Annotated in this window: 400 protein-coding genes, 3 tRNA genes and 6 pseudogenes (1 of these 409 only partly in view); 185 read left to right on the top strand and 224 right to left on the bottom strand. The window is 65.9% G+C overall.

Features of this window, described 5'->3' with window-relative positions; all coding sequences use genetic code 11:
* On the bottom strand, positions 1-168 hold the start of the coding sequence (locus tag ACZ48X_RS08085; protein WP_336352310.1) for a hypothetical protein. Its footprint begins 540 nt before the window's first position; 168 of the gene's 708 nt are visible here — the first part of the coding sequence; the start codon lies at positions 166-168; its stop codon lies beyond the left edge, outside the window.
* Positions 169-409: 241 nt separating this feature from the next.
* On the opposite strand from ACZ48X_RS08085, the gene ACZ48X_RS08080 reads away from it, so the two are divergent.
* Positions 410-1,759 (top strand): CapA family protein, encoded by a 1,350-nt coding sequence (locus ACZ48X_RS08080; protein ID WP_336352309.1) that lies wholly within the window; start codon positions 410-412, stop codon positions 1,757-1,759.
* 202 nt (positions 1,760-1,961) lie between these two features.
* Here ACZ48X_RS08080 and ACZ48X_RS08075 read toward each other — a convergent pair whose 3' ends face one another.
* From ACZ48X_RS08075 to glmM, 3 genes are all read right to left on the bottom strand, one after another.
* Positions 1,962-3,590 carry a lipopolysaccharide biosynthesis protein gene (locus ACZ48X_RS08075; RefSeq protein WP_336352308.1) on the bottom strand — a complete coding sequence of 543 codons (1,629 nt, stop codon included), beginning with the start codon at positions 3,588-3,590 and terminating at the stop codon, positions 1,962-1,964.
* A gap of 115 nt (positions 3,591-3,705) precedes the next feature.
* The gene (glmU, locus tag ACZ48X_RS08070; RefSeq protein WP_336352307.1) at positions 3,706-4,890 is read right to left on the bottom strand and encodes a bifunctional sugar-1-phosphate nucleotidylyltransferase/acetyltransferase; all 1,185 of its coding nucleotides are present in this window, start codon (positions 4,888-4,890) and stop codon (positions 3,706-3,708) included.
* A gap of 716 nt (positions 4,891-5,606) precedes the next feature.
* Entirely contained in the window at positions 5,607-6,959 is a 1,353-nt protein-coding gene (glmM, locus tag ACZ48X_RS08065; protein ID WP_336352306.1) for a phosphoglucosamine mutase, read from the bottom strand.
* Positions 6,960-7,160: 201 nt separating this feature from the next.
* Between glmM and ACZ48X_RS08060 the strand changes: the two genes are divergently transcribed.
* From ACZ48X_RS08060 to ACZ48X_RS08050, 3 genes are all read left to right on the top strand, one after another.
* Entirely contained in the window at positions 7,161-7,454 is a 294-nt protein-coding gene (locus ACZ48X_RS08060) for a PadR family transcriptional regulator (protein ID WP_336352305.1), read from the top strand.
* A gap of 290 nt (positions 7,455-7,744) precedes the next feature.
* Positions 7,745-8,662 carry a DUF1616 domain-containing protein gene (locus ACZ48X_RS08055; RefSeq protein ID WP_336352304.1) on the top strand — a complete coding sequence of 306 codons (918 nt, stop codon included), beginning with the start codon at positions 7,745-7,747 and terminating at the stop codon, positions 8,660-8,662.
* Between the two features lie 115 nt (positions 8,663-8,777).
* The gene (locus tag ACZ48X_RS08050; protein WP_336352303.1) at positions 8,778-9,356 is read left to right on the top strand and encodes a metal-dependent hydrolase; all 579 of its coding nucleotides are present in this window, start codon (positions 8,778-8,780) and stop codon (positions 9,354-9,356) included.
* A 574-nt stretch (positions 9,357-9,930) separates the two neighbouring features.
* Here ACZ48X_RS08050 and ACZ48X_RS08045 read toward each other — a convergent pair.
* The gene (locus tag ACZ48X_RS08045; RefSeq protein ID WP_336352302.1) at positions 9,931-11,160 is read right to left on the bottom strand and encodes a polysaccharide deacetylase family protein; all 1,230 of its coding nucleotides are present in this window, start codon (positions 11,158-11,160) and stop codon (positions 9,931-9,933) included.
* A gap of 406 nt (positions 11,161-11,566) precedes the next feature.
* Complete coding sequence (locus tag ACZ48X_RS08040) at positions 11,567-13,405, bottom strand: hypothetical protein (RefSeq protein WP_336352301.1); 1,839 nt, start codon at positions 13,403-13,405, stop codon at positions 11,567-11,569.
* Between the two features lie 266 nt (positions 13,406-13,671).
* Between ACZ48X_RS08040 and ACZ48X_RS08035 the strand changes: the two genes are divergently transcribed.
* Entirely contained in the window at positions 13,672-15,930 is a 2,259-nt protein-coding gene (locus ACZ48X_RS08035; RefSeq protein WP_336352300.1) for a hypothetical protein, read from the top strand.
* A gap of 135 nt (positions 15,931-16,065) precedes the next feature.
* On the opposite strand, the gene ACZ48X_RS08030 is transcribed toward ACZ48X_RS08035, so the two are convergent.
* The 5 genes from ACZ48X_RS08030 to ACZ48X_RS08010 all read right to left on the bottom strand — a co-directional run bounded on the left by ACZ48X_RS08030 (position 16,066) and on the right by ACZ48X_RS08010 (position 22,856).
* Positions 16,066-17,604: a M99 family carboxypeptidase catalytic domain-containing protein gene (locus ACZ48X_RS08030; protein ID WP_336352299.1), complete on the bottom strand. Its 1,539-nt coding sequence runs from the start codon at positions 17,602-17,604 to the stop codon at positions 16,066-16,068.
* 445 nt (positions 17,605-18,049) lie between these two features.
* On the bottom strand, positions 18,050-19,852 hold the full coding sequence (locus ACZ48X_RS08025; protein WP_336352298.1) for a right-handed parallel beta-helix repeat-containing protein: 1,803 nt from the start codon (positions 19,850-19,852) through the stop codon (positions 18,050-18,052).
* A gap of 426 nt (positions 19,853-20,278) precedes the next feature.
* Positions 20,279-20,752, bottom strand: coding sequence for a helix-turn-helix transcriptional regulator (locus tag ACZ48X_RS08020; protein ID WP_418934299.1), 474 nt, complete (start codon positions 20,750-20,752; stop codon positions 20,279-20,281).
* 364 nt (positions 20,753-21,116) lie between these two features.
* A complete protein-coding gene (locus ACZ48X_RS08015) occupies positions 21,117-21,722 on the bottom strand; it encodes a DUF7344 domain-containing protein (RefSeq protein WP_336352296.1) in 606 nt (201 codons plus the stop codon).
* Between the two features lie 291 nt (positions 21,723-22,013).
* Positions 22,014-22,856, bottom strand: a complete 843-nt coding sequence (locus ACZ48X_RS08010) for an SDR family NAD(P)-dependent oxidoreductase (protein ID WP_336352295.1) — start codon at positions 22,854-22,856, stop codon at positions 22,014-22,016.
* A gap of 127 nt (positions 22,857-22,983) precedes the next feature.
* On the opposite strand from ACZ48X_RS08010, the gene ACZ48X_RS08005 reads away from it, so the two are divergent.
* Both ACZ48X_RS08005 and ACZ48X_RS08000 read left to right on the top strand, forming a co-directional pair.
* On the top strand, positions 22,984-24,573 hold the full coding sequence (locus ACZ48X_RS08005) for a replication factor C large subunit (protein WP_336352294.1): 1,590 nt from the start codon (positions 22,984-22,986) through the stop codon (positions 24,571-24,573).
* 173 nt (positions 24,574-24,746) lie between these two features.
* Positions 24,747-26,240 (top strand): hypothetical protein, encoded by a 1,494-nt coding sequence (locus ACZ48X_RS08000; RefSeq protein ID WP_336352293.1) that lies wholly within the window; start codon positions 24,747-24,749, stop codon positions 26,238-26,240.
* A 169-nt stretch (positions 26,241-26,409) separates the two neighbouring features.
* Here the strand turns inward: ACZ48X_RS08000 and ACZ48X_RS07995 are convergent, their stop codons facing one another.
* The 3 genes from ACZ48X_RS07995 to ACZ48X_RS07985 form a co-directional block, all read right to left on the bottom strand.
* Entirely contained in the window at positions 26,410-27,642 is a 1,233-nt protein-coding gene (locus tag ACZ48X_RS07995) for an aminotransferase class I/II-fold pyridoxal phosphate-dependent enzyme (RefSeq protein WP_336352292.1), read from the bottom strand.
* 208 nt (positions 27,643-27,850) lie between these two features.
* The gene (locus tag ACZ48X_RS07990; protein ID WP_336352291.1) at positions 27,851-29,527 is read right to left on the bottom strand and encodes a Na+/H+ antiporter NhaC family protein; all 1,677 of its coding nucleotides are present in this window, start codon (positions 29,525-29,527) and stop codon (positions 27,851-27,853) included.
* A gap of 191 nt (positions 29,528-29,718) precedes the next feature.
* Positions 29,719-30,564: a COX15/CtaA family protein gene (locus ACZ48X_RS07985; RefSeq protein ID WP_336352290.1), complete on the bottom strand. Its 846-nt coding sequence runs from the start codon at positions 30,562-30,564 to the stop codon at positions 29,719-29,721.
* A gap of 148 nt (positions 30,565-30,712) precedes the next feature.
* Here ACZ48X_RS07985 and msrB point away from each other — a divergent pair, with 148 nt between their 5' ends.
* On the top strand, positions 30,713-31,123 hold the full coding sequence (gene msrB, locus ACZ48X_RS07980) for a peptide-methionine (R)-S-oxide reductase MsrB (RefSeq protein ID WP_336352289.1): 411 nt from the start codon (positions 30,713-30,715) through the stop codon (positions 31,121-31,123).
* A 453-nt stretch (positions 31,124-31,576) separates the two neighbouring features.
* On the opposite strand, the gene ACZ48X_RS07975 is transcribed toward msrB, so the two are convergent.
* Positions 31,577-32,188, bottom strand: coding sequence for a translation initiation factor IF-2 subunit beta (locus ACZ48X_RS07975; RefSeq protein ID WP_336352288.1), 612 nt, complete (start codon positions 32,186-32,188; stop codon positions 31,577-31,579).
* Between the two features lie 93 nt (positions 32,189-32,281).
* Positions 32,282-32,755, bottom strand: a complete 474-nt coding sequence (locus ACZ48X_RS07970; protein WP_336352287.1) for a dihydrofolate reductase — start codon at positions 32,753-32,755, stop codon at positions 32,282-32,284.
* Positions 32,756-32,940: 185 nt separating this feature from the next.
* Here ACZ48X_RS07970 and ACZ48X_RS07965 point away from each other — a divergent pair, with 185 nt between their 5' ends.
* Entirely contained in the window at positions 32,941-33,225 is a 285-nt protein-coding gene (locus ACZ48X_RS07965; protein WP_227133752.1) for a translation initiation factor eIF-1A, read from the top strand.
* Between the two features lie 173 nt (positions 33,226-33,398).
* On the opposite strand, the gene ACZ48X_RS07960 is transcribed toward ACZ48X_RS07965, so the two are convergent.
* Positions 33,399-33,998, bottom strand: coding sequence for a class I SAM-dependent methyltransferase (locus ACZ48X_RS07960; protein ID WP_336352286.1), 600 nt, complete (start codon positions 33,996-33,998; stop codon positions 33,399-33,401).
* A gap of 384 nt (positions 33,999-34,382) precedes the next feature.
* Here ACZ48X_RS07960 and ACZ48X_RS07955 point away from each other — a divergent pair, with 384 nt between their 5' ends.
* On the top strand, positions 34,383-34,721 hold the full coding sequence (locus tag ACZ48X_RS07955) for a hypothetical protein (protein WP_336352285.1): 339 nt from the start codon (positions 34,383-34,385) through the stop codon (positions 34,719-34,721).
* 77 nt (positions 34,722-34,798) lie between these two features.
* Here the strand turns inward: ACZ48X_RS07955 and ppk2 are convergent, their stop codons facing one another.
* Positions 34,799-35,653 carry a polyphosphate kinase 2 gene (gene ppk2, locus ACZ48X_RS07950; protein WP_336352284.1) on the bottom strand — a complete coding sequence of 285 codons (855 nt, stop codon included), beginning with the start codon at positions 35,651-35,653 and terminating at the stop codon, positions 34,799-34,801.
* A gap of 111 nt (positions 35,654-35,764) precedes the next feature.
* Here ppk2 and ACZ48X_RS07945 point away from each other — a divergent pair, with 111 nt between their 5' ends.
* Positions 35,765-37,027: an ornithine cyclodeaminase, nickel-pincer nucleotide-dependent gene (locus tag ACZ48X_RS07945; protein ID WP_336352283.1), complete on the top strand. Its 1,263-nt coding sequence runs from the start codon at positions 35,765-35,767 to the stop codon at positions 37,025-37,027.
* 15 nt (positions 37,028-37,042) lie between these two features.
* Here ACZ48X_RS07945 and ACZ48X_RS07940 read toward each other — a convergent pair whose 3' ends face one another.
* A complete protein-coding gene (locus ACZ48X_RS07940) occupies positions 37,043-38,959 on the bottom strand; it encodes a S8 family peptidase (RefSeq protein WP_336352282.1) in 1,917 nt (638 codons plus the stop codon).
* A gap of 233 nt (positions 38,960-39,192) precedes the next feature.
* Between ACZ48X_RS07940 and ACZ48X_RS07935 the strand changes: the two genes are divergently transcribed.
* Positions 39,193-41,232, top strand: coding sequence for an ABC transporter ATP-binding protein (locus ACZ48X_RS07935; RefSeq protein WP_336352281.1), 2,040 nt, complete (start codon positions 39,193-39,195; stop codon positions 41,230-41,232).
* A 65-nt stretch (positions 41,233-41,297) separates the two neighbouring features.
* On the opposite strand, the gene ACZ48X_RS07930 is transcribed toward ACZ48X_RS07935, so the two are convergent.
* From ACZ48X_RS07930 to ACZ48X_RS07920, 3 genes are all read right to left on the bottom strand, one after another.
* Positions 41,298-41,495 carry a heavy-metal-associated domain-containing protein gene (locus tag ACZ48X_RS07930; protein ID WP_336352280.1) on the bottom strand — a complete coding sequence of 66 codons (198 nt, stop codon included), beginning with the start codon at positions 41,493-41,495 and terminating at the stop codon, positions 41,298-41,300.
* A gap of 220 nt (positions 41,496-41,715) precedes the next feature.
* On the bottom strand, positions 41,716-41,910 hold the full coding sequence (locus ACZ48X_RS07925) for a cold-shock protein (protein ID WP_227133759.1): 195 nt from the start codon (positions 41,908-41,910) through the stop codon (positions 41,716-41,718).
* A gap of 331 nt (positions 41,911-42,241) precedes the next feature.
* Positions 42,242-43,087 carry an ion transporter gene (locus tag ACZ48X_RS07920; protein WP_336352279.1) on the bottom strand — a complete coding sequence of 282 codons (846 nt, stop codon included), beginning with the start codon at positions 43,085-43,087 and terminating at the stop codon, positions 42,242-42,244.
* 169 nt (positions 43,088-43,256) lie between these two features.
* On the opposite strand from ACZ48X_RS07920, the gene heR reads away from it, so the two are divergent.
* From heR to ACZ48X_RS07880, 8 genes are all read left to right on the top strand, one after another.
* Positions 43,257-44,090, top strand: a complete 834-nt coding sequence (gene heR / locus ACZ48X_RS07915) for a heliorhodopsin HeR (protein WP_336352278.1) — start codon at positions 43,257-43,259, stop codon at positions 44,088-44,090.
* Between the two features lie 235 nt (positions 44,091-44,325).
* Positions 44,326-44,553 (top strand): DUF1328 domain-containing protein, encoded by a 228-nt coding sequence (locus ACZ48X_RS07910; protein ID WP_336352277.1) that lies wholly within the window; start codon positions 44,326-44,328, stop codon positions 44,551-44,553.
* Between the two features lie 203 nt (positions 44,554-44,756).
* A complete protein-coding gene (locus tag ACZ48X_RS07905) occupies positions 44,757-45,281 on the top strand; it encodes a hypothetical protein (protein ID WP_336352276.1) in 525 nt (174 codons plus the stop codon).
* Between the two features lie 110 nt (positions 45,282-45,391).
* Positions 45,392-45,556 carry a hypothetical protein gene (locus tag ACZ48X_RS07900; RefSeq protein ID WP_336352275.1) on the top strand — a complete coding sequence of 55 codons (165 nt, stop codon included), beginning with the start codon at positions 45,392-45,394 and terminating at the stop codon, positions 45,554-45,556.
* 148 nt (positions 45,557-45,704) lie between these two features.
* Complete coding sequence (locus tag ACZ48X_RS07895; RefSeq protein WP_336352274.1) at positions 45,705-45,926, top strand: hypothetical protein; 222 nt, start codon at positions 45,705-45,707, stop codon at positions 45,924-45,926.
* Positions 45,919-46,320, top strand: coding sequence for a hypothetical protein (locus tag ACZ48X_RS07890; protein WP_336352273.1), 402 nt, complete (start codon positions 45,919-45,921; stop codon positions 46,318-46,320). Before ACZ48X_RS07895 ends, ACZ48X_RS07890 begins: the two co-directional genes overlap by 8 nt.
* A 128-nt stretch (positions 46,321-46,448) precedes the next feature.
* The gene (locus ACZ48X_RS07885) at positions 46,449-48,545 is read left to right on the top strand and encodes a hypothetical protein (RefSeq protein ID WP_336352272.1); all 2,097 of its coding nucleotides are present in this window, start codon (positions 46,449-46,451) and stop codon (positions 48,543-48,545) included.
* 103 nt (positions 48,546-48,648) lie between these two features.
* The gene (locus tag ACZ48X_RS07880) at positions 48,649-49,599 is read left to right on the top strand and encodes an ArsA family ATPase (RefSeq protein WP_336352271.1); all 951 of its coding nucleotides are present in this window, start codon (positions 48,649-48,651) and stop codon (positions 49,597-49,599) included.
* Positions 49,600-49,788: 189 nt separating this feature from the next.
* Here the strand turns inward: ACZ48X_RS07880 and ACZ48X_RS07875 are convergent, their stop codons facing one another.
* From ACZ48X_RS07875 to ACZ48X_RS07855, 5 genes are all read right to left on the bottom strand, one after another.
* The gene (locus tag ACZ48X_RS07875) at positions 49,789-50,052 is read right to left on the bottom strand and encodes a hypothetical protein (protein ID WP_336352270.1); all 264 of its coding nucleotides are present in this window, start codon (positions 50,050-50,052) and stop codon (positions 49,789-49,791) included.
* 210 nt (positions 50,053-50,262) lie between these two features.
* Positions 50,263-50,922, bottom strand: coding sequence for a cyclase family protein (locus ACZ48X_RS07870; protein WP_336352269.1), 660 nt, complete (start codon positions 50,920-50,922; stop codon positions 50,263-50,265).
* A gap of 75 nt (positions 50,923-50,997) precedes the next feature.
* Entirely contained in the window at positions 50,998-51,462 is a 465-nt protein-coding gene (locus ACZ48X_RS07865) for a universal stress protein (protein WP_336352268.1), read from the bottom strand.
* Between the two features lie 136 nt (positions 51,463-51,598).
* A complete protein-coding gene (locus tag ACZ48X_RS07860) occupies positions 51,599-52,660 on the bottom strand; it encodes a deoxyhypusine synthase (RefSeq protein ID WP_336352267.1) in 1,062 nt (353 codons plus the stop codon).
* Positions 52,661-52,732: 72 nt separating this feature from the next.
* Positions 52,733-53,587 (bottom strand): mechanosensitive ion channel family protein, encoded by an 855-nt coding sequence (locus tag ACZ48X_RS07855; RefSeq protein WP_336352266.1) that lies wholly within the window; start codon positions 53,585-53,587, stop codon positions 52,733-52,735.
* Between the two features lie 357 nt (positions 53,588-53,944).
* Between ACZ48X_RS07855 and ACZ48X_RS07850 the strand changes: the two genes are divergently transcribed.
* Positions 53,945-54,172, top strand: a complete 228-nt coding sequence (locus ACZ48X_RS07850) for a hypothetical protein (RefSeq protein ID WP_336352265.1) — start codon at positions 53,945-53,947, stop codon at positions 54,170-54,172.
* A gap of 89 nt (positions 54,173-54,261) precedes the next feature.
* On the opposite strand, the gene ACZ48X_RS07845 is transcribed toward ACZ48X_RS07850, so the two are convergent.
* From ACZ48X_RS07845 to ACZ48X_RS07830, 4 genes are all read right to left on the bottom strand, one after another.
* Complete coding sequence (locus ACZ48X_RS07845; protein ID WP_336352264.1) at positions 54,262-55,038, bottom strand: Nif3-like dinuclear metal center hexameric protein; 777 nt, start codon at positions 55,036-55,038, stop codon at positions 54,262-54,264.
* An 81-nt stretch (positions 55,039-55,119) separates the two neighbouring features.
* Positions 55,120-55,392, bottom strand: coding sequence for a ubiquitin-like small modifier protein 1 (locus ACZ48X_RS07840; protein ID WP_336352263.1), 273 nt, complete (start codon positions 55,390-55,392; stop codon positions 55,120-55,122).
* 58 nt (positions 55,393-55,450) lie between these two features.
* Positions 55,451-56,629 (bottom strand): TrkA C-terminal domain-containing protein, encoded by a 1,179-nt coding sequence (locus ACZ48X_RS07835; RefSeq protein ID WP_336352262.1) that lies wholly within the window; start codon positions 56,627-56,629, stop codon positions 55,451-55,453.
* A complete protein-coding gene (locus tag ACZ48X_RS07830) occupies positions 56,626-57,900 on the bottom strand; it encodes a potassium channel family protein (RefSeq protein ID WP_336352261.1) in 1,275 nt (424 codons plus the stop codon). The genes ACZ48X_RS07835 and ACZ48X_RS07830 overlap by 4 nt, the downstream gene beginning before the upstream one ends.
* A gap of 117 nt (positions 57,901-58,017) precedes the next feature.
* Here ACZ48X_RS07830 and ACZ48X_RS07825 point away from each other — a divergent pair, with 117 nt between their 5' ends.
* Positions 58,018-59,196, top strand: a complete 1,179-nt coding sequence (locus ACZ48X_RS07825) for an NAD-binding protein (RefSeq protein WP_336352260.1) — start codon at positions 58,018-58,020, stop codon at positions 59,194-59,196.
* A gap of 66 nt (positions 59,197-59,262) precedes the next feature.
* On the opposite strand, the gene ACZ48X_RS07820 is transcribed toward ACZ48X_RS07825, so the two are convergent.
* Positions 59,263-59,664 (bottom strand): DUF7522 family protein, encoded by a 402-nt coding sequence (locus tag ACZ48X_RS07820; RefSeq protein WP_336352259.1) that lies wholly within the window; start codon positions 59,662-59,664, stop codon positions 59,263-59,265.
* Positions 59,665-59,758: 94 nt separating this feature from the next.
* Positions 59,759-61,237, bottom strand: coding sequence for an HPP family protein (locus tag ACZ48X_RS07815; protein WP_336352258.1), 1,479 nt, complete (start codon positions 61,235-61,237; stop codon positions 59,759-59,761).
* Between the two features lie 143 nt (positions 61,238-61,380).
* Here ACZ48X_RS07815 and ACZ48X_RS07810 point away from each other — a divergent pair, with 143 nt between their 5' ends.
* Positions 61,381-62,175, top strand: a complete 795-nt coding sequence (locus tag ACZ48X_RS07810; protein WP_336352257.1) for a DUF547 domain-containing protein — start codon at positions 61,381-61,383, stop codon at positions 62,173-62,175.
* 154 nt (positions 62,176-62,329) lie between these two features.
* Here the strand turns inward: ACZ48X_RS07810 and ACZ48X_RS07805 are convergent, their stop codons facing one another.
* Positions 62,330-63,055, bottom strand: a complete 726-nt coding sequence (locus ACZ48X_RS07805) for a nucleoside phosphorylase (protein WP_336352256.1) — start codon at positions 63,053-63,055, stop codon at positions 62,330-62,332.
* A gap of 321 nt (positions 63,056-63,376) precedes the next feature.
* On the opposite strand from ACZ48X_RS07805, the gene ACZ48X_RS07800 reads away from it, so the two are divergent.
* From ACZ48X_RS07800 to ACZ48X_RS07790, 3 genes are all read left to right on the top strand, one after another.
* Complete coding sequence (locus ACZ48X_RS07800) at positions 63,377-64,057, top strand: thymidine kinase (protein ID WP_379762925.1); 681 nt, start codon at positions 63,377-63,379, stop codon at positions 64,055-64,057.
* A gap of 33 nt (positions 64,058-64,090) precedes the next feature.
* Complete coding sequence (locus tag ACZ48X_RS07795) at positions 64,091-64,693, top strand: YIP1 family protein (RefSeq protein WP_336352255.1); 603 nt, start codon at positions 64,091-64,093, stop codon at positions 64,691-64,693.
* Between the two features lie 91 nt (positions 64,694-64,784).
* Complete coding sequence (locus tag ACZ48X_RS07790; RefSeq protein WP_336352254.1) at positions 64,785-65,072, top strand: Sec-independent protein translocase subunit TatA/TatB; 288 nt, start codon at positions 64,785-64,787, stop codon at positions 65,070-65,072.
* Positions 65,073-65,428: 356 nt separating this feature from the next.
* Here ACZ48X_RS07790 and ACZ48X_RS07785 read toward each other — a convergent pair whose 3' ends face one another.
* From ACZ48X_RS07785 to ACZ48X_RS07755, 7 genes are all read right to left on the bottom strand, one after another.
* The gene (locus ACZ48X_RS07785) at positions 65,429-66,034 is read right to left on the bottom strand and encodes a DUF8071 domain-containing protein (protein WP_336352253.1); all 606 of its coding nucleotides are present in this window, start codon (positions 66,032-66,034) and stop codon (positions 65,429-65,431) included.
* Positions 66,035-66,164: 130 nt separating this feature from the next.
* Positions 66,165-67,097 carry a phosphate ABC transporter ATP-binding protein PstB gene (pstB, locus tag ACZ48X_RS07780; RefSeq protein ID WP_464379844.1) on the bottom strand — a complete coding sequence of 311 codons (933 nt, stop codon included), beginning with the start codon at positions 67,095-67,097 and terminating at the stop codon, positions 66,165-66,167.
* Entirely contained in the window at positions 67,090-69,750 is a 2,661-nt protein-coding gene (gene pstA / locus ACZ48X_RS07775; RefSeq protein ID WP_336349684.1) for a phosphate ABC transporter permease PstA, read from the bottom strand. The genes pstB and pstA overlap by 8 nt, the downstream gene beginning before the upstream one ends.
* Positions 69,747-70,853, bottom strand: a complete 1,107-nt coding sequence (pstC, locus tag ACZ48X_RS07770; protein ID WP_379762505.1) for a phosphate ABC transporter permease subunit PstC — start codon at positions 70,851-70,853, stop codon at positions 69,747-69,749. The genes pstA and pstC overlap by 4 nt, the downstream gene beginning before the upstream one ends.
* Positions 70,854-70,932: 79 nt before the next feature.
* The gene (locus ACZ48X_RS07765; protein ID WP_336349686.1) at positions 70,933-72,075 is read right to left on the bottom strand and encodes a substrate-binding domain-containing protein; all 1,143 of its coding nucleotides are present in this window, start codon (positions 72,073-72,075) and stop codon (positions 70,933-70,935) included.
* A 599-nt stretch (positions 72,076-72,674) separates the two neighbouring features.
* Positions 72,675-72,749, bottom strand: a tRNA-Val gene (locus tag ACZ48X_RS07760).
* Between the two features lie 45 nt (positions 72,750-72,794).
* On the bottom strand, positions 72,795-73,064 hold the full coding sequence (locus tag ACZ48X_RS07755; RefSeq protein ID WP_336349687.1) for a DUF7553 family protein: 270 nt from the start codon (positions 73,062-73,064) through the stop codon (positions 72,795-72,797).
* Positions 73,065-73,343: 279 nt separating this feature from the next.
* Between ACZ48X_RS07755 and ACZ48X_RS07750 the strand changes: the two genes are divergently transcribed.
* Complete coding sequence (locus ACZ48X_RS07750) at positions 73,344-74,291, top strand: MBL fold metallo-hydrolase (protein ID WP_336349688.1); 948 nt, start codon at positions 73,344-73,346, stop codon at positions 74,289-74,291.
* Between the two features lie 33 nt (positions 74,292-74,324).
* On the opposite strand, the gene ACZ48X_RS07745 is transcribed toward ACZ48X_RS07750, so the two are convergent.
* A complete protein-coding gene (locus ACZ48X_RS07745; RefSeq protein WP_336349689.1) occupies positions 74,325-74,858 on the bottom strand; it encodes a cob(I)yrinic acid a,c-diamide adenosyltransferase in 534 nt (177 codons plus the stop codon).
* 128 nt (positions 74,859-74,986) lie between these two features.
* Here ACZ48X_RS07745 and ACZ48X_RS07740 point away from each other — a divergent pair, with 128 nt between their 5' ends.
* Entirely contained in the window at positions 74,987-76,429 is a 1,443-nt protein-coding gene (locus tag ACZ48X_RS07740) for a pyridoxal phosphate-dependent decarboxylase family protein (protein WP_336349690.1), read from the top strand.
* Positions 76,430-76,474: 45 nt separating this feature from the next.
* Here ACZ48X_RS07740 and ACZ48X_RS07735 read toward each other — a convergent pair whose 3' ends face one another.
* Positions 76,475-76,723: a hypothetical protein gene (locus ACZ48X_RS07735; protein ID WP_464379843.1), complete on the bottom strand. Its 249-nt coding sequence runs from the start codon at positions 76,721-76,723 to the stop codon at positions 76,475-76,477.
* 279 nt (positions 76,724-77,002) lie between these two features.
* Between ACZ48X_RS07735 and ACZ48X_RS07730 the strand changes: the two genes are divergently transcribed.
* A complete protein-coding gene (locus ACZ48X_RS07730) occupies positions 77,003-77,170 on the top strand; it encodes a DUF7838 family putative zinc beta-ribbon protein (RefSeq protein WP_336349692.1) in 168 nt (55 codons plus the stop codon).
* A gap of 95 nt (positions 77,171-77,265) precedes the next feature.
* On the opposite strand, the gene gcvPB is transcribed toward ACZ48X_RS07730, so the two are convergent.
* From gcvPB to ACZ48X_RS07715, 3 genes are all read right to left on the bottom strand, one after another.
* The gene (gene gcvPB / locus ACZ48X_RS07725) at positions 77,266-78,756 is read right to left on the bottom strand and encodes an aminomethyl-transferring glycine dehydrogenase subunit GcvPB (protein ID WP_336349693.1); all 1,491 of its coding nucleotides are present in this window, start codon (positions 78,754-78,756) and stop codon (positions 77,266-77,268) included.
* Complete coding sequence (gene gcvPA / locus ACZ48X_RS07720) at positions 78,753-80,090, bottom strand: aminomethyl-transferring glycine dehydrogenase subunit GcvPA (RefSeq protein ID WP_336349694.1); 1,338 nt, start codon at positions 80,088-80,090, stop codon at positions 78,753-78,755. Before gcvPA ends, gcvPB begins: the two co-directional genes overlap by 4 nt.
* 321 nt (positions 80,091-80,411) lie before the next feature.
* The gene (locus ACZ48X_RS07715; RefSeq protein ID WP_336349695.1) at positions 80,412-81,383 is read right to left on the bottom strand and encodes a PfkB family carbohydrate kinase; all 972 of its coding nucleotides are present in this window, start codon (positions 81,381-81,383) and stop codon (positions 80,412-80,414) included.
* 118 nt (positions 81,384-81,501) lie between these two features.
* Between ACZ48X_RS07715 and ACZ48X_RS07710 the strand changes: the two genes are divergently transcribed.
* Positions 81,502-82,458 carry a nucleoside hydrolase gene (locus ACZ48X_RS07710; RefSeq protein ID WP_336349696.1) on the top strand — a complete coding sequence of 319 codons (957 nt, stop codon included), beginning with the start codon at positions 81,502-81,504 and terminating at the stop codon, positions 82,456-82,458.
* A 45-nt stretch (positions 82,459-82,503) separates the two neighbouring features.
* Here the strand turns inward: ACZ48X_RS07710 and ACZ48X_RS07705 are convergent, their stop codons facing one another.
* The 3 genes from ACZ48X_RS07705 to gcvT all read right to left on the bottom strand — a co-directional run bounded on the left by ACZ48X_RS07705 (position 82,504) and on the right by gcvT (position 85,012).
* Positions 82,504-82,872 (bottom strand): hypothetical protein, encoded by a 369-nt coding sequence (locus tag ACZ48X_RS07705; protein ID WP_336349697.1) that lies wholly within the window; start codon positions 82,870-82,872, stop codon positions 82,504-82,506.
* Positions 82,873-83,486: 614 nt separating this feature from the next.
* Positions 83,487-83,870: a glycine cleavage system protein GcvH gene (gene gcvH, locus ACZ48X_RS07700; protein WP_336349698.1), complete on the bottom strand. Its 384-nt coding sequence runs from the start codon at positions 83,868-83,870 to the stop codon at positions 83,487-83,489.
* Positions 83,867-85,012: a glycine cleavage system aminomethyltransferase GcvT gene (gene gcvT / locus ACZ48X_RS07695; protein WP_336349699.1), complete on the bottom strand. Its 1,146-nt coding sequence runs from the start codon at positions 85,010-85,012 to the stop codon at positions 83,867-83,869. Before gcvT ends, gcvH begins: the two co-directional genes overlap by 4 nt.
* A 140-nt stretch (positions 85,013-85,152) precedes the next feature.
* Between gcvT and ACZ48X_RS07690 the strand changes: the two genes are divergently transcribed.
* From ACZ48X_RS07690 to ACZ48X_RS07680, 3 genes are all read left to right on the top strand, one after another.
* Positions 85,153-86,490 carry a DUF92 domain-containing protein gene (locus ACZ48X_RS07690; protein WP_336349700.1) on the top strand — a complete coding sequence of 446 codons (1,338 nt, stop codon included), beginning with the start codon at positions 85,153-85,155 and terminating at the stop codon, positions 86,488-86,490.
* Between the two features lies 1 nt (position 86,491).
* Positions 86,492-86,935 carry a GNAT family N-acetyltransferase gene (locus ACZ48X_RS07685; protein ID WP_336349701.1) on the top strand — a complete coding sequence of 148 codons (444 nt, stop codon included), beginning with the start codon at positions 86,492-86,494 and terminating at the stop codon, positions 86,933-86,935.
* Between the two features lie 84 nt (positions 86,936-87,019).
* Positions 87,020-87,301 carry a HalOD1 output domain-containing protein gene (locus tag ACZ48X_RS07680; protein ID WP_336349702.1) on the top strand — a complete coding sequence of 94 codons (282 nt, stop codon included), beginning with the start codon at positions 87,020-87,022 and terminating at the stop codon, positions 87,299-87,301.
* A 15-nt stretch (positions 87,302-87,316) separates the two neighbouring features.
* Here ACZ48X_RS07680 and dnaG read toward each other — a convergent pair whose 3' ends face one another.
* Positions 87,317-88,831, bottom strand: a complete 1,515-nt coding sequence (gene dnaG, locus ACZ48X_RS07675; protein WP_336349703.1) for a DNA primase DnaG — start codon at positions 88,829-88,831, stop codon at positions 87,317-87,319.
* A 302-nt stretch (positions 88,832-89,133) separates the two neighbouring features.
* Positions 89,134-90,024, bottom strand: coding sequence for an ArsR/SmtB family transcription factor (locus ACZ48X_RS07670; protein WP_336349704.1), 891 nt, complete (start codon positions 90,022-90,024; stop codon positions 89,134-89,136).
* A gap of 328 nt (positions 90,025-90,352) precedes the next feature.
* Between ACZ48X_RS07670 and ACZ48X_RS07665 the strand changes: the two genes are divergently transcribed.
* Positions 90,353-91,033 carry a DUF6517 family protein gene (locus ACZ48X_RS07665; RefSeq protein WP_336349705.1) on the top strand — a complete coding sequence of 227 codons (681 nt, stop codon included), beginning with the start codon at positions 90,353-90,355 and terminating at the stop codon, positions 91,031-91,033.
* A 15-nt stretch (positions 91,034-91,048) separates the two neighbouring features.
* Here ACZ48X_RS07665 and pdxS read toward each other — a convergent pair whose 3' ends face one another.
* Positions 91,049-91,957, bottom strand: a complete 909-nt coding sequence (gene pdxS, locus ACZ48X_RS07660; RefSeq protein ID WP_336349706.1) for a pyridoxal 5'-phosphate synthase lyase subunit PdxS — start codon at positions 91,955-91,957, stop codon at positions 91,049-91,051.
* A 194-nt stretch (positions 91,958-92,151) separates the two neighbouring features.
* Between pdxS and ACZ48X_RS07655 the strand changes: the two genes are divergently transcribed.
* A complete protein-coding gene (locus ACZ48X_RS07655; RefSeq protein ID WP_336349707.1) occupies positions 92,152-92,919 on the top strand; it encodes a DUF1405 domain-containing protein in 768 nt (255 codons plus the stop codon).
* Between the two features lie 75 nt (positions 92,920-92,994).
* Here the strand turns inward: ACZ48X_RS07655 and ACZ48X_RS07650 are convergent, their stop codons facing one another.
* From ACZ48X_RS07650 to ACZ48X_RS07635, 4 genes are all read right to left on the bottom strand, one after another.
* On the bottom strand, positions 92,995-93,420 hold the full coding sequence (locus tag ACZ48X_RS07650) for a hypothetical protein (RefSeq protein ID WP_336349708.1): 426 nt from the start codon (positions 93,418-93,420) through the stop codon (positions 92,995-92,997).
* 134 nt (positions 93,421-93,554) lie between these two features.
* Positions 93,555-96,215, bottom strand: coding sequence for a valine--tRNA ligase (locus ACZ48X_RS07645; RefSeq protein ID WP_336349709.1), 2,661 nt, complete (start codon positions 96,213-96,215; stop codon positions 93,555-93,557).
* Positions 96,216-96,882: 667 nt separating this feature from the next.
* The gene (locus ACZ48X_RS07640; RefSeq protein WP_336349710.1) at positions 96,883-97,365 is read right to left on the bottom strand and encodes a hypothetical protein; all 483 of its coding nucleotides are present in this window, start codon (positions 97,363-97,365) and stop codon (positions 96,883-96,885) included.
* Between the two features lie 98 nt (positions 97,366-97,463).
* A complete protein-coding gene (locus tag ACZ48X_RS07635; protein WP_336349711.1) occupies positions 97,464-98,369 on the bottom strand; it encodes an HFX_2341 family transcriptional regulator in 906 nt (301 codons plus the stop codon).
* Positions 98,370-98,484: 115 nt separating this feature from the next.
* On the opposite strand from ACZ48X_RS07635, the gene asd reads away from it, so the two are divergent.
* Together asd and ACZ48X_RS07625 are read left to right on the top strand one after the other, a co-directional pair.
* Positions 98,485-99,519, top strand: coding sequence for an aspartate-semialdehyde dehydrogenase (gene asd, locus ACZ48X_RS07630; protein WP_336349712.1), 1,035 nt, complete (start codon positions 98,485-98,487; stop codon positions 99,517-99,519).
* Between the two features lie 59 nt (positions 99,520-99,578).
* Positions 99,579-99,992, top strand: coding sequence for a hypothetical protein (locus ACZ48X_RS07625; RefSeq protein WP_336349713.1), 414 nt, complete (start codon positions 99,579-99,581; stop codon positions 99,990-99,992).
* On the opposite strand, the gene ACZ48X_RS07620 is transcribed toward ACZ48X_RS07625, so the two are convergent.
* From ACZ48X_RS07620 to ACZ48X_RS07610, 3 genes are all read right to left on the bottom strand, one after another.
* Positions 99,993-100,763 carry a DUF502 domain-containing protein gene (locus ACZ48X_RS07620; protein WP_336349714.1) on the bottom strand — a complete coding sequence of 257 codons (771 nt, stop codon included), beginning with the start codon at positions 100,761-100,763 and terminating at the stop codon, positions 99,993-99,995. It lies immediately after the preceding gene.
* 82 nt (positions 100,764-100,845) lie between these two features.
* Complete coding sequence (locus ACZ48X_RS07615) at positions 100,846-101,823, bottom strand: D-2-hydroxyacid dehydrogenase (RefSeq protein WP_336349715.1); 978 nt, start codon at positions 101,821-101,823, stop codon at positions 100,846-100,848.
* A gap of 2 nt (positions 101,824-101,825) precedes the next feature.
* Positions 101,826-102,623, bottom strand: a complete 798-nt coding sequence (locus tag ACZ48X_RS07610; RefSeq protein ID WP_336349716.1) for an enoyl-CoA hydratase/isomerase family protein — start codon at positions 102,621-102,623, stop codon at positions 101,826-101,828.
* A gap of 270 nt (positions 102,624-102,893) precedes the next feature.
* Here ACZ48X_RS07610 and ACZ48X_RS07605 point away from each other — a divergent pair, with 270 nt between their 5' ends.
* The 3 genes from ACZ48X_RS07605 (at position 102,894) to ACZ48X_RS07595 (ending at position 106,729) form a co-directional block, all read left to right on the top strand.
* The gene (locus ACZ48X_RS07605; protein WP_336349717.1) at positions 102,894-104,030 is read left to right on the top strand and encodes a sulfatase-like hydrolase/transferase; all 1,137 of its coding nucleotides are present in this window, start codon (positions 102,894-102,896) and stop codon (positions 104,028-104,030) included.
* The gene (locus tag ACZ48X_RS07600; protein WP_336349718.1) at positions 104,027-105,235 is read left to right on the top strand and encodes a glycosyltransferase; all 1,209 of its coding nucleotides are present in this window, start codon (positions 104,027-104,029) and stop codon (positions 105,233-105,235) included. The genes ACZ48X_RS07605 and ACZ48X_RS07600 overlap by 4 nt, the downstream gene beginning before the upstream one ends.
* A 114-nt stretch (positions 105,236-105,349) precedes the next feature.
* The gene (locus ACZ48X_RS07595; RefSeq protein WP_336349719.1) at positions 105,350-106,729 is read left to right on the top strand and encodes a sulfatase-like hydrolase/transferase; all 1,380 of its coding nucleotides are present in this window, start codon (positions 105,350-105,352) and stop codon (positions 106,727-106,729) included.
* A gap of 48 nt (positions 106,730-106,777) precedes the next feature.
* Here ACZ48X_RS07595 and ACZ48X_RS07590 read toward each other — a convergent pair whose 3' ends face one another.
* The 3 genes from ACZ48X_RS07590 to ACZ48X_RS07580 form a co-directional block, all read right to left on the bottom strand.
* Positions 106,778-108,127 carry a sulfatase-like hydrolase/transferase gene (locus ACZ48X_RS07590; protein ID WP_336349720.1) on the bottom strand — a complete coding sequence of 450 codons (1,350 nt, stop codon included), beginning with the start codon at positions 108,125-108,127 and terminating at the stop codon, positions 106,778-106,780.
* Positions 108,128-108,155: 28 nt separating this feature from the next.
* Positions 108,156-109,718, bottom strand: a complete 1,563-nt coding sequence (locus ACZ48X_RS07585) for an alkaline phosphatase family protein (protein WP_336349721.1) — start codon at positions 109,716-109,718, stop codon at positions 108,156-108,158.
* Between the two features lie 73 nt (positions 109,719-109,791).
* Positions 109,792-110,826, bottom strand: a complete 1,035-nt coding sequence (locus tag ACZ48X_RS07580) for a glycosyltransferase family 4 protein (protein ID WP_336349722.1) — start codon at positions 110,824-110,826, stop codon at positions 109,792-109,794.
* Positions 110,827-110,974: 148 nt separating this feature from the next.
* Between ACZ48X_RS07580 and ACZ48X_RS07575 the strand changes: the two genes are divergently transcribed.
* From ACZ48X_RS07575 to ACZ48X_RS07540, 8 genes are all read left to right on the top strand, one after another.
* Positions 110,975-112,576 carry an alkaline phosphatase family protein gene (locus ACZ48X_RS07575; protein ID WP_336349723.1) on the top strand — a complete coding sequence of 534 codons (1,602 nt, stop codon included), beginning with the start codon at positions 110,975-110,977 and terminating at the stop codon, positions 112,574-112,576.
* Between the two features lie 131 nt (positions 112,577-112,707).
* Positions 112,708-114,249 (top strand): alkaline phosphatase family protein, encoded by a 1,542-nt coding sequence (locus tag ACZ48X_RS07570; protein ID WP_336349724.1) that lies wholly within the window; start codon positions 112,708-112,710, stop codon positions 114,247-114,249.
* A complete protein-coding gene (locus ACZ48X_RS07565) occupies positions 114,246-115,706 on the top strand; it encodes an oligosaccharide flippase family protein (protein ID WP_336349725.1) in 1,461 nt (486 codons plus the stop codon). The genes ACZ48X_RS07570 and ACZ48X_RS07565 overlap by 4 nt, the downstream gene beginning before the upstream one ends.
* Positions 115,707-115,786: 80 nt before the next feature.
* Positions 115,787-117,343, top strand: a complete 1,557-nt coding sequence (locus tag ACZ48X_RS07560) for an alkaline phosphatase family protein (RefSeq protein WP_336349726.1) — start codon at positions 115,787-115,789, stop codon at positions 117,341-117,343.
* The gene (locus ACZ48X_RS07555; RefSeq protein WP_336349727.1) at positions 117,343-118,806 is read left to right on the top strand and encodes an oligosaccharide flippase family protein; all 1,464 of its coding nucleotides are present in this window, start codon (positions 117,343-117,345) and stop codon (positions 118,804-118,806) included. The genes ACZ48X_RS07560 and ACZ48X_RS07555 overlap by 1 nt, the downstream gene beginning before the upstream one ends.
* A 189-nt stretch (positions 118,807-118,995) precedes the next feature.
* Positions 118,996-120,192, top strand: coding sequence for an RNA-guided endonuclease InsQ/TnpB family protein (locus ACZ48X_RS07550; RefSeq protein WP_336349728.1), 1,197 nt, complete (start codon positions 118,996-118,998; stop codon positions 120,190-120,192).
* A 112-nt stretch (positions 120,193-120,304) separates the two neighbouring features.
* A complete protein-coding gene (locus ACZ48X_RS07545) occupies positions 120,305-123,157 on the top strand; it encodes an oligosaccharyl transferase, archaeosortase A system-associated (protein ID WP_336349729.1) in 2,853 nt (950 codons plus the stop codon).
* 417 nt (positions 123,158-123,574) lie between these two features.
* On the top strand, positions 123,575-123,745 hold the full coding sequence (locus ACZ48X_RS07540) for a hypothetical protein (protein ID WP_464379842.1): 171 nt from the start codon (positions 123,575-123,577) through the stop codon (positions 123,743-123,745).
* Positions 123,746-123,825: 80 nt separating this feature from the next.
* Here ACZ48X_RS07540 and ACZ48X_RS07535 read toward each other — a convergent pair whose 3' ends face one another.
* The 5 genes from ACZ48X_RS07535 to glpA form a co-directional block, all read right to left on the bottom strand.
* Positions 123,826-125,925, bottom strand: coding sequence for a hypothetical protein (locus ACZ48X_RS07535; protein ID WP_336349731.1), 2,100 nt, complete (start codon positions 125,923-125,925; stop codon positions 123,826-123,828).
* A 116-nt stretch (positions 125,926-126,041) separates the two neighbouring features.
* Positions 126,042-127,187, bottom strand: coding sequence for a Cdc6/Cdc18 family protein (locus ACZ48X_RS07530; RefSeq protein ID WP_336349732.1), 1,146 nt, complete (start codon positions 127,185-127,187; stop codon positions 126,042-126,044).
* A gap of 16 nt (positions 127,188-127,203) precedes the next feature.
* The gene (locus ACZ48X_RS07525) at positions 127,204-128,727 is read right to left on the bottom strand and encodes an anaerobic glycerol-3-phosphate dehydrogenase subunit C (protein WP_336349733.1); all 1,524 of its coding nucleotides are present in this window, start codon (positions 128,725-128,727) and stop codon (positions 127,204-127,206) included.
* Entirely contained in the window at positions 128,724-130,193 is a 1,470-nt protein-coding gene (glpB, locus tag ACZ48X_RS07520) for a glycerol-3-phosphate dehydrogenase subunit GlpB (RefSeq protein WP_336349734.1), read from the bottom strand. Before glpB ends, ACZ48X_RS07525 begins: the two co-directional genes overlap by 4 nt.
* Before the next feature lie 3 nt (positions 130,194-130,196).
* Positions 130,197-131,999: an anaerobic glycerol-3-phosphate dehydrogenase subunit GlpA gene (gene glpA, locus ACZ48X_RS07515; protein ID WP_336349735.1), complete on the bottom strand. Its 1,803-nt coding sequence runs from the start codon at positions 131,997-131,999 to the stop codon at positions 130,197-130,199.
* Between the two features lie 342 nt (positions 132,000-132,341).
* Between glpA and glpK the strand changes: the two genes are divergently transcribed.
* From glpK to ACZ48X_RS07500, 3 genes are all read left to right on the top strand, one after another.
* Positions 132,342-133,889: a glycerol kinase GlpK gene (gene glpK, locus ACZ48X_RS07510; RefSeq protein ID WP_336349736.1), complete on the top strand. Its 1,548-nt coding sequence runs from the start codon at positions 132,342-132,344 to the stop codon at positions 133,887-133,889.
* 3 nt (positions 133,890-133,892) lie between these two features.
* A complete protein-coding gene (locus tag ACZ48X_RS07505; protein WP_336349737.1) occupies positions 133,893-134,984 on the top strand; it encodes a DUF7973 family transport facilitator in 1,092 nt (363 codons plus the stop codon).
* Between the two features lie 403 nt (positions 134,985-135,387).
* A complete protein-coding gene (locus ACZ48X_RS07500; protein ID WP_336349738.1) occupies positions 135,388-136,146 on the top strand; it encodes an HAD hydrolase family protein in 759 nt (252 codons plus the stop codon).
* Between the two features lie 102 nt (positions 136,147-136,248).
* On the opposite strand, the gene ACZ48X_RS07495 is transcribed toward ACZ48X_RS07500, so the two are convergent.
* Entirely contained in the window at positions 136,249-136,452 is a 204-nt protein-coding gene (locus ACZ48X_RS07495; protein WP_336349739.1) for a VNG_1110C family protein, read from the bottom strand.
* A gap of 367 nt (positions 136,453-136,819) precedes the next feature.
* Here ACZ48X_RS07495 and ACZ48X_RS07490 point away from each other — a divergent pair, with 367 nt between their 5' ends.
* The 10 genes from ACZ48X_RS07490 to ACZ48X_RS07445 all read left to right on the top strand — a co-directional run bounded on the left by ACZ48X_RS07490 (position 136,820) and on the right by ACZ48X_RS07445 (position 150,081).
* A complete protein-coding gene (locus ACZ48X_RS07490) occupies positions 136,820-138,694 on the top strand; it encodes an ABC transporter substrate-binding protein (protein WP_336349740.1) in 1,875 nt (624 codons plus the stop codon).
* 65 nt (positions 138,695-138,759) lie between these two features.
* Positions 138,760-139,728, top strand: coding sequence for an ABC transporter permease (locus tag ACZ48X_RS07485; protein ID WP_336349741.1), 969 nt, complete (start codon positions 138,760-138,762; stop codon positions 139,726-139,728).
* Positions 139,728-140,915: an ABC transporter permease gene (locus ACZ48X_RS07480; protein ID WP_336349742.1), complete on the top strand. Its 1,188-nt coding sequence runs from the start codon at positions 139,728-139,730 to the stop codon at positions 140,913-140,915. The genes ACZ48X_RS07485 and ACZ48X_RS07480 overlap by 1 nt, the downstream gene beginning before the upstream one ends.
* A complete protein-coding gene (locus tag ACZ48X_RS07475) occupies positions 140,915-141,982 on the top strand; it encodes an ABC transporter ATP-binding protein (RefSeq protein ID WP_336349743.1) in 1,068 nt (355 codons plus the stop codon). The genes ACZ48X_RS07480 and ACZ48X_RS07475 overlap by 1 nt, the downstream gene beginning before the upstream one ends.
* Positions 141,975-143,339, top strand: a complete 1,365-nt coding sequence (locus ACZ48X_RS07470; RefSeq protein ID WP_336349744.1) for an ABC transporter ATP-binding protein — start codon at positions 141,975-141,977, stop codon at positions 143,337-143,339. The genes ACZ48X_RS07475 and ACZ48X_RS07470 overlap by 8 nt, the downstream gene beginning before the upstream one ends.
* Positions 143,340-143,496: 157 nt before the next feature.
* Positions 143,497-144,606, top strand: coding sequence for an OBG GTPase family GTP-binding protein (locus ACZ48X_RS07465; protein ID WP_336349745.1), 1,110 nt, complete (start codon positions 143,497-143,499; stop codon positions 144,604-144,606).
* A 594-nt stretch (positions 144,607-145,200) separates the two neighbouring features.
* Positions 145,201-145,476, top strand: coding sequence for a hypothetical protein (locus ACZ48X_RS07460; RefSeq protein WP_336349746.1), 276 nt, complete (start codon positions 145,201-145,203; stop codon positions 145,474-145,476).
* Positions 145,473-145,913, top strand: coding sequence for a type II toxin-antitoxin system VapC family toxin (locus ACZ48X_RS07455; RefSeq protein WP_336349747.1), 441 nt, complete (start codon positions 145,473-145,475; stop codon positions 145,911-145,913). Before ACZ48X_RS07460 ends, ACZ48X_RS07455 begins: the two co-directional genes overlap by 4 nt.
* Before the next feature lie 168 nt (positions 145,914-146,081).
* Positions 146,082-146,855, top strand: a complete 774-nt coding sequence (locus tag ACZ48X_RS07450) for a VOC family protein (RefSeq protein ID WP_336349748.1) — start codon at positions 146,082-146,084, stop codon at positions 146,853-146,855.
* Between the two features lie 448 nt (positions 146,856-147,303).
* On the top strand, positions 147,304-150,081 hold the full coding sequence (locus ACZ48X_RS07445) for a BGTF surface domain-containing protein (protein ID WP_336349749.1): 2,778 nt from the start codon (positions 147,304-147,306) through the stop codon (positions 150,079-150,081).
* Positions 150,082-150,587: 506 nt separating this feature from the next.
* Here ACZ48X_RS07445 and dph5 read toward each other — a convergent pair.
* A complete protein-coding gene (dph5, locus tag ACZ48X_RS07440; RefSeq protein WP_336349750.1) occupies positions 150,588-151,391 on the bottom strand; it encodes a diphthine synthase in 804 nt (267 codons plus the stop codon).
* Between the two features lie 125 nt (positions 151,392-151,516).
* Between dph5 and ACZ48X_RS07435 the strand changes: the two genes are divergently transcribed.
* From ACZ48X_RS07435 to ACZ48X_RS07425, 3 genes are all read left to right on the top strand, one after another.
* Positions 151,517-152,500 carry a class I SAM-dependent methyltransferase gene (locus ACZ48X_RS07435; protein WP_336349751.1) on the top strand — a complete coding sequence of 328 codons (984 nt, stop codon included), beginning with the start codon at positions 151,517-151,519 and terminating at the stop codon, positions 152,498-152,500.
* A 70-nt stretch (positions 152,501-152,570) separates the two neighbouring features.
* A tRNA-Thr gene (locus ACZ48X_RS07430) sits at positions 152,571-152,642 on the top strand.
* A gap of 199 nt (positions 152,643-152,841) precedes the next feature.
* On the top strand, positions 152,842-153,459 hold the full coding sequence (locus ACZ48X_RS07425) for a class I SAM-dependent methyltransferase (protein ID WP_336349752.1): 618 nt from the start codon (positions 152,842-152,844) through the stop codon (positions 153,457-153,459).
* Positions 153,460-153,501: 42 nt separating this feature from the next.
* On the opposite strand, the gene ACZ48X_RS07420 is transcribed toward ACZ48X_RS07425, so the two are convergent.
* Positions 153,502-153,705 carry a hypothetical protein gene (locus tag ACZ48X_RS07420; RefSeq protein ID WP_336349753.1) on the bottom strand — a complete coding sequence of 68 codons (204 nt, stop codon included), beginning with the start codon at positions 153,703-153,705 and terminating at the stop codon, positions 153,502-153,504.
* Positions 153,706-153,729: 24 nt separating this feature from the next.
* On the opposite strand from ACZ48X_RS07420, the gene ACZ48X_RS07415 reads away from it, so the two are divergent.
* Positions 153,730-154,215: a hypothetical protein gene (locus ACZ48X_RS07415; RefSeq protein ID WP_336349754.1), complete on the top strand. Its 486-nt coding sequence runs from the start codon at positions 153,730-153,732 to the stop codon at positions 154,213-154,215.
* A 154-nt stretch (positions 154,216-154,369) separates the two neighbouring features.
* Here the strand turns inward: ACZ48X_RS07415 and ACZ48X_RS07410 are convergent, their stop codons facing one another.
* Complete coding sequence (locus ACZ48X_RS07410; protein WP_336349755.1) at positions 154,370-154,642, bottom strand: hypothetical protein; 273 nt, start codon at positions 154,640-154,642, stop codon at positions 154,370-154,372.
* 98 nt (positions 154,643-154,740) lie between these two features.
* Positions 154,741-155,466, bottom strand: coding sequence for a uridine kinase (gene udk / locus ACZ48X_RS07405; protein ID WP_336349756.1), 726 nt, complete (start codon positions 155,464-155,466; stop codon positions 154,741-154,743).
* Positions 155,467-155,627: 161 nt separating this feature from the next.
* Here udk and ACZ48X_RS07400 point away from each other — a divergent pair, with 161 nt between their 5' ends.
* On the top strand, positions 155,628-156,299 hold the full coding sequence (locus ACZ48X_RS07400; RefSeq protein ID WP_336349757.1) for a DUF6663 family protein: 672 nt from the start codon (positions 155,628-155,630) through the stop codon (positions 156,297-156,299).
* 48 nt (positions 156,300-156,347) lie between these two features.
* On the opposite strand, the gene ACZ48X_RS07395 is transcribed toward ACZ48X_RS07400, so the two are convergent.
* Entirely contained in the window at positions 156,348-156,869 is a 522-nt protein-coding gene (locus ACZ48X_RS07395; protein WP_336349758.1) for a hypothetical protein, read from the bottom strand.
* Positions 156,870-156,974: 105 nt separating this feature from the next.
* Positions 156,975-158,213 carry an outer membrane protein assembly factor BamB family protein gene (locus ACZ48X_RS07390; RefSeq protein WP_336349759.1) on the bottom strand — a complete coding sequence of 413 codons (1,239 nt, stop codon included), beginning with the start codon at positions 158,211-158,213 and terminating at the stop codon, positions 156,975-156,977.
* A 179-nt stretch (positions 158,214-158,392) separates the two neighbouring features.
* Here ACZ48X_RS07390 and ACZ48X_RS07385 point away from each other — a divergent pair, with 179 nt between their 5' ends.
* The 4 genes from ACZ48X_RS07385 (at position 158,393) to ACZ48X_RS07370 (ending at position 162,964) form a co-directional block, all read left to right on the top strand.
* Positions 158,393-159,916, top strand: coding sequence for a hypothetical protein (locus ACZ48X_RS07385; protein ID WP_336349760.1), 1,524 nt, complete (start codon positions 158,393-158,395; stop codon positions 159,914-159,916).
* 99 nt (positions 159,917-160,015) lie between these two features.
* On the top strand, positions 160,016-161,098 hold the full coding sequence (locus ACZ48X_RS07380; protein ID WP_336349761.1) for a DUF7350 domain-containing protein: 1,083 nt from the start codon (positions 160,016-160,018) through the stop codon (positions 161,096-161,098).
* A 96-nt stretch (positions 161,099-161,194) separates the two neighbouring features.
* Entirely contained in the window at positions 161,195-162,166 is a 972-nt protein-coding gene (locus ACZ48X_RS07375) for a DUF7282 domain-containing protein (protein WP_336349762.1), read from the top strand.
* Positions 162,167-162,277: 111 nt separating this feature from the next.
* Positions 162,278-162,964, top strand: a complete 687-nt coding sequence (locus tag ACZ48X_RS07370; RefSeq protein WP_336349763.1) for a hypothetical protein — start codon at positions 162,278-162,280, stop codon at positions 162,962-162,964.
* Positions 162,965-163,090: 126 nt separating this feature from the next.
* Here ACZ48X_RS07370 and ACZ48X_RS07365 read toward each other — a convergent pair whose 3' ends face one another.
* Entirely contained in the window at positions 163,091-163,267 is a 177-nt protein-coding gene (locus ACZ48X_RS07365; RefSeq protein WP_336349764.1) for a hypothetical protein, read from the bottom strand.
* 255 nt (positions 163,268-163,522) lie between these two features.
* On the opposite strand from ACZ48X_RS07365, the gene ACZ48X_RS07360 reads away from it, so the two are divergent.
* Both ACZ48X_RS07360 and ACZ48X_RS07355 read left to right on the top strand, forming a co-directional pair.
* Positions 163,523-164,185, top strand: coding sequence for a hypothetical protein (locus ACZ48X_RS07360; RefSeq protein WP_336349765.1), 663 nt, complete (start codon positions 163,523-163,525; stop codon positions 164,183-164,185).
* Between the two features lie 129 nt (positions 164,186-164,314).
* The gene (locus ACZ48X_RS07355) at positions 164,315-164,908 is read left to right on the top strand and encodes a plastocyanin/azurin family copper-binding protein (protein WP_336349766.1); all 594 of its coding nucleotides are present in this window, start codon (positions 164,315-164,317) and stop codon (positions 164,906-164,908) included.
* A 159-nt stretch (positions 164,909-165,067) separates the two neighbouring features.
* Here the strand turns inward: ACZ48X_RS07355 and ACZ48X_RS07350 are convergent, their stop codons facing one another.
* Both ACZ48X_RS07350 and ACZ48X_RS07345 read right to left on the bottom strand, forming a co-directional pair.
* The gene (locus ACZ48X_RS07350) at positions 165,068-166,216 is read right to left on the bottom strand and encodes a hemolysin family protein (protein WP_336349767.1); all 1,149 of its coding nucleotides are present in this window, start codon (positions 166,214-166,216) and stop codon (positions 165,068-165,070) included.
* Between the two features lie 116 nt (positions 166,217-166,332).
* Positions 166,333-167,376, bottom strand: a complete 1,044-nt coding sequence (locus ACZ48X_RS07345) for a phosphotransferase family protein (RefSeq protein ID WP_336349768.1) — start codon at positions 167,374-167,376, stop codon at positions 166,333-166,335.
* A gap of 162 nt (positions 167,377-167,538) precedes the next feature.
* On the opposite strand from ACZ48X_RS07345, the gene ACZ48X_RS07340 reads away from it, so the two are divergent.
* Together ACZ48X_RS07340 and ACZ48X_RS07335 are read left to right on the top strand one after the other, a co-directional pair.
* Complete coding sequence (locus ACZ48X_RS07340; protein WP_336349769.1) at positions 167,539-168,348, top strand: nuclear transport factor 2 family protein; 810 nt, start codon at positions 167,539-167,541, stop codon at positions 168,346-168,348.
* A 135-nt stretch (positions 168,349-168,483) separates the two neighbouring features.
* Positions 168,484-169,245: a carbonic anhydrase gene (locus ACZ48X_RS07335; RefSeq protein ID WP_336349770.1), complete on the top strand. Its 762-nt coding sequence runs from the start codon at positions 168,484-168,486 to the stop codon at positions 169,243-169,245.
* Between the two features lie 30 nt (positions 169,246-169,275).
* On the opposite strand, the gene ACZ48X_RS07330 is transcribed toward ACZ48X_RS07335, so the two are convergent.
* Positions 169,276-170,307, bottom strand: coding sequence for a helix-turn-helix transcriptional regulator (locus ACZ48X_RS07330; protein WP_336349771.1), 1,032 nt, complete (start codon positions 170,305-170,307; stop codon positions 169,276-169,278).
* A gap of 184 nt (positions 170,308-170,491) precedes the next feature.
* Between ACZ48X_RS07330 and ACZ48X_RS07325 the strand changes: the two genes are divergently transcribed.
* From ACZ48X_RS07325 to ACZ48X_RS07315, 3 genes are all read left to right on the top strand, one after another.
* Positions 170,492-171,934 (top strand): FAD-binding oxidoreductase, encoded by a 1,443-nt coding sequence (locus ACZ48X_RS07325; protein WP_336349772.1) that lies wholly within the window; start codon positions 170,492-170,494, stop codon positions 171,932-171,934.
* An 81-nt stretch (positions 171,935-172,015) separates the two neighbouring features.
* Complete coding sequence (locus tag ACZ48X_RS07320) at positions 172,016-173,572, top strand: pyridoxal phosphate-dependent decarboxylase family protein (protein ID WP_336349773.1); 1,557 nt, start codon at positions 172,016-172,018, stop codon at positions 173,570-173,572.
* 124 nt (positions 173,573-173,696) lie between these two features.
* Entirely contained in the window at positions 173,697-174,095 is a 399-nt protein-coding gene (locus ACZ48X_RS07315; RefSeq protein ID WP_336349774.1) for a CopG family ribbon-helix-helix protein, read from the top strand.
* 42 nt (positions 174,096-174,137) lie between these two features.
* Here ACZ48X_RS07315 and ACZ48X_RS07310 read toward each other — a convergent pair whose 3' ends face one another.
* From ACZ48X_RS07310 to ACZ48X_RS07285, 6 genes are all read right to left on the bottom strand, one after another.
* The gene (locus ACZ48X_RS07310) at positions 174,138-175,409 is read right to left on the bottom strand and encodes an ABC transporter substrate-binding protein (protein WP_336349775.1); all 1,272 of its coding nucleotides are present in this window, start codon (positions 175,407-175,409) and stop codon (positions 174,138-174,140) included.
* On the bottom strand, positions 175,402-177,777 hold the full coding sequence (locus tag ACZ48X_RS07305) for a methyl-accepting chemotaxis protein (protein WP_336349776.1): 2,376 nt from the start codon (positions 177,775-177,777) through the stop codon (positions 175,402-175,404). Before ACZ48X_RS07305 ends, ACZ48X_RS07310 begins: the two co-directional genes overlap by 8 nt.
* 401 nt (positions 177,778-178,178) lie before the next feature.
* Positions 178,179-178,703 carry a PIN domain-containing protein gene (locus ACZ48X_RS07300; protein ID WP_336349777.1) on the bottom strand — a complete coding sequence of 175 codons (525 nt, stop codon included), beginning with the start codon at positions 178,701-178,703 and terminating at the stop codon, positions 178,179-178,181.
* Positions 178,704-179,024, bottom strand: coding sequence for a hypothetical protein (locus ACZ48X_RS07295; RefSeq protein ID WP_175480005.1), 321 nt, complete (start codon positions 179,022-179,024; stop codon positions 178,704-178,706).
* A gap of 175 nt (positions 179,025-179,199) precedes the next feature.
* Positions 179,200-179,466 carry a chorismate mutase gene (locus ACZ48X_RS07290; protein ID WP_336351101.1) on the bottom strand — a complete coding sequence of 89 codons (267 nt, stop codon included), beginning with the start codon at positions 179,464-179,466 and terminating at the stop codon, positions 179,200-179,202.
* 101 nt (positions 179,467-179,567) lie between these two features.
* The gene (locus ACZ48X_RS07285) at positions 179,568-180,455 is read right to left on the bottom strand and encodes a shikimate kinase (protein WP_336349778.1); all 888 of its coding nucleotides are present in this window, start codon (positions 180,453-180,455) and stop codon (positions 179,568-179,570) included.
* 195 nt (positions 180,456-180,650) lie between these two features.
* On the opposite strand from ACZ48X_RS07285, the gene ACZ48X_RS07280 reads away from it, so the two are divergent.
* From ACZ48X_RS07280 to ACZ48X_RS07270, 3 genes are all read left to right on the top strand, one after another.
* Positions 180,651-181,385: an MBL fold metallo-hydrolase gene (locus tag ACZ48X_RS07280; RefSeq protein ID WP_336349779.1), complete on the top strand. Its 735-nt coding sequence runs from the start codon at positions 180,651-180,653 to the stop codon at positions 181,383-181,385.
* Between the two features lie 246 nt (positions 181,386-181,631).
* Positions 181,632-185,171 carry an MMPL family transporter gene (locus ACZ48X_RS07275; RefSeq protein ID WP_336351102.1) on the top strand — a complete coding sequence of 1,180 codons (3,540 nt, stop codon included), beginning with the start codon at positions 181,632-181,634 and terminating at the stop codon, positions 185,169-185,171.
* On the top strand, positions 185,172-185,945 hold the full coding sequence (locus ACZ48X_RS07270; protein WP_336349780.1) for a TrmB family transcriptional regulator: 774 nt from the start codon (positions 185,172-185,174) through the stop codon (positions 185,943-185,945).
* A gap of 418 nt (positions 185,946-186,363) precedes the next feature.
* Here the strand turns inward: ACZ48X_RS07270 and ACZ48X_RS07265 are convergent, their stop codons facing one another.
* On the bottom strand, positions 186,364-187,431 hold the full coding sequence (locus tag ACZ48X_RS07265; RefSeq protein ID WP_336349781.1) for an mRNA surveillance protein pelota: 1,068 nt from the start codon (positions 187,429-187,431) through the stop codon (positions 186,364-186,366).
* 101 nt (positions 187,432-187,532) lie between these two features.
* On the opposite strand from ACZ48X_RS07265, the gene ACZ48X_RS07260 reads away from it, so the two are divergent.
* Complete coding sequence (locus ACZ48X_RS07260) at positions 187,533-188,147, top strand: universal stress protein (RefSeq protein WP_336349782.1); 615 nt, start codon at positions 187,533-187,535, stop codon at positions 188,145-188,147.
* Between the two features lie 48 nt (positions 188,148-188,195).
* On the opposite strand, the gene ACZ48X_RS07255 is transcribed toward ACZ48X_RS07260, so the two are convergent.
* From ACZ48X_RS07255 to ACZ48X_RS07240, 4 genes are all read right to left on the bottom strand, one after another.
* Positions 188,196-188,972, bottom strand: a complete 777-nt coding sequence (locus tag ACZ48X_RS07255; protein ID WP_336349783.1) for a DUF4013 domain-containing protein — start codon at positions 188,970-188,972, stop codon at positions 188,196-188,198.
* 65 nt (positions 188,973-189,037) lie between these two features.
* Positions 189,038-191,194, bottom strand: coding sequence for a ribosome rescue protein RqcH (rqcH, locus tag ACZ48X_RS07250; protein ID WP_336349784.1), 2,157 nt, complete (start codon positions 191,192-191,194; stop codon positions 189,038-189,040).
* A 90-nt stretch (positions 191,195-191,284) separates the two neighbouring features.
* The gene (locus ACZ48X_RS07245; RefSeq protein ID WP_336349785.1) at positions 191,285-191,482 is read right to left on the bottom strand and encodes a hypothetical protein; all 198 of its coding nucleotides are present in this window, start codon (positions 191,480-191,482) and stop codon (positions 191,285-191,287) included.
* Positions 191,483-191,609: 127 nt separating this feature from the next.
* The gene (locus ACZ48X_RS07240) at positions 191,610-193,268 is read right to left on the bottom strand and encodes a tRNA uridine(34) 5-carboxymethylaminomethyl modification radical SAM/GNAT enzyme Elp3 (RefSeq protein WP_379762074.1); all 1,659 of its coding nucleotides are present in this window, start codon (positions 193,266-193,268) and stop codon (positions 191,610-191,612) included.
* Positions 193,269-193,441: 173 nt separating this feature from the next.
* Between ACZ48X_RS07240 and panB the strand changes: the two genes are divergently transcribed.
* Positions 193,442-194,254, top strand: coding sequence for a 3-methyl-2-oxobutanoate hydroxymethyltransferase (gene panB, locus ACZ48X_RS07235; protein ID WP_336349787.1), 813 nt, complete (start codon positions 193,442-193,444; stop codon positions 194,252-194,254).
* Between the two features lie 36 nt (positions 194,255-194,290).
* On the opposite strand, the gene ACZ48X_RS07230 is transcribed toward panB, so the two are convergent.
* Complete coding sequence (locus ACZ48X_RS07230) at positions 194,291-195,079, bottom strand: alpha/beta fold hydrolase (protein WP_336349788.1); 789 nt, start codon at positions 195,077-195,079, stop codon at positions 194,291-194,293.
* A 237-nt stretch (positions 195,080-195,316) separates the two neighbouring features.
* Here ACZ48X_RS07230 and ACZ48X_RS07225 point away from each other — a divergent pair, with 237 nt between their 5' ends.
* Positions 195,317-195,556 (top strand): DUF7127 family protein, encoded by a 240-nt coding sequence (locus tag ACZ48X_RS07225; RefSeq protein WP_336349789.1) that lies wholly within the window; start codon positions 195,317-195,319, stop codon positions 195,554-195,556.
* Positions 195,553-197,823 (top strand): CDC48 family AAA ATPase, encoded by a 2,271-nt coding sequence (locus tag ACZ48X_RS07220; protein WP_336349790.1) that lies wholly within the window; start codon positions 195,553-195,555, stop codon positions 197,821-197,823. Before ACZ48X_RS07225 ends, ACZ48X_RS07220 begins: the two co-directional genes overlap by 4 nt.
* A gap of 124 nt (positions 197,824-197,947) precedes the next feature.
* On the opposite strand, the gene ACZ48X_RS07215 is transcribed toward ACZ48X_RS07220, so the two are convergent.
* The 5 genes from ACZ48X_RS07215 to priS form a co-directional block, all read right to left on the bottom strand.
* On the bottom strand, positions 197,948-198,706 hold the full coding sequence (locus tag ACZ48X_RS07215; RefSeq protein WP_336349791.1) for a class I SAM-dependent methyltransferase: 759 nt from the start codon (positions 198,704-198,706) through the stop codon (positions 197,948-197,950).
* Positions 198,707-198,802: 96 nt separating this feature from the next.
* On the bottom strand, positions 198,803-199,417 hold the full coding sequence (locus ACZ48X_RS07210) for a DJ-1/PfpI family protein (protein ID WP_336349792.1): 615 nt from the start codon (positions 199,415-199,417) through the stop codon (positions 198,803-198,805).
* A 36-nt stretch (positions 199,418-199,453) separates the two neighbouring features.
* On the bottom strand, positions 199,454-199,918 hold the full coding sequence (gene bcp, locus ACZ48X_RS07205) for a thioredoxin-dependent thiol peroxidase (RefSeq protein WP_336349793.1): 465 nt from the start codon (positions 199,916-199,918) through the stop codon (positions 199,454-199,456).
* A 72-nt stretch (positions 199,919-199,990) separates the two neighbouring features.
* Positions 199,991-201,016: a DNA replication complex subunit Gins51 gene (locus tag ACZ48X_RS07200; RefSeq protein WP_336349794.1), complete on the bottom strand. Its 1,026-nt coding sequence runs from the start codon at positions 201,014-201,016 to the stop codon at positions 199,991-199,993.
* Positions 201,013-202,200 carry a DNA primase small subunit PriS gene (priS, locus tag ACZ48X_RS07195; RefSeq protein ID WP_336349795.1) on the bottom strand — a complete coding sequence of 396 codons (1,188 nt, stop codon included), beginning with the start codon at positions 202,198-202,200 and terminating at the stop codon, positions 201,013-201,015. Before priS ends, ACZ48X_RS07200 begins: the two co-directional genes overlap by 4 nt.
* 161 nt (positions 202,201-202,361) lie before the next feature.
* Here priS and ACZ48X_RS07190 point away from each other — a divergent pair, with 161 nt between their 5' ends.
* The 4 genes from ACZ48X_RS07190 to ACZ48X_RS07175 all read left to right on the top strand — a co-directional run bounded on the left by ACZ48X_RS07190 (position 202,362) and on the right by ACZ48X_RS07175 (position 208,200).
* Positions 202,362-204,287 (top strand): endonuclease/exonuclease/phosphatase family protein, encoded by a 1,926-nt coding sequence (locus ACZ48X_RS07190; protein ID WP_336349796.1) that lies wholly within the window; start codon positions 202,362-202,364, stop codon positions 204,285-204,287.
* A gap of 78 nt (positions 204,288-204,365) precedes the next feature.
* Positions 204,366-205,463, top strand: coding sequence for a mandelate racemase/muconate lactonizing enzyme family protein (locus ACZ48X_RS07185; protein WP_336349797.1), 1,098 nt, complete (start codon positions 204,366-204,368; stop codon positions 205,461-205,463).
* Positions 205,460-206,998 carry an aldehyde dehydrogenase family protein gene (locus ACZ48X_RS07180; protein ID WP_336349798.1) on the top strand — a complete coding sequence of 513 codons (1,539 nt, stop codon included), beginning with the start codon at positions 205,460-205,462 and terminating at the stop codon, positions 206,996-206,998. The genes ACZ48X_RS07185 and ACZ48X_RS07180 overlap by 4 nt, the downstream gene beginning before the upstream one ends.
* Before the next feature lie 134 nt (positions 206,999-207,132).
* Positions 207,133-208,200 carry a zinc-dependent alcohol dehydrogenase family protein gene (locus ACZ48X_RS07175; RefSeq protein WP_336349799.1) on the top strand — a complete coding sequence of 356 codons (1,068 nt, stop codon included), beginning with the start codon at positions 207,133-207,135 and terminating at the stop codon, positions 208,198-208,200.
* Here ACZ48X_RS07175 and ACZ48X_RS07170 read toward each other — a convergent pair.
* Positions 208,197-208,424 carry a hypothetical protein gene (locus ACZ48X_RS07170; protein ID WP_336349800.1) on the bottom strand — a complete coding sequence of 76 codons (228 nt, stop codon included), beginning with the start codon at positions 208,422-208,424 and terminating at the stop codon, positions 208,197-208,199. The genes ACZ48X_RS07175 and ACZ48X_RS07170 overlap by 4 nt on opposite strands.
* 174 nt (positions 208,425-208,598) lie before the next feature.
* Between ACZ48X_RS07170 and ACZ48X_RS07165 the strand changes: the two genes are divergently transcribed.
* From ACZ48X_RS07165 to ACZ48X_RS07155, 3 genes are all read left to right on the top strand, one after another.
* A complete protein-coding gene (locus ACZ48X_RS07165) occupies positions 208,599-209,030 on the top strand; it encodes an SCP2 sterol-binding domain-containing protein (RefSeq protein WP_336349801.1) in 432 nt (143 codons plus the stop codon).
* Between the two features lie 90 nt (positions 209,031-209,120).
* Entirely contained in the window at positions 209,121-209,774 is a 654-nt protein-coding gene (locus ACZ48X_RS07160) for a helix-turn-helix domain-containing protein (RefSeq protein WP_336349802.1), read from the top strand.
* A 499-nt stretch (positions 209,775-210,273) separates the two neighbouring features.
* Positions 210,274-214,584 carry an integrin alpha gene (locus ACZ48X_RS07155; RefSeq protein ID WP_336349803.1) on the top strand — a complete coding sequence of 1,437 codons (4,311 nt, stop codon included), beginning with the start codon at positions 210,274-210,276 and terminating at the stop codon, positions 214,582-214,584.
* A gap of 44 nt (positions 214,585-214,628) precedes the next feature.
* Here the strand turns inward: ACZ48X_RS07155 and ACZ48X_RS07150 are convergent, their stop codons facing one another.
* Entirely contained in the window at positions 214,629-215,417 is a 789-nt protein-coding gene (locus ACZ48X_RS07150) for a class I SAM-dependent methyltransferase (RefSeq protein ID WP_336349804.1), read from the bottom strand.
* A gap of 86 nt (positions 215,418-215,503) precedes the next feature.
* Here ACZ48X_RS07150 and ACZ48X_RS07145 point away from each other — a divergent pair, with 86 nt between their 5' ends.
* A complete protein-coding gene (locus ACZ48X_RS07145) occupies positions 215,504-216,151 on the top strand; it encodes a helix-turn-helix domain-containing protein (RefSeq protein ID WP_336349805.1) in 648 nt (215 codons plus the stop codon).
* A gap of 92 nt (positions 216,152-216,243) precedes the next feature.
* A complete protein-coding gene (locus ACZ48X_RS07140; RefSeq protein WP_336349806.1) occupies positions 216,244-216,948 on the top strand; it encodes an SDR family oxidoreductase in 705 nt (234 codons plus the stop codon).
* A gap of 30 nt (positions 216,949-216,978) precedes the next feature.
* Here ACZ48X_RS07140 and ACZ48X_RS07135 read toward each other — a convergent pair whose 3' ends face one another.
* Positions 216,979-218,706, bottom strand: coding sequence for a histidine kinase N-terminal 7TM domain-containing protein (locus ACZ48X_RS07135; RefSeq protein WP_336349807.1), 1,728 nt, complete (start codon positions 218,704-218,706; stop codon positions 216,979-216,981).
* Positions 218,707-218,871: 165 nt separating this feature from the next.
* On the opposite strand from ACZ48X_RS07135, the gene ACZ48X_RS07130 reads away from it, so the two are divergent.
* From ACZ48X_RS07130 to ACZ48X_RS07110, 5 genes are all read left to right on the top strand, one after another.
* Complete coding sequence (locus ACZ48X_RS07130; RefSeq protein WP_336349808.1) at positions 218,872-220,329, top strand: sodium-dependent transporter; 1,458 nt, start codon at positions 218,872-218,874, stop codon at positions 220,327-220,329.
* 275 nt (positions 220,330-220,604) lie between these two features.
* The gene (locus ACZ48X_RS07125; RefSeq protein WP_336349809.1) at positions 220,605-222,017 is read left to right on the top strand and encodes a sodium-dependent transporter; all 1,413 of its coding nucleotides are present in this window, start codon (positions 220,605-220,607) and stop codon (positions 222,015-222,017) included.
* 70 nt (positions 222,018-222,087) lie between these two features.
* Positions 222,088-223,632: an acyl-CoA carboxylase subunit beta gene (locus ACZ48X_RS07120; RefSeq protein WP_336351103.1), complete on the top strand. Its 1,545-nt coding sequence runs from the start codon at positions 222,088-222,090 to the stop codon at positions 223,630-223,632.
* Positions 223,633-223,947 carry an acc operon protein gene (locus ACZ48X_RS07115; protein ID WP_336349810.1) on the top strand — a complete coding sequence of 105 codons (315 nt, stop codon included), beginning with the start codon at positions 223,633-223,635 and terminating at the stop codon, positions 223,945-223,947.
* Positions 223,948-224,034: 87 nt separating this feature from the next.
* Positions 224,035-224,232: a hypothetical protein gene (locus ACZ48X_RS07110; RefSeq protein ID WP_336349811.1), complete on the top strand. Its 198-nt coding sequence runs from the start codon at positions 224,035-224,037 to the stop codon at positions 224,230-224,232.
* Positions 224,233-224,269: 37 nt separating this feature from the next.
* Here ACZ48X_RS07110 and ACZ48X_RS07105 read toward each other — a convergent pair whose 3' ends face one another.
* Together ACZ48X_RS07105 and ACZ48X_RS07100 are read right to left on the bottom strand one after the other, a co-directional pair.
* The gene (locus ACZ48X_RS07105; RefSeq protein WP_336349812.1) at positions 224,270-225,145 is read right to left on the bottom strand and encodes a hypothetical protein; all 876 of its coding nucleotides are present in this window, start codon (positions 225,143-225,145) and stop codon (positions 224,270-224,272) included.
* Between the two features lie 338 nt (positions 225,146-225,483).
* Entirely contained in the window at positions 225,484-226,116 is a 633-nt protein-coding gene (locus tag ACZ48X_RS07100) for a PH domain-containing protein (RefSeq protein WP_336349813.1), read from the bottom strand.
* A 187-nt stretch (positions 226,117-226,303) separates the two neighbouring features.
* Here ACZ48X_RS07100 and ACZ48X_RS07095 point away from each other — a divergent pair, with 187 nt between their 5' ends.
* The 3 genes from ACZ48X_RS07095 (at position 226,304) to ACZ48X_RS07085 (ending at position 229,438) form a co-directional block, all read left to right on the top strand.
* Complete coding sequence (locus tag ACZ48X_RS07095) at positions 226,304-227,260, top strand: winged helix-turn-helix domain-containing protein (protein ID WP_336349814.1); 957 nt, start codon at positions 226,304-226,306, stop codon at positions 227,258-227,260.
* Between the two features lie 172 nt (positions 227,261-227,432).
* Positions 227,433-228,140, top strand: a complete 708-nt coding sequence (locus ACZ48X_RS07090) for a cupin domain-containing protein (RefSeq protein WP_336349815.1) — start codon at positions 227,433-227,435, stop codon at positions 228,138-228,140.
* Between the two features lie 170 nt (positions 228,141-228,310).
* Entirely contained in the window at positions 228,311-229,438 is a 1,128-nt protein-coding gene (locus ACZ48X_RS07085; RefSeq protein WP_336349816.1) for a phosphotransferase family protein, read from the top strand.
* A gap of 15 nt (positions 229,439-229,453) precedes the next feature.
* Here the strand turns inward: ACZ48X_RS07085 and ACZ48X_RS07080 are convergent, their stop codons facing one another.
* On the bottom strand, positions 229,454-231,007 hold the full coding sequence (locus tag ACZ48X_RS07080; RefSeq protein ID WP_336349817.1) for a cytochrome P450: 1,554 nt from the start codon (positions 231,005-231,007) through the stop codon (positions 229,454-229,456).
* Between the two features lie 82 nt (positions 231,008-231,089).
* Between ACZ48X_RS07080 and ACZ48X_RS07075 the strand changes: the two genes are divergently transcribed.
* From ACZ48X_RS07075 to ACZ48X_RS07065, 3 genes are all read left to right on the top strand, one after another.
* A complete protein-coding gene (locus ACZ48X_RS07075) occupies positions 231,090-231,749 on the top strand; it encodes a helix-turn-helix domain-containing protein (RefSeq protein WP_336349818.1) in 660 nt (219 codons plus the stop codon).
* A gap of 177 nt (positions 231,750-231,926) precedes the next feature.
* Positions 231,927-232,586, top strand: a complete 660-nt coding sequence (locus ACZ48X_RS07070; RefSeq protein WP_336349819.1) for a helix-turn-helix domain-containing protein — start codon at positions 231,927-231,929, stop codon at positions 232,584-232,586.
* A 162-nt stretch (positions 232,587-232,748) separates the two neighbouring features.
* Positions 232,749-234,566, top strand: coding sequence for an acetyl-CoA carboxylase biotin carboxylase subunit (locus ACZ48X_RS07065; RefSeq protein ID WP_336349820.1), 1,818 nt, complete (start codon positions 232,749-232,751; stop codon positions 234,564-234,566).
* 292 nt (positions 234,567-234,858) lie between these two features.
* Here the strand turns inward: ACZ48X_RS07065 and ACZ48X_RS07060 are convergent, their stop codons facing one another.
* Positions 234,859-235,776 (bottom strand): NmrA family NAD(P)-binding protein, encoded by a 918-nt coding sequence (locus ACZ48X_RS07060; protein WP_336349821.1) that lies wholly within the window; start codon positions 235,774-235,776, stop codon positions 234,859-234,861.
* A 180-nt stretch (positions 235,777-235,956) separates the two neighbouring features.
* On the opposite strand from ACZ48X_RS07060, the gene ACZ48X_RS07055 reads away from it, so the two are divergent.
* Entirely contained in the window at positions 235,957-236,301 is a 345-nt protein-coding gene (locus ACZ48X_RS07055) for a 2Fe-2S iron-sulfur cluster-binding protein (RefSeq protein ID WP_336349822.1), read from the top strand.
* Positions 236,302-236,319: 18 nt separating this feature from the next.
* Here the strand turns inward: ACZ48X_RS07055 and ACZ48X_RS07050 are convergent, their stop codons facing one another.
* On the bottom strand, positions 236,320-236,511 hold the full coding sequence (locus ACZ48X_RS07050; protein ID WP_464379841.1) for a DUF7836 family putative zinc-binding protein: 192 nt from the start codon (positions 236,509-236,511) through the stop codon (positions 236,320-236,322).
* A gap of 321 nt (positions 236,512-236,832) precedes the next feature.
* Here ACZ48X_RS07050 and ACZ48X_RS07045 point away from each other — a divergent pair, with 321 nt between their 5' ends.
* Positions 236,833-237,114 carry a hypothetical protein gene (locus ACZ48X_RS07045; RefSeq protein WP_464379840.1) on the top strand — a complete coding sequence of 94 codons (282 nt, stop codon included), beginning with the start codon at positions 236,833-236,835 and terminating at the stop codon, positions 237,112-237,114.
* 138 nt (positions 237,115-237,252) lie between these two features.
* Positions 237,253-237,534 (top strand): UDP binding domain-containing protein, encoded by a 282-nt coding sequence (locus ACZ48X_RS07040; RefSeq protein WP_336349824.1) that lies wholly within the window; start codon positions 237,253-237,255, stop codon positions 237,532-237,534.
* A 62-nt stretch (positions 237,535-237,596) separates the two neighbouring features.
* Here the strand turns inward: ACZ48X_RS07040 and ACZ48X_RS07035 are convergent, their stop codons facing one another.
* Complete coding sequence (locus ACZ48X_RS07035) at positions 237,597-238,043, bottom strand: NUDIX domain-containing protein (protein ID WP_336349825.1); 447 nt, start codon at positions 238,041-238,043, stop codon at positions 237,597-237,599.
* 3 nt (positions 238,044-238,046) lie between these two features.
* Entirely contained in the window at positions 238,047-238,973 is a 927-nt protein-coding gene (rfbB, locus tag ACZ48X_RS07030) for a dTDP-glucose 4,6-dehydratase (RefSeq protein ID WP_336349826.1), read from the bottom strand.
* 244 nt (positions 238,974-239,217) lie between these two features.
* Between rfbB and ACZ48X_RS07025 the strand changes: the two genes are divergently transcribed.
* Positions 239,218-239,469, top strand: a complete 252-nt coding sequence (locus ACZ48X_RS07025) for a hypothetical protein (RefSeq protein ID WP_379762509.1) — start codon at positions 239,218-239,220, stop codon at positions 239,467-239,469.
* Between the two features lie 18 nt (positions 239,470-239,487).
* On the opposite strand, the gene ACZ48X_RS07020 is transcribed toward ACZ48X_RS07025, so the two are convergent.
* From ACZ48X_RS07020 to ACZ48X_RS07000, 5 genes are read right to left on the bottom strand one after another with little or no spacing between them, the layout of a single operon-like run.
* Entirely contained in the window at positions 239,488-239,667 is a 180-nt protein-coding gene (locus ACZ48X_RS07020; RefSeq protein WP_336349827.1) for a hypothetical protein, read from the bottom strand.
* Between the two features lie 2 nt (positions 239,668-239,669).
* Positions 239,670-240,743 (bottom strand): glucose-1-phosphate thymidylyltransferase, encoded by a 1,074-nt coding sequence (locus ACZ48X_RS07015; RefSeq protein WP_336349828.1) that lies wholly within the window; start codon positions 240,741-240,743, stop codon positions 239,670-239,672.
* 2 nt (positions 240,744-240,745) lie between these two features.
* The gene (locus ACZ48X_RS07010; protein ID WP_336349829.1) at positions 240,746-241,207 is read right to left on the bottom strand and encodes a dTDP-4-dehydrorhamnose 3,5-epimerase family protein; all 462 of its coding nucleotides are present in this window, start codon (positions 241,205-241,207) and stop codon (positions 240,746-240,748) included.
* A gap of 7 nt (positions 241,208-241,214) precedes the next feature.
* Positions 241,215-242,570 (bottom strand): sulfatase, encoded by a 1,356-nt coding sequence (locus tag ACZ48X_RS07005; protein ID WP_336349830.1) that lies wholly within the window; start codon positions 242,568-242,570, stop codon positions 241,215-241,217.
* A 4-nt stretch (positions 242,571-242,574) separates the two neighbouring features.
* Positions 242,575-243,735 (bottom strand): DegT/DnrJ/EryC1/StrS family aminotransferase, encoded by a 1,161-nt coding sequence (locus ACZ48X_RS07000; protein WP_336349831.1) that lies wholly within the window; start codon positions 243,733-243,735, stop codon positions 242,575-242,577.
* A gap of 146 nt (positions 243,736-243,881) precedes the next feature.
* Between ACZ48X_RS07000 and ACZ48X_RS06995 the strand changes: the two are divergent.
* Both ACZ48X_RS06995 and ACZ48X_RS06990 read left to right on the top strand, forming a co-directional pair.
* Positions 243,882-244,799, top strand: a pseudogene (locus ACZ48X_RS06995) (IS1595 family transposase).
* 99 nt (positions 244,800-244,898) lie between these two features.
* Complete coding sequence (locus ACZ48X_RS06990; protein ID WP_336349832.1) at positions 244,899-246,431, top strand: flippase; 1,533 nt, start codon at positions 244,899-244,901, stop codon at positions 246,429-246,431.
* 118 nt (positions 246,432-246,549) lie between these two features.
* Here ACZ48X_RS06990 and ACZ48X_RS06985 read toward each other — a convergent pair.
* From ACZ48X_RS06985 to ACZ48X_RS06975, 3 genes and pseudogenes are all read right to left on the bottom strand, one after another.
* Positions 246,550-247,207 (bottom strand): annotated as a pseudogene (locus ACZ48X_RS06985) (IS6 family transposase).
* Between the two features lie 112 nt (positions 247,208-247,319).
* Positions 247,320-248,137, bottom strand: a pseudogene (locus ACZ48X_RS06980) (IS5 family transposase).
* Between the two features lie 90 nt (positions 248,138-248,227).
* The gene (locus ACZ48X_RS06975; protein ID WP_336349833.1) at positions 248,228-249,892 is read right to left on the bottom strand and encodes a hypothetical protein; all 1,665 of its coding nucleotides are present in this window, start codon (positions 249,890-249,892) and stop codon (positions 248,228-248,230) included.
* 51 nt (positions 249,893-249,943) lie between these two features.
* On the opposite strand from ACZ48X_RS06975, the gene ACZ48X_RS06970 reads away from it, so the two are divergent.
* On the top strand, positions 249,944-250,999 hold the full coding sequence (locus tag ACZ48X_RS06970; protein WP_336349834.1) for a glycosyltransferase family 4 protein: 1,056 nt from the start codon (positions 249,944-249,946) through the stop codon (positions 250,997-250,999).
* Between the two features lie 287 nt (positions 251,000-251,286).
* Here the strand turns inward: ACZ48X_RS06970 and ACZ48X_RS06965 are convergent, their stop codons facing one another.
* From ACZ48X_RS06965 to ACZ48X_RS06945, 5 genes and pseudogenes are all read right to left on the bottom strand, one after another.
* Positions 251,287-251,616, bottom strand: coding sequence for a hypothetical protein (locus ACZ48X_RS06965; RefSeq protein WP_336349835.1), 330 nt, complete (start codon positions 251,614-251,616; stop codon positions 251,287-251,289).
* Positions 251,617-253,372: 1,756 nt separating this feature from the next.
* Positions 253,373-254,188, bottom strand: coding sequence for an IS5 family transposase (locus ACZ48X_RS06960; RefSeq protein WP_336349836.1), 816 nt, complete (start codon positions 254,186-254,188; stop codon positions 253,373-253,375).
* Positions 254,189-254,721: 533 nt separating this feature from the next.
* Complete coding sequence (locus ACZ48X_RS06955) at positions 254,722-255,876, bottom strand: glycosyltransferase (RefSeq protein WP_336349837.1); 1,155 nt, start codon at positions 255,874-255,876, stop codon at positions 254,722-254,724.
* 25 nt (positions 255,877-255,901) lie between these two features.
* Positions 255,902-256,777, bottom strand: a complete 876-nt coding sequence (locus ACZ48X_RS06950; protein WP_336349838.1) for a glycosyltransferase family 2 protein — start codon at positions 256,775-256,777, stop codon at positions 255,902-255,904.
* 57 nt (positions 256,778-256,834) lie between these two features.
* Positions 256,835-256,918 (bottom strand): annotated as a pseudogene (locus ACZ48X_RS06945) (IS6 family transposase); the annotation flags it as partial.
* 475 nt (positions 256,919-257,393) lie between these two features.
* On the opposite strand from ACZ48X_RS06945, the gene ACZ48X_RS06940 reads away from it, so the two are divergent.
* Together ACZ48X_RS06940 and ACZ48X_RS06935 are read left to right on the top strand one after the other, a co-directional pair.
* Positions 257,394-257,882: a hypothetical protein gene (locus ACZ48X_RS06940; RefSeq protein WP_336349839.1), complete on the top strand. Its 489-nt coding sequence runs from the start codon at positions 257,394-257,396 to the stop codon at positions 257,880-257,882.
* Entirely contained in the window at positions 257,879-258,340 is a 462-nt protein-coding gene (locus ACZ48X_RS06935; RefSeq protein ID WP_336349840.1) for a hypothetical protein, read from the top strand. The genes ACZ48X_RS06940 and ACZ48X_RS06935 overlap by 4 nt, the downstream gene beginning before the upstream one ends.
* An 845-nt stretch (positions 258,341-259,185) precedes the next feature.
* On the opposite strand, the gene ACZ48X_RS06930 is transcribed toward ACZ48X_RS06935, so the two are convergent.
* On the bottom strand, positions 259,186-259,791 hold the full coding sequence (locus ACZ48X_RS06930) for a DUF7964 domain-containing protein (RefSeq protein ID WP_336349841.1): 606 nt from the start codon (positions 259,789-259,791) through the stop codon (positions 259,186-259,188).
* A gap of 147 nt (positions 259,792-259,938) precedes the next feature.
* Between ACZ48X_RS06930 and ACZ48X_RS06925 the strand changes: the two genes are divergently transcribed.
* On the top strand, positions 259,939-260,850 hold the full coding sequence (locus tag ACZ48X_RS06925) for a hypothetical protein (protein ID WP_336349842.1): 912 nt from the start codon (positions 259,939-259,941) through the stop codon (positions 260,848-260,850).
* Between the two features lie 397 nt (positions 260,851-261,247).
* Positions 261,248-262,087 carry an IS5 family transposase gene (locus ACZ48X_RS06920; protein WP_336349843.1) on the top strand — a complete coding sequence of 280 codons (840 nt, stop codon included), beginning with the start codon at positions 261,248-261,250 and terminating at the stop codon, positions 262,085-262,087.
* A gap of 54 nt (positions 262,088-262,141) precedes the next feature.
* Here the strand turns inward: ACZ48X_RS06920 and ACZ48X_RS06915 are convergent, their stop codons facing one another.
* The 5 genes from ACZ48X_RS06915 to ACZ48X_RS06895 all read right to left on the bottom strand — a co-directional run bounded on the left by ACZ48X_RS06915 (position 262,142) and on the right by ACZ48X_RS06895 (position 268,254).
* Positions 262,142-262,504 carry a HalOD1 output domain-containing protein gene (locus ACZ48X_RS06915; protein ID WP_336349844.1) on the bottom strand — a complete coding sequence of 121 codons (363 nt, stop codon included), beginning with the start codon at positions 262,502-262,504 and terminating at the stop codon, positions 262,142-262,144.
* The gene (locus tag ACZ48X_RS06910) at positions 262,488-262,937 is read right to left on the bottom strand and encodes a DUF7344 domain-containing protein (protein ID WP_336349845.1); all 450 of its coding nucleotides are present in this window, start codon (positions 262,935-262,937) and stop codon (positions 262,488-262,490) included. Before ACZ48X_RS06910 ends, ACZ48X_RS06915 begins: the two co-directional genes overlap by 17 nt.
* A gap of 799 nt (positions 262,938-263,736) precedes the next feature.
* Positions 263,737-264,237, bottom strand: a complete 501-nt coding sequence (locus tag ACZ48X_RS06905; RefSeq protein WP_336349846.1) for a hypothetical protein — start codon at positions 264,235-264,237, stop codon at positions 263,737-263,739.
* 815 nt (positions 264,238-265,052) lie between these two features.
* Complete coding sequence (locus tag ACZ48X_RS06900; protein ID WP_336349847.1) at positions 265,053-266,648, bottom strand: hypothetical protein; 1,596 nt, start codon at positions 266,646-266,648, stop codon at positions 265,053-265,055.
* Positions 266,649-266,841: 193 nt separating this feature from the next.
* The gene (locus tag ACZ48X_RS06895; protein WP_336349848.1) at positions 266,842-268,254 is read right to left on the bottom strand and encodes a hypothetical protein; all 1,413 of its coding nucleotides are present in this window, start codon (positions 268,252-268,254) and stop codon (positions 266,842-266,844) included.
* Between the two features lie 293 nt (positions 268,255-268,547).
* Between ACZ48X_RS06895 and ACZ48X_RS06890 the strand changes: the two genes are divergently transcribed.
* Positions 268,548-269,210, top strand: a complete 663-nt coding sequence (locus ACZ48X_RS06890) for a recombinase family protein (protein WP_336349849.1) — start codon at positions 268,548-268,550, stop codon at positions 269,208-269,210.
* Between the two features lie 268 nt (positions 269,211-269,478).
* Here ACZ48X_RS06890 and ACZ48X_RS06885 read toward each other — a convergent pair whose 3' ends face one another.
* Both ACZ48X_RS06885 and ACZ48X_RS06880 read right to left on the bottom strand, forming a co-directional pair.
* The gene (locus tag ACZ48X_RS06885) at positions 269,479-269,586 is read right to left on the bottom strand and encodes a ribbon-helix-helix domain-containing protein (protein WP_464379839.1); all 108 of its coding nucleotides are present in this window, start codon (positions 269,584-269,586) and stop codon (positions 269,479-269,481) included.
* Between the two features lie 137 nt (positions 269,587-269,723).
* A complete protein-coding gene (locus ACZ48X_RS06880) occupies positions 269,724-270,617 on the bottom strand; it encodes an AAA family ATPase (protein WP_336349850.1) in 894 nt (297 codons plus the stop codon).
* A 1,223-nt stretch (positions 270,618-271,840) separates the two neighbouring features.
* Between ACZ48X_RS06880 and ACZ48X_RS06875 the strand changes: the two genes are divergently transcribed.
* Positions 271,841-272,743, top strand: a complete 903-nt coding sequence (locus tag ACZ48X_RS06875; protein ID WP_336349851.1) for a hypothetical protein — start codon at positions 271,841-271,843, stop codon at positions 272,741-272,743.
* Positions 272,744-273,071: 328 nt separating this feature from the next.
* Here the strand turns inward: ACZ48X_RS06875 and ACZ48X_RS06870 are convergent, their stop codons facing one another.
* Positions 273,072-274,223 (bottom strand): hypothetical protein, encoded by a 1,152-nt coding sequence (locus ACZ48X_RS06870; RefSeq protein WP_336349852.1) that lies wholly within the window; start codon positions 274,221-274,223, stop codon positions 273,072-273,074.
* On the bottom strand, positions 274,216-275,970 hold the full coding sequence (locus tag ACZ48X_RS06865; protein ID WP_336349853.1) for a DEAD/DEAH box helicase: 1,755 nt from the start codon (positions 275,968-275,970) through the stop codon (positions 274,216-274,218). The genes ACZ48X_RS06870 and ACZ48X_RS06865 overlap by 8 nt, the downstream gene beginning before the upstream one ends.
* Positions 275,971-277,024: 1,054 nt before the next feature.
* On the opposite strand from ACZ48X_RS06865, the gene ACZ48X_RS06860 reads away from it, so the two are divergent.
* Positions 277,025-280,231, top strand: a complete 3,207-nt coding sequence (locus tag ACZ48X_RS06860) for a DUF499 domain-containing protein (protein ID WP_336349854.1) — start codon at positions 277,025-277,027, stop codon at positions 280,229-280,231.
* An 8-nt stretch (positions 280,232-280,239) separates the two neighbouring features.
* Here the strand turns inward: ACZ48X_RS06860 and ACZ48X_RS06855 are convergent, their stop codons facing one another.
* Positions 280,240-282,075 carry a DUF262 domain-containing protein gene (locus ACZ48X_RS06855; protein WP_336349855.1) on the bottom strand — a complete coding sequence of 612 codons (1,836 nt, stop codon included), beginning with the start codon at positions 282,073-282,075 and terminating at the stop codon, positions 280,240-280,242.
* A gap of 526 nt (positions 282,076-282,601) precedes the next feature.
* On the opposite strand from ACZ48X_RS06855, the gene ACZ48X_RS06850 reads away from it, so the two are divergent.
* Entirely contained in the window at positions 282,602-283,054 is a 453-nt protein-coding gene (locus tag ACZ48X_RS06850) for a coiled-coil domain-containing protein (protein ID WP_336349856.1), read from the top strand.
* 118 nt (positions 283,055-283,172) lie between these two features.
* Here ACZ48X_RS06850 and ACZ48X_RS06845 read toward each other — a convergent pair whose 3' ends face one another.
* The gene (locus ACZ48X_RS06845; RefSeq protein WP_336349857.1) at positions 283,173-286,271 is read right to left on the bottom strand and encodes an ATP-dependent nuclease; all 3,099 of its coding nucleotides are present in this window, start codon (positions 286,269-286,271) and stop codon (positions 283,173-283,175) included.
* 382 nt (positions 286,272-286,653) lie between these two features.
* On the opposite strand from ACZ48X_RS06845, the gene ACZ48X_RS06840 reads away from it, so the two are divergent.
* The gene (locus ACZ48X_RS06840) at positions 286,654-289,314 is read left to right on the top strand and encodes a DUF1156 domain-containing protein (protein WP_336349858.1); all 2,661 of its coding nucleotides are present in this window, start codon (positions 286,654-286,656) and stop codon (positions 289,312-289,314) included.
* 10 nt (positions 289,315-289,324) lie between these two features.
* On the opposite strand, the gene ACZ48X_RS06835 is transcribed toward ACZ48X_RS06840, so the two are convergent.
* Positions 289,325-290,386 carry a hypothetical protein gene (locus tag ACZ48X_RS06835; RefSeq protein ID WP_336349859.1) on the bottom strand — a complete coding sequence of 354 codons (1,062 nt, stop codon included), beginning with the start codon at positions 290,384-290,386 and terminating at the stop codon, positions 289,325-289,327.
* A gap of 167 nt (positions 290,387-290,553) precedes the next feature.
* Between ACZ48X_RS06835 and ACZ48X_RS06830 the strand changes: the two genes are divergently transcribed.
* From ACZ48X_RS06830 to ACZ48X_RS06820, 3 genes are all read left to right on the top strand, one after another.
* Positions 290,554-290,937, top strand: a complete 384-nt coding sequence (locus tag ACZ48X_RS06830) for a hypothetical protein (RefSeq protein ID WP_336349860.1) — start codon at positions 290,554-290,556, stop codon at positions 290,935-290,937.
* A gap of 67 nt (positions 290,938-291,004) precedes the next feature.
* A complete protein-coding gene (locus ACZ48X_RS06825; RefSeq protein WP_336349861.1) occupies positions 291,005-292,072 on the top strand; it encodes a hypothetical protein in 1,068 nt (355 codons plus the stop codon).
* 5 nt (positions 292,073-292,077) lie between these two features.
* Entirely contained in the window at positions 292,078-293,220 is a 1,143-nt protein-coding gene (locus tag ACZ48X_RS06820; protein ID WP_336349862.1) for a hypothetical protein, read from the top strand.
* A gap of 7 nt (positions 293,221-293,227) precedes the next feature.
* Here the strand turns inward: ACZ48X_RS06820 and ACZ48X_RS06815 are convergent, their stop codons facing one another.
* The 4 genes from ACZ48X_RS06815 to ACZ48X_RS06800 form a co-directional block, all read right to left on the bottom strand.
* Positions 293,228-294,988 carry a 5-methylcytosine restriction system specificity protein McrC gene (locus ACZ48X_RS06815; RefSeq protein ID WP_336349863.1) on the bottom strand — a complete coding sequence of 587 codons (1,761 nt, stop codon included), beginning with the start codon at positions 294,986-294,988 and terminating at the stop codon, positions 293,228-293,230.
* Positions 294,985-296,217 (bottom strand): AAA family ATPase, encoded by a 1,233-nt coding sequence (locus ACZ48X_RS06810; protein ID WP_336349864.1) that lies wholly within the window; start codon positions 296,215-296,217, stop codon positions 294,985-294,987. The genes ACZ48X_RS06815 and ACZ48X_RS06810 overlap by 4 nt, the downstream gene beginning before the upstream one ends.
* A 219-nt stretch (positions 296,218-296,436) precedes the next feature.
* Positions 296,437-296,643, bottom strand: a complete 207-nt coding sequence (locus ACZ48X_RS06805; RefSeq protein ID WP_464379838.1) for a hypothetical protein — start codon at positions 296,641-296,643, stop codon at positions 296,437-296,439.
* A gap of 44 nt (positions 296,644-296,687) precedes the next feature.
* On the bottom strand, positions 296,688-297,806 hold the full coding sequence (locus ACZ48X_RS06800; RefSeq protein WP_336349865.1) for a hypothetical protein: 1,119 nt from the start codon (positions 297,804-297,806) through the stop codon (positions 296,688-296,690).
* Positions 297,807-299,013: 1,207 nt separating this feature from the next.
* On the opposite strand from ACZ48X_RS06800, the gene ACZ48X_RS06795 reads away from it, so the two are divergent.
* The 5 genes from ACZ48X_RS06795 (at position 299,014) to ACZ48X_RS06775 (ending at position 306,456) form a co-directional block, all read left to right on the top strand.
* A complete protein-coding gene (locus ACZ48X_RS06795; RefSeq protein WP_336349866.1) occupies positions 299,014-299,376 on the top strand; it encodes a hypothetical protein in 363 nt (120 codons plus the stop codon).
* Entirely contained in the window at positions 299,369-300,544 is a 1,176-nt protein-coding gene (locus tag ACZ48X_RS06790) for an ATP-binding protein (RefSeq protein WP_336349867.1), read from the top strand. The genes ACZ48X_RS06795 and ACZ48X_RS06790 overlap by 8 nt, the downstream gene beginning before the upstream one ends.
* 362 nt (positions 300,545-300,906) lie before the next feature.
* Positions 300,907-301,722: a hypothetical protein gene (locus tag ACZ48X_RS06785; protein ID WP_336349868.1), complete on the top strand. Its 816-nt coding sequence runs from the start codon at positions 300,907-300,909 to the stop codon at positions 301,720-301,722.
* On the top strand, positions 301,719-302,963 hold the full coding sequence (locus tag ACZ48X_RS06780) for a PD-(D/E)XK nuclease family protein (protein ID WP_336349869.1): 1,245 nt from the start codon (positions 301,719-301,721) through the stop codon (positions 302,961-302,963). The genes ACZ48X_RS06785 and ACZ48X_RS06780 overlap by 4 nt, the downstream gene beginning before the upstream one ends.
* Positions 302,956-306,456 carry a UvrD-helicase domain-containing protein gene (locus ACZ48X_RS06775; protein WP_336349870.1) on the top strand — a complete coding sequence of 1,167 codons (3,501 nt, stop codon included), beginning with the start codon at positions 302,956-302,958 and terminating at the stop codon, positions 306,454-306,456. Before ACZ48X_RS06780 ends, ACZ48X_RS06775 begins: the two co-directional genes overlap by 8 nt.
* 97 nt (positions 306,457-306,553) lie before the next feature.
* Here the strand turns inward: ACZ48X_RS06775 and ACZ48X_RS06770 are convergent, their stop codons facing one another.
* Complete coding sequence (locus ACZ48X_RS06770) at positions 306,554-306,943, bottom strand: hypothetical protein (protein WP_336349871.1); 390 nt, start codon at positions 306,941-306,943, stop codon at positions 306,554-306,556.
* Positions 306,944-307,532: 589 nt separating this feature from the next.
* On the opposite strand from ACZ48X_RS06770, the gene ACZ48X_RS06765 reads away from it, so the two are divergent.
* A complete protein-coding gene (locus tag ACZ48X_RS06765) occupies positions 307,533-308,651 on the top strand; it encodes a site-specific integrase (RefSeq protein WP_336349872.1) in 1,119 nt (372 codons plus the stop codon).
* A gap of 8 nt (positions 308,652-308,659) precedes the next feature.
* Here the strand turns inward: ACZ48X_RS06765 and ACZ48X_RS06760 are convergent, their stop codons facing one another.
* The 3 genes from ACZ48X_RS06760 to ACZ48X_RS06750 form a co-directional block, all read right to left on the bottom strand.
* Positions 308,660-309,763, bottom strand: coding sequence for a tyrosine-type recombinase/integrase (locus ACZ48X_RS06760; protein WP_336349873.1), 1,104 nt, complete (start codon positions 309,761-309,763; stop codon positions 308,660-308,662).
* A gap of 244 nt (positions 309,764-310,007) precedes the next feature.
* Positions 310,008-310,082 (bottom strand) — tRNA-Glu (locus ACZ48X_RS06755).
* Between the two features lie 70 nt (positions 310,083-310,152).
* Positions 310,153-311,397, bottom strand: coding sequence for a helix-turn-helix transcriptional regulator (locus ACZ48X_RS06750; RefSeq protein WP_336349874.1), 1,245 nt, complete (start codon positions 311,395-311,397; stop codon positions 310,153-310,155).
* Positions 311,398-311,914: 517 nt separating this feature from the next.
* Between ACZ48X_RS06750 and ACZ48X_RS06745 the strand changes: the two genes are divergently transcribed.
* Positions 311,915-312,286 (top strand): winged helix-turn-helix domain-containing protein, encoded by a 372-nt coding sequence (locus ACZ48X_RS06745; RefSeq protein WP_336349875.1) that lies wholly within the window; start codon positions 311,915-311,917, stop codon positions 312,284-312,286.
* On the opposite strand, the gene ACZ48X_RS06740 is transcribed toward ACZ48X_RS06745, so the two are convergent.
* Together ACZ48X_RS06740 and thyX are read right to left on the bottom strand one after the other, a co-directional pair.
* Complete coding sequence (locus ACZ48X_RS06740; protein WP_336349876.1) at positions 312,287-312,580, bottom strand: hypothetical protein; 294 nt, start codon at positions 312,578-312,580, stop codon at positions 312,287-312,289.
* Between the two features lie 119 nt (positions 312,581-312,699).
* The gene (thyX, locus tag ACZ48X_RS06735; protein WP_336349877.1) at positions 312,700-313,443 is read right to left on the bottom strand and encodes an FAD-dependent thymidylate synthase; all 744 of its coding nucleotides are present in this window, start codon (positions 313,441-313,443) and stop codon (positions 312,700-312,702) included.
* A gap of 86 nt (positions 313,444-313,529) precedes the next feature.
* Here thyX and ACZ48X_RS06730 point away from each other — a divergent pair, with 86 nt between their 5' ends.
* Both ACZ48X_RS06730 and ACZ48X_RS06725 read left to right on the top strand, forming a co-directional pair.
* Positions 313,530-313,895: a cupin domain-containing protein gene (locus ACZ48X_RS06730; protein WP_336349878.1), complete on the top strand. Its 366-nt coding sequence runs from the start codon at positions 313,530-313,532 to the stop codon at positions 313,893-313,895.
* 74 nt (positions 313,896-313,969) lie between these two features.
* On the top strand, positions 313,970-314,557 hold the full coding sequence (locus ACZ48X_RS06725) for an MBL fold metallo-hydrolase (RefSeq protein WP_336349879.1): 588 nt from the start codon (positions 313,970-313,972) through the stop codon (positions 314,555-314,557).
* 6 nt (positions 314,558-314,563) lie between these two features.
* Here ACZ48X_RS06725 and ACZ48X_RS06720 read toward each other — a convergent pair whose 3' ends face one another.
* Together ACZ48X_RS06720 and ACZ48X_RS06715 are read right to left on the bottom strand one after the other, a co-directional pair.
* Complete coding sequence (locus ACZ48X_RS06720) at positions 314,564-315,379, bottom strand: ATPase (protein WP_336349880.1); 816 nt, start codon at positions 315,377-315,379, stop codon at positions 314,564-314,566.
* On the bottom strand, positions 315,376-315,648 hold the full coding sequence (locus ACZ48X_RS06715; RefSeq protein WP_336349881.1) for a DUF5827 family protein: 273 nt from the start codon (positions 315,646-315,648) through the stop codon (positions 315,376-315,378). Before ACZ48X_RS06715 ends, ACZ48X_RS06720 begins: the two co-directional genes overlap by 4 nt.
* Positions 315,649-315,813: 165 nt before the next feature.
* Here ACZ48X_RS06715 and ACZ48X_RS06710 point away from each other — a divergent pair, with 165 nt between their 5' ends.
* A complete protein-coding gene (locus tag ACZ48X_RS06710; protein ID WP_336349882.1) occupies positions 315,814-316,866 on the top strand; it encodes a histidine kinase N-terminal 7TM domain-containing protein in 1,053 nt (350 codons plus the stop codon).
* An 87-nt stretch (positions 316,867-316,953) separates the two neighbouring features.
* Here ACZ48X_RS06710 and sod read toward each other — a convergent pair whose 3' ends face one another.
* The 6 genes from sod to ACZ48X_RS06680 all read right to left on the bottom strand — a co-directional run bounded on the left by sod (position 316,954) and on the right by ACZ48X_RS06680 (position 324,139).
* Positions 316,954-317,565, bottom strand: a complete 612-nt coding sequence (gene sod, locus ACZ48X_RS06705; RefSeq protein WP_336349883.1) for a superoxide dismutase — start codon at positions 317,563-317,565, stop codon at positions 316,954-316,956.
* A gap of 158 nt (positions 317,566-317,723) precedes the next feature.
* Complete coding sequence (locus ACZ48X_RS06700) at positions 317,724-318,611, bottom strand: UbiA family prenyltransferase (RefSeq protein ID WP_336349884.1); 888 nt, start codon at positions 318,609-318,611, stop codon at positions 317,724-317,726.
* Positions 318,612-318,831: 220 nt separating this feature from the next.
* Positions 318,832-320,523: a histidine kinase N-terminal 7TM domain-containing protein gene (locus ACZ48X_RS06695; protein WP_336349885.1), complete on the bottom strand. Its 1,692-nt coding sequence runs from the start codon at positions 320,521-320,523 to the stop codon at positions 318,832-318,834.
* Between the two features lie 184 nt (positions 320,524-320,707).
* Complete coding sequence (locus ACZ48X_RS06690) at positions 320,708-322,132, bottom strand: cryptochrome/photolyase family protein (RefSeq protein ID WP_336349886.1); 1,425 nt, start codon at positions 322,130-322,132, stop codon at positions 320,708-320,710.
* An 84-nt stretch (positions 322,133-322,216) separates the two neighbouring features.
* On the bottom strand, positions 322,217-322,795 hold the full coding sequence (locus ACZ48X_RS06685; RefSeq protein WP_336349887.1) for a hypothetical protein: 579 nt from the start codon (positions 322,793-322,795) through the stop codon (positions 322,217-322,219).
* A 282-nt stretch (positions 322,796-323,077) separates the two neighbouring features.
* On the bottom strand, positions 323,078-324,139 hold the full coding sequence (locus ACZ48X_RS06680; RefSeq protein ID WP_336349888.1) for a phosphotransferase family protein: 1,062 nt from the start codon (positions 324,137-324,139) through the stop codon (positions 323,078-323,080).
* A 169-nt stretch (positions 324,140-324,308) separates the two neighbouring features.
* On the opposite strand from ACZ48X_RS06680, the gene ACZ48X_RS06675 reads away from it, so the two are divergent.
* Positions 324,309-324,974 carry an SdpI family protein gene (locus ACZ48X_RS06675; RefSeq protein WP_336349889.1) on the top strand — a complete coding sequence of 222 codons (666 nt, stop codon included), beginning with the start codon at positions 324,309-324,311 and terminating at the stop codon, positions 324,972-324,974.
* 79 nt (positions 324,975-325,053) lie between these two features.
* Positions 325,054-325,758, top strand: a complete 705-nt coding sequence (locus ACZ48X_RS06670) for a glycerophosphodiester phosphodiesterase (protein ID WP_336349890.1) — start codon at positions 325,054-325,056, stop codon at positions 325,756-325,758.
* 19 nt (positions 325,759-325,777) lie between these two features.
* Here the strand turns inward: ACZ48X_RS06670 and ACZ48X_RS06665 are convergent, their stop codons facing one another.
* On the bottom strand, positions 325,778-327,271 hold the full coding sequence (locus ACZ48X_RS06665; protein WP_336349891.1) for a DASH family cryptochrome: 1,494 nt from the start codon (positions 327,269-327,271) through the stop codon (positions 325,778-325,780).
* Positions 327,272-327,396: 125 nt separating this feature from the next.
* Complete coding sequence (locus ACZ48X_RS06660; protein ID WP_336349892.1) at positions 327,397-327,786, bottom strand: secondary thiamine-phosphate synthase enzyme YjbQ; 390 nt, start codon at positions 327,784-327,786, stop codon at positions 327,397-327,399.
* A gap of 115 nt (positions 327,787-327,901) precedes the next feature.
* Here ACZ48X_RS06660 and ACZ48X_RS06655 point away from each other — a divergent pair, with 115 nt between their 5' ends.
* Positions 327,902-329,881: a hypothetical protein gene (locus ACZ48X_RS06655; protein WP_336349893.1), complete on the top strand. Its 1,980-nt coding sequence runs from the start codon at positions 327,902-327,904 to the stop codon at positions 329,879-329,881.
* A 127-nt stretch (positions 329,882-330,008) separates the two neighbouring features.
* Positions 330,009-331,661: a DUF7827 domain-containing protein gene (locus ACZ48X_RS06650; RefSeq protein WP_336349894.1), complete on the top strand. Its 1,653-nt coding sequence runs from the start codon at positions 330,009-330,011 to the stop codon at positions 331,659-331,661.
* A 23-nt stretch (positions 331,662-331,684) separates the two neighbouring features.
* Here the strand turns inward: ACZ48X_RS06650 and ACZ48X_RS06645 are convergent, their stop codons facing one another.
* From ACZ48X_RS06645 to ACZ48X_RS06625, 5 genes are all read right to left on the bottom strand, one after another.
* Complete coding sequence (locus ACZ48X_RS06645; RefSeq protein ID WP_336349895.1) at positions 331,685-331,978, bottom strand: hypothetical protein; 294 nt, start codon at positions 331,976-331,978, stop codon at positions 331,685-331,687.
* A gap of 150 nt (positions 331,979-332,128) precedes the next feature.
* The gene (locus ACZ48X_RS06640) at positions 332,129-334,123 is read right to left on the bottom strand and encodes a SpoVR family protein (RefSeq protein ID WP_336349896.1); all 1,995 of its coding nucleotides are present in this window, start codon (positions 334,121-334,123) and stop codon (positions 332,129-332,131) included.
* Positions 334,124-334,160: 37 nt separating this feature from the next.
* Positions 334,161-335,477 carry a YeaH/YhbH family protein gene (locus ACZ48X_RS06635; RefSeq protein WP_336349897.1) on the bottom strand — a complete coding sequence of 439 codons (1,317 nt, stop codon included), beginning with the start codon at positions 335,475-335,477 and terminating at the stop codon, positions 334,161-334,163.
* Entirely contained in the window at positions 335,468-337,765 is a 2,298-nt protein-coding gene (locus ACZ48X_RS06630; RefSeq protein ID WP_336351104.1) for a PrkA family serine protein kinase, read from the bottom strand. The genes ACZ48X_RS06635 and ACZ48X_RS06630 overlap by 10 nt, the downstream gene beginning before the upstream one ends.
* Position 337,766: 1 nt before the next feature.
* Positions 337,767-339,836, bottom strand: coding sequence for a PrkA family serine protein kinase (locus ACZ48X_RS06625; protein WP_336349898.1), 2,070 nt, complete (start codon positions 339,834-339,836; stop codon positions 337,767-337,769).
* A 448-nt stretch (positions 339,837-340,284) separates the two neighbouring features.
* Here ACZ48X_RS06625 and ACZ48X_RS06620 point away from each other — a divergent pair, with 448 nt between their 5' ends.
* On the top strand, positions 340,285-340,728 hold the full coding sequence (locus ACZ48X_RS06620) for a DUF5820 family protein (RefSeq protein ID WP_336349899.1): 444 nt from the start codon (positions 340,285-340,287) through the stop codon (positions 340,726-340,728).
* Between the two features lie 38 nt (positions 340,729-340,766).
* Here the strand turns inward: ACZ48X_RS06620 and ACZ48X_RS06615 are convergent, their stop codons facing one another.
* Positions 340,767-341,927, bottom strand: a complete 1,161-nt coding sequence (locus tag ACZ48X_RS06615; RefSeq protein ID WP_336349900.1) for a sensor histidine kinase — start codon at positions 341,925-341,927, stop codon at positions 340,767-340,769.
* Positions 341,928-342,074: 147 nt separating this feature from the next.
* On the opposite strand from ACZ48X_RS06615, the gene ACZ48X_RS06610 reads away from it, so the two are divergent.
* Positions 342,075-342,524, top strand: a complete 450-nt coding sequence (locus tag ACZ48X_RS06610) for a UPF0179 family protein (protein ID WP_336349901.1) — start codon at positions 342,075-342,077, stop codon at positions 342,522-342,524.
* Between the two features lie 114 nt (positions 342,525-342,638).
* Positions 342,639-343,463 (top strand): hypothetical protein, encoded by an 825-nt coding sequence (locus tag ACZ48X_RS06605; RefSeq protein WP_336349902.1) that lies wholly within the window; start codon positions 342,639-342,641, stop codon positions 343,461-343,463.
* A gap of 68 nt (positions 343,464-343,531) precedes the next feature.
* Here the strand turns inward: ACZ48X_RS06605 and ACZ48X_RS06600 are convergent, their stop codons facing one another.
* Positions 343,532-344,314 carry a M14 family metallopeptidase gene (locus tag ACZ48X_RS06600; protein WP_336349903.1) on the bottom strand — a complete coding sequence of 261 codons (783 nt, stop codon included), beginning with the start codon at positions 344,312-344,314 and terminating at the stop codon, positions 343,532-343,534.
* Between the two features lie 136 nt (positions 344,315-344,450).
* Between ACZ48X_RS06600 and ACZ48X_RS06595 the strand changes: the two genes are divergently transcribed.
* Complete coding sequence (locus ACZ48X_RS06595) at positions 344,451-344,834, top strand: DUF5822 domain-containing protein (RefSeq protein WP_336349904.1); 384 nt, start codon at positions 344,451-344,453, stop codon at positions 344,832-344,834.
* Positions 344,835-344,889: 55 nt separating this feature from the next.
* Here the strand turns inward: ACZ48X_RS06595 and ACZ48X_RS06590 are convergent, their stop codons facing one another.
* Complete coding sequence (locus ACZ48X_RS06590) at positions 344,890-345,978, bottom strand: hemolysin family protein (RefSeq protein WP_336351105.1); 1,089 nt, start codon at positions 345,976-345,978, stop codon at positions 344,890-344,892.
* Between the two features lie 223 nt (positions 345,979-346,201).
* On the opposite strand from ACZ48X_RS06590, the gene ACZ48X_RS06585 reads away from it, so the two are divergent.
* The gene (locus tag ACZ48X_RS06585; RefSeq protein ID WP_336349905.1) at positions 346,202-346,675 is read left to right on the top strand and encodes an Lrp/AsnC family transcriptional regulator; all 474 of its coding nucleotides are present in this window, start codon (positions 346,202-346,204) and stop codon (positions 346,673-346,675) included.
* A 9-nt stretch (positions 346,676-346,684) separates the two neighbouring features.
* Here the strand turns inward: ACZ48X_RS06585 and ACZ48X_RS06580 are convergent, their stop codons facing one another.
* Both ACZ48X_RS06580 and ACZ48X_RS06575 read right to left on the bottom strand, forming a co-directional pair.
* A complete protein-coding gene (locus ACZ48X_RS06580) occupies positions 346,685-347,236 on the bottom strand; it encodes an HAD family hydrolase (protein WP_336349906.1) in 552 nt (183 codons plus the stop codon).
* Between the two features lie 38 nt (positions 347,237-347,274).
* Positions 347,275-347,733, bottom strand: a complete 459-nt coding sequence (locus tag ACZ48X_RS06575; RefSeq protein WP_336349907.1) for an RDD family protein — start codon at positions 347,731-347,733, stop codon at positions 347,275-347,277.
* Positions 347,734-347,931: 198 nt separating this feature from the next.
* Between ACZ48X_RS06575 and trmB the strand changes: the two genes are divergently transcribed.
* A complete protein-coding gene (gene trmB / locus ACZ48X_RS06570; RefSeq protein ID WP_336349908.1) occupies positions 347,932-348,996 on the top strand; it encodes an HTH-type sugar sensing transcriptional regulator TrmB in 1,065 nt (354 codons plus the stop codon).
* A 363-nt stretch (positions 348,997-349,359) separates the two neighbouring features.
* Here trmB and ACZ48X_RS06565 read toward each other — a convergent pair whose 3' ends face one another.
* The 3 genes from ACZ48X_RS06565 to ACZ48X_RS06555 form a co-directional block, all read right to left on the bottom strand.
* On the bottom strand, positions 349,360-349,806 hold the full coding sequence (locus tag ACZ48X_RS06565) for a hypothetical protein (RefSeq protein ID WP_336349909.1): 447 nt from the start codon (positions 349,804-349,806) through the stop codon (positions 349,360-349,362).
* Positions 349,806-351,137 carry a right-handed parallel beta-helix repeat-containing protein gene (locus tag ACZ48X_RS06560; protein WP_336349910.1) on the bottom strand — a complete coding sequence of 444 codons (1,332 nt, stop codon included), beginning with the start codon at positions 351,135-351,137 and terminating at the stop codon, positions 349,806-349,808. Before ACZ48X_RS06560 ends, ACZ48X_RS06565 begins: the two co-directional genes overlap by 1 nt.
* Positions 351,138-351,267: 130 nt before the next feature.
* Positions 351,268-351,759: a halocyanin domain-containing protein gene (locus ACZ48X_RS06555; protein WP_336349911.1), complete on the bottom strand. Its 492-nt coding sequence runs from the start codon at positions 351,757-351,759 to the stop codon at positions 351,268-351,270.
* Between the two features lie 35 nt (positions 351,760-351,794).
* Here ACZ48X_RS06555 and ACZ48X_RS06550 point away from each other — a divergent pair, with 35 nt between their 5' ends.
* Entirely contained in the window at positions 351,795-352,892 is a 1,098-nt protein-coding gene (locus tag ACZ48X_RS06550) for a DUF7350 domain-containing protein (protein ID WP_336349912.1), read from the top strand.
* 82 nt (positions 352,893-352,974) lie between these two features.
* Here the strand turns inward: ACZ48X_RS06550 and ACZ48X_RS06545 are convergent, their stop codons facing one another.
* The 4 genes from ACZ48X_RS06545 to ACZ48X_RS06530 form a co-directional block, all read right to left on the bottom strand.
* On the bottom strand, positions 352,975-353,118 hold the full coding sequence (locus tag ACZ48X_RS06545; protein WP_336349913.1) for a hypothetical protein: 144 nt from the start codon (positions 353,116-353,118) through the stop codon (positions 352,975-352,977).
* Between the two features lie 123 nt (positions 353,119-353,241).
* Positions 353,242-353,625 (bottom strand): DUF7522 family protein, encoded by a 384-nt coding sequence (locus ACZ48X_RS06540; protein WP_336349914.1) that lies wholly within the window; start codon positions 353,623-353,625, stop codon positions 353,242-353,244.
* Positions 353,626-353,707: 82 nt separating this feature from the next.
* Complete coding sequence (locus ACZ48X_RS06535; RefSeq protein WP_336349915.1) at positions 353,708-354,559, bottom strand: eIF2B alpha/beta/delta subunit family protein; 852 nt, start codon at positions 354,557-354,559, stop codon at positions 353,708-353,710.
* Positions 354,560-354,672: 113 nt separating this feature from the next.
* On the bottom strand, positions 354,673-356,007 hold the full coding sequence (locus ACZ48X_RS06530) for an MFS transporter (RefSeq protein ID WP_336349916.1): 1,335 nt from the start codon (positions 356,005-356,007) through the stop codon (positions 354,673-354,675).
* A gap of 40 nt (positions 356,008-356,047) precedes the next feature.
* On the opposite strand from ACZ48X_RS06530, the gene ACZ48X_RS06525 reads away from it, so the two are divergent.
* Positions 356,048-356,425, top strand: coding sequence for a hypothetical protein (locus ACZ48X_RS06525; RefSeq protein ID WP_336349917.1), 378 nt, complete (start codon positions 356,048-356,050; stop codon positions 356,423-356,425).
* A 33-nt stretch (positions 356,426-356,458) separates the two neighbouring features.
* On the opposite strand, the gene ACZ48X_RS06520 is transcribed toward ACZ48X_RS06525, so the two are convergent.
* Positions 356,459-356,965, bottom strand: a complete 507-nt coding sequence (locus ACZ48X_RS06520; RefSeq protein WP_336349918.1) for a hypothetical protein — start codon at positions 356,963-356,965, stop codon at positions 356,459-356,461.
* A 151-nt stretch (positions 356,966-357,116) separates the two neighbouring features.
* On the opposite strand from ACZ48X_RS06520, the gene ACZ48X_RS06515 reads away from it, so the two are divergent.
* Complete coding sequence (locus tag ACZ48X_RS06515; protein WP_336349919.1) at positions 357,117-357,335, top strand: hypothetical protein; 219 nt, start codon at positions 357,117-357,119, stop codon at positions 357,333-357,335.
* A gap of 134 nt (positions 357,336-357,469) precedes the next feature.
* Positions 357,470-358,138: a hypothetical protein gene (locus ACZ48X_RS06510; RefSeq protein ID WP_336349920.1), complete on the top strand. Its 669-nt coding sequence runs from the start codon at positions 357,470-357,472 to the stop codon at positions 358,136-358,138.
* Between the two features lie 25 nt (positions 358,139-358,163).
* Here the strand turns inward: ACZ48X_RS06510 and ACZ48X_RS06505 are convergent, their stop codons facing one another.
* The gene (locus tag ACZ48X_RS06505) at positions 358,164-358,991 is read right to left on the bottom strand and encodes an undecaprenyl-diphosphate phosphatase (protein WP_336349921.1); all 828 of its coding nucleotides are present in this window, start codon (positions 358,989-358,991) and stop codon (positions 358,164-358,166) included.
* A 90-nt stretch (positions 358,992-359,081) separates the two neighbouring features.
* Between ACZ48X_RS06505 and ACZ48X_RS06500 the strand changes: the two genes are divergently transcribed.
* Positions 359,082-359,501, top strand: a complete 420-nt coding sequence (locus ACZ48X_RS06500) for a hypothetical protein (RefSeq protein WP_336349922.1) — start codon at positions 359,082-359,084, stop codon at positions 359,499-359,501.
* Here the strand turns inward: ACZ48X_RS06500 and ACZ48X_RS06495 are convergent.
* Together ACZ48X_RS06495 and ACZ48X_RS06490 are read right to left on the bottom strand one after the other, a co-directional pair.
* The gene (locus ACZ48X_RS06495; protein WP_336349923.1) at positions 359,498-361,345 is read right to left on the bottom strand and encodes a carbamoyltransferase family protein; all 1,848 of its coding nucleotides are present in this window, start codon (positions 361,343-361,345) and stop codon (positions 359,498-359,500) included. The two genes, ACZ48X_RS06500 and ACZ48X_RS06495, sit on opposite strands and share 4 nt — an antisense overlap.
* 5 nt (positions 361,346-361,350) lie before the next feature.
* On the bottom strand, positions 361,351-362,457 hold the full coding sequence (locus tag ACZ48X_RS06490) for a hypothetical protein (protein ID WP_336349924.1): 1,107 nt from the start codon (positions 362,455-362,457) through the stop codon (positions 361,351-361,353).
* Between the two features lie 180 nt (positions 362,458-362,637).
* Here ACZ48X_RS06490 and ACZ48X_RS06485 point away from each other — a divergent pair, with 180 nt between their 5' ends.
* Both ACZ48X_RS06485 and ACZ48X_RS06480 read left to right on the top strand, forming a co-directional pair.
* Positions 362,638-362,997 carry an ArsR/SmtB family transcription factor gene (locus ACZ48X_RS06485; protein WP_336349925.1) on the top strand — a complete coding sequence of 120 codons (360 nt, stop codon included), beginning with the start codon at positions 362,638-362,640 and terminating at the stop codon, positions 362,995-362,997.
* Positions 362,997-363,317: a DUF7521 family protein gene (locus tag ACZ48X_RS06480; RefSeq protein WP_336349926.1), complete on the top strand. Its 321-nt coding sequence runs from the start codon at positions 362,997-362,999 to the stop codon at positions 363,315-363,317. Before ACZ48X_RS06485 ends, ACZ48X_RS06480 begins: the two co-directional genes overlap by 1 nt.
* A 56-nt stretch (positions 363,318-363,373) precedes the next feature.
* Here ACZ48X_RS06480 and glmS read toward each other — a convergent pair whose 3' ends face one another.
* The 4 genes from glmS to aglF form a co-directional block, all read right to left on the bottom strand.
* Positions 363,374-365,410, bottom strand: coding sequence for a glutamine--fructose-6-phosphate transaminase (isomerizing) (glmS, locus tag ACZ48X_RS06475; RefSeq protein WP_336349927.1), 2,037 nt, complete (start codon positions 365,408-365,410; stop codon positions 363,374-363,376).
* A gap of 3 nt (positions 365,411-365,413) precedes the next feature.
* Positions 365,414-366,571: a sugar phosphate nucleotidyltransferase gene (locus ACZ48X_RS06470; protein ID WP_336349928.1), complete on the bottom strand. Its 1,158-nt coding sequence runs from the start codon at positions 366,569-366,571 to the stop codon at positions 365,414-365,416.
* Complete coding sequence (gene glmU, locus ACZ48X_RS06465; RefSeq protein WP_336349929.1) at positions 366,568-367,779, bottom strand: bifunctional sugar-1-phosphate nucleotidylyltransferase/acetyltransferase; 1,212 nt, start codon at positions 367,777-367,779, stop codon at positions 366,568-366,570. The genes ACZ48X_RS06470 and glmU (ACZ48X_RS06465) overlap by 4 nt, the downstream gene beginning before the upstream one ends.
* A 232-nt stretch (positions 367,780-368,011) precedes the next feature.
* Positions 368,012-368,764 carry a UTP--glucose-1-phosphate uridylyltransferase AglF gene (aglF, locus tag ACZ48X_RS06460; RefSeq protein ID WP_336349930.1) on the bottom strand — a complete coding sequence of 251 codons (753 nt, stop codon included), beginning with the start codon at positions 368,762-368,764 and terminating at the stop codon, positions 368,012-368,014.
* Between the two features lie 115 nt (positions 368,765-368,879).
* Between aglF and aglM the strand changes: the two genes are divergently transcribed.
* On the top strand, positions 368,880-370,205 hold the full coding sequence (aglM, locus tag ACZ48X_RS06455) for a UDP-glucose 6-dehydrogenase AglM (RefSeq protein ID WP_336349931.1): 1,326 nt from the start codon (positions 368,880-368,882) through the stop codon (positions 370,203-370,205).
* A 43-nt stretch (positions 370,206-370,248) separates the two neighbouring features.
* Here aglM and ACZ48X_RS06450 read toward each other — a convergent pair whose 3' ends face one another.
* Entirely contained in the window at positions 370,249-372,105 is a 1,857-nt protein-coding gene (locus ACZ48X_RS06450; RefSeq protein ID WP_464379837.1) for a glycoside hydrolase family 97 protein, read from the bottom strand.
* Positions 372,106-372,306: 201 nt separating this feature from the next.
* On the opposite strand from ACZ48X_RS06450, the gene ACZ48X_RS06445 reads away from it, so the two are divergent.
* A complete protein-coding gene (locus tag ACZ48X_RS06445) occupies positions 372,307-374,040 on the top strand; it encodes a hypothetical protein (RefSeq protein WP_336349933.1) in 1,734 nt (577 codons plus the stop codon).
* A gap of 12 nt (positions 374,041-374,052) precedes the next feature.
* Here ACZ48X_RS06445 and ACZ48X_RS06440 read toward each other — a convergent pair whose 3' ends face one another.
* Positions 374,053-375,195, bottom strand: a complete 1,143-nt coding sequence (locus ACZ48X_RS06440) for a glycosyltransferase family 4 protein (protein WP_464379836.1) — start codon at positions 375,193-375,195, stop codon at positions 374,053-374,055.
* Between the two features lie 94 nt (positions 375,196-375,289).
* Between ACZ48X_RS06440 and ACZ48X_RS06435 the strand changes: the two genes are divergently transcribed.
* Positions 375,290-376,486 (top strand): sulfatase-like hydrolase/transferase, encoded by a 1,197-nt coding sequence (locus tag ACZ48X_RS06435; RefSeq protein WP_336349935.1) that lies wholly within the window; start codon positions 375,290-375,292, stop codon positions 376,484-376,486.
* 51 nt (positions 376,487-376,537) lie between these two features.
* On the opposite strand, the gene ACZ48X_RS06430 is transcribed toward ACZ48X_RS06435, so the two are convergent.
* The 3 genes from ACZ48X_RS06430 to ACZ48X_RS06420 all read right to left on the bottom strand — a co-directional run bounded on the left by ACZ48X_RS06430 (position 376,538) and on the right by ACZ48X_RS06420 (position 380,112).
* On the bottom strand, positions 376,538-377,959 hold the full coding sequence (locus ACZ48X_RS06430; RefSeq protein ID WP_336349936.1) for a lipopolysaccharide biosynthesis protein: 1,422 nt from the start codon (positions 377,957-377,959) through the stop codon (positions 376,538-376,540).
* 129 nt (positions 377,960-378,088) lie between these two features.
* Entirely contained in the window at positions 378,089-379,105 is a 1,017-nt protein-coding gene (locus ACZ48X_RS06425) for an NAD-dependent epimerase/dehydratase family protein (protein ID WP_336349937.1), read from the bottom strand.
* Positions 379,102-380,112, bottom strand: a complete 1,011-nt coding sequence (locus tag ACZ48X_RS06420) for an NAD-dependent epimerase/dehydratase family protein (RefSeq protein WP_336349938.1) — start codon at positions 380,110-380,112, stop codon at positions 379,102-379,104. Before ACZ48X_RS06420 ends, ACZ48X_RS06425 begins: the two co-directional genes overlap by 4 nt.
* A 186-nt stretch (positions 380,113-380,298) precedes the next feature.
* Here ACZ48X_RS06420 and ACZ48X_RS06415 point away from each other — a divergent pair, with 186 nt between their 5' ends.
* The gene (locus ACZ48X_RS06415) at positions 380,299-381,483 is read left to right on the top strand and encodes a glycosyltransferase family 4 protein (protein WP_336349939.1); all 1,185 of its coding nucleotides are present in this window, start codon (positions 380,299-380,301) and stop codon (positions 381,481-381,483) included.
* A gap of 1 nt (position 381,484) precedes the next feature.
* Here the strand turns inward: ACZ48X_RS06415 and ACZ48X_RS06410 are convergent, their stop codons facing one another.
* The gene (locus ACZ48X_RS06410; protein ID WP_336349940.1) at positions 381,485-382,315 is read right to left on the bottom strand and encodes an XrtA system polysaccharide deacetylase; all 831 of its coding nucleotides are present in this window, start codon (positions 382,313-382,315) and stop codon (positions 381,485-381,487) included.
* Positions 382,312-383,082 carry a formyltransferase family protein gene (locus ACZ48X_RS06405; RefSeq protein WP_336349941.1) on the bottom strand — a complete coding sequence of 257 codons (771 nt, stop codon included), beginning with the start codon at positions 383,080-383,082 and terminating at the stop codon, positions 382,312-382,314. Before ACZ48X_RS06405 ends, ACZ48X_RS06410 begins: the two co-directional genes overlap by 4 nt.
* A 187-nt stretch (positions 383,083-383,269) precedes the next feature.
* Between ACZ48X_RS06405 and ACZ48X_RS06400 the strand changes: the two genes are divergently transcribed.
* Together ACZ48X_RS06400 and ACZ48X_RS06395 are read left to right on the top strand one after the other, a co-directional pair.
* Entirely contained in the window at positions 383,270-384,244 is a 975-nt protein-coding gene (locus ACZ48X_RS06400) for an NAD-dependent epimerase/dehydratase family protein (protein WP_336349942.1), read from the top strand.
* Between the two features lie 20 nt (positions 384,245-384,264).
* A complete protein-coding gene (locus ACZ48X_RS06395) occupies positions 384,265-385,611 on the top strand; it encodes a nucleotide sugar dehydrogenase (RefSeq protein ID WP_336349943.1) in 1,347 nt (448 codons plus the stop codon).
* Here the strand turns inward: ACZ48X_RS06395 and ACZ48X_RS06390 are convergent.
* The 4 genes from ACZ48X_RS06390 to ACZ48X_RS06375 all read right to left on the bottom strand — a co-directional run bounded on the left by ACZ48X_RS06390 (position 385,569) and on the right by ACZ48X_RS06375 (position 391,444).
* Positions 385,569-387,029, bottom strand: a complete 1,461-nt coding sequence (locus ACZ48X_RS06390; RefSeq protein WP_336349944.1) for a sugar transferase — start codon at positions 387,027-387,029, stop codon at positions 385,569-385,571. The two genes, ACZ48X_RS06395 and ACZ48X_RS06390, sit on opposite strands and share 43 nt — an antisense overlap.
* 6 nt (positions 387,030-387,035) lie before the next feature.
* Entirely contained in the window at positions 387,036-390,107 is a 3,072-nt protein-coding gene (locus ACZ48X_RS06385) for an STT3 domain-containing protein (protein ID WP_336349945.1), read from the bottom strand.
* Positions 390,108-390,196: 89 nt separating this feature from the next.
* Positions 390,197-391,120 carry an NAD-dependent epimerase/dehydratase family protein gene (locus ACZ48X_RS06380; protein ID WP_336349946.1) on the bottom strand — a complete coding sequence of 308 codons (924 nt, stop codon included), beginning with the start codon at positions 391,118-391,120 and terminating at the stop codon, positions 390,197-390,199.
* A gap of 114 nt (positions 391,121-391,234) precedes the next feature.
* Complete coding sequence (locus tag ACZ48X_RS06375) at positions 391,235-391,444, bottom strand: ribbon-helix-helix domain-containing protein (RefSeq protein ID WP_336349947.1); 210 nt, start codon at positions 391,442-391,444, stop codon at positions 391,235-391,237.
* A 120-nt stretch (positions 391,445-391,564) separates the two neighbouring features.
* Between ACZ48X_RS06375 and ACZ48X_RS06370 the strand changes: the two genes are divergently transcribed.
* Positions 391,565-391,891: a DUF5789 family protein gene (locus ACZ48X_RS06370; protein WP_336349948.1), complete on the top strand. Its 327-nt coding sequence runs from the start codon at positions 391,565-391,567 to the stop codon at positions 391,889-391,891.
* Between the two features lie 26 nt (positions 391,892-391,917).
* Here the strand turns inward: ACZ48X_RS06370 and aglJ are convergent, their stop codons facing one another.
* On the bottom strand, positions 391,918-393,006 hold the full coding sequence (gene aglJ / locus ACZ48X_RS06365; protein WP_336349949.1) for an S-layer glycoprotein N-glycosyltransferase AglJ: 1,089 nt from the start codon (positions 393,004-393,006) through the stop codon (positions 391,918-391,920).
* Between the two features lie 245 nt (positions 393,007-393,251).
* Here aglJ and ACZ48X_RS06360 point away from each other — a divergent pair, with 245 nt between their 5' ends.
* The 3 genes from ACZ48X_RS06360 to ACZ48X_RS06350 all read left to right on the top strand — a co-directional run bounded on the left by ACZ48X_RS06360 (position 393,252) and on the right by ACZ48X_RS06350 (position 395,651).
* Positions 393,252-394,406: a glycosyltransferase gene (locus ACZ48X_RS06360; protein ID WP_336349950.1), complete on the top strand. Its 1,155-nt coding sequence runs from the start codon at positions 393,252-393,254 to the stop codon at positions 394,404-394,406.
* Between the two features lie 168 nt (positions 394,407-394,574).
* The gene (locus tag ACZ48X_RS06355; RefSeq protein WP_336349951.1) at positions 394,575-394,823 is read left to right on the top strand and encodes a HalOD1 output domain-containing protein; all 249 of its coding nucleotides are present in this window, start codon (positions 394,575-394,577) and stop codon (positions 394,821-394,823) included.
* Positions 394,824-394,910: 87 nt separating this feature from the next.
* The gene (locus ACZ48X_RS06350) at positions 394,911-395,651 is read left to right on the top strand and encodes a VOC family protein (protein ID WP_336349952.1); all 741 of its coding nucleotides are present in this window, start codon (positions 394,911-394,913) and stop codon (positions 395,649-395,651) included.
* Between the two features lie 39 nt (positions 395,652-395,690).
* Here ACZ48X_RS06350 and ACZ48X_RS06345 read toward each other — a convergent pair whose 3' ends face one another.
* The 3 genes from ACZ48X_RS06345 to ACZ48X_RS06335 all read right to left on the bottom strand — a co-directional run bounded on the left by ACZ48X_RS06345 (position 395,691) and on the right by ACZ48X_RS06335 (position 398,232).
* Entirely contained in the window at positions 395,691-396,905 is a 1,215-nt protein-coding gene (locus tag ACZ48X_RS06345; protein ID WP_336349953.1) for an MFS transporter, read from the bottom strand.
* An 87-nt stretch (positions 396,906-396,992) separates the two neighbouring features.
* Positions 396,993-397,769, bottom strand: a complete 777-nt coding sequence (locus tag ACZ48X_RS06340) for a hypothetical protein (RefSeq protein ID WP_336349954.1) — start codon at positions 397,767-397,769, stop codon at positions 396,993-396,995.
* A gap of 163 nt (positions 397,770-397,932) precedes the next feature.
* Complete coding sequence (locus ACZ48X_RS06335; protein WP_336349955.1) at positions 397,933-398,232, bottom strand: DUF5779 family protein; 300 nt, start codon at positions 398,230-398,232, stop codon at positions 397,933-397,935.
* Positions 398,233-398,384: 152 nt separating this feature from the next.
* Here ACZ48X_RS06335 and ACZ48X_RS06330 point away from each other — a divergent pair, with 152 nt between their 5' ends.
* Complete coding sequence (locus tag ACZ48X_RS06330; protein ID WP_336349956.1) at positions 398,385-398,840, top strand: hypothetical protein; 456 nt, start codon at positions 398,385-398,387, stop codon at positions 398,838-398,840.
* 7 nt (positions 398,841-398,847) lie between these two features.
* Here the strand turns inward: ACZ48X_RS06330 and ACZ48X_RS06325 are convergent, their stop codons facing one another.
* From ACZ48X_RS06325 to ACZ48X_RS06300, 6 genes are all read right to left on the bottom strand, one after another.
* The gene (locus ACZ48X_RS06325) at positions 398,848-398,994 is read right to left on the bottom strand and encodes a DUF7129 domain-containing putative zinc-binding protein (protein ID WP_336349957.1); all 147 of its coding nucleotides are present in this window, start codon (positions 398,992-398,994) and stop codon (positions 398,848-398,850) included.
* 207 nt (positions 398,995-399,201) lie between these two features.
* On the bottom strand, positions 399,202-399,345 hold the full coding sequence (locus ACZ48X_RS06320; protein ID WP_336349958.1) for a DUF7129 domain-containing putative zinc-binding protein: 144 nt from the start codon (positions 399,343-399,345) through the stop codon (positions 399,202-399,204).
* Positions 399,346-399,518: 173 nt separating this feature from the next.
* The gene (locus ACZ48X_RS06315; RefSeq protein ID WP_336349959.1) at positions 399,519-400,073 is read right to left on the bottom strand and encodes a class I SAM-dependent methyltransferase; all 555 of its coding nucleotides are present in this window, start codon (positions 400,071-400,073) and stop codon (positions 399,519-399,521) included.
* A gap of 136 nt (positions 400,074-400,209) precedes the next feature.
* Positions 400,210-401,217, bottom strand: coding sequence for an LLM class flavin-dependent oxidoreductase (locus ACZ48X_RS06310; RefSeq protein WP_336349960.1), 1,008 nt, complete (start codon positions 401,215-401,217; stop codon positions 400,210-400,212).
* A 78-nt stretch (positions 401,218-401,295) separates the two neighbouring features.
* Positions 401,296-402,348 (bottom strand): DMT family transporter, encoded by a 1,053-nt coding sequence (locus tag ACZ48X_RS06305; protein ID WP_336349961.1) that lies wholly within the window; start codon positions 402,346-402,348, stop codon positions 401,296-401,298.
* A 141-nt stretch (positions 402,349-402,489) separates the two neighbouring features.
* A complete protein-coding gene (locus ACZ48X_RS06300; RefSeq protein WP_336349962.1) occupies positions 402,490-403,389 on the bottom strand; it encodes a DNA-3-methyladenine glycosylase family protein in 900 nt (299 codons plus the stop codon).
* Positions 403,390-403,559: 170 nt separating this feature from the next.
* On the opposite strand from ACZ48X_RS06300, the gene ACZ48X_RS06295 reads away from it, so the two are divergent.
* Complete coding sequence (locus tag ACZ48X_RS06295; RefSeq protein ID WP_336349963.1) at positions 403,560-404,096, top strand: DUF555 domain-containing protein; 537 nt, start codon at positions 403,560-403,562, stop codon at positions 404,094-404,096.
* A 173-nt stretch (positions 404,097-404,269) separates the two neighbouring features.
* On the opposite strand, the gene ACZ48X_RS06290 is transcribed toward ACZ48X_RS06295, so the two are convergent.
* Positions 404,270-404,509: a UPF0058 family protein gene (locus ACZ48X_RS06290; RefSeq protein WP_227134316.1), complete on the bottom strand. Its 240-nt coding sequence runs from the start codon at positions 404,507-404,509 to the stop codon at positions 404,270-404,272.
* A gap of 370 nt (positions 404,510-404,879) precedes the next feature.
* Between ACZ48X_RS06290 and ACZ48X_RS06285 the strand changes: the two genes are divergently transcribed.
* Positions 404,880-405,284, top strand: a complete 405-nt coding sequence (locus ACZ48X_RS06285) for a translation initiation factor IF-2 subunit beta (RefSeq protein WP_336349964.1) — start codon at positions 404,880-404,882, stop codon at positions 405,282-405,284.
* A 59-nt stretch (positions 405,285-405,343) separates the two neighbouring features.
* Here the strand turns inward: ACZ48X_RS06285 and ACZ48X_RS06280 are convergent, their stop codons facing one another.
* From ACZ48X_RS06280 to ACZ48X_RS06265, 4 genes and pseudogenes are all read right to left on the bottom strand, one after another.
* The gene (locus ACZ48X_RS06280) at positions 405,344-405,523 is read right to left on the bottom strand and encodes a DUF7836 family putative zinc-binding protein (protein ID WP_227134314.1); all 180 of its coding nucleotides are present in this window, start codon (positions 405,521-405,523) and stop codon (positions 405,344-405,346) included.
* Positions 405,524-405,647: 124 nt separating this feature from the next.
* Positions 405,648-406,655, bottom strand: a complete 1,008-nt coding sequence (locus ACZ48X_RS06275; RefSeq protein WP_336349965.1) for a transcription initiation factor IIB — start codon at positions 406,653-406,655, stop codon at positions 405,648-405,650.
* A 200-nt stretch (positions 406,656-406,855) separates the two neighbouring features.
* Entirely contained in the window at positions 406,856-406,972 is a 117-nt protein-coding gene (locus tag ACZ48X_RS06270) for a PGF-CTERM sorting domain-containing protein (protein WP_464379857.1), read from the bottom strand.
* Between the two features lie 123 nt (positions 406,973-407,095).
* Positions 407,096-409,297 (bottom strand): annotated as a pseudogene (locus tag ACZ48X_RS06265) (DUF7282 domain-containing protein); the annotation flags it as partial.
* Between the two features lie 253 nt (positions 409,298-409,550).
* On the opposite strand from ACZ48X_RS06265, the gene ACZ48X_RS06260 reads away from it, so the two are divergent.
* On the top strand, positions 409,551-410,177 hold the full coding sequence (locus ACZ48X_RS06260) for a cupin domain-containing protein (protein WP_336349967.1): 627 nt from the start codon (positions 409,551-409,553) through the stop codon (positions 410,175-410,177).
* Positions 410,178-410,240: 63 nt separating this feature from the next.
* Here the strand turns inward: ACZ48X_RS06260 and ACZ48X_RS06255 are convergent, their stop codons facing one another.
* A complete protein-coding gene (locus tag ACZ48X_RS06255; RefSeq protein ID WP_336349968.1) occupies positions 410,241-410,546 on the bottom strand; it encodes a DUF8036 family membrane protein in 306 nt (101 codons plus the stop codon).
* 127 nt (positions 410,547-410,673) lie between these two features.
* Complete coding sequence (locus ACZ48X_RS06250; protein ID WP_336349969.1) at positions 410,674-410,952, bottom strand: ArsR/SmtB family transcription factor; 279 nt, start codon at positions 410,950-410,952, stop codon at positions 410,674-410,676.
* Between the two features lie 200 nt (positions 410,953-411,152).
* Between ACZ48X_RS06250 and ACZ48X_RS06245 the strand changes: the two genes are divergently transcribed.
* Complete coding sequence (locus ACZ48X_RS06245) at positions 411,153-412,313, top strand: trans-sulfuration enzyme family protein (RefSeq protein WP_336349970.1); 1,161 nt, start codon at positions 411,153-411,155, stop codon at positions 412,311-412,313.
* Positions 412,314-412,315: 2 nt separating this feature from the next.
* Positions 412,316-413,596: a M20 family metallopeptidase gene (locus ACZ48X_RS06240; RefSeq protein WP_336349971.1), complete on the top strand. Its 1,281-nt coding sequence runs from the start codon at positions 412,316-412,318 to the stop codon at positions 413,594-413,596.
* Between the two features lie 54 nt (positions 413,597-413,650).
* Here the strand turns inward: ACZ48X_RS06240 and ACZ48X_RS06235 are convergent, their stop codons facing one another.
* From ACZ48X_RS06235 to ACZ48X_RS06225, 3 genes are all read right to left on the bottom strand, one after another.
* Complete coding sequence (locus ACZ48X_RS06235) at positions 413,651-415,024, bottom strand: RimK family alpha-L-glutamate ligase (RefSeq protein ID WP_336349972.1); 1,374 nt, start codon at positions 415,022-415,024, stop codon at positions 413,651-413,653.
* 308 nt (positions 415,025-415,332) lie between these two features.
* A complete protein-coding gene (locus ACZ48X_RS06230; protein WP_336349973.1) occupies positions 415,333-415,617 on the bottom strand; it encodes a DUF357 domain-containing protein in 285 nt (94 codons plus the stop codon).
* Positions 415,618-415,695: 78 nt separating this feature from the next.
* Positions 415,696-416,538 carry a serine protease gene (locus tag ACZ48X_RS06225; RefSeq protein ID WP_336349974.1) on the bottom strand — a complete coding sequence of 281 codons (843 nt, stop codon included), beginning with the start codon at positions 416,536-416,538 and terminating at the stop codon, positions 415,696-415,698.
* 170 nt (positions 416,539-416,708) lie between these two features.
* Between ACZ48X_RS06225 and ACZ48X_RS06220 the strand changes: the two genes are divergently transcribed.
* From ACZ48X_RS06220 to ACZ48X_RS06205, 4 genes are all read left to right on the top strand, one after another.
* The gene (locus ACZ48X_RS06220; protein WP_336349975.1) at positions 416,709-418,160 is read left to right on the top strand and encodes a TIGR00341 family protein; all 1,452 of its coding nucleotides are present in this window, start codon (positions 416,709-416,711) and stop codon (positions 418,158-418,160) included.
* The gene (locus ACZ48X_RS06215) at positions 418,106-419,098 is read left to right on the top strand and encodes a hypothetical protein (RefSeq protein ID WP_336349976.1); all 993 of its coding nucleotides are present in this window, start codon (positions 418,106-418,108) and stop codon (positions 419,096-419,098) included. The genes ACZ48X_RS06220 and ACZ48X_RS06215 overlap by 55 nt, the downstream gene beginning before the upstream one ends.
* A 108-nt stretch (positions 419,099-419,206) precedes the next feature.
* Complete coding sequence (gene grxC / locus ACZ48X_RS06210) at positions 419,207-420,559, top strand: glutaredoxin 3 (protein ID WP_336349977.1); 1,353 nt, start codon at positions 419,207-419,209, stop codon at positions 420,557-420,559.
* Between the two features lie 61 nt (positions 420,560-420,620).
* Entirely contained in the window at positions 420,621-420,911 is a 291-nt protein-coding gene (locus ACZ48X_RS06205; RefSeq protein WP_336349978.1) for a DUF7545 family protein, read from the top strand.
* 60 nt (positions 420,912-420,971) lie between these two features.
* Here ACZ48X_RS06205 and ACZ48X_RS06200 read toward each other — a convergent pair whose 3' ends face one another.
* Together ACZ48X_RS06200 and ACZ48X_RS06195 are read right to left on the bottom strand one after the other, a co-directional pair.
* Positions 420,972-421,664, bottom strand: a complete 693-nt coding sequence (locus tag ACZ48X_RS06200; RefSeq protein WP_336349979.1) for a 2,5-diamino-6-(ribosylamino)-4(3H)-pyrimidinone 5'-phosphate reductase — start codon at positions 421,662-421,664, stop codon at positions 420,972-420,974.
* 71 nt (positions 421,665-421,735) lie between these two features.
* Positions 421,736-422,173 (bottom strand): DUF3592 domain-containing protein, encoded by a 438-nt coding sequence (locus ACZ48X_RS06195; RefSeq protein ID WP_336349980.1) that lies wholly within the window; start codon positions 422,171-422,173, stop codon positions 421,736-421,738.
* A 145-nt stretch (positions 422,174-422,318) separates the two neighbouring features.
* On the opposite strand from ACZ48X_RS06195, the gene ACZ48X_RS06190 reads away from it, so the two are divergent.
* The 3 genes from ACZ48X_RS06190 to ACZ48X_RS06180 all read left to right on the top strand — a co-directional run bounded on the left by ACZ48X_RS06190 (position 422,319) and on the right by ACZ48X_RS06180 (position 426,121).
* Positions 422,319-423,596, top strand: a complete 1,278-nt coding sequence (locus ACZ48X_RS06190; RefSeq protein ID WP_336349981.1) for a Single-stranded DNA binding protein — start codon at positions 422,319-422,321, stop codon at positions 423,594-423,596.
* Entirely contained in the window at positions 423,593-425,302 is a 1,710-nt protein-coding gene (locus ACZ48X_RS06185; protein ID WP_336349982.1) for an RPA family protein, read from the top strand. The genes ACZ48X_RS06190 and ACZ48X_RS06185 overlap by 4 nt, the downstream gene beginning before the upstream one ends.
* A gap of 66 nt (positions 425,303-425,368) precedes the next feature.
* Entirely contained in the window at positions 425,369-426,121 is a 753-nt protein-coding gene (locus ACZ48X_RS06180; protein ID WP_379762513.1) for a metallophosphoesterase, read from the top strand.
* 29 nt (positions 426,122-426,150) lie between these two features.
* Here the strand turns inward: ACZ48X_RS06180 and ACZ48X_RS06175 are convergent, their stop codons facing one another.
* The gene (locus tag ACZ48X_RS06175; protein WP_464379835.1) at positions 426,151-428,136 is read right to left on the bottom strand and encodes a hypothetical protein; all 1,986 of its coding nucleotides are present in this window, start codon (positions 428,134-428,136) and stop codon (positions 426,151-426,153) included.
* 339 nt (positions 428,137-428,475) lie between these two features.
* On the opposite strand from ACZ48X_RS06175, the gene ACZ48X_RS06170 reads away from it, so the two are divergent.
* A complete protein-coding gene (locus tag ACZ48X_RS06170; protein ID WP_336349985.1) occupies positions 428,476-431,421 on the top strand; it encodes a DEAD/DEAH box helicase in 2,946 nt (981 codons plus the stop codon).
* A gap of 55 nt (positions 431,422-431,476) precedes the next feature.
* Here the strand turns inward: ACZ48X_RS06170 and ACZ48X_RS06165 are convergent, their stop codons facing one another.
* Complete coding sequence (locus ACZ48X_RS06165) at positions 431,477-432,307, bottom strand: TrmB family transcriptional regulator (protein WP_336349986.1); 831 nt, start codon at positions 432,305-432,307, stop codon at positions 431,477-431,479.
* Positions 432,308-432,639: 332 nt separating this feature from the next.
* On the opposite strand from ACZ48X_RS06165, the pseudogene ACZ48X_RS06160 reads away from it, so the two are divergent.
* Positions 432,640-432,805, top strand: a pseudogene (locus tag ACZ48X_RS06160) (helix-turn-helix domain-containing protein); the annotation flags it as partial.
* Between the two features lie 227 nt (positions 432,806-433,032).
* Here ACZ48X_RS06160 and ACZ48X_RS06155 read toward each other — a convergent pair.
* Positions 433,033-433,383, bottom strand: coding sequence for a DUF7344 domain-containing protein (locus tag ACZ48X_RS06155; protein WP_336349988.1), 351 nt, complete (start codon positions 433,381-433,383; stop codon positions 433,033-433,035).
* A 179-nt stretch (positions 433,384-433,562) separates the two neighbouring features.
* On the opposite strand from ACZ48X_RS06155, the gene ACZ48X_RS06150 reads away from it, so the two are divergent.
* Positions 433,563-434,249 carry a protein sorting system archaetidylserine decarboxylase gene (locus ACZ48X_RS06150; protein ID WP_336349989.1) on the top strand — a complete coding sequence of 229 codons (687 nt, stop codon included), beginning with the start codon at positions 433,563-433,565 and terminating at the stop codon, positions 434,247-434,249.
* 228 nt (positions 434,250-434,477) lie between these two features.
* On the opposite strand, the gene ACZ48X_RS06145 is transcribed toward ACZ48X_RS06150, so the two are convergent.
* Positions 434,478-436,700, bottom strand: a complete 2,223-nt coding sequence (locus ACZ48X_RS06145) for an AAA family ATPase (RefSeq protein ID WP_336349990.1) — start codon at positions 436,698-436,700, stop codon at positions 434,478-434,480.
* 119 nt (positions 436,701-436,819) lie between these two features.
* Between ACZ48X_RS06145 and ACZ48X_RS06140 the strand changes: the two genes are divergently transcribed.
* Entirely contained in the window at positions 436,820-436,954 is a 135-nt protein-coding gene (locus tag ACZ48X_RS06140) for a DUF7128 family protein (RefSeq protein WP_264475520.1), read from the top strand.
* 27 nt (positions 436,955-436,981) lie between these two features.
* On the opposite strand, the gene ACZ48X_RS06135 is transcribed toward ACZ48X_RS06140, so the two are convergent.
* The 3 genes from ACZ48X_RS06135 to ACZ48X_RS06125 all read right to left on the bottom strand — a co-directional run bounded on the left by ACZ48X_RS06135 (position 436,982) and on the right by ACZ48X_RS06125 (position 440,035).
* Positions 436,982-437,233: a DUF7508 domain-containing protein gene (locus ACZ48X_RS06135; protein ID WP_336349991.1), complete on the bottom strand. Its 252-nt coding sequence runs from the start codon at positions 437,231-437,233 to the stop codon at positions 436,982-436,984.
* Positions 437,233-437,652 carry a DUF5796 family protein gene (locus ACZ48X_RS06130; protein WP_336349992.1) on the bottom strand — a complete coding sequence of 140 codons (420 nt, stop codon included), beginning with the start codon at positions 437,650-437,652 and terminating at the stop codon, positions 437,233-437,235. Before ACZ48X_RS06130 ends, ACZ48X_RS06135 begins: the two co-directional genes overlap by 1 nt.
* Positions 437,653-437,752: 100 nt before the next feature.
* Entirely contained in the window at positions 437,753-440,035 is a 2,283-nt protein-coding gene (locus tag ACZ48X_RS06125) for a DHH family phosphoesterase (RefSeq protein WP_336349993.1), read from the bottom strand.
* A gap of 202 nt (positions 440,036-440,237) precedes the next feature.
* On the opposite strand from ACZ48X_RS06125, the gene ACZ48X_RS06120 reads away from it, so the two are divergent.
* The 3 genes from ACZ48X_RS06120 to ACZ48X_RS06110 all read left to right on the top strand — a co-directional run bounded on the left by ACZ48X_RS06120 (position 440,238) and on the right by ACZ48X_RS06110 (position 442,880).
* Positions 440,238-440,975, top strand: coding sequence for a metal-dependent hydrolase (locus tag ACZ48X_RS06120; RefSeq protein WP_336349994.1), 738 nt, complete (start codon positions 440,238-440,240; stop codon positions 440,973-440,975).
* 184 nt (positions 440,976-441,159) lie between these two features.
* Positions 441,160-441,747, top strand: a complete 588-nt coding sequence (locus ACZ48X_RS06115; protein ID WP_336349995.1) for a hypothetical protein — start codon at positions 441,160-441,162, stop codon at positions 441,745-441,747.
* Between the two features lie 323 nt (positions 441,748-442,070).
* Positions 442,071-442,880, top strand: coding sequence for a hypothetical protein (locus tag ACZ48X_RS06110; protein WP_336349996.1), 810 nt, complete (start codon positions 442,071-442,073; stop codon positions 442,878-442,880).
* A 279-nt stretch (positions 442,881-443,159) separates the two neighbouring features.
* On the opposite strand, the gene cutA is transcribed toward ACZ48X_RS06110, so the two are convergent.
* Together cutA and ACZ48X_RS06100 are read right to left on the bottom strand one after the other, a co-directional pair.
* Positions 443,160-443,492 carry a divalent-cation tolerance protein CutA gene (gene cutA, locus ACZ48X_RS06105; RefSeq protein ID WP_336349997.1) on the bottom strand — a complete coding sequence of 111 codons (333 nt, stop codon included), beginning with the start codon at positions 443,490-443,492 and terminating at the stop codon, positions 443,160-443,162.
* A gap of 67 nt (positions 443,493-443,559) precedes the next feature.
* Entirely contained in the window at positions 443,560-443,748 is a 189-nt protein-coding gene (locus tag ACZ48X_RS06100; protein ID WP_336349998.1) for an HEWD family protein, read from the bottom strand.
* Positions 443,749-443,933: 185 nt separating this feature from the next.
* Here ACZ48X_RS06100 and ACZ48X_RS06095 point away from each other — a divergent pair, with 185 nt between their 5' ends.
* Positions 443,934-444,128: a hypothetical protein gene (locus ACZ48X_RS06095; RefSeq protein ID WP_336349999.1), complete on the top strand. Its 195-nt coding sequence runs from the start codon at positions 443,934-443,936 to the stop codon at positions 444,126-444,128.
* Between the two features lie 69 nt (positions 444,129-444,197).
* On the opposite strand, the gene ACZ48X_RS06090 is transcribed toward ACZ48X_RS06095, so the two are convergent.
* Positions 444,198-445,745 (bottom strand): phosphoenolpyruvate carboxykinase (ATP), encoded by a 1,548-nt coding sequence (locus ACZ48X_RS06090; RefSeq protein ID WP_336350000.1) that lies wholly within the window; start codon positions 445,743-445,745, stop codon positions 444,198-444,200.
* 196 nt (positions 445,746-445,941) lie between these two features.
* Between ACZ48X_RS06090 and ACZ48X_RS06085 the strand changes: the two genes are divergently transcribed.
* Together ACZ48X_RS06085 and ACZ48X_RS06080 are read left to right on the top strand one after the other, a co-directional pair.
* Complete coding sequence (locus ACZ48X_RS06085) at positions 445,942-446,292, top strand: EthD family reductase (protein WP_379762515.1); 351 nt, start codon at positions 445,942-445,944, stop codon at positions 446,290-446,292.
* The gene (locus ACZ48X_RS06080; protein ID WP_336350002.1) at positions 446,289-447,989 is read left to right on the top strand and encodes a thiamine pyrophosphate-binding protein; all 1,701 of its coding nucleotides are present in this window, start codon (positions 446,289-446,291) and stop codon (positions 447,987-447,989) included. Before ACZ48X_RS06085 ends, ACZ48X_RS06080 begins: the two co-directional genes overlap by 4 nt.
* Positions 447,990-448,023: 34 nt before the next feature.
* Here ACZ48X_RS06080 and ACZ48X_RS06075 read toward each other — a convergent pair whose 3' ends face one another.
* On the bottom strand, positions 448,024-448,314 hold the full coding sequence (locus ACZ48X_RS06075; RefSeq protein ID WP_336350003.1) for a hypothetical protein: 291 nt from the start codon (positions 448,312-448,314) through the stop codon (positions 448,024-448,026).
* 124 nt (positions 448,315-448,438) lie between these two features.
* Here ACZ48X_RS06075 and ACZ48X_RS06070 point away from each other — a divergent pair, with 124 nt between their 5' ends.
* Together ACZ48X_RS06070 and ACZ48X_RS06065 are read left to right on the top strand one after the other, a co-directional pair.
* Positions 448,439-449,410, top strand: coding sequence for an NAD-dependent epimerase/dehydratase family protein (locus tag ACZ48X_RS06070; RefSeq protein WP_336350004.1), 972 nt, complete (start codon positions 448,439-448,441; stop codon positions 449,408-449,410).
* Positions 449,411-449,496: 86 nt separating this feature from the next.
* Positions 449,497-452,370 (top strand): disk-shape morphogenesis protein volactin, encoded by a 2,874-nt coding sequence (locus ACZ48X_RS06065; RefSeq protein WP_336350005.1) that lies wholly within the window; start codon positions 449,497-449,499, stop codon positions 452,368-452,370.
* Between the two features lie 113 nt (positions 452,371-452,483).
* Here the strand turns inward: ACZ48X_RS06065 and ACZ48X_RS06060 are convergent, their stop codons facing one another.
* The 4 genes from ACZ48X_RS06060 to ACZ48X_RS06045 all read right to left on the bottom strand — a co-directional run bounded on the left by ACZ48X_RS06060 (position 452,484) and on the right by ACZ48X_RS06045 (position 454,358).
* Positions 452,484-452,600, bottom strand: coding sequence for a rubrerythrin-like domain-containing protein (locus tag ACZ48X_RS06060; protein WP_336350006.1), 117 nt, complete (start codon positions 452,598-452,600; stop codon positions 452,484-452,486).
* Between the two features lie 134 nt (positions 452,601-452,734).
* Positions 452,735-453,376 (bottom strand): HD domain-containing protein, encoded by a 642-nt coding sequence (locus ACZ48X_RS06055; protein WP_336350007.1) that lies wholly within the window; start codon positions 453,374-453,376, stop codon positions 452,735-452,737.
* The gene (locus ACZ48X_RS06050) at positions 453,376-454,107 is read right to left on the bottom strand and encodes an EthD domain-containing protein (RefSeq protein WP_336350008.1); all 732 of its coding nucleotides are present in this window, start codon (positions 454,105-454,107) and stop codon (positions 453,376-453,378) included. Before ACZ48X_RS06050 ends, ACZ48X_RS06055 begins: the two co-directional genes overlap by 1 nt.
* 77 nt (positions 454,108-454,184) lie before the next feature.
* Positions 454,185-454,358 carry a hypothetical protein gene (locus tag ACZ48X_RS06045; RefSeq protein ID WP_336350009.1) on the bottom strand — a complete coding sequence of 58 codons (174 nt, stop codon included), beginning with the start codon at positions 454,356-454,358 and terminating at the stop codon, positions 454,185-454,187.
* Positions 454,359-454,447 lie beyond the last annotated feature (89 nt).

Raw genomic sequence — 454,447 nt, 5'->3', positions numbered from 1 at the left:
AGTCGCCGTCGTCGTCAGGGTCCCGACCGTCGTAGTCGTCGGCTCGTTCTCCCCCGACCCCGGGTCGTCGGCGCCGCCGACGAGGCCCGCGGGGACGGCCGCCAGCACGACGCCGATCCCCAGGAACAGGATCCCGAGGATCGCGAGGCCTTTCTGGGACCCGCTCATGCCTCACCACTGGAACCCGACGCGCTCGTTCGCGGGCCAGGCCGCCACGACCACGACGGCCGAGAGCATTCCAACGGCCAGCGTGTACTCGATACCTGTTCGTCTTCGTCGTCGAACGTCGATCGCAACTGGTGCATCGATGACTCTATTCGAACCACGATCCGAGCCACCATGTTTATCGGCTCACTAAGAATCTGGAGCGTCTCAGGGGCTTATCTGGCGGGGCGGCGTGGACGTAGGTATGGATTCACGGGACTGGCAAGCCATCGTCGACGACGTTCCGTCGCCGGAACGAACGGTCGACGTTGCCGCTGACGCGTCGGGAGACGCGTGGTCGCTCTTCGCCGCCGGCGACGTGAAGTATCGACACCGGACAGCGACGGACGCACCCGTCGGGACCGCGCTCGCATCGCGAGCGCGTAACGCCGACGTCGCGACCGCGAACCTCGAAGCGCCCGTCGCCGGCTACGGCGAACCCATCGCGAAGTCCGGGCCGACGAACGACACCGACCAAGAGGTCCCCGCGATACTGGACGCCGCCGGGTTCGACTGCGTGACGCTCGCGAACAATCACGCGATGGATTACGGCGCCGACGGCCTGTTCGGGACGATCGCCGAATGCGAGGACTCCGGTCTGACGACCGTCGGCGCTGGCGACACGGAAGACGCCGCGATGATGCCCGTTCGCTTCGACGTGAACGGGACGTCCGTCGCCATCTTCAGCTTCTGCGAGCGCGAGTTCGGGACCGCGGACGCGGATGCGCCCGGGACTGCGTGGCTCCACCATCCCGAAACGCTGGAGCGCGTTCGCTCGACGGAAGCGGACGTCGTGGTCGTGAACGCGCACGGCGGCGTCGAGTTCGTGCCCGTACCGCCGCGCCACCATCGGCGGCGACTGCGGGAGCTCGTGGACGCGGGCGCGGACCTCGTGGTCGGCCACCACCCGCACGTCCCGCAGGGCTGGGAGGTGTACGACGACGCGCCGATCTTCTACAGTCTCGGGAACTTCCTGTTCCCGATGCCCGACCGCCCGAGCACGCAGTCCGGGCTCGCGATCGACGTCACGTTCGCGGACGACGCCGTCAGCGAGGTGACGTTGATACCGACGGAGACCGTCGACGACACGGTCCTCGCGGCCGGCGATCGGTTCGACGCGGACGAACGCCTGTCGTACGTCCATCGGCTCGCCGAGGTCACCGCGGACAGCGAGACGCACCGCGCGTTCTGGCAGAGCGTCGCCGTGGACGTGTTCCAGCAGCGGTACACGCGCTGGCTCCGACGGGCGGTCGCCGGCGACTTCGTCTCCCAGCTCACCACGCCAAGCCAGCACGTCGACCGGGACGTCATCTGGGACGCCGACGCGCGAGGCCCGCAGATGCTCGCGCTCCTGAACCTCCTCCGGAACCGCTCGCATCGCTCGCTCATGGAGACCGCGCTCGAGGTGCAGACCGGAAAGCGCGAAGACCGCCGCACGGAGCCCGTTACCCGCGAGGCGCGCGCGCTCCTCGCGGAGACCGAGGACGAACCCGTCAACGACCGGAAGTCGCCCGTCCGCGAGACGCTCGGTGCGGCACTGAGCAAGCTCTCGTAGCGCGCCCTGGCGCGCACGCACCGCTCCTCGACCGTTCTCGTCGCGGTCCGCTCGCCGTATCCCGATTTAAGACGATTCAAACAAGCGAAACTCGGGAGCGACGGGACCGGTCCGCGCTTCGGGTGCGGGTGGTTGCTGGGATGCCGTCGAGACTCGGTTCCGAGGGCGGGTCGAAGCGACGAATACCGCCTCTCCTGAGCGCTCAGACGTTCGCCATCGCGACGATACCGAGGACGACGAGCGCGAGCCCGACGAGCACGAGCAGGCGTTGCGTGCGCGCGGCGAGCGGGACGCCGCCGTCGCTCCGGAACGCCTTCCGACTCCCGATGGAGCCGTCGATCGAGCGACCGTCGCCACCGAGCGGTCCCGGGAGGGAGTCCAGGAAGTCCGAGAGCTCCTCGACGTCGACCGCGCCCGAGACGAGCGCCGCGGCGGCGAACACGACGAACCCGACGACGGGAATGATGACCAGTTCGAGGACGTCGTTCTCGATGATGCTCGGGAGGAGGTAGATCGGGACGGCAGCGATGACGGTCGTCACCGCGATCCGGACCGGCCGGAGGTCGTTCAGCGGGTCGTACCCGAGTTCGCGGGCCGCGTACGCGTTGAATAGCGGGAGGCTCGCGTACCCGATCGTGGTCGCGAGCGCCGCGCCCGCGGCACCGTACATCGGAATGAGGTTGAGGTTCAGTGCGAAGTTCAGGGTCGCGGACGCCCACGTCGCCGCGATCAGCGTCTTCACGTCGCCTTTCGCGTGACTGATCGCGAGCAGTGGGCGCGCGACCGCGAACCCGACGGTCCCCGGGAGCAAGAGCAGCAGCGGCGTGACCGCGGGCGTCATCTGCTCGCCGAGGTACAGCGGAACGAACGTGGACGCGAGCGCTGCCATTCCCATCGCGAGCAGGAGCGTGAGCAGGAGGACGTACCGCGTCGTCCGCGACGCCAGGTCCGTGATGCGGCCAAGGCGGCCCTGCTCCCAGAGGTCCGACGTCGACTGGATCATGACGCCCTGCACGGACCGCGGGAGGATCCAGAGGAACTGGACGAGCACGAGCGCGGCCTTGTAGTACCCGACGATCTCGCTCGACGCCGCCGACTCCAGCATCAGGACGTCGATGTGGTACAGGGACGTCAGGAGGAAGACGTACGCGATCGTCTCGTGGTTGAAACTGAACAGCTCCGAGTCCGGGAACCGCGACGGTGTCGACCCCGTGACCTTCTCGAGGGACAGGTGCTTCCGGACGACGTAGAGGCCGACCGCGACCGCGACGAGGCTCGCCGCGACCTGCGCGACGATGATGCCCGGGACGCCGAACCCGAGCGCGGCGAGCGCAACGGCGATCACGCCGAACACGACGCGGTAGAGGACCGTCAGTGGCTCCGAGACGTGCTCGAGCTTGAGGCCCATGAGCGTCCGACGGACGTACTCGCGGTACTGGACGGCGAGCGCCATCCCGCCGAGGAGGTAGAAGTACGGCGTGTACTTCTCGCCCCAGAGCATGGCGACGAGCCCGAGGTGTGCGGCGACCGCGAACCCGATCGCGGCGAGAACCGCGAGCAGCGTCGCCAGCCGGAAGTAGTACCCGAACACGTGATCCTTCCAGTTCGGCATCGACCGCTGCTCTGCGATGTACTTCTTCACACCGCTGTTCGTCCCCGAACTCATGAAGACCGTGAGGAGCGCGAACACGCTCATGATCGTCGCGTACTCACCGTACGTGCCCACGCCGAGGTAGTGGATGAGTAGCGGCGTGATCGCAGCCGTCACTACCAGTCCGACGAGCCGGCTTCCGACCGTCGAGAGGAACGCCGTGACGATGCTCCTGCTCATCTCGTGAGGGGCGGACTCGAGAGTTCGGTTCGTTCGGCCCGGCGACGTCGGACGGTGGAGCCCGCACCAGGGTGGTGGTTCGCGCCGGGCGTGGCGCGCACGCTACGTGTCCGGCCTACCATCGGTCGCGCGTGAGTGTCTCGCCGGGCGTGGTGGTCGCGCCGACGCCGAGCGTGACGCCGGCGTTCAGGCTCGTGTCGATTCCAGTGGCGGCGTCGTCGCCCGCGACCACGCCGAACTTCCGGCGTCCCGTGGACACGCGCTCGCCTTTCGTCGTGAGCTTCACGTCCGCGTCGTCGTGCCGGAGGTTCGCGACGACCGTGCCCGCGCCGAAGTTCACGTTCCGGCCGAGGACGCTGTCGCCGAGGTACGAGAGGTGTGCGACGCTCGAATCCTTCCCGACGATGCTGTTCTTCACTTCGACGGCGTTCCCGACGGTCGCACCTTCGTCGATGAGGGTCGCGCCGCGAACGTACGCGTTCGGGCCGACGGTCGCCCCTTCGCGCACCAGCGCGGGTCCCTCGATGAGGGTCCCGGCCTTCACTGTCGCACCGTCTTCGACGACGACGTCGCCTTCGAGGGTCGCGTCGTCGCTCACGTCGCCGTCGACGCGACGGTCGAGGGTCGCGACGTAGCGTTCGTTCGCCTCCAGTAGCTCCCACGGGTGGCCGACGTCCAGCCACTCGTCGACCTCCACTGGCGTCACCGCGAACTCGTCGATGACGCGCTCGAGGACGTCCGTGAGCTCTTTCTCGCCGCGCTCGGTCTCCGGGACGTCCAGCCAACCGGTGGCTTCCTCGGGGAACACGTACGCGCCGGCGTTCACGAGGTTCCCCGGTGGGTCGTCGGGCTTCTCGACGACGTCCGTCACCGCGCCGTCCTCGGTGTCGAGCACGCCGTACGCGGTCGGGTCGTCGGCGCGATAGGAGAGGATTGCGGGCCGGGCGTCGAAGAGTTCCTGGACGCTCGTCGGGTCGAAGTAGCCGTCGCCGTTCAGGACCGCGAACGGGCCGTCCAGGTGGTCGGCTGCAGCCTTGACGGCGTGGGCGGTCCCGCGCTGTTCGGTCTGTTCGGCGTACTTGACCGGCGTCCCCCGGTAGCTGTCGCCGAAGTGCTCGCGGACGTCGTCGCCCTCGTACCCGACGACGAGCACGAGTTCGTCGGCGCCGGCGTCCACCGCCGACGCCATCGTGCGCTCGACGAGCGGGCCGTCTCCGACGGGGAGCATCGGCTTCGCTTGCGTTCGCGAGAGCGGCCTGATTCGTGTGCCTTCGCCAGCTGCGAGAACCACTGCTTGCATCGTCCCTCCGTTCGCTCCCGGGGCCTTTTATTATCGAGCCGATAACGAGCCGCCTCGAGCGGTTCCCGCTCCGGAACCTGACAGGGGAGTGCCTAAATCGACACGACGGGCGCCCGCCGTCGTTCGAATCTCGGCCGTGCACGACGCCCGGGACCACGGGCGGTCGCCGGCGCCCGCGCTCCCCTCTCGGAACGCGAGCTCGGGCGCAGCGTCTGGCAGCCACGGAGACACGCTCCGCGCTATGCGGACACCGGAAGCGTGCGTCCGGGGGTGCGGTCACCGGTCGTCCCGTGCCCGGTCGACCCGCCGTCCCGTACGTCCTCCGGGCGGTCGATGGTGCGTGCTCGGGGCGGTCGACGGTACGTGCTACGGACAGTCGGCCGACGCCTCCCTTCTCGCAACTCGCGATCGGGCGACGAGCAAAAGAACCGGGTGGGATGGGAGTGGGGGTGGGGGGTGGGGGGTTTGATACGATGGGTGACCGACCCGGAGCCAGCGTCGTCGATCACCACGGTGCCAGGCCAACGTCCGTGCTAGGTCGGACGTAGCCAGCCGTCGAGGGCTTTCACCTCACCGGTCTGCACCGGTACTTACACCCAGTGGCGAAGGGACCATTATTATCCGCCGGATAAACCACGTTCGAGACGGTTTCGAGCGGCGAAACCGTCGGAACCGACCGACACGGTTTCGACCCCGGCACGTGGCGACTGGCGCACTCAGTCCATGGACTGCTCCGGGGGCGCGGCGGTCTCCACGGCTGCGACCGCGTCCGTCACAAGGTCGTGCGCGCGCTCGAAGAGCTCGTCCGCGCGCGCCTCGGTCCGGGATTCGGCGGTGACGCGAACGAGCGGTTGCGTGCCGCTCGGCCGCACGAGGAACCAGCCGTCGCCGACGTCGACGCGCACGCCGTCGCTGTCGTCCACGTCGTCGTACGCGTCGTGGAGTCGGTCGGCGACGGCGTCCATCGCGCGCGCCTTCTCGTCGGTCTCCACGCTCGCGCGCCGCAGCGGGTACGCGTCGATGACGTCGAGGAGCGCGTCGAGCGACCCGGCGTCGGCGACGAGTTCGACGAGCTTCACCGCGGCGAGCGGGCCGTCCGGGCAGAGCGTCTCGTCGGGCCAGATCCACGCACCGCTTGGTTCACCGCCGAACGCGACGTCCGGCGCCGTCGCGGCCTCCGCGACGAACACGTCGCCGACGCGCGTACGTTCCACGCTCGCACCGAACTCGGCGAGCGCGTCGTCGACCGCCATGCTCGTGTTCAGCGGGGCGGCAACCCGGTCGCCGTCGCTCGCCACCGCACTCGCGAACACCGCGAGGAGGACGTCGCCGTCGACGAACGTCCCGTCGCTCGTCACCGCCATCATGCGGTCCGCGTCCCCGTCGTGCGCGATCCCGAGGTCCGCGCGCGCCGCGACCAGGTCCTGGAGGGCGCCGCAGTGCTCGGCGGTCGGCTCGCTCTCCCGACCCGGGAACCGCCCGTCGGGCTGCGCGTTCAGCGTCTCCACGGTACAGCCGAGTTCGTCGAGCACGGTACAGGTCACGCCACCCGTCCCGTTCCCGACGTCCACGATCACGTCCAGGTCCGCGTCGATGCTGCGCCCATCGACGAGTTCGGACGCGTGTGCGCGCGCTGCGTGCTCGTCACGCTCGTACTGGCCGACGTCGTCGTAGGCGCCCTCGACGTAGTCGCCCTCGCGGACGATACGCTCGATCTCCGCGCGCTGGGTGGCGTCGAACGCCTGCCCGCTCGGATTCCAGAGCTTGATGCCGTTGTCCGGCGCCGGATTGTGGGACGCCGTCACCACCACGCCCACGTCCGCGTCGTGTCGCGCGACGCTGCGCGCGACCGTCGGCGTCGCCGCCTCGCCGACGTCCACGACGTCCACGCCGCCCTCGCGGAGCCCCGCCATCATCGCGCCCTTCAGCGGTTCACCGCTCTCGCGTGCGTCCCGGCCCACGACCGCGCGCCCCGCACCCGTCGCGGCGACCGCCCGGCCGATCGACAGCGCCGTCTCCGTCGTCACGTCCGATCCGTACTCACCGCGGATCCCGCTCGTTCCGAACATGGCTCGACGAACGGCCCGCTATGGCATTAGTATTGGAGGCATAAACCGCGAGCAATGCCGCGGGCGAGCGGTCTTCCGCGGGTCCGAGCGTCCCGCATCGAACGTGTGGGATATTGCGAAGGTTTCGGGGTTTACTTATCGAGTAGGACGCACAACGACTATCTGGATATTTGTGGTACCGGGACGCATCCTTGCGTAGAGATGAGAACCGACCTGACAAGCTTCCAGTACAACATCCTCGTCATCCTCACGAGCCTCGACGAGGTGAGCGGCAGGCACCTCAAACAGGAACTGGAGGAATCCGTCGAGAGCCCGCTCCCACACGGACGCCTCTATCGGAACCTCGACACGCTCGTCGACAAGCACCTCGTTGACAAGGGCACGATCGACGGTCGCACGAACGCCTACGCCATCACCGAGCAGGGTGAGGACGCGATCCGCGAGCGCCTCCAGTGGGAGCGCGAGCACGTCGAGACCGAACTCGCGTCCTCCTGACGCGCTCCCGTCGTCGTGACGCGCTGCCACGTCGTCCCGCGCTCCCGGCGTCGTGACGCGCTGCCACGTCGTCCCGCGCTCCGCGACCGCAGACGACTCGTGCGGCACCGGCACCGATAGGTGCGGTCGACGGTCGCTGCGGCCGGTTTTCGGCGCTCGTTTCCTCGCGCACCCGGGGGGCAGCGGACCGACAGCGCACGCCCGTCGACGTCCGCCACAGTGCTTAGTCATCAGCAACGCGCCCTTAGCGTCCCGGTAATAAACTACGTCGACGAGCTAGGGTCGTGCAGATGACTCGGACGATTCGCTGGCTCCTCGACGTCCTCGCCGTTCTCGTGCTCACAGTAGGCGCCGCGCTCGCCGTCCACGGCGCGGTCCCCGGTGTTCGCGTCGCCGCGACCGCTCTCCTCGTCCTGTTCCTGCCGGGGTACGCGGTCTCCGTCGCGCTGTTCCCGCGAGCCCACGACCCCGACGCCGACCCGTCCGTCGGCCGGTCGATGGTCGAGCGACTCGGCGCCTCGACCGCGCTCAGTCTCGGCCTCGTCGCGTTCGTCGCGCTCGCCGTGAACTTCACGCCGTACGGGATCACGCGCACGTCGATACTCGGTGGCGTCGTCGCGCTCACGCTCGCGTTCGCTCTCGCCGGGTTCGTTCGGCGAGCGATGCTCGACCCGGACGAGCGGTACGCGCCGACGTTCCCGGTCAGCGCGCTCATGTTCACGAACGACCACAGCTGGGGTGCGGACTCGCACACGACCACGTACAACCTCGCGGTCGGCCTGAGCCTCGTTCTCGTGGTCGGGAGCGCCGGGTTCGCGGCCTGGCACGGGCCGTCGACCGCGCAATACACGGAGTTCTCGGTCGTGAAAGGCGACCAGACCGTGGCGGAAGCGGCGGTGCTCGACGACGGCGAACCCCTGGAAGTCCGCCTCGAGAACCACGAGGGCGAATCCCAGGAGTACACCGCGGTGGTGGTCGCGCAACGCGTCAGCGAGGGCTCGGACGGCGCGGTACAGGTCCGGGGGCAGCGCGTGCTCGCGACCGAGACGCTATCGGCTGGCGACGGCGAGACGGCGAGCGAGACGTTCCAGGTGTCGCCGCCGAGCGGCGACGACATCGAAGTCGCGGTCCTCCTCTACAGGGGAGCGCCGCCGTCGACGCCGTCGCGCGAGACCGCCTACCGCGTCCTGACGCTCGAGGTGGCGTGATGTGTCGCCGATCTCGGTGCGGGCCTACGGCGGCCGAGCGGGCGACGCCAGCGACCACCGCGCTGGGTGCGTCGAGCAGTCGTCGTGAACGCGCCTGTCGGGGTGCTCGCGGCTGATGTGGCCGTGGGAGCACCTCGGTTTCGCGTACGTCCTCTACTCGATCGTGTCGCGGGTCGCGTTCGGCGAGTCACCGCGCGGCGACGGCGTCCTCGTCGTCGCGTTCGCGTCGCTCCTCCCTGACCTCGTCGACAAGCCACTCTCGTGGACGCTGGAGGTCACAGAGACGGGGTACTCGGTCGCGCACTCCGCGTTCGTCGCGCCGCTCCTCGTCGGTATCGTCGTCGCGGTCGCCGGCAACGAGAACCGACCGCGTCTCGCGGCCGCGTTCGTCGTCGGCTACCTCTCGCACCTCGTCGGGGACGTCGTCTATCCCGCCATCCGCGGCGGCGAACTCGCCGTGCACGCGGTCCTGTGGCCGGTCGTCGTCGGCGAACCCGGGAACTACGGCGGCCTCCTTCAGACGTTCAACCAGTACTTCTCGCGGTTCCTCCACGAGGTCGCGTCCGGCGAACTCTCGGCCGTCCTCGTCTTCGAGCTCGCGCTCGTCTCGTTCACCGCGCTCGTCTGGGCGCTCGACGGGTTCCCCGTCCTCCGCGAACTCTACCGGTCGGTCGCCGACCACCTGTGGAACTAGCGTCGGTCGACGCCCATCCGACTCGTGGTGCGTCTCGCGGATAGCGCTGGTGCGCACCCCTGAGTGAGTCGCGCTCCCGGCCCGCTCGAATGCGACCGCCACCCTGCGTGGCGACCGACGGGTGCTCGCAGCCCAATGCCGAGCGACGACGCGCGCCTCCGCGTGCCGAGCGCCGGGATGGAGAGGTCCCTCGGCTCGCTCGGTCTCTCACGACGATTCGGAGCACCAGCGGCCTCGGTCGGAGCGAGCGCGACCCCACCGTCCGTCGAAACGCTAGCAAGCAGTGCGCGTCGACCAGCGGATTGTCGACCAACGGAGCGTCGACCAGCGGGTCGTCGACCAACGGAGCGTCGACCAGCGGGCCGTCGACCGCACGTCCGTGGAGGCGGGCGCGTCGACGGTGACGTCGCTCGAGGACGGGTTGCGCTGCTGGTGGTCGCGGCGACGGGGAATGACAGAAGGAATCAGCGGCGGCCGCACGGACGCTCGCGGAAGCGATCCAGGTAACGCGAGCACGACCAGACCGTCGGCGTGTCGACCGAGCTGTCGGTCACGCAGCTCGTTCGAGGTGCGCTCACCAATGCTGGCTCTTCTTCTGAAACTTCTTCTTGACTTGCGACAGCGTGATCGGCTTCACGTTCGCCTGGTTCAGGTACTCCGCGAACTCCGCGAACTCGTCGCTCGTCACGTCGAACTTCCCGCCACGGTCGATCCCGTGGAACGTGATGATCTCCAGGTCGTTGTACAGGTGCGCGAGGTCGACCATCGACTTCGCCTTCTCGATGTGGCGGCCGTCACCGCGCGAGATCGTCATCGGGTCCGTGATGTAGCCGTTCGCGGCGTTCCGCGTGCTGAAGAACCCGAAGCCCATGTCGTGGTACTTCTCCACGAAACTCAGCAGGTTGTTGTCGTACAGCCCGTAGGGATACACGAAGTTCTGTGCGCCCGTCTCGAACCCGTTCTCCACTAGCCACTCCTTCGCGTTCACGACCTCGCGTTCCGCCTCGAGGCGGGACGCGTTCAGGAGGTTCGCGTGGGTCGCCGAGTGCGACGCCATCTCCCAGCCAGCCTGCTTCATCTCCTTCATCTGATCGAGGGAGAGGAACCCGTCGTCGCCGACGTGGTCCGTGACGATCGCGGACGTCGCCGGGATGTCGTACTGCTTCAGGATCTCGAAGCCCTTCGTGTAGTCGGACTCCTGCGCGTCGTCGAACACGACCGCGACGTAGCCCTTGTCGGGCGTCGGCACGGTCTTCAGGTCGTCGATGCGGACACTCCCGCCGTCACCGCCGCCGCGCATACGGATGCGGATCTTCGTGACGTTCGAGAGGTCCGGGAGGCCGCTGACGCCGGTCGCGCCCATGTCCAGCCGATGCCAGAATCCGCTCGTTGACGCGCGAACGGACTCTGCGAGAACGACCTCGTTCGACTGGTTCTCGTTGATGAGGCGGACGTCGAGGACCGCGTGCTCCTCCGTGTTGAGGTTCACGGCGAGCGAGAGGTTCGCCTTGGCCGCGTTCAGGTCCACGGCCCGCTCGATGACGGGTTCCGGCCCGGTGCGTTTCAGGGCCGCGGACTGACTTCCCTCGTACGCGTCCTCCTTCATGGGTTCGAGCCGGCCCTTCTTGACGTCCCACTTCGAGAGATCCTCGAAGTCGTCGATCAGGCCTTTCGGCTCCTTGGACGTCGTGGTCTCTTCGTTCGTCGTGGAGTCGGAGGGCTCGGTCCCGACCGTCGTCGTGGACTCATCGGACGTGTTCGGATCGGTCTCGTCGTCCGTCGAGCTGCCACCTATCGTGTCCATGCAACCGGCCAGGCCCGTCGCGGCACCCAGACCGAGTGCTTTCAGTGTTCTGCGTCGGGATCTGTCGCTTGGCATCATCCAGTCGTAGTCGACCCACATTCAATATTATCGGCCAGGTAAGGGTCGTGGTGGGCGGACTCGACGACCGTTTCGCTATCGAGCGGTCACATTGTGACGACGCGAACGCCCCAGGGACCGTCCCACGCCCTGCGTGATGGGTCTCGCGGTCGAGAGCCCCGAACGCTATCGATATCGAGAGTATCCCGCTGACACTTCGATCCGGTTAACGGCGAAATCGAGTCCTTATCCTGGCCGTAAGCGACCTGGAACTGCGGTTCGCTGACGAGACGGTGCCGAACGCACGCCCCGCGACCCGGCGCGTCGTCGCGACTCCTCGACGGTCGCTCTAGAGGCGACGGCCGATCCAGTCGAGGAGCTTCTGGGTGTCCCAGGTCGCGCTCGCGAGATCACCGCGGAACTCGATCTGGGGGACGTACTCGAGGCCCGCGTCGGTCGCCGCGATCCGCGTGTCGCGGAGTTCGTCTTCCCACTCGCCGACGCCGGCGAGCGCCGGAATCCACGCGGAGTTCCGGACGTCGTTCCGTTCGAGGACGTTCACCGCCTCCTCGTACGTGTGCCACTCGAAGTCGCCCTGCTGTTCGAAGCAGTACTCGAAGAAGCTCCAGTACTCGTCCCAGTCGTTCTGGTCCCAGACGCCGAGCGCGAGCTGCGCGAGTCGGACCTCGCCCGGGACCGTGTTCAGGCGATGGTCGTCGTCGTACGCGATGCAGCGGAACTCGACGTTCAGGTCGCCGGACGCGACGTAGGCGTCGTGGATCTCGGGGAGATTCCCGAGCGCGAACTCGCGCGTGTTCGGGTACACGAAGTTCCCGTACACGGTGAGCGTCGGGTTCTCGGAGTCCGTCCCCATCACGGGGTACGTGAGTTCGCTCGCGTTCCCAGGGATGGGCGCGTTCGCCAGCGACGCCTCGCCGTCATCGCTCCCGTCGTCGCCGCCGAACGACGGCCGCGGGCACGAGTCACCCGTGGTGACGCCCGAGACGTCCGCCTCACCGACGACCTCGTCGCCAGAGACCGTGATGTTCGTGTTCGAAACGTCGTTGCTGCTGCCGTCGAACCAGATGCCGTCCGGACCCGACCACTGGATGCAGGAGTCCCGGACGGTGACATCGCTGCGGTACGAGAGCACCGCCGGATAGTAGTTCTCGCCGCCCGTGATGGACGTGCTCGCTATCTCCGTCGTCGTCGCCGACCCGGGCGGGGTATCGAGGAAGATGCCGGGCGCGGTCCGCGTCCCGCCGGAGCCGTTCGTCGTGAAGTCCGACCCGATGTGGATCCGGGAGTCCTCGACGACGAGCGTCCCGCCGTTGTCCGCCGCGACGATCGCGCCGCTCCCGCGTCCCTTCGTCATCGAGACGTCGGTGTTCGTGACCGTCACCGGCCCGACCCCGTTCGAGACGCGGATGCCGACGTTCGGTTCCGCGCCGTCCGGGTCGTCCACGACGACCGCCGCGTCGTCGACGTAACTCCCGGCGCCGCCGAGTCGGATCTGCGAGCGGTCGTTGTTCTTGTACAGTCCGCCCTCGATCTGGACTGCACCCGTCGCCCAGGACCCGTAGAGCCCGTTGTTCCCGTATCCCGCGACCCGACAGTTCCGGAACTTTGCCGTCCCTTCGCCGTCGACGTACACGGCGACCGGGCCGTCGGGAATCGACCCGTCCGTGAGTTCGAGGTTCTCGACGAGCGCCGAACTACCCGACTCGTACGTCCGGAACCCGAACGCGGTCTGGTCGCCGTCCTGCGAGCCCTCCTTCACGACGTCCTTCACGACGAGTCCGTCGTAGGTTCCGAACTCCACGGACGGCGAGACACCGTCGACCGTGTGGTCGAGCGTGAAGTTCTCGAAGAGGACGTTACGAGTGCTCGAACCCGCTATCCAGTACTCCTCGCCGTGGTTCTCGTCCGCGACGAGGACGACGTCGTCGTCGAGCCCGCGCATCCCGAAGTTCGTCAGACCGTAGAGACTGATCTGGTTGATCTTGAACCGACCGCTCGGGAACTCGACGAGCGTGTCGTCGCCCTTGACGGACGCGAAGACGTCGTCGATCGGTTCCTCCCCGGTCGGGTCTGCCCCCGCTTCGACGATGTCAACGACCCTGTCGTACCGCCCGTCGCTCCCGGTCACGGTCCCCGCGGCAGCCGTCGTGGCAGCGGCGCCACACATGCCCGCGAGAACTGTCCGCCTTCCGATGCGACCTCCTGACCCTGACTGCTCAGACATCACCATCACTCCACCTGCGGCGCACCCTTCAAACCAGACAGTCGTTGCTGTTTCTTGCGATTTGTTCGCGGTTCCGTGAACGTTCGGGACTGTTTCGACGCCGCGAAACCGACTCAAGTCCGGTCCACGAGGTGTTAGTTCGCCGGTAACCGCCCGACCCGGAGTTAGCTGGCGGGTAATAAGGAGGCCCCGAGCCGGTACGTTCGACAATGAGTTCCTCGTTCCACGGCCGCATCGCGTCGCGGATACGCAACCGCCCGTTCGATCGGGACGTGGCGATCCTCGGCCTGATCGGCGGTTTCTGTCTCCTCCCGCTCCGGTTCGTTCTCTCGCACCTGTTCGCGGAGACCCTCCCCATCGTCATCATCCTCGCGAGCGCCATCTACTTGCTCGCGTACCGGAACGCCACCGGCCGCGGCGAAGGCGGCATCGGGCACGCGCTCCCGACGATACCGCGGCCAGCGACGCGGTTCATGCCCGCGTTCACGTTCGGAACCGTCGCCGTCATGATCCTGCTCGCGACGCTCCAGGGCACGCGCTCCCCGGCGTTCTACGCGTTCGGCGCCGTCGGCGGGACGCTCGTCCTCTCGCAGATATTCTTCGGAGCGGACGACGACGTCGTCCCCGGACTCGTCCTCCTCCAGATCCTCGTGCTCGGCGCGACCATCCGGTTCGCCGCGCTGTTCACGACCGCGGGCTTCGTGGGAATCGACATCTGGACGCACCTCTCGAAGCTCGCGGTCGACCTCAAGGAGACCGGGAGTCTGGAGGCGATGCGCGATCACGCGTCGCGTGGCGCGAAGTACTACGCGTCACCCCTGTACCACCTGCTCGTGGTGTCCGCGTCGTTGTTCGGCGGTCTCGCGCTCGAGTCCGCGCTCCACCTGACCGTCGGCGTCGGCCTCCTCGGCGTCCTCCTGCTCGTGTACGAGACCGCAAACCGCGCGGTCCCGGCACGGTGGGCGCTCGCCGCCACCGCGCTGTTCGCGTTCAGCGACCACGCGATCAAGTGGAGCATCCACCTCATCCCGACGAGTCTCGGCCTCCTGTTCTTCCTCGCGGGCTTCTACTACTTCGTGCGCGTCCTCCAGGGCCGCGGCGTCCGGGACGTCGCGCTCCTCGTGTTCTTCATCGTCGCACTCACGCTCTCCCATCAGGTGTCGGCGTTCATCATGCTCGTCACCATCGGAACGGCCGCGGTCGTCCAGTACGTCGTGACGAGCGACTTCCTCTATCCGGACGTTCGCGCACGCGACCTCTCCGGGCTGTTCGTGTTCCAGGTCGGGCTCCTCACGCTCGTCTGGAGCGTCACGCCGTACAAGGGCGGGACGTTCACGACGGTGATGCTCGAGAAGCTCCGGACGACGCTCGTCGAGTCCGCGGGCCTGTTCAACCTCCAGTCCACGCCGACCTCGGGCGGGGCGGCGATCGGGCGGAACACGACGCTCGTCGATCGACTCATCCCGTACATCGACGTGCTCGGGTTCATGCTCCTGCTCGGCATCACGTTCATCGGGTGCCTGTACGCGCTGCGCTCGGAGCGCACGACGCTCGCACGCCTTCTCTTGATCTTCGTGTCCGCGATCATGATCGCGTTCGCGTTGTTCCTCCCGATCATGGGCGTCGGGTTGTTCCTCCCGGGACGCTGGTTCGCGTTCATGTTCCTCCCGATGGCCGCCCTCGGCGCGCTCGGCCTCGGGTTCATCGCGCGGAATCTCAACCCGACCGCCGTCACCGCGGTCCTCCTCCTGCTCGCGCTCGCGTACCCGGCGGGGATGCTGGTGTCGACGGACGCGACGATCGACTCGCCAGTGTTCGACCACGACCAGCCGCGGTTCTCGTACACGGAACCCGAACTGGAGGCGGTCTCGCACTTCGATCGCGTGATCGACGAGGACCGGCCGGTGTACACCGACCTGCCGTACGCGGAGGTGTACCGGCGGACGGAAGCGAACCCGCGGGCGACGATGATGGCGGTGAACCCGAACACGTCCGCGACCCCCGACGACCTCGTCATCTACCGCGAGTACCAGACCCAGGGTGCGCCGATCGTCGACGTCGGCCAGCACTCGGCGCTCTACCCGGTGGACCAGCACGACGTCTGTGGACCCGAGCGCAGCACGCTCTACGACAACGGACAGGTGACGATGTGTTACGGTGACGACCCCGACGCCGTCCCGGACGACGGCGGCGACGGGTCTGATGGCGGCGACGGGTCCGATGGCGGCGACGGGTCCGATGGCGGCGACGGGTCCGATGGCGGCGACGGGTCCGATGGCGGCGACGGGTCTGACTCCGGTGAGGGGTCGAGTTCGGTCGACGACGCCCAGCGCGTCGAACAGTCCGACGGCGCCAGCGAGTTCGAGTCGTTCACGACCACGGCTGCCGTCACCGCGCACGGTGACTGGACGACGCTCGACCGGCTCCTGCGCGTGAACGGCTCGCTCGCTGCCGACGGCCGCAGCTGACGGGCGTCGGTGACCGCGCCCCCACTCCGTTCTCGTGTGTCGAACGCGCTCGCAGACCGATCTGGTCGGCGTGACCGTCCGGGACCGTGAACCCGCAACAGAGAGACGCGAGTGCGCGCCGGTCGACGCCGAGTACTATCCTTCGAAGACCACGTAACTGACCTTCTCCGCCGTGTGGCTCTGCTCCCAGTCCGCGCTCTGCTCCTCCTGGAGGAACGCATCCACGCCCGTACTCGAGAGGTTCGAGTGCCGGACCGTCACCGTGTTCCAGCCGTTGTACGTCGTCGGGCTCGCGAGGAACACCGGGTCGTCGTACGAGCGCGAGAAGTCGATCGAGCGCATCGCGTCGTCCATCGTGACGCGACCCGCCTCGTAGCGGCGCCCACCGAGACTCCCCGTCCCGGGCTCGATAGCCACCCAGCCCGTCATCTCCTGGTCCTCGAACGCGGTGCTCGCGTCCTCCTCTTGATTCAGGATCTGGAACCCGTCGCGCGTGATGCGGCGGATACGCGATATCACGGGGATCCCCGAGTAGTCGCTCATCGGGGACGCGAGCACGATCGGTGCCGAGTCGAACGAGTCGTCGAACGATACCTCCTCCCAGGCGCTCCCGACGTGCTGGCGACCCGCCTGGATGCGTCCGCCGTCGTCGCCGACCAGGTTCGCGTCGTCCTCGAACGCGAGGACGCCCGCGGACTCCTGATAGTGAACGTCGTTCAGGTAGTTCCACTCCTCGACGCGCACGTCGACGCTCCGGTTCGTCAGGTTACTGAGCCGCGGGTGCGCGGGGTCCGTCCCGACGTACGAGACCGACGGCGCGACCACGACCGGGTTCCCGTAGTACTCGCCGAAGTCGAACGTCTTCCAGTAGTCGTCGAGGGTCGCGGTCCTCGCGACGTACTTCGCGCTCGACGGCGTCTTCGACTGCGTCGGCTCCCCACGGTACTGGCCGTACTGGCCCATCACGTGCTCGACGGTCGCCAGGTGCCACTGGATCTGGTCCTCGAGTGGCGCCTTCTCCGTCGTCTCACAGATGAAGCCGGGACGGTCCAGCATCCCGGCGACGCGGTGCATCAGCATGTCGCGGTCCGCGTCGAGCGTGTTCCCCATGCGGTACGCCATGTCGCCCGTCAGCCCGAACGCGTCGTTCAGGTACGCGACCGCGTTCTCGCCGTTCTCGCGCGACGGAGACGTCCACGTCGGGAACAGCGCCTGCCCGACGCCACCGTCGCCGGACTTGTAGATGCCCCGAGAGCTGTGGAGGTCGAACACCCAGTCCGGGTCGACCTGCTCGACCGTCTGCCAGATGCCGCGGGCGAGCGACGAGTAACAGTCCCCGCCCGTCGGCGGAAAGTCCCGGTTCAGGTCGTTGTCGTACGGGCGGACGTCGCGCGCGATGGCGTCGACGTTCGCGCGCGGTAGGACGACGAGTCGCCCCGACTTCACGGACCAGTCGGAGATGGTTTCGGCCGCCTCGTATCCAGACCGTTCGTCGCCGTGGATGCCACCGACCACGAGCGTCGTCGGGCCGGCCACGCCGGAATCGTACTCGTGGACGGTCGTCTCCATGTACGTCCCCGACATGATCGTGTGGCTCGAGCGAGACGCACCCGAGCTCGCCGCTGCATCCCCGGTCCCCTGACCGAGCGCCACCGCACCCGCGCCGAGCGCCACCGCACCTCTCAGCACGTGCCGCCGCGAAACGCCGCTCACTGTCCCGTCTGTCCGCTTCTCGTCGACTTCTCGCATCATATACTTACAGATACAGTATACTATGCGATGGTATCTCGTCTTCAGATGTGAAGTGAATGTCGTACGATGACCAATCCATCGAGGCCATCCTTTCAAGTAACCGGTGTCGGTGGGCGAGGTTCTCGGTTCGTTCTCGCCTCGCCCCGGTGCCCCGAGGGCAACACGCGTTCCTCTCGAGAGAACAGGAGAATCGATACCGTGACTGGGACTCTTCCATACTGCGTCCGTGGTCTCTTCGATGTCGCGAACCGGGACAGCGGGCGCCACGACCGAGGAAGAAGGGTGCCACGACCGTGGAAACCGATGCCGCCGTCCGTCACCGCGCGCCGCGGCAGTCGGCGAACGAGGCGACAGGCCGCCGGTCGCTCTAGAGGCGCGGGCCGATCCAGTCGAGGAGCTTCTCGGTGTCCCAGTTCGCGCCCGCGAGGTCGCCGCGGAACGCGATCTGTGGGACGTACGCCAGGTCGTCCTCGGCCGCCTGGCGGCGCGACTCCACGACCTCGTCGACCCACTCGTCGTCGCCCGCGAGCGCCGGAATCCAGCCGTACGTCGACACGTCGTTGCGCTGCAGGAGGTCCGCAGCCTCGTCGTACGTGCGCCACTCGAAGTCGCCCTGGTTCTCGAAGCAGTACTCGAAGAACCCCCAGTACTTGTCCCAGTTGTTCTTGTGCCACACGCCGAGCGCGAGCTGCGCGAGACGCTCCTCGCCCTCGACGCTGTTGAGGTAGTGGTCGTCCGGGTACGCTACCGAGCGGAACTCGACGTTCACGTGCCCCGGGAGGACGTACTTCTGCATGATCGCCTTCAGGTTCCCGAGCGCGAAGTCCTGCGTGTTCCCGTACACGAAGTTCCCGTACACGCGCAGCGTCGGGTTCTCGGAGTCCGTCCCCATCACGGGGTACGTGAGTTTGCTCGCGTCGCCCGGAACCGGCGCGTCAGCGATGCTGACGTCCTCGTAGGACCCGGGGGACTCGGTCTGGATCTCGTTCACGCCATCCGGGACCGGACACGAGTCGCCGTACGTGAGGTTCTCGGTCTCGAACGTGTCGTCGGACACCGCACCCGGAACGTTCACGTTGCTGTTCCGGACGACGTTGTTCGAGACGCCACCGAACGACCCGAACCCGGTCTTCTCGGACCCGGCCATCTGCACGCAGCAGTTCTCGAACGTGTTGTCCGAACGCCGGACGAGGACCGCGGGATACTCGCCGTGCCCGCCGCCCGTGATCGAGACGTTCTCGAAGTAGCGTTCGCCGCCACCGCCGCTCTGTTCGACGTCACCGACTTCGTCCACGTAGATCGCGGGCGCGGTCTGGTCGTCCCAGTGACTGTGGTAGTCCTCGTCGACGTAGATCCGCGTGTTCGTGACGGTGAACGACCCGCCGTCGAACGCGCCGACGATCCCACCGAACCCGCTCCCGGCGCGGAGCGTGATGTCGCAGTCGTCGATCGTCACCGGTCCGGGATTGTCCGAGATGCGGATCCCGCGCTGGTTCTGGCCCTCCTGTTCGGGGTCGTCGACGACGATGGTCGCTCCCGTGACCGAACTCCCCGGCGAACCGAGTCGGACCTGCGTTCGGTCGTTGTTCTTGAAGAGGCCGCCTTCGACGTGGATCGGGCCGGTCCCGGTCGACGCGTACAGCCCATTGTTCCCGAACCCCTCGATGTGGCAGTTCCGGAACGTGAGCGTGCCCTTCGACCCCGAGTACACCCCGACGGGGTTCACGGGTTTGCTGCCGTCGGCCATCGTGAGGTTCTCGACGAGTCCGGTGCCGTCGGAATCGAGCACCCACGCGCCGAACGCGGTGTGGTCCGTGTCGTGGTAGCCGACCTTCGTGATGTCCTTGATGTGCAGGCCGTCGTAGCAGCCGAACGAGAGCGTCGGCGCGACGCCGGTCGCGGTGTGGTCGAGCGTGAAGTTCTCGAACGTGAAGTTCCGCATCGACCAGCCCGCGATCCAGTTCTCGTCGTGGTCGGCGCTCGGGACGAGCGTCACGTCGCCGATGCCGCGCATCGTGAAGTTCTCGCGACTGTAGAGGTTCAGTCCCTGTACCTTGTACGTCCCGCTCGGGAACTCGATCACGGCGTCGTCGTGCTCGAGTTCCGCGAAGACGGCATCGATCGGTTCCTCGCCGGTCGGGTCCGCGCCCTCCTCGACGATGTCGTACACGGTCGGTTTCTTGCTGGCTGTCGCTCGAGTGATCGTAACGTCAGAGAGTCCCGTGAGGCACGCGGTGCCGGTGAGCGCAACGTATTCGCGCCGCCCGAGCACATCGTAATCCGCTCCGGTTTCGGAGTTCCTCCCAGTCCCATCTGTTGTCTCTGTTTCGTTGCTCTGCTCCATATGACCGAACAGAGGACACCAATGGCGATGGTCGATTGCCTTCAGATGTCCGCCCTTTAAATCAGAAACCGACTCGTGTAGGGCGTGTCTTTATGTAGGATACGCCTTCGGCACCGGCGTCGTTCCGGTCGTCGCCAGCCGGGACGAACGATAGTTCCCCCGGGACGCGACCGCAGACGGGCGATCCAGGAACGGAAGCGGGTCGGTCGGGGGTGGCCGACGCGATCTGGCGGGGGACGGCGGGTGCGTCCTCTACCGATCGGATTCGTAGGGAGACTGGAAGACCTCGAGATCGCTGTCGGGTAGTCCGACCACCTTCTCCCGGCGGATGCGGACGCGCTGGACCTCGTCGTCCTCCTCGAGCGAGGACAGGTGGCGGCTGACCGTCGACGAGGAGAGGTCGACCTCGTCGACGACTTCGGTCTGCCACATCCAGCCGCCCTCGCGCTCGAGCGCAGTCATGATGCGCGCGTCCGGCTCGAGCCGCGTCAGGTCTATCGACTCGACGTCGCGGCTATCGGCCGGCGTCGCCGACGTGGACGCCTCGCCTACCCGATCCGCTTCGGGCGACGTCTCGGTCGTCGAACGCCGGGGCGGCACTGACGGTCCGCCCGTAGAAGCGATGCCCGCCGTAACGCGCGATTTCACTCGCTTCAGCCGAGTGTATCCCTCCAGGACGATGCGAACGGCGCTGGAGTTCGTGGTCGATGGCGTTCGTGAACTCATTCTTCTGCCCGGTGCAACGGAGGGCCACAACTTATATGACTATCCTAATCGGCTGTTCCGTTCGTTCAGGCGACCGTACTCGAGCGAGGAATGGCCTATATTACGGCTAACGAACGGGATGCGTCCGACGGATCGACGGCGCGAACCGCACCGCTGCCACGTCGACCGGCCGGCAACTGGGACCGCTGCAACTCGGTGGAAGGCACTGTAATCGGTTCGAAACCGAGCGGGAACACCGCGTTGGGTACATGCCAACGCCCGCCGTGCACGTGCGACGGGGGCTGCTATCGTGGAGAAGAGCGTCGGCTCGAATCGAATGCGGGGACGCGAGCAGTACTGACGAACGGAATCGTGGCCCTGCCGGTCACTCGGGCGTCTCGGCCTCCGCTATCGCAGACTGGGCGCGACGATACAGGTCGGACGCGACGACCGTGAGCGTCGAAAGGACCGACGTCGAGTGGAGGACGAGCCCGTATCCCTTCACGAGCGCGAGCGCGTGCACGGCCCAGAGCGCGACGGACAGGCCGCCACCGAGGACGTAGTAGTCCATCCAGTCGCTTCGACCTGCGTCCGCCGACGTGGACGTCTCCAGGTGACGTTCGAACACCTCGATCGCGTCGGTCGGTTCGACGACGCCGCGGTCGCTGTCGTACTCGACGACGCCGGCGTCCTCGAGGACCGGGACGTGCGTCTGGTACAGCGAGATGTACAGGTTCTGGCAGGCGTCGTCGTCCGGGTTCTCCTCGGGGTCCGATTGCTGTGCGGCGAAGACGCGGTCCGCGAGGTCGTTCACGCTGATCGTCTCGTCGACCTCACAGAGAACCTCGATCGCCTTGCGGCGGCGGTCGTTCGAGAGGATGAAGAATACCTCCTCTGACCGCAGGTCACCGTCCGTTACGTCTGCGTGGTCTGTGGACGCGTAGGCCGATTTCGTCGCGTCCGTGGTGGAGGGGCTGTCCGACTGAGTCATGACCGAAACCGACACACTCGAATCCTTAAAATCGTCTCCCTAGATTTCAACCCGGCAACGCTCTCCGGTTGTTGATATTATTAGCCTCGTAACTGCTGCCCGGGCAGCTCCACTGCGGCGGCGTCGGGCGGTACTCCCCGCGTACCGTGGTCGACCGCCGGGTAATGGTCGACTGCGGGGTCAGGGGTCGACTGTCGGGTTGGTGGTCGTCGCCGGGTCGACTGCCGGGTCGGTGGCCGACCCCGCACTCGAGGGTGCCGGACTCGAAGTCCTCCGGGCCGCGCCGTCACTCTACAGTTCGGGCGTGTCGAGGTCGAACGGCTCCGGTTGGGTCCCGTCGACGTCCGCGAAGTCGTACTCGCGAGCGAGTTCGCCGACCCGTCGGACGTCGCCGGAGCGGTCGAAGACGTCCGGGTCGGTCGCGAGCGCGACGACCGCCCGCCCGACGAACGCCGGCGAGTGCGCCGTCTCGGGAACCGCTTCGCCCGTGCTCTCGAACGCGGCGACGACGCGCTCGGTGCGCGTGAATCCCGGGTGGAGGACGACCGAGGCGATTCCCCGCCCTCGCAGTTCGTACGCCATCGCCTTCCCGAGTCGGTCGTCCGCCGTCTTCGCGACGTCGTAGGGCACGTTCCCGCGGTACCGGTCGCCGTCGCCCGAGGAGATGGTGACGACGAGCGCGTCGTCGGCCGCGAACAGGAGCGACGCGAGCGCGCGAGTCGTCGTGAAGTGCGCGCGAACGCCGACGTCGAACATCGCGTCCCAGCGCTCGACGGGTTGCTCCCAGAACGGCGCGTCGAACGTCTCGTCGTACTCCTCGTACCCGCCCCAGACGTTGTTCACGAGGACGTCCACGCGACCGTGCTCGTCGTCGATTCGCTCGGCGAGCGCCGCAACGGCCGCGTCGTCGGTGTGGTCGCACGCGACCGCGATACCGTCGCCGCCCGCGTCCGTCACCGCGTCCGCCGTCCCCGTCACCGTCCCCGACAGTTCGTCCGGCGCGTCCGACGCGTCGACGCTCCGCCCGGTGACGTACACCGTCGCGCCCGCAGCACCGAGTTCCAGTGCGATACCGCGACCGACGCCGCGGCTCGCGCCCGTCACGACCGCCACCGCCGAGGAGAGGTCCTGCATACGCCAGCCAGGTCGGCGCGAACGATAGCGCCACCGGTGCCAACGCCGAGAACTCGCTCAGCGCGACCAGCACCCGTTCCGCCGGCCTCCGCAACCACTAAACGCGCCACGCACCTGCCTTCGAGTAATGACCGACTGGACGGAGAAGTACCGCCCGACGACGCTGTCGGCGGTCCGCGGGAACGACAAGGCCCGGGACGCGTTCGAGAAGTGGGCGCGGTCGTGGGACGAGCACCGCGAGGCCGTCATCCTCCACGGGAGTCCGGGCGTCGGGAAGACGTCGGCGGCGCACGCGCTCGCGAACGACATGGGGTGGGCGGTGATGGAGTTGAACGCGAGCGACTCGCGGACGGCTGACGTCGTGGAGAAGGTCGCGGGCGAGGCGGCGAAGTCCGGGACGCTCACCGAGGGCGGTGCCGGGCGTCGACTCGTGGTGCTGGACGAGGCGGACAACTTCCACGGGAACGCCGACTATGGCGGGTCGCGGGAGGTGACGCGCGTCGTGAAGGACGCGAACCAGCCGATCGTCCTGATCGCGAACGAGTTCTACGACATGAGTAACGGCCTCCGGAACGCGTGCCAGGACGTCGAGTTCCGGGACGTCTCGAAGCGCTCCATCGTCCCCGTCCTCAGGGACATCTGCCGGCAGGAGGGCATCGAGTACGAGGACGCGGCGCTTTCCGCGATCGCGGAGGAGACCAGCGGCGACCTGCGGTCGGCGGTGAACGACCTGCAGGCGCTCGCCGAGGAGACGTCGGTGCTCACGGCCGAGGACGTCGTGACGAGCGAACGCGACCGCACGGAGGGCATCTTCGACTTCCTCGACGACGTCATCAAGCACGCGGACGCGGAGACCGCGCTCAAGCAGTCCTACGACGTGGACGAGACGCCCGACGAGTTACTGAACTGGGTGGAGGACAACGTCCCGAAGGACTACTACGGCGACGAGCTCGCGGACGCGTACGAGTTCCTGTCGAACGCCGACCGCTGGCTGGGGCGGGTGCGTGCGACGCAGAACTACTCGTACTGGCGGTACGCTGGCGACAACGTCGCCGCGGGGATTCCGGCGGCGCGCCAGCACGACCACGGCGGGTGGACGCGATACGGGCCGCCGAGTTACTGGTCGAAGCTCGGGCGAACGAAGGGGAAACGCAAGCAGCGCGACGCCATCGCGCGGAAGATCGCCGAACGCAGCGGGACGAGCATCGGGACGGCGCGTCGCCGCATCCTCCCGTACCTCTCGACGATGATCCATCACTGCAAGCCCCGCGACCTGACGGTCGCGATAGCGGCGACCTACGAGTTCGACGCGAGCGACCTCGCGTACGTCACGGGCAGCGGCGAGAGCACGAACAAGGTCCAGTCCATCGTCGAGGACGCCGAGGTGCGCCGCGAGCAGGCGGCGGTCGAGCACTCCGGCGGTGCGTTCGCGGGCGGTCGCGCGAGCGACCCGGACGCGGACGAGAGCGACGGCTCGGAGGCGAGTGACGGCGACGGCGGGAACGACGGGCAGGCGACGCTCGGCGCGGTCGCGAGCGAGGAGTCGACGGGCGAGGGGGCGGACGCACCCGGTGACGACGCCACCGACGCGACCGCGGACGACGGGACCGACGGCGACGATGGCGATGACGGCGGCGACGAGACGCAGGACGTCGACGACCGGGCGGCCGACGCCGAGGATGACGACGGCCAGTCGGGCCTCGCCGACTTCCTCTGAACGTCCGGTCGCGGTCGACGCCGAACGAGTCCTCTCACGCCGAATCGACCGTCGCACCGTCACCGCTCGATATGGCCACTGGCGGCCACCTCGGACAACTTGCAGCCGGTTTCAGCGTGAATTCAGACCGCAACAGTTAATGCCAGAAACTCCCCTGTTCGAGATAGTTTTTGATGACGAACCGAACGCTTCTCGCCCTGGTCCTCGCGGCGACGATGGTCCTCGCCGGCTGTAGCGGCGGGACCGCCACGGAGACCACGGCACCGACCGACGACACGACCGTCGAGGAGACGACGGTCGCGACGACGACAGAGAGTACGGACGACACGACCAGCGAGCCGACGACGACCGAGGAAGCGGACTACCCGAAGGTCAAGACCGAGAACTGCAAGTACAGCGGCGAGGGCGACGACGACATCGTCCGCGAGTCCGGCGCGTGCCTGCCGTTCGACGCGGACGAGGTCTACCGGAACGTCGCCGACATGGCGGGCGTCGACATCGACAAGGGCCCGACCGTGAACTCCATCCCGGCACGCGGCACCTCCCGGTACGAGTTCAGCTTCTCGAACAACACGTTCGGCGCGACGATGGGTATCGCGCCCGACGGCCAGCCGAGCGTCTTCGTGCCCGGGTACGCCCAGCCGAACCAGAACCCCGACGGCACCGTCACGCCGGCGGTCACGATGCGGTACATCGGCCTCTGGAACGACAGCGCGCTCCAGGAGGAACTCGGCATCAGCTACACCGCCGAGGACGCCGAAGTCACGGCCGCTCACGAGTTCCTGCACGTCATCCAGTTCTATCAGGGGAGCCAGGAGCGCCTGGCGCAGAACCTCACGAGCGAGGGCGTGAACGTCAACGACGTCGAACTCGCGATGATCGAGGGCTCCGCGTCGTTCTTCGAGAGCCAGTACCAGCGCGAGTACATGGACAACCCGAACGCGATGCGGAACTTCTCCGCGTGGTCGAACTCGAACGCGTACGCGATGAAGCAGCTCGGCCCGTACGTGGCCGGGAGCCACTACACGCGCTGGTACCTCAACGGCTCCACGGAGAACTTCGAGAAGATCTACGACAACCCGCCGGTGTCCATGGAGCAGATCCTCCACAAGTACGAGCCCGACGAGGAACTCCCGAAGAACCTCACGGTCGACGGCGAGGTGTCCTCGGACTGGGCGACGCCGTCGTCGTCGAAGACGAAAGGCGAGCTGTTCCTGCGGTCGGCGCTCCGCTCGGCGGTCAGCGGTGACGAGGCCGCGCGCGGTGCGGCCGGCTGGGGGCAGGACGGCGTCATCACGTTCCAGAACACGTCGTACTCCGCCGCGGGGAACTACAAGACCGGCTACGGGTGGGCGATCCGGTTCGACAACGCCACCGAGGCCGCCGAGTTCGAGTCCATCTTCGGCGAGTGGCTCGAAGCGCAGGGCTCGCAGAACAACGGCGTCTACGGCGATTCAGTCGACGAGACGTTCCGGATGGTCGAGGTCTCCGAGGAGACCGTCGTCGTGCTCGCGGGCCACGAGGACTTCACGAGTCAGGCGACCGTGAGCGGGAACACGACCCAGGTCGTCATCGAGCACACCGGCGAGACCCAGAGCGACTCCGTCGAGGACGACGACGAGCAGTCGTTCGTCGCTGGTAGCGGGTTCGTTCGCGCCGCGGCGTAGGCCGAGTCGGTCTCTTTTCGCGTTCAGTCGGGTCGGGTAGCGGACGCTCCGAGGGATTCGAGTCGACGTGGAGAGCGTGTGGGTCGCGAGCGAGGTGAGGCGGGTGGTGGAATCGGCGCTCAGTGCGAGCCGCGAGCGAGGGCAGGCCTCGCGTCGTCGCGGGGTGGATTCACAGGAGGCCGAGGGCCTCGCCCGCGTCCTTGAACGCGAGGATGCAGTCCTCGATGTCGACGCGGTCGTGGGTCGCCATCGGTGCGACGCGGACGCGGCTCGTCCCCTCCGGGACCGTCGGCGGGCGGATGGGCGACGTGAACACGCCGCGGTCGCGGACCGCGTCCGCGAGGTCCACGGCGTCCCGGCGGTCGCCGACCATCACGGGGAGTATCTGGGAGCTTCCGTGAACGTCGAATCCGAAGTCAGTGAGGCCCTCGCGGAGGTGCGCGACGTTCTCCCAGAGTCGCGACCGGATGGCGCCGTGACGCGCGATGTGCAGCGCTTCGCTCGCCACCGCCGCCGCCGTCGGTGTCAACCCCGTCGAGCACCCGAACGACCGCGCGTCGTTCGCGAGGAGTTCGACGAGTTCGTCGCTCCCAGCGACGTACCCGCCCTGGCTCGCGAGCGCCTTCGAGAGCGCGCCGAGCTGGACGTCGACGCGGTCCGCGAGCCCGTCGCGCTGCACGATGCCACCGCCGTCGTCGTAGACGCCCGTGGCGTGAGACTCGTCCACCATCGTCCACGCGCCGTGGCGGTCCGCGGCGTCGCAGAGCGCCGCGAGCGGCGCGACGGAGCCGTCCATCGGGAACACGGTCTCGGTGACGACGAGCCACGACCCCTGCGTGTCGCACGCGGCCAGCTTCGCGCGGAGGTCGTCCGCGTCGCAGTGGTCGTACGTGACGACTTCGGCGTCGCTCAGTCGACAGCCGTCGACGATGCTCGCGTGATTCAGTTCGTCCGAGAACACGACGTCCGGGTCGAGCGCGGTGATGGTGCCGACGTTCGCCGCGTACCCCGAGGAGAACGCGAGCGCGCGCTCGGTGCCCTTCGTCTCCGCGAGCCGCGCCTCGAGGTCGCGGTGCACGAGCGTGTCGCCGGTGACGAGCCGGCTCGCGCCCGCGCCCGTACCGACGGTGTCGGCGGCTTCCCTGGCCGCTTTCTGCACGCGCTCGTCCTGGGTCAGGCCGAGGTAGTTGTTCGACGCGAACACGAGCTCGCGCTCGCCGGCGAGGACCGGCAGGTCCCCGCCGGGGTCGGGCGCGAAGTACGCAGCCGAGTCCACGACGTCGGTCGGCTGGAGGTCGCGGTACATGTCCGCCTCGCGGGTGCGAGCCACGCGACGGGCGACGTCGAACCCGTGGTCGGACGCCCCCCCGTCGACGCCAGCGTCGTCGTCCGTCCCACTCATCTACCCCAGTAACTCGAATCCGATGTGATAGGTTTCCCGGTATCGCACGCGCCAGGTCACCGACCAGTTCCGGTCGGGAACGCACGGTCGTGCGCAGAACACCGCGAACGCGTGCGTCGACGCGCGTCGTCGACCACTGCCCTCGTCGCGTTCTCCGCCGCGAGGGTCGCGTTCGCGGTGCGTCCCGTCAGTACGGGCGGTCGTCGCGTCAGTACGGGATGATGCGGAAGCCCTCCGGGAGCAGGAACCCGAACAGCACGAACAGCACGGCCGCGCCGCCGGCCGTGACGACCGCGTACGGTATCTGCGTGCGGACGTGAGTCATGTGGTCGCTCCCGCTCGTCGACGACGCCAGCACGGTCGTGTCGCTGATCGGCGACGAGTGGTCCCCGAAGATACCACCCGAGAACACCGCACCGAGCACGAGGACGAGGTTCGCGTCCGTCGTGAGCGCCACCGGGATGGCGATGGGGAACATGATGCCGTACGTCGACCACGACGACCCGTCGGAGAAGCTCACGAACGCCGTGACCGCGAACAGCGCGAGCGGCACGAGGAACGCGGGCACGCCAGTGAACCACTGGGAGACGAACCCGCCGATGCCGAGGATGGTGACGGCGTTCTGGATGCTGGACGCGAACGTCAAGATGAGCGCGGCCAGGAAGATGCCCTTCATGCCGGTGGTCAGCGCCGTCGTCGCGTCGTCGTTCGACGGAATGTCGCCTTTCACGCGATAGAGGACGAACGCGGCGACGAGCGCGGTGACGGCGGCGAGCCCGAGGCGGAACGCGCCCGGCGAGAACGACCACGCGCCGCTCCCCGGTAGCATGAGCGCGAACCCGCCGACCGCGAACGCTTCGTTCATCGAGTCAGCGACGAGCCACGGGCTCGCGGTGACGAACATCGACCCGAGCGCCACCGCGATCATGATGCCAAGCGGGATGGCGAAGTTCCGCCAGTCCGGCGTCGCCGCGTCGCTCATCCCGTACTGGTCCATCTCGCGGGAGATCATCGGGTCGTCATCGTCGGCGACTACCTTCCCCTCCTCGCGGCCGCGGCGTTCCTCCTCGCGCATCGGCCCGAAGTTCGGGACGACCTGCCAGGCGACGCCAGCGGCGATGAACAGCGCGATCCACGAGTAGAATCCCGTGAAGAGTGCGTTCAGGAACAGCGGCCAGACCTCGTTGACGGCGGCGGTCGCCTGCCCGTCGGCGTTCGTCGTCACCATCGACGAGAGGCTCCCGGTGAGCTGGCCCTCGCTCGCAGCGGCTTCGAGGCCGCCGCCGATGAACCCGACGAGGGCGACGCCCCACGTCGAGTAGAACGCGAGGCGCGCTGCTGGAGAGCCAGCACTGTCGACGTAGTACGCGAGCTTCGCTCGCGACACGTCGAACTTGTCGGTCAGCGGCCGCATCATCGAGCCGACCACGAGACAGTTGAAGTAGTCGTCGATGTGGATGGCGATGCCCGCGAGGAACGCCGCCTTCTCGGCGCCGGCGTCGTCGTCGACGCGCGACGCGAGCGCCTCCACGACGCCCTGGAGTGCCCCCGAACGTATCATCAGTCCGATGAGGCCGCCGATGGCGAACAGCGCGATGAGGACGTTCTCGACGTACCACGCGCTGGAGAACAGCGGCGCCGTCGCGATTATCTCGGGGACGAGCCGGAGGCCGTATATCGCGCCGACGAGGTTCCCGAGTGCGCTCCCGACGAGGTCGGGAGGGACGCCGACGGCGTCGGGCGACAACGCGCCGTAGACCGGGCCGGCCGTGGCGACCCCGACGAACAGTCCGATCAGTGCGTCCCGCGTGTACCACGCCAGACTGATGGCGAGCAACGCCGGGACGAGTGACCACGCGCCTGCATCGATGCTCTCTATCGCCATGGTTCGTCAACCCGCAACGACCGGGTGGTTTAAAATTGTTTTCCGGGTTCGAGCGATACAAGAGGCGACCATGGTCACCTCCCGAGGTGGTTTATAAGCGTGACCGGGCGGGAGTCGGCGTCGGTCGCGTCGCTCGTTCGAGCGCACCGACAGGAACTGGTCAACTGGCGTGCCGAGGAGCGCTCGGTCACTCAGGCGGTGGTAGCGCGTGCACCGGGCGCGACCCGGTAGGCGACGAGTGCCGCGCCGACGGCGAGCACGAACACGAGCCCGATGGCGACGGCGTGCGCGGCGAGTATCGTCCCGCTGGCGCCGCCGACGGCGACGCGACCGAACGCGATCTGCACGGGGAACGCGGCGAGCGCGCCGGCGGCGAGCCAGCGAGCGCGCGCGTCGAGGACGTGCCAGCCGCCGACGACCGCGAACACGAGGGCGGCGAGGATGGTGAGCGACACCGCGTAGTGCGCGGTCTGCACGGGCGGCGTGTACCGCGACAGGACCTGCGCGCCGAACAGCACGAGCACGGGCTGGGCGACCGCGGCGAGCGCGAGCGCCCGCCGGAACGCACCCTCGCTGACGACGTCGCGGAGGACGAGCGCGGTCGCGACGACGACGCCCGCGAAGATACCCATCGCCGTCCAGTAGTGCAGGAACAGGATGGGCCCCGTGAACTCGAGGACGGTCTGTCGACCGAGGAACACCTGGAGCGGGAGCAGGACGATGGCCGCCGTCGCCGCCAGCTTCACGCCGCGGCCGTGGTCGTCGACCCACGCGAGCACCGCGGTCGCGAGGATGAACGGCCCGGTGAGACCCGCGACCACGCGGTGGATCATCTCGAAGCTACTCGGCACGGACTGCGGGAACAGGTTCAGGAACCCGCCGTCGCACACCGGCCAGCGCGCCTGACACGCCAGCCCCGCGCCGGTCGCCTTCGTCGACACGCCCAGGAGGATGGTGAGGAACGTCGCGCCGACCGTCAGCGCGGCGAGCCGCCGGAACCCACGCTTCGAGAGGTAGCCGTCGCCCTCGTCATTCATGCGAGGCACTTCGGACAGGGTCTACTTACGTCGCTCGCTCTCGGACCGCCGTTCGAGCCGCGAACCACGACCACAGCTCCTCGCCGCTCGGCCCGCGACCCACCGTCGCCGGCGACCGCTTATTGCCCTTCGACACCTACAGGCTGGCATGAGCGAGTCAGACGCGAGCGAGCGCGACGTCCCCCAGACCGACACGGAATGGCGCGAGAAACTCGACGACGAATCCTACCACGTCATGCGCGAAGCCGGCACCGAAGCGCGGTTCTCCGGCGACTACGTCGACCACTTCGAGGACGGCAAGTACCGCTGCAAGGGCTGCGGCGAGGTCCTCTTCGACTCCTCCACGAAGTTCGACCACGGCTGCGGCTGGCCGTCGTTCTACGCCGCCGAGGACGCCAACATCGAGAAACGCGAAGACCTCAGCCACGGCATGAAGCGCATCGAGGTCGTGTGCGCGAACTGCGACAGCCACCTCGGCCACGTCTTCGACGACGGCCCCGAACCCACCGGGAAACGCTTCTGCATCAACTCCGTCAGCATCGACTTCGACGACGAATAGGCCGCAGCGCACCCTCGTTCGTTCCAGCTAGCTTCCTCTGAATCAGCCGAACAGTAGGTGTGCAGAACCATCTTTTTCCGCCTCGGGTTCCCTCGCTCACTCCGTTCGCTGCGGGAACCGCTCGGCGCAAAAACATGGGTGAAAAAGGCCGGACGACTCGCTCCCTGCGGTCGCTCGCGTCCGATGAACCGCCTCGCTCGCAGTCGCTCGCTCGGCGGATGCGCTGGTGGTCGGTCGTTCCCCTGTCTCTACTGATCGGCTTGCCTGACTCCGTGGAAGAAACGCGGTCAGTATTCAGGTGACGCGGAAATCGCTGGGAGTCGATTCAGGCGACGCGGGAAATCGCTGGGAGTCGATTCAGGCGACGCGGGAAATCGCTGGGAGTCGATTCAGGCGACGCGGGAAATCGCTGGGAGTCGATTCAGGCGACGCGGAAACCAGCTAGCAGTCGATTCAGGCGACGCGTGCGAACGCGAGGTCGCCGCTGACGGATTCGATGTACGCGTCGACGACCTGGCCTTCGCGGGCGCCGGAGACGAAGATGGTGTAGCCGTTCTTCTTCGCGACGCCGTCGCCCTTGCGGCCGGTGCCGGTGATCTTGACCTGGTACGTGCGGCCGGACTCGATGTCCTCGGTGACCGTCGAGGAGGACTGCTTCGAGGACTTCGCGACGGGGCGGAACGCACCGCAGGCCTCGCAGCGGAGCATGTCGACGCCGTCCTCGGTGACGAGGCGCGTGTCCGGGAGCCCGCACTCGGAGCACGTGACGAACTCGGTGACGTACGCGTCGATGGCGGCCTGGAAGTCCGCGATGTCGAACGACCCGCTGTAGCGGGCGGTGGAGCCGTCGAACTGGCCGCTCGTCCCGAGGTCGCGCTGGATGGAGCGGTGGAGGTGGTCGGCGTCGCGGCTGAGCGCCTTCGCGATGGCTTCGAGGTTCGTCAATCGCGTGAACGCACCGTCGGTCTGGCCCTCGGGGTCGGGGACTTGGAGGCGGTCACCGCCTTCTCGCGGTGTCTCGGGCAGCACGTCGTAGGCTCTGTCGAGCGCTGTAGCGTATTCCATACGTACGTGACGACGCGGGGACGTAAAGCCCCTCCGAGACGAGCGTGGGCGCGTCGCACGGTCGCTCCGTCTCGTCGAAACGCACCGGAAACCTCAGTCGCGGCGACGCCAGTCCTCGAGCGTGTAGCCGTCGTGGTCGGTCTCTTCGACGAGCTCCCAGTCGTCCGCGTCGAAGTCCGGGTAGTGGGCGTCGCCGTCGTACTCGCCGTGGACGCGACTCAACAGCTGGCGGTCGGCGACGTCGAGGAAGAGGCCGTAGATGGCGCTGCCGCCGAGGACGTAGAGGACGTCGGCGTCGAGCTTCTCGGCCACTCTGATTGCGTCGTCGACGTCGCTCGCGTGGTGGGCGGTGTCCTGCGGCCAGTCGCGGTCGGTCCGCGAGAGCACGATCTGGGCGCGTCCGGGAAGGTCGTCGAACAGTTCGAACGTGTGGCGGCCGAGCGCGACGACGTCGTCGGCGACGCGCTCGCGGTACCGCTTCGATTCGTGGGGGAGGTGCCAGGGGAGCGAGTTCCCCTGGCCGATGACGCCGTTCTCGGCGACGGCCGCGACGGAGACGATCTGCATGTCGGTCGCTACGGGATGGACCGTGGTGAACGTCCCGGCTTCGGAAGGACGCGGTCGTCGGACTGTCGCGACGTTAGCGACGGTGGAGTCGTCGGCGTCGGCGGGTTCGACGACCGACTCACTGTCGTGCGGGGTGTTGGCATGCCAATCAACATACTTAAGTCTATCCCTCACCACTAACGACTGTGAGTGAAAATACTGGGCGCAAGAACCTTCGAATGCCCAACGACGACGAAGTGTTCGCCGTAGTGACAGAGCACAACGGCGGCAACCACGTGCAGCTCCGCTGCGCCGACGGCGAGGACCGGATGGGCCGCATCCCCGGTCGAATGAAGTACCGCGTCTGGATCAACGAGGGCGACGTGGTCATCGCCGAACCGTGGGACTGGCAGGACGAGAAGGCGAACGTCGAGTGGCGGTACACCGACGAGGACGCCGACCAGCTGCGCGCGGAAGGACACATCGACTGACTTCTCCTAACTGACTGCAGGACGGCGGCGCGGCGAGCGATTGCTCGCGACCGAGTTCCGCCGGACCAACTCGCTTACGCACCCGGAGTCGCGACGCCGCTCCCCGACGAGCGCGCAACGCCGGCGCTGGTTGCGACGAGGACCGCGACGTCGACCCCGCTTGCGGCAGGTGGTCAGTCGCCGAGCGTCGCGAACGCGAACAGGCTCTTCGTGCCGAGCGGGTCGTCGGCGGTGACGCGGTGGACGTTCCCGAACCCGGCCGCTTCGAGCTGTTCGACGGTCGCACGTTCACCGGGCGCGGAGAAGAACATCCGGCCGCCCATCCAGCCCTCGCGAACGGTCTCGAACCGCCCCGTGGGTAGCGTCATGAGGAGGTAGCCGCCGGGTTTGCAGACGCGAGCGAACTCGCGGTAGACCGCCGGGTGGTCGTCGCGTGGGACGTGGAAGACGGCGTGGTACGCGGTGATGGCGTCGACGCTATCGTCGGCCAGCGGGAGGTGGGTCATGTCGGCCTGCACGAGTCTCGCCCCGGGGACGGTCTCGGTCGCGAGTTCGAGCGCGCGCCGGGAGACGTCCACGCCGATGGCGTCCGCGGGGAGGTTCGCGAGCGTCCGAGCGCCGTCGCCGCACCCGACGTCGAGGACGACCGGGTCCGCTGGCAGGTACTCGCTGAGGTCGTCGACGAGGTCGGCGTCGTTCCCGGTCGGGTCGCGGGACCGAGCGTACGTCTCGGCGACGTCGTCCCAGGCGCGCTGCACGTCCTTGCGGTCCATACGACCGGTATGGGCCGGAGCGAGAAAGATACTGACCCTGACGCACTTCTGCAGGAGCCGGACCTGACGCACTTCTGTGGGGACCGGGCCTGACGCATCCCTGGGTGTCATTCGTGCGAGCACCCCGCACGCGACTGGCCACGTGAACGGTCCGGTAAGCGACTGGTCAGAACCTGAAGCGTCTGAAACGTCGGCGTCCGTCTCTTGCGCCGCGCCCGACGCGCGTCGCCGACTCTCGGAACCCTTCGTTTCACGCCGTTTCACGCCAACACCGGCCTACGGTCGCTGAACGATACGAACCGTCCCCACCGGTTCGAGATAACCCGAGCGTTGTCGGCGCTACTGGCCAAATAACGAATCCGGTCCGCGGAGAGGACCCGAGTGATGACACGACGCGAACCAACTCGACGCCGACTCGTCACAGGACTCGTAACCGCAGTTGCAGTCGGTCTCGCGGGCTGTGCCAACCCCGAGGACGACGGCACCAACGAGACTGACCCACTCAACGGAACCGACGGCGGCGACGCCACCACCACCGAAGAAGACGGGATGGAGACCGAGGACGAGACGGAGACGGAGACCGAAGAGGAAACTGAGACAGAGACCGAGACGGAGACAGAAGAGGAAACTGAGACAGAGACCGGGACCGAGGCGGGAACCGGGACGGAGACCGGGACCGAGGCGGGAACCGGGACGGCGGCGTCGGTGGGGAACGGCGGCTAGCGCTTGCGCGGATGGAGTGAGTAGCAGGGGTGGACTCGTGGGCTGGGACCCTCGGCGGCTCGCGTCCCGACGCGGCGCTACGACCCGTCGGGGCGGTCGGGAACGTCCCCCGGGTTCGACCCGTATCGCGCCGGCACCCAGCGCTGGCCGTCGATCGGCGGCCGGTACGCCGAATCGTCCGGTCGGTCGGGGAGGTCGACGGGGTCGGGCGTGTAGTCAGGGTAGTCGAACTGGTCGAGGAGGTGACTGATGCAGTTCAGTCGCGCGTGCTTCTTCACGTCGGCGTGAACGACGTGCCAGGGCGCGTGCTCGGTGTCTGTGTGCTCGAACATCTCGTCCTTCGCTCGCGAGTACGCCGCCCAGCGTTCGCGCGCCTCCAAGTCCATCGGACTGAGCTTCCAGCGCCGCTTCGGGTCCTCGTTGCGCTTCTCGAACCGCCGTTCCTGCTCGGCGTCGCTCACCGAGAACCAGTACTTGATGAGGGTCATCCCCGACCGCACCAGCAGTCGCTCGAACTCCGGCGTGGACTCGAGGAACTCCTCGTACTCCTCGTCCGTACAGAACCCCATGACGCGCTCGACGCCGGCGCGATTGTACCAGCTCCGGTCGAACAGCACCATCTCGCCGGCCGTCGGGAGCTGTTCGACGTACCGCTGGAAGTACCACTGGCCTTGCTCGCGCTCCGTCGGTTTCCCGAGCGCAACCACGCGCGCCACCCGCGGATTCAGGCGTCGCGTGATGCGCTTGATCGCGCCGCCCTTCCCGGCCGCATCACGGCCCTCGAACACCACGCACACCTGGAGGTCCTCCTCCTGGATGTGGTACTGGAGTTTCACCAGTTCCTCCTGTAATCGATGCAGTTCGCGCTTGTAGTGCTTCTTCTTCAGGACGCCGCTCTCCTTGTACCGGTCGGGGTATTCCTCTGGACTCACGGAGAACTCACGGACTGCTAGACGATACCGCACACCATATGTCCTCGTGCGGGTGAGGCGAGTTCGGTCGCGGGCCGAACGCTCAAGGCGCCGGTCGCCCTCCCAAAGACCATGACCGTTGCACGCCCCATCGAACTCGAAGGGCACGTCATCGACTCCGGGACGCTCCAGCGATGCATGACGACCATCATGGAGATGGGCGGGGACTTCGACGTGGAGCAGTTCGACGTCGGCCGGCACAAGATGGCCGAGTCGTACTGTCGGATGCTCGTGCAGGCGGACGACGAGGCGACGCTACACGAGATACTGCACGAACTCCACCAGACGGGCGCGACCGTCACGGACCCGCACGACGCTCAGCTCGCGCCCGCGCCCGGCGACCAGATCGTGCCGACGGGGTTCTACTCGACGACGAACCACCCGACTGAGGTCCGCCACGACGGGGACTGGCTGCCAGTGGAGGACATCGAGATGGATTGCGCTATCGTCGTCGAACCGGACGCCGATGGCGGGCCGCGAGCGTACACGAAGGTATTGAACGCTATCCGCGAGGGCGACCTCGTGGTCACCGACGAGTTCGGGGTGCGCGTCGACCCGCCGGACCGGCCGCGCGGCGACAGCGGCCCGTTCGGGTTCATGCAGGGCGGCGTCTCCCCCGAGCGGCCGAGCGAGAGCCTCATCGAGGAGGTCGCGGACGTCATCCGCGAGGCGAAGGCCGACGGCGGGAGCGTGCTCGCGGTCACGGGCCCCGCACTCCTGCATTCGGGGGCCGGCCCGGCGTTCGCGCGACTCGTCCGCGAAGGCTACGTGGACGCGTTGTCGACGGGGAACGGGTTCGCGGTGCACGATATGGAGCGATCGATGTACGGGACGAGCCTCGGGATGAACGTCGAGACCATGGAGAGCCCGCGGAAGGGCCACAAGCACCACATCTACACGATAAGCGAGGTCATCCGAGCCGGCGGCATCGAGGCGGCTATCGAAGAGGGGTTCGTCGACTCGGGCGTGATGTACGAGTGCATCCAGCACGACGTCGACTACGTGCTCGCGGGCAGCATCCGCGACGACGGCCCGCTCCCGGACACGATCACGGACGCCGTCGAGGCCCAGAACGCCATCCGCGAGCAAGCCCACGAGGCCGACGTCGTCCTCATGCTGTCGACGCTCCTCCACTCGGTGGCCGTCGGGAACTGTCTGCCTTCGACGACCCCGGTGGTGTGCGTCGACATCGACCCCGCGACCGTCACGCAACTCCTCGACCGCGGGAGCGCGCAAGCGGTCGGGATGGTCACCGACGTTGGCACGTTCGTCCCGACGCTCGCGAACAAACTCCTCGACGACGAGAACGCGGACTGCAGCGAAACGGAAGAATAGGCTCGGGCGCGCCGCTCAGAGCGCGTCGAGGATGTTCAGGTAGCCGCTCCCGTAGTACGCCTTGTCGTAGCCGCTGGGGACCGAGGCGGCGCGCTTCAGCGCGCTCTCGACCTGATTCGCGTTGTACCCCGGATTCGCGCTCTTGACGAGCGCCGCCGCACCAGCGACGTTCGGCGCCGCCATCGACGTGCCCGCCTTCCAGCCGTAGGTCGGCGTCTGCGGGATGAGGAGGTCTCCGCCCTCGAACGCGACCCCGGTGTACGTGATGTCGACGGCCTCGTCCGCGCCGATGCCACCGCCGCTGAACACGCCGACGCCCGTGACCGTCGCCTTGCCGACGATATCGCTCTCGCTCGCGTCCGGCGACGACGGGTCGATGTCGGGGTTCTCGAATATCTCTGCGACGCTGCTCGCCTCGAACACGCCACCAGGTCCGTCGCCGAACGAGTCGCTCGCGGTCCACGCGACGGAGGTCTCCGAGGACTCCGAGACGCGCCAGTCGACCGCGACGTAGTTCGTCGGATTCCCGTCACCGTCCACGGGCGGGCCAGCGAGGTAGATGGATATCCAGTCCGGCGCGAGGCGCTCGTGGCCCGCGCCCGTCGTGTAGTCGACGGTGACGGTCTCGCCGCCAGTGAACGTCGGTCCACCTGTAACGCCGAACTCGACGCCGCCGAAGCCGACCGACGAGTACCACGGCACGCTATCGGTCGTGTACGGCGGCGTGCCCTGGACGGTCACGTTGCCGTCGTAGGAACCGGTCCACGACGCCGTGACGTCGCCCGGGTAGTCCTCGGCGTTCGGTCCGAAAGTCCCCGAGACGAGGCTGCCGCCGTGTACGAACACCGTGTTGAACACGAGGTCGTTGAACCAGGGGGCGCCGGTGCCGATGGCCGCGAGGTCGGCGTCGCCACCGGGTGCGCCGAGCGTGATGGCGTTCGTGCCGTAGTTCGTGTAGAACGCGGGACTGTGTGCGGGCGCTTCGTCCTCGGCGTCCCAGCCGTAGCCGATGGGGCCGGTCGCGGCGACGGAGACCGCCTGTGCGCCCTCGTTCGGAATGCTGATGAGGTTCCCGTCGTGCTGCAGGTCCGCGCTGTCGTTCCCGGCGGCGATGGCGAGGAGCGTCCCCTCCTTGTTCGCGTACGTCATCACGCTGTTGAGCGTCTTCCCGTAGAACGAGCCCAGTCCCTGCCGGGGGACGGGGTACGCGCCGAGCGAGAGGTTCGCGACGTCAGCGTCGACGTTGACGCTGTAGACGATGGCGGCGAGGATGTCGCCGAAGGACGCGCTCGGCCCGGAGAACACGCGGCAGTCGACGAGGTCGGTCTTCGGCGCGGTGCCGTTCACGCCGCTGCCGCCACCGTTGTCGGCGGCGATGATGCCCGCGACGTGCGTGCCGTGGTCGTCCCCGCCGACGGGGTTGTGGTCGCCGCCGTCGTCGGTGAAGTTCATCGAGAGGCCGATGTTGAGCGGGCCGGCGAGGTCGGGGTGGGTTTCGAGGACGCCGGAGTCGATGACGGCGACGCGCGTCCCCTCGCCCTCGGTCGTCTCGTGCGCTTCCGGGACGTTCAGATCGCTCTTGTCCCACTGCAGGAAGTCGCCGGGCTGTCCCTCGTAGTCGCTGGCGTCGCCCGGGCTGAACGTCGGCGCCTGCGCGTTCGTCGCCGGTTCGCTCAGCGTGATCTCGACGTCGGGTTCGAACGCCTTCACGGCCTTCGACCGTCGGAGCGCGCTCTCGCTCGCCTCGACGACGGCGAACTTCACGCCCGGCATCTCGTGGACGACGTCGAGCCCGCGGAGCTTCCCCTTGCCTTTCGTCTGCACGATGAATCGGTCCGTTCGGGTCGCCGCCGTCACCGTGGTGCCCGTCGCGATACCGCCGAGTACTGCGCCACTGAGTGTCAGGAACGTCCGCCTGTTTACGTCTGGCATGCGGCTTGGAATCCGGGCGGTACCGACATTGGTATAACACACCTACTGGACGCCGACGCGTAGCCACGACACCCGACCGAATGGTGAAAGACGCGTTTGGTAATCGGTATTGGTTCTTTACCGGCCGTGATTCGGTGGCGCTCGAAACGACGTCATCGCGCCGCCGAGCGAGGTATACCCGTCGAACGCGTACGTGACGGGGAAGATGCACGACGACGCGCGACGGGTGATGGATGGCGACAGCTAGGGGCCGCGACGACGATGCGCCGTCGTTCGCGAGCGACGGCGGGTCGATGTGGCGACTGTACGCCGAGTACGGTCGCGGGAACCGCTCGCTCGCCGCCGTCGGTACGGTCATGGCGGTCCTCTCGCGGGTCGTCGGCCTGCTGCCCGCGCTCCTGCTCGGGCTCGCCATCGACGCCGTCCTCCTCGCCGACCGCCCGTACGCGCTCCCGCTCGTCCCCGACGCCTGGATCCCCGCGACTGCGGCCGGCCAGGTGTGGCTCACCGTCGGGCTCCTCGTCGCGGCGACCGCTGTCGGCGCTATCGCGAGCTACCTCCAGAGCTACGGCTGGAACCGGTTCGCGCAGAACATCCAGCACGCGCTGCGCGTCGACGCCTACGAGTCCATGCAGGCGCTCGACCGGTCGTTCTTCGACCGCACCCGCACCGGCGAACTCCTCGCGGTCCTCAACAACGACGTCAACCAGCTGGAGTCGTTCCTCACCGACGGCGTCAGCTCGACGCTCCGCTTGCTCGCGCTCGTCCTCGGCGTCGGCGCCATCATGCTCGCGCTCAACCCCGTGCTCGCGCTCGCCGCGCTCGTCGCCGTCCCCGTCCTCGGCGCGTTCACGGTCGCGTTCGTCCGGCGCGTCCAGCCGAAGTACGCCGCGATGCGCGCGAGCGTCGGCAGCCTGAACGCGAGGTTGGAGAACAACGTCGGCGGTATCGAGGTCATCAAGACCGAGCACGCCGAGGCCTACGAGGCCGACCGCGTCCGCGACGCCTCCCGCGAGTACTACGACGCGAACTGGGACGCCATCCGCACCCGCATCACGTTCTTCCCCGGCCTGTCGGCCATCAGCGGACTGAGCTTCGCGCTCACGTTCGTCGTCGGCGCGTTCTGGGTACTGAACGGCCCCCCGACGGTCCTCGCTGTCGTCCCGGAGACCGCGCTCGGCGTGCGTCTCGGCGTCGCCGACGCCGTCACGCCCGGCGAGTTCGTGACGTTCATGCTCTACACCCAGCAGTTCGTGTGGCCGCTCGCGCAGTTCGGCCAGATCGTGAACAACTACCAGCGCGCGAAAGCGTCCAGCGAGCGCGTCTACGGCGTCCTCACCGCCGACGACGTCACGGCCGACCCCGACGACCCCGTGCCGTTCGACGGCGTCGCGGGGCGCGTGGCGTACGAGGACGTCACGTTCACGTACCCGCGCGGACCGGACCTCGTCGACGACGGCGGGGACGGTGAGGTCGGTGAGGACGGTGGCAGCGAGGCGGACGAGCCAGGAGACCCGACGCCCGTCATCCGGGACGTGTCATTCGACGTCGCCCCCGGCGAGACGGTCGGTATCGTCGGCCCGACCGGCAGCGGGAAGTCGACGCTCGTGAAGCTCCTCGTCCGCCTCTACGACCCCGACGAGGGCGTGGTCGAGGTCGACGGCGTGGACGTCCGCGACCGCTCGCTCGCGGAACTCCGGCGCGCGGTCGGGTACGTCGCCCAGGAACCGTTCCTCTTCTACGGTACCGTCCGGGAGAACATCGCGTACGGGACGTTCGACGCGTCCGACGCCGACGTCGAAGCCGCCGCGAAGCGTGCCGCGGCCCACGAGTTCATCGCGAACCTCCCCGACGGCTACGACAGCGTCGTCGGCGAACGCGGCGTCCGCCTCTCCGGCGGGCAACGCCAGCGCGTCGCGCTCGCGCGAACCATCCTCAAGGACCCCGCGATACTCGTGCTTGACGAGGCGACGAGTCACGTCGACACGGAGACCGAGGCCATCATCCAGCGGAGCCTCGCGGAACTCGCGACCGACCGCACCACCATCGCCATCGCGCATCGGCTGTCGACCGTGAAGACCGCAGACCAGATACTCGTCCTCGAAGGCGGTCGGGTCGTCGAAGCCGGGACGCACGACGCGCTCGTCGCCGAAGACGGATTGTACGCGAACCTCTGGCGCGTCCAGGCCGGGGACATCGACGACCTCCCCGCGTCGTTCTTCGAGGCCGCCATCGAGCGGCGCGCCGCCATCGAAGGCGGCGAGGACGACTGAGGGAACGACCTCGAACGGTGCCGTCGCTGTCAGGTCTCGTCGTTCGAAGGTCTCGTCGTCGTCGTTCAGGCGCTCGTGTCGTAGCCCGCGTCCTTGACGGCGGTGACGAGCGCGTCGACGTCCGCGTCGCCGTCGACCGTGACGGAGTCAGTCTCGTTGTCCGCGCTGGCAGCGGTGACGCCCTCGACGTCGGCGAGCGCGTCCTCGACGGTCTCCTCGCAGTGCCCACAGGACATTCCCGTGACGGTGAGTTCAGTCGTCATACTCGGTCGGTGGGAGTCGAGCGTGAAACGAGTGACGAAAATCGGGAGTGCTGGACGGCGACGGGGCGACGAAGCCCGGGAGTGCTGGACGGCGACAGAGTGCCGTCGCTCTGGACCGCTCGCGTCGTCGTGGGTCGACGACGCGAGCGCTCGTTGGTGGTGGTGTGCTGAGAGAATCGAGGTCTGAAACGTCGCCGTCAGGCGACGGCGTGGACCTTAGTTAGACGCGAAGAACGTTCTTCGCGCGCGGGCCCTTGGGGGCCTGCTCGATGTCGAATTCGATCTCGGTGCCTTCCGTCAGGTCCTCGCCGCCAACGTCCTCCATGTGGAAGAAAACGTCGTCGTCGCTGTCCTCGGTGGAGATGAAACCGTAGCCGCCTGTGTCGTTGAAGAAATCAACCTTACCGTTTGCCATTGCAATTGAATGAATGCCAACAGCACGGATAAGGGTTGCGTATTTGTTTTCCAAATCCGAGTAAGACGCGACGAACGTATTCTATCCGTGTGCTATTCTGGATATTTGTTGCGCATCATGTGGGTATTTCCAAATTCGGTGACTGTGCAGTCACGACGAGAGCGTACTATCGGTGCATCCACAGTTCGCCCGCGACTGCCATACAGTCCCACGCACTGCCGTCGCGTGGTGCGGTTCGTCGCCTCACTGCCACCCATCGCCACGACGCGCGTTCCCATACCTCTCGGGTATCGATGCCCATCGAGAACCGACACCGCTTGACGGCTCGAGGTCACTCCCGCGCGTCGTACTCCTGATAGATGGTCTCGCCGCAGGCCTTACAGTGCGACGCGTCCCGGTCGTGATGCGAGAGCCCACAGTTCGGGCACGTCACGTCCACCGTATCCTTCGACGCCCACTCGCGAACGATCTTGCTCGCCTGCCAGGGGATGAGGATGATGCCCGCGATGATGGTCGCGACCGTGATCCAGCGACCCGCCTGCGTCATCGGCACGATGTCGCCGAACCCGACCGTCGACACCGTCACGACCGTGTAGTAGAACGCGTCCCCGAAGTTCCCGACCGTCGCGTTCACCTCGTGTTCGACGCTGTAGAACAACCCGGCGGACACGAAGAAGATCACGAGCACCGTCAGGAGGAGCTTGAACGCGCGCAGCGTGTTGTCCGACACCGTCCCGAAGAAGAACTCCGCGTCGCGCGTGAACCGATAGAACCGCAGCACGCGCACCACGCGAACCACGCGCAGGAACCCGAACTCGAGCGTGACCGCGGGCACCGGCATCGCGAGCACGAGGAGCGTCGGGAGTATCGCGAGCAGGTCCACGACCGTGTACCCGTTCGTCGCCTCCCCGAACCGGTCCTCGGCGCCGTACAGGCGGAGGACGTACTCGGCGAGGAACAGGAGCGCGATCGCGACCTCCAGGTTCCAGAGGAGCGCGTCCGTCGCCGCCGACAGCGGGTACGTCTCGGCGACGAAGATCGCGACGAACACGAGGTTCAGGACCATCAGCGCGATGTCGATGGCCTTCCCGAGCCACGTCCGGTGGTCCAGCAGGTAGAACCGGACCGTGTCGCGTAATTCCCGGCCTCGGTCGTCGGGGGTCGACGCCGTCTGCATACGTTCACGGAATGCGTCGACGAACGTAGGTGCTCGGGTTCGGCGTGGCTCGGTCGATCTCCCGCGGTCCGGTGCGACTGGAGCGCTCGTCTCGGCCGTCGCATCACGTCAGCAGCGACCAGTAAACCGTACGAATAGTTATCTTTCTTCTTAGCGTACATGAGGGAGTATGTCCGCCCGTCCCACACCCGATAGCGCCGATACGGCGACCGCGGAAGCGACCTCTGAACTGTCGGCACTCCCGCGCTTCAAGCGCCTCCGGCGGTGGAACGCCGTCATGGCAGTCCTCCACTTCGTCCAGGGGGCCGCGATGGTCGCCATCGCCGAACCCGTCCAGTGGCCGCTCACGTACACGCGGTACGAACTGAACCCCGCGACCGAATCCATCGCGCCGACGAGCGCCCTCTGGACGGAGATCACGCTCCCGCTCCTCGTCGCCGGATTCCTCCTCATCTCCGCGCTCGCACACGCCCTCGTCGCGACCGTCCTCTACGACCGGTACGTCAAGGACCTCGACCGCGGCATGAACCCCTACCGGTGGTACGAGTACTCCGTGAGCGCGTCGCTCATGATCGTCGTCATCGGGATGCTCGCCGGTATCTGGGACGTCGGCACGCTCGTCGCGCTCTTCGGGCTCGTCGCCGTGATGAACCTCACCGGCCTCGCGATGGAACGCCACAACCAGACCACGGAGCGGACCGACTGGACGACGTACCTCATCGGGACGCTCGCCGGCATCGTCCCCTGGGTCGTCATCGGTATCGCGCTCGCCGGCTCCATCGTCGCGAGCGACGGCCAGGTCCCCGACTTCGTCATCGCCATCTACGTCTCCATCTTCGTGTTCTTCAACCTCTTCGCGCTCGTCATGATCCTCCAGTACCGCGAGACCTGGCGGTGGGAGGACTACCTGTTCGGCGAACGGTCCTACATCGTGCTCAGTCTCGTCGCGAAGTCGCTGCTCGCGTGGCAGGTGTACTTCGGGACGGTGAACTCGCCGATCTGAGCGCGAGTCGTCGCTCGATGCGGGCGCTCGGCAGCTGCGCTCCACGCTTCGGCCGGTCGAACGAGCACGAGCGACCGTTGCCCGCGACGAGTCTGGGAGACGCATCCCGGTGCGTGGTTGCTCCCAGGGGGACCCGGGAGTCGACGTCGGCACTCTCACTCCGCGAGTCGGTTATCAGCTCCGTGACTGGTTCTTTGGTGGCATCACTACGTACGAGACTCCCGTCTCTCCACGCATGTCGCTCAGTTCCCTCCCAGCGACCGTCGCCACCCAGCTCGCATCACTCGAAGGGACGCCCCTGTTGTTCTCGGGGCAGTTCCTCCAGTACGCGGTCGTGTTCTTCGTGATCGCGATCGTCGCTGCCGTGCTCGGCGCGCGCGGAATCGCCGGCGTCACGATGGAGATCGCGAAGTGGTTAGTCATCATCTTCCTCGTGCTCGCCGTCGTCTCGATCGTCCTCTGACGACGACTCGGGCGGTACCGAGGGCCGCGAGACCGCTCGCCCTCGCAAGCAGTTCTTCCACCTCCCCTGGCAGTCCTCGACTCCCCACACCAACGCATGCCTCCTGCACTCGACACCTCTGACGGCGCGACACCCGAACCATCTCGAACGCGCTCGCCTGCGCGTTCGAATCGCTCGCCCGGGCTCGCGAGACCGAACCACCCATGATCGTTCGCCTGTGGGCGCTCGCCTGGGCCGCTCGCTACCTCAAGTACGTCCCGATCCTCGGGTGGCGGTTCTCCGAGCACATCGTCAAGCGACTCGAAGCGCGGATGGACCGGGACGTCCACGTCGACACGGTCGAACTGGACCTGACGGCGGATGCATCCCCGACCGACCTCGACCTCGACATCGTCGTGTCGAACGAACTCCCAGTCGACCTCGAGGTCACCGCCGTCAACCTCCGGATCGGGTACGCCGCCGACGACCGGACGGTCGCGAACGTGCTCTGGGCCGCGGACGCCAACGGGTCGGCGCCCGCGAACCTCGAGACGCCACTCGTCGCGTCCGACAGCACCGCGAGGACGCACCTCGAACGGTTCCTGCCCGGCGACGTCGATGCCGAGGCAATCCACGTCGACGGGTCGCTCACGGCCACGGCACAACTGGACGTGCCGGGGGCGAAACGACTCCCACTCGGGGAACTCCAATGCGACGTCCCACACACCCGGACCGAACTCCCGACGTAGCCGGAATCGACCGCTGCGACGCTCCAGCGGCCGTAGCCGGAATCGACCGCGGCGACGCTCCGCCACGGTCTGCGGTGCGATTCAAGCCAGTTCGCCTCGTATGGGATTGTATGTGTCCGGCGACGTACACCTGCCAGTGCGGCGCGCGCCTCCGCTACCGGCAGGACATGGAGCGCCGCCTCGAGGGCGCTCGCACGCGGTGGGTGTGCCGAGACTGCGGGACGCCGGTCCCGAGTGCGACCGCCGAGGTGCTCAGGCACCGCGACCCGTCGTGAAAGCGGCCAGGGCCGTGCGCGCGGGCAGCCGTGCCCGCCGACCGTCGACGCCCCCCTCCCGACGAACGGTCGACTGCCGTCCCCTACTGGGAAGGTCTCGTCACCTACTCGAAACTACTGCCTTCCGTGTCGCCGACGACGGTCGACCATGGCGGAATCATCCGTTCACGACGAACGCATCGACGAGACGAACACCTGGCCGGAGCTCGCTATCGGGCTCTACGACCGACTGACCGGTCGGAACGCGGAGATTCACTACGAGTTCGACGACATGCACGTCGACGTCCCGAGCAAGGTCGGCGCGGACGCCGAGTCCGCCCGCTGGCGGCTCGACGGCACCGTCGTCATCACGACCCGCGAACGTGAGTGAGGCTCGCGCGCCGCTCGACCCTGCGGACCGCGCACCCCTCGACGTCGCGGTCGACCTCGACGTCTCGGTCGACGACACCCCGGTCGCGGTCGCGTCGACGGGCGACCGCCTGTCCGTCGACTTCCCGACCGTTCGAGCAGCCGTGCGGGCGGTCCGCCGTCGACCGGCGTTGGACTACCGGGAGGTCGACGCGCTGCTGCGCGCGGCCGACGTCGCGCTCGAAGTGCGCGTCCGACACCGGACCGTCCTGGCTCTGGGCGCGGACACCAGAGCGAGCCTGCTCCTTCGGCGAGTGGGCGTCGAACCGGTGGAACTCCGACTCGGCGGCGTCGCGTCCGCGCTCGTCGCGGGCGCCGCCGCGGCCGTCGACCGAGTCCGTCGGTTCGCCGCCTGAGGTACTCGTCCCGGCGACGGGCGCCGCACGCGCTCGCCGGCCGACCGAACCCTATTGAGCGAGGAGCGATTAGGCCGTGGTATCTTGACCAGTGCACCGCAGGGCACGCACGAGATGCAGGTGACGCGATGACGGACGGGCCGTCGCTCGACCGACGTTCGCTCCTCGCCGTCGCGGCCGGTGCGACCACCACGCTCGCGGGCTGCTCGCTGCTCGACGCGGGCGAGGACGGCGAGAGCACGTCGGTCGACGACGACCGGGCTCGCGACCTCGCCGCGCGGTTCACGCCGACGCTCGTCTTCGACCGGCGCGAACGCTGGTTCCCGACCGACCCGCGACAGTTCGAGTCCGAACGCGACGGCGACACCATCGTCGACGGGTTCGACGCGCTCAACGGGTACGTCGCCGCCGGCGGCCACGAGGACCCGCCCGAGCCGCGCGTGTTCTACAACGTCCGCGAGTACGCGGACTCCCCGCTCGCGGTCGTCCAGTACTGGTTCTACTCGGCGTTCGACCAGTTCACGACGAACTTCCACTGGCACGACTGGGAGCTCCTCCAGGTCTTCGTCGACACCGACACCGAGGAACCCCAGTTGTACGTCGCGAGCTCGCACTCGCGGAAGGTCCCGAACAACGAGTTCCTCGATCCCGACCCCGACCGGCGTCCGCGCGTGCTCTCCGAGCTCGGCTCGCACTCCAGCGGGCTGTCCGTGAACGCCGACGAGGAGCGCTTCCAGCGGTTCCCCATCGAGAACGACGTCGCGGACGTCACGAACAGCGTCGTCGACAGCGTCGAGGACGCCGCCGCCATCCCGCTCGCGTACGGCCTGCCGCGCGACGAAGGGCTCGCGCTCCCCTTCGCCGTCCCGGAGCTCGACGAGACGCCCGTCTACGACCACGAGCGCCTCCCGGACGTGACCGAATCGGACTTCGTGCCCGGCGACGTCACCGTGCGGTCGTTCGACGCGCTCGATTCGCCACCGGTGGACCTGCCGGCGCGCGAGAACGGCCTCGTCTTCGAGCACGAGGCCCGAGACGACGGGAGCGCCGACGAGACGTACGACCTCGTTCCCACGGCCGAGTTGGAGTACATCGACGACCACGTCGGCCCGCAGTTGAGCTTCGAGTTCGCGGTCCCGAAGTTCGCCGAGGACGCCATCGCGAGCCACATCACGACCACGGGCGTCCCCTGGCAGGACCCGCGGTACGGGAATCCCGCGAACGACATCACCGAACCACGCCACCGCGGCGCGCTCGCGGACCGCTACGACGCGATCGGCGAGCCCTCGCCCGCGAACCAGGTCGTCGCGTTCGTCACGAACGCGGTCAGCGCACCCGACGCCCCCGACGGCGACGGCGTGACGACCGAGGAGACCGGGACCGAGGCGGTGGCGCTCCTGGAGAGCGACCCCGAGGCGGTCCCGACGTTCCGCGGCGTCGCCGCCGTCCAGGACGTCCCCGCGGGCGACCACGCGCTCACCGTGAACGGCGCTGGGGTCGCCCCGCACAGCGAACCCGTGTCCGTGGGCGGCGACGATGCGGCGGGCGACGGGGGCGGGACGACGGTCGCGGGCGTCGACGGCGAGATCCCCCTGGTCGCTCGCGAGAACGCGGTGAAGCTCGACGTCGACGGCCGCGACGCGGACCGGGACCTCGCCCGAGTCGCGGTCTCGGACGACTTCGGCGGCCGGCTCTACGACGCCCCGCTCGGCGACGGCGACCGCGACGGGCTCTACGTCCACCGCGGCGGCGCGTTCACGACCGAGGTTCGCGACAGCGACGACGAGGTCGGGGCGTTCCGCGTCAACCCACCCGCCAGTTCCGACGCCGACGACGAGGACCGGGTCCGCGTCGAGAACGCGACGACCGGGAAGACGCCGCTCGCGACGTACGTCGCGGACGTCGCCGCGGAGACCCAGGGGCAGGTCGAGGCCGTCGAGGTCGACGACGACGAAGGGGGCCGCCAGAACTCGGTCGAGGGCCTCGCACAGGCGCTCGGTGCCGTCGTCGACGCTGCCGAGCGCGCCGCGGAACGCGCCGCCGCCGGCGACCGCGAGAACGCCGACCGACAGCTCGAGACCGTCGTCGAGCGACTCCAGCGCGTCGCCGACAAGCTCGCCGACGCCAGCGACGCCATCCCCGACGACCTCGGGCTCGCGACAGACAAACGCCTCCAGCAGGCCAGAGAGCGCACCGAACAAGCGAAGCGAGCCGAGAAGCTGTAGCGAGGTCTCGAACGCGTCGGTCCCGACACCTCGGCGGCCCGCACGGTCGACGTCGAGCAGGGGTGGCGCGGCGCTTAACCCGATAGCACGCCAACGAGAGCACGTGCAGCAGTACGTGTTCTACGGCGGAAAGGGCGGTGTCGGGAAGACGACTGCTGCGGCAGCGACCGCGCTGGCGGCCGCCGACCGCGGGGAGCGAACGCTTGTCGTCTCCACGGACCCCGCGCACTCGCTCGCGGACGCGTACGGCCTCGAACCCGGGACGGGACGCCGCCAGATAACCGATGGCCTCTGGATGATCGAGGTCGGCCCGGAGGCCGGCGAGCGAACGTACCGGACGGTACTGGAGTCGGTCGCCGACGAACTCCGGTCGGCCGGCATCCGACTCGACGACGAGGAGATCGAGCGGTTGTTCGCGGCCGGCATCGCACCGGGGAGCGACGAGCTCGCGGCGCTCGAGTGCATCGCGGGAACGCTCGACGAGGACTTCGACCGCGTCGTCGTCGACACCGCGCCGACGGGACACACGCTCAGACTCCTCGACCTGCCGGACGTCCTCCGGGAGACGCTCGCGGCGACCTCGTCGCTACGCGGGCAGGTCCGCCGGCTCGTCGACGGCGCGCGAAGCGCCGTCTTCGGGCCCGCGTACTACGCGTTCGGCCGCGGCGGCGACGACGCCGACGAGGAATCGCTGTCCGCGCTCGCCGATCGCATGGCGGCTGTCCGCGACCTCGTTCGCGCGCCCGACCGCGCGGAGTTCCGCGTCGTCACGACACCAGAACCGATGGCGGTCGCAGAGACCCGGCGGTTCGTCGAGGAGCTCGCGCGCGACGACGTCCCGGTCGAGACGGTCGTCGTCAACCGCGTGCTCCGGGACGTCGACGCGGACTGCGAACGATGTCGGACGCGGGCCGTCCAGCACGCCGAGCAGTTGCGCGCACTCCGCGAGGCGTTCCCCGGGCGGGCCGTCGTCGAACTCCCGGAGTTCGACGCGGACGCCGACCAGCGAACCGCACTCGGAGACCTCGGCGCGCGCCTCGTCGCCGATTACTGACGAACCCGTTGCTCGCGGCGACGCCCGAGCAGTCCTCGCGAAAACTGGCCTCGGTACTCATAGGGCTCGTCGTCGCGCGGGTGCCACCCCGGCTCGGCCCGGTGGGGTCGTCATCGGCCGGTCGAGGGTACCGGCGCGTGGGCCTTGAGGATTCCCTTCGGTCGCTCGGGTGGTCCTGCGAGGACGTCTTCAAACGCCGTCCTGCATCGCCTGGTTCTGGTCGTCGTTGAGGTTCCGCATGCGGTTGGTGTCGGTGGTGGAGAACTGGCGCTTGCAGCGCTCGGTCCAGGGGACGTCGCCGTCGGGTGTGAGCGTCTCGTCGGACGTCGTCGGCGCGTCGTCGCCCGTCGCTCGCGGGTTCTCGGGGTGCGTGGAGAAGTCGTCGGTCGTCGGGTCGGTGCGCGTGCTGGCGGTCGTGGGGTCGTCGTAGGTGGCGTCGGTTCGGGTGCTCATGTGGGGTTCGGGGTCGGTGGTGTGGTGTTCTGGGTGCGGTCTGACGTGGTGGTGCGGGCGGATGCGAGGTGTACTGCGTTCATCGTGTCCCTACAACGACACCGGTCTATAATAAAAGTTCATGTTGGTGCCGGCGTTGCCACCGCGCACCCCCTCACGGCCTCGCGGCGACCGACCGCCGTCAACCGTTATCGACCGCCGCCGACCTCGTCAGTACTCGGCGACCGCTCGCACCGGACAGCCGTCGCCGCCCTCGACGGGGAGCGGGTACGCGTGCAGGACGAAGTCGTCGGGGAGCGCGCTCGCGTCGTCGAGGTTCTCGACGATGAACTGGTCGGCGGCGAACAGCGCGTCGTGCGCCGGATACCCGTCGGGCTCGTCGTCGCGCTCGCGGGACGGGTCGACGCTCGGCGTCGGGTCGGGACTGAACCCCTCGACGCCGACCGAGCACTCGCGCTCGGCGCACCACGCCGCCGCCGCCCCGGTCAGATAGGGGTGGTCGCGGTAGCGGTCTGTCCCCCAGTGTTCGCTCCACCCGGTCGCGAACGCGAGCAGGTCCGCGTCCGCCGCGACCGACGACGCGGGGAGGTCCTCGACCGTGATGGGGTCGCGAGCGCCGTGACCCGTACAATCCACCAGAGCGGCGTCGAACCGGAAGTCGTCCACGTCGAACGCGTCCAGACACGGTGCGCCCTCGCGCATGTGGCACGGCGCGTCGACGTGCGTCCCGGCGTGCGTCTGGAGCGTCAGGACGTGCGCGCGAGCGCCGTCCTCGGCGACCGACGTCGTCCGCTCGAACTCGACCGGCGTCGTCCCCGGATACACCGGCATCCCCTCCGCCACGCTATGAGTCAGATCCGTGAGCGTCATGCCGGTGACGACGCCCACCGGCGAGAAAGCGATGGTGGTTCCAGAACCGGGCGGGACGCCGCGGCCGTCGCGGGCTCAGTCGCTCGCGAACTCGGGGTCGGGATGCCGGACGATGTGGACGTCGTAGCGCGCGTCGTCCGCGACCGTCCCCCCGATGCTCGCGAGCGGCCGCGTCACCTTCCCCGCGTTCTGGCTGCCGACGAACACCACTCGGGCCGCGACCTCCGCAGCGACCTCCTTGATGGTGCGGACGACGACCGTCGTCGTGTCCGCGGTCGGCTCCGTGTTCTCCACGAACTCCGCGCGGACGTCCGCGTCCGGCGCAACGTCCCGGATCTCCTGCGTGAGCTTCCGCTCTATCACGCCGACGTCGAACGTGTCCTCGGGCTCCAGCCACGCGTGGCGGTGCGCGTACCCGGGTTCGTCGGGGATGACGACGAGCGCGAGCAGGTCGTCGTCGGTGTACTCGGCGAACGTCTGCGCGCGGGAGAGCGCGGTCTTCGAGAGCCCGGAGCCGTCGTAGGGAACGAGTATCGTCACACTCGAACCGAAGCGCGCAGCGACCAAGAAGCTATCTCCGAACGAACAATACTCGCGCGGTCGCTCTCACGCGACCGTTCTCACGCGACCGTTCTCACGCGACCGTTCTCCTGCGGCTGTCCTCGTGCGACCGCGCTCACTCGCTCTCGACGCGCTCGCGTGCCGCGGCGACGAGCAGCGGGAGCGTGATGGTGGCGTCGGCGTACACGCTCGCGTTCTCCGCCGCCTTCTCGAGCTTCCCCCACGAGCGCGCCTCGTCCAGCGTCGCGCCCGACAATCCGCCCGTGTGGGGTGGGTCCATCGTCAGTTGGACGGCGTAGTCGTACGCGTCCGGCGACACGAGCATCGTCTGCAGGACGAAGTTCTTCGGGACGCCACCGCCGACGACGAACGCACCAGCTGACTCGGCGTCGAACGCCAAGTCCGTCAGCGGCCCCATGTCGCCGGTCGCGTCCAGCTGGAAGTCCGTCACCTGCGTGTACATCCACGCCTGCAGACCCAGGACCGAGTCCTGGACCGCGGGACAGTACACGGGGACGTCGTTCTCGTAGCACGCCGCCGCGAGCCCCGCGTCCTCCTCGATGCCCTCGCGCTCGTTCACCTCGGCGTTCGCACGGCCGAGTTCCTCGCAGAGCCGCGCGATCGTCACGGTTTCCTCGATCTCGGGGAACACCTCGTCGCGGAGGTGGCTCTCGAAGAGCGCGAAGTGCTCCTGGGGGAGGTAGACATTATAGATGCGGTCGACCTCCTCGTCCCGGAGCTGTTCGTCGTGCTCGCGCGCCGACTTCCCGGGGCAGTGCTCGGAACCGTGATGATGTTTCCCGCCGATTGCCTCGATGGCGTCGTGCGTCAGGTTCGCGCCCGTCGTCACGAGCACGTCCACGTACCCGTCGCGGACGAGGTCGCTGACGACCTGGCGCATCCCCGTCGGCACCATCGCACCTGCGAGCCCCATGAACACTGTCGTATCCTCGTCGCCGAACATCTCCGCGGTCACGTCCACGGCCTCGCTGACGTCCGCTGCCCCGATGCCAGCGTGCCCGTACTCCTCGACGAGCTCGCCGACGGTCATCCCGCCGCGGACGTCGGCGTGCCCGATGGGGTCGTGGTGGAACGTCTCCCGCTCGGGCTCCGCGTGCCCGTCGTGCTCGTGGTCGTCGCCCGCGTCGTGCTCGCTCCCGCCAGCGTCCTCGGTCATGCTCCCGTGTCCGACGGCCACGCGTTTCAACGACTCGGATTCCCCGTCACCGGCCGGGCGACCGCGCCGCGCTCAGGCGTCGCCGTCGACGCGCGTCGTCGCGAGCGCGCCCGAGAGCTCGCGCTGCGGTGCCGGGAGACTGATGCCCTCGTCGTCGAACCGCGCTTTCACCGCGGACGTGAGCTCCGAGCGGATGCGCACGAAGTCCATCCGGGCGGGGTCCGCGATCCAGAAGCGGGCGTCGAGCACGACCGCGTTGTCGCCGAGCTCCGCGACGCGAACCGTCGGCCCCGGGCGGTCGACGACGTCGTCGTTCGCGAGCGCCTCCTCGACGATGATCGCCTCCGCGCGCTCGACGTCGTCCTCGTACCCGATGCCGAACGTCGTGCTCACGCGCAGGCGGTCCTTCGCCGCCGGGTTCGTGACGGCGTTCGCGGTGAGTTCCGAGTTCGGGACGACGACGAGTTCGTTGTCGAACGTGTGGATGCGCGTGACGCGGAAGCTGATGTCCTCGATGATGCCTTCGTTGTCCTTCCAGCGGATCCAGTCGCCGATGTTGTACGTCGGGTCGAGGACGATGAACGCGCCGCTGACGAGGTTCCCGAGGACGTCCTTGCTCGCGAACCCGACGGCGACGGTGGCGCCGGCGGTGATGGCTTCGGTGGCGGCGAGGAAGCTCGCGAGGCCGGAGACGGTGACGCCCGCGAACAGCGCGAACCCCGAGAACGCCGCCCAGAGGAGTTTCCCGAGCGGGAGCGTGACGGCGTCGTCGACGCCGAGCGCGCGCAGGCCGCGTTTGACGCCGGGGACGAGGAGGTAGCGCGCGGGCAGGTAGATGCTCGCGGTGACGACCGCGAGGACGAGCGCGTCCTGGGAGACGGCGACGAGTTCGCCGATGAGGGTGTCGATGGTCCGCGGTTGCGCCATGTGTCGGCTGTCCGTGCGCGGACGAGGGCCTTGAGTGTGGGGGACTCGGTGGGCGTCGCCATCGCTCGTCGACCCTTTGCTGGGTGCTGGGGGTCGGTCGGTTGTGGCGTGCAGGCCACCCGTGGCACGTCCGGCCGCGTCCGTTCCGCTGGCGGGGGTGTGGGCGACGTGGTGCCGGCTGCTGGCGCGTCGGCGGGTGGCGCTCCCGCCTGGACCGACGCGCCCTTGGTTCTCGTCGACGACGTCGTTCGCCGCCGCATCGCACTTGAACGCACGGTCGGCGAGCGCCGGTGGCGGACCGGCGGTGGCTCGCGGCGGTCGAAACGCACACGGCACTGGCGTGTGTCGGGTCGCGTGATGACGCTTGGTGAGACCGAGGCGGACGAGCTCGCGTACGAGCTGGCGCAGACCGAGTACGACGCCGTCGAGCGCGACGGCCTCCGAGCGGCGTGGTCGACGGACGGGACGGTGGTGACGGTGTCCGAACTCGACAACGGCGACGAGATGGAGTACGACGCGGAGGACCTGGTGCGAGCGACGAGCGACCGCGAGGTCTCGCACGCGCGGAACGAACCGGAGGTGTAGTCGGGCGTCGGAACTGGCTGCTGGAGGTGGAGGCGGCCGCCGGCGCTAGCTGCTGGCCGCCGGTGGAGTGGGCGGCCGCGCTCTCGTTCTCAGATCCCGGTGGGGACGTCGAAGAACGTGGTCTCGATCGGTTCCTCCCAGTCGTCGTCGACGAGCGACTGGAGGTTCTGGACGCCGAAGGTCTCGGTGGCGTAGTGGCCGGCGAGGACGACGGTGAGGTCGACCTCGCGGGCTTCGTGGTACGTCTTCTGTTTCGCTTCGCCGGTGACGAGGACGTCGACGTCCTTGCGTGCGGCTTCGTCGACGTAGTCGGAGCCGTCGCCGGTGACGATGGCGACGTCCCGGAGTTCGTCGGGGCCGTGGTCGAGGACCTGCACGGGCTGGCCGCCCGTGGAGAGCTCGCTGGCGAGTGCGTCCCGGAGGTCGTCGCTCGACGCGGGCGCGGGGAGCCGACCGCGGGTGCCGGCGTGCTCGGGGCCGACCGCGCCGAACGGTTCTCGCGCGTCGAGTTCGAGGACGTCGGCGACGCCCGCGGCGTTCCCGAGCTCCTGGTGGCCGTCGAGTGGGAGGTGCGAGACGTACAGCGCGACGTCGTTCTCGACCAGTGGCGCGACCCGGTCGTACGCGCGCTCGGTGACGCGCTCGATGCCTCCCCAGGAGACGCCGTGATGGCTGACCAGCGCGTCCGCGCCCCAGTCTGCCGCCAGCTCGATGGTCTCGCGGACGCCGTCCGTGCAGAACGCGACGCGCTCGACCTCGCCGTCGCGCGGCCCGACCTGGAGGCCGTTCGCGCTCGCGTCCAGGGCGGCGTAGTCACTCGTCCGGAGCTCGTCGTCGAGACGCTCGCAGAACGTCGACAGTCGCATACCCGAGCGTGCGCTCGCCGGGGCCTTCAGACCGCTGGTTCTCGTTGCGAGCGTCGACGCTGTCGGGCCCCGGCGTGCGATTCAGCCGCCGGAGACGGGTGGGAACAACGCGAGTTCGTCGCCCTCGCCCACGGGTTCGTCGAGGCCGTCGCCAGCGGTGAAGACGTTCGCGCCGTTCTTCAGGACGTTCACGTCCGCGACCACGTCGTCGTCGGCGTCGAGCACGCGCTCCCGGAGCGCGTCGTGCTCGGCGAGCAGCGCGTCGAGTGCCTCCCCGACCGTCTCGGGGTCGCCGACGTCGACGGTCTCCGCGCCGGCGCGCTCCCGGAGGTCCGCAAACAGCTTCCAGTGCACGTCCGGGAGTCGGTCCCGCTCGCCGAAATCGGTTTCGGACGGTCCCACCGAAGTGGAGTCAGTCGTCGCCGCTGTCGACGGGTGCGTCCGCCACGGCGTCGACGGGAGCGGTCACGTTCGCGGCCGCGGTCTCGAACGCGCGGAGGGCGTCCGGGCGGGCGACGACGTACAGCGTCGCCCCGACCTCGATCGGGGTGTCTCGCGCCGGGATCGGGGTGACGCCGCGGTCGGGGCGGCGGATGGCGGCGACGGTGACGTCGAGCGCGCCGACGACCGACCCCTGGAGCGGGCTGTCCGCGTCCACGACCACCGCGCCCATCGTCTCGTCGGCGGCCCGGAGGAGCGCCGCGAACTCGCGCTCGACGGCGGGCGCACTCGGGAGCGTCGCGAGCCGGTACGCGACGTCGTCCGCGAGCGCCGCGGCGTCGTCCGCGTCCAACACGAGCGTCACGACGTCGTCGACCGCAGCGCGAACCTCAGCGTTCGCGACGCGCTCCGGCTCGCCGTCCGCACTCGCCGTCCACACCTGCACCACGTCGCCCGCGCTCGCGGCGTTCGCCGGGTCCGCCTGCACGGCTATCGCCGCCGCGCCAGGGGCGAGCGTCGGCCCGAGCCCGGCCTCGCGTGCGCCGACCGCGAGGTACGTCACGTCGCCGTCGGCGGTCACGGCGACGTCAACGTGCCCGACGCCGTAGTCGTCCTCGAGGCGCGCGCGGATGCGGTCCTCGAGTTCGCCGACGGTGACGCGCCGCGGGAACACGAACCGCTCGCCCGCGAACGCCTCCTTCGTCTCCACTGGAACCGGGTCGTACCCGTCGATGTCGTCGACGTCCTCCGGGAGCGTCACCGCGAGCACGCGCCCGCCGGCACGCACCACCTGCGCGAGCTCGCGGTCGAACCGCGCCGTCGCCCCCTCGCTGAACGCGCTCGCCGCACCCCGGTCGCCGACGCGCCGCCCGAGGTCGGCGACGATCGCGCTCGCCGTGAACGTCGTCACCGTCCGCACCGCCTCGTCGATGCCACCGCCGCCACCGCTGTCGAGCACCTGCCTCAGCGTCTGCTCGGTGTTCAACACGAGCGCCACCGCGGTCAACCCCAGCAGGAGCGCGATGCCCTCCGGGACGCGCTCGCGCCCCCACCAGCGGTAGACGACCGCGACGACGAAGCTCACGCCCCCCGAGAGCGCCGCGAGCGTCCCGACCTCGACGGCGACGGCAAGCAGCGAGTGCGAGCTCACGCGACGACCTCCACGAACGCGTCGAGTGCATCCGTCCGGCCGACCACGAACAACTCGTCGCCCGCCGCGAGCGCCACGTCGCCCCGCGGCGAGAACCGCCAGCGGCTCTCCACGCTCTCGCCACCGCGCTTCTTCGCGGTCGTGCTCGGCGTCGACTCGCGGACCGCGAGGATCGCGACGCCGTACGCGTCCCGGACGCTCGCGCCACCGATCGTCGTCCCGTCGAGCGCGCCGTCCGCGCGCACCGTGACGCGCCGGAAGCGGTTCCCGGCGCGCCGCAGGAGCGAGACGAGCTCGAACTCGCGGTGCGTGCCCCGCGAGCAGACGCGGACGCGAGCGCGGTCCGCGCTCAGGAGCGTCGTCGCCTCCCCGCGATCCACTGCGAGCGTGATGCGACCCTCGCCGCCGTCCGTCGTCGGCGCCGCGACCGGCGCCGCAGGGCCGACCTCGTCAGTCCCGCCATCCGTCACCACGTCCTCGTCCGGTGGCGTCACCGCCGGCCGCGACTCCGGCGGGTCGTCGCCCGTCGTCCGCGCCGATAGCACCATCGCCCGCACCGACGCGTCCTCGGTCGTCGCCACCACCTCGTCGCCGCGAGCGACGCCCGTCGGGAGCAACGCCGTGATGGAGACCGCGCGTTTGCCCTTCGGGACCGACCGCGAGAGCGTCCCCGTCGGCGGTGCCGCCGACACCGACGCCCGCCCGCCCGAGTCGACAGTCACCGACACGTCCGCGAGGTCGAACTCCGTCCGCAGGCGATCCGCGAGCCGCGACTCCAGCTCCGAGATCGGGAGGTCGCCCGGGAACGACCACGTCGACTCCGCGATCTTCCCGCGGAGGTCCGCGGGCAGCGGCGGATACCCCTCCACGTCGCCGACCGCACCCGTGATCGTCACCGTGACGCCACCGAAGACGTCCAGCACGTCCGCGGACAGCGTGCGTTCGCGGAGCCGGCGGAGCGAGAACCGCTTCGGGAGCGCCACCCCGAGTTTGTCACCTTGACTGTGCGCGTACAGCGACAACATCATCACGACGATTATCGCCGTCACGACGCGCGGCGAACTCGCCACCGCCGGGTCGAGTAACCCCATCAGGCCGCCGTTGATGCCCGCGATGGCGACCGCGAGCACGACGACCCCGAGCCCGGGGAGTGTGACGCCCGTGAGGTACTTGAAGAAGAAGCCGAGTGTCCCTGAGACGAACGCCGGAACGATACCTGTGAGGAGACCGAGGTAGATGCCGAAGAGGAACTCGACGGGAAGCGAAGCCATACGCACCGGGGAGACGCCCCTCCGTGAAATGGGTGTCGCCCGACCGAGGGAACTCGCGAGCCGGCGTCGCCGCCGGGAGCCGAGAGCGTTAAGTCGACCCAGCGTGCACGCCGGGGCATGGACTGGCGATTCCGGCCGACCGGCGTCGGGGCGACCGCGGCGCTCGTCAGCGCCGTCGCCGTCCTCTCCGTCGCGACCGGACTCGTGAACATCACGAGCCCGACAGCCGGCCCGCTCGCCGCGTTCGTCCCGAGCGGCGTCCAGCAGGCAGCCGGCTTCACGGGCACCCTCACGGGGTTCGTGCTCTTCGTGTCCGCTGCATCGATGCGACGCGCACTCCACGTCTCCTGGCTGTCGGCTGTCGTCCTCCTCCCCGTCACGGCCGCGCAGGGACTCGTCCAGTCGAGCGTGTTCTCCATCCCGCTCGTCGTGTTGTCGGTCGTCGCGACCGGCGTCTGCTGGTGGAACCGCGAGCGCTTCGACCGCGAGGTAGCACTGACGAACTCCCAGATCGCGGCCGGGCTCGCGCTCGTCGGCGCGCAGATCTACGGTACCGTCGGCACGTGGGCGCTCCGCGAGGAGTTCCCGAGCGTCGAGACGTTCGCGGACGCGTTCTACTTCACCGTCGTCACCGCGAGCACCGTCGGGTACGGCGACATCACCCCGCAGTCGACCATCGGCGAACTGTTCGCGGTGTCGGTGCTCGTCGTCGGCGTGACGAGCTTCACGGCCGCACTCGGCGCGCTGTTCGCACCACTCCTGGAAGCCCGCTTCGCGACCGCACTTGGACGCATGAACGAATCAGAACTGGAACTCCTCGAGGACCACGTCGTCGTCCTCGGGTACGGCGACCTGACCGAACCGATACTGACCGAGCTCGCGGACGCGAAGGTCGACTTCGTCGTCGTCGCGAAACCGGAGAACACGAACCTCCCCGAACTGAAAGAACGCGACGTCCCGCTCGTCGTCGCGGACCCGAGCGACGAGGAACCGCTCGTTCGCGTCCACATCGACCGGGCGCGAGCGGTGGTCGCGGCGACGAACGACGACGCGAACGACGCGCTCGCCATCCTCACCGCGCGCGAACTCCGCCCGGACGTGAATATCGTCGCGGCCGCGACCGACCGAGAGAACGTCGACAAACTCAAGCGAGCGGGCGCGGACACCGTCATCAGTCCCGCGCTCATCGGCGGGCACCTCCTCGTCGAATCCGCGCTCGGCAGCACCGACTCCGAGATCATCGCCGATAGACTCGTCGACGGCCCGCTCGCCACGTCGAACGACTCCGAAGAGTGAATCGGGCGTCGGGAGAGGAGTGAATCGGGCGTCGGGAGAGTCAGCGGTCGCGCGAACGTCGACGAGTCAGGCGAGGACGTTCCTGGCGGCCTGACCGGCGTCTTCGACGTTCCGGAGCGCCATCCGGTCGGTCGTGAACAGGACGCCGCGGTCGCCGACGATGACGCGCCCGACGAGCCCGTCCTCGAAGACGCGAACGGTGAGCTGGTACTCGCCGAACGCCGGTTCGACGTCGTCGCGCTCGGCGTACTCGCCGTACGCGGCGGCGGAGTCGAACCCGAGGCGTTCGTTCTCGACGAACCACGCCTGGAGCGCGTCCCGGCCACCGACCGATTGGTCCACGTCGCTGCGGAGGTAACACACCGCCCAGTCCTCGCGGTCGAAGCGGACGACGCTCCGGAGGCCGTCGCCGAGGGCGGTTCGGATGGCGGAGACCAGTTGCTCGTCGAGAGACGCGTGCGAACTCATGTCACTCTTAGGGCGGGTGCGGGCTTGAACGTAGCGGTGGAATCGCCAACAAGCGTCGGGATACGGCGGCGCTCGGCGCGGTCGCGCGACGCGGTCAGTGACTGCCCCGGTGGACGATGGCGACGTCCGTCTCCACGTCCGTGACGCGTTCGAACGTCGGCGGGGCGAGGAACCGCGACGCCGCCGACCGGTCGGTGCTCGCGCCGACGACGACGAGGTCGTACTGCGTGGCGTTCGCCCCGAGGAACCGCTCGATGCTCGCTCGCGACACGCGCGTCTCGAACCCGACGTCGAACGTCTCCACGAGGTTCGCGAGCATCGCCTCCGCGCGCCGCCGCTGGTTCTCCGCGTCGATGCAGTGACAGACCGCGAGCGTCCCCGCTCGCCCGGCGACGCGCGTCGCGAAGTCGAGCATCGCGTGGGCGGTATCGCCCGGGCGACCGACGGCGACGAGCACGCGCCGCCACGCTCTGTCGAGCTCCTCGTCGCCGCTCCGGAACACGACCACGTCGATGGGCGCGTCGAACAACCCCTTCAGGTACGGCGAGAGCGAGCCGTGGGACTCCTCGTAGGGCGCGACGACGAGGTCGCAGTTCGCCTCCTCGGCCGCACGCAGCGTCACGTTCGTCCGCCCTGACGCCGCGCTCGCGACGACGACCTCGCAGGGAACGCCGACCTGCGTCCGGATGCGGCTCGCGAGGCGCTCCAACCGCATCGCCGCCTGCCCCGCGACCTGCTCGCGCGCGTCAGCCGTCGCATCCCCGATTGCACCGTCGCTGTCGACGGGTGCATTGCCGTCAGCCGCACGCTCGGCCGCGATGGCGTCCTCGGCGGCCGCGACGTCCTCGTCCGCAACCACGTCCAGGAGGACGACCTTCCCCGCCTCGTGCGCCGCCGCGAGGTGCGCCGCGAACAACGCCGCCTCCCGCCCTTGGTCGCCGACGACCGGCACGAGCACGTGGTCGTCGCCCTTCGTCGTCTGGTAGAGGTACTGCGCGCGCCGGTCGTAGAACAGCTCGCGCCACGCGTAGAACACGCCCGCGACGAACGAGGAGGCGACGAGGATGCCGAGGACGTACGGCACGACCTCGCCGTAGTCCGCGACGAGCGTCAGCAATCCGGCGGAGAACGCCGACGGCGCCTCCACGTCCGCCGCCCACGTCACCGTCCCGACCGCGAAGATCGCGACCGCCGCGCTCGCAGCGGTCGCCGCCGGACTCCCTGTGGCCCACGGGAGCAATCCAGTGGTCCGGACCGCGAACAGCCCGCAGAGCGCGCCGGCGGTGAGGCCGCCGACGAACCGCACGGGCGACGCGTACTTGCTCTCCGGGTTCGCGAACAGCGTGTACGTTCCCGAGGCCAGCGGCGGGAACAGGAGGAACGACACCTCCTGGCTCACCTGCGAGACGTACGTGACGAACGCGATGAGGAGCGGGACGAACGCGAGCACGGACAGGTGCAGGAGGTTCCCCGTGTGCTCCACCCAGTTCTTGAACTCCTGGAGTTCGCGGCGTTCTATCCGGCGGACGCGCCGCCACGCGCTCCAGAGCCGCGGCCGCCACCCCTCGAACATGCCCGGTGCTTCCTCACCGAGGGAGTAAAGCGATTCCCTCCGGTCGTGGACGCCGCCCGGGCGTGGCCGACCCACTGGGCGGCGTCGCGCCCCCGTCGCACGCCCGCCCACTGCTTATGCGAACGCACTCCCAACGAGCGTCCATGACTGGAGACGCCGGGTCGGACGCAGGCGCCGGCTCGGACGCGACCGTGGACGCTGCGACGGGCGACGCGAGCCCGCCCGGGGACCCGGTCGCGCTCTCGGTCGGGTACGTGCGAGCGACGAAGGCCGGGGACGGCGACCCCGCGACGTTCCGTCGGGCGCTCGCGGACCTCGACCCCGAAGCGCTCGCGGACGCGCTCGACGACGACGACGCACGTCTGGCGTTCTGGCTGAACGTCTACAACGCCAGCGTCCAGGACCACCTCGCCCAGGAGCCGCGGCTGTTCGAGGAGCGTGGACTGGTGCCGCGACGCCCGATCTTCCGCCGGAAGCTCCTCACTATCGCTGGCGAGTCGCTGAGCGTGGACGACGTCGAGCACGGCATCCTCCGGCGTTCGCGGAGCGGCGTCGGCCTCGGGTACGTGCCGCGACTCCGCCAGAGCAGGTTCGAGCGTCGGCATCGTGTCGACGACGTCGACCCCCGCATCCACTTCGCGCTGAACTGCGGCGCTGCGTCCTGTCCGTCGGTGCTCGCGTACACCGAAGAGGCGGTCGACGACCAGCTCGACGCGTCGACGCGGGGCTATCTCGACGCCGAGGTCAGCTACGAGCCGTCGACGGGGACGGCGACGGTCCCGAAGCTGTTCTCGTGGTATCGCGGCGACTTCGGCGGAAAGCGTGGTATCAAGCGCTTCCTCCGCGAGCACGACGCGGTCCCGGCGACCGCGGACCTGTCGCTCGCGTGGGCGGCGTACGACTGGACGTTGAAGCTCGGGCAGTACGCGGACGCGTGACGGCGCCGCTGCTGTCGGTTGATTCCGCGTTGACGCGACGGGTTGTGTGGCGAGCAGGCAGTCTCGTGGGCGTCCGCGGGGCGACTGCACTCCCGCCTGGGCCGCGCGGACGACGACTCGCTAGCGCATGCCGTCGGTCGCCGCGGCTTCCATCTTAAACCTGCGTGGTGGCGTCGAGCGTGATCTGGATGGCGCGCTCGACGTTGTTCTTCGCTTTCTCGGGGAGTTCGTCGGCGTCCGTTTCGCCTTTCTGGGTGCCTTCGACGAGGTTCCCGTCGACGGTACAGATGGCGCCCGCTTGCAGGCCCTTGCGGCGTGCGAGCGTGAACAGCGTCGCGGCTTCCATCTCGACGGAGAGGATGCCTGCTTGCTCCCAGTCCTCGACGTACTCGTCGGTCTCGGCGTAGAACGCGTCGTCGCTCGCGATGGGGCCGACGTGGACGTCTTCGTCGTTCGCTTCGGCGCCGTCGACGAGCGCGGAGAGGACGTCGTAGTCCGGGACCGCGGGGTATTCGGCGGCTTCGTAGCGCTTGCTGGTGCCCTCGTTCTTCGCGGCGCCCGTGGCGACGATCATGTCGCCGATCTCGATGCCCTCCTGGAGCGCGCCGGTCGTCCCGCAGCGGATGAACGTCTCGACGCCCACCGCCGCGAGTTCCTCGACGGCGATAGCGGCGCTCGGGCACCCGATACCGGTCGAGCAGATGGTGAGGTCGACGTCGTCGTACGTCGCGTTCACGACCTTGTACTCGCGGTTCTCGGCGACGACTTCGCTGTCGTCGCACATGTTCGCGATGCGGTCCACGCGCCCCGGGTCCCCGGGGACGATGGCGATCTCGTGTACGTCTCCCTCTTCGACGAGGAGATGCGGTTGTTTTGCCATGGTCGCGGGTTCGGTGGTGCGTGACTAAAACGCCGCGTTCCACGGTTCGGGATCGGAGGTGCGCTCGCATCGATTGGGTTTATGTGAGACGTAAACCTCGTGGTGGGCGTGGCGGCGGTGCGGTGGCGGTGGCGGTGCGGTGGCGGTGCGGTGGCGGTCGAGCGCACCCATACCGAGCGCGACCGGAGGGAGCGCTCGGGAGTTTTTTCGCCCACGTTTTTCCAAGCGGGGGTGCGCGAGCGCAGCGAGCGCACCCTCCGCAGGAAAAAGGTGGTGGTGCTTCGCAAGCTTTTCGCGGTGGGCGTGCCTCGTGATTGTCGAATGCACGCCATCACGAACAGCGGTTGGGTGGAGGTCATCACGGGGTCGATGTTCTCCGGGAAGACCGAGGAGTTGCTGCGGCGGCTCCGGCGGGCGCGGATCGCGGAGCAGGACGTGGCCGTGTTTACGCCCGCGGTCGACGACCGGTACGGGGACGACGTTATCGGGAGTCACGAGGGCCGGGATTGGGACGCGACTGCGGTCCCGAACGAGGGTGAGGGCGTCTGGGAGATCGTGGAGTACGTCACGGACGAGGATGTCGTCGCGGTGGACGAGGCGAACTTCTTCGACTCGACGCTCGTCGACGTCTGCGACGCGCTCGCGAGCGACGGGTATCGCGTCGTCGTGTCCGGGACCGACCAGACGTTCCGCGGGGAGCCGTTCCATCCGCTCCCGGAGTTGATGGCGACCGCGGAGTACGTCGAGAAGTTCCAGGCGATCTGCTCGGTGTGTGGCGAGCCGGCGACGCGCAACCAGCGGCTCGTCGAGGGCGAGCCCGCGCACGTCGACGACCCGACGATCCTCGTCGGCGCGGAGGAGTCCTACGAGGCGCGCTGCCGGAACTGTCACACGCTCCAGACGGGGTCGCTCGACCGGAGTCTCGACGAGTTCGCCGACGAGGAGTGCGCGGACGAGGACGCTTCCGAGGAGCGAGCGTCCGCGCCGCCGGCGGACGAGTGACACGATGACTGACGCGCTCTCTCGCGAGTCCAGATGACGCAGTGGGTCGAGTCCACGGAAGGCGGCCGCGACCGCGGGCCGCGAGCGGTGCTGCGCGCGTGGTTCGAGGTCGCGACCGCCCCCAGTCGGTTCTACCGGACGGGCGTCGCGCCCGGCGACCAAGCCCCGGGGTTGACGTTCGCGATGCTCGTCGTGCTCGTCGCGGAAGCGACGCGGTTCGCGCTCGTCCCGGACGCCTATCCTGTCATCGCGGGGAGCGAACTCTTGTCGGGCGTGCTCTGGCTCGGCGTCGCCGTGCTCCTCGTCGCCCCCGCGGGCCTCCACCTCCTCGCGGCCGTCGAGACGCTCCTGCTCGCCGCGCTCGCCCCCGACCGGGGCGGCGTCAGCGAGACCGTGCAAGTGCTCGGGTACGCGACCGCGCCGTGCGTGTTCGCCGGCATCCCCGCCCCCGAGGTCCGCGCAGTCTGCGGGCTGTACGCGTTCGCGCTCCTCGTCGTCGGCGTCCGCGTCGTCCACCGCGTCTCCACGACGCGCGCGGTCGTGCTCGCACTCGTCCCCGGCGTCGTCGCGTACGGCTACGGCTTCCGCGCACTCGCCGCAATCGAGACGCTCCTCCGCAACTGGTACATCATCTAGCACGTCGACGACCGAGAACGGACGTTTCAGTCGCTCTCATGGCTGAGAGCTACGCTTAAGCTCTCAGAGCGCGTCCATTACTTCGATACGCATGCTTCCACCCCTGTTCATCGGCGGGCTCGGCGGCCCCGAGCTCGTCATCATCTTCATGCTCGTCGTCCTCCTGTTCGGCGCGAACAAGCTCCCGAAGCTCGCGCGCGCGAGCGGCGAAGCCATGGGCGAGTTCCAGAAGGGCCGCGACGAGATCGAACGAGAGATCAAGGACGCCACCAGCGTCAAATCCGACGGCGTCGACGGCGTCGACGCGACGGAAAGCGACTCGACCGTCGAATCCGACCTCGAAACCGACGTCGACTCGGACCGCACGTCCTCGGCCTGAACGGCCCCCTGTACGCCCGTTCTCAGTCCTCGAATCCTCCGTCAGTCCACCGACCCAGGGACGCGCACGTTTGGATTCTCTATCGCGGTATCCGATTTACGCCACCTCATTCATGGCACGTCGGTCGAACCACCACCGGTCGGTTCGCGAGGCCGATAGGCAATCGTGGTCGACGACCGGTCAGCCCGCGAGGCTGCTAGCCTACCGGTAGGGCCGCGAGAAGACAGTGGGTGAAGCGACGGTCGGTAGGGCCGCGAGAAGACAGTGGGTGAAGCGACGGTCGGTAGGGCCGCGAGAAGACAGTGGGTGAAGCGACGGTCGGTAGGGCCGCGAGAAGACGGTGAGTGAAGCGACGATCACTCCTCGGTCGGCCGTGGGAGTGGGAGGTCGCGGCGGAGCGCGACTCCGACTGCGAACCCGACAACGGCGATGGGGACGGCGGCGAGGAGGGCGACGAACGCGGCGAACGCGGCTGCTTCGGGGAGCGAGACGACGTCTGGGCCGAACCTGGAGAAGGTCTCGCTGGTCCCGTAGCGCGTGAAAGCGACGCCGTACACGGGCGCGGCGACGAGTGCGGTCGTCGGGACCAGCCCGGAGTTCACGGCGGCGCTCGCGGCCGCGAGCGCGAGGAGTGCGGCGACGCCGAGGAACACGAGCGGTTCCGGGTTCGTGCCCGTCCACGTCCCGTACGCCCACGATTCGATCGTGCCGTACCCGACGGTCGCGAACACGTGTTGGGCGCTGCCGACGGCGAGGACGCCGGCGAGGACTACCAGGGTGACCGATATCGATGCGCGACGACCGAACAGGCCGTGGACGACGCGCGTCGTCGGGAACGCGTCTCGGGCGCGGCCGCCGGCACCGAGGAGTCGGTCGACGCCATCGGCGGGCGTGACCGGCGCGTCGAGCGCGGACAGCGGCGAGTCGTCGCTACTGGAGGGCTCGTCTGTCGACTTCACCATACGCACACCTCCACGAGACAGAAACATCAAACCACCGAACAGTCAAATCGGCCTTACAGCTTCCCTCGCCCGCTCCGCGACGCCGTCTTCGGCCGAGACGTCACCCGAACTTACGGGTGATGGAGTCGAATTACCCGAACTTGCCGGTGATGTAGTCCTCGACGCGCTGGCTCTCGGGGTTCTCGAAGATCTTGTCGGTGTCGTCGTACTCGACGAGTTCCCCGCCGGTGAGGAATACCGCGGTCTGGTCCGAGATGCGGGCGGCCTGCTGCATGTTGTGGGTGACGATGACGACCGTGTACTCCTTCGAGAGTTCGTCGACGAGGTCCTCGATCTTCGAGGTGGCGATGGGGTCCAGTGCGCTCGCGGGTTCGTCCATGAGGATGACCTCCGGGTCGACGGCGAGCGCGCGAGCGATGCAGAGCCGCTGCTGTTGCCCGCCCGAGAGGCCGAGGGCGTTGTCGTCGAGCCGGTCCGAGACCTCGTCCCAGAGCGCCGCCTGCTTGAGCGCGCGCTCGACGAGCTCCAACTCCTCCTCGGTGTCGTCGCGCCCGAAGAGCCTGGCGAGCAGGCCGGTGTCGATGTCGCCGTGCTTGCGCGGCCCGTAGGAGATGTTCTCCTTGATGCTCTTCGGGAACGGGTTCGGCGCCTGGAACACCATCCCGATGCGTTTGCGGAGTTCGACGAGGTTCGCGTTCGCGTCGTAGATCTCCGTCCCGCCGAGTTCGACCGACCCTTCGATGCGGGCGGCCTTGATGCGGTCGTTCATCCGGTTCAGGCACCGCAGGTACGTCGACTTCCCACACCCAGACGGCCCGATGAGCGCCGTCACCGAGTTCTCCGGAATGTCCATGGAGACGTCCTTCAGTGCGTGGTCGTCGCCGTACCACACGTTCAGGTCCTCGACGCTCAACTTCGCGTCGCCCTCGAACTCGAACTCCGTCCACTCCTCGCGGGTCTCCTCGGCGGTCTCGCCCGCGACCGTCGTCGACGCCGAGGACTGCGTGCCCGCGCTCTCGATGCCTGTGCTGTCGTCGCCGAAGTCTGATTCTTGCTTACTCATAGTCGAGTTTCCGCCGGAAGATCGTTCGCGCCGTGATGCCGACCGCGTAGAACGAGAGCACGACCATCAGGAGGATGAACGCGCTCGCCCACCCCATGGACGGCGACCCGCTCACGCCAGCCGCGATGACCGCCCACACCTGCGTCGGCAGCGACGCCGACGCCGCCGTGAGCGCCTCGTTCACGACGAACGGCGGCTGCGCGACGAACCGGAACCCGCCGATGACGTCCACGGCCTCCGTCGAGTTGAGGGTGGAGCCGAGGACGAGGATGAGCGGCGCGGTCTCGCCCGCGATCCGGCCGACGCCGAGGATGACGCCCGTGATGACCCCGGGCATCGCCGCCGGAATGACGACGCTCCGGATGGTCGTCCACTGGTCCACGCCAAGCGCCGCGCTCGCGTCCCGGTACTCGTCCGGGACCGCCTTGATGGCCTCGCGACTCGTGATGAGGACGAGCGGGAGGAGCATGAACCCGAGGACGAGCATCCCCGCGAGCAGCGACTCGTCGCCGCCCAGCCGCGGGATGAGGAACGCCGCGCCGAACAGCCCGAAGACGATGCTGGGCGTGCTCCAGAGCGCGTTCGTCGCGATCTCCACGAGGTTCGTGAAGTTCCCCTGCTCGGCGTACTCCGTGAGGAACACGGCGGCGCCGAGCCCGAGCGGGACCGCGAACGCGGTCGCGCCGACGACCAGCCACACCGTTCCCACGATGGCGGGGAGGATGCCGCCGGGTTCGGCACCCAGCGGGATGTACGCCTGCATCGCCATCGGCCACGAGAGCGACCCCTGCGTCGCGACCGCGAACGGCCCGACGCGGAACGGAACGCCCGTCCCGGCGACGTGCGCGCCGAGCACGCCGACGAACCCAGCAGCCGCGGCGAGCGAGAGCGTCACCTCCTCACCGACCAATCGGCTGGTGATGGTCTCCTCGACGTTCCCCCGTCCGAGCGCGAGGAGGGCGGCGGTCGCGAGGAAGCCCGCGGCGGCGACGAACGCCGCGAACGCCACCACCGGGACGCCAGCGACGTTCGGGACCGTCCGCGCGGTCGATTCGAGGAACGCGGTCGCGAGCAGGACCGACAGCCCGCCGAACGCGCCGACGACGAACAGCGGGGCGACGCCGACCGCGCGCTCGCTGACGTTCCGCGGGTCACCGCCGGCGAGCACGCCGGCGAGCGGCGCGAGCGCGAGCGCCATCGCGGCGACCGCGGCGACGACCACGATCCAGTACGCCACTGTTCCGCCGAGCGCGGTCACCCCGAACGGGTTCGCGCCGAAGATACCGAACGCGCCCGCGAGCACCACGAGTGCACCGACGACCAGCGGGAGCGCTTTCCGGACTTGCCCGACGACCGGGAGGTCCTCGCCGACGTTCTCGAGGCTCCCGTACCGCCGGAAGAAGTACGCGAGCAGCGCGACGCTCGCGACGAGCACGAGCGGCGACCCGACGACGAGCGAGCGCGTCACCGAGACGCTCGTATCCAGGACCTCCGGCTGGCGGTTCACCTGCACCGTGTACGTGAAGTCGTACGCGAGCGCTCGTCCGGTCACGACCACGTACGCGAACAGCGCGGAGAGCGCACCGACCGCCGAAACCGGGAGCACCCGCAGGAGTTGCCTGGCGCCGCCGCGCCACTCCTCCGTGCCAGCCGGCTGGCTCGCGCGATGCGCGGCGAGCGCCAGCAACGGGAGCGTCGCGATGAACGCCGACGCCGCGCCGATACTGAACCCGTGGAACGCGTACCCGACGCCCTTCAGCGTCACGAACACGACGATGGCCGCCATCACGGCGAGCATCAGGAGCGCGTTCAGGTTGATGACGAGGAACGTCCCGTACTGGCGGCCTTGCGCGCCGAACCCCTCGCGGGCCTTCGCCGCGGACCACGCCGACAGGAGCGACCCCGTCAGGACGAATATCGGGACGACGACGCCGCCCGTGAACCCGCCGGAGACGACGTCGGGGTTCCACTGCCAGCCGACGCCGATGGCGGCGGACGCGACCGTCCCGCCGAGCACGGCGACGACGAGGCCAGCGGGGACCGTCGACCCGACGTCCTCGCGAGCGACGACCGTCAGCACGAGGAGCGCGACGCCCACGACGACGGCGACGGCGACCCACGCCAGCGAGTCGAACCCGACGAGCGACCCGCCGACGCCCGCGCCGACGCCCAGGCCGACGACGCCGAACGCGCCGCCGGCGAGCAGGCCCGCGCTCGCGTCCGGCGTCGTCTCCACGACCCCGAACCGGCTCGCCGCGCCCGCGGCGACCACCACGACCGACTCGACGACGAGCAGCCAGCCGAGGAGCGCCGCGAGCGTCACCGCGGACGCGTACGCGACCCCGGTCAGCAGGACCGTGGACACGAGCAAGCCACCGGCGACGCCACGCAGGCGCTCGGACGTGATTGGGACGACGTTCGCCCACGAGAACGCGGCGACGGCGCCGACGCCACCGGCCGTGACCGCAGTCAAGGCGAGCAGGAACTCGCCGAGGGCCGGGCCGCTCGCCGCGAGCCCGACGACCTGGACGAGCGACAGGAGCGCGAGCGCGAACCCGACGACCGTCAGCGAGATGACGCCGTCGAGCGCGCGGTCGTACAATCGAGAGTCCGCGCCGACGAGCGTCGTGTCGCGAGCGTACGCGTCACTCATGCTTGCCCCCGCAGCTTCTCCTTCATCCGGCGCTCGATGAACTGCGAGAGGACGCTCATCCCGGCGACGATGACGAACAGGATGACGCCCGCGACGAACAGCACGTCGATCGTGCTCTCGGACGCACTCCCGTAGTTCGTCGCGATGAGGCTCGTTAGCGTCGCGCCCGCGTCGAACACGTCGAACAGCGGGTTCGACAACCCGACGCCCGCCGCCATGATGGCGGCGACCGCCATCGTCTCACCGATCGCGCGCCCGAGCCCGAGGATGAGACCCGCAGAGATTCCCGAGAACGCCGCCGGTATCGAGATGGACTTCATCGTCTGCCACTGCGTCGCGCCCATCGCGACCGAGCCGTCCTTCATCGACCGCGGGACGCTCGACAGCGCGTCCTCCGCGACCGACACGACCGTCGGGAGCGCCATCAGGCCGACGACGAGCCCCGCGATGAGGAACGACGCGCCGTCGTCGAGGAACGACGTCTGGATGAACCCGTTCAGCACCTGGAACCCGATGAACCCGTACACGATGGACGGAATCCCAGCGAGCACCTCGACGGCGGGCTTGACGACCTCGCGCACGCCGTCACTCGCGACCTCGCTGATGAACAGTGCGCCGAACAACCCGAGCGGCCCGGCGACGAACGCCGATATCGTCGTCACGATGACCGTCGCCCAGATGGTCGGGATCAGCGAGTACGCGCCCGAGAGCGGATTCCAGTACGTCTCGCCCGACGGGAGGACCGCGTCCAGCCAGAAGAACCACCGGACGTTCCCGTCGACCACCGGAATCAGGAACAACCCGAGGCCGTGTTCGCCGACCGCCGGGAACGCGCTCGCGAACAAGTACACCGTGATGAACGTCACCGTCAGCACCGTCGACACGGTCGCGACGAGCGTCAACAACCGCGCGGTCTCCGCCTGATGCCTCACCCACGACACCACGGTCGTCAGCCCGAACAGCACGAACGTCGGGAGTGCGAGCGCCGGCGCGACGAGGAACACGCCCACGGTCGCGACGAGCAAGAGCGCCGCCGAACCGACCGTGAGGAGCGCGCCCTCCGACGCGTCCTGGCCGAGGAGTGTTGTGCGAGCGTTCGACATGAAGTTACTGGACATTTCGTATCTTGTGGGGTCTGTCGCGTCGTTCGACTGCCTGTCCTCCGGTCCACCCGCAGTCGCGTCAGTTCGTCGGCTCGGGGAGCTTCCCGAGCTGGGTCTCCTGCCGGCGTTTCCCGAGCGCGAAGTAGTTGTTCGGCTTCACGAACGTGTCCTGCCCGAAGTCACTCAGGAGCATCCGCAGGAACGCCGCCTCCTGCTTGCTCGTGCCGTCCCACGTGTACGCGTGCAGGTCGCGACTCAGGGGGTAGGCCTTCGAGTCGAGGCCGTTCTGGTCGTCCTGATAGCTGTACGTCGTCCCCTCCCAGTTCAGCGCGATGGGCGCGACGCCGTCGGTGTCGATGAACGTCAACGCCAGGTAACTGATGGCGTTGTCGGCCTGCGCGATCGCCTCCGCGAGCCGCTGGTTCTGCCCGAAGCGATTCGCCACCGAGGTGTCCTCCTCGGGGTTCCCGAAGACGTTCGCGACGAAACTCGTCCGCGTCCCGGAGCCCTTGACGCGCCCGAGCACCTGAATGTCCCTGTCTGGGCCACCGAGCTCGGTCCAGTTCGTGATGCGGCCCTTGTAGAGGTCCTTGAGCTCCTGGCCAGTGATCTCGGTGACGCCAGCGTCAGCGATCTCCTCGGAGACGACGAGGGGCTGGCCGTCGACGCCGACGACGTGATCCGTGAACTTCTCGTAGGACTCGCGGTCCGGGAGCTCGTCCTCGACGTTCCCCGAGGAGTTCCCGATGTCTATCTGCTCGCTCATCACCTTCTCGACGCCCGTCCCCGAGTGACTGAGTGCGACCGTGAACCGGAACGGCGGCTTCCCGTCGCCGCTCGGCTCGAACCCGTACAGGCCAGCCCAGTAATCCGCGAGATTCTTCTCCGTCTCGATACCGTACTCGCCGTGGGGCCAGTACTCGGAGTCGCTCGCCGGCCGGTTCGCGTTCCAGTACGACCCGCCCGAGTTCATGATCGGGTACACCGTCGACGACCCACCAGACGTCAACGTGCGCGGGCCGCTCGACCCGCCGCCGGACTCACCGTCGCTGGCCGACTCGGTCGAGGTCGACGTCGAGGTCGACGCACCCTCCGCGCGTCGCGCCCCACGCAGCGAGTCACCCATGCAACCCGCCGTCGCCGCCACCCCGACGACGCCCGCCGTGGCGATGAATTCACGCCGCGATGCCCTGCCGGGATACCGCTCCGGGTCTTCCGCCATTACGACTAGGAAGACGGATTCCTACTAAAGCGGTTGCTAATATCCCTATAGCCACCTACAGAACTTCCATACTGAACATATCGATATATAGGAATACGTATTCTCGAGGCGGTCGACGGCCGATCCGCCGATACACCCGGATACCACGACGAACACGGCGCAGAACGCACGAAACCGGTCACCGGACCGACCGCTAGCCGTGCGACACAACAGGCGACACGCCACCCGAACCACACCCAACCGACCGCCAGCAACCTACCCAACCAGTCAACCCACAGCAACCAACACCCATGCCAGCACACCACACTCGACCATCTATATACCCGACACTCCCCCTCCCAACCCACCCCACCGATACCTCACCAAAACACCAACACGCGCACCCAGAACCCCACCACCACCGAACCACCGACACCCACGCTCACCACAACACCACCACGTTTTCACACAGAAAGCGAGTCGGGGCGGATTCGAACCGGAACGAGACGGTCGCCCTCGCTTCGCTCGGGCGCTGCGACTCGTAGGGTTCGAATCCGCACAGAACCATTCTTACTGCACACGCTCGTCGCTAGCGCTCCTCGCTCTTGTGCAGCAAGAAGTGGGTTGGGGCGGATTCGAACCGCCGGCCTGCTCCGTGTGAAGGAGCCGTCATAACCTGGCTAGACCACCAACCCAGGCACTCGTGGGTACCCGGTTGGTGAACTAAAGGGTTCCGTTCCTCAGGCGGATTGCTCGGTGCGGTCGCGGTACGCGGCGACCTTCTCGCGGGCTTCGACGATGCGCTCGCGCGCCTCGCCCTCCGCGCGCTGCTCGATCTCCTTCAGGTCCGACTGGAGCTTCTCGACCCGCGACGGCTCGGGCTCGGGTTCGACGCCGCGCAGCTCGTTCACGCGCTCGACGACGGGCTCGAGCTCCTCCTTGATGCCGGCGGAGGCGTGCTCACCGGCTCGCTTCAGGTAGTATCGGGCGTCTTCGAAGTGCTTGTTCATACAATACTGTTGGATTGGATAGGACAAGAATCTGTCGCCCGCCATCACTCCCGTTTTAGGCAACCCGAAATCGGCACCTTTACCAATGATTTAGGCATACCTAAAATCGTGGCGGCGGGCGAACCCCGCCACGCGAACCGTCTGTCCCAACCACCGGGTCGTCGCCTCGTGACCGACGACCCACGACAGAGCCGTGGGCATCACGCGGCACCGCCGCGGCACGGCTCACTCCTGCTTCACCCAAAACCGTTTACCAGCACCGTCGCGTACGCCACTCGCGTGTTCGAACGACTCTCTATCCCGACTCCCTTCCAGGTCGGCCCGGTCAACGCCTACGTCGCCGGGCAGACCATCGTCGACCCGGGCCCAGCGAGCGAGGAGGCCTGGTCGAAGCTCCTCACCGAACTCGACGCACACGACCTCGACCCCGAGGACTTCGAACAGGTACTCGTCACGCACCCCCACCCGGACCACTTCGGGCTCGCGAAACGCTTCCGCGAGCGCGGCGCGCGCGTCCTCGCGAGCGCGCCCGCCGCCCACATCATCGGCGGGTTCGAAGCACGACTCGCGTACGAACAGGAGTTCTTCCAGGAGTTCTTCCAGCGACACGGCATGGCCGAGTCCACCGCCAGAACCGTCACCGACCTCCCCGAAGCCTTCGTCGAGTACGCCCCCGACGTCGACACCGACCGCGTCCTCGACGCCGGCGACACCGTCACCGTCGACGGGGCCACCCTCGACGTCGGTACCACGACCGGGCACGCCCCCGGCGAACTCACGTTCGCGTACGACCACGACGACGAACGACGCGTCATCGTCGGCGACAACGTCCTCCCCGACATCACGCCGAACCCACTCCTCCAGCCGCCGATGGACCACCACGACGAGCGCCCGCGCATCCTCCCCGCGTTCAACGACGCACTCGCCCGCCTCCGCGACGCCGACTACGACCGCATGCTCCCCGGACACCGCGAGGTGATCGACGACCCCGCCGGACGTATCGACGAGATACTCGCCGCACACGAGGACCGCACCGAGACCGTCATCGGGCTCCTCGACGGCCCGACGACCGCGGTCGACGTGATGAACGGCCTCTTCGAGGACTTGCCCGCGACCGAGCAATTCAGCGGGATGAGCGAGGCGGTCGGGCACCTGGACGTGCTCGAAGCTCGCGGCGAGGTGACGCGCCGCGAACAAGGTGGCATGGTCGTCTACGAACGCGCCTGAGAACGCCGCTCGCCCACGAATTGTCGACCGCGGTCAGTACGTCGGATTCTCCTCGCGGACGCCGTCGCGTTTGTTCACCACGCGCGCCCACGTGAAGAGGCCGTCCGACAGCCGGTTCAGGTACTGGATCGCCTCCGCGTTCACCGGGTCGCCCGCGGCGAACTCCACGGCACGGCGTTCCGCGCGCCGACACACCGTCCGGGCGTGATGCAACCGCGAGCCCTTCTCGGACCCCGTCGGGAGGATGAACGACTCCAGCGGGTCGAGTTCCTCCTCGAACGCGTCGATCCAGTCCTCTATCTCGTCCACGTGCGCTTCGCGCACGCGCGGGTCGTCCTCGTCGGGGTCGGGGTTCGCGAAGTCCGCCTGCACGACGTGCAGGTGATTCTGGACGCCCTCCAGTATCTCGTCGACGTCGTCGTGACCCGTCGGCCGAACCGTCCCGATGAGCGCGTTCAGTTCGTCGACGGTCCCGTACGCCTCGATGCGCGGACTCGTCTTCGACACCCGACTCATGTCCCGCAGGTCGGTCATCCCGTCGTCGCCACGACCGGTGTATATCTTCATGCATCGTCGTCGGGCCCGCTTGCACTTAACTATCGCCCGGAACACGTGCGATAAACCACTACGCGCGATACAGAATCCGTGGTCGTGGGTGCGGAACCGCTTATCAGCCATCCGAGCGAAGCCGGCGTATGGACCGCTCCTCGCTCCCCGACGCCGCGTTCGTCGACCCGAGCGGCGCGAACGCCGCGGCCGTCCGGTCGATGGCGACGGACGTCCTCGACCAACTCCTCGACCAGCTCGCCGCCGCCGAGGACCGACCGCCGCTACCAGCCGACCCGACACCACCGGCCGTCGACGTTCCGGACGACCCGCGCGACGCGGCAGCCCTCAAGGACGCACTCGAAGGCATCGTCGACGGGTCGATGAACCCCGCACATCCCGGGTACATCGGGCACATGGATACGATGCCGACGACCGCGTCCGTCCTCGGCGACCTCGTCGCCGCCGCAGTCAACAACAACATGCTGAGCGCCGAGATGTCGCCGGTGTTCACCGAACTCGAAGCCGAGTTGACGGCCCTGGTCGCCACAGCGTTCGGACTCGGCGCGGACGCGGGCGGCGTCATGACCAGCGGTGGGAGTCTCGCGAACCTCCAGGCGCTCGCCGTCGCACGGAACCGAGCGTTCGACGTCGCCGACTCGGGGCTCGCCGCCACCAGCGACAGGCCTGTCGCGTTCGCGTCCGCGGCAGCGCACACGTCGCTCCAGAAGAGCGCGATGCTCCTCGGTCTCGGCAGCGACGCCATCGTTCCCGTCGAAACCGACGAGCACGGCCGGATGCGCCCCGCGGCACTCGAAGACGCCATCGCGCGTGCGAGCGAAGTCGGGAAGCGACCGTTCTGCGTCGTCGCAACCGCTGGCACGACCACGACCGGGAACGTCGACCCGCTCGACGAACTCGCGACCGTGGCTGCCCGCCACGACCTGTGGTTCCATGTGGACGCCGCGTACGGTGGCGCGCTCGCGTTCGCCGACGACGACCGGGGGCTCCTCGACGGCATCGAACGAGCGGATTCGGTGACGTTCAACCCACAGAAGTGGTGTTACGTCGCCAAGACGTGCGCGATGGTCCTTTTCGCGGACCGCGAAGTGCTGGACACCGACTTCCGGATCGGCGCACCATACATGCGAGCGGGCGAGCAACGCCGGAACCTCGGCGAGCTCTCCGTCCAGGGAACGCGACATGCGGACGTCCTCAAGCTCTGGTTGACGTTCCAGCATCTCGGGCGGAGCGGGCTCGCTGCGCTCGTCGAGGAGAGCTATCGCCTCACCGCGCTGGTCCGCGACGGCGTCGCGGCCCGCGAGGAACTGGCGTTGGCAACGGACCCGGAGCTGAACGTCGTCTGCTTCCGGGCGGCACCTGACTGGTGCGATTCGAGCGAGTACGACGCCCTGAACGACGCACTCCAGGTTTCGCTCTTGGAGGACGCGGACGTGTTCGTCTCACTGCCGACGTACCGCGAGCGCAAGTGGTTGCGCGCCGTCCTCCTGAATCCGTACACGACCGACGCGGTGGTCGATGGGCTGTTCGAGCACGTCGACGAGTTCCTCTCGGCGCGGCGCCCACGATGAACCACGACCGTCGATGCCGTCGCTTTCGAGTCGACTCGACGCTCGTCAGCACGTGGTCTTCGCGAACGCGTAGGAGCCGGCGGAGAGGAGGGTGACGCCGACGAGGAGCGGTGCGACGACGAACAGTGGATGCCAGGGAGTGCAGCCGTCGCAGACGCCGGCGGCGACCTGGGCGGTGATGGTGTACTGGGTGTAGCCGCCGTAGCTCGCGAGTGCGATGCCGAGGAGGGCGGCGGTTGCGCTCGCGAGGCGTGTCGGCGTGACGTGGTCGGTGGAGGACTGGGCGGTGGGCACATCTGACATCTCGAATCGCTGGTACTTCATTCCCGCGCTTCCTCAAATCGGGTTTTCACCTGCACAGTCAGGGCGACCGCATCGTTCCCACGGATTCGGCTGCCGCTATCCCCGAGAACCGGACCGCGTGCGCCGCTCGCGGCCGTCTGGGAGCGCACGCCTCCAAGCCGAGCGAACCGATTTACTATAGCGAACAGTGGTTTATGGGATGGCGTTCGGACGCGCCGTTGCGTCCTCGAAATCGGTACGTTCAACTGCGCGACCCGGAAACCCCCAGGTATGAGCCTCGAGCTAGAGCACTACTGCCCGGACTGCGACGACGACCGCGTCTTCTACAGAGCAGCGAGCACGACGCTGCACCTCGGGACGAAGGTCAAGTGGCACTGCCCGGACTGCGACTACGGGTTCGTCCAGGTCAACGGCGAGGTCGACACGTCCGAAGCCTGAGTACTGACGGTCTCTCCTCTGCGAGTCGTCGACCGTCGAGCGCTAGCGCCGTCGCTCGCGAGCGACTGAATCGGCGAGAACGGGGGCTGGTCGCCTTAGTCGTCGAGTGCGCGCCAGCTGAGGCGGAGGTCGCGGGCGGCCTCGGTCTGGTCGATGCGCGCCGCGGTCGTGCGCTCGGGCGCGGCAGCGAGCGTCTCGTCGTCCTCGCTCGCGACCTCGTTGAACGCGCGAGCGAGCTGGTCGAGCGTGCGCTTGCCCTCTATCTCCGTGGGTTCGGTCATGAGCGCTTCGCTCACGATCTCCGGCCACTTCGTCGTCGGCGGGTGCACGCCGTAGTCGAGCATGCGTTTCGCGACGTCCGCGGCGTCCTGGTCGCCGGCGCTCGCGACGAACTCGTGGTGGAACGGCCCGTAGGGGACGTCGTACTCGACCTGGCTCGCGAGGTAGTTCGCGTTCAGGACGGCCTTCGCGCTCGCGTCGCTGAGGCCGTCGTCGCCGAGGCGCGCGATGTACGCGTACGCTTTCGCGAGCACGAGCCAGTTCCCGTACTTCCCGTGGACCTTCCCGACCGAGTGCTCGGGGGTCTCGAACTCGTAGTGGAGCGGGCTCTCGTCGGGTGCTTCGACGACCTGCGGGTCCGGGAGGAACTCCGCGAGTTCGTCGACGACGCCGACGGGGCCGGCGCCGGGGCCGCCGCCGCCGTGGGGCGTTGCGAACGTCTTGTGGACGTTGTAGTGCATGACGTCGAAGCCCATGTCGCCGGGGCGTCCGCGACCGAGGAGGGCGTTCAGGTTCGCGCCGTCGTAGTACAGGAGGCCGCCGGCGTCGTGCACCATGTCCGCGACCTGCTCGATGTCGCGCTCGAAGAGCCCGAGCGTGTTCGGGTTCGTGAGCATCAGGAGCGCGGTGTCGTCGCCGAGTGCCTCCTCGAGCGCTTCGAGGTCAACGCGGCCGTCCTCGCCGCCGGGGAGGCTGACGACGTCGAACCCGGCGAGGGCGGCGCTCGCGAAGTTCGTGCCGTGCGCGCTCTCGGGGACGATGATCTCCGAGCGGTCCTCGCCGTTCGCCTCGTGATAGGCGTCCGCGACGAGGACGCCCGTGAACTCGCCCGCGGCGCCCGCGGGCGGATGGAGCGTGACGGCGTCCATCCCGCCGATGCGCGCGAGGTAATCCTGGAGCGAGTGCAGCACGGAGAGCGTGCCCTGCACTGCCTCCACGGGCCGGTCCGGGTGGACGAGGCCGTTCGGGTCCGCGGCGACGTCCTCGGTGAACGCCGGATTGTACTTCATCGTACACGACCCGAGGGGGTAGGGGCCGCTGTCGATGCCGTAGTTCATCTCGGAGAGCCGGGTGTAGTGCCGGACGAGGTCCGGCTCTTCGAGCTTCGGTAGCTCGAGTTCGTCGCGCGTGAGGTCGTCGGGGAGCGGACTGTCGTCGTAGTCCGCTTCCGTCGTTCGCTTCTCCGAACTCAGGGGTTCGTGGCGGTCGCCGTCGGACCACCGCGCCTGGTCGAAGTGGAACCCGTCGGCGCTCGCGTCGTCGGTCCCGTCGCGTCCGCCGTCGTCGGCGTCCTCGGGGCCGTTCATCGTGCCACCTCCGTGAGCGCGTCGACGAAGTCGTCGCGCTCGGATTCGGTGGTGCCGACCGTACACAGCTGGACGTGGTGTTCGTCGAGGACGTGGACGGCGTAGCCCTCGTCGACGAGGTCGTCGCCGATGGCGGGCGCGGGCTGGTCGGTGTGCGCGACGAACTCGCGGAGGTGATGGCGGCCGTGATGGGGTGCCTGCACGCCCTTGACGTCGTCGACGCGGGCGGCGAGGTCTCGGGCGTCCGCGACGTCGCGCTTCGCGAGGTCCGCGAGCCCGTCCGCGCCGAGGCCAGTCGCGTGCATCGCGGCGCGGAGGGCGACCCACGCCTGGTTCGTGCAGATGTTCGACGTCGCGCGCTCCCGGCGGATGTGCTGCTCGCGCGTCTGGAGCGTGAGCGTGTACGTCCTGGTGCCGTCGGCGTCCGTGCTCGCGCCGACGAGGCGGCCGGGGACCTGGCGGACGAAGTCCTCGCGGCACGCGAACAGCCCGAGGTCCATCCCGTAGCTCTGCGGGAGGCCGAGCGCGCTCGCGGAGCCGACGACGACGTCCGCGCCGACGCTCGCGGGCTCTTCGAGGAGCGCGAGCGACACGGGGTCGCTCCCGAGGACGAACAGCGCGTCGTCGTCGTCCGCGAGGTCACCGACGGCGTCCAGGTTCTCCTCGATGCAGCCCCGGACGGTCGGCGTCTCCGCGTACACCATCACGGTCTCGTCGTCGACGCGGTCCTGCAGGTCGGCGAGGTCGGCGTTCCCGTCGTCCATGGCGTACGACTCGACGACGAGATCGGTGCCGGCGACGTAGTTCCCGAGCACCTCCCGACGCCCGGATTCGAGGTGATCGGGGACGAGCACGCGCGTCCCGGAGGTCGCGCGGAGGCGTTCGGCGAGCGTCGCCGCTTCGCCGAGCGCGGTCGCGGCGTCGTACATCGAGCAGTTCGCGATACCCAGGCCGGTGAGTTCGACGAGGAGGCTCTGGTACTCGAACAGCGCCTGCAGGAACCCCTGCGTGACCTCGGGCTGGTATTGCGTGTAGCTCGTGAGGAACTCCGAGCGGTCCGCGAGGTGGTCGATGGCGCTCGGGACGTAGTAGTCGTAGTGCCCGCGCCCGAGGAGTTCGACGAGGTCGCGGTTCTTCGCGAGTTCGTCGGCCATCTCCGCGCGGATCTCGCGTTCTGTGCGCGCGTCGATGCCGAAGTCGCCGTCGAACCGGACGCTGTCGGGGATGTCGAACAGGTCCTCCTCGCTGTCGACGCCGACCGCGTCGAGCATCGTCCGCGTCTCCGCGTCACCGTGGGGCGCGTACGGCGTTCCGCTGGTGTCTCGTCCGTTCATACGTCGACGACCTCCTGGTGTGTGGCTGGTGTCATGCGTGGGGTGGATGATGGTCGCGTGCCGGCCGCGACGCCCGGGGTCGAGCGACGCGACGGGTGACCGACGGTATCGGTTCTCTGCCGGCGATTCGGACCCCTCCCACATGAGCGGTACGGTTCCGGCCCCTGGAGTATGCACGGACGTGGGTAGAATCGGTGGTTCGTTCCCTTCGATAGGTTCGTTCCTGCATACTATCCGCGATTGTTGCCGCGCTCGCCTCGACACCGCTCGCGGCACGCTCGACGCCCGACTCCGGGGCAGCCGCTCCACCGCGACGGCGGTTCAGGCGAGGTGCGCGCGGACGCGCTCGCGGTCCGGGACCGCGGTCTGGACGCCCTCGGTCGTCGTGGAGAGTGCAGCCGCGGTCGTCGCCATCTCGACGGCGTGAGGCATCGCGGTGTCGTGCGCGAGCTCGGCCGCGAGGAACCCGTCGAAGACGTCGCCCGCGCCCGTGGTATCGACGGGGTCGACCCCCGGTGGCCGCCGCTCGAACGCCTCGCTCGTCCAGAGCCCGCGAGTTCCGGGGGTGACGGTGACGCCGTCCGCACCTCGCGTGCGTACCACGACCCCGTCGAAGCTCTCGATACCCTCCCGGAGGCGCGCGTACTCGCCGTCGTTCGGCGTGACGACGTCCACGCACTCGTGGCCGAGCACGCGCGCGGCGTGCTCGTCCGCCGGCGACGGGTCGTACACGACCACTGGTCGCGTCCCCGTCTCCTCGTGGTGTCGCGCGAGGACGTCGAGCGCGCCGAGGAGCGCGTCCGCCGGGAGTTCGTTCTGGACGACGACGCAGTCCGCCGTCCGGAGCGCCTCGGCGTGGCGGCGCGCGGCGGCACGGTCCATCCAGCCGTTCGCGCCCGCGACGATCGCGATGTGGTTCTCGCCCGTCCCCTCGTCCACCGCGACGTACGCCGCGCCCGTCGGCCCCGGCGCCTCCTCGACGCCGGAGACGTCGACGCCGCGCGAGGCGAGCTGTTCGCGGACCGCGTGCTCGCTCGCGTCCACGCCGACCGCACCGAGGAACGCCGCGTCCGCGCCCGCACTCGCCGCGGCAACTGCCTGATTCGCGCCCTTACCGCCGAGGAACGTCTCGTGGAACGCCTCCGCGAAGTCCACTGGCACGGACTCGACCGCCACCGTCTCCCCCGGTTCCGGGAACCACGCGTACTCCGCGGCGGCGTCGTCGAGCCACCCGCTATCGCAGTACCGGACGTGGTCGACGTTCACGCTCCCGAAACTCGCCACCCTGCTCATACCCCCTCGACGCCCCCCGAGACAAAGAGCGTTCCCGACTCGTCGGGCGAACCCGCCCCGACGGCGGACCGAGGCGCGTGACGATGCCGTTATGCTCCCCCTCTCCCACGACCCGAGCATGACACGTCGCGTACTCCTCGACACGGACACCGCGGGGGACGACACGATGGCCATCCTCATGGCCGCGCTCGCCGACAGCGTCACCATCGAAGCGCTCACCATCGTCGCGGGGAACGTCGAGTTCGACCACCAGGTCGCGAACGCCAAGTACACCCTCCAGCTCGCCGGAAAGGGCGACGACGTCCCGGTCTACGAGGGCGCGCGGACGCCGCTCGTGAAGGACCACGAGCACGTCGACCACATCCACGGCGACGGCGGCCTCGGCGGCGAGATCTACCCGGACACCGGTATCCCGAGCGCGGACGGCTACGGCCCGGACGCCATCGTCGACGCTGCGCGCACGCACCCCGGAGAGGTGACGCTCGTCTGCATCGGCCCGCTCACGAACGTCGCGCTCGCGCTCCGCCGCGAGCCCGAACTCGGACGACTACTGGACGACGTCTGGGTGATGGGTGGCGCGGTGAACACGCTCGGGAACGACACGCCGAGCGCCGAGTACAACTTCTGGGTGGACCCCGACGCCGCGAAGGTCGTCCTGAACGAACTCGACGTCACGCTCGTCGACTGGGGGCTCACCGTCCGGCAGGCGATGCTCGAAGGCGACGAACTCGCCGTGTTCGAGGAGTCCGACAGCGAGTACGCCGAATTCTTCACCACGATAACGGAGCACCCGCGGGAGTTCTCGAAGGAGCGCCTCGGCGTCGACGCCACCACCCAACCCGACTCCGTCACCGTCGCCTGCATGCTCGAACCCGACCTCGTCACGGGGTCGAACACGTACCACGTCGACGTCGACGAACGCGAAGGCCTCACGCGCGGCTACAGCATGGTCGACGAACTCGGGATCACCGACGGCGAACCCCGAACTGAAGTGGTCGAAGAGATAGACGCCGCCGCGTTCGAAGAGATGTTCAGCGACATGCTGCTGCACGGCGACCCAGAGCGCTCGCGGTGAAGTCCAGTGCAGGAGACTGGTCCCATTCACGGACGATTTACTGAATCAACTGTACAATAGGGCTGCTACTATTTCATATGCTAAGATGCTTATTAGGTTTCCCAGAAACAGACTCGTTGCACTGCTGAAATCAGGCGATATTACGCTTACAGCCCCTATATATACGATAGCGAAAACCCCCAAGACGGCCATTCGACGAGGAGTTGAGGAGGAAGCGTAGCGTGTCCAAAGTTGCTCCACATCAGCCACAGATGAGATTAGAACCACGAGAAGTGAGATTAACAGCCCTCCTGCTAAGAAGAGAGGTGCAATTGTTTCACCCCGGGATACAAGCGTAGAGATCGCGAAGGCGATGAGTAAGCCTGTCCAGAGGATACCTTTCATACTCATCTCTCGGGGGTTCAGGATATCCATGTCGACTATTTATACGTCACGCCAGTAATCGCCTTCACCGTCCTCCGTCAATGGAAGGTAGTTTCCGGTTCCGGGTGCATAAGTATCACAGGCATTGTCAGGATTATCCCATCCAGCATTTTTCAGATGTGACTTTTTGATTTCTACAACTTTTCTGACCCCACATGTATCAGGACAAATTCAATTGCGCGCTTCCATGTCATAGGGTTCCCGATACAACCATTGATTCTACACCATTCATGTCCCTGAGTGGACGGCGAGTCTGAGTCTGGGTTGCGATCTACTAGGCTACCAGTGCTTGTTGTAATGGAACCATCCTCTGTATTATCAGCAGTTCCCGGCCCGTTGGAATCCCTGGAAATGATAGTCAGTTTGGCATACCCGAGTGGATGCGAAACCACCTCCTCCTGATGCTCGATCGCGGATGCTCGGGTGGCAATATGTGCAACGGTTGTCTCAGGAATATCCCGATTGCTTGTATTGTTTCCAATCCAAATGAAAGCGCCATCTTTGCCACCCGAACGATATCGATTTAGTTCTTAGACAACACAATCGTAAATAAGTGTAACTTTCCGTTCCGTCGTGAATCTCCTTGAAGGTGAGTCGGCCGCGACTCAGGCGATCTGGTCGTCGTACTCCTCGGCCGTGAGGAGTTCGTCGAGTTCGCTCTCGTCGCTCATCTCGATTTCGAGCATCCAGCCGTCGCCGTAGGGGTCGTCGTTCACGAGTTCGGGGGCGTCGAACAGGTCCTCGTTTACTGCCGTCACTTCGCCGCTGACGGGCGCGTAGAGGTCGCTGACTGCTTTGATGGATTCGACGACGCCGAACGCCTCGTCGTGGGTCACCGAATCGCCGACGTCCGGGAGTTCGACGAAGACGACGTCGCCGAGTTCGTCCTGCGCGAAGTCACTGATGCCGACGCGGACCGTGTCGCCGTCGCGGGCCGCGTACTCGTGCGATTCCATGTACTGCCGGTCGTCTGGGATGTTGAAGCTCATCGTTCGTAGAAGGGGAGTGATTCGACGCGTGCTTTCTTCGAGTCCCCGCGCACCACGACGCGTAGCGTGGTGCCCGGGTCCGTGTACTCGGTCGAGACGTACGCGAGGCCGATGGGCTCGTCGAGCGTCGGACTCATCGTCCCGCTCGTCACCTCGCCGACGACGAGGTCGTCGGTGTCCGTGACGTCGTAGCCGTGCCGGGGGACGCCGCGGTCGACGAGCGTGAACCCGACGAGTTTCTCGTCGACGCCCTCCGCCTTCGCGGCCTCGAGGGCGTCGCGGCCGACGAACTCGGTGTCGAGCTTGACGGTGAACCCGATACCGGCCTCGTAGGGGTTCCGCGGGTTCGAGTCGTGGTCGAAGTCCTGCCCCGAGAGGAGGAGGCCCGCTTCGAGCCGGAGCGTGTCGCGCGACCCGAGCCCGCAGCGCTGGACGTCTCGCTCCTCGGCGAACGCCGCCCACACCTCGGGCGCGCGATTCCACGGGACGACGAGTTCCACGCCGTCCTCGCCCGTGTACCCGGTGCGAGCGACGAGGCACTCGACGCCGGCGACCGTCGCCCACGTCGCGCTGAACCGCGAGATGTCCTCGACGTTCACGTCCGCCGCGTCGTCGACGTGCCCGACCGCCTCGGGCCCCTGCACGGCGAACATCCCGTAGTCGTACGTCGCATCGTAGACGGTCGCGTCCAGGTCCCACTCGTCGCGGTGCTCGGTCCACCGGTCGTGCATCTGCTCGGCGTGCCCGGCGTTCGGGACGAACAGGAACGACGCGTCGTCGCTATCGCCAGTCCCGTCGTCGCTGTCGCCGGTCTCGTCGTCGGTCTCGGGCAGCCGGTAGACGACGGTGTCGTCGATGATGTCGCCCTCGCCGTCCGTGATCGTCGAGTACTGCGCGTCACCCGCATCGAGTGCGGTGACGTCGTTCGATGTCAAGCGCTGCATGAGTCGTTCGGCGTCCGGCCCGGACACCTCGATCTCGCTCATGTGCGAGACGTCGAAGATGCCCGCGCTCGACCGGACGGCCTCGTGCTCGACGCGGATACCGTCGAACTCGACGGGCATGTCCCAGCCGCCGAACTCGGTGAACTTCGCGCCGGCCTCGGCGTGACGGTCGCGCAACGGCGGCGTCTCCAGGGCCATACCGGAGTCGTCGCCCGCCGGCAAGTAATGCTTTCGTATCCCGGCGGTCCGCCGACCCCGTCGACCACCCGGACCGGCCGGGGTTCGGGCCCGCCGGCGCGTTCGGAACAGGTAAGTAACGTCCGGGAAAACGACGGCGCGTGAATCGGACCGTTCGGCGAGCGGGCGCGTTCGCGCTCGTCGGGTCGCTCGTGCTCGCCGTCCCCGTCGTCGGCCGGCTCGCGGTCGCCATCCCGGCGGTCGTGCTCGCGTTCACCGCCGCCGTCGACGAGGGGCCGCTGTTCGAGCTGTTCGCCCGCCCCGGTGACCGCGAGGAAGACCGCCTCTACGGCCTCATCGGCTTCACGCTCGCCGCCACCGGCCTGGGCATCCTCTGGGTGATCGCCGCGCTCCCGCTCCCGGTGTTCGTCGGGACTGTCCTCCTGGTCGCGTGGGGGAACCTCACGAGCGAGGCGGTCAAGCAACGGTACCCGGACCCGTTCGCGGCGAGCGCCGGGTTCGCCGCGGGCGGGTCGGTCGCGTTCGTCGCCGGTGCCGCGTTCGCGGTCAGTCGCGAACCGGCGCTGTCCATCGGCGTGCAGCTCCCCGAGCTCGCGTTCCTGGCGGTCGCCGGCGCCGTCATGGGTGCACTCGTTCGCGCCGCGTTGTTCGAGCGCGACGACCCGCTCGTGCTCTGGTCGGTCGCGCTCACGCTCTGGTTCCTCGGCGACCTCGTCCGCGAGCCCGTCCCCGGGGAGGTCGCGCTCGCGGTCGGCGTCACGGTCGCGTTCGGGTACGTCTCGTACTACCTGGAGACCGCGAGCGTCCCCGGGATGCTCACGGGCGTCCTGCTCGGGTTGCTGACCATCGTCCTCGGCGGCCTGGAGTGGTTCGCGGTCCTCATCGCGTTCTACGGGGTCGGCGGGCTGTCGACGAAGTTCAAGTACGAGGAGAAGGCCGAGCGCGGCGTCGCGGAGGACAACGAGGGCGCGCGAGGGAGCGGGAACGTCCTCGGGAACTCCGCGGTCGCGCTCGCGGCGGTCGTCGGGTACGCCGCGGTCGAACCCGGGTACGTGCCGCTCGCCGAGGAGGTGTACCTGTTCGCGTTCGTCGGGAGTCTCGCGACCGCGATGAGCGACACGCTCTCCAGCGAGATCGGTGCCGTGTACGACAACCCGCGGCTCGTGACGACGGGCGCGCGCGTCGAGCCGGGGACGGACGGCGCCATCACGTGGCAGGGCGAGCTCGCTGGGTTCGTCGGTGCGGCGCTCGTCGCCGCGGTCGCGTACGCGCTCTTCCCGGCGGTCGACACCGCTGGTGCCGGTGTCGTGTTCGTCGCGGGCGTCGCCGGGATGACCGCGGACAGCGTCCTCGGTGCGACCATCGAGGACGACTTCGTCGGGAACCAGGGCGTGAACTTCCTCGCGACGCTCGTCGGCGCGCTCGTCGGCGGCGCGCTCGCCGTCCTCGCGCTCGACGTCGCACTCGCGCTCTCCTGACATGCCCGTTCGCGAGGCGACGCCGAGTGACGTCCCGCTCGTGCGCGCCCTCCAGTCGCTGCTCCCCGAGCCCGTCGATGACCTGTTCGCTGACGGCCTCCCCGGTGGCATCACGCTCGTCGCCGTTCCCGCGGGCGCGTGGACGCCGCCGGGGGCCTCGGCGTCCGGCCAGCCCGTCGGGTACGTGCACGCGTACGACACCGGGTACGTCTCCGAGCTCGCGGTCGCGCCCGAACACCGCGGCCGCGGGCACGGCCGCGACCTCCTCTCGCGCTGTCTCGCGGAACTGCGCGCGCGCGGCGTCGACCGCGCGGAACTCGAGGTCGCCGCCGACAACGACCGCGCGCGCTCGCTCTACGAGTCCCTTGGGTTCGCGGTCGCGGAACGCCGGCCGGATCGCTACGAGAGCGGCGACGGCCTCCGGATGACGGTCGACCTCGACTGACTCGCTCGTGGTCGATCGGCCGCCAGCGCTGCATGTGTACGAAGCCAACGAGCTTATCAGATTCCTGCAATAACGTCTCAGGTGATGATGGAGCGCCCGCCGGGCGAACACATCGTGCATCGAGAACTCGACGTCGACGGCGCGGAACCGGCGACCCAGATAGTCGAGCACGTCGCGGCCCTCTCAGGGCGAGACGTCGAGTCGCTCGCGAGCACTTGGGAGACGTTCGGGCACGTCGTCGACGACCTCTTCGAGGAGCCACCCGCGCCGAGCGCGCAGGTGCAGGTGACGTTCACGTACGAAGGCTACCGGATAACCGTCGACCAGGACGGGCACGCGACGTTCGTCGCGGTCGACGACCGCTAACCCGCGGCGACCGCCTCAGACCGCGAGGTCGGCTGCGGTCCGGACGCGGACGCTCGTCGGTCGTTTCACGAAGTCGCCGAGTTCGGCGGCGACGACGTGGTCGACGCCGCGCTGCGCGGCGACGTCCAGGACCTTCTGGTCGAGTTCGCCGTCGAGGACGACCGCGTGCGGGTCCACCGCCGCGTCACGGAGCAGTTCGAACGCGTCGGCGGCGCTCGCGTCCGCCTGCACCGCGTACTCGCCGTCGAGCAACCGAACGGTCCCCGTGTGCTCGCCGACGACCGCGCTCACGTGTCCGCGAAGCGACGTCGGCGATTCGGCGTCCGCGGCCTCCTCGGGGGGGACCGGCGTCTCGTCGCTCGCGTCGGCGTCACCGTCCCTGGCGGTCTGTGAATCGCTCGCGTCGGTGTCCGCTGGCACCTGCTCGTCGTCGGCGCCAGCGTCGTCCGGCACCGTGCCGGCGTCCGCGTCCGCCGACACCGCGTCCGCGTCCGCGTCGCCTCCTGGCGAGGTCGTCGCGCGGCCGCCGGCGGCGTTCGCGCCCGACCCGCCGTCGTCGGCCGCGCCACCGTTCGACTCGACGGTGGACTCGACGCCCGGCGTCGCCGCCGTCTCCGAGGTCGCCTCCGCCCGCCCGTCACTCGGTGTGGCGTCGGCGTTCGCGGACTCGGGTGCCGGCGTCGCACTCCCGTCGGTCGCCGCGACCGCCGCACGCGGGTCGCTCGCGCCCGCGACCGTCGCGTACGGCACCTTCTCGCGGAGCGCCTCGAACACCTCGTGGTGCGCGAGGTCCTCCACGGACTTGTCCTCGGGCGCCAGCGCGACGTAGTCCACGTCGCCGACGTCCGCGAGCTCGCGGAGGATGAGGTCGCCGCCGCGGTCGCCGTCGAGGAACGCCGTCACCGTCCGTTCCGCGGTCAGGTCCGCGATCACCTCGGGGACGTTCGTCCCCTCGACCGCGACCGCGTTCTTGATACCGTACTTCAACAGTTGGAGGACGTCCGAGCGCCCCTCGACGACGATGATCGCGTCGCTGTCCGCGACGCGCGGCCCTGCGGGCAGGCCCTCGTACTCCGTGACGTCCTCGACGCGCACGTGCTCGCGGACCTCCTGGAGTATCTCGTCGCTCGACATCACCGAATCGTCGAACGCCGTGTTCAGGAGTTCCTTCGCGCGCTCGACGACCCGCCGGCGCTTGGCGGCGCGCACGTCCTCGATGTCGCTCACCTCGCAGCGCGCCTGGCACGGCCCGATGCGCGTGAGCGTCTCCAAACTCGCTGCGAGCGTCGCGGTCGCGACCCTATCCAGGCCGCTCGCGATGGTTATCGTCCCCTCGGCCTGGCCGCGCGTGACGTCGACCTCGACGTCGATGCGACCGACCTTCGACGATTGCTGTAACTCCCGGAGGTCGAGCTCCTCGCCGAGCAACCCTTCGGTCTGCCCGAAGATCGCGCCGACGACGTCGCTGCGCTCGACCACGCCGTCCGCCGTGAACGTCGCGTGAATCAGGTACTTTGCCGTGTCTTCCATTGTCTATCGACCCCGACGGGGTCGTCGTGGTGGCCCTCCCGGGCCCTGCTGGTGTCGCGCCCTCGGCGGGCTGGCGACCGACTGTCTCTCCGTGTCGTCCCACTGCGGGACCGCGCTGCGTGATGATGTGAGGCCACCGCGACCGGTGGCGCGCTGTGAATCGTGTCAACGAACCCGTGCGGACCACGAATTCGGTCGTAGTACGTCCCCGAGTGGTGTATACCTGTTGCAGGGACCCGCAGGGAAAGAATCCGCTCGACGCCGCGAACCCGTTCGCGAACACCCCACGAGTTCGTCGTCGGTCAGTACGGGGAGGCGCGGTACTGGTAGACGAGGAGGGCGACGAGGACGACGAACCCGCCGAGGAAGAACATCGCGCCCGGCGGCAGGCCGCCCGCGAGCAGGTCACCGCCACCGCCGCCGCTCGCGGCCGTCGTCGCGACCTCGGTCGTCGTCTCCGCGGCGATCTGGTAGCTCTCCGCGGCGGTCTCGGTCGCCGTCGGCTCCGCCGTCGGCTGCCCGGTCCCGGCAGCGGTCTCGGTCGCCGCGTCCGCCGTCGTGTCGACGTTGCTGATGCCGACGTCGCCACCGTCACCGCTCGTGGTCGTGCCCGACGTGTTCCCGCCACCGTCCGCGCCGCCGGCGTCCGCGCCGCCGCCGCCGCCGGCGTCGCCGCTGACGCCCGTCGCCTCGCTGTCCTCCGGTGCGGGCGCACCGCCTTGGGTGTTGAACGACGACCCGGCCGCCGGCCCGAACAGTTCCGCCCAGCCGTACTGGACGAGGAGGCTCGACGCCGCGAGCACGCCGACACCGCCGACGAGGCGACTCAGCGCCGTCCGGATGCGGCTCGCTCTCGACTCGTCGCTCGACACGATGAGCGGCCCGTCCTTCGGCGCGTACACCTTCATCTCGTTCCCGCGCGAGGAGTACCACGTGTCCACGACCTCGACGAGGCCGGCGTCGCCGAGGTTCTCCAGGTGATAGCGGACGTTCTGGATGGACGAGTCGACGGCGTCCGCGACGTCGCTCGCGGTCATCGGCTCCTCGTGGAGCGCGGTGAAGATCGCGCGCGCCGTCTCCGAGGACAGCGCGCCGAACACCTTCTCTGCGTCCTCGCCCTCGAGGTCGACGACGCGCGGCGCACGGTCCTCTGGCACGTCGGTGTCGGACTGGAACGGGAGGAGCCGCGACATTGCTCGTCTCCACAGACGTCCCGTACCCTAAAGCACGTTTCGCAAGATGAAAACCCGTTTTGAGCTAGCCCGGGTCGCTCCCGTCACGCGATACTCGCCGCATCGACTCCGTGACAGCCCTCGGACACGACCCGTGAGTGAAACGCGTCTCGCACCCACCGCGAGATAGCTTCGACCGCTCTTTCAGCGACGACGGCCCCGTTCACGCCGGCCTACTCGACGCACGGAAAACCGCGACGACGCTCGAACGACCGCGCCAGCGCCCGCGCATCACGCTCGGGGTCCGTGACCGGCACGCCCAACTTCCCCCGTCACCTAGCCGCGAGCGATGAGCGCCCCCCGCTTCCCCGACGCGGTCCTCGCCGAGTACGACTGGCGGCACGTCCGCGACCACACCGAGACCGCGCTCACGCTGCCGTTCTTCACGATAACCGCGTACAACAGCATCTACGAGCACGCGCCCTCCAGCGACGCCTTCGCCGCGGTCGGCGACCCCGACGTCGACGTCTCCGGGCGCTCCGCGTTCACGAGCGCGCTCGAGTTCTCCACGCCACTCATGGAGCTCGGGTTCTCGCCGGCGAGCGTGTTCGGCATCGCGTGCGACCACGCCAAGGAGGAGTTCGCGGACAGCGTCCGCGAGGACGGCCTCGTGAACGTCACGCGGTTCACGGACCGCGACATCGAGCGACGAGGGGCCGGTAGCGACCCCGACACACCGGCGCGCGCGTTCGGGTACGACGTCGAGTACCCGCTCGTCGACGACGTCATCGTCGAGGACGTCACCGCCGGCCAGTTCACCGTCGCGGGCGAGCTCTGGGCGGGTATCTGGCCGACGGACACGTCGTACGCGATGGCCGGTGGGATGTTCCCCACCGAGACGCTCGCGGCGGCCATCGCGCGACAGGCGCCCGCGGCGACGCTCGCCACGGACGCGGACCTCGACGTCGACCCGGACCGCGACCGCGAGCGACTGCTCGACGCCCTGAAACGCGCAGAAACGGTGGACTGAGCGAGCGAACTGGACTTAAACGCCGCGGCCCTGCATCTTCTCCTCCTCGGGGAGGTCGACGTTCGCGTCGCCCTTCATGGACTTCCCGAGGTTCGACGCGATCTCCGCGAGCGTCTCCGGGTCGTCGTGGTTGTTGACCGCCTGCACGATGGCTTCGCCCATCGCCTCGGGGTCCTCCGCGCCGAAGATACCGGAGCCGACGAAGATGCCGTCGCACTCGTGGTACATCATCAGTGCGGCGTCGGCGGGCGTCGCGATGCCGCCGGCGGCGAAGTTCACGACGGGGAGCCGCCCCATGTCGGCGGTCTCGTGCACGAGGTCCTTCGGGGCCTCGTGTTCGCGCGCCCACTTCTCGCGCTCCTCCCAGTTCATACCCTCGAGCTGGCGGATGGCGCCCTTGATGGTGCGCTGGTGGTGGACGGCCTGGTTCACGTCGCCCGTGCCGGCCTCGCCCTTCGTCCGGATCATCGCCGCGCCCTCGTCGATACGGCGCAGCGCCTCGCCGAGGTTCCGCGCACCGCAGACGAACGGCGCGGTGAACTCGCGCTTGTCGATGTGGTACGCGTCGTCCGCGGGCGTGAGGACCTCGCTCTCGTCGATCATGTCCACGCCGACCGCCTGCAGGATCTCCGCTTCCTTCCGGTGGCCGATGCGGGACTTGCCCATCACCGGAATCGACACGGAGTCGACGATGTCCGCGACGTCCGCGGGGTCGGCCATCCGCGCGACGCCGCCGCGCTTGCGGATGTCCGCCGGCACCGCTTCGAGCGCCATGACGGCGACCGCGCCAGCTTCTTCGGCGATCTTCGCCTGCTCCTCGTTGACGACGTCCATGATGACGCCGCCCTTCTGCATGCGAGCGAACCCGCGCTTGACCAGTTCGGTCCCGCGCTTGAGGCTCTCAAGGTCTGTCTCCTCGGTCATACCAACGGTTTGCATCCGGTCGCACTTATACCGACCGCACCACGCGGCACCATCCGGTATGCGGCACGTCAACGTTCCTCCCTGTGGTGGTTCTGCCGCGTCGGCGCTGGACGTCTGGTCCGGTCCGCTCCGGGCGTGGCGTCCACGCCCGGGACCGGGAGTGATTTGTGCGACCCACACGCACGATTCGCGTGATGGAGTTGCTACGTGACGACCTGCCGGCGCGCGAGGACCTCCCGTGGTACGTCGCACCAGTCCCCGAGTTCGTCGAGGACCTCGGCCTCCGGCTCGTCTGGCTCGTGGTCGCCACGAACGTCCTCGGGACGCTGTTCGGGTTCTACTACTACGGCCTCAGCCCCCTGGAACCGGACTTCGTCTGGGAGGGCAGCCAGTTCGCGCTCGAACCACTCGCGATGTGGCCCCTGGTCCCCGATTCGCCGGTGGCGACGTTGTTCATCGCGCTCGCGTTCGGCGCGTGGGCGCTCGGTCGCTCGAACGAGTACCTCACCGCGCTCGCGTTCTTCGGGTGCCTGAAACTCGGCGCCTGGACGCCGTTCGTCCTCCTCGCGTTCCAGAGCGACTTCGCGTACACGGGCGTCCTCATGTACAACTTCCTGTTCTGGAGTCACCTCGCGATGGTCCTCCAGGGGTTCGTCCTCCACCGCATCGGCGACTTCCCCGTGAAGGCGGTCGCGCTCGCGGCCGGCTGGTACCTCCTCAACGACGTCGTCGACTACTTCGTCCCCATCATCGGCGACCCCCACCACACGCTGATACCCGCCGAGGAGATAACCGCCAGCGGCGTCGTACACACGCCCGGTCCGCACCGCATCGCCGCCGCCGGCGCCATCGCACTCACCGTCCTCGCGACGTTCCTCGCACTCGCGACGCGGGTCGAGAAGCTCGAAGCCGGCATCGACTCGCTCGATAGCGCCGTCGACTCGCGCGAGGACGGCCAGTAATCGCTCTCGGGACGTCTACGGTCGCCGTCATCGCGTCCCCTCCAGTCGTCGTCCCTCCGCCTCGAACTCGCACAGTCAGAGCGGTGCGTACGCGACGACGACGGCGAGGACGACCCCGTACGTGAGGTGGAAGACGCCGAACAGCGCCGCCTGTTTCGGTTCGGGGTCCATCGCGAGCACGACTTTCATCCAGAACGCCGCGCCGACGACGGTAAGCGTGACCGCGTACGCGACCGCGAGCCCGAGCACCGTCACGATGCCCGCACTCCCGAACCCGAGGACCGGGAGCGCGAACGCGAACGCACCGCCTGCCCCGATTCCGTACAGCAGGTGTAGCAACATGCCTTGAGGCATGTAGTCGTCAGGAGCGCCGTCGCCGACGTACTTCGACCAGAGCGCCGCCGTCGGCGGCGGCGAGCCGTCACCGAGCAGCATCATCGCCATCGTCATCGCTATCGTCGCCACGAGACCACCGACCAGTCCGCCGAGCAAGGTTACCATTCGTAACTACCTCGCCCCACAGTCGGCGCGCATCCGTATTCAACCGACTCCGGACGTGAGCGACCTGCGCACGACACCGAAAGCACCGCCAGAACAGAGAGACCACCGGGGTCGCGGCGACCGACTCGCCGCCGTCAGTGGACGACGACGACGGCGTTCTCGGTCTCGACCATCTCGCCGTCGCCGGCGTACGTGCGCTCCTCGCGGACCTCGAACTCGTCGGCGGCGAGGGTTTCGCCGGCGACGTGGAGTTCCCCATCAGCGATCTCGTAGTCGCCGTCGGCGATGGCGCTATCGAACTCGTTCACCTGGCCGCCGTACTTCGGGCCGAGCGTCGAGTAGTCGAGGTCGATGTCCGCAACCTCGGTCGTGATCTCCGGCGAGGACTCGTGCACGGTGAGTTCGTCGACGTGCATGACGCCCGTGATGGCGTCCTCGAACCCGGTGATCGCGCCGAAGACCTCGACGTGCGCGAGGTCCGCGTTCAGCGCGAGCTGTTCGTCGGTCTTGTACTTCCGGAGCGCCGAGATGACCTCCATCGCCGTCTCGCCCGCTTCGAGGTCCGCGTCGAACCCACGGGGTTCGGGCCAGTCCGAGACGTGGATGCTCGTCTCCGCCGCGTCGACGTCGTCGACGTCGCCGTCGACGTAGAACTCGTGCCAGAGCTCCTCCGTGACGTGGGGCATCACGGGCGCCCACAGCTTCAGGAACGTCTCGTGAGCGAGCGCGAGCGCGTACCGCGTCGACTCGCTGTCGCGCTCCTTCGCGATCTCGAGGTAGTCGTCACAGAACGTGTTCCAGAAGAACGTCCGCAGGCGGTTCCGGGCCTTCGCGTACTCGTGGACCTCGAAGTGACTCGTGAGGTCAGCGACGAGGTCGTCCAACTCTGCCAGGAGCCACTCGTCGAGCGTGTCGAGCTCGGCGGGCGCGTCGCGCTCGCTCGGCGGCGTCGCTTCCTCGGCAGTCAGATTGTCGACGAGTTTGCTCGCGTTCCAGAGCTTCCGGATGAGCTTCTCGCCCGCGACGATGTCCGTGTCGCGGTACGGGAAGTCGTCGCCGACGCCCGAGGACGCCGCCCAGTACCGGACGGCGTCCATCGGGTACTCGCTGATGACCTCCGAGGGGGCGACGACGTTCCCCTTGGACTTGCTCATCTTCTCGCGGTTCTCGTCGAGCACGAACCCGTTGATGAGCACCGAGTCGAAGGGGACCTCGCCGGTGTGCTCGTAGCACTTCACGACCGTGTGGAACAGCCAGAAGCTGATGATGTCGTGGCCCTGCGGGCGGACGTCGAACGGGTAGAGTTCGGGGTTCGCGAGGTCGCCCGCTGCGAGTTCGCCGTCGCCGAGCGTCTCCGGGTCCCAGTCCGCGTTGATGAGCGGCGTCAGGCTCGACGTCGCCCACGTGTCGAGGACGTCCTCCTCCGGGCGGAACTCGCCGTGCCCGCACTCGGGACAGCTATCGACGGGCGGGTCGTCCGCGAGCGGGTCCGCGGGGAGCTGCTCGCGGTCGGCGACGACCTCGTGGTCGCACTCCTCGCAGTACCACACCGGGAACGGGATGCCGGAGTCGCGCTGCCGGGAGATGAGCCAGTCCCACTCCAGGCCCTCGATCCAGTGCTCGTACCGCGTGAACATCTTCTCGGGATACCACTCCATCTCCCGGCCGGCCTCCAGGTACTCGTCCTTGTGCCCGAGGATGTCGATGTACCACTGACGCGAGACGCGGAACTCGACGTCGACCTCGCAGCGCTCGTGAACCTGCACGGTGTGCTCGTGGGGCTCGCGGTCGACGAGATGCCCGGCGTCCTCGAGGTCCTCGACGATCTCCTCGCGCGCCTCGTGCGTCGACAGGCCCTCGTAGGCCTCCGCGATGTCCGTCATCGTCCCGCTCTCGTCGATGGCGACGCGCAGCGGGAGGTCGTGCGCCTGATACCACTCGATGTCCTTCTGGTCGCCGAACGTACAGCACATCACGACCCCGGTGCCCTTCTCGAGGTCGACGCGGTCGTCCTCGATGATCGGGACCTCGTGCCCGAAGATGGGAACCTCGGCGGTCTCGCCGACGAGGTCCGCGTTCTCCTCGTCGTCCGGGTGGACGAAGACGCTCACGCACGCCGGCAGCAACTCGGGGCGGGTCGTCCCGATGACGAAGCTGTCGCGGCCCTCGTCGGTCGGTTCGGTGAGGTCGAACCGGACGTCGTTGAAGTGCGTGTGCCGGTCCGCGTCCTCCATCTCGACCTGCGAGATCGCGGTCTCGCACTCCGGACACCAGATCGCGGGCGCCTTCTTCCGGTACTCGCGACCCTGCTCGTAGAGATCGAGGAACGACAACTGCGAGATCTTCTGGACGCGCGGCTCGATGGTCTTGTACGTGCGATTCCAGTCGATACTGGTGCCGAGTTCCTGCATCTTCTCCGTGAACTCGGCCTCGTAGCCCTTGCAGACCTCCCGGCACTTCTCCTGGAACTCCCGGCGCGAGAAGTCACCGTGGCGGATGCCGAGTTCCTCCTCGGTGAGGCGCTCGCTCGCGATGCCGTTGTCGTCGTACCCGAACGGGAACAGGACCTCGTCGCCCGCCATCCGATGATACCTGGCGGCGAAGTCCTGGAGCGTGTGCCCGTAGAGGTGCCCCATGTGGAGGCTCCCGCTCACGGTCGGCGGCGGCGTGTCGATACTGTAGACCGTGTTCGAGTCGACGGCGGCGTCCTCGTCGTACGCGTAGACGTCCTCGTCCACCCATCGCTCCTGCCACTGTTCCTCCATCTCCGCTGGCTCGTAGTCACCTGCTGGCATGTGTACTCTTACTCGGTGTGTCGTGCATACGTCGGTTAAGCGTCTCGATGCGCCGCCGCGACGGGCGGCGGCGCGGTCGCGTCGAACGCCCACGACGGAACGCTCGACGGCTGGTTGTCATCGCGCACGGTTCGAGCGACGATGCCGTGGCTCTCGCGTCCGAACTCGGGACGGCCCGGGAGGCCGACGCCGACGCCCGCGACTGGTCGGTCGCAGGTGGCACGGCGAGAACGAAGGCACCGCTGTCAGGCCAGGGGACGTACTACGGCGACAGCGAACGACTCCATGCCAACCCATCGACGACGCGGCGACTAAAGGCTAGCGGTGCCATTACACCCACTGACTCGAACCGTGACCCTCGACCGCTACCTGGCGCGCGGTGTCGCGACGCGGCGAGCGACGGCGAGCCGCGTCGCGTCGATACCGTGCGAGGGATGACGACCGAACGAAGTGAGGGAGGAATCGGTTGGGGAGGGAGAGGCTGCGGTGCGGTCGCGGCGCGGGGTGGGAGTGAACGGGGCCGTGCGCTCGGTCCCGCCCGGGGGACGCAAGCACTGCAGGCGCGAACGCAGTGACCGACGAAGCGCGCAGCGAGCCCCGGCGGGTCGAGCGTGCGGGGGCGTTCGGGGCGTTCGTCCTGCTTGGCGCCTTCGAAGGTGAGACCGATTCACACGTCTTCGCTCGAACCGCCGTCCGATTCCACGCGGAACCGCGCTTCGAGCGTCCGCGAGTCCTCGCCGACGCCGACGTCCAACCGGAACGCGTACTCGCCTGGGTCGACGTCGCCGAGCCGGACCGTTGCGTCGCTATATCCCGTCTGTGTCGGTTCCCCACCGAGCCGAACGGTGTAGTCGTGGGATTCACCGGGGGCCAGCTCGTGCAGAGGCTGCACCCACTTCTCCGGGACGACGAACTCGCCCTCGTGAAGCACCCGCCAGGCAGCGAGATTCGCGCGAACCGGGACGAGCGCGTTATTCCGGACCGTCGCGGTCGCCTCCGGCGCGTCCGGCGAGAGCACGCCCGGGTCGACGTCGAGCGACACCGCGTCCCGCGCGTCGGCACGCGCGAACTCGACGATACCGTCGGAGAAGACGACGCCGCCAGCGAGCGCGCTCGCGGTCGCTCCCGCGAGCAGGGTCCGACGCTTCATGCCTGGACGCTCGAACACGCCCGGTAAGTGCCTTCTGTGCCGTCGGTCACCCCTCGCCCGGTGTGCAGTCAGTCACACCTCGCCCTGTATGCAGTCAGTCACTCCTCGCCCTGGTCCGAGTGCGCGCGCACCCAGAGCTCGCCGATGCGCGACAACCTGGTCCGATACGACTTCCCCGCGGACTCCTGCTCGATGTAGCCCTTCCCACCTGGCCCGAGCCGGTCGACGTTGTAGATGACCTTCGACCGGAACGAGTCCGTGTACTCCTCGTTCAACTCCGCGGCGAGCGACTCCGCGAGCTCGCTCACGGACGCGAACTCGCCGTGCTCGCCGAGCTTGAACAGGATGACTTCCTCGAAGGGCTTCACGTTCGAGAACGACGCCACCGGGAGTTCGACGACGTGCCCGTCGTCGAACTCCTTCGCGCCGATGGTCGTCCCGCGCTCGTCGAACTCCTCTAAGAGCTCGCACGACGACGCGAGCCGGTCCGCGACGCGCTCGCGCAGGGCGTCGTCGACGCCCGCCTCCTGGAGGTCCTCGAGCAAGTCCTGCTGCTGGCGTAACTCCTCCGCGAGCTCCGTCTCCAGGTACTTCTCGGGCGCCGTGTAGTACGTGTGGATCCGCTCGCGCTCGTCCTCGCGCTCCACCATCAGCGAGTGCGCGGCGGTCGCGAACGCGAACGACACCGTCCGCGGCATCGCCGCGATGTTCACCCACACCTCGTTCCCCAAATCCAATTCGGCCGTGATGAGGTCGTACGCCTGCTCGAACGCCGCGTCGTAATCGTAGACGTCCGCCACCATCACGCGCTCCGTATCCGCGCCCAGGAGGTTCTGGAAGTCCTTCTCCAGCTTCTCCGAGAGGTTCTGACTGTACTCCACGTTCGCCTCCGACCCCACCGCGCCCTCCAGGAGTATCACGCGCTCCACGTCGAACTGGTCGCGGACCAGCGGCGCGATGAGCCGGTCGTAATCGAACCCGACCGGCACGATGTGCGTCTGCATACCTGCTACCAGCGGCGGCCAGGTTATATATTCCCGCTCCTCGGGCCGCGACTCCCGTCAAGCGGTGACGGCACCCGAAGGTCTTTGCTTGGGCAACGCAGACGGACCGGTAAGCATGAGCGTACGCGTCGGCGTCCTTGGCGCCACGGGAGCAGTAGGGCAGCGACTCATCCAGCTTCTCGACCCGCATCCGGACTTCGAGATCGCGGCACTCACGGCGAGCGACGAGTCCGCGGGCCACGACTATCGCGAGGTGGCGAAGTGGCGCGTGGACGCGCCGATTCCGGAAGACGTTGCGTCGACGACCGTCGTCGAGACGGACCCGAGCGCGGTCCCGGACGACGTGGACCTCATCTTCTCGTCGCTCCCTTCGAGCGTCGGCGAAGCGGTCGAGCCGGCGTTCGCGGAAGCCGGGTACGTCGTGTCCTCGAACTCGTCGAACGCGCGGATGGACGACGACGTCCCGCTCGTCATCCCCGAGGTGAACGCCGAGCACATGCAGCTCATCGAGGTGCAGCGCGACGAACGCGGGTGGGACGGCGCGCTCGTGAAGAACCCGAACTGTTCGACGATCACGATGGTCCCAACCTTGGCGGCGCTCGACTCCTTCGGGCTCGAGCGCGTGCACGTCTCCACCCTCCAGGCCGTTTCGGGTGCGGGCTACTCGGGCGTGAGTTCGATGGAGATCATCGACAACGTCGTCCCGCACATCGGCGGGGAGGAGGCGAAGATGGAGTCCGAATCCCGCAAACTCCTCGGGGCGTTCGACGGCGCGGAACTCTCCTTGCACGACGCCGAGGTCTCGGCGTCGTGTAATCGCGTGCCGACGATCGACGGCCACCTGGAGAACGTGTGGGCGGAACTCGCCGACGACCCCTCGGTGGGTGACGTCGAGGACGCGCTCGCGGCGGCGCCGAGCGCGGACCTGCCGTCGTCGCCGGAGCCGCTCGTGAAGGTGTTCGACGAGCCGGACCGCCCGCAGCCCCGGATGGACCGGATGCTCGGCGGCGGCATGCAGGTCGCCGCGGGCGGCGTGCAGGAGACGCCCGCGGGCGTCCAGTACAACTGTCTCGCGCACAACACCATCCGCGGCGCCGCGGGCGCGAGCGTCCTCAACGGCGAACTGCTCGCGCGCGACGGCTGGCTGTAAGGAGCCACCGCCGGATACCGACAGAAAACTTACGCGACCGCGACCCGACGTTCTCCGTGATGTCCTCCACTCGACGCACCGAGACGCTCGTCCACGCTGCCGCGGTCCTCCTCGCGTTCGCCGCGCTCGCCGCGGTGTCGTGGCTCGTCCGCGCGTACTCGCTCAGCACCGCCGTCGCGACCGCGGGCGCGGTCGTGTTCAACGTCCTCGTGTTCGGCGGCGCGCACCTCTACCTCGCCGCGCGCGGCGAGGCCGGGAGCGTCCCCGTGGCGTCGCGCTGGCGGTTCCTCGCGTTCCTCGCGGTCGCGGCCGTCGCCGCGCTCGCCGGCATCGCGTTCGGCGGCGCCGTCCACGATGCGCTCGGCGTCGGCGTCCGCGAGGTCGGCGTGGCGTTCGTCGCGGTCGCCGCGCTCGCGTACCTCGTCGTCGAGGCACGCAGCGGGTACCGGGACGCGATGGCGGCCGACCGCTGACTAGCCGTCGCGCGGCCAGCCGTCTATCTCGTCGGCGGTGACCGGTTCCGCATCGAGTCCGCCCAGGGGGCCCTCGCCGTCACTGCTGTCCTCGCCGCCCCCGTCGCCGTCCCCGCCACCGAGCGGGTCGCCGTCGAACCCCTGACCGGTGGCGACACCGGTCGTCATCACGGACTGGACGCCCTCCTCGACGCTCATGTCGACGTCGGTCACCTGGTCGCGGGAGACGTTCGCGAGAAAGCCGGCCATGACTGGGTTCGGGGCGAGCGGCACGAACACGGTGAGGTCGGCGTCGACGGCGTCCTGCACGCTCTCCGGCGGTGCGGCGGTGACGAACCCGAGCGTGTGCAGGCCGTCGTCGGGGAGTTCGACGAGGACGACCTCCTGGAAGCTCCCGGTGTCGTTGTCGAAGAACATCTCGCTCAACCGACCAGCGGTCTCGTAGATAGTGCCGACGACGGGGACGGCGGCGACGACGCTCTCGAGTTCCCCGGCGAGCGTCGACGCCTCGCCACGCGCCTCGGCGACGGCGCCGACGAGCACGGTCAGCGCGAGCAGCGTCACGCCGACCGCTACCTCGAGGACGGTCACCGGGAACGACTCGCCGAAGAAGAAGAACAGGACGACGTCCGCGATGGGGCGCAGGAACCCGGAGAGGACGCTCCACGCGAACAGGAGCGCGGCGACCGTGACGAACACGGGCAGCATGGTGGCGATACCGGTGAGGGCGGCGCGACGCGCGAACGACACCCAGCCGTCCGACTCGCTCATGCGTACACGGGGCGTCGCCGCCGGCAAAAGCGTGGGTGCTAGCCCTCGTCCGCCGGCGACCGACGCCGCGGAATCGACGGCCTCACGCGACCTGGTTCTCGAAGCCGTCGTCGTCGACGCGCCCGTCGGCGAGCCGCTGGACGTTCTCGGCGAGGATGTCCGCGAGACGCTCGTAGTAGTTCGGCGTGTGGCCCGCGTTGTGCGGGGTGACGAGGACGTTGTCGAAGTCCCAGAGCGGGTGGCCGCTCGGGAGGGGTTCGGGGTCGGTGACGTCGAGTGCGGCGCCGCGGATCTCGTGGCGCCGGATGGCGCTCACGAGGTCGTCGGTGTCGACGACCGGACCGCGTGCCATGTTCACGAGCACGGCGTCGCTGGGCATCGTCACGAACGCGTCGTGGTCGACGAGGCCCGCCGTGGTGTCGGTGAGCGGGCACGCGAGCACGACGTACGACGACTCCGCGAACGCTTCCTCGACGCCCGCCGCGTCGTCGTAGCCGACGACGCGGTCCACGGGGCCGCCCTTCTCCGGCGAGTGGCGGACACCGACGGTCTCGACGTCGAACGCGTCGAGGCGTTCGGCGACCGCGGTCCCGATGGCGCCCAACCCGACGACCGTGACCGTCGAGCCCGCGAGTTCGTGCGTCGGGTACGACCGCCAGACGTCCTCGTCCATCTGGCGGCGCGCGACGTGGAACCGGCGCGCGAAGCTCAGGATGCACGCCAGCGCGTGCTCGCCCATGTTCGGCCCGTGGACGCCCGACGCGTTCGTCACGGCGACGTCGCGGTCGCGGAGCGCGTCCATCGGGAGGTGGCCGGTGCCGGCGAACGCGCACGCGAACAACTCGACGTCGTCCCCGAAGTTGTCGAGGACGGCGTCGCTGATGTTCATGCCAGCGACCACGTCCGCGTGCCGGACGACCTCGCGTTCCTCGCTCGGCGTGCGCGCGAGCACGACCTCGTGCTCGGGGAGGCGCTCGCGGAGCGCCGCGACGTAGTCGTCGATGGGGATGCCGTGGACGGTCTCGCGGAGTACCGCGACCGTGAGGGCGTCGTCAGTCATCGTCATTCACCTCGGAACTCCGGCTCGGTCTTCGAGAAGAACGCCTCGTAGCCGGCGGCGTAGTCGTCGGTCCGGGCGAGTCGCGCGATGGCGTCCTTCTCCGCGGTGAGCTGGGTGTTGAGCGTGCGTTCGTACGAGCGGTTCAGGAGCGCCTTCGCGGCGCCGTAGGCCTTCGTCGGGCCGGCGGCGAGGTCGGTCGCGACCTCGTGCACGCGGTCGTCCCAGTCGTCGGCGTCGACGGCCTCGGTCGCGAGCCCCATCTCGACCGCGCGCTCGGCGGCGACGGGTTCGTCGAGGAGGAGGAACTCGCGGGCGCGCCGCATCCCGACGAGTCGCGGGAGGAACCACGTCGCGCCGGCGTCCCCGGAGAGGCCGACGCGCGGGTACGAGTACTCGAAGCGCGCGGTCTGGTGTGCGAGCACGAGGTCGCTCGCGAGGGCGAGTCCGAACCCGCCACCGGCGGCGACCCCGTTCACGGCCGATACCGTCGGGACGTCGCTCGTCGCGAGCGTCCGGACGGCGGCGTGCAGGCGCGTGGCGACGCGGTCGAGACGACGCTGGTCGGTCTCGTCGCCCTCGAACGCGGCGAGGTCCGCGCCCGTACAGAACGACCCGCCGTCGCCCTCGAGGACGACGCACCGGACGTCGCTCGCGGCCGTCGCCGCGGCGAGCGCGTCCTTCAGGTCGATAGCTGTGTCGACGTCCAGGGCGTTGTGCGCGTCCGGTCGAGCGAGCGTGACGTGCGCGACCCCGTCCGCGAGGTCGACGTCCACGTGCTCGAAGCCTTCGTCGAGTTGCATACTCCCGCCTGCGGTCGGCGGCGAGAAAAACCCCGGCGGTCGCGGCCGCCGTCGCCGGAACCAACTACGGCCGTCGAGCCGGCCACGAGGCGGCGAGTCCAGCGCCCGTCGGGTCGGTCACGAGACGGCGAGTCCGCCGAACGCGACGCGTGCTCGGGGTCGACCGTCGAGTTGACCGAAGCGTTTTTTCGCGCGGGTCGCGTTCGCCGCCGTAACGACGACGCCCCCGGGATTCGAACCGCGAGCCCCGCCCGGGCGCTCCCCTCATCCATGACGCGAAAACTCCTCGTCACGGTCGACTCGCTCCGATACGACCACTTCCGGCACTTCCCCGCGACGCGCGAGTACCTCGAGTTCGAGCACGACCGGGCGTTCTCGACGTTCCCGGAGACGTTCGGGTCGTTCCCCGCCATCGTCGGTGGGGAGTACGCGCTCCAGCGCGGTCTCAAAGACGGGACGAGCGTCGCCCGTCGCGTCGACGGCCGCAAGGTCGGGCTGACGACGAACCACCTCCTGTCGCCGAAGTACGGGTACGACGACGCGTTCGACCACTTCGAGAGTCCGTCGGCGAGCGAGGAGGGCATCGCGGGGTTCGTCTCGGACAAGCTCGAGCTCGGGTCGACGCCGTACAAGGTCGCGGCGGCGGCGTGGAACCAGATAGAGCGCGCGCGGTCGAAGGTCGTGAAGCTCGGGAAGTCCTTCCGGCGCGCGGACGACGTCATCGAGACGTTCTTCGAGCAGACCGAGGGCCACGACGACTGGTTCGGGTGGCTGCACTTCATGGAGCCACATCACCCGTACGACCCGCACAGCGCGCCCGTCTCGCGGGATTACGCGAACCGCGTGAGCCGGAAGGCGATCTCGCATCGCGTGAACGACGAGGAAGCAGACCTGGTGCGCGAGCTCTACCGGCGCGAGTGCGAGGAGCTCGACATCGAACTCCGCCGGCTCTGGGAGAATATCCCGGAGGACACGGAGGTCGTCTTCCTCTCCGACCACGGCGAACTGCTGGGCGAGGACGGCGTCTGGGGGCACCCCGGCCTCCTGCATCCCCTGCTCCATCACGTGCCGCTGGCGACGCGGAACGTCGACTGGGAGTTCGGCGACGTCGCGAGCCTCATCGACGTCCCGAGCATGCTCGTCGGCGAGGAGCACGGTCTCGGTCGCGAGAACCGCGACGTCGCGTTCGCGCTCTACGGCGACCGGCGCGCGGCGATGAACCGCGACGGCATCGTGAACTACGACCCGAGCGAGGACGACCCCTACAGTGCCCGGGACCTCCTCGGGAACGACGCCGCGATGGACGACGACCTCAAGGACGCCCTGGAGGCGTTCGACGTCGACGGCGGCATCACGCGGTACGACGCGGACGAGGAGACCCTCGCCGAACTCGGCTACCTGGAATGACCGACCGCGACGCCGAGGCGGCCGGGGACGAGACGAGCGGTCGCGATGCCGCACGAGCGAGCGCGACCGGCGACGACGCCCCTGCGCTCCCGGACGTGAACGTCGACGACGTCCTCGCGGACCGCTCCGTCCGGGTCGTCCACGAGGGCTCGTGGATTCACCCCGGCGGCGCGGCGCGCGTCGCGAAGGCGCTCGCGGACGCGTTCGATGCGCCACTCACCGTCGGCCACACGCCCGACCGCGAGTTCTGGCGCGGGTACGACGTCGAGTTCCCGTTCCAGGCGCGCTTCCACGACGGCCTCTCCGCGAAGCTGTTCCTCAACGATTCGGTGCGCCCGGTCTCGGAACTCCTTCGCGCCGCGGGCTTCCGCGGCCTCGACTTCGACGAGGACGTCGTCATCTCCAGTGGGACCGCCGCGAAGTGGTGGGTGCCAGGCCACGACCAGCAGCACGTCCACTACTGTCACGTCCCGCCGCCGCGGTTCTACGCGCGCCCGACCGACGGCGTCGTCGACTGGGCGACGACGACGCTCGTCACCGTCCTCGACCGGCACTTCGCGGACTACTGCACGGGCATGCTCGCGAACAGCGAGTTCACGCGCCAGCGCGTCCACCGCCACTACCTCCGGGACCGCGACGCGGTTCCGGTCGTGAATCCGCCCATCGACGTCGACCGGTTCGAGCACGCCCCCGCCGACGCCGACGACCCGTACTTCGTGATGATCGGGCGACTGAACGACATGAAGCGCACGGACGTCGTCGCCCGCGCCTTCCGCGACCTCGACGCACGCCTCGTGCTCGTCGGCGACGGCCCCCTCCGGAAGCAGGTTGCGCGCCGCCGGAACGTCGAGGTCCACGCGCGCCTCTCGGACGACGCGCTCGCGGACCTCGTCGCCGGGTCGACCGGCGGTATCGCGTTCGCTCGCGAGGAGCACTGCGGGATGACGCCGAAGGAGTTCCAGAGCGCCGGGAAGCCCGTCGTCGTCCCCGACGAACCGAACCTGAAGAACCACGTCACCGACGGCGAGGACGGCGTCGTCGTCCCCGTCAGCGAGGACGGCGTCCGCGAGGGCGTCCGTCGCGTTCTCGACGGCGATTGGGAGCCCGACCGGGTCCGCGAGACCGCCGCGGACTGGTCGCACGACGCGTTCCGCGAGCACGCCCGCGAAGCCGTCGCGCGCATCGTCGCGGCTGACGAGGCATGACCTCGGTCGACGAGCCGTGACACGCCAGCGAGGGTCGACGTCCGGCGAACCGTGCAGGGACGCCACCCCCGCGGGAAGCGTCATTTTTTAAGCAGTGCCCGGCCTCTCCCCGGTATGAACGTCGCCCTCGTCACCGTCGACTCGCTGCGCGCCGACCGCATCGCGCCGAGGGTGATGCCGGAGACGCGCGCGTTCGCCGACGACGCCGTCGAGTTCACCGAGTGCGTCGCGAACGGGCCGTCGACGCCCGCCTCCTTCCCCGCCATCCACGCGAGCCGGTACTTCGCGAGCGTCGACGGTCTCGGCATCCCGCCCGCGGACGCCGGCGGCCCGATCCGGACGCTCGCCGAAGTCCTCTCGGACGCGGGGTACGCGACCGCGGGGTACACGGACAACCAGTTCGCGAGCGGCGCGTACCACTACGACCGCGGGTTCGACGCGATGCACGACGCCTCCAGCGACGGCGCGAACGTCAACGAGGTCAAGCAACTCGTGCAGTCGAACCTCGACAAGGACGGCGTCGTCTTCCGGACCATCGAGCGCGTCTACAACCGCGTCGACGCCCTGTTCGCGACGACGGGCGGTCGGGACTTCGAGCACGAGCGCGCGGACTCGCTGAACGACCGCGCGCTCGAGTTCGTCGACGAGCGCGACGATGACGACGACTGGTTCGCGTGGCTGCACTACATGGACGCCCACCACCCCTACGAAGCCCCCGCCGACTACCAGCGCGAGTTCCTCGACGACCCGCGGAGCGTCGCGGAGTGTCGCGCGCTCTCCCGGAAGGGTACGCATCACCCCGAGGAGGTCACGGACGACGAGTGGGACGTCATCCGCGGGCTCTACGACGCCGAATGCAAGTACGTGGACGACCAGTTCCGCGCGTTCCTCGACGCGCTCGCGGAGCGTGGCGTCCTCGACGAAACCATCGTGGTGTTCACCGCCGACCACGGCGAACTCGTCGGCGAACACGGCCACGCCGGCCACCCGCCCGAGTTCTGGGAGGGCGTCGTCCGCGTCCCCTTCGTCGTCCACCACCCCGACCTGGACGCCGCGACCGTCGACGGCCAGATCCGACTCGTCGACACCGCGCCGACCGTCGTCGACGCCGCTGCCCCCGACCTGGACGCACCCGACGACTGGGAGGGCGCGAGCGCGCTCGACCTCCTCCGCGGCGACGTGGACGCGCGCGGGTGGGCGTTCGGCGACGTCGGCCGCGACGTCGACTACGGCCGGTGTTGCGCACGCCGCGCCGACGGCTGGAAGCTCCTCAGGCACGCCGACGACGGCGAGTTCTGCTTCGACGTCACCGCGACGCCCGACGAACGCCCCGAAGACGACCGGAAGGACGCCCCCGAGTACGAGGAACTCGCGAGCGCGCTCGACGACCACCAATCGCGGATGCAGCGCATGCGCGCCGGCGAACGCAGCGGCGTGAGCGAGAACGACGAGATGGTGACCGAGCACCTCGAGGACCTCGGGTACCTCGAGTAGCGCGGAGCGCCGTCGATTCTGTGCGCGAACGACCGCCGGCAGTCCCGACTATTCGAGGTAGCCGAGTTCCTCGAGCCGGTCGCGGGTCTCGTCGTCGACGTCGATAGCGCCCTCGCCCTCGACGCCGTCGCCGTATCCCTCGAGTGCGTCGACGAGGTCCTCGGGGACGTCGTCGAGCGGGTCGCCTTCGGCGCCGTCAGCGACGTCGAACGCCAGACGCGTGCCGGTTGCGGGCACCTCGACGAGCTTGCGGTCGTCGACCCACACCGCGCGCTGGTTGTAGCCGTAGTTCGTCTCCTCGCATAACAGCGGTCGGGCGTCCCGGACGACGTCGAGCGGCGCGGGGTCGACGCCGTCGGCGACCTCGGCGTCGAGCGCGTCGAGGACGACGGGGGCGACGGCGGTGAGCGACACGGGGTCGTCGTCGACGCCGGAGTCGACGCCGGGGGCGCGAATCCACAGCGGGACGCGCGCGACGTCCTCGAGGACGCTGTGGCCGTGGTCGGTCCCGTAGTACCCGCGCGGGTCGTCGTTCAGGCGGCGTTCCACGTCGACGTGCTCCCAGAACGCTTCGCCGTGGTCGCCACAGACCACGACGACGGTGTCGTCGTCGACGTCGTCGAGGAGGGCGGCGAGCGCGTCGTCCGCGCCCCTGATGGCGGCGTCGTACGCGCGAGTCCGCGCGTCGCGGTACGTCTCGAATCCCTCGCCGTCGGTGGACTCGCGGTATCGCCAGTCCTCGAGGCCGTCGACGTCGGGCACGTCGAACGTCTCCCGGTGCTCGTCGGGGACGTCGAGCGGGGCGTGCGGGTCGCCGAGCTGGAGGTGACACAGCCAGCGGTCGCGGCCACGAATCCAGTCGCGGGCAGCGGCGACGCGCTCGTTCGCGTCCGTGTACGTCACGGAGACGCGCTGGAAGCGGTCGCCTGCGGCCTTCTCCGCCATCGGGATGGCCGTGAACATCGCGGTGTCGTACCCCGCGGCCTCGAGGACGTCCGGGAGCATCGGCACCGACTCGCGCGGTCGCGTCGGGAACTCCGCGGCGGCGAGGTTCCGCGGGTCACCCTGCATCCGACCGCCGTGCTCGTGGGGGTACCGGCCGGAGAGCAACGACGGAATCGAGGGGAACGTCCACGGCGCGGGCGCCTTCGCGTTCGAGAACGCGCGCGCCTCGTCGACGAACGCGTCGAGCGCGGGCGTCGTCTCGCGCTCGTGGCCGAACGCGGAGACGTGGTCGGCGCGCAGCGAGTCGACGACGACGACGAGGACGTTCCGCGGGTCGCCGACGGTCGCGTCGCGCTCGAGGTCGCGCTCGCGACGCGCCCGCCAGTGCGCGACGCGATGCTTCACCTCCATCCACGCGCTGTTCAGGCGCGGGAAGCGCTTGAGTGGGTTCATCGGTTCTGTGAGTCAGGCGTTCGAGGCGTCATTCCAGGTAGCCGAGTTCGCGCAGGGTCTCCTCGACCTCCTCGCCGGCGCCCCGGTCGCTCGCGCCGATAGCGGAGGGCGGCCCGGTCTCGACGTCGCGGTCGGCGGGGTCGCCCGCGAGGACGTCCCGGCGGACGTCGCCGTCGACGTCCTCGGGCACCGGGACGTCGAGGTAGTGGAGGATGGTGGGTGCGAGGTCGTACAGGTCGAGGTCCGCGCTCCCCTCGCTCACGTCGTCCCCGACGCCGGCGAAGATCCCGCTCCGGCGATGCGTGGCGAGCCATTCGGTCTGCTCGCCGAACACCGCGCCGCCGATGGATTCGGGGGCGTCGACGCCCGTCGTGTACTCGACGACGAGGTCCGGGCCGCGCTCGCGGTCGCCCGAGTAGACGTCCGCGGGGTCGTGCACGGCGCTCGCGACCGGGATGCCGTCGGGCGTCTCCAGCGCCTCCAAGTCCTCGGTCAGCTGCTCGCGGTAGCGGTCGGCGGCGGCCGCGGGGTCGTCGGCGTCCGCGAACGCCGCGTGGTTCACGTAGACGGGGCCGCGACCGAGCGAGATGGCCTTCGTCTCGGTCCAGTCGATGGCGGCGTCCTGGATGGCGACGCGCCCGCTCTCACTCGGGAACAACCCCTGCACGGACTTCGGGACGAGGCGCTGGGCGAGACTCACGAGGCCGAGCCGGTCGACGACGCGCTTCAACCGCTCCTCGGTGAGCCCGACCGTGGACAGGAGCGTGCGCGTCCCGTCCTCGGCGAACACGAGGTCGCCGCGCTCGGCGAGCCACTGGTTCGGGAGGAATATCTCGTCTATCTCCGTGAACCCGTGGTCGCTCATCAGGAAGACGGCGTCGGCGTCGTCCCGCTCGAGGAGTTCGCCGAGGCGCTCGTCGATACGCTGGTACGCCGCTTTCAGGTGCTCGGGGTGGTCCCAGAGGCGATGCTGGAGGGTGTCCGTGAAGAACAGCGTCGTGTGGACGAGGTCGCGGTCGCGTTCGTCGGCGAGGAACTCGGCCGCGTCGAACCGCTGGTCGAACAGGCGCTTTCCTTCGGCGACGAGCTCGTCCGGCGAGGCCTCGTCGAGCACGAGGTCGGGTTTCACGCGGTACTCCGGGACCGCGTCCAGCAGGTCGCGCTTGAGGGATTCGGGATTCGTGAGGGTCTTCCGTTCGTTCGCGGGACTCCCGGCGACGACGTCGACGCCGTCCATCTCGCGAGCGTTCGCCGGATGCGTCGTCGGCATGTTCACCACGCCCGCGTCGATACCGTGGTCCGCGAGCACCTCCCAGTACTCCCTGGAGGTGAAGTCGCTCGCGTCGTTCGCCGACAGCGACTGGTCGTCGCGGTCGTACGCGTACCACTCGTAGACGCCGAGCTTGCCGGGCGTCTTCCCGGTCGAGTAGCACTTCCACGCGGGGAACGTCACGGGCGGGAGCGTGCTCTGGAGGTCGCCATCGACGCCCTCGTCGAGGACCCGTGCGAACGCCGGGAGGTCGCCCGCGTTCGCCCACGGGCGCAGCAACGACCAGTCGGCGCCGTCGAGGCCGACCACGTAGACGGTCATTGAGGCGTCCTTTGCCGGGGACGGGTTAAAACGCTTCGAGAGAAACGACAGGTGAGTGCGCCCTTCGCGGGAGTCACAGCTCGGCGAGCACGCGCTCGAACGCGTCGCGGAACGCCGCCGTCCGCGAGTCCGCGTCGAAGCGCGCGCCGCGGTCGCGAGCGACGCCAGCGAGGCGTTCGCGGTCCGCGAGGTCGCGCTCGAAGTACGCGACGACGCCAGCCGCGAGCGCCTCCGGCGTCGGGTCGACGACGAGCGACGCGTCGATCTCGCGGGCCTCCGAGCGCGTCCCGGCACCGGTCGTGACGAGCGGTGGGACGCCCGCGCGCATCGCTTCGAGCGTGCTCACGGGGAACGTGTCCATCCGCGACGGCTGGACGAACAGCGCGGCCGGGGCGAACGCGTCAGCGAGGTCCTCGACGTACCCGCGGACGGTCACGCCCTCGGTGTCGCCGTACGATTCGGGGTGGCCGCCGCCGACGACGTGCAACTCGGCGTCCGGAACGGCTTCGCGGACGCGCGGCCACGCGTCGACGAGCATGTCGACGCCCTTGTAGTGCCACGGTCGTGCGACCGTCACCGCGACGTTCGAGTCGAGTTCGGGGTCGACGTCGCCGAGCGCGTCGTACGCCTCGGGCTGGACGAACGGATGCGCGATCTCGATGGGCGTCCCCGGCCCGACGACGGGTCGCGTGAACTCCGCGGCGAACTCGCTGACCGCGACGACGCCGTCGATGCCGCGACGGCCGACCGCGCGCACGAGCGGCGTCCCGAACCGGCCGACGAGGGACTTCAGGAGCGAGTCGCCCTCGAAGTCGCCCTCGCCGAGCGCGTACAGGCCGTGGTCCGCGCACAGGTACACTATCTTCCCACCGCGCGTGAATCGGCGGACGAGCGCCGCGTACAGCGGCCGCGACCCCTCCACGATGTACACGTCGTAGTCCGGGTACGTGAGACCGTTCGCGAGGTCGGCGACGACGCTCCCCGAGAGCGGGCCGAGCGAGCGCGCGTGGTAGTCCACGAGGTCGGCGCCGACCGCCTCCGCGAACCCGCGATGCGCCGGATGCGGGTCCTGGTGGAGCATCGCCACGTCGACCGACTCCAGGTCCATACCTCCACCCGCACGCCACTGGCGCATAAAAGGCGCCGTCTCCGCGTCGCGGTCGACGGGAGACATGGCCGTGGCGCCGCAGCCTCCGCGCGGGTCGGGACTCGCGCGGAGAGAAGGGATTTTACCCCGTGGCCGACTGGGGCGAACCATGCAGACGCTGTTGGTGGGGCTGGACGCCGCGTGCGCCTCGGTCCTCGAGCCGCTGTTCGAGGACGGGGACGTCCCGCACCTCGCGTCGCTGTTCGAGGCGGGCGCGAGCGGCGACCTCGAGAGCCAGGTGCCGCCCTGGACGGCGAGCGCGTGGCCGTCGCTGTACACGGGCGCGAACCCGGGGAAGCACGGCGTGTTCGACTTCCTGCGGTTCGACGGCTACGACTGGGACATCGTGAACGCGACGGACGTCCGCCAGCGGACGCTCTGGGAGTACGCCGACGAGGCCGGGTTGACGAGCGTCGTCGTGAACGCCCCCGTGACGAGTCCACCGCCGGAGATAGACGGCGCCGTGATTCCGGGGTACCTCGCCGCGGAGTCGCCGCCATGTCACCCCGAGGGCGTCCTCGAGGACGTCCGCGACGCCATCGGCGACTACCGGGTCTACGCCGAGCGGGAGACCGGGGAGGATACGACTGGCGAACGCTTCCAGGATTACCTCGAACTGTGTCGGATGCGCGGCGAGGCGTTCCGCTACTTGAGCGGGCGCTTCGACCCCGAGTTCGGGTTCGTGCAGTTCCAGAAGACCGACGCCGTCTTCCACGACTATCCCGGCGAGTTCGAGAAGGTCCGCGAGGTGTATCGCGCGGTCGACGAGCAGGTCGGTGCGATTCTCGAAGAGTGCGATCCGGATACCGTCGTCGTGGCGAGCGACCACGGGATCGGCGAGTACGACGGGTACGAGTTCCGCGCGAACCAGTTCCTCCGCGAGCACGACGTCGTCGAGGCGACGCGGGACGGCCAGGGGGTGCCGTCGTGGTTCCAGATCAAGGACGAGGAACTGACGAGCGACGACGACGCGCCCGACGACCACCCGCTCCTGGAGCGACTCGCTGCGGGCGCGGCGCGCGTCGGGCTCACGCACCAGCGCGGGAAGGCCATCCTGGAGCGATTCGGGCTCGCGGCGTTCGTCGGCAAGCACGTCCCGGTCGGTGCGGTGTTCGCGGCCTCCGAGGCGGTGGACTTCGCGGAATCGACGGCGTACCTGCGGTCGCCGTCGGAACTCGGCGTCCGCATCAACGTCGCCGGCCGCGACCCCGACGGCGTCGTTCCCGCGGAGGAGTACGAGCGCGTGCGCGAGGACGTCGTCGAGTTGCTCGCGAGCGCGGAGACGCCCGACGGCGACCCGGTGTTCGACGAGGTGGTGCCGCGCGAAACGTACATCTACGGGCCGTACGCCGACGAGGCCGTGGACGTCCTCTGCGTGCCTGCGGACTTCCAGCACTCGCTGTCGGCGCTCCTCGGCGAGCGCTTCGACGACCCGGAGCCGTGGAACCACAAGCTCCAGGGGACCGTCGCCGTCAGCGGCGCGGGCGTCGACGCGAACGCCGACCTCTCGGGCGCGCACCTGTTCGACGTCGCGCCGACCGTGCTCGCGACGCTCGACCTCGCACCCGCGGACGTGATGGACGGCGACGCACTCGCCGCCGTCGACGCGCCCGAACCGACGAGCTACCCCGAGTACGACGCCAGCGAGCACGCCGCCACGGAGGACGCCGAGGTCGCACAGCGACTCAGCGACCTCGGATATCTAGAGTAGCTGGCTGCACGAGCAAGCGGGGACCGCGAGGCCGGCGTTTCGGGCGGGCTTCCCTGACCGGCTTCGGGCGTCGACTCGGGGACCGTGGATATCGACAGGTTGATACTCGTTTTCGAGGAGGCTTAGGCAAGATGGAGCTGCTCGTCATCGGTCTCGATGGCCTCTCGACGAACATGATAGACCGGTTCGGGATCGAGCCGGCGTACATCGAGCGCGTGCTTCGCGACGGGGCTTCGGGTGATCTGATGAGTGTGGATACGCCGACGACGTTGCCGGCGTGGACGTCGTTCGCGACGGGGAAGGACCCGGGCTCGCACGGGTTGACGAACATGATCCAGCAGCACTCGAACTACGAGACGAGTCCGTTGACGACGAACGAGACGGACGCGGCGGCGTACGACCTCGTCGAGGACGGGATGTTCGTGAACCTCCCGGCGTCGGTGGGGCGGACGCCGACTGCTGAGGGGACGCATCTCGTGTCCGCGATGCTCGCGGAGGACGAGGCGGACGCGGTCCCCGCCGAACTCCAGGAACTGGATGCGTTCCAGGACTACATCCTCGACCACGACAAGGCCCTGAAGAAGGACCCGGACGCGTACTTCGACCACGTCTGCGAGATAACGCGCGCTCGGCGAGCGTTCGCGCGGGAGGCGTTCGAGACGTACGACCCGCGGTTCGGGTTCGTGTTGTTCTCGACGCCGGACTGGGCCGGGCACTTGCTGTCGAACTTCTCTTCCGACGACGTCCGCGGGCGCTACTACGAGCAGTTGCTGACGGTCGTCGACGAGTGTACGGCCGACCTCGCGGAGATGGCTGACAACGTCGTCCTGATGAGCGACCACGGGTTCGAACGCAAGCACACGAACGTCCACATCAACGACTACCTCCACGACGAAGGCTATCTCGCGGACGCCGACGACGGGGACGTCTCCGCGACCGGGACCGCGGTGGAGGTCGCGAAGTTCGTCGGGAAGCACTCCGATTTCCTCTACGAGAAGATACGGCAGGTGTACAACTACATCATCGCGACGGACGTCGGGCAGAGCCTCCAGGACGCCGCGCGCCTCGACATCGACTACGAGAACTCGACGGCGTGGCAGCTCCGGTACGGGTGCGTGTTCGTGAACGACGAGCGCTTCGACCATCCGACCGTCGACGACCCGGACGCGCTCCGTCGGACGCTCCGGGACGAGTTGGCGGCGCTCACGAACGAGGACGGCGACCCGTTGTTCCGGGACGTCCTCTTGCCGGAGGAGGCGTACAACGACCCGGGGCCGGACGCGCCGGACGTCATCGCGCGCCCCGCACCGGGGTGTTACCCGACGCGCCTTGAGTCGCCGACCGGTGGATACGCGAGCAAGACGAACAACTACAATCACCGGTACCGCGGACTCTTCGCGGCGACCGGCCCGCTGTTCGAGGACGGCGCTGACGTCGCGGACGCGAGCATCGTCGACGTCCTGCCGACGCTCCTGGCGGCGCTCGGCGAACCGCTGTCCCCGGAGTTCGACGGGCGCGTCCTCGAGGACGCGTTCGCTGAATCGCCGTCGGTGTCGACGATGGACGCCGACGCCGTGCCGGCGCCGCGAGTCCGCGGGGCGAGCGACGACGACCAGGCGGCCCGGGACGACGCGGTCCAGGACCGCCTCGAGGACCTCGGGTACCTCGAATGAAGGGCGAGAAGGACACCACCTCCCTGAGTCTCGGTCGGGAGACCGCGTTCGCGATGGGCGCGAAGTTCCTGCTCGCGCTCGTCGGGTTCGCGGGCGTCGTCGTGTTCGCGCGCGTGCTCGGCGTCGACGGCGTCGGGAAGTACTACTTCCTGCTCGCCATCGCGAAACTCACCGTCCAGGTTCCCGGTGGGTTCAGTAACGCCATCAAGAAGCGCGTGAGCGAGGTGGACGTCGACCCCGGCGAGTACTTCGGGTTCGGCGTCCTCACGGTCGCGGTCTACACCGTCGTCCTCCTCGGCGCGGCGGTGGTCGGCCATCCGTTCCTCCGCGAGCAGATCGGGCCGTTCGCGTTCGCGCTCGGCGCGGTCGGCATCGTCGGTTCGCTCGGGTTGTTCTCGCTGTCGAACCGGCTGTACGCCGGTATCGGGAACCCCGGGGCGTCGTTCTGGGCGGACTCCGTTCGGAGCGTGTTCACGCTCGCGTTCCAGGTCGCGTTCCTCCTGATGGGGATGCGCGTTCTCGGTCTCATGTACGGACTGGTGCTCGCGACGCTCGTCACCGCCGCCGGCGTGGTCGTCGCCGCGAACGTCCGGCCGCGACTCCCGACGCGCGACACCGCGGCGAGCGTCTGGGAGTTCGCGCGCTGGAGCGTCCCGAACTCGCTCACGCAGAACCTCTACATGCGACTGGACGTCCTCATCCTCGGCGTCGTCGTCGGGAAGTCCGCGGTCGGCCTCTACGAGCCCGCGCTCCGACTCACCGTCCCGGCGGGATTCATCGCCATCAGCATCAGCGACTCGCTGACCGTCAAGGCGAGCGGGTTGACGTCCATCGACGAGGGCGTCGGCGACGACCTCATGAACTCGCTGTCGTACACCGCGCTGTTCGCCATCCCCATCCTCTTCGGCGCGCTCGCGATGCCGGAGGCACTCATGGGTATCGTGTTCGGCGCGGACTACGCCGCGGGCGCGACCGCGCTCGTCCTCCTCGCGGTCTTCCAGCTGTTCAACACGTACCGGATGCCGTTCGACAACGTCGTCGACGGCATGGACCGCCCCGACATCCGGTTCCGCGTCAGCCTGTTCACGCTCGCCATCAACGCGCCGCTGGCGGTCTTCCTCGGTCTCGAGTACGGCCTCATCGGGGTCGTCGTCGCGACCATCGTCGCGGAGGCTGCTCGCACCGTCACGTACCTCGTCGTCGCCTACCGGCTGTTCGACCGCGTGATGCTCCCGCGAACCCTCCTCGAACAGCTCGTCTCGGGACTCCTGATGTTCGGCGTCGTGTACGCCGTGAACGACGCGATAGCGATCGACGGGCCGTTCGTCCTCGCGGCGGTCGTCGGCGTCGGCGGCGTCGTCTACTTCGCGGCGCTCGTCGCGCTCAGCTCGCACTTCCGACTCACCGTCCGGTCGGTCCTCCGCGACCTCGGCCTCGGCGACGTCGTCGGCGTCTGAGCCCACGACCGCCTTCGGGCGGTGACTCGGGTCGCGAGCCGACCAAACCCCTTTTGAGCCGCGTCTGCCTCTACCCGCACATGATCGTCCTCGGACTCGACGGCGCGACGTTCACGCTCGTCGACGCGTGGGTGGACGCCGGCCACCTCCCGAACTTCGCTCGACTCCGCGAGGAATCCGTCTCCGGCGACCTGGAGAGCACGGTCCCCGAGATAACGGTGCCAGCGTGGCCGTCGTTCGCGACCGGTCGCGACCCGACGACGCTCGACATGTACGGGTTCTCGCACTTCAACCGGCGGACGCGGGAGAACGACCTGAGCCACGACGAGTTCGTCCCCGGGAAGATGTGGGACGCGGTCGACGACCAGGGCGGACGCTCGGTCGTGTTCAACATCCCCGGGTCGTACCCGTGGCAGGCCATCGACGGCACCATCATCGCGGCTGCCCCGGAGTACAAGGAGGAGTACTCGCATCCGCCCGAGCGCTGGGACGAACTCGTCGACCTCGTCGACGGCTACAAGCTCCGGAACGACGAGGAGCCGGGGACGCGAGCGTACGTCGACGCGAGCGTCGACCTCGTCGACAAGCGCTTCGAGGCGTTCGAGCACTTCATCCAGGCGGAGGACCCCGACCTCGCCGTCGGCCTCATCCGCGGCACGGACCGCATCGCGCACCACTACTGGGGCGCGGAGAGCGTCCCGCCGGCGTCGACGGACAACGCGGTCTTCGAGGTGTACCAGCGCGTCGACGAGCACCTCGGCGAGTTCCTCGACGAACACGACGACGAGGACGTCGTCGTGATGAGCGACCACGGGTTCGAGAAGGTCCGCGAGCAGTTCGCGCCGAACCGCGTCCTCGAACGCGCGGGCCTCGTGACCCTGAACGAGTCGGGTGACTCGACGCAGGCCGCACTCGGGTCGCTCCGGGACGTCGCGAGCGACGTCCTCGGGAAACTCGGCCTGTTGACGTTCGCGCGGAAGGTCGTCCCGGCGAGCACGGTCGCGGGACTCCCGACCGGCGACAATCTCGGGCTGGACAACGCCATCAGCATGGGTCGGATCGACTGGGACGGGACCGAGGTCGTCGTCGACCAGGCCCAGAAGACGGCGCTCGTGTACGCGCTCGCCGACGACGCCGACGAGGCCGCCGACGCCTGCGACCGCGCCCGAACCGCGCTCGCGGATGCGGCCGCCGACGCCGGTATCGACGTCCGCTTCGAGGACCTCGGCCGCGGCGGCGACCACACGCCGGACCTCGCGATGATCGTGGAGACGCCCGAAGTCCACGTCACCTCGCGGTTCGACGTCGACGCCGACCTCGTCGACGTCGACACGAGCGGGCACGCCCGGAACGGCATCCTCCTCGCTCGCGGGCCGTCGTTCCGCGACGGCGACGTCGAGGACGCGCACATCACTGACATCGCGCCGACGGTCCTGCACGCGCTCGACTACCGGCTCCCGGAGACGATGACGGGCGACGTCCTCGACGTGTTCGCGCCCGACAGCGAACCGGCGACCCGTGACCCAGAGACGTACGCGTTCGTCGGCGAGGACGCGATCACCGAGGGCGGCGTCGACGGCGAGGAACAGGAGGACGAGGTCAAGGACCGGTTGCGAGAACTCGGCTACCTCGAGTGATGGCGGTCGGGGTCGAGACCTCGAAGCGCTTCCTCACGAACGTCCTCGGCACCGTCGCCGGCTTCCTCGGCACGCTCTACTTCACGCGCGAACTCGGGTTCGCGGGCGTCGGCACGTACGCCGTCTTCGTGAGCCTCCAGATGGTCGCGGGGAGCCTCGCGACGTTCGGCGTCTTCGCGGTCCTCACCAAGCGCGTGAGCGAGGGCCGCGACCAGGCGGCGTACTTCACCACCGGCGCGCTCCTCGTCGGCGCCGGCACCGCCGCCGTCGCCGCAGTCACCGTCGCGCTCCGTGGCCCCATCAACGCGGTCGTCGGCGTCGACGTCGCGCTCCTCGTCCCCGCCGGCGTGCTCTCCTGGGGGCTGTTCCGCCTCTCCGGCGCGTTCCTCGAAGGCAAGCAGCGCGTCGCGCTCGCCGGCGCGCTCGACAGCGGCCGGCACGCCGTCGTCGTCCCCATCCAGGTCGCACTCGTCCTCGACGGCTACGGCGTCCACGGCCTCGTGTACGGCCTCGTCGCCGGCCAGACGCTCACGTTCCTCGCCTCCTACCTCGGGTACGCGCGCGTCGTCCCGAACCTCCCCACGCTCGACGTCGTCAGGGACTTCCTCGGGTACTCGAAGTACGCGTACGTCCAGGTGGTCGCCGACCAGCTGTTCAAGCACGCCGACTACGTCATCCTCGGGACGTTCGCGGGCGCCGGCCCGACCGGCGTCTACAAGAACGCCTTCCAGATAACCGAGGCGTCGACGCTGTTCGCGTCCGCGCTCTCGAAGGTGTCGTTCCCGAAGCTCTCCGAACTCACCGAAACCGGCGACGACGCCGAGGTCGCGCGACTGTTCGCCGCACTCTTCACGTACGGCGGCCTCGTCGCCATCCCCGTCGCCGCCGGCGGCGCCGTCGTCGGCAACGACCTCCTCCTGACGCTGTACGGCGAGAACCCCGGCACCACCACGCTCCCGCTCCTCGGCGTCGTCGGCCTCGCGAACGCGCTCGTCCCCCTGCTCGCGGTCGCGAACCTCCTGAACGGCTACCGCACGAGCCTCGAACGCTTCTCGCTCGGAACCGGCAACCCACGCCTGTACGCCGCCAGCGGCGTCGTCCTCGTCACCGTCTACGCCGTCACCGCCGTCCCCCTCACGATAGCGTACGACGCGTGGGGCGTCGCCATCGCCACCGTCCTCGCGTTCGGCGTGAGCGTCGCCGCGAACCTCGTCCTCCTCGACGAACGCGTCCCCCTCGGCGCGCTCCGCGACGTCGGCGCGGAACTCCTCGCCGCCCTCGTCATGACCGGCGTCGTCGCCGTCCTCGTCGACGCGCTCGGCGCCGCCCACGGCGCACTCCGCCTCGGGTTCGTCCTCGCGATCGGCGCAACGACGTACTTCGCCGTCCTCCTCGCCCTCAGCGAACGCATCCGCATCGACGCCCGCCACGTCGCCGACGACATCCTCGCCGACGTCCGCTGACCGAACGCGGCCGAATCGCTTGTCATCCCCTCGTCACCGCCGCTCGCCTCGTCCGTCGTCGACTCACCTCGTCCCTCGTCGTCACGATCACCCAACGCCGTCGACGAAGACGGCGGGACATCGAGCAGGTCCGATATCGAACTCGCAAGAAATGCCTTATTTAAATATCAGGGGGAAGGATGGTTCGATGTGGAAATCGTTCGGAACATCCAGATCAAACTCGACGTGCGAGAGGCCGATCACCCGGTCCTCGACGAGACGTTCGAACAGTTCCGAACCGCTGCCCAGCGCGTCGCTGACCACGGATGGGACGACGAACCATCTCGGATGACGACCACGAAAACCGAACTCCACGCCGAGACCTACGCCGAGATTCGTGACTCGCTTTCCCTCCAATCCAGTCTCGTTCAATCCGCTCGAGACCTCGCTGCTAACGCGCTCTCGAACTGTCAAGACCGTCTGCTCGATGGCGATGCCACCAGCAAGCCCGAGTTCGACGGTACGGTCGTCGTTTACAACGGACGTACCATCACGTACGACGATGAGTCGGTGACGCTCGCTACCACTGGCGAGCGCGTAACCGCCGGACTCGTCACACCCGTCGAGAATGAGGGCACACCGTTCGAGGACTACTGGACTGACGAGTGGGAGAAAGCTGAAGCAACGTTGCACAAACGAGACGGCACGTACTACCTGCACGTGGCGGTGAAGAAAGCGGCTGAGCCTGCATCCTGCAGGGACGACGCTGGGAACGGGGTGGTTCTCGGCGTCGACCTCAACGTAGACGGATACCTCGCCGTCACGAGTACGGGGGCGTTCCTCGGCAACGCGGACTACCTCAACCACCGCCGTGACGCGTACGAGCACCGTCGCAGGGGACTCCAGCAGACTGGCACTCGTTCGGCGCACCTCACGATCCAATCAATTGGCGATCGGTTCGCTCGATGGAGTAACGACTACATCCATCGCGTCTCGAAAGCAGTCGTCCGGGAAGCCGTCGCGCATGAGTGTACGGCTATCGCATTCGAGAATCTAGAGCACATCAGAGACCGGATTTCGGCCGCAAGCAAGTTCCAGCAGTGGTCTTTCAGGAAGCTCAAACGCTACGCGGAATACAAGGCCGAGGAATACGGTATCGGGGTCGAGGACGTCTCGCCTGCGTACACGAGCCAGCGGTGTAGTCACACCGAGTGTGGATTCGTGCACGAAGACAACCGTATCGGTGACGAGTTCGAGTGCGTAAAGTGCGGAAAAAAGCTACATAGCGACTACAACGCCGCTCGGAATATCGGGCAGCGGCTCGTTCAGCGCTGGCTCAAGTCTGGTGCTGGACGGGCTACATGTCAATTAGCCCTTAAGTCAGGGGTGCTGAAGGTGAATGGATGACCCAAACCTGCCGCCTCGTGGTGGTTTGAACCGGAGTCCACTGGCAAGCCTCGGCGTCAAACGCCGAGGCAATTGACAAGGCTTATGCGCGTTTCCCGGCGATGCACGCCCAATGAGTAGCGAGACCGAGACCAGTCAGGACCTCATCGAGGGCCAGTCCGTGGTGGACCTCTTCAGGGAGTACTACCACGTCCCCGTGCTCGCCGCCCTCGTCGGGTTCATGCTGTGGCTGCGTATCCTCCCGGCTGACAACTTCATCAGGCCGGACGGCGTCTACTTCAGCGGGAACGACGCCTGGTATCACCTCCGGGAAACGACGTACGCCGTCAAGAACTGGCCGTCCACGATGCCGTTCGACCCGTGGACGCAGTTCCCGTACGGCGTCTCGAACTCGCAGTTCGGGACGCTCTACGACCAGCTCGTCGCCACGGCCGCGCTCGTCGTCGGCCTCGGCGACCCGAGTCAGCGCCAGATCGCGACGACGCTCCTGTACGCGCCCGCGGTCATCGGCGCGGCCGTCGCCGTCCCGACGTACTTCATCGCGCGCCGACTCACCGGTCGGTTCGGCGCGCTGTTCGGCGTCGCCGTCCTCGCCCTCCTTCCGGGGACGTTCCTCGCACGAACCATCGCCGGGTTCTCCGACCACCACGCCGCGGAGGTGCTCTTCCACGCCATCAGCGTCCTCGCGTTCATGGTCGCGTTGAACGTGGCGGAGACAGAGAAACCGATCTACGAGCTCGTCGTCGACCGCGACTGGGACGCGCTCCGCACGCCGACGCTGTACAGCGTCGCTGCGGGCGTCGCCATCTCGCTGTACGTCTGGGTGTGGCCGCCCGCTATCGTCCTCGTCGGTATCATCGGGACGTTCTTCCTGCTCGCACTCGGCGCGAAGTACGCGACTGGGAGTAGCCCGGACCACATCGCGTACGTCGGCGTCGTCGCGATGACGACCGTCGCCGTCTTCTCGCTCGTTCGACTCGACGAGTTCGGGTTCTCCGCGAGCGCCATCTCGCTCCTGCACGTCATCCTGACGCTCGCGGTCGCCGCCGGTTGCGCGTTCCTCGTCTGGCTCGCACGCCAGTGGGAGGGAAGCGGGTTCTCGCGGGTCCTGTTCCCGTTCTCCGCGCTGTCCATCGCGCTCGTCGGCGCCGTCGCCTTCAGTTTCGTCCTCCCCGAAGCGTGGGGGAGCATCCAGAACAACCTGGAGCGCGTCCTCACGCTCGGCCAGAGCGACACCGTCCTCACCATCGGTGAGGCGCAGGCGCTCGTCGAGATGGGGCCGAACTACCTCCAGCGATTGAACCGCACGCTCGTCCTCCTGTACGGTCTCACGTACATCACGGGCATCGCGGGCCTGCTCGCGCTCACGTACCGCGCGGTCACCGAACGCCTCCGCGCCGAGTACGTGTTCGTCGCGGTCTGGACGGTGTTCGTGTTCATGATGACGCTCACCCAGCAGCGCTTCAACTACTACCTCGTGCTGCCGGTGGCGGTCCTGAACGCGTACTTCGTCGGTGAACTCCTCGGGGTCGTGAACATCGACTCGTCGTTCGACCTCGAGGACATCCAGTTCTATCACGTCTCGGTGGTGCTCGCCGCGATCGTCCTCGTCATCGCGCCGATCGCACCCATCGGCGCGATCGCGATGACCAGTTCGAACGTCCACGCGCAGGTCACGGGTGGGGCGCAGGGCACCGGCCCGGCGCCGCGGACGGTGACGTCGTGGGATTCGACGACGGACTGGATGCAGAACGGCACGCCCGAGATCGAGGGCATGGAGAAGTACGGGACGTACGAGAAGACCGAGGACTTCGAGTACCCAGAGAGTGCGTACGGCATCATGTCCTGGTGGGACTACGGCCACTGGATCACGGTCCGCGGTGACCGCATCCCGCACGCGAACCCGTTCCAGGCTGGGGCGCGTACCGCGTCGCGGTACTTCCTCTACGAGAACGAGACGAAGGCGAACCTGCTGTTGGAGGCGCTCCCGTCGCTGAGTCCGCGCGAGGGGAACATCGACAACTACACGACGTCGGATTACCGCGACATGATCGCGGAGCAGACCGACCAGCAGCGCGCGGAGGACACGCGGTACGTCACGATCGACTACCAGATGGCGACGCGGAAGTTCGGCGCCATCGCGACGTGGAGTGGCCCGCCGGCTGGCGAGTACTTCGCGCGGCAGAACCAGAACGCGTCGCTGGGCGGGCAGAACCTCACGGTACCGTACCAGACGTTCAGTGACCGGTACGAGGAGACGATGCTCGCGAAGCTGTACTGGGACGACGCGGACGGCCTCGAGCACTATCGGCTCGTGCACTCCTCCCAGCAGCGCAAGCTCCTCGTCACGTACAGTCGCTTGAACCCGCAGACGGGGCAGGTGATGCAGCAGCCGTTCCTGTCGTCCATCGGGAACCTGGGCGGGAACCGCTCGATCCAGAACTTCTTCCTGCTCCAGCAGCGCCAGGACTTCGTGGTGCACGACGTCCGGCAGGCGACGTCCGTGAAGACGTTCGAGCGCGTGGAAGGCGCCGAACTCACGGGGTCGGCGTCGCCGGGCGCGAACGTCACGGTGTCGTTGACGTTGAACAACACGCAGACCGGGACGAACTTCACGTACGAGCAGACGGCGCAGGCGAACGAGGACGGCGAGTTCGCGGTGACGGTGCCGTACGCGACGAACGACGCGGTGTCGCCGAGCCAGGGCGGGACTGATTCGGCTATCGAGGCCGATGGCGTGTACACGCTGAACGTCGAGAACGGTGGCATCACGACGGTGGCGGTGCCGGAGTCGGCGGTGCTCGACGGCGAGTCCATCACGGTGGATGCGTCGGGTGGTTCGAACGCGTCGACGGCGGCTGCGGGCGATGAGTCGGACGACGAGGACTCGAGTGCCAGTGGAAGCGAGTCCGCGTCGGCCGTGGTGGGGTCGCAGTTCGTTGGCGCTCCGGCACGAGTCGCCTGAGGTCTCGAGCGGTTTCGTTTTTGGCTGGTCGTTTCGTTTCGAGTGGAGTCGGCTGTTCGTCGACGGTGATGGTGTCGTTTGTGAGCGTTCTCGTGTGGTGCCGGCGTGTTCTCGACGTGGGGTGGTCGGCGCTGGGGGTGCCTGGGCTGGGGGTGGTGTTCCCGTCGGTGTCGTCTGGTCTGGGGTGGCGCGTTGGTCGCTCTGGTCTCGAACTGGAATGTATCAGTGCCTGAACTGGATTTTTCTCGTGAGTATCTGAATGGATGTGGTCAGCAAACTGGTCGTAATCGTAAGCTAATGCCTGTGAAATGGCCTGAGAGTATGGGTGATTAGTAATAGTTACGGCAGTATGAATGCAGTAGATGTAGGAAAACAAAGAATACTTTCATAATAGTCGGCACGATAAGGGTTACCACGATGTCCCTAATGGAGACAGCACGACGGTGGGCACAGAACAACCCGCAGTTCGCGACGACGCTCGCGACGATGGTGGTCGTCGCCGGCCTCGGTGCGATGGGTGGCGGGCTCGCGGACTTCGGCGGTGGATTCGACCCGACGGGCGGCACGACCGTCACCTCCGGACCCTGAACTGAACACGAACGATACGACGGTCAGTGTCCGAACCGACGACGCGACCCCGCACACTGATGGGTGCAGGCGGTGGTGAGTCAGTCGATGTCGGCCTGACCGAACTGATTATTCAAACGCCACTCGCCGTTCACGATGACCGGATAGGTCATCCATGCGAGGAACTCCCGGAGTTCGTCGAACGGAACCGAGTAGGTGTCCGTCTGCGCCGGGACGATGTACGCGTCGGTCACCGACTCCAAGGTCACGTTCGCCTGTGACCCCAGCGGATTGTAGTTCGTCGGGTAGACGTCGAAGCTGACGTCTCGTTCGAACCGTCCCTCGCCCGTGACCTCACAGACGAACGGACTCCCACCCGTGCTCTGCACCATGTCGACCGAGCCGTCGCCGACGACGAGGTACTGCTGCCCGATGGTGGACGTCTTCGAGACGATGTCGATCGCCGACCGGAGCGGGAACCCCAGGTTGAGGAGGTGTGCGAACATCTTCCCGATCTCGATCGCGTAGTCGTTGACCACGTCCCCGAGCGTGCCGACGCCACCGAACGCACCGCGTTCGACGAGCGCCATCGCCTGGGCCTGGGATTGGCACGCGTTCAGGAGGAACGTCTGGACGTTCACCGTCTCGATTTCGCGGACGTCGAGCTTCCCGTCGATACAGCGGAGTCCGTCGCGTTCGGCGTGCCCGATGTAGTGCAGGAAGTCGACGCTCTCCTCCACGAGGAAGGTTGCGAGCGCGTCCGTCGAAAGCCCGAACTTCGTCGTGACGTCGTAGGGAAGTTCGTCGCGGTCGCCGTACGCGTTCTCCAAGCTGGTCTGTTCGTCGATCATGTGCGGGTCGTTGCAGATGACCGCGATGTCGATCGACTCGCCACGTTCCTCCCGGTCGAGCTGGTTCTCGAACGCTGCCATCGTCGGCATCGACGCGCCCTGCGGGATGTGGTTGCCGAACCACGCGTGTTCCAGGCTCTCGCCGGTATGATGCGGTTCGACGAACGTCAACGACAGGTCGCTCTCGACCCCGGCTTCCTCGCTGTCACTGGCGTTCGAGATCCCTGCACCGCTCAGGACGTCCTCGTCGTCAGCTGTAGTCGACGCTGACACCGACCGTACGTCACCGGTGGCCTCGCGGACGACGCCCATGTCGCCGACCACGAACGGGAGGAACGTCGCCGCCTCGCCGTCCCCCGGGAGGTGTGCGGTGAGCGGCCAGCGCGGCAACTGCGGTTCGACGACGTCGAAGGGTACCGCGGCGTACCGTTCGAGGCGATCGCCGACGGATCGTTCGTACGTGTCCGCGAGGTCGAACGGGAGCTCGGGTTCGAGCGCCTTGCGTTCGTGGAGTTCCGCCGGGAACAGGCCTTCGGTTCGAACGACGCAGTCGAGGAGGAACTGTTGTTTGAGCGTGCGCGCAACCGCGTCCTCGAACGCCTGCTCTGTGCCGAGGTCCTGCACGAACCCGTCGTCGGTGACGATTCGTGGAGCGTCCGCGAACTCGATGTCCGCGGCCAGATAGTACGAGAGCGGCGCGACCGTGAGCACGTGCCGGAACGTCTCGGGGACCTCGATGGTGACGTCGCTCTCCGTCGCCTCGATCTGGTCGGGGACGTGGAACTCGTCACCGAGTTCGACGAGCGGCGGGTGACCGCGGAGCGTCGGGAACGACCGCTCGGGCGACGTCGTCTTCAACGCGGACGAGAACAGCGAGATCGCGTCCGCGATCCCGCGTTCGTCGGGCGTCGTGACGATGGTGCCGGCGGGGCGCTCGTGGAGCGTGCGTGCGCCGACGACGATCCGTCGCGTGCCCGGGAAGGAGATCTCGAAGTTATCGATGCCCTGGTCGATGGTGAACGGCGCGTCGACCCGACAGTACACCTTGATCGAGCTGTGGACGCCGATCTCGTACGAGCCGCCGGTGTCGATCTGGACGTTGGAGTCCGCCTGGAGGTCGGCGACGACGTTCCCGTCGGCGTCGTGAACGTGTACGTCTTCGCGTTGCTCGAAGCGAAGCGAACCGATCTCGATCTCGACGGCGGCGTCGACGGGGAACCGGAAGGCGTCCGTCGACACGGCGGCCGGGTCGACGGGTTCGGGGGTGTTGATGCGGAGATGTCGCTGTTCGACGGGGTCGATTATCTCGAGCCCCGGCGGGTCGGTTGTCGGTCGGAACGCTATCTCCATGCTCCACCCACCGCGTATCGGGTCATCCTTTCGGGGCCGCGTGGATAAAACGCTCGGGGGCTGTCAGCGCGCTGTCTACTGTCAACCGGGCGAGTCCGCGGGTTGACGACTGACGGCTACGTCGCGGTGTGGAGGGCGGCGAAGAGTTCAGGCGGGAACCGCGGGCTGACCGTACTGGAGCCGTCGTCGTCGGGGGTGCGGGCGAGCAGGCCGACGTTCGCGAGTTCGTAGAGGAATCGCGTGACGGTGCTCTCGGTGAGGTCGGTGCGTGCGGCGATGGCCTCGGCGGCGGCGGGGAGCGTCGGGCTCTCGGCGTCGAGTGCGACGAGTGCGGCGAGGACGCGCTGGTGGTTCGCCGGTTCGGCGAGCGCACGAGCGACCGAGACCGGGTCGCTGGGGTACGCGGCGACGGCGGCTTCGACGTGGTGCGATTGGACGCGGCCGGCGTCGACCGCGTCTGCGCGCGACGCGGCGTCGTAGAGGAGTGCGAGCGCGTCGTGAGCGTTCCCGTCTGCGTACCTGGCGACCGTGCGTGCGTTCTCGTGGTCGAGGGCGTTCGGGGCGAGCCCGCGGGACGCGCGCTCGGTGACGACCTCGACGAGCGTGTGCGTTCGGTACGGGTCGAAGCGGACGGTCGTCGCGGGCGGCGTTCCGGGCGCGAGCTGGCGGGCGTCGAGCGGGTCGCGCGTGACGTACCACGGGACGAACGCGGCCTCGTCCGCGAGGCTCGCGACGACGCCGGCGTCGAGCGTCCCTGGTTCGTCGACGTGGTCGACGGCGACGACGACCGCGTCGTGCCGGTCGACGGTCTCGACGAGGCGGTCGTGGAGCGCGTCCGTGCTCACGCCGCCCTCGGGCACTGCTTCGTCGGTGAGTGCGGCGAGCAGTTGCCGGTACGCCTGGAACTCGCTGTCGGCGTACCTGCCGTCGACGACGACGAACCGGACGTCGAGCGGTGTGCTCGCGCGCGTCGTCGTTCCGATCGCTTGGCCGCGACGGCCGAGGACGGTGTCGAGCGCGCCGAACAACGACCGAACGATGGCGGTCTTCCCGCTGCCCGACGGGCCACAGACCGCTGCAGCGGCCGGTGGTTCGTCGTCGAACACGGGGTCGAGCGCGTCCAGCAAGCGTTCGATCGTCGGCCCGCGACCGACCGGTTCGTCGGGATGCGTGATCGGTGCGAGCTCGATCGGGTCGACGAGGACGCCACTGCCGGGGGTGTTCTGGCGGCGACGACGCGCGATCCTGTCGCGGACGTTCAACGCGAACGACCCCCAGTTACGCCGCCTCGTCCTCGGTCGTTGCGCCGTCGACGAGCGCGGCCTCGAGGACCTGTAGCGGGTGTTCTATCTCGTAGCCGGTGCCGTGCTCCATCTGCATCGCGCACGTCGGGCACTCGGTCATGCCCGTCGTCGCGTCCGCGTCCTCCATGTGCTCGAACATCTCGTCGCCGATCTTCATGGAGGTTTCGTAGTGCTCGGTCTTCCAGCCGTACGTGCCGGAGATCCCCGAGCAGGAGTCGCCGACGTCCTCGGCGTCGACGTCGTCGAGCTGGGAGAGGAGTTCGACGGTCTGGCCGTCCAGGCCCTGGTTGCGGGCGTGACAGGGCGCGTGGTACGCGAACGAGTCGACGCCGAGGTCGTCGGTCGTCGTCTCGGCGGCGGCGAGTTCGCCGTCGAGGTCCTCGTTGATGCGGAGGTACTCGACGGCGTCGTACGTGTTCGCCGCGACCTTCGCGGTCCCCGGTATCGAGAAGAGCTCGGGGTACTCCTGGCGGAGTGCCATCGAGCAGCTCGTACACGAGCAGACGACGTCGACGCCGTCCTCGACGAGCTCGGAGAAACTTCCGACGTTCACCTTCGCAGCGCGGCGCGCGTCCTCGAGCATCCCGTTCGCGAACATCGGCGTCCCCGAGCAGCGCTGCTCGGGGACGAGGACGGCGTACCCGAAGGACTCGAAGACGTGGACGAGCGCCTTCGCGACCTCGGGCGTGTTGTGGTTCGCGTAGTCGCCGTGGAAGTACGCGACGCGCTTGTCCGCGTCGACGTCCTCGTCGCGGCGCTGGCGTGCGCGCCGGGCGTTCTCGACGCTCGTGGCTTCACCGCCGCGTTTCGCGTACCACGACCGGAACGTCTCGGTCGCGAACTCGGGGAACTCGCGTTCGGCGGTGATGCCGAGCAGTTTCTCGTTGACCTGTTGGACGAGCGAGTTCCCCATGACGGCGTTCGTGAGTCGCGGGAACGTGGAGCCGAGTCGCGCCATCGTCCCGTAGTTCGCGAGCAGCCGGTTCCGCCAGTACTTCAGGCTCGTCTTGTCCATCTGCTCGTCGACGTACTGCGCGCGAGCGGTGTTGTGCATCTGACTGAGCGGCACGTCGCTCGGGCACGCGCTATCACACCGCATGCAGTTCGAGCACTTCGAGATGGAGTCGTCGATGTCCTGGTCGTCGCTGCGCTTGAGCCGCCACTGCTCTGGCCCCTGGAACTTCGGACCGGGGAAGTCCTCGTCGACCTCGGCGACCGGACACGTGGTGTCGCACGTCGAGCACTTGTAGCAGTCGTCCGAGCCCGGCCGGAGGTCGGCGTCCTCGGCCTCCGGGAACACCTGGATGGGTTCGAATCCGTCACCGGAATCGACTGCCGTGCCGCCGTCGGTCGCTGCGCCACCGCCCGCGTCGTCGACCGCGGTGCCGCCGTCGGTCTTCGCGGTGTCACCGGCTGCGTCCGTCGGCCCGCACCCGCTGCACGCGTGGTCGCCGCCCTGTACGTCCTGGTCGTCGTGTGGCTGTGGTTCGTCTGTCATCGGTCTGCGGTCACGTCGGTCGGCGTCGGATGGCTGCTCGATGCGTCCGCGCTGGCGGTGCGGCCGGCGACGTACCCGGTCGCGAGACTGACGCCGCTCGCGGACTTCTCCGCGGCCGCGTCGTAGCCGCCGACGACGCCGCCTGCGGCGGTGAGGTTCGCGTACAGCGGGTCGCCGTCGGCGTCGAGCACGCGGCCGTCGGCGTCGATGCGGACGCCGAAGCGAGCGAACGCGTGCGAGCCGAACGCGTCCGCGTCGCTCCAGTCGTAGCGGTCCTCGGGGTGGGAAACGGGACAGTCGAACACGGGCTCGTACACGGCGTCGCGCTCGCTGTCGATGCCGCCGCCGACGAGCCCGCCGGTCGCGAGCACGACCGCCTCCGGCTCGTACGGCGTCCTCGTCCCGTTCCGGTCCGCGTAGATGGTCGTGATGCGCGGCGCGGCGTTCTTGCCGGCGTCGCCGCCGTCGCCCGCGCCGGGTTCGACGTCGTGGTCGACGACGGGGTTCCCGGTGGTGACGGCGACGCCGGCGTCGCGGAGCGCGTCCCGGAGTCGGTACCGGAGGCGAACTCCGGGAAGGCTCGGTGGCGCGGGCGGGAGTTCGAAGACGGCCGCGTCGAGGTGCTCGGCGAGCGCGTCGCGGACCTGGCGCGGGCGGTCCCGGCCCAGTACGGCGGGGAGGCCGACGCGCTCGACGTCGCCGAAGCCCGCGACCGCACTGCCTGTGGCCGCGCCCTCGTCGGTGTCGCTCGCGTCACCGAAGACGTCGTCGGCGCGCTTCAGCGAGCGCTTCACGCGTTCGGCGAGGCGGCGGCGGACGCCGTCCTCGTCGGTGTCGAGCGCGTGCGCGAGCCTGGTCTGCTGGTCGGTGCCGTCGGGGTCGCCGGGGAACTCGACGGTGACGCCGCCGACGTCGAAGGGCACGCCGACCGCGCGCAGGTGCGCCGCGACGTTGGGGGCGTCCACGTCGGTGTCGCCGTCGAACCCGACGAGGAGGGTGGTTCGGTCGTCGCTCGCCAGCCCGGGCGCGACGCTCGCGGGATACCGTGCGGTCGGCTTCACCGTCCCGCCGACGGTGGGGACGAGCGCGTTCCGCTCGGTGTGCCCGCCCCGGTAGAGGTCGCCGGTCGCGTCGTCGAAGATGGCGAGCCCGCCGCGGAGCGCGTCCACGCCCACGAGCTGATAGGGGTGGTCCTCGGGGAGCGAGTCGATGGCGTCGAACGGGTTCGCGACCGGCGGCGCGGACGAACCGTCGCCCGCGTCGCCGCCGTCCCCGTCCCTGTCCCCGTCGCGTGCGTCGTGTGGGTTCGGGTACCCGAGGACGTCGACGAGGCCGCTCGCCTGCTGGAGCGTGCTCTCCGAGTCCGTGACCACGCGCACGCTCGCGCCCTCGCGAGCGGCCGCCAGTGCCGCGGTCATGCCCGCGAGGCCGCCGCCGACGACGAGGACGTCGTCGCGTATCGCCACGACTCAGGCACCTCCGTCCAACTCGCGGCCACCGTCGGTCGCCGCGCCCGCGTCGAACGCCGCGAAGTCCACGTCGACCGCCCTGGCCCCCGTTTCCGTGGCGTCGTCGCCGGGCGCTTCGCCCTGGTTACCCGTCGGGTGGCGGCCCGCGGGGTCGTGGTCGCGGTTCATCGTCGTCGCGTGCAGGAACGTGTTCAGCGCGGCCTGCGAGAGCTGTTCGCCCCAGAGCGCGTGCCGGTGGCCCTTCCAGCGCTCGTCGACGAGTTCGTCCCACGCGCCCCGCGTCGTCGCTTCCGGGTAGTCCGCGCTGAGGACGTTCGCCATCCGATGACAGCACATCCCGCCCTGGCAGTTCCCCATCGACGCCCGCGTCCGGATGCGGACCGCGTTCAGGTCGCTCCCCGACTGCGCGATAGCGTCACTCACCTCCGCGCGCGTGACGGCCTCGCACTCGCAGACGACCGGGTTCGGGCCGTCGGTGTCGAGGACGTCCTCGGCTCTGGAGCCGAGGCGCTGGCCGCTCCGGCGCGCGACCGGCGACCGCAGCCCGAAGTCGTCCATCGCCGCGTCGAGCCTGGCGGGATGCTCGCTCCCCGGGAGCGCCTCCTCGGCGGTCGTACACCGCCCACGGACGCCGAGCTGGTCGCAGACGTGGTCGCTGATCTCCTCGGCCATCATCCGGTACGTCGTGAACTTCCCGCCGACGATGCTCGACATCCCGCGCAGGCCGTCGCGCTCCTCGTGGTCGAGCAGGAAGTAGTCGCGCGTGATGTCCGTCGGGTCCTGGCTCCCGACGTCCGGCGGCTCGTACAGCGGCCGCACGCCCCAGAACGACCGGATCGTGCGTGCGTCGGCGAGGATGGGGACGAGTTCGGTGAGCTGGTCGATGACGAGGTCGACCTCCCAGCCATCCTCGGGGTAGTCCGCGGGGTCGCTCACCTCCTCGTCGGTCGTCCCGAGGATGGCCGTGGTCTCGTGGGGGACGACGATGTCCGCGTCGCCCTTCGGCCGACACCGGTTCACGACCGTGTCGACCTGGCGGACGTTCATCACCGTCATCACGCCCTTCGACGGCCGAACGGCGACGTCCACGCCCGCCATGTCGCCTATCTGGCCCGCCCACGCCCCGGTGGCGTTCACGACGTACTCCGCCGTTATCTCCTCGCGTTCGCCCGCCACGCCGTGCACGCGAGACCCGGAGCCCGCGTGGTGCTGGACCTCGACGCCGACGACGTCGCGCTCGCCCGACGACCCCGCCGAACCGCCGCCGTCACCGCCCTCGACGAGGACGTCCACGACCTCGGTGTGCGTCTCGATGCGCGCACCGTGGTTCTCCGCGTCGACCGCGTTCGCGACGACCAGCCGGAACGGGTCGACCGCGCCGTCGGGCACCGAGATGGCCTTGTCGACGTCCTCGGAGAGGTACGGTTCGACCTCGCGCGCCTCGCGCCCCGTGAGGACCTCCGCGGGGATACCGCACTCGCGACACCCCTGGAGCTTCTCCTCGAAGTACGACTCGTCGTCCTCGGGGCGCTTGGCGAACAGGCCGCCGGTCTCCTCGACGCAGTGACTCGCGATGTCCCTGAGGACCCGGTTCTCCTCGATGCACTCGCTCGCACTCGCCTGGTCGGAGACGGCGTACCGGCCGCCGGAGTGGAGCAGCCCGTGCATGCGACCGGTCGTTCCGTGTGTGAGGTTGCCCTGTTCGACGAGCGTGACGTCGACGCCGCGACGCGCCAGGTCGCGCGCGACGCCCGCCCCGGTCGACCCGCCGCCGAGCACGAGAACCTCGGTATCACGTGACATCCGTTCGTCTCCAACCTCGGTCCGTCGCCACTTGACTTTATCGACGCCGGCGGGCCTCCAGTAACTCGCGGAAAATACTGCCGCACACGTGGAACTGTCGCTAACGATAGGTCAAAATCCGCCGGGCGGAAATATGGGTTCTGAAGAGATTAGAAACCATTTGGTTCCTTCTGGGAGCGTTTGGCCGGGGTAGGCCGTAGCATTACCCGTTGGGTAACGTTTATCACGATAGTCCCAGTTGTTTACTCCTAACACGGCACCACCAGTAACAGTGCGCTGGTCGCGGAGCGCGACCAGCACGCGAAGGCATGGGGCAGGGCCGTGGCTCACAGGGTCACAACGATGACAGACAAAACCTACGTAGGCGCCATCGACCAGGGAACGACCGGCACGCGATTCATGGTCTTCGACCACGCCGGCCAGGTCGTCGCCAACGCGTACGAGAAGCACGAACAGATCTACCCCGAACCCGGCTGGGTCGAGCACGACCCGATCGAGATCTGGGAGAACACCAAGAACGTCGTCCTCGAGGGCCTCTCGGACGCCGGCCTCGAAGCGAGCCAGCTCGAAGCGCTCGGCATCACGAACCAGCGCGAGACGACGGTCGTCTGGGACAAGGACTCCGGACGCCCCGTCCACAACGCCCTCGTGTGGCAGGACCGGCGGACGACCGACCGCGTCGAGGAACTCCAGGACGCGGGCAAGGTCGAGGAGATCCGCGAGAAAACCGGACTGGAGTGCGACGCGTACTTCTCCGCGACGAAGACCGAGTGGATACTCGACAACGCTGAACCGCTCAAGATGGAGAGCTCCCGTTCCCGCGACCTCCGCGACCGCGCGGTCGACGGCGAACTCCTGATGGGCACGATCGACGCGTGGCTCATCTACAACCTCACGGGCAACCACATCACGGACGTCAGTAACGCCTCCCGGACGATGCTGTACAACATCCGGGACATGGAGTGGGACCACGAACTCCTCGAGGAGTTCGACGTCCCCGCGGAGATGGTGCCCGAGGTCCGTCCGTCCTCCGACGAGGAGTACTACGGACACACGGACCCCGACGGGTTCCTCGGCGAAGCAGTCCCGGTCGCCGGCGCGCTCGGCGACCAGCAGGCCGCGATGTTCGGCCAGACGTGCTTCGACAAGGGCGACGCGAAGAACACGTACGGCACCGGCGCGTTCTACCTGATGAACACCGGCGAGGAGGCCGTCGCGTCCGACAACGGCCTGCTCACGACCGTCGGATTCCAGCTGTCCGGCGAACCCGTCCAGTACGCCCTCGAAGGTTCCATCTTCGTCGCCGGCGCGGCGATCGAATTCCTCGAAGACATCGACCTCATCAACAACGCCGCCCAGACCGCGGAACTCGCGCGGTCGGTCGACTCGACCGACGGCGTCTACATGGTCCCGGCGTTCACCGGCCTCGGCGCCCCGCACTGGGACGGTCGCGCTCGCGGGACCATCGTCGGGATGACCCGCGGGACGCGCAAGGAGCACCTCGTCCGGGCGACGCTCGAGAGCATCGCGTACCAGACTCGCGACCTCGCGGAGGCGATGGAGGCGGACTCCGGGATCGAGACGACGAGCCTGCGCGTCGACGGCGGCGCGGTCAAGAACAACTTCCTCTGTCAGCTCCAGTCCGACATCATCCAGACGGACATCGTCCGGCCGGAGGTCGACGAGACGACCGCGCTCGGGAGCGCGTACGCCGCCGGGCTCGCCGTCGGCTACTGGGACAGCGTCGACGAGCTCCGCGAGAACTGGCAGATAGACCGCGAGTTCGAGGCCGAGATGGACGGTTCGAAGGCCGACAAGATGTACGCGCGCTGGGACGACGCCGTCGAGCGGTCGCTCGACTGGGCGCGCGACGACGAAGGAGGTGACTGACCGATGCAATCGATCCTCCTCCAACTCCCGGTCATCGACGCGACAGTCACCGAACTCGTCGTGCTCCTCATCGCCGCGCTCGCCGGCGGCGCGTTCGGCGCCGCCATCGGCGCACTCCCGGCGTTCATCTTCACGGGGTTCGTCGTGTTCCTCGGCGAAGGCCTCGCCATCCTCCGGAACAACGTCGGCGGGGCGGTCGGCGACGTCGGTGCCGGTGAACTCGCGACCGGTATCACGGGTGTCATCGGGTTCGGGATGGTCACCGGCCCGCACGTCGCGTTCGCGGGCGGTGTCGCCGCCTCCGCGTACGCCGGGAAGAAGTACCCCGAGATGGAGCCCGACGACTGGGACTACCACTTCGGGAAGAACATCCTGTACGCGTTCGGCACGAAGCCCGACATCCTCGCCGTCGGCGCCATCTTCGGCGTGTTCGGGATGCTGTTCAACCGGATCTTCGCCGGCATCTTCGCGTTCGGTGGCTTCGGCCTCACCGACTCCATCGCCGTGACCGTCGTCGCCTCGGCGTTCCTCGCCCGCGTCGTCTTCGGGTACCCGATCGTCGGGAAGGCACAGGGCAAAGGCTTCTTCGACATGACGCCGTTCGAGCGCGAGGAACCGCACATGGCCGCCGACGGCGGCACCCAGGAGCACGCCGGACGGCTCGCGACCGAACCGTGGCTCCCCCACCAGTACAAGTGGAGTGGCGTCGCCGCCATCGGTCTCGTCGGCGGCGTCCTCGGCGGCTACCTCTGGCTCCGCACGGGGAGCATCTTCCTCGGGTACGCCATCTCCGCGATCAGCCTGCTGTTCCTCCAGCTCGGCGTGGAGAAGATCCCCGTCACGCACCACATCACCCTCCTCGGGTCGGTCGGTGCGGTCGTCGCCGCGGAGACCGTCGGGAGCGACCCCGTCGTCCTCATCGCCGCGGGCGTCCTCGGGATGGTCAGCGGGCTCGCGGGCGAGGCGACCCAGCGCGTGTTCTACTCGCACTCCGGGACGCACGTCGACCCGCCCGCGATGGCAATTGCACTTGTGATGCTCATCGTGGGCGTCCTCGCCATCGCCGGCGTCATCCCGACCGCGGGCTACCTATGAAGCTCGCGTAACGATCCCTGGCCCGGCGAACGCACGCGGTCGTTCGCGCGGGCCGACCGACGCCCGAGGGCGGCGTGCCCATAGCACGCCACCACCACCACCACAGCGTCTCACGGCGCGCTCGCACGAGTGCGTCGCATCACGCCGCCCACGCGTCTCGCGCGACGCCGCCACACCCGGCGTCGCACCCTACCGCGCCCCGGCGTCGCACCGCGACGCCTCGTCGTGCTCGCAGCGACACCAACCGGGTGCTCGCAGCCACACCGACGCGCCTCCGCGGATGCTCGCGCGCTCCCGCGGATGCCCACCACGACGATCCGGTTCCTTCTTTCGTGCGTACTCGAACGCCAAGCGGCGGTCCCGTCGTGAAAGAGTTACCTGCGCGGCGGCCCGACGGAGTGACATGACCGACCGCCAGCGCGACGACGCCCGCGGTACCGTGAGCGACCGCCAGCGCGACGACGCCCGCGGTACCGTGAGCGACCTGCCGCCGCTCGTCCTCGACATCGACGGCACGCTCACCCGCCCGAGCGGGCACGGCATCGACCCGCGCGTCTTCGACCCCGTCCACGACTGGCCCGCGCCCGTCGTCCTCGCCACCGGGAAGGCGTTCCCGTACCCGATCGCGCTCTGTGACTTCCTCGACATCGAGCACCTCGTCGTCGCCGAGAACGGCGGCGTCGCCGTCGCGCACGACGACGTCCACGTGCACGACGCCGGCGACCGCATCGACGACGTCGCCGCCGCCATCAGGGACGCCGGGCACGACCTCGGCTGGGGCGTCGCGGACCTCGTGAACCGCTGGCGCGAGACCGAACTCGCCGTCCGCCGGGACGTCCCCGCGGACCCGCTCCGCGACCTCGCCGCGGCGCACGACCTCGCGTTCGTCGACACCGGCTACGCGTACCACCTGAAGCCCCACGACGTCTCCAAGGGCCTCGCACTGGAGCGGGTCGCGGGCGCGCTCGACCGCGACCCGAGCGCGTTCGTCGCGGTCGGCGACAGCGAGAACGACGTCTCGACGTTCGAACGCGTCGACGAGAGCTACGCGGTCGCGAACGCCGACGACGCCGCGCGCGCCGCCGCCACCACCGTCCTCGACGCCGCGCACGCCGACGGCACCCTCGCCGCGCTCGACGCCGTCCGCGACCGTCACGCCTGACGACCGAGTTCTCGACCGCGTCAGCGCGCGCTGGCCGGACCAGTGCGTGTTCCCGGGACAGACGTCGTAGCGCTACGTACGGGTCGCCGTCGGCGTCGCGGCTCAGTCGACGGCGAGCCCGTTACGGGCGAGAAAGCCGGTGACGTCCTTGATGACGGCCGGCGACCCGACGATGCGACAGTACTCCTCGTTCACCGGCGCGATGGTGACCATGAACCGCTCGTCGACGGCCGCGTCGAGCCCGGCGAGCGCGTCGCGTTCCATCACGATCTGCGTGCTATCGCGGAGCTGTGCCGGGTCAGGCATCTGTCGAGTCAACGGTGATGGCCATCAAGTATTAACGTGGCGGAACAGGGCGAGGGGACGCAGGGACCGTGCTCGCGCGCACTCGACCGGCCGCGAACGCGCATGCGCCGCCGACCGAGGGGCCGGGGCGCACTACCGGCGCTGGCCGGGCCGCACTACCCGGACGGCCCGCTCCGAGCACGAACCTCGACTCTCGAACCGAGAAACAGCTTCTAGGGTGCTCTATCGTGGTTTTTCGGGCTTTCAGTTCGGTTCGTGTATGTGGTCGTGATGGAGCCGTCTGTGAGTAAGTAATCGGTTTGCCTAAAGCAAGAATTAAATATGTAAGGTAAAAGTATGAGCTATGCCGTCTGACAACGCGTTCCAAATGACTGGTGAACAAACGACGAGCCGACGCCGCTGGCTCCAGGTGATGGGGATCGCCGGCGCCGCCGGACTCGCCGGGTGTGCGTCCGGACCCGACCCCACGGAGACGAGCGCCTCGACGACCGAAGAGGACCAAGGGTTCAGCACGGGCACGCAGGAACCCACCACGCAGGTCGAGGAACTCCCCGAGGTCGGGGGCACGTACACGGACATCATCTCCTCGACGATCACGACGCTGAACTCGATGTACAACTCCGAGGCGACCGCGGGCGCCCTCATCACGAACACCATCGACCCGTCCTACGGGTTCAAGCCCGGGCAGGTCCAGTTCCCGCAACTGTTCGAGCTCACGAGCGACGACAACCGCGTCTGGTCCGCGAAGCTCCGCGAGAACCTCCAGTGGTCCGAGCCCTACGGGCAGCTGACCGCCGAGGACTACGTGTACATGATCAAGAACCTCCACCAGACCGAATGGTCGGGGACCTCGGCCAGCTCCGACTGGTACCGGAACGGGGAACCCATCACGGTGGAGAAGAACGGCAAGTACCAGTTCGACATCAAACTGGAGGAACCCGACCCGCTGTTCCCGAAGAAACCCGTGACGTGGGAGATGCAGGTCGTCCCCAAGGACCTCATCAAGCCGTTCGTCGACGAGGAGGACGTCCAGGGCCTCAAGGAGAACCAGGAGCTCATCGACCTCTCGTACACCGGGAACCTCGGGCCGTACAAGCTCGAGAACTGGGAGCGCCAGAGCAAGCTGACGTTCACGCGCAACGAGGACTACTACGCTCGCGAAGCCGACGACCTCCCGAAGCTCTTCGAGAAGGCGCCGTACTTCGAGCGCATCGAGACCCAGATCATCAAGGAGCCGGCGGCGCGCGTCGGCTCGCTCAAGACCGGCGACGGCGACGAGGTCGGCCTCGAACCGAGCCAGGCCGTCAACCTCGAAGGGAACGAGAACGTCAACCTGAACGTCGCCCCGCAGCCGTACAACCGCCCGATCTTCTACAACATGCGTGCGAACGGCTGGAAGCCGTTCCGCAAGCAGGGTGTCCGGCAGGCGCTCGGGTGCGCGATTGACAAGCAGAAGTACGTCAAGGGCGTGCAGCGCGACTACGCCAACCCGCAGTTCACGTGGCAGCCGCAGTGGTCGCCGTGGTACAACGACGACACTGTCGACAAGTACGGCGTCGGCGACCTCTACGGGAAAGAGGCGACGCAGAGCCGGATGAAGGACGCGCTCTCCGGGACGAACTACTCGTACGACGGCGACAAGCTCGTCGACGGGAACGGCGACCAGGTCGAACTCAAGCTGATGTACCAGAGCGGGCAGGCCATCGAGAAGTCCACCGCGCAGTTCATCCAGCAGGAGTTCGGCAAGAACGCGGGCATCAAGGTGAACATCGAATCCATCGGCGGTCTGAAGTTCGTCACCGACTACTTCCGCCAGCAGGAGCCCGAGAACCCCGACGAGCTCGAGTGGAGCGCGGGCGCGAACAACTACGGCCCGCGTGACAAGGTCACGAGCAAGAAGTCCTGGGACATGGGCCTCATCTACGGCCTGAACACGTACCCGATGACGCCGACGAGCAGCGACGTGTTCTTCCTGAAGGACGCCGCGTTCAACGCGACCGGCTACTACCCGAGCTACGACCTCGAGACGCTCTACGAGGACGCTCGCACCGCGTCCTCCGACGAGGAACGCAAGGAGGTTCTCGGCGAACTCTTCGGGAAGCTCTCGAAGGACCAACCCATGGGTATGCTCTCGCTTGGCACCTCCATCACGGGCTACAGCCCGTCCGTGAAGGGGCCGGAAGAGGAGTTCTTCAACGGCTGGAACTTCCAGACGTGGCGGAAGGAGTCCGGAGACAACTAGAGGTCACCCATGACCTATCATCGTTCGCATAACTCGCCGAGAGCCGCTGGGATAGCGACGCCACCATGAGGTGGTACGTCGCACGGCGGCTCATGTGGGCAGTCGTCGTCACGTTCATCATCGTCTCCGTCACCTGGCTCATGCTCCGGCTGACGCCCGACCAGGACATCATCCAGGCCGGGCAAGCGGCCGCGCAGGCGGGGAAGAACGCCACCGCAGAACAGGAACGCCTCCGCGAGCTCCGCGGCCTGAACGAGCCGCTGTGGGTGCAGTACGGCAGTTACATGGAGAACGTCTTCACGCTCGACTGGGGGTTCTCCGAGAGTCGCTCCCAGCCCGTCACCGAGGCGGTCTGGACGGCGCTCTACTACACCGTCCAGTACTCCGTGCCGTGGACGATCCTGACCATCGTGTTCGGGACCGCTGCGGGCCTGTACTCGACCGCGCACCAGTACTCGTGGCGGGACAACCTGATGACGTTCTTCGCGTTCTTCGGGTTCTCCATCCCGAACTTCTGGTTCGGCATCATGCTCCTGCTCGTGTTCGGCGTCGTCCTCGGGTGGGTGCCGATCACGTACCAGACGGACGTGGGCGTGTTCACGTGGGCGAACTTCAAGCAACTCATCCTCCCCGTGTTCGTGCTCGTCACGGGCTCGGTCGGGGGCATCCAGCGCGTCTCCCGGAACGAATCCGCGGAGTACCTCAACACGGACTTCGTGAAGACCGCGCGAGCGAAGGGCGCGAACAGCCAGCGCATCCTGACGCGGCACATCCTGCGTCCGGCGTCGGTGCCGATGTCGACGACGTACGTCGGCACGCTCCTGGCGTTGTTCACGGGGTCGTCCGTGCTCGTCGAGACCGTGTTCTCGATTCCCGGGCTCGGGCGACTGCTCTTGCGGGGTACGCTCTCCCAGGACACGCCACTCGTGCTCGGCACGTCGTTCGTGTTCATCTTCATCGCGGTCATCGGGAACCTGCTCCAGGACATCGTCTACACAGTGCTCGACCCGCGCATCAGCTTCGGTGATCGATGATGTCGGCAGACGATTCCACGCCGACCCGATTCGAGGACATCGACTGGAACGACGTCGAACGCACGAGTCGGCTGAACCTCTCCGCGAAAACGAGTGGGATGGTCGTGACGACGTTGGTACTTGCCGCCATCTTCCTCTACGACTACTTCGCCGTCCCGAAGGGCGAGGCGACGTTCGAGGCGATCGGGTGGGCGTACCAGGTCACGCAACTGGACTACATGTTCGCGCTGACGATCCTGCTGCTGTTCTTCTTCGGGGTCGTTCCGATCTTCGAGAACCCGCATCTGTCGCGGTACTACTGGGAACGGTTCAAGGAGAACCGTCCAGCGATCCTGAGTCTCGGGTTCCTCATCGTGACGTTCGTTGTCGGCGTCTTCGGGCCGCTGGTCGTCCCGAAACCAGAGCTGACGCTGTTCGCGAAGTTCCAGCCGCCCGTGTACACGAGCGTCCCGAAGTCCGCGGTCATCGAGTGCACGGGTCGAGTCTCGGATGGGATGTGCCACGGTACCTGGAAGTACCCGCTCGGCACGACTGACGGTGGGAAGGACATCGTGAAGATCATCGTGTACGGGATGCAGATCAGCATGAAGATCGGACTGATGTCGGCGTTCATCGTGACGATAATCGGGAGTCTCGTCGGCACGGTCGCCGCGTACAGCGGCGGGCTCGTCGACGAGTTCCTGATGCGGTACGTCGACATCCAGCAGACGTTCCCGAGCTTCCTGCTGTTCCTCCTCCTGACCTACCAGTTCGGCGCGAGCCTCATCCTGTTCATCGGTATCTTCGGGTTCTTCAGCTGGGGGAACACCGCGCGGTACGTGCGGTCGAACGCGCTCCAGAAGACCGAGGAGGAGTACATCAAGTCCGCGAAAGCCACGGGTGGCAGCACGTGGCTCATCATCCGCCGGCACCTCATCCCGAACACCGCGAGCAGCATCATCACGGACCTGTCGCTGCTCATCCCGAGCTTCATCCTGTTCGAGGCGGCGTTCGCGTTCCTCGGACTCGGGGCGGACGTCCCGTCGCTGGGGTCGGCGATCGCGTCGGGGCGCGCGAGCCTGTCGTTCGCGTGGTGGATCTCGACGATCCCCGGCGTGTTCCTGTTCCTCATCATCCTCGCGTTCAACTACCTCGGTGACGCACTGCTCGACGCACTGAACCCGCAAGCGGAGACGGAGGGCGAATAATGAGTACGAGAGATCCACTACTGTCGGTACGAGACCTCACGACGACGTTCACCACGGACGAAGGCACGCTGACGGCGGTCGACGGCCTCGACTTCGACATCCACGAAGGCGAGACCGTCTGTATCGTCGGCGAGTCCGGGTCCGGGAAGACCGTCGCGAGCGAATCCATCACGCGCATCCTCTCGATGCCGCCCGCGCACATCGACGGCGAGGTGCGGTTCCGCGGCCGGGACGTCGGCGCGTTGAGCGACGCGGAACTCCGCGACCTCCGCGGCGGGGAGATCGGTCACATCTTCCAGAACCCGCAGGACGCGCTGAATCACTGCTATAGCGTCGGCTGGCAGATCGTGGAGGCGATACAGTTCCACGACGACGTCTCGGAGGCCGAGGCGCGCGAGCGCGCCATCGAGCTCTTGGACCGGGTCGGTATCCCGGAGGCGACTGCGCGCTTCGACGATTACCCCCACGAGTTCTCCGGGGGGATGAAGCAGCGCGTGATGATCGCGATGGCGCTCGCGCCCGAACCGGACCTCCTCATCGCGGACGAGCCGACGACCGCGCTCGACGTCACCATCCAATCCCAGATCCTGGACCTCCTCGAGGACATCCAGGAGGAGTTCGGGATGAGCATCCTGTTCATCACGCACGACCTCGGCGTCGTCGCCGAGGTCGCCGACCGCGTGCTCGTGATGTACGCGGGCAAGCTCATGGAGGAAGGCGACGTCTACACGATATTCAAGGAGCCCGCGCATCCGTACACGCAAGCGCTCATGGAGTGCTTGCCCGGCAGGGGCGAGTCGACGAAGGGCATCCAGGGGTCGCTCCCGGACCCGACGAACCCGCCGGACGGCTGTCGGTTCGCCGACCGCTGCCCGCACGCGGTCGAGGACTGCAAGAAGGGCGACCAGCCGACGTTGTACGACACGGGGACCGCGGACCACCGCGTCTCGTGCGTGTACTACGGCCCCGGCTACGACGAGTCCCGCATCCTCGACGCGGAGCTATCGACCGGTAGCGCCGCCGGGAACGGCGGCACTGAACGGACCGGAGGGATGAACGATGACTGACGAACCGCTGCTCGAGGTCCGCGACCTGAAGAAGCACTACCCCATCACGCAGGGTATCCTGAAGAAGCAGGTCGGGTCAGTGAAGGCGGTCGACGGCATCAGTTTCGACATCCCGCGCGGCGAGACGCTCGGACTCGTCGGCGAGTCCGGGTGCGGGAAGTCGACGGCGGCGACGTCGATCATCCAACTGGAGGAGCCGACCGCCGGCGAGGTCATCTTCAACGGCGAGGCACGGGACGCGACCGAGACAGCCGCGGACGCGCGCCATCGGAACGACGTGACGGAGTTCGACCCGGCCGAACTCAAGCAGTTCCGCCGGCAAGCCCAGATGATCTTCCAGGACCCGTCGTCGAGCCTGGACCCGCGGATGCGGGTCGGCGAGAGCATCGCCGAACCGCTCCGCATCCACGGTATCGAGGACAAGGCGGCGCGCCAGGAGATCGCGCGGAACCTCCTCGACCGCGTCGGGCTGTCGCGCGACGACTACCATCGGTTCCCCCACGAGTTCTCCGGTGGCCAGAAGCAACGCATCAGTCTGGCGCGAGCGCTCGTGACGAACCCCGAACTGATCGTCGCGGACGAACCCGTCTCCGCGCTCGACGTCTCCGTGCAAGCGGAGATACTGACGTTGATGAAGGACATCCAGGCGGAGTTCGGGCTGTCGATCCTCCTCATCAGTCACGACATGGCGGTCGTCCGCGAGATCTGCGACCGCGTCGCCGTCATGTACCTCGGTGAGATTGTCGAGATTGGGGAGACCGAGGAGCTGTTCCGGAACCCGCAGCATCCGTACACGCAGGCGTTGCTGTCGTCGATCCCGGTGCCGGACCCGACCGTGGACCGTGCGGGGACGACGCTGTCGGGCGACGTGCCGAGTCCGTCGAACCCGCCGAGTGGCTGTCGGTTCCACACGCGCTGCCCGGACGTCATCCAGCCCGAGGACTACGACTTCGAGCAGGAGCACTGGCGCGCGGTCATGGACCTCCGGACGCGCCTCGCGCAGCGCGACATCGACATCGAGGCGGTCCGCGAGTTCGTCGCGACCGAGCGCGACGGGGACGTCGAGCCCGGGTCGGTGTCGGACGACGCCGCGAAGGCCGCGATCCGCGACGAGTTCGGCATCCCCGAGTCGCTCCAGGACGGGCGTGCGGAGTCCGTCCTCGCCGACGCGCTCGAACGGATCGTGAGCGACGACCTGGCGGGCGCCGACGAACTCCTGTCGACGGAGTTCGAGACGGTCTGCGAGCGCGACGCACCGTCGCTCGCGGAGACCTCGCCCGGTCACCAGTCCGCGTGTCATCTCGACTCGCCGAGCGCGACGACCGACTCCGTCGAGTCCGCGGTCTCGGACGACTGACGCGGCATCGAACGCTGGCGCGCCCGACGCACCCCTCTATCACGCTTCTTCGACGCGGTCCGAACCCGTCCACGCGACCGCGACGGTCGCACCGCGACGGCGGTCGGGTAGCGATTGAACAGGTTTTTCGGTCGGGATAGCGGAGTCTGGAGTAACGATGGGGCTCGAAGAGGAGATCGACGCAATCGAGGAGGAGATCCGGAATACGCCCTATAACAAGTCCACGGAAGCCCACATCGGCCGTCTGAAGTCGAAGCTCGCGGAGAAGAAGGAGAAGCTCGAGAACCAGTCGGGGTCCGGTGGCGGCGGCGGGTACGCCGTCGAGAAGCACGGGGACGCGAGCGTCGCGCTCGTCGGGTTCCCGAGCGTCGGGAAGTCGACGCTCGTCAACTCGCTCACGAACGCCGACAGCGAGGTCGGGTCCTACGAGTTCACGACCCTGAACGTGAACCCCGGGATGCTCGAGTACAACGGCGCGGACATCCAGATCCTCGACGTCCCGGGCCTCATCGAGGGTGCTGCCGGGGGACGCGGCGGCGGGAAGGAGGTGCTGTCGGTCGTCCGGAGCGCGGACCTCATCGCGTTCGTGCTGTCGCCGTTCGAGATCGAGCAGTACGCGCGACTACGGAAGGAGCTGTACGACATCAAGATCCGCGTCGACCAGCAGCCCCCGAACGTCACCATCCGGAAGAAGCACAAGGACGGCATCCGCGTCACGTCGGCGGCCGACCAGGACCTCGACGAGAAGACGATCACGGACATCCTCCGCGAGCACGGGTACGTGAACGCGGACGTGAACCTCGGCGAGAAACTCGACATGGACCGCCTCATCGACGGCATCATGGACAACCGCGTCTACCTGCCCTCTATCACGATCGTGAACAAGGCCGACCTCATCGACCCCGGGTACAAGGAGACGGTGTTCGAGAACCTCCGCGAGCACGACCTCGACCCCGAGGAGGTGACGTTCATCTCCGCGGAGAAGGAGAAGGGTCTCGAGGCGTTCAAGGAACGCATCTGGAAGCAGCTCGGGCTCATCCGCGTCTACATGGACAAACCCGGGCGTGGCGTCGACTGGGAGGAACCGCTCGTGGTCCCCGAGGGGTCGAGTATCGACGATGCGCTCTCGAAGCTCGGGAGCGAGATGGACGAGCGCTTCCGGTTCGCGCGCGTCCGCGGCGAGAGCGCGAAGCACGACGGCCAGCAGGTCGGTCGCGAGCACGAGCTCGCGGACGAGGACGTCCTGAAGCTCGTCCTCCGGAAGTAACCGGTCGAGGCCCTGGCCGACCGAAGACTCTTGAATCTCTCTTCGTATCCGATACGTTTTCCCAAGAGCATTCGGGTCGACGACACGCACGCTGCCCTCGCCCCACAGAAACGGGAAGACGAGACGGTCGACGAACTGTTCGCCCGACCCGTCCGCGAACGCCGCGAGAGCGTCCGCGATGGGGCTGGCCGCTGGGTGGACTCTGACGCACTCGAGAAGGCGAAAGCGAAGCGCGCGGAGATGACGGACGATGTCTGCGTTCGACGACGCTCTACGACAGTAGCGCCCTCATCGACTACCTCGACGAAACGCTCGCCGTCGCGGACACCGATTTCGGCGTGCTCGGGGTCGCCGAGCGAGTCGACGTCGACATCGTCTGACTCGGGGTCGTCGGACCGGCGAGCGGTCACGGAATGAGGTCGGGCGAGCCGGCACCGACGGGCGCTCGTCGACCTCCCAGTTCGGTTTTCTTTCGATCTCACGTTCCACAGCAGGTGACGTTCCATTCTGGAGGTACGCGAGCGCTATCGAGTGCAACCCGACAACGAGCAGCTGGTGGAAACATTTACGCAGTTTCGGACGTAACGACGGCGTATGTCGAAGGCCGTGAAGGTCGACGAAGACGCGAAATCTCGACTCGAAGAGCTGCAAGCAGAGATCCGGTTGCGGACGGGAGAGTCGGTCACCCAGCAGGAGTTACTCTCCCGGCTCATCGACGACGCCTACGGTGACAAAGACGACGTCGTCGACTCGTTCCGTGAGTCGACAGTGCCGCTATCGGCCACGGAGAAGGAGGCGATGGGGCACGGGCGGTTCAGTTCCGGCGTGACGACCGAAGAGGAGGACATCGACGAGATACTGTACGGATGACGGTGCTCGTCGACACCGGTGTCCTGTACGCGGACCACGACACGGACGCGGCGAGACACGATGCCGCGAGCGATGCATTGGACGCCGTCTACGATGGCGAGTTCGGGCAGCCGTACGTCAGCGACTACGTCTACGACGAGGCTGTGACGCTGACGCTCGCACGCGGCGGGTCGTTCGGGCCGGCGAAGCGCCTCGGTGAACGGATTCGTGGCGCGGACACGTATCCTCGGGTGTACGAACTCCTTCGCGTGTCGGGGACGGTGTTCAATGCGGCGATTGAGACGTTCGAACGATACGACGATCACGGGTTGAGCTTCACGGACGCGACGACTGTCGCGCTCTGCGAGCGGCGCGGTATCGACGCGGTACTGAGTTTCGACGACGACTTCGACGGGGTCGTAGAGCGACTGGACCCGGAAGCAGTCGCCGTGGAGTGAGTTGCTGGGTGGCTTCGGACGAATTGTCTGGATGAGAGCTGCGAGCGCACGGCTGCCGGTTCTGATTCGGTGAACGGAGCGAGGTCGGTTCGCGGCGGTCGGCCCGACCATCGTTCGTCGATTTCTCCGTCCGGTATCGTCTTGAGTCCGCCACTCGAAGCGTCGAGTATGACGTACGCACTCGACCACGTGATGATGCGCGTCGAAGACTTAGAGGAGTCCCTGGACTGGTACCAGACGCATCTGGAGTACGAGGAGAAGGGTCGCTGGGAGGCGGACACGTTCACGAACGTCTACCTCGGCCCCGAGGACGCGGGCGAGGACGCTGCCGTCCTCGAACTGACGTACAATCACGACGACCGGACGTACGAGATGGGTGACGCGTGGGGCCACATCGCGGTCCGCGTCGAGGACGTGTTCGACGCGTACGAGGAACTGATGGACGCTGGCGTGGCGGACTACCGCGACCCCGAGTCGTGCGGTGGGAGTTACGCGTTCGTGAAGGACCCGGACGGGCACGAGGTCGAACTCGTCGAGCGCGACCACGGCGCGCGCTGGAGTCTCGACCACACGATGATGCGCGTGGAGGACGCGGACGAGGCGATCGGGTTCTGGACGCGGAAGTTCGAGTACGAGCACACGGGCCGCTGGGAGAGCGATACGTTCGCGAACTACTTCCTGAAGCCCCAGGATGCGGGCGAGGAGGCGATGGCGGTCGAGCTGACGTACAACTACGACGGCCGCACGTACGACATGGGTGATGCGTGGGGGCACGTGTGCGTGCGCGTGGACGACCTCCACGAGGCGTGGGACGAACTCGTGGTGCGGGGGGCCGAGGCGTACCGCGACCCCGAATCGTGTGACGACATGTTCGCGTTCACGAAGGACCCGGACGGTCACGAGATAGAGCTCTTGAACCCGACGGACGCGCCAGGCGAGTAACCGTCGTTGCAACCCGACTGACGTCGCTCGTGTGCGCGCGTCGTCGTTCTGTCCGGTTTTCGTGTCGATGACGGTGTCCGGTTTTCGCGTCGATGACCGGTTCTCTCGCCGATGACCGGTCTTCGCGTCGACGCTTCGTGACCGGCTGCGTGTTGACTCGTAACCGGGTTGTTATCGGGCGGTTTGCAGCGCTCCGCGACTCGTTTATATACCTTCCTGGGGTGTCTGCCGTGCGTCCGACGCCGACTGGAATCGTGAGAAAACGGCACACAGAGCGTGTGTGACGCAATACCACGAAACCGAATCCACCACAAGACATTTATAACAATGGGTCGTGCCTTTCTGTTGTACCCCTACCCATGGTGACAGTAGCGAGTATCGGTGCGCCCACAGGTCTCGGGCGACATCGAGAAAAGCTGCGGTCGCCGCCGAAGCGATCCAACAACACATGACAGACGAAAACAACAAACTCCGCGCGCTGGTCCTGACAGCGCTGATGGTGTTCTCCGTATTTGCGGGCACCGTCGCGCTCTCCGGAGCAGCTGCCGCGAACCTCAGTAGCATCAGCGCGAACTCCGCTGATGACGTCGACGCCAACACGGATGGGCAGACCCAGGCCGTGTCCTTCGACGTTACAGTCAGCGCAAACGAACAGCACACGATCAGCGTCAATTACTCCGAGCTCTCGAACGTCGACGTGACGGCAGTGTCGGCGTCCTCGGGTAACCCTGAAGTCTCCGTCACCGATACCCAGACCAACAACGGTAACGCAGAGATTACCGTCAAGGACGAGACGGGTAACGGTGTCCACACCGCCACGATCTCCGCGACGATGACCGTGGACACGGGTGCGAAGGAGAAGGACGTCTCGCTCACCATCGCCGACAAGGGCGGTAGCGCGAGCGACTCCGTCACGTTCACCGTTGGCGCGCTCGCGAGCTCCTCCGACTACGACAAGGAGATCACGCCCAACGTCCGTACGTGGTCCGGCCAGACCCTCTACCGTGCTGGCTTCACGGACAACGACCAGGGTGTCGAGCTTCAGCGCCAGACCAGCAGCGGCTGGCAGTTCGTCACCGTCGTTGACGTGAACTCCTTCGGTGAGGCCTTCCTCACCGGCACGAGTGGCTACGAGACCGGCACGTACCGCCTCACGGACACGTCCGCCGACTCCGGCGAGACGTTCCCGGGCGACAACGAGACGGTCAAGTTCAAGATCTCGCCGCAGGACTACAGTGCCTCCGCGGATCCGACCACGGTCAAGAACGACGGTGAGGGTACGAACACCGACATCACCGTTGAATCGAACCGTGGTAGCTACGACCACTGGATCAGCTCGCCGGACGTCGACCCGAGCACGATTCAGAGCCTCCTCGGCGGCGCCGGTACGCTCGCCGACGTCGACGGTGACGGCGAGAACGACTACGTCGCTGTCTCCGGTACCACCACGGACACCCTGACCGCGAACTTCACGGGTGTCTCCGCTGGTAACTACACGATCGACTTCCTCGTCCCGGACACTGGCGTCACCTCGTCGGTCGACCTCACGGTTGAGGCGGCCCAGACGGGTAACGCGCAGTTCGTGACGAAGGCGATCTCCGAGCAGCGCGGTGACGTTGTCGCGATCAACGTCTCGCTCACTGGTACCGCCAACTCTGCGAACGTGCAGGTCGGCGGCCCCAGCGTCAACTACAACGAGGTCGTTCAGGTCACTGACGAGAACGACGACGGCTACGTCACGTTCTACTGGAACAGCTACCACGCTGGCACCGGTAGCGACACCTTCGAGGCTGCTGGTGACGACTCCGTCAGCCGCGTGAGTGGCTCCACCTCGTTCAGTGAAGGTGCCCTCGCGGGCGGCGAGTACCCCGTGAACGTCACCGTCAACGGTCAGGAGACTGACGTTGCGACGGTCGTTCTCAACTCGCCGACCGACGTGAGCAACTCGATCCAGACGTGGACGGCGCCGTCGACGGCGTCCGAGAGCTCCACGGCCCCGAACTACCTGTTCAACGAGATCTCCGAGGACAGCTCCATCGCGAAGGGCGACTACGTTGTCGTCGAGATGCAGACGGCTGGCGTCTTCGGCCAGCTCGGAGCCCCGCCGGCATCGGGCCAGGACGGCTTCAGTGCGTTCGCGAACGGCGCGAACTTCAGTATCGTTCAGACGGCGGACTCCACGCCGACGAACACGCAGCGCAAGAGCATCGACACGTCCACGTCGGACACGCAGGCTGTGTTCTCGCCGAGCGGGAACACGATCTACGTGTACCTCGACACGGGCGACTTCAACAAGTTCGAGGTCAACTCCAACACGCCGACTGAGGTCTACGCTGCAACCCTCAGCTACCAGGAAGCGTTCTCGACGTACCGCACGTCGGACGCCTCGACCTCGACGACGTTCTCGATTGTTAGCCGCACGGCTAACGTCGACGCACCGCAGGACGACGCCGAGAACCCGCTCACCGTCACGCAGTCTGACGCGGCGGAGGTCTCCGGTACGTCCAGCCTCGCAGCAGGTTCGAACCTCACGGTGACCGCCCGCAGCTCCGGCGGTCAGAACCCCTTCCTCCGCACGGCCACCGCGACGGTCCAGGAGGACGGCACGTGGAGCACGACGCTCGACGTCGCTGACATCCCGACCGGCACCAACTTCACGGTGTCCGTGAAGGACGGTTCGCAGACCAAGGACACGGTGAACGCTCGCATCGGCGGTGCCGCCAACATCCAGCTCGCGTCCCTCGACGCGCCGGAGACGGCTGCCCCCGGTTCGACGATCACGGTGACCGCGACGGTCGAGAACACTGGCGACTCCTCGGGCGAGACCGAGGTCGCGTACATGTTCAACGGGACGACGGAGTCGACGCAGAACGTCTCCGTTGACGCAGGTTCGACGACCCAGGTCACGTTCGAGTACACGGTTCCCTCGGCGACTGGTGACTACACGCACGGTGTGATGGTCGGTGACAACGCAGCTGTCACGGCCGGTATCACGGTGCAGGATGAGACCAGTACGACGACGGAGCCGACGGACGAGACGACGACGGAGCCGACGGACGAGCCGACGACGACGGAGCCGACCGACGAGCCGACGACGTCGGAGGCCCCCGAGACGTCCGAGCCGACCACGACTGAGGATTCCAGTGGTCAGCCCGGCTTCGGTGTCGCTGTTGCGCTGGTCGCACTCGTTGCGGCTGCGCTCCTCGCGACCCGTCGCGACAACTAACGCCAGCTAACTAACCGAGTTCTACTCGGTCTTCACGTTCGATTTTTCTTCGCGCGCTACGCTCGATAGCGACGGCAGTCTCGTGCTCGCTGCGTGGTGAGTGTGGGGTTGTGTCGTCGGGTGTGGTGTGTGAGTGTGGGTTCGCTGGTGGTGGTGGTGTGACTGGTGGCGGTGCTGTGGCTGGTGGTGGTGTGACTGGTGGCGGTGCTGTGGCTGGTGGTGCTTTTTGAGCTGGGTGTGTGGTGGCTGGGTGCTCGTGCTCGCGGTGCCAGTGGTGGGCCTCGTCCTCCCCAGCCGACGCTGCCTGGTCGCGCTCGCGGTGCTCGCGCGACGCGGCGGCGTCCCTCGCGGGTGGGCGCGCGACCCGCTCACTGGCGTTCGCGGTCGCGCCCGCTCCCGCGCCAGGCCGGTGGTGGCGACTGGGCTCGCAGGACCTGGGTGTCGTGACTGCGAACGATAGTGGGAGCTGGTGAGGAAAGACGACAGTGGAGTGGCTTGTGAGTCGGTCAGACGACGTCGAGTTTGTCGCGTGGAGCGTCGGCGAGTATTTCGAGGGCGTCGGCTTCGAGGAGGTGGCAGTCGCCGGGGACGACGAGGAGGTGGAGGGGGTCGCCGAAGTCCCGTTCGGCGAGGTTCGAGAGGGTGTCGGCGTGGACGAGTGGGTCGGGGCTGCCGGCGCGGGCGACGACGACGGCGACCAGGTCGGGGTGGTGGGCGGCGAGGCGGCTGGCGGCGTGGCTGGCGGTCATGTACTCGTCGCCGTCGCGGACGTCGGCGCCGGCGGTGTCGTCGCCGACCTTGATGTCGAGGAAGACGAGGGTGTGGAGGCCGCGGTCGCGGTTCGCGGTGATGGTGTCGAGGACGCTGTCGGGGACGTCGCTGCCGGCGTGCGCGTACTCGAAGGGGAGCGTGGTGGCTTTCCCGAACCGGTAGTTCTGGAGGCCGGTGAGGGAGGCGGCGGCGGTCTCGGCGGTGACGCCGTGGACGACGCGGGTGTCGATGCCGCGCTCTGTGGCACGCAAGCGGAGGTCGGTGTGCGTGGTCGCGATCATGGTGTCGCCGGCGGTGCAGAACGCGACCGATTCGGTCTCGGCGGCGTCGAGGACGCGCTCGGGGTGCTGTTCGACGTCCGCGCGTTCGAGGACCTCGATGTCGACGTCGTGGTGGCGTTCGAGGTCGTCGACGGTGGCGCCGAGGAGTTTGCTCGTGTAGAACTCGACGTACGCGCGGTCGGCGTCGCGGAGAGAGTCGCGGCCTTCGACGGTGATGGAGCGCTCGTCGTAGAGCCCGAGGCCGATGAACGTGAGCATACTGTTCGTGTGTGCGTCGGCGGCGTTCAAGCCGTCGGTCCGCGTCGCCGTGGAGACCCCTGATGCGAGAGTATGCGTGGGCGTACTCCGTCAGGTTCAGGGTCGCGCGTCTCGCCCGTCTGGGTATGGACGAGCCGTGCGTGCGCGTGGACCGGGAGGCGGGCGAGGAGTCGCGGCAGGTGCTCGCGGACGCGGGCGTCCTCGACGATTCTCGCGAGATCGTCGTCGAGGACGGCGTGCTCTACATTCCGGTCGTGGACGCGGCGGGCGTCCCGGACGGGTTCGAGGTGGTGGCGCGAGCGGTCCCCGACCGGGAGACGCAGACGACGCCCGCGGACGTGCTCGGGTTCGAGCCGAGCTACGAACGCCTCGGTGACGTCGTCATCCTGGACGAGGACGACGACGAGCGCGCTCGCGAGATCGCGGATGCGGTGGTGGCGTCGGACCTGCCGGTGGGGGCGGTCCTGAATCGGGCGTCGAAGGTGAAGGGCGAGCTCCGGGTGCGCGACTGGGACGTGCTCGCTGGGTCGTCGACGGAGACGGTGCATCGCGAGTACGGGTGCGAGTACCACCTCGACCTCGCGGAAGTGTACTTCTCGCCGCGGCTCGCGACGGAGCGCCATCGCGTGACGAGTCAGGTCGACCCGGGCGAGCGCGTGTTCGACATGTTCGCTGGCGTTGGGCCGTTCGTGATTCCGGCGGCGAAGCGTGGTGCGGAGGCGGTCGGCGTCGACCTGAATCCGGTCGCTGTCGAGTACCTCCGGGAGAACGCGGAGCGGAACGGCGTCGCGGACCGCGTCACGGCCATCGAGGGCGATGTCCGCGACGTCGCGGGCGACTACGGGGGGTGGGCGGACCGACTCGTGCTGAACCTCCCGCATACCGCGAGCGAGTTCCTCGACACGGCGGTGACGCTGGCGAGCGAGGAGTGCGTGCTCCACCTCTACGACATCCAGCACGAGGACGATCCGTTCGGGCCCGGGGAGCGCGCGATCCGTGAGGCGTTCGAGCCAGCGTACGACGTCACCGTCGAGACCCGTCACGTCGTGCGGTCGTACGCGCCGCACGAGGTCAACGTCTGCCTCGACGTCAGGGTCGTCTCGGCGTAGCACGCCCGCCCCGATTCGCAACCCTTATTGGGGTTATCGCTCCTACGAGTTAGTGGAAGCGCAGTAGTGCGCCGGTGTAGCTCAGAGGTAGAGCGATTCCTTCGTAAGGAATAGGCCGAGGGTTCAAATCCCTCCACCGGCTCTTCTGGCCGAACGAAGTGAGGACGAAGAGCGACTGGTGGGATTTGAGACAGGGAGCAGCGTGCTGCGACCGTGGTTCAAATCCCCCTCCACCGGCTTCCTTTCGCTCTTCGTTCTCGTCACTGTTGGATTGTTAGGGTGGGTTCTGTGCGTCGTGTTGGGGGTTCGGAGTTTTAGGTTCGGGTCGTGTTGGTTGGGGTATGAGTGGTGTGTCTTCGTCGCCGGATAGGACGTTGTCGTACGTGTATGATGCGTCCTATGCGGGGTTCCCGAACTGGGAGGTCGGGCGGCCGCAGTGGCCGTTCGTGTGGTTCGAGGAGCGCGGGGGCGTTCGGAGTCCGGTGCTCGACGTTGGCTGTGGGACTGGCGAGTTGACGTTGTATCTGACGCGACAGGGGTTCGACGTTCTCGGCGTCGACATCTCGTCGGTCGCGATCGCGCAGGCTCGCGAGAAGGCGGCGGCGCGCGGTATCGACGCGCGGTTCCTCGTCTGGGATGCGCTGGCGCTCGACGAGCTCGCTGCCGTCGGGTTCTCCTTCCGGACGGTCCTGGACTCCGCGATGTACCACGTGTTCGACGACGCCGCACGCGACCGGTTCGTCGAGGGTCTCACTGCGGTCGTCCCGTCCGGCGGCCTGTACTGCGTGCTCGGTGACGCACGCCGCCCCGGTCATCCGGGGTACGGCATCCATCCGGTGGAGTTACGCGAGCGGTTCACGGGGACGGGTGATTGGGGGTTCGTCACCGCTTGGCGGGCGCCGTATCAGCGCCGGACGGGTGCTAATCCGGGGTTCTTCGTCGTCTTGCGACGTCGCTGAACCGGGTGCGTGCGGTGCGAACGGCGTCGTCTCGTGTGGGCGTTACGAGTTGACGTTGGTGGCCGCGAAGTGGAACGCGTCGACGGTGTCGTCGTCGACGTTCTCGATGCGGAACTCGAGTTCCTTCTGGCCGCCCGTGTCCGTGCTGGTGCGGCGGACGTCCACGGCGTGCCCGGTACTGGGGTCGTGGCAGTCGATGGCTTGGATGGCGGCATATTGGCCGACGGCGACGTAGTTCCACGTCACGCTCGCGCCGTTCTCGGACGAGTAGTGGACGCTCCCGGAGTCGCCGGCGACGTAGACGGTCGCTTTGCCGGCGTCGCCGGTGACGGCGACGTCGTTGAAGGTGTTCGTGACGTCGTTGGGCGCGGAGTGCGATTCGAGGTTCCTGGTCTCGACGTCGTACTCGTCGTGGCGCCGCCGACGGCGAAGGCGTTCGCGGCGGTCGGCTCGACGTCGTGGAGGGTGACGTCGACGGGGCTCTTCGAGAGCTCCTACGTGCCGGAGTCGGTGGGTACGCTGGTGGTGCCGAGGGTGGCGGCGGTCGCGGTTGCGGCGCTCACCTGGATGATTCGTCGTCGCGTCGGTGATTGCTTCGACGTCACGTTCGTATCGGTTGCTGGTCGAGGACTGAAGCCCGTCGCTGATTTATATGGACGCTGTCTATTCTTCGGAGCGGTTCGAAGCCGGTTGGTAGTATCTGTGGGGTGTGTCTTCGGACTGCGGTCTGCTCGGAGCACTCCACTACTCTATTGAGGCCGACATACGGGTGCTCGCAGGTGAGGGCACTTCGGTCTCCGCGCTCGCGACCATACTGACGGCGCGAGCGCACTCACCGGGAACTGATGTCTGCAGAAGCGGGTGTTCGCGTTCGACGTCGAGCGAGAATCGTGGTCGAGCGCACTCGGAGTCAGCGGTTGTTGTAGATGTAGCGGGCGCCGTTGACGACGAGAAGGACCGTACTGAGGACGAAACTCATGAAGACGAGCGACGCGACCATCCCGAAGAGGACCTGACCGAAGCGGCCGCCGAGCCAGCCCATCGTCGCGTTCGCGCCGATGATGAGCGCGAGCAACCCGAAGCAGATGACCACGAAGATCGCGACCGGTCGGAGCCACGTGTTCTGGCTGAGGAACCCTTCCTCGTACTCGTTGGGGTCCGCGGTGCGTGATTGGGTACTCATAGAGAAAATTACTCACACCGAACGGCATAAGTGATGTGGAATCTCGCATCCGCGTCGACTCGGCCGCTTGCAGTGGGTTTCCCGGGCGGTGGATGCGTTCAATCCTCGCCGTCCTCGTCCGCGGAGGGCGTGACGGTCGTGCGGTCGCCGTCGGCGTCGGCGACCTCCACGGGCTTGCGCTCCCATTCGCTCGCGAGGCCCTGGGCGACGCCGCTCCGTTCGACCTCGACCTTCTCCGTGAGGAGGTTCACCGCGGTCTGGTTCGCGCCTTCCGGGATGATGATGTCGGCGTGCTTCTTCGTCGGAGCGACGAACTGTTCGTGCATCGGTTTGACCGTACCGAGGTACTGGTCGATGACGCCTTCGAGGTCGCGGTCGCGTTCGATGACGTCCCGGCGGATGCGCCGCAGGATGCGGACGTCGGCGTCGGTTTCGACGTAGACCTTGAGGTCGCAGCGGTCGGTGACGGCGTCGTCGTAGAGCGCGAAGATGCCTTCGACGACGATGACGTCCGACGGTTCGACGTGCACGGTCTCGTCCTTCCGGTTGTGGAGCGTGAAGTCGTACTGGGGCATCTCGATGGACTGGCCGATGAGGAGGGCGTCGAGGTGCTCCATGAGGAGATCCCACTCGAACGCGTCGGGGTGGTCGTAGTTCACGTCCTCGCGTTCGTCCATCTCGAGGTGCGAGAGGTCGTGATAGTAGTTGTCGATGGGGACGCGCGTCACGGCTTCGCCGACGGAATCGGCGACCTCGCGAGCGACGGTGGTCTTGCCCGCGCCCGTGCCGCCCGCGATGCCGATGACGAACGAGGGGATGGTCATCTCTGCTCGATGAACGGGCGGGTAGGGTCTTGAACGTGGCCTTCTGCCGTCGCAGCGCGCGCGGTGACGGTGCCGTGAGTGTGGATGCGGGGGGTGTGTGGGCCCGCGGTGCTTCGTGTCGACCCGCGACGCTTACCCGTGTGGCGCGCCGAGTGCGGGACGTGACGGCAGACGACGGCCCATCGGGCGTACCGGACGAAGGCGAGGAACCGGCGGGCGTACCGGCGGAGATGGAGACGTTCCGCGTGTACGAGAGCGCTCGCCGCGGGGATTCGCTCGCGTTCGTTCGCGTGCCTGCGGACCCGACGACGGACGAACCGGGCGCGTACGAGGTGACGGCGATCGCTCGCGACGGGCACGACGCCGAGGGCGTCGCTGAGTTGCATCCCGGGATGGTGGTGTCCGCGACGTTGGACTGGCAGACCGAGCCGCCGACGGTCGCGGCGCTGGACGTCGTTCGCGACACGCGGTTCTCGTTCGCGCGCGACGTCACGGGGTTGTTCGAGGCGGCGCGCGAGACGTGGGCGGACGCGAAGCGCCGCGGCGAGGGCGTGAACTCGCGCGTGACGCGGAACACGGACGGTGCGGAGAACGGTGCGCTGTACACGTTCGCGGAACAACCCGGGGAGCGCGACCTCTTCGAGGAGTTCCGGACGGGCGCGCGCCCTCTCGACCCGCTGTTGGCGCGGGTCGACGCGGGCGACCGCGACGGCGGGGCGCGCGAGGTGTTCGTGCTCGACCCGGTCGACGAACGCTGCGTGGTGGTGTACGTCGCGCTCGACCGCGACGGGATGCTCGCGTCGACGGTCCGCGACACGTACGACGTCGACTGACGACGGCGTCCCCGCCGGAGGTCGTGACCGGGAGTGCCGAGATGCGCCTCAGTTCGTCGAGTCGCTACTCTCGGAGTCGCCCGCTGGCAGGACTCGGCCGACGACCGGGAGCGCGGAGGAGTCAAGTGGCGACCATCGGCGAGCGGTCACGCCGTCGAGCGTCTGGAGGCCGCCGAGGGTAGCGAGCGCGTACCCGAGGAGGACGAGTGGCGCGTTCGGTTCCGCGCGACAGGTGCCGACGCTCCCGCCGTACCGGATGACGTTGCGGACCGGGTCGTACCGGAAGTACCACCCGTCGCTCGCGCCCTGCAGGCAACTCGCGCCGTTCCAGACGACGCCGCCGACGAACGCGAGCACGCCCACGGGGACGAGCAACGTCGGGAGGACGAGCCGGTACCGCCGGGTCGCGAGCGCGGCGACGACCGGGAGCGTCGATGCGCCGATGGCGTACGGGAAGAGGTAGACCTCGTGGCCCCAACGCGTCCCGAAGGTGACGGCGACGAGGCTCGCGAGCAGGAGGGCGGTGGTGGCAGCGACGAGTACGACGCCGACGAGCGGTCGTCGGTCCATCTGTCGGGAATCCGAGGTCGGGCGGTGAAAAGCTTGTGCCGCGTCCCGTCCTCGACGAGCGCCCGACCGCGTCGTCCGGGACGCTGCGGGGCCCCGCGGTCGGCGTCAGTCGTCGTAGTCGAACCGGCGGACGGTGCCGTCGGCGTAGATGACGACGATCTCGTCGCGGCCGTCGTCGTCGACGTCGTCGAGGACGGGCGCGGCGAAGGCGCGGTCGTCGTGGCCGACGCTCGCGAGCGTCCGGCCGGTCTCGGGGTCGAGGACGGCGACGGTGCCGTCGTGTGCGGCGACGGCGAGTTCCGCGTTGCCGTCGCCGTCGACGTCGCCGGCGACCGGCGGGGGCATCATCTGGACGGCGTCGCTCGCGACCGTCGTCTCCCAGACGACCTCGCCCGTGGTGGCGTTCAGGCGCGCGACGGTGCCGTCGTCGCTCGCGACGAACGCGCCGCCGCCGGCGTCGTCCCGGACCACCGCGCTCGTCGCGGTGAGGTCGCTGCGCGTGGTCGTCCACGCGCGCTCGCCGGTGCCGTCGACCGCGAACACGAACCCGGTCGGGGTGCCCGCGTAGAACTCGGTGACGCCGTCGGCGTCGGCGTCCCCGTGCCCGAGCCACGTCACCGCCTCGCCGTCGAGGGGGACGTTCCAGTCGACGCCACCGGACGCGGTGTACGCGGTCATCGCGCCGGTGCTGTCGGCGACGACGACCTCGACCGCGCCGTCGGCGTCGACGTCGTCGACGACGGGCGACCCCCAGACGTAGCCGTCGCGGTCGTCGCGCCACGCCACGCCACCGTCCGCGTCGAGGACCTGGACGAGGCCGCGCGAGTCGACGACGACGACCTCGGGCGCGGCGTCGCCAGTGACGTTCGCGACGACGGGTTTCGTGTACCCGTACGCCGAGAGTTCCCACTCGCGCTCGACCTCGCCACCGGGCGCGTACGCGACGACGACCTGCTCGGTCGTGGTCGCGAGCACCTCCGTGGTGCCGTCCCGGTCGTAGTCCGCGACGGTGACGTCCGCGACCGCGTGCACCGTGCAGTTCGCGCTCGGAACGGGGTCGCGCCAGCGTTCCTCGCCGCTCGCGGCGTCGAACGCGACGAGCGCGCACGCGTCCACCGCACGCGTCGAGGAGATGGGCGCGAACACGCGAGACTCGTCCCCGACGGTGCCGACCGCGACCTCGTGGTGGTTGTTGTCCGACGGGACCGCCGAGTCGCTCGTCCACGTCGTCGAGAGCGTCGCCGCGCCGTCGCCGTCGACGAGCGCGCCGGTCGCACCAAGGAGAACGGCGCCCGCGAGGCTCGCCAGGACGACCGCGACCGCGACGACGGTGACCGCTCGCATACGCACGCCTCCGGGATGGACGGGGATAAGCGCCCGCTCTCGACCGCGGCCTTCGACCGGCGAACCACGGGACTGTTCCGGGCGGTCGATTCGACCGGCGAACCACGGGACTGTTCCGGGCGGTCGGTTCGACCGGCGAACCACGGCGCACTTGTACCGCGCTGTCGGAGGTTCGACCGATGCAGGAAGACGGTTCAGGTGGACGCGGGTCCCGACGCCGTGGGCGTCGCGCACTCGCGTCGACGGTGCTCGCGCTCGGAGCGCTCGCGGCGGTCGCGGGCGTCGCGAGCGCGCACGGGACGACGGTGGAGACGCCGCCCGTGCCGTTCGTCGCGCTCGTCGTGGGCGCGGCGCTCGCGGTCGGTGGGACCGCGGTCGGACTCGCCGTCGGCCCGGACCCGCCGACGGGACGCGTCCGAATCGGGTCGCTGGACGCGCGCGTGGTCCGCGCGGTCACCGTCTCGGTGCGCGTCCTCGCGACCCTCGCGGTCGCGGCCGCGGTCGCGTCCGGCCTCACGAGCCGTGCCGCCGTGACGTTCGCGGAGATCCTCGTCTGGCCGATACTGTTCAAGGGGTCGCTCGTCGTCGCCGCCGCCGTCGGCTCGCCGTGGCGACTCGTCTCGCCGTGGCACGTCGCGTACGACGCACTCGCCGCGCTGGAGGGCCGGGAACTGGGCGTCCGCGAGTACCCCGACCGCCTCGGGTCGTGGCCGGCGGTCGTCGGCCTCGTCGCCGTCGTCGGCGTCGCCGAGAACCTCACCGTCATTCCCGACGACGGCCGCCTCACGGTCGTGCTCCTGGCCGCGTACGCGTTCGCGATGCTCGCACTCGGGCTCGCGTTCGGTCGGGCCGCGCTCGACCGCGCCGACGCGTTCGCCGTGCTCTACCGGCTCGCCGGCCGCGTCGCCCCCGTCGCGTACGAGCACGATGCCGGCAGCGAGACCACAGGGGCGGACGGGAGCGAGGCGCACCGGGCGCGCGTCGTCGTCTTCCTCCGGCCGCCGTGGGTCGGGAGCGCGCGACCGCTCGCGGACGTCGCCACCGCCGCGTTCGTCGTCGTCGCCGCGGCGACCGTCACGTTCGACGGCGCCGTCGAGACGACCGCCGCCGCGCGCGCCCTCGCAACCCTCGGCGGGGTCGTCGGCGCGTACGCCGGGCTCGCCATCTACGTCGGGTTCCTCGCGGCGTTCCTCGCGGGCGCCGTCCTCGTTCGTCGCGCCGTCTCGATAGCCGCTGGGGCGCCCGCGAGCACCGACGGCGGTCGGACGACCAGTGAGAGAGTCGAAGCCGGGACCGCCGAGGGCGACCGGCCGACCGCGCCGGCCGCCAGAGTCGGGAGCGCCGACGCCGAGCGCGTGCTCCGATACCTCGCCGCGACCCTGCTCCCCATCGCGGTCGCGTACGACGTCGCGCACAACTATCCCTACGTGCTCGTGAACGCGACGCGACTCCTGGAACGCGCGGTCGGCGCGGTCGGCGTCCCGCTCGCGCTCGACCCGGGGAGCGCGCTCGCGCCGGTCGCCGTGTGGACGACGCAGGTCGCGCTCGTCGTCGGCGGCCACCTCGTCGCCGTCGTCGCCGCGCACCTCGCGACCGAGCGCACGTTCCCCGACCCCCGTCGAGCCCGTCGCGGCCACGCACCGCTCGCCGCGCTCATGGTCGCGTACACCGTCGCCTCGCTCTACGTGCTCGCCGCACCGTGACGCGCGCCGCTGGTCGGATGGACTCCGTACGGCGGCGGGAACCGGCGGTTCGATGCGTGAACCACAATCGTTTTTCTTTGCATTCGACTAGGTGCGTGCATGCAACGACGCCGCCTCCTCCAGTCCGTCCCCGCAGCAGCGGCCGGCGTCGGCCTCGCCGGCTGCCTGAATCAGGGCGACGGCGGGACCGAGACCGATAGCGACCCGACCGACACCGCCGAACCGACGACCACGACCCCCGACGGCCCCTCCGGTATCTACGTCCAGACGTTCATGGACCAGATGGTGATGTCGGGGATGGGCAAGTCGGGCGACCTCCGCGCGATGCTCATGCTCTCCATCCCGCACAACTTCTGGAACATCAACGGGCGGAGCGTCGAGAAGACCGAGACGACGGACGCGGACAGCTTCCACATGATGGCGTCCGTGTTCGACGCGGAGACGAACCAGGTCCTGCCCTCGAGCGTGAACACCGAGGTCGTCCGGGACGGCGAGACGGTCACGCAGGAGGTCACGTACCCGATGCTCTCCCAGCGCATGGGCTTTCACTACGGTGCGAACTTCGAGCTGCCGGACTTCGGCGAGTACGTGGCGCGCGTGAACTTCGAGGGCCTCGGGTCGACGCGGGGCGTCGGCGCGCTCGCCGGGAAGTACGGGGAGTCCGCGAGCATCGAGATTCCCTTCGAGTGGAGCGAGGCCGTCGCCGGCGAGTTCAGCGTCCGCGACGTCGACGCCGGCGGGAAGGCCGGTGCGGTGAAGCCGATGGGGTCGATGAACGCGCCGATGGGCGAACTCCCCGAGCCGGACGCGCTCCCCGGGACCGTCGTCGGGTCGAAGCTCGCCGACGGCGCGAACCTCGTCGCCGCTCACGTCGACGGCGGCGGCCGGTTCGCGGACGACGGCGACTACCTGTACGTCTCCGCGCGCACCCGCTACAACGGGTTCGTCGTCCCGATGATGGGCCTGGAGGCGACGGTGACCCGGGACGGCGAGACGGTGTTCGACGACCGGCTCGCGCCCGTCCTCGACGGCGAGATGGGGTACCACTACGGCGCGGCCGTCGACGGCGTCGAGGCCGGCGACGAGGTGGTCGTTCGCGCGACCACGCCCTCGCAGGTCGCGCGTCACGAGGGCTACGAGCGCGCGTTCCGCCAGCTTCCCGCGCGGTCGTTCACCGTCTGAGACCGACTCGCTCACGGAACCACCCGCCTCGCGGCGGGTTTCGTTCACGCGGTCGCTCCCGACAAACACTAAAGAACCCAACCACCACTCATGCACATGCGTCGGTACCTCGCTCCGGTCCTCGCCTGCGTCGTGGTCCTCGCCGCGCTCGCCGCGCTCCCCGTCGCCGGTCACGGCAACCACCTGACGGCGGACGCGCAGGTCGTCGACGACCACGTCGTCGTCGAACGGTCGTTCATGCTCCAGGACGGGTACGCGGTCGTCCACATCGACAGGGGCGGCCAGATGGGGCAGGCCATCGGGCACGTCGCGCTGTCGGCTGGCCCCGACGAGAACTACGAGATCGACGTCGACGAGGAGTTCCTCTCGCAGATCGATGGCGTCGCGAAGGTCTGGGTGGCGCTCCATCGGACCGACGGCGACGGCGAGTTCGAACCGAACCAGGACACCGCGCTCACGGGCATCCAGGGGCGTGTCGCGGGGTCCGTCATCCCGATCTACGTGAGTGACGACGGGAACGTGAACGTGGTCGCGCGGGACTTCGGGAGTCAACGCATCGACGACGCGTCGGTGACCGTGATGCGCGTGGAGTCGAACCGCTCGGGGTTCGTGGCGGTCGAGGACGAGAACGGGACGGTCGTGGGGTCCGCGCCGGTGTCGGCGGGGACGAACGCGAACGTCTCCGTGCCGCTGGAGTCGTCGTTCTACGAGTCCCTGGACCGGAACGAGTCCGCGGAGTTGACCGCGGCCGTCTACCACGACGACGGTGACGGCGAGTTCGATGCGAGCGCGGACCGTCGGGTGACCGTCGGCGGGACGCCGGTCGCGTCCGCGTTCGGCGTGACGAAGGTCGCGAACGCGAGCCGGACGACGTCCATCGTGGTGACGGCGACGGGGACGACCGCGCCGGCGCCGACGACGACGTCCGCGGGGTCGACGGCGACCGCCGCGGATGGGTCGACGACCGGTTCCGGTGGTACCGGTGGTGCTCCCGGCTTCGGCGCGGTCGCTGCGGCGGTCGCGGTCGTGAGTGCGCTCGTGGCGCTCGGCGTCCGCGGACGCGACTGAGACACGTTCGGGGTTCTGGGGTCGCTCTCGGTTCTCGAAGACCGCCGCCGCCCTATTTTCGGTGTACTATAACAAAAATTTAATACTGGGGACTCGGACGTTCGTGTCGTGATGCGAGAGTCCGAGAACGACGAACGCGACGGTCCGGTCGAGGACGGGGTCGAGCCGTTCGCGCGTGACGGCGTCGACGACGTCTTCGCTGGCGGGCGCGTCGATCCGTCGCTCGTCGAGGCGTCCGTGGACGCGCTCTTCGAGCGGTTCGAGGAGGACACGCCCGAGGAGGTGATGCTCGCGGACCGACGAGCGAGCGAGGCCGACGTCGTTCCGGCGCCACCGGCGTTCGAGGCGTTCGCGGCGGACGTCGACGACCGGCTTGAAGCGACGGACGATTCGACGCCCGACCCCGAGGACGTGGTGGGGTTCGAGGACGCACCCGAGCCGCGTTCGGTGGACGCGAGTGCGTCCGGAGCCGGTGACTCGCGCGAAGTTCCCGGCTCGTCGTTCGATGGGTCGGGCGAACCGGTGGCGGCGGCGGAGTCAGGATGGTGTCCGTCGGAGGAACCGATGGCGGCGGCCGACGGCGAGGACCCGACGCGTGGTGACGAGTCGCTGACCGCTTCCGACGGTGGTCAGGAGTGTGCTTCCGGCACGGATGCGTTCGAGTGGGTGTCGGAGCCGGTGGTCGCGAGGACGGTGCTCGCTGACCCCGAGTCGGTTCGACGGTTCGCGGCGGACGACGGCGACGTGGACGGGGAGACGGGCGTGTTCTCGCGACTGCGGTCGTCGTTCCCGTTCTGACGCGGCCGGGTCGGCGTTGCTACCAGTGCGCTGCGGGGTGTCGGGTGGTGAGCGTGGGGAGAGTGCGAGTAGCGGCGTGGAAGGGAGTGGAGCGGGTTTCGAGGGGGGAGTGGGGTGGGTGCGAGTTCAGGCTTCGAGCGGGTCGTCGAAGAGGCGGGTCCTGGCGGTGTGTTCGTCGACGTGGTCGACGTCGGCGATGCAGTTCACGGAGCAGTACGTGTCGGTTCCGTCGGCGCGGTGTTCGGTGTAGCGGACGTCCGCGCCGTCGATGGCGGTTCCGCACTGCGCACAGGTTTGTGCCATGGTCACTCATACGTCTGTGTAGCATTCTTATTAAGTGTTAGGAAAACTGAAAGAAAACTCCGCGAGGTTTCCGAATAACCGATAGAGATTGTCGGTAGTTATGGGCGCTGCGGTTCCAGAAACTCTCCGCGAGTTGCCGAAGCGGGCCGACGTTCGCCCGAAAGACGTCCGGCCGTACCGAGGTGCGCCCGAACCGACGAGCAGGCCAGGCGGCATGGCACCGCACTTTTCATCGTCGCCGACTCACGCAGGAGTATGCGTCACGCCCTCCTCCGAAGTGCGCGCGAGCGGTTCACCGCACGCCGCCTCCTCGGTCTCGCCGCGTTCGTCGTCGTCCTGTACGCGCTCCTCGACTTCACCGTCGACGGCATCGTTTCGGTCTGCATCGGGCTCGCAGCGGTCGAACTCGTCGGCGTCGTCACCGACGCGGACGCCGTCCCGGACCGCCACGTCAAGGCCGGCATCGGCGCCGTCGTCCTCGTCGGGAGCGTCGTCCTCGCCGTCGAGTTCGCACGCACCGGCGACGGCGAACTCTGGCTCCCAGTCTACACGTTCCTCGCCGGCGCGTGGTTCCTCGCCGACGCCACCGCCGACGCCCGCACCGGAACGAACCCGGACCCACTCGAAGACGTCGACTCCCGGAGCGACGTCATGGCGACGCTGAAGCACGCGAACCGCATCGCGACCGCACTCGAGGACGGCCCCCTCACTCGCAGCGAACTCCACGACGCCTGCGACCTCGACCCCGACGCGGTCGACGACGCACTCGCCATCACCACGAAGCAAGGGATCGTCGTCCGCGACGACGAACGCTACCGGCTCGACCGCTCGGAACTCGGCACCGTCGCGTTCCTCCGCGGCCTCCTCACGCGCCCCATCCGGCGAATCGTCCGACCGGCACGCGTCCTCCTGTCCTGACGACCGTCGACCTATCCTGACGACCGTGCACGCCCGCGGCGGCTCGGAGCGGAGAACGCACGCAGGAACGGCTAATACCTCTACGAGCGTACGTACACGGGTCAGTCTCTGTTTGGATTGACACCCACCATGCAACAACCCGAACAGCACACGCAGTCACGACGCAACGTCCTGAAGACCGCCGGTATCGCCACCGTCGCCCTCCTCGCACTCCCCGGTGCAGCAGCGGCGAAGACCACCCCGAAGGGCAACGGCTACGGGAACGGGAACGGTATCGGTGCGTTCCTGAACGCGCCCGCGGAGTTCAAGAACTCGCCCGTGTGGACCGGCGGTATCGAGAACCACAAGCGCGAATCGACGGTCACCGTCACCGTTGGCGCGATGACCGACGTCGACGTCCCCAACGTTCCCATCCCGAGCGCCCCGGTCGCGTTCGCGCCGCAAGCGATCGTCGTCTCGCCCGGCACGACCGTCGTCTGGACGTGGCCGACGTACGAGGAACCGGTCGCGGGCATCCCGCACGACGTCGTCGCGCTCGACGGGTCGTTCGACAGCGGCCTCCAGTTCCCCGAGACCGCGACGGACTTCTCGCACACGTTCGAGGAGCGCGGCACGTACCTGTACTACTGTACGCCTCACGGCGCTCCGTTCCCGGTCGAGTCGTTCCTCGGGTTCGAGGTCCTGAACGAGTTCGGGATGCGCGGCGCCGTCGTCGTCGCCTGACGGAGCGAGAGCGAGTTGACGGCCCGAGCGAGCCGTTCGTCCGACGACGAGGACTGCGTCGCTGGAACTCACCCGATGCCGGTTCGCTCGTAGAACGGGGGTGCGCGTCGGTCGTGGTGGGTCGGACCAGCCCCACGCTGGGCCGTCGACGCGTTCGGTTCAGTCCTCGGCGTCCAGTGGGTCCTCGAGTTCGCCGGCGATGGCTTCGAACGCGTCCGTCGCGGTGACGACGCCGACCGCACGACCGTCGTCCTCGACGACGGCGAGCTCCTGGTTCGCCGCCTGGAACGCGTCGATCGCCTCACTCACCGGCATGTCCACCGGGACGGTCATCGCGTCCACGGCGACGTCCGCGAACGTCTTCTCGCCCGCGTCGAGCGCCTGCCGTTCGTCGAGCAAGGACTGCGTGTAGACGACGCCTTCGACGTCGTCGAGGTCCTCGCCGACGAGCGGGAATCGCGTATGCGGCGTTCCGTGGATGGCCTCGAAGTTCTCCGCGGTCGACGCCCCCGTGGAGACCGCGACGACGTCCTCGCGGTCGACCATGATGTCGCCGACCTGGATGCGGTCGATGGCGAGCGCGTTCATCACCTCGCGCCGACGCTCCTCGGGGAGGCCGGCGCCCGAGAGCGCGTCACCCATCCGCGCCATCAACTCGCCGCGACTCCGGCCGCCCTCGCTGCCGTCGCCGTCCTCGCCCTCGATCTCCTCTTCGGCCCACGACCGCGTTATCTCGACGCCGAACGCCGCGAGCATCGCCTTCGCGAGCCAGTCCGCGAACGTGATGATGGGTCCGAATATCTTCGTCCACCAGTAGAGGATGGGCGCGCCGTACTTCGCGACCTGCTTCGAGCGCTCGATGCCGAGGTACGTCGGCGCCTGCTCGCCGACGGTCAGGTGGAGGATGTTGATGACGCCGTAGGAGAGCGCGGCCGCGAGGAACGTGTGGCCGCCCTCGCCGCCGCCACCGCCGCCGACGAGGCCGCCGAGGCCGACGCCCGAGAGCGCTGGCTCGATGGCCGGCCGGACCGCGGACACGACCGGGTCAAGGAGCGCGGCGAGCGCGGGTTCGGCGGCGATACCGAGCCCGACGCTACAGATGGTGATGCCGAGCTGGCAGCCCGAGAGGTATATCTCGAGGCGTTCGGTCATCTCCCACGCGCGTTCCAGGCCGCGAGACCCCGTGAACGCGGCCTCCTCGAACTGCCGGACGCGCGTCATCGCGAACTCGATGGTGACGAAGTACCCGTTCCCGAGCAGGAGGACGACGCCCGCGAACAGCCGTAGCAACGTTGTCGTCTCGACCATTCTCGTTCGACGCCACTCCCTACGCCCGGATAAACGCTATCCATCGCATCCTTGGCCGACGAACGGCGCGAGCGGGTTCGACCGTCAGTTCTCGCGGGCGGTGGCGCCCTGACGGGTCAGCGCTCGCGCGCGACTGCGAGCCGCCGGTCCATCTCGGCGTCGACCTCGGCGGCGAGTTCGTCGGTGGGTTCGTCGAAGTCGTCGGCCCACTTCTCGAAGAATCCGGTGACGCCGAGGTAGGTGACGGCGTCGTAGATCGCTCGTCGGTCCTCGAAGCCGTCGGGGAGGCCGCCGGCGCGCTCGCGGTAGCCGTCGTAGAACGCTCGCGCGTGGCGTTCGGTCCCGGGGTCGTACCGGGAGTCGACGAACTGCCGTCGCGTGCGCTGGAGTTCGCGGACGGGGTCGCCGACGTGCGCGAGCTCCCAGTCGAGGAGGCCGACGGTCGGCGCGCGCTCGGCGGTATCGGACGAGTGGGCGTCGTGCACGATATCGGACGAGTGGGCGTCGTGCAGGAACTGGTTCGGGCGTGCGGGGTCGCCGTGGCAGAGCGCGGCAGGGGCGTCGCGGAGCGCGTCGCGTTCGTCGTCGACGAGCGCGAGCACGTCGTCGTAGTGGTCGTCGAACCGGCCGCCGTCGGCGCGGTCGCGCGACCACCGTATCTGGTCGGCGAGGAGGGCCGGCCAGGGTTCGGGGTCGACGTGGAGTTCGCGTGCGTCGCCGCCGACGACCCGGCCGTGGTCGTCGAACCGTTGGTCGTGGACGGCCGCGAACGTCCTGCCGACGGCGCGTGCGAACGCCGCGCGGTCGTCGTCGTCGGCGTCGCGCCACGCGCGCCAGCCGATGGTGCCGTCGACGTCGGCGGTGACGACGTACGGCGGGTCGGCCGCGTCGTCGGTCGCGCTCGCGAGCACCGTCGGCACCGGGACGGTGACGTTCGCGTCGACGTACGCGAGGACGCCGCACTCGCGGGCGGCCCGCGACGGGTCGCCGTCGACGGCGACCTTGCAGTACGCGCGGTCGCCGTCCGCGAACTCGACGCCTATCGTGCGATTGCCGTCGTTCCACGACGGGCCGGCGTCGCCGGCCGCCGCCACCTCGCGCTCGGGGAACGCGGCCGCGAGCACCGAACGGACTACCGGGGAGACCTCGACGTCGGGCATCGTTCGTGGACGACGACCAAGCGCTCGAAAACCCTTGGGGTCGTGTGCGTGCCCGTCTCACGGTAATTCGGTCGGCGACGGGTCGAGCCGAGAGCAACCGGCAAGCAACTGGCAGGCTGTCTCTAAGCCTCTGCAAGTCCTACATCAACGTTGGTGTAAGAAATGAGTGAATCACAGTCCAAGGGCAACGTCGGCATCGTCTCCGAGCTGTATCGCGCGTACAACGACGGCGACGCGGACGCTGCCGCCGGATACCTCGCGGACGACATCGAGTGGCGAACGGCGTTCGAGACGGTCCACGGCGCCGACGCCGTCATCGAGACGTCGTTCCAGCCGGACGGCGAGTACGAGTTCGTCGTCGACGTCGACGAGTACCTCGACGCCGGCGACACCGTCGTCGCCTTCGGCTCGTTCGACGTCGGAACCGAGGACGGCGAGGTCCACGAGATCGAGATGGTGCACCGGTTCGACCTCGCCGACGGCGAGATCGTCAGGTTCCGCGGCTACCCGGACTCCAGACGGCTCGAACCGTTCATGGGACCGGAAGCGGACGCGACCAGGCTCATGGCGCGCGAGAACGCCGCGATCCTCGGCAAGCACGACCTCGGCTTCGTCGACGAAGCGTACGCCGAGGACGTCGTCATCCACATGATCCGCGCCGGCGACGACGACCCGGTCGCGTCGCGCGACGACGTCAAGACCGTCTACGGCGACTGGCTCGAGGCGTTCCCGGACCTCGAGATCGAGGTGCACGCGACCGTCGCGCAGGACGACGTCGTCATGCAGTACTTCACGTTCCACGGCACGCACGACGGCGAGTTCCGCGGTATCGAACCGACGGGGAAGGACATCTCGGTGGACGGCTTCCACATGCGCCGCATCGAGGACGGCGAGGTCGTCGAGATGGCTTCGGTCGCGTCGATGGCGGACCTCATCGCCCAGCTCGACCTCGAGTACCCGCTCGCCGCGTAGACGGGTCGCCTCCGTCGCGCAATCGACGGGTCGCTGCTGCCGCGTACTCGACGGCGTCCCCGTCCCGATTCTTCCGCGACTGCAACACTGGGAGCGAACCGGGGATAATACGTGCTGGCGGTCGATGGTAGCGGTATGACGCGGACGATAGCCGATCTCCTCGACGGGAACCTGGCGCACGCCGACGCGTACGCCGACCGGTTCGACGACCTACAGAACGCCCAGCACCCCGATGCCGTCTCGGTGTGCTGCTCGGACAGCCGCGTCCTTCAGGACGAACTCTGGGGGAACGACGACCCGGGGCGCGTGTTCACCGTCGGGAACATCGGAAACCGCGTCGTCCAGCGGTCCAGGGACGGTGAGACGGTCGTCTCCGGGGACGTCCTCTACCCGCTCGCGTACACCGGCACGAAGACCGCGGTCGTCGTCGGCCACACCGGGTGTGGCGCGGTGACGGCGACGTACGACGCCGTCCGCGCCGACCGCCAGGCTGCCAGCGACGCGCCGGGCGTGGCGGGCGACGGGTCGACGCCCGCGGACGCCCCGGACCCGGTCCCGGCCGACCGCCATCCGGCGGGCGTCAGGCGCTGCATCGAACTCCTCCGGCCGCGCGTCGCACCCGGCGTCGACGAACTCCCCGCCGACCTCACGCACGCGGACGCCGTCAACCACCTCGTCGAGTACAACGTCGACCGGCAGGTCGAGGCGCTCCGCGACAGCGCGGACGTCCCCGACGACGTCGGCGTCTTCGGCGTCGTCTACGACTTCCAGGACGTCTACGGCGGCGCGCGCGGCGAGGTGCACGTCGTCAACGTCGACGGCGAGCGCGACCCCGAGCGCATCCGGGACGCGAACCCCGACGTCGACGACCGCGTCACGCGCCGGTTCCAGTACTGAGCGCCGAGGGTCGCGAGCGACGCGAGCGGTTCAATCCTCCAGCGTCCGAGCGTCGAGGGGGTCGGCGTCGGCGCGGACGGCGCGGTAGACGCGCTCGCCCCATTCGCGGGCGACGTCGTCGTCGGTGTCGACGAACACCGTCGCGAGGCCCGTCCGGTCGTCGTAGCCAGCGATGCCGACGCGGTCGTCGAACACGGCGAGCCCGTACGGCAGGGTCTCTCGCGTCCGGATGGTCAGGTGGCCGGCGGCGATGGCGTCTCGGGCGCGCTCGGGGGCGGTCTCGAGGAGCTTCTCGGCGGCCGAGCGCCGATAGACGACCTCGGTCTCGGTTCCGTCGAGGACGTGGTCATCGCGCCCGCGACGCACGGGTGGCGTCATCGGCGTGGTGTTGAACCCGCGGAACGTCTCGGAGTCGGCGGCGAGTTCCGCGAACCGCTCGACGGGCCGATACGGGTCGTCGGGGTCGGCGACGGTGACGGTCGCGTCGACGAACGGCTCCAGGACGAACTCCTGGTGGTCGGGACAGACCGCGTCGAGGAGTGGCGCGAGGCGGTCGGCCGTCCGAACGGTCGCCTCGAACCGCAGGACTTCCTCGGCGACGGCCTCGCCGCGCCCGGTGAGGTGGAGGCGACCGTCGTCCTTCTCGACGAACTCGTGCTCGTCGAGCCAGCGCGCGAGACGGTGACTGGTCGCGCGCGACACGTTCAGGTGCGCTTCGATCTCTCGTCGGTCCATCGGGCCGGCGAGGAGCGCCTCGAGGACGGGACCGTGCCGGACGACGTCGGCGAGAGCGTCCGCGTCGAGGCGGTCACCGGTCGCGGCGAGGCGAGTCCCGAGGTGGCGTCGGTTCCGGGCGTTCTCGAGCACGGACTCCAGGACGGGCGACCCCGGCACCGGGTCGTCGTCGCCGACCCCCCGCTCGTCGGCGTCCGTCCGCGGGTCGTCGTCGCCGACCCCCCGCTCGTCGGCGTCCGTCCGCGGGTCGTCGTCGCCGACCCTCCGCTCGTCGGCGTCTCGGTCAGTGCTCGTCGGCGTCGTCGGCCGGTGTCCGTCGCCGGGCATCACTTCTCTGCATAGAGGGACGCTAGCACGTGACGTAACGTTTCTCGTTCGTCGAGCGAACGCCCGTTCGCGGCGTGAGACGCAATCCGCACCGCGAATTCCCGTTCGTCGCGTGACCCGATGCGGTCGGCTCGAACGCCGTTCGCGTGAATGAGGCCAACGCGTCCGCGAACGAAGGCGCAGTATGGCATCCATCGACACCGGTCGAGCCGACCGCGACGCCCTCGAGACCGACGTGCACGGCACCGTCCACTGGCCGGGCGACCCCGAGTACGACGACGCCCGACGCGTCTGGAACGCGATGATAGACCGTCGCCCGGCCGTCGTCGTGCGGTGTCGTGGCGTCGCCGACGTCCGTAGCGCGCTCGCGTTCGCTCGCGCCGACGACCGCGCAGTGTGCGTGCGCGGCGGCGGCCACAACGTCGCCGGCACCGCGATCGCGGACGACGCCGTCGTCGTCGACCTCTCCGACCTGACCGCGGTCGGGGTCGACCCGGACGCGCGAACGGCGTGGGTGCAGGGCGGCGCGACCTGGGCGGACGTCGACCACGAGACGCAGGCGTTCGGGCTCGCCACGCCCGGTGGCGTCGTCTCCGAGACGGGCGTCGGCGGGCTCACGCTCGGCGGCGGCATCGGGCACCTCCGCCGGCGGTACGGGCTCGCGTGCGACAACGTCCGCGCGGTCGACCTCGTGACCGCCGACGGCGAGTACGTGCACGCGACCGACGACTCGCACCCCGACGTCCTCTGGGCGCTCCGCGGCGGCGCCCGGTCACTGGGCGTCGTCACCGCGTTCGAGTACGACCTCCACCCCGTCGGCCCGGACGTGGCGACGTGCTTCGTCGTCTACGACGCCCGGGACGCGCCCGAAGTCATGCGGCAGTACCGGGACTGGGCCGCGACCGCACCCGACGCCGTCAGCACGCTCACCGCCGCCGGCGTCATCCCCGACGCGGAACTGTTCCCGGCGACCGTCCTCGACGACTCGAAGCTCGCGGTCCTCGGCTGTCACGCCGGCGACCCGGCGACCGGGCAGGACGAGCTCGCGCCGCTCCGCGAGTTCGCGACGCCGCTCGCGGACGAGAGCGGCGTGAGGGCGTACGCGGACTTCCAGCAGCTGCTCGACGAGGACTACCCCGACGGCATGCGGTACTACTGGAAGTCGCTCTACCTCGACGGCCTGCCGGACGCCGCCGTCGACCGGCTCCTCGACTGGGCCGAGCGCGCGCCGTCGCCGCTCTCGACCGTCGACGTCTGGCACCTCGGCGGCGCGATCGACGACGCTGACCCGCCAGCGAGCGCGTATCCTGCCCGCGACGCGCCGTGGCTCCTCGGCGTCGAGGCGAACTGGGAGGACCCCGCTGCCGACGACGCGAACGTCGCGTGGGTCCGCGAGTGCCTCACCGACCTCAGCGAGTTCACCGACGGCGCGTTCTACGTGAACTTCCCCGGGTTCTTCGAATCCTACGACGAATCGATGCGCGCGACCTTCGGCGACGCGTACGAGCGACTGAAGGCCGTCGTCGGCGAGTACGACCCGAACGGACTGTTCGCTGGAGGTGGGCCGACGGAGGCCGACGACCCGGGGACCGCAACCCAGGACGACCCGGGGGCCGCAACCGACTGACCCCGGGGCCTGCTCCGCGCGGTCGACAACCGTCGGCAAACGGTGACAACCCCTTCGGGCCTCTGTGCGGTAGTTGGTAGCATGGCCACTGAATCCGGGTCAGTCCCGCACGAACTCGACCCCGATGCGTTCCGGGAACTCGGCTACCGGACCATCGACGTCATCGCGGACTACTACGACTCCCTCGACGACCGCCCGGTCTACGTCCAGGCCGCCCCCGAGGACGTCGTCGCCGCGTTCGACGAACCCCTCCCCGAGTCCGGCGTCGACCCGGACCGCATCCTCGACGCCATCGAGACCGACGTCATCCCGTACGCGACGCACAACCCGTCCCCCCGGTTCTTCGGGTTCGTCATGGGCGGCGGCCAACCGATTGCGACTCTCGCGGACGCCGTCGCCGCCGCGGTGAACATGAACGTCGGCGGCTGGCATCCCGCACCCTCAGGGACCGAGGTCGAACGCACCGTCGTCGAGTGGCTCGCGGACGCCATCGGGTACCCGACGGACGCGATGGGGTTCCTGACGAGCGGCGGGACGATGGCGAACGTCGTCGCCGTCCTCACCGCGTTCCGCGACCACACGAACCACGAGACGCGACAGATGGGGCTCCAGGGCGAGGACCGCCCGACGTACACGCTCTACGTCGCCGACCACGAGTGCCACTCGAGCATCTACCGCGCCGCGGACATGCTCAACCTCGGCCGCGATGCGGTACGCCTCGTCCCCTCGAACGACGACTTCACGATGAACGTCGACGCACTCGAAGCCCGCCTCGACGCGGACGAGGCCGACGGCGACGAGCCGTTCTGCGTCGTCGGACAGGCTGGCTCGATCAACGTCAGCGCCATCGACCCGCTGGAGGACATCGCCGCGGTCTGCGAGGCCCGCGACGTCTGGTTCCACGTCGACGGCGCCTGCGGCGCGGTCGGCGCGATGCTCCCCGAGCTCGCGGACCGATACGCCGGCCTCGACCGCGCGGACTCCGTGACGCTCGACCCCCACAAGTGGCTGAACGTCCCTTACGAGTGCGGGGCCGTGCTCGTCGACGACCAGGACGCGCTCGCGGAGACGTTCGCGATGCACGCCGCGTACCTCCGCGGGTCGGTCGCGGAGACGCCCGCGGAGTTCGACTACTACGAGTTCGGCCCGCAGATGTCGCGGGGGTTCCGCGCGCTCAAGGTCTGGGCGACGTTCAAGCACCTGGGCGTCGACGGCTACCGCGCCCACCTCCGCGGTGGCATCGCGCGCGCCGAGCACCTCCACGAGCGCGTCCGCGACCACGACGACTTCGAGACCGTCCAGGAGCCGAACCTGTTCATCTACTCGTTCCGGTACGCCCCCGCCGACGTCCAGGCAGCATTCGAGGCCGGACGCGGTGACGAGACCCACCCCGGCGAACCCATGGACCGCGTTCACGAGTACGTCGACCGCCTGAACCAGGCGCTCGTCGACGAGGTCGTCGACAGCGGCCTCGCGTTCCTCACGACCACGCTCGTCCACGACCGGCGGACGCTCCGCATGTCCATCTGTAACCATCGGACGACCGACGACGACATCGACGCCGTGTTCGACGCGCTCGCCGACACCGGCGCGCGACTCGACGCGGACTGGCGCCCCGAAGCGAGCCTCCCCCTCTGACGCGGTCGCAACTCTCGAAGACGGTCACCGCACTCTCGAAGACGGTCGCCGACCCTCGAACGCGGTCGCGGAGGCTGCACGGTCTGACGGGACTTTTGTACGGTCGCGTCCAGTGGAGAGACGAATGCGGACGAGTTTCAACATCCCGGACGAGGTCGTCGCCGAGTTCGACCGCGTCTGGCAGGACGAGGGCATCGAGAACCGGTCGCGTGCCGTTCGGGAGGCGATGCTCGAGTACGTGGAATCGCACTCGCGCCTGGAGGCGACGACGGGCGAGGTCGTCGCGCTCGTCGGGTTCGACTACCGGCATCACGACGTCATCCGCGAACTCCACGGCGTCCAGCACGATTTCCAGAACGTCATCCTGAACACGAGCCACACGCACCAGGGCGAGTGGTGCCTGGAGTCGCTGTACTGTCGCGGCGACGCCGAACGCGTCCGCGACCTCGTCTACTCGCTCCGAGACTTCGACGCCGTCCGCCGCGTGAAGGTGATGGTCATCCGCGACGGCGACGAACACTGACCGAGCCCGCGAGTGGACCCGTGGGGCGAGGTCTCGCGGCCGTCACCCCGTGATGAAGTCCGTGAACTCGTACTGGTGGTCCTCGACCTCGAACACCTGGTAGAACCCCTGCGGGTCGCCGTTCTCGTCGAGGTCGAGCGGGCCGCTGACGCCCTCGTAGTTCACGTCCGCAGCCGTCCCGCCGTTCTGGAGGACGCGCTTCGCCTCCTCGAACGAGAACACCGTCTCGCCCTCCGGGCGCGTGACGTCGCGGACGACGTCCGATATCGCCGGGCCCGTGAACGACTCGGCGGCCTCGATCGCGATGGCGGCGAGCGTCACCGCGTCGTAGCTGTACGCCGCCCACACCGACGGGTCCTGCCCCCAGATGGAGCGGAACTCGTCGCTGAAGCGCTGGTAGCTCTCCTGCTCGACGGGCGCGCTCTGCGTGACGCCGACGAGGGACTCCTGGCTGCCCTCGGGCGTGTTCGCGAGCACGCTCTCCGCGAGCGTGCTCTCCGCACCGAAGTAATCCACCTCCTGGTGGTACCCGCGCTCGTACGCCTCCGTGACCATCGTCGCGAACTCGCTGCCGTACGTCACGAACAGCCACGCGTCCGCGCCCGACGCCCGCATCGCCTCCAACTCGTCCACGAACGACTCGCCGCCCTGCGGATGCGTGCCCTCGTACGCGATCTCGCCGTCGTACGCCGACCGGAACACCGACGACAGCGAGTTCCCGTACCCGTTCTCGATGGACGTCACCGCGACGCTCTCGTAGTCGCCGTCGGCGACGAGGTTCGCGAGCGCCGCACCGAGCGCGGTCCCACTCGGTGCCGTCCGGTTGAGCGCGGAGAGCTCCGAGAGCGCCGCGCTCGTCGAGTGCTGACTGATCTGGACGACGTCGCTCCCCGAGACCACGTCCTCGTGGATGGCCTGCGTGACGCCGCTCCCGATGCTCCCGACGAGCAGCGGCACCTCGACCTGGTCGACGAGACGTTCGGCGGCGTCCACGCCGCCCGCGGGCGTGCTGTCGTCGTTCTCCAGTTCGACGACGAGCGGGTCCGAGCCCTCGCCGATACCGACCGCGTTGATCGCGGTGAGCGCGTTCCGGAGGCCGCGCTCGTTCCGCCGGCCGAACGCCGCGAGCGACCCGGACTCGGACTGGATCATCCCGACCGTGTACTCCTCGCGACCGCTCGTATCGCCCGTGAGCGCGTTCCGGACGCCGCTGATGTCGAGACAACCGGCGGTCGCACCGAGCGCACCGGTGCCGGCGAGCGCGAGGAACCCGCGCCGCGTCCGCGCGGTCGACCGCGAGGACGACTCACGCATCGTCCTCACCTCCGAAGCCGCCGGGGCCACCATCTGGCGCGGTCGACGGGTCGTCGCCGGCGTCGAGCACGCTCGGCTCCGACTCGCCGCCAGCGTCGCTCGCTGGCGCAGTTGCGCCCACGTTGCCGTCCGCGTCCGCGGCCGTCTCGAACTGGTCGAGCGCCGCGGACAACTGTCCAGCCTGTTCCGCGAGCGTGCTCGCGGACTGACTGACCTCCGTGAGCGCCGTCGTCTGCTCCTCGGCGGCCGCCGCGACGTTCTCCGCCTCCGCGCTCGTCTCCTCGCCGATGGACGCGACGTCGTCGACCATCGCGACCGCCTGGTCCGTCGACGCCGCCTGCTGCTGGCTCGCCGCCGATATCTCCTGCACGCCGACGTTCGTCTCCTCCGTGTAGTCCGCGATGTCCTCCAGGGCGCCGACGGCCTCCGCGACCGCGTCCTTGTTCGCCGCGACGCGCTCGCGGGTCCCGTGCACGGTCTCGACGGCGTTCCCCGTCTGGGCCTGGATGCTCTCGAGGCGCTCCTCGATGTCCTCCGCCGCGTCCTTCGTGTCCGCCGCCAGCTCCTTGACCTCCTGCGCGACGACCGCGAACCCGCCACCGTCCTCACCGGCGGCGTCCGCACCGCCGCGACTTGCTTCGATGTTCGCGTTCAACGCCAGCATGTTCGTCTCCTTCGCGACGTCCTGGATGAACCCGAGGAGCTCGTCGACCTTCGCGATCTCGTCCTCGAGGCGCTCTATCTCCGCGACCGCCTCGTCGGACTCCGTCTCGATCGCTTCCATCCCCTCGATGGCCTCCTGTGCGGCCTCGCGGCCCTGCTTGCCCGCTTCGGCCGTCCGCTCGGCGACGTCGGCGACCTGGTTCGAGGACGCCGCGATCTCCTCGGTCGTCGTCGACAGGTCGTTCATCTCCTCGTTCATCACCTGGAGGCTCTCGCTCTGCCGGTCCGTCCCGTCACTGATCTCCTGGATGGACTCGGTGACCTGCTGGCTCGCAGAGCGCACCTCCTCGCTAGACGCCGTCACCTCCTCGCTCGCGGTCGCGACGTCCTCCGCGAACGCCTTCACCTCCGCGGTCGTCCGTTCGAGGTCGACGATCATCTCGTTGAACGCCTCCGCGATCTCCGCCATCGCCTCGTTGTCGGCGTCCGCGTCCATGCGTTCGGTGAGGTCGCCGTCGGCGACGGACTCCATGACGCGCCCGTACTCCGCGGCCTTCGCCTCGAGGTGCTCGTTCACGCGCTGCGTGCGTTCGCGCGCCGCCTCAGCGTTCTCCCGCGCTGTCTCCGCCTCCGTCAGCGTCGTCTTGAGTGACTCGCGCATGTTGTCGAAGCCGTCGTAGAGCCGGCCGATGTTGTCGATGCGTCGCGTCGACAGGTCGACGTCGAGGTCGCCGTCCTCCATCGCCTCGGTCTTCGCGGTGAGGCGGTCGATGGCGACCGCGGTGTTCCGTCCGAGGACCGCGCCGACGAGGCCGACGAGGAGCACGCCGACGAGCGTCGCCGCGGCGCCGTAGTCGCGGACGCGCTGCACGAACCCGTACGCCGCGCTCTCGGGCGTGTGAACGAGCACGACCCAGTCGGTGTTCCGGACCTGCGCGAACCCGACGACCGCGCGCTCGCTCGTCGGCAGCGGGTACGACTGGCTGCCCAGCAAGCCGGCGGTCGCGACCGTCGTCGTGCCGGGGTTCGTCGGCCCGCCGCTGCGCGCCTGTGCGAGCGGCCCGCCGTTGTCGTAGCTCGCGAGCAGTTCGCCGTTGTACTCGTCGGCCATCACGCGGTCGTTCCCGTCGACGACCATCGTCACGCCGCTCCGCGTCGTACTCTGGAGGTTCACGGCGTACGCGTGCATGTTCACCGTGTAGACGATCGCGTGGTCCGAGTCCTCGTGCACCTGCTTCGTGTACGCGACCAGCGGGAGCGGGACGTCACCGAGCGTGCGCTCGTACGGCTCGGAGACGGTGACGCTCGCCGCCGGGTCCGCCGCGGTCTCCGACCACGGTTCGCCGATGCTGGAGAGGTCGCGGCCGACGGCGTCGTCGGTCGTGCTCGCGACGACCTCGCCCGAGGAGACGTTCACGTAGTGTATCGCCTGCGCCCCCACGGGTAGTTCGAGGAGGCGACTCGAGATGGCGGACTGGATGCGCTCGCGGTCGCCGCTCGCGACGGGCGCGGACCGCGACAGCATGTCCACCGTCAGTTCGTTGTTGTCGTTCCACGTCTCGAGCTTCTCGGCCTCCTGTGCGGCGAGCGTGGCGTAGTCCTCGTCCGTGCGCTGTTCGACGTCCTCCTGGATGAGTGCGGTGCCGACGAACCCGACCAGCCCCACCGAGAGGCCGAGGACGAGCAACGCGATGCCGAACTTCACCGCGTAGTTCCGACGTATAACGTTCGGTACCAACCCCCGTATCCCTACCATGAGCGCATCACGCGAGAGTTCAACCATAATGACAGGGGGCCCATGGTAGGGGCCGTCACTAAATTCCTAATGGCGGGACGAAAGTTTACACTCAAACCACCCTGAAACGCCCCACAGTGGCGGTCTCAGCGGTCGCGGCCGTGACAGAAGACCGCAATTCCGAACGGCATCGACCCCAGACCAATACGCATCAAAATTCGGATCGGTCTGGAGGTGTCACCGAGAGCACGCCCGCAGCGCACTCACCGACTCTCGCGCTGCTCGACCTTGTTCAACTCGGAGAATTTCACCATTTGGCGGTTGAATACTGGAGGTAGAACGACAACCTACGGGTCGCAAATCCAATCAAGTCACCCATTCTCGCGTTGCTGTCGAAGCGTGGCCTTTGCACGTTCTACGTAGGAGTTCGTCGACCAGCTGCGGGCATCACTCATCTCAGCCAACAACCCCTCAGCAGTGTCGGGTGAAATCGCATCGTTGCGAACCAGCGCAGTGAGGAGGATGGGCGTCGTGACGAGGCGGGTCTCGGCTAGCGAGGCGTGGACGAGCGCAAGTCGATTGAATTCGTCGCAGAGCAGTTGTACGGCATCGATATCGTTCGCCAGCGTGACCGCCGTGTTCTCGCCATCGTCCAGGGGGAACGTCTCGTCCAGTTCGACGGAACGAGTCTCGAACGCAGAGCGACGGTCGAGAACCGCCTGTGCCGCCTCACCGGATGCGTCGTCGTAGGACGCAGTCTCGGTGAGTTCGTCGATGACCTGCTCTGGGACGACCACGGTGTGCGAATCAAGGAGGAGGTCGAGTGGATTCGCTGAGTCCCCTGCCACTGTCCCGAGGCTTACGAGAGCCGACGTGTCGGCGACTATCAGACCCATCTACGAGTCGGCCAGCTCCTCCGCGACCTCGTCCACGAATTCGTCGGTCAGTTGCTCCTTCAGCAGTCGGAAGTTGGCGGCTTCCTCGTGCCCGACGAGGTCTTTCAGTTCCTCGAACGTGATGTCGTCGTCGTAGAAGGCCTCCGCGATCTCCTGTTTCACCTCGTCGGAGTGCGCGGCGTCCCGCAGGTAGTCCCGAAGCGCGGAGATGAGGATGTCCGTCCGATCCGTCTCGAACACCGCAGCGAGCGCGTCGGCCCGGTCTACCAGCCCCCTCGGTGCACGGAACTGGACGCGCTTTTTCTTGGACTCGGAACTCATGTGTGTACATTGTGAGTGTAGGAGTAAAACGCTTGCCCCCCGTCACTACCACATCCTTCGGAGCCACCGAAACTGGACATGGTGTTTTCCATCGAGCCTGAATCGAAAGAACAACTACCGGCAGAGAATTTTGCAACCCGCACCGCAATAGAAGCCTTGAAACGGTTGAATTCAGCTATCTGCTCTCTCTTTGTTCAACTTTGTTCAGTTCGATGAGCAGTCTGAAGATGGCCTTGACGAGGTTGGCGTCGACGTCGTACTGTTCGGCGTTCTCGCCGGCGCGGTCCATGACGCGCTGCTCCTGTTCCTCGTCGGTCGTCGGAAGGTCCTTCTCGTCTTTGACCTGCGCGATGGTGTCGGCAACGTACGTCCGCCTGGCGATGAGTTCGACGAGGTCGTGGTCGATGCCCCGTATCTCGTCGCGGAGTTCGTCGAGACTCATCTCGTCGGGCGCCGGGATGGCGCCGTCGCCGGCGTCGCCGGTGCCGCGGTCGTCGTGTCTCGAATCGTCGCGTTCGTCGTCGGTGTGGCTGGGTTCTCGTGTCATAGGATGCGTGCGCCGTCGCTGCGGGTGGTGGTGCGCCAGACGTCGCCGTCGCGCTCGCGCCAGCGAGCTTCGACCCGTTCTCGGTCGTCGCCGTCGTCGGGGTCGAAGACGGCGACGTAGCTCGGGCCGGTCCCGGAGAGGCTCGCGCCCGTGGCGTGGGGGAGCGCGTCGACGATGGGGGCGGGCGGGAACTCGAGGGCGGCGGTGAACGCGAGGCCGTTGACGGTCATGGCGCGGCCGTACTCGCCCGTTGCGGCGAGGTCGTCGACGAGGGCGGCCATGGGGGCGACGCGCTCGCAGCGCGAGACGTCCGCGTCGGCGCTGTACGCGCGCTCCGGTGGCGTCCAGACGAGGACCGACCAGTCGACGTCGTCGTGCGCGAGGAGTTCGTCCGCGGTGTTGTCGGTGCGGGTGAGGCCGCCGAGCATGCTCGCGCTCGCGTCGTCGAACGCGCCCGTGACGGTGACGCCGGCGTCGCGGGCGGCCTGCACGCCGAGTCGGCACGCGTCGAGCGGGTCCGGGTCGGCGTCGAGCGCGCTCGCGGTGGCGAGCACGGTCGCGTTCGCGGCGGCGCTCGAGGACTTCAGTCCGGCCGCCATCGGCACGTCGCTCTCCGTGCGGACCTCGCCGCCGACCGTGGCGGGGTCGACGTCGGCGTCGCCGGCCCAGCGGTCGAGTGCGAGTTCGACGCAGCGTTCGACGAGCGCGGTGTCCGCGTCGGGCGCGCCCGCGACCGTGCCCGTCACCGACGCGTCGGCGCCCGCGTCGGCGTCGAGCGCGACGGACGCGGTGGTGTCGGCGTCGATGGCGAACGCCGAGCCGACCCCGGTCGCGAGCGCGTTCAGGACGGTTCCCGCCGCCGGTGCCGTGGCACGACCCTGCATACCCGTCCCGAATCCGAGGACGTACTTGGGGGTTGTGGTGCGTGCGATACCCGCCGACACTCCGCGGTGGCGGTGCGTGCGATACCCGCCGACACTCCGCGCCCGCCGCCGTTCCGTCACCGCGGATTCGCCATCCCGGGAATCCGGCGACCGCGAGGCGACCGATTCATCCCGCTGGCCGCCCGACGGGTCGGTATGCGCGTCACCTTCCTCGGCACGGGGAGCGCGATGCCGCTCGCCGACCGACACCAGACCGGGTTACTCGTCGACGAAGGCGGCCGGTACCTGCTCGTCGACTGCGGCGCGGGCGTCCTGCATCGACTCGAGGAGACCGGCGTCGGCGCGGAGAACGTGTCGACGGTCCTCCTCACGCATCACCACCTCGACCACGTCTCGGACCTCATGGCGCTGTTGAAGGCGCGCTGGCTCGCGGGCGAGGAGCACCTCGAGGTCGTCGGGCCGCGCGGGACGAAGGCGCTCGTCGACGGCCTGCTCGACGTTCACGACTACCTCGACGGGCGCGTCGACCTCTCGGTCCGCGAGGTCGGTGAGCAGTCCTTCGAGATCGCCGGCTTCGAGGTCGAGGCGCATCGCACAGAGCACTCCAAGGAGTGCCTCGCGTACCGGTTCGACGACCGGTTCGCGTTCTCCGGTGACGGCGAGGCGACCGAGGCGCTGGCGTCGTTCGCGGACGAGGTGGCGGTGTTCGCGCACGACTGCTCGTTCCCGGACAGCGTCGACGTCGACAACCACCCGACGCCGAGCCAGCTCGGCGAGGCGCTCGCCGGCCACGAGTACGGGCGCGTCTACCTCACGCACCTCTACCCGCATACCGAGGACAAGCACGAGGAGATGCTCGCGTCGATCGAACGCGGGTACGATGGGGACGTCAGGTTCGCCGAGGACATGCTCTCGGTCACCATCGACTGACGCGGGCGCTCCTCGAAAGCGGCCGCGGCGTTCTTTGCTGGAGTGTTCACCTCCAGCGGACGCTCCGGGGACGCCGTCGGAGATCGCCACCGGTTTAGAACAATCGGCGGGTTGTCCTGCGTTTCTTCACGTCGGTACGAACAAGTTTATGAACGACTGCCTGTTAGTAGGCGAGTAACAACACAACTGTCGTATGTTCAGTACACACAGTAAACTCGACGTCGGAGGTCGGTCCACGTGAGCGCCATGGACCGCCTCGCGGATGGTATCGCAGGGCACACGAAGGTCGTCATCGTCGCGCTCTTGCTCGTGACCGCCGGCCTCGGCTCGCAGGCCGGTGCCGTCGAGTCCGACTCCGGTCTCGACCAGTTCAACAGCGAGAGCGACGCCGCCAACGCCTCCGAGTACATCACCGAGACGTTCGTCGCGGACAACACGAGCACTACGAGCGTCCAGGTGATCGTCCGGAGCGAGTCGAAGAACGGGAACGTCCTCTCCAGGGAGTCGCTGTTGGCGTCGCTCAGATACCAACAGGAACTCCGGTCGAACGAGACGATAAACGGGACGCTCGCCGGCGACCAGGGCCTGTTCGGCGTCTCGAACCTCGTCGCCATCACCGCCATCCAGCAGGAGAAAGCCGGTGAACTCCAGGCTCGCGGCGCGGAACTGCAGGCGCGCTCGGAAGCGCTCAACGAGAGCCGCGCCGAGCTCGAAGCACGTGGCGAGGCGCTCAACGAGACCGGCGAGCGCCTCAAGGGCGCGCTCGACACGCTCCGCGCGAACCCGAACGCGAGCATCCGAACGCAGTTCGAGCAGGTGAACGCGAACACGAGCGTCGAACTCGGGAGCGACGACTACGCGGCGTTCGAACGCGCCGCCACGCAGCTCCGCGCGAACACCACGGCGGTCCAGACCACGGTTCGGTCGGGCACCCAGCAGGTGCTCGCCGACGAGTTCCGCGCACTCCAGGCGCGCCAGGTCACGCTGACGAACACCAGCGAGCGGCTCCGCGGTGCCCTCACCGTCCTCCGCGAGGACCCGAACGCGGACGTCCGCACGCAGTTCGACCAGGTCGAGGCGAACACCACGGTCGAGTTCGACGCACAGGACTACGCCATCTTCGAGGACGCCGCACAGCGCCTCCGGAACGCCTCGAGCGAACGACAGGTCCAGGGCGCGTACCGCCAGGGCACGCAGGGCGTCCTCAGCGACCAGCTGGGGGCGCTCGCGAACCGCTCCGATCGCGTGAACGCGACCGCCGCGGCACTCGGTGAGGCGATGACGACCGCGGCGAGCGACCCGAACGTCACCGCTCGCAGCCAGTACGACGCCGTCGTCGCGAACTCGACCGTCGAGTTCGAGGACGGCGACTTCGCCGCGTTCGAAGCGACCGTCGAGGACGTCAGCCCGCTGCTCGCGGCCGTCGAACGGAACTACCTCGCCGGCACGCAGGGCGTCCTCCGCGACGAATCCCAGGCGCTCCAGGAGCAAGCCGAGACCCTCAAAGCGGAGGGCGAAGCGCTCCAGGAGGCGTTCGCCGAGTTCCAGGAACGCCGACAGGCGCTCCAGGACGGCGGAACGCCGTCGCTCGACGCGCAGATAGACAAGCTCGAGTCGATGAACGCGACGCAGGTCGAGGACACCGCCGAGGTCGTCCTCAGCGAGGGCGACGGTCCGCTCGCCGGGCAGGCGCTCGGGTTGATGCCCCAGGACTTCGAGCCGGGGTCGACGAGCGCGAACGCGCGGATGCTCATCGGCGTCCTCGAGACGTCCTCCAGTAGCGCCGCGTCGAACGCGCAGACCGTCAGCGGGACCGTGACGCAGGTCCAGCTCGAGATGCAGGACGTCGCACAGGCGGGCTCGACCGGGAGCGACGACGAGGAGTACATCGTCTTCGGGTTCGGCGTCATCTCCCAGGAGATCGACCAGTCGCTCACGGACTCCGTGAACATCGTCGCGCCGATGGCGCTGCTGTTCGTGCTGTTGACGCTGATGGTCGCGTACCGCGACTTCCTCGACATCGTCCTCGGGCTGTTCGGCATCATCGCCGTCCTCCTGTGGACGTTCGGGTTCATGGGAATCGCCGGGGTGTCGTTCAACCAGATCATGATCGCGGTCCCGGTGCTCCTCATCGGGTTGAGTATCGACTACGCGATACACATCTTCATGCGGCATCGGGAGGCGCGCACTGACGAGAACACGGTCGACGACGTCCGTGGCTCGATGGGTGCGGCGCTCGGCGGCGTCGGCCTCGCGCTGACGTGGGTGACGGCGACGACCGTCATCGGGTTCCTCTCGAACCTCACGAGCCCGCTCCCGCCCATCCAGGACTTCGGTATCGTGTCCTCGGTCGGTATCCTCGCGGCGCTCGCGGTGTTCGGCGCGCTCATCCCGGCGTTGAAGATCGAAGCCGACGGCTTCCTCGAGAACCGCCTCGGGCTCGACCGCACGAAGCGCGCGTTCGGGACCGGCGGCGGCCGGTTCTCGCAGGTGCTCTCGCTCGGCGGAACGGCCGCCCGGAAGGCGCCCGCGGTCGTCATCGCGGTCGCGCTCGTCATCTCCATCGCCGGTGGCGTCGGCGCGACCCAGGTCAGTACCGAGTTCAGTCAGGAGAGCTTCATCGCGGACGAACCCGCCGAGTGGCTGTACGAGCTCCCGGAGCCGTTCACGCCCGGCGAGTACTCCGCGAAGGCGAACCTCGACTACGTGAACGAGAACTTCCAGCGCGAGGACTCCCAGGCGCAGATACTCGTCAGGGCGAACGACTCGGCGTCACTCGACACTGCGGAGACGTTCGCGCGGCTGAACGAGACCGAGACGGGGCTCTCCGAGATGGACACCGCGTTCACGGGGAGTAGCGGCGACGTGGCGACCCGGTCGGTGCTGTCGGTGATGCGGTCGACCGCGGCGACGAACGCGTCGTTCAACGAGACGTTCTGGGCGGCGGACACCGACGGTGACGGGACGCCGGACGAGAACGTCACGGGCGTCCTCTCCGCGCTGTTCCGCGTGAACGAGGACGAAGCAAGCGAGTACGTGCATCGCGTCGAGACCGACGACGGCTACCGGTACGAGTCGATGCGGCTCGTCGTCCCCATCGAAGGCGGCGCGGACACCGGGGACGTCACCACGCAGCTCCGCGACGTCGCGACGATCATGAACGGCGACGGGACGCGCGCGACCGCGACCGGCAGTCCGGTCGTGAACGAGATCGTGCAGCGCGAACTCCTCGACACCGTCATCCAGAGCCTCATCATCACGCTCATCGCGGTGTTCGCGTTCCTCATGATCGCGTACCGCATCCAGGAGGGGAGTGCCGCGCTCGGCGCGTTCACGCTCCTCCCGGTCGCACTGAGCGTGTCGTGGATCCTCGGGACGATGTACGCCATCGGGATGCCGTTCAACGTCCTGACGGGGATGATAACGAGCCTCACCGTCGGGCTCGGGGTGGCGTACTCCATCCACATCAGCGAACGGTTCAATCTCGAACTGGAACGCACCGGGAACGTCTGGACGGCGATGGACCGCACCATCACCGGCACCGGCGGTGCGCTCCTCGGGTCCGCGGCGACGACCGTCGGCGGGTTCGGGACGCTCGCGTTCGCGATCTTCCCGGCGCTCCAGCAGTTCGGCGTCATCACGGGGATGACGATCATCTACGCGTTCCTCGCGAGCGTGCTCGTCCTCCCGAGCCTGCTCGTGGTGTGGGTGAAGTACTTCGGGCCGGAGGCGGACTTCTCCGCGGAGCCGGCCGCCGCGGAAGCACCGGTCGGAGGTGACGACTGAATGCAGGAGGGAGACGCCATCGAGTCCCTGGAACGCCTCGGCCTCACGTCGTACGAGGCGAAGGTGTTCATCGCGCTCCAGAAGCTCGGGTCGGGGACGGCGCGCGAGGTCTCGCGCGTCGCGGACGTTCCGCGGTCGCAGGTCTACAGCGTCACGGAGGGCCTGGAGGACCGTGGGCTCGTCGAGGTCCAGCAGTCGAGCCCGATGCAGTACCGGCCCGTGAGCATCGAGGAAGCCCGGAAGACGCTCCGGGAGCGCTTCGAGACGGAGTCCGACCGCGCGTTCGAGTACGTCGAGAGCGTGCGGAACGAACGCGGCGGGGAGCGCGAGGAACAGGAGGCGATCTGGACGCTCTCCGGGCACGACCACGTCGCGGAGCGCGCGGCGGAACTCGTCCGGAACGCCGAAGAGGCGGTGGTGTTCGCCGCGCGGACGCCCGACCTCGTGACCGAGGACATCGCGGCGGCGCTCCGGGAAGCCACGACGGAGGGCGTCACCGTTCGCGTGGTGAGCGTGAACCCGGCCGTCCGCGAGCTGTTCGAGGCGGACGCGAGCATCGCGACGATGGATACCGCCGAGCCCGCGGTGGACGACGAACGAACCGGGCGCGCGGTGCTCGCGGACGGGAACGTCGTCCTGATGAGCGTGCTCGGTGACCGCGACGACATCCCCGAACTCACGACGGAGACCGCGTTCTGGACGGCGCGCACGAACTTCGCGACCGTCCTCCACGAACTCGCGATGAACTCCATCTCGCCGCGCGAGATCGCCTGACTGCGGCGCGGCGGCGCGGCTGCGAGCCGTCCCTGTGCAGGGGTCTTCTGCAGGAATCGCGACGACCGAGAGCGGGAGCGGTCGCGCCGAGTGATACTGCCGGGTGCGCGCCGATAGGCGAACGTGAGCCTACCCAGGGGGTGGTAGGTTCGAGGTGTGGGGAGTGAGTGGGGGGAGAGGGAGGGCGTTCGGATTCGGGGACCGTCGTCGACCGCTATGGCTGCGACGACGACGGGCGCGACGGCATGGGTGGGGGTGGGTGGAGTCGGCGACGTCGTGGCACGGAACGTCGCTCCATTGTCACTGTCTCGTTGCCTCGGACTGCGATAGAACGTCTCGGCTGGTAGTTATTGATTCACGTCCCAAACCGACTAGGGTCGACGACCGATGCTCGCAGTTCGGGCGCGCGAACGGTCGGTCACTCGAGCCGGTAGCGGAGCAGTGCGGCGATACCGCCGAGGTTCCGGAGTTGTTGGCCGGGCGGGAACTCGCTGGAGAACACCGTCACTTCGCCGCCCTGGCGTTCGACGCTCGTGACGACGTCGTCGACGTCGATGTCCCACTCGCCGTCGGGGCCGCGTTCCTCGCGGAGCTTCTCGTCGAGGATCAGTAGCTGTTCGACCGCGCCGTACTCTGCGGCCTCCGCGACCGCTTCCGGCCCGTAGGAGGCCTCGTGGCCTTGCCCGATGCGTTCGGTGAGTTCGTCGATGTACTCCGCTTCCTTCGCGATGCGGGTCTGCTGTTGGACGTCCTCGACAGCCCCGCGCTTGAGGACCTCGTGAACGCCGCGGTCTCCGACGCCGGACGTGTCGACCATCGTCACCAGCTCCGCGACCTCGGGGTAGTTCTCCTCGATGTGCTTCAGTGCGTCTTGCTTCGTGAACCCCGGGCCCGCGAGGACGATGGCGTCCACGTCCATCCGCGCGAGCGCCGCACCGAGTTCGCCGAACAGCTCGCCGCGACCGCGCGCGTACTCGCCCTTCCCCGTCGTCCCCGTGAACCGCCCGCGTTCCTCGGTGCCGTACTGCGCGACCGTGTGGATGTACGCCTCGCCCTCCTCGACGGTCGCGATGGCGACGTCCGGGTTCTCCGCCGCCTCCTCGGCCTCCTCGATGCGGTCGAGCTGGTCGGGCTTCCAGACCTTCTCGACCTCCAGCTCGTCGTGGTCCTCGACGTTCAGCGTGTGATGGAACCCGAGCTGGTCCTCGCGCGAACAGTCCTCGATGACGCCCGACACCCGGAGGCGGTTCGAGAACTTGTGGAACTCCACCTCCTCCACGCCGAGCGTCACGAACATGTGCTCGCGCTCACCGCCCGTGTCGCGGAGGTCCTCGTCGTTCCGCTGGATGCGTCGCGTCGTATCGCCCGCGACGAGGTCCCCGGGTTCGAGGACGTACTGGAGGTGCCAGAGGTCGTCGAGCGTCTCCGGGACGAGCGTGATGCGCTCCCGGTTGCCCTCGACGCGATAGCGATCCTTGATCTGCATACCCCGGACTTGCCCCGGGCGGTGTAAGTGTCCTGCTATCGCTCACGGCGCTCGCGTCGCCGGCAGGACGTTTCATGTGGGTTGGGGGCGTTGACAGGAGTATGTACGAGCGAATCCTCGTGCCGACCGACGGGAGCGTCGGCTCGGCCCACGTGGCGCTGCAAGCGATCGACCTCGCGGAGACGTACGGTGCGACGATACACGTCCTCCACGTCGTCGACGAGAGCGTGCGCGCGTTCGTCGCCGGGTTCGGCGACGAGTCCGAGCTCGACGACCGCGGGCAGGAGGCGGTCGACCGCGTCGCGACGATGGCTCGCGAGCACGGCGTCGACGTCGTGACGGCCATCGAGGACGGCGACCCGGCACGCCACATCGTCGAGTACGCCGACGAGATCGACGCCGACCTCATCGTCGCCGGCACCCACGGTCGCTCGGGCGTCGAGCGGCGTCTCATCGGGAGCGTCGCCGAACGTCTGGTGCGTCGCGCGGCGTGCCCCGTCATGACCGTCCGGCTCCCGGAGACGGACGTCACCGTCGAGGACGAGGACGAGGCGATGGACATCGCCCGGGACGCCCTCGCGGACGCGGGAATCGACGCGGCGGTGACCGAGGTCGAGCGACAGGTGAGCGTGTGGGTCGTCGACGCCGAGAGCGAGGACGAGACGTACCTCGTGTACGTCGACCCGGTGACCCAGCGGACGAGCATCATCTCGTGAAGGTCGACCCGGTGACTCAACGGACGAGCATCATCTCGTGACGACGGGCTAGCGTCGGCGCGCTCGCCGGTAGCCCATCCCGCTGAGGCGTGCGGCAACGGCGCTCGCGTATCCCGTGCCGAGCGCGGCGAGCAGCCCGAAGACGCCCGCGGACGTGAGGACGCGGGCGTAGGCGGCGAGTGCGAGGACGGCGATACTGAAGGCGGCGGTCCACGCGTAGAGGTACGCGGCGTGCGCGAGGACGTCGCGGAACGACCACGGGGCGAGTGCGCGCCGGAGGCTGCCGGTGGCGGCGAGCTCGCAGAGCGCGGCGGGGTAGACGTAGAGGACGGCGAGTGCGAGGAGGAACGAGATCGTGCCGCCCGCCAGGAGCGCGAACCCGCCACCGCCCTGGACGCTGTCGGGTGCGAGCCCGCCGAGCCCGAGGACGGTGACGTAGAGGAGGAGGAAGGGCGCGCCGAGGTAGGGGACGCTCGCGAGCGCGACCCGGCCACCGGTCGCGAGGAGGCCGCGGACGCTCCCGGACGCGGGGAGTTCGCTCGCGTCGCCGGGGACGTCGACGAGCGCGCGGTCGCCGCTCGCGAGGTCGCCGCCGACGGTCCCGGCGAGCACGCGCCCGAGGTACCCGAGCCACGCCACGACCGCCGCGAGTGCGAGCGCGAGGAAGCCGAGTGCTGCGACGCCCGGGTAGACCGCGACCGCGTACCGGCCGGCGAGCGCCACCGCGAGCGCGAGCACGGTCAGGACCGCGATACCGTCCCGCGACGCCGCGCCCCGCGTCGGGTACCGGAGCGCGCCGACGAACGAATCGGTGTCCTCCGTCATGTCGACTCCCGTCCGTTCGCGTCGGCTGTCTCGCCGGTCATCCCTGGAGTGGCTCGGGCATCGTCTCAGTCCTTGATTCGGCTCCCGCCCGGCGGGAGGAAGTGCTGGATGCGGTCCGGGCTCGCGACCTTCCGCACGAACGACGTGTCAGCGAACCGCTCGCGGAACTCGCGATAGATGCGTTTCGCGACGTCGCCCTGCGCGAACTTCCCGGGTTCGACCTCCATCATCGTCTCCGTGCGCTCCGCGGTCGCTGCCGGCGGCCCGCCGACCACCCTCGTCGAGGGCTCGCACTGGATACCGACCGCGCAGCCGACTGGCGTGTCCCGGAAGTACGTCCGGTCGCCCCGCACCGCGAACCCGCCCTTCTCGAGGTACTCGCCGGATTCGGGCGTCTTCGACACCTGGTCGCTGTCGACCATGTAGACGTCCCCGGCGTAGACGCCGTCCTTCCACACCGACGAGTACGTCACCGCGAACTGAGCCGCCTGCTCGAGGGTCTCGTCGCTGAAGTCGACGTCCTTCGCGGACTCGCTCGGGTCCGTCGCCTTCAACACGGTGACGGGGCCGCCGTGAGCCTGCGAGTGGAACACCTTGTCGCCGCGCTCGACGTACTTCTTCACGAGCTCCTCGTTCTGGTCCGCCGACCGCCCGCCGATGACGAGGTAGCCGTCGGTCGTGTGGAACCACCGGAAGCGCTCGTACCACTGCTCCTGCTGGCGGACCGGAATCGAGGGGTCCGCGAGCCAGTCGCGGTCGACCCCTCCGTCGTCCTCGTCGTCGCCGTCCGCATCGTCGTCGTCACCGCCCTCCGCCTGGCGGCGCTCGTACTCGCGCTTGCGCTCCTTGACGTCTTCCAGGTCCTCGCGCGTGTCCTCGATGGCGGCGAGCGCGCCCTCCTTCTTCCCCTCGACGCGCTTGGCCTCCTGGTAGAGGCGGTCCGCGTTGTGCTCGACGCCCTCCCGGACCTCGACGGTCACGTCACGGCCGTCGAGCGACAAGGTCACCGTGCCCTCGCTCCCATCGAGTCGGACGACCGCCTCGGCCGCGTCGATGCCTTGCTCGGCGCCCTCCTCGAACTTCGCCTCGATGTCGTCCCACGGGACGTCGTCCTCGCGCGCCGCGCGGATGGTGCCGAGGACGTCGTCGACGAGGCCGTAGTTCGCGTACAGCGACTCCGCGCGCTCGCGGTACGCCTCGGCGTCCTGCTCGAACCCCTCGATGGCGCCCTCCTGCTGTTCGATGATGCGCTCGTACTTCGCGATCTCGCTCTCGAAGTCCGGCGAGTCGTCCCCGGGCGCCTCGTCGCTGCCCTCGTCGTCCTGGCTGCGGTCGAACTCGTAGAAGTACTGGTCGACCGCCGCGTTGAACGTGTCGAACGCCTCCGGGACGTACTCGTCGCGCTCCTCGAGCGGGAACGGCGTCACGTCGACAACGCGGCCCTTCCCGGACGTCTCGTCGCCGTCGTCGGGGTCGGTCCGGTAGAGGCGCGGGTCGACGTCCGCGGACGCGACGTCCTCGCGGAGTCGGTCGAGCGCGTCGAACACGCGCCGGTAGTCGTCCTCGTCCGCGTCCGCGATGTCGAGCGCCTTCTCGACGCCGGCGCGACTACAGATCTCCTCCGCCCACAACCCACCGAGGTTGAGTTGCGTCGCGAGCGTCCGCACGACGTCGGTGTCGGAGTCGTTCATCTTCGCGACGAACGGCTCCCACTCGATGGCGAGCGGGTTGATGCGCGAATCCGGGAACTCGTAGGTCGACCCGGGCGCGACCGTCCGCGATTTCAGGCGGACGGTGTCGAGGCAGTCGACGACCTCGTACGTCTCGTCGCAGACCGCGATGTTCCCCTGGCCGAACAGCTCGACGACGATGATCGTGTCCTGGTCCTCGCGCTCGAACCGGAACTCGAGGATGCGGTCGAACTCGAACTGCTCGACGCCCGCGAAGTCCGCGCCCGACAACCGATTGCGGAGCATCATCGCGAAGTTCGGCGGTCGACCCGGCGCGTCCGGCACGTGCTCGGGGTCGGCGACGTGCGCGCGCTTGACGTCACCGACCTCGAGGATGAGTTCGACCCGTCCACGGTCGAAGTCCCGCATCTTCAACCGCAGCAGGTCGTCGCCGTAGAGGTAGGCTTTGTCGACCTTCGCGCCCTCGTACGCTCCGAACTCGGAGACGACGGCGGCGAGGTCGACCGAAGAGAGCTCGCGTTTCGCGTCCATACCGCCGCGTACCGGTGGCTCGCGGAAAGACGTTCCGTTGTCGCGACTACCGGCGCGCCGTCACGCGACCGCACGAACCGGCGTTCCCTCTCAGTCGTCTTCGTCGTCGTGCTCGCCGCTCTCGCTGGGTTCGGCGACGTCGTGCTCGCCGCTCTCGCTGGGTTCGGCGACGTCGTCCTCGCGTTCGTGAGCAGGGAGGAGGTCCCGATACGACCGATCGTAACGGGGTTTCGAGAGGAAATGCCTGATACGGTCGTGGTCGGCTTCTGTCAGTCCCTGGTCGGTCATCTACCCGCAAGTTGGGGCGTCACGCGGATAAGACGGCCGTTCACCAGCATCCTCACATGCGGCTGCCGTGACGTCAATCCACGTCGGGTCCGCGAACGGTCACGCTATCGACCCGGCGCGCGCCCGGTCAGAGTCGCTTCGAGACGTACGGGCCGTCCTGGTGGTAGCCGAGCTTCTCGCGGTAGTACTGGCGGACGCCGATGCCGGAGATCACGGACAGTTTGTCGAACCCGGCGTCGCGGGCGCGGTCCTCGGCTTCGGCGAGGAGCCGGCGGCCGTAGCCGCGATGCTGGACGTCCGCGTCCTCGCCCTGCTGGCCGACGCCGACCTGGTTCCCGTACACGTGGAGTTCGCGGACGATGGCGGCGTTCTGGAGTTCCCGACGGACGGGGTCGTTCGGGAAGCGTAGCCGACAGAACCCGACGAGGAGGTCCTTGTCGAAGTCCTCGAAGCTGACGAAGTGCTCCGTTCCGCCCCCGGCCTGGTACTCGATGGTGTCCATCTCCACGTTCTCGGGGTCCTCGTCGTTCATCCCGACCTCGCGGCAGCGGATGCACTCGCACGTCCAGCCGTGCTCCTCCATGCGCTTGCGGGCGAGCTGGCGGAGGTTCGACTTCCAGACGCCGGCGTCGATGAAGTCCGCGGGGATGTCCCGCTGGACGCGCTGGAGGCGCGTGTACCGCGGGATGTTCGACATGATCTCCGCGACGAGCTCGGCCGCGCGCTCGTTCGTGAGCGGGTCGTAGTCGCCGCGGCGCCACTGGTCGTAGATGCGGGTGCCGCGCACGACGAGCGTCGGGTAGATCTTGAGGTAGTCCGGTTTCCACTGTTCGCGCTCGAAGATGCGCCGGAAGTCCTCGAGGCACATCTCCTCGCTCATCCCGGGCTGGCCGGGCATCATGTGGAACCCGACCTTGAATCCGGCGTCGCGGAGTCGACGGTTCGCCGTGATGGACGCCTGGACGCCGTGCCCGCGATGCATCTCGCGGTTGATGCGCTCGAACGTCGTCTGCACGCCCACCTCGACCTTCGTCCCGCCGAGGTCGAGCATGCGGTCTATCTGCTCGGGGTCGCACCAGTCCGGCTTCGTCTCGAACGTCGTCCCGATACAGCGCACGTCGGCGGTCTCGTTCGCCGCGATGACGTCCTCGAGGTAGGAGAACTCGGGGTCGTCCTCGGCGAAACTCACGCCCTCCGCCGGATTGGGTTCGGCGTCCGCGTCGAAGTCGTTCATCGCTTCGAGCGCGCGCTTGACGAACCACTCCTGGTAGTCGTGGCTCCGGGCGGTCATCGTCCCACCCATGAGGATGAGTTCGACCTTGTCGACGGGATGCCCGATCTCCCGCAACTGGTTCAGTCGCAGCGTCACCTGGCCGTACGGGTCGTAGTCGTTCTGCTCGCCCCTGGCCGCGGCGGGCTCGTGGCCCGTGTAGGACTGCGAACTCGAGAACTCGCTCGCCGGTCCGCCCGGACAGTACAGGCACTTCCCGTGTGGACACATGTGCGGGCTCGTCATTATCGCGACCGGCGACACCCCGGATGCGGTCCGCACGGGCTTGCGCATGAGGACGCCTTCGAGTTCCTCGCGGCGCTCCTGGGGGGCGTGGTCGAGTATCTCGGAGTTCTTCGGGACCTTCGGCGCCGAGTGTTCCGAGCACGCCGCCAACTTCGCGGACTCGACGTCGTCGCGTTCCAGTTCACCGGCGAGGATGCGGTCGACGAGGTCCTCGCAGACGGCTCTGAACGCTTCGGTCTCGGTCGGGTCCGACGCTTCGCTCATCGCCATATCGTCGTGGAGAGACGCGGTTAAGCGTGTCGTTGCCACCCGACCCGAGAGCCGGTCTCGACGGGCGTCCCGGTGGTCGCGTCGCAGCCTGGCGGGTCTCGCGTCCGAGTGAACTCGATTCCGTAACGCGGGGATTCCAGTATTGGTTTAGTCCGGCGTCGAGTAGGGCGGGTATGCGCACGACGGTCAGGGACGTCCTGTCGAAGGCGGGCGAGGAGCCGATAACGATGCTGACGGCGTACGACGCCGTGACAGCGGAGATCGTCGACGAACGGGGTGTCGACGTCATCCTCGTGGGGGATAGCGTGGGGAACACGGCTCACGGGCACGAGACGACGCTGCCGGTGACGGTGGACCAGATGGCGGACCACACGACGGCGGTCGCGCGTGGTGCGGAGGACGCGCTCGTCGTCGCGGACATGCCGTTCCTCTCCTACGGGCACGACGACAAGGAGAGCATCGAGAACGCGGGCCGGATGCTGAAGGAGGCGGGCGCACACGCGGTGAAGCTGGAGTCCGGGCCGCATACGGTCGAGTTGACGGAGAAGCTCAGTCACCTCGGTATCCCCGTGATGGCGCACCTCGGGTTGACCCCGCAGTCCGTGAACCAGCAGGGGTACGCGTTGCAGGGGACGAGCGAGGAGGCCGCGGACCGGATGCTCGAACTCGCGGCGGCCCACGAGGACGCGGGCGCGTTCTCGCTCGTCCTCGAGCGCGTGCCGGCGCCGCTCGCTGCCCGCATCACGGACGCGCTCGAGATTCCGACTATCGGTATCGGCGCTGGCCCGGACTGCGACGGACAGGTGCTCGTGGTCGACGACGCCGTCGGGTTGAGCGACTGGACGCCGTCGTTCGTCGAGGAGTTCGGGAACGTCCGCGAGGCGATGGGCGACGCCATCGAGTCGTACACCGAGGCGGTCGAGTCCGGCGAGTTCCCCGGCGCGGAGCACAGCGAGGGCGTCGAGGAACTGGACGAACTGTACTGAGCGGACGGGGGTTGTCGGCCACGCGACGCGGCGCTGTTACTCGGTTTCGTCGATGCGCTCGCAGAAGTCCGCGAGCGCGGCGTTGAAGCCGTCCGGGCGTTCGAGCATCGCGAGGTGCGCTGCTTCTTCGACGATGGCGACGTCGCAGTCGCCGAGTTCGCTCGCGAGGTAGTCGTGATATCGTGGCGGGGTGAGCGCGTCGTTCTCGCCGACGATGGCGCGACCGGGCGTCGCTATCTCGCCGAGTCGGTCGCGGACGTCGAACGTGTGCGAGGTGAGGAAGTCCCGTTCGACGATGCGCTGGCCGCAGTGCAGCATCGCGGTCTTCGAGAGTTCGACGAGGTCCGGTTCGGGGTCGGCGAACAGGCGGCCGGGGTCGTGGAGCCAGTCGACGGCGCGCTCGAAGTCGTCGGCGAGCCAGTCCCGGAGGTCTTCGAGGACGGCGAGTTTCGCGCCGGTGCCGGCGTAGACGGCGCCGTCGACGGCGAGGTCGTCGTCGCGTTCGAGGAGGCAGTGGAGGACGACGGCGCCGCCGAGCGAGTTCCCGCAGAGGACGCGTGCGTCGGTGGCGTCGGCGACGGCGACGACGTCGTCGGCGTACGCGGCGAGCGTCTCGTAGCCGGGGTCGGCGTCGACGTCGTCGCTCTCGCCGTGACCGGCGAGGTCGAGCGCGACGACCGGCCGTTCGTCGCCGAGGCGAGCCTGAGACTTCCAGACGGCGCGCGTGCCGCCGCTCCCGTGCACGCAGAGAACGGGTGCGCCGTCGCCGCCGCGGTCGAAGACCTCGTACGCTGTCTCGCGGCCCTGATGGGAGACGGTCTGCATACGCGAGATTACTCGGGGTGGTCGCTTAAACCCCGTCGCCCGTTGACGAGGCGGGGGGCGTTCCGGGAGACGAGCGCGTGGGCGCTCGTCGCGACGCCGGTTCGTCGGTATCTGTTCGCTATCTGGTCACTGGTTGTGGTGTGAACCGCGAGTCGACTGCTTTCGATGCACCGCTCCGCCTTCGTGCGTTTCGTAGGGGAAAGATTTATAAGCTATGAACACTAACTCGTAGTTAGGATGAATATACAGCAGTTCACGGAAACCGACGCCCGGTTCGCACGTCGTTACGTCTACGACGACGCGGTCGTCGTCGCCGCCGACCTCGAGTTCACGGACGCCGACGTCGACGTCCTCGGCGACACCGTCATCGTCGTCAGACCGGACGGCGAGCAGTTCGAACTCTCCGTGCCGAGCACGCCGACGCGCGCCTTTATCCGGAACGGCGTCCTCACCATCGAGATGGAGGCTCACGCATGAAACTCACCGTCAAACCCCTCAAGCAGAAGGACGCCGGGCGCGGGCTCGCCGCCATCGACCGGTCGTCGATGGCCGAACTCGACCTCGAGAACGGCGACTACATCCTCATCACCGGGAAGGGTGAGGGGAAGGCCGTCGCGCGCGTCTGGCCCGGGTACCCCGAGGACCAGGGCCAGGGCGTCGTCCGCATCGACGGCCGGCTCCGCCAGGAGGCCGACGTCGGCATCGACGACCGCGTCGAGGTCGAGAAAGCGGACGTCAAGCCCGCAAAGAGCGTCACGGTCGCGCTCCCGCAGAACCTCCGCATCCGCGGGAACATCGGGCCGCTCGTGCGCGACAAGCTCAGCGGGCAGGCAGTGACGAGCGGGCAGACCATCCCGTTCTCGCTCTCGTTCGGGCCGATGGCCGGGAGCGGGCAGAGCGTCCCCTTGAAGGTCGCGAGCACCGACCCGGATGGCACGGTCGTCATCACGGACTCGACGGACGTCCAGATCAGCGAGAAGCCCGCCGAGCAGATCCAGGGCGCCGAGGGCGCCGGGAGCGGCGGCGCCGAGGGCGTCCCGAACGTCACGTACGAGGACATCGGTGGGCTCGACGACGAGCTCGACCAGGTCCGCGAGATGATCGAGCTCCCGATGCGCCACCCCGAGCTGTTCAAGCAACTCGGTATCGAGCCGCCGAAGGGCGTGCTCCTGCACGGCCCGCCGGGGACCGGGAAGACGCTGATGGCGAAGGCGGTCGCGAACGAGATCGACGCGCACTTCCAGACCATCAGCGGCCCGGAGATCATGTCGAAGTACTACGGGGAGAGCGAGGAGCAGCTCCGCGAGGTCTTCGAGGAGGCGGACGAGAACGCGCCCGCGATCGTCTTCATCGACGAGATCGACTCGATCGCCGCGAGCCGCGGCGAGGCGAGCGGTGACGTCGAGCGGCGCGTCGTCGCACAGCTCCTGAGTCTGATGGACGGTCTGGAGGAGCGCGGGCAGGTGACGGTCATCGCGGCGACGAACCGCGTGGACGCCATCGACCCGGCGCTCCGCCGTGGTGGCCGGTTCGACCGCGAGATCGAGATCGGCGTCCCGGACAAGGACGGCCGCATGGAGATCATGCAGGTCCACACGCGCGGGATGCCCATGAGCGATAGCGTCGACCTGGACGAGTACGCGGAGAACACGCACGGGTTCGTCGGCGCGGACCTCGAGTCGCTGGCTCGCGAGGCGGCGATGAACGCGCTCCGGCGCATCCGCCCGGAGCTCGACCTCGAGCAGGAGGAGATCGACGCGGAGGTCCTCGAACAACTGAAGGTCACGGAGTCGGACTTCAAGGAGGCGCTGAAGGGCATCCAGCCGAGCGCGATGCGCGAGGTGTTCGTCGAGGTGCCCGACGTCACGTGGGAGGACGTCGGTGGTCTCGAGGGCACGAAGGAACGCCTCCGTGAGACCATCCAGTGGCCGCTGGATTACCCCGACGTGTTCGAGGCGATGGACCTCCAGGCCGCGAAGGGCGTCCTGATGTACGGCCCGCCGGGGACGGGGAAGACGCTGCTCGCGAAAGCGGTGGCGAACGAGGCGAACTCGAACTTCATCTCGATCAAGGGCCCCGAACTCCTCAACAAGTTCGTCGGGGAGTCCGAGAAGGGCGTGCGCGAGGTGTTCGAGAAGGCGCGGTCGAACGCACCGACGGTGGTGTTCTTCGACGAGATCGACTCGATCGCGACCGAGCGCGGGCAACGCACCGGTGATTCCGGTGTCGGCGAGCGCGTCGTCAGCCAGCTCCTCACGGAGCTCGACGGCTTGGAGGCGCTGGAGGACGTGGTCGTCATCGCGACGACGAACCGCCCGGACCTCATCGACAACGCGCTGCTCCGGCCGGGTCGCCTGGACCGTCACGTCCACGTGCCGGTGCCGGACCGCGAGGCTCGCGAGAAGATCTTCGAGGTGCACACGGAGCACAAGCCGCTCGCGGACGACGTCGACCTGGAGTGGCTCGCGAAGAAGACGGAGGGGTACGTCGGCGCCGACGTCGAGGCCGTGACGCGCGAGGCGAGCATGGCTGCGACCCGCGAGTTCGTGAACTCGGTGAGTCCTGAGGAGATGGGTGACTCCGTCGGGAACGTCCGTATCACGAAGGAGCACTTCGAGCACGCGCTCGACGAGGTGAAAGCGAGCGTCACCGAGGACGTCAAGGAACGCTACGCGCAGATCGAGGAACGGTTCGGCCGCGAGGAGCCCGACCCCGAAGTCGACATGGGTCGGACGTTCCAGTAGGCGTCGTCGAGACGCCGCGTCGTCGTCGCCGGGTCGGCGCGTGCGCTGACGCGCCGATGCGAACCGATGTCGGTTCTTTCTTCGCTGTTCGCGGCGCTGCTAGCCGACGAGCAATGGCTCTCGGTTAGCGTTCGACGACCCAGACCATCTCCTGGCTCGGGGATTCGAGTGGTTCGCGGTCGAAGTCGCCGTACGCGGTCCAGTCGCTGAATCCGGCGGCGTCGAACAGCAGTTCGAACTGGCGTTTCGGGACGAGCGCGAGCGTGGTCTCGCGTTCGGTGAGGAACGCGCCGTTCCGGTGGACCTCGTGGTGGAGGCGAGCGACCTGTTCGACCTCGTCGTCGAGGCTCGTGGTGGCGACCACGCGGTAGTGGTCGTCGTCGACGGTGAGCGTCTGTTCGACGGCGTCGCCGTAGTCGGCGACGACGTCGAACGCGGGGACGAACGTGTTGAGCGCGAACCGACCGCCGGGCGCGAGCGCGTCGCGGACGTTGTGGAGCGCGGCGCGCTGGTCGTCGATGCTCGTGAGGTGGTTGAACATCCGGTTGGGCGCGTACACGACGTCGTACTCGCGGTCGGGGTCGAGGTCGAGGACGTCACCGCGTCGGACGGACGGCGTCAGCCCTCGTGCGGCCGCTTTCTCGCGGAGGACGTCGAGCATCCCCGTGGAGACGTCGACGCCGTCGACGACGAGGCCGGCGGCGAGGAGTTCGAGGTAGACTCGGCCGGTGCCGACGCCGAGTTCGAGCGCCGGCCCGTCGGCGTCCGCGACGAGGTCCCGGTAGAACCGGGCGTCGGCGGGGGTCGCGTCGTCGTCGCCGCTGCGGTGCCGGGCGTCGTAGTAGGCTGCCATCGCGTCGAAGAACGCCGCGTCGTCGTCCATACGAACGAGTCTCGAACTCGAACCAAAGTCGTTTCCGTGGGGTGGGGGACGATAGCGTGGCTGGTGTTCGATTCGTACGACGCTGCGGGCTCGCGGTCAGCCGTCGGCGACGTGGACGTCGCTGCTGGGTTCGTACTCCATCTCGGTCGTGACCTGGTCGGCGATACCGCGGCCGAATTCGCGGGCGACGAGGTGGATGGCGAGGTCGAGGCCGCTGGTGACGCCGCCGCAGGTCAAGATGTCGCCGTCGTCGACGACGCGGGCGTCGCGGACGTCCGCAGTGGTGTCTCGCAGGTCGGGTTCGGCGGCGGCGTGCGTGGCGGCGGGGCGGTCGTCGAGCACGCCCGCCTTCGAGAGCAACATCGCGCCCGTGCAGACCGACGCGACCGCGACGCCGTCGGCGTGGAGTGCGGCGATCGCTTCGGGTATCGTGCCGCGGTCGTACTCGCGGCGGACGCCCGGCGCGTCGGGGTCGGTCCAGCCGCCGCCGGGGACGAGGAGGAGGTCGAGGTCGTCGGTCGCGACCGCGTCGAGCGTCGCGTCGGCGCCGACGCGGAGGCCGTGGCTCGCCGTCACCTCGTCGGCGCCGTCGACCGTGCACAGTGTCACGTCGAGGTCAGCGCCCGCGTTCGCGGCGTTCTCCAGGACCTCGAAGGGACCGATGGCGTCCAACTCGTCGAACCCGTCGAACAGGAGGATGGCGGCGTCCATACCGGCGGTACGCGCGCCGCAACCTACTCGTTTGGGTTACGAGAGGTCGTCGACGTCCGCGAGGATCTCGTCCGCGTGCTCCTCGGGGTCCACGCCCTCGTACGCCAGTTCGACGTCGCCGTCCGCGCCGACGACGTACGTGTTCCGGAAGACGCCGTCGAACGTGTTCCCGAACATCTCCTTCTCGCCGTAGGACTCGTACAGGAGCGACACCTCGCCCTCGGGGTCGCTGAGGAGTTCGAACGGGAGGTCGTACTCGGTCGCGAAGTCGTCGAGGTCGTCGACGGGGTCGTCGCTGATGCCGAGGACGGCGACGTCGCGCTCGCCGTACTCGTCCCAGCGGTCACGGAAACTACACGCTTCGACGGTGCAGCCCTCGGTGTTCGCTCGCGGATAGAAGTACACGACGACGCGCTGGCCCGCGTAGTCCGAGAGCGCGACCCGGTCGCCGTCCTGATTCTGGAGTTCGAAGTCCGGCGCTTCGCTGCCTGGTTCGAGCATACGCCACTCGGAGCGACGCGCGCAAAAGTGGATTTCGTTCTCGGTCGACGCGAGCGAACGAGTCGCGGCGGGTCAGTCCAGGCGCTCGGCGGCGCCCTGCGAGACGAGGACGTCCGCGTTCTCCTCGGGGAGCGTGACGACGTCCTCGGCGGCGAGCGTGTACTCGCGTTCGTCCACGCCGAATATCTCGCCGACGTTCTCCGTGACGCGCAGCGTCGCGCGCTCGTCCTCGCCGCCCGCGTCGCCGCCGGCCGACCCTGACGCCCCGCTCGCGTCTGTCGAGGGTTCGTCGCGGCTCGTCGGGTCGCGGTCGCTCGCGTGCTGTTGGTCGCTCGCCTCGCCGTCTGCGGGGTCGTCGTCGCCGCCCATGAGGTCCGCCGCCGACACGTGGTCCGCGCCGTCCGGGTCGGGCGCGGCGTCGTCGGCCGGCGGTCCGTCGGGTACGTCAGCGACCGCAGCGGCCTCCGACCGCCGCAAGTCCTCGTCTCCGCCCGTGCGCTCGTCGCCGGTCGCGTTCCCGTCCGCGGTCGCGCCGTCGTCACCCGACGCGGCCGTCGGGTCCGCGTCCGCATCGAGGCCGTCCTCGGGGTGCGGGACGTCCGCGTTCGCCGCCGCTGCGTCCGCGCTCGCTCGCGACCCCGCGTCGCTCGACGCCGACGCGTCCCCGCTCGCGGCGGTCGCGTCGTCGCGCGCCCCCGGCGCGACGTCGCCCGCGATGACGTCCAGCATGTGCGCCTTGTTCTCCTCGATGCGCTCCACGAGGTCCGAGAACAACGCCTGCTCCTCGGCCGTGAGGCCGTTCACGTCGTTCGGGTTCGCCATCTCCGCCGACACGAGACTCGCCTTCTTCACGATCTTCCCGAGCCGACGCTCGTAGATCGCCTCCGCGGTGTCCTTCGCCGTCTCGATGTCGTTCGTGAGCTGCTGGACCTCCGGGGACCCGAACGGGTCCTCCGCGCGCTCGGCGGCCCGCTCGCGTTCGGCCTCCAGCTCCTCGACGTACGCCGCCACGTCCCCGTAGAAGGACTCGCGCAGCTGCTGGAGGTCTGACTTCTGTCGTTCCTTGCTCTGCGCGGAGCGGAGTTCGTCGATGTTCATTGCTTTGCGATCTCGGCGTGCCCGCGAGCCATCGCGAAGACGCCGACGTATTCCGGTACGGTTGCTGCGCCTGCCTCCAACGTAAATGTATCGTCGCCCAACTCGACGGTGACCGGTTCGGTCACCTCGATGGCGAGCGCGCCGTCGGACTCGTCGCCGAACACTGGCGATATCGCGTCCTCGAGCGGCTCGAAGTCGGCGACCGCGTCGCGCGGGATGCGTTCGACCATCAGGCCGGTGCCGCCGTGGAGACTCCCCGGGAGGCGGATGAGTCGGTTGATGTCGGTCGTCACCGGTTCGTCGATCGGTGCGGACTCGGCGTCGAACGTCTCCGCGGCGACCTGGCGCGCGAGCGTCAGGAATCGCCCGTGCACCTCGACGTTCCCCTGCGCGATCTGGTCGTAGTTCGCGTCGAACACGTCGACGAGCTTCTCGGCGGACCCCTCGCCGATGCCGTCGTACGCTTGCAGACGCTCGAGTTTGTCCTCGTGGTCGTCCATCGCGCGCACCTCGTCGACGAGCGCGAGGAGGCGGTCGTGGACGCGCTTCCCCCAGCCGCCCGTGGTCGACAGCGTCCGCTTCTCGGTGGGGTTCTCCAACCCGATGCCGTCGACGAGTTCGCGCGCCAGGAGCGCGTCGAGGTCGAGACCCTCCGCGAGGACGTACTCGACGATCTCGCGGCGGTCGCCGCGGCCGAGTTCGTGCACGCCGTCGTCGCGGACGTGGACGTGGTAGCCGCGGCCGCCCGAGAAGACGACGGTGGTGTCCTCGAACCCGAAGTCGTCCTCGAGGACGTCGAGGAGGTCGAGGAGGGCGTCCTTGCAGGTCGCGAGCATCTCGCGGTACGTCGTCTCTTCGGGGTCGACGCCGGGGAGGTGGTCGGCGTCCAGGTCGAAGACGAGGTCGGTGCCCTGCCAGTCCTTCCGGCTCATCGAGTTCGCCGAGGGGTCGCGGTACTGTGCGGCCGAGAAGTAGACGTGCTGGGGGCGTTCCTCGGTGAGGAACCGTCCGAGGTTCCCGACGTCCAGCCAGGAGCGGTGACGGACCATCGTCGTCTGCGCCTGGGCGGTCCACGGGATGTACCCCCACTCGCGTTCGTTCGGCGCCGGTGGCGGCGACACCTCTGTCGCCTCGTAGTGGCGCTTGAACGCTCCGCGGAGGTACGCGACGGTTCGCTCTTCCATGCTTCGAGACCGTACTGGCGGCGGCGTCAAGAACCCACCGTTCGCGACCGACCGTCGACGGGCGACGACTGGAAGCCGTCCGTCCACGAGCCCCGGGGGTTGAAAAACGAGCGTCGGTATCGCCAACAACCTCTATTAGTGCCGACGGGTACGTTCGGGGCATGAACTGGGACGGGCGACTGGGTCGCGTGGTTCGGGATGGGCGACTGGGTCGCGTAGTGCGGGACGGTCGGTTGGGTCGCGTGGCGTTGACGGCGGCGCTCGTGGTGGTGGTGGCGGCGGCGCTCCAGCGGACGGCGTCGCGCGTGTTCGTCTCGAACTTCTCGCTCTCGGGGCCGGGGCTCTCCGCGCTCCTGCTGTTCGGGTTCCTGTCGGTGTGGACGGTGCCGGTGGTGCGGCGACTCGGCTGGGCGCGGTCGGTGCGCGCGGCGGTCGCGGTGCTGCCGTTCGCGGTCGTCGCGTCCGCGCTCGCGGACCCGGTGCTGGCGGGCGCCGGCGCGGTCCTCGCGCTGTCGCTCGCGACGCCGCTGTTGGTCGCGCTCGGCGCTCGCGACCCGGCCTTCCTCCCCGGGCTCGCGGTGGGGGTCGCGTCGGTCGCGGCGGTCCGCGGGTGGCTCGGGACGCTCCCGGCGTACGCGACGCTCGGCGGGACGGCGCTGCTCGTCGGCGTCGCGTTCGTCGCCGGCGCGCTCGCGCTCCGCGAGGACGTCCCCGAACCGGGCGCGTCCGCGGTCGCGTGGCTCGCCGTCTTCGCGCAGGGGCTGTTCCTCGCGTATCCGGCGGCGACCGCGGCCTGGGGCGGCCTCGGGTACGCGGCGACGGCGGTCGCGACCGTCGCCGGCGTCGTCCTCGGCGCCGCGTGGGTCGGGTTCGGGCGGGCGCTCGACCGCCGGGAGGCGGTCGTGGTGGCGGTGGCGTTCGCGCTCGCGCTCGGCGACGTCGTGTGGGTCGGGCAGCTCGGGCCCGTCGCCGTCTTCCTCATGCAGGCGACGTTCCTGCGGCTCGTCGCTGCTGGCCTGCGCGACGACGGCGCGAGCTGGCTCGGGCTCGCGCAGGTCGTCGGGGTCGTCGCGGTCGTCTCGCAGGTGCTCGCGGCGAACTGGGCGTACGTCCCCGGGGGTGCAGCGCTCGCGGGGCACGCGCCGCTGTCGGCGTTCGCGCTCGCCGCGGCGCCCGTGGTCGCCGCGCTCCTCGTCCTCGCTCGTGACGCCGCGGGCGTCGGAGGCGACCCGACCGAGCTCCCGGACGCCGCACGTCGCGACGCGCTCACCGCGCTCGCTCCCGGTGCGCTCGCCGCGCTCTCGCTCGCACCCGGGTCGCTCGACGCGGGCGACGACGGCGCTCGCGCCGAGGGCGCGCCGTACGACGTCGTGACGCTGAACGTCCACCAGTGGATCGACGGGCAGCGCGGCGGGGCGAACTACCGCGACGTCCGCGACCTGCTCGCCGAGCACGACCCGGACGTCGTCGGCCTCCAGGAGACCGAGGGCGGCCGGTACACGACCGGGAGCGCGAACCCCGTTCGGTGGCTCGCCGACGAACTCGACTACCACTACGACTACGGCGTCCCGACGCGCCGCGGCGGGTACGGCGTCGCCGTCCTCTCGAAGTACCCCGTCCTCGACACGAAGGTCGTCTCGCTGCCCGTGCATCAGTCGCCGGCGCGCTGGGCGCTCGTCGCGACGCTCGACGCGCCCGACGGCGAACTCCAGACCATCACGACGCACTTCCAGACGGACATCCCCGAGGACGACGAGCAACTCGGCGAAGCCCAGACGATACTGGGAGAGCTGTTCAGCGACGACCACGAGCGCGCGGTCGTCCTCGGCGACTTCAACGTCCAGCCGAACCAGGACCCCGCGTACGACCGGCTGAAGCGCGACCTCACGGACGCCTGGACGGCCGCCGGCCACCCCGAGACCGGCGGCGGCGGGACGTGGCCCGCGCACGACCCGAGACAGCGCATCGACTACGTCTGGCTCGAAGGCGACTGGACGGTGTCGCGCTGCACGCGCGTCGGCGACGCCGCCGTCAGCGACCACCTCGGCGTCCTCGCGACCGTCGACCCGGGCCGCGGCGAGAATTGAGCGGGCCGCGCGAGGCCTCTTGAACGCACGTCGGCGTTCGCGCGAACCACTACCGTCGTGGCGGTGGCACACTCCCGCATGCAGATCACGGGCGTCACGCAGTACGACCTGAGTCACGCGCTCGAGGGCTCGTTCGAGCCGAACTGGATACCCGGCTACCCCCAGAGCACGCACGAGGTCGGGTTGTTCGAACTCGACACGGACACCGAGCACACGGGGTACGCGGCGAGTCCGTCGTTCGCGGGCGGCCTCACGTACGACGGGCCGCTCTCGCTCTTCTTGACGGGGATGGACCCGCACGACGTGGACGCGGTCCGGCGGAAGCTCGCGAGCGTCGACCTCATCGGGCCGCGACCGTGGCACCTCCTCATGGCGCTCTGGGACCTCGTCGGGAAGGCCGCGGACAAGCCCGTCTACGAGATCCTCGGTGGTTCGAGCGACCCGATTCCGGCGTACGCGAGCGCCGGCGAGGTCGGTGACGTCGACGACCGCCTGGCGTGGACGCAGGCGCGCGTCGACGAGGGCTTCGAGGCGGTGAAGCTCCGGGTCGCGAGCCCCGAGGACGTCCGCATCGTCGAGGCGGTCCGCGAGTCGTTCCCGGACCTCGAGATCATGGTGGACGCGAACAAGGGCTGGGCGGTCCGGGTCATGCGCGAGGAGGAACGCTGGAGCCCGAAGACGGCGCTCTCGGTCGCGCGCGACCTCGAACCGCTGGACGTTCGCTGGCTCGAGGAGCCGCTCCCCAGGCACGACCACGAGTCCTACGCCGACCTCCGCGAGCGCACGAGCGTCCCCATCGCGGGCGGCGAGTTCCTCGACGATGTCGGGGAGTGCTACGACCTCCTCGACGCCGGTGGCGTGGACGTCATCCAGCCGGACGCGGCCATCGTCTCCGGGCTCCGCGGTGGCGTCGGCGTCGCCGCAGCAGCACGCGAGCGCGGCGTCGAGTTCGTCCCGCACACGTGGACGAACGGCCTCGGGTTCGCGGCGAACCTCCACGTCATGGCCGCCGTCGACGCGCCGTACTGCGAGTTCCCGATGGAGCCGCCGTGGACGCCCGACGCCAGGGACTTCCTCCTCGAGGAGACGTTCACGCTCGACGACGACGGCTGCGTCGCGCCCCCGGACGGGCCCGGCCTCGGCGTGACGGTGCGCGAGGAGGTGCTCGACGGATGACTGTCGACGATTCCACGCACGACCTCTCCGACGACGTCCTCGAGCGCCACGAGCGCATCGCCGACGAGGTGCTGTCCCGCGACAGCTACGACCTCCTGATAGACGGCGAGTGGGTGGCGAGCGAGAGCGGCGAGCGAGCGGTCGCGCGCGACGCGACGACGGGCGGCGCCCTGGCCGAGTACTGGGCCGGAAACCGAGAAGACGTCGACCGTGCGGTCGCGGCGGCCAAGAACTCGTTCGAGGGGAAGTGGGGCGAGCAGTCGCCCGTGCAGCGCGGCGAGTACCTCGAGGAACTCGCGGACCGCGTCGCCGACGAGAAGACGCGGCTCGCGCGCCTCGATTCGCTGGAGGTCGGCAAGCCGAACAAGCACTCGCTGTTCGTGGACACGACCGTCGTCGAGGACCAGCTGCGGTACTTCGCGGCGCTCGCGCGCACCGCCGACGAGGGGCGGCGGCCGCCGTCGAGTTCCGACAAGCACGTCTACACGCGCGAGGAGCCCTACGGCGTCGTCGGCGCGGTCGGCGCGTGGAACTTCCCGGCGATGTTCGTCGCGTGGAAGCTCGGCCCCGCGCTCGCCGCGGGGAACACCGTCGTCTACAAGCCCTCCTCGCGGGCCGTGCTGTCGACGCTCGCGCTCGCCGAACTCGCGAACGACGTCCTGCCGCCGGGCGTCGTGAACGTCGTCACCGGGTCGGGGAGCGAGGTCGGTGACGCGCTCACGGGCCACGAGGACGTCCGGAAGGTCTCCTTGACGGGTGGGGCGACCGCGGGGCGGAAGGCGATGGAGAACGCCGCGGCGGACGCGACGCCGGTATCGCTGGAACTCGGCGGGAAGTCCCCCAACATCGTGTTCTCGGATGCGGACCTCGACCAGGCCGTCGAGGGCGCGGTCGTCGCCATCCTCTTCAACCAGGGCCAGCAGTGCACCGCCGGTTCGCGGCTGTTCCTCCACGAAGACATTCGTGAAGAGTTCCTCGAGCGCCTCGCCGACCGCGTCGCGGAGATCTCGGTCGGGGACCCGCTGTCGCCGATGACGGACGTCGGGCCGATGGTCGACCCCGAGCACGCGGCGGCGGTCCGCGAGTACGTCGACGCGGCGCGCGAGCATGGCGCGACCGCGGCCATCGAGGCGGCGGTACCCGACGACCTCGCTGCTGCGCCGTTCGTCCCGCCGGTCGTCTTCGAGGGCGTCGACGACGACGACCGCGTGGCGCGCGAGGAGGTGTTCGGCCCGGTGTTGTCGGTGTTCGAGTTCGTGGAGACCGAGGCGGTCGTCGAGCGCGCGAACGACACGACGTTCGGGCTGGCGGCGGGCGTCTGGACGAGCGACCTGGAGCGCGCGCACGAGGTCGCGGCGGACCTCGACGCTGGAACGGTCTGGGTGAACACGTACAACGACCTGTTCGACCCCGCGCCCCACGGCGGGTTCAAGGCCTCCGGTATCGGTCGCGAGCTCTCGAAGGAGGCGATGGACGCGTACCGGCAGGCGAAGACGGTGAAGATCAGTCTCGGTGGCATCCCGAACCTCGGCTGAATCGACCGCTCGGGCTCGCGCCCGAGCGCCGGCGGCGCGTCGGGACGCACGCGGTGGGACCAGCCGCAGCACCCGTCTTATTCCACATTATTTTTAATGAAAGATTTATGGTCGGGGGCGTCCTGCCTTCGCGTATGCGAGCAGCCGTCTTCCAGGGGGTCGAGCAGCCCCTCGAGGTCGAGGAGGTCGACGAACCGGACTGTCCCGAGCACGGCGTCGTCGTCGAGACCGAAGCCTGCGGTATCTGTCGGAGCGACTGGCACGCCTGGCGCGGCGACTGGGACTGGATCGGCGTCATGCCCACGCCCGGACTGATATTCGGGCACGAGCCCTGCGGGCGCGTCGTCGAGGTCGGCGACCGCGTCGAGACCGTGAACGAGGGCGACCTCGTCACGAACCCGTTCAACCTCGGCTGTGGGAGCTGTCACCACTGCCGGAGCGGTCGGTCGAACGTCTGCGAGCGCAGCGTCCCGATGGGGTTCATCCCCATCCAGAAGGGCGCGTTCGCCGAGTACTACAGCGTCCGCGAGGCCGACCAGAACGTCGTCGTCCTCCCCGACGACGCCGACCCGACCGCGGTCGCGGGACTCGGGTGTCGGTTCGCGACCGCGTTCCACGGCCTCGTTCACCGCGTCGACGTCACCGCCGGCGACTGGGTCGCCGTCCACGGCTGCGGCGGCGTCGGCCTCTCGGCGGTGCACGTCGCGGACGCGCTCGGCGCGAACGTCATCGCCGTGGACCTCGACGAGACGAAACTCGACCGCGCGCTCGACCTCGGCGCGGACCGAACCGTGGACGTCACCGCGGTCGAGGACGTCCCGCAGGCGGTGAAGAAGCACACCGCGAACTCACGGGGCGTCGACGTCTCCGTGGACGCACTCGGTATCGCGGACACGGTCCAGAACTCCGTGAACAGCCTCGGGAAGACCGGCCAGCACCTCCAGATCGGGATGACGACGAGCGAGGAGGGCGGCGAGGTCAGCCTGCCCGTGGACACGATGGTGACGGACGAACGCGAGTTCTACGGCTCCTACGGGTGCCCGCAGGTCGAGTACGAGGAGATATTCCGGATGATGGACACCGGGAAGCTCGACCCCGGCCGCATCGTCGGTGAGACCGTGAGCCTCGACGACGTGCCCGCGGTCATCGAGAACCTCGGCGACTACGACACCGTCGGCATCCCCGTCTGCACCGAGTTCTAGGGTGACGCCGACTCCGCGGTCTCCTCGCTCGCGTCGGACGCCTTCACGTGGCGGTACTGTGCGACGAGGAGCCCGATCGCGCTCGCGACGGTGACGACGGCGCTCACGAACGCGATGACGCCGTGGACGGGAACCCCGGCGACCGTGCGAACGGGGACGCCGGTCCCGAACACGCCGATGAGTGCGCCGAGGACGATACCGAACATGTAGCGCTGCCTGTGCATCTACACCGCCCTATGACGGGACGGTACAAGAACCCGGTCGTGCGTTTCCGGTCATCGAGAACGAGTTGGCGCCGGCTTGCCCTCGCCCTCGCCGCCGGCGACCTCCGCCCACGCACTTGAAGAGGCGTCGGGGTTCGGGGAAACGACGACGCTCGCGGGCGTCGACGGTCGAGTATGGCGATTGCGCTCCCCGACGAGGCCGACGAGTGGATCCAGGCGTGGCAGGACGAACTGAACGCGAGTGACGCGTACAGCGACGCCGGGAGCGGGTGGGGCGAGGGGTTCGACGGGTCGTTCCTCTTCCACATCCGCCCGGACGGCGAGTACAACGGCGAGGACGTCTACCTCTACGTCGACCTCGAGGACGGCGAGTGCACCGACGCGAAGCAGGTCCCGGAGGAGGACGCCGTCGAGTGGGGGTTCGCGTACCGCGGCGACTACGCGGACTGGAAGGCGCTCGTGCACGGTGACCTCGGCGCCATCGACGGCCTGATGTCCGGGAAGTTCGACCTCGACGGCGACATGCAGAAGGTCCTCCAGTACTCCGAGGCCGCCATCGTGATGACGGAGAACGCGGCGGCGGTCGACACCGAGTTCGCGCACTGACCGCGGCTGCCGGCAGCGCGCAGGTCGCGGCTTCGACGGATTGGTCGCGGGAGGCGAGGGATTATGCCGGTGCCGACGAGAGGGGTGAGCATGAAGGCGGTGGGACTCAGGCTCAGGCCGGACGAGGGGGCGTTCCCGGGCGTCGACCGGGCGCTCGCTCGCGCCGCGGACGTGACTCGCGAGGACCTGTCGAACCTCGAGTGGCTGGACGACGGGACGTACCTCCTCCTCTACCGGTTGCGGGCGGACGGCCGGGAGGCCATCGAGACGGTGCTCGAATCCCACGAGGAGGTCATCGAGTACGACGTCGTCGAGAGTGCGACCGGGACGTTCGCGGCGTTCGTGCACGTCGAGGAGCGGCCGTCGCTGTCGGCGCTCCTGGCGCTCGTCGACGAGCACGCGCTCTTGCTCCAGCAACCGTTCTCGTTCGACCCGGACGGCGTCACCGTCACGGTCGTCGGGTCCGGCGACGCGCTCCAGGGGGCGTTCGCGGACGTCGGCGAGGAACTGCCGGTGGACGTCGAGTGGACGGGCGAGTTCGAACCCGACCGCGACGCCACGCTCGCACGCCTCACGGGCCGGCAGCGCGAGGCGTTGCAGGCCGCGTACGACCTCGGGTTCTACGAGACGCCGCGGGCGGCGAGCTACGAGGAGATCGGTGAGGCGCTGGGGTGTGCGCCGTCGACCGCGAACGAGCTCCTGCGGCGCGCCGAGGCCGCGCTCGTCGCGGGCGTCCTCGACTGACGGCCAGTGCAGCGAGTGGCGTGGTCGACGTGCTCGAGGCGGCAGATGGCGCACTTGACGTGACGCCGCCATCAGGCACAAAGCCGACGTTAGAACCGTATAGGCGTGGTTTGTTGCCGTTTTCCGCTCCGTTACCTGGAAGGACCTGGCCGGCAGTCGTCGGCGGTCGACGACCACGCCGAACCGTCCGGGAAGCGACTCGCCATCGACGAGCGGTCGCTCGGCGACTCTCGGGCGGCGATGTCACGCAACCGACCGAGCGCACGCCCCGGTTCGCGGTCGGTACGCCGCCACGACGCGGTCGCGAACTGGGAATCGCGTCGACGACCGTACGTCGTGATTTCCGGCGCGGAACCAACCGAGAGCCCAGGTTTTCGAACTGGTCTGGCGTTCGGGCGTCGCGGTGCCGGTAACGGGCCGTAATCTCGCCGCTCGCTCGGATTGCGGTCTGCTTGTCATGCTATAACAAAGGGGGATTCCGTGACAACGTTCAGTAGAGATGACTACGGACTCGACGGTCGCAAGCGGCGGACGAGAGTGGCTCGTCGTCGCCGTCACGTTCATCGTCGCCAGCAGCATCGTCGTCGCGGGAATCGGTCCGCTGACAGCCTCGGCTGTCGCGACCACCGACCCCGCGACGGAAGCACGGGAGGTCGGCGGTCCGGCGGCGTCGCCGACCGAACCAGGTGTGTTGTCCGGAGACGTCAACCTCTCCGACGCGAACACCACGTTCCGCGGCGCTGCCGAGAACGACTCGCTCGGCGCCGCGGTCACGGACGTCGGCGACCTCGACGGCGACGGCGTCGACGACGTCGTCGTCGGCGCCCCGCGGAACGACACCGCCGGGCCGAACGCGGGCGCAGTCTACGTGTTCTACGGCCCGGTCGAACCCGGCGAGATGAACGCGTCCACCGCGGACGTGACGCTCAACGGCGCCGCGGCGAACAGTCGCGCCGGGGCCGCGCTGGACGCCGCGGACCTCGACGGCGACAACGTCAGCGAACTCCTCGTCGGCGTCCCCGGTGACGACACCGCGGGAGAGAACGCGGGCGCCGTCTACGTCGTCCGTGACGTCCCGTCGCTCCCGGCGAACGCGTCGCTCGCGGCCGCGAGCTCGGTCCTGTACGGGACCGGGGCGGGCGACCGCGCCGGCACGTCGGTCGCGGGCGTCGGGAACCTCACGGACGGTACGCCGGACAGCGTGCTCGTCGGGGCGCCCGGGAACGATTCCGTCGGCGAGGACGCCGGCGCGGTCGCGCTCTTCGACGACGTCCCGGTCGGGAACGCGTCGCTCGCCGAGGCGGACGCGACGTTCGTCGGCGAGGCGAGCGGGGACCGCGCCGGCGCGTCCGTCGACACCGCCGGCGACTTCGACGGCGACGGCGACCACGACCTCCTCGTCGGCGCTCCCCGGAACGACTCCACCGCGGTCGACGCTGGCGCGGCGTACGTCCTCACCGCGGAGACGTTCGACGCCACGCAGTCGCTCGCGGACGCCCAGGTGAAGTACGTCGGCGCGACGGGCCGGGACCTCGCCGGGTTCGCCGTCTCGTACGCCGGCGACGTGAACAACGACTCGTTCGACGACATCGTCGTCGGCGCCCCGTTCAACGACTCGAACGGCGACCAGGCCGGTGCGGCGTACGTCGTCCCGGGGACGCCGGAGGCCGCCGGGACGGCGAACCTGTCGGCGTTCGGGCTCGACCTCTACGGTGAGTCCGCGGGCGACCGCGCGGGCTGGTCGGTCTCGTCGGCCGGGTCGGGCGACGTGACCTGCGACCCGTACGCGGACGTCCTCGTCGGCGCGCCCGGGAACAACTCGACCGCGCCGAACGCGGGCGCCGCGTACCTCGTCGAGGGCAGCGAGACGCTCGCGGACGCCCGGAACCTGTCGACCGCACTCGCCAAACTCGCCGGCGTGGGCGAGGACGACATGGCTGGACGCGCGGTGTCGGACGTCGGTGACGTCACGGGCGACGGCGCGAACGACGTCGTCGTCGGCGCGCCGTTCAACGACAGCGCGACCGCGAACGACACCGGCGCGGCGTACCTCGTGAACGGCGCGTGCGTCGAGCGAACGCCGGAGCCCGAGCCGGAGCCGTCCGGCGACGTCGTGGACGTGTCCTGCGACGCGGTCACGGTCGACGTCGAGAACGTCTCCGAGGGTCGCGTGACCGTGAAGGTGTTCTTCGAGGACGGGACGTCGACGACCGCGACCGAGGACATCGGGTCCGACGGCGAGTTCGACGGCCGCGTCGCGTTCGACAACCCGGAGGACCGGAACGTGAGTCGCGTGAAGCTGTTCGCCGGTGGCGATACGAGTGGCGAGCGCCTCGACGACACCGGCCCCATCGACGTGACGTGCCGCGAACCGGAACCGGAGCCGGAACCGGCGGGGAGCATCCGTGACGTGACGTGCGAGGACGTGAGCGTCCTCGTCAGTAACGCCGATAGCGAGAAGATAACCGTCGAGGTCGAATTCGAGGACGGGACGAGTACGACCGCGACCGAGGACATCGGGTCCGACGGCGAGTTCGACGGTCGCGTGGCGTACTCGAACCCCGACGACAAGAACGTCTCGCGGGTCGTGCTCTACGACGGCGATAGCACGAGCGCGAGCGTCCTGACCGAGACGGGCCCCATCGACGTCACCTGTAACGTGCCGGAACCGGACCCGATTCCGGCGGGGTCCATCCGCGAGGTGACGTGCGAGGACGTGAGCGTCCTCGTCAGTAACGCCGATAGCGAGAACGTCACGATCGAGGTCGAGTTCGAGGACGGGACGAACACGACTGCGACCGCAGCGACGACCGACGGCGAGTTCGACGGCCGCATCCCCTTCGCGAACCCCGACGACAAGAACGTCACCAACGTCGTGCTCTACGACGGCGACGACACGAGCGCGCCGCTGCTCACGGAGTCGGGGCCGGTCGACGTCACCTGTAGCGAGCCCGAGCCGGCGCCGTTCCCGGCGGGGACCATCGAGGAGGTGACGTGCGAGAACGTGAGCGTGGTGGCGAGCAACGTCCAGGCGGAGAACGTCACCGTCCTCGTGACGTTCGCGGACGGGACGAACACGACGGCGACCGCGGCCGCCCCGGGCGGCGAGTTCGACGGGGAGATCCCGTACTCGAACCCCGACGACAAGAACGTGACGCGCGTCCAACTGTTCGAAGGAACCGACACTGCGGGGGAACAGCTGACCGAGACCGGCCCCATCGACGTCACCTGCAACGTGCCGGAACCGGACCCGATACCCGCGGGGTCCATCCTCGACGTCACGTGCGAGAACGTGAGCGTCCTCGTCAGCAACGCGGATAGCGAGAACGTGACGATAAAGGTGGAGTTCGAGGACGGGACGAACACGACGGCGACCGCAGCGACGACCGACGGCGAGTTCGACGGGGAGATCCCGTACTCGAATCCCGACGACAAGAACGTCACGAACGTCGTGCTGTACGACGGCGACGACACCGACGCGCCGCTGCTCACGGAGTCGGGGCCAGTGGACGTCACGTGCAACGTGCCGGAACCGGACCCGATGCCGGCGGGAAGTATCCGCGACGTCACGTGCGAGAACGTCTCAGTCCTGGTGAGCAACGCGGATAGCGAGAACGTGACGATAAAGGTGGAGTTCGAGGACGGAACGAACACGACGGCGACCGCAGCGACGACCGACGGCGAGTTCGACGGCCGCATCCCCTTCGAGAACCCCGACGACAAGAACGTCACGAACGTCGTGCTGTACGACGGCGACGACACCGACGCGCCGCTGCTCACGGAGTCGGGGCCAGTGGACGTGACGTGTAATGAGCCGGTCCAGGAGCCGCCGGTCGACCCGGAGGACGTCACGCTCACCGCCATCTGCGTCGACGCGGAGGACGACCTGGCGCTGTACCGCGTCACGAACGACAACGACGTGCCGGTGACGGTGCAGTACGACGTGTACGGCACCGACGAAGACGGTGAGCTCACGGTCGACGCGAACGACCGGGAGACGTTCGTGGTGAACACCAGCGACGACGGCTCCGCGACGGTACGGTTGTTCTACGACGGCGACCAGATTGACGTGAAGGCGAGCAACACCGAGCAGGCGTGTGACCTCGGCGAACCGAACGACGAAAAGACGACGACGGAGCCGACCACCACGGAACCGACGACGACGGAGCCGACCACCACGGAACCGACGACGACCGAGCCGACGACGACGGAGCCGACGACGACTGAACCGACGACGACGGAGCCGACGACGACCGAGCCGACGACGACGGAACCGACGACGACCGAGCCGACGACGACGGAGCCGACGACGACGGAACCGACGACGACCACGACGACGGAGCCAACCACGACCACGACGACCACGACGACCACGACGGAGTCCGGGGATGCGGCAATCAGTTTCGTCGCGTTCTGTGTCGAGGGTGGCACGCAGGAGGGGAACGACCCGTGTCCATCGGGACAGAGCCTGTTGGTGAAGTTCGAGGAGGCAGGTGGGGACTTCGCTCCGGAAGGCGGGGACTCGATGGGCGTTACGGTCACCGTGAGTGAGACGAAAGAGGGCGGCGAGCCGATCGCGGTCGAGTGGGAGTCCGAGGAGGAGATCGCGTCGGTGATCGTGAAGGCCGGGACGCCCGAGTGCGAGTTCCCCGGTGGGAACAGTGGCACCGCGGAGTCGTGCGGGCCGCCGCCCATGATCTCGAACGTCGACGCGGGATTCGGGAGCGACACCAGCGCGAGCGGGCTGGCGCTCGCGGTGGTCGCCGGGCTGTCAGCGTTCGGCGTGGTCGCGAGGCGACGCGAGCGGTAGTCGCGTCCGCCAGCCCGGTCTCCTCCGGCGACGGCCTGGCGCGGTCACGTCCGCGCGACGATGACGTAGCCGCTGCCGGCGTCGTACGTGTCGACGACGGTGACGTCGTCGAAGACGTCGCGGGTGGCGGCGAGCGTGTCGACGCCGACCTGATGGTCGACGGTGAATGCGAGTGCGCGCTCGAAGACGGGGTTCAGCCAGCGGGTGCCAGGCGCCCGGAGGCCGCCGCCGTCGAGCGCGACGAACCGGCCGTCGGGCGCGAGCGCGTCGCGGACGTTCTCGAGGACGGCGTGCGGGTCCTGCATCGTGTGGAGGGCGAACGTCGTGAACACGGCGTCGTAGGTGTCGTCGGGGCCGACCGTCTCGGTGGCGTCGCCGCGAGCGACGTGCACGCCGCGCCACCCCGCGTCGCGGACGCGGGCGCGGGCCTTCGCGACCATCCCGGCGCTGTAGTCCACGCCGACCACTGCGCCGCGGTCGTCCGCCGCGGTCGCTGGCTCGCCGTCGGCGTCGACCGCGTCGACGAGCCGCTGGAAGTTCCGGCCGTGCCCGCACCCGAGGTCGCAGACGACCTCGCCGGGGCGAGCGTCGAGCGCGTCGAACGCGTCCTCGAACAGCGGCGCGGCGAGGTCCATCACGGCCGCGTAGACGCGCGGGCGGCGACTCCACCAGTCGTACAGCTTCTGGCCGCGCTGGTCGTCGCCCCCGGTCGTCGCGGGGTCGTCGTCGAGTTCGAGGCCGCTGGCCGCGAGCGCGCGCCGCAGCCGCTCGTCTCGGTCAGTGTTCGCGTCGTCGACCGCGTCGTCGTCGTCGGGCAGCGCTCGTCCCTGCATGCTCGAGTGGACGCACCCAGTGACCGTGTTCGTTTCCGCGAACCCTATCGATGGTTTAAGCACGCTGGGGCTGTTGGCGTGGTGGCATGAAGTCGCTCCACGTGCGCATCCGGCACACCGCGGACACCATCGACCCGATGCATCGGTTCGTCTGCGAGTCGCCAGCGGTGGACCGCGAGGTGCTCGTGGAGGGGAAGACCGACGGGGGCGTGCGGACGCTCCTGTTCTACGTCGACGGCGACCGGGAGGCGTACGAGGCGGTGCTCGCGGACCGCCCGGACGTCCTCGAGTACGACGTGACGCCGGACGGCGAGGACGCGTTCTTCCTGTACGTTCGCGCCCGGAACGACGACAGCGAACGCGACCTCCTCGACGCGTTCGAGCAGGACACGGTCGTCGTCGCCGGGCCCGTCGTCTTCCATCCGGACATGACGATGGAACTTACGGTGGTCGGGCACGCCGCGGACCTGCAGGCGGTCGTCGAGTCCCTCCCGGCGGGGATGGACGTGGACGTGACGCGCGTCGGCGAGTACGCCGGGTGGGACGAACGCGGGTTGACGGACCGGCAGCGCGAGGCGCTCCGGGCGGCGTGGCGCGTCGGGTACTACGAGGTGCCGCGGGACGACGGCGTGGAGGCGGTCGCCGCGGAGATGGATTGCGCGGTGTCGACCGCGTCCACCCTGCTGCGGCGCGCCGAGTCGACGCTCGTCGGGAACGCGCTCGACGCGCCCTGAGTCGACGCGGCCCGACCGCCGACACGACCTGAGCGCGCACTCGCCCTGCTGGCACCCGGAGTTCTATCAGCGTCCCGACCGTCGTCTCGGGTATGCCAGTCCAGTTCGACTTCGGCGAGCAGGTGGCGGTCGTGACCGGTGCGTCGGGCGCGCTCGGGAGTGCGGTCGTGGACGCGTTCCGCGACGCGGGCGCGACGGTCGCGGCGGTCGACGTCAGGGAACCGAGCCACGAGGACGCGCTCCTGGACCCGGATTCGGGGACCGAGTTCTATCAGGCGGACCTCACGGACGAGGACGCGGTCGCCGAGCTCTTCGAGCGCGTCGTGGACGATCACGGTCGCGTCGACGCGCTCTGTAACGTCGCTGGGACGTGGCGTGGCGGCGACGACCTCGCGGACACCGAGGTCGACGAGTTCGAGTTCCTGTTCGACGTGAACCTGCAGTCGATGTTCCTCGCGAGCAAGCACGCCATTCCGCACCTCCGGGAGACCGACGGCGCCATCGTCTCCATCTCCTCGCGGTCGTCGCTCGAAGGCGGCGAAGGCGACGGCCCGTATCGGGCGTCGAAGGCAGGCGTGCGGACGCTCACGGAGACCATCGCGGAGGAGGAACTCGGGAGCGTTCGCGCGAACGCGGTGATGCCGAGCGTGCTGGACACGCCGATGAACCGCGAGATGATGACGCCGAGCGACGACTGGGTGGACCCCGCGGACGTCGCGGACGTCATCTGTTTCCTGTGCTCGGAGGCCGCGTCGGTGACCAGCGGTGCGGCGGTCCCCGTCTACGGCGAAGCCTGAGGCGGCGTCCCGTCCCGGCCAGATTGGGGGTCACGCGAACGGGTCGTCGGGGATGGGTTCGGGGTCGCTCGTGACGATGTCGGCGTCGGGGCGGCGGGTCACGCCGTGGAATTCGAAGCGCGCACCGTCGGTGTCGCTCTCGGTCGTCGTCACCGTCCAGCCGTGTGCGCCGGCGATCCGGTCGACGATGGCGAGTCCGAGACCGGTGCCGCCGTCGCCGGTGACGCCGGTGTCGAAGAGGTCGTCGCCGACGTCCGGGTCGATGCCGTCGCCGTCGTCCGCGACGGCGAACCCGTCGTCGAGCGCGCTGACGGTCACCGTCACGTCGGCGCCGCCGTGCTCGACGCTGTTCCGGAACAGGTTCTCGAACAGCTGGACGATGCGGTCCGGGTCGGCGTCGACGGCCGCGTCGCTTCCTGGGACGTCGAGCGTCGCGTCCTCGGTGTCGACGGTCGTCCACGCGCGCTCGGCGACGTCGGCGAGCGCGACGGGTTCGGGGTTCGTGGACGTCTCGCCTTCGCGCGCCATCAGGAGGACGTCCTCGATGAGGGACTCCATGCGGTCGTGGGCGGCGTGGACCTGCTCGAACGCGTCCGGGTCACCGCTGGATTCGGCGATGTCGGCGTACCCTTTCGCGACGCTCAGTGGGTTCCGGAGGTCGTGACTGACGACGCTCGCGAATCGGTCGAGGCGCTCGGTCTTCCGTTCGAGTTCCTCGCGGTAGGCGTGCTGTTCGGTGACGTCCCGGAGGACGAACACGCGACCGCCGTTCTCGTCACCGAACGGCGTCGTCTCGACGTCGAGCGTGCGGTCGTCGTAACTGACGCGGCCTCGGGTCGGCGCGGTCTCCGGGTCGGCGAACTCGTCGAGCGCCGCCGGGAGGACGGTGCAGGCGTCCGCGCCGAGCGCGTCCGCCGACAGCTCGAGGAGGTCTCGCGCACGGTCGTTCAGGTCGACGATGCGGCCGTCGGCGTCGACCACGAGCACGCCGTCGGCGACCGCCTCCATGACGACGCGGCGAGTGACCGGGGTGACGTTCGAGAGTTCGTACCGGTGGATGGAGACCGTGAGGAGTATCGCTGAGGCGCCGAACCCGAGCGCGAGCAGGCCGTCGACGCCAGCGACGAAGAGGTCGAGGACGTTCGACACCCACGGGACGAGGATGGCGACCGCGACAGTCGCGGACTGGAACCGGTAGGTGTCGTTCGACGCGAACGTCGTCTTGAGGACGAGGGCGGTGCTCGCGAGCGTGAGGAGGTAGGCGTACGCGGTGTGCACCCAGAATCCGTCTCCCCAGACGACGTTCCCGTTCGCGTACGACCCCATCTCGACGCGCTCGTAGATGAGGTCGTGGCCGCCGACGCCGAGGAGCGAGATGCCGGTGCCGTCGTTCGTGATGGCGAAGAACCCGACGAGGAGCGGATGGACGAGGAGGACGAGCGCGGTCGGTCCGGCGAGGCGGTCGTCGTAGCCGGCGTACCGGAGCGCGAACACGAACAGGAAGGCGACGGTGAGCGAGAGGCCGGCGAGGGCGACGCTCGCGAGGACGAGCATCGTCCGGAGGTCCGTGACGAGGCTGCCGGCGGTGATGGCGAGGAGCCAGAAGGTGATGGCGACGAGCACGCCGACCATCGCCGTCGACCCCGTCGCCGACCGGTCGCGCCACGTGAAGACGGCGAGGATGCCGGTCGCGACGGCCGTGCCCGCGTACACGAGCGGAAGGGCTGCGTACACGAACGCCAGGACCGCGTCTATCATTGTCAGATGAACGTCGCCGTCCCGTATGACGGTTGTGGCTGAATATCATGGGTCGTGGTGGGCGACCAGTTGGATAGCGTGACTGTCTTCGCGTTATCGACGTCTGGAACTGAAAGAAACGAACGTCAGGTTTACACGTGGGAGTCGACGACGAACTGGACACGCATGCAAGAACGCGAGACGTGGAGCAGTCGCGTCGGGTTCATCCTCGCCGCGGTCGGGAGCGCAGTCGGCCTCGGGAACATCTGGCAGTTCCCGTTCCAGGCCGCGAACAACGGCGGTGCCGCCTTCCTCGTCGTCTACCTCGCCGCCGTCTTCGTCATCGGGTTCCCCGCACTCCTCGCGGAGTTCGTCGTCGGCCGGAACACCGAGCAGAACCCCGTGGACGCCTTCCGCGAGTACGCCGGCCGGTCGTGGGCGCTCGTCGGCGCCCTCGGCGTCCTCGTCGGCTTCTGGATCCTGTCGTTCTACAGCGTCGTCGGCGGCTGGGTGCTCCGGTACATCGCCGGGAGCGCCACGGGCGCGTACTTCGCGGACCCCTCCGGGTACTTCGGCGCGATCGCCTCCGGCACGGACGCGCTCGCGCTCCACCTCGTCTTCATGCTCGTCGTCGTCGGCATCGTCGCGCTCGGCGTCGAGGACGGCATCGAGATGGGCACGAAGGTGATGGTGCCGAGCATCGTCCTGCTCCTCGTCGGCCTCGGCGCGTGGGCGACGACGCTCGAGGGTGCCGGCGCTGGCTACCAGTTCTACCTGTCGCCGGACGTCGACGCGCTCGTCGCGAACCTCCCGAGCGTCCTCCCGAGCGCCGTCGGACAGGCGTTCTTCACGCTCAGCCTCGGGATGGGTGCGATGGTCACGTACTCGAGCTACCTCGGCGAGGACGACTCGCTCCCCGCCGACGGCGCCACCATCGTCGTCCTGAACACGCTCGTCGGCGTCCTCGCGGGCCTCGTCGTCTTCCCCGTGCTCGCCGCGCAGGGCCTCTCGATGGAGACCGCGGGCATGGGCGCGGTCTTCGAGTCCATGGCTGCCGCGTTCGCGACCCTCCCGGCCGGTCGCGTCCTCGGCCTCGTGTTCTTCCTCGTCCTCCTCCTCGCGGCGCTCTCCTCGGCGATCTCGCTCCTCGAGGTCGTCGTGTCGTACGTCGTCGACAACACGAGCTACGACCGCAAACCCCTCGCCGCCGCGGCCGGCGTCGGCATCTTCGTGCTCGGTATCCCGACCGCGTTCGGCATCAACGCCCTCAGCTGGTACAACGCGGTCGCGTACAACCTCCTCCTCCCCCTCGGCGGCCTCGGTATCGCGATCGCGGTCGGCTGGGTGCGGCCCGGGCGGTCGACGACCGAACTCCGCCGCGGCTCCGGCGCGAGCCAGGCCGCCGCGCTCGCCTGGCTGTGGGCGCTCCGGACGGTCGTCGTGCTCGCGCTCACCGTCACGCTCGTCCTCGGCGTCAAGTCCCTGCTCGTGAAGGCGGCAGTCGTCGAGAGCAGCGTGCTCTCGTCGATGCCGCTCGTCGTCGCGCTCGCCGCCGCCATCGCGGTCGCCCTCGTCGCCGGCGCCCGCACCGTCGCCAGCGCCCCGTCCGACGGCACTCGACTCGCGGGCCCCGGAGACGACTGACGCCTCGAACCACCCCGCTCTCGCCGCACGCTCGGAGCCGGTCTCGTCCCCGACCGACGATTCGTAACTGCTCCTCCTCCTCACGTCCGACCGACGATTCGTAACCGCTCCTCCTCCCCCTCACGACTGACCGACGATTCGTAACCGCTCCTGCACGTCTCGCGCTCGACAGCCACAGAGAACACCGCAAGTGGGTCTTGAAGACCGTGATACTCGTCTTCTGACGAATCGTCGGTTCGTAACGCTCATGGGGCGTGCCCCGGCGATGAGTGACAATGGCACGTGAATCCTGGACGGGCCGCGTCGGGTTCGTCCTCGCAGCCGTCGGGAGCGCGGTCGGCCTCGGGAACATCTGGCGGTTCCCGTGGATGACCGCCGAGAACGGCGGTAGCGCGTTCCTCGTCGTCTACCTCGGTATCGTCCTCGTCGTCGGCGTCCCCGGACTCCTCGCGGAGTTCGTCCTCGGGCGTCGGTCGCGCAAGAGCCCCGTCGGCGCGCTCCGCGACCTCTCCGGCTCGAAGAACTGGGGGCACGTCGGCCTCGTGAGCGTCCTCGCCGGCCTCGTCCTCCTGTCGTTCTACAGCGTCGTCGGCGGGTGGATACTCCGGTATCTCGTCGCGTCGCCGACGGGCGCGTACTTCGACGCCCCCGGCGCGTACTTCGACGCCATCGCGTACGGTCCCGGCGCCGCCGCGTTCCACGTCCTCTTCCTCGCGCTCACCGCGGGCGTCGTCTACGGCGGCGTCCGCGACGGCATCGAGCGCGCAACCACCGTCATGATGCCCGTCGTCCTCCTCGTCCTCGTCGGCATGGCGGCGTGGGTGAGCGGCCTCGACGGCGCCGGCGACGCCTACGCGTTCTACCTCGCGTTCGACCTCGACACCATCCGGGCGAACTTCCTCGACATCGTGCTGTCCGCCGCCGGCCAGGCGCTGTTCACGCTCAGCGTCGGCGCTGGCACCATGATAACGTACGCGAGCTACGTCGGCGAGGACCGGTCGCTCCCCGCCGACGCCACGATGGTCGCCGTCCTCAACACCGCCGTCGGCGTGCTCGCCGGCCTCGTCGTGTTCCCGCTGCTGTTCTCGACGCCCGGCGTCGGCGTCGAGACGAGCGGTCCCGGCGCGCTCTTCGTCGGCGTCGCCACCGCGTTCGCCGCCCTCCCCGCCGGCAGCCTCCTGGCCGCCGGGTTCTTCGCCGTCGTCGCGCTCGCCGCGCTCTCCTCCTCGATCAGCATGCTCGAGATCGTCGTCGCGTACCTCGTCGACGAACGCGACGTCGACCGGCAACGCGCGACGCTCGGCGTCGCCGCGGTCATCCTCGTCACGGGAACCGCGAGCGCGTTCCTGCCCGACCTCTTCGCGCTCCTCGCCGGCCCCGTCGTCGACGTCGTCCTCACGCTCGGGCTGTTCGCGTTCGTCGTCTTCACCGCGTGGGTCGTCGGCGCGGACGCCGTCGCCGAGTTCGCGCGCGGCACCCGCTTCTCGACGGGTCTCGCCGACGGCTGGCGCGTCCTCGTCGGCGTCGTCCTCCCGCCGTTCCTCCTCTTCACGCTCGGCGTCGGCGTCGCTGACGCCGCGAGCGTCGACGTCGGCACGCCCGTCGTCGTCGCCGTCGCACTCGCGGCGAGCGCGCTCGTCGTCGTACTCGCCGCACGCACCCGGACTATTGACGAAATCGCTAGATGAGGCCCTAACGGGAAACCTTTAGTCGTCGGTGGGCGACGGTTCTCCCAATGACTAGGTGGTCGCCGTGACGATGGAGGACCGCATCGAGGAACTCGAGGAACTCCGAGAGGAGGCGCTGCTCGGCGGCGGCGAGGACCGCATCGAGTCCCAGCACGAGAAGGGGAAGATGACGGCTCGCGAACGCATCGAGTACTTCCTCGACGACGGGACGTTCCACGAGTTCGACCAACTCCGGACGCACAACGCGCACAACTTCGGGATGGAGGAGAAGCAGATATTAGGCGACGGCGTCGTCACCGGGTACGGCGACGTCGATGGCCGGAAGGTGTTCGTGTTCGCGCACGACTTCACCGTGTTCGGCGGGAGCCTCGGCGAGGTGTTCGCGGAGAAGATCACGAAGGTGATGGACATGGCGATGGAGGTCGGCGCGCCCATCATCGGCCTGAACGACTCCGCGGGCGCTCGCATCCAGGAGGGCGTGAAGTCCCTGGCTGGGTTCACGGACATCTTCCACCGGAACCAGCAAGCGTCAGGGGTCGTCCCGCAGATATCGGCTATCATGGGGCCGTGCGCGGGCGGTGCGGTGTACTCGCCCTCGATCACGGACTTCATCTTCATGGTCGACGAGACCAGCCACATGTACATCACCGGGCCGGGCGTCATCAAGACCGTCACCGGTGAGGAGGTCACGCAGGAGGAACTCGGCGGCGCCGGCACGCACACGTCGAAGACGGGCGTGGCGCAGTTCCACTGTAACGACGAGGAGGAGGCGCTCGACCGCATCAAGCGCCTCTTGTCCTACCTCCCGCAGAACAACGTGGAGGACCCGCCGCGCGTCGAGCCGTGGGACGACCCGGACCGACGCCCGGAGGCGCTGAACGACATCGTCCCCGAGAGTCCCCAGAAGCCCTACGACGTCACGGACGTCATCGGGGAGACCGTCGACGAGGGGTCGTTCATGGAGGTCGCGAAGAACTTCGCGAAGAACATCGTCGTCGGGTTCGGGCGCCTCGACGGGCACTCGGTCGGTATCGTCGCGAACCAGCCGCGCGTGAACGCGGGGACGCTCACCGTGGACGCGTCGATGAAGGGGTCGCGGTTCGTGCGGTTCTGTGACTCGTTCAACATCCCGATCGTGACGTTCGTCGACGTCCCCGGGTACATGCCGGGGACCGAGCAGGAGCACCGCGGCATCATCCGCCACGGCGCGAAGCTCCTGTACGCGTTCAGCGAGGCGACGGTGCCGCTCTTGACGGTCATCACGCGGAAGGCGTACGGTGGCGCGTACTGCGTGATGGCGTCGAAGAACCTCGGCGCGGACGTGAACTACGCGTGGCCGACCGCCGAAATTGCGGTGATGGGGCCCCAGGGCGCGGTGAACATCCTGTATCGGGACGAGCTCGCCGAGGCGGAGAACCCCGACGAGCTCCGGGACGAGCTCATCGAGGAGTACCGCGACGAGTTCGCGAACCCCTACACGGCGACGGACAAGGGCTTCCTGGACGACGTCATCGAGCCCGTGGAGACGCGGTCGCGCCTCATCGACGACCTGGACATGCTGAAGACGAAGCGCGAGAGCCAGCCGGACAAGAAGCACGGGAACATCCCGCTGTAGATGACGGGCGACGAGTCAGCGACGGCGGACGAGTCCGCGGGCGCGTCGACGGACGTGGCGGCGCTCCTGTCGGCGCTGTCGATTCCGGCGGACGCGAACGACGCGGAGGCGGCGGCGATCGCTACGGCCGTGGGCGCGCACCTGACGGACCTGGAGCGAGCGGCGGCAGCGGCGGGCGACGACGAGGCGTCGTGGGCGGGTCGGAAGTGGTCGTACGCCGGCCGCCTCGAGAGCGTGCAGGGGCGGAGCGCGCGTGTCCCCGACGGCGCGCCGACGGACGCGTGGGCGGCGAGCGGACGCACCGACCGGTTCTGATACCGGGCTCGCTATCCCAGCCACGCCGCTTTCTCTCCTCGCTGGGACGACGGAAAGGTACTTCCGGGTCGCGCGACTAGCACGAGTATGAACCCGAAGCGGACGGCGGTCCTCTGGTTCGCGGGTGGCTTGCTCGCGCTCGTCGTCGTCCTCGCGCTCGTCGCCGGTGGCGTCGTCCCGGCGCCGGACCCGGGGCACGTCGTCGCCGTCGTCGGCGTCGCCGGCGCCGCGAGCGCACTGCTAGGCGAACGGAGGCACCTTTCGCGCCTCGAAGCCTCTCGCTGAACGCGGTGTAGAAAGCGGGGACCGGGAGAGATTCGATTCAGGAGTCGTCTGATTCGGTCGAGCCTAGCGAGAGGGCCGACCACGCGACCTCGCCCACGTCGACGACGTTCTCTGGGTCGAGTGCATCGTCTCCGAGGACTGTCGCTGCTGCCCCTGGGAGCGGCGCCTCCGAGTCCGGCGCGGGCTCGCTGAACCGCTCCTCGGAGACGTCGTCCTCTTCCGGGTCGAAGACGACGATACGCATGACCATGCCGAAACTGACGTGCGGGAGACAGAGGAGGTCGTACACGCCCTTGGTCGTGAAGCGGTACAGCCAGGTGTCGTCGGTCGCGATCGGTGGCGACGAGAACCCGTAGTCCGTCGGGACGCGGTCCGGGAAGGTGAGGACCGGCGGTTCGTTCCACTTCGGGTGGAACGACGTGATCGTGTGCAGCCCGGTGCCGTGGGTGGTGAACGCGACGACGTCGCCGAGGTTCACGTGGAGGCCAACGGGGTCGAAGAAGAACTCCGGGACGGCGTCCTCGCCGTTCTCCCCGTCCTCGCCCTGGTCGCCGTCCTCGCCGTTCTCCCCGTCCTCGTCGCCCTGGTCGCCGTCCTCGCCCTCGCCCTCGCCCTGGGTGGGTGGGAAGCCCTCGTGCGCACCGTCGCCTGGGTGGACGTGCATGCCGACCTCGTGGTCGACGATGCCGGACGGGACGGTGTCGAGTTCGGCGTCGTAGGACGCGCCGTACACCTCGTCGATGCGGTTCCCGCGGGACGAGCTGCCCGCGGCGCTGCCGCCGAGTGCGGCGACGCCCGCGCCCACGCCGAACAGCTTCATGAGCGTTCGTCGGTCGATGCCGTGGTTCTTGAGGACCGTCAGGAGCTCCTGGTCGCTGAGGTCCAGTTCGTCTACGTCGGTTGGTGCTGTCATGTGTCTGCGCGTCGCTGGCAGGTATTCGATCGCTCTCCTCGGGTCTCGGTGGAGTCCTCGGTGTGCCCCCTTCTCGGAACCAACTCCATGTGGTACGTTAACGTGAAACACTATTGCTCTGCGCCAGCTACCTCGGCTTACCGTCTGCTTACGAACACCACCACCAGCCACTCATCGGTACGTGGACGCCACCGGCTCCCTCCAGGCGTCCCGGTTCACCAGGCCCGCCGCGCACTCGCTCCGACGATCGGGTCCCTCAGATTCCCGGGAGTCCATTCGAACGACCCGGACTTCCCGCAGGATGTTCGACGAACGCGAGGACCGCTCACCGACCGCAACTACGACTTTGGCTGTCGCTCCAGTAGCTCTCGGATCCGTCGAAGCTCCGAGAGCATCGCGTCCGAGCGCAGTTCGCCGGTAGCCACGGCCCCGCCGCCAGGGGCTGCGACGACGTCACCCGTCGACGCAGCCTCGCCAGCTTCGATAGAGACGCCAGGGCGACGACGCACCTTGTCGAGGATCTGGTCCTTGACGTCGACGTAGTCCACGATACCGCTCACCGTCAGCTCCGCGCCCGTCTGCCCGCCGTAGCCGGCGGTGTGGATGCCGACCGACCCGGCGTCGACGACCCGCTGGATGGGTCCCTGCGCGGCGTCCACGTTCGTGATGCGGTTGAACGGTACCGTCGTCTTCTGTTGGAAGAACACGCCGCGGTGGTACTCGACCTCCTCGTCGGTCAACCGGTACTGTGCGGTCCGGTAGAACGCCGGAATCCACCACGTGAGGAACGCCAGTACGACGACGGGGACGCCGACGAACGTCGCGGTCACCGCCAGCGGGGCGTCGGCGAACGCACCCAGTGCAGTGATGCCGGCGCCGAACGCCGCGAAGAGGACGACCGCGATGGCCTCGTACAGGTAGAAGTACGCCTTCAGCTTCTCGGGTTTGAACCACTCGTTCTCGGGTCGCATACCTTCGATTCGCGCCGACGGAGCGTAATACCGTACGACGACTCTCACGGGTTGGAACCGACGCGACGACCGCTTCGCGGCGCGAATCGCAGCCGGCGAGTACGTGGACAGGACGTGGTCAGCCAACAGTTAATCCCGCGCGAAGCGTGCTACTTAGTAGGGAATCGGTCCTGGACGTGACCACTTCATGCGCCCACAAGAACGACCGGACAGCCGCGCGTCGAGCGACGCCACCGGGGGCGCGCTCGACGTGCTGTCGCCCGAGGCGGCGTTCAAGACGGTCGGGAACGAAACGCGACTCGCCATCCTCGACGTCCTCTGGGGGCCCGGGCCGGCCGAACCGATGCCGTTCGGCGAACTCAGGAAGGCGGTCGGGATGCGGGACGGCTCGCAGTTCAACTATCACCTCCGGAAACTCGTGGACGGCGGGTTCATCGGGAAGGACGACGACGGCCGGTACTACATCCACCAGGCCGGCGCGCGCGTCATCTGCACCATCACCACCGGGTACCTGACGACCCATCCCGAACTCGACCCGTTCGAGACGGACGGGCGCTGTTACGCGTGCGACGGGGCGCTCGCGGCGAACTACACGGGCGAGATGTTCTTCGTGCGGTGCGTGGACTGCGAGACGCTCCACACGTTCGGGCCGTTCCCGCCGAACGCGGTCCTCGACCGCACTCCCGCGGATGCGCTCATGGCGTTCGAGCACGTCAGGCGGACTGTCAAGTCGCTCGCGGATGCGGGCATCTGCTCGATCTGTAACGGCTCGATGGACCGCACCGTCGCGAGAACCTGGGCGGAGGTCCCGATCTGGTCGCCGGTCCTGGACGAGACGGCGGGTGGCGCGGTTCGCGCGTGGTCGGTCTGTTCGCATTGCGGCGTGTGGGTGTTCGTCACGCCGGGCGAGAGCGTGCTCGAGCATCCGGCGGTCGTCGACCTCTATCGAGCGCACGGCGTCGACCTCCGGTCGGTCCCGCGGTGGGCGCTCCCGTGGACGATCGACGAGTCCTGTCTCGACGTCGTGTCAGACGACCCGTTCGAGGTCAGGGTCACGATCGACCTCGACGGTGACGTCCGCGTGTTGACGCTCGACGAGGCCTTCGACGTCGTCGGAGTCGAATCCACAGCCCCGTCGTGCTGAGTGTAGCGCAGTCGGTCGGTTTCCGTGGGTCGAGGCGGTCGGCGAGAGTGCGTTTCGTCCGGGACGTGTCGGCGGGCGCAGGCAATGGAACTTCAGTCCGAACGCCGACTGAAATATAATTCAACTTATATATTTAGCCTGTGGGTTCCTCTCTCTACGTGGAGACACACCGATGTCAACTACCCCCCACGTAATCACCGACTCCCGGAGCGACGACCGCCGCACCGGACGCACCGACCCAGCCCACCACCGTCCCAGCGACGCGGACGACGACGGCCTGTTCCGCCGCACCGTCCTGCAAGCGACCGCCGTCGCGCTCGCCGGCCTCGGATTCGCCGGCACGGCCCTCGCGGACCCCACCGACAGCGACGGGAACACGCACACCGAGACGGTGAGCGTGCCCGTCGACGAACCCGACGGGTTCTTCGTCGACCCGCTCGCCATGCACGCACGATTCACCGACCGCGTCGCCGCCCAGTTCCGCATCGAATACAGCGTCAGCCCCGACGAGGACTTCGAGGAGAAACTCACCGGCCAGCCCGCCCGCTCCAGCGGCACCATCGTCTCGAACCTCCCGCGGGACGCCTCGAACGTCGTCTTCGCGAAGGTCAGGTGGAACCCGGACGGTACGACCGGCTGGCACACCCACCCCGGCCCCGTCATCGTCAGCATCACCGAGGGCGAGATCGAGGTCGTGAACGAACGCGACTGCATCCCCCGCCGGTACGCCGCCGGCCAGGCGTTCATCGACCCGGGCCAGGGGAGCGTCCACATCGCGTCGAACCCCAGCAGCACCGATGGCGCCGCCGCGTACGCGACGTTCCTCGGCGTCCCCGACGGTGCCCCGCCGACCATCTGGACGCAACCCGTCGACTGCTGACCAGCCGACGAACGACGCGGCGACCGATAGCCTGGCGGCCAAGAGCCCGGCGACCGATAGCCTGGCGGCCAAGAGCCCGGCGACCGATAGCCCAGCGCCCGAACGTCCGGTTCGAGGGGTGCTGTCACACCCCCGCGAGGTTTTTTGCTATCGTCCCCGTCCACTCGAGCGTGACGCTCGCGCTCGCCGACCTCGACGTCGACGCAGCCGCGCTCCGCGCGTTCCTCGACGCCGAACTTCCCGCCGACGCCGGCCGCGTCATCGACCTCGACGTGCTCGCGGACGGCCTGAACCTCGTCGTCGCGGTCTCGACGGCCAGCGAGCGCGACGCGTTCGTCGTTCGCTCCCCCCGGAAGTTCCGGGACGCGAGCTACGTGAACGACGTCGCCGCGGAACGGCGCGTCCTGGAACACCTCGCGTCGACCGACGTCCCGGCGCCGAGCGTCGTGGCGTCGAGCGACGACGAAGGCCTCCTCGGTGCGCCGCTGCTCGTGCAGGCGTACGTCGACGGCGACGTCGTCCCACTGGGTAGCGACCTCCCCGAGCGCTTCCGGCGACCCGCGGCACGAGAGCGCGTCGCGCACGACCTCGTCGACGTCCTCGCCGCCATCCACGACGTCGACGTCGCACCGCTCGCTGACGCGCTCGACGTCGTCTCGCCGTGCGAGCAGGTCGAGCGCTCGCGAGCGCGCCTCGACGCCGCCACCGACGCCACCGGTCTCGACGTGCCCGCGCTCGACGCCGTCGGCGACTGGCTCCACCGCCACGCCCCAGACGGTCCCGGGACCGCGAGCGACGGCGCGCTCGTCCACGGCGACTATCGACCCGGGAACGTCCTCCTCGCGCCCGGCGACGACCCCGCTATCGCGGCCGTCCTCGACTGGGAGACCGCGATGCTCGGCGATCCACTCACCGAACTCGGCTACCTCCTCCTGCGTTGGCGCGACCCCGGCGACCCCACGCCGGCGCTCGCCCCCATCGAAGCACGATATCCCGACTGCGAGAGCGAGTTCGAGCACCTGCGGCGCGCGAACGAACGCGGCTTCGCGCCGTTCACGTCCAAACCCGGGAGTCCGACCAGGCGCGAGCTGGTCGCGCGCTACGAGACCGCGACCGGGCGCGCGTTCGCCGACGCTCGGTTCTACGTCGCGCTCGCCGCGTTCAACCTCGCGACGGTCTGGACCGACCTCCACCACGAGGCGGTCGCCGCCGACGAGGCGAGCGACTGGCCGCCGCACATCGCCTACGTCGCGCGGTTCGCGGAACTCGTCGTCGACGGCGAACTCCCACTGTCGTGACCGCGCGAACCGTCGTCATCGCGCGTCCCTGGCGCGGATGCGGACGTCGCCGGGGTCGAGCGCGATCTTGACGGTCGGGTCGAACCCGCCGACCTGTGCGAACTCCAGGCGGTTCGCGAGCGTCGCGAGCGCGAGGCGGAGTTCCAGGCGCGCGAACCGCATCCCGATGCAGTGCCGTGGGCCGCCGCCGAACGGGAGGAACGCGTACTCCGGGCGGTCGTCGCGCCCGAACGCGGCCGCGTCGGCGTCCAGCCCTCGTTCGTCCGCCGCGTCGGCGACGTCGTCGGCGGTCAGGAAGCGTTCGGGGCGGAACTCGGTGGGGGCGTCCCACCAGCGGTCGTCGCGGTGGACCTGGTAGATCGAGAGCTGGAGGGCGTCGCCGGGGTCGACGCGGTACCCGCCGACGGTCGTCGGCGTCGTCGGCTCGCGGTACACCGCGACCACGGGCGGGTAGAGGCGCAGCGCTTCCTCGACGACCGCCTCCGTGTAGGGGAGCCGAGGGACGTCCGCGAACGAGGGGTCGTCGCCGTCGAGCACCGCGTCGAGCTCCCCGTCGAGGCGCTCGCGGACTTCGGGGTGGCCGGCGACGAGCCAGACGGCGTACGTGAGCGCGGTCGCGGTGGTCTCGTGGCCCGCGAACAGGAACGTGACGAGCTGGTCGCGGAGTTCGTCCTCGCGGACGCCCGCGTCCGCACCGCCGGCGGCGTCGGCGTCCGCGTCGTCGATCCCGCGGAGCATCGTCCCGAGGAGGTCCTCGCCGTAGCCGTCGTCGCCATCGCCGTCGCCGCCGGCGCCCTCGTCGGTATCGTCGGCAGCGCCCTCGACGCGCGCCCGTCGGTCGGCGACGACGTCGTCGACGAGTGCGTCGAGCGCGTCCATCGACTCGCGGTAGCGGCGGTCGACGGGGAGCGGTATCCAGTCCGGGACGGCCATCGCCGCCGGGGACGCGTAGTCGCTGATGGCGTCGGCGGCCGTCGCGACGACGTCGCCGCGGTCGCCGTCGAGGTCCACGTCGAGGAGGGTGCGCGCGAGGACGTCGAGCGCGAACCGCGAGTTCGCGTCGCGGAGCGCTATCTCGCCGTCGGTCGCCGCCCAGTCGTCGGCCATCGCGTTCGCGCGGTCGACGATGTCGTCGGCGAACCCCTGGACTTTCGCGGGCGTGAACGACCCCTGGAGCGCCATGCGCTGGCGGCGCCACTGCTCGCCTTCCGTGAACGCGAGGCCGTCGGCGGCGATTATCTCCCCGAAGTCCGTCTCGAAGTCGCCCTTCCGGAACGCGTCCGAGCGCGAGACGAGGACGTCCTCGATGGCGTCGGGGTCCGCGACCGCGACGAAGTGCTCGCCGAACGCGTCGTAGGACACGACGTCACCGCGTTCGAGGATCCGGCCGCCGAAGTCGAGCGCATCCCGGGCGAACCCGAGCGTGCACCCCACGAAGGGGAGGCCGTCGACGTGGGGCGGCCGCGGCGCGCCAGCGACTGCGTCGCCGGCGCGTTCACCGTCGCCGGCCGCGGTCGTGGTCGATGCGTCCCCGCGGTCGTCCGCGGTCGCGTTCGCAGTGTCGCTCATACGTGACCGAACGCACGCGCTGGAGGAGTCGATTCGCCCGATTCACTGAACCCTTTTATCCGTGGCGGGGGTTCGTCGACGCATGCAGTCGGCGGACCTGACGCTCACGCTCCCCGAGTCGATGCAGCTCCCGGTCCCAGAGTGGGTGGACGACGACGTCGTCGACCGCGAGGAAGTGCTGTCCTGGCAGGTGCGGCCGGGCGAGGACGCCGTCTACTTCCTGTCGCTCGTCACCGGCGACCTCGAAGCCGTCCGCGAGCTAGGGGAGACGGCCGAGGTGGCGCGGACGGCGGACGTGACGCCCGTCGAGGGCGCGGACGCGTTCTACGTGTACGCCGAGGTACCGCTCCGGGAGGCCGACACCGCGTTCATGTCGACGTTCGACGCGCCCGGGCTCGTCGTCGTCCCACCCATCGCGTACACGGCGACGGACACCGTGCACGTGACAGTACTCGGCGAGGACGACGCGCTCTCGGGAATCCTCGACGGGCTCCCCGACGCCGTTGACGCGACCGTCGAGCGCGTGAGCGAGCACGGCCGGCTCGGCGGCGCGCTCGCCGGCCGGCTGACGCGCCGACAGTTCCAGGCGGTCGCGGTCGCGCGCGACGTCGGCTACTACGACGTCCCCCGCGACGGCGACCTCGCCACCGTCGCCGACGAACTCGACATCAGCCAGAGCGCCGCATCCACGCTCCTCCGGAACGCCGAACGCGCGCTCGTCGACGCCGCACTCGGCGGATAGTCGCCCCGTGGACAGCGCACTCGGTCGAGTCCACTTCCGTCATCGTGCGACGTCGCCCGGACCACCGAGGGTTTACATCAGACGTAAACCTCCGCAGCTGTCGTTCGTCGTTCGACGTCACCGGGCCGCGCTCGCTGGCTAGGTCATTCAAGTACGTGGCACTGGAACGTGTCGGGGATGAAGTACCTCGACGTCCGCCTGCGACTGCCCCGCGAGACGATGCATCCGATGCTCGAGTTCATCGCGGACGAGGACGTCGTCGAGTACGAGGAACTGCTGACGTGGAACGTCCTCGAGGACCGCGGCGTCGAGTACGAGCTGTTCTACGTCGTCGCGGACCGCGAGCCGTACCGCGAGCAGGTCGCGAGCGTCGACTCGATCCGCTGGTTCGAGCTGACGCCCATCGACGACGACTCCCAGTACCTCTACGTCTGCCAGGAGACCCGGCCCGAGGAGCGCGACTGGCGCGGGGCGTTCGCGTCCCTGGACCTCCTCGTCGTGCCACCAATCCGCTACCAGAACGACGGGAGCTTCGACATCACGCTGCTCGGCGACGGCGAGAACCTCCGCGCGGTCGTCGACGGCCTCCCCGACGACGTCGAGACCACCGTCCTCGAGGTCGGCGACTACGACCGCCGGCATCCGCGCGTCACGAGCGACGTCACCGACCGCCAGCTCGAAGCCGCCGCGGCCGCCGTCGATGCCGGATACTACGAACGCCCCCGCGACGGGTCGCTCGCGGACGTCGCGCGCGAACTCGACGTCGCCGAGAGCACCGCGTCGAACCTCCTCCAGGAGGCCGAGAGCCGTATCATGCACGCGCTCCTGGGCGAGTGACGTACGCGCTGTTCGGGGGGTGACGCCCGCGCTCCCGGGCGAGCGACGGACCGTCGACCGGTTCCGGCGACGGCCACGCCCGTCAACTCGCCTTCGGGACTTGGTTGACACGACCGACAGCGTAAGAGTAAGGTGGCCGGTCCGTGTCGATTCCCGCAAGAAATGTTCAGGAAGGTTCTCGTCGCGAATCGAGGAGAGATCGCCGTTCGCGTCATGCGAGCGTGCGAGGAGTTGAATATCTCGACGGTCGCCGTCTACTCGGAGGCGGACAAGAACGGCGGGCACGTCCGGTACGCCGACGAAGCGTACAAGGTCGGGCCTGCGCGTGCGGCGGACTCCTATCTCGACCACGAGGCCGTCATCGAGGCGGCGCGGAAGGCGGACGCGGACGCCATCCACCCCGGGTACGGGTTCCTCGCGGAGAACGCCGAGTTCGCGCGGAAGGTCGAGGCCGAGGACGACATCACGTGGGTCGGCCCGCGCGGCGACTCCATGGAGGAACTCGGCGAGAAGACGAAGGCGCGGAAGACGATGGACGCCGCGGACGTCCCCATCGTCCCCGGGACGACCGACCCCGTCACCGAACCCGAGGAGGTCCAGGAGTTCGGTGACGAGTACGGCTACCCGGTCGCCATCAAGGCCGAAGGCGGTGGTGGCGGTCGCGGGATGAAGATCGTGCATAGCGCCGACGAGGCCGCGGACCAGCTCGAGTCCGCGAAGCGCGAGGGGGAGGCGTACTTCGACAACGACTCCGTCTACCTCGAACGCTACCTCGAGAACCCGCGGCACGTCGAGGTCCAGATCGTCGCGGACGAGCACGGGAACGTCCGGCATCTCGGCGAGCGCGACTGCTCGCTCCAGCGCCGCCACCAGAAGGTCATCGAGGAGGGCCCGAGTCCCGCGCTCTCGGACGACCTCCGCGAGCAGATCGGGGAGGCCGCGCGTCGCGGCGTCAAGGCCAGCGACTACGTGAACGCAGGGACCGTGGAGTTCCTCGTCGAGGAGGACGTCGAGCGCGAAGCCGGTGAACTCCTCGGGCCGGAGACGAACTTCTACTTCCTCGAGGTGAACACGCGCATCCAGGTCGAGCACACCGTCACCGAGGAACTCACGGGCATCGACATCGTCAAATGGCAGCTCAAGGTCGCCGACGGCCAAGAGCTCGGGTTCTCGCAGGACGACGTCGAACTCGACGGGCACGCGATGGAGTTCCGCATCAACGCGGAGAACGCCGCCAAGGAGTTCCAGCCCGCCACCGGCGGGAAGCTCGTGACGTACGACCCGCCGGGCGGCATCGGCGTCCGCATGGACGACGCGCTCCGCCAGGGCGACAAGCTCGTCACGGACTACGACTCGATGATCGCGAAGCTCGTCGTCTGGGGCGCCGACCGCGAGGAGTGCATCGAGCGGTCGCTGCGCGCGCTCCGCGAGTACGACCTCGAAGGCGTCGTCACCATCATCCCCTTCCACCGGCTGATGCTCACCGACGAAGAATTCGTCGCAGGGACGCACACGACGAAGTACCTCGACGAGCACATCGACAAGGACCGCATCGCCGAAGCCCAAGAGCAGTGGGGGACCGAGACGATGCAGGCCGACGACGACGACGTCGTCGAACGCGAGTTCACGGTCGAAGTGAACGGGAAGCGCTTCGAGGTCGAACTCGAGGAACGCGGCGGGATGGCGATCCCGACCGGCGGCGGCGGCGACGACCGCCCCGACGCAGCCGGGCCGAGCGGCGGCGACAGCGGCGGCGGGGGCGCCGTCGCCGGCGCCGTCACCGCCGAGATGCAAGGCACCATCCTCGACGTCGAAGTCGACGTCGGCGACGAGGTCGCCGCCGGCGACGTCCTCCTCGTCCTCGAAGCCATGAAGATGGAGAACGACGTCGTCGCCGACGCCAGCGGCACCGTCAGCGAGATCGCCGTCGAAGAAGGCGAGAGCGTCGACATGGGCGACACGCTGGTCGTACTGGAGTAGTCGGTTCGGGCGACACGCTGGTCGTGCTGGAGTAGTCGATTCGGGCGACAGGCCTTTCTGGAGTAGACGGTTCGAGTTCGAGGAGTCCGTTCGTGACCGGGTGGGGTTGGCGGGCGGACGGCCCGTCGTCCGCGGTCTCGCTGGTCGGCACGTTCGACTCGGCGACGCCTATAGTGATGGTTATATGATATTATTACCCGACTGGGTGGCTATCAAACCCCGACTGCTAATAGTGGCAGATCGATTACTCTATAGGTTGGTGGCGGGAGTGTCCGGTCCTGCGCCGCGGCGATCACTCGTTGACGGTCGCTCCCTCGTCGTCGACGCCCGCGGACTCCGCAGGCACCCAGTTGTTTCGGTGCAGCGTCTCGTGGAGCGACCGCGGCTGGACGTCGAGGGCCGCGAGCGGCGCCGGGTCCAGTCGGAACCCGCCGTGGTCGTCGTACCACGCGTACAACTCCGCAGCGAGCTCCCCGAAGCGTTCGCGCTCGCGGTCGTCCGTCACGTGCTCCGCCGCGACGTCGTGCCCGCGAACCTCCGCGAACCCCTCCGCGATCTCCGCGAGCGTCAAGACGTCCCCCGCGAGGTCCAGGTGCACGCCCCCGTAGACGTCCGGATGCGCGAACGCCGTCGCCGCAACCATCCCGACGTCGTCCACGTCCACGACCGCGAGGAGCGTGTCCTCCTCGACCGGCCACGCCAACTCGCCGTCCTCGACGGCGTCACGCTGGCGCTCGAAGTTCTGCACGAACAACCCCGGCCGGACCACGGTGTAATCCAGGTCCGAATCCTCGAGGTACGTCTCGATGCGTTGCTTCCCCGAAAGCGCCTCCACGTCGCTCGCCTCCAACCGATTCGTGCCCATCGCCGACCCGTACACGAGGTGGTCGAGGTCCGCCTCGATCGCGGCGTCCACGAACCCTCGGCCGCGAGCAGCTTCCGTGTCCGCACCTCCATCCGTCGGCGACGTCACCAGGAACGCGCCATCCACTCTATCGAGGTGCTCGCGGTACGAACTCGGGTCGTCCAGGTCACCCTTCACGACGCGCACGCCGCGGTCCTTCAGGCTCGCGATACTCCGCCGCGCACTGTACGGATGCCGCGTCATCGCCGTCACCGCGAAGTCCCCGTGCACGCCCGAGAGCAGATGGTCGACGACGGCATCGCCCTGCTGCCCGGTCGCACCGACGACGAGTACCTTCTGTGTCATCCCACGTACGTATGCAGTGTGTTCGCATAACTAAGCGGCCGCTACCCGCGAGTAACGCCACGTTGCACTCGTAGGGGACTGGCGCACCGTCGCTCGGTACGGTCACGCGACCACGTGCAGCGACGACTGGCGGAGCCAGTTGGCAGCGCCCCTAAGTCCCACAGGACCCAACCTGCAGGCGTGACAGCCAGGAACCGAGACGAGGACGCCGCCGTGACCATCGTCGTCGTCGACGACGACGAACGGCACGAGGTCTCGGCCCAACCAGGGCAGACGGTGCGCGAAGCACTCCTCGACGCCGGACTCTCACCGTACACGCGACTCACCGAACGCGCCAACTGCGGCGGCCGCGGCCTCTGCGCCACCTGTGGTGTACGGCTACGAGAGGACATCGACGCTGAACACTGGCACGACGAACTCGCATCGCGATTCGGCTACCCACGACTCTCCTGTCAACTCCACGTCCAAGACGGTCTCGTCGTCGAACTCGACACCGAGAAACGCATCTGGGGACGCCGCAAATAGGTCGACGCGAGCTCGTGCTCAGGAGTCTTCGCCGTGAAACCCAGCAATGACCTCCAGATCCGTCACCGTCTGCATAAACTCGGATAGCGACCGCTCCTCACCACACCCCCCACACTCCCACGAAGACCCAGGCTCCGGCAACCCGTGCGACCGCTCCTCCCACGACGACTCACACACCAGACAGTACAAACTCACGAACGCCTCTCGCATAGTAGAGCGTCGCCACGCGAACCACTTCAGGATGCAGTCGCGTTCTTACGCGACGAAACCCCACAACTGTACCGACTCACCGTCGCAATGACGTGGGTGCACGAGAAGTAACCCGCCAAAGCTCCGACCCTGATCCTTGCCGTGAGAGGGCTAGACCAGCCTAGCACGCCTCTCAGGCGTTCTGAGCGGATTCCGGTTCCCGAACCGGGCGTTTTCGTCCGTGTGAGTACGAAATTGAGTTCGAGGTATAAATACGACCGGGTGAATTGCCGGACAGGCAAGTACGATTCGTTGGATAAGTATACATCCCAACAGATAGTGATGGCGACGCCCCGCCAGCTCGAAGCCCCGACAGACGTTGCTGTCTTTGTAGTCGTTGAGACTGGTTCATGGCTTAAGTATCCCCACCGACCACCACCACTACCCTGTCGTCGGGCTCAGGAACCCAATCTCGCTGAGATCCATTATTCACCCACTTCCGATGATGAGATCGCTCTTAACGCGCTCCAAGAAGTGTTTGAGCCGTTCGTCGATAGCATCGAGCCACCATTCGACGAATCGGGCATCTATGAAGCGGGGATTATCAAGTACGTCAACAACTAGTTCGTCGCTGCGGAGGTCAGCCTCATCAACGACATCCGGAACGTCTGCAAGGCATTCGACGTCGACGTCGCCGGTGAGCGCGTCGCCGTCCTCAGCCTCGCATTCAAATCCGGCACCGACGACATCCGGAACGCGCGTTTGACTCCCGTCATCGAAGGGCTGCGAGAGCGTGGGGCGGACGTGGTCGCGTATGACCCCGTAGCCTCGGGGGACATGCGAGAGCGATTCCCCGACATTGAATACGCCAAGAGCGCCGCGGCGAGTCTGGAAGACGCTAACGCCGGGCTCGTCGTCATTGAATGGGACGATATCGCGGGCCTCGACGCGGAGTTCGACACCATGGCGACGCCCATCGTCGTCGATGACCGGCACTCTATCGACCGACACGACGGCATCGTCTACGAAGGGCTCACCCGGTGAACTCGCGGTGCTGTCTTGCTACTTGCAGTGGGGTTTCGGTACTGTCTCGAGCGCCGTCGACCTTACAACGCGTCGAGAGACTGTCGGACGTACGGGTGGAGGTCGTCGAACGGCGGCCGGAACACGTCGAGTTCGCTGTGTTGGTCGTCTCCGACCACGTCCGGGTCCTCGACGTCGAATTCACAGCGATACGCGGTTGCCACGTAATGCTTCGAGTCGACGCCCTCTATCTCCGAAGTCTCGTAGAGATGATCGTACGTTCCGAGCGTCTCGACGATTTCGACCGACTCGCCGAGCTCCTCATTCGCGACGCGATGCACGGCTTCGGTACGCGGTTCGTTCTTCCGTACGGTTCCACCGGGGACGAACCACTCGCCCTTAACGGGTTCGTTCTCTCGCTTTCCGAGTACGACACCACCGTCGTGTTCGACGACGAGATCGACCGACACGAGTGGCGCGTTCTCAACGATCGTCCGCCACTCGTCTTCGGGAATCGGTTTCTCTGACATCGGCTAGTCGAGATAGTAGTCGACGGTGCGTTCCAGGCCCTCCTCGAAGGAGTACTCGGGTTCCCAGCCGAGTGCTTCGATTTTCTCTGTTTCGAGCGCGTACCGTTGGTCGTGGCCGGCGCGGTCCTCGACGAATTCGATGAGGTTCTCGCTCGCGCCGACCGCGTCGAGGATTGCTCGCGTGACTTCGAGGTTCGTTTTCTCTGCGTGACTCCCGATGTTGTACACCTCGCCGATTTCGCCCTCGCGGAGGACGATGTCGAGTGCGCGGCAGTTGTCCTCGACGTGGATCCACTCGCGGACGTTCGACCCGTCACCGTAGACGGGAAGGGTCTCACCGGCGGCAGCATTCTGGATGAATTTCGGGATGAGCTTCTCTGGGTGTTGACGGGGACCGAAATTGTTGCACGTCCGCGTAATGAGGACGGGAAGGTCGTGAGTCGTGTGGAAGCTCCGTGCGAGGAGGTCCGCACTTGCCTTCGTCGCCGAATAGGGGTTCCGCGGGTTGAGTGAATCGTCCTCTGAGAACTTCCCGTCGAGGATCTGACCGTATACCTCATCGGTCGAGATTTGGAGGAAGCGCTCGATGTCGTTTTGCTTGGCGGCATCGAGGAGAGTCTGAGTGCCCTGGACGTTCGTCGTGACGAACGGTTTTGCACCCTCGATTGACCGGTCCACATGTGATTCCGCCGCGAAGTTGACAATAGCATCTACGTCGGCAGCGAGGTCAGTGACGAGTTCGCGGTCGCGGATATTGCCTTCTACGAACTCGTGGCGTGGGTCGTCAAGAACGCCTTCGAGGTTATCCTTTGAGCCCGCATACGTCAACGCGTCCAGCGTGATGACTTCGTCATCCTCGTGTGCGTTGAGCACGTAATGGACGAAGTTTGACCCGATGAATCCAGCACCGCCAGTGACGAGAATTCGCATGTTATGACCGTGTTCACAGTACCTATTTACATTACTGTCGGTACACTACGATACCGATGTCCTGTTTGTTGGTGGTGCGAATAGTCATTTCGACAGTTAACATCGCACGCGCTGGTCAGCAACGAGGGTGAGATATCAGTGCGACCTATAACTAGGCGTGAATGCAGTTTGATATTCCGATCACGCAGCTCGATTTTCGAGAATACGACTCGTTTGACAAGGTCCTACCAAACATGTTCCGGACCTGGTCGTCAGCTGTGCCGCGATAACGGATGTCGATGGTTGTACAAGGAATCCAGAACAGGCGTATTTACTCAACGGCGACGCACTAGTTGAGCTGGCCGCTCACTATGATGTGGACGCTGTTACATTCGTTCACTTTCGACGGACTCCGGTTTTTATGGGGTGGAACGCGAACTATACAGTGAGTTGGCGGAGAAACGAATTCAGTATGACTGTATGGCAAGTCGAAGTTAGTGAGGAAACAGGCGGTTAGCGAAAAACGACGGAAACGTTAGATCTGATAGCGGTTCCGGTTTTCGAGGAAGTGGTCGCGCGCGCCCTCAGGTATGTCTACGAAGCGAAGAACTTCCTGACAGCCGAGCCCGGGACACTTCATCACGCGGTTATCTTCGAGTTCGTTCGCTGCAACAACGGTGCCACAGGCTGGACAGGTGTGGGTGATGATGCGCATGTTTAAAGTTTGAGTTGAGAGTTCTCACCGACGATGAGTCGGCGGCCCTCCGGAAGGAGGCTGTCCGCGCTTTCGACGTTAGCGTTGCGTCCGAGTAAGCTATCGACGATACGGCCATTCGCGGTGATTTCAGAGTCGCCGATGACAACGCTATTCTCGATGTGGACATCTTCCAGCGTAGAGTTTGCGCCAATCGACGTGTAAGGGCCGACGTACGTCCCACTCTTGATGGTCGTGTTCTCTGCGATGGCAACAGGGCCCCGAACGACAGCACCGTCCTCGATAATTGCAGAGTCAGCGAGTTCGATGCGGCCGTCAGTCTCTGCGCCGTCTTCTACGACGCCGGCTGTATTCAGTTCCTTGTCTTCGAGGACGAGCCGATTCGCCTCCAGGATGTCTTCCGGTTTCCCGGTGTCTTTCCACCAGCCTGTGACAACGTGAGAGTCGATTTTGTAGCCGTCTTCGAGAAGATTCTGGATGGCTTCCGTTATTTCGAGTTCGCCACGCCACGACGGTTCGAGATCGTCGATGGCGTCGAAGACCACAGATGAGAAGACGTACATCCCGATAAGTGCAAGATTCGTCGGCGGCTCGTCGGGTTTCTCAATGAGTTCTGTGACCTTGCCCTCCTCATCAACATCTGCGATGCCGAATGCCTGCGGATTGTCTACTTCCTGAAGGGCGATGCCTGCCGCGTATTCACCAGCTTCGAAACTTTTGACCAAGTCGGTGACACCTGATTTGAGGATGTTGTCTCCGAGGTACATCACGAAATCATCATCACCGATGAAGTCTTTTGCACAACCAGCAGCGTGTGCGAGTCCAAGTGGGTTGCCTTGGACAATGTACGTAATCTCGACACCATACTCAGAGCCGTCACCAAGGAGTTCCTGGATCCCATCTCGACCTTTATTGCCGAGGATAACACCAATCTCGGTGATATCTGCTTCTTTGAGATCTTCGATTGCGTACTCAAGAACGGACTTATTTGCAACAGGAACCAATTGTTTTGGCCCTGTGTGAGTAATCGGTCGAAGACGGCTCCCAGTACCTCCTGAGAGAATAAGACCTTTCATAGTTAATGTGGCTGGTCCTCCCAGTCCATAGGAATTTCGTCTGTATGGGGGGGAAGGCGCTCTTCGTCTGGATCATCATAGTCATAGAGGTTAGTGGGGAAATTGATTAGAATCGCCTGCTCATTTCCTACGACTTTGAATCCGTGCCAACACTCTCCCGGAATTCGAATCGCTGTTTGATTGTGTTCCCCAATAACGAATTTATTGACTTCACCTTGGGTGGGCGAGCTGTCCCGGTCGTCGTAGACGCCGACTTTGATTCGCCCGCTTGGACAAATGAAGTGATCCACTTGCCCACGTGTGTGTCTATGCCACGCTCGAACGACCCCTGGATAACTGAGTGAGTAATAGGACATCGCCGGCCCTGAATCATACAGATCCCAGTCATCACGGAAGATTTCAACTAGGTGTCCCCGCTCATCAGTATTGACCCCTAATTCACGGGTTTCGACTCCTTCAATCATGGTTCAATTAAAGGTACCCCAACTGTTCAAGCTGGTTTTTGACATCAGCTGTCATTTCTTCTTCACCGGTTTCGTCATAGATTGGTTCATGACTCTTCTCATACTCATCTTCGATTCCTTCTAACGTCATCTGTGCTTGTTCGGGAAGAGAGGTCGGTTGTGTGATCTCCCCTGTTGCGAGATCGCGTATAAGGTTGTAATCTTTAGCATCAATCCGACGGAGTCCCTGTTCCGGTAGTGGTTGGTCATGAACAGTTACATCCTGATGTGGGCCAAGCGTCTCAGAAACCACGCCATCTTTACGACCCCTTGTTTGTCCGATTCCTGCTGAACGAAGAATCATATTATGGATGTCAATCTGACTGACGTATTCAGAACTCGTTTTTGATTCTGATTCTCCCGGATGTGAAATGATAAGCGGAATTTGGACGAGTTCGTCATAGAGATAGGTTCCTACTCCCATATAGTCGTGTTCCCCGAGGCACTTTCCGTGGTCAGCAGTCAGAATCACGATTGTATCATCTGCTAAATCCCGCTTTTCGAGTAACGCTATGAGATCACCGATACGTTCATCGAGATAATTCAAACAGGCATCGTACCTATCATTGATGCATTCCGTTTCACTACTACTGTACTTCTCATTCAAAGAACGGAGATGCCACGCAATATCAGCTGAACAATCACCTTCTCTGAACTTCGAAAGATATTCTTCGGGAGGATTGTAGGGTTCATGAGCATCCATGTAGTTGAGAAACATGAAGAAAGGCCGATCATCGTTTTGCTCTAGCCAGGTGGCAACGCGGTCGTTAAGTACATCAGCGTCTGCGTAACTGTCCTGGTGCTGTCGATAGTAGATTGTATTAATTGTCCGCTTTATTGGATTCCCCTCAAACGCCCACTTTCCAGCCTCGATATATTTGCGGTATCCCTGATTATCTCCATCGTCAATTCGTTGGAACAGTTCTCGAGGTCGCTTTGTATCGAAGGGGAGCGATACTCGGATATCTTGGAAATCGTCGAACCCTGTATCGTAGTCAAAATCAGTGGCAATCCATGGGTTTGTAGATAAGCCAACAGTCCGATAACCGTTGTCTGAGAGCTGCCCGGCTAACGTATGTCCATCTGGAACTGAGAATCGTTTGTGACGTGCATGGGCGCCGTGCTCAGACGGATATCTGCCGGTGAAGAGTGTCCCATGCGTAGGTACGGTCCACGAACTATTTGCTATAGCATTTTCATATACTGTCGATCCTTCAGCGAAAGCGTCGATTTCTGGCGTTGTTGATCGGTGATATCCGTAGCAGGAGAGTCGGTCTGCTGAGACTGAGTCCATTACGGCTAGCAGAATGTTCGGTTTAGTCATCTTGTTAATTTTCAGGTTTAACTGACACTTGTTCTGGGGCGTTTATTGATTGACCGTCATCATAGGATGCTATAGCATCAATCACAGTTGCAACTTCTTCGTCGGTGAAGGTTGAAGACATCGGGAGGGTCAAGATCTGTTCCCAGACTGTCTCAGTTACTGGTACATCTGGGTTATGATCTTCAAAGACCGGATGTTTGTACACCGGCATATAGTGCACCGATGCGCCGACATCGTGTTCTTCGAGATGTTGAATGATGTGATCTCGGTGTTCACTGGGAACCCGGACTGTATAGTTGTAACGTGCGTGAGTGACGTGATCCTTGTCTCTGAGGGGTATGACCCAGTCAAGTTCTTCAAACCTGTCCCGGTAGGCGTCAGCGATTTCGTTTCGGCGGGTGCGCATCTCGGGTAGTCGTTCCAATTGTGCAAGGCCCATACCAGCCGAGATATCGTGCATGAAATACTTGTATCCGACATCTTTGACTTCATAGTACCAACTGTATCTTTCCTCCTCTGATCGTTCATGGGTAGATTGATTAACCCCGAGTTTACTCATCAGCCTTGCTTGAGATGCGACGTCTTCGTCGTCCGTTACCAAGGCACCACCTTCCCCCGTTGTCAAAGGTTTCGTCGCTTGAAAGCTGAAACAACCGATATCCCCGATGCTACCAATCGGTTTATCGTGGAACGTCGTTCCGACGGCGTGGGCACAGTCCTCGATGACGATGGCGTCATGATTATGGGCGATATCGACGATGGCATCTATTTCGGATGGTTGTCCCCCGTAGTGGACCGGAATTACAGCTGCAGTTTCGTGTGTAATTCGTTCTTGGAGGGCATCCGGTGACATATTCAGAGTGTCTGGTTCAACATCTACCCACCCAATCTCATAGTTGTTATACCAAGCGACAAAAGCCGTTGACACCCATGTAACCGGTGGGATTAAGATTTCACTCCCCGAAAGTTCAGACGCTTTTATTGATAGATCAAGAGCACTAGTTCCAGAGTTCGTTGCTATCACTTGCTCATGATTGAATTGCCTGGAAAATTCAGACTCAAATTCATCAACCTTTGGGCCCAAACCAATCCATCCTGTCTCAAGGGCTTCCTTAATTTGTTTCAACTCCCGGTCCCCTACATCCGGTTTGGCGACAGGTATCACACGAATATACCGGTGGCCGTATATGAAAACTTTATCGGTTGAGCTACTTTCTCCAGCGCTCTTGGAAAGCAGATGGTTGATCGGATTGAGCTGGCGCTGTGAAAGAGTAACGGGCAAGGGTGAACCGATAGTGTCCCCCAAATACAATCCTTCTGTTTGAGTTGCTGAACTCAGAGGCGAGCGCCGCGAGCCTTCTGGTGAAGGTTCGCTGGCGGGATGGCCTCTATTGCCCGCGCTGCCGGTTTGAGTCGGTCATCGAGCATGCAGCTATTGAGCGTATCAACGGTATCTCTGTAAACCGCACCTTAGACCGGCAACGGTATGTCTGTAAGGATGCGACCGCACGTTCAACGATAAGACCAACTCACGATTTTCGAGCACGCGGAGATCGGCCTTGACAAGCTCTTGTTCGCGTTCTACGTGTTCCTTCGGTTCAATACGAGCTCCAACCAGTTAGACGTTGAGCTCACTGTATCATACCGATTGCTTCGGCGGTGGGTCGAGCAGTTTGTCAGCACGCCCGACGCGCCAGCCATCGATCTTGTTGCCCCGGTTTAAATCGACGAAGTCTACGTGACTGCGGGGCTGAAGGCCGCGAGTGGGACCAGGAGTCGTGCTCGCGTCGTCTGTTCAAGTGTGAACGAGGACCGTACGACTGTGACAAACTACCGGTGTTCACGTTGGTCGATCGCAGCAGCGGTGAGCGCCATATCGCATCGGCGAAATCAGCTGACGAATCGACCGTGCGACTCCTCCTCGGCGACCGCGAGGTGGAGTCGCTGACCGTTAATACTGACGTGTTTCGAGTGTACGATCCACTAGAAGACGACGAACACTACCAGCGAGAAGCGGTCCTTCAGGGCGAGGGCGAATACATGGATGGAGACGCGCACGTCAACACCTGCGAGCGCCACGCGTCGCTGGAGCGACGTTGACTCTCGCCACACTGAGGCGTCTCCAAAGACAACCTGATGCCGTATCTCAGGGCGTTCCAATTTCGCCGACGAATCCTGCGCAAATCTGGTCAAGAAACGCTCAAAGAAACCGTTCAAATCGTCCCCTGATTCACCAACAACGTTCTTCAGATGAGCGTTCTCCGGGTTCCCCCCGTCTTCTTATTCAATATCGGAATTTATATTGTGAACTCTCAGGTAACCCGTTGTGTGAGTGAAGTCGGAGGAAGCCTTGTCGAACTTCTAAAAAGCGCAGGCTTAGTATTTATAGGCACAATTATCGGGCGTTTTCTAGCACTTTTGGGGCAGATTCTGGTAGTTCGTTCGCTTTCACCAGACTTGTACGGAACAATAGCACTTGCTTTTTCTATCGTAGCATCGTTGAGTGCTATTTTTGTACTTGGGGCCCCGCAAGGGGTTGCACGTCTCATTCCAGCCAATGAAGACCATCAGAGTCAACTAGAATTCTTACAGAGTGGGCTTGTAATAGTTATATTTGGAGGCGTTATTGGTTCTATTACACTATATTTAAGCAGATATGAGATTCAATATTTAATGGACTCTCCCAAACTTGCATCACTTCTTTCAATTTTCTCAATCTATTTATTGATTTTCCCTATTCAGCGTCTATTAATCGGCGGCCTTCGGGGATTCAAACAATCAAGAGAAAGGGTATTGGCAAAGGATATATTCGCACCGAGCTTCGGATTAATTATTTTATATACTTTTGTTACTTTTGGAGAGGGATTTTTGGGTGCCATAGTGTATTTTCTAATTATTCCGTTTTTAATTATTATTGGTGCTATTTATTTTCTGAAGAAGCACGTCTCTTTAAGCGATTTAACCCACCAAGCACCTTCGATGACATCAATATCTGAACTACTTTCGTTTTCGTGGCCCCTTGCCATTAGTGGCTCATTTGTTATATTAATGTCTCAATTGGATATATTAATGATTGGCTTATTTCTTCCTCCACGTGATGTTGGCTTGTATCGAGCGGTTCAGCCACTTAAAGAAGTTGTATTATTCTTCCTTACCTCGTTTGTCTTTCTTTACCTGCCGATCGCTACTAAGTACTTTACTAATAATAAATACTCGGAGCTCGGTGAACTCTACCGAACATCAACAAAGTGGATTGTCACAATTACCTTTCCAATCGTTCTGACAAGTGTGCTATTTGCAAACGACATCGTCCGGAGTTTATTCGGAGAAAGTTACGTCTCTGCTAGCGGGGCGTTTGCAATTTTGGTTGTCGGGATGTTCACCCGCGTTATCGTTGGTCCAAACGGAGCAACGATACAGGCGGTTGGGCGAACGAAAGTGGAAATGTACGCTTCTCTAGTTGGGCTAGTGGCAAACCTAGGATTGAATGTGTCATTAATTCCTCTGATTGGAATTGAAGGTGCAGCAGTCGCAACGTCGATCGGTTTTCTTGTCTACAATATCGTTGAAATCACCGTCATCTATAGAGAGGTGGGTTTTGCTCCAATATCAAAAGAGATTCTTATACCGCTTATCCCGATGATTCTAGTCGGGGGAGCAGTTTACCAGACTTTGTATACTGCTGAGCTATCCCTACCTTTGCTGTTTCTCGTTGGCTTGATGTTTGGGTTTTTCCAAATTCTATCGGTTATCTTTACTGGGAGCCTTCGAGAGAACGATCTCTTCCTGTTAGACCAAGTTGAGAACCGAATCGGTATAAACCTATCTTGGTTACGTTCTTTGCTTGAAAGTCAAATATAGGAACTTCTTACAAGTTTTATGATTGTTTCTCCCATCAGGCAAGAAAGCGGGGTCTGAGATCTACGAACACCATTTCTGTCGAATATTGTGGCAAGTCTTGATTTTTCCTGGGAGTAAATTAAGCCAGTCTCAGTCCATCGTGTTGCTTCCAGATTCGCTGATTCCATGCGAAGGCGAATGATCGGAGCCACTCGTCAGCAGTTTCCGCGCTGGCGTGACTGAAACAGTTCGAGAAATCGTCAGTCCGCGTTTTACCTCTGGAAAACCAAGTTCGACGCTGTTGCGGTTTCCGTGTTTCTCATAGCGGAAATCGAATCCGTGATGGGTGCAACCATCGTTCAGCGGTGTGGTACCGTTGACGAAACATCGCGTCGTTGTCGTGTATCTCACATCGTTCCGTGGATAACGCGTGAGCGAGCACGTACGTTCGCATCGGTTCAAGCTTCGTTTGAGAAGTTCATTGGTGTCTGGGTCGACCGCAGCGTACAGGTAGTATTGTTCGTCGCCGAGTTGGATTACGGTCTCGTCAACTGCGAGGTGGTCCGGTGAGTGACCGGCTTCGGGCTGTAGATCAGCTTTGTCCACCGAATTATGAACGGTCGACTTGAGCAGTCAAGACCGAACAGTACAAGGCTCGAAACAGTATTTTAAAGCGAAAGACTAGCAAGTTGGAGCTGAATACTGAGCTTCATCAACAGTCGCGGTGTTACTTTTCGCTCCACAAAACGTAACTCGATCTCCTCCAAAAATTCGTTGAAGCGAGGGTTTTCCGGCACAGCTACTTTAAAAACCGCTCCGTCCTACTTTTCAATCTTATTGGAACCCCGTCAACTAGATGGTGCTAGGTTTCAATAATCGAGCGTGTTTTGAGGCTCGAATCTATCCGAATTAGGAGCTTAGCGCGGCTTCGATGTTTTTGACGGCGGCTTTGAGCGCGAGTTCTAGGAACTGTCCGAACCAAGTACGGGCTCTTAGCGTATCGCCGAATCGCTGTTTCAGCGAGTGGATGACTAACTCGACGACCGGCCTGCGGTGGTACGTCTCGTCGTCCAGTCTCGCGTTATGAGAGGCGTCCAACGACGATACGTCTTGATGTTTGATCACTGGTCTCACGTCTGATTCCCGTAGTTTCGCCGTAATTCGTCCCAGTCGTAGCCTTGTCGTCAATGACGATCTCTAGACGGTCGAGATTTCGTTTCATCAGGTGTTTACCGATCTGCGTATCGTGCGGTCATTTCATTAAGCAATGTATGTATAGGCTTGTCCTCGTTCTGCAGTCGACGAGTATCGTCGTTGTGACCGCTCTGAAGTTGTAGTTCGTTCGTCTTGCGTAGCGTCGGCTTGCTGCTTGCTGATCAAACCCGGTTGCGTGGATTGCGTGCACGTCACTGGTTTCGTGGAGCTCGGTCCAGAGTCGGAGAAGGACGTGCCAGCACGCCACCTCTATGTTCTTCATGGGGGGTGTAGATGGTGGTGAAATAAGGGGGTTCAGACACCCCTAGGTTGATTTTCCAAATAACCCGAGGCATTTCGTGAAGGATATCGAGCAGCTGTCGGTAGGAATGCCCGATATAATCTGTGAGACCGTGTAGAGCGACGATCACTCAGTCTGCGTAGCCGGTTTCATCAGGGATGAAGGCTGGTGCTGGCTCTCCGAGGACGGCTTTTTGAGCGAACGAAACAACCTGCTGAGTGAAACGGGCGATTTTGGATACTCATTCTCGTTCCCGTTTCAGTTCCTAGTAGGCTAGACATTTAGCCGCTCTTCCTAGCGTCTAAACACGCCCCAATAATCCTTATTTTTTATATATATGTGTGCTTCCGCTACTGTAAATCCTATTCTTATCGTTGGAAAAACTTTTTGGTAGGCTTATCTCAATATAACCATAGGTTTTGGAATTCCCGAAGTAATAATCATAATTACTATTTCTAATAACAATCAGGGTATCTGTAGGATACTGTCTATCCGTGAATATGTACCCTGATGAAATTTCCCCAAACTTTCCCCAAGAACCAAATACTTCTACAACAGATAAATCCCCTATTACATGCGTGGTCTGGCTTCTGTACTTTTTTGTAAAGTCGGCATTACTATACAACTCAGCCCCGAATCGTTGGTCTGTCTTCCCGACTTCATACCGAGGATCGACATCTGCATCTATGACATATCCAGAAAAGAATGATAGAGAAACGAACAATATTAAACAAAAGTAACATATACTCCTCCACGGTATCTGGTCGTAAGTGGAAAATCGCTTAATGAGGTTATCATTGGGGGTGGTGATCCCCGAGTTATCTACCACGTAGAATGCTAAAGGTAGAGCGACAACTGTGAATAATGTCATAGGTCGGGTTATTGCGATTGCACCTGTAAAAAACCCAAACGCGCTTACAGCTGCTGTGAAGGCCCCGAATAAGAATATTCCAACTAACTCTATTCGTTTTTCCTCTATATTTCCAAATATTGAACTGTAAGTGATTGGTCCGGCGAGTAATAACTGATAAATTATATAGCTGAAGAAGCCCAATATTAGTACAACAAATGATGTCGAGATAGTGAGCGTCTTTGGAGGGGATGATGTGGTCTTACTTGCTACATCCACAAACTGGAAAGCTCCAAATGTGGAAATCAAGGATGATATTGAACTTGAAGCTCCTTCAAACAACACAAACCAACTAATGAATGATATTGGCAATAGAATAAGCAAACTCGTTTGTGGCCACGTTTTGGCACTAAATAACTTTGACGCAATCCAGAAACCAATAACAAGACCACCGATCGCTAACGAAACAAAGTGATGGGCCATAATAGATAACACCCCTATAAATATAGATAACAACCTGTGCCTTTGCTCATCGCTTTTTAGAAATGAATAAACGAATACAACAAAAAGAACAAATCCTAATGATTGTCTAGCAAAGGTAAGCTTTGTTTCAAATAATGGGAGCCAGACTAAAGTCGCTCCAATTGAAAGTGAAGCAATTGTTGAACTCCTTAAAATATACAACGAATAGATGTATAATATACTTATTGATATGCTTACGTAAAATATTGGTAAAAGGTAGGAAACCAAAATTGACCCTGAAACGGAGGGGAAAATCGGCAGATCGGTGATCACGGAAAGGATGGCACCGTGAAAATGCACTAATGGTGTTTCTGGAAACCCTCGAAATGGGTTCCTTTGGAGAGGCCATCCATGCTCCAAAATTAGTTTAGAATACATAGCTGTGATATGGCTACCTCTCCTAAACAACCAGCCAGTATTAGGAAAGACATAGAGGCCAATATTTGCTACTGATAATGATAAAATAAGCCTCAGCTCCTTAAAGTAAAACGGCGCACTGAGTAACCCTAATAACCCTAATACCACCCCTATCCTCAGGTGAAATCTTTGGGAAAGTACGGTTACTGATAGTAAAACCAGTGTTACAGAAATGGGGATCCGACTGTCGGATATCACTCTGATGGCAACCGAAGACCTTTTTTACAATAACGCTTTCGGTCTGTAACAGTGAAGCCAGCTATAATTTGTCCTCATAGGTCTGGAGGGATGTTACACTATTCAATTGAATTATGCACATCTCTTTCAGAAATCTGCTCTCCACATTTGATCGTTCCAATCGATACTGAAATTCCAGCATACCTTCCTGATATACCTGTGACGGAGTTTCGTATCCCAACAGATTATTCTGATTTTGGTCCTAGTAATATCAAGACGGCTCTCAATATGAAAAAGTATTTCTATAATAATGGGATAAACATAATTCATGGGATCTCCAACCATCCTTTTCTAGTACTTATATCTTTAATAAGCAACAAACCATTTCATTATACGTGTCATGATGTGGTACAGCACGTAGGAGAATTCAGCTGGGTAAAAGAGTTATCACAATCTCTTCTTATCAAAACATCAGATGAAGTGTACGTGCATGGCAAGTTCAATCAGTCTGAGTTTATAGAAAAATATAGAACGAATCCAATAACAATCATCCATGGGCCCTACAACATGTTCCGAGAGTTCTGTTCGAGTTCGGACTTTGATACGAATGTCTTATTTTTCGGAAGAATAAAAGAATACAAAGGACTTGATTTGTTGCTGGATGCTTTCGATAAGAGAACTATGGATTTTGAGCTCACAATTGCAGGAAACGGAGAACTCAATATATGCCAGAGAGAGGGGGTAGATACAATAAACAGATATATAGAGAACGACGAAGTATGTGAATTATTCACTGGAACCGATCTTGTAGTTCTTCCCTATCGAGAAGCTTCGCAAAGTGGAGTTTTACAACTTGCCTATGCATTTGATACCCCGGTGGTAGCCACTCCTGTTGGTGGCTTAGACGAGATGATTGACCAGGATGAGACCGGAAAAGTCATTTCTCAGGTTGATTCAGAGCTATTGATCTCCTCCATCCAAGAGTTATTGTCTAGCCCAAACATAACAGATAAAATGGCGAGTAATATAAACTCAAGAAAAAATGATAAATGGGGTTGGATAAAAACAGCTACAATAACACTCGAACGATATAAAATGAGTGCGGACGCTATTGATTATGAAGACTAGAAGGACAAAAAATATTATAATCTAATACATAGTTATTTATAATTGTGCTTCTATATATGTGGGTCCGAGCGAGTCTTTTGAATGTGAGAATCGGGACACATGGCTCTTCTATTGCCGTCATTGTTGAAGTCTGAATGGAGAATGGCAGATATCTGGCCTGTATAGTCGGCAATCCCCACCGAGTCAAGAGTTGAACAGGACTGATGTAATTGGGTCTTGCGAAGCCTCTGGATGGGTGTATGAAGTTCCTCTACCTTCCAGATATGGTTCTTTCTGATCTTGAAACCTTAGGCTTGAATTCCTCTCGGGGATCCCAATCCCTGGAGTCGAAGCACAGGTTTCGACTCTGGGGTCATTTGACAGACGCTCGCCAAGCTGCTGTCGATCAGAAGTCGATCAAAGCCGTCACCGACACCACTCATAGATCGTACTCCGACGACTACACGCTCGCTCAGCTTCACACCCTCCCACCTGACGAACTCGAAAACGTCGGCAACAAATTTCTCGTCCAGCAGGCGATGAGGATCCTTGGCGCCGGCGTGAGGCTCATCTGCCTTGACTTCGCCGATATCCACTACCACGGCTGTCCACACGCTGAAGCTGGCGAACTCTGTCACACCACCCCCCGATGGTACCTCTCAGTGCCATTGCTACCCCGCTGGATTCGTGCTCTGTCGATCGAAACCGCTCATCGTCGCAGTCACGCCCGTCCGTAGAGACGAACCGAAGAGCGACGTGGTCGAGCGATCGCTCGACCGCGTCGTGGACCTTCCATTCGATGTCGCCGGACTCCTCGGTGACCGTGGATTCTATGACGGGACGTCAATCGAGCGACTGGATGCAGTTGCACCAGTCGCTCCCTCGGTCCTCCGCCACGGGAAGCAGGTGGCCGAGAAGCTGGATACGACCTTCTCCTATTGGACGGAATGCGTGATGAATGAGAGAAGTGTGCGAGAACTGCGCTTCCCGCTCACGGTTTGTGTCTCTTACCCTCAGGGAAACGGGGCAAGCACGGTTTGCTTTGCGGGCGTACGTGGCGTGCGATCTGACCGATCGCACGCCGAAGGATATTAAAGCCCTCTACCAGAAACGCTCCGCTATCGAGACAGCGTGTCGGACGATGCGTGAAGCTCGTGCGTGGACAACTACCACTGAACCAGCCGTTCGGTTGTTGTTTATCCTCGTGAGGCTCCCTCTGCGGAATACGTGGCTCATCGTTCGATGGGACGGCTCTCCACGCCGCGACGCGGCGGGCTAGCACTGCCCGTCGGAATCCGTTTTGAGGTGTTCCGGGAGTGGGTTGACCATGCTCTCGACGACACGTTGGGCCGGAAGTGGCAAGCATCACCTAAGGGTGTCGGTATCTCGTGACCTACAGCGAGCTGTACGCGGACTGAGACTGCCCGCATCCAGCGGAAGCCCTGTCCGTGAGCGACAACTCGCCTCTTGTCTAGACTGACGGCGCTCTCACTGGCGTGAGAACGCCGTCTTTGTTCGACTCATGACTCGGTTGCTCTGATTTCGTTCATTCCCTTCCAGTAATCGAGTTAGCAATTAGGAACGATGGGAACTACCGATAGTGAGCAGATGCATATCGAGAGGGGTTCCACAGGGTTCGGATCTACCGCTTTCACTCGTTCTGCCGGGAAGTCAGTAAAGCCCAAGACTAAATTCGTAGCTGTCTGGATAGTACCACGACCGACATCGGTCGAATCGTAGGTGACAGGCTAGCGTCGCTCTGAGCGTTAGAGCGAAGACGAAGAGTCGAATGTGTCCAAGCTACTCTTCCGCTCGTCAAGCAAGTCGCGTCGCTGGCTCAAAAGTGCTGTGCCGCCAGTCCAGCGGTGGTGAATGATTCGACTGGCTACAGGCTTTTCGGTTGGAACTATGTAACGATTCCCATTTGCGGGTTCACAAGGATGCGATGTACCGCGAGATTATGGATTGGCCGATTGAGATGGATTGAGTTCGTGTTCTATTCCAGCTATCGCGGACGGCATCTCCCGCACCCTCAACACATTACCGGTCGTTTGAGAACATGTCCATGTCGATCCAGCGCGGTTCCCTTCAGAAGTCCTCGACGATCCGTGATCCGGGCTCACACGGTGCTATCGATGCCATGCTGTTTGACACGAAACGTCATCTAAGGATGCAGTGTTGAACGCAAGACAGCGGTGGAATCAACATTGTGACATTCAGGTTTCCGCCAGTACCGACGCTTTATCGGCAGATTCTGAGATCGGACGATTCGGTTTCACCCGACTTGCGCGGTGATCAAAACATCAGTTTCACAAGATACCGCACGAAGTATGCGGTGGACGATGGCGATGCCTCTCCGGAATACGTCCGGAGAAGGGAGCAGGCGGCGAGCCCTTAACTCGCCGGCTGCGCGAAGTTATGCACGATGCACTTGCGCGTGAGCTCCCGGAACTGGCCATGCCAGCTCCGGGAGCGGATCTCGTCGCCGTCGTCCTTCAGCATCGCAAACACGGTCTCACTCATCGACCGCTGGTTGTAGACCTCGTCGTCAATTCTAGCGTTGTGAGCCTTCTTGAGCGCGTTCTGTTCGCAGTGTTTGATCACTGGACGCGTGGATGCGTCACGACACGCTTCGCGAAGATCAGCCCACGAGTACATCTTGTCGGCCAGCAGTGCCTGCAGGTCTTCGGCGTTCCGCCGGAAGACCTGCAGCCCAATATGGCCGTCATAGGCTTTCTTCGTCGTGAAATGAGCGTCCATGATAGCAAGTGACTCCGTATCGACGAGCAGCGTCGTCTTCATAGCGTTGAACGAGTAGCCGACACGATTTCGGTAGTGTGAGCTGGCCTGATCTCGCTGGAAGCCGCTGGCGTCGATCGAGGCAGTCCCCGAGAGCCCCGCCTGCTCCGCGCTTCGGCGGAGCAGGCGGCGCAACTCTTGCATTGGAAATTCCCCATCCCACACGCTGAACGACGTGTAATCCGGAGAGTTCTCAAGGCCGAACACGTCAAGGATGCCCCGCATCTCGTTGAGATAGTCCTCGAACTGTCGGAGCGGTTTATTGACTTCCTCTTTGAGCAAGAGCAGCGCGATCTTCGTGGATTTGGCGTACCCGTCGTCGCCGTCGGCGACGGCGGGTACGTCCGGTTCCTCAACGTGGGTCGTGGCGAACTCGTGAAACGTCTGTGCGAGGTTCCTGAGACGTCCCATATCGACAGACGGCGTCCAAATCCCCTGAAATCAGCGATACAATCCACAGAGGGCGTCGGCGTTCAACGGAGCATCTAAGGACGAACAATACCGTTTGGATCGCCAGATACGCACGCTGAAAACGATAGCATGGTCGATCCAGCCTGATGTGTCTTCCTCGATATTCACTGCTCGGGCTACTGTTCCCACGACACGCAAACAGTCCGTCCCGTTGTTATCCACACCATCGAGAAACTGGAGAGTCTCGCCGTCGAAAACGGCTATGACGACCAACCTCTCCGAGACGTCCTCGGGTCAGAGGCCGTCCGCCTACTGCTGTGCCACCTGCTGTACTCACTAATATAACACCCACAATTCTCGGTTGGACAGCGAGTTATTCGGTCAGTGCTTGATGGCCGAGAACTTGCACTTGATAGAGGAAAAGATGGTTTTGGTAGCGCTCGTCGACCGTATTAATAAGAGTTGATTTTGACCTCGCTTATCATCGCACCCTTAACCATACTTTTACTTATAACACTGGGATGAAAATATAATCATTCCTTTAGAAGAGATTTGTACACATTATATGTCTTCTGTGCTGATTTCTCCCATGAGTACAAGGATGAAACCTGTGTCGGTTGATATTGACCCATTGACTGCAAGGTGGTGTGTATTTTATCAGCTATCATTGAATAGTCATTCACATCTTCTAAGAATTCTCCCCCCTCGGTTAACATTTCTTGCAACCCGAATTTTTGCGTCGTTATGATTGGGGTCCCACAAACTAGTGATTCCAAGAGCACAAAAGGTAGGCCTTCAGACAGTGAAGGTAGTAAAAATACATCGCTATTTGTATATAATGTTGCTAAATCATCTCGAGGTACGAAACCTAGAGTATACACATCGTCGATGGTTTCTCTATTATCAATGTACTCAGAGACACTTTCTTTCGACCAACCGCTACCTGCTAAAACAAGACTGTGATTTATATCGAACCTTTCCTTAGCGATTTCAAACCCTCTAATTATGCCTTCTGGGTTCTTATAAAAAGAATTTCTACTTATGTGGAATATATACTGTTCTGGCAAATCATATTTATTAATTACTTCTGTCTTGTTTTCAGGTCCGAAACCCTCTGGTGGCGCATTCGGTGTGACATGTATCTTTCCATCAGGTATATCAAAGACTTCACTATGGATCTTTTTGGAATATTCTGATATCGTAAATATTGCGTCAAATTTTTCCAGAACCTTGGATATTGAAAGCTTCCTGACCTTCCTTTCCAATGCGGAATAATGTTCAGGGTGTATATGCGGTCTTACCGCGAAGTGAATCGTAGTTACCAGCTTGGTATCGTCATTTGCAAACCAAAATGGTCGAGGTGGGACCATTTGATAGTGCAATATATCAAATTGACTTCTATCGATTTTGAATTCACTCATCGGTGAAATCTGTGCACCAAGTGAGGACTTCCAACCTAAACCATTTTCTAAGAAGGCATCTACAAAATTACTGAATAAGTCGGATCTGTCGACAATAACCTCATTATTTGACTCATATATTTTGTCATCAGCCTTTTGGTAGTGCAGGAGGGATAACTTATCATCTTCCAACCTGACTGAATTTAGCCCTTTAATTATATTCTTTCGATAAATCCCTGGGCCATTATCCGAGGAGTCAATTCGACTTGTGAAGAATCCAATGTTCATAATGGTACTATAATTCTAAAACGGTTCAGTTGTTATGGTACTGTTCCTTTTTTCCCTTCTGACCTCTAACCCCGTCAAAGATACTTAGAATTAGGGGCATTATTAACTCACGGTTGAAAACTAAGGATCTAAAAAGCCGTTTTGAAAGCAATGGAATTAACAATGCGACGTAGAGAATGGCGCTTCCTTTCCCGATTACTCTCTTCATATGAATCTTATTTCTTGTATCATAATACGCTTGATAAGGGTGTTGGTGAATCTTCTCAGATTCTCTGTGGGTTGCCTTTGCTTCTGTATAAACCCCTATGTCATATCCCGCCTTACGTGCTCGAATTGAATATTCAACTTCTTCATGATACATGAAGAAATCTTCATTCATCAACCCAATATCCTCAATTAACTCATCGTTAATGAAGATTGCACATCCGACTACATAATCTGTTGGGGTGAATTTATTAATAGTCGATTTGAAAGATGGTAAAAGACCAAGTGTTCTTAGAGTTGGAAGGGGATAAGTGTTTAAGTCATATCTCTGTTGACCCTTTTCGTCAACGATCCTGGGCGTCAAGAGTCCGATTGACTCAGATTTCAAAAATCTGAAACACTCTCGAATATCCTCATTTTCAATTCGAACATCCGGATTTAGTATTAGTATAGAATTATTGTCGGCCCTTGAATTCTGGATTCCATAATTATTACCACCAGCATATCCAAGGTTTTCTCCGAGGTCAAAATATTGAATTGATTTATTGTTGAACTTTTCCTTATTGATTGTCGACGAGCTGTCGACTACGATTGTCTCGTAAGGTAAGTCAGAGACGGAATTTGCTAATTCGATTGTATCCTCATCAGAGTGATAATTCAATATTATTATTGACAGCCCTTTATCATACTCTGCCATACTACATCGTAACTCAGAGCAGTACAAATACTTTTGTATTGATGCCTAAGGACGCGTTCAGATTCGCTGATTCCATGCGAAGGCGAATGATCGGAGCCACTCGTCAGCAGTTTCCGCGCTGGCGTGACTGAATTTTGTGGATAACGCGTGAGCGAGCACGTACGTTCGCATCGGTTCAAGCTTCGTTTGAGAAGTTCATTGGTCTCTGGGTCGATTGCAGCGTACAAGCATCTTGGAAACGCGGGCTAAGACAGAACGCATTCAAAATGGACTACTTTCCATTGTGGGTCCAGTTGTATATCCAGTTTAACCCTATGAAGGAGGTATAAGCGGGTATTTGCTACGTTCTGTAAACCACTAACCTAACAGACATGTATGAGTTTAACGGTCACTTACGGGAATTTCAGCGGCTTGCCCGCACCAGATCGGTTCAGATGCTACCTATGACGGGGGCGTTATTGTAGGTTGGAAGCTGGGTCTCGTCCAGTCACAGATAATCGACTTATATTATGATGTGGTCTTCCTAACAACATCAGTAGTCGGTATGGGACTTCCAAGTGAGCAATCTCAGGGCAATCCCTTATCGGTCAACCCGGAATAATTTAACACATCACATATGCCCGATGACTATCCGATACAGCATTCAGATTCCTTTCGACCTAGCTCAGCACAGGGAAGCGGTAATTACACGACGCAGTATAGATATGAAGAGCATCCGGAGAAAGACGAGTATGGGCCGGTAGCCGATCGGTTTACCGAGGAACTCAAACTCAGTCACCCTGCACCTGATATTCAGATTTTACGGAGGGAAACGCACCTAACCGCGCAGCTACATGAGCGAAACCGCGATCAGTGGGAGACGGACTCTTCTTTCAACAATGACGGGTCGGCGTTGTACGACATCGCTATCCTCGACGTCGCCGACAAGGCACTCGATGTCGAGGGTATCGACCCATCAGCACTCGACGTTCCCGAACGACGGTTCAAGACGGTCTTTCTCAACAAAGCAAGACAATCGCCTGTGCTCAAAGACTTCTACGAATATCTCGAATGCTCCGATGCCGTGCTCGCCGAACTCGGTTACAGGACGCAGCTGAGTTCGTGAGTTACGAGACAATTCGTATCGAAGCGAACGAACGTCTTCCTGAAGAGTTGGCTGAACTGGAGCGGGGGCAGGATGCGTTCGAAGCAGCTGTCCTTCGAGCAGTCTACGCAGTGTTCCGAAACGGAATCACGCCTCCGGAAGCGGTGAGTGCAGCATATGGGTTCGACGCTGTTCGTCCGCCGCTATACAAGAAGTCAGTCCTGCGACCCGTGAAGCGGGAAGCCCTCCAGAATTGGGTTCGACTCCTCCTCAACGAGACACTGCAGCCCCTCACGTTCCATCGCAAACAGAGTCAGATTGAGATACCACAGTTCGTCGGTCTCTTCGCTACGTCTGCACCATACGACTGTGGGGTCCAGACGGTTCCCGACGTCGTCGATCACCACGAGAACCGCGCGACGATTCCGGAAGGCAGCGGGGGTTTCGGTCCATCTATAATCCTTACCCGCGAGACGTAGCCAATCGAAGCATTGCGAAGGGTCTCGCCGGTCGATTCTATCGTCTTGCCCGTGAACTTGGTTTTGTTTCGTCGTTTCTCATAAACGAAAACTGCCGGATGGGGGGAGTTGGAAGTGCTCCGTCAGCGATTCGAACCGATACCAGACGTGCTCGCTCACGTGCGTTCGCTGCGCGCGACTGGTAGGATTCGAATCCTGTGCGCATTTTCAGCAATCCGACCGACTCGCTGCGCTCGTCGTCGTGAATTGCTGAAAAGTGCTCCGTCAGGGATTCGAACCACGGTCACTTCACTCGCTCACGCTCGTTCCGCTCCCTGATTCGAATCCCTTCCGTCCGCGCTTCATTCGACCAACGTCCTCGCTGTCGCTCGGACGTTGGTTCGGTAGAAGTGCTCCGTCAGGGATTCGAACCCTGGTCCTTGCCGTGAGAGGCCGGGATTCCCCGCAGGATGGAGAACCGGAAATCCAGGGCCGATCGTCTCCAATATGTGGCTTTGACCTGCTACTGACTGTTTATTGGACGTCTACCCATAAAAACCCTCAGACGCTTGCCCACTTGGCAAATCAGATTCGCAGGACTCAGTTGCGTTAGTCCGTCTAAACCCAACTATGCGATATGGTCGTCTTGTTAGTGTGTCGGCCGGACTCTCAGAAGGGACCATCCCCGCCCCACTTTGGGTCGCGCCGGTGGCAACCCTGTCGAAGATGCTAGTTACACACGTGTTCCACTGAACAGCGTCCCGGCTATATTCCGGGATTCACGTCCCGAGGGTACCTCTATCGTCTCCCGGATTTCATCGATATCTCGGAATAGAACCTGTTGTCGAACGGTCCACTCCGACGGACTACTGCTCCATAACCTCCTCCAGCGAAAAGGTTTCAACCAAGGGAGTGTCCGCTGCCTCACAGTAGCCCGCATATTCCATCAACCCAATCTCCGCCATCTGCTCGCTCGGCTCCACCGACAGCAAGTGGTCGTCTCCACAGCGCGAACACTCGACGGTCAACTCCTCCGCAATCGGCCCGACGTTATCCATATCAACCGGCCCGCCCGTTACCCGCTCGATGTCCTGCGACACCCACTCGTCGTGCCGCGCCTCCACCTCATCGAAGTCGGTCGCCTCTCCTCGGGTCGTCACCAGCCACTCGCCCGTCTCGTGGTCCGAATGCATTCCAAACGCGATCCCGGCTTCGGACTCGTAGACAAACGAGATAACTTTGTTCTCCGTTCCGGGAGCGGACAGCACCTCTTCGGCCCGTACGATGCGTTCGTCGTCCCGTAGCGCCTCGAACTCTTCGTCGGTCAACGGGCGGTCGGGGATTGACTCGGTGTCGGGCTCTCCTGCGAGTGCCGCAAGCAGTTCCTCATGGACCTCGGCCGGGCAGTCGTGCAGCCGAAGCCGAGAAAGCGTCCCGAACTCCTCCCCACATGAATCGCAGACTCGCGCCATACGCATTCGTGTCTACCGACCGAGTAAACCGTTTCCCTCCAAATAAGGGATGTGCGTACTGGAATCGGGTGGTCGACTCCTAACCTTCGCGTTCTGTGAGTTACTGCACACAGGATTCATGTCCACGGATGACATGACTAGCGTTGAGTGCTCCCGGAATTCCTTGATTTGCTGTTCATCTGCGTGCTCGTATGGAGCTTGCCTGCTCCTCGGGTTTGGCTTTTAGAGTCAATGATAGCATCGGCCGTCGGGTGGTTCGTTGGAATCATGCTCTACATCTACTACGCAACCAAACCCCTCTTTGACCTATTTTCCGTCACCGCACGAGGCAGACTCCTATCAGGAGTCATCCTCCTCTCTACCCTCGCACCACGGATTGGAGAATTCGCACTGTCTCACCCACTCGGCGTCGACCGAGTGCAGCGCTGGTTCGATAACGATATTGCCGAAGACATGACGAAGATGCGACGCGACCTCAGGCGGATGTACGTAGAGAACACCGATGTGAAAGAAGATGCGCCTACGAAAGGCGAGCTACTTGCGGACATTAAGCGAACGCATTCGGATTTACGTCGTCGTCATGCAATTGGTGAGGTTCTAATCGGTGTCGGTGTAGGACTCATTGCAATCGTTATCAGCACGGTTTCTGTGCTTGCTAGCATCGGATTGCTCATATCCGTGTACTCTGTTGTATTCACGCTATCAATGCTTCTACGAGGATTTGTCGTGGATACGCTGGCGTACTCAGTGGAATGGGTAGACGAAGACGCTGAGATGGTTAGACGACCTCCCCGGCTTGCAACACTCGGCTTTATGCGCGGGTGGAATCTGATGCTATTGAAGAATGAGGCGAACATCCATAGACTCATCCTATTGAGCTTGCTACGTGGCGAATTCGTCCTTGGGTTCGAATTAGGGGAAGACCTAATTGAGGATGTCATGAAGGGTGAGAAGGAGATGGATGAGGCGATGGACGATCTTATTGAGCAAGAGATGGGTGGGAGTTCGATGGAGTCGCGTATGATGCGGTCAGTTATTCGTCGATTCTTCGGCGTGTAATTGACGTTCTAAACACGTTTCTGCTCACACACCTCTATCGATTTGTTTTCGACGAGGTAGACCCCTCTATCGATATGCTCCAGACCGGGTGGACAGCCTTCTATCGATATGTTCTGAGCTTGGTCACACACCGTTATCGAAATGTTCTGGACCGGGCAGACACCCCTCTATCGATTTGTTTTCGACGAGGTAGACACCCCTCTATCGATATGCTCCAGACCGGGTAAACACCCCTCTATCGATATGTTTGGTGGGCTCTGTTGAATCGCTGGAAAGCGTCCGCTTCGACTGTCAGACTAGGGATTTGAAGCAGCAAACCGCCGATGTCCATGTCGAAGATTTCGGCCTTGTTGAAACCCTCGCGGGCAAACATGATGGGCGAGTAGTCTGAGACAGGATGGATTCCCTGCCGAAGTCACGACTTCTCCGGTTCGTTGAACGAGCTATGGTGCTGGCTCGCCGTGCTGTTGCACGGTTTTCGACACGCTATTCTCGGAAGCGGTTCACGCTCCGTCAGCACGTCGTTCTTCTCTGTCTCAAGGTGAAGAAGACGACCACGTACCGCGACCTCGTTGATGAACTCATCGAGATGCCTCGCATCCGTGACGCCCTCGAACTCGATTCGATTCCCGCACCCTCGACACTCTGTAAGGCGTTCGACCGCTTGGAGATGGCCGTCTGGCGAGTGTTACTGAACATCTCGCTCGCGGACTTGCCGCTGAACGGTATCATCGGCATCGATGCTTCGGGGTTCGAGCGGGCGCATGCATCAACTCATTATACGAAGCGAACGAATCTCACCATCCAGCAGTTGAAGACGACATTACTGGTCGATACGGCGATTAACGCCGTTCTCGACATTCACGTGACGACGACACGGAAACACGATACACAGATCGCGCCACAGGTGGTCAAACGGAATGTGGACTCAATTGAGGTATTGATTGGCGACAAAGGATACGACGACCAGAACCTCCGACAGCTCACACGTGATCACGGTATTCGACCACTCATCAAGCATCGAGAGTTCTCATCGCTCCATACGGCATGGAATGCGCGGTTGGATAGTGACCTCTACCATCGTCGAAATATGAACGAGACAGTCAATGCGGCGATCAAACAGAAATACGGTGCGTTTGTGCGATCACGCCGCTGGTGGAAGCAGTTCCGCGAACTCGTCATCAAATGTGTCGTTCACAACATCGAACAGACGCTCACGTTGTTCCGTCCGTCGTAGTCACAGACGTCAGTGGCTGTAGATGGTCTGAGACCACAATCAACAGGTGGTCGTTCACACCTGCTCAGGCTCAGAGAGTTCGTAAACTTGAATCCAGCCGTCACTCTTGACTTTCACGAGGAATTCGGTGTACTGGAACTCGACCGTGCCGACGCCCTGTCGAGACTTCTCGCCCACGTTCGGCCCGAAGAACGCGTCTTCAATCGCTGGTACGTCCACGGTTTCGTACAGCGGCGGCGATTTTACCTCACTTGGGGAGACGCCTTTGGCCTCTGCGATGGCGTAGACGATTGCAGTCGTGAGTCCCCCCCGTCCATCGGGTTCGTAGTGACGCTGTCCCACCTGCGACCAGTGCGTATCGGCACCACTGGTTGGGTCGTCGTTGCTTTTGATTCCGCCGTTAGTCTTCTCGCTCATCCATCTCACTCCGTGCGTGCGCTTCCTGATTCGAGTCGAGGCTGGCACCAATCCCTTCGAGGGCGGTCAAAACCTGTTCGGCGTGTTCGGCGGTCGTAATCGTCTCGGTCGCCTCGTCGAACGTAATAACATCTTCGTCAACGAGCTTCGGGACGTGAGCGTGGTAGAGCGAGACGTACACCTCTTCGCGCTGGTCTGCCGTTACTGCGTGTTCGGGAATATCGTTCTCCCACGCGGCGATTTTCGTCGCCAAGTCGGTCAGCGACCACTCGGTGGCTTCGAGAAGGGTGTAGCACAGGTAGCGCCGTCGGGAGTGTCCTAACGCCTCGTATACCGGTTCGATTTCTAGAAAATCGGGGGATAGCAGTTGTTTGTCGGGTGGTGCGGACACTTCGGATGTGGCTTCCTCATCGGTATCTGGTTCGCCAGCCATATCTGTAGAATGAACGCGGGGTGCATTAACGGTTCCCCGGGCCGACATAGTCCGGGCTATTTCCCGATTACGAGCGATTTATGTGCAGATACGAGACGTCTACGAACCTGATCAGAACGTCGGCTTCAGGGCGTTGACTAAGAGCAACAATATCGAGCAGGACTCCATCAATGATTGGGGCTATTCACGTCCTGCAATACGGCAAACCGATGCAACATATAGGCGTTTGAGGGTTTCAACAGAGCCAAGATTTCCTACTTCATCAGCATAGTTATTCTTCTAGTCTTTCTCTGAACCGGTCCTTTCGGTTCTTGAGATTCTCAATTTCGATCTCCGCATCCAGGGTGGCATTTTCGATACAGGCCTCCAGTAAAGCATCGTAATCGTCAATATCGATTCTCGACCTCCAGGCGTATCGCTGATCAGTAAACGGTGCGTCCCCATTTGCGGGGACCGCGTCTGGCCACCAGTATTCTGCATAACTGTGGACGTACTCCTCATTTTAACAAGGTCATCGTACTTCGGATTAGCCTGGTACGTCCGGTTCACGGAAACATCCTTTCCGTGGGGATTGTGGAGTTTGACCCAAATGTCGGCGCGGAAATCGAACTCCTCACCCTCACTATATTCCGCATTTATGACTTCTGCTCTATACTCCGCCTCATTGGTATTTGTTTCAGTCCTTGTCTTGGACGCTATCGTTTTGCTTAGATTTCCGCCATCGGGTGTCGGCACGGAGCTCAAATCTGTGTTCTTTCGGCAGGGGCTATCCCTGAATGACCGCATAGTCGCGTTCGGCTTACCGGACTGTCACGGACACGAGCGGAGAGGAGGGAACGACACCGTAGTTACTGAGGATGTCGCGGACGATCTCCATGACCTCGCCCTCTTGCTCGTACTCCGGATGACTAACAACCCCGTCTATGGCGCGGAACGACTCGTAAAACGGGTCGAACTCTGACGCGGGGATTCCGTTCACATCTCCCACGGAGTCGGCCGCACACATCTCAGCGAATTCCTCAGCCTCCGCGACTGCGTCGCGCGGATTATCGCGGAGGTATTCGAGGACATCACGGATCCCGTCGGGAAATTCATCGGAGTAGTTGTTGACGTGAGTGAGCGCGTCGCTGAGGGCGTCCTGATTAACCTCCGCACGAGCAGTCCACGTTGTACTCCCGACTTTTTTGACGAAGTGGAACGCATCGGTGATACAAGCGTTCTGACAGAGTTGAACGAGAACGGAATCGCCGGTCTCCGGGATTTCGTAGATGCCTTTGTCGGGTCCGTGCTCGACTTCCAATTTATATAGTCGCGTCCAGTTGTCCGGGATACTCCAGAGATGTTCACCGGACTCAACCGTAGTTCGGGTTGCGGGGACGCGACGCGTCCATGTGTCGCCCCGGTCACCGCCGTGGGATTTTACAACGTGTTCGTTTGTATCTTCGTCCCGCGTTACGGTGAGCGTTCCGTCAGCGCGGTAGTGTCGGACTGTACTATCGTCATCGGTTGGTGGAATCTTTCGTGTCATGGTTTTCGCGTGCTAACCGCTATTTGGACTGCTTGTACGCGACGTCCGATGACGCGCTGGCTCCGCGTCAGCAGTGGACTATGATACCGGGGATTCTGGTATCGGGTTGTCTTGCCAGAGAGGTCTATGCATCGTGGGATTTGTAGATGCGGGGAGTTCTCGGGCGTCGCTTAACTATATGAAATAATCTCGTTGTTATAAACCCTCGTCCTGTGACGACCTGCAGACCTCTGCAACAGGGCATTATCGTGGTTCACCACCTGAAGCCAAGGTTTTAAACGGTACCCTTGGAGTCTGCGGGTTTTGGAGTTCTATCCAGTGTTATGTGATGCAATAGGAACGGGGCCAGAATTCCAGGGAGTCTCACGCGGCATGCAAAGGCATTGCTCGAAAGTCACCGCGGCATCAATCGACTCCTTTTGCTTTCAGTCCAAGAGCAGCCACTTCCTGAATGTCTCATAGAACGGTTCGCATGTTGTATTGGAGCAGCCAGTGAGTCGGTAGATTCAGGGTATGTATTCATCACCATCTTCTAACCCATCCTCGGCTGATGGTTACACAAAACTGAGCTTCGGAGATTTCACAGGCTAGAACGGTAGCTGTCCAGCCAACTCTAAAGCGCGTTCATAGGCCTGTGTTGTCAGACCTTCCACGTACTCGTATCCACCGAAACCGCCGAACAACGCCAGAAACACCAAAATCACCGTCAGCCATTTCACCGTGTTGTTGATCTGGATGTTCGTCGCAGAGGACTGGTACGACAACAGCCGGTTCAAGCTGGTCGCGGTCACCGAGTACCGGTCGAACAGGCCCTCATAGTTCTCCTCGACCAGCTCCATCTCGTCGATGATATCGTGCAGTATGGTCTCAAAGACGCCTTGAGTTTCTTCCGTATCATCAATCCGCCGTATATCCGAGACCGGGAACTCGCCGTGGTCGCGCTGCTCGAACCAATCGGTCAGGTATTCGAAATAGTTCTCCGCGATTTGCTGGTGGAAAAGGACCCGTGAATACGTTTCGGTGAAATCCAGGTCGGCATCGATCACGTGTTCCATGTCGTCCTGGATGTCATCGATACCGCCGCCGGCATCGATCCGCGACAGGGAGAGATCCCGGACTGACTCGTTCAAATCCCAAAACTGCAGCCGCTTGTCCTTGAACCAGTTGAAGAGGTAGATCAACGGGAGGAACCGAACGAAAAAGTCTGAACTCAGGGAAAGCGCCGAAGGTGGGGTCCGCGTGTTCTCATCCAGCACCAACTGGTCGGAGATCTCGATCATGGTATAGGAGCTATGGTACGTCATGTTATCCGGCGACATCTCGCTCCCCGGTCCGACGACACAGACCACGTTCGCAGCCTGCGGAATCACCGATTTCGCAGATAACGGGTCGATGTCCAGCAACTCAAAAAACCCGCGTCGGCCGAAGTGCGAGGCGTACGATCGGTAGAGACGCTGATAATCCGTTACGTCGCGGGAACCGGTCAGGGCCTCGTTGACGCTCAACCCCAATTTGACCGTTGAAACCGTTATCGGCGTGTTCCGCCCGACGAGCCGTACCGGATTATCGTGGCTGGAGACCAGGCCAAGGGTGAATCCGTCGAAGATATCGTCCCACGCCTCGCGGATCGCGTCACGAGCTGGTGCAAGGCCCGCCTCCTGGTCCGTCGTCCAGATGGCGTCAAAGTAGTCCGTAGTCAGCTTGCCGGAGAGGATGACCAGGTAGCCGAGCGGGACGGAGTTGAACTGGAGTACCGTCAGGTTGAGGGCGTCGAACTCATCGCGTTCCGTTTCTAATTCACCCCATTCCTGAGACGTGAGTGGAAGTGTGTCAATTCCTCCCGTCGTCATCTCGTCCGGCGTCTCGTCTACCTCGTATAAGTCCATCAGGTAGGCGTCTAACTGGTCCTTGTCCTGGACGCCGACGAAGTCGATAGATAGCATCACTGCTGGTCCTTCGAAAAGCATCTTTACTTCGCCCGCGTCAGTAAGAGAGTAGACCGGTGGATTCTCGTTGTCGGGTTGGATGCGGCCTCGATCGATTAGAGTCTTGAACGCAGACTCGATGATATCACGGTCGTCGCCACGATTCTCGTCGATCGCATCTATGATATCCGCCTTCTTCTGCGGTTCCCGATCTAGCCGACCGAGGATATACGCCTGGATACGCTCAATATCGTCCATAACAACCAGTATCCCGTTCTTGTGACAACCGGTCGTGCCAAGGATATGAAGGTGTGGCAATCATCTCTTAACTACGCTGCCAGGACTCCAGAACACGGTGGTTACTTTCACATAAATAGGAACCGAACCAATTGAGAACACTTAAAATACATAACGGATTTTAAACACTTGGTTAGTGTGGAAATAAATAAAATTATAGAATATCAACTTTTACCTTTTTGAACTTGCCTCCGTCGAAAACCATCTGGTAAAACTCGACAGGCGAGGAATCGTCTCCCCGGCTGTTTTCCGAGAGGATTCGCATTACTTCAAAACGATCCTCAAGCTCGGTACGTAGGCCGAATACAACTCCTTCGAGCTGAGATATGTCATATGTGACCTTTCGATGGGAGCCCTCTGTACCCGACAAATCGGGTAGCACCATGCGAACTTCTTGTTCGTATTCCCATTGGCTAAGCTTTCTAGTTGACATACTGTTGAAATGGTCCCAAAGGTTGTCTTGCCAGGCATCCTGGTCATCCACGATTTTGCCCAACTTCTGACTAGTCCTTCCATCGGGCGTGGAATGCCACGCTGACACAAGCTTCGGGAGCGGGAGGGTACCTAAAAACTGGAAGAAGTCCACTTCTGGTGGTGAAGATCCATAGTCAACTGGATTCAATGGTGCTTGAATCTCCCCACATTTAGGCCCCGAATTATTCCAACCAGTCCTTCCATTGACAGTCAACTTGCCCCATGATTGCTCAGTTTCTCGGTCTGCATCAAACATTAAGGCGGCTCCTCTATGTTCATCTGCATACGTAGCCCACATCGGAGGACTTGCACATTCTTTTGCGAAACACAATGTATGCCAATTCGTGTGAATTAGCGAGTTGGCTATTTCTCTAATATACCGGTCGGGGAACGACTGATGCAAGAGGTGATGTTTCTTATGGTGTAATTCAAGCTGCTCCACCCCCGTCTGCACCGCCTGCTGTAGGTACATGTGCGATTTGAGGGGGCCCAATGACGATGCTACTGATTCTAGCAGCTCTTCATCCTCATCAGCCATAGCGTCAGAAAGAGCTTCAATCAGATTCTCCACGGTCTCAGAGTCTGTTGAACTCGTAACCTTTGGCCCCTCCTCCGAGATTACCCCTGAGGTTCTCATTCTCTCTAATACTGACTCAAGTGCCGAGGGGTGGATTGCCGACAAGATTTGTTGGAGATTGTTCCTCTTCAGCGGCTTCGGCAGTGAAGCTAGACTTGAGGAAATTCTTCGGAATCCCTTCTCCTCAAAGAAGGACTGACAGACGGAATCGAATTGTTGGCGAAACTCATCGGTGGGAAGGTCCTCACGGGTGAGTTTGGGGTCTATGGCATATTCCTCAAAATCTTCGCTGCTATCAAATATCAAACAATTTGTAGCTGCCCAATGAAGATTTAAGAGATAATGCCGAAGGAGATTCTCCCACAGGACCTCACCTCCTTCCCAAAACACGTCTTGATACCCCTCAAGCGGATCGTTAAAGTATCGCGGTGAAGAGAGAACAAGTTCCTGCTGCTCAAGCTCATTGTATTCGTGAATCAAATTGTGCATTGAGCGAAATCGATAGACAACGGTCATACGAACCCATCCTCGCACCGCGCCTAACACTTTATGATAAGGCGGCCAGCAATGGCGAGCAGTTCATCGCACGAATTGGGCTTCAATGCGTGCAGAGAGTATGAAAAGGAGCCCCAACGCAATTGGTCGGCAATAGATTGCTGAGAGATGGGAGTGCCCGCTTGTGAAGAGGCCATTCTCATCATTGGCCTTCTCAGGGCGAAGAGGAATCCCAACATGGGGAGGTACTGTACTCCTTGCCCATATGGGCATAAATTCTGTCTTTTAAATATCTAGTCACCGTGGGCGAATGTATGCCTGTAGCTGCCTACGTTCGGGTTTCGACTGCGGACCAAAACCTTGACCGACAGCTCGAAGCGACTCACGAATACGCTGTCGAAGAACTCAGCGCAGAACCTTCCTCCATCAAAGTGTATCGAGACAAGTCCACTGGAACTGATGTTGAACGGTCAGGATATCAACGTCTCCTTGAGGACGCAGATGCCGGCCGAGTAGACGCTGTCGTCGTCCATGAAGTCTCTCGTGTGGCGAGAAGTATTTCCGACCTGGAACGCACTGTTGAACGACTCCGAAACGCCGGCGTTGCGGTACATATCGTGTCGAACCGGATGGTTCTACGTCCCCAAGCCGAAGACGAAGACCCGTATCAGAAGGCACTCATCCAGATGCTCGGTGTGTTTGCGGAACTCGATGCGAAGATTAAACGCCAAAACATACGCCAAGGAATCGCCGCCCGACAAGAGAGCGAAGACTATCATCACGGTCCGGCACCGCTCGGATTTGAGAAAGACAACGGTGAGCTTATCGAGGCGGGTACCTACCATCGCGTCTGCGAGACACTGGAGCAAGTAGCCAGGGACGAGATGAGTCAACGACAGGCAGCCAGTGAACTCGACTGTGGTCGTAAGACAATCAGAAGAGCGGTTAATGAGAGGGCCGATTTGTACGGCCTCTAACTTTGAAACAGGACCAGCGCATTCGCTCCTGCGATATGATCGTGCTGGCAGTCAGTCGTTCAGTTTCTCAGTCGCAACATTATCGGCCCTTCCTCGTTGTATGTACAGCGTTGTGTCGATGAAACCACGCCTCTGCCGTGGGTTCAATCGTGTGCTCTGTCTTCTCCTTTGGAATTCTATACGCACTCATTTCTCTCAGCTATCGATCCTGGATGACTTCCTCACAGTCCTCTACGTGAGGTGCACCACAGGCTATGAGTTAGTCTCTTCAGAAGCCCTTCAGACCCTGCTTGACGAGCATGTTGATTGCCGCGTTCCGTGACATACCCATCTCGTCGGCTAACGCATCAACATCCCCTACGAGGTCTTCGGGCATCCGCTGCGTCAGTTGGACTCGGTCAGTTCCGGATTCGTCAGAGTCGTCTTGATCTGCCTGGTCGTTGGTCGAATTCGCTTCGTCAGTGATTTTGCGTCTTCCCATCGTTATGATTTCAGTTTGATATCACAGAACATTCATTCTGACGTCTCTTCGACTTCGGGCTCGGTATACTCGATCGCCTCTGTAAGGTCGACTGATATCTCAGAGCCGGCATCATGTGCGTGCTGGTACGCGGCGAGGTCGACTAGCTCCGCGCACGCGGCAGTAATGACAGCTGGTACGCCCTGCGCGCGTTCGTGAATGGTATCCAGTGCATCTGTGCTGAACGGTCCGATGCCAATATCGTCGAGAACATCCTCATTGGTGGGGTCCCGACCTGCCGCTGCTGCAAGGCGACGTTGGACCAGTTCAGTAGTCTGCTCACGCTCAAAGGGTTCGAGTTCGAGCTTGTAGCTGACGCGTCTCTGGAAAGCGCGCCCATCGCTTCCGAGGTCGCCAATCGCGTTCCACTGGCTGCTCATCCCGGTGAGGATGACTCGGAAACGGTCAAGATCATTCAAGAATTGAATCGTGTGGAGCGTGTCTGGATCATTGAGCCCAAATTCGTCGATTCCGAGCAAGTGTGGGTCGCCTCTATAGCTCTTGACGTGGTCTCGAATCTTCTGTTCGGTTAGCTTCGTCGACGACGACTTCCCGACGCCGATTTGGTCGGCTACAATAGACGTCAATTCGTACGGCGTGACGTTGTGCTCACCGATGTACGTGGTCGTGAATTCGTCACTGTACTCCTCAAGTAGCATCTTCAACAGCGTCGTTTTTCCGACGCCGCTGAAACGCGAATGGATGAGGATTGGACCTGTGTATGACCGTATATGCGACGCAATATCGGCAATCTCATCGTCGCCCGGTAGCACGTACTCACCGATAGACGCGCCATGCGCGAACGGATTTCTTTCCCATCTATGATGCTGCAAGTACTTCTGAAGTTCTTGATCGGTTCCATCTGTAATCTCACGTATTCGTCCCATCTGTAATCACTTCACTATCATTCTGATATCAATCTGGCATCTAAGTGTTTTCTCTCTAAGGCAATAAAAGTGTGGAGGATGCCAGAAATCCGAACGTGAGTATTCGCCTGATTGACTGGCTATTGACCAGCAGCCACCAAGCGATTTGAATTTCCGGCTACTGTCTACAGGAGGAGTAGGCCGAGTGCCCCGGGGCATGATCCCGAGGAAGTTCACGACCATCTGTTACTGACCCCTATAAAGGAACAGTGGAAATAGCGTCGTCGTCGCCAGTCAGAAGCGTCGCCTTCACATGCTCAGCACTCGCCATCTTGAACGAACTATCGAGTGCCGAATTGCACTGGAGAACGTCGCCGAAAGCGTCCAACCAGTTGTTGATGATGCGTACGGTCTTGTAGGTGTAGGCGTTGAACCAACCGAGGTCTTTCTCGGCACTCCGTGCGGAACTGCCAGAATGTCGGAGGAAGCGGTGGCCGATATAGCGATGCGGTCTCGGCACGAACCAAGAAACTGAAGAAAGCTGTTAATATCATCAACATTGTAAGTCCGTACAATGCCCTGGCGGCAGACAAACGCATCCCGGTGACCGAAGAGACGAGGAAGAAGTTCCAGCAGCTCAAGTAGCCCGGTCAGACTTACGACGAGCTTCTACAGGAACTACGCAGCATCGTCGGAAGCAGGACCTAGAGCAGCGCTTCCAGGACTTCGAGGACGCAGACAGCGACGAATTGACATCCCTCTCGGGTTTCTGACTACGATGTCCTCCTCGGCGACGACGCACCCAAGTTCCTCAACGTCGCCTGCGACAAGACCGAACAAATGTGGAACGTACAACTCCTTTGGTCGAACCACGTAATTCAATGAACTTCCGGGATACCGCTCGCGGGCATCAGCGAGGCATACCGTAATCAAGACGCGTTTGTGACTGAACTCACAGTCTCCGGCATCGATGTCTCATCGGTACGGCACTTCCTGTAACTAGACCAAAATCACGAATGGCGTGCCGGTTCCCTGCTCTATCAGTGCGCTATCGTGGCGAGCAGAATCAATAAGACCTCGAATGTATTGAGGTTGTACAGCTCATCAAGGATAAGCCACTCCTGAAATCAGTATTCAGGTCCGGAGTCAAGCAGTGCTGATTAAAAATAGGCCCGCGAATAACCCGCTGGCAATGTCGAGTCCTCACTCCCTGAGCTTTAAATCAATTCTCGCATAACTATTGTATGGCAAGCGATACTGGACGCTTGGCAGACAAGTACAGTCTCGGGACGACTGAGAAGCAAATCCTGTTCAGTGTCACTGGTTGGTTCAACGCCTACTCAGTTGATATTCAGGGCCGAACACATCATATCGGGCGCGATCCAGAGCCGACCTTACGGGAACTCTGCAGCAGTATCGAGTTGTGGAGCCCACAGTCAGAACGGGCTCATCAAGCGATGATTGAAGCCGGGCTGTTCAAGTCACCCAAGCGCGATGAGAAGGTCTACATCGCTGGCCGCCGGTGTAAGTGGCTCCCGACAGAGGACTGCCTGACGGTGATCGAGAATCTCTTCAAAAACCACGACGATGTCTATCCGCCGTGGGCGACGACCGAGCATTCCCGCCCGCCAACGTTTCGGGACGGCCCGGAGTTGATGAGTCACAGAAAGGGTGTGATGGTGGCTGGAGAGTCGCTCAAGCGACTGAACGATGTCACGCATAACGACTACTACCCACAGGGTAACCTCCCACAGCGACCGGACCTCCGAATCTACGGACCTGACCCTGAGCCAATAGCGAGAGTCGAGGTCCTCACGAATCACGGAAATACGGGCACGTGGGAAAACAAGTTCACGGCATGGCAATCAACAGATGCTGGCCCAACGATCTGGCTATTCGAAAACCGACGTGGGATGGTCAGATTCTGGAACCATCTGGTTAGGCACGGTTTCATCCAGCTCGATAATGGAATGTTCGGTGGGGAGGCACAGAACTGGTCGTCCACTCGTGTGAACGACCGGTTAGAGCGCAGCCGTGACGGTCATCATGCGTACTCGTCGGTTGACTTGTGTTGGACGATGCCTGGTATGCTGGCTGCCGACCGGATTGACCTCCACGAGTGGGCGAAAGCCCTGAATATAAAGTAACTTACATACTCATTTGTAGCCCACCGGCCGAGGGCCTAATCAACTATTCCACCACTATAATCTGTTTCGTACACCCCGGGGGACAGCGCTTTCTCGTACGTCCGATGAATAACTCTACCGGGGGGTGTACGTGTGTACGAGGGGGGTGAGCGGTCGGGTGTACGAGTCACGGGCCGGAGGCAAGGGCCTCTAACCCGCCATATGAACTATTATTTTCATTTACTGGAGCGCGATTTAGTAGTGCTGTTAGTCCACCGGACACTCCCACGGATTGCGGGTCTCTACAGGACCTCTTTCACCACCTCCCTGTGGGGGCGAGAACCCACATTTAATTTCCACAGGTCTCGCACTGCAGCCCATTGTTAAGACAGTACAGTATGTTCTGTCGGTCGAAGGTTCTACCGCAGGCGTGGCAACTGACTTCCTCTGTCACCCCGACGCCGCTTCCGTATCCGAGAGTCACGACGTGCGTACTATCCTCTGAGGTCAATTCGAACTCTATCTCTCCTCGCTCGTATTCGACCTCGGTGAGTGTTAGCGGTTCCAGCCGAATCTCCAGAGCGTGTCTCTCACGGATTTCGCGTTGGCGCTCGGGGAATCCCTGATCACGACGACGGCGCAGGTCGGTGAGTTCGGCATCGACTTCTTGGCGTTCGGCTTTCAGCTCCTTTCGCTTTTTCAGTGCCTCTAACCGCTCGTCCTCCTCGTCACTATTTGTTCGGCCACTCAGTTCTTCGATTCTCGAAGCCAGACGCGAATCCTTCTCTTCGAGTTCTTCGATGCGTTGCTGCTGCATTTGTCGGTACTCCTCAACTTCAGCATCGGCGGCCCTCGAAGCATTCTGATGGACGTCGTCGACCGTCTCTCCTATTCGGTCGATGAGTTGCTCTCGTGCGATATCGAGTAACGGCCGAACCTCGGTGGTTTCGACTTTCGCCTGTTTACTCGAAGCCGTCTCGTTGTCCAGCGATGTGATTTCCAGAAAGGTCTCTTCCAGTGTTGGGAGTATCTCCTCAGATTGGGCGTCTACTGCGACCGTTCGCAGGAGTTCAGTCTGGTACTCGCTGACGGTTTCGATTCCCACTTGGAAGAGGACGACGATCGCTGTTCGGTCGTAGTAAGGTGCGAAGTCTACAGAACGAATTTCTACGTCGCTTTCTTGAAGCCATTCGGGAGCTTGAATCTCGACGTCGTTCGCTCCGATGGCGATTCTGCCCGTAGGAGTTTGCTCACTTGCTTCCGAGATGAGCTGTTGGAAGAACGAACTCTCGGGATGGAGCGGTTCGAGGTCACCGTCGTCGGCGTCGTCGCTACATATCAGCGTAACGCCTCCTGACAGTAACTCACTATCGAGCCCGTTCGGGACGTTGACAGCCCATCGCTCATCTTGCCGCTCGATCTCACAGCCGAGTGAACGCAGATACCGATCGGTGAACCGCTCCACAGCCGACTGAGTCACAGGGATGGCGGCGTCAGTCATCGCTGGCACCCAAGTCGAAGCCGTCGAAGACTCCGCTGTTGAATTCCTCCAATTTATCCGCGAGCTCCCGTTGCTCCTGAAGGTCGATGGCCATGTCGTCGAAGTCGTTCTCTAAATCGACCTCGGAACCGGCGTTGACCAATCGCTCGAAGATTTCGTCTTCGAAGCTGGTCCCGGATTCCTCCAGCCGGCTTAGTATTGAGCTCAGTTCACCGATGCTCTGCTGGAACAGGTCGATCTTGTGGTATAGCCGCTCCAGTACATACTCCTCGACCGTGTCCTTCAACGCCATATTGAAGATGTAGACCTTGCGCTTCTGGCCGATTCGGTGGATACGACCTATTCGCTGTTCGACGCGCATTGGGTTCCACGGCAAATCTAAGTTAACCAACATGTTACAGAATTGGAGGTTCCTTCCTTCGCTCATGGCATCGGTTGAAATAAGTATGCCGCCATCTTCTTCGAAGTCTTCCACGATCTGCTCTTTCTCTTGACTGGAGTGACCGCCGTGGAACGAGTGGACCGTGTAGCCCTCTGAGGCGAGTCGTTCGAGGACTTGTCGTTGGGTGGCCCGGAACTGCGTGAAGACGATCACGCGCCCCTTCTCGACGTTGTCGCGGGCCTCTTCGACGATGTCGAGCAACCGCTCCTGTTTCGTTATCGTGTCGATGTTCTCAACCAGGTCGAGAATCGTCTCTAACTCGTCGGCATGAGTGAGCTCCGATTGCTCGTGCAGGCGCTTCTCGATAGTGTGTTTGAGAGCGGCGGGACTGCTAACGACCTCCTTCTGCAGGAGCATCAAGACCAATTTCTGGCCCTGGTTCTGACTGTAGGCCCCCTTGACGTAGTCGGACACCGCTTGGTAGAGTTCTCGCTCAGCCGGAGATTGGTCAAACTGTCGCGTATCGACCGTCCGGTCGGTAAAGTCGATATCCGTGTCGGCCCGCCGGTTCCGAATCATCACCTCGTTCAGCCGCTCCTGGAGCTCGTTGCGGTTGACGAGCGTCTCCTGATCGCTGTTCACGAAGTACTGATGGAAGACGTCGCGTGTCCCGAAGAGTCCCGGCCGGAGCAACGATACCACGTTGTAGAGATCGGTCAGTTCGTTCTGAATCGGCGTCGCCGTCAAGAAGAACGCATAGTTGTATGAGAGCCGGTCGATCAGGTCGTAGCGGTCCGTGTCCTCGTTCTTCACGTAATGAGCTTCGTCGAGGACGAGGACGTCCCAATCTCGCTTGAGCACCGTCGAACGATGACGGTCGCTCTTGGCCGTGTCGATGCTTGCGATGATGTAATCGTGGTCGTCGAAACCGCTGAACTCGTCGTCGTAGTTACACACGAAGTCGAGGCCGAACTTCTCACGGAGTTCCGCCTGCCACTGCTTCGCCAGCTGCGCCGGAGTGAGGATGAGGACCGAGTCGTCCGTCTCTCGGAAATGCATCTCCTTGAGTATCATCCCCACTTCGATTGTCTTTCCCAACCCGACTTCGTCGGCGAGGAGGGCCTTTCCACCCATCTCGAAGAGGGCTCGATACGCGGCGTCGACCTGATGTTCGAGCAATTTAACCGAGGTCTCGTCCAGTTGCTTCAGTGATCGGAGCTCAGAATCAGGCTGACCGGCTTGGAGGCGAACAGCTTGAACGCTCTGAGTGTGGTCTCCGACCCTAGCGTCCTCCGACAACGAATCGAGCAGACCGTCCGCAGATTCGTGTGTGACCTCGACGTCGACGAGGTCGTACCCGTCCATGTACGTGTACAGTCAACTACTACTCAAATACGTTTGGTGAGTCGAAGTGTCTCCCTGATCGATGGCTGAAGGGATCGTCACTCAAAGTCGGAACCGGAACACCGACGAATAATCTGCGACTTCGTCGGCGCTTTCGATTTCAGACAGGATTTCCACTGCGTTGGCATGCTCTGTGCTCCCGATATGTACCTCCCAATCAAGTCGACCGGGAGAGCGATATGAGAATCCCGATGGGGCCGCTCAAAGATTGGGCCTGGATTCTACTTACCATATGAATTTATGACAGGGGGTGTTTCACGATAATTCTGCAATTCTGTCTCGCTGACCGCCAATATATGTTAGAGCCGTGCATATAATTCCATCAAGTAGTCAAAAATAGTGCTTTCCGGTCCTACCACGGGGGGAGGGGGTGTGTCGTGAATTTCCCGGTGGGGATAGTGGTGCCACAATTGCTTCGGGAAGCTGCCACCCGAAGCGTAGGTCGTTGCGAAGATTCCGCTTGCCGATGGGTCCCTTGGACTGATCTACTATGACGGAAATTCCGTCCGGATGGGATTGTCTTCCGCTATTGTACACGAGAGAACTTGCCTCGGGTAACGCGTCGAACAGTCAAAGACGGCATCGCCGTGCGACCGTCTGTTTCGACTGCACACCCCCCTAGTAGTCTAGTCCTCTATCTAGAAATATAATATATACTTTGTGGTAGCAGTGGTTTTGGCCTCTTAACTCTGAACAGCTCTCTCTCAACAGCGGATCGAGAACGACCACAAATCTGTAGACCGGCCTATACTCGGCTTAGAACGGTTTTCAAGCGGTTCGTTGGGATTACTTCCCGGGTCGAACTGAGGATGTCAGGTCCTCTCTTATTCTATCCGAACACCTGAACACACCCCAAGGAATTCGTGACACACCCCCTCCCCCCCTCCATCACCGCTGTCGTCCACACGGCAACTGAGAGTCGTAACCGAACGAAGCGGTCGTCACTTCTCATCCTCTTTACAGTCTACGACCAGAGTGTTTATTGAGCCATGCTGATGTGTGTCTGAGTATCCAAATGGCAGAAACATCGGCTCTGTCGCAAACGCTCGAAGACACGGTCATCCTGAGCCGCGAGCTTCGAGAGGATGGGCAGATCGACGGGCAGGTGAAGCTCTACAACGTCGACGACGATGGAGAGTTCGAGTCTGATGCAGGACTCTTCTTCGAGCGGACATTGATGACACAGGGGCTCAGGGAGGCACTGACGATCCTGCGTGATTCTCTCACTGGCGAGGACCCACGTGGAACGCACATCCTGTATGGTCCCTACGGCAGTGGGAAGTCCCACCAGATGGTGGCACTGTATCACTGCTTCGACGACCCGAGAGCCGCGGGTAAGTGGGCCGCGGACTCTATCGAAGGGTTCGACACCGCGCTCCCGGAGTCCGCGACGCCAGTCACGGTCGCCATGCAGAACGAGCAGTATGAGTACCTGTGGGAACCGTTCTTCGAAGCGCTGGACTACGACCCCGGCACCTTCGACTCGGGCGGCTACCCGGACATGCAGAAGATCCAGGAGGCCGTCGGCGACGAGACGGTGGCGTTCTTCGTCGACGAGCTGGAGGACTGGTTCGACACGCTCCAGGGCGACCGGAAGAGCGCTAACAAGGCCTTCCTCCAGTCATTGCTCGAATCGACCGCGCTCTCAGACCTCGAACTCTACACGATCGTCTCCGTTCTCCGCGAAGGGTCCGAAGTCCACGATATCCTGAATCGTGAGCAGGCGGTCGAGGTCAACATGAACAACCAGGTGGACAAGCGAGAGGTCCTCCGCCACCGCCTGATTGACTCCGTAGACGAGAGCGCGGCCCGTGAAATCGTCAACGGATACTATGACGCGTACGACCAATCCGACCACGTCTCACTCCCTGACGATCTCCTGTCGGAGATGCACGACCTCTACCCGTTCCATCCCGTCCTCCTCGACGCCCTCGAAACGCGGTACTACGCCGACGAGGACAACCAGAACACACGTGGGATGATCTATCTCTTCTCAAAGGTCCTCCTGGAGATGCGAGACCAGACGGACCTCATCACGCACGGTGACGTCGACGCCATCGAGTTCGAGAACGAGCTGGCGAAGATCAACTACGAGCGACTGAACGCCGCGACGGGCGACATCAACAGTCGCGTCGACGACGAAGAGGTTCCGCACGGTCGTCGCATCCTCAACACGATTCTACTCTACTCGTTGAAGCCGAGCGAGGGAGAGGGTGCCGATGTCTCGGAAATCGTCATGGGGGCGTACCAGACAGGCGATCTTATATCTGACGTCGTACTCAACCTCGAACGTCTCCACGGCGTCGCCTGGCACCTCCACAAACTCAACGGAAAGTACGCGATCCGAGACCGACAGAACCCGAACGCGCTGATTCGAAACGCGGCCGTCGACGTCTCGGAGACTGCGGCGAAGGCCGAGATAGCGGACTTCATCACGGACATCTTCGGGTCGAACGCGTATCCCGTCGGGTTCCGGACGAACGACCTCCGGGACATCCCCGACGACCGCGAGGTCAAGGTCATCGTCAAAGACGGCCAGTGGGCTCACGAGGAGGTCGAGCGGGTGATTACGAACGATGGGCGGGGCCGCGAGTGGCGCAACACCCTCGTGTTCGTCCAGCCATCGGGGGACAAGGCGATCGAGTCCGGCACGCGGTACATCGACAAGGCCCGCTACATCGAGGGGGCGCGGCAGGTGCTCGCGGACGAGTCCTTGGACGAGGAGATCCGCGAGTCGATGCAGGCGATGAAAGAGCAGGAAGAGAACGAGCTCCGGGAAGAGCTTCAGTTGCTGTACGGAGAGGTCCTCGACGGCGACGACCTGCTGAACGAGTTCGATATGGCTGCGCCGATGGACCTCGATGTCTACGTGCTGGACGGGGCGGAACTCGACGCGTCCAATATCGCGGACTCGGCTGCGGCGGACCCCTACGACCTCCAGTCCCACGTTTGGGACATCACCGAGGACCTGTTGGACCGACGCGGAGAGGTCTCCATCGATGAAATATATGAGCAGTTCCTCCGAGTCCCCGACCTGCCGGTCCCCGGGAGCGCCAACGACGTCCTGAACGCGACCGTCGAAGCCCTCGACGGGAAGCCGGTCCTCGCGCGGGACTCGAAGGGATTCCGGGACGACCTGTCCGGCAGTTCGCTCGACACCGTCCTCGTGGAGAAGGAGGAGGTGGACGTGTGGGGGGTCGACGACGTCGAGCAAGCGCTCCGACAGCGGTTCGGGAGCGGCGAGACCGCTATCGACATCGGCGACTTCCAGGTTGACCTCGTCGAAGATGGCGAGGTCTGGATCGACGGTGACACGCTCGACGTCGTTATGCGGGCTATCGGCCGATTGAACCGCGAAGACCAGTACGTCATCGTGCACGGTAACGAGATCCTCGACAAGCCCCAATCCGACGCCACGCTACGCGACGTCGGGGGCGCGACGGTCGTCGGAGCCACCCACCTCACCGACCTCATCGAAGAGAGCATTGACGAGAACGGGTACGCGAACCTCGACGCGATAATCGGCGAGGTCCGGGCCGACGAGTCGGTCTTCCTGCCACCGGACGAGACGCGAGACGTCGCCCGCGAGGCGGTCAACGAGTTCCTCGTCGAGGACCACGTCCTGGAGGCCGGCGGCCGATACCTGGAGTCGCTCGGCGACCGCGAGCCGACGACTGTCAAGATCGTCCCGACGGTCCCGGACCGCATCGGCGACAAGATCCTGGAGTACATCGGGGACTTGGACGCCGGCGACCAGTTCACTGTGAACAATGTCGCCGACCGGTTCGACAGCAGCGTCACCGAGTACATGGTCCGGACGTTCCTGCTGGAGAACATCGGGAAGGAGGAGGAACCGGAGTACGTCGTCAACACGACGGGATCGGACAAGGCGTCCGATTGGGTGCCGGGGTATCCGTTCCGGAAGGCCGACGCCGACACCCCCACCTGGCGGTTCGAGTACAAAGGCGACGACGTCGCCGCGCTCCGGACCAAGTGGCGCGATAACCATCAGACGGGGTCCGTGGAGTACGGCGACGTCACGTTCATGTTGCCGGACAGGGAAGGCATCCCGAGCGCGCTACAGGGAACCGCCGGCGTCGACCGAACGCAAATCAGTCTCACCCTGCGGTCCGGCCAGGACTACACAAAGGTACAGGATCTCTTCGAACGCATGCCGGACGAAGCGACGAGTCTGAAAATCGAGATCAGCTTCGAAAAGTAGCTTCGCCGTCAGTACCAGTGCGAGGACTCGGGGTCCTTCCAGACCTCGCTGGCCCGGTCAGCGAGCCACGCGCCGCGTTCGGCGATGGTCTCCTCGTTCCATTCATCGGGCCACGTATCGACCAGATGCTTGTTGAGGAGAAGCACGGTGTGGTCGTGAATTGCCTCGCGTTTGTCCTCCCAAGCCGAATTCGAAACGGAGGGATTCAGTTTGTCGGTGAGCACGGTCAGGTTCCCGACCTTGTTCTTGACTTCGTCCCGCTCTATCCGCTCGACCTCCGCGGGTTGCTCACCGGGGAGCGACCAATTGTGTGACCAGTCTTGCGGGAGGATGTGCTCGATTTGCAGGTCCTGCGTGATCTCCAGCGTCTCGCTGTAACCCGTGTCGCGGAGGTCGCGCTCGATGGCGGAGAACACCATCTTCAGGCGTCGCTGATTGATCCTCGACCAGTACTGGAGGTCGACCATCGCGTTCGCCAGGTCGTCGTCAGTGGGCCAGTAATCGCTCTCTCCCTCCTTGCCTTGGAAGAAGGCGACGACGGTGTCGCCGACGTCCTCGTCGTCGGTCTCCTTCAGCTCCTCCAAGAGCTCGATGAATATCTTGTTGTAGTTCTTCGAGGTCAGCCGACAGAGCATCCGTCGCATCAGCCAGCTCTCGATCGCTTCGACGGCTTTCACACGCTGATTGGATGGGATGTCATCCTGGCCGAAGATGTAGAGAAGCACCGGGAACGGAGTGGTCGTGTCGAGCACGTCCAGCCGCCGGAGGAACACGGCCTCACGAGACTGTGTGTCCGGCTCCGTGAGCTCCTCGTAGATCGAGGCATAGTTATCGAAGTTCTCCAGAATCTCCTCCGTCGAGAGGTCCGTCCGATCCAGGAACTTGCGGAACGCCGGGAAGAGCTTCTTCGCGCGGATCTGCTGGCCCATCTGCATCGTGAGCCAGTGCATGATGAACACGTCTATCTTCGGGCGATCCAGTCGGCCCTGCGAGACCTCGACCCGCCACTCGTCCTCGTCGAACTGCCGCCAGTACTTGTCGTGGAGTTCACCGGGGTCGTTCTGCTCTATGGTCGCCTCCCGGAAGAGGTAGTTCTTGATTAGGTCGGCGGCGAGAAGCGGCGTTCCGCGGGCGTTGAGCGTCTCGAAGATGACCTGCGCGTCGTCGTTCGATTCGAGGTCGATGACGACGACCCGGAGGAGTTTCCACATCGTCGTCACGAGGGAGTCGAGATGTTCTTCGGTCGGTTCCGGGCCCTCCTCGGCCCACTCGCGGATCTGGCCGCTGAAGAACCGGAAACAGTCGTGGAGTACTTCGTCTCCGTCCAGCTCGGTGAGGTCGGACTCGGGGTCCGAGAGGGACATGACGTCGGTGAACGCCTCTTTGTCGGCTCCGATCGGCCAGACCTTCAGCCGATCTTCCTCGTCCCGGATCAGGTCTGCGTCGTTGTACATCAGCTTCTCGAACATCGACGCCGACTCCTCGCCACCGAGCTCCATGGACACCGAGTGCGCGGCCGACAGGAGGACCTGCAGCGTGATGAGGCGTTGCTGTCCGTCGATTATCTCCCGGGTCTCAAGCTTCTGCGTCGGCGTCGACTGCTGGTCGAGCACGATGGCCCCGAGGAAATGGGGTGACGTGTTGAGCTGCGCCTCGTCCCGTTCGAACTGGTCCTCTGCCTCTGCCCGCCGTTCCATCAAATCGTCGACGACCAGCCGAAGATCTTCCCACAGCAACTGCCAGTGTTCCTCCTGATTCCAGACGTACGGCCGCTGGAATCGCGGCACCACGTAGCGAGTGTCCTTCCGGAAAATGTCCTTCAAATCGAGTGTGTCCGCTTTCATCGATAGCTCAACAGTCACGTGGCAGCTATTTAAATGCCGTACGAATCTGCTCTCGGCGCTGTCTGAACGCCCCCCGATTCAGGGCTTTCGCTGTCCGACGAGGTCGTTCTTCGATTGCGTCGGGTCGTCTGGCAACGGTCCGTCAGGGATGCTGCTGTTCTTTGGAATCTTCTGCCTGGTCTTCGACGTAACGTGATCTTCTTGTATGTCTACGACTCTACACACCCACCAAGTGTCAGGCGATTCTGCTCCCTGAATATGGACCGGGCCGTAGGAGGGATTCGCTTTGTCTGAGGACACCGGATAGGTGATTGACTTTCTCCGTCGCGGTGTTTCACCTCTCGGGGAATGAACTCCGGTTGAAGCACCCTTGCGTCGGTGATAATAGGTGTCGACGAACAGCAAGCGGAATAAGCAGAAGGGGGGCCTTTCCGAATCTTCCGAAAAAGTATATTGTTGCAGGTCAGGTCATCGAAGAAGTGCTTTGAGGACAAATTACTACATCTTTGAAACCAAATATTGTTCCATGGCCGATATCACAGGCAACATAGTAACACAGACACAACGCCGGAGTTTCCTATTCCAGTGTGCCAGTTTGATTCTTGGGTCTATATTAATCCTCTTGGGAAGTTTCGTTCTCCGAGATTCACCATATCTCGGTGCCAGTCTTTGGGTTTGTGGATTGACAATTGACATGTACACGATTTATATTGTGTATCGGGAGATGGTCGACGTTCGTACGGACATCGAAACTGCTCGGAGCGAAATTCAACGAACGAAGACGGATATTCAAAATACGAAGGAGGAGATCGTTGAGATTCAAATGAAGGTGGAAGACACGGCCCAACGGATCGAGGGAATCGCCACAGATATGTATGATAGACAGGGCAGCACGGATATGTGGGACGAGCTGAAGACAACGCCTGCGAACCGGAAAAAGAATATTAGCCGGGATAAGGACGACCCGTACGAGTACTAGCAGTGGAGCCTAACCATTAGAAATTCGGCGTTCTTTGGTTGCCATACTATCGACGAATCTATCTACCCACGAATGAATTCAATGGAACGTCTAAATCTCTAAACGCTTGTTTCTGACCTCAGTTATCGATGTCCATTGCTGAATTGAGGCTGGCGAATACTCGATTAAAGGATACCACCTGATTTTCCTCTACGTCGCTCCGGTTCAGTCTTGAAGCGATTCTTTCGGCAATTTGTCGTTTACGAAGTTCGATATCTCCCTTTGAATCCTCAAGTTCCTCAGAGAAGGATGACTCCTCAAGGTACTCAATAAGAACTTTATCAAGTCGGGTGCCTTCATATTCGATACCACCAACTTCCCATCTCAAGCCATCGATTTCTTCAACCTGAGCATGTTCAAAATCACCCTCCAATTCTGAGGTGAAGTCTTCATATTCAGCGTTGAATTCGGAAACATATAGCTCAGGGTCAAACATGTCTTCTGTTACCACGTCTTCGCTATTAGATCGGTTTTCTAGCATAACAACCCGGTCAGAGTCTATGTCCGGATTGTGGTCCTCAATTCGTTCCAAGGCATCACGGCCCTCTTCATCACTATCCAACATAATTGCGTAATCGATTCCCTCGCTTGCTAGCCAGCTTGCCTGCCCGATAACATTGGGCGCTCCACGGACTGGCATAACAGACAGCTCTTTCCATCCAAACAGATCTCTGTCTAGCTCCTGGCTGAAATAATTAGCTACAGCTGCCACGATATAATACTCTGTTGGACCCTCGACTAGTAATTGACGGCGAGAGATGAAGGGTGACGAACCGAGATTCACACCTAATGCATTCCGCAGCGGTTCCAGCGTATGGCTATCGGATTTGAAGATATCTTCTCGTATTTTTGTGCCTCCACGTGGAGTATCTTCTACTGCGCGGATGCGCGAGGGGTATCTCTTATCAATTAAATATGGTGAATGGGAGGAGAAGACTACCTGTTCATTTTGCCCGATATCATTTACAGATTCCAACCAATCTCGTTTCCCCTCCGGATGCAGATAGACCGCGGGGTCATCCAAGAGCAAAACCTTGCTCTCAAGGCCGGAGTTGTTGGATTCAGCGAGTAAGTTGATATAGAAGGATAAGAACCATTGGAATCCTGCACTCCGCTGAGAGGGGTAAGTTAGCGGACGTTCATCGGTTGCAGAGTCCGGATTTAGTTGGTCTTGGATTAGAAGGTTTATTGTTTCTTTAGAAGAGTTCCAATTTATATTTATATTCAGACTCTTTTGAGACCATGCTTCATTTATTCGATCCTCGATTCTATTCTCGGCTTGCTCAATCGCGTTAGACCGGGTCAGAGTCGAATCTTCGAAAGTTTCCATAGAAATACCGCCAAGGTCCAAGAGATTATTGAAAGTTGGGCAGTCTCCGTTTTCGAGTTGTTCAATTGTGGCACTATCGGAGATAAGGCTGTAGCTATCGTAGTAAAGTATGTTCGGGGTAGGCAATTCCACCCGATCTGTATCAATATCGGCATCGATTTCAGCCTCGTAACTATTGTCAAAATATTTAGTTCTTGTAACCGTTAGGGGCATCTCTGCACCTTCTTCAAGATCTGGATAAAATTCTTCCACCAGAGGTTCTTCAAGCTTGAAGCGGAGAGAGATGATCGGCGTCTCCTCAGTAGTATCTGATATGCTCACCGAAGTTGATAGATCACGCTCTGTATATTCATACTCCGGCGAAAAAGAACGTATGGCTTCTAAGGTGGATGTTTTACCACTTTCATTTTTACCGATTAGTGTGGTGACATTTTCTAATTCAATGTAGCCAGTATCCCGGATATTTCTAAAATTCTGAATGCGGATATCTGAGATACGAACCGCTGGTCCGCGACTTGTTACCTGCGTTGCTTCGTCGTCTACCCCGTTATTCTGTTCAGTAACGGTTTCAGTATCTTCGCTTTCCGACGGGACTGCATCTGTGTTTCCACTTTGATCGGTTTTTGCATCTCTGTTCTTTTCTGCGTCCTGATCGGTATTCTGTTTTGAATCAGACTGACGAGACTCACGGGATAGCTCATCACTAGTAACGAGATCCTGAAGAGATTGGAGTTCCTCTGGTGAGGACTCTATCCGAGTGGATTTACTTCCCCTTCCAACGATATATTCACCGAGCCCCGCAGCCTCAACCGTTTGTAGCAGGGTGTTGATTGCCTTCCGAACGGTATCCTTCGAGTTACCAGTAAACCCAAACGTTGTACGTAATTCTTTTTCTATAGCTGGAGAATCAAGATTATCCGCATCTTTCTCCAACCCCTCGAATGATGCTTGGAGAATATGTCTATAGCTGGAATATTGGCTAATCGCTTCTTTAAACCATCTTTCCTGTTCTTCTTCGCTTGAGGAAAAAGATAGCTCATATCCTCGATCCGTCAACTGGTACCCGTCCTCTTCTTCGATAAACCCAAGAGCAACCCCGTACTGCGTTAGTCCCTGAATCTTCCGTTTAGAGAACTCAACTCCTTCGGCTATCTCATCAGTTGAATAAGTGCCTCCAGTAGAAAGAACATCGACTATCCTACAGAGATCCTCAGGTGAACCTCGGGTTGGAGGGAAATCAATATCTGGCATATCCTCGGTAGAGTAGTCATCAAATGCCTGCTGAGCAGTTTCAGAATCATTATTGTCACGCTCAATTTCCCCTTCCGATTCTTCAGCATCAGATGCCGTTCCGGTTGTTGAGGATTTTTTGACCAATCCTTCGTCAGAAATGTCGATGAATCCGAATAAGTCAAATATATCGATAGCGGTGGCGACGCTTGAAATATTCTCCTTATCAATTTCAAGTTGACCTGCGACCTTTTGCGAGAGCTCTCCTTTGGTGAAGTTTCCAGAGTCCACCAGGAATATTACTTCAGAAAATACGTCGTAGTCCATCAAGGACTCTTGTATATTTTCCTGAGCAGATGTCTTTGATTCTCCTACCTTCCTAAAGAAGTCGATTACGGATTTTGAGGGTACGTATACTCCCGCTTTTTCAGCTTCGATTAATCCAATATCGCTAAAGAATTTTAAACAGCTGGAAGTAGTGGCTTTACTTTGATTGATTGCCGCTTTTTTATAGTGAATCGGGGTTTCTTCTTGAGTGTACCTGGTTACCAGATCTTCGAGTGCATTGAAATACGCATCAGAACTGAATCTGTCTAGTGGGAGGGGAAGTTCACTCATGGTATTCTGGTAACAAGCATGGTACAAAAGGATTGTTAGAGCGTTAATAGGGGACTGACAGTATTCGTGTTGACTATTATAATAACAGTCTATGACGTCCGTGGAAAAGACCTGGAATTCGAATGATAATCCCGTTCAGCAGTCTTGTCATTCGCAACTACAGGCACTCCTCTGTGCTCCCCTTTGAGGTAGCTGTCTCTGATATCGGAGATTTCGACGGTGATGGTTTCCCCTACGTCCATGATGCTACTGTCATCGCAACCCCTCCTCTTCTAACATTCGGCTAATACCTCTACAGCCTATCAAACTACCTTACTCGGTCGGCGTGATGGAGAACGCACACTTATGGGGCTCGTCCGTAATTGGTCTCACATACTGAACTATGTCTGAACAGTCTGGATCTTCGTCGGGCCAGCGCGAGCGAACGGAACTTCCTATTGAGCGAGGGTTCCCGATAGAGCGTATCAACGAAATTGCCGAGAAGGAGGGGCGGGCAAAGATGTACTATCGTCCGATTTACACGATGCACAAGTGGTGGGCGCGTCGCCTCGGGTGCGTTTTCCGGTCTATCTCACTCTATACGCTCCTCGATGATCCAGACAAGGTCTCGGTGTTCGAACCCGGTCACGAAGGGGGTACGCTCGCGGACTACGGCGACGACGCCGATGGGACACCTGAGCTGGACATCTCCTCACTCCTCGAACGCGTGGACATGTCCGACCCCGAGAGCCTGTGGGAGCTGTACCCCAAGGACGTTCGCGTTGAGGACAAAAAAGTGCTCGACCCGTTCATGGGCGGTGGCACGTCGCTCGTCGAGGCCTCGCGCTTCGGCGCTGAGGTCGTCGGAAATGACCTGAACCCCGTCGCGTGGTTCGTCACAAAGAAGGAACTCGAAGCCGGCCAAACCGACGTTGAAGACCTTGAGGAGGCGTTCGAACAAGTCAAAGCGGAGGTCGCCGATGAAATCACGCAGCAGTACAAGACGCTCTGTCCAAACGGGGACCACGAAGCGGATGTGATGTACAACTTTTGGGTGAAAGAATTAGACTGCGTCTCCTGTGGACACACTGTTCCGCTGTTCAAGGACTATCGGGTGGCGAAGGGGCGATACGAAAATGACGACAAATACAATGTGCTCTGTTCGGATTGCGGTGCGGTGACACGGGTAGATGATTGGCAATCTGAATCAGTATGCAATGACTGCGGACATGGATTCGTTCCAAAGGAAGGAAATGTTTCTCGCGGTGGGAAATACAACTGTCCAGACTGCGGACAAAAATACGGAATCACCGATGCGATACAAGAGCAAGGTGGATACGATATTCGGCTTTATGCACTGGAGTACTATTGCGGTCACTGTGACGAGAGAGGCGAGCAAAAAAGCGAGCACAAGGGATATAAACAGGCTGAGGAGACAGATATCAACCGTTTCTTAGAAGCAAAAGAGGAATGGGATGAAGCAGAGGCCCTTCACGAATACGTTCCGGATGAGGAGATTCCACCGGGGCATATGACTTCTGAAAGGAACCCTGTCTTTGACCATGGATATTCCCACTGGACAGATATGTATAACGAGCGCCAACTGCTGTGTCTTTCAAAGCTCATGAAGGCTATAGACTCTTTGGAAGATCAAAACAGCAAAGAGTACCTTCTAATGGCTGTGAGCGGCATCTTGAGGACGAATAATATGATGGTGGGGTACGACTATTCTTATAATAAGATAGTGAATCTGTTTAAATCAAACTCGTTTGATCCACCTCACTCCCCTTGTGAGGGGAACGTTTGGGGGGCCGAGTTTGGCCGGGGTACATTCGAATCTATTTGGGATCTAATTATTTCCGGGGTAGAGTATGCTTCTGCACCGACCGAACGTTATGTTGAGGATGGGGAATCTAAAGAAACGGAGCCGTTCTCCCAACCTGTGGGTAGCAACTTCGAAATACACCAAGGTGATGCAAGGTCGATCTCAGCCGAATCTGAATATGATGCAGTAATCACCGACCCACCGTACTATGATAATATAATGTATTCTGAGGTTTCTGATTACTTCTATGTATGGCAAAAAATCCTTCTGGAAGATGAGCATCCAGGGTTTGATCAGACAAAAACACCACGTTCAGATTCTATCGTAACCAATCCATATTTCGGGAAGACAGCGGAGGATTTCGAATCTGAACTGGAACAGTCTTTCTCAGTAATCAAAAGAGCGCTCAAAGAGGAGGGTTCACTCACCTTCACCTATCATCACAGCGACTCTGATTCATGGGGAGAGCTCCTCGAATCACTCTGTAACGTCGGTTTCGAAGTTACGGCGACGTATCCTATTACTGCAGACATTAACAAATTCATCGGGGGAGAAGCAGTCTCTTTCGACATTGTCGTCGTCGCACGACCCATCGACGAGACGGAACCCGCCTCTTGGAACTCTCTTCGTCGAGATATCTACCGTACGGCGCGGCGTACCCGCAAGCAACTCGAAGAGAACCGCGAGCTCTCGCGGGGTGATATCGGTGTGATGGAGATGGGGGCGTGTTTCCGCGAATACTCCAAGCATCACGGGAAGGTCCAGCGCGACGGCGACATCATGTCTGCAAAGGAGGTCGTCCAGGAAATATACGGCATCATCCAGGAGGCCAGCGACATCGGCGTCGAGGACGTGTTCATCGATCTGCTGGACACGTCGAACGTCTCCTACGATGACGTGAACAAGCTCTCCCGCGGGACAAACGCCAACCCGGAGGACCTCAAGGAGATGCGCCTCTACAACCAGGACGACGGCTTCGAACTCGGGACGTGGGACAACGAGAAGCGTCAGGCGTACATCCAAGAGCGCGTCAACGGCGACGGGGGCGAACACCTCTCCAACCTCGACAAACTCCAGTTCCTCCGCTACCGCTACGAAAAAGGCCAGGCCGTCCAGAACTACGTCGAGAAATGGGACGTCGACGACGACATGCGCGAACTTGCCGGTCGCCTTGCCGACGTCACCGGCGACGACACCTACACGCGAGTGCTCGGCGACCGAGACATCACGAGCTTCTAGCCGGCAGCCGCTACCGGCTTTCCGCACCCTCAATCGCGGCTTCGTCGAGGTAGTCGCAGTCTCCCGGGAACACCGGTCGGCCCGCGTACTCGATCAGCTCCATCCTGAGTTCGTGAATTTCCTCTTCCAGAGTGTCGAGCGTCTCTGCCGCATCCAACGCCTTCTGATAGGGCTGGTCTTCGGAATCGACCTGATCGACCGTCTGTCGGAGTGCCTCGATGGCGAGACTGCGCGCCTCGTCCTCTGAGACGTCTTCGATGTTCCCTTCGTCGGTAGTAATCTGGAACATCCAACGGTGAGTCATACCGCCATAACTGAACCGTATTTCTCCGTTGGCTCTATCGGGATTGTTTCTATCCTCGAAGCCATCTCTAACCGGTTTCAGTTCTTCGTTCCAATCGTCAGACCGGCCACGTTCGACTTTCACCAAGCTCTCAAAGACCCACCTGGATAGGTCGACATCGGGCTCGATAGTAAGCGATTCACGCTTTAGCGAGCTGCCTTCAAACTCCTCTACGAACTGATTGCGGAGCTCCGCGAATGTCGATTGCCCGGCCTCGATATCATCCTTCTTCTCTTTCAATCCTGGTGCGTGATTCTCAAGCAGGTCGACGAAATACCGATCGTCTTCTAACCCGAACGGAACCGCTCCGAAGTCCTCGGGGCTGTGGTTGGAATAGATGGACTCTTCAGGCGGCTCGATATCAACTGCGGTCACCTTCGGTAGCCTTCGCTTGCTACTATCGATAATCTCGTCGACGCTGTCGATCGTCCGTGGCACGTCATCTGTTCCGAGCCAGGCATAAACACGCTCCCTGAGCGTCTCAGTGTGGCTCTGACGTACGTCGCGGTTGAGTTCCTGAGCGCGTAGGTTGATTTGGTCTTTCAGCAAGCTCGTTTGACGGAAATAAAGCACGACCAATGCGGCAGTCAGAAAACCACTGGTGACCACACCCGCGAACTGCATCCCCGCTATTCCACCCACGAACCACGCGATTCCAGCGAATACGGATATCAGCCCTATGATTACGAGAGCTAGCAATACGGTCTGTGGCGAATCCCGTTTCAGCATTCGTTGCCCTCACCTTCTCCCATGACTGATATAATATCTCCACTTCAACTCTATCGTATAGCCACGGACCCCATCTGAGCCCATTGTTTCATGCGGTCCGTCTTCCGACTTGGACAGATTCGACAGCGCAATTACTTAATGGTCCGCTGAGAGATATCGATTCGAGAATGGCAGGTCCAGGCCAGATCCCCGGCCGTTACAACCTCATCGTCGAGGGAGCACACGACGCGTTCGACCACCAGATGCCTGTCGAGGAGTTCCTTCGGCGGCTCAAGGAGGACGACGTCCCCGATGAGGTGAGCGTCGTCGGGCTCGCGGACGCGTTCCGGAACGACGACCTCACGGCAGACCTCGCACGCGAGATGGACCGCCGAGCGAACGATCTTGAGTACCAGAGCCCGACCGTACAATTCGTCGTCGAAGGCTCGTTCCACCGCAGCGGGAAGACCTATGACCTCCGCGACGGCGACGACCTGCACTCGCTACAGGAGGTCTTCGGACCACAACTGGAGCGGAAGGGCGACGGCGACTGGTTGGTCGCGCCGTTCTGATTCCAGGCGCGAGAGCCCGGGACAGTCACCGGTACTGATATGAAGCCCGCGTGGGGATGAAGAACTAATGGGTGTCTTCGAGGTCGAAGGGCAGGAGTTCCCCGACCGGGTGAGCTTCAACCACTATCTCGCGGAACACTACGACGCCCTCATCGAGGACGACCTCTACGTTATCGCGGGCCTCACGGAACACTCTCGTGAAGGGTTCCTCGACGTGCTGCGACGAGAGGGATACGAAGTCGTCGAGGACTACGGCGGAATTCAGAAGATCAGCTGTGATTTCGGTGGTGAGCGACCTGCGGAGTTCTACCTCTCCTACGACGTGGAGGAGAACGTCGTCCTCTTCTACACGGACATGCGGAAGACCGAGGAGATCGAGAACACCATCGAACCCCTGCTCGAAAACAAACCGGGGATTCACTATCTGTACATCAGCCCCGGCCTCCTACAGGACATACGGGAGCGAATTGTCTCCGAAGACCCGGCTACCGAAATCACCGAGTTCGTCGCAAAACGGACCGAGCGGACGGACACCAGTTCCCGCTTCCGGCCGGACGAGTGGCGGACGATCAATTACTACGGCCGTGACGGACTGGAGAGCCTCCGGGAGATGGAGGAGTCCTACGGCGTGTTGCCCCGAATCATGGAGTTCAACGTTCCCGGCGAACTCCGTTTCCGGATAAATCACGAAGGCGTGTTCAAACTCAAGGACGGCAGCCTTCTCCGGCTCTTCGAGCACATCGAGACGTGCATCGAAGAGGCTCTCAAAGTCAAACGCGCGTACGATCAAACCGACTTTCGGATGGTGAGGGCATCCGAGTCGTTAGAAGTACCAACGGCCGAACCCGCCACGCTCAACCTCCAGAACACTATCAAATACCACGAGCTGGACGACCTGAAGGAGAGCCTCAGCGAGGAGGGATACGTCCTCCTGAGCTCGTACGCAGAAGAGGGCTCGCTGTACTTCACCACGGAAATCATCGATCAGGTCAAGAAGAGTAGTTTCCGAATCAAGGCGAACGAGGGCCAGATACGAATCTACCCGCAAGACGGGAGCGACCTCGGGACGTTCTATCGGTTTTACGAGTTCATCCAAGACAGCGTCGACGAGCGCGCTGAGTTAGCACAGGTGTAGCGAGGATGGAACTCGACGACTGGAGTGATGACGAAATCCGCGACTACTACGACAGTCTCGTCGAGGAGAACTCGTTCCTGAAAGAGCTCAATGAGAAGCACCGAACGAAGATTCGTGAAGACGAGGAAGCGGTCGAAGTGGCGCGCAAGGAAGCCGAATCCGGAATCGAGCGGTCCAAGAAGCACGATTCGATGCTCACGTCCACGATCTCCGCGTTTCTCCCCGGCGGCCCTATAGAACGAGAGACGGGGTGGTCGTTTCGCGGCGCTGAACCACTCTCGGAGCGTAACGAGCCAAACGCGGACGCCGTCTTCTGCAATCCTGAACGGAATATCGCTCTCCTCGTAGAGTGCAAGACCAGCCTGTCGTCGCCCGGTAAAGCGCTCACACAGATATACGACGCCGCCGATGCGGTCCGAGAACACCGGCGTGAGGTATCGGAGAAGATCGGAATGCAAATCGAGGAAATAGAGACGGCGATCTGCGTTCCGAGCTACCTTGACGAGGAGATCGCGCAACGCATTGAACACGAAGAGCGCAACGGCGACGCCGAGGAGCAGGTCTACGTGTGGCGGCTGCACTATCTGCAGGAGGGCGAAAAGCTCGACCTGTTCACGAGTTTCGCGGACCGGACGCGTTCCGAAGCCACTCACGACAGCGAACTTTCACAGCTTCTCAACTCGGGAATCGAGATATCGAAGGAACGGCAAGTGACGCCGTCGTTCTATCCGTCGTCTCATGCGTTCCAGATTATGGAAGCCGCGTTCGCTCAACTTCTCAAGCGACGTATGAAGGACGACGGCCCGCTGCGTGACTTCACTGCAGAGGAACTCCGCGCGATTCTCACCTCGCAGCGACATTTACCTCACTACGCAGCTGAACAGGTCGGGGAGCGAATCTTCGACGGGCTCATGGAGCGTTTACGGTCCGCCGGTCTCGTGAAGGAAATTGATGCCGGGGATACTGACCTCAACGATGGTTCCGAGTTCTATCGCTACCGGGTTCGAGGTCGGACCGTCGAGACAGTCCTCAGTAATCTGGACGCGAAATATCGGGAAGATGCGCTCGATCGCAAACTCGAACTGGAGGCGAAGAAAGCGGCCCTCTCCGAGTTCGATGAGAGGCAGAGTTCTTTGGAAGACTTCTGACCGTCCGTTACAACAGCTTCAACGGTCCTTCTTTCTCGACTTCCCCCGTCCCGTTTGCTAGGAAGTAGAGGTCGATCCACTCGTCTCCTCGCTCTCGGCAGAAGACGGGGACGCACGTCGTCGTGTGTTCGTATCGCTCTTCGCACCGCGTCTCGATTTGTTCGCGCGTCCAGTCGCCCTCCTGCTCCAGATCGTATCGGTTCCGGACCTCGTAGGAGTGCTCGTCGGCCGCGGCCTTGAGGACGCGTAGCGAGAAGTCTCGGACGTCCTTGAACGCGAACGGACCGCTCATCCGCTTCGCCTTGCTCAGGTCCCCCTCGTCGACGCCGTCCAGACACAGCTCGTTCTCCGCGACGGCGCGAAAAGCCTCCAGTTCGGGGGATTCAGCCGCGAGGGCCTCGTGGATGTAGTCGTGAACGACGCGGTCGTACGCTTCGAGCGAGAAGTCGCCCTCGGGAGAGAGTATCTGTAGTTCTGCGCCTGTCTGTGCGACTCGTCGTCGCCCCGGCTCCAGGAGCGGACACAGGAACGCGAGCCGGTCGGCGTGCAGGAGATACGCGTAACTGAACAGCCGCGAACGGGACGGCGAATCCGTCACCGGGTCGTGCCCTTCGGCGTAGTACTTCGAGTCCAGCACCGCGAGCGTCTCCTCGCCCTCCTGCAGGGCGTGGTCTGGCTCGTGGTAGATCTTCCCCTCCCCCTCGAACGGGTTGACCGAAGGAGACCGCACAGGCGTCACGTCGTCGAGCTCTTCTAGGTGGTCGTAGGATTTGACGTACGACAGTTCGCGCTCGATGACGACCTGCGAGTACTGCTCGAACAGCGACTCCATGTTCAGCACGTAATCGACGACGAGTTCTCGCGGCCCGTCGCGGAGCTGCTGGCCGAGGGACGAGGAGAGTATCGCTTTGGCGACATCGAACGCCTTCTGGTAGTACTGACGCTGCTTCGGTAGGTCGGCTAGCGAGAGGCGTCGATACTCGTCCATTCGGTCCAGTCCGCTTCCGACGCCCATACTCTCCAGTCGTTCCACCTCCCGGTGGACCTCGGAGAAGATACGATCGTACGCCGGATGCTCGTTATCACCGGAGTTCTGCCGGAAGAGACGCAGGAGCGACTTCCCGGCGTAGTGCAGCAGCGAGTTCGCGGCATTGTCGTACTCCGTTTCGTTACGAATCCAGTGCGGCTCCAGAGTTCCCCGGGCGTGATTCATCAGGGTTTGCTCGACGTCGATCTCCCCCCGCCCATCGAGACTATCGATCCGCCTGATGATCAGATCCCGGATGTAACCGTTTCGTTGAATGGCCTCCAACCCATCCAGATAGTTGATCGCCAGCACGACGAAGACGTCGTCAAGGTGGATGTCGTCCGAGAGGAAATCCTGCAGCGGGATGCCGTGGTACTCAATGGACCGATTCTGGTCGTAGACCGCCAGCAGCATGTCGAATATGTACTCCCACTCGACCTTGGGATCGACCTGGACCTTCGATGAAGGAGTGAGGCTCACGACGCCGATGATGTCGGTCGCCTCGACGTGGAGCACCTCGTCTTCTTCGCCGTCGACCGTGACGGTCACGACCTTATACTCCTGATCGGAATCGAGGGCTGTCTGGCATTTCGTGTATACACCGGGGCTCTGGCGCGTGAACGACGCTCGACGAAGCTGGTCCGTGATGGACGACGGACATCCCTCTATCCGTATCTCGCCCCGCTCAGGGACGTTGAAGGTATCTTGCCCGTACTGGTACACTTCGTCGACCGCGCTCATGACTCGTACGAACCCATCTGCCGGCGTTCCTGTTCGAGCTCTCGCTCGGCGAGCTCCGCCGCCGGGGAGAGATCGAAGTCGTCGAACTCGCCGTTCAGCGACCGGTAGTGCTCGGCAATACGCTCGATCTGCGGGAACGCTGCAGAGTTCAGAAGTCTTGGAACGATGTACGTTCTGAACGCCTGCCCGACCGCTGCGGTCTGGTCGTGCTCGTACTCGCCGCCCTCCCGACACGCGACTCCGAGGAACACCGCGACGTCGCGGTAGTGCATCGGCCCGAAGCGCATGATCGCTCCCTGCGAAGTGGATTCATGGCCGTGGTTGATGCCCTCGTAGTCTCGCTCGAAGAGTCTGAGGATGTCGCTGTCCTCCAAGTCCGTCTGTTCGGTCAGGTGGGTCGTAATCCAGGTCTTGAACAGTTGCCGGCGCTTGTCTTCCTCGTACTCGTCGAGTTCGATCATCGCAAACCGGCGGGTGATCGCGTTGTCGAGCTCGTTCACCGTCCGGTCGGACATGTTCATCGTGCAGATGATGTTCACCCGCTCGTCCAGCTCGATGGTCTCTCCCTCGTCCGTCTCGAAGATTGTCTGATGAGGATTCTCGATTGCCGTGTAGAGTGGCCCGAAGATCTTGGAGATATCTGCACGCGTGATTTCGTCGAGTATCACCCCGTACTCGACGTCGAACCGACGAGCACGCTGGACGGCTTCTGAGACGCAGCCGAGCTTGGTCCGGTAACTCAGCGAATCACCCGTGTAGTCGGGGCTAACTCCACCGATGATGTCCGAGGGGGTCCAAGAAGGCGTTGCCGTGTTGAGTGCGTACCCAATACCGGTCTCACGAGCGAGCTGCTTGGCGAACGTCGTTTTACCGGTTCCCGTTGGTCCATACAACACGACCGGTTTCCCCGCTTCGAGCGCGACTTTGGCATTGCGCATCACATCCCTCGGCACGAGGATATCTTCCGGAGTTTCATCTCCTCTGAGACTCACCAACCGTTTGAGACTGTCAGACGCGACCGTCGACTCAAGGACGGCCCGTCGGACTGTCCCAAGACCACGCTTCCCGTCGTGAACAATGTCTAGTTCCTGGTCCTCGATGAGGTACTCCAAGACAGCTTCACTCTCAGCATTCCGGATCGCGTCTTCGACATCGTCTTCGACGCGTCGGAGAATCCCTATCTCGTTCTTCGCATCGTCGAGCGAATATTTCTCGTCAGAGGGGGCCATTTACAGAGATACCTCGATGAAACCATATAAATCCCACATGATACAGAAGCTTATGACCCCGAGCCCCGCTTGATTGAATGTAGAGGGTGTCACAGAACGATTCACAAGGGGTTTTCGTCTACAGCCGGCTGATTCAGCCATTTCCATTATACAATCCGATCTGCAAGAGTAGCGCCTGCATGATTGGCATCACTCAGACAATTATTAAAATATTATTGGCTAAGACCGCGGAAATTGACTCCCTCGCCAGTCTCTAACGCAACGCGATACAGTGTTGAGTCCTGTGTGTCGCGTCACAGCAGCCGCATCATCGACGAGGACCGATACGGTCCTGCCGTGGACCTCGTGATACGTCTTGCACTCCGGATTCGTATCATCAGGAATGTCTACCTGGACGCGTTCTCCCTTCGAGAATCGTTCCTTCATTACAATATCTTGTGTTCAGTTACTCAACGTCCACTTTGCAGAATTCAAGCTTGAGTCGTTTTTTGTTCTCCGGAGAAGGAGATGTGGTCGGCCAATTTTCCACTTATTGTGCCTTCCAGTTGAGGAGTCAGATACGGTGAAGGCGAGTTATCAGTTGACTTCTGTGGGTACGCTGGATGCTCTGTAGTATGAAGCCAGCTCTGTTCCTTCTCAATCGGTTTCAGTGAGAAGTCTGCCAAGTTGTCGTCGGAGGGATTGACTTCTTCCGGCTCAAATTGCTGCGTCTTCTCGTTCCAGATAAACCCGATCCGATCAAGTAACCGATCACGATACTCATCAATTGTGTCACCGTTCTCTTCACTCAATTCGATATCAGCGTGGTTGAAGGCGTCAGCGAACTCTGGCTTCGAGAACGCGGGTGGTGTTTCTCCGTGGACATCTCCGCCGAGGTTTCGGACAATGTCACCGATCTTCCGTTCCTTCCAGAGAGACTCTGGCAAAAAGGTGTCGGAGCCGTCGTCTATCTCCAGTCGCTTGACGCCTTTATAATCGATGACTCGATCGGTGTACCGCTCGTGGTAGTAGTTGGTGCCCGAGGTCTCTGCGTTGATAGCCATAGCGAGGTCCTCTTTTGTGAAGGTGCGGTGGAGATGGTTTGCAATGGCGATTGTCGTCCGGTCGGTCTTCGTCATCTCGACCGCATCACCGTTGACTGTTGCGAACGTGTCCTGAATGTCGTCGATGACACCGTCCAGTTTATCAACCACACTCTGCTCACGACCCCCGTCGAGATACCAGTCTAGAACGCCTTCAAGAACAACGTGGTTAGGGACGTCACACTCTGTTGCGTAGGCGGACATACTCTCTTTGACGTCTTTGTGGACTCGGTTCCATACCTTGTCAGTCTTAGACGACTCAGTTCGGAGAAGAATTTTTTTCTCATCGTGGTCTGGAGACCGACCAGTGGCTTCAACGATGTCGGTGGCGAGTGCTTCGAGTCGGTTCTGTTGTTCGCTCTGACGGTATTCTCGCCAAGATTGTTCAATCTGGATACCGACGTAGGGAGACGTTCCTCCCCATTCAGACTCGACTGCACGTTCAAACCGTTCTAATTTTGAAGCAGGTGCGTCCCAACCCAACTGGACACGATTGCCTTGACTCACGAGTTACCACCTCTACATGCCGAGTTGTCGGTGTGACAACAACGCATCAGTTCAGCTAACACGTTGTTGTCGTTTCGACAACTGACAGTAGTAGTGTAGTAGTGGCACCAGCCACTGCCACTGGCACCGCTACTGCAGTTATCCTTCTGCAGTCTTGCGGTTAGATGTGTTCGGGGAAGCTGTACTCTGGTAGGGCTATACTCTCTCCCGGCTTGTTCAGAAAAAAATGTTCTGAGTGAGTTGGCTCGGTTAGCCATATCCACGGTTGATCGGCTGGCGATGGTCCTCAGTCCTGGTGATTGATTGGTCGTGTGTTTTTCCATCTGTTTCTTCGGCTGAGACTCTAAGACCGCGCCCCCGACGCCGTCGATCGACGTCAGGTCCGTCGCCCAAACTACTGATAGTTGTAACTGCTTGGGAAACGCTTATAAACGGACCCACAGAAGGAATAAAGCAAGTTCGAGGTGATGTGGTGGTACGCATTGCACCTCGAACCTCCGGTTCTTCCGTAGGCTGGTACTGTGGTCTCGCCTTTGACCCCCTTATTATCCGGCTGTATATAAATGTCTGTGTGGGTGGTCGTTCAAACTAACCGCTGAGATCCCTACCCATTTCGATTGATGTCCAGAGTAAACATACAGCGTGCGTCTCTTACACGTCACCTCCTACTTCTTTGCAGATGGTCCTAAGTGAGTTGGTATGTCCGAAGTCCCAACAACAGTAGCGGATCGGCTCAGTGTTGTCGTCTGGTGAACGCTGTATCCCCTCCCTGCTCGCGCCTCCCGTTCGGTCGGCACTCGCTGAGGAAGGGGGCTTAGCGCCTACTTTCAGCTAAATTGCCTTGCCCTTCGACGAGTAGAATTGCGTACGTACTTTTAATTCAAGAACCTACCAATATGTGCAGCCCGATGCCCTAGTGATGTAGTCACGAAAGGGCCGCGTGCTAGAACACGCGACCGGGCTGTTCCAATCTAATCGAACAGCAATGTCCACTACAACCTCTAACCCACAAAAGGCTCTCGGCACTCTCTCGCCGAGAGACGTTCCTATCCAGCAACTGCCAGTCGTTGAATTGTCCGCTAAGCACGTTCGCCGAGCAGGTGAGTTGGCGAAAGATCGTAACAAATCGTACCATCAGATCGACGGAGGAACCACCTTCGGTGCGAACGATTCGCTGACGAGTCATCAAACCGGGATTTTAGGGGAGATGGCCATTGCCGAACTATACGCCACTGATATCGATACCGAGGTCCATCCCTTCGGAGACGGTGGAATTGACGTCCACCTTTGGGAGGGGGTCACAGCGGATGTGAAGGCAACTAAAACAGACAAGATGCAGTATCCGCAGCTCCTGGTCTGTGACGATAACACACTCACCGCCGATCTGTACTTTGTAACGCATATAACTGATTGGCACTCGGACGCTGCAAAGGTTCGTGTACTCGGCTATGCCACGAGAAGCCAGGTAGCAGAAAAAACACCCTATCCCCATCCTGGTTCCACGAAGAACTATGTGGTTGAACCGGAAGAGCTGACACTCCCGCCGCTGGTGCAAGCCTCCCATGAGTAGGTTCAATATGGTCGTGGTGACCACCGGCGCTGTTCTGGTACTATCTGGCTTGTGGATTGCCAACACCACTCTGCGCGATGTAGGATGGCTGCCCGAAGTTGGGCCTTCGACGGTTGCACTTACCGCTCTAATTGGTCCGATCATCTACTACGCAGACCGTTTGTCTGAATCGGGTACCTCTACAACAAGCAACGACGACAGAGCCGAGATAGACCCGGAGGATCTGAAAGCACGAACGGAGAGGTGGTCGGAGGAGGCCATGATCAATCCGGCCTTCCCATCAGGGCACGGACCAGAGGAGGCATCGGGTGACGGAAACTTGGCTGCGGGTAATGAATCCAACGAGGCCGCTGGCGATTCTGATGACACGTCAAGGACCTCGAAGGATGATACAGAGGTCGAAGATTCGGAATTCGAGTTCAATTGGTTGAATGAGACGGGGGTCAACTTCGCAGATATCGGTGGTATGGAAGGCCAGAAGCAAGAGCTTCTGAGAGACGTCATAACGCCGTTAAGCAATCGTGAGAAGGCAAATGCGCTCGGTGTCACAGCTCCGAATATCGTTTTTCACGGTCCGCCAGGTACCGGGAAAACCTATCTGGCGAAGGCCCTTGCGACTGAACTCGATTTGCCAGTAGCGCTCTTGAGTGGCGCTGACATCCAGAGCAAGTGGATCAACGAGTCTGCATCAACGGTCAGGGCTCTATTTGCTGAGGCTCAAGAAGTGGCTTCAAGCGAGGGTGGGGCAGTCGTGTTCATCGACGAGGTGGATTCCGTACTGAAACAGCGGACAGGTGGTGGAAATACGCATGAAGAGGACACTAAAGTTGTAAACGAGTTCTTGGGTGGCCTGGAAGAAACTGGTGAGCATAACATCGTTTTCATCGGTGCTACGAATCGTCTAAACGCGCTGGACGATGCTGGTATGCGGTCTGGACGTATCGATAAGAAGGTCCACATTGGGAAACCAGATACCGCAGCGCGTGAGGCGATTCTCCGTGCGCAACTCGACGAGCGTCGGCACGATATCTCGGATGCTGAAATCAAAGAATTGGCTGCTAGAACCGATGAAGCCGTAGCAGCAGATTTGAAAGCCATCATCGACAAAGCCGCTAAAAAGACCCTTGTCCGTGGGGGTACCGTTGTTCGTTCTCGGGACCTCCGCTGAACCAGACGAAGCACCCATTCTGTCACCGACTTTGGTCGTCGATAATACCGTTCAAGCTGTTACCCTGCAGTTAGTCGCGTTCGAGAGGCTTGAAACCGTTTCCTGAAGCAGTACTCAGACTCCCCGCCGATAATCACGAAAGTGGTTAGAAATGCATGAGTATAAGTTGATTGTCAACAGCGGTTCTATGTGCCCTCTAAACAAACTCTCGCAGTCGAGATAGACGGGACCACAGCTGGATCTCCGTCAGGTGACGCCGAATCTCCAGGGCGATTGGCGATTTCGAATCGGGAAGACACCTCTTCAGTGTTGGAGTACATACCAGTTAGAACCAGAGAAGAAACGCTGGTGATGATGTGATTATGCAACACGAGCACAGTCTCTTCGACCCGCTCTCAGGCTTGACTCTTCACGTCGGGGGCGAAATGCAATTGTTGGAGCGGGCACGTCAGTCCCCGGAACCGAAGGAGCTCGTCGTTGCGCCCGTGGAGTTACACCAACGGAACGTTCAGCGCCGACTGCGTGAAGCGAACAGGCCGAAAGACGTGTTCGAGTTCGACGATCCGGTCGGTGTGTGCCGTACCATCCTCCGCGGGGAGAGCGAATCCACGGAAGCCATCGACCGCATAGATCGTCTCGCTCTGGTCCGGGACCTACTTGACAACTCGCCGGAATCGGTGACTCCAACGGTATCTTTGCCCGCTGGAATTGACTCCCGTGGCCCGCAGCATGTTGAACAGGTCCGGGCGGAGGTAGAGGCGGTCACTAACTTCCATCCTGAGCGAATCGCGGCGTGGGAAGACGCGAGTACCGAGCTGTACGACCCGATTGATTTGGATACCGCTGAATTACTCGAAGTGGCGCTTGACGTCGAACACGGTCTCCGAGAACCGACACCGAAAGCCACCTCCGAAACGGAGCTCGTGCGTCGAGCTACTCGGGCACTGACCGCCACGGACGGGGGAGCGTGGACGAACGTGTTCGCGCATATCGATCGGCTGTCGCTCGTGGGACTCAGCAGTATCTCCGCGGACCTCGCAGATTTCGTTCACGGGCTGGTTGCGACGACGACGCTCGACGTACACGTACACTTCCGGGCGGCGACAGGGGAATACCTCAAGAGCCGGGTGCCAGCCCTGTTTGACGTGTCCGAACCCGGTCAGGTGATGTTCGAATGACTTCACCAGAGCGCCGCGCGCTGGCGCGGCCACCGCAGTCGCCCGAAGTTCCCGTCGTCGAGATGGTATCAGAGACACGCCGCGATGAAGCGCGGAGCGTGATGGCACTGGTCGCCGCTCTCAAGCAGAGAGGGGTGCCGATTCGTGATATCGCCGTCGTCGCCCGCGACCTCGATACTTATGAAGAACCGCTTTCCCGAGCCGCGGTACGACAAGGAATTACACCAGTGTTTTGGACGCAGCTCCGCGTGACGCGGACCCGTCCGTACGCACTCGTTGAATCAGTCTGTGACGCCGTCGGCGACGACGAGGTCGACAAGCGAACGCTCCTCAGACCGCTGGAACATCGGTGGACCCCATCCGATATCGATGAGGTAGACTGGCCTATAGAACCGCAGACCATCCAACGAGCGAAATCCTCCCTGCCAGAGGGAGCGCTGTCTCTCGATGAATGGATAGAGTTGGTAGAGGGGAGCGATGACGTCGATTACCGAATCGGTAGGTTCGTCCGATGGCTCGCTGACACACCGGAGCCTCACCCGGATCAGGTCGAATCTGTCCTCAGCGACGTCGTCGAGGCGTACGCCGAGCACGGGCTTCCGGAGACGGAAGCCGCTGATTCTCCAGCGCTCATGAAAACGGAGACCGAAGCGCGTGCAATCATTCGTATCCGAACCCTCGTGGAACAGCTTCCGCACAAGTTCGCAGACCGCCTCGATGAAGGATCCCTGGACCAGTCGTGGAACGCAGTCGCTGAGCTGGCGAACGTCATCGCCACGCAGCGTCCGGGGCGACGGGAACACTCGAACGCGCGCGCCGTTGACGTGCTGGAGGCTAACGACATTTGGGCGCTCGATATCCCCTATGTCCTCGCTGTCGGGTTAACGGCCAACGAGTGGCCAAGTGAAACGGCGTCCCCGATTCAACCGGAGTTTCAGGAAGCGGTGCTTCGCGGAGACGGCGAAGCGTCGAAACTCGCGCCCGACGCGTCGTGGACCGATGGCAGAGACCGAGATCACCTAGCGGACACGCTCCGTGCAGCGGCGCACGGCGTAGTCGTGACCCGTCACGTGGAGACTATCAGCGGTGACCGTGTTCACCCGTCTCCGTTTCTGGAATCTCTCGACGTCAAGGCCGTCCCCGAGACAGAGCTGCAGCGGCTGAGGAGTACGGATAGGGCGTTACCGGCCGAAGTTCGGAGGATGTTAGCTGACGAGACGGTGGAGGAAACAGATGACTGAGAACGACGACCAGAGCGGTGAAGAGCCGATTCGCCTGAGGGGCGCACAGCGAGACATCAGAGACGCGTATTTCGGTCACGACAGCGGTCTCTTCACGCTGGCTTGCGTCGCGGGTGCCGGGAAGTCGACCACCGCGTATCGTATTGCCGCGGAGGACATCCTCCGACGCTACGTTGACGGCGACTACACGCCGGAACAGCACGTTGCGGTTCTCTCTTTCAACAGCGATGAGGCTGCTGATATTGTTCCAAACGTCTGTGAGCAGCTTCGAACCATCGTCCGACACGACATCAGTCAGGTGGCGTCTGAAGTGTCCGAGGCTGAGGTCGAGATGTTGGTCCAACGCCTTCAGCAAGCGCCGTTTATGGGTACCATCGACAGTCTCTTGCGCGGCGTCTTGCGGGACTTCGCCCACGATGTCGGTTTCGACGAAATGCCATCCATAGGCAACGAGGCTCTGCTGAACCGAGTTAACGCAGAATGCTACGAGCGGCTTGAGACCGACCCGTCCCTTGCGGGACGACTCGCAGCGCTTGAGTCGGCGTACCCCTCTGGCGACTACGACGACGGTGTCGCAGACATGCTGGAGAGCGCCGTAACGTACTGCCGAGACCGGCAGCTCTCGACGTCGGCGTTCCGTGAGAAACTCGAACAGACGCGCGACGCTGTGTACGAGGACGAGCCAAAGTCGTTCGACGATATCGTCGCGGCTGTAGAGCGTATGGTTGGCGATGACGACGTCGAGGACGCTGTTCGGACAGAGATCGATCAGGGAGACCGAGAGCGACTCGTCACCGCTGACAGGACTCTCTATGCAGAGTGGTGCGGGCGAATCGATGACTTCTGCGCGTTGCTATCGGCCTACCGAGAGACGTATCGAGAGCTGACCCGCGAGTACGGTGTCCTCTCTCACACTGACGTGGCATATCTCGTTGCGTCATACCTCGACGGTACGCTTTCAGATTCCGCACAGGTGGAGAGTATCGATGCTGCTCGACGTCGGCGTGTCCTTCAGCGGTATCACGGTCGGTTGGAGAGCCTGATCATCGACGAGGCGCAGGACGTGTCCAAGGTCCAGCACGCGGCACTCTCGCAACTTGTTCGACCGGACACGCGCGTCTTCGCCTGCGGTGACGTCTTCCAATCGATCTATCGCTGGCGACACGCCGATCCGACGCTATTCCAGTCGGCGACGGCTGACGGAGAGTACCTCGGAATCGACTGGCGAACCCATTGCAACGAGACCGCGACGACGACCCATCGGTGCGTTCCGGAGGTTGCCGGAGCCATCAATTCAATTTCCGAGCCGCTGTTCTCTGATCCGGCGCGCGGTGACATCGGGGACCTCCAGACGGTGTTCTCTCCTCTCGAAGCCGCTCGGGAGGCAACAGCGGGTAAATCCGTCCACGTTTCCTCGTTCTCAAGCAATCACCGCCCGGGTTCTCCGGAGTGGGCAAACCCTGACGAAGCGAAGGGAGAAGCGGACATCTTGGCGAGGCATATCAAACAGGGACTCGCCGACGGAACGTTCACGGATCAAGACGGCGACCCGCTCGGCATTACCGTCCTGTTCCGAAAGGGCACACGGATGGGGGAATATGAATCCGCATTCGATTCCGAGGACCTCCGTGTTAGGACTGCCAGCGGGCACCTCTTCGACGACCCCGCAGTCGATGCGGTGTTCGAGGTCTGTGACTGGCTGGTCGACCCCGGATGCTCGGAGCGGACACGGCAGCTCGTGAACGCGGGTGATTTGGGCTTGGCATCACTCGATACCGCCTTCGAAACGCACAATTGGAATCTCCGCGCTGTCCTCACAGAAGCCGATGACATCTCGGAGTCGCAGAGAAAGACGCTCACCGGTCTGCAGCGACTTCGTGAGCAGCGTGACGTCGTCGAGATGCAATCTGCATCGGCGTACTTGGAAGACGTCATCGAGATGCTCGCGCTTCGCGCTGCCTCGAACAAGCGCTTCCCCGGAGTGGATGCGGAGCAGCGCGTCGCCAACCTCGACGCGCTCGTCGAGACAGTCGCTCAGTGGGAAGGAGACGAACGGTACGGCCCGAAGGAGCTACTCGACCTCGTCGCGCCGTTCCGTAACTCGCCGAGCGATGGGCCGATGCAGCCCGACATCTCAGGCTCGAATTACGACGTAGAATTCCGCACGGTCCATCGAGCCAAAGGGGATGAGGACGACGTCGTCGCCATCGCCGATCCGGGATTCGATATGTGGTCTCAAGGCCCACAGTCAGAGCGATTCGTTACGCAAGGTCCAATTGCTGGACTCGCCCCGCCTACAGACACGGAGGTGCCGACAGATATCGATATCCCACCCTTCGCCGGTGGTCTGTACAATCCCGATACAGGCCGAACACGCGATATCGGTCTCCGGTGGGCCACTGCCCGATGGCGCGATACTGTAGCTGATACCACAGACGCCGACGGACTCGTAGGACCTGACCGGCTCCAGCAAGTGGTTAGCAACGAGCGGGGCGAGGCCTGGCGGTTGCTCTACGTCGCGTTGACTCGCGCACGAGACCATCTCGTTCTTCCACTCCCACAGTCTCTCCCCTCGGGAAGCTATCGAGATCGCTGGCTCGAAAGCCTGCGAGACGGGATTTCGTTCGACGGTGGCACAGAATCCTACACCGCCTCAACCCCGACAGACCAGATAAATATCGGCGTCAACGACGTCAAGCCGTTCGCCAAACGAGAGCGAACGTCACAATCGTCGATCTCCCCCTCTGTCGCGGTTAAGCCGATACGAAGAGACCGCCTGGAGTCGTGGGTGCCGAGATTCGTCAACCCGAGCACGTTGTACCCACTCACCGAGGACCCCGACGAGTTCGCTCTCGCTCATCTCCTCGATGAGTCACTCCACACGGAAGCGAACGACGTGTCCGACGAACTTCCGCTAGAGTTCGACGAACTTGGGCCCGAAGAGGTCGGATCGGAGGTCCACGAGATTCTCACGGCCTTAGTCGACCACGGTGTTTCAGAAAATGAGCTCCGGTCGATGGACACAGTAGTCAGAGAGACCTTCGAAGAGACCCTCGATGACCGGATCAGTGACGGTGAACGTGACGGACTGTGGTCCTTCTTCGACGATGTCGTCGACGACTTTCTGTCTTCGGATCTGTGGGATTCCATCCAGAGGGCGGAGTCGGTTAGCGTGGAGAAGCCGGTCGACGGGCTTGTCGAAGTCGCAGGTGTCGAGGTCGAGGTACACGGAGAGGCGGACTTCGTCGTCGACTTACCGTGTGGCGACCGTCGCGTTACCGATGCGAAGATCACGCTCACGGAACAGACCGCGGAAACAAAGAGAAGATACGAACTACAGGTCGCCGCTTACGTGTACCTCTTCGAACAGCAGGGTGAATCGACTGAATCGATCGAACCGGCGGTCGAGACGTTCGGCGTCGAATCGGATACGGTGATGTCCGTCTGGCCAAACGAAATTACTGAACGTCGTATAGGCGAACTCCTAGATTAGCGGCTCTGTTGAAATCCTGTGCGTTCGACATCATCGTCGATGAAATAACCGTTAGGTAGATGTGCGTATCTGGCACGGATACCCGGAAGAGGACCATCTATTCGGATCGGTCAATCCACTCAGCAGGTATCAAGAACGAGCCATGCATATATCGGCCACCGTGTGTGTAATCAATGAGTTCTGCCGTCGAAGTAGTCATCCAACAGCTTAGTGCCCGCTGTACCTCTTCATCATCGACATGCGAATTCTCAAATGCGGCTTTACTGAAAGGCTCCTCAATCGAGATGATGGCGTACTCTTTAGACTCGTACACTAGATCGATTATTTCAGATTCCTCAATATCGAACTGATTTAGTGCCGATTTGAATTGGCTATAAAAATCAAAGGCAGCCCGCTCAAGCCGAGCAGAATCGTCCACCGGTATATAACCCCTCTCGACTGTGTCAAACAGCATCTCGTCCGACAGAGGGAGTTCTGCGATGCTCATACAGCACGTTAACCTCCGAACTCGCAAATATGCTTGGGACCGTGGGGTGCTTGATAGGGTCGGGCTCGGCGATCAAACACGGCTTCGTATGTTTCTTTGTCCGGAGTGTGGATCGACGCGGCACTATGCTCCGTTTTCTGGTAGCACATAGGAACCGTTGCCTACATTTTGCAAGATACCGTTCTGTATCTAACGATAGCTTGGACTCGACACCGTCGGTGTATGAAATCTTCCATGACACGCTCCTCACTCCTAATTGAGTATCAGCGAATGAAGACCCCCATTTAGGCGATGAAGAGACGATAGGCCAATTCGAACTTGTCTGCCAATAGTGATTGAAGATTGGCCAACTCAGCAAGCAGTGTAGAAATAGACGTCGAGAGCGCGTCGAATGGCCCTTTTCTGCTGGATCCCATAAGGACTAGTCAGAGATAGCTAAGAGCGTGCGAAAGAAGAACGAGATAATTCATTGAATTAGTCACTGAGAGCCAGAGGTTTAAGTCAAACAATTTCATAAACCGGTTCACTTCGAAATGGTCGACGTTTGCCTAACCATCTATCGAGCGGTCCACCAGGAGGTGGGAGACGAATGACGATTTATAAAGAAAATGGGTCAGTCGTCTCTGACGAGGAGTTACGTCCACTGAACAACCGACAAACTGAGATATACAAATCAAAACTAGAAGGGTTCGCTGACTACCTCCTCACTCAGGGGAAGGTCCCGAAGAAAAATATTGGCTACGCGGAGCGGTCTGTCAAAATAAGAATCAATCGATTCCATCGGGTCATGAAGTGGACCTGGAACAATAGTGAGAATCCATCGATTGAGTTTCTCAGAAGCAATGGTGATTCGGTGAATCAAGCTTTGGAAACGGATTCACTGAGACGGTATGACGGTGAGCGCTATCCTGGCGGCACGAAACGAAAATTCAACGATATGTTGAATAACTGGTTTGCGTTTCAGTCCGTTGAGTGGGAGCCTGAATACGAATTTAGGGATCAGGAGCCACAAAACCAACCTGACCCGTTCCGGAGAACGGAGCTCAAACAACTGTGGGAAGCTTCGCTCACATTCAAATCAATTCCGAGTTACAACAATTTGACTCCGCAGGAACGGCATCGGTGGAAAGCCCATATAGCCCAAGAACTCGGAAAACCCAAGAAGAAGGTTCAGCCCGATGATTGGGACCGGATTAACAATTGTTGGAAGATCCCTTCAATTGTCCGCACAACGCGATCACAGGGCTGGAGACCAGATCTCATCGGGAGAATGAAGGTAGATTGGTATGATCCCGACTCTCAAACGGTTCATATCCCTGCAGGTGAGGCCCCGAAGAACGATTCGTCGTGGAACCCTGAACTGACCGATGAAGGTGCAGAAACTCTTGAAAACTGGTTAGAGCAACGAAAACTCAGGGAGATCTACGACGGCCGAGATGAGATCTGGCTCACTCGGGAAGGAAACCCCTACAGCTCGGGTACACTGAACGATTTGCTCGACAGGCTCATTGAGGAAGCGGGCATCAATGAACGTGGCCGAAAGATAGTGTGGTATTCCTTTAGACATGCAGTGGGGACCTACGTCTATGAAGAGTTCAAAAGCCGGGAGATCGTCGCGGAGCAGCTCCGACAAAAAAGCAAGGAATCAGCGAGCCAATATATTCATCCGCTCCCTGAGACCAAGCGAGAAGCTTCCAACGTCCTGTGAGAGTGCTGTTATCCCATCCGATCAAGCGCGTCCTGTCGGTCCTCCACCGGCGTTTGATCGTATTTCATAGTGGTCTCGGCACTCTTGTGTCGTAGTTGGGCCTGCGCTGCAGCCAAGTCCTCTTCGCGGGTCATGTACGTACCTACGGAATGTCTAATCGCATACCAACTCATCTGCCGGTGTTCGGTGTCGATGTCGGCAATCTCGCACAGGCGATGCAACAGATATCGAAGCGCTGAAACGCCGAACGGATTCCCCTCACGAGTTAACCAGATACTCTCTGTGTCATCGTACTCGGGATACGCTCGACGTTCTTGACACCACCGAGATAGCATCTCCGCTGTTCGATCCCGTAGCCCGACAACCCAATGTTCGCGGTTCTTGGCGCTTTCTTCCTTCGGGATTCGTAGTACACTGTTATCGGTATCAATCCAGGATGTCGTCGACCGTTCGACCTCGGTCGGCCGTAATCCAGCGTCGAGACTCGTCCACACGAGGGAGGGAATTTTCCATCCGTTGGCACGCTCCCAATCCTCGGGTACTACATTTGATTTCGGTTTCTCGAATCGTTGGGCCAGGTGCTGCTTCCAGCGGTCGCGTTCAGCGGGTACCAGATTGTTGTAAGAGGGGATCGAGCCATACTCAAGCGCAGCATCACTAATCGCTCCTCTCTCTTCCTTGGTGAGATAATCTCGGGGCTGCGTACTGCTATCGGCAGCAAAGGTGATCTCGGGCTCCCACTGTCCTTTTCCTCGTTCGTGACGCAACCACTTGTAGAGCATCTTCACCGACTTCTGGCAGTTCCGTTTGTGGGTCGCGCTCACATCACGGTGAGCAAGATGGTCCATCCAAGCATCAGCATGGTCGTGGGTGAGATTCGCGGTATATCCACCTTCCATCTCCCACACGAATCGGTAGAATCGATCCATGCGATATGAACGGGGCTTGACTGTGCCCCCGGCATAGCCCGCTGCCTCGTCTGGTTTCTTTCCGTATGTCAGCAACCATCGGAGGCAGTCCTCGCGCTCGGATCGATAGTCCAGTAGCTGTCGTTGGTTCAGGAAGGACTCCGCGTTCTCAGTGACCACCGGGTACTCATTGAGGTCAAGCATTGGGGGCCTGCCCTCCGGCGGTTCGATGCGGGTCCTGTGAGTCTATTCGTAGTGACCTAATTCTGCAATCGCAGGACTGCGACGGGTGTTCGGGCCGTTCCTGCGAGTCCAATAGGTTGGCAATATTGGGAAACCGCAAGACGGCGCGGCTGTGTGTGAATCCTTCGAGTTGGCTTGGTCTGAGCATTTGGTGATCGCTCCTGAGTCTAGCAAGCCAAAACCGCAAGAAGACGACCGAATTGGATGCTCCGTCAGGGATTCGAACCCTGGTCCTTGCCGTGAGAGGGCAAGATGATTGGCCGGACTACACCAACGGAGCGGTGTGTGCACTCTGTGGTAGTTGGTGGGTACGTTTAACGGTTCTGTTTCGGCGGTGCTGTGTGTGGGTTTCACGTGTCCTGGTCGTCGTCGTCGAAGGGGGAGCCGGCGACGTCGGGTTCGTGGCCGTCGAGGCTGACGATGTTTTCGCGGCCGACGCGGAGTTTGGAGATCTGGTTGTCGTCTTCCATGTCGGAGAGGAGCATGCTGACCTTCGATTTCGACCAGCCGGTTTCGTCGACGATGTTGACTTGGCGCATGCGGCCGCCGTGGTCTTCGAGGAGGGAGATGACGCGGTCTTCGTCGGTGAGGAGTTCTTCGTCGGTGACGGCGGGTTCGGCGCTCGTCGAGCTCGCTTCGCTCGTGGTTGCTTCACCCGTGGTGGCCTCCGTTCCACCTGCGTCAGCCTCTACGGTCCCGGTTGGCGCATCGCCGCGGGTGTCGTCGTCGGTGGTGACGAGGTCGCCGCCGTATTCGCGGTAGGCGAAGGCGGCGACGAGGACGGCGACGAGTGCGAGTGCGAGCATGGGGAGCATGCCGAGGCCGTCGCCGTCGCTGTTGCCGGGGTTGGTCGTTCCACCATCGCCGCCGTCACTGCCGTCGCCACCGTCGCCGCCGCCATCGCTCGTGGTGGTGGGCGCGCTCGCGGGTTCGAGGACGGCGCGTGGGCGTTCGTCGCTGAAGTCGCGTTCGCCTTGCCAGGTGACGGAGTCGCTGGCGGCGAGGGTGTCGCCGGACGCTGCGCCGTCGGGGTCGACGCTCGCGAATTGCAGGTTCTCGCCGTGGGCGAAGACGAGTGATTGTTTGGGGCCGAGGTAGATGCCGCCGTCGAAGACGTCGCCGACGACGATCCGGCCGTCGTCGCGGACGACGGCGAACGCGTGCCATTGGAAGGAGAGTTCGAGGATGCCGATGGTGTTGAAGCGTTCTTCGATGCGCGCGCTCCGGCGGAAGTTGGTGGCTTGCATGTCGCGGCCGGTGGCGTTCCGGCCGGCGGCGGTGAGGGCGTCCGCGCGCGCCTGGAAGTCGCTGTAGAGGTCGGTGCTCTGGTTCTCGAAGCGCGTGGCGTACGTCTCGAACTGGTCGCGTTCGGTGTCGTTGGTGAGCCGGCGTTCGTACCTGATGGTGAACGTCGCGCTCCCGTTCTCGTGGGTCGTGATGAGGAACGTCGTGCTGTCGAACGACTGCGCGGTCGACGGTTCGGTTGCGTTCACTTGCGCTGCTGCTCGCGGTTGGTTCGGGTCGACGACGAGGGACCCGGCGACTACGAGCGACAGCACGAGCGCGACGACGACGAGGCGGCTCACCCGACGCATTCACACTCGCTTTGTCGGGGGGTACAAAAGAACCTATGCCTCGCTCCGTCGGTCGTTTCGGCTGGGCGACAGCTACGCCGTCGGTCGTTTCGGCTGGGCGACAGCTACGCCGTCGGTCGTTACGATTGGTCGACAACTGCTCGGTCGGTCGTTTCGGCTGGCCGACGGCTTTCCTGGTCGTCGGGTGCCCGACGCAGTGCTCTCGTCGGTCGCGCGGCTGTGGGGTGTGAGGGAATGGGTGGGGGAAGATGCCCGCGCGTTTGGGGGGATTGGCGGGCGTTGGGGGGTGGGGTGGGGGGTCCGTTGTAGATGGCAACGGACGTGGGTCGCTTGCAGGAGTGCGAGGCAGGTTACGGTTCCACGCACCGTGACGTTCGTCCTCGCATCCTACACCGTCCTTGTGGCCCAACCCACATAAAATCACCGATGGAAATTTACAAAGGCGATATGCCCGGTAGATTGCCATTAGATAGAAATAAAGGGAGCGGTATAGTATGTGGTAGGAAGGGACAACCCTATGAGACTCAGACGACCAACCGACTTCCTGATCCTCGAAGCACTGCAGGCTCACGGCCGGAACGTGGCGACGAACCTCGCCGACCACACCGGAAAGAGCCGTAAGAACATCAACAGCCGCCTCCCGGTCCTCGCGGACTACGGGCTCGTGGACAAGATCGGCCCGGCGACCCGGTCTGGCCTCTACGAACTCACGAAGAAGGGGAAGGTGGCGCTCATGTACCAGGACAAGTACGACGAGGTCGAGGACTTCGGCGAACTCGTCGAGGGCCCGCACGCGGCGGACGGCCCGTCGGCCGCGGACGCAGGCGCCGGCGCGGAGGCGGCGATGGTGCGCGGCGAGAACGAAGACGAGCTCGACGACGACGAGTAACTACTCGCGGCCGATCGCACCGAGTCCGGGCGTCGATCCCTCGACGGCGGCCACTTCCTCTCGGTGTTCGACGCAATCGAGACACCAGACCTCCGTCCGCGCGTCGGCTTCGGCGAGCGCGCCGACGGCGAACCGTGACTGCACGCGCTCGCAGCGATCACACCGGAACGACTCCTCGGGGACGTCCTGTGCGGCGATAGCTTCGTCGATGCGCGCGTACTCGCGGCGTCGCCGCCGCACGCTCGGCAGGACGGCTTCGACGGTTGCGACCGCGCGCCCGGACCAGTTACGCATACCTGTGATTGCGTCTCGTATACTCCTTAGTACTCGTCAGCTACTCTCGCCGGCAATCACCGTAGGACCGTCATGCGAGTCGTTCTCACGACGTGAGAGTGCGTCGCTGGCGCTCGATTTCAGGGCGCGAGCCGGTTCTTCCGGTTCCGCATGTGCTCGTCGTAGTACTCGAACGTGATCGGGCACCACTCGGCCGCGAGGTCGAGCACGCGCTCGGTCATCTCGCGGATCTCCCACTGCGCGTCCGCCGCTGCGCGCATGTCCGCGACGTGCATCAGCATCCGCGCGTTCATCGACATCACCATGTTCACCTCGGTCCCGATGGGGAGCACGAACCGCGCGTCCTCCGGCGGCATCCCCAGATCCAGCAGCCGCTGGTACTCCTCGACGCTGCGCGCGACGGACTCGCGGAACACCTCCTCGCGTTCCGCGACCGTCTCCTCGTCGACCTGCCCCGTCTTCTGGTTGCGTCCCACCCAGTCCGGGTCCGTCGCCGACGGCGGCGTCACCACCATCTCGCCCTCGCGGACGTCCGCGGGGTCGACCTCGTCGAAGCTCACGTACCGCATACTGCGGACGTCGAAGCTCACGTGTCGATGCCGCGTGATCTGCGCCATGCACGACCGACTGATGCCCTTCACGGCGAACACGGCGTTCGCGTGCTCGAACGGCCCATAGTGCCCGTGCGAGAGCAAATGTCCGATGAGCGTCTCCTTCTTCTCCTCGATGTCTTCACCGTCGACCGTTGCCATCGTCTCCTCGAATGACTGGTCGCCAACGAACGCTTCGCTGTAGTCGTTGCGCGCGCCCTTGCAGATTATCTCCTCTGGATTCTCCGTCGCTTCGAGTAACTGGACTTCCATTTGCGTCGATGGTCGCGGGCCGCCGGTATCAAATTGACCATCGTCCCTTGGGGACGTTGAAGGCATTGCGTGCCGTATGCTGTCGTATGTCGTACACGCTCGCTGCGGCCAGTGACGTCGAATCGGTGATGGACGAGGACTACGGCGCGATGTGGTTCCTGCGGGACGCGCTCGCGACGGAGGACCTCGGCGTCACCATCCTCGAGCTGGAGCCGAGGGCGCGCGGGAAGGAGCACGACCACGCGCACGACGGCCAGGAGGAGGTGTACGTGTGCGTGCGCGGCGTCGTCGACGTGGACTTCGACGGTGGCGCGGACGCCGACGGCGGGGAGACGGTGCGGCTTGCGGAGAACGAGGCGGTGCGCGTGAGCGCGGGGCAGACGCGCCAACTCCAGAACCGCGGCGAGGAGCGCGCGAAGCTCGTGCTCGTCGGGACGACGCCGGCCGCCTGACCGCGTTCGCGCGAGCCGGTGCGCGGGCGGCCGTTACCGCAACCAGTAACTCCGTGCCGCCGGTACTCGCTGGTATGATTTCGAATCTCGCGCGCGGCGTTCGGGCGTTCACGAGCAACGCGTTCTACGTGGACGGCGAGCGCCGCGTGCTCGTGGACGCGGGCGCGAACTTCGACGTCGTCAGTCGCATCGAGGAGCACGGTGGCGTGGATGCGCTCGTGTTGACGCACACGCACCGCGACCACGTCGGGAACCTCCCGGAGGTCGTGGACGCGTTCGACGTGGACGTCTGGGGGTTCGATACGGACCAGTCCGGCGTCGACCACGCCATCGCGGACGAGGAGCGCGTCGCGCTCGGTGACCACGAGTACGTCGCGTACCACACGCCCGGCCACAAGGACGACCACCTCTGCTTCCACAGCCCCGACGCGGGCGTGTTGTTCGCGGGCGACCTCGTCTTCCAGGGCGGGTCGTTCGGCCGCACCGACCTTGAGGAGGGCGACCATCCGCTGCTCGTCGACAGCATCGAACGCATGGTCGACGTCCTCGACGACGACCTCGCGGCGATGCACACCGGCCACGGTCCCTCGGTGACCGACGGGCCGTACCGTCACGTCGAGGCCGCGCTGGAGTCCGCGCGCGCCGCCGGCGGTCGTCGCTGACCGGCGCTACGAGAGCGCGGTGGAGACGAGCGCGTCGTACGCGACCTCGTAGGCGTCGGCGACCGCAGCGGGGTCGCGTCGGGCGTCGCTCGCGAGCGCGGGCAACGCGACGGTCGCTTCGGGCTCGCAGTGCTCGAGGACGTCGCTCGCGGTCTCCTCGAGGCGACCCTGGCGGGCGCTGCCGCCGACGACCGACCGCGCTTTCAGGTAGCGGTCGCCGTCGTAGACGCGAGCGCGCCCCGGGTCGACGACGCCGACGGCGTCGAACCCGACGTCCGAGAGCGGGACCGCGACGTCGCCGTAGGATTCGACGACCGCGCGGTCCCGAGCGCGGACGGCCTGGGCGACCGCCTCCAGTGCTCTCGCGTGCAGGTCGCGCATGACGTCGTTGAACGCCGACACGGAGTCCACGCGAACCGCGTCCGCGAGCGGCAGGCTGGACGCGGCGGACGCGGGGAGGTCCGCGTCGGCGTGCACGACGTACTCGTCGGTGCCGTCGACGGTCACGCGGTCCAGCACGAACTCGCGGTGGCTCGCGCCCAGGAGGCCGCTTCCCCCGCCGGCGCTCGGCCGCCAGAGCCGATGCAGTGGGTTGATGGCTTCGGGCGTGACCGCGTCGGCGCTCGCCGCGGCGAGGCGTCTCGCGTCCTTCCCGAACATGCGGCCGTCGCTGGTGGCACGCTGGTAGTCGTCGTGGTCGAACCAGTAGTCGTTCCCCGCCCGCGGCTTGAACCCGGTCGCGTCGACGTGCTCGCACAGTCCCGTGGAGAACGTCGTCTTCCCCGCGTCGACGCGGTCGCCGCCGGCGACGAGCAGCCTCATTCCGCGTTCTTGACGCCGTAGTACCCGGGTTCGTCGTCGCTCTGGGGTTCCGCGATGACGAGGTCGTCGCCGTTGTACACGATCCACGGGATCGCCCAGTCGAGGAGCACCGCCTCGGTGGATTCCTCGAGCGCGGCGTCCGCGTCGAGCCCCTGCATGAGGCGCGCGATCTCGTAGAGCGTGTACATCTGGTCGGGTTCGAGCAACTTCTCGGGCGTCGGGAAGTCACACGGCAGAAGTTCGTCGAAGTCGTCCTTCGGAACGGGCATACCCCTCGATTGGGTGACGGGCGTCGTAAACCAACTGGTCTCCGACGGCACACGCACGCCTCCGCCGCGACCTTGGATACGAAAGGTCTCGACGGCGCTCGGGCGGGACGCGTCGAGCACGGGCCGAATCGCTTTTGTTCCGTGACTCGGATTTCGCATCTAACGATGGTCTCGGTCACAGAAACGTACCTGATACTCCTCATCGGGTCGACGCCGTTCATCCTCGCAGCATTGAACAAGGTCCTGAACAACCTGCATCGACGCGGGTCCCGGCCGCTCGCTGCGCTCCTCGTCGGCACGCTCGTGTGGATGCTCTCCGCGCTCGCCGTCGAGGTCGCGCCCTCGTTCCGCGTGGGACTGTACGCGAACCGCATCCAGTACTTCGGTATCACGGTGGTTCCGGCGGCGTTCCTCCTGTTCGCGCTCGCGTACGTCGACCGCGAGGAGTTCGTGAACCGGTACAGCGTCGGACTGCTGTCGCTCGAACCGCTCGCCGCCATCGCGCTCGTGTGGACGAACCGCAGTCACGACCTCTGGACCGCGGGCGGCGTCGTCCGGAAGGGCGCGACGTACGTCTCCGACGGCGCGCAGGTGACGTGCGACGCCGTCATCTGCTTCGGTGACAGCGGGCAGGCGTTCGTCGCTCACACGTTCTACTCGTACGCCATCCTCCTGGCGGGCGCGGTCCTCGTCCTGTCGCGGCCGCTGCGGTCGTCCGCGGTGCCTCGCGGCCAGGCGGTGTCGATGGCCGTCGCGGTGTTCGCGCCGCTGGCCGCGAACGCGCTGTCGCTGTTCGTCCTCCCGAACGGGTTCCCTGACCTGACGCCGATCGCGTTCGGGGTGTCCGGCGTCGCCATCGCCGTCGGCCTCTACCGCTACTCGCTCGTCGAGACCGACGCGCTCACCGGCGCCGCCGGCATCGACGAACGGGACGGCGGCGCGGTCGTCGTCGACGACACGTCGGTCGCGGACCTGAACGTCGAAGCCGCGAAGGTCCTCGGCGTGGACGCGGACACCGCGGTCGGCGCCCCCGTCGAGGAGGCGTTCGCCGGACAGTCGGTCCTGCTCGACGCGCACCGGGACGACCCGCACTCGGTCGCTGACGAGACCGTCTCGGACCCGATCTCCGGCGAGACCTACGAGGTGACCGTCGAGACCGTCGAGCCCGACGGCACCCCGCGAACGGGCTGGGTGTACGGGTTCGAGACGACGGAGTGACCGAGTGCTAGGCGCGACCGCTGGTCGGTCGTGGGCGTCGCGAAGAAAATGCGGTGATGTGTTCGACTCGTCGAGTTGGGACGCGACTTACTCGTGCTTGCTGACCGTGTTCTGGTACTGCTTGGCGACGTTGTCCCAGTCGATGACGTCGAAGAAGCCGTCGATGAAGCTGCCGCGGTCCGGGCCGTAGTCGTAGTAGTACGAGTGCTCCCAGACGTCGCAGGCGAGGATGGGGTGGCTGCCCCAGAGCGCGCCCTGGTCGTGCTTGTCGACCTTGACGTTGCGAAGCTGCTTCGCGACGGGGTCGTAGACGAGGAGCGCCCAGCCGCCGGCGGCGCCGGCTGCGGCCTCGAACTCGCCCTTCCAGCCCTCGTAGGAGCCGAAGTCCTCCTCGATGCGTGCGCGGAGGTCGCCCTCGGGTTCGCCGCCACCGTTGGGGTCCATGTTCTCCCAGAACAGCGTGTGGAGGTAGTGTCCGGACCCGTTGTGCGTGACGTTACCGATGGCGCCCGCGGACGAGGAGAAGTCGCCGGATTCGCGGTTCTCGGCGAGTGTCTCTTCGGCGGCCTGGAGACCGTTCACGTAGCCCTGATGGTGGGTGTCGTGATGCCACGTGAGGACCTGTTCGCTGATGGACGGTTCGAGCGCGTCGTAGTCGTACGGAAGGGGCGGCAGTTCGGGGTTTGAATGTTCAGACATGAAGTCTCACCTCGTGCGAATATATCTCGCGTGAGCTACTTAACCGTTTAGCAGAGGTATGCTAGCACGTGGCGCACAACGGCGTGCCATCGCGATGGGGTACCACCGACTCGTGGGGAACTCACCGCGAGCCCGGGCCGACTGCGGTCGGCGTGGGGTCACGCGGCGAGTGCGACGACGAGGAGGACGAGTCCGTAGTTCGCGTCGCGCAGCAGGCAGACCCGGGCGTCGTCCCGGCCGGTGTCGACGCACCTCGTGACGCCGACGGAGGCGACGGTCGCGACGCCGAAGACGACGCCGACGGCGACGGGGAGGACGCCGGTCGCGGTGGCGGTGGCGTAGGCGGCGAGCGCGGTCGCGTCGACGGCGTACAGGAACCGGCGCGTGCGTGCGGTCCCGAAGACGACGGGGAGCGTCCGGACGCCTTCGGCGCGGTCGCCGGTGACGTCGCGGACGTTCCGGACCTCGAACGCGACCGCGGTCTGGACGAGGTAGAACGCGAACGCGACGCCGGCGGTGGCGGTGAACGCGCCGTCGACCCAGACGATGGGGAGTGCGACGGTCGGGAGCGCCCAGCTGACGGCGACGAGGAGCGTGCTCGCGCCGAGGACGTCCTTGAGACGGCGGTCGACGACGGGGAGCCGGACGCTGTAGGCGACGGCGGCGACGGCGGGGAGGAGCGTGAGCGCGAGCGCGAGCGGGCCGGCGGTCGCGGCGAGCGCGAGCGCGAGGACGGTCGCGACGCCGGTTGCGACGGCGAGCTCGCGGCGGTAGCGGCCGACGAACCGTGCGCGTTCCGGGGCGTTCGTCTCGTCCTCGGCGTCCACGAGCTTGTTCGACGCGTATATCGCGAACGCCATCAGGCCCCCGACGGCGACGGCTGGCGACAGTGCGAGGTCCAAGAGGAGGACGACGGTGAGGACCTTCGCAGCGGCGACCGCGGCGTCGACGGTGGACGTGTGCACGAGCGCACTGGCGACGCCGCTCGGGGTGGGGAGGTCGAGGCTGGGGTGGCGGTGCTGGACGCGTTCACCATCGGTTGACATACCAAAACAAATCACCACCAGCTACTTAACAATTTCTTGAGTTAAGATGTTTCCATCTGGTTACCACGAACCGAAAACTGAACTCACTCCCCGATATCGAAAATACTGCCAGTTCCTGTTGAGTCACTGCTACGAACGCTCGTCTGGACGCGGTTCGGAACGCGACCCGGTCGGTCAGACGCCCCGGTCGACAGGAGACAGAAAGTGCGGTGAGACGCCGTCAGGCGTCCGGGTCGCCGTGACGCGGGAACCGCAGCGAGACGCCGTCCTCGGTCACGGTCGTCTCGCCGCAGAGCCGTTCGACGCCCCAGTGAACGAGCCAGCACGCCAGCTCGTCGGACGAACCCACGTCCACGGTGGCGTCCGCGTCGACGCCCTCCGTCAGCAACCGACGGTGCGTCGCGGACGGGGGCGCACCGGGGATGGAAAGCGTCACACTCACCGCGGTCTCGTCCACGACCTCGATGTCGACGACGATACCGGCGGCGTCGTCGCTCTCCGCCGCGTGCGTCGCCCCGAACCGGAAGAGCGCGCGGACCGTCGGCTCGAACAGCCCCTCGCAGTACGCCCACTCGCCCAGCGGCGCGTCGACGGTCACGTCCAGTTCGGGCGACGACTCCCGGACGGCGTCCGCCTCCGCCTGCACGACCGGAACCACGTCCACCGGCTCGAAGGACTCTCCGGCCTCCAGGAGCGCCTCGAACTCCTCGGCGACGTCCCCGACCGCGAGCGCGTTCTGCGCGTGCTCGCGGATCTCCGCGGTCGCCACGGCCTCCTTTTCGGACGCCGCCCGCGTCGCGCGCGTCGACACGACGCTCATCTCGTCCCGGAGCGTCTCACGGAGCACGCGATTCAGGACCTCCGTCCGGCGCTGTCGACGTAACTCCGGCGTCGCGTCGTGGAGCGTCACCACCCACCCCGAGTGCTTCCCGCGGGACGTCGTCACCGTCGACGCGGACACCTTCACGTGCCGGTCCTCGCCGTCGACGGACAGCGTCGCCGTCTCCGCGCCGAACGCCGCGAGCTCGTCCACCGTCGACGCCGTCGGCAGCACCGACTCCACCGACTGACCCTGGAGCGCCTCGGCGTCCTCGCCGAGCAGTCCCGCCGCAGTCCCGTTCGCCTCGAGGACGGTCCCCGTGACGTCCACCGTGAGGACGCCGTCGTCGAGTTCCGCGACCACGCGGTCGTCCGCGATACGCGTCGTCACCGGCCCGGACTCCAGGAACGAGAACCGTTCGAGGACGGCGAGAGCGACGACGCCGGACAGCACGAACGAGAACGGCGTGAGGTTCACCGTCGGCGCCCACGCGAACCCCAGCAGGTGCACGACCTGGACCGCGACCGGGATGAGCGTCGCCACGACGAGCGCACCCGCTTGCGTCCGATGCGGTGATTCCGGGTCGATGACGACCTCCGTGAGGAACCACAGCGCTCCCGCGAGCAGGAAGTACTGGTGCGCGAAGAACACCCAGAACCCCGCGTTGAGCGTCGAGGCGCCGAGGCCGCCGGCGGTTGCGAGCGACCGCTCAGCCCACATGAGGTGATGCATCGGATTCGTCCACACCGCGACGAGCGTCGCTACCGGGACGACGAGCAGGCCGGCGACGGACTGCCGCGTCACGAGGTTGTCTCGCCCGGTGTACTCGAGGACGAACACGAGCCACGCGACGGGCACGAAGACCGTGCCGAGGTACTCGATGCGGAGGAAGGTGAGGTACGTCGCGTCCGTGGTCGCGAACAACTGGAGCGCGTACGCCCCACACCATATCGTGATACATACCATCTCCGCGGTGAACGCCATCGCGCCGGGACGGTCGCGCGACCGATACGACCGGACCGCGATCGCGATCGCGACGGCGAGCGTCGCCGCGAGTGCGACCAACCACGTCACGGGCGGTACCTGCAGCATCACCGCGCCACCCCGGTTTCCATCCCACCCTGCATGTTAGTGACATCACTCGGCGCCCGCGTAAATATCTACCCGCCAACATGCATCGGCGTGGCCGCTTCCGAACTGCTGGCGGGAGTATCGACTCGCAGTCGGGTAACGCGGCGGTATCGACGCAGGGGGTTGGGCGAGCGGGACGCGGCGGTCACTCGCCGCGTGCGGACTTGTACATCGCGAGCGCCGCTTCGCGGCGGTCGCCGTGGTCGACGATGGGCGCGGGATAGTCGGGTGCGACGCGGTTCCGCTCGGAGAGCGACAGTTCGTGCCAGGAGTGTATCTGGTCGGGGTCGGCGTCACGGAGCTCGGGGACGTACTCGTGGATGTACTCGGCGTCGGGGTCGTAGTCCGCGCCCTGGGTCATCGGGTTGAAGATACGGAAGTACGGCTGGGCGTCCGTGCCCGTGCTCGCCGCCCACTGCCAGCCGCCGTTGTCGTTCGCGGTGTCGTGGTCGACGAGGTGCTCGCGATAATGGGCGTATCCTTCGCGCCAGTCTATCTGGAGGTCCTTCGTGAGGAACGAGGCGACGATCATCCGGACGCGATTGTGGACGTACCCCTCCTCGCGGAGCTGGCGCATCCCGGCGTCGACGATCGGGTACCCGGTCTCGCCGCGCTTCCACGCCGCGAGCTCGTCGGGGTCGTCGCGCCACGCGATCTCGTGCTCGTAGGTCTTGTAGTTCGACGACACCACGCGCGGGTTGTAGTGGAGGACGTGCGTGTAGAACTCGCGCCACGCGAGCTGGCTGCGGAACTCGGAGACGCTCTCGCGCGCGCTCTCGTCGTCGGCGAGGTCGCGTGCGGCGCGGACCTCCTCGTCGACCTCGCGGACGCCGATGGTCCCCCACTTGAGGTCGGCGGAGAGGTGGCTCGTGCAGTCGTCGGCGGGGTAGTCGCGGCGGTCGGCGTACGCGTAGACGTCCGCGTCGAGGAAGGAGAGCAGGCGGTCGCGCGCCGCGTCGGTCCCGGCGGTGGGGAGGTCGGCGGTCGCGTCCTCGAACCCGAGGTCGCCCTGGGTGGGGAGGTCGCCGGGGTCGACGTCGACGTCCGCGGGCGTCCAGAGCGCGTCCGCGTCCGGGGCGTCGTAGGGCGCCGCTTTCTCGCGGTCGCGCCACTTCTTCCAGAAGTACGTGTACACCTGGTAGGGGTCGCCGCCGTTCGTCGTGATGCTCCCGGGCTCGTGACAGATGGCGTCCTCGAAGTCGGCTCGTTCGAGGTCGGCGTCGGCGAGGGCGTCGCGGACGTCGGCGTCGCGCTCGCGGCCGAGTCCGGAGTGCGCGCGGTTCCAGACGACGCGCTCGGCGCCGACGTCGGTCGCGACGTCGACGAGGACCTCTCGTGGGTCGCCGCGACGCACGAGGAGGTCGCTGCCGCGTTCGCGGTAGTCCGCTCGGAGCGACTCGAGGGCGTCCAGCATGAACGCGACGCGGTTCGACGAGGCGTGCGCGAGGACGTCGTCGTCGAAGACGAACACGGGGACGACGGCGCCGCGGTCAGTGGCGCTCGTCGCCGCCGCCGACAGCGAGACGTTGTCGCTGCACCGCAGGTCGTCGCGGTGCCAGTGCAGTTGCATACGTCGCCCTCGGGGCCGTGGGGTACTGAGCGTGGTGCCAACAGGTTAGGGACTCGCGGGTCGCCGCCGTGGTCGCGTGGTCGCTCAGCTCCGGCGGTGTGGCGGGACGACGCGCTCCGTCTCCGGGGCGGCGAAGGGGTTCGTGCGGATGCCGGCGCCGAACCCGAGGAGTGCCGCGAGGACGAGGACGACCGCGCCGACGGGCGGGTAGACCGCGCCGATGCCGACGATGACGACGACGGTGGCGACCCCCCAGACGGCGTCGTCGTGCCCGAGCCGCGCGGCGACGAACTCGCCGAGCGCGACCAGTCCGATGCCCGTCCAGACGACCGCGATGCTCGCGAGCACGAAAAGGATGGGTGCGGCGAGCATCGACGCGACGTCGCTCCGGGTCGCGCCGTACCAGAGCGCGCCGACCGACCCGCCGAAGAGCCCGAAGACGACGGTTCCGAGGAACGTCGTCGTGATCGAGTGCCTACGTGCTTTCCGTGCGCCGCGTTCGCCGTACTCCGGGAACAGCCCGACGAGCGTGACCGCGAGGACGACGGTGCCCGCGACGACCGTCGCCGCTCGCGCCGCCGCCGGGAGCGCCCAGAACGCGTCCCAGTACCCCGCCAGTTCGAGGAACGGGTCGATACCTGTGTTGAGTGTGATTCCGTCCATCTTCCCCCTCTGGTTTAATCATGCCGCACTATCACTTAGTTGTGCGCGTTGAATATCACGAATTCATCGTATAGCGGTTGGTAATACAAAGCCCCTTGTGGGAGATTGGAAGCCGTGCTCGGCGGCGAGTCCCGGCTCCGTTCTCGACGGCGACGTCAGAAACGTCGTACAACGAAAGTAGCGTTGTCTAGCGGTACAGGCTCTCGATGGATGCACCACGAGACCGCCGGTCGCGAGCGAGGTCGCGGTCGCGTTCAGAGCGGGGCGTCGTCGACGATGCGATCAGAGCGGGGCGTCGCCGTCGATGATGCGTTGGGCGCGCTCGGCGAGCGCCGGCACGGTCTCGCGCATCTTCGGGTAGAGGGGGTCGTCGGCGTCGCCGCTGAGGTGGCGCGCGAAGAACATCTCGCCCAGGCCCGCGAGCTTGTAGACCGCGAGCGCGCGGTAGAACCGGTCGTGCTCGTACTCGTAGCCGGTCGCGTCCTCCCAGCGCGCGACGAGGTCGCCCCGGGTCGGATACTCCTCGTGCGCGAGGAACGCGGGGAAGAACTCGTCGGCGACCGTCTCCTCGTCGCCGGGGTCGCGCCAGAACGACAGCAGCCACCCGAGGTCCGTGCGCGGGTCGCCGAGCGTCGCCATCTCCCAGTCGAACACCCCCACCAGTTCGGGGGGCGTCCCGGGCGCGAACATCACGTTGTCGAGCTTGTAGTCGCCGTGCACGAGGCTATGGGGGTGCTCTTCGGGCGCGTGCTCCTGGAGCCACGCCATCACGTCGTAGAGCGCCTCGACCTCGCGCTCCTCGGCGGTGGTGTCGAACGCCCACATGAGCTGCTGGCTCCACCGCTCGACCTGCCGCTCGGCGAACCCCTCCGGGTGCCCGAACTCGCCGAGGCCGACCGACGCGGGGTCGACGTCGTGGATCGCCGACAGCGAATCCACGAGCTCCTCGCCGAGACGCTCGCGGTGCGCGCTCGTCGCGAACCGCTCCGGTTCGTCGTCGCGGATGACGTCGCCGTCGAGCTTCCGCATCAGGAAGAACTCCGCGCCCACGACCGACTCGTCCTCGCACGCGAGCACGGTCTCCGGGAGCGGCACCGGCGTGTCCTGCAGTGCGTCCATCACGCGGTACTCGCGCAGCACGTCGTGAGCCTTGTCCGCGGTCTCGCCAGCGGGCGGCCGCCGCAGCACGTACTCGTCGTCGCCATGCGTGACGAACAGCGTCTCGTTCGAGTGCCCCGCCCGATGCCGCGCGACCGAGAACGCGTCGACCGCGCCGAGTTCGTCGTCGAGGTACGCGCGGAGCGCGTCCTCGTCCACGAGCCGGTCCGCGTACGAATCCGTCATGCCCGAGGCGTCGGGACGGCGCGTCCTAAACCCTCGGCAAGCGGCAGGCACCGGTCGGTCGCAGCTCCCGTCGCCAGCGCACGCGCCCGAGCGTCCGTCGACGTTTGCGCGTTCCACGCCCTGCAATCCTGACGAACGATTTACACCCTGGTGCGTCGTACTTGCAGGTATGGGAACGAAACGCCGTCTCGCTGCCGGTATCGTGCTCGTTGGGGTCGCGGCCGCGGCGAGCGCGTTCGCCCTCCCCGACCTCCCCGAGCGGACCGCCATCCACTTCGGGCCCGGTGGAACGCCCGACAGCTACACCTCGCCGCTGTTCGCCGCTGCGTTCGTCCCCGCGCTGATGCTCGCGCTCCTCGGGCTCTTCGAGGGCGTCGTGCGCGTCGACCCGCTCCGGGAGAACCTCCGCGAGTCCGAGGGCGTCTACGACGCGCTCGTCCTCGCCACGCTCGCGTTCCTCGTCGTCGTCCACGCGCTCGTCCTCGCGTACAACCTCGGGTACGACGTCCCCATCACGGACGCCGCGTTCGTCGCCGTCGGCGTCCTGTACGTCGCGCTCGGCGCGGCGATGCGTCGCGTCGACCGGAACTGGATCGTCGGGTTCCGGACGCCGTGGACGCTCTCGGACGACGTCGTCTGGGAGCGCACGCACGCCGTCGGCTCGATAGCGCTCGTCCTCGCCGGCGTCGTCACGGTCGCCGGGACTCTCGCCCTGCCCGCGTACGGGGTCTGGTTCGTCGTCGGTACCATCCTCGCCGTCGTCGTCTTCACGTACGCGCACTCCTACGTCCTCTACCGCCGCCGGCACCCCGACGGCGAGTCGACGACGCCCTGAGTTCGGTCGCGGAAGCCGCTCGCTGGCGACGACGCCAGACGCGCAACGTACTTCTTCCCGGCCGGTCGACCGTCGACCCGTGCAACTCGTCGCTCACCGCGGGTTCGCTCGCGAAGCCCCCGAGAACACGCTCGCCGCGGTCCGGCACGCCGCCGACGCCGGCGCGAACGCCGTCGAGGTGGACGTCCGCGCCGCCTCGGATGGCACGCCCGTCGTCGTTCACGACGCGAGCGTCGACCGCGTCACCGACGCCACGGGCGCAGTCGCGGACTTCGACCCCGACGAACTCGCCGCACTGGACGTCCTGGCGTCGGGCGAGGGCGTCCCGACGCTCGCAGCCGTCCTCGACCGCGCGAGCGACCGTGGACTCGCCGTGAACGTCGAAGTGAAGGAGCCAGCGGTGGCGGACGCCGTCGTCGACGTCGTCCACGACGCCGCGTTGCCGACGACCGCGGTCTGGGCGTCGTCGTTCGACGCCGACGCGCTCTCGCGGGTCGCAGAGGCGAGCGCCACTGGGGCCGGGGGACCGATCGACACCGCGTACCTCTCGGGGACGCGCCGCGAGGACCCCGTCACCGTCGCTCGCGACCTCGACTGCACCGCCGTTCATCCCGCGTACGACCTCGTACTCGCCGGTGACCTCGTCGAGCGCGCACACGCCGCCGGCCTCGACGTCTACGCGTGGACGCTCGACAGCCCGTGGGTCGCGCGCGTCGTCGCGAACCGCGGCGTCGACGGGCTCATCAGCGACGTCGCGCTCGCCGAGTACCGCGGTCTGCCGTAGCGTTTGGCGGGGAACCGCGTCACCGCAGTTTCCCGTAGGACGCGTCGAGGTTGATGACGGGCTCGGGGTAGTCCTCGCCGAGGACGACGCCGTGGGCTTCCTGTTCGTCGGGCGTCAGCTTCCACGGCTCGTGGGCGTACTCCGGCGGGAGGTCGCGGAGTGCCGGACACCAGCGTTTGACGTAGTCCGCGTCCGCGTCGTATTGCTTCGCCTGCTTCACGACGTTGCAGTACGAGTCGCGGCCGTCGTTCCCGACCTGGCTCTGGTACGCCCAGTTCCCGTAGTTCGCGGCCGGGTCGTAGTCGACGAGCCTGGTCTCGAAGTACGCCGCGCCCTTCCGCCAGTCCACCCGGCAGTTGTTCGCGAGGAACGAGGCGACGTTCTGGCGGCCGCGATTGCTCATGAATCCCGTGGCGTTCAGTTCGCGCATGTTCGCGTCCACGAACGGGATGCCGGTCTCGCCGCGCTTCCAGGCGTCGAGCAGGCGGTCGTTGCCCGTCCACTGGATGTTCTCGCGTTCGCGGATGCCCTCGCGCCGGAAGTGCTGGCTGCCGTGTTTCGCGAACTGGAACTGGAAGAAGTCCCGCCAGAGGAGTTCGAACCCGAGCCAGTACGTCGAGTCGTTCGACACGCGCTCGCGCTCGTAGGCCTGAACCTCGCGGTGGACGTACCGCGGGCTGAGACAGCCGAGGTTGAGCCACGGGGAGAACTTCGAGGAGTAGTCCGCGCCGAGCAGGCCGTTCCGGGTGTCCTTGTACTGGCGGAGGCGGTCGCGCTGCCAGACGTACTCGCGGACGCGTTCGAGGCCGCGGGATTCCCCGCCGTCGAAGGGGAGGACGGCGCGTTCGTCCGTCGGCGCGACGGCGTCCCAGTCGCTCGCGTCCGCGACACCGAGGTCGCTCGGGTCGGGGAGCGTGCCGGCGTCGAGGTCGCCGTCCGCGAGCGCGCTCGGGACGCCGGGAAGGCCGGGTTCGCCGAGCGGGTCGCGGGGCTCGCAGTCGGGCGCGTGCTCGACGTCCTGCCGGAACGGCGTGAACGTGTCCGGGACGTCCTCGACGGGCATCGGGAGGTCCTCGGGGTGGTAGAGCGTCGACCCCCACCGCGGTTCGAGGCGCGTCCCCTCGGGGAGCGCCTCGCGGACGCGTTCGCGGACCGCGTGCTCCTCTGGCGTCGGGTAGCGCTCGCAGTACACGACGTCCGCGTCGACCGCGTCCGCGATTCGCGAGATGGCGCGAGCGGGGTCCTCGTGCGCGAGCGCGAGGTCGCTGCCCGCGTCCCGCAGGGACTCCCGGAGGTCCGCGACGCTCTCGGCGACGAACCGCGCTCTGCGCGCGCCCGTCTTCTCGAACGCGAACGACGCGGGGCCGCCGTACTCGCGTTCGCCGTACGTCTCGGGGTCGAAGACGTAGACGGGCAGGCACTCGCCGGCGCGAGCGGCGTGGGTCAGTGCGTAGTTGTCGTGGACGCGCAGGTCCCGTCGCGCCCACCAGAGGGCCGTCTCGATGTCGCTCATACCCAGGGTAACGGCCGCGAGGAGTAATGGAGGGAACCGAACCAGTTACCCATCCCGACGCCTGCAGCGAGCGTCCCGGCGCACGCCGGCGAGGGGGCCGGCGCTCGCGACCCCGGCGCTACCGGTCACTCGCCGACGAACTGGACGCGGAACTCGCGCTTGCGCGGGCCGTCGCACTCGACGAACAGCACCGACTGCCACGTCCCCGTCTCCAGCTCGCCGTCCACGACGGGGATGGTCTCGCTCGCACCGAGGAGGGTCGCGCGGAGGTGCGAGTCCGCGTTCCCGTCCAGGCGGTCGTGCGTCCACCCCTCGTCCGCGACGACCTCCCCGAGGAAGTCGACGATGTCCCGCCTGAGCCGGTGCTCGTCCTCCTGGAGGCAGACGCCGGCGGTCGTATGGCCGACGAACACCGTCGCCACCCCCGACGCGTCCGCGGGGACGGCGTCCCGGACGTCGTCCGTGATGTCCACCGTCGTCAGGCGCTCGTCGGTCTCCAGGGCGAACGTCTCCATGACGGACGGTCTTGGCGCGGTCACCGGTTAAGCGTTCGGTCGCCGGAACCCGCCGAACGCGCCGCTCGCGCTCGCGGGACAAGACACTTACAGCCGGTCCACGGACGGTTGCGTGATGCCCTCTCCCGTCAGCGGGCGTGCTGGCGTCCTCCTGCTCGCCGCCGCCCTCGTCGCCACCACCGCCAGCGTCGGCGTCGCCACGAGCGCCGGCGCCGGCCCGGCGGCCACGAGTCACGAGGCGGGCGCCGCCGCACCCGCGGACCCGACGCTTTCGGTCCCCGACTCGCGGAACCGCTCGGCGAACCTGACCGCGACCGTCTCGCTCCCCGAAGCGGCCGAGGAACCACGACGTCTCGTCGTCCGCCTCGAATCGCTCGGCGTCGAGACGGTCGCGAACCGGACGCTCACGGTCGAACCGGGCGAGTCCGTCGCGGTGGACTTCGGTGCGTGCCGGCCCGCGCGGTCGTACGTCGTCCGCGTCTCGACGACCGACGGCGACGTTCTCGTCGCCAAACAGGTCGAGGTCGAGCGGTCGACGCCGCTCGTCGCACTCGCGGACGACCCCCGGGAGGCGTTCCGCGAGCGCGTGACGCGCAACGAGACGCTTCGCGTCGACGCCCGCCTCCATCCCTGCGTTGACCGCACGACGCTCGCGCTCGCTCCGACGGGCGACGCCGGTGGCGACGGCGACGTCGAGAGCGTCTGGTCGGCGACCGTCCGCGACGCCGACGACGACGGCTCGGTGTCGCTCGCGTGGGACGTCGACGGCGCGCGGAGCGAGGCGCTCGCGGCCGGCACTGGGACCGCGCTCGACGCCACGCGCGTCGACGCCGACGCCGGGGCGTACGGCGACTACCGCCTGTTGTCGACGACGCCCGACGGCGACGGCAGGTCCGGTCGCGTCACGGTGACGTTCGCGAAACCGACGGTCGACGTCTCCGTCGTGGACGGGAACCGGACCGCGACCGGGTCGCTCGCGGCCGCTCGCGACGCCGACCCGCGCCGCGACGAGTACGCGGTCGACGTCGTCGACGGCGACTGGGTCGTCCTCCGGGTCGACGTCGACGGGACCATCTCGTCGCTCCCCGCGGACGCGTCGCTCGTCGCGCCCGCGACCCACGAGAACGCGACCGTCCGCGTCCGGACCCAGTACCCGCTCCCCGAGGACGAATCGGTGACCGTGGACCTCGCGAACGCGACCCGGCGGTTCGACGCCGACACCGGGTCGCTCTGGTACGCGTACCGCGCGGACGCCGACAGGGACCGGACCCGCTTCGAGTACGTCGCGCTCGGAGAGACGTGGAACGCGACCGCGGCGGCGAGCGTGAACGCCGTTCCGGCGGTCCAGCTCGCACTGCAAGACGGCACGCTACTGGCGCCCGAGCGCGTGACCGTCGGCGGGGAATCCGCGCTCCCGGCGGGGACGACCCTGAACGTCTCCGTCCGCACCGCGAACGGGACCATCGCTCGCGACGACGTCGTCGTCGACGACGACCCGTTCCGGGCGAGACTCGACCTGTCCGACGTGGCGAACGGAACGAACGCGTCGGTCGTCGTCAGCGACGGCGACAGCGTCATCGCCGAGCGGGCGGTCACCGTCGCCACCCGCCCGCTGTTCGAACTCCGCGGGTTCCGCGCGAACGACGGTGGCGAGGACCAGCTCCGCGCGGGTGCGGCGAACGAGCTCCGCGCGTACGTCTGGAACCGCGGGAACGCACGGGGGAACGCCACCGTCGTCTTCGAGGTCGGGACTCACACGGTCACCCGGAACGTGACGCTCCCGGCAGAAGAGACGCGAACCGTCGACGTGTCCGTCCCGCCCGAGGCGATCCCCGACCGCGAGCGCGTGAACGTCTCGGTGTCGTTCGCCGGCGAGACCGAAAGTCGCCCGCACCTCGTCGTCCCCGCCGAGACGACGCGGCCGCCGACGACGCCGACCGCGACCACCGGAACCGAGCCCTGGCCGACGCTCGCCGGCACCGACCGCGGCACCGCCGACGGCCCCACGCCAGGATTCGGCCCGGTCGCTGCCGTCGCCGCGCTCGCAGCGGCACTCGTCGTCGCCGCCAGGCGCGCCCGCAGCGACGACGACTGAACGGCGACTCGCCTCGCACGGGCGAGGTCACGCACTCGCCGCGGCCGACGACCACCGCTCGAACCGACCGCGAGCGTCGGATGTCGGAAGCGTGGGATTCATTCGCGCGGCCACGAAAGCCCCTCGCATGCGCTGGGCGTGGGTGGTGCTCGCCGCGACGATACTTGCCGCTACGGCTCTCGCAGGGGCGACGGGTGGGGTGGCGGCTGCCAGCGACGCGACCGCCACGCTCGATTCCACTGTCACGCTCCATCCGACAGACGCGCTCGATTCGACAGACGCGCTCGACCGGCCGCGGGACGAGGCCCATGGCGTCGCCGTCGAGACGAACGCCACGTACGCACCCGACGAACCGGTGACCGTCACCGTCACCGGCCAGGAACGCAGTCTCTACGCGTTGTACGTCTACGACGCGAACGGAACGCGGCAGGCGACCAAGCGAGTGTCGCTCGAATCCGACGAGGAGACCGTGTCGTTCGGCGCGCTCCCACCGGGCTCGTACCGCGTGGTCGTCGTCGCCGTGAACGTCGGCGAGCAGGTGTCGACGACGTTCGGCGTCGGCGGCGCGTACGAACCGGGTGTCGTTCCCGAGGTGACCGTCGACCAGCCAGCGGACGTCATCTCCGTCCCGATATCGCTCCCGAACGGGACGACCCGCGCCACCGTCACCATCGCGGGCGACCGCGGCAGATACCGCGTAACCGCGACCGTCGTCGACCGCGACGGCGACGGCGAGGTCGTCCTCGACTGGAACACGTTCTACGCCGGCCGCGGGAAGGTCGCGCTCCGAACGCCAGGCGAGGACGCCGTCGTCGACGCGACCCGCGAGCGCGACCTCGACGGGTTCCTCCGCGAAGGCGAGTACCACCTGACGGTGCTCGCGAACGGCACCGTCCTCGACCGTGGTGCCGTCGTCGTCGACCTGGAACCGCTCTACACCGGCCGGATGGACGTCTTCGAGGCGCCCGCGGCCGAGTCGCCCGAAGCGAGCTTCGACCAGCGGGTGTCGACGGGGCAGGTGGAGACCGACGAGTGGTTGTTCATCGTCGTCCACACCCAGGGCGTGTTCGGCGCGGTGAACGCGACCCGCGACCTCCGGTCGGTCGGCCCCGACCAGGTCGTGCTCTCGATCACGCCCGAGAACGGCGACGGCGGCGTTCGACTCACCGCCGCGGACTACGTCGACGTCGAGGAGGGCCGCATCGTCGTCGGGTTCGCGCCCGGGTCCGACGCGCTCGCGATCGACACCCAGTACGACGTCGACTTCCGGATCATGCGCGCTCACCCCTATCGCGCCGGGGACGAGGGAATGAACGTGAACGTCCGCGTCGTCGCCGCCGGGACCGAACCGGACCGACCGGTCGTCGAACTGGAGTCCGTCGACGCCCCCGAGAGCGTGCCCGCCGACGGCCCCGCGAACTTCACGGTGACGCTCGTGAACCGCGGCGAACGAACGGGGAGCGTCCCCGTCTCGGTCACCATCGGCGGGCACGTCACCGAGCGCGAGGTCGTCGTCCCGGGGAACGGCCGGACGGTCGTCGACCTGTCGTTCGACACGTCGCGCGTGCTCGAGGGGTCTCGCCAGTACGTCGTCTCGGTGAACGGGTCGCGCGAGACCGGGACGCTCGTCGTCGGCGACGCCGACGCGGACGGCGGGCCGACGCTCGGCGACCGCAGCGACGAGGACGGCTCGCTTCCCGGGTTCGGGCCGGTGGCCGCGGGCGTCGCGCTCGCTGTCGTCGTGCTCGCCGCGCAACGCCGCAACCGGTCGTCGAACTGAGGTGACGTCGCCGACCGCCGCGGTCAGCCGTCCGCGGTCAGCGGGTGCGTACCGCCGCGTCCGGTCTCGACGAGCCGACCGATGCCGTTCTCGAGCGGGTACGTGAGGAGGGTCTGGCGAGCGCCAGCGGACGCCAGCTGGCGGGCGCGTGCGACGAACTCCTGCCAGTCGTGCACGCAGTCGACGTGCATCTCGAAGGCGTGCGCGTCACCGAGGTGCGGCGGCGGCCCGACGGTCACCGTTCGACCGCCCGCCCTCGTTCCGTTGCACCACGGACAGGTGTCCGCGGAAGCGGTCTCGAGCTCGGACGTGGACATATCCTGTATGTGGTATGCTAACGGGTTAGTTAGGCATCTCGTACGCTTGCGGACAGCCAAGCGAACCACCGTTCAGAACGAGCTTACTGCGGTGAACTCACATAAAACGGCGTGAAACGAACGAAAAACCTCGCGTTCGTGGACGAACGGTCAGGCGAGCCAGTCCTCTGGCTTCGTGTCGTAGTCCACGTCGTCCGCCGCGAGGTGACTCACCTGCTCCCACGGCACGTCGAACTCCTCGAACTCCTCGCCGTCGAACCGGAAGCGCTTCCCCTGCTCGCTGGGCTCGGGCTCCTTGTTCCGGCGGCGCGCGACCTCCCGGTCGTGGTCGCTCAACTCCTTCACGATGGTGAGGAGGTTCACGGGCCGGCCCCAGAGCTCGAACACGCGTTCGAGAACCTGCTTCGCTTGCTTGACGTCCAGCATCACGCCGTTGTACTGGTGGCCGAGCAGGAGCTCGTTCCGGTTGTCGAAGTTCCCGTCGTACACCGCGATCGTCGGCTTCCCGAAGTTCGTGAACTGCAACAGGAGCTTCTTCTTCACGTCCGCCGCGTCGACGCTCGCCACGCGATTCTGGCCGGTCGCGTGACTGAACTCGTACGTGAAGTAGTCGTTCGCATCCACGAACTCCTGCGTGAGGAACTCGTCGAGGAACGTCACGTCGTTGTGACTCTGCCGGATCTCGCGCATCCGACTCCAGCCAGCCGAGTAGTCGACGTCTTCCAACGCGTCCTCGACGCTCGCGTAGCGCGCGTCGTCGAACAGGTACCGACCGATCTGCTCCAGTTCGCTCTGGGTCGCGCTCGCGAGGAACGTCCGATTCCCGCGCTTGACGAGCGAGAAGTGCCGGCGCGCCAACCCAGCGGTCGTCAGGACCTTCCACGGGTACCCCTCGACGTCGACGTCGCCGTCCTTCGCCGCCGCGAGCGCGTCCGCGTCGACGTACTCGGCGGGCACGTCGTCGAGCGCGTCCAGGGACTCGGGCGTGATGCTCGCGAGCGCCTCGGGCGGTTCGAGCGTCGCCAGGACCTCGTCGAAGTCGACGACGTCGTCGAGGTTCCGCCACGTCACCCCGTCGACGCGGAGGAGTCGTTCGAGGACCTCGCGGCGGTTCGCGCGGTTCTCCACGTACTCCCACATCTCCATCCCTAGCTTGTACGGATTCAGGCCGGGCGACCCGAGGACGCGAGCCATGTGGTCCGCGTAGTTCAGGAACTCGTCCGCGCCCGCGAACCCCTCGTCGGTCATCATCAGGGACTCCCAGTACGCCGCCCAGCCCTCGTTCATGACCTTCGTCATCTTCTGGGGCGCGAAGTAGTACGCCTCCGCGCGCAGCATGTCGAGGACGTCCGTCTGCCACTCCGTCATCTCCATCGCACGACCCGCGTCCTCGTCGAAGCGCTTCCCGTGCCGCCGGAGGAACCCCAGGACGTCCTTCTCGGGCGTCGGCGGGAACGACGCCGGTTCGTCGTCTTCGTCCGCGAGGAACTCCTCGTCGAACACCTGTCGACGCACCTCCTCGGAGAGGTCGAGGTCCGCGAGCTTGTCCTTCACCTCGTCGTCGACCGCCACCTCGTCGTCGCCGTCCTCGGTCTCCACGGGCGCGTACGGCTCGTGCTGGTCGATGTTGTCCTCGAGCACGAGCGCGTTGTCGATCCAGCGTTCGACGGCCGCACGCTCGACCTCGGGGTCGCTCATGTACGCCGATATCGCGTTCGCGTGCCGCTCCAGCATCGCCGCCGCGTCCGCGCCCTCCCCGAACAACTGGAACCACTCGTTGTTCGCGAAGAAGTCGCTGTGGGCCTCCACGTGCGTGATGACCGCTTTCTGGTCCGCGATCGTGTTCGACTCCTGGAGGAACGCGTGCGCCGGGTCGTCGTTGTTCACGATCTCGAACGCCTTCCCGCCCGCGTACTGTCCTTGCTTCTGCTGGCGGTCGTACTGCATCCCCCACCGCCAATGGGGATAGCGATGCTGGAACCCGCCGTACGCGATGAGCTCGTTCATCTCGTCGTAGTCGACCACCCAGTAGTTCACGTCGTACGGCGCCAACCCGAGCTTCAGCGCGAGGTTACGGGCCTCCTCGACCGGCTCCTCGAGCTCGCCCGCGATCCGCTGCTTCTTGAACCGGTCCTTTTCACTCATACTGACTCACCTCGACTCGGTCCGCCGATGCGGTCCGTCATTCGTCGTCACCTCCCTCCGTCGAGAGGATGTCGTATATCGCGTCCGTCACGTCCTCCGGGCCGGAGACGTACGCCACCGCGACGTTCTCGCTGTCCCCGAAGTGACTCTGTACCTCCTCGGCGTGCGTCGCGTTGATCGCCGTCCCCGTCGGCTGGGTCTCGACGTACGCGTGCAGGTTCGCCGGAATCGCCTCCATGAGTGGTATCACGTTCTCCTCGGTGTCGTTGCTCGAGTTCTCTGAGTCGCCGGCCGCGAACACGTAGCGGTTCCACTCGCTCCAGGGGTACTCCTCTAAGAGCTGCTGGGCGAGCTCGTACGCGCTCGAGATCTTCGTCCCGCCACCGCTCCGGATGCCGAAGAACTCCTCGCGCTCGACCTGCCACGCCTCCGCGTCGTGCGCGATGTAGACGAACTCCGCGTTGTCGTACTTCCCGGTGAGGTACCAGTCCAGTGGCGTGAACACGCGCTCGACGAGCTCGCGTTTCTTCTCGCGCATCGACCCGGAGACGTCGCGGATGTTCACCACGACGACGTTCTTCTCCTTCTCCTCGATAATTTCGGGGTGCCGGTAGCGTTCGTCCTCGCGACGGAACGGCACGTGCTTGATGCCCTCGCGCTGGATCTTCGCCTGGATAGGTTCGCGGTCGACGTTCTCCTCGACCTCCTCCAGGCTCGCCCACGTCGTCTTCTCGTCGTCGGGGATCTTCGAGTACGCGTCCACGAGCCACGCCTTGCTCACGGGGATGGACTCGCCGCGCGCCCACTCGAACGCCGTCTGCGGGCCGACGCCGTCGACCTTGAGGACCTCCTTCAGGTACTCCTCGTCGAAGTCCATCGCCATCTTCCGCTTCAGGCCTTCCTTGAACATCCGCTCGAAGTCGAGCGTCGAGTTCGGCCCGGAGCGCGTGATGTCCGTGTAGGGACCTTCCTTCTCCTCGATGACGCGCTTGCCTTTCGGGTCGAGGTCCAGGCCGAGTTCCTCGTCGAGTTCCTCCGCGAACTCCTCGGGGTCCATCTCGTAGTACTCGTGCTCGCCGCCCTCCTCGCCGGGGTCGCCCTCCTCGTCGCCGTCACCCGGCTGGGGCTGGGGTTGCCCGACGGGGTCGCCCGGCTGGGCGCCCTCGCCCTGGCCGACGCCGCCCTGGTCGAGCTTGTCGTACTCGAACGCGGGCAGGTCCACGATCTTGATCGGGATGCGGACGTCGTCCCGTCCGCTCGCGCCGAGTTCGCCGTACTGGATGAACTCCGCGAGGTCCTCGCGGCGCTGTTCACCGACCTCCCGGAACCGGTCGAGGTCGTCTTTCAGTCCCATCTGTAAGCCACCTGTCCCATGACGTGTCTACTCGTGAGTTCCGCGGACGCCGCCGAGTACCCGTAGTGCTCGACGAGCGCCTCGATCGTCTTCTCCTTCACTCGCTCCGTCTCCGTCCCGCTCGGTGGGTCCTCCCACTGGCGCGGGTCGAAGTCCTCGTAGGTGCGGCGGACGTCGTCCCAGTCGTTCTCCTCCAGTACCGCCTTGATGACCGGGATGGCGGTCAGTTCGACGTCGCTCACGCTGAAGTCGTCGCCGCGTTGCTCCCACGCGTACCGGTTCAGTGCCGTGATGACCTTCTCCCGGCGGAACGCCACGACGTCCTCGCTCGGGTCGCCACCCGGCCCGTAGTCCGCGTCCTCGAACCGCCCGAGGTGCTCGACCTCGAACACCTTCATCAGGAGGGGGTCCGGGTCGACGCGCTCCCCGCGGTCGTTCGTGATGGGGTCGTCGGTCTCCAGCGCGTACACGTGCTCGACGTACTCCTCGACGGTCGCCTCGTCGACGCGACGGTCGTGCATGATCGCGTCGAGCACGTCCGTCTCCTGCTCGCCGAACACGTGGTTCTTCACGGCCGCGACGCGGGATTCGAACTCGGAGCGTTCGCCCGCCGAGAACACGGGCGCCTCCGAGAGGCCCTCCACCATCGCGTTCAGGACGTCGCGAGGCATGACCACGCTCGCGACGTCGTACTCCGGATGATGCCGGTCGCGCTCCTCGTGCAGGAGGTCCGCGAGGACGTCCCGCGTGAACGTCACCGGGATGCCGTGCTTGCCGTCCTCGTCGCCGTCGACGAACTCGAAGTCCTCGGCCTCCCGGCGCGTATCGCCGTCCTGGAGGTACCCGCGGTCGTACAGCACCGCTTTGTCCACGAGGTCGAGGTCGCTCGGCAGGTCGCCGTCCTCGAGGCGCGTGACGACCGCGTACAGCGCCGCCGCTTCGACCGTGTGCGGCGCGAACTCCTTCGGGACGAGCTCGCCGTCACCGGTCTTCACGGAGATGACGACCGGTTCGCGGATGCGCGCCTCCAGGTCGTCGTACGTCGTCGCCGTCCAGACGTCCGTCTCCCCGGTCAACTCCCGCCGGATGAGTTCGGTCTCGAGACTCAGGTTCGTCAGGTACCGGAACTCGTGCTTGTCCAGCCGTCGCTTCAACGCCTTCAGTGGGTCCATGCCCTGTCGGTCCGCGTGCTGGTTCAGCGTCGCCTCCAGGTCCGGGTTCGAGATGATGAGCAACTGGCTGTCGACGTCCATCCCGATGCCCTTATCCAGTTTCACGGACCCCTCGTCGGGGACGTTCAGGAGCTTCTGGAGGAGGTCCGCGTGCTGGGCGGCGTCCTCCACGACCGTCAGGAGGCCGTTCCCCTGACTGAGGACGCCGTCGTAACTGAACGCCTGCGGGTTCTTCCGACCGCGCGAGTCCAGCTTCTGGAGCATCCCGCGCATCCACGACCCGACCAGGCGCTCCTTCGGCGACCCGTCGTCCTCGCTGTGCAGGATGCCGATGCCGTGCCCGACGTCCACGACGTAGTTCTTCACGCGCAAGTGCTGGGGGTCACTGATCGCGGAGAAGAGGGCGTCCCTGCCCTGCCGCCGATATCGTTCCTCGAGGACGTCGTACGCCTCCCGCGAGAACGGGTCGAGGCGCTCCTCGACGCGGATCGGGAGGTCGTCGCTCCCGTCGTTCACCGCGTCGAGGATGTCCGCGCGGACCGACTCCGGGAACACCGACAGCGGATGCACCTGCACCGGGCTCTCGTACCAGTTCTCCTCGGCGGCCGCCGCCGACGCACTCGCGTCCTCGCCGTACGCGAGTCCACGACCGCCCGGACTCGCACTCGCGACGTTCCACTCGAGCGTGTACCGCCGGCCCTCGGGCGTCTTCGAGTACTCCCGGAGGCCGTTGACGAGACAGCGCTTCAGCTCGGACTTCCCGGTCGCCGTCGGCCCGTCGAACCACAGGATCTTCTCGTGCTTCCCGCGACCCGCCGCGATCGTCCGCAGGTCGTCGACGAACGCGTTCAGCACCTGCGTGTTCCCGAGGACCGCGTGCTCGCCGTCGTTGTGCGGGTCGTCGAAGAACCGGTACCGCTCGGTCTCCTCGCCCTCCTCGACGACCGACCGCGTCCCCATCGACTCGATCGCCTCCAGGAGGTACTTCGACGCGTGACTCGCGACCGTCGGCTGCTCTAACACGCGGTCGACGTACTCGTCGAGCCGCATCGGCGCCTCGTAGGTCGCCTCGAGCTCGCGGTCGACCGCCGAGACGAAGTCCTCGCCGCCCGCCATCTCAGTCACTCATCTCGGACTTTGCGACCTCCGCACCGGCGAACTCGAGGACCTCCTTCGCACCGCCGCGCGAGTATCCCTGGTCTTCGAGCGCGTCGACCCACGAGTTCCGCTCGTCGTCGTCGCTCTCGTTCGCCGACACCAAGGCGGAGAAGTTGATGTTGTGCTTCTTGTCCTCCCAGAGCTTCCGTTCGAGCGCGCGCCGCAGGCGCTCGTTGTCCGTCGGGTCGAACGTGTCGCCGGTGCGAGCGCGGCGACTCACCCAGTTACTGACCTCCTGGCGGAAGTCGTCCTTGCGGTCCTCCGGGATGTCGAGCTTCTCCTCGACGCTCCGGAGGAACGTCTCGTCGGGCTCCTGCATCTGGCCCGTTATCTCGTCCTCGACGCGGTCGTCGTCGATGTACGCCATCACGTGGTCCATGTACTTCTCGCCCTGCCGCTGGATCTCGTCGACGTCGTACGCGAGCGCGTGCCGGACGTCCTCGATGGCGCGCTCCTTGTACTCCTCGCGGACGAGCTCGAGGTACCGGTAGTACTTCTCGAAGTTCTCCTCGGGGATGGACCCGTGGTGTTCGAGGTTCTCCTCGAAGAAGTTGAACACCGTGAGCGGCGAGAGGAACCCGCGGCTGCGGTGCTTGGAGTCCATGATCGCCTCCGCGATCTCGTCGCCGATGAACCGCGGACTCACGCCCTCCATGCCCTCGCCGATCTCGGCTTTCGCCTCCGCCTCCTCGCGGAGCTTCTTCACGTCGATGTCGTCCCCGTCGTCGATCTCGCCGTTGTACGCCTTCGCCTTCTGGAGCATCTCGACGGTGTCGTTGTCCGGCTCCTCGATGCGGGTGAGGACTGCGAACAACCCCGCCATCTCCATCGCGTGCGGCTCGATGTTGATGTCCGGGACGTCCGCGTTGTTCAGCATCTTCAGGTAGATCTGGGCCTCCTCCTCGTACCCGAGGACGTACGGGAAGTCGATCCGCTTCGTGCGGTCGTTGAACGCCTCCATCTTCTCGTCGCCCTTCTTGTCCTTGTACTCGGGCATGTTCGTCCGCCCGACGATCACCTGGTCGATGTCGATACGCGGGTTGTTCTTCGGTTTGATCGTCATCTCCTGGGTGGCGTGCAGGAAGTCGTAGAGGAACTCGCGCTGGAGCTTCAGGAGCTCCTCGCCGGAGAACAGGCCGCGGTTCGCGTTACAGAACGCGCCCGAGTAGTCGAACGCTCGCGGGTCGCTCTCGCCGTAGATCGCGATCTTGGAGTAGTTGACGTCGCCCGTGAGTTCGGTCTCGTCCTGGTTCTTCTTGTCCTTCGGTTCGAACGTCTCCAGGCACTGGCGCTTGTTCTCGTTCGCGACCAGCCTGACGATCTCGACGTGGTTGTCGAGGACGCTCTCGAGGTCGTCGTCGTAGTACGCGAGCAGTTCGTCCATGTAGAACTCGCTCTCCGGGTCGAGGCTCTGCTCGTTCCGGATGGTGTACGGCGCGTCCAGTTCGGCGTTGAGGTCCGCGATGACGGCCTTCCGTTGCTCCTGGGGAAGGAGGACGAGCGGGTCCTGGTTCATCGGGGAGCGAACGGTCGCGTCCGCGGGGTCCTGGTCGTGGATGACGTCGGTGAGGTTCGTCCACCGGAACGTGTACATCCGGCCGTCGTCGCGGAGCGTGTAGTCCTCGAAGTACTCGCGGACCTGTTTGTCGAAGTGGCTCTTCCCGGACCCCACCGGTCCCAGGAGGAGTTTGATGCGTCGTTCGGGGCCGAGTCGGCGTGCGCCGGACTTGACCTTGTTGACGAACTCGTGGATGCTCTCGTGGATGACGCGCCCGAAGAACGTGTTCTCGCCGTCGTTCAGGGGGTCCTCGCTCGCGAGCTTGTACTCGACGACGCCGGCTTCCTCGTCGTACTCGGTGCCGTAGTGGTCGAACATGTCGGCGACCCGCTGGTGGGCGTTGCGCGCCACCTTCGGGTCGGCGTAACACTCGTCGAGGTACCACTGGAAGGTCTTGGTCTCCCGCAGGTCTGCGGGCATCGACTCCTTGTAGTCCTGGCTGAGGTCGCTTAGTCTCGTGTTCTTGGTCATGCTTTCACGGGCGAGCACGTTCGACCGGGCCCCCACGTCCTTTGTCGGTGGTGCTCGCTGTCCTCGGGCGTCGACCGGTGCCGTGGCGGTGGTCGCGCGGGCGGGTGCCCGCGACGACCCCACCAATCGTGGTTATTGTGGGCGTTTGTCATGCTCGCGCGCGCGTGTGGCCGTCGAGGCGGGGTGCGCGTCGAGGGCCGAGGGGTGCGAGCGGGGGCGGCAGTCGGTCGGTCGACCGAGTCGTATGATAACGGTTGGACTCGTCAGCAATAAGTCTACCTCCAACACTTATATAACATCGAATTTCCCCTTATAAATACCATCGATATCGTCTCGCGATGCGCGGTCGACCAACCCACCTGCACGACCCTCGCACACGACACCACGATAACGGCACTCGGTGCGCGGAACCGAGATACCCTTAGGTCACGCGCTCCACTCGACCGGTATGAGCGACCTCCCGGAGCCGCCGTCGGGCTGGACGGTGTGGAACGTCGACCCGGACGGCCGCGCCGTCCTCGCGTACCGCCCCGACGTCTTCAACACCACCGACCACCCCCCGGAGTGCCTCCCGACGCTGTACGTCTCCCAGGGCCGCCGAAACCACCGTCGCCCCGGCGTCGACCGCCCCGAGGCCGCGACCGGCGACTGGTTCGTCCGCCTCTACTTCGAACCCGACGTCTCCCTCGACGAGACCATGCGGTACCCCGACCGAGACGCCGCCATCGACGCCGCCTACGCGCTCGCCGCCGACTTCCACGCCGGCGACGTCGACCCACGCGACGTCTACCAGGTCCCCCGCCCCGACTACTTCGACGCCCTCGACGAACTCACCGGCGACGACGGCAGCGGTGACGACGCCCGCAGCGACGACGCCCGCAGCGACGGCTGACCGATCGACGCTCCCCTCGGGTACCAGTCGAACTCGTCCTACGCGACCCGCACCTCGAACCGCGCACCGCCGGCGTCGCTCTCGGTGACCGCGATATCCCAGTCGTGCGCCTCGACGATCTCGCGGACGATGGCCAGCCCGAATCCCGTCCCGGACGTCTGCGTCGAGTACCCGCGCTCGAAGACGGAGTCGCGGTCGGCCGCGGCGATACCCGGGCCGTCGTCCGCGACGAAGAACCCGCCCCCGTCCGGGAGGTCGCCGACGGTCACCGTCGCGTCGGCCGAGCCGTGGTCGACGGCGTTCCCAGACTGCGTCTGGGAGCTAGTCGAGCTGTGCTCGACGCTGTTCCGGAACAGGTTCTCGAACAGCTGACTGAGTCGCGAACGGTCGGCGTCGACCGTGAGCGTCGCGTCCACGACCAGCGTCGCCGCCGGCGCGTCCACGTGCGTCCAGCACGAATCGGCGAGCGCCCCGATGGCGACCGGTTCGCGGTCCCGGACCGGCCGGCCGTCGCGCGCGAGCGACAGGAGGTCCTCGATGAGCGACGTCATCCGGTCGTGCTCGTGCGCGACCGCGTCCAGGTGCTCGCTGTCGCAGTCCGCCCGCGCGAGTTCGAGTTCGCCCATCGCGACCGACAGCGGGTTCCGGAGGTCGTGACTCACCACGTCCACGAACCGCTCCAGGCGCTCGTTCTGCCGTTCGAGCGTCGCCTGGCGGTCCTCCAGCGCGCGCTCGTACTGGATGCGGTCGACCGTTCGCGCGGTGTGTGCGACGAGTAACTCGGCGAACTCGACGTCCCGCTCGTCGAACGCGTGCGTCTCCGCGGACACCGCCTGGAACACGCCGACGTCGCCGACGGGAACGCTCAACCCCGACCGGTAGAACTCCTTCGCCGGGTCGCTCTCGTCGTCCGCCGTTATCTCGTCGATGGTCGCGGACTCCCCGGACTGGAACGTCCGCCCGGCGAGCCCCTGCGTGGCGCGGACGCGACGCACGCCGTCCGCGGGCGCGCTCGACGACGACGCGACCGGTTCCAGCCACCCGTCCTCGTGGAGGATGACGCTACACATCTCGAGGTCGAGGACGTCCTCGGCGGCCGCGACCGTCCGCTCGCACGCCGTCTCGACGGTATCACACGCCTGTATCTCCATCGCCGCGGCGTGCAACGTCTTCAGCGTCTCCTCTCGACCCGATTCCATGCGTGAGACGACGGCGACCAGCCTGAAAAGCCAGTCGACTGCCACGTGCCACCATGCCACTCCACTCCTCCCGCGCGCCATCGGGCACGGTGCCCGTGCGCGGGCGGTGGGGACAGCGTAATACGCCTCCACGCGTTACGGTGGACCATGTCCACCGTCACGCTCCTCGGGTCGCGCCTCGTCGAGGAGGGCGCCCAGTTCGTCTACAACGGCGAAGCCCCCGGCTGCGAGGGGTGCCCGTACCGCAACCAGTGCCTGAACCTCACCGCGGGCGTGAAGTACGAGGTGACGTCGGTCCGCGACGGCGCGCAGACCCTCGAGTGCGCGGTCCACGACGAGGGCGTGCGCGCCGTCGAGGTCGAACCTGCGACGGTCGTCGCGAACGTCCCGAGCGCGAACGCGTACGCCGGCTCGAAGACCCAGCTCGCCGGCGAATGTCCGTACACGGAGTGCCCGAGCCACGAGTACTGCGAGCCCGACGGCGCGAGCCTCGACGAGGAGTACCGCATCAAGCGCACGAAGGGCGACCCGCCCCACGAGTTCTGCTACCTCGACCGCGACCTCACCATGGTCGAGTTCGAATCGCCCGACGAGTGACGGACTCGCCGCTCCGACGGCGGGTCGCTGGCGAGTGTGACCGCGGCCGCGTTCGCGGTGCAGACCGACCTGGCGACCGGGCGACTTTTCTCCCGTCCACCGCGAGGTGATTTCATGACCGACGATTCCGAGCGCGCCAGTGCGGACGGGGGCGATTCCGGCCCCGAGTCCCTCGATGCGCGCGTCGTGCTCGCCGAGGAACTGGCGTCCATCCGGGACCTCGCGTCGCGAGCGAGCGCGTTCGTCGCGCTCCCGGAACCGAACGTGCTCGTCGAGGACGTCCGGTCGCGGGCGCTCGAGGATCGCTACCGGACGAGCGCGACAGCGCACGCCGAACGCCTCGGGGTGGATGACCTCTCGCCGGCGGGCGTCCGCGCGTTCGCCGAGGACGTCCCCGTAGACGACCCCGTGGGGCGAGCGACGTCGTTCCTCGTTCGCCGCGCCGGCCGCCTCCAGGGACGACTCCTCGGGCAGTTCTCCCGGGACCCCGAGTCGCCCCGCGAGTACCTCGTGCTCGCGACCGCCGCCGGCCACCTCCAGCGCGCGGCCGCGGACCTCGAGGTCGCCGTGGAGACCGACGACGGCGACCTCGCGCATCACGCGAGCGTCGTCCTCGCACTCGCCGCCGCGCTGTTCGCGCTCGCCGAAGACGGCCTCGGCGCGCCCGCCGACCGCGACCCCGACGACGCCGCGACCGACGACCCGCTCCCCGAGTGGTTCTGTCTGGAGGTCGCACTCGCCGACCACCACCGGACGCTCGCCCGCGGCGACACCCCCGCGATGAACCCCCAGGAGCGCGATCACGACGCCCTCGAACACCTCCTCGTCGTCCAGGGCGCGACGCTCGCCGTCACCGAACTCGACGCCGACCCGCACGCCGTCGCCGACCTCGCCGACATCCCGCTCGAGCACCTCATCGGCGTTCTCGCGAGCGAGTAGAACGCGGCCGCTACGAAGGACGGTCGGTGCCGTCGTTCAGCCGCTACCGCGGGTATCGTTGCAGTCAGTTAGCCGACGACGCCGACGCGTTCCGCGGAGTACCCGAACGTCTCGTCGTAGCCGTGCGCGGACATCAGGACGGGATAGAACTCGGTGTCGGCGACGTGCGCGCGGTCGTCGACGCTCGCGAACGTCGTCCCGGGGGCGACCCGGGAGAAGTTCTCGACGTGGACCTCGTGACGGGACCCTGGTTCCTTCGGAACGCGCTCGAACAAGCGGAACACGGGGACCTCGCGGGACTGGGTGTGCCCGGGGATGACGCCCTGGGCTTTGAGGAACGCGCGGACGAGGTCGTACGCGTTCTCGGCCGCGCCGACCGACCCCTGGTAGCCGCACTCCACCTCGACGCACTCCGGCGCGGACGCGAAGATGCGGCCCTCGACGAAGTTCGCGCTGTCGACGAGCGCCGCCACCGGGAGTCGCGGGACGATCTGTCGCGCGAAGTCGTGGACGCCGTCCGCCACCGCGAACGGCTCGGCGGTCGACTGCGTCGAGTGCAGCGCGAGGACGCGACAGCCCTCGAGCGCCTCGCCGAGGCGGTACGCGAGCCGCGCCTCGTGCGTTTCCGCTTCGGGCGCGCCCGGGAACGCCCGGTTCATGTCCTCGTCGAGGTAGCGGACGCCGGCGTCGAGCGCGCGCTCGTTCGCCACGATGAGTTTCGCCGGCCGGTCGACCGGCGGGTCGGTCGCGAGCAGTCGCTCGACGGCGTGGACCCCGCACGGTTCGTCCCCGTGGATGGCCGCCACGACCGCAACCTCCGGCTCCCCGTCCCCGAGCGTCTCGACGCGCATCGTTCGTTCTACGGCAGTGGTCGCTCCCGCAAAAACCGTGCGGTCCGCGACGCACCGCTCTCGGGCCGTGCGTCTCGCGTCGGTCCCGGCCGCCGGAACCGGCAGGCCCTTACTCCGCGACGCCTACGCCTCGGTCGTGCAGGAGGACGCCGACGCACCCGATACCGGCGGCGCGCCCGATACCGGGGACGCACCCGATACCGGCGACGCACCCGACGAGGCTACGGTGGCCGCCGAGCCGACGGACGAGGAATCGTCGACGGTGGACGCGGACGCCGGGAGCGAAACGCAGCCCGATTCGGACGAGACGGCGACCGCGGAGGGCGTCGACACCGAGCACGTCATGAACCTCACGTTCGTCCTGACGCTCCTGTTCGGCGTGCCCACGGTCGTCGTGCTCTCGCTTTTCGTTCCGCTCGACGGCTGGGGCGAGATCATCTCGTTCGTCGTGCGCGTCGGCGCCGGCATCTGGTTCCTCACCGCCGTCGCGCTGTACGTCCGCGAACGCCGCCAGCTCTGAACGTCGGCGCGTCCGAGCGACGACCCCAGCGCGACGACCGTCAGCGCGACGACCGTCAGCGCCCGTCGTCCGTGGACGCTTCCCGGTCGAGCGGGTCCTCGAGTTCCCCCATCACGGCTTCGAGCGCGTCCGTCGCCGTGAGGAGTCCGACGACCTCGCCGTCCTCGAAGACGAGCGCGAGCTCCTGGTCCTCGGCCTGGAACTGGTCGAACGCGTCGCTCACGGTCGTCTCCGGGGAGAGCGTCGTCGGCGGCGCGGCGATGTCCTCGAACGACCGGTCGCCGGCCTTCAACGCCTCGAACTCGTCGATGATGGAGGGCGCGTACACGACGCCACGGAAGTCCGTGAGGTCGTCGCCGACGAGCGGGAACCGCGTGTGGGGCGTGTCCCGGATGCGGTCGAGGTTCTCGTCGACGGACGCGGTGGTCGACATCGCGACGACGTCGCTCGCGTCCACCATGATGTCCCTGATGGCGAGCTCGCCGACCTGGATGGCGTTCAGGACCTCGTCGCGGCGCTCCTCGGCGAGTTCGCCCTCCTCGAGGAGCGAGTGCACGCGATTCCGGAGCTGTGCGCGGGACTCGATGACGTCCTCCTCGGTCTCCAGCCACGCCCCCGTCATCTCGACGCCGAACAGCTTGAGCGTGTACTTCGCCACCCAGTCGCCGAGCGTGATGAGCGGCGAGATGAGGACGTAGAACCAGTGCAGGGGCGCTGCGCCGTACCGGCACACGAACCGGGAGCGCTCGACGCCGAGGTACGTCGGCGTCTGCTCGCCGTGCGTGAGGTGGACGAGGTTGATGATGAAGTACGCGATGAAGGCGCCGAGGCCGACGCCGGCGAGGACGGTGCCGGACGTCAGCGGGTTCACGATGGGGTTGAATAGCGCGGCGAGCGCGGGTTCGGCGACGATACCGACCGCGATACTGGACGCGGTGATGCCGACCTGGCACGTCGTCAGGTAGAGTTCGAGCTCCTGAGTCATCTCCCAGGCGCGTTCGAGTCTGGCGTCACCGTCGACGAACTCGTCTTCGGTGAACTGGCGCGCTCGCGTCAGCGCGAACTCGATGGCGACGAAGAAACCGTTCGCGAGGATGAGTGCGACGCCAGCGACGAGACGTACCCCGATCTCGGGCAGGTTCATCGTGGTCGCGGCGGGGACCACGAGGTCGGTGAAGAGTCGCAACGCTATCTCGGGCGAGTTCATGTTGGTCGCACCTGAGGCCTCACCGTGCGAGCCATTAGAAAGTTCCGACAAATTACGTAAATAGGTCGTTATCGAGCCAGCGAAATGAGGGCTGTAGATTGCGGTTCCGACAACAAGTAGTGGACAGAGTTATTCGGGTTGCGGGGTAAGTCGCGGCCGGATGCCCATTCGAGAGCTCGACGAGTTGGACAGGGAGATACTGCATCGCTTGCAGGCGGAGGCGCGAGGGACGTCGTCGACGGACGTCGCGGCGTCGCTCGACGTGTCCGCGAGCACGGTCAGGAACCGCATCCAGCGGCTCGAGGCCGACGGCGTCCTCCGCGGGTATCACGCGGACGTCGACTACGAGTCGGCGGGCTACCAGCTGTTCACGCTCATCGTCTGTACGGCACCGATACCGGAGCGCGAGGCGCTCGCGGCCGCCGCGGCGGACGTGCCGGGCGTCGTCGAGGTCCAGGAGGTGATGAAGGGCGAGTCGAACGTCCTCGTGCGCGCGGTCGGCGAGGACGGCGACGACCTCACGCGCATCGGCGAGGACCTGGACGAACTCGGACTGCACGTCTCGGACGAGGACCTGATCCGCGCCACGCACCGCAGTCCGTACGCGGGGTTCGACGTGGACGACGACGAGTGAATGGCCGATTTAGCGGTGCGTGTTCTCGACGTCCTCGGCCCAGGCGAACGCGGTGCCGGCGGCGTCTGCGGTCTCGGCGTCGCGTTCGCTGTCGCCGACGAACACGACGTCGGCGGGGTCGAGGGTGGGGTCGACGCGTTCGATGGTCTCGAGCAACGGCTCGGGGTGGGGTTTGTGGTTCTCGACGGTGTCGCGGCCGACGACGGCGTCGACGTGGTCGGCGACGCCGTGGACGTCGAGCGCGACGTGCGCTGCGGCCTCGCAGTTGAGCGTGCAGACGCCGACGGGGCGCGTCTCAGCGGCGAGCGCGTCCGCGAGCGGGAGGCGCGTGGAGGCGTGCGCGCCGTCGCGTTCGTGCCGGGAGATGACGGCTTCGACGTCGGCAGCGAGCCCGTTCGCGTTTGCGTCGGCCATGAGCGCCCAGAGGTCTCTGTCCTCGGGGTCGACGCCGGCGTCGCGGTACGCGACCGCGGCGTCAGCGCGCACGGCGTTCCAGGCGACGTCGAGGCCGACGAGCGTCCCGTCGAGGTCGTACACGACGCCAGCGTAGTCTTCGAGCACACCGGGACGTAGGACAGGGAGCGTGTTACTGCTGTCGGTCAGTCGCGGACGACGACGGTGTCCGCGACGCGGTCGCCGAGTCGACGCCGTCGGTCCGAGAGGGCGACGGTGGCGATGCCGAGCGCGTAGAACGCGGGCAGGAAGTCCACGAGTCGGAGGACGTTCCGCACCACGGCCGTCCGGAGCGAGAGCGTCGAGCCGTCGGCGTCGGCCGCGCGAATCTTCACGAGGTACTTCCCTATCGTCTGCCCGTACTGCCATTCGAGGAGGGCGTGGTAGCTCAGCGACAGTCCGAGCCAGAGGCCGAACGCGACGAGTGCCGGCGTCCCCTCGAGGCTCGCGTCGGTCTGTCCGCCGACGGTGGTGATGTCGCCGGTGACCGCGGCGATGGGGTAGATGGCGGCGAACAGTAGCACGAACCAGACCACGGAGTCGATGGCCATCGCAACGCCGCGGATGCCGATGCCACACGTCTCCGGCGCCTCGTCGTTCTCCATGCGCGACAGACGTGACGGTTCGCCTAAATGTCTTGTCCTGTCTTCTCCTGTCCTGTCGCGTCGCGACGGCTTTCGGTTGTCGACTGCACTCGCCCGTCCGCGCCGGCCCGTCGCGGCGTCGAATCGTACCGGCTTCCGAAATGGAGTGCTACTCGGATTTCAGTAAATGGTTTAATGCAGGAGGCCGTCTTCCGTGATATGCCAAGCGACGACCTCCGGAACACCATCGAGCGCGTGGGGGACCGGTTCAACCTCGGTGAGTACGAGATCGACGCGTACCTCACCGTCCTCGAGCACGGCCAGCTCACCGCGAGCGAGATCGCCGACCGAACGGAGATACCGCAACCGCGCGTCTACGACACCGTGCGGTCGCTCTCGGACCGCGGGCTCGTCGAACTCCGCGAGTCCCGCCCGATGAAGATCATCGCGGTCGACCCAGACGACGCGTTCGCGGACGTCACGTCGTCGCTCGACGAGATGATAGACGAGCTCGAAGCTCGGTACACTGCACCTGCTCGCGACACCGAGGCCGTCTCGCTCGTGAAGTCCCGCTCGACCATCCTCCGGTATCTGGAGGAGGTCATCGACGCCGCGGACTACGAGCTCGCGCTCTCGCTCACCCCGGACCTGCTCGACCGGTTCTCGGACCTCCTCAAACAGCGCAATCACGAGGGCGTCAGCATCGAACTCCTCGTCACGCCCGCCGCCGGCGCGCCCGAGTCGGACGAGTTCGACTACGCGGAGGTCGCGACGAACGTCCGCGCGCGCCGCGGCATCACGACGCCCGTCATCGCTGTCGCCGACGGCGAGTACTCGATCTACGCCACTCAGGACGCGCTCCGGGACGACCAGGACCGCTACGGCGTCATCTTCAACCGGTCCGCGCTCGGGTTCCTCGTCTCCGGGTTCTTCGGCACCGTCCTCTGGACGACCGCCGAGGAGCTGTACGCGGACGGCGAGGACCGCCCGTACCCGCGTCGATACGCGAGTATCCGCCGGTGCGTGAAGGACATCGTCGCGGAGGGCGGCGAGTTCTACGCGACCATCGACGGCCGCGACGTCGAGAACGGGACGCCGCGCGTCGTCAGCGGGAAGGTCTCCGACGTGGCGTTCGAGACGACCGAGGAGGTCGCGACGCTCACGCTCACCGACGAGGAGAGGGACGAGACGGTGACCGTCGGCGGGCAGGTCGCCGCGTTCGAGGACGTGGAAGCGCACGAGATCCGCATCGGTCGCGACAGCCCGCCGAAGAATCTGGACTGACTGACTCTGGGAGCGTACGCCGTCCGCCAGGACGGCGTTTCTGGGGTGACTGACTCTGGGAGCGTACGCCGTCCGCCAGGACGGCGTTTCTGGGGTGACTGACTCTGGGAGCGTACGCCGTCCGCCAGGACGGCGTTTCTACGATGTTGACAGGTGGTCGGTTCTGCGGTGACTGACTCTGGGAGCGTACGCCGTCCGCCAGGACGGCGTTTCTACGATGTTGACAGGTGGCCGGTTCTGGGGTGACTGACTCTGGGAGCGTACGCCGTCCGCCAGGACGGCGTTTCTACGATGTTGACAGGTGGCCGGTTCTTCGATGTGGGCTGGCGGTCGGTTCGCTGCGATGGTGTCTTCGTGTGGTCCTTAGTCGGTCGTGAGCCGCGCGCGGAGGCGTGGGAGGAATGGACCGGTGGCGATGCGGTAGCCGAGGAGTGTGGGGATGGCGGCGAGCGTGAGGAAGGCGAGGAAGAGGAGGAGGTCGGTGGTGGTGAGGACGTGCGCGAGCGGGGTGGCGGTGCCGAGGAGGAGGGGGAGTTCGTATGCGACGGGGGCGAGTGCGAGGAGTGCGGCGAGCGCGTAGCACGCGGTGGCGGCGACGTCGCGGCGGGTGGGGCGGGTGTAGAGGATGCCGGCGGTGGCGATGGCGCCGACGGCGAACGCGGGGAGGCGGCCGACGAGGTCGGCGCTCAGCCACGCGAGCACGGTGCCGAGAGCGACCGCGGCGAGGAGGACGAACGCGGTCGTGGCGGCGTCGTGGCCGTCGCCGACGGCGTTCGCGAGGCGGTCGCGGAGTGCGGGTTCGGTCGCCATCAGGCGGCCCTCCTGTCCGCGTCGACGCCGGCAGCGTCCTCGCGGGGTCGCCGGACCGCTTCGCGCGGCGGGGCGGTCTCGGCGTCGGGCATCGATTCGAGCTCGTCGAACGGCGGTTCGGGACCACTCCGCCAGTCGCCGCGCGGCGCCTCGCCGCGGTCGAGTTGCGTGAACTGCTCGAGGAGCACCATCGTCACCCACGGGTCGCCGCCGAGGACGTTCGAGCCGTCCTGGAGGCCCGCCGGCCGGGTCGTCCGAGCGACGTTGTCCTCGAAGACGTTCCCGCCGTCCTCGGGTGCCCCGACGGCGAGGTCCGCGCGCCCCGAGTTCGAGACGTCGTTGTCGCGGAAGACGTTCCCCGTCGGCGGGTAGACGTTCTCGTCGACCATCGGCACCGCGACGATACCGAAGTTCGCGTGGTCGCGGACCGTGTTCCCGACGACCTCGTTATTCGTGCCGCCGGCGACGTTGATGCCGGTGCCGAACGCGGCGTACCCGAACGACTCGTCGGGCGCGTCGGCGTTGTCGTTCGCTTCGACGAGGTTGTTCTCGATGCGCGCGCTGTCCTGCGGTGGGTCGGCTTCGCTGTCCAGCGAGTTCGGGACGATGCCGCCCATGTTCCGCCGGAAGACTGAGTCCTTGACGGTGAGGTAGCCGCCGGCGTTCGTCCCAGAGTACCCGATGGCGTTGTACTCGCTCCGGACGTTCGCGATGATGGCGTGACAGGGCTTACACTGGCCGATGTAGAACCCCGAGTCGGTGTGCCCGGAGGCGTAGGAGTGCTCGTAGCGGCCGTGCTCGCTCGCGATGTTGTATATCCCATAGACCTGGTTGTTGTACGCGGTGAGGTACGACCCGCGCCAGCCGGAGACGCCCGACCAGAAGAACCCGTTCCGGACGTAGTTCCGCGCGGTCACGTTCTCGACGACGACGTCGTCGACGGTCGCGAGCACGCCGTCCTCGCGTTTGAACTCGCCGTCGAGCACGACCTCGTTCCGGTCGGTGCCGCGTATCGTGAGCCGCGGGGTGTCGGTGACCTCGACGGCCTCGTGGTACGTGCCGGGGCCGACGAGGACGAGGTCCTCGGGGTCGGCGGCGTTCACGGCGGCCTGGATGGTGTCGTAGTCGTCGGGGACGCGATGGACGGTGTACTCCTCGTAGGCGCGTGGCTCGCCGCGCTCGGGTTGGGCGGCGGGGAGGTCGTCGTCGTGGCCGTCGCGGGTGGTGCTGCCGGCGAGGGCGCTCCCGACGACCGCGTCGGCGGCGACTGCGGCCGCGCCGAGCGCGCCCGCGCCGCCGACCGCGCGGAGGACGTCGCGTCGTCGCGTCACGCCGACCACTCCGTGCTGGATGGGGACATGTCACGTGATTCGACGCGGTCGGACCTAAATCTAGCCGGTGGAATCGACGGAGACGCCGCGTGGACGGACGCTGACGCCGCCGTTCGTGCCGAGCGCGCGGTCAGCGAACGCGAACGCCGCCCTTCATCCCGAGCGCCTGATGGGGCTCGCAGTAGTACGCGTACGTTCCCGTCTCCTCGAACGTGTGCGAGAACGTCGCGCCCTCGTCGTCGTGGTACTCGCTCGCGAACGCGCCGTCGCGGTCGACGACGTTGTGCCGGCCGCCCCGGCCAGTCCACTCCCAGACGACGGTCGTCCCGACGTCGACCTCGACCGCGAGTGGGTCGAACGCCAGGCCGTCGCTGCCCGCACCGACCGCCACCGCGACCTCGCTCTCGCCGGTGCGGTCGACCGGCCCGTCGTACTCGTCGAGGTCGCCGAGCCAGTCGTCGAGCTCGCCATCGCCGCCGTCCCCACCGCCGCCGCTCAGGCAGCCGGCGAGCGCCGCGGCGGCGGTCCCGGCGGTCGCTGCCAGCAGCGCCCGTCGCCCGCATCGGTTCGTTCGCTCGTCGTCCCCTGCTACCCCGTCGCTCGTCGAGTCGGAGGATTGCACGTTCGGTTTTGTACGAGGGCCGCGTAGTAACCCTTGTGCGTCGTCGTTCGCTGCTCGCCAACTTCGCCCGCACGGCTGGCGTCGCGGCCGCTGCGACCGGGACGGCCGCCACCGCGGGCTGTCTCGGCACGGGGAGCGACGGCTACGAGCCGCCAGCGCGCGTCGAGAACCCACCGCGGGGCGTGTATCGACCGGTCGCGGCACCGCGGCTGCGGACGGTCGGCGTCGCGGACGCGGGCGCGTTCCGGCTCGCGCTCGCGTACGGGCCGCCCGTTCGGTTCTGGGAGGTCGTCGGCGAGCAGACGTACCGTCGCGCGGCCGAACCCGACGACGACGTGCACCTGGTCGCGCTCGCGTGGGACCCCGAGACGGGCGTCGTCCTCCCGGAGGTCGGACTGACGGTCGAGGTGACCCGGGACGGCGACCTCGTCGCACAGGAAGCCGTGTACGCGATGGTGTCGCAGGGGATGGGGTTCCACTACGGCGACAACTTCGCGCTCGACGGCGACGGCGAGTACGCGGCGACGGTCGCCGTCGGCGGCCTCCAGGGGCGACGCACCCGGGCGTTCGCCGACCGCTTCGGCGACCCGGCGAGTCACACGTTCGCGTTCGAGTACGCGCGCACCGACCGGGACGCGCTCGACGTCGTTCGCGCCGACGACCCCGGGACGCGCGGCGCGCTTCCGACGAACCCACCCGCGTCGATGCCCGCCGCAGCCATCCCGGAGGATCCGCCCGGGAGCCGGCTCGGGCGAGCACGGACCGCCGACGTCACGTTCGACGTCCGCGCGCTCACCGGCCGGTCGGCGAGCGAGCGCGTCGACCCGGACGCGGACGCACCCGCGGACGCTGCCTACCTCGCGGTGCTCGCGCACACGCCGTACAACGACCTCGTCCTCCCCGGGATGGGGCTGCGCGCCACCGTCGAACGCGAGGACGGGTCGACGACCGAACGCATCCTCGACCGGACGCTCGACCCCGCACTCGGCTACCACTACGGCGCGAGCGTCGACGGCCTCGCGGCCGCGACTGCGGTCCGCATCGAGACGCTCACGCCACCGCAGGTCGCGCGCCACGAGGGCTACGAGACCGCGTTCCTCGACCTCGACACCGTCCGCGTCACCGCCGACTGACCGCCAGCACCCGCTCCCGACTCGGCGCTGTCGGCACTGTTCGAGTCGTCGAGTCGAACCGAGAGAAGGGGCGCGACGGCGCCTAGAGGCCGATGACGTCGTCGAGTTCGACGTCCTCGACGCGGCCGTCGCAGACGACGCATTCGTCGATGTCTTCAGGCCCCTGTCCGCCTTCCATGTGGAGGTTCCCGCAGTCCGTGCAGACGAGTGGTTCGGCGTCGAGCATGCACGCTGCGTTTCTCGGGACGGATAGTTGATAGTTGGGGACAGATGGGTTGGTGCTCGCGGACGGACGACGGGGCGCGGACGGACGACGGGGACGACGAGCGAACCGTTCCGGCGCACCCGGTCAGTCGTCGAGCGCGCGGAGTTCCTCGTGGAGCGCGGCGGCGAGTTCCTCGAAGCGGTCCCGGGTCAGCGGGTCGGTGGTGACGAAGACGCCGTGGTCGTCGTGGATGACGCGCGTGAGGTACCCGTGGTCGAAGACGCGGATGGTGAACGTGTAGTCGCCGAGTTCGCTGTCGTCGTAGTCGGTCTGCGAGCGGAAGCCGAGGCGTTCGGTGTCGGCGAACCCGGCGACGTCGGCGTCGGGTTCCAGGTCGTCGCGGAGGTAGAGCTGGTCGACGTCGTCGGGCGTGAAGTACGTGACGCTGCGGACGCCGTCGCCGACGACGGCCCTGGTGGTTCGGACGAGCTCGGTCTCGGTCGCGTCGCTGAGCAGGTCGGACGACATACGCGAACCGTCGCCCGGCCGACGGAAGAACCGTGACACAAATTCCCACGGTCTGGGAGCGGTCGGCTGCGGTCCCCGGACGTTACAGCGATTCGACGCCCTCGTCGGTGACGACGGCGTCGACGAGGTCGACGGGCGTGGCGTCGTACGCGGGATTCTCGACGCTGAACCCCTCCGCGGGTTCGCGCATCACCTCGCTCGGCGACCGGAACTCGTTCTCGAACACGAACCCGTCCTCGATGATCTTCGCGTCCGAGCCGACGACGACCACCGGGACGTCCAGGCGCGCGGCGGTCGCAGCGATGGGGAACGTCCCGACGCGATTGTAGAGCGTGTCCCCGACGATGCAGTCCATCCCGACGACGACGAGGTCGCACTCCTCCAGGTAGTACCCGGCCGCCGCGTCCGTGACGAGGTGGGTGTCGATGCGGTCGTACGCGGCGAGCTGGCGCGCGGACTTCCGGCCGAGGTACCGCGGTCGCGCTTCGGTGACGTACGCCTCCAGGTACTTGCCGTCCCGCGTCGCGCTCTCGACCGCCTCCAGCACCGTCGACGAGTAGTCGTGCGTGAGTATCGTCTGGCCGTCCTCGAGGTACGCGGCGGCGTTCTCCGCGGCCGCGTGCTTCCCGGCCTCGATGGTGTCGACGACGCGGTCGATGGCGTCGGCCGTCGCCGCCTTCGCCGCCGCGACGTCACCGGGCTCGGCGTCCTCGACGCCGGCGACGACGTCCGCCATCGCGTTGTGGAGGCTCGCGTGACTCGGGTTCGCGCGCCGCAACGCCTGCGCGTTCCGCTGGAGCGACCGCTCGTACTCCTCGACCGTCGCGAACTCCCTGCCCGTGAGGTCCGCGAGCGCTCGCGCGGCCTTCACCGCGACGACCGACGACGAGTGCGTCTGCATCTCCGCGATCTCTTCGACGGTCTCGTCTATCATGCCAGCACCGTCGCCCACCGACGGCATAGGCCTTTCCACCTCGTCGACACGTGCCCGAGTTTCGCCGGTACCGGCGCGGGCGTCGATTCACCCGAATCCATCGGGGGGTCGATTCACCCGCCGTCGGGGCTTGCGCCCGAACGCGTCGAGGGCTTCGCGATGCGCGCGATGGCGGTGCTCGCGACGACGGCGATCGTTATCTCGAGGCCGCCGGCGACGAGGAACGCGGCGAGGAACCCGTACTCGGCGGTGACGAGGCCGCCGACGAGGAACCCGCTGAGCATCCCGAGGCTCCCGAAGACGTTGAAGCCGCCCATCGCGGACGCGTTTTCGCTGGCGGGGACGACGTCGGTGACGAGCGCCATCGTCGCCGGGGCGACGAACGCGCCGCAGACGCCGACGGCGACGAGGAGCGCGGCGGCGAGCGCGTACGTCGGTGCGAGGCCGACGGCGACGATGGCGACGCCGTACAGGATGGACCCACCGACGACGGGGACGTAGCGGCCGATGCGGTCCGAGAGCGAGCCGACGGGGTACTGGAGTGCGGCGAACGGCAGGAAGAACAGCGCGAGCGTGAGGCCGGCGGTGGCGGCGTCGACGTCGAACGCCTCGCGGACGTACGCGACCCCCGCGAGGGCGAAGAACCCCGCAGTGAGGCGGTCGACGTACCCGAACGCGTACGGCACGAGGAGCGCTGGCCGCGAGCGGACGCGGGTGAGAACGGTGCCGACGGGGAGGCCGCCACCGCCGCCGCGGTCGGGGACGGTCGCCGCGAGCGCGCCCGCGGCGACGAGGACGGCCGCGCCGCCGTAGAGCGGAAGGAGTGGGTCGCGGGCGGCGAGCTGGCCGCCGACGATCGCGCCGAGCGCCGCGCCGAGCCCGATGGCGGTCCCGGCGGCACCCATGTTCCGGCCGTTCCCCCCGGAGAGGTCCATGAGCATCGTGATGGCGAGCGAGAACGCGCCGATGGTGAACGCGCCGCCGACGACGCGGAGCGCGAGCACCACCCCGAACCCGAGGCCGAGCGACGGTGCGAGCGCGACCGCGACGTAGCTCGCGGCACCACCGACGGCGCCGACGACGACGAACGGCACGCGACGTCCGAGCGAGTCGCTGAGGACGCCCCATGCGACCGCGAACGCGACGAACGCCGCGAACTCGGCGACGAGGAACCACGTCGGTGCGAGGATGCCGTCGCCGCCACCGACCGCGGCGACGGTCTCCTCCAGGCCCGGGTAGAGGAACACTTGCGAGACGAGGACGCCCCACACCACGAGCCCGAGTCGGACGCGGTCCAGGCGCGTGCCGCGAGCGCCGCGAGCGCTCTGGACGCCCTCGGATTCCGCGCCGGCGGCCGTTTCGGTCACGAGCGTGCGTACGCGCCGCCGTCCTACGAGGTTGTCGGTCTCCAGTCCCTGCCAGGACCGCCGCGACCGGGACGCGACCATGGCGGTGCATAAATCCGTTCGGCGCCTACGTCGAGTCGAGATGGTCTGGGTCACCTATCGCTGTCCGTACTGCGGGGCCGTCACGGGCGTCGAGCGCGACGCGTACATGAACGACAAGTGCGTGACGCGCGAACCGCTCGACGGCTGGACGTACGCGGACGCGACGGACGACGTCGAGGCCGCCGACGGCATCCGGTTCGTCTGCCTCGGCGACGGCGCCCGCGACCGGGACGCGGAGGACGCCACGCCGGCAGCGGGCGCGACGCCCTCGGGCGAGGGCGGCGCGAACGACCCGCGCCCCGACGAGGACGGCTGCGGGCGGACGTTCTACCTCAACTACGTGAAGTACGCCGACGGGACCGAGGTCGACCACCGGACGCCCGACATCGACCGGCCGCGGTTCGACTTCTCGCCCTGAACGGTCGGCGTCTCCGACGTCCGGCCAGCACACCTACTCGAGGAACAGTCGGACGTCGTCCGCGAGCTCGCCGTCCTGGTCCGGTGGGACGGCGTCGACCCACCTGAGCGTGGCGTCGCCGTCCACGTCGATGGCCGCGGTCGGCGACGCGTCCTCGGCGTCGACGCGCGCCGGGAAGACGACGTCGAACGTGTCCACGCGACGGGCGTCCTCGGGGTCGTCGACCGTGAACCCGACGTGCCGGATGCGTGCCGGATGGCCGAGCGCGAGCGGCACGCCGAGCAGGTCCCCGAGGTCGCGGCGCGCGGTCGCCGCCCAGTCCCCGCCGGACGGGACCGTCGTCGCCGGGAGCGTCCACCCGTGCACGCCGTCGTCGTGACAGCACACGCGCCCGTCGCCGTCAGTGACCCCGACGACGGCGTGACTGTTCACCTGGTCGCGAATCCCGTCGAAGCGCTCCGCGTCGACCGCGTGACTCCGGTCGCGCCAGTCGACCGCGTCGTCGTTCAAGAGGCGCCCCGGGTCCGAAAGCGAATCCATACCTGCCTCTCGGAGCGCGCCACTGAAGAATCCGCCGTGACGACGCCCGGACGACTCCCGGCACTGCCGCCAACGATGCCCGGGACGGGACCCACCGACGCCCAGCGCGTCACCCGACGAACCCAAGTCCCCGCCAGCCCTGGAGTGGGGTATGCGCGACGACGTGCTCGACGAGCAGCGAGAACTGGTGGCACTCCTCGAAGACCGCGGGTGGGACGTCACGGAAGCGGAGGTGTCCGTGTACGAGTCGCCGTGGGAGGACGGTGACGCCCCGGAGGCGACGGTCACGCTCACCGCACGCAAACCGTTCGGCGACCACGGCGACGGCGACGACGACGGCGACGACGAGAACCCGTTCCGCGTGAAGTGACCGCGATACCGCCGGCGTCGCCGGCGGTCCAGCGACCGGCCGCGACCGCGAGCGCGTGAACGCTCGGCGCGTTCAGGGGCGTTCCCGGTGCCGCGAGGCGGCGGTTTATGCAGGTCGCCACCCTATGGGCGGGTATGCCTATGAAACAGTCGGGGCCAGCCGACGCCTACGAGGTCGTTCGCGAGGACGACGACGGGTTCGGCTGGATCGCGTACCCCGGGGAGGAGATGCAGCGAGCGAGTCACGCGTTCCGGACGGCCGACGGCGTGTACGTCATCGACCCGGTCGACATCGACGACCTCGACGACCACCTCGCGGCGCTCGGCGACGTCGCCGGCGTCGTCCTCACGCTCGACCGCCACGAACGCGACTGTGCGGCGGTCGCGCGCCGCCACGACGTCCCCGTGTACGTCCCCGAGTTCTTCGGGAAGACGAGTCTGGACGCGGAGACGAAACCGCTCCGGGGCGTCCTCGACCGGTTCGACGTCATCCCGGTCGTGAACTGGCCGTTCTGGAACGAGATCGCGCTCTGGGACGACGAATCCGGCGAGCTCTGGGTGAGCGAAGCCGTCGGTACCGTCGACTACTACACGACCGGCGACGAGGAACTCGGCGTCCACCCGATGCTGCGAGCGGTCCCACCCCGGAAGAAGCTCGGTGACCTCTCCCCTGGCGAACTCTACTGCGCGCACGGCGCCGGCATCACGAGCGGTGCGACGCGCGCCCTCCAGGACGCCCTCTCGGGCTCCCGGAAACGCATGTTCGGACTGTACGCGAAGACCCTGAAGAGCGCACTCTCCTGACGACCGCGACGCGCTCCGTGCCGTCTCAGGCGGGGAACGCGACGTAGAGCACGCCGCCGCCGACGATGGCGAGCGAGCCGAGCGCGACGCAGACGAGCCAGAACGAGACGCGTTCGACGACGCGCATGAGGGCGTCGATGGTGAGGTACCCGACGACGCCCGCGACGACGAGCGCGAGCAGCGTCGGCGCGAGCGCGACGCCCGGCAGCCCGCCCTGCTGGACGACCTCCAGCGCCCCAGCGGAGAGGCCCGCGGGCACCGAGAGGAGGAACGAGAGCCGGAACGCGTTCTCGCCGTCGTGCCCGCGGAACAGGAGCGCGCTCGCGGTCGTCCCCGACCGCGACACGCCCGGGAGGATCGCCAGGCCCTGCATCGCGCCGACGAACACCGCGTCGACCGCGTCCGGGTCGCGCTCCCCGGCGTCCAACTCGGGGCTCGCGTACCGCTGGAGGACGCCCGTGAGGACGAGGAGGACGCCGACGAGCGCGACGAACGCCCCGCCCGCGAGCTCGCTCACGACCGCCTCCAGGGTCGCGTACGCCGCGATACCGACCACGCCCGATACCGCCATCGCACCGACGAGGTACGTGAGGACGGCGTGCTCGTCGAACGCGGACGCCGGCCGCCACTCGAGCGCGTTCCCGAGCACATCGCGGAACTCCTCGTGGTAGTACGCCGTCGCCGCTATCGCCGTCGGCACGTGCAAGAACAGCGCGTACCCGACCGCGTCCTCCGGCGACCGGCCGAGCGCCCGGAGCGCGATCGCGACGTTCCCCTCGCTCGATATCGGTAGCCACTCGAAGACACCCTGCACGAGCCCGACGAGGAACGCCACCACGAACTCTCCGGCCATACCACGGCGTCGCCGCGGCGACTACATAGCCCCCACGGTTCCAGGCGGACACCCGACGGCCTTAGGGGCCGTCGCCTCGTACGACGACGCGTGATATACGCGACCCGCGGGCTCCTCGAGGTGCTTTGCGAGTTCGCCGAAGACGCAGAACCGAACTCCGTCACCGCCGCCCTGGCGACGACAGCAGCCGGCGACCTCGACGGCGACGTCGGCGACGCGGACCCCGAGACGCCAGTCTTCACCGACTTCTACCTGCCCCAGACCGGTGACAGCATCACGGCGGTCTTCGGCATGGACCTCTCGACGCCCTCCGCGCAGACACAGGGCCGATTCGTCTCCCACCCCGGCGGGAACCCCGAGATATCCATCGAGGACGACCTGCACGCGACCGTCTTCGTCGCCGTGCCACCGTGGACGCCCGAGAACGTCGCCGTCTACGACCGGTGGAGCAACCAAGAGGAACTCGTCGTCGTCGACGCCGAACCACCAGCCGCTGACCTCTCTCGCTAGTCGTCGGCGCGGCTGGCGTCTCGAGTCCCGTCGGTCGTTGCGTCGCCCGTAGTCGCGGCGCCGCGTTCCTGTCGCGCTTCGACCGTCGTGGTCTCGGCGTCGGTCTTCCTCACGACCACGTCGCCGAGGACGAGCACGTCCAGGCCCATCCCGAAGAAGTCCTTGAGGGCGTCCGTTGGTGTCGTCACGATCGGTTCCGCGTGATCGTTGAACGACGTATTCAGGAGGACCGGCACGCCCGTGATGTCAGCGAACTCCGCGATGAGGCGGTGATATCGCGGATTCTGGTCTTCGTTCACGGTCTGCGGGCGCGTCGAGTCGTCGGCGGGATGCAGGACGGCTTCGAGTTCGTCGCGCTTGCGCGGCTCGACGTCGAACGCCTGGATCATGAACGGCGCGGGCTCGCCGTCGACGAGGTACTCGGCGGCGGCAGCCTCGAGCATCGACGGCGCGAACGGCCGCCACTCCTCGCGATGCTTCACGAACCGGTTGACGCGGTCGCGCGACTCGGCGGTCCGCGGGTCAGCGAGGATGCTCCGGTTCCCGAGCGCGCGCGGCCCGAGTTCGAGGCGACCATTGAACCACCCGACGAGGTCGCCGTCGGCGAGGCGTTCGGCGACGACGCGCTCGACGTCGTCCGGTTCGCTGTACGCGATCTTGTTCGACTCCAGGAGGTCGCGGACCGTCCCCGTGTCGTACTCGGGGCCGAAGTAGACGGATTCGAGCTCGGGCACCGACTGCGGGGACTGGTCGAGGAGGCCGGCGCCGACGGCGAGGCCGGCGTCGTGCGCGACCGGCTGGACGAAGACGTCGTCGACCGCGTCGGATTCGCGGACGCGCTTGTTGAGCTTGCAGTTCAACGCGACGCCGCCCGCGAGTGCGACGTTCCCGGTGTCGAGCGCGCCGAGGGACGACTCGGTGATGTCGAGGACGGTCTCCTCGAGGAGCTTCTGGGCGGTGTATGCGAGGTCCTTCTCCCACTGCGTGAACTCGCCCGGCTCCTGGTTTCGCTCGCGACCGAACGCCTCCTCGAGCCGGCGGACGCCGTAACCAGTCCCCCAGCGGCGCGTCAGTTCCGTCACGTCGTAGTCGACGCCGACGTCGACGAGCGACCGGAGCGTCCGCTCGATCTCCTCGTTCTCGCGTCCGTACGGCGCCAACCCCATCACTTTCCCTTCGCCGTTGAACATCCGATAGCCGAGGTACTCGGTGACGACCGCGAAGAACAACCCGAGGCTGTTCGGGTGCTCGTACGTGCGAACGCGCTCCAGGGCGTTCGCGCCTGCCGTCTCGACCCCGGTTCCGGTAGCGGTGCCGCGCCAGACGACCGTCGAGTCGTACTCGCCCTTCGCGTCGACCGTGAGGACGAGCGCGTCCTCGAACCCCGACGGGTGGAACGCGCTCGCCGCGTGACACGCGTGATGCGAACGCGTCTCGATCGGGGGGACCGCGTCACCCAACTCCTCGAGCCTGGCTTCGACGCGATGCGTCGGGAAGAACCGGCTCTCCACCTGCGTCTTCGCGACCTCCTCGAGCGCCCTGGCGGTCCGGAGGGCGCCGTCCGCGCGGACGGCGTCGCGCACGTAGTGTTCGAGGATCTCCGACCGGAGGCTCGGATCGTACGGGAGGAGCACGCGGTCGACGTCCGAGAGCGCGAGGTTCCGATGATCGAGACACGACTCGATCGCGCGCTCGGGGAACGTCCCGACCGCGTGCTTCTGGCGCGTGAGACGCTCCTCCTCGACGGCGTACTCGAGGCGGCCGTCTTCGAAGAGCGCGGCGCTCGGGTCGTGCTGTCCGTACAGGCCGATCGCGGGCTTGAACGCGAGGTCGTAGCGTGCCATCGTGATCAGTGCTCGTTGTCCGGAGCGTTCGTCGTGTGCACGTACACCCAGACGGCGTCGCCGTCCTGGAGCTGGTACGACGCCGGGTCGACCGGGTTCGTCCGCTGCCTGACGAGGACCTGGGTCTCCGACGCTGTCTCGCGATACGTGCCGTCGAACGAGTCGTTCGCGTCGTACGTGACGACGTGCTTCCCGCCGCTCGCTTGCTCGTACTCGATGTCCGGGAGTGCGTCGAGCGCGTCCGCGAGCGTCGTCGCCTCGCCGGTATCGTACCACGTGGACGGCTGGTCGTCGTCGCGGAACTCGAACCCTGATGCGTTCCCGTCGGTCGCGCCGGCCTCGTACTCGAGACGCCGATTGTTGACGTCCACGAACAACTTCCCGGTGCGTGCGTCACCGCTCCCTTCTGACTCGGTCGACGTTGCAGTGGTCGTTCCACCGGAACCACCACTACCGCCGTCGGTCCGGACGCTAACCCAGAAATTGTCGTCGTGCTGGACCTCGTACGTCGTCGGGTCGACGGAATCAGTCCCCCGGTGGATGGAGATGCTGGTGCCAGCTCTGGACGCATCGTACGTCGTCCCGTCGTACGTGATGACGTGCGACCCGCCCGCGGTGTCGTACCCGATCCCGGGGAGGAGGTTCAGCGCCCGCTCGAACGTGACGACCTGCTTCTCGTTGCTCCACTCGTTCGGCCCGTGCGCCGCCGTCCCATGGAAGTGGAAGTACACCGTCTCCGGGCGTTCGTCCTCGATCGAATCGAGGTAGTACTTCGACTGGTCGAAGTTCACGAAGTCGCCGTCGACCTCGAAGAACAGGCGACCGTGCCAGTGGTCCTGCTTGTACCCCGGGCCTTCCTCCTCGGTCTCGGTAGCCTCGGACTCGGTACTCGTCTCCGCGTCAGTCGTCGTCTCCGCGCCGGTCGTCGTGCTCGCGGGCGTGGTCGTCGCGGCATCGGTTCGCGACCCGGTCCCTGTCGTCGTGTTCTCGGCGTCGTCGCCGAACCCGAGACAGCCAGCGAGCCCAACGATCGCACCGGTCCCGAGCAGCACGCGCCGACGCGACGTCGCATCGTCTCGGAGGTCAGTCACTTCGTCCTGGTGGTCAGTCACTGTACGTCGACGTCGGGACGCCGGAGTGGTAAACCGTCCAACGCGTTCGCACGCGCTGCGAACGCCCCGGATACTGCGGGGCGCCTTACTACCACCACCTCAGCGGACGTCATTCCATCCACGAACTCGACCTTAGTCTGCTCGTAAACAAGGGCCTCCCACTGGTAGCCGACAGTAGCAGTGGCCGAAATCGAGAGCATCGACGACCGCATCCTCGACGCACTCAGCGACGACGTCGGGAAGCGCATCCTCACCATGACCGATCGACGCGCGATGTCCGCGCACTCCCTCGAAGAGCACTGCGAGGCGTCGCTCGCCACCATCTACCGCCGCATCGAGGAACTCCTCGACCTCGGGTTACTCCGCGAGCAGACGTGCGTGCAATCCGACGGCAACCACTATCGGCAGTTCGAGTCGAACCTCGAACACCTCGCCGTCACGCTCGACGACGGCGACCTCCACGTCGACGTCGACCGACGCGACGACGCACCCGACCACTTCCGGACCATCTGGGACGCGATGCAACGGGGGCTGGACTGATGTTCGTCGGCCTTCTCGCCGCGAAAGTCGTCATCGTCGCCCTCGGCATCTTCGTCGCATTCCAGGGCTACCGCGCCGCCAGGCGAGAGCGAAGCCAACGGATGCTCGTCGTCGCAGGCGGATTCGCATTCCTCAGCATCGGCTCCGTCCTCGAAGGCATCTGTTACGAACTCCTGCAGATGTCCACGCTCCTCGCCGGCATCGTCCAGACGTGCACCGTCGGTCTCGGCATGACGCTCATCGTCGCCTCCCTGTTCGTCCCCGCCGCCGCGAGCACCTCGAGCACCGACCCGATCGACGATCCACAGCGCGGCGAGTGACGACCGCCGCGGTCGCCCAGCCGTCGAGTTCGCGGCCGGAGGCTCGACCGTCGAGACTACTCGACGGTAACGCTCTTCGCGAGGTTCCGTGGTTTGTCGATGGCGCGCCCGAGTTCGTTCGCGACGTGGTACGCGAACAGCTGGAGGCCGACGTTCGCGACGAGCGGTTCGAGGGCGCCGAGGTCCGGGATCGGGATCTCGACGTCGAGGTAGTTCGCGGCGGCGTCGTACGACGAGAACCCGATCACTGGCGCGCCCCGGGATTCGACCTCCTTGACGTTGTTCAGGGTTTCCTTCGGGCGCGCGCCCTCGGTGAGGACGGTGAGGACGGGCGTGTCCTCGGTGACGAGCGCGAGCGTTCCGTGCTTCAGTTCGCCCGACGGGAAGCCTTCGGCGTGCACGTACGCGATCTCCTTGAGCTTCAGCGCGCCCTCGAGTGCGACGGCAGCGCCGAGCTTGCGGCCGACGAAGAAGTACGCGTCCTCGTCGACGTACTCGCTCGCAACCGCCTCCAAGCGCTCTGACGCGTCCAAGAGCTGTTGGACGGCGCCCGGGAGCCCGCGGAGGTTCTCGAGGAGGTTGCTCGCGCGTTCCGAGGAGAGCGCACCCCGCCGCCGCCCGATATGGACCGTCAGGAGACTGAGCGCGGTGACCTGCGCGGCGAACGTCTTCGTCGCCGCGACACCTATCTCGGGGCCAGCGCGGATGTAGAGCGCGTCGTCGGCCTCCCTCGCTGCGGTGGACCCAACGGTGTTCGTCACCGCGAGCGTCCGCGCCCCCGCCTTCGCCGCCTTCCGCATCGCCGACAGCGTGTCCGCGGTCTCCCCGGACTGCGTGACGGCGACGACGAGCGTCTCCCACGGGTCGCGCCCGCCCGTGAACTCGTACTCGCTCGCGACCTCCACGGTCACGCGGACGTCCGCGAACTCCTCGAGGAGTCGACGCGCGTACAGGCCGGCGTGATAACTCGTCCCGCACGCGACGAGCTGGATCTCCTCGACGTCCGCGAGAACCTCCGACGAGAGGTCGACGTCGAGGTCGACGTCGCCCGCGACCTCGTCCACGCGCCCGGAGAGCGTCTGCCTGAGCGCCCCCGGCTGCTCGTGGATCTCCTTGAGCATGTAGTGGTCGTACCCGCCTTTCTCCGCGGCTTCGGCCTCCCAGTCGACGGTCTTCGTCTCCCGGTCGACCCACGCGCCGTCGTGCCGGACGTCGACCGCGTCGCCGGTGACCCGGGCCACGTCGCCGTCCGCGAGGTACGCGACCTCGCGCGTGTGCTCGACGAACGCCGTCACGTCGCTCGCGACGAAGTTCGCGCCCTCGCCGAGCCCGAGCACGAGCGGGCTGTCCTGACGCGCGACCACCAGCTCCTCGCGGCCCGCGACCGTCACCGCGACCGCGTAACTCCCCTCGAGTCGCGAGACGACCGCCTCGACCGCCGCGACGAGGTCGACGTCACCGAACCCGCCCGCGGCGCCCGCGGTCCGATACGCGGCAGCGTCCTCGGCCGTCGACCCGTCGCCGTCGGCCGAAGTCTCCGCGCCCGCGGACTCGCCGTCCTCGTCGACGCGGCCGCCGTCGGTCGCGGTCTCGCGTCGTGCCGCGAGCTCGGCCTCCAGGAGGTGCGGGACGACCTCGGTGTCGGTCTCGCTCGAGAACGCGTGCCCGGCCGCCTCCAGTTCGGCGCGGAGTGCGTCGTAGTTCTCGACGATACCGTTGTGGACGACCGCCACGTCCCCCGTGCAGTCCGTGTGCGGGTGGGCGTTCGCGTCCGTCGGTTTCCCGTGCGTACTCCAGCGCGTGTGCCCGACCCCACACGTCGCCGGATGCGCGTTCGGGAGGTCGAGGTCGTCGATGACGCCCTGCTGCTTGTGGACCGCGACCGCGTCGTCCTCGACGAGCGCGACGCCCGCCGAATCGTACCCGCGGTACTCGAGGTTCCGGAGGCCGTCCACGAGCACCGGGAGCGCCCGGCCGCCCCCGGTCGGCGTGCCAGCGTCGCACCCGCCGTCTGCGCGTTCCCCGTCGCCGCGTTCGTCGTCGCGGCCATTCTCTCCGCCTTCGTTCGAGACGTACCCGATGATGCCACACATGCGTTATCCCCTCCTGACCTCGGTGTCGCTCGGAACGCGTCCGGATACTGTACACCCTGCTTGGACGGTCGAACCGTCCCCGAGGACGACCCCTGCTTCGACGGTCGTCCCACCGCCAACGGTGGCGTTGTCGCCGACGACCGCCCCGAACTGCACGCCCTCGTAGAGCTCGCCGTCGACGAGTACGTCCGACTTCCCGCCGACGATCGTCGCGTTCGCGCCGACGTGCGCGTTCTCCGCGACGACCGCGTCCCGGACGACCGCGCCGTCCTCGACGACCGCGTCCGCGAGCACGACCGCGTTCGACAGCACCGCGTTCGCACCTATCGTGACGTTCTCGCCGAGCGAACACCCGCGGCGGAGCGTCGCGTTCGCGTCGACGGACGTCCCCGCGCCGACGTGCACGGGGTCCGCGACCGACGCGGTCTTCGCGACGTCGCCGTCGCGCGTGCTCCCGTCGCGGTCGAGGACGTGCCCCGTGACGCGCGTGACGTCCCAGAGGTGCGAGACGTCCTCCCAGAGTCCGCCGTAGCGCACCGCAGGCACCCCGCCGTCGTCGACGAACCCCGCGAGCGTGTCCGTGATCCCTCGCTCGCCCGTCTCGCCGGCAGGGGTCTCCCGTATCGCGTCGAAGATCGACCGTTCGAAGCCGTAGACGCCCGCGTTGATGAGTTCCGACGCTGCCTCGCGCGGCTTCTCTTCGATGTCGACGACGCGGTCCCCGTCGAGGTCCACGACGCCGTACGCCCCGGGGTCAACCGAGCGCGTCACCGTCATCACCGGCCCGCCGTCGCGCTCCAAGCGGTCTCGGACGCTCGTGACCGCCGACGGCTCGATGATGCGGTCGCCGTTCAGCACGACGAACGCGTCGTCGACCGCGCCCTCGGCCTGTGCGATGGCGTGCGCGGTCCCGAGTTGCTTCTCCTGGACGACGTACTCGAGGTCGATATCCCAGTCGTCGCCGTCCTCGAAGTGCGTCTGGATGCGGTCGCGGGCGTACCCGACGACGAGCACGACCTCGTCGATACCCGCGTCCGCGACCGACTCCAAGACGTACTCCAGGAGCGGCTTCCCCGCGATCGGGAGCATCGGCTTCGGGCGGCGGTTCGTCAACGGCTTCAACCGGCGGCCCTCGCCCGCGGCGAGCACGACCGCCTTCACAGTTTCTCACCTCGGTCGCGCGTCACGCTCTCGCCGGGTTTCGTCGTCGCGCCGACGCCGAGTTTCACGCCCGCGTTCACGCTCGCGTTGATGCCGGTCTTCACGCCGTCCGCGGCGACGACGCCGAGTTTCCGCCGGCCGGTGTCGACGCGTTCGCCTTTGACGCCCATGCGGACGTTCGCGTCGTCGTGCCGGAGGTTCGCGACCTGCGTCCCAGCACCGAAGTTCACGTCCCGGCCGAGGACCGAATCGCCGACGTACGACAGGTGCGGGACCGTCGCCCCGTCCATGAGTATCGAGTTCTTCACCTCGACGGACGTCCCGGCCGTCGCGCCCGGCATGAGGACCGTCGACCCGCGGACGTACGCGTTCGGGCCGACGGACGCCCCGGCCTTCACGACGACCGGGCCCTCGACCACGCTCCCCGTCCGTATCGTCGCGCCCTCCTCCACCACGACGGGACCCTCGACGGTCGCGCCGTCCTCGACGGTCCCGCGAACGTCGCGTTCGAGGTCCGCGAGCAGGACCTCCTGGGCGTCCAGGAGCTCCCAGGGACGACCGACGTCGAGCCAGTCGCCGTCGTGCTCGACCACGCGGAAGTCCTTCCCCGCGTCGAGCATCCGCTCTATCGTCTCCGTGATCTCGTACTCGCCGCGCTCGGACAGCCCGGTCTCCTCGATGAACGCGAACACGCTCGGGTCGAACGCGTACAGGCCGAGGTTCGCGAGCGTCGACGGCGGGTCCGCCGGCTTCTCGACGATACCCGTCGCATACCCATCGGTGACGTCCACGACGCCGTAGTTCCGCGGGTCCGCGACGTGCATCGTCGCGATCGCGTTCTCGCCGTCGGCAGCCGCCCCGGCGAGCGCCGCAACGAGGTTCTCGTCCACGACGACGTCGCCGTTCAGCGCGACGAACGGCTCGTCCACCACGCCCGCAGCACGCCCGATGGCGTGCGCCGTCCCCAACTGCTCGCCCTGCTCGACGTACTCCACCGGGAGTCCGGCGTACTCGTCGCCGAAGTGCTCGCGTATCGCCTCGGCCTCGTACCCGACGACGACCACGAACCCGTCCACGTACGGCGCACACGCATCCAGCACGCGCTCCACCATCGGCACGCCCGCCACCGGCAGCATCGGCTTCGGGCGACTGTGCGTCAACGGCCGCATCCGCGTGCCCTCGCCCGCCGCAACGACGACCGCCTTCACGCGGAACGCACCTCCAGCATGGATTGCGACCGAACTAGCAGTAGGGACCAACCGGCTTCGTTCATACGTCCACATCCGACCGCCGGCACAAAAGTCACACCCTTGCTTGTGGCCGCAGCGCCACGCTCGCCTGTGAATTCGAATCCACTCGCACCCGTGAGCAGCGGACCGGACTCAGTCGGACCAAGGCGTTCGCTCAGCGGACGCGAACCAGCTCCGATCGCACGCACGACTAGTCCGCCGTCTCCACGAGCTCTTCGCTCGCCGGGTCGAGTTCGCCGCGAAGCAACGCTTCGGCGCGGTCGCGGTCCTCGGGGTACCCGACGTCCACGCGCCAGCCGTTCAATCGAAGTGCGTCGATGGTGCGGCCGCTCCGGATGAGGAGGTCGATCGCGTCACTGATCTCGTACTCCCCACGATCGGAGGGCATCACGAGCCGGCACGCGTCGAAGATAGCGGGCGTGAACGTGTAGAACCCCGTCATGACGAGGTTGCTCGGCGGGTCAGCGGGTTTCTCGATGACGTCCGTGATCTCGCCGTACTTGTTCGTGTCGCAGACGCCGTACCGCGACGCCTCCTCCCAGGGGACCTCCTCGACGAGGAACGCCGCGTCCGCACGCGACTCCTGATGGCGGTTCACGACGTCCGCGAGGTTCGCCTGGAAGATGTTGTCACCGAGCATCAGCATGAAGTCCCCGTCGACGTACGGTTCCGCACAGAGCAACGCGTGCGCGATGCCCTTCGGCTCCGATTGCTCGGTGTACGTAATCGGGACGCCCTCGTACGCGTCGCCGTAGAACTCGCGTATCTGGTCGCCGCGATGCCCGATGACCGTCACGAACTCCTCGGCGCCGAGCTCCCCGAGCTTGTCGAAGCAATGCGACAGGATCGGTCGGTCGTTCACCTCCACGAGCGCCTTCGGTTTCGTCGCGGTCAACGGACGCAATCTGGTACCCTTCCCCGCCGCAAGCACGACAGCCTTCATACCTCACGCAAGCCCGCGTCGGGTCATTACTACACGCAGGCTACCGGTCGCCGAACCGTCGGCGCGCGGTGGTAGGACCGCCATAACTACCCGACTACTCCGGGTCAACACGCGTATGCAAGTAAGCGTCGTCGGGAGCGGGTACGTCGGCACGACCATCGCGGCCTGCCTCGCCGACCTCGGCCACGACGTCGTCGCCGTCGACATCGACCAGGCCGTCGTCGACGCCATCAACGCCGGCGACTCGCCCATCCACGAACCCGGGCTCGACGAACGCATCGCGGAACACGCCGGCGGCCGCCTCCGCGCGACCACCGACTACGGCGTGCTCCCCGACACCGACCTGACGTTCCTCGCCATCCAGACGCCCTCCAACGCCGACGGCAGCATCGACACCAGCGCGCTCGAAGCCGCCAGCGAGATGACCGGCGAGGCACTCGCCGGACGGCCCGAAGACGGTGGCAGTCAGGTCGTCGACGAGCACGTCGTCGTCGTCAAGAGCACCGTCCTCCCCGACGTCGTCGACGCTCGGCTGGCACCACGCATCAAAGCGCACGCCGGCGACCGCGTCTCCGTCGCCGCCAACCCCGAGTTCCAGCGCGAAGGCAGCGCCGTCGCCGACTTCCTCGCCCCCGACAAACTCGTGTTCGGGACCGCCCCCGGCGACGAACGCGCACTCGACGCCCTCCACGAGTGCTACGCCCCGCTCCTCGAAGCGCGCGCCGCCGACGGCCACGACGTCCCCATCGTCGAGACCGACGTCCCCACCGCGATGATGGTCAAGTACGCGAACAACGCCTTCCTCGCCGCCAAAGTCAGCCTCATCAACGACCTCGGGAACGTCTGCAAGACCTACGGCATCGACACCTACGAGGTCGCCGACGCCATCGGGCTCGACGACCGCATCGGCGCGAAGTTCCTCCGCAGCGGCCTCGGCTGGGGCGGCAGCTGCTTCCCCAAAGACGTCGCTGCCATCGTCCACGCCGCCAGAGAACACGGGTACGAGCCCAGGATGCTCCAGGCCGCCATCGACGTCAACGACCACCAACCCGAACGCATGCTCGAACTGTTGGAGAAACACGTCGACGTCGACGGCGCGCGCGTCGCAGTGCTCGGATTAGCGTTCAAACCCGGGACCGACGACGTCCGGAACTCCCGCGCCATCCCCGTCATCGACGGCCTCCAAGAACGCGGCGCCGACGTCGTCGCCTACGACCCCGTCGCGACCGAGAACATGCGCGAACACTTCCCCGACCTCGAATACGCCGACTCGGCTGCCAGCGCGCTCCACGGCGCCGACGCCGCCCTCGTCACCACCGACTGGGACGAGTTCCAAGCCCTCGACGACGAATTCGACGCGATGCATTCGAAGGTCATCGTCGACGGCCGACGCGTCATCGAGCCACAGGACGACCTCACGTACGACGGACTGACCTGGTAACCCTCACCCACCGTCGTCTCATGTGAAACGACCAACGGTGAGGTTACGCGGGGTCGAAAGTCGTGACGAACCCTCCACCGGGCGCCATTTCGACGGTAAAGGTATCACCTGCCTCGACAGTCGATTCGGAGACGACGTAGGATTCCCGATTCGAGCGATAGGTCGAACCCACGGCATCCGACAGCGTCCTCGCGGTGTACTGCGAGTCCCCGAGAAATCCGAGAGCCAATTCCAGAGTCACTCCGCCATCGCTCGCGAGCCCACCGACGTACCAGCTCTGCCCACAGCGTCGGGCAACGACGACATGTGAACCGAAGGCTGCGTCTAGCACACGCCGTTCGTCCCAGTGTAACGGCGAGATCCGCTGCAGGAACGCCTCGATTGCCGGTTCAGATCGATACACTTCCGGGATGTCTGGGAGATGTAACAAACCGGTATCGATGGTCAAACAGCGAGCTAGCTGCGCACAGACAGTAGACAAGACCGGTCCACCTATCGCGTCCCGCTCGGTCGCATCCGAGAGGTCTACGAGCCCAGGGGTCGCATCGAGCGGCCCGCCGAGCATGTTCACGAATGGAAGTGCAACGTGGTAACTCGGCTTTGCGTATGTCTCAGGTTGCCCGTCCGCGAGCGACTGCACGAACTCCCGGGTCATGAGGTGCGGATACGTCCGTCGGAGACCAGTTGGCTTGAACGCTTCGTGGACGTTGTAGAGCAGTTCGTGGTCTGCGGCGACCTCCAAAAACCCCCGGAGGCGGCGAACGTTCCCGTTACCGCTTCCTCCGAGGAATCCGTGCTTCACGCCCGCCACTCCCCATCGCGAGTAGGTCTCGAAGATCGCTTCGACGTCATTCTCACGGAGCGCGAGATCGTTCACATACAGGAGCAACCCCACACCCTGCTTGTCGGCGTACGTCGAGAGGGATGAGATATCGATAGACTGCACAGGGACGGTCGGGTCGGCGGTAGGATCCGACTCATCCCCATACCAGCCTGCGTCGACGAGGGTATACGAGAACCCATTCGAAGCGGCGTGGTCCACGAGGCGACGAAGTGACGGCATGTCCAATCCATAGGTGAAGCCGTCGACAGTCGCTCCTCTAGCGCGCCAATCCCAGGTCGCTATCCCCGGTTCAATCCACGAACTATCCGTGATTCGACACGGCTCGTTGAGATTACGAACGACTTCGTTCTCGAGTAGCCCATCCAGCGAGTTCGCAGTGAGGAATACGCGCCATGGCGACGTATAGATGCCCGACACCTCAGAGGGTTCCCCCAGTGAGGCTCGTAATCTTCCGTCGCTCGCCCCCTCGAAACGCAGTTCCGAATGCGATAGCGCTGCCTCGTGTACAGTCACGAACCGTTGAGACGTCTCGGTATCACCGATGCGCGCTGTCAGGGGCGTCGCCGCACCTCCGACAGACGGAACCCGGACTGACTCCTCGAGCCGTGTCCCGAGCGGTGACGGATACCAGATTCGAACCTCCTCATCGGGGAATCCCACAGTCGTCTCGTCGCTCACTACCGTCCGCCGTTCAGGTCCAGTCGATACTGGCACCTCGTATCGAACACCGACGCCATCGTCGAACACACGGAACCGAGCCTTCGGCGTCGTCGACGTGGGCGACGAAAACGCGAGGCTTACTTCCTCGAAGTCATCACGGACGACGGATTGAGCGCCTCTCACTGGACTCCAAGAACGTCGTACCGACCGACGTGTCACCTCGAACGCGGACGCACAATCATCGAACGGCTGCTGCGTCTCGAACGTAACTCCCAAGGTTCCACCATCGATGGTCTGCTTACCTTGGATTGACACAGCGAACGTTGGCGTCCCATCGGCAACGCGAACGTCCACACGAACATCCTTCTCGGGGGAGTCGCATTGGACGGACTTCACGTAGCCCTCTGTCTCCGACCTTTTGGTGGTCTCTCTCGTCCGACTGCTCGAATCGCCGCGCGTGACCGATTGGCGCTTGGTCGAACTATCCGTCGTGTTGCAACCCGCGGTGAACGACGCTACTGCAGTCGTCGCCGTAGCGGCCGACAGCAACCGCCTCCTCGACCATCGCCTTTCGTTTGTACCTCCGTCCACTCTTTCATGGGTGACGGTGGCGACATACAAGAACTCTTCTCACCGAACCACTGCGGGCCACACGATATAGACACGCCACAGCAGGAAGGGACGGGTGCGGGCACGCATCACTGGACTCACGTGAGGCAGTCTGGAGACACTGTATCGGCTCTCATCGTAGCTCGAAAACAGCACGCTTATGCTCCAGTATTAGAAGCACTCATCCGGATATCTATGCTCGACGGACGTCTTCGGCGCGTCGCGCTCGGATTCTCATTGCTGGCTGTTCTGGGGCTCCTTGCAGGAGTATTCCCGTATCCACACTACATCTTCGGGACGGTTGCACTACTCGCGGTCAACGCGTACATAATGTCCCGGTTCAGTATCGTTAGCATCCCTTCGTTCGTGAGTGTCTTCCTGACGTATCCTGCACTCGTCCCGTTCATTACGCGGTACGTGTACCGTGCCGAGCACATCTCGCTTTATTATCCGTCAGTCGAGAGCACAGCGCTCGCTAGTAAAATCGTCTGGCTCGTCGTGGGCCTCCTCTCCTTCTACGCGCTCACCTTGGTGTACGTGAACGAGCGAACGGACCTTGGAATCGGATATCTCAACCGTTTCGATTACACCGTCGAGTTCGACTGGGTGTCGTTCGTCGTCATGGCAAGTACCTTCCTGGGCTCTGCTTACCTGCTCGCACCGGGGCCAACCGTGTTCACGATACAGTACAGCGAACAGGCGTCACACATGCCATCCTGGGCCACGTTCGCACCGAATCTATTCAAAGGGGCGTGGGTCGTCATGTTCCTGTTGACACTCCGTGAGAAATGGACCCAGAAGTACTGGGCCTTCCTCGTAGTCAGTCTCCTCGGCACCGGGTGGTTGATGCTTCACGGCCGGCGGGTCGAAAGCATTGGAATCGTCGCACTCGTCTTCCTGGATCTCACCCGGAACTACTACAATCTCGAGGACTTCGATCTCATCAAGTCTGCAAAAGGGGTACTACTTTCGGCCACGTTTGGACTCTACGTCTTCCTGCTGTTCCTGATTGGACGGATACGGAACTGGATTGCGCCGCTTCTCGAGCAGCGCAACCGGGCAGAACCTCGCGGAACGACCGAACAGACCACCACCCAGGAGGCCACGACGACGACTGAACCAACCACTACGATGACGACAACTGCTGAAACAACGGAACCAGTGACGACGGTTTCACCGGACATCGTCTCCACGCTCCAGTACGGCGATGGCTACGTCGGAGTTCCTGGCGGCGCACACAGTTTCTACGGGACGATCCGCGCGACCGTCCATCTCTTTGATAACGAACACGACCCCTTGTACGGTCAGACGTTCCTCAATTACGTCCTTCAGGCGATTCCGACGCCACTTCAGCGACTCGTCGGCTACACTCCACCGCGGACGTACTCCGAGTTCCTCGCCACACAGTACAACTACAACGGTGGGAACTACTTCATGAACGTCTATTATGCGAACTTCAAGTTCCTCGGCGTGGTTCTGTGTGCTATCGTTCTCGCGTTCCTCTCCCTTTATATGATGCGGGTACTCACTGGTGAGGAGCATGGACCGACGCTCAGCACTGGAATCGGGGCCATCCTGTTTATTCCACTTGTCAGGGTCCTCTGGTACACGCAATTGAACTGGGTGGACTCCATCCAGGGATTCGTTCTCGCCGGATTCATCTATCTGGGCGCAAGAGCAATCACAGAGCGACTCGGCCTGCAGTCAGTTGCGTCGGAGTGACCACCGACCGATTCAAACTCGGCGGTATAACGCGTCAAGTTCCTCGTAGTACCTCTCCGGGTCCAGCGTCTCTTCGACGTGGTCCTTCGCGCGCGCGCCGATGCGATTCCGCTTCGAGGGGTCCTCGTGGAGGTGCTCTACGGCCGTCGCAATGTCGTCACCCTCCCCGGTAGCGGGCACGAGGATTCCAGTCTCTCCGTCGATGACTTGCTCCGGAATCCCGCCGATAGAGGCACCGATCACTGGCTTTCCGCACATCATCCCTTCGAGCACGACGTTCGGGAACGGGTCCTCATACGTGGGGACGTGTACGAGGACGTCGCAGGCGACGATTGCAGCCATCGCGTCCTCGTAGAACCCCGTCATAACGACGTTCTCCATATCCCGAGTGTCTCTACGGAGGGTTCGTTCGTACTCCTCATGTCCAGCGACGCTTCCGCCAACGAGAGCGAACGTGACGTCTCCAGCGGGAGGGTTGACGGCCTGCGCTGCGTCGACGACACGCTCTTGCCCTTTGATCTCGACGAGCTTCGAGAGACAGAGGACGAGCGTCGTCTCCTGATCGATGCCATATTCCTCTCGAAACGACGACTCTTGCGGGATGGGTTTATGATCGTCGTCGACCGGCAATCCGTCCCAAAGTACTTGTACGTGATCGCTATCGATACCGACGTCGTCGAACATAATCTCCTTCGTACGCTCTGACACACAGAGGACTCGGTGAGAGAGGATGGCTGTCGCGGTGGAGAGGACTCGACGGAGGGTACGTGATTCGTAATTTGCGCGAACGTGACAGACGACGCGGGCGCCACCGAGTCGTGCACCGAACAACGCGTATGGATACCTGACCTCGTTGACGTGGACGACGTCGACGTCCTCTGATCGCACGAGCGCAGCGATACGTAACGATGCGAGAACCGCCAACAGGAGGAACCACAACTGGCCGAGGACGTTTCGTTTTCGCCGTAGCGGTTCGGACCACCAGTAGTACGTATCGATGTCGGCGGACTCGTACCATTCGGCGATGCCCTGTTCTGCAGGGAGGATAGCGGCCGTCTGGTGGCCGTAACTCCGGACCTGGTCTGCCATCCGGTACATCCACTGGCAGGCCCCGCTATGGACCTGAGTCGTAGAACCGATGTAGAGGACCTTCACTGAATACCCGTGCTTTCTCCCAAGTCCTCTTGTAGGCACTGAATTGGGACGGATTCCGTCACAGTAATGTATCGGACTCGCGGTTCTGTGCTGTATGCAGACGGAACTCGGGGCGGCGCTCGCTGACCTGTCGGTTTCGAACGTCTACATTTACGTTGGTGATGCCGTCCGCTGGGACTCGCTACCAGACGCCGTCTCTGCTCGCGGAACGACTGTCCACACGATCGCGTCCTCGATCCATAGCCCCACGTCGTTCGCGTCTATGGTTACCGGTCGGTATCCACCGTCGACGGGCGTATTCTCGTTCACGGACACGATTGGCGATACGTTCAGTCTGTTCGATCTCGACGGATACGAGACGGGATTTCGGAACTCGATCCAGGAGGACGACTCGAACGCCGATCCGATATTCGACGTACTGAACGTCGGCCGGGAGCTCGACGACGGTCCGCTTTCGTCGGTCTCCGAACCGTTCGTTGTTATGGAGCGTGGACCGGGCGGTCACGCCCCCTACGGATACCCGGAGTTGACTGCCGAAGCGTATTTTGACCGGTACGGGAGCCAGTCCAAGGTGACGATTCGAGCGGACTACGAGCGAGCAGTCAGTCGGGACGCAGCACTGTTCCAGGAGCGCCTGGATACCCTCGCTGAACGTGACCTCCGAGCGGATACGCTCGTCATCTATACGTCGGACCACGGCGAACTACTTGGCGAGGGTGGGCAACTCGGTCACAACGGGCCAGTTCGACAGGAACTCGTCTCGGTGCCAACCGTGTTCGCTCACCCAGAACTCGACGACGACACAGCTGAGGAACTGTTCCGTCACGTAGACGTCCTTCCGACGGTCCTCGACGTTCTCGGCGTCGAGCTGTCCGAGCAGAGAATCGACGGTCAGAGCCGACTTGCTGGGACATCGCCACGATTTGGTCTATCGTTCTACACGAATGATTCGCTGCCGTCGAGCGTTCCAGGCATCTCCGGAACGGTGAGTTACGAGAGCGCGTTCGACGCGGACGGCGGGTACGTCTTCACCGAGTCGAAGTTGCGCGACCGACTTGCTCTGCTCGCTGGAAAGTGTCTTAGAAGCCCGAAACGTGAGTTCCTACGGCGTCACCTGCCTGCGGCAGTCTGTGCGTACGCTCGCGGCGATGTGACATATGGAACGCCAGGGTTCGCTGTCGATGAAGCCGAAGATGGACTGTCGGCTGCTCGCGAATCTGCGAGGACGTCGGATTCGATAGATCTCGACGAGGACGCCGAAGAACACCTCCGTGACCTCGGCTATCTGTAGATCCCGGAAGAATTCCAGTGTCGCCGTGTCGCTGTTGCGTTTCCCAACGCGCTACAGGCGTTCGACGGCGTCTCGGACGCGCGCACGGACCGACGAGTCGAGTGTGACTGTTAGCGTCGCGTAGAGGACTCCGCCGACTCCGACGAGAGCGAACAGGGTGAGCGGTCGATTCGGCGAAATCACCGTCGTCGCACCCCACAGCCCGAGCGCCATGGCACCACCGGCGGATAGTTGCTTCAGTAGTGGGCGCTGTAGGAGTGTGAGAGATGCGTGGGAACGTTTCATGAACCGGGCGAGCCAGAGGTATCTGACGAACTCGATAGCGATAGTCGCGATGACCACGCCGACAGCTCCGAGGATAACGGTGAGTCCAACCCCGACCGAGACGTTGAGAACGACGGAAAGGATGGTCACGCGAGTCACGACGTCCGGTCGCCCCAGTCCGTAGGTCGCCTGAAGGAGGGGTGCGACCTGCGTCCGAATCGCCTGAAACGCGGATAGTCCGACGAGCAAGACACTCGCTGGCCGATACGCGTCGCCGAATATCACTACCACGAGTTCGGCACCCAAGACTGCCGCTCCGAAGAAGATTGGAATCGCAATGACAGAGGTGTACGCGATCGTCTCTTCGATTATCGAGGCGACGTTCTCCGACCGTTCGGCCAGATCGCTCACCTTCACGATCAACCCGCTCGCTGCTGCCGCGGCGACGAAAACCCCAGGCATCGTCAACGTCCAGGCTGCCTCGTAGTGTCCGGCCGCAGCGGTCGACAGCACTGCAGACAGGATAACCATATCAAGTATATGGTACGTCGCGCCGATCGTTGCGTTCGGGATTGCGTACCGAGCGAACGCCCATCCCTCGCGGAACTGATCTATCGTTGGCCACTCCGGCCGGACGCTCATGAGTCCGAACGGTACCGGTACTGCGAGCACGGTCGCAACCAGAAAGCCCGCAACGAACCCTCCCACTCCGTGCCCGAGTACGAGCAACCCAATCTGGAGCGGGAGCGCGAGCAGATACCGGAGCGACTTCGTACCAGAGGCGACGCCGAGGCGGCCGTGCGCTTCGAAGAACTTCACGACAGCGATGCTCGTCGATTCCGCGATTACGACCACGAGAACGAACACCCACGCGCCTTCCAATCCAGTCAGCGCTGCCAGCGGCCCACTCGCCATCGCACCGAGGACGACGGCGACCACGCACCACGCACCCGCGAGTACGAACAGTTCACCGAGGGCTTCCCCGGGCTCAACGGACCGTTCCGCGAACCGCTTCTTCAGACCGTCTGCCCACCCCGTCACGACCGTACTCGCCGTGATGCCAACTCTGAGGACCACAAACGCCGCTCCGAAGAGGTTCGGTACCAGCAACTGCGCTGCAAGAATCGAGGTCCCGAACTGGGAGCCGGCCTGAACGACCTTGAAGAGGGTCGATTTCAGCGTCTCGAGGGACAGGTCGAAATCTGACATATGTTCGAACGAAACCTCTTGCGAATCACCTCGCTGTCCAGCAGCGAAATGCCCATTCGTTGCTCGAGTTGGCGACGCGGACCTGACGTTACGGTGGACGAACGCGAAATCGTCTGCTACGCGGAGGACCTACCGTTCGTGGAGTAGCGTTTCCAGATTCTCGCGCACGTGTGCCTCGTCGTGATTGTCGACGTACCAGTCGATCGTCTTCTTCATGCCCTCAGCGAGGGTATACTGTGGTTCCCACCCGAGAAGTTCCTCCGCTCGAGTGGTGTCCGCGGCACGATGCCGAACGCCGACCGGCTTCTCGGTCATGTGATTGATTTCGTCCGGATGCCAATCCAACGAATCGAAGATTGCGTCCGCTACCTCGTTGATAGAGATGTAGTCCGGAATACCAGCGTTCACGGGAGTCCCGTCGGTTATCTTTTCATTCGCGAGGACGAGCGCGTTGACGATGTCCTCCACGTAGGTGAAGTTCCGTGTTTGCTCACCGTCACCCCAGATTTGGTAGGGGTCCTGCTTGGCAAATGCTTTCGCGATGAGTGCGACGATGGCGTGAGTCTCGTTTTCGCGTGGTCCGTAGGCCGTGAAGATGCGGACCGAACTTGCATCAACGCCGTACTGTTCATGGAACGCCTGCAGCGAGCGCTCGCCCATGAGCTTAGCCCACCCATACGCTTCGTCGGCGTAGGCGCCGCCGCGCTCGTCGAAGCTTACCATGTCCTCGCGGAGTCGACGTCGCTCCTGTTGGATGTCCGTAGGATACGTACACGCACTGGAGGCGAACGTAATCTTCTCAACGTCGTTCTTGACCGCGGTCTCGAACACGATGTTGTCGAGTGCCATGTTCGTCGCGCAATTCGCCGGATAATTCGAGATGTACCCCCGACCACCGTGATCTGCGGCGAGGTGGAACACCCTGTCGATGTCCTCCGTGGCCTTAGAGGCAAAGTCATAATGCTTGAGGTTCCCGTCGAAAACCTGAATCTCGTCCTCCACGGCCGCGAGGTTATCGAGCTCTCCGCTCGAGAAGTCATCTGCTACGCGGACGTCCGCACCCCGGTCGACGAGTTCTTCGACGAGATGGCTACCGATGAACGATGCACCACCAGTGACGAGGACGCTATCACCGGAAACGCTCATTGCGAATCACCCGGCACCGCCGTGGCACTCTCGACGTCCAGCTCTTCCGAAGCGTATCGATAGACCTCCCTAACCCCTTCCTCGAGCGACACGCTTGGACGCCAGTCAAGCGCATCGTGCATCTTCGAATCGTCCGCTGCGTACTTGTCGGTCCCCGTGGGTTTGGAGAGGTCGTGTGCGATCTCGAGGTCCTTCCCCGAGATGTCGATGATAGTTTCAGCGAGCTCGTTCATCGAGACAACTTCGACTGCGTTCCCGAGGTTGATCGGCTCTCCGTCGACCTTCCGGTCCATCGCGCGGAGCATCCCCTCGACGAGGTCGGTAACGTAGATGAAGCCCCGCTCCTGGGTTCCGTCGCCGAACAGTTCAATCTCTCCACCCTCATCTGCTTCGAGGACCTTCCGACAGAGAGAGGGGATGACGTGGCTACTGTCCGGGTCAAGACTCTCACGTGGTCCGTAACAGTTGAAGATGCGGACCATTCCTGTGCTCAGGTCGCAGTCCTCGTGATACGCCTGACACGCGACTTCGCCCAGTATCTTTGCCCACCCGTACGTGCTGTGGGGATTGGCAGGAATAGCTTGCTCCTCAGAGAACCGGTTGAGTTCGTCGTGCTGTTGGCGGTAGATGCACGCACTCGACGCGAAGAGGAAGTTCTCGACGTTCTGGATGCGTGCTGCTTCGAGCATGTGCTGGTTCATCAACACGCTGGGCGTGAGTCCCCCGATGTTTTCGCGCTGGATGTAGTGGATACCCCCGACGCTTGCAGCGAGGTGAAAGACGTGGTCCACGTCCTCGGTCGCCTTCATGCACCCCTCCTGGGTGGTCAAATCTGCTGGCACGAGCTCGATGTCCGCTTCGAGATGAGATATGTTGTCTAGGCTTCCGCGAGAGAAATCGTCGGCGACAACTACGTCCGCTCCTTCGGCAACGAGCCGTTCTGTCAGATGACTTCCGATGAACCCTGCACCGCCGGTCACTAGCGTCTTGGAGTCCTCCCAATCCATACGTGCAATCGCTGTTAGCAACTGTATATACCTTCTGTTTGGACGCCTGCAACGGCTCAAGATTCCGAAACTGATAGGTCGGGGGCAGGATGAGGTGGCTATATGTCGAGTAAGTCGCCGCAGGGGGGAAACATCCGGATATTGACGGAATATTTCAGTCCGGAGGAGACCTCGACTGCGCAGTTGATGACGGACCTTGCGACCGGTCTCACGGATAGATTCGACGTGGAGGTCGTGACCGGACTTCCTAACTATCACGAATCAGACATAGATGCAGACGTTCCGCGACGGGAGACGTACGAAGGCGTCTCGGTTCGCCGACTCCGTGGAACCCGGTTCCATAAGGATAGACTACTTCTCCGAGTTGTGAACTGGTTCACATTTGGGATCCTGGTGCTCGTATACCTGTTGCGCCACGGAGACCGGAATGAAACGAACCTCGTACTCTCAAACCCACCCATCCTCCCCTTCGCGACGTACCTCGCGAAGCGTGTCCGCGGCACCCAGTACGCGTACCTCATCTACGACATGTACCCTGACATGCCCGTCGAGCTCGGATATCTCTCCGAGAACGGTATGGTCGCGCGAGCCTGGGAATACGCCATCCGACACGTATACCGTGATGCGGACCGCATCGTGGTCCTCGGCGAATCGATGGAAAGACGTCTCGTCGAGAAGATGGCTGACGATCCAGGGTTCGACCCTGAGAAGGTCGTGCAGATCGCGAACTGGGAAGACGACTCGTTCATCGAACCCATGGAGAAGTCCGAGAACGAATTCTCGCGGGAGCACGACCTGCGAGACAAGTTCACGCTGCTGTACTCGGGTAACATCGGTCGATACCACGACGTCGGGACGGCGATCGATGCCATCGACGAACTGGAGGACCGCGGACGCGACGACATCCAGTTACTCGTGATTGGTGAGGGCGGCCGCAAGGAGATGTATCAGGAACGCGTTCGAGAGAAGAACATCGAGAACGTCCGCTTCCTCCCGTTCCAACCCTACGAACGTCTCCCCGAAAGTCTAACGAGTGGTGACGCTTCCCTCGTCACGACTGACCCTGGAATGGAAGGAATCTGTGTCTCCTCGAAACTTTACTCGTCGTTAGCTGCTGGTGACCCCATACTTGCTTTGGTCAGTCAGACTGACGAGGTTGCACGCGTCGTAGAACGGTCCGACTCTGGGGCCCAAATCGACCAAGGGAAAGCGAATGAGGTGGCAGACGTGCTAGAATCGTGGGCCGATAACACAAGTCGTGTCGAAGAAATGGGCCGCAACGCGAGAGAGTGCTTCGAGTCGAATTACACGAAGGAACACTCGGTAGATGCGTATGCAAACCTGTTCGACGAAATGAAATCTAGGGGATGAATCAGTAGCCGTTCTCTCCGAATCTCGCCGCAAGTGGTTTCCAGTCGAACCGCGACAGGAGGTCGTCAAGACGCGATTGCGATCGAGAGATATTCGTGCGGTGCCTGATTCGAGCAGAAAGGGGTACGCCATCAACTGAAGGTTGCTCTGTGTCGAGCTCCCACGGGTGGATATAAAAAATGTACGGCTGACGTTTGCTGATTCGTTCCACCCCACGTCGGAATATCTTGTACGGGATGAAGCGGAACCACCCGCCACCTGCCCATGGAATGTTCCGCCCGAGAAGTTCGATTGTTGATAATTGTGCCTCGGTCATTGTCGTTTCCTCCGGGGTTACGAAGACTTCGTCCGATGTGAAATCCAGACTACGATACCGATCGTGTACGACCGCGTCGTGTGAACTTGAGTCGTACGTATACCCTAGGCGCTCCAACTCCTGAATCGCCCTCTCCGTGATGGAGAACGCGGGTGCACGGTACCCACGAATGGGTTGGTCGACGAGGTCACTCAGCACGTCGTGGGCATGTTCGAGATCGGCGCGAAGTTCCTCGCGGGAGAGTTCATAGAGCAACTCGTGGCCGTACCCGTGGCTGGCGACTTCGTGGCCTGCAGCCTCGATATCTCTTATGAGGTCGGGTGCTCGTTCCGCGACCCAGCCGAGCACGAAGAAGGTTGCAGTTACGTCATGTTTCTCGAACATCTCGAGAATCGATCTCGTGTTCTTTTCTGCACGAAACTCCCTGTCGTCCCAGGTTTCCCGAGAGATACCGGGTTCAAGATTATGCGTGTGGAACCAGTCTTCGACGTCGACTGTCATGTAGAAATCGTTCATAATAGATTCCTCCCTCGATCCTGGAGTTCCCGTCTTTCTGCTCGCGTCGGGAACGAGAAGTAAGAGCTTTCGCCGGTGAGGGCGCGCTCTGTGACCTCGTCTCGGGCAACGTCGCCGAGTGCGTAGGCGGCGGCGCGGCCGCCGCGACGCTTGCCTTCGAGGATGACGTCGTCGAGCGTGTCGTCGGCGGTGACGGGGAACGAGTCCGAACGGACGGCGTTGCCGCGGTCGAGTTCTTCCTCCATCGTGTGGACGGTGACGCCGATCTCGTCGTCGCCGTGGTAGAGCGCCCAGAACGTCGGCATCATGCCGCGGTACTTCGGGAGGTCGGCCGTGTGGACGTTCAGACAACCCCAGTTCGGGGCGTCGAGGACGTCGACCTCGAAGATCTCTGGTGCCGACACCGACAGGACGACGTCGACGTCGCGTTCCCGAAGTCCGTCGACGAACCCGTCGTCGTTGACGGTGTTGCGTTCCTCGACGGGGACGTCGTTCGCGGCGGCGACCGTCGCGACCGAGAACGCGTTATCGCCGATGCCGTCCATGACCGTCCGGTAGGCGTACTGGAGACTGCGGATCGCGAAGTTCCGTGGGCCGTAGAAGCGGAACATCCGACGGGCGAGGTCGACGGTCCGCTCGTCGAACGGTCGCAGGCAGACGACGCGGTCCACGACGACGTCGTCGTCGAGTGCGTCGAAGAAGGCCTCGAAGAAGTGGGGGACGTAGAAGGGATCGTCTTGTGTGACGACCGTCGTTCGCAGCGTCATCGGTACGGAACGTACCGGGTCGAACTATAAAACGTCTGTAGTTCGTTGTGGACGGCGATGGCGCTGCCGGCTGGTCGGTCGGCGGTCGCTTCGGGTCGTGGAGCAGGTCCCTCGCCTCGGTGGCTTTCTCTGTGTCTCTCGTGTTCCGGTATCTCTTTGGCTGCGTACCGTCGAGGTGCGGACCAAGATGCGTGCGTTACTTACCGGCGGTGGCGGGTTCATCGGATCGCACTTCGCGGAGTACCTGCTCGCGGAGACGGGGTACGACGTCCACATCGTGGACGACTTCTCGACGGGCGTGCCCGGGAACGTCGCGGGGTTGCGCGAGGACGACCGCGTGGACGTGGACGAGCTGGACGTCCGCGACGAGGCGGCGATGCGGGAGGCGGTTGCTTCGGCGGACGAGGTGTATCACTTCGCGGCGGCGGTGGGCGTCGAGAAGGTCGTGAACGAGCCCTTGCTGTCGCTCAAGACGAACGTCGAGGGGACGCAGAACGTCCTGGACCCGGCTGCGGAGGACGGGACGCCCGTGTTCGTCGCGTCGTCGTCGGAGGTGTACGGGAAGTCTTTGGACGTGCCGTTCGACGAGGACGACGATCGCGTGCTGGGTCCGACGACGGTCCCGCGGTGGGGGTACGCGAACGCGAAGGCGCTCGACGAGTTCCTCGGGCTCGCGCACCACCAGGAGAACGGGCTACCGGTCGTCGTCGGACGGTTCTTCAACATCGTCGGGCCGCGCCAGGTCGGCGATTACGGGATGGTCATTCCGACGTTCGTCGAGCAGGCACTCCGAGGTGACCCAATCACGGTGTATGGCGATGGTACGCAGACCCGGAGCTTCACGCACGTCCAGGATGCGTGCGAAGTCGTCTTCGATCTCATGCAGACCGACGCTGCGACCGGTGACGTGTTCAACGTCGGGTCCTCCGAGCCGGTGACGATTAACGAACTCGCGGACCGCGTGAAGGCAGCGGCGGGCTCCGATTCCCCGGTCGAACACGTGCCGTTTGACGAGGTGTACGGCGACGACTTCGAGGAACCCCCGCGACGGTATCCGGCGACTGAGAAGCTGGAATCCGCCCTCGGGTACGCGCCGGACACGGACCTCGAGACGATTCTCGCCGACGTGGTCGAGGAGCAGAAAACCAAGCTTGAAGTATAGTTCGCGCCGAGGATAGCGTCATGGGTTCGATGCTCGACGCCATCGATGCGGGTGATGCGTCGCTTGGCGTGGTGGGTCTCGGGTACGTCGGTCTTCCGCTGAGCGTTGCGTTCCAGCAGGCGGGTCTGGACGTGGTCGGCTACGACGTCGATGCGGAGCGCGTCGACGCACTCAGGGAGGGGGAGAGCTACGTCGAGGACGTCTCCGGGGACGCCCTCGATGCCGCGCTCGCGAACGGATTCACGCCGACGACCGATGCGGACGCGCTCGGTGACTGTGCGGTTCTCGCGTTCGCCGTCCCGACGGGCGTGAATCCGGATGGTACGCCTGACGTGTCGGCGGTGGAAGCAGCCGTGGAGACCGCGACAGCGCAGCGGGCGCCTGGCGAGGAGACGTTGTTCGTGGTCGCGAGCACCGTCTATCCGGGTACTGTCGGCGACGTCGTTCGCCCTGCCATCGAGCGAGGTGGTCTCGATTCGGATGACGCGCTCGTCGCAGTCGTCCCGGAGCGCCTGAACCCCGGCAGTGCGTTCGAACTGAGCGATATCCCCGTCGTCGTCGGGTCGGACACCGAACGTGGAGTGGCTGTGGCGTCGGCGTTGTTCGACGAGGTCGCCAAGACCGTGCATCCGGTGTCCTCGACGCAGGTTGCTGCCGCGTCGAAACTCCTCGAGAACACGTACCGACTCGTGAACATCAGTCTCGTGAACGAACTCGCGGCGGTCGCCGACGACTTCGACGTCGACATCTGGGAGGCCATCGAGGCGGCGAGCACCAAACCGTTCGGATTCCAGGCGTTCTACCCCGGTGTCGGCGCTGGCGGGCACTGCATCCCCGTCGACCCGAAGTTTCTCTCGTGGCGAGCGCGCCAGGAGGACGACCGCCTCGCGATGGTCGAGACCGCGGCCGAGGTCAACGACCGGATGCCGTCGCGAGTCGCTGCTCGCACCCGCGACGCGCTCCGTGCGGACGACATCGCCCCGAACGAAGCGTCCGTGCTCGTGGTCGGATTGACGTACAAACCGAACGTCACGGACTATCGGAACTCGCCGGCCGTCGCGGCGTGCAACCGACTCGCAGACACCTGCGGGACGGTCGCCGCGTACGACCCGGTCGCCGCGGACGCGCCGGTCGACGACGGCGTGGACGTCCTCACGACGAGGCCAGCCTACGGTGACTACGACCTCGTCGCCGTGTTCGTCGCGCACGACGTGCTTGATACGGACGCTATCGTGGCCGAATCCTCGCGCGTGTTCGACTCGACGAACTCTCTCGACGCGAGCGCGAAGACGGTCCTGACGTTCGCAGACGGGACCCTCCCGAGCTATCGTCGGAGCGCACCGACCGCGTCCGACAAGACGTCGTAGAGCTCCCGGCCGACGATCTTCCCGTCCAGCCAGAACGATTGCCGGTGGATGTACTCGAGGTCGTTCTGTAACTTCTCGGCGGGCTCGTGTCCCGTCACGCCTCGAATCTGCGCGAGTCCCGTGAGCCCCGGTTTCACGAACCAGCGCTGGGGCCACCGGGGGACGCCGGATTCGAACTCGTGCTCGATATCGGTCTGCGCGGGCCGCGGGCCGACGACGCTCATGTCCCCGACGAGGACCGACCAGAGCTGGGGTATCTCGTCGAGGTGCGTCGTCCGGAGGAACCGGCCGACGCGCGTGACGCGCGGGTCGACCCCGCCTGCGTCCTCCTCGCTTATCTTCACGCCGGACTCGTCCTCCGCGTTGGCGACCATGCTCCGGAACTTGTAGAACCGGAAGGTGCCACCGAACCGGAACGTGCGGTCCTGCACGAAGAACACTGGTCCTGGGCTATCGAACTTGATCGCGACAGCGATCGCGACCGTCACTGGAAGCGTTACCAGCAGTGCGAGAGCGGCGAACGCCACGTCGAACGCTCGCTTCAGGACGCGGTCCTGCGCGTCCCACGGTTCGAGGTTCGTCTCCACGAAGTGGTCGTCGGCGTTCGACCGCTGCTCGCCGCTCGCGAGCCCGCGTTCGCGGGCTTCCGTGAGGACGAGGTTGTCGTAGGACCGCTCGACCTCTGCGACGACGCCGTTGTCGTAGCACGTCTGGAGGGCGCCGAAGAAGTCGCCGCGGTCCGGGTCCTCGAACGCGAGGAGTGCGCGGTCGACGTCGTGGTCCACGAGCACGTCGTCCAGCCGCGGGAGGCCACCGAGATGCTTCACGTCGTCACCACCGAAGCCGTCCGCGAGCACGCGGCCGTCCTGGGTCTCGCGCTCGGACTCGTTCGCGTACCGGCTCATCGGCGAGACGTACCCGAGGAGTTCCTCTGGATGGCTCTCGACGAGGTCCTCGATGCGTTCGGGGTCGTCGCCGACGACGATTCTCGTCTGTCCATCGGTCGAGTCCGACTGCCGTAGCAGGGTGACGACCAGCGGGACGGTCGCGAGTAGGACGCCACCGAGCGCGAGCAACATCAGTCGCGGCAGTGCGTACGTGTAGTCGAAGTATCCGATGGCGGCGAGCGACACGACCGCGTAGAGGACGCGCTTCCCAGCCACTCCGAACGTCTCGATACCACGCGAGGGTTTCGGCTTGAAGAGGGGGAACGACCATGCGAACACGACGATGAGCGTAGTTGCGACGACCGGAATCAGCGCGTCGCCGTCGTACGTCGTAACCGGCAGATTCGAGAAGAGCGGGATCGTGCCGACGGCGCGCTGGACGCTCGCGGTGTTCGCGACGACGCAGGCACCGACCACGAGCGCCAGGACGGCGCTGATACTCGTGAGGCGGTACCGGAACCCGGAATCCATTGTCGCCTAATCGGACACGATACCGTATAAGCTCTTATATCGCGTGGGCTGAGCCGCTTCCGGAGCTGGTGGCGAACGCTCGAAGTCGAACGCGTTCCGAAGCTCGTTCCCTGTAATGCACGCGCCACGGGCAGCGCTCGACACCGTCATGTTGCGCGAGGAGCCGTTCGTCGTGTCGACGCTGACCGCCGTCATCGTGCCGTGGAAGCCTCGTCCGATGGTGAACGCGTCGCCGTCGACGTCGAGCGAACCGCGCCACGTCGCGGTGTCGACGACGTCGCCGTCGAGGAGGAGCTCGACGGCCTCTCCGTCGCGACGAAGCGTTGCGTCGTGGAACTGCTGGTCGTCGACCCGCGGCCCCGTCAGGACGACGGCGTCCTCGCCGTCGCCGATGGCAGCCACGAGTCGGCCTTCGGCCATCGCGAGCTGGTAGCCGTCGGTCTCGCGATAACTCGTCACCGGCCCGTGGAGTGCCAGACGCGGATACTTGATGTCGTTCTCGTAGTCCGTCGACGCGTTCGTCTTGAACTCGACGGTCAGTGCGAACGACTCGGCAGTGTCGACGCCGACCGTCGCGTTCGGTGCTTGCACCGTCTGGCTCGGTCTGAGCGAGATACCGGTCCCGCTCGCGTCGGTCGTCGTCCACGTCCCGCCGCGGAGCACGCCGTGATTCCCGTTCTCCGTCTCGTACGCGACGTCTCCCGTCCCGTTCTCGAACGCCCACACTGCACCCGACCCGTCGAAGAGGTCGTATCGCTCGCTATCACGGATCGCGGTCGGGTCTATCGAGACGGTTCGATCGCCGACCTCGTACGTCGACGCGTACGGGACGGTGAGACGAACGACGCCGGCGGCGAACGGTTCGACGGTCCGCTCGTACGTCACCTCGTGCCCGGAGACGTCGACTGTCGTCGACGCAGTGACGGGTGCATCATCGGGAGCTGGTGCGATGATCGTCGCACCTGGCACGACCTCGAACAGCTTGAGGCTGGCGTCGGGCGACGCGTAGATGGCTCGGTAATGCGATAGACCGGTCGACGAGTTCGACGCACTCCCCCAGTGACCGTGTAATCGTGCGTGCAAGCTGTCGTCAGACAGATTGGCGTTCTGCAGGTCCTCCGTGACGACGAATCCCGCTCTCGAGTCTCGCCGCAACTTGTTGTACCACGCCTTCCCATCGCTCGCCGACAGGAACGCTTGGTACTCGGAGCGGGCGTACGCGTACGAGCGAGACTCGCCGTTCACGAAGTAGTTGTAGAGCCGATTGTACCCCCAGCGACTGAACACGTAGTTCTCGGGATAGCGCCGGTCGTGGCTTTCGGCGACCGAATCAGCCGCCTGTACCGCCTCGACGGTCCCGTCGTCGACGGTAACCTTCGACACCTGAAGCGGTGTCTGGACGGCTCCGAGACCACCAACGAGCACGAACAGGACTGCTATCGAGACGACCGTCGACCGAGCGGGCAACGACGGCCGCCAGGCGGCTTCCTCGGCAGCGTCGGCGTCGAGGACGGCTGGCCGCGTTGGCGTGATGTCGACGACCGAGGCGAGATGGACGAACCCGACGCCGGTGAAGATAGCGAGGAACGCGGCGAGCTCACCCGCGAATCGCACCTGGATGATCGCCAGGGCCAGGAACCACCAGGCGTAGACGACTGGCGCAGTCCACGTCGCGTTCGAACCTCGGGCGACGGTCGCGGTGACCCAGGTGAGGTACGGGAGGCCGACGAAGAACGCGAGGCCGAACGCGAGCACCGGCCCGAAGAGGGAGCCGGCGGCGGGACTGAAAAGCGACTTCGATTCCGCGATGTCCGGCGACGAAAGGAGGAACGCGAGCCGTGGGGCGAGCGCCGCTTCGAGGCCGGGAATCGTCACGACGGCGACTGCTGTGACGACGACGCCAGCGACGACCTCGACGGCGAGGACCTCTCGCGGGCTTCGGTCGTATCGCTGGCAGACGGCAGCGACGCCGGCGACGGCGACGACGCCCGCGAACAGGAGGGCCGGCGTCGCGGCGACGACGGTCGAATGCCAGCCGAACGTGGCGTGTGCGGCGAACGTCATCGCCCCGGCTCCAGCGGTCCCAGCGATGACTGGCATCAGGGACTGAACTGGGTCGTTCTCTGTCCGTACGGACCGAACGGCCCGAACGACGGCGTACAGTCCGACCGGCACGGCGAGCAACGGCCCCGCCTCCCACGCCAACACCTGTCCGGTCACACCCACTGCGATCAGTCCAGCAGCGACGATGTCTTCGGCCGTACGGCCACCGCTGGCGCGTTCGGCGAGGAGGACGCCCACCAGCGTCGTCCCCAGCCAGACGTAGTCGAACGCGTGATGGTCAGCGAATCCGACCGCAGTACGGAGTGCGTGTTCGGGCGTCACTGCGAGTATCACGATCGCTGCCAGGGCGACGCGTCGGTCGGACGTCAGGAGGCGCACGGCAACGTACAGCAGGCTGGCGACGACGACGGCCGCAACGACCGGGTACCACGCCAGCACGCCGCCTGCAGCACTCGCTCCACCGAGGACGCTCGTCCACCACGAGAGCATCGCGACCAGTAACGGCTCACCGTCCGCCATCGCTCCCATCGACGTCCCGAACGCCGCGTCGAACGGTCCCGATGCGTTCGCCGTCACGCGCTCCGTCCAGTAGCGATACAGATACGGGTCGTTCCCGAGCAACACGACCAGGCCCTCCCGGAAGACGGACTGGAACGCGACCAACCGCATGAGCACGACCGAGGTAACGGCGAGGACGACCGAGACGGCCTCCTCTCGGCCCACACGCCCCGTAATCGAAGGGAGCTCGAACGCCCCGTCCGTTGCGTCCACCCCGTCCACGTCCCCGTCGAGTACGCCACGAACGGCATCCGGATCCGAGAGGCAGTATCCGTCCCCGGCGTCCTCGACGATGCCACGGGAGACGAGTTCGCCGAAGCGTCCCGAGTCCACGGGGACGTCGTCGAACGCCCACGTCTCGGTCTCCGCGTCGACCGCCAGCACTGCGCGCAGGTCGCCCTCCGCGTCGTCGCGGTCCTCGAGGAACGCCTCGGTCCGCTCCCGCACCTCGTTCATGTTCCACGACGTGACCCGTTTGGGCATAAGCCCTGTGTAATCCACGCCCCCGGGTCGACGAACGAGCGCGCCGACGAGACTCGCGACCGTTACCGGGTGGAGAGATCCCGGATACCGTCTTCCAGCTCGACGGTCGTCTCGAACTCGAGCTGGTGCCGGGCTTTGGTGTCGTCGCCGTAACTTCGAGCGATGTCGCCGGCGCGCTCCTCGACGTTGACGATATCGGCGTTCGAGTCGACGTGCTCGACGACGTGCTCGGCGAGCTCGAGGACCGACGTCTCTGTCCCCGTGCAGACGTTGAACGCCTCGCCGACTGCGTCGGTCGTCGCTGCGGCGAGGTTCGCTCGGACGACGTCGGAGACGTGAACGAAGTCCCGAGTCTGGGAGCCGTCGCCCTCCACGGTGACGTCCTCGCCGTTACGTGCTTGTTCGAGGAAGATGGAGATGACGCCGCTGTACCCACCGCCGTCGCCCTGACGCGGCCCGTAGACGTTGAAGTAACGGAGGGCGACGGTCTCCAACCCGTAGAGTTCGTTGTAGAGGCGCGCGTATTCGTCCACGGTGGCCTTCTGGACACCGTACGGCGATTCGGGGCGTAACCGGTCGGTTTCAGCGAGTGGTAACGAAAGTGGGTCTCCGTACACTGCACAGCTGGATGCGACGACGACGCGGGCGTCCTCCTCGCGGGCGGCTTCGAGCACCGCGAGCGTGCCGTCGACGTTCACCGCGTCAGTCGTCATCGGGTTCTCGACGCTCGCGGGCACGCTCACGTTCGCCGCCTGATGGAACACGACGTCGACGTCCTTCGTCGCGTGTGCGACGAGCTCTTCGTTGCGGACGTCCCCGTGCACGAGTTCCACGTCGTCCGGAAGGCGCGCCACCTGTCCCGTCGAGAGGTCGTCGAGTACCCTGACCTCGTTCTCCTCGACGAGCGCGTCCACGAGGTGACTCCCGATGAAACCCGCACCGCCCGTAACCAGAACTGTCCGATCCACGAGATTCTGTTCACTCATTCTCCTTGACGTTCGCTACCCGCTCGAAAAAGCATCACGTTCACGTCACCAGTCGCGGCGTCGCGTAGTCTCAGGGACCCTCCGGTCCCAGCCGGTCTCGTCGAAGCGCCGTCGTCACTCGAGGTACCCGAGGTCTTGGAGTTGTTCGGCGATCTCCTCGAATTCGGCTTCGGTGAGGCCGTCTGATTGTTCGTGTTGGATGACGATGCTGCGGAGGAGGAAGCGGACGAGGTCTGAGGTGCTGGAGAAGCTGGTGCCTTCGATGGTTTCGTCGACGCGGTCGGCGAGGTCTTTGGGGATGGAGACGGTGGTGTAGTCGGTCATGGTGGTGGTGTGGGGGTGGAGGGTGAAGGGGTTTGCGTCCGCGGACGGTCGGGTGATGGGGCGTCGGAGTGGGTGCTGAGTCGGAACAGTTTCTTTGGGGTTCGGGTGATACGGGCGGGTATGGGGATGCGGCCGCCTGCTGACGACGACGACGAGGAACCGGCGACTGTGGCGTTCGGTATCGCTGCGGTCGACGACTGGCTCGAGTCGTTCGACGTGTCCTATCCGGCGTCGAAGCGCGAGCTCCGGGAGTCGGTTGGGCACGTCGAGGTACCGTACGATACGCGCGGGCATTCGGTCCGACTTGCGGAGGTGCTCGCGGAGGTGGAGGTCGAGGAGTTCGGTGACGAGCAGGAGTTGTTGAACGCGCTGCATCCGGTGTTCGAGCGGCGTCGGGAGCGTGGGGTGTCGGTCATAGAGCGCGTGCGGCGCGTGCTCCCGTTCTGAGGCGTTCGTGGGTGTGTTCTGGCGCGCTAGTTGTCGACTGCGTCGGCCGTGGCGCTGTGGTCTCGGTCGCTGGTTTCGGTGTCGTCTTCGGTGCTCTCGGTGCCGTCGGCGTCGTGGGCGTGCGGGGCGTGGTCGTCGAACGTCGTCTGGATGGGCGTTTTCGCGTCGCCGTCGGTCGTCCCAATCTCTTCGCGAGCGATGCGTTCGAGGCGCTGGCGTTGTTCCTCGTGGAGGGAGACGAGGAGGTCGGCGAGGACGCCGAAGATGAGGAACTGCGCGCCGAGGACGAAGATGAAGCCGCCGGCGGGCGCGAGCACCTCGTGGGGGACTCTGTTGACGAACCAGTCGTAGAGGACGAAGGCGCCGATGATGGTCCCGACGAGGGTGAGGACGCCGCCGATGCTCCCGAAGTAGAACAGGGGGTTGTGGGTTTTCGCGCGGAGGTAGAGCGTGAGGAGGATGACGCCGCCGTCTCTGAACGGTCGGAGGTTCGATTCGCTGGCGTCGGGTCGGGACACGTACGTGATGTCGGTGACGTGGATGCGGTGGTCGTTCCGGCGGGCTTCGACGGCCATCTCGGTCTCGATTCCGAAGCCGTCGGCGTTGAGGTTCATCTCGAAGAACGAGTCGCGGGTGAACGCGCGGTAGCCCGAGAGGATGTCGCCGAGGTGCTGGCCGTGGATGGCGTTGAAGCCGTGGTTGATCATGCTGTTCCCGAACTGGTTGAGGCGCGGCATCGCGCCGCGTTCCATGTCCGCGAAGCGGTCGCCGACGACGTGGTCGGCGCGTCCTTCGAGTATCGGTTCGAGCATGCGGTGGGCGTCCTCGGGGAGGTACGTGCCGTCGCCGTCGAGCATGAGGACGACGGGTTTGTTCGTGTAGGCGACGCCGTCGCGGACGGCTTGGCCTTTCCCGGAGCCGCGGCCGCCTTCGGTCTGGGTGATGACGGTGGCGCCGGCGTCGCTGGCGAGTTCGCGCGTGCCGTCGGTGGAGTGGCCGTCGACGACGAGGACGTCGTCGAACCCTTCGGCGTGCATGCCGGTGACGACCTCGTCGATGGTTTCGGCTTCGTTGTAGGTCGGCACCAGCACGCAGACGTCGTCGTACTCGCCCATTCTCTCTCGGGGATGCTCGCCACAGCGGGAAAAACCCTCGCGTTCGCTCGGCGGTCGATAAGTGGCTGGCTGAGGGTTGGCGGTCGATAAGTGGCTGGCTGAGGGTTGGCGGTCGATAAGTGGCTGGCTGAGGGGTGGCGGTCGATGGTTGGCTGTCCGACGATTGGTGGTTGATAGTGGCTGTCCGATGGTTCCGTGGGCGGGATGCCGTCATCGTTTTGCGTGCTGGCGGGGAACGCGGGGGTATGAACTGGCTGGTCGTGGTCGCGGGCGTGGCTGTGGCGGTGACGTTCGCGCCGTATCTCGCGTTCGGGGTGGTCTATGCGCTCAAGCGACCGTCGGGGTCGCCGGCGGCGAAGGAGCCTGCGGAGCCGAACGTGAGTATCGTGCTGCCGACGTACAACGAGTCGGGTATCGTCGAGAAGAAGCTCGACGACGTGATGGCGCTCGACTATCCGATGGAGAAGGTCGAGCTCGTGGTGGTGGATTCGTCGGACGACGAGACGCGCGAGATCGTCCGCGAGTACTTCGCTGACCGCGAGCACCCCGAGTTGAACCTCATCGAGGAGGACGAGCGTCGGGGGCTCGCACCTGCACTCAACGACGCGTACGCGGCTGCGAAGTACGAGATGGTGGTGAAGACGGACTGCGATTCGTTGCTCCCCGAGGACGTGCTGCGGGAGGCTGCGGCGAACCTCGCTGACCCGGAAGTGGCAGCCGTCACGGGCACGAACGTCGAGGTCCTCGGTGGGAGTGACGTCGAGACGGGGTATCGGGGCGTGCAGTCGCACATCCAGACGCTGGAGAGCCATCTGGATTCGACGTTCATCTTCCACGGGCCGTTCTCGGCGTTCGAGAACGACGCCATCACGCCCATCGACCCGAACTCGCTCGCGGACGACACCGAACTCGCGCTGCGCATCCGTCGGCGGGGCGCGGATCACCGCGTGGTGTTCGACCCGGCGGTCCAGTACATGGAGGCGAGTCATTCGGCGTTCCGGAAGCGCCGCACGCAGAAGGACCGCCGCGGGATGGGCCTCATCCGGTTGCTCGCACAGCACCGGGACGCGCTCGGGGGGTACGGGAACTACGGGCGGGTGGTGCTGCCGTTCAACTGGTGGTTCATGGTGGTGTCGCCGTGGCTCGTGATGCTCGACGTCGTCCTCGTCGCGGCCGCGGTCGGCGTCGCGGTACAGCCGCTCGCTGGCGTCGGCGTGCTCGCGGCGCTCGGCGCGTTCGTCCTCCTCGGGTCCAGAGAGCTGCTCGGCCCGCTCTCGCCGCTGTACTCGCTGTTCGACACGCAGGTGTCGCTGTTCCGTGCGAGCATCGAGCTCCTCCGCGGGAAGGGCGACGGGACGTGGGAGGTCGACGAGGAACTCCGCGAAGCGTTCGACAACTGACGGGCTCGCCGCACCCCACGTCCCTGCACGCGCTCTTTCCCTCTCACCCAAGACACGAGAAATCGGGCGTTAGGGGCTGCCTACGGTGTCGTATGGGCGTCTTCTGGCCGTGGCACTTATGCCGGGTCGTGCCAAGGCGTAGACATGGAGTCTTCGACTGGAGAGATCATGGAAACGGTCGTACTGGCTGTCGCGGACGCGACCGAGCGCGACGCCCTGTCGCTCCCGCCGCTCGCCACGTCCATCGACCCGGACGTCCTGGACGCGGTCGTCGACGGTCCGGGGAACGGCTCGGTGACGTTCACGTACGCCAGTCAGGAGGTGACGGTCGCGCACGATGGGGACGTGAGCGTGTCGACCGTGCTCCCGGCGCGACGGGCGGGAACGCGGGCCGCGAGCGGTCCGGCAGGGGACTGACGGGACGGCCGCGAGCGTCGCGTCGCGGACTCCGCGGCGCTCGTCGCCCGGCGAAGGTTCTTGGGTGTGTCGGGCGAACGAGCAGGTATGCTCTCGGGGCTCTCGTGGTTGGCACTGGAGGTGAAGGACCTGGCTGCGGCGCGCGCGTTCTACGGTGAGACTCTCGCGATGGACGCGATAGCGGACGGGTCGCTTCCGGCGGCGCTCGCGGACGTTGGCGAGCAGGTGGCGTTCGCCGCGGGCGACACCGCGCTCGTGCTGCGGCGTCCGGACGCGGTCCCGCGCGGTGGCCTCCACACGCACTACGCGATGAGCATCCCGAGCGACGAGTACGACGACTGGTGGGATGCACTGGAGGACGCCGGGTTCGCGCTCGACGAGCACGTCTTCGGTGACGCGCGCTCGCTGTACTGTTACGACGACGACGGGAACTGCGTGGAACTCGGCCAGACGGACGTCGACGGGCCCGGTATCGACGGCGTGTTCGAGGTCGTCCTCGAAGTGACGGATCTCGACGCGGCGGAGGCGTTCTACGCGGCCCTCGGGTTCGAGACGGTCGACCGCGGCGCGGACCGCGTTCGCGTCCGGATGCACGGCCCGATGGCGCTCGAGCTCTGGGAGCCCCATCTCGGGCTCGCGGACGCTCGCGGCGGCGTGCACGTCGACCTCGGGTTCGCGACCGACGACCCGGCGGCGGCCGCGGCGGCGATCGCGGACCGCGTCGACGCCCGCGAACCGCTCACGGACGGCGAGGCGGGCGACGCGGACGCGACCGCAGTCCGCGTGCGGGACCCCGACGGTCACTACCTCACGTTCCACGAACGCTGACGAGACGACGCTCACGATTGATTCGCTGCTCGACGCATGTCACGCGCCGGGTTCTGGGGCGCGGACGGCGAGCGCGAGGCCGGCGAGTGCGACGACGAGCGCCGCGAGGAACGCGACCTGGTAGCCGTAGCGGGCGATGAGTTCGCCGGCGACGATCGGGGCGAGGAACGCGCCGAAGAGCCCGACGCTCGTCATCGTCGAGATGGCGGTGGTCGTCACCTCGGCGGGGACGACCTCGGTGACGTACGAGAACAGGAGGCCGAGCGCGAGCTGTATCGTGAACCCGGAGACGACGGTGAACGCGACGACCGCGGGGACGTCCGCGATGGCGACGAACCCGACGAGCGCGGGCGCGGTGCCGGCGAACGAGAGGACGACGACGGGACGGCGGCGGCCGTCGAACAGGCGGTCGGAGAGCACGCCGCCGCCGGTGCGGGCGACGACGCCGACCGCGGGGAAGAGGGCGGTGAGGGCGCCGGCGAGCGCGAGCGAGACGTCGAGTTCGCCCTCGAGGTAGCTCGGCAGCCACGTGTTGAGGAAGAGGTAGAGCGAGAACGCGAGGAACGAGAGCGCGGAGAGCGTCCAGACGGCGCGGTTCGCGAACACGTTCCGGAACTCGGCGCGCGTCGGCGCGGGCGTCTCCATGGCGCCGCGGAAGGACTCGCCGGTGGTCGCGGCGAGGAACGCGGTGACGCCGATGACGGCGACGGTAGCGAAGAACGGGAAGATGGCGGGCCATCCGAACGCGTCGGCGACGAGCGGGGCGCCGAACTGGCCGAACGCGAACCCGACGGGTGCGCTCGCGGTGAACGCGCTCACGGCGGTCGCGCGGACGTCCGCGTCGACGGCCTGCCCGACGAGGTCCGCGCCCGCGTTCCAGAACAGGACGTAGGCGACGCCACCGAGGACGCGGGAGGCGACGAGCGACCAGTACGCGCCCTCGGTCGCGGCCCGCCACCCCCAGACGCCGGCGACGAGCAGGCCGACGGCGGCCGCGGCGACGGCGTTCCGGACGTCGAACCGGTCGAGCGCGACGCCGACTGGGACGGAGAGGACGACCGCGGTCAGGTACATCACGCTCACGAGCCAGCCAGCCGCGGTCGGGCCGATGCCGAGGCCGTCGCGGACGAGCGGCACGACGCTCGCGGGCGCTATCTCGTACGCGCCAGCGGCCGCGGAGAGCACGAATAGCCCGCCGACGAGCCCGATGGTTCGCGGGTCTACCGCGCCGTTGGTTCGAGAGCCGTCGCTCACTGGGTTGACGTTCGCGCCCGGCGATATAATTCGACTGAAAGCGGTGGACGCGACCGCGGACGACCCGTCGTGGTCGTGGATGACGTCCTACCGTTCGTCGTCGTGGCTGTCGGCGTCGTCGGGTTCGTCCTCCCGTTCGTCGTCGTGGCTGTCGGCGTCGTCGGGCTCGTCCTCGCCCTGCGCGTCGTCGTCTCCGTTCGCTTCGCGTTCGGGGCCTTCGCTGTCGGTCTCGGCGAACTCGTAGTCGCCGTCGGTCGCTTGCTTCGCGCCCTTGGCCGCTTCCTTCGCGGCGTTCGTCTTGTCCTTGATCTCCTTCGAGCGCTCCTTGACCTCGTTGGATTGCTCGCGGACGCGCTCGGTCGTCTCGTCGACGTCGTCCGCGACGGACTTGACCTCGTCCGGGTCGACCGGCGGGTCGACGTCGGCCTCGGACGCGACCTCGTCGATGCTCTCGGCGGCCGTCCCGACCTTCGACCCGACCGCTTCGACCTCGTCGGCCGCGGACTGGACGGTCTCGGCGGTCTCCTCGAGTTCGTCAGCGGTCCGTTCGACGTCCGCAGCCGTGGTCTCGAGTTCGTCCGCGGCCTCCTGGACGCGGGCGCGACCGCGGTCGTAGCTCCGGGCGAGCGCGATGGTCTGCAGGAGGCCCGTGACGAGGAACAGCGCGAACGCGAGCATCCCGGCGTCCCACAGGACGTCCGCGAGTCCAGGGTCGAGTGCGACGACGTCGAACGCGACGACCGCGTTCGCGGCGAGGAGCACGACCGTCGCGACCAGCACCGCTCGCTGGAACCGCAGGTAGTTCCGGTCGACGACCACTCGCTCGACCGCGTTCCCGAACCGGCGAAGGAGACTGTCGCTCATACCGACACGTCGACGGCCGCACGTAAATAGCCGGTCGTGGCGCCTCCTCGAACGACGGTGGGGGACTGCCGACTGTGCTGGTGGGCGCTGCTGTCGTTGGAACGTCGCGATAGCAGGGCTCGAATCAGGATACGCCGGCCCGGTCGGCGTTCGGGGCTGGCAGTCAGAGGTCGCTCGTGTCGATGTCGATACCGGGCGGGGAGACGATGAGGAACCCGCGGAAGTGCACGAGCGAGCCGTCGTCCTCGCGGACGTCGCGCGCGAACCCGGCGGCGAGTTCGTTCACGTCGCCTTTGACGTCGAGGACGAGGACGTTCCCGTCCATGACGGTGTCGTACCACTCGCTGCCGGGTGTGGTGCCGTCGAGGACGCCAAGGCGGACGCTCCCGGTGAGGTCCGCGTCCTCGTCCTCGTCGTCGAGGTGGTCTTCGACGGCGCGGAGGTCGAGGTCGAAGTCGCTCATACACCACTCCTGGGGTGGCCTCGACTAAACAGTTCCGTCCGTTCGCCGCGCGAAAACAGCGTCCCTGGGCTCGCGATTCCGCGTGTTCGCGACGGTCGCTCCGGGGGCCGCGTCCGGGAATCCTTATCCGCGCTGCAGGCGTCGGGTCGGGTATGGGACTCGACGTTGACACGCCGCCGGTACCGGAGCTCGAGGAGGTCGACCCGAACGAGTACGAGGACGCCGAGATCGTCGGTGACACGGACTACAAGCGCGAGGAACTGGAGGTGTTCCTCCGCGAGGGTGCGTGGGAGCGTGCGTTCGACGAGTGGGCCGAGGACACGGACCTCGACGAGCGCGAGTTCGGTATCGCGACGGACCTGGCGATGTTCGCGGAGTTCGACTTCTTCTGGGACGGGTTTGCGGACCGCGTCGGCTATCACGCGCCGGGGATCCCGGAGGACTGGAAGGAGCGCGACTACCATCCAGAACTCGACGAGTGGAGTACGGTGTCGTCGCTGAACGCGTCGCTGACGGAGTTCGGGCAGGTGGTGTGTGACGTGCTCAAAGAGGAGTACGTGGACTGGGAGTCGGAGTACGAGCCGCCGGAGGACCTCCCGGACTTCTAGCGCCGCGTCACTCCCTGGCGACGCCGATGCTCCGCGGTTCGCCGTCGCACAGCGGGTCCGAGCACGAGTCCGAGGCGCTGTCGAGGCGGTCGCCGCAGCGAGTGCATTCGAACGTCTGTACCGTTCGTTCTGGTTTCGTGGTTCGTCCGTCCATCTCTGTACGTTAGATATTGACATGCACGGTAATAAGTCTGCTCCCGCGTGACGAACCAGTAATGATGCTGATCTACTGGCGGTGCGTGGCCAGAACGACGTGAGAAGGACGACCGCTCTCGCGGTCGGGTCGCGGCCCGGCCAGCCCGTGCGTGGCCGGGTCGCGGGACGGAATAGAGGTCTGCCAGGTCCTCGCTGCAGCGTGCCGTTACTCTCGTGCGACCCCGATGTTGCGCGGCGCGCCGTCACAGAACGGGTCGTCGCAGGTGTCCGCCTGACTCTCGAGGCGTGCACCGCATCGCACGCACTCGTACTCGGCCTCGCCCGGTGTGAACGCGTCAGTCCGTACCATCGTAGGAGGATGTGACCAATTCACAGGGTTAAGGCTTCCCCTGATACCACCCCATACCATCCCGGGGTGCCCATATTGTTTAATCACATACAAGGCGGTGTACGTTCGGTCAGTTCTGCGCCATCGCGCCGGCCGGGCACTGCGTCACGCGCCCCGGCGGCGTCGAGCGGGACTCAGGCGGTGGCGACGACGAGGAACGTCTCGGGGCGTTCGCTCGCGCGCTCGACGGTGAACCCGGCAGCTTCGAGGTCCTCGACGGCGTCCGCCGGTGAGAACCGCTCGTCGGTCGGCGGCCCGTCCTCGCCCGCACCGGTCGCGCTCCAGTCGACGGTCACCAGGCGGCCGCCGGGCGCGAGCACGCGCCGCAGTTCCGCGAGTCCGGCCGCGTCCGCGTACTCGTGGTGCGTCATCGTCGAGTACGCCGCGTCCAGCTCGTCGTCGTCGAACGGCAGGTCCGCGACCGCCGCCGTGACGAACGAGACGTTCTCGGGCGCACCCTTCTCGCGGTAGATGTCGTGCATCTCGCTCTGGACGTCGACCGCGTACGTCTCGCCGGCGAACGGCGCGACGTCGTCCGTGTAGAACCCCGTCCCGGACCCGAGGTCCGCGACGGTCTCGTCGCCGTCGAGCGCGAGCGCCGCGACGAGTTCCTCGGGCGAACAGTACCGATACCGCGACTCGTCCTCCAGCGCCTCCGCGCGGTCGACGGGGAACGTGTGGAATCCCATGCCTCGCCAGAGGACCCGGAGCCTCGTATCGGTACGGGTTCCGGACGGCCCGACGGCGGGGGCGTCGCCGACACCGCCCGAGAGGTTTACGTCTAATGTAAACCCCGTGAGGCTGGTGACGCGACCCTGGCCGCGTCTACCGGAGGTCGGGCGCGACCTCGTCGCCGAGCCGCTCGATGCACTCGACCATCTCGTCGGTGCCGACGCCGGGGTGGTACGTCCGGAAGATGAAGTGCGTGTCGTCGCCTAACGCCTCCCGGTACGTCTCGAGTTCCTCGACGACCTGCTCGGGCGTCCCGAATATCGCCTGCTCCTTGAGCTCCTGCTTGCGTTCGTCGTCCAGCTCCTCGACCGTCTCGCCGCTGAAGATCTCCGCGTACCGCCGCTGGATGTAGAAGTAGCCGTCCTTCATCGTCTCCCACGCCTCCTCCTCGGAGTCGCCGACCCAGCCGTGCTGGAGGACGTAGTTCGTGAACTCGCCGTCGACGTCCTCCTCCTCGCGGACGTTCGCGATGTCCTCGACGCGCTTCTTGAGGCCACCGACCGAGAGCTTCGACGGCGCACACCACGCGTCCGCCTCCCGGGCCGCACGCCGGACCGCGGGCTTCGCGCCGCCGCCGAGCATGATGGGGACGTCGTTCTCGACGGGCTTCGGCGTCACGTTCACGCTCGGGTCGACGTCGTGGAACTCCGCGTCGTAGTCGAGCGGCCCCTCGCTCCACGCCGCCTTCAGGAGGTTCACCTGGTCGGCGAGGCGCTCCACGCGCTCCTCCTGTGGGACGCCGAACGCGTCGAACTCCGCGGGGTTCGACCCGATGGCGAGCCCGAGCGTCACGCGGTCGCCAGCGATGTTGTCCGCGGTCGCGACGTCTTCCGCGAGCCGCACGCCGTCGTACAGCGGCGCGAGCGCGATGCACGTCCCGATCTCGATATCGTCGGTCGCGGCGGCGAGCGCGCCGAGACTCGGCATCGTCCCCGACAGGTAACCGTCCGCCATGAAGTGATGCTCGCTCACCCACACCGAGTCCAGGCCCGCGTCGTCCGCGGTGCTCGCCACGGTGAGCATCTCGTCGTAGAGCTCGTCCATCGAGCGGTCGTCGTCCGGCCGCGACTGACAGGTGAACAGACCCGTGCCGAGTTCCATACGACGACGTTCCAACGCCCGTATGAAAACTATTCGTGAAGCGGTCGCGTCGACGGTCGACCCGTCGCCGACGGCGGGTCAGTCGTCGCAGGGGGCCTCGCACGGCTCGCCGCGTTCGTCGCCGGACCGGGCCGCTGGCTCGCGGCTGTCGTCGCCCCCGCCGCGGAGCCGCCGGGTGGCGCGCCGGAGTTCCGCGGTGACGACCTGGCGTTCGACGAGCGCGACGCCCGCGACGACGACGAGGAACCCGGCGACGGTCACCGCGTCGACGGTCGCGTCGAGGAACAGCCAGCCGGTCGCCGCGGCGAACACGGGGACGAGGTACGCGACGAGGTTCGTCCGGACCGGGCCGACGCGCTCGATGAGGCCGAAGTAGAGCGCGTACGCGACCGCGGTCGACGGGATGGCGACGGCGACGATGCTCCACGCGGTCGCGGGCCCGACGTCGAGGACGGCCGCCTGCGGTTCGCCGACGCCGAGGCTGAGTGCGTGCAGGAGGAGTGCGCCGACGCCCATCGCCCACGCGGTCATCGAGACGCTCTCCATGTCGACGCCGACCCGCTGGAGGAGGACGCTCCCGAGCGCGACCGCGGCGGCCGCACCGAGGACGAGCACCTGCCCTATCGCGCTCGCGTCCCCGAACGTCGACGGCGACGGCTGGACGATGAGGACGACCCCGCCGAGGGCGACGCCGATACCGAGCGCGCCCAGCCACGACATGCGGTCGCCGAGCAACCACCACGCGAACACCGGCGCGAGTATCGGGTTCAGGCCGTACATCACGGACGCGGCCGCCGGCGTCGTCGTCCCCTGCCCGACGAACAGCAGGCCGTTGTTGAGGACGACGAGGAAGACCGCGGCGACGCCGATGCCGACCGCATCGGCGCGCGTTCGCGGGAGCCACGTCGACCGCGGCCTGGCGACCGCGACGTACCCCAGGAGGACGACGGCGGCGAGGTCGAAGCGGAGGCCCGCGAACAGCACCGGCGGGAGTTCCTGGAGCCCGGTCTTGATGGCAGCGAACGACCCGCCGAACAGGACCGCGAGGAAGACGAACAGGACGCCGTCGCGGTACCGCGACGGGACCGCCGCGCGCAGCGAGCCGAGCGCGCTCCCCGTCAGCGGAACCACCGACGAGCGAGTGTCCGAATCATGTCCCGTGCTATGGCTCGAACCCGGATAGGGGCTTCGTGAGAGACGCTGGCACGTTGCTCGAAGGGTTCGTGGACGAGCGCGACCGGGTCTCGCGGCGGCGACCCGGGTCGACCCCGGTCACTCCGCGGTCCGGAGGTGGTGGAAGACGTACGTCTGCACGTAGCCCGCGTACTCGCCGCCGAAGCGCTCGCGGAGCGCGCGACTCGTCTCCGTGTAGTTCCCGCGCTCGCAGTCGGGGTAGTGGTCGGCGACGACGGTCTGCATCCACGTGTCCAGCGGGATGGCTTCGAGGTACCCCAGCGAGAACAGGAGGATGCAGTCCGCGACCTTGTCGCCGACGCCGACGAACCGCGTCAGGTACTCGCGGGCGGCCTCGTACTCGCGCCCGAGGGCGTCCTCGGGGTGGGCGTCGCCGGCCGCGACCATCTCCGCGGTCCGCTGGACGTACGGCGCACGGTATCCGAGTCCGAGGTCGCGGAGGTCGCCCTCGGTGGTCGCGGCGAGCTGGTCGGGCGTCGGGAACGCGTGATACGTCTCCCCCTGGAAGGAGACGGCGTCGCCGTACGCGCGAGCGAGACTACTCACCATCTCGTGGATGCGTTCGACGCGCATCTGCGTCGAGCAGATGAACGAGATGAGGCACCCGAACGCCGGGTCGCGGACGAGCCGGAGCCCGGGGAACGCGCCGCGAGCGTCGTCGACGAGGTCGAGCGCGGGCGCGTCAGCGAAGATCGCGTCCAGGTCGTCGTCGAGCCGCAGCAAGCGGACGAGGCGGTCGTGGGCGTCCTCGGTCGACTCCCAGACGAGCGCGTCCTCGGTCTTCCTGACGCGAACGACCTCGCCGTCGGGGACCGCGTAGTACCACGGCGCGTCGTCGAGGTCGCGGTCGGTCGTCACGTCGCCAGCGTACGCGTCGCCGTCCTCGCGCCGCCAGAGGTACGACTGCCCGCTCTCGAGTGTCGCCGCGAGGTCGAGCCCACCAGCGAGGTCCGCGAGCGGGAAACGCCCGGAGTGCATACGAGACCGTCGGGGACCGCCCGGGTATCGGGCTTTCGGTCCCCGCCCATTCACGCGCGTTCCGCCACCCCGTCACCGGCCCGTCACCGAACGCTCCCCGCTGCCGTCCTGCGATACCCAGGGGGTAACGCCAACCTTGATACCGATGGCAGCGAAACCCACGGGCACGTATGGATTGCAGAGTCGTCGTCGAAGCGGCGGTGCCCGTGTACGACGTGTCGACGGAGGACGAGGCCATCCGTATCGCCATCTCGAAGACCGGCGCGATGCTGAACCCCGACCTCAACTACGTCGAGATAAACATGGGCGAGCGGGCGTGCCCGCACTGCCACGAGTCCATCGACCCCGCGTTCATCGCCGCCGACGAGAGCCTCGTCGCCCTGGAACTGGAGATGAAGGTGTTCAACGTCGAACGCGAGGAGCACGCCTCCCGGATCGCTCGCAAGGAGATCGGGAAGCAACTGGAGAACATCCCCCTCGAAGTGCTCTCCGTCGACGTCATCGACGACGAGGACGACGCCGAAGCCGACGGCGACGCCGACACTGCGAACGAAGACGAGGCCGAACCGGCTGACGAGAGCGATACCGCCGACGAGAGTGACCTCGCGGACGAGCGCAAGGCGGGAGACGAGCACGATGCCGACACTGCGAGCGGCGACGACGATGACGACGACGTCCTCCCGGAGTTCGAGGACCTCATCGACTGACGACGACCACGGAACGGTACCGGACCCCGCGACTGCAGCGTGATTCCTGCTCGAACCGTCTGGTGACGTATCATCAGGAGCGTGGCGCGCGCCTCGAGGAACGACCGAGTCGGTGTGCGTCGACGCAGCTGGGGCTGTTCGACGAGTAACTACGGTAGAACGCGGCTGAAGTCTCAGTCGGCGGTCGGAGCGACGGTCTCCGTCTCCGCCTCGTCGTCCATGTCAGAAGTGATGCCACCTGCGAGTGCAAACACCGCTGCCTTGTGATCGGTTTTGGATTTGTGGATCGACGTTGGTCGAATACCGAGGGACTCGTATTCCTCGAGGTCGAGGTCGCCGTCGCTCCATGTGTCGTACTGTCCGGATACCTCCGCGAGAAGGCCGTGAAGGTGGATGAGCTCCTGCTTCTTCATAACCAAAACCATCTATCGGCCCCAGGGTTATATTATTATCCCGTGTCGCGTTAACACACCACCCTTAGATACCCGTGGTTATCGGGGGTAGCGACCATGTGACGTTCTCGGAACCATTGAATTTAGCGAACGGGGTCGTGGATTCGAGGCGCGCGCGCCGGACCTCACAGCTCCCCGAACATCGACCACGTGCGTACCAGATGCCGATTCGACGCGAACGGAACCGGCAGCGAACAGGTCTCGACGTGGACTATTTGCGGTCGCTTTCGCCGAATCAGCCGACCGAACGCTCGACGAGGGCGCCAGCGGTGATGGGGGATGGAGGCGTCGAGTATGAAGATTTTTGGCCCGCTCGGTCCGTATTCGGCGTATGGATTACGACGACCAGCTCGAGCGCGCGCTGGAGGAGACGCCGGACATCGACGCCGGCGGCGACCGGTTCGACGTGCCGGACCCGGACATCCGACAGGAGGGCAAGCTGACGGTGTACGAGAACTTCCAGGCGACGGTCGACCGCCTGAACCGCGAGGAGGACCACGTGATGCAGTTCCTCCAGAACGAGCTCGGGACGAGCGGCCACATCGACGAGAGCGGTCGCGCTCGCCTCAAGGGCGACTTCCGCGAGGTCCGCATCCAGGACGCACTGGAGGACTACGTCGAGGGCTACGTGACGTGCTCGGAGTGCGGCCTCCCGGACACGGTGTTCGAGCGCGAGGACGGCGTGCTCCGCATCCGCTGCGAGGCCTGTGGCGCGCGCTCGTCGACGGGCGTCTAACGCCGAATCGAGCGAGCGACCCGCTACGCGTCGTCTTCTGCTGTCTGAACGACGAACGGTCAGCCGAGTTGCTTGAGCGTGGAGAGGTCGTGGTCGGTCCGCATGAACTCGGACGTGCGTCGACTGGCGTGACAGTTCGGACAGTGGAACGTGTCACCGGGTGCAGGGAGGTCCGCGGGCGCGGTCTCCCAGTCCTTGCCGCATTCGGGACAGAGAAGTCTCACGTACGTCTCGACCATGTGACTCTCTAACACCACCGGGGGTGAAAAAGATTGCCGCTATCTGGCCCGAACGCACGCGAAGCCGTCTGCTGGTTCCGGCTGGCGGGCGGCCGATACTCGTCGAACGAGAGCCGATTCCCGGTCAGGCGAGTGCGACGCCGGCGTCCGACGCCTCCAGGAGTTCCTTGTAGCGGTTCCGGATGGTGACCTCGCTGACGTTCGCGACGTCACCGACCTGGCTCTGCGTGACCTTCTCGTTCGTCAGGAGCGCGGCCGCGTAGACGGCGGCAGCGGCGAGCCCGACGGGCGACTTCCCGGAGTGCAGGCCGGCGTTGCGCGCGTTGTCCAGGAGCATCCGGGCGCGGCGTTCGCCCTCGTCGCTGAGGCCGAGTTCGCTCGCGAACCGCGGCACGTACTGGACGGGGTCGGCGGGCTGGATCTCGAGGTTGAGCTCGCGGACGACGTACCGGTACGTCCGGGTGAGCTCCATCTTGTCGACGCGCGAGACGAGCGCGATCTCGTCGAGGCTACGGGGCGTGCCGGCCTGGCGGGCGGCGGCGTAGAGCGCGGCGGTGGCGACGCCCTCGATGCTGCGGCCCGGGAGGAGGTCCTCGTTCAGCGCGCGGCGGTAGATCACGCTCGCGGTCTCCCGAACGTTCTTCGGGAGGCCGAGCGAGGACGCCATGCGGTCGATCTCGCCGAGGGCCTGCTTGAGGTTGCGTTCCTTGCTGTCGCGGGTGCGGAAGCGCTCGTTCCAGGTGCGGAGACGCTGCATCTTCTGGCGCTGGCTGGAGCTGAGCTGGCGGCCGTATGCGTCCTTGTTCTGCCAGCCGATGTTCGTCGACAGCCCGTCGTCGTGCATCATCTTCGTGGTGGGGGCGCCGACGCGGGACTTCTCGTCGCGCTCGCCGGCGTCGAACGCGCGCCATTCGGGGCCGCGGTCGACGGCGTCCTCTTCGACGACGAGCCCGCAGTCCTCGCAGACGCGTTCGCCGCGTGCTTCGACGCTGGCGACGGGGCCGCCACACTCGGGGCAGACGCGCTCGTCGACCTGTTCGCTGGTGGTCTCCGTCGTCGTTTTCTGGTCTGTTCGCTCGTCTCGGGTGGTCGTGGGCTGTTCGACGTCGGTGGTGGTGGTTGTGTCGCTCATGTGTTGGGGTCCTCTTCGGGTGCGGTCGGCTGCGGGGCGAGAAGAAAGACGAGCCCAGCAGGACTGTTCCTCACCCATAGTAAGTGCGACAAGCATATAAACCTTTGCACTGCTTTATATAGGGTTGGTAGTTACGTACTTGAATCCGTCGGAGAAACGCGAAACGTTCAAATCCGCTTCGGTCGCGGTGACCGATCGCGTTACCGGCGGCGCGCCAGGAACGCGGCGCCCAGCAGCGCGAGGACGGCCACGGCGATGCCGAAGCCGGGCGACCCGCCCGACGCGCCGTCGTTCTCGTCACCGTCCTCGTCGTCCATCATCGTCGTCTCCTCGTCCATCATCGTCGTCTCCTCGTCCATCATCGTCGTCTCCTCGTCCATCATCGTCGTCTCCTCGTCCATCGACGTCGTCGTCGTCTCGCCGGTGAACGTCACGTCCCCGGCGGCGACGACCGCACCGCCATCAGCGACGTAGGGCGCGTCGTCCGCACCCTCGCTGTCGACGAAGTCGTAGGACTCGTCACCGTCGGTGTCCTGGTGGGGCATCGCGATGAGCGTCGTGTCCTCCTCGACCGGCGAGTCGAGCGTGATCTCGACGTCCTCGTGCGTGCCCGCTTCGAGGTACGCGCTCGTGCCGCGGACGCTCTCGAAGACCGCGCCGTCCTGCAGGCTGGCGTCGTGGATGGTCACGAACCCGCCCTTGTTCATCGTCACGGAGTCGACGACCACCGTCTGGCCGTCGGTCTCCTGCGCGCTGAAGGAGACGGTCGCCGTCGGCGTCACCGTCACTTGCGCGGTCGTCACGACCGCACCACCGGCTGCGACGTAGGGACCGTCAGCGCCGCCCTCGCTCGTGAGGAAGTCGTACGTCTCGTCGCCGTCGGTCTCCTTGTGCGCCATCGGGACGACCGTCGCGTTCTCGCTCAGGGGCGAGTCGAGCATCACGGTCACGTTCTCGTGCGTGCCCGGGCCGAGGTACTCGCTCGTGCCGCGGACGCTCTCGAACACCGCACCGTCCAGCAGCGTGCCGTCGTGAATCGTCACGTAGCCGCCGTCGTGGAGCGTCACCGAGTCGATGGTGACCATCGACCCGTCGTTCGTCTGGTTCGTCGCGGTCACGACCGCCTGCACGCTGACGCGAGCCGTGTCGACGACAGCGCCGCCGTTCGCGACGTAGGGACCGTCGTCGCTCCCGTCGCTCGTGAGGAAGTCGTACGTCTGGTCACCGTCGGTGTCCTCGTGCGCCATCGGGACGAGCGTCGCCGTGTCCCGGATGGGTTCCTCGAGCGTCACCGTCACTTCTTCGTGGTGACCGGCTTCGAGGTACGCGCTCGTGCCGACGACGCTCCCGAACGTCTCGCCCGCGAACAGCGAGCTGTCGTGGATCGTCACGAACCCGCCCTCGCTGAGGTCGACGTCGGTGACCGTCACGGTCGTGCCGTCACTCGTCTGGTCGGCCATCGACACGCTCGCGCTCACCGACACCGTGCCGACGTCCACGACAGCACTCCCACCATCCGTGTAGGGGCCGTCCTGGCTGCCTTCGGTCGACGGGAAGTCGTACGTGTCGTCGCGGTCCGTGTCCTTGTGCGGCATCGCGATGAGCGTCGACTCGTTCTCGATGCCGTCGTCGAGGACGACCTCGACCTGCTCGTGGTAGCCGGGCGCGAGCTTCGCGCTCGTGCCGCGGACGCTGTCGAAGACGTCGCCGTCGAGCAGGGTCGCGTCGTGGATCGTCACGAACCCGCCCTGGGGCACGAAGACGTCCTCGACGACGACGCGCTCGCCGCCGCTCGTCTGGTTCGCGAGCGTCGCCTCGGCCGTGTTCGTCTGCACGACGCTCATCGTGTCGACGACCGCGCTCCCGTCGGCGGTCGCGTACGGGCCGTCGTCGCTGCCGTCGCTCGTCGCGAAGTCGTACTCCTGGTCGCCGTCGGTGTCCATGTGCGCCATCGGAACGAGCGTGGTGTTCCGCGTCACGGCGCTCTGGAGCGTGATGCGGACGTTCTCGTGCACGCCCGCTTCGAGGTAGTCGCTCGTGCCGCGGATGCTCTCGAACACCGCGCCATCGGTGACGGAGGCGTCGTGAATCGTCACGAAGCCACCCTGGGAGAGCTCGACGCGGTCGACGACGATGACGCCGCCGTTCGTCGGGATGTCCGTCGCGGACACGGTCGCGGAGACCGTGACGTTCGCCGACGCCATCACGATGTCGCCGTCCATCGTGTACGGGCCGTCGACCTGGCCGTTCGAGGAGACGAACGTGTACGCGCGGTCGTCGTTCGTGTCCTGGTGGGCCATCGCGAACAGCGTCGAGTCGTTCGTCAGGGGTTCGTCGAGCGTCACGGTGACGTTCTCGTGCGTGCCCGCTTCGAGGTACTCGCTGGTCCCACGGACGCTCCCGAGGACGTCGCCGTCCCCGAGCGTGGAGTCGTGGATTGTCACGAACCCACCCTCGGAGAGGGTGACCTGGTCCACGGTGACTGTCGTCCCGCCACTGGTGCCACCGGAGAACTGCACCATCGCTTGCGTTTGGTCTGCTGATTCGACGGCCGCTTGGTTCCCTTCTATCGATTCATTCGTCGCGTCCACTGCCTGCGTGGTGCCAGCCGTCGCCGTCGCGACCCCGGAGATCGCGAACATGCAGACGACCAGCAACACGGTGATGCGTGACCGCATACACGGTCCCACCACGACCTACTTAAAGAGGATATTCCGAACTACGGCCCGCCTCTCACCCAATTCTAACCATAGAGTCACCACCGTGTCCGGGTTCGACGGTCGGTTCGCGGACCACCTGGTCGACGCAGCGAGATGACCGGACGTATTTAAACAGAGCGTTCGCGGCACCGTCGGCGTGCGAGGATTTAGCACACCTGCGGGCGTATCGAGCGGTATGCACGAACTCCCCGTCCCGTCGACCGTCGACCCCGCGGACCCGTCGTACGTCGAGAACCCAGTGACGACCGAGCGCTTCCACTTCCACTCGCCGCCCGACGACCCAGAGTCCGACCCGCTCGCGTTCGACTGCTGGACCGCTCCCGGCATGCGGGCGTTACCGAGCCACGTCCATCCGCGCCAGGACGAATCCTTCACGGTCGCGGACGGAACGCTCGAACTCGTCGTCGACGGCGACGCGACGCGCCACGACGCCGGCGAGACGGTCACCGTCCCACGCGGCACGCCGCACACGTGGCGCACCGGCGGCGACGACGCACTCCACGTCACCATCCGCATCGAGCCAGCACTCCAGACCGAGGGGTTCCTCCGCGACCTCGCCGCGCTCGGGCGCCGCGGCGCGCTCGACGACGCCGGGACGCCCTCATCCCTCCAGGTCGCCGCGCTCTACGACGCCTACGGCTACGACCTCCTGCACCTCGCGTCGCCGCCGCTCGCCGTCCAGAAACTCGCCTTCGGCGCGCTCGCGCCGCTCGCACGTCGACTCGGCTATCGCGCCAACCCCGTCGCCAGGGCTCGCGACGACGACGAAGGTCTCGCGGGGCTGGAGAACGAGTCCGTGTAGCGGGAGAACGAGTCCGTGTGGCGGGAGACCGGGTTCGCGTGTCGAGGGTGGGTTCGCGCGACGTCAGTCCCAGGCGGTCCACGTCAGGAACGCGAGCGCGACGGCTTCGACGACGTGGATCGCCATCTGCCACTGCCAGACGATGTCCGGCACCGCGCTCCCCCACCACGCGGAGAGCTGCGGGTCGAGCACGTAGTAGTAGACGACGCCGACGTTCTCCGCGAGCAACAGCAGCGCGAACACGAGGAGGCCGAGCGTGTGCTTCGACCGGAACTTCGCGTAGTTCCGGCCCCACACGTACGTCAGGGCCAGCAGTAGCACCACGTTCACGCCCGCCGCAACTTGTGCGACGGTCACCCAGATACTCATCTACACCACCTTACCGTGCTGTCGTGGATATACTCTTTCCCAATTTCGGCCACAGTCTCTTCCCCCTTCGGCGGTTTCGGGCCGCGAACCGGCCAGTCGATGGCCTCGCGGTGCGTCGTCCTCGTTCTCATGCTTCGACCTCCGCGGATACCTCCTCGACGACGTGCCAGTGGTCCCGCGCCTGCTGGGTCGGGAGGTAGACGGCGCCGTAGTCGTCGCCGGATTTCTTGACGACGTCGTTGTCCACGAGCACGTCGAGATGGTGTCTGACGGTCTTGTAGTCCAGGTCCAGTGCCTCCGCGAGCTGGTTCGCGTTCCGTGGGCGTTCGTCGATGGCGTCCAGCAGGCGGATGCGGTTCTCACCGCCGCGCGTGCCGGTCAAGACGTACCACAGAACGCCCTCCATTCGTTCGTCTCGACTCGCTCCCCCCACATGACTCTAACGACGGCGGGCGATTCCGGCCGGATTCGTCAACGACCAACGGTGCGACCGGTCCGGGCGTGGCAAGCCGGGGTTACCGGGACCGAAATCGCGTCGGGGCGACGGTGCGAGCGCGTTTCCGGTGCCGGCGGTATTTATTTGGAGGCGTCGCGAGAGGTGCGTGCATGGACGACCATCGATTCGAGACGCGCGAGGTACACTCCCACGAGCGCCGGGACCCGTTCGGGGCGCTCATGCCGCCGATCTACGCGAACTCGACGTACGAGTACGCGTCGCCGACGGAGACGAAGGCCGGGTTCCGGTACTCGCGGGACGCGGTGCCGACGCGCACGGCGCTGGAGGAGTCGTTCGCGAACTTCGAGGGCGGCGAGCACGCGAGCGCGTTCGCGTCCGGGATGGCGGCGATCGACGCGGTGTTCACGGCGACGCTGTCGGCTGGCGACCACGTCGTCGCCGCGGAGAACCTGTACGCGGAGACCCACGACCTCCTGACGGACGTGTACGCGGACTACGGCGTCGAGATGACGCACGTTCCCGTCACGGACACCGAGGCCATCCGGGACGCGATGCGCGAGGAGACGGCGCTCGTGTACTTCGAGTCGCCGACGAACCCCGTCCTGAACGTCGGTGACATCGCGGCGGCGGCCGACGTCGCGCACGACGGCGACGCCGCGCTCGCGATCGACAACACGTTCGCGTCCCCGTACCTCCAGCGGCCGCTCGAACTCGGCGCGGACGTCGTCGTGGAGTCACTCACGAAGTACCAGTGCGGGCACTCCGACGCTATCGCGGGCGCGGTCGCGACGAACGATACCGAGATCGCCGAGGACGTCGAGTACGTCCAGTACCGCCGCGGCGGTATCCCGAGCCCGTTCGATTGCTTCCTCGTCGTCCGCGGGATGAAGACGCTGAGTTCGCGGATGGACCGGCACTGCGAGAACGCTCGCAGGGTCGTGGACGCCCTCGTCGCGAACGAGCACGTCACCGAGGTCTACTATCCGGGCCTGGAGTCCCACGAGAATCACGACGTGGCGGCGCGTCAGATGGACGACTACGGCGCGATGATCGCGTTCGAACTCGAAGGCGACGTCGACACCGTCACCGAGTTCGCCGCGGGCCTGGACGTCATCACGCTCGCGGAGTCCCTCGGCGGCGTGGAGAGCCTCGTGGAGGTCCCGGCGACGATGACCCACCAGGACCTGTCGAGCGAGGCGCTCGCTGCGGCGGGCATCCCCGAGACGCTCGTCCGCCTCAGTATCGGGACCGAGCATCACGCGGACCTCGTCGCGGATATCGAGGGTGCCATCGCGGCGGCGTTCGAGTGACCATGCCCGGCGATGGCGGCGCGATGGGGGACGCGGACCACGGCGCTCGCTACCCGGACGACCTCGTCGCGCTGGCGCGCGAACTCGTTCGCATCCCGAGCGAGAACCCGCCGGGCGAGGAGCGCGCGGTCGCCGAGTACGTCGTCGAGTGGGCGCGAGCGCACGACCTGGACGCCGAACTCCTCGACACGCCCGGTTATCGCGAGCGTCCGAACGCGGTCGTCGTCGTCGGCGATCACGAGCGGGGCGGCGACGGGGCGGACGCGGACGCGCCGACGGTCGTCCTGAACGGGCACACCGACGTCGTCCCGGCTGGCAACCCGGCGGCGTGGACGCACGAGCCTTACGAGGCCGCGGTCGTCACCGAGCGCGACGACGACGGCTCCGAGCAGGAGCTGCTGTACGGACGTGGGAGCGCGGACATGAAGACGGGGCTGGCGCTCGCGCTCGTCACCGCGAACGCGTTCGCGGAGCGGTTCGAGGGCGACGAGCCCAGTGGCGCGCTCGACGGCGGCGCGGTCGTCGTCCACGCGGCGGCGGGCGAGGAGACCGGGATTCCGGGCACGCGGACGTGCATCGAGGAAGGATACGGCGGCGACTACGCGGTCGTCCTCGAACCCACGGACCTCCGGGTGGCGACGAGCGCGAAGGGCGTCGTCACGTACCGCGTCACGGTCCGCGGCGAGTCGACGCACGCGAGTCATCCAGACGAGGGTCGGAACGCCATCGACGCCGCGCGCCTGCTGTTCGACCGGGTCGACGAGTACGACGCCGAGCTCCGCGAGCGCGAGGACGACCTCGTCGGCCGCGGGTACGCGTCCGTGACGAGCGTCGAGGCCGGCACGACCGGGAACATGGGCGTGATACCCGACACCTGCGAGTTCCTCCTCGACCGGCGAGTGCTCCCCGGCGAGTCCATCGAGAACGTCGACGCGGAGGTCGACGACGTGCTCGCCGCCGCGGCGCGCGAGGACGACGTCGACGCCGAGCGCGAGACCGTCCAGTACTACGAGTCCGCGAGCATCCCCGCGGACCACGCGCTCGCCGACCTCGTCCGCGCGGAGACCGGCGACCGCGCGCCGAGCGACCCGTGGGGGATGACCGCCGCGACGGACGCCCGCGAGTTCGTCGCCGCCGGCATCCCCGCGGTCGTCTGGGGGCCCGGGAGCCTCTCGCAGGCTCACACCGTCGACGAGCACGTCGACCTCGCGGAGGCGCGGGACGCTCGCGGCGTCCTCGAATCGGTCGTCGAACGCGCGCTCGGCGGCGACCTCGAGAACTGACCGGACGAGCGGGCGGACGGCACTGGCGCGGGACGCGAGGCCGCGACCGCCACCTCACTCCTCGTGCCCGACCTCCGCGCGGTCCTCGACGCGCCGGCTGACGTCGAGGTGGTAGTTCTTCAGGACGTCCCGACCGAGCAGCAGGCGATGGGTCATGTGCGAGCGGTCCTCGATGTTCGCCGCGACCGTGTGCTGTTCCCCGCCGATGCCGATCACGAGGTCGACGACCGGCCGTCGCTTCGCGTCCTTGCTGCTCCCTGAACGGACGCGTGAGACGTTGTGGATGGGGCCGGCGCCGACGTCGGCGGCGAGCCGGAGGTCGATGCTCGTCCGCGTCGCCCCGGAGTCGGACTTCGCGACGACGGTCTTCGACCCGGTCGTGCCGGTGACGACGACGGTCTCGGTGAACCCGATGGTCGTCGCGCCCGCGTCCCGGACCGACTCGGGGACCGGCTTGCACGCCGGGACGGAGTCGTCGAGCGTCGACGCGAGCGTGTGCACGCGCTCGTCGTCCACGCTCCCACCGGCGTGCTCGATGGCGTGGCGCGCGATGTGCGGGGCTGGACTGTGCCCGGTGGCCTCGTAGAGGCCTTTGAAGCCCGCGGTCGGGTTCACCTCGAGGACGTACCACGCGTCGTCGTCGCCCTCGATGAGGTCGACGCCGGCGCAGTCCAGGCCGAGCGTCGTGGTCGCTCGGCGCGCGAGGTCGAACGCGGCCGGTGGCGCCGACCCGGTCGCGTCCTCGACGACGCCGCCGCGCGCGACGTTCGTCCGCCAGTCGCTCTCGGGGGCGTACCGATACATCGCGCCGACGACGTCGCCGTCGACGACGTACACGCGGAGGTCCCGCGGCGTCTCGCCGTCGCGACCGACGAGCGCCTGGAGGAACGCGCGCCGCTTCCCGACGCTCGCCGTGAGCTGTTCGGTCTCTCCGACCTTCCACGCGCCACCGCCGTGGGTCCCGATCGCGGTCTTGTACACGGCTTCCGGGCCGAACTCGCCGCGAACGCGGTTCAGTTGGTCGCCGCTGAGCGCGAACACCGTCTTCGGTATCGGGAGGCCGGCGTCGGTCAGCCACGCCGCGGTGGCGGTCTTGTGCGCGGCACGCGCCGTCGCCTCGGGCGCGTTCAGCATCGGACGGATTGCGCCGAGCGTCAGCGCGAGCCCCTGCGCCTCGGCGGGCTGGTCGGTGTTCGAGAGCAGGAGTCGGTTCACGACGACGTCGACGTCGGGCGAAAGCGTGGCGTGCTCGTCCTCGAAGCGGACGACGGTGTTCTCCGACCGCAACCACTCGGGGTGGTGGCCGAGTGCTTCCACGGCGTTCAGGATGGCTTTCGTCTCCTTGCTGTTGTGGAGACTCAGGACGCCGACGCGGACGTCGTCGTCTCCATCGGCGGGGCCGGCGGCCCGCTGTGTGCTACGTTCCAACGTCGGTCACCATCGGTCGAGTACACCGTCGACTACCGCGAGTATAGTTAGCCAACTCGTTCTCGGCGCACGGGCGAGCACGAGTCAGTAGTCGCCGCCAACTCGCCTGGAAAGGACCGCATACGTCGCCCGAGGCACGCCCGTCGTTCGGAGCGCGTCTGTCGTTCGGAGCGCGTCTGTCGTTCGGAGCGCGTCTGTCGTTCGGAGCGCGTCTGTCGTTCGGAGCGCGTCTGTCGTTCGGAGCGCGTTCGTTGACGGGGCGACCGCGACGACCGCGACGAGCGGAGCGACGGGCGCGACCGACGCGGTCACTGCGTGAACAGGTGGCCTTCGCGCGGGACGTCGAACAGGCCGACGCGCGCGCCGGCGTCGAGCCACGCGTGGCCGTAGGAGAACGCGGCGAGCGCGTTCACGGGGTCGTCGTTCGCGCGGAAGTGCTCGCCGTCGTCGAGGTACGACGCCGCCATCTCGAGGCACTCCAGGGCGGCCTCGCCCATCGGCGTGTCCTCGGGCGCGCACACCTCGACCTCGTCGAGCGCTTCGGCGAGGAGGTCGTGGTAGCGGTCGGTCTTCTCCTGGAGGTCCGCGGGCATACGGCGAACGTCACTCGCGGGCGACGTAAGACCGTCGTCTCGACGCCTCGAGCAGCACGTGGTTGCGTCCGGGTCGACCTAGCCGCGCCACTCGGCGACGGACTCCTCGACGGTCGCGCTCGGGACGGCGGAGGCGAGACGGTCCTCTTCGGGGAAGTCGGTGTAGACGTCGTCTGGCCGGTCGACAGTGTCGTCGTTCGGTGAGCGGGTCGCGCCGCTCACGCACCCGACGACGCGGCCGTCGAGCGTGACGAGCGGCGACCCACTGCTTCCCGAAGCGGTGGGGACGTCCGCGAGCACCCAGTCGAGGGACTCGCGGAACGTGCGGAACCGGCCGAGGCTGATGACCCAGTCACCGACCGCGCCCGGATGGCCGACGGAGACGACGGGGTCGCCTTCCGCAAGCGCGTCCACGTCCGTGGTCTCGAGTGCTGGCGGGGAGTCGACGTCGGTCCGGAGGAGGGCGAGGTCGGGGCGGAGGTCGCGCTCGTAGCCGACGCGCTCGGCCGTCCCGGTGCGGCCGTCGAACGTCTCGACGTCCATCGCCTGGAACTCGGCCGCGACGTGCGCGTTCGTGACGACGTAGCCGTCGTCGAACAGCCACCCCGTGCCGCCCGTGCGGTCCTGCGTGAGCTTCACGACGGACTGCTGGACGCGCTGGCCGACCTCGCCGGCGCGGTCCCGGGTCTCCGCGTCGAAGTCACCACCACCCGTGTTCGTCGACCCGGCGTCGTCGTTCGACGAACCGTCGCCACTGCCGAACGCGCCGTCGCCGTCCCCGAGCGCGTCGCTCGGGACCCTGACCTCGACGCAGCCAGCGAGCGAGCCGAGTGCCGGCACGCTCACCGCGGCGCTCGCTGCGCGAAGGAACTCGCGACGCGATCGACCGGATGGGTCGTCGATGGAGGGCGAGTCTGGCATCGGTGCCCGGAACTTGGTGCTCGCGGCAATGAACGCTGGGACTAACTGACACCTGACCACCATCTCTGTGCGAGTGGTGGAGACCTGACAGCCACGCGCCCGGAACTGGTCGACTCGCCGTCAGCAATTGAGGCTCCGGTCTTATCCCTCGGCGTGGCGAGAGTCCTCGTATGCGCGTCGTTCGGATCCTCGTCCCAGACGAGAACCGCTCGGACGTCCAGAAGGTACTCGAGGACGAGGGCGTCGACCACCTCCTCGTCGCACAGGACGAGGACACGGACCGGTCACTCGTCGAGTTCCCCATCCCTGCCGAAGGCGTCGACTACGCGCTCGAGCAACTCCGCGACGCCGGCGTCGACGACGAGTACGTCGTCGTCCTCGGCGCGGAGACCGTCGAGAGCACGCACTACGACGAGCTCGAGCAGCGGTTCGTCGAGAAGCAAGAGGAGGGCGACGCGATCGCGAGCGAGGAGATCCGATCGAAGGCCGTCGGGATGACGCCGAACGCCCGCACGTACCACGCGATGACGCTGCTCTCGGCGCTCGTCGCGACCGTCGGCCTCCTCCTGGACTCGCCGGCGATCGTCGTCGGGTCGATGGTCATCGCGCCCCAGGTCGGGAGCGCGATGACGGCGAGCGTCGGCGCGGTCGTCGGTGACCGCGACCTCCTCGTCTCCGGGATGAAATCCCAGGCGTACGGGCTCGGGTTCGCGATCGTGGCCGCGGCCGCGTTCGGCCTCTTCCTGAAGTCAGCGGCGTTCGTCCCACCGACACTCAACGTCGGGACCGTCAACCAGATCGCGTCGCGAATATCGCCGGGCTTCCTCTCGATCACGGTCGGGTTGTGCGCTGGTGCGGCGGGCGCGTTCGGGCTCGCGACGGCCGTCCCGGTGTCGCTCGTCGGCGTCATGATCGCGGCGGCGCTCATCCCGGCCGCGGCCGCGACCGGCATCGGCCTCGCCTGGGGGTACCCGATCGTCGCCGTCGGCGCGTTCGTGCTCCTCGTCGCGAACGCGCTCGCGGTGAACGTCGCCGCGCTCGGCACGTTCGCGTACCTCGGGTACCGTCCGGACGGCGGGCTCCGCGAGCTCCTCTCGGGGGACGTGGTCGTCACCGCGCTCATGGTCGGGATGCTCGTGTCGCTCGGCGTCCTCGGTGCACTCACCGCGCAGCACGTCGCGGTCGAGAACACGGTGAACGAAGAGGTCGGTGACGTCCTCGAGACGGAGCAGTACGAAGACCTCGGGCTCGTCTCGGTCCGCGTCGGGTTCTCGCCCGCTGCATCGATCACGGGCGAGCAGTCCGTGACGGTCGTCGTCAGTCGCCCTGCGGACGTCCCCTATCCCGACCTCGGCGGTGACCTCCAGGACGCGGTTCAGGACCACACGTCGGTTCCCTTGTCGGTGACCGTCGAGTACGTCGAGCAGGTCGAGAGTGACCGCCCGGCCGTCGCGCCGCAACCTCGGGTGGACCGGGCCGAGCCCGTCGACAGCTCCGGTGTGATTCGGGCGCGCGAGCGTCGGCCCGGGACAAGGCTTACGCGGACGGCGAAGCACGGCTGTGGTGTATGCGTCCCCCGAATCCGCGGCTCACCCTCCTCCTCGCCGGTATCGCCGTCGTGAGTCTCGTGGCCGCGGTCCCGCTCTCGGGGCCCGGCGTGCTCGGGTACGGCTGCGGTGGTGCGCAAGGCGTGGACCTCGACCGGAACGCGCAGGGCCAGTGGCTCGTCCTCCAGGGCGGCGAACTCCGCGACGGCGACACCGTCGTCGTGGCCAGGTACGACGACGACTGGCGGCGCCTCGCGCGCCTCGAACTCGAACTGCCCGCGAACGCGACCGGCGACGACGTCGTCCGCGCGACCTCGCTGACGCCCGCGCTCCCCGAGGGCGACGGGTTCTGGGTGGTGACGAGCGACGACCGCGCGTACAAGTTCTCGCGCGACGGGAGGTTTACAGGAGACGTAAACCCGGCGCGGGTCGTGCGCGAAGAGAGCGACCCCAGCGTCGACACCATCCCGGACGACGCCATCGACTGGGAGGACGAGCAGTACGGCGACGCCGTCGACGCGGAGTACGGCGCCCCGGAGTCCGGCGTCGACCGGAACTACGTGCTCGCGCGGGACGGGACGGTGCTCGCGTACACGTCGAACTGGCAGTACACGGGCGTCACGCACGAGGGCGTCGACGGGAACGACTGCTACGGGGAGCGGCCCGCGTGGCCGTCGGCGTTCGAACTCCTAGCCGCGTCGAGTGCGCTCGGGTTCGTGGGGCTCGCGCTCGCGAGCTGGGTGGCGCGCGACGACCTCGCGAGCGCCGCGGCGCTCGCCCTCGGTGGCCCCGTGGTCGCCGGGACGTTCTCGATGTACCTCCTGCCCGACGTCGCGACCGCGGTCTACCACCTCTCGGACGTCGCCATCGGCGTCGGCCTGCTCGCGCCCGTCGCGTGGGCGGCGTGGCAGACCCACGAGGACCCGGTCGCCTCGTTCCCCGCCCTCGCCTTGAGCGGCGCCGCGCTCGTCGCCGCTGGCGTCCGGTACCTGCTCGCGAGCGGGCTCCCGTGATACCTGCCCGCGAGCGACCTGCTGTGATACGCGTTGTCCTGCCGGGATTGCGGAGAGCGTACAGGATAGCACAACCGGTAAAGTAGTTCGGCGAGTACTGAACAATACATGACAGACTCGCCCCGCGTGGAGGTCTACACGAAGGAGAACTGTGGGTACTGCGACAAGGCGAAGGCGTTACTCGACGAGAAGGGCGTCGAGTACGAGGAGATCAACGTCACCGGCGACGAGGACGCCTTCGAGGAGATGGTCGAGCGAGCGAACGGCCGCCGGACCGCGCCCGAGGTGTTCATCGACGACGAACTCGTCGGCGGCTGGGACGACACGAGCGCGCTCGACCAGGAAGGCAAGCTGGACGAGAAGCTCGGAATTGCGTGCGCCGACGGCGGCGAGGAGATCGTCGAGCACCGGACGATGGTCATCGCCGGCACCGGTATCGCGGGGCTGTCCGCCGCGATCTACGCGGCGCGGTCGAACAACGACCCGCTCGTCATCGAGGGCGACGAACCCGGCGGTCAGCTCACCCTCACCACGGACGTCGAGAACTACCCGGGGTTCCCCGAGGGCATCAGCGGCCCGGACCTCATCAACAACATGAAAGAGCAGGCGACGAAGTTCGGTGCCGACACGAAGAACGGCATCATCGAGGACGTCGTCGCGGGCGACCCCGCGAACGGGACGCCCCACCGGGTCGTCATGACGAACGGCGACTGCTACACGGCCGACGTCGTCATCGCGGCGAGCGGCGCCTCCGCGCGAACGCTCGGCGTCCCCGGCGAGGACGAACTGATGGGGTACGGGCTGTCGACCTGTGCGACCTGTGACGGCGCGTTCTTCCGCGGCGAGGACATGCTCGTCGTCGGCGGCGGCGACGCCGCGATGGAGGAGGCGAACTTCCTCACGAAGTTCGCGAACAAGGTCTACGTCGCGCATCGCCGCGAGGAGTTCCGCGCGGAGGACATCTGGATCGACCGCGTCATGGACAAGGTCGACGCGGGCGAGATAGAGATCCTGAAGAACACCGAACTCACGGAGATCCACGGGAGTCAGGCCGACGGCGTCGACCACGTCACGCTCGTCGAGCACCCCGACGGACACCCGAAGGAGAAGCTCGACGCGGGCGACGAGTCCGTGGAGGAGTACGAGATGGACGTCGGCGCGGTGTTCTACGCCATCGGGCACACGCCGAACACGGACTACCTCGAGGGGACGGGCGTGGAGACGGACGCGGAGGGCTACCTCCTCACCGAGGGCGGCAAGGGCGGTGGGCAGACCGCGACGGGCGTCCCCGGTATCTACGGCGCGGGCGACGTCGTCGACCACCACTACCAGCAGGCGGTGACGGCCGCGGGCATGGGCGTGAAGGCCGCGCTCGACAGCGACGAGTTCCTCGACGACCTCAAGCGAGCGCGCACGAAGGCGGGCGCGGAGGGCGACGCGTCCGCGCAGGCCGACGACTGAGCGGTCGCGAGCCAGCACCCAACCCACAGGGGTTTTCACGTTCCTCCCCGTCTCGGGTGGTATGGCAGACGACGACGTCGAGACGATCACGATCAGTATCGAAGCAGATGGCGACGCGGACGAGGTCGAGCTCCCGACGGGGCTCGTCGACGTGCTCGCCGAACAGGGCCAGAATCCGGCGGAGGTCGTCGGCGACATCACGCTCCTCTCGTTCGCGTCCCGCGCGCACCACCTCGTCCACCACGGCGAGGGCGACGACCCGGAGCTCGACGCCATCGAGCAGGAGACGATGGCGCTCTTCGAGGAGCGCTTCGGCGTGACGTTCGGCGAGGCGACCGGCCACCAGCACTGACGCGCTGACCGAACGCCGTTCTACGTCCTCTCGACGCTTCAGCGACCGCGAGCGACCGCGCTATCGGTCTTCGGGAGTGTCGACGACGTCGTATTCGAGGAGGACGCCGTCGTCGACGCGCGTGACGTCGCGGAGCGAAAGGTCGACGAAGTCGGGCGTGGTGAAGCCGTCGCCGTCGGCGAGCGTCGGGGCGTCCCGGCCGCCGACGACCATGGAGCCGACGTAGACGGAGAGTTCGTCGACGAGGCCGGCCTCGAACAGCGAGAAGACGAGTTCGCCGCCGCCCTCGACCATCACCGAGTCGACGCCGCGGGCTTCGAGCGCGGCGAGCGCGGCGGCGAGGTCGACGCGGCCGTCGTCGCCCGCGGGGACCGCGACGACCTCGGTGGTCTCGCTCGTGAGGCGCGCGCGCCGGTCGCCCGGGGCGTCCTCGGTGGCGAGGACGTACGTCCGCGCGCGGTCGTCGACGACCGCGGCGTCCGGTGGCGTCCTGGCGCGCGAATCCACGACGACGCGCGCCGGCTGACCGGGTTCGCCGCGGCTCTCCCGGTCCGCGACGCGGTCGTCGGCCTTGACCGTGAGGCTCGGGTCGTCCGCGAGCACGGTGCCGACGCCGACCGCGACCGCGTCGCTGTCCGCGCGGAGCGCGTCCACGCGGTCGAAGTCCGCCTCGCCGCTGATGGCGACCTGCCTGCGCTCGCGCGAAGAGAGCTTCCCGTCCACGCTCGTCGCCGCGTTCACCACCACGTCCATACCAGCCGGTTCGGAGGGCGCGCGTAGGAGGGTTTCGGTGACCGACGAGGCGGTGACCCGATGGCGCGCGGTCAGAGCGCGAGCCAGACGCCGACCGCGATGGCTGCGACGCCGATGACGACGATTCCGGGGATTGCGACGCGGTACGTCGCGCGGACGCCCGGGTCGGGGAGGGTCGCCTCGCCGGGGTGACCCGGGGGAACGTCGACGCGGACGGTCGCGCCCTCCCGGTACGCCGCCGGGACCTGCGGGACTCCTTCGGCGTCCGCGAGCGACGGCGGGTGGACGACCGCGTCGCTCTCGTACCGCCCGCCCTCGTACCGGTAGCTGTAGGTGACGGCGAGTCCGCGGTCCGCGCCCGGGTTGACGGCGTCGACGACCGCGGCGTCCGTGACGGTGGCGTCGACGTCCCCGGGTTGGCCGCGGAGGACGCGGTTCCACATCGAGCCGGCAGCGGCGACGAGGACGACGCCGACCGCGATAGACGACGCAGCGAGTGTTCCGACCATGCCCGCGACGTCGGCGGACGCGATGTTATGGATTTCGGCGCTCGCGGCGACCGGAGCGACTGGGGCGAACCGCGGCACTGGTACCGGGCGCGCTCGCCCGCCACCCCGCGAACGTTTTATAAGCTGATAGGGCGAAAACGCGTCCATGAGTCTCGACGACCGCGCCGAGGAGCTCGCCTCCGACCTCGGTGTCGACAAACAGGAGGTCAAAGAGGACCTCGAGAACCTGGTGTCGTACAGCGTGCCGATGGACGAAGCCGTGCAGAGCCTCCGCCGGAAGTACGGCGACGGCTCCAGCAGCGGCGGGAGTTCGTCGCCGACGGCGAAGGACGTCGCGGACGTGACCACGGAGAGCGGGAACGTCACGCTCACGGGGCGCGTCCTGATGGTCGGTCGGCGCTCCATCCGCTACCAGGGCGAGGACCAGACCATCTACGAGGGCGAACTCGCCGATGCCACCGGGAAGATCGACTTCACCGCGTGGAACGACTTCGGCCTCGAGACGGGCGACACGCTCCAGGTCGGGAACGCGGGCGTCCGCGAGTGGGACGGCCAGCCCGAGTTGAACCTCGGGGAGTCCACGAGCGTCAGCAAGCTCGAGGACCCGCTCGAGGTACCGTACGACGTCGGCGGCGACCGCACCGTCCGGGACCTGTCGCCGGGCGACCGCGGGCGGACGGTCGAGGTCACCATCGAGGAGGTCGAGCGCCGCACCATCGACGGCCGGGACGGCGAGACGGACATCCTCAGCGGCGTGCTCGCCGACGAGACCGGACGACTGCCGTTCACGGACTGGACGGCGAACCCCGTCATCGAGAACGGCGGGAACGTCCGCGTGGAGAACGCGTACGTCCGCGAGTACCGCGGCGTCCCCGAACTGAACGTCAGCGAGTTCTCGACGGTCACGGAACTCGACCGCGACATCGAGGTCGGTGACGCGGTCGCGGCCGACAGCATCTTCGACGCGGTCGTCGGCGGCGGCGTCTACGACGTCGAGCTGTCGGGGAACGTCATCGACGTCCGGGACGGCTCCGGGCTCATCCAGCGCTGCCCCGAGTGCAATCGCGTCGTCCAGAACGGCCAGTGCCGGAGTCACGGCGAGGTCGAGGGCGAGGACGACATGCGCGTGAAGGCGATCCTCGACGACGGGACGGCGACGACGACCGTGGTGCTCGACCGCGACCTCTCCGAGCGCGTCTACGGCGGCACGCTCGAGGAGGCAAAGGACCAGGCGCGGGAGGCGATGGACCAGAAGGTCGTCGCGGACAGCATCCGCGAGGAGATCGTCGGCCCCGAGTTCCGCGTCCGCGGGCACCTCTCGGTCGACGAGTACGGCGGGAATCTCGACGCGAGCACGTTCGAGCGCGTCGAGGACGACCCGGCTGACCGTGCGCGTGCCTTCCTCGCGGAGGTGAACGCATGACGGAACTTCCCGGGAATCGCGAGACCGCGTACCGCGTGTTCGCGGCGGAGTTCGACGACGCGACCGTCGACTACCAGGAGTCCGACGAGGAGCGCGCGCCGAACTACGTCGTCACGCCGACGGGCGCTCGCGCGAACCGATTGTTCGTCGTCGGCGTCCTCACGGAGATCGAGAGCGTGAACGACGACGTCCTCAGGGCGCGCATCGTCGACCCGACGGGCGCGTTCGTCGTCTACGCCGGGCAGTATCAGCCCGACGAGATGGCGGCGCTCGAACGCCTGGAACCGCCGGCGTTCGTCGCGGTGACGGGGAAGGCCCGGACGTTCCAGCCGGAGGACTCGGACCGCGTGTTCACGAGCATCCGCCCGGAGAGCATCACCACGGTCGACGCGGCGACGCGGGACCGCTGGGTGGTGCGGACCGCAGAGCACACCGTCGAGCGCGTCGGGACGCTCGCCGCGGCCGCGGGCCTGGACGCGTCCGGCGACGACCTCCAGCAGGCGCTCGAGGGCCGCGGCGTCGCGGCGCCGACGGCGTCCGGGGCGGCGCTCGCACTGGAGGGCTACGGGACGACGCCCGCGTACCTCGCGGGCGTCCGCGAGCTCGCGGTGGACGCGGCGGAGGTCGTCGCGGGCGACCGCGACGAGGTCGAGGCGTACGACCGAACGCCGGGCGAGGAGGGCGACGGCACGCACTCGTACGCGGACCTCGCCGGCGACCTCGGCGACGCCGCCGACGCGGCGAGCACGCGCCCGGACCAGCCGGCCGCCGCCGACGCCGCGACGCCGACCGACGACGACGCGACGCCGGGGTCGACGGACGCGACCGACGCGCCGAGCGCCGGCGAAGCGGTCGACGCGGACGCGACCGCGGACGCGGAGCCGGCGACCGAAGCGAACGCCGCCGCTGACGACGACGCGACCGACGACGCGGCCGACGACGCGGAGGCACTCGACGCTGCGAGCGCTGGCGAGGACGCGACCGAATCAGAGGGCGCGAAAGCGGCCGAGGACGTCGACGCGGACGACGCGGTCGAGTCGACGGCCGGCTCGGATGCGACCGGTGCGTCCGAGCCCGACGCGGCCGAGTCGGTGGACGCGGAGACGGACGACGCGGACGCGACGGACGCTGCTGGAGACGCCGCAGACGCGGACGCGGCAGCGACGGACGCGGACGAGGACGGCGTCGGCGACTTCGAGCCGGGGTCGCTCGGCGGTGACTCCGACTCGACGAGCGACCAGATGTACGAGTTCGACGAGGAGGAACGCCAGGAGATCGAGGAGGAGTACGGGACGGAGTTCTCGTCGGGGAACGACGTCCCCGACCCCGAGGAGAGCGACCTTGACGCGCCCGACCCCGAGCCGGACGCGGCAGCGGATGACGCCGAACCAGCGGCTGAGACCACGGATGAGGCGGCCGCTGCTGACGACGGCGCGACCGAGGACGGGACCGATGACGAGACGGACGCCGGTGCCGATGCGGACGAGACGGACGACGAGCCCGCGGAAGACGTCGACGTGGACGCGTTCCTCCTCGACGCGATGCGGGACATGGACGACGGCGACGGCGTCGACCGGGACGCCCTCACCGAGCACGTCGTCGACGAGACCGGTGCGAACGCCGAGACCGTCGACGACGCGATACAGGACGCGCTGATGGGCGGACAGTGCTACGAGCCCGAGGACGACGTCCTGAAACCCATCTGAGGGATGAACCGTGACGCGGGCGACGAACCGAAGCCGGCGGGCGGCGCCGCGCAAGCCGCCTCGCCGGTGACCGCGGTCGAGCCGGTCCCGGATGCGCCGGCCGCGGTCGTCGACGCGGACGGTCGACGACTGCTCGCCATCGCGGACTTCCACGCGGGTATCGAGTCCGCACTCCGCGTCGAGCGTGGCGTGAACCTCGACTCGAACGCCGACGAGCGACGCGAGCGCCTGCAGGCGCTCCTCGCGGACACCGGCGCGACGGAACTCGTCGTCGTCGGCGACTTCATGCACTCGATCGGCGGCCCCGGCGGCGCGGAACGCGGCGAGATAGAGGTGCTCGTCGAGTCGCTCTCGGTGCCGGTGACGGTCGTGAAGGGGAACCACGACGGCGACCTCGGCGAGTGGGCGGCGGTCGACGTCACCGACGCCGCCGGCGTCCGCATCGGCGACGTCGGGTTCGCGCACGGCCACACGTGGCCCGCGCCCGAGGTCCTCCGCGCCGACGTCGTGTGCGTCGGGCACGAGCACCCGCAGGTCCGCCTCACGGACGAGGTCGGCGGGAGTCGCGTCGAGCGCGTCTGGCTCCGCGGCGGCCTCGACCCCGTGGCGTTCGCTGGGCAGTACGACGCCGGCGAGCTCCCGGACGCGGACGCGGCGGGTGACCTCGTCGTCTTCCCCGCGTTCAACGACCGCGCGGGCGGCACGTGGACGAACGTCGACGGCCGCGGGTTCCTCGCACCGTTCCTCCCCGACGCGCTCCGCGACGGCCAGGCGTACCTCCTCGACGGCACGCGCCTCGGTCGCTACGACCGAATCTGAGAACAGCTCGCCGTCGCCCGCCTCGTCCCCTAGTCGTCGTCCTCGACGCCGTCGACGGGTTCGAGGGCCTCACCGCCGTCGCCGACGGTCGGCGTGGAGTCGGCGGCGCGTTCGCGTGCGAGGTCCGAGCGGACCGCCGCCAGGTCGGATTCGAGGGTCGCGACGCGATCGCGGAGTTCGCGCATCTCGGTGCGGAGCGCTTCGAGCTCGCGCGCCGGCACCTCGACCATCTCGCCGACCGCCTCGACGTCGGCGGCCGCGGGGTCCTCGCTCGCGTCGCCCTCGACGGGGAGGTCGCCCTCCGCGTCGTGGACGTCCGCGTCGCTCGCGTCCACGAGGTCGGTAGCGTCCACGTCGTCGCTCGCGTCCACGAGGTCGGTAGCGTCCACGTCGTCGCTCGCGTCCACGAGGTCGGTAGCGTCCACGTCGTCGGCGTCTGCGGTCGCGTCCTCGTCCGCGTCGGCGGCGAACTCGAACGCTGCCACCTCCGCCGGGTCGGAGTCGTCCGCGTCGACGCTCGCTCCGTCGGCAGCCCCCTCGCCGTCGTCCGCGGTCACCGCGTCGTCCTCGGCGTCGTCGAACTGGAGGACGTCCTGCTGGTCGTCGTCCGTCGACGCGTCCGCGTCGAACGCGCCGTCGGCGGCGAATTCGAGTTCCGTCGCGTCCGCGCCCGCGGTGTCGTCGAACGAGAACGCGTCGTCGTCGCCGTCGACGCTCGCGGGAACGAACCCGTCGGCGTCGTCGCTGGCGTCGAACGCGTCGTCGCCCGCGACGAGGTCGTCGATGCTCGGCTCCTCGCTCGTATCCACGCCCGGCAGGTCCAGGTCGCGGAGTTCGTCCTCCAGGGCGTCCGTGTCGGTCTCCTGCTCGAACTCCGCCTGGAGCTCCGAGAACCGTTCCCCGTCCGCGTTCAGGACGACCTCGACGTCCTCCTCGTCCGGCTCGATGGACACCTCCTCGGTGCCCTCGCGGGCCGCCGCCTCGGTGTCCTCGTCGGGTTCGGCGTCGATACCGGTCGCGTCCTCGGGGTCGCCGACGAGCGGTGACACGAGCGCGTCGGTCACCTGCTCGCGGTCCGTGAGCGCGTTCAACACCGCGTCAGCGCCGAGTGGCGTTTCGACGACCGCGTCCACGGTCGCGCGCTTCGCGTCGCCCGTGATGCGTCGCGCGACCACCTGGAAGGCGTTCGCGAGCTCCTGGAGGAGGAGCGCGCCACCGCCGCCGTGATGCGTGTCCGTGAGTGCCGCACGGAGGTAGACGTGGTTCTCGCCGATGCTCTCGGCACCACGACCACTGTCGCCGTCGGAACCGTCGTCGGCGTCCGTCTCGTGGTCGAGGAGTTCGTCGAGGTCCGCGTGCGTCGGTGCGGCGACGCGGCCCGTGCCGCGTCGCTCGACGGGATACGCCCACGCGTGGTCGCCCATCGTTCCCGACGGTTCTGTGGCGTCCGCGTCGCCGTCCGCTCCGTCGGGCGCCGGGAGCGCCGTCGCCGGTTCCGCGGGTTCCGCTCGCGCCCCGGTCAGCGCCTCCTCGACGTCCGCGCGAAGGTCCTCGAGCGCGCTCGGGCCGACGCTCCGCAGCGAATCGTCCACGGTCGGTAAGCGAACCTCGTCCCCGACCGGGTCGAGCGAGGGCGCGTCGGGGTTGCTCGCGACCTTCACGTCCGGGCCCTTCAGGAGTTCGTGGACGCGACTCGGGTCGTCTATCCAGATACCGTACAACGTCACGACCGGTCGTTCCGGGTCCAGTCGCGTGGTGAACGTCACGCGGCCGTCCTCGAACGCGGTCCACTGGTCGGCGCCGAAGTCCGCGTGAACGCCGACGCGGTCCGGGTCGACCGCCGCCGGCAGGTGGTCGACGACGCGAACGCCGACCGGGTCCGCTCGGTCGCTTCGAATCTCGAACTTCAGTGCCGGCAGCGCGAGCGTGTCGAGGTCCAGTCCCTTTCGGACGGTCACCCCGTCACTGGTGGCGTCGACCGTGTGGTCGCCGTACCAGCCGGCTGACGCGTGCATGAATACTCATTCGGGGATACACTGGTATAGGACTGCCGCTCAGTTGAATACAAGCGCTGGTTGAAACCAATGGTTATCTGGTAGGGTCGAAAGCATGAACTCACATGGCGACTTGCTGGCCACGTCGCGACCTGCTTGAAACCGCGTGCCGGCACGACGGTAACGTCCCCTTGAAGCCGCCCCGCCGGTCGCCATCGCGGTTCAAGCCCCGCCTGAACCGGTCGTCGTCGGCGCGGTTCGAACTCCGCCTGAACCGGCCGTCGCCGGAGCGGTTGGAGCCCCATCAGGACCGGTCCTCGCAGCGCGGCGCTTATGCTCGCGGCGTCGCTAGAGCCGTCGATGACAGCACGCGGCGAGTCGGCGTTCGGCGTGCTCGGGGAGACGGTCCGCGAGGCCCTGGCCGAGCGCGGGTTCACGGAGCCGACGGCGACGCAGCGCCGCGCCATCCCGCCCATCGCCGCCGGCGAGCACGCGCTCGTCGTCGCCCCGACGGGGACGGGAAAGACCGAGACCGCGATGCTCCCCGTCTTCGACGCGCTGGCCAGCGAGGCGCCACGCGCCTCGGACAGCCGAGCGGGGAGCAACGCGACCCGCGAGGCAAGCGACCAGGACGTCCACGGTATCCGCGCGCTCTACGTCACGCCGCTGCGGGCGCTGAACCGCGACATGCGCGACCGCCTGGAGTGGTGGGGCGAGTACCTCGACCTCGACGTCGACGTCCGTCACGGCGACACCACGGACTACCAGCGCCGCAAGCAGGCGACGGACCCGCCGGACGTGCTCGTGACGACGCCCGAGACCGTGCAGGCGATGCTGACGGGGTCGCGCCTGCGGGAGGCCCTGTCGGACCTCGAGCACGTCGTCGTCGACGAGGTCCACGAGCTCGCCGCCTCCAAGCGCGGCGCGCAGCTCGCGGTCGCGATGGAGCGCCTGCGCGCGCTCGCCGGCGACTTCCAGCGGATCGGCCTGTCGGCGACCGTCGGCGACCCCGAGACCGTCGGCGCGTTCCTGACGGGGAATCGGCCGTGTGCAGTCCGCGAGGTCGACGTCGGCTCCCAGCTCGACCTCCGCGTGTACGAGCCCGAGATAACGGACGAGGACGCGACGCTCGCCGGGAAGCTCGCGACGACCGAGCGCGTCGCCTCCCACGTCCGCGCGATACGAGACCTCGTCGCCGATAACGAGTCGACGCTGATATTCGTCAACACCCGCCAGACTGCGGAGGCGCTCGGGTCGCGGTTCACCGAACTCGACCTCCCCATCGGCGTCCACCACGGGAGCCTCTCGAAGGACGCCCGCATCGAGGTCGAGGACGCGTTCAAGGCCGGCGAGCTCGACGGCCTGCTGTGTACGTCGTCGATGGAGCTCGGCATCGACGTCGGCCGCGTCGACCACGTCGTCCAGTACCAGAGCCCGCGGCAGGTCACCCGACTCCTCCAGCGCGTCGGGCGCGCCGGGCACCGCAGCGACCAGGTCTCCCGGGGGACCATCGTGACGACCCGGGAGGACGACACGTTCGAGGCCGCCGCCATCGCGCGGCGCGCGAAAGCGGGGGAGGTCGAGCCCGCGGGCATCCACGAGGGGAGCCTGGACGTCGTCGCGAACCAGCTCCCGGGGCTCGCGATGGACGGCGACCACGCCGACGGCGGCGCCGACGCCGCGTACGGGCCGAGCACGGTCGGCGAGGAACAGGACGGCGTCTCGGCACGTGCCGCGTACGAGCTCGTCTCGACCGCGCAGCCGTTCGCGGACCTCTCGGAGGACGCGTTCCGCGCGGTCGTCGAGGAACTGCACTCGAACCGCGTCGTGTGGCTCGACGAGGCCGCGGATCGCATCGAGACCGCGGGCGGGACGCGCCAGTACGTCTACCAGAACCTCTCGATGATACCCGACGAGGAGACCTACGACGTGAACGACGTCGCCTCCGGCCGCCAGGTCGGGACGCTCGACGAGCGGTTCGTCGTGAACTTCGCGCAGCCCGGGGAGGTGTTCGTGCAGCGCGGCGAGATGTGGCGGATCGTCGAGGTGGACGACGACGACGGCGAGGTGAACGTCGCCCCCATCGAGGACCCCGCGGGCGAGGTGCCGTCGTGGACGGGCTCGGAGATTCCGGTGCCGCCGGGCGTCGCGGGCGAGGTCGGCGAGATGCGCGCGGTCGCGGGGCCACAGTTCGAACGCGGTGCGCCCCGTGACGCGGTCGCGACCGAGTTCGCGGGCCGGTATCCGGTCGACGAGGGGACGATGGCGAGCGCGCTCGACCAACTCGAACGCCACGTCGACGCGGGCGCACCGATGCCGACGAGCGATTGCTTGGTCGTCGAACAGCACGGCCGCACCGTCGTCGTGAACGCCGTGCTCGGACACAAGGCGAACGCGACGCTCGGGCGCGTCCTCTCCTCGATGCTCGGCCAGCGCACGGGGTCGTCGGTCGCACTCGAGACGGACCCCTACCGGATAGAACTCGAACTCCCGAGCGGCCTCGGGACGCCCGAGGTCGTCGAGGTCCTCAAGTCGACCGACCCCGAGCACGTCGAGGCCATCATCGAACTCTCCTTGAAGCGCTCGGACGCGCTGAAGTTCCGGCTCAGTCAGGTCGCGGCGAAGTTCGGCGCCTTGCGGACGTGGGAGGGGTCGACCGACGTCAGCCCGCAGTACCTCGTCGCCGCGCTCGAGGACACGCCCGTCTACGACGAGGCGGTGCGCGAGGTGTTCCACGAGGACCTCGCCGTCGAGCACGCCGGACGCGTCCTCGACGCCATCCAGACCGGCGACCTCGGCATCGAGACGGTCGGCGAACGCACCCCTATCGGGACCGCCGGCCACTCGTCGGGGAAGGAGTTGCTCGCGCCCGAGAACGCGGACGCGAGCGTCGTCCAGACCGTCAAGGACCGCCTCCAGGACGACCGCGTCGTCCTGCTGTGCGTGCACTGCGGCGAGTACAAGAAACAGACGAAGGTCCGACGCGTCCGCGACCAGCCCGAGTGCGCCGAGTGCGGGTCGACGCGGGTCGCCGCCCTCTCGCCGTGGGACGACGAGACCGTGCCCGCGGTGCGCGCGAGCGAGAAGGACGACGAGCAGGACGAGTTGACGAAGAAAGCCCACCGCAGGGCGAACCTCGTCCAGTCCCACGGCAAGCAGGCGGTCGTCGCACTCTCGGCGCGCGGCGTCGGCCCCCACAACGCTGCGCGCATCATCGGCCAGCTCCGCGAGAACGAGACCGACTTCTACCGCGACATCCTCGCCCAGGAGAAACAGTTCGCCAGGACGCGCTCGTTCTGGGACTGACGCGTCGGTCGCTCCCCGCAGACCCGACGGCGTCAGCCAGTCGTCCAGCTACCGGCTACGCTTCGCCCTCCACCGGGTCGCCCTCGGCCAGCAACCCGGTCGCCATGAGTCGTCGAACGAGCGCGACCAGGCCGTTGTCGAACCCGCGGCCGAACACGCCCTGTTCGTGCTCTCGGCCCTCGCCACCGCCCGCGGTGAACGAACTCACCAGTATCGCCTCGCGGTCCGCGAGCAACAGTCGACTGATCTGGGTGTCGTCGTCGGCCACCGACGACCGCCCCAACCATTCCAGTCCCGACACGAACACCTCGACCGCCGGAAGTCGCTCCTCGATGTCGCCGCGGAGGTCCTCGTCTATCGTACCGACGACGACGTCGACGCCGCGATCCCGGGCTGCGTCCAACAACTCGGCGAGCCGGTCGGTGAAGATACTCTCGTGGCCGATCACGAGGATCAGTTCGCTCGTCGCACCGTCGATTAGCTGTTCCGTCCGACTCGAGAGTCCCTGGTCGCCCGATATCGCCCACACCTCGTGGGTCGCGTCGGTCGTCTGCGCGTCGTCGGTCGGCTCGAGGTCGTTCAGCGCCTTCCGGAGCGACTCGGTGCGTTCCATGTACTCCGACTGGAGCGTGTTGATGGCCTCGTCGATGTCGACGGCGCGGAACACCTGCGGGTTCGAATGCTGGGTCTCGACCAGTCCCTTCGACTCCAGGACGCGTATCGCGTCGTAGACGCGCGTCCGTGGCACCTCCGAGGTCTCGCTTATCTCCTTGGCCGTCCCGCTCTGTCGGCGTGCGAGCGCCACGAACGATTTCGATTCGTACTCCTTGAGTCCGAGCTGTTGAAGCAGGTCGATCGCATGTTCGTGTTCTGTGATGTCATCCATTGGTCCCAACCTTGACGTCACCATGCTATTCGCGTCGGGGGGGCTTTAGTACGTTGCACCGGGAACCCGTCCTGTTACTCATATAGTCACACAAACAACCCTGGGTATCCCTGCTCCGGGCAGTATTGCCTGGTGTCTGAGAAACCGTTCACCCGATTAATCACAATACACCTTTGTGCTAGCGGAACGGAGCAAACAATGGCAGGTAGCGACAACTCTGGTCCCAACCTAATTGTCGCTACCTGCCTGGAACCACCGTACTCGGTGGTTTTCACCATACTAGTGACACGAAGAGGTCCGACGATTCATGCGACCGCGCGCGGTCCACGGCCATCACGCAACTCAAAGCGCTCGGGCTGAGTACCTACGCCGCCCGAACGTTCGTCGCACTCGTCAGTCTCGGCGAGGGCACCGCCCAGGACGTGAGCGACGTCGCCGAGGCCCCCCGGACGCGTGTACGACGCGGCCGACGAACTCCGCGAGCGCGGGCTCGTCGACGGCAACGGCGAGTACCCGCCGGAACCGCGCGACGAGACCGCCATCTGGGGCGCCGGGGGGTCGAACAGCCTCGTGGTCGTCCTGAAGGCGCTGTTCACCTGGCAGCTCGACGAAACCCGGGAGTGACGCGGGCGACCGAACCGCGACCACCCCTCACTGTTTCAATGCCCCGTAGCCGACGCTCCGCGAGTGCAATTTCGATACGACGACGGGGCCGACTGGCGGTGTCAGGACTGGTCTCTCGATGCAGCGTCCAGGCCGTCGTCGATCGTGTCCAGCAGGGAGCGCACCGCCTCGAACGCGTGGCCGCGACGGACGACCCCCTGCGACGTGTCGTACTGGATGACGTCCGCTTGCGCCAACGCCGGCAGGTGGCGGTGGTGGAGCTGAACGCGCGGCTCCGGCCGGGGACCGTCGCTCGGGACCGCGGCGGCAGCGTCGTCGAGCGCGGTGGCGAGCCGTTCGACCGTCGTCTCCGTGCGCTCCCCCGCGAGCCGGTCGACGATGACCCGTCGCTCGTGGTCCGCAAGCACCCGGAGCGCTCGCTCGGTCGAAATCGACTCGCCGTCGCCGTTCATCGCCGATCCCTCACCTCCATTTCCCAAGCTTGCGTGAACATGTACACCACTACTCGCTACCACTGGAAACCAGTGTCCTTCACCCGAATCCTCAAACACCACGTGCCGCGTCGAGCCGCGGCCCACCTCCAACCAGTGAGACCGAAACGCCTTCCCGCACGCCGTTCCCGAATCCGAGTATGCGACTCGCGCCTGGCGCCTGGGACTACGCCGCCGTACCCGCAATCCTCGCGCTCCTCGCCCTCGTCGTGTTCCCGCCAGCCAGTCTCGTCGCGCTCGCGCTCGCCGGGTTCGTCCTCCTGTTCTTCCGGGACCCCGAGCGCGTCCCCGCCGAGGGCGTGGCGCGCGACGCCGCGGTCGCCGCCGCCGACGGCAAAGTCTCCGTCGTCCGCACCGAGACCGACGACGCGGGCCGAGAGCGCGTGCGCGTCGGCGTGTTCATGAACGTCACCGATGTCCACGTCAACCGCGCGCCGCTCCCCGGCACCGTCGACGCCGTCGAGCACGTCCCCGGCGGGCACGTGCCGGCGTTCGCGAAGTCCGCCGAACGCAACGAACGCCTGCACGTCGACGTCGTCAAACCAGACACCGTCGGCGACGGCGAGCGCGCGGGCGAGTACCGCATCACGCAGATCGCGGGCACCGTCGCGCGCCGCTGCTACAGCTACGTCGACGCCGGCGACGAACTCGACGCCGGCGAGCGGTTCGGCCACATCGCGTTCAGTTCGCGCGTCGACGTCCTCCTCCCGCCACGATTCTCGCTCGACGACGTCCTCGTCGACGAAGGCGACCGTAGCGTCGCCGGCCGCACCCTCCTCGCCCGCGACCCCGCCGCGAGAGATGCCGACGGCGACGACCCACAGTAGCGATTCCACTCGGCACTCCACCACCACTCCCGCCAGCGAACCCACAACGCCGTCGCTGTCGAGCGTAGAATCGACGGGGTAGGCCAGGCGGGTCTCGTAGCGTTGCGTGTCAAATGCACGCGGGCAGTTCACCGACTGGCCGTGCCGTCTTCCTACAGTCGAGGACGTCGATACAAGAGGGCTCCGGTCGGCGCTTGCGCGTGAGCACTCGGCGCACGCCGCCCCGGTTCAGTGGTCGAGGCGTTCCCGCGCCGCCTCGAAGTGCGCCACCGTGATCTCGAGTTCGTCGCCCATCTCGTTGGCCTCCTCGGGCGACCGCCCCTCGGCGATCTCGCGGATGGCGCGCATCGACGCGTCCCGGACGAGCGCGTCCAGTTCCGCGCCCGAGTACCCCTCGAGGTCCGCGGCGAGCGCGTCCAGGTCAACGTTCTCGGCGAGCGGCCGGCCCTTCGCGACCACCTTCAGAATCTCGCGGCGGCCCGCCTCGTCGGGCTCGGGCACCTCGATGTGCGTGTCCAGACGGCCTGGGCGGAGGAGCGCGCGGTCGATGGCCTCCTTGCGGTTCGTCGCCGCGACCACGACGAGGTTCGGGTTGTCCGCGAGCCCGTCGAGTTCGGTGAGGAGCTGGGAGACGACGCGGTCCGTGACGTCGTCGCCGCCACCGCCACCGCCGCCTTCGCGGGACTTCGCGACCGAATCGATCTCGTCGAGGAAGACGATGGAGGGCGCGGCCTGGCGGGCGCGATGGAAGAGCTCGCGCACCGCCTTCTCGGATTCTCCAACGTAGCGGTCCAGCAACTCGGGGCCTTTCACCTCGATGAAGTTCACGCCGCTCTCCCCGGCGAGCGCGCGAGCGAGCAGCGTCTTCCCCGTCCCCGGCGGCCCGTACAGGAGGACTCCGGAGGGCGGGCTGGTGTTCGCCGCCTCGAACAGCGGCCCGTAGGAGAGCGGCCACTCCACCGCCTCCTCCAGGGTCTGCTTGGCCGTCGACAGCCCGCCGACGTCCTCGAAGGTGACGCTCGGCTGCTCGGCGACGTACTCGCGCATCGCGGACGGCTCCACCTCCGCCATCGCCCCGTCGAAGTTCACGCGCGCGACGCTCGGGTCGTCGCTCCACGCCTTCCGCGCCTCGCCCTCCGCCGGCCGGTTCCGGATGGCGTGCATCGCCGCCTCGCTCACGAGCACGTCCAGGTCCGCGCCCACGAACCCGTGCGTCCGCGACGCCAACGTGTCCAGGTCCACGTCGTCCGCGAGCGGCATCCCGCGCGTGTGGACGTCCAGTATCTCCCGGCGGCCCTTCTCGCTCGGCACGCCGATCTCGATCTCGCGGTCGAACCGACCACCCCTGCGTAGCGCGGGGTCGATGTCGTCCACGCGATTCGTCGCGCCGATGACGACCACGTCACCGCGCGACTCCAGGCCGTCCATCAGACTGAGGAGTTGCGCGACGACGCGGTTCTCGACGTCGCCGTCGTCGTCGCGCTTCCCCGCCACCGAATCGATCTCGTCGAAGAAGATTATCGACGGGGCCGTCTCGCGAGCCGTCTCGAACACCTCGCGGACGCGCTCCTCGCTCTCGCCCTTGTACTTCGACATGATCTCCGGGCCGGAGACCGTGTGGAAGTCCGCGCTCACCTCGTTCGCCACCGCCTTCGCGATGAGCGTCTTCCCCGTCCCCGGCGGTCCATAGAGGAGCACGCCACGCGGCGGGTCGATGTTCAGCTTCTGGAACAACTCCGGCTCGCTGAGCGGGAGCTCTATCATCTCCCGCACGCGCTCCAACTCCTCCTCGAGGCCGCCGATGTCCTCGTAGGTCACGCCCGACTGCTCCTCGTCTGCGCCGTCGCTCTCGCCGCTCGCGGCGCCTTCGCCGCTCGACGCCCCGGCGTCCGCGCCGCCCTCCGGGTCGTTCGCGCCCGGGGTCGGGTCGCTCTCCGCGTCGAACACCTCGTTCCGGACGTTCACGTTCGTGTGGCCCTCGACGCGAACGGGGCCGCCCGGGACGGTCTCGACGACGTGGAACGGCGACTGACTGATGCGCTCCAGTCGCACGTGCTCGCCGACGGAGACCGGCCGGCCGTCGAGGTCCCGGCGGACCGCGCGCTCGACGACCCCGGACGGCACCGACCCCATCGCGCTCGGCGGGGCGAGCGTCACCGACTGCGCGTCCGATATCTCGCGCGCGGTCACCGTCACGAGGTCGCCGACCTTCGCGCCGGCGTTCGTCCGCGTGTCCGCGTCGATGCGGATGGTGCCCTCGTCCTGGTCCGCGTCCGCCGGCCAGAACTTCGCCGCCGTCACGTGCGACCCCTCGATGACGACCGTGTCACCGCTCAGGATACCGAGCTCTCGACGCGCTGCCTCCGAGAGCCGCGCCACGCCGCGGCCGGCGTCGCGCTTCTCCGCCGCCCGCACCGTCAACGTCACGCCGTCGTCGCCGTCCGTACTCATACGGCTTTTTTCTCGCCTCGATGACTTGAATCGCTCGGGACGAACGACTGATTCGGTCGAGGAGATGTTGCGGTTCGTGCGGGACAAACGACTTGTCGGAGGGCGTCGTCGCCCTATGTATGGTCAGCGAGACAGAGCGCGACGGCGAGACGTGGTACGAGTGCGACGCCTGCGGCCTCATGTTCGACGACCAGGGCGACGCGAACGCGCACGAGGCCAACTGCGACGCCGAAGACCCCTCCTACATACAGTAGCTCGCGTCGGCGCCAGCGCGACGGCGGTCAGTCCGCGCGCTCGCGGTGCTCCGCGGCCAGCTCCTCGGCCTGCTCGCGAGTCTGCGCGGTCTTCCACCGTACCTGCGTCGCACCCCGCGGCCCGTACGACAGCGCGTCCTTCAACTCGTCTGGCAGCACGCCCCAGTCCACCTCGAGAACCACGCCGTCGTCGTCGCCGAGCTCGTACACGCCGAGTCTATCCGGCGCAGCCCCGACCGCCGACCGGTCGAGCGCACGCCACTGCTTTCGGAGCGGCATCAGACGATCTCGTACGCGTGCTCGCTCATCTCGTCCTCCGCGAACACGAACACGCGCCCTCGGGCAGTCTCGGGGTCCGCCTCCACCTCGACCGCGTACGCCTCCGCGCGCACCGTCACGCCCGGGAACAACTCCTCCTCCTCGTCGTTCTCCAGCATCACGCGACCCACGCCCGTGTCCTTCAGGATGTCCTCCGCGGTGTTCCGGTCGTTCACGTACATCAGGACGCCCTCCGTCTCCGTCGGGTCCGTCACGAGCACCTGCGTCAACTTCCCCGGCGGTGCCCGCACCGACCCCTCCGCCCGCTCCGGCGGCCCGTGATAGAACACCGTGCGCCCATCGAGGTACTCGACGACCACGCCGTCCTCCGTGAGTTCCACGCCGAGCGTCGACGGCGCGACGTCAGCTCGAAAAGTCATACTGGAAGATACGACGCTCGCACCCAAAAACCACTCCGTTTCGCGACGCCGACGTCGCGGTCGCCGCGACCCACTGGCGCGAGTTCGAACGCGACCCGCGTCAGGCGGGCTTGTACGTCTTCGCGATGGCGGAGACGACCGCGTTCAGGACCGCGTCGCGCTCGCCAGCGAGGTACTCGAGGTGGCCTTCGCGACCACCGACGACCTCGATACCGGCTTCGGGCGCCGCACCCTGGGCTTGCTCGGCGACCCGGCGGACGTCCAGGGACTCCTGCGACCGAAGCCGCATGTCGTCGCGACCCATCCCGACCGTGACGACCGGTTCGTCGTACTCGTCGCGGAGCGCGCGATGGAGTTCGTCGACGAGCAGCGCCTCCGGCGGGAAGTCGAACCGATGCGAGAACGCGTCCGTGTCGACGACCGCGAACGTCACGCCTTCGGCGGTCCGCTCCGTGAGGTTCCGGCGCGCCGTCTCGACCTCCTTCTCCATCTTCTCGCGGAACTGGTCGCTCACGTGTCCCGAGAGGCCCTCGCGGCGACCGAACAGGAGGTCGTCCACGAGCTCGCGCTTGTCCTTGTAGGACTGATAGAACGCCTCCAGCGCGATCGCCTGCCGGAGTTCCGTGACGTCCGTGACGTCGTAGTCCGCGTCGCGCGCCAGGTCCACGTACCCTTCGGGGGTGTCCTCCCAGTAGCTCACCGCGGGGAGGTGCGCGAGGTCCTCGCGGACGCTCTCGTTCACGTGCGCCGCGACGTTCGCCGCGAGCGCGGTCGTCGTCACCGCGTCGTCCACGCCCGCCGTGTGCGGGTTCACGTACGCCGCGAGCCCGTCGAGCACGCCCTCGTCGGGCGTCGTCGCGTCGACCGCGACGCGCTCCACGTCGTAGACGTCGAGGAACTCGTAGCCCTCCTCGGACTCCGCGGTTGAGCCGGCGTCCGCGAGGACGACGAGCGGGAACTGCTCGCCGTGACGCTCGCGGTCGGAGAGCATCTCGGTGACGTCGTCGGTCGCTGCATCCATCCCGTAGAACGGGTCGTCGAGCGGCCGGCGCTCGAAGAAGTGGTACTCGGCGTCGTCGCGCGCGTGCTCCTCGCGGACGAGCGGGAGGACGGCGCGCTCGATGGCCGCACCGGCAGCGTAGCCGTCCGCCGTCGCCGTGTGTCGAACGACGACCGGTCGCCCGGTGAACACGGCCTGCCGGATGGTCGCCGCGACGTCACGGATCTCCTCGCCGACCGCCGCGACGGACTCGTGGTCCGCGAGCAGGTCGACCTCGCCCGGGTCCGCCTCCGCGGCGAGCGCGTCCTCGAGGCGCGTGCGGACCGCGTCCGCCTCGTCGCCCTCGAGCACGTCGAGGACTTCCGTCTCGATCTGGAGGTCGCCGTTGTGGCGTTCGACCTCGCCGTCGATGCGGACCACGTCGTCCACCTCGACGTCGGGGTACGCGCGGACGCCGGCGGACTCGAACGCCGCCGCCTCGATGACGTCGGTCTCGTCGCGGAGCTCGAACACGGTCGGGCCCGACGTCTGCCGGATGCTCACGACCTCGCCTTCGACGCGGACGACCTGCCCGACGTCGTCGGCGACGTCCTCGAGCGTCGTCCGCGACAGCTCCTCGCTCGCGGCGTCGTCGGAATCGTCGTCGTCGGCCGCGACTGCGTCGTCGGAATCGTCGTCGTCGGCCGCGACTGCGTCGTCGGAATCGTCGTCATCCTCGTGCTCGCTCTCGTCACCCTCGTCGTCCGCGGCAGCGGATGCGTCGACTGCGTCGTCGTTCTCGGCTTCGTCCGCGCTCGGTGCGTCGGCCTCCGAGGTGGGCGCTGCGCCCGCGTCAGGGTCCGCGTCGGTCGTCGGCTGGTCGTCGTTCTCGGCTTCGCCCGCGCTCGGCGCGTCGGACTCGTCGGTCGGTTCCGGCTCGGCGTCCGCCGTGGAGGGCGTGCGCGTCTCGGTGTTCCCCGAGCGCGACGCACCCTCAGAAGGGCGTTCGTCGTCCTCGTCGTCAGCGTCGGGGAGTTCGTCCCCCTGGGGCGTCTGCACGAGGTGACCGCGGAACTCGCGCTTGCGCTGCCGGATCGACCAGCCGAGGTCGACGTTCCCGTTGTCGCGAACGTCCGTGACCTGCACGTACACGGTGTCGCCGGGCTCCCAGTCGAGGGAGTCCAGTCGTCGGTCGAGCTCGCTCCGATGGAGGAGTCCGGTGACGTGGTCGCCGATATCGACGAACACGCCGAACTCGGCGTAGCCGTCGACGGTGCCTTCGTAGTAGCGTCCGGGCGTGAGCTGTTCGGGGTTGCTGCCTTCGAACTCGAAGACGGCGTCTTCCTCGTGACTCGAACAGATGTGCCCGTCCACGGGCGTACCGCAGATGATACAGTTACCCATTTGCTCTGGTAGAAGGAACCCGGCCTAAAACTGTTGTCGAAAACCGCTCGCGGTCCACGAACCCCCGTCGGGCGGTGTCGAGGCCTCGCGCGCGCTTCGTTCCCCGAGCCGTAGACCGCCCGACGGAACGGGAATTGCTCGGTCGACGGTAGTTCCTCGTCGCGAACCTTTACGGAACGTGCAGGCGTATCTCGGGACGACCATGGAAATCACCTGGTACGGTCACTCCACGTTCGGCGTCGAACTCGGCGAGACCAGCCTCCTCATCGACCCGTTCTTCGACAACCCGAAGACCGACACCGACCCGGAGGAACTCGACCCGGATTACGTCCTCCTCACGCACGGGCACGCGGACCACATCGGGGACGTCGACCGGTACAGAGGAGCGAAGCTCGTCGCGACCCCGGAGGTCGTCGAGTACTGCCGCGACGAGTTCGGCGACTACGAAGCCGTCGGCGGCATGGGGATGAACATCGGCGGGACCGTCGAGTGCGGTGACGCGTACGTCACGATGCATCGCGCGGACCACACGAACGGAATGGAGACTGGCTACGGGACGAGCGGCGGGATGCCCGCCGGGTTCGTCGTCTCGGACACGAAGCCGACGCAGGTGAGCGACGAGGAGACGGTGTCGTTCTATCACGCGGGCGACACGGGGTTGATGACGGAGATGCGCGACGTCATCGGGCCGTTCCTCGAACCGGACGTCGCCGCGGTCCCCATCGGCGACCACTTCACGATGGGCCCGTGGCAGGCCGCCATCGCCGTGGACTGGCTCGACGTCGACCACGCCATCCCCATCCACTACGACACGTTCCCGCCCATCGAGCAGGACCCCGAGGACTTCGTGAAGGAGGTGAAGGCGACTGGGAGCGGCGCCGAGGTGCAGGTGCTCGCAGGCGACGAGTCGTTCGACCTCAGCGAGAACCTGATGGACTGACCGACGCGGTTCTGTGTCGGTCGTGACAGCGCTCTCGCACGTGAACCCGGTCCCACGAGAACGAGGTCTCACGTGAACACACCCCCACGGGAACGCGTCCCCACGGGAGCGCGTGGCGAAGCCCTCCGTCGACGAAACCCTTAATTACTGGGGGCTATTGAGAAGGTGAAAACGGTGATTCTCTATGGAGCTACATGTGGACGATACGGCGGCCCAGAACGAAGCGATAAGCACCCACACCGGTCGGTCCTTCCGGCCGCTGGACCCGGCGCCCGAGCAGATCGCACTCGAAGACCTCGCGCACGGACTGTCTAACGTCTGCCGCGGCGCGGGCCAGACCGCGTTCTTCTATTCGGTCGCGCTGCACTCCATCCACGTCACCGAGGAGCTGAAGCGCGCCGGCGAGAGCGAGCAGGTCCAGTTCTACGGGCTCCTGCACGACGCCGCCGAAGCGTACGTCACGGACGTCCCCAGTCCCCTGAAGCGCCACCTCCCGGGGTACCGCGAGATCGAGGACGACATCCAGGACGCCGTCTGGGCGGCGTTCGACGTCTCCCCGCCGACGGACGAGCAGTACCGCGCCGTCAAACGGGCGGACCGCGCGCTCGGCCAGTACGAACTCCCCGAACTCTTCCCCCAGCAGACCTGGGAGGGCGAACGCCCCGACCTCGACTACGACCTCCGCGCCGACGCCCGCTTCGACGTTCCCGCCCGTTTCGAGGCGATGGCGCACGACCTCGCCGCCCGCGTCGACGCCAGCGTCCCGAACTGAGCATCAGCTTGACGGGTACGGATGCTGCTTGACGTGGCACCTCATCGCTGGCACATACCACCTGAGTGCTTAGACACCTGAACAAAACCAACATATAACTATAATAAATTTTAATGGGGGTATTGTCGGCTACCATGGTTGCGCGATAGGTACAAATCCCATAACTATCTGGAATTCTGCATTTTATAAACTGACAGAGCTGCAGATCTTTCTCTCCTTCTCTATTAGTCTGTTACGGCAGAATGATACAACCTGTAATGATATATAATTAATATTTTAAGTTCGTAATATAAATATATAATGTGGTTTTTAGAGTAAGTGCAATGGCAAATCGGCGAAAGTTCATTTCGTCCGCTGGCGCATTGGCTGCACTTGGAACGACAGGTATTGCAGCGGCAACCAAAAGACCTGACGAACTAACTGCAGAAGAAGTCAGTGAAGCATTCCAGGATGGAGTGGTGAACAATGGTGCGGCTGGTGCCCGAAAAAATTGGGAAGAGCTTGGGCTGAATCCAGTCGTTGAAGAATCACAAGATTTTGAGATCCATGACAATACCGGGTTACACACGACAGCAGGCCCCGATGAGGGTTCCGAAGTTAGTCCGCAGTACAAATACGGTGATCCAAAAAATACAGACTCGAAACTCATCTCAGGTGTAAGCGATGCAGGAGATGGGAAAGTGTGGATGTCCGTAGCGATGAAACTCACCGATCCTCAGCGATCGTGGGGTAATGCTTCCTGGGTTAAGGACGGCATTGGCATTGGTTACATCGCAAAGGACTGGGCACCCATAGGCGAACCTGTCGTGAATGCGACTGAGCCCCACTCAGCGAGGTTCAGGTCTGAGGACGTTTCACAAGACGCACGCGCAGGGACGGTGAATATAAAAAACCCCGGTGGTGATGATCTCTATCCGGATGCAAGTGCTAATATAACCGCGAAATTTGAACTCCGGCCTGATAAAATACCAACTACACTCTGGGGATCTTACTCCCATACGAAAGCACTTTCGCCAGGATCTAATATAAAATCCGTAACGGGTGGTGCTGGTGGTATCGAACTCAATCTGGATTTGGGTGCCTCAACAGCTTGGAGTATCGCTTATCCTTCAGACCCTTCAGACTTTGTCTGAACTAGATTCGAATAAAGTTACAATAGACAATTCCAATACCTTTGGTATGGACCCAAATCATAATTCACAACTGAACGCGAATCTACAAGCGATACGAACCGCAATCGTCGGTGTAGCGCTGGGAGTAGTTACTGCTGCCCTTATCGTCCATAATGAATCCTTGGCATTCCCGTTGCTCATCGTGACGTGTCTTGTTTCGGGGTACGCGTTCGTCCCGACGCTCCGGGCCTGAAGTCCTCGATTCCGAGGATTCACGCTTCAATGTGAGCGTAGACGCCGTCACTTCGTCGCGTGCGCGACCCAGTCGCCGTACGCGTCCAGCATTCCAGATTCGTCGAACCGTTCGATGCACGGGACGTCGTAGGGGTGGAGTTCGGCGACGCGTGCTTCGAGTTCGTCGTACCGGTCGTCGGTGGTCTTCGCGAGCAGTATCACTTCGTCGTCGCGCTGGATGGCGTCCTCGCCGTCGGCACTGCCTTCCTCGGCGTCGGTCCAGCGGTACGTCGACCGGCAATCGAGCTGGTTCACGCACGCGGCGAGGCGTTCCTCGACGAGCGCGGTCGCGAGGTCGCCCGCGGCCTCTGGCGGTGCGGTGACGTACGCGGTCGGCATCGCTACGCGAACACCTTCGCTGGTGCGCGGTCGGTCGCCAGCGTCGTGCGGTCGCTCGCCGGCATCGTCACTCGATGGGGCGGAACGACCCGTCGATGTCCCACTCGTGCACGCAGTGGACGTCGCCGACCGCGTCGGCGTCCACGTCCTCGTCGTCGTCGGTGGGGACGCGCCAGGTGTCGTGGTCGTCGTCCCAGACCTCCACGCGCCCGCAGCGCTCGCACTCTCGCTCCTCGGGCTTCCGTAACTTGGCCATGCTCGCTCGTCGTCGCCGCGTGAACTTGAACGTTCACCGTCGCGGCGAATCTCGTCGACGCGACTCGCCAGGTCTCCGCGGGGTCGGTTCGCGGGGAAGTCCCGCACCGGGAAAACGCTGATGTCCGTACGGAAACACGTCTGGCGTATGGGTAGTCACTGGTCCCCCATGGAGGTGCGTCACTGATGCCCGGTGCAGGGAAGTCCGACTCGCGAGCGCTCCAGGTCGTCGGCGCACTCGTCGCGGTCGTCGCTCTCGCTGGCGCCGCGTTCGGCGGCTGGAGCTTCGACGGCCTCGCCGACGGCCCCCTCCCGTTCGCCATCGCCGTCGTCGCCGTGACGCTCGCGCTCGGCGCGTCGCTGTACGCGAGATACGGCTGAGGCGGTGCTGCGGGAACGAGCGAACGACCGGTGAGAAAGAGCCGCTCGTGGCGGTAGCCGCGGCCGCGGTCAGTAGACGGCGTCGAGGACGTCGTCGTCGAGCTCGGGGAACTCGGCGAGGTACTCGCGGCGTTCCTCGCGGAGTTCGGCGGCCGCCTGCTCGTAGTCGTCGACGTGGTCGGGGACGCAGTACTCGTCGACGTCGATACCGGGGACGTGACTGGGGACGGTCATGCCGGTTCGGTCGTCCTCGCGCCACTGGACGCTGCCGCGCGCGATCTCGCGGAGGATGGTGACGGACTCGCGGACGCCGACGTCCTGCGGGTCGTCGTTCGTGCCGACGCAGCCCGTGTTGAGGACGTAGCACTCCACGTCGAGGTCGCGAACGAGTTCGCGGAACCGGTTCCCCTCCTCGCCCTTCGACCCCATGATGAAGGGGTTCGTGCCGACGACGCGGATGGCTTCGCCCGCGGCGTCCGGGTCGCCCGCGCTCGTTTGGATGGACTCGCCGAGCATGAACGCGGCCGCGGCCGCGGCCTCGTCGAGCTTCGCGACCGGCGGCATCAGCGGGTTGCGCGTGATGAAGAACACCTGGTCGACGCCGCCGAGGTCGACGTCCTCGGCCGCGCTCGCGAGGTGCTCGCGCTTCACGACCGCGCGCGAGTTCGTCGTGTACCGGTCCTCCTCGAAGTGCACGGTGCCGTCGTCGTCGACGGCGGCGTTCTCGAGGACCGCGGACTCGTGGGTCGCCGCGTCGTACAGCGCCTCCTGTTCGTCGCGGTCCAGGCCGATGGTCTTGATGTAGAGCCCGGCGCCTTCGCTACCGGCGACCTCGCCGTCGGGCGTGAGCGCACAGACGTCGTCCTGGAGCATCGTCGCGGACTCGCCGTCGGTCTCGTCGAGCCAGAGGCCGTGCGCGGTCAGCGTCGACTTCCCGGTCGCCGACAGCCCGAGGAACACCTGTCCCTTCGTCTGGAGGTCGCCCGCGTCGTCGCGCACCGTCACGCGCTTCGAGCCGGCGTGCAGGCCGAGGCCGCCCTTCCGTTTCGCGTCCCACATGAACAGGCGGAGGAAGCTCTTCTTCGCCTCGCCCGTGTAGTCGCTCCCCACGACCGCGGTCACGCCCTCCTCGGCGAGCACGCGGATGGCGACCTCGTCGGCCTCGGGCACCTGCACCGTCACGTAGTCCGGCTCGACCGTCTCGCCGTCGGGGACGTCGACTGGCTCGAAGAGCTTCCCCCACGCGAGCGCGATGCGGCCGTACTCGCGTGGCACGAACAGCCGACAGATGGACGAGGCGTCCTCGTGACGGCCCATCCGACGGTCGAGGCACACCCACTCGCCGTCGCCGATGCGGTCGACCGCGTCGGCGACGACGCGGTAGTCCGCGGGCGAGAAGTCGTCGTCGACCGTGGTCTTCGTCTGTGCGGCACTCCGCGACCGGTACTCGCTCACGTAACTCGGCGAGCCGTACTCGGTCGTCGTCTCGAGGTGGGAGGAGGCCTCGCGGAGCGCGTCGAGCGACGGGTTGTACGTCACGTTCGGCGCCGACCGCGGGTCCGGCAGGTCCGACCGTCGCGTGACGGTCGCAGGGTGTTCTATCCCCATGTCTGACATCGTGATTGATTAGATTGCGTAATGCTGTATAAATATGCTGGAAGTATCGAGCTGTTAGGCAGTGGCTTCGCGCGTCGAAACCGTTTTGGGTCCCCGTAAGGTCCCGAACGCTCCGAATCGAGCGACGGGAACGTCGGCGACCGTCACCTGTAAGTCACGCCTCTGCGTCAGTCAGCGCATGATTAAGCTGGTGAACATGCTCGTCCGCGCGGACGACCTGACCCACGAGGAGTTCGTCGAGTACTGGTACGAGGAGCACGTCCCGCTCGCGGAGGACCTGCCGCACGCGAAGAAGTACGCGACGAGCGTCCCGACCGACCCCGAGCGCAGCGAGTACGACGGCGTCGTCGAGCTCTACTTCGAGGACATGGGCGACCTGAAGGCGGCGTTCGAGTCCGAGGTCGGCCGCGAGGTCCAGGCGGACCTCGAGCACTTCGCGAAGCCCGACGAGGGCCCGACGCTGTACGTCGAGGAGACCGTCCAGTTCGACGCGACCGACGAGACGGAGAGCGACGACGGAGTCGATTCGGAGGGCGACGCGGCATGAACACGGCCGAACGCGTCGTCGAGACCCTGGACGCGCTCGACGTCGAGTACGTCTTCGGGTATCCGGGCGGGCGCGTCATCGAGCTCTTCGAGACGATCGCGCACGGCGACAGCGACGTCGAGGTGGTGCGGCCACGGGACGAACGCGAGGCGAGTCAGATGGCGGAAGCATACGGCCGGATGACGAGTACGCCCGCCGTACTCGCCGGCCAGGGCCCCTGGATCGGGAGTCTCGGGAACATGGGCCAGATGGAGGCGCGGCTCGCGTCGTCGCCGCTCGTGACGCTCACGGAGGCGTCCGAGCGCGGTGACTATTCGACACTCGCTCCCTACCAGCAGTCCCGCGGCGACTACGGCGGGCTGTCGCTCCCGAAGATCCTCGACGGCGTCACGAAGGAGTGGTGGTTCCCGCGGAGCGCGACCGAGACGGTTCGCTCCGTCCAGCTCGCGTTCAAGCACGCGACCGCCGGCCGGCCCGGGCCGACGGCGGTCATCCTGGACGGGGACGCGGTGAGCGACGAGTTCCCGGAGGACGCGACGCCGCCGGTGTGGGACGACCAGCGCCAGGTCCAGAACTGGCAGAGCCAGCCGACGGACCGCGACGTCGCCGCCGCCGTCGAGCACCTCGAAGCCGCCGAGAAGCCCGTCATCATCGCGGGGAACGGCGTGCACGCCGCCGGCGCGTACAAGGAACTGGAGGCGGTCGCGGACGCGTACGACGCCGTCGTCGCGACCTCGTACCTCGGGAAGTCCACCATCGCGGAGACGGACGACCGCGCGGCGGGCGTCATCGGGTCGTTCGGCCACGAGGGCGCGAACCAGGTCGTGAGCGAGGCCGACACGTTGCTCGTCGTCGGCTGTCGGATGAACCCGATGGACACGAACTGGCAGGCCGCGTCGTTCATCCGCCCGGACGAGCAGACCATCATCCACGCGGACATCGACACGCGGAACGCGGGCTGGGTGTACCCCGCCGACGTCGGGCTCATCGGCGACGCCGCCGAATCGCTGCGCGCGCTCGCCGCGACCGGTGACGGCGAGAGCGGCGACGACGGGAACTGGGCGCTCGACCGCGCCGCGGAAGCGCGCGAGGACTTCGCGGTCGACAAGTGCGAGAGCGACAGCGTCCCCATCAAGCCCCATCGCGCGTGCAAGGCCATCGAGCAGGTGGTCGACGAGAACACGGTCGTCACCGCGGACTCCGGGAACAACCGCTTCTGGCTCCTGAACTACCTCCAGACGGACTCGACGCAGTCGTACTACGGGTCCGGTGGCGTCGGCGGGATGGGGTGGGCTCAGCCCGCCGCCGTCACCGCCGCGCTCCTCGGGAAGGACGCCATCGCGGTCGCCGGCGACGGCGGGTTCACGATGACGATGACCGCCGTCGAGACCGCGGTCGACCACGGCGTCGCGCCGACGTTCGTCGTCCTGAACGACACGAGCCTCGGGATGGTCCGCCAGATGGACGACCAGATCCCCGGCGTCGAGTTCCACGACACCGACTTCGTGAAGGTCGCCGAGGGAATGGGTGCGCGCGGCGTCCGCGTCACCGACCCCGACGACCTCGTGCCCGCGCTCGAGAACGCGAAGGCGAGCGACGAGCCGACCGTCGTCGACGTCCGCATCGACCGCGACGAGGACATGGCCGACCAGCTCGCGTCCTCGTTCTACGACGAGGTCGGCGGCCTCCACGAGTAACGCGGGATTCGACCCGCGCGCTATCCTGGAAGCGTCAGAACGGCAGTAGTGACCGAACGATCCAGTACGGTCCCTCGAGGAGTCCTTTCATGATGGTGAGTGCGCTCATCATCGGTTCGGTCGCGGGCTCGAGGTGTGCGTAATCGTCGGGGTCGACGCGAACGAGTTCGCCCGTGCTCGCGCGCTCTCCTGCGTCGTCCGTGACGCGCAGGCAGACGAGTTCGTTCTGGGGGCGTCCGACGATGCGGTAGATTCCCTCCGGGATGCTCGCGTCCGCGTCCGCTCGCACGAAGTCGCCGACGGCGACGGAGGCCTGCGTTATCATACCCGCTCGTACTCCCGTGAGGGGGATAACGGTTCGTGACGACGCCGAACGGCGACCCGGACTCGCGGCGTCGGGGCTGCCGAGTGTGCAACCTTTTTCGCGTCGGTGCGAGAATTGCCGGACGATGAGCGACAACACAGTCCTCGTAACCGGTGGCACGGGCTTCATCGGGTCCTACGTTGCAAAGGACCTCGTCGAGCACGGGCACGACGTGGTCGCGTACGACCTGTCGACGGACGAGCGCATACTCGAGAAGGTCGGCGTAGCCGACGAGGTCGAGACGCGACGCGGCGACGTCACGGACTCGACGGACGTCGTGAACGCGGTCGCGGAGACCGGGACGACGCACATCGTCCACCTCGCCGCCCTGTTGACGAACACCGCCGAGGAGAACCCGCGCGCCGCCCTCAAGGTGAACGTCGAAGGCACCTCGAACATCTTCGAGGCCGCGCGCACGCTCGACGACCAGGTCGAGCGCGTCGCGTGGGCGTCGAGCGCAGCGATCTACGCGCCACCCAAGCACTACGACGACGGCACCGACTGGTGGGTGACCGAGGACGACCTCACCTATCCCGATACGCTCTACGGCGCGACGAAGGAGTACAACGAGCATCAGGCCCGCGTGTACCGCGAGGAGTACGGCGTGAGCGACGTCGCGCTCCGCCCGACGGTCGCGTACGGCCCGTACCGCGAGACTGGCGGGTCGGCGTTCCTCGCGAACATCGTCGAGAAGCCCGCGCTCGGCGAGCCGTTCGAGGTCGACTACGGCACCGAGGAGATCGACTGGCAGCACGTCGCCGACATCGCGCAAGCGTTCCGCCTCGGCGCGTTCGCCGACGAGGACGACCTCACGCAGCGCGTCTACAACGTCCGCGGCGAACTCGCGAGCGTCCGCGAGGCCGCCGAAACGGTCGAATCCATCATGCCAGACGCGGACATCACGGTGAACGACGACGGCGAACTCCCCTGGACCCAGCGCCTCGACATGACCGCCGCCCAGGAGGACCTCGGGTACGACCCCGAGTACGACCTCGAGACCGGGTTCCGGGACTACATCAACGTCCTCCGGCAGGAGAACGGCCTCGACCCCGTCTGAGACGTAGCTCGACGTATTCTAGAATCCTGCTTTGGCGGTCGTCCGGCAGGGGAACGCCTTAGACGACCGGCACTGAATCGCGTGCCATGGCTACGGGTTTCGACATCGGTACGCGTGGGTTCAGGGTGGCGCGCGGCGACCCCGAGGCGCCGGCGGTCTCGGAGACGTCGCCGCTCTATCTGGAGATCGACGACGCGGACTTCGCGGAGACGGACCTGTCGAAGTCGGCGCTGACGACGGTGCGCGTCGGGGACGCGACGTACGTGGTGGGGCCGGACGCGACGCGCGCGGCGGCCGCGGTCGGCGGGACGCCGGAGCGCCTCCTGGAGCACGGCGTGCTCGCGGACCGCGAGGGCGTCGCGGACGTGTTCGCGGCGCTCGCGTCGGACTTCCTCGGCGACCCCGAGGACGGCGCCGAGGACGACGCTGACGGGGGCGACGGGGACGCGCGTCTCGCGTACTCCGTCCCGGGCTCGACCGTGGACGCGTCGCTGCCGACGGCGGCCCACCGGGAGACGGTCCGGCGCGTCCTCGCGGACCTCGGGTACGAGCCGACGCCGATAGCGAGCGGGTTCGCGGTCGTGTACGACGCGCTCGCGGACGCGAACCTCACCGGGGTCGGCGTCGCGGTGGAGGCGGAGTCGACGACGGTCGCGCTCGTCTACTACGGCGTGCCGGTGCTCGCGTTCTCGGTCGCGAAGGGCGGGGACTGGGTCGCCGAGCAGGCGGCGTCCGCGACCGGCGAGCCGGTCGACCAGGTGCGGGGCGTGCAGGCGCGGACGACCATCGAATCGAGCGGTGGCGGTGACGCGGTCGAGGACGCGCTCGCGAGAGGGTACGACGCGCTCGTCGGTGACGTGGTCGCGGCGACGGTCGAGGAGGCGACGGAGGGCGACGTCCGCGAGGGCGTGTCCGTCCCGGTCGTGGTCGGCGGGGAGGCGGCGGTCCCGGGCGTGGAGGTGCTCGCGGCGGGGCGGTTCGACGAGTGCGCGCTCGACCTCCGGGTGACCGAAGCCCAGCTGGTCGACGACCCGGCGGTCAGCGTCGCGCGTGGCGCGCTCGCCGCGGCGGCGGACGACGTGGACGCGTTCGAGGACGTCACGTGGGGCGCCGACGGCGGGTTCCGCGGGAGCGGCGGCATCGCGGCGGCGACGACCGACGACGCGCCCGAGGACGACGCGGAGGACTCGTCGACGCGCGAGACGGACCGCGACCCGGAGCCGGTCCCGGAGTCGTCGGCGACGGACTCGGACGGGACGGCCACGGCGGCGGCGGACGACGCCGCCATCACGAAGCTCTTCGATCGGCTCGCGAACCGCGACGCGGAGATCGCGGACCTCACGGACCGACTGGACGACGTCGCGGACCGACTCGCCGAGATCCAGGCGGACATGGCGACCGGCGAACGCGTCGACACCGTCGAAGACGACGTGGCGTCGGTCGCGGGCGAGGTCGACCGCGTGGACGAAGACGTCGAACGCGTCGAGGACGCGGTCGACCGGGTGAACGAGGACGTGGACCGCGTGGAAGACGAGGTCGAGGAGACCCAGGTCGGCGTCGCGGACCTCCAGGGCGAGCTGTCGGCGCTCGACGACCGGCTCGCGGACGTCGGGGACGCGCTCGACGACCTGGAGGCGCGACTCGCGGCGGACGTCTCGGACCTGGAGGCGGACGTGGACGGCGTCGACGACGACGTCGCAGCGCTCGGTGACGACGTCGCGGCGCTCGACGACGACGTGACGCGCGTCGACGAGGAGATCGACGCGCTCGACTCGACGGTGTCGACGCTCGACGGCGAGGTCGACGCGCTCGATGCCCGCGCGGCGGACGCGGAGACGGTGGCGTCGCTCGCTGCGGACGTCGAGTCGACGCGCGACGCGGTGGACGCGGACCTGGAGGCGCTCGGCGAGGACCTGCACGCGGTCGAGAACGCGCTCGACGAACTGGACGCCACCGTCGAATCCGTCGCTGGCGACGTCGCAGCGGTCGACGACCGCGCTGGCTCGCTCGCCAGCACGACCGAGCGTCTCGACGACCGTCTTGCCGAGCACGAAGAGCGCGTGGACGACGTCGCCGACCGCACGGAATCGGTCGCGGACCGCACCGACGCGGTCACCGACCGTGTGGCGGGCCTCTCGGAGCGCCTCGACGACCGGGCAGACGACCTGTCGTCGCGGGTCGACGCGGTCGATTCGACGGTCGAGGACGTCCAGTCGACGGTCGAGGACGTCGACGACCGCGTGGTCGCGCTCGACGACCGGATGGGCGGCGTGACCGACGACGTCGACGCCGTCGAGACGGACGTCGCTGGCGTCGCGGAGCGAGTGGACGTGGTCGAGGGCGACGTCGAGACCGTGTCGGACGACGTCGCGAGCGTCCGCGCGGACCTGGACGCGCTCGCGGACCGCGTGGCGGAGGTGGACGCGCTCGGGGCGGCGGACGTCGACGCGGCCGATGCGGACGCGCTCGCCGCGGTCCGCGCTCGGCTCGACGACGTCGAGTCCGAGGTCGCGTCGCTGGCCGCGGACGTCGAGGACGCGACTGCGAAGGCGGCAGATGCGGAGACGGCCGCGGACGAGGCGGACGAAGCGGCGGCGAACGCGGCGTCGACTGCGAGCGAGGCGGCGGAGGCGGCCACGGCTGCGAGCGAGGACGCGACCGCGGCCCGGGAGACCGCGAGCGAGGCGACCGACGGCGTCGAGTCCGTCCGGTCGCGGGTCGACGCGCTCGCGGCGGACGCGGCGACGACGGCGGACGTCGAGGCGCTCGCGGACCGCGTCGACGCGCTGGAGGACGAGGAACCCGGCGTCGGGGTGACGTCGGCGGTCGCGGGCGCGGTCGGTGGCGGTGGTGTCGGCGCGGGCGCGCTCGGACTGGCGCTCGGCGAGGCCGCGCTCGGCGCTGGCGCGCTCGTCGTCGGTGCGCTCGTGCTCGCCGCGGTCTGGGCGCGCGAACGCTGACGAGCGCGACGCTGGGGTCGGCCGGGACTCGGGGGACGTGGTCGACTCGCAGAAGGGGCAGGGCGTTCGGCCGCCACCCACCCAGGGTCACGGCGACTGTGCGGCTGTCGTTCTCAGCGCGGGAGTGCGGCGTTCTCCATGTCGCCGCCGCACTTGCTGCATGTTCGTTCGACGTGCGGTGTCTGGCGGCCGCACGCTGTGCACTCGTACCGAGACATCACCTGTGTCATGTGGTAACAATTGACGCGGCTCGTGATAAGGGTTGTGGGGCTATCGAGTCTCGAAACGCGAGTACCGAAACCGCCCGTCGGCGACGTCCTCAATGCGCGTCGCTCCCGATGGGCGATGCCGAGGACGAGCGGCGCTAGTTCTGGGTCTGACTGTACTCCGCGACCCACTCCTTGAGCGTGATGCCCATCGCGGCGTCCGTGATGGCGTTCGACGACGCCGAGTTCGCGGACTTCACGAGCTCCGCCTCCAGCGTGCGCGTCGGCACCTCGCCGAGGAAGTGCGGGATGGCGCGCTGCACGCTGATCGGTGCGCCGACCTCGTGCGCGAGCGCGTACCCCGATATCGAGTGCGGGACCTCCTCGGTCGCGTAGTGCTCGCGGTCCGGGTCCACGAGCAACTCGGCGTCGACGTGGTCGACGTACTCGTAGCACTTCCCGACGTCGTGCAGCAGGCACGCCGCGACGACGACGTCGACGTCGACGTCCGCGCCGTGGAACTCGCGCTGGACGCGCGCCGACTCGAGCGCGACCTTCGTCACGCCGCGAACGTGCTCGACGTTCGTGACCTCGTGGATGTTCCACGCGTAGGGGATGTCGTAGACGTCCTGCCAGCCGCCGCGCTCCAGGCCGAGCGTCCACGCCTCCACGACCTGCTCGCGCAGCGTCTCGTCGTCGATCTCCGAAAGCTCGGGGAACGCCTCGCGGACCTGCGCCGCGTACTCCGGGTCCGTGGCGTCGTCGCCTGCGCCATCGTCGCTCGCGGCGTCGTCCGCCATCAGTACCCCTCGGCGTCGACCTCGTCCTTCTGCACGACCTCTCGGCCGATGAACCGCGGGCGCTTCTCGACCGCGAGGAAGTTGTCCACGTCCTCGCGCGCCGCCGCCGCGACCTCCCGGGTCGGGTCGTAGTCGCGACTCCCTTCGCTCCCGAGGGCCTCGTGGAGGTCCTCGATGGTCTCGAAGTAGAGCTCGGCGACGCCGTCGAACTCCGCGTTCTCCGGGTCCGTCGGATACACGGTCTGATAGCGGACGACGCCCTCGATGTCCTTCGCGAGCGGCGAATGCTCGTTCTCCCAGTAGTCACGGAACTCCTCGTGGGTCATGCCGTCCTTCCGGACGAGGAACGCCGAGTGCTTGTAGAGCCCGTCCGTGTCGCCGTCGACCTCGTCCTTCCAGACCTTCTCCTCGCCGATGAACCGCGGTCGCTCGTCGATAGCGAGAAAGTTGTTCACGTCCTCGCGCGCCGCCGCCGCGACCTCCCGCGTCGGGTCGTAGTCGCGACTCCCTTCGCTCCCGAGTGCCTCGTGGAGGTCGTCGAGCGTCTCGAAGTAGAGCTCGGCGAGCCCGTCGAACTCGCTGTTCTCGGGGTCGTTCGGGTACACGGTATGGTAGCGGACGACGCCCTCGATGTCCTTCGCGAGCGGCGAATGCTCGTTCTTCCAGTACTCGGTGAACTCCTCGTGCGTCATGTCGTCCTTCCGGACCAGGCAGGCGACGTGCTTGTACATACGTTCGAGTCGACGCCCGGCGAGCCGATAAAATGAGGGGAAGCGGCGCGCTCGCGGTCCCGCAATCGCGTGTCGCGTTATCGCATGGCGTCGAGCGAGTAGACGGTATCGGACATGATCCAGGCGTCGTCCTCGTCGGGTTCCTCGATGGAGATCGCGTAGAACGAGTCGCGGCCGTCGTCGACCGTGATGTGGTAGCCCTCGCTCGTGAGCGCGGGGCCGGCGACGGGAGCGGTTTCGGGTAGATTCACACCATCGTTCAGGGAGGCGCACGCATAACGACCACGATTTCGCTCGCACGTGCCCTGAAGGCACCATTGAGGAACGTCTGAGTGTTCGC

This window comes from Halorubellus litoreus (assembly GCF_055378595.1).
Note: the sequence above shows the minus strand (reverse complement) of the source record. Positions and strands in the feature narration are given on the sequence as shown.

Excerpts from the sequence above, each read along its gene's own strand:
- ACZ48X_RS06355 (WP_336349951.1), top strand. The coding sequence starts at position 394,575 with ATGGAAACGGTCGTACTGGCTGTCGCGGACGCGACCGAGCGCGACGCC.
- ACZ48X_RS06310 (WP_336349960.1), bottom strand. The coding sequence starts at position 401,217 with ATGGAACTCGGCACGGGTCTGTTCACCTGTCAGTCGCGGCCGGACGAC.
- aglF (WP_336349930.1), bottom strand. The coding sequence starts at position 368,764 with ATGAAGGCTGTCGTGCTTGCGGCGGGGAAGGGTACCAGATTGCGTCCG.
- aglM (WP_336349931.1), top strand. The coding sequence starts at position 368,880 with ATGCAAGTAAGCGTCGTCGGGAGCGGGTACGTCGGCACGACCATCGCG.
- ACZ48X_RS07990 (WP_336352291.1), bottom strand. The coding sequence starts at position 29,527 with ATGGCGATAGAGAGCATCGATGCAGGCGCGTGGTCACTCGTCCCGGCG.
- ACZ48X_RS08055 (WP_336352304.1), top strand. The coding sequence starts at position 7,745 with ATGACTCGGACGATTCGCTGGCTCCTCGACGTCCTCGCCGTTCTCGTG.
- ACZ48X_RS07325 (WP_336349772.1), top strand. The coding sequence starts at position 170,492 with ATGGCATCCATCGACACCGGTCGAGCCGACCGCGACGCCCTCGAGACC.
- ACZ48X_RS06380 (WP_336349946.1), bottom strand. The coding sequence starts at position 391,120 with ATGAGTGAACAGAATCTCGTGGATCGGACAGTTCTGGTTACGGGCGGT.
- ACZ48X_RS06565 (WP_336349909.1), bottom strand. The coding sequence starts at position 349,806 with ATGGCGACCGAACCCGCACTCCGCGACCGCCTCGCGAACGCCGTCGGC.
- ACZ48X_RS06255 (WP_336349968.1), bottom strand. The coding sequence starts at position 410,546 with ATGAGTATCTGGGTGACCGTCGCACAAGTTGCGGCGGGCGTGAACGTG.
- ACZ48X_RS06100 (WP_336349998.1), bottom strand. The coding sequence starts at position 443,748 with ATGGCCAAGTTACGGAAGCCCGAGGAGCGAGAGTGCGAGCGCTGCGGG.
- ACZ48X_RS06645 (WP_336349895.1), bottom strand. The coding sequence starts at position 331,978 with ATGTCCACGTCCGAGCTCGAGACCGCTTCCGCGGACACCTGTCCGTGG.
- ACZ48X_RS06720 (WP_336349880.1), bottom strand. The coding sequence starts at position 315,379 with ATGAGGCTGCTCGTCGCCGGCGGCGACCGCGTCGACGCGGGGAAGACG.
- ACZ48X_RS07855 (WP_336352266.1), bottom strand. The coding sequence starts at position 53,587 with ATGGCGCAACCGCGGACCATCGACACCCTCATCGGCGAACTCGTCGCC.
- ACZ48X_RS08045 (WP_336352302.1), bottom strand. The coding sequence starts at position 11,160 with ATGGACACGATAGGTGGCAGCTCGACGGACGACGAGACCGATCCGAAC.
- ACZ48X_RS06350 (WP_336349952.1), top strand. The coding sequence starts at position 394,911 with ATGCTCTCGGGGCTCTCGTGGTTGGCACTGGAGGTGAAGGACCTGGCT.
- asd (WP_336349712.1), top strand. The coding sequence starts at position 98,485 with ATGAGCGTACGCGTCGGCGTCCTTGGCGCCACGGGAGCAGTAGGGCAG.
- ACZ48X_RS06195 (WP_336349980.1), bottom strand. The coding sequence starts at position 422,173 with ATGGTCGGAACACTCGCTGCGTCGTCTATCGCGGTCGGCGTCGTCCTC.
- ACZ48X_RS06635 (WP_336349897.1), bottom strand. The coding sequence starts at position 335,477 with ATGGGACTGAAAGACGACCTCGACCGGTTCCGGGAGGTCGGTGAACAG.
- rfbB (WP_336349826.1), bottom strand. The coding sequence starts at position 238,973 with ATGCGAATTCTCGTCACTGGCGGTGCTGGATTCATCGGGTCAAACTTC.
- ACZ48X_RS06830 (WP_336349860.1), top strand. The coding sequence starts at position 290,554 with ATGGCAGGTCCAGGCCAGATCCCCGGCCGTTACAACCTCATCGTCGAG.
- ACZ48X_RS07445 (WP_336349749.1), top strand. The coding sequence starts at position 147,304 with ATGACAGACGAAAACAACAAACTCCGCGCGCTGGTCCTGACAGCGCTG.
- ACZ48X_RS07755 (WP_336349687.1), bottom strand. The coding sequence starts at position 73,064 with ATGAACAAGCACTTCGAAGACGCCCGATACTACCTGAAGCGAGCCGGT.
- ACZ48X_RS06370 (WP_336349948.1), top strand. The coding sequence starts at position 391,565 with ATGGGGATGCGGCCGCCTGCTGACGACGACGACGAGGAACCGGCGACT.
- ACZ48X_RS06225 (WP_336349974.1), bottom strand. The coding sequence starts at position 416,538 with ATGCCAGACTCGCCCTCCATCGACGACCCATCCGGTCGATCGCGTCGC.
- ACZ48X_RS06610 (WP_336349901.1), top strand. The coding sequence starts at position 342,075 with ATGTCCACCGTCACGCTCCTCGGGTCGCGCCTCGTCGAGGAGGGCGCC.
- ACZ48X_RS06745 (WP_336349875.1), top strand. The coding sequence starts at position 311,915 with ATGAGACTCAGACGACCAACCGACTTCCTGATCCTCGAAGCACTGCAG.
- ACZ48X_RS06515 (WP_336349919.1), top strand. The coding sequence starts at position 357,117 with ATGCGCGACGACGTGCTCGACGAGCAGCGAGAACTGGTGGCACTCCTC.
- ACZ48X_RS07080 (WP_336349817.1), bottom strand. The coding sequence starts at position 231,007 with ATGAGCGACACTGCGAACGCGACCGCGGACGACCGCGGGGACGCATCG.
- ACZ48X_RS06410 (WP_336349940.1), bottom strand. The coding sequence starts at position 382,315 with ATGAACGATTTCTACATGACAGTCGACGTCGAAGACTGGTTCCACACG.
- ACZ48X_RS06860 (WP_336349854.1), top strand. The coding sequence starts at position 277,025 with ATGGCAGAAACATCGGCTCTGTCGCAAACGCTCGAAGACACGGTCATC.
- ACZ48X_RS06115 (WP_336349995.1), top strand. The coding sequence starts at position 441,160 with ATGGAGCTACATGTGGACGATACGGCGGCCCAGAACGAAGCGATAAGC.
- ACZ48X_RS07135 (WP_336349807.1), bottom strand. The coding sequence starts at position 218,706 with ATGATAGACGCGGTCCTGGCGTTCGTGTACGCAGCCCTTCCGCTCGTG.
- ACZ48X_RS07460 (WP_336349746.1), top strand. The coding sequence starts at position 145,201 with ATGTCGAAGGCCGTGAAGGTCGACGAAGACGCGAAATCTCGACTCGAA.
- ACZ48X_RS08035 (WP_336352300.1), top strand. The coding sequence starts at position 13,672 with ATGAGTTCCTCGTTCCACGGCCGCATCGCGTCGCGGATACGCAACCGC.
- ACZ48X_RS06495 (WP_336349923.1), bottom strand. The coding sequence starts at position 361,345 with ATGGCACGCTACGACCTCGCGTTCAAGCCCGCGATCGGCCTGTACGGA.
- ACZ48X_RS06060 (WP_336350006.1), bottom strand. The coding sequence starts at position 452,600 with ATGACACAGGTGATGTCTCGGTACGAGTGCACAGCGTGCGGCCGCCAG.
- ACZ48X_RS06435 (WP_336349935.1), top strand. The coding sequence starts at position 375,290 with ATGCAGACGGAACTCGGGGCGGCGCTCGCTGACCTGTCGGTTTCGAAC.
- ACZ48X_RS07365 (WP_336349764.1), bottom strand. The coding sequence starts at position 163,267 with ATGGCACAAACCTGTGCGCAGTGCGGAACCGCCATCGACGGCGCGGAC.
- ACZ48X_RS07650 (WP_336349708.1), bottom strand. The coding sequence starts at position 93,420 with ATGGTAACCTTGCTCGGCGGACTGGTCGGTGGTCTCGTGGCGACGATA.
- ACZ48X_RS07535 (WP_336349731.1), bottom strand. The coding sequence starts at position 125,925 with ATGGAGATAGCGTTCCGACCGACAACCGACCCGCCGGGGCTCGAGATA.
- ACZ48X_RS06920 (WP_336349843.1), top strand. The coding sequence starts at position 261,248 with ATGGATTCCCTGCCGAAGTCACGACTTCTCCGGTTCGTTGAACGAGCT.
- ACZ48X_RS06230 (WP_336349973.1), bottom strand. The coding sequence starts at position 415,617 with ATGCCCGCGGACCTCCAGGAGAAGACCGACCGCTACCACGACCTCCTC.
- ACZ48X_RS07810 (WP_336352257.1), top strand. The coding sequence starts at position 61,381 with ATGACTGGAGACGCCGGGTCGGACGCAGGCGCCGGCTCGGACGCGACC.
- ACZ48X_RS08000 (WP_336352293.1), top strand. The coding sequence starts at position 24,747 with ATGACGAACCGAACGCTTCTCGCCCTGGTCCTCGCGGCGACGATGGTC.
- ACZ48X_RS06420 (WP_336349938.1), bottom strand. The coding sequence starts at position 380,112 with ATGGATTGGGAGGACTCCAAGACGCTAGTGACCGGCGGTGCAGGGTTC.
- ACZ48X_RS06825 (WP_336349861.1), top strand. The coding sequence starts at position 291,005 with ATGGGTGTCTTCGAGGTCGAAGGGCAGGAGTTCCCCGACCGGGTGAGC.
- ACZ48X_RS06775 (WP_336349870.1), top strand. The coding sequence starts at position 302,956 with ATGACTGAGAACGACGACCAGAGCGGTGAAGAGCCGATTCGCCTGAGG.
- ACZ48X_RS06535 (WP_336349915.1), bottom strand. The coding sequence starts at position 354,559 with ATGATAGACGAGACCGTCGAAGAGATCGCGGAGATGCAGACGCACTCG.
- ACZ48X_RS06530 (WP_336349916.1), bottom strand. The coding sequence starts at position 356,007 with ATGGTCGCGTCCCGGTCGCGGCGGTCCTGGCAGGGACTGGAGACCGAC.
- ACZ48X_RS06155 (WP_336349988.1), bottom strand. The coding sequence starts at position 433,383 with ATGAACGGCGACGGCGAGTCGATTTCGACCGAGCGAGCGCTCCGGGTG.
- ACZ48X_RS07495 (WP_336349739.1), bottom strand. The coding sequence starts at position 136,452 with ATGCCTGACCCGGCACAGCTCCGCGATAGCACGCAGATCGTGATGGAA.
- gcvH (WP_336349698.1), bottom strand. The coding sequence starts at position 83,870 with ATGAGCTTCAACATCCCAGACGACCGGCAGTACATGGAATCGCACGAG.
- ACZ48X_RS06505 (WP_336349921.1), bottom strand. The coding sequence starts at position 358,991 with ATGGCCGGAGAGTTCGTGGTGGCGTTCCTCGTCGGGCTCGTGCAGGGT.
- dph5 (WP_336349750.1), bottom strand. The coding sequence starts at position 151,391 with ATGCTCACGTTCATCGGCCTCGGGCTCTACGACGAGCGCTCCATCACC.
- ACZ48X_RS06725 (WP_336349879.1), top strand. The coding sequence starts at position 313,970 with ATGATTTCGAATCTCGCGCGCGGCGTTCGGGCGTTCACGAGCAACGCG.
- ACZ48X_RS06760 (WP_336349873.1), bottom strand. The coding sequence starts at position 309,763 with ATGCTTGACCTCAATGAGTACCCGGTGGTCACTGAGAACGCGGAGTCC.
- ACZ48X_RS07155 (WP_336349803.1), top strand. The coding sequence starts at position 210,274 with ATGACTACGGACTCGACGGTCGCAAGCGGCGGACGAGAGTGGCTCGTC.
- ACZ48X_RS07795 (WP_336352255.1), top strand. The coding sequence starts at position 64,091 with ATGACGCAGTGGGTCGAGTCCACGGAAGGCGGCCGCGACCGCGGGCCG.
- ACZ48X_RS06375 (WP_336349947.1), bottom strand. The coding sequence starts at position 391,444 with ATGACCGACTACACCACCGTCTCCATCCCCAAAGACCTCGCCGACCGC.
- ACZ48X_RS07615 (WP_336349715.1), bottom strand. The coding sequence starts at position 101,823 with ATGACTGACGACGCCCTCACGGTCGCGGTACTCCGCGAGACCGTCCAC.
- ACZ48X_RS07785 (WP_336352253.1), bottom strand. The coding sequence starts at position 66,034 with ATGGTGAAGTCGACAGACGAGCCCTCCAGTAGCGACGACTCGCCGCTG.
- ACZ48X_RS06400 (WP_336349942.1), top strand. The coding sequence starts at position 383,270 with ATGCGTGCGTTACTTACCGGCGGTGGCGGGTTCATCGGATCGCACTTC.
- ACZ48X_RS06295 (WP_336349963.1), top strand. The coding sequence starts at position 403,560 with ATGGATTGCAGAGTCGTCGTCGAAGCGGCGGTGCCCGTGTACGACGTG.
- ACZ48X_RS06220 (WP_336349975.1), top strand. The coding sequence starts at position 416,709 with ATGCGCGTCGTTCGGATCCTCGTCCCAGACGAGAACCGCTCGGACGTC.
- ACZ48X_RS06795 (WP_336349866.1), top strand. The coding sequence starts at position 299,014 with ATGGCCATTGCCGAACTATACGCCACTGATATCGATACCGAGGTCCAT.
- ACZ48X_RS06640 (WP_336349896.1), bottom strand. The coding sequence starts at position 334,123 with ATGAGTGAAAAGGACCGGTTCAAGAAGCAGCGGATCGCGGGCGAGCTC.
- ACZ48X_RS07605 (WP_336349717.1), top strand. The coding sequence starts at position 102,894 with ATGACGCGAAAACTCCTCGTCACGGTCGACTCGCTCCGATACGACCAC.
- ACZ48X_RS07215 (WP_336349791.1), bottom strand. The coding sequence starts at position 198,706 with ATGGACGACGACGCGGCGTTCTTCGACGCGATGGCAGCCTACTACGAC.
- ACZ48X_RS06865 (WP_336349853.1), bottom strand. The coding sequence starts at position 275,970 with ATGGACGGGTACGACCTCGTCGACGTCGAGGTCACACACGAATCTGCG.
- ACZ48X_RS07180 (WP_336349798.1), top strand. The coding sequence starts at position 205,460 with ATGACTGTCGACGATTCCACGCACGACCTCTCCGACGACGTCCTCGAG.
- ACZ48X_RS06170 (WP_336349985.1), top strand. The coding sequence starts at position 428,476 with ATGACAGCACGCGGCGAGTCGGCGTTCGGCGTGCTCGGGGAGACGGTC.
- ACZ48X_RS07920 (WP_336352279.1), bottom strand. The coding sequence starts at position 43,087 with ATGCAGACGGCGTCGACCCCCGACGACCGAGGCCGGGAATTACGCGAC.
- ACZ48X_RS06510 (WP_336349920.1), top strand. The coding sequence starts at position 357,470 with ATGCCTATGAAACAGTCGGGGCCAGCCGACGCCTACGAGGTCGTTCGC.
- ACZ48X_RS07850 (WP_336352265.1), top strand. The coding sequence starts at position 53,945 with ATGACGCTTGGTGAGACCGAGGCGGACGAGCTCGCGTACGAGCTGGCG.
- ACZ48X_RS07885 (WP_336352272.1), top strand. The coding sequence starts at position 46,449 with ATGACGGACGGGCCGTCGCTCGACCGACGTTCGCTCCTCGCCGTCGCG.
- ACZ48X_RS07485 (WP_336349741.1), top strand. The coding sequence starts at position 138,760 with ATGAGGTGGTACGTCGCACGGCGGCTCATGTGGGCAGTCGTCGTCACG.
- ACZ48X_RS07480 (WP_336349742.1), top strand. The coding sequence starts at position 139,728 with ATGTCGGCAGACGATTCCACGCCGACCCGATTCGAGGACATCGACTGG.
- ACZ48X_RS06615 (WP_336349900.1), bottom strand. The coding sequence starts at position 341,927 with ATGGAATCGGGTCGAGAGGAGACGCTGAAGACGTTGCACGCCGCGGCG.
- ACZ48X_RS07740 (WP_336349690.1), top strand. The coding sequence starts at position 74,987 with ATGGACCGCTCCTCGCTCCCCGACGCCGCGTTCGTCGACCCGAGCGGC.
- ACZ48X_RS07525 (WP_336349733.1), bottom strand. The coding sequence starts at position 128,727 with ATGACAGACGAACCACAGCCACACGACGACCAGGACGTACAGGGCGGC.
- ACZ48X_RS06690 (WP_336349886.1), bottom strand. The coding sequence starts at position 322,132 with ATGCAACTGCACTGGCACCGCGACGACCTGCGGTGCAGCGACAACGTC.
- ACZ48X_RS07870 (WP_336352269.1), bottom strand. The coding sequence starts at position 50,922 with ATGACGCTCACGGATCTGACTCATAGCGTGGCGGAGGGGATGCCGGTG.
- ACZ48X_RS06385 (WP_336349945.1), bottom strand. The coding sequence starts at position 390,107 with ATGAACGAGGTGCGGGAGCGGACCGAGGCGTTCCTCGAGGACCGCGAC.
- ACZ48X_RS07680 (WP_336349702.1), top strand. The coding sequence starts at position 87,020 with ATGATGGAGCGCCCGCCGGGCGAACACATCGTGCATCGAGAACTCGAC.
- ACZ48X_RS08050 (WP_336352303.1), top strand. The coding sequence starts at position 8,778 with ATGTGGCCGTGGGAGCACCTCGGTTTCGCGTACGTCCTCTACTCGATC.
- ACZ48X_RS06330 (WP_336349956.1), top strand. The coding sequence starts at position 398,385 with ATGGGACTCGACGTTGACACGCCGCCGGTACCGGAGCTCGAGGAGGTC.
- priS (WP_336349795.1), bottom strand. The coding sequence starts at position 202,200 with ATGGAAGAGCGAACCGTCGCGTACCTCCGCGGAGCGTTCAAGCGCCAC.
- ACZ48X_RS07825 (WP_336352260.1), top strand. The coding sequence starts at position 58,018 with ATGGACTGGCGATTCCGGCCGACCGGCGTCGGGGCGACCGCGGCGCTC.
- glmU (WP_336352307.1), bottom strand. The coding sequence starts at position 4,890 with ATGCAAGCAGTGGTTCTCGCAGCTGGCGAAGGCACACGAATCAGGCCG.
- ACZ48X_RS07900 (WP_336352275.1), top strand. The coding sequence starts at position 45,392 with ATGTGTCCGGCGACGTACACCTGCCAGTGCGGCGCGCGCCTCCGCTAC.
- ACZ48X_RS06430 (WP_336349936.1), bottom strand. The coding sequence starts at position 377,959 with ATGTCAGATTTCGACCTGTCCCTCGAGACGCTGAAATCGACCCTCTTC.
- ACZ48X_RS06165 (WP_336349986.1), bottom strand. The coding sequence starts at position 432,307 with ATGGATGACATCACAGAACACGAACATGCGATCGACCTGCTTCAACAG.
- ACZ48X_RS06695 (WP_336349885.1), bottom strand. The coding sequence starts at position 320,523 with ATGCTGCAGGTACCGCCCGTGACGTGGTTGGTCGCACTCGCGGCGACG.
- ACZ48X_RS07905 (WP_336352276.1), top strand. The coding sequence starts at position 44,757 with ATGATCGTTCGCCTGTGGGCGCTCGCCTGGGCCGCTCGCTACCTCAAG.
- glpK (WP_336349736.1), top strand. The coding sequence starts at position 132,342 with ATGACAGACAAAACCTACGTAGGCGCCATCGACCAGGGAACGACCGGC.
- ACZ48X_RS07955 (WP_336352285.1), top strand. The coding sequence starts at position 34,383 with ATGACACGACGCGAACCAACTCGACGCCGACTCGTCACAGGACTCGTA.
- ACZ48X_RS07265 (WP_336349781.1), bottom strand. The coding sequence starts at position 187,431 with ATGCAGATCAAGGATCGCTATCGCGTCGAGGGCAACCGGGAGCGCATC.
- ACZ48X_RS07910 (WP_336352277.1), top strand. The coding sequence starts at position 44,326 with ATGTCGCTCAGTTCCCTCCCAGCGACCGTCGCCACCCAGCTCGCATCA.
- ACZ48X_RS07005 (WP_336349830.1), bottom strand. The coding sequence starts at position 242,570 with ATGACTAAACCGAACATTCTGCTAGCCGTAATGGACTCAGTCTCAGCA.
- ACZ48X_RS06850 (WP_336349856.1), top strand. The coding sequence starts at position 282,602 with ATGGCCGATATCACAGGCAACATAGTAACACAGACACAACGCCGGAGT.
- ACZ48X_RS06275 (WP_336349965.1), bottom strand. The coding sequence starts at position 406,655 with ATGAGCGACACAACCACCACCACCGACGTCGAACAGCCCACGACCACC.
- sod (WP_336349883.1), bottom strand. The coding sequence starts at position 317,565 with ATGTCTGAACATTCAAACCCCGAACTGCCGCCCCTTCCGTACGACTAC.
- dnaG (WP_336349703.1), bottom strand. The coding sequence starts at position 88,831 with ATGGAAGACACGGCAAAGTACCTGATTCACGCGACGTTCACGGCGGAC.
- trmB (WP_336349908.1), top strand. The coding sequence starts at position 347,932 with ATGCCAAGCGACGACCTCCGGAACACCATCGAGCGCGTGGGGGACCGG.
- ACZ48X_RS07970 (WP_336352287.1), bottom strand. The coding sequence starts at position 32,755 with ATGCAGATCGTCTCCGTCGCGGCCGTCGCCGAGAACGGCGTCATCGGC.
- ACZ48X_RS07960 (WP_336352286.1), bottom strand. The coding sequence starts at position 33,998 with ATGGACCGCAAGGACGTGCAGCGCGCCTGGGACGACGTCGCCGAGACG.
- ACZ48X_RS07620 (WP_336349714.1), bottom strand. The coding sequence starts at position 100,763 with ATGAGCGAGTCGGACGGCTGGGTGTCGTTCGCGCGTCGCGCCGCCCTC.
- ACZ48X_RS08080 (WP_336352309.1), top strand. The coding sequence starts at position 410 with ATGGATTCACGGGACTGGCAAGCCATCGTCGACGACGTTCCGTCGCCG.
- ACZ48X_RS07035 (WP_336349825.1), bottom strand. The coding sequence starts at position 238,043 with ATGTCAGAGAAACCGATTCCCGAAGACGAGTGGCGGACGATCGTTGAG.
- ACZ48X_RS07020 (WP_336349827.1), bottom strand. The coding sequence starts at position 239,667 with ATGCGCATCATCACCCACACCTGTCCAGCCTGTGGCACCGTTGTTGCA.
- ACZ48X_RS06090 (WP_336350000.1), bottom strand. The coding sequence starts at position 445,745 with ATGTCAGACATGGGGATAGAACACCCTGCGACCGTCACGCGACGGTCG.
- ACZ48X_RS07500 (WP_336349738.1), top strand. The coding sequence starts at position 135,388 with ATGACCGACCGCCAGCGCGACGACGCCCGCGGTACCGTGAGCGACCGC.
- ACZ48X_RS07640 (WP_336349710.1), bottom strand. The coding sequence starts at position 97,365 with ATGAAGCGTCGGACCCTGCTCGCGGGAGCGACCGCGAGCGCGCTCGCT.
- ACZ48X_RS06215 (WP_336349976.1), top strand. The coding sequence starts at position 418,106 with ATGCGTCCCCCGAATCCGCGGCTCACCCTCCTCCTCGCCGGTATCGCC.
- ACZ48X_RS08040 (WP_336352301.1), bottom strand. The coding sequence starts at position 13,405 with ATGTGTGGCGCCGCTGCCACGACGGCTGCCGCGGGGACCGTGACCGGG.
- ACZ48X_RS07070 (WP_336349819.1), top strand. The coding sequence starts at position 231,927 with ATGAAGTACCTCGACGTCCGCCTGCGACTGCCCCGCGAGACGATGCAT.
- bcp (WP_336349793.1), bottom strand. The coding sequence starts at position 199,918 with ATGCTCGAACCAGGCAGCGAAGCGCCGGACTTCGAACTCCAGAATCAG.
- ACZ48X_RS06840 (WP_336349858.1), top strand. The coding sequence starts at position 286,654 with ATGTCTGAACAGTCTGGATCTTCGTCGGGCCAGCGCGAGCGAACGGAA.
- ACZ48X_RS07120 (WP_336351103.1), top strand. The coding sequence starts at position 222,088 with ATGGAGGACCGCATCGAGGAACTCGAGGAACTCCGAGAGGAGGCGCTG.
- aglJ (WP_336349949.1), bottom strand. The coding sequence starts at position 393,006 with ATGGGCGAGTACGACGACGTCTGCGTGCTGGTGCCGACCTACAACGAA.
- ACZ48X_RS07340 (WP_336349769.1), top strand. The coding sequence starts at position 167,539 with ATGAGTGAATCACAGTCCAAGGGCAACGTCGGCATCGTCTCCGAGCTG.
- ACZ48X_RS07255 (WP_336349783.1), bottom strand. The coding sequence starts at position 188,972 with ATGACGGAGGACACCGATTCGTTCGTCGGCGCGCTCCGGTACCCGACG.
- ACZ48X_RS07270 (WP_336349780.1), top strand. The coding sequence starts at position 185,172 with ATGCAGGAGGGAGACGCCATCGAGTCCCTGGAACGCCTCGGCCTCACG.
- ACZ48X_RS07475 (WP_336349743.1), top strand. The coding sequence starts at position 140,915 with ATGAGTACGAGAGATCCACTACTGTCGGTACGAGACCTCACGACGACG.
- ACZ48X_RS06250 (WP_336349969.1), bottom strand. The coding sequence starts at position 410,952 with ATGGAGGGCGTTCTGTGGTACGTCTTGACCGGCACGCGCGGCGGTGAG.
- ACZ48X_RS07105 (WP_336349812.1), bottom strand. The coding sequence starts at position 225,145 with ATGACAGCACCAACCGACGTAGACGAACTGGACCTCAGCGACCAGGAG.
- ACZ48X_RS06390 (WP_336349944.1), bottom strand. The coding sequence starts at position 387,029 with ATGGATTCCGGGTTCCGGTACCGCCTCACGAGTATCAGCGCCGTCCTG.
- ACZ48X_RS07280 (WP_336349779.1), top strand. The coding sequence starts at position 180,651 with ATGCGCGTCACCTTCCTCGGCACGGGGAGCGCGATGCCGCTCGCCGAC.
- ACZ48X_RS06805 (WP_464379838.1), bottom strand. The coding sequence starts at position 296,643 with ATGAAGGAACGATTCTCGAAGGGAGAACGCGTCCAGGTAGACATTCCT.
- ACZ48X_RS08060 (WP_336352305.1), top strand. The coding sequence starts at position 7,161 with ATGAGAACCGACCTGACAAGCTTCCAGTACAACATCCTCGTCATCCTC.
- pstA (WP_336349684.1), bottom strand. The coding sequence starts at position 69,750 with ATGAGTGACGCGTACGCTCGCGACACGACGCTCGTCGGCGCGGACTCT.
- ACZ48X_RS07050 (WP_464379841.1), bottom strand. The coding sequence starts at position 236,511 with ATGCGAGAGGCGTTCGTGAGTTTGTACTGTCTGGTGTGTGAGTCGTCG.
- ACZ48X_RS08015 (WP_336352296.1), bottom strand. The coding sequence starts at position 21,722 with ATGACTCAGTCGGACAGCCCCTCCACCACGGACGCGACGAAATCGGCC.
- ACZ48X_RS07800 (WP_379762925.1), top strand. The coding sequence starts at position 63,377 with ATGCACGCCATCACGAACAGCGGTTGGGTGGAGGTCATCACGGGGTCG.
- ACZ48X_RS06675 (WP_336349889.1), top strand. The coding sequence starts at position 324,309 with ATGGGAACGAAACGCCGTCTCGCTGCCGGTATCGTGCTCGTTGGGGTC.
- ACZ48X_RS07560 (WP_336349726.1), top strand. The coding sequence starts at position 115,787 with ATGATCGTCCTCGGACTCGACGGCGCGACGTTCACGCTCGTCGACGCG.
- ACZ48X_RS07995 (WP_336352292.1), bottom strand. The coding sequence starts at position 27,642 with ATGAGTGGGACGGACGACGACGCTGGCGTCGACGGGGGGGCGTCCGAC.
- ACZ48X_RS06810 (WP_336349864.1), bottom strand. The coding sequence starts at position 296,217 with ATGGCCCCCTCTGACGAGAAATATTCGCTCGACGATGCGAAGAACGAG.
- grxC (WP_336349977.1), top strand. The coding sequence starts at position 419,207 with ATGACAGACTCGCCCCGCGTGGAGGTCTACACGAAGGAGAACTGTGGG.
- ACZ48X_RS06070 (WP_336350004.1), top strand. The coding sequence starts at position 448,439 with ATGAGCGACAACACAGTCCTCGTAACCGGTGGCACGGGCTTCATCGGG.
- ACZ48X_RS07380 (WP_336349761.1), top strand. The coding sequence starts at position 160,016 with ATGCAACGACGCCGCCTCCTCCAGTCCGTCCCCGCAGCAGCGGCCGGC.
- ACZ48X_RS06620 (WP_336349899.1), top strand. The coding sequence starts at position 340,285 with ATGAGCGACCTCCCGGAGCCGCCGTCGGGCTGGACGGTGTGGAACGTC.
- ACZ48X_RS06050 (WP_336350008.1), bottom strand. The coding sequence starts at position 454,107 with ATGTACAAGCACGTCGCCTGCCTGGTCCGGAAGGACGACATGACGCAC.
- ACZ48X_RS07715 (WP_336349695.1), bottom strand. The coding sequence starts at position 81,383 with ATGAGCAGGGTGGCGAGTTTCGGGAGCGTGAACGTCGACCACGTCCGG.
- ACZ48X_RS06285 (WP_336349964.1), top strand. The coding sequence starts at position 404,880 with ATGGATTACGACGACCAGCTCGAGCGCGCGCTGGAGGAGACGCCGGAC.
- ACZ48X_RS07230 (WP_336349788.1), bottom strand. The coding sequence starts at position 195,079 with ATGCAGACCGTCTCCCATCAGGGCCGCGAGACAGCGTACGAGGTCTTC.
- ACZ48X_RS06875 (WP_336349851.1), top strand. The coding sequence starts at position 271,841 with ATGGCAAGCGATACTGGACGCTTGGCAGACAAGTACAGTCTCGGGACG.
- cutA (WP_336349997.1), bottom strand. The coding sequence starts at position 443,492 with ATGCCGACCGCGTACGTCACCGCACCGCCAGAGGCCGCGGGCGACCTC.
- ACZ48X_RS07975 (WP_336352288.1), bottom strand. The coding sequence starts at position 32,188 with ATGGAATACGCTACAGCGCTCGACAGAGCCTACGACGTGCTGCCCGAG.
- ACZ48X_RS06680 (WP_336349888.1), bottom strand. The coding sequence starts at position 324,139 with ATGACGGATTCGTACGCGGACCGGCTCGTGGACGAGGACGCGCTCCGC.
- ACZ48X_RS07820 (WP_336352259.1), bottom strand. The coding sequence starts at position 59,664 with ATGAGTTCGCACGCGTCTCTCGACGAGCAACTGGTCTCCGCCATCCGA.
- ACZ48X_RS07860 (WP_336352267.1), bottom strand. The coding sequence starts at position 52,660 with ATGACCGAGGACGCTGGCGGGAGCGAGCACGACGCGGGCGACGACCAC.
- ACZ48X_RS06205 (WP_336349978.1), top strand. The coding sequence starts at position 420,621 with ATGGCAGACGACGACGTCGAGACGATCACGATCAGTATCGAAGCAGAT.
- msrB (WP_336352289.1), top strand. The coding sequence starts at position 30,713 with ATGAGCGAGTCAGACGCGAGCGAGCGCGACGTCCCCCAGACCGACACG.
- ACZ48X_RS07170 (WP_336349800.1), bottom strand. The coding sequence starts at position 208,424 with ATGCACAGGCAGCGCTACATGTTCGGTATCGTCCTCGGCGCACTCATC.
- ACZ48X_RS07925 (WP_227133759.1), bottom strand. The coding sequence starts at position 41,910 with ATGGCAAACGGTAAGGTTGATTTCTTCAACGACACAGGCGGCTACGGT.
- ACZ48X_RS07790 (WP_336352254.1), top strand. The coding sequence starts at position 64,785 with ATGCTTCCACCCCTGTTCATCGGCGGGCTCGGCGGCCCCGAGCTCGTC.
- ACZ48X_RS07730 (WP_336349692.1), top strand. The coding sequence starts at position 77,003 with ATGAGCCTCGAGCTAGAGCACTACTGCCCGGACTGCGACGACGACCGC.
- ACZ48X_RS07830 (WP_336352261.1), bottom strand. The coding sequence starts at position 57,900 with ATGGCTTCGCTTCCCGTCGAGTTCCTCTTCGGCATCTACCTCGGTCTC.
- ACZ48X_RS07360 (WP_336349765.1), top strand. The coding sequence starts at position 163,523 with ATGCGTCACGCCCTCCTCCGAAGTGCGCGCGAGCGGTTCACCGCACGC.
- ACZ48X_RS07490 (WP_336349740.1), top strand. The coding sequence starts at position 136,820 with ATGACTGGTGAACAAACGACGAGCCGACGCCGCTGGCTCCAGGTGATG.
- ACZ48X_RS06685 (WP_336349887.1), bottom strand. The coding sequence starts at position 322,795 with ATGGACGGAATCACACTCAACACAGGTATCGACCCGTTCCTCGAACTG.
- ACZ48X_RS06665 (WP_336349891.1), bottom strand. The coding sequence starts at position 327,271 with ATGAGCGACATCGAGACGGCCCTCTGGTGGGCGCGACGGGACCTGCGC.
- ACZ48X_RS07010 (WP_336349829.1), bottom strand. The coding sequence starts at position 241,207 with ATGATTGAAGGAGTCGAAACCCGTGAATTAGGGGTCAATACTGATGAG.
- ACZ48X_RS06930 (WP_336349841.1), bottom strand. The coding sequence starts at position 259,791 with ATGGCGCGAGTCTGCGATTCATGTGGGGAGGAGTTCGGGACGCTTTCT.
- ACZ48X_RS06260 (WP_336349967.1), top strand. The coding sequence starts at position 409,551 with ATGCACGAACTCCCCGTCCCGTCGACCGTCGACCCCGCGGACCCGTCG.
- ACZ48X_RS07425 (WP_336349752.1), top strand. The coding sequence starts at position 152,842 with ATGAGTGGTGTGTCTTCGTCGCCGGATAGGACGTTGTCGTACGTGTAT.
- ACZ48X_RS06125 (WP_336349993.1), bottom strand. The coding sequence starts at position 440,035 with ATGGGTAACTGTATCATCTGCGGTACGCCCGTGGACGGGCACATCTGT.
- ACZ48X_RS06730 (WP_336349878.1), top strand. The coding sequence starts at position 313,530 with ATGTCGTACACGCTCGCTGCGGCCAGTGACGTCGAATCGGTGATGGAC.
- ACZ48X_RS06325 (WP_336349957.1), bottom strand. The coding sequence starts at position 398,994 with ATGGACGGACGAACCACGAAACCAGAACGAACGGTACAGACGTTCGAA.
- ACZ48X_RS06540 (WP_336349914.1), bottom strand. The coding sequence starts at position 353,625 with ATGTCGTCCGACCTGCTCAGCGACGCGACCGAGACCGAGCTCGTCCGA.
- ACZ48X_RS06785 (WP_336349868.1), top strand. The coding sequence starts at position 300,907 with ATGCAACACGAGCACAGTCTCTTCGACCCGCTCTCAGGCTTGACTCTT.
- ACZ48X_RS07065 (WP_336349820.1), top strand. The coding sequence starts at position 232,749 with ATGTTCAGGAAGGTTCTCGTCGCGAATCGAGGAGAGATCGCCGTTCGC.
- ACZ48X_RS06740 (WP_336349876.1), bottom strand. The coding sequence starts at position 312,580 with ATGCGTAACTGGTCCGGGCGCGCGGTCGCAACCGTCGAAGCCGTCCTG.
- ACZ48X_RS07090 (WP_336349815.1), top strand. The coding sequence starts at position 227,433 with ATGTCAACTACCCCCCACGTAATCACCGACTCCCGGAGCGACGACCGC.
- ACZ48X_RS07745 (WP_336349689.1), bottom strand. The coding sequence starts at position 74,858 with ATGAAGATATACACCGGTCGTGGCGACGACGGGATGACCGACCTGCGG.
- ACZ48X_RS06605 (WP_336349902.1), top strand. The coding sequence starts at position 342,639 with ATGACCGACGATTCCGAGCGCGCCAGTGCGGACGGGGGCGATTCCGGC.
- ACZ48X_RS07330 (WP_336349771.1), bottom strand. The coding sequence starts at position 170,307 with ATGCCCGGCGACGGACACCGGCCGACGACGCCGACGAGCACTGACCGA.
- rqcH (WP_336349784.1), bottom strand. The coding sequence starts at position 191,194 with ATGGACGCGAAACGCGAGCTCTCTTCGGTCGACCTCGCCGCCGTCGTC.
- glmM (WP_336352306.1), bottom strand. The coding sequence starts at position 6,959 with ATGTTCGGAACGAGCGGGATCCGCGGTGAGTACGGATCGGACGTGACG.
- ACZ48X_RS08075 (WP_336352308.1), bottom strand. The coding sequence starts at position 3,590 with ATGAGCAGGAGCATCGTCACGGCGTTCCTCTCGACGGTCGGAAGCCGG.
- ACZ48X_RS07665 (WP_336349705.1), top strand. The coding sequence starts at position 90,353 with ATGAGCGCCCCCCGCTTCCCCGACGCGGTCCTCGCCGAGTACGACTGG.
- thyX (WP_336349877.1), bottom strand. The coding sequence starts at position 313,443 with ATGGAAGTCCAGTTACTCGAAGCGACGGAGAATCCAGAGGAGATAATC.
- ACZ48X_RS07350 (WP_336349767.1), bottom strand. The coding sequence starts at position 166,216 with ATGGTCGAGACGACAACGTTGCTACGGCTGTTCGCGGGCGTCGTCCTC.
- ACZ48X_RS07345 (WP_336349768.1), bottom strand. The coding sequence starts at position 167,376 with ATGCCCGACGTCGAGGTCTCCCCGGTAGTCCGTTCGGTGCTCGCGGCC.
- ACZ48X_RS06655 (WP_336349893.1), top strand. The coding sequence starts at position 327,902 with ATGCCCTCTCCCGTCAGCGGGCGTGCTGGCGTCCTCCTGCTCGCCGCC.
- ACZ48X_RS07095 (WP_336349814.1), top strand. The coding sequence starts at position 226,304 with ATGCGCCCACAAGAACGACCGGACAGCCGCGCGTCGAGCGACGCCACC.
- ACZ48X_RS07555 (WP_336349727.1), top strand. The coding sequence starts at position 117,343 with ATGGCGGTCGGGGTCGAGACCTCGAAGCGCTTCCTCACGAACGTCCTC.
- heR (WP_336352278.1), top strand. The coding sequence starts at position 43,257 with ATGTCCGCCCGTCCCACACCCGATAGCGCCGATACGGCGACCGCGGAA.
- ACZ48X_RS07175 (WP_336349799.1), top strand. The coding sequence starts at position 207,133 with ATGCGAGCAGCCGTCTTCCAGGGGGTCGAGCAGCCCCTCGAGGTCGAG.
- ACZ48X_RS07895 (WP_336352274.1), top strand. The coding sequence starts at position 45,705 with ATGGCGGAATCATCCGTTCACGACGAACGCATCGACGAGACGAACACC.
- ACZ48X_RS07815 (WP_336352258.1), bottom strand. The coding sequence starts at position 61,237 with ATGTTCGAGGGGTGGCGGCCGCGGCTCTGGAGCGCGTGGCGGCGCGTC.
- ACZ48X_RS06545 (WP_336349913.1), bottom strand. The coding sequence starts at position 353,118 with ATGCTCGACGCCGAACCACTCGTCTGCACGGACTGCGGGAACCTCCAC.
- ACZ48X_RS06140 (WP_264475520.1), top strand. The coding sequence starts at position 436,820 with ATGGTCAGCGAGACAGAGCGCGACGGCGAGACGTGGTACGAGTGCGAC.
- ACZ48X_RS07185 (WP_336349797.1), top strand. The coding sequence starts at position 204,366 with ATGCAGATCACGGGCGTCACGCAGTACGACCTGAGTCACGCGCTCGAG.
- ACZ48X_RS07375 (WP_336349762.1), top strand. The coding sequence starts at position 161,195 with ATGCGTCGGTACCTCGCTCCGGTCCTCGCCTGCGTCGTGGTCCTCGCC.
- ACZ48X_RS07245 (WP_336349785.1), bottom strand. The coding sequence starts at position 191,482 with ATGACCGACCAGGGACTGACAGAAGCCGACCACGACCGTATCAGGCAT.
- ACZ48X_RS07710 (WP_336349696.1), top strand. The coding sequence starts at position 81,502 with ATGACACGTCGCGTACTCCTCGACACGGACACCGCGGGGGACGACACG.
- ACZ48X_RS06300 (WP_336349962.1), bottom strand. The coding sequence starts at position 403,389 with ATGCACTCCGGGCGTTTCCCGCTCGCGGACCTCGCTGGTGGGCTCGAC.
- ACZ48X_RS06340 (WP_336349954.1), bottom strand. The coding sequence starts at position 397,769 with ATGAGCGACAGTCTCCTTCGCCGGTTCGGGAACGCGGTCGAGCGAGTG.
- ACZ48X_RS07260 (WP_336349782.1), top strand. The coding sequence starts at position 187,533 with ATGTACGAGCGAATCCTCGTGCCGACCGACGGGAGCGTCGGCTCGGCC.
- ACZ48X_RS07275 (WP_336351102.1), top strand. The coding sequence starts at position 181,632 with ATGGACCGCCTCGCGGATGGTATCGCAGGGCACACGAAGGTCGTCATC.
- ACZ48X_RS07165 (WP_336349801.1), top strand. The coding sequence starts at position 208,599 with ATGGCGATTGCGCTCCCCGACGAGGCCGACGAGTGGATCCAGGCGTGG.
- ACZ48X_RS06095 (WP_336349999.1), top strand. The coding sequence starts at position 443,934 with ATGCCCGGTGCAGGGAAGTCCGACTCGCGAGCGCTCCAGGTCGTCGGC.
- pdxS (WP_336349706.1), bottom strand. The coding sequence starts at position 91,957 with ATGACCGAGGAGACAGACCTTGAGAGCCTCAAGCGCGGGACCGAACTG.
- ACZ48X_RS07585 (WP_336349721.1), bottom strand. The coding sequence starts at position 109,718 with ATGACCGTCTACGTGGTCGGCCTCGACGGCGCCGACTGGTCGTTGCTG.
- ACZ48X_RS07935 (WP_336352281.1), top strand. The coding sequence starts at position 39,193 with ATGGCGACAGCTAGGGGCCGCGACGACGATGCGCCGTCGTTCGCGAGC.
- ACZ48X_RS06575 (WP_336349907.1), bottom strand. The coding sequence starts at position 347,733 with ATGGAGAACGACGAGGCGCCGGAGACGTGTGGCATCGGCATCCGCGGC.
- ACZ48X_RS06940 (WP_336349839.1), top strand. The coding sequence starts at position 257,394 with ATGCCCGATGACTATCCGATACAGCATTCAGATTCCTTTCGACCTAGC.
- ACZ48X_RS07200 (WP_336349794.1), bottom strand. The coding sequence starts at position 201,016 with ATGAACATCGACGAACTCCGCTCCGCGCAGAGCAAGGAACGACAGAAG.
- ACZ48X_RS07655 (WP_336349707.1), top strand. The coding sequence starts at position 92,152 with ATGGAGTTGCTACGTGACGACCTGCCGGCGCGCGAGGACCTCCCGTGG.
- ACZ48X_RS07390 (WP_336349759.1), bottom strand. The coding sequence starts at position 158,213 with ATGCGAGCGGTCACCGTCGTCGCGGTCGCGGTCGTCCTGGCGAGCCTC.
- ACZ48X_RS07670 (WP_336349704.1), bottom strand. The coding sequence starts at position 90,024 with ATGTCGCGGCTCCTCCCGTTCCAGTCCGACACCGACGTGCCAGAGGAC.
- ACZ48X_RS06915 (WP_336349844.1), bottom strand. The coding sequence starts at position 262,504 with ATGAGCGAGAAGACTAACGGCGGAATCAAAAGCAACGACGACCCAACC.
- ACZ48X_RS07600 (WP_336349718.1), top strand. The coding sequence starts at position 104,027 with ATGACCGACCGCGACGCCGAGGCGGCCGGGGACGAGACGAGCGGTCGC.
- ACZ48X_RS08020 (WP_418934299.1), bottom strand. The coding sequence starts at position 20,752 with ATGAGTTCACGAACGCCATCGACCACGAACTCCAGCGCCGTTCGCATC.
- ACZ48X_RS07985 (WP_336352290.1), bottom strand. The coding sequence starts at position 30,564 with ATGAATGACGAGGGCGACGGCTACCTCTCGAAGCGTGGGTTCCGGCGG.
- ACZ48X_RS06855 (WP_336349855.1), bottom strand. The coding sequence starts at position 282,075 with ATGAAAGCGGACACACTCGATTTGAAGGACATTTTCCGGAAGGACACT.
- panB (WP_336349787.1), top strand. The coding sequence starts at position 193,442 with ATGCGCACGACGGTCAGGGACGTCCTGTCGAAGGCGGGCGAGGAGCCG.
- ACZ48X_RS07140 (WP_336349806.1), top strand. The coding sequence starts at position 216,244 with ATGCCAGTCCAGTTCGACTTCGGCGAGCAGGTGGCGGTCGTGACCGGT.
- ACZ48X_RS06145 (WP_336349990.1), bottom strand. The coding sequence starts at position 436,700 with ATGAGTACGGACGGCGACGACGGCGTGACGTTGACGGTGCGGGCGGCG.
- ACZ48X_RS06360 (WP_336349950.1), top strand. The coding sequence starts at position 393,252 with ATGAACTGGCTGGTCGTGGTCGCGGGCGTGGCTGTGGCGGTGACGTTC.
- ACZ48X_RS07565 (WP_336349725.1), top strand. The coding sequence starts at position 114,246 with ATGAAGGGCGAGAAGGACACCACCTCCCTGAGTCTCGGTCGGGAGACC.
- ACZ48X_RS06280 (WP_227134314.1), bottom strand. The coding sequence starts at position 405,523 with ATGGTCGAGACGTACGTGAGACTTCTCTGTCCCGAATGCGGCAAGGAC.
- ACZ48X_RS06750 (WP_336349874.1), bottom strand. The coding sequence starts at position 311,397 with ATGCGTCGGGTGAGCCGCCTCGTCGTCGTCGCGCTCGTGCTGTCGCTC.
- ACZ48X_RS06055 (WP_336350007.1), bottom strand. The coding sequence starts at position 453,376 with ATGGCGGACGACGCCGCGAGCGACGATGGCGCAGGCGACGACGCCACG.
- ACZ48X_RS07465 (WP_336349745.1), top strand. The coding sequence starts at position 143,497 with ATGGGGCTCGAAGAGGAGATCGACGCAATCGAGGAGGAGATCCGGAAT.
- ACZ48X_RS06650 (WP_336349894.1), top strand. The coding sequence starts at position 330,009 with ATGCGCTGGGCGTGGGTGGTGCTCGCCGCGACGATACTTGCCGCTACG.
- ACZ48X_RS07590 (WP_336349720.1), bottom strand. The coding sequence starts at position 108,127 with ATGAACCCACTCAAGCGCTTCCCGCGCCTGAACAGCGCGTGGATGGAG.
- ACZ48X_RS06715 (WP_336349881.1), bottom strand. The coding sequence starts at position 315,648 with ATGCCCGTTCCGAAGGACGACTTCGACGAACTTCTGCCGTGTGACTTC.
- ACZ48X_RS07410 (WP_336349755.1), bottom strand. The coding sequence starts at position 154,642 with ATGAGTACCCAATCACGCACCGCGGACCCCAACGAGTACGAGGAAGGG.
- ACZ48X_RS07930 (WP_336352280.1), bottom strand. The coding sequence starts at position 41,495 with ATGACGACTGAACTCACCGTCACGGGAATGTCCTGTGGGCACTGCGAG.
- ACZ48X_RS06710 (WP_336349882.1), top strand. The coding sequence starts at position 315,814 with ATGGTCTCGGTCACAGAAACGTACCTGATACTCCTCATCGGGTCGACG.
- ACZ48X_RS07335 (WP_336349770.1), top strand. The coding sequence starts at position 168,484 with ATGACGCGGACGATAGCCGATCTCCTCGACGGGAACCTGGCGCACGCC.
- ACZ48X_RS07075 (WP_336349818.1), top strand. The coding sequence starts at position 231,090 with ATGCAGTCGGCGGACCTGACGCTCACGCTCCCCGAGTCGATGCAGCTC.
- ACZ48X_RS07210 (WP_336349792.1), bottom strand. The coding sequence starts at position 199,417 with ATGGACGCCGCCATCCTCCTGTTCGACGGGTTCGACGAGTTGGACGCC.
- ACZ48X_RS07225 (WP_336349789.1), top strand. The coding sequence starts at position 195,317 with ATGAATATACAGCAGTTCACGGAAACCGACGCCCGGTTCGCACGTCGT.
- ACZ48X_RS06335 (WP_336349955.1), bottom strand. The coding sequence starts at position 398,232 with ATGAGCGACTTCGACCTCGACCTCCGCGCCGTCGAAGACCACCTCGAC.
- ACZ48X_RS06870 (WP_336349852.1), bottom strand. The coding sequence starts at position 274,223 with ATGACTGACGCCGCCATCCCTGTGACTCAGTCGGCTGTGGAGCGGTTC.
- ACZ48X_RS06765 (WP_336349872.1), top strand. The coding sequence starts at position 307,533 with ATGACGATTTATAAAGAAAATGGGTCAGTCGTCTCTGACGAGGAGTTA.
- ACZ48X_RS06120 (WP_336349994.1), top strand. The coding sequence starts at position 440,238 with ATGGAAATCACCTGGTACGGTCACTCCACGTTCGGCGTCGAACTCGGC.
- ACZ48X_RS07115 (WP_336349810.1), top strand. The coding sequence starts at position 223,633 with ATGACGGGCGACGAGTCAGCGACGGCGGACGAGTCCGCGGGCGCGTCG.
- ACZ48X_RS06240 (WP_336349971.1), top strand. The coding sequence starts at position 412,316 with ATGCCCGGCGATGGCGGCGCGATGGGGGACGCGGACCACGGCGCTCGC.
- ACZ48X_RS07765 (WP_336349686.1), bottom strand. The coding sequence starts at position 72,075 with ATGGCGGAAGACCCGGAGCGGTATCCCGGCAGGGCATCGCGGCGTGAA.
- ACZ48X_RS07310 (WP_336349775.1), bottom strand. The coding sequence starts at position 175,409 with ATGCGTGAGTCGTCCTCGCGGTCGACCGCGCGGACGCGGCGCGGGTTC.
- ACZ48X_RS07220 (WP_336349790.1), top strand. The coding sequence starts at position 195,553 with ATGAAACTCACCGTCAAACCCCTCAAGCAGAAGGACGCCGGGCGCGGG.
- ACZ48X_RS06480 (WP_336349926.1), top strand. The coding sequence starts at position 362,997 with ATGTTCGTCGGCCTTCTCGCCGCGAAAGTCGTCATCGTCGCCCTCGGC.
- ACZ48X_RS08010 (WP_336352295.1), bottom strand. The coding sequence starts at position 22,856 with ATGCAGGACCTCTCCTCGGCGGTGGCGGTCGTGACGGGCGCGAGCCGC.
- ACZ48X_RS07545 (WP_336349729.1), top strand. The coding sequence starts at position 120,305 with ATGAGTAGCGAGACCGAGACCAGTCAGGACCTCATCGAGGGCCAGTCC.
- ACZ48X_RS06885 (WP_464379839.1), bottom strand. The coding sequence starts at position 269,586 with ATGCCCGAAGACCTCGTAGGGGATGTTGATGCGTTAGCCGACGAGATG.
- ACZ48X_RS07295 (WP_175480005.1), bottom strand. The coding sequence starts at position 179,024 with ATGAGTTCCGAGTCCAAGAAAAAGCGCGTCCAGTTCCGTGCACCGAGG.
- ACZ48X_RS06200 (WP_336349979.1), bottom strand. The coding sequence starts at position 421,664 with ATGGACGTGGTGGTGAACGCGGCGACGAGCGTGGACGGGAAGCTCTCT.
- ACZ48X_RS06065 (WP_336350005.1), top strand. The coding sequence starts at position 449,497 with ATGGCTACGGGTTTCGACATCGGTACGCGTGGGTTCAGGGTGGCGCGC.
- ACZ48X_RS06445 (WP_336349933.1), top strand. The coding sequence starts at position 372,307 with ATGGGTGACGGTGGCGACATACAAGAACTCTTCTCACCGAACCACTGC.
- ACZ48X_RS07130 (WP_336349808.1), top strand. The coding sequence starts at position 218,872 with ATGCAAGAACGCGAGACGTGGAGCAGTCGCGTCGGGTTCATCCTCGCC.
- ACZ48X_RS07100 (WP_336349813.1), bottom strand. The coding sequence starts at position 226,116 with ATGCGACCCGAGAACGAGTGGTTCAAACCCGAGAAGCTGAAGGCGTAC.
- ACZ48X_RS07470 (WP_336349744.1), top strand. The coding sequence starts at position 141,975 with ATGACTGACGAACCGCTGCTCGAGGTCCGCGACCTGAAGAAGCACTAC.
- ACZ48X_RS06820 (WP_336349862.1), top strand. The coding sequence starts at position 292,078 with ATGGAACTCGACGACTGGAGTGATGACGAAATCCGCGACTACTACGAC.
- ACZ48X_RS06110 (WP_336349996.1), top strand. The coding sequence starts at position 442,071 with ATGGCAAATCGGCGAAAGTTCATTTCGTCCGCTGGCGCATTGGCTGCA.
- ACZ48X_RS07370 (WP_336349763.1), top strand. The coding sequence starts at position 162,278 with ATGCGAGAGTCCGAGAACGACGAACGCGACGGTCCGGTCGAGGACGGG.
- ACZ48X_RS07160 (WP_336349802.1), top strand. The coding sequence starts at position 209,121 with ATGAAGGCGGTGGGACTCAGGCTCAGGCCGGACGAGGGGGCGTTCCCG.
- ACZ48X_RS07455 (WP_336349747.1), top strand. The coding sequence starts at position 145,473 with ATGACGGTGCTCGTCGACACCGGTGTCCTGTACGCGGACCACGACACG.
- ACZ48X_RS07875 (WP_336352270.1), bottom strand. The coding sequence starts at position 50,052 with ATGAGCACCCGAACCGACGCCACCTACGACGACCCCACGACCGCCAGC.
- ACZ48X_RS06780 (WP_336349869.1), top strand. The coding sequence starts at position 301,719 with ATGACTTCACCAGAGCGCCGCGCGCTGGCGCGGCCACCGCAGTCGCCC.
- ACZ48X_RS07385 (WP_336349760.1), top strand. The coding sequence starts at position 158,393 with ATGCAGGAAGACGGTTCAGGTGGACGCGGGTCCCGACGCCGTGGGCGT.
- ACZ48X_RS06190 (WP_336349981.1), top strand. The coding sequence starts at position 422,319 with ATGAGTCTCGACGACCGCGCCGAGGAGCTCGCCTCCGACCTCGGTGTC.
- ACZ48X_RS07575 (WP_336349723.1), top strand. The coding sequence starts at position 110,975 with ATGCAGACGCTGTTGGTGGGGCTGGACGCCGCGTGCGCCTCGGTCCTC.
- ACZ48X_RS06815 (WP_336349863.1), bottom strand. The coding sequence starts at position 294,988 with ATGAGCGCGGTCGACGAAGTGTACCAGTACGGGCAAGATACCTTCAAC.
- ACZ48X_RS07505 (WP_336349737.1), top strand. The coding sequence starts at position 133,893 with ATGCAATCGATCCTCCTCCAACTCCCGGTCATCGACGCGACAGTCACC.
- ACZ48X_RS06770 (WP_336349871.1), bottom strand. The coding sequence starts at position 306,943 with ATGAGCATCGCAGAACTCCCTCTGTCGGACGAGATGCTGTTTGACACA.
- ACZ48X_RS06415 (WP_336349939.1), top strand. The coding sequence starts at position 380,299 with ATGACGGACCTTGCGACCGGTCTCACGGATAGATTCGACGTGGAGGTC.
- ACZ48X_RS06845 (WP_336349857.1), bottom strand. The coding sequence starts at position 286,271 with ATGAGTGAACTTCCCCTCCCACTAGACAGATTCAGTTCTGATGCGTAT.
- ACZ48X_RS07285 (WP_336349778.1), bottom strand. The coding sequence starts at position 180,455 with ATGCAGGGTCGTGCCACGGCACCGGCGGCGGGAACCGTCCTGAACGCG.
- ACZ48X_RS07635 (WP_336349711.1), bottom strand. The coding sequence starts at position 98,369 with ATGCAGACGCACATCGTGCCGGTCGGGTTCGATTACGACCGGCTCATC.
- ACZ48X_RS07580 (WP_336349722.1), bottom strand. The coding sequence starts at position 110,826 with ATGGACCTGGAGTCGGTCGACGTGGCGATGCTCCACCAGGACCCGCAT.
- ACZ48X_RS06080 (WP_336350002.1), top strand. The coding sequence starts at position 446,289 with ATGAACACGGCCGAACGCGTCGTCGAGACCCTGGACGCGCTCGACGTC.
- pstB (WP_464379844.1), bottom strand. The coding sequence starts at position 67,097 with ATGAGTAAGCAAGAATCAGACTTCGGCGACGACAGCACAGGCATCGAG.
- glpA (WP_336349735.1), bottom strand. The coding sequence starts at position 131,999 with ATGTCACGTGATACCGAGGTTCTCGTGCTCGGCGGCGGGTCGACCGGG.
- ACZ48X_RS06660 (WP_336349892.1), bottom strand. The coding sequence starts at position 327,786 with ATGGAGACGTTCGCCCTGGAGACCGACGAGCGCCTGACGACGGTGGAC.
- ACZ48X_RS07190 (WP_336349796.1), top strand. The coding sequence starts at position 202,362 with ATGAACTGGGACGGGCGACTGGGTCGCGTGGTTCGGGATGGGCGACTG.
- udk (WP_336349756.1), bottom strand. The coding sequence starts at position 155,466 with ATGACCATCCCCTCGTTCGTCATCGGCATCGCGGGCGGCACGGGCGCG.
- ACZ48X_RS07540 (WP_464379842.1), top strand. The coding sequence starts at position 123,575 with ATGTCCCTAATGGAGACAGCACGACGGTGGGCACAGAACAACCCGCAG.
- ACZ48X_RS08005 (WP_336352294.1), top strand. The coding sequence starts at position 22,984 with ATGACCGACTGGACGGAGAAGTACCGCCCGACGACGCTGTCGGCGGTC.
- gcvPB (WP_336349693.1), bottom strand. The coding sequence starts at position 78,756 with ATGAACGGCCCCGAGGACGCCGACGACGGCGGACGCGACGGGACCGAC.
- ACZ48X_RS07645 (WP_336349709.1), bottom strand. The coding sequence starts at position 96,215 with ATGCCAGCAGGTGACTACGAGCCAGCGGAGATGGAGGAACAGTGGCAG.
- ACZ48X_RS07845 (WP_336352264.1), bottom strand. The coding sequence starts at position 55,038 with ATGCGACTGTCGACGTTCTGCGAGCGTCTCGACGACGAGCTCCGGACG.
- ACZ48X_RS06425 (WP_336349937.1), bottom strand. The coding sequence starts at position 379,105 with ATGAGCGTTTCCGGTGATAGCGTCCTCGTCACTGGTGGTGCATCGTTC.
- ACZ48X_RS06625 (WP_336349898.1), bottom strand. The coding sequence starts at position 339,836 with ATGACCAAGAACACGAGACTAAGCGACCTCAGCCAGGACTACAAGGAG.
- ACZ48X_RS06790 (WP_336349867.1), top strand. The coding sequence starts at position 299,369 with ATGAGTAGGTTCAATATGGTCGTGGTGACCACCGGCGCTGTTCTGGTA.
- ACZ48X_RS07355 (WP_336349766.1), top strand. The coding sequence starts at position 164,315 with ATGCAACAACCCGAACAGCACACGCAGTCACGACGCAACGTCCTGAAG.
- ACZ48X_RS06245 (WP_336349970.1), top strand. The coding sequence starts at position 411,153 with ATGGACGACCATCGATTCGAGACGCGCGAGGTACACTCCCACGAGCGC.
- ACZ48X_RS06320 (WP_336349958.1), bottom strand. The coding sequence starts at position 399,345 with ATGGTACGGACTGACGCGTTCACACCGGGCGAGGCCGAGTACGAGTGC.
- ACZ48X_RS07300 (WP_336349777.1), bottom strand. The coding sequence starts at position 178,703 with ATGGGTCTGATAGTCGCCGACACGTCGGCTCTCGTAAGCCTCGGGACA.
- ACZ48X_RS07110 (WP_336349811.1), top strand. The coding sequence starts at position 224,035 with ATGAACCCGAAGCGGACGGCGGTCCTCTGGTTCGCGGGTGGCTTGCTC.
- ACZ48X_RS07315 (WP_336349774.1), top strand. The coding sequence starts at position 173,697 with ATGCGGACGAGTTTCAACATCCCGGACGAGGTCGTCGCCGAGTTCGAC.
- ACZ48X_RS06150 (WP_336349989.1), top strand. The coding sequence starts at position 433,563 with ATGCGACTCGCGCCTGGCGCCTGGGACTACGCCGCCGTACCCGCAATC.
- ACZ48X_RS06270 (WP_464379857.1), bottom strand. The coding sequence starts at position 406,972 with ATGGACGACGAGGACGGTGACGAGAACGACGGCGCGTCGGGCGGGTCG.
- ACZ48X_RS07435 (WP_336349751.1), top strand. The coding sequence starts at position 151,517 with ATGGACGAGCCGTGCGTGCGCGTGGACCGGGAGGCGGGCGAGGAGTCG.
- ACZ48X_RS07150 (WP_336349804.1), bottom strand. The coding sequence starts at position 215,417 with ATGCAGGGACGAGCGCTGCCCGACGACGACGACGCGGTCGACGACGCG.
- ACZ48X_RS06590 (WP_336351105.1), bottom strand. The coding sequence starts at position 345,978 with ATGAACCTGCCCGAGATCGGGGTACGTCTCGTCGCTGGCGTCGCACTC.
- ACZ48X_RS07595 (WP_336349719.1), top strand. The coding sequence starts at position 105,350 with ATGAACGTCGCCCTCGTCACCGTCGACTCGCTGCGCGCCGACCGCATC.
- ACZ48X_RS06960 (WP_336349836.1), bottom strand. The coding sequence starts at position 254,188 with ATGGGACGTCTCAGGAACCTCGCACAGACGTTTCACGAGTTCGCCACG.
- glmS (WP_336349927.1), bottom strand. The coding sequence starts at position 365,410 with ATGTGTGGCATCATCGGGTACGTCTCGAACGAAGGCGGAGAGAATGGC.
- ACZ48X_RS06835 (WP_336349859.1), bottom strand. The coding sequence starts at position 290,386 with ATGCTGAAACGGGATTCGCCACAGACCGTATTGCTAGCTCTCGTAATC.
- ACZ48X_RS07060 (WP_336349821.1), bottom strand. The coding sequence starts at position 235,776 with ATGACACAGAAGGTACTCGTCGTCGGTGCGACCGGGCAGCAGGGCGAT.
- ACZ48X_RS06130 (WP_336349992.1), bottom strand. The coding sequence starts at position 437,652 with ATGACTTTTCGAGCTGACGTCGCGCCGTCGACGCTCGGCGTGGAACTC.
- ACZ48X_RS06075 (WP_336350003.1), bottom strand. The coding sequence starts at position 448,314 with ATGATAACGCAGGCCTCCGTCGCCGTCGGCGACTTCGTGCGAGCGGAC.
- ACZ48X_RS06405 (WP_336349941.1), bottom strand. The coding sequence starts at position 383,082 with ATGACGCTGCGAACGACGGTCGTCACACAAGACGATCCCTTCTACGTC.
- ACZ48X_RS06315 (WP_336349959.1), bottom strand. The coding sequence starts at position 400,073 with ATGGGATTCCACACGTTCCCCGTCGACCGCGCGGAGGCGCTGGAGGAC.
- ACZ48X_RS06185 (WP_336349982.1), top strand. The coding sequence starts at position 423,593 with ATGACGGAACTTCCCGGGAATCGCGAGACCGCGTACCGCGTGTTCGCG.
- ACZ48X_RS06395 (WP_336349943.1), top strand. The coding sequence starts at position 384,265 with ATGGGTTCGATGCTCGACGCCATCGATGCGGGTGATGCGTCGCTTGGC.
- ACZ48X_RS07320 (WP_336349773.1), top strand. The coding sequence starts at position 172,016 with ATGGCCACTGAATCCGGGTCAGTCCCGCACGAACTCGACCCCGATGCG.
- ACZ48X_RS07610 (WP_336349716.1), bottom strand. The coding sequence starts at position 102,623 with ATGCAACTCGACGAAGGCTTCGAGCACGTGGACGTCGACCTCGCGGAC.
- ACZ48X_RS06585 (WP_336349905.1), top strand. The coding sequence starts at position 346,202 with ATGCCCATTCGAGAGCTCGACGAGTTGGACAGGGAGATACTGCATCGC.
- ACZ48X_RS07705 (WP_336349697.1), bottom strand. The coding sequence starts at position 82,872 with ATGGATATCCTGAACCCCCGAGAGATGAGTATGAAAGGTATCCTCTGG.
- gcvPA (WP_336349694.1), bottom strand. The coding sequence starts at position 80,090 with ATGAACGGACGAGACACCAGCGGAACGCCGTACGCGCCCCACGGTGAC.
- ACZ48X_RS07290 (WP_336351101.1), bottom strand. The coding sequence starts at position 179,466 with ATGAGTCTCGACGAACTCCGCGACGAGATACGGGGCATCGACCACGAC.
- ACZ48X_RS07125 (WP_336349809.1), top strand. The coding sequence starts at position 220,605 with ATGGCACGTGAATCCTGGACGGGCCGCGTCGGGTTCGTCCTCGCAGCC.
- ACZ48X_RS07625 (WP_336349713.1), top strand. The coding sequence starts at position 99,579 with ATGTCCTCCACTCGACGCACCGAGACGCTCGTCCACGCTGCCGCGGTC.
- ACZ48X_RS07945 (WP_336352283.1), top strand. The coding sequence starts at position 35,765 with ATGACCGTTGCACGCCCCATCGAACTCGAAGGGCACGTCATCGACTCC.
- ACZ48X_RS07015 (WP_336349828.1), bottom strand. The coding sequence starts at position 240,743 with ATGAAAGGTCTTATTCTCTCAGGAGGTACTGGGAGCCGTCTTCGACCG.
- ACZ48X_RS06085 (WP_379762515.1), top strand. The coding sequence starts at position 445,942 with ATGCTCGTCCGCGCGGACGACCTGACCCACGAGGAGTTCGTCGAGTAC.
- ACZ48X_RS07045 (WP_464379840.1), top strand. The coding sequence starts at position 236,833 with ATGGCGACGCCCCGCCAGCTCGAAGCCCCGACAGACGTTGCTGTCTTT.
- ACZ48X_RS07685 (WP_336349701.1), top strand. The coding sequence starts at position 86,492 with ATGCCCGTTCGCGAGGCGACGCCGAGTGACGTCCCGCTCGTGCGCGCC.
- ACZ48X_RS06175 (WP_464379835.1), bottom strand. The coding sequence starts at position 428,136 with ATGCACGCGTCAGCCGGCTGGTACGGCGACCACACGGTCGACGCCACC.
- ACZ48X_RS06630 (WP_336351104.1), bottom strand. The coding sequence starts at position 337,765 with ATGGCGGGCGGCGAGGACTTCGTCTCGGCGGTCGACCGCGAGCTCGAG.
- ACZ48X_RS07145 (WP_336349805.1), top strand. The coding sequence starts at position 215,504 with ATGAAGTCGCTCCACGTGCGCATCCGGCACACCGCGGACACCATCGAC.
- ACZ48X_RS06910 (WP_336349845.1), bottom strand. The coding sequence starts at position 262,937 with ATGGCTGGCGAACCAGATACCGATGAGGAAGCCACATCCGAAGTGTCC.
- ACZ48X_RS06700 (WP_336349884.1), bottom strand. The coding sequence starts at position 318,611 with ATGTCAACCGATGGTGAACGCGTCCAGCACCGCCACCCCAGCCTCGAC.
- ACZ48X_RS07240 (WP_379762074.1), bottom strand. The coding sequence starts at position 193,268 with ATGGCGATGAGCGAAGCGTCGGACCCGACCGAGACCGAAGCGTTCAGA.
- ACZ48X_RS07450 (WP_336349748.1), top strand. The coding sequence starts at position 146,082 with ATGACGTACGCACTCGACCACGTGATGATGCGCGTCGAAGACTTAGAG.
- gcvT (WP_336349699.1), bottom strand. The coding sequence starts at position 85,012 with ATGGCCCTGGAGACGCCGCCGTTGCGCGACCGTCACGCCGAGGCCGGC.
- ACZ48X_RS06895 (WP_336349848.1), bottom strand. The coding sequence starts at position 268,254 with ATGACCGTTGTCTATCGATTTCGCTCAATGCACAATTTGATTCACGAA.
- pstC (WP_379762505.1), bottom strand. The coding sequence starts at position 70,853 with ATGTCGAACGCTCGCACAACACTCCTCGGCCAGGACGCGTCGGAGGGC.
- ACZ48X_RS06525 (WP_336349917.1), top strand. The coding sequence starts at position 356,048 with ATGGTCTGGGTCACCTATCGCTGTCCGTACTGCGGGGCCGTCACGGGC.
- ACZ48X_RS06955 (WP_336349837.1), bottom strand. The coding sequence starts at position 255,876 with ATGAACATTGGATTCTTCACAAGTCGAATTGACTCCTCGGATAATGGC.
- ACZ48X_RS07940 (WP_336352282.1), bottom strand. The coding sequence starts at position 38,959 with ATGCCAGACGTAAACAGGCGGACGTTCCTGACACTCAGTGGCGCAGTA.
- ACZ48X_RS06520 (WP_336349918.1), bottom strand. The coding sequence starts at position 356,965 with ATGGATTCGCTTTCGGACCCGGGGCGCCTCTTGAACGACGACGCGGTC.
- ACZ48X_RS06135 (WP_336349991.1), bottom strand. The coding sequence starts at position 437,233 with ATGCCGCTCCGAAAGCAGTGGCGTGCGCTCGACCGGTCGGCGGTCGGG.
- ACZ48X_RS07805 (WP_336352256.1), bottom strand. The coding sequence starts at position 63,055 with ATGGCAAAACAACCGCATCTCCTCGTCGAAGAGGGAGACGTACACGAG.
- ACZ48X_RS06600 (WP_336349903.1), bottom strand. The coding sequence starts at position 344,314 with ATGCGCGTCGAGACGCTCGGGGACGGGGAGCCGGAGGTTGCGGTCGTG.
- ACZ48X_RS07570 (WP_336349724.1), top strand. The coding sequence starts at position 112,708 with ATGGAGCTGCTCGTCATCGGTCTCGATGGCCTCTCGACGAACATGATA.
- ACZ48X_RS06880 (WP_336349850.1), bottom strand. The coding sequence starts at position 270,617 with ATGGGACGAATACGTGAGATTACAGATGGAACCGATCAAGAACTTCAG.
- ACZ48X_RS06290 (WP_227134316.1), bottom strand. The coding sequence starts at position 404,509 with ATGAAGAAGCAGGAGCTCATCCACCTTCACGGCCTTCTCGCGGAGGTA.
- ACZ48X_RS07395 (WP_336349758.1), bottom strand. The coding sequence starts at position 156,869 with ATGGACCGACGACCGCTCGTCGGCGTCGTACTCGTCGCTGCCACCACC.
- ACZ48X_RS06950 (WP_336349838.1), bottom strand. The coding sequence starts at position 256,777 with ATGGCAGAGTATGATAAAGGGCTGTCAATAATAATATTGAATTATCAC.
- ACZ48X_RS06900 (WP_336349847.1), bottom strand. The coding sequence starts at position 266,648 with ATGGACGATATTGAGCGTATCCAGGCGTATATCCTCGGTCGGCTAGAT.
- ACZ48X_RS06890 (WP_336349849.1), top strand. The coding sequence starts at position 268,548 with ATGCCTGTAGCTGCCTACGTTCGGGTTTCGACTGCGGACCAAAACCTT.